The sequence below is a fragment of the Paenibacillus brasilensis genome, assembly GCF_009363115.1.
Taxonomy (GTDB): Bacteria; Bacillota; Bacilli; order Paenibacillales; family Paenibacillaceae; genus Paenibacillus; species Paenibacillus brasilensis.
In genome coordinates, this window is the sequence record NZ_CP045298.1 from 2,685,001 (window position 1) to 3,092,500 (window position 407,500).

Here is a 407,500-nt window from a genome sequence, read left to right on the forward strand (position 1 = left end):
GCCCAAACCAGGGAGCTTGCTCCCTGGGGTTGTGGGACGTCTCACATGGAGTTACAAAGGAACCGGTTAGATGAAGAGGTCTGGAAAGGCCCGCCAGAGAAGGTAAAAGCCCTGTAGTTCAAAACTTGTTCCCTCCGAGACGGATCCCGAGTAGTGCGGGGCACGTGAAACCCCGTATGAATCCGGCAGGACCATCTGCCAAGGCTAAATACTCCCTGGCGACCGATAGTGAAGCAGTACCGTGAGGGAAAGGTGAAAAGCACCCCGGAAGGGGAGTGAAATAGATCCTGAAACCGTGTGCTTACAAGAAGTCAGAGCCCGATCTATGGGTGATGGCGTGCCTTTTGTAGAATGAACCGGCGAGTTACGTTCCCGTGCAAGGTTAAGGTGAAGAGCTGAAGCCGTAGCGAAAGCGAGTCTGAATAGGGCGAATGAGTACGTGGACGTAGACCCGAAACCGGGTGATCTACCCCTGTCCAGGGTGAAGGTGCGGTAACACGCACTGGAGGCCCGAACCCACGCATGTTGAAAAATGCGGGGATGAGGTGGGGGTAGCGGAGAAATTCCAATCGAACCCGGAGATAGCTGGTTCTCCCCGAAATAGCTTTAGGGCTAGCCTCGGAAAATAGAATCGTGGAGGTAGAGCACTGATTGGGTGCGGGGCCCGCAAGGGTTACCAAGCTCAGTCAAACTCCGAATGCCATAGATTTAGTTCCGGGAGTCAGACAGTGAGTGCTAAGATCCATTGTCAAAAGGGAAACAGCCCAGACCATCAGCTAAGGTCCCCAAGTGTGTGTTAAGTGGGAAAGGATGTGGAGTTGCACAGACAACCAGGATGTTGGCTTAGAAGCAGCCACCATTGAAAGAGTGCGTAATAGCTCACTGGTCGAGTGACTCTGCGCCGAAAATGTAACGGGGCTAAACACACCACCGAAGCTATGGCTTGATGCTTTGCATCAGGGGTAGGGGAGCGTTGAATGCGGGTTGAAGGTGTACCGGAAGGAGCGCTGGACTGCATTCAAGTGAGAATGCCGGTATGAGTAACGAAAAGATCTGTGAGAATCAGATCCGCCGAAAGCCTAAGGGTTCCTGAGGAAGGTTCGTCCGCTCAGGGTAAGTCGGGACCTAAGGCGAGGCCGATAGGCGTAGTCGAAGGACAACAGGTCGAAATTCCTGTACCACCGTAATCCGTTATGAGCGATGGGGTGACGCAGTAGGGTAGTGACGCGGACTGATGGATGTCCGTCCAAGCAGTGAGGCTGATGTGTAGGCAAATCCGCACATCGTAAGGCTGGGCTGTGATGGGGAGCGAAAATTGTAGTAGCGAAGGTCATGATCTCAGACTGCCAAGAAAAGCCTCTAGCCAGGAGAAGGTGCCCGTACCGCAAACCGACACAGGTAGGCGAGAAGAGAATTCTAAGGCGCGCGGAAGAACTCTCGTTAAGGAACTCGGCAAAATGACCCCGTAACTTCGGGAGAAGGGGTGCCTCGGTAGGGTGAATAGCCCGAGGGGGCCGCAGTGAAAAGGCCCAAGCGACTGTTTAGCAAAAACACAGGTCTGTGCGAAGCCGCAAGGCGAAGTATACGGGCTGACGCCTGCCCGGTGCTGGAAGGTTAAGGGGAGTGGTAAGCCCTTCGGGGCGAAGCTATGAACCGAAGCCCCAGTAAACGGCGGCCGTAACTATAACGGTCCTAAGGTAGCGAAATTCCTTGTCAGGTAAATTCTGACCCGCACGAATGGCGTAACGACTTGGGCGCTGTCTCAACGAGAGATCCGGTGAAATTTTAATACCTGTGAAGATGCAGGTTACCCGCGACAAGACGGAAAGACCCCATGGAGCTTTACTGCAGCTTGATATTGAATTTGGGTACGATCTGTACAGGATAGGTGGGAGCCGTAGAACTTTGAGCGCCAGCTTGAAGGGAGGCATCCTTGGGATACCACCCTGATCGTATCTAGGTTCTAACTTGGTACCGTGATCCGGTACGAGGACAGTGTCAGGTGGGCAGTTTGACTGGGGCGGTCGCCTCCTAAAGAGTAACGGAGGCGCCCCAAGGTTCCCTCAGAATGGTTGGAAATCATTCGAAGAGTGCAAAGGCAGAAGGGAGCTTGACTGCGAGACCTACAAGTCGAGCAGGGACGAAAGTCGGGCTTAGTGATCCGGTGGTACCGCATGGAAGGGCCATCGCTCAACGGATAAAAGCTACCCTGGGGATAACAGGCTTATCTCCCCCAAGAGTCCACATCGACGGGGAGGTTTGGCACCTCGATGTCGGCTCATCGCATCCTGGGGCTGAAGTAGGTCCCAAGGGTTGGGCTGTTCGCCCATTAAAGCGGTACGCGAGCTGGGTTCAGAACGTCGTGAGACAGTTCGGTCCCTATCTGTCGTGGGCGTAGGAAATTTGAGAGGAGCTGTCCTTAGTACGAGAGGACCGGGATGGACGTACCGCTGGTGTACCAGTTGTTCCGCCAGGAGCACCGCTGGGTAGCTATGTACGGAAGGGATAAGCGCTGAAAGCATCTAAGCGTGAAGCCCCCCTCAAGATGAGATTTCCCAGTATGTAAGACCCCTTGAAGACGACGAGGTAGATAGGTTGGGAGTGGAAGTGCAGTAATGCATGGAGCTGACCAATACTAATCGGTCGAGGGCTTATCCTAAAGATAAAACGCAATGAAGTTTCGGATCCAGTTTTCAGGGTGTAACACCTTGAAGGTATGTAGAAGATACATACACATAGGCGAATTTACGATGTAAATTCATGTTTGGTGGCGATAGCGGAGGGGTTCCACACGTACCCATCCCGAACACGACCGTTAAGCCCTTCAGCGCCGATGGTACTTGGACCGCAGGGTCCTGGGAAAGTAGGACGCCGCCAAGCAATGTCCTTTAGAGGATAATGAAGTTGTACATATTAGGGCCTTTAGCTCAGCTGGTTAGAGCGCACCCCTGATAAGGGTGAGGTCGGTGGTTCGAGTCCACTAAGGCCCACCACTTCTTAATTAGTATAAATGATTGGGGCCATAGCTCAGCTGGGAGAGCGCCTGCCTTGCACGCAGGAGGTCAGCGGTTCGATCCCGCTTGGCTCCACCAATATTCCCTGATAGCTCAGTTGGTAGAGCACTCGACTGTTAATCGAGTTGTCACAGGTTCGAGTCCTGTTCGGGGAGCCATATTTTAAATATTTCTGTCTTATATATATAAGGTGGCGGCGTAGCTCAGCTGGCTAGAGCGTACGGTTCATACCCGTGAGGTCGGGGGTTCGATCCCCTCTGCCGCTACTCGGAGAGATACCCAAGTGGCTATAAGGGGACCCTCTGCTAAGGGGTTAGACTGCGAAAGTGGTGCGAGGGTTCGAATCCCTCTCTCTCCGCCACACCTTTAAAATTTCAGAACTTAATTTAGTAAGGCCCGTTGGTCAAGGGGTTAAGACACCTCCCTTTCACGGAGGTAACAGGGGTTCGAATCCCCTACGGGTCATAATATGGAGGCTTAGCTCAGCTGGGAGAGCATCTGCCTTACAAGCAGAGGGTCGGGGGTTCGATCCCCTCAGCCTCCACCATTAATAATTTAAGTGAAATCCCTTTTACTGTCGCGGGGTGGAGCAGTTCGGTAGCTCGTCGGGCTCATAACCCGAAGGTCGTAGGTTCAAATCCTGCCCCCGCAATTAATTTCCTGATGGAAATGAATGCCTCTGGAACTGTGGTGTAGAGGCCTAACATGCCTGCCTGTCACGCAGGAGATCGCGGGTTCGAATCCCGTCAGTTCCGCCATTTTAGTATGTAATGTTGTAATAAAACATAATATGGCTCGGTAGCTCAGTCGGTAGAGCAGAGGACTGAAAATCCTCGTGTCGGCGGTTCGATTCCGTCCCGAGCCACCTTTCAAGTGGGAATGAGTAATGTGCCGGTGTAGCTCAACTGGTAGAGCAACTGACTTGTAATCAGTAGGTTGGGGGTTCAAGTCCTCTCGCCGGCACCATTTTGGAGGATTAGCGAAGTGGCCAAACGCATCAGACTGTAAATCTGCTCCCTTACGGGTTCGGTGGTTCGAATCCATCATCCTCCACCAGTCTTTTTTAATCATATGGCGGTCGTGGCGAAGTGGTTAACGCACCGGACTGTGACTCCGGCATTCGTGGGTTCAAGCCCCATCGGCCGCCCTTTATACTTATTGTTGGGGATTAGCCAAGCGGTAAGGCAACGGACTTTGACTCCGTCATGCATAGGTTCAAATCCTATATCCCCAGCCATTAAGAGCCATTAGCTCAGTTGGTAGAGCACCTGACTTTTAATCAGGGTGTCGAAGGTTCGAGTCCTTCATGGCTCACCATTTATAATTATTTTGCGGTCGTGGCGGAATTGGCAGACGCGCACGGTTCAGGTCCGTGTGGGCTAACCCCCCGTGGAGGTTCGAGTCCTCTCGACCGCACCATATTATGCGGACGTGGCTCAGCGGTAGAGCATCGCCTTGCCAAGGCGAGGGTCGCGGGTTCGATTCCCGTCGTCCGCTCCATTATCCATACGGCGCCATAGCCAAGTGGTAAGGCAAAGCTCTGCAAAAGCTTCATCCCCAGTTCAAATCTGGGTGGCGCCTTAACTGCTCATTATGAATTAAAAATATGCGCCCTTAGCTCAGCTGGATAGAGCGTTTGACTACGAATCAAAAGGCCGGGAGTTCGAATCTCTCAGGGCGCGCCATTTCTTTTAAAAAATGTATAATGTCGGGATGTAGCTCAGCTTGGTAGAGCACCTGGTTTGGGACCAGGGGGTCGCATGTTCAAATCGTGTCATCCCGATACTGATTTGCGGGTGTAGTTCAATGGTAGAACTCCAGCCTTCCAAGCTGGTAGCGTGGGTTCGATTCCCATCACCCGCTTTTTGCTATAGCGGATTCTTGTTGCCTCAGTGGTGACACCTTATAAATAAAGAGAGCCTGTCTGAGGACAGTGCTCTCTCTTTTTTTATACTCTTTTCTAAATAACAATATGATGAATTTTGAGGCCCTGGCTATTTCGGTGTATACCTCACAAATAAGTTTGTTGATATACACCGATTACCGATCCGACGGCCAATTTTACACGGGAATGGTAAGCTGGATGGAAGTTCCCAGGTTTGGCGCGGAGGTCATGCTCATATATCCTCCTACCCCTCTAGCCCGTTCTTCCATGCTAAATAATCCAACGCCCTCTCCTTGGGATTCTTTAGAGAATCCGATTCCCTCATCCCAAATGTTCACTTGTATGATTTCACCCTGATCTTCTACGTCGACATGTGCTTCTGCTACGTCTGCGTACTTGGCTACATTCGTTAATGCTTCCTGTACAATCCGATAAATAGCTATTTCCTTGCCAATATCAAGGCGTTTACGTAGGTTACATTGAAAATGGACCTCGATTCCGTAATGCGAGCAAAAGTTTTCAATATAGGTTCTTATGGCTGGTACGACACCTAAATCATCCAAAACTGAGGGACGTAGTTCCCATGCCAGTCCTCGGACGTCTTTAATGATGTCGGTTACCTGTGAACGCAGATTTTCGAGAACAGGGGTAGGTTGTTCAGCAAGCTGGCTATCCAGTTGAATAATTAGAGAAAACAGGCTTTGTCCGATCCCGTCATGCAGTTCTCTTGAAAAACGCTTGCGTTCTTCCTCTTGAATTTGCATTACTTGCGTCATCATCGTCTGAAGCTCCGCCTCGACTTTTTTCAGTTTGGTAACCTCATTACGGATCGCTAAATACTGATAGGGCTTACCTTCCTCGTCCATAAACGGAACGATCGTGGTATTCACCCAATAATAGCTGTTATCTTTAGCACGATTGCGTATTTCTCCTTGCCATACCTGGCCTGAACGTATCGTGATCCACAAGTTTTTCATGAATGCTGGAGTATGATAGCCTGAATTAATTAGGCGATGATCCCGACCGATCAGTTCTTCACGACTGTACTGCGAAATCTCACAAAATTTGTCGTTCACGTATTGAATAATGCCCCGATGATCAGTTAAGGCAACGATAGAAGAAGTATCTAGTGCAAGCTTCAGGTTGGATAGCTGGTGAAGTGAGTTACGCAGTTCATCGAGAAAAGGGGACTCTGGAATATAAGCTTCCAAATCATTTAGTAGCTCATCAGCCGACTCATCAAACACATGTTGCAGTAAAGGATTAGAAGGTTCATTCATAGTGCAGCAGCCCCTTTTTAAGTGCAAATTTGACCAGTTCGGGCCGTGTTTTCAGGTTAAGCTTCTCCATAAGGTTACTTTTATGAGACTCTACGGTTTTGACGCTAATCACCAGGTGCTCGGCAATTTCCTTGTTGGCATATCCTTTTGCTATCCATGATAGAATTTCCTTTTCACGCTCGGAAAGGGACTCATAGGGTCCGGCAATGCCTTCCTGTTTGATCTTGTCCAGATACTCACTCATCAGTCGTTTGGTCGCATTTGGGTACAGATAGGCGCTGCCTTCGGCTACAGACTGAATGGCAGCGAGTAATTCCTCATGAGGTGCGCTTTTTAAAATGTATCCGGATGCCCCGGCCTGAATTGCCCGGAATAGGTATTCCTCATCATCATGCATCGTTAGGATAAGAACTTCAGTATCAGGCAACCGTTTTTTTAATTCAGTGGTTGCTGTTAGGCCATCTTTGCCAGGTGGCATACTAAAATCCATGAGCACCACATTAGGTTGCAGCTCCACCGCCTTGCGGATCGCCTCATCACCGTCTGCAGCATCTCCTACCACCTTAATGCCGTTTTTGCCGTCCAATAAGGCCATGAGGCCGGAACGTACGACAACATGATCATCCACTACAAGTATACGAATCAATTTGTCATCCCCTCGAACGGTAAAAAAACCGTGCGTTTTGTCATAATCATAGCAAATTTTAGGGATTTCAATCAATATAGACAGTTGGTATAGCCATTTTTAGCAAATATCTATTGTCACTCTATAAAATTATAATGAATCTTACGGAGTAAGGGCGTGAGCACATAGCTGACCAAGCCGCTGAGCGACTTGAGTGGCCTCGACCACGTTGGAATCAGTGAATGTTCTAACATCACGGTTACCAAGAAGCAGCACACCGTTCGGTAAATCACCCGTGCTGGAAAAGGGAATAGCCACAGCAGAATAAAGCTGCTCTGCCAGCATCAGCGCACATTCCTGGCGTAGGCGTATGCTGCCAGGCAGCAAAGCACTCACGGTCACGGTACGTCCCTGACGAACAGCCAGTCCAGCAATGCCATGCCCCACTTTAAAAGAAATAAGGCGATAACGATTGCTTCTGCTGCCAGAGGCATAATACCAATGTAATTTACCACCTCCTGACTTGGACATGTATGCAAGAGCAGTGAGATCCCCATAGACGCGACCCCTTAACTGGTTTAGTTCTTTTCGCATTTCATCCGTTATTTGTAGCATAGAAGACACATCCTTTTTCTTAACAAAACTAGCTCTAATTCATTGTAGTTCCGACAGTTGCAAAAGTAAGTCAGGGAACCCCCTGATCTATAGGCGCAGGAAACACTGACTTTTCATAAGGCTGGGGGAATGAGTAAGAGGAAAGCCGGTAAATGGGGCATTAGCCTGCCTGGGAAGTGACATATATCACAACAAATCAGGGAGTAGAAAGGTATAAAATCAGGTGTTCTCCCGATAACAACCCGTGTATTATGCCTTTATGATATAGATATAAGGTAAACACGAGGAGGACGCTAATATGCAAGCCACTTGTATGGAACGGTTTGGGGACGAGGCGGAACGCACGGGGATTCAGCTTTTTTTGACGGAGGAGCATTTTGAACTGCTGAAAGAAATTATGTCTTGGAAAAAGGTAAAGGCAGGCGTTATGCTTTTTCGAGAGGGCGAGGATGCGGAGCAGCTTTATTATATCCATTCGGGCCATGTAAAACTTCGTAAGTCGACAGAAGACGGTAAAGAATTGATTCTGACTATTCAGCATCAGGGCGATCTGATCGGGGAATTTAGTGGGATAGATGGGGAAGAGTATAGCTGCACTGCGGAAACAGCCGATGTGTGTGAGTTAGGCGTCGTGCTTGTTAAGGATTTGGAGTCGCTCTTGTCTAAAAATGGAGAAATGGCACTGCAGTTTATTCAATGGATGGCGATGAAACAACGAATTACGCAATCGCGTTTTCGGGATTTGCTGTTGTATGGTAAAACAGGAGCGCTCGCGTCTACACTGATTCGTGCGAGCAACACATGCGGCGTAGCAGTGAAGGATGGCATTTTACTGAATATGAAGCTGAGTCACTCCGAACTGGGTGAGATGATTGGAGCGACACGGGAGAGTGTGAACCGGATGCTGAGTTCGTTGAAGGAGCAGGGCACTCTGGATACAAGAGATGGGAAAATCGTTATTCATGATCTCAAGGTATTGCGTGCCATGTGCTGCTGTCCTTCGTATGGCCAATGTGCCCATGAAATTTGCCGACTCTAAAAATATATAGATATATAAGGCGGAGTCTCTAGGACCCGCCTTGCTTCATGTCCTATGACAATCTAAATTAAGGGGCGTTTGAACAACATGGATAATAAAAGAGCCATCAACGCCGGATAGCAAAGTTCTTAACTCAGCCTTCACACCAAGGCGAATGATGAACAAGCCTACAATCAGGATTGTATCAAGTTTTTAAAATACAGAGAGAAAAATGAAAAAATGTAATGCTGGCGATGAGAATGAGGCTCAAGCTCACGAGACCTTGCTTATTAGAGTCAATGGGGAATAAGATGTAGCAAGTAGTAAGAACCGCTACGTCGAAATTTTAGTTTATAATTAGAGCACCCAACTGAAAAAGAATATACATGATAGACGTTCTTGAGTGGCGTGCGAGATCTTATAATTGGAACTAAATTCATATAGACTTTATAAACTAGGCGTGTTAAAGTATAACTCCAGCCAAATAAGGCTGGGAAAATGGTTGAATAAATTAGCTCTCTAGTAAGAGGGAATATTTACAAGTTGATTTATCTGGCTAAAAATGATATATTATTCTAGCTGACAACAAAACAGCAATTTCAAAAAAAGCTCGGGTCAAAATGATCTTGAAAAAAAGAAAAAAATAACCCTTGCATTTTTGAAAAGAACATGATATGATCTTATAGCTGCTGAAAACGCAGCGAAAAAGAAATGTTTGATCTTTGAAAACTGAACAACGAGTGAGTACATGATTTTGTTCGCAAAATCAACAATGAGATATTTTATCTTGTCAGTTTCAAAATGAGCTAATCGCTCTTTCTATAACCAACTTCGGTTGGTCTTTATTGGAGAGTTTGATCCTGGCTCAGGACGAACGCTGGCGGCGTGCCTAATACATGCAAGTCGAGCGGGGTTCGTTAGAAGCTTGCTTCTAATGAACCTAGCGGCGGACGGGTGAGTAACACGTAGGCAACCTGCCCACAAGACAGGGATAACTACCGGAAACGGTAGCTAATACCCGATACATCCTTTTTCTGCATGGGAGAAGGAGGAAAGACGGAGCAATCTGTCACTTGTGGATGGGCCTGCGGCGCATTAGCTAGTTGGTGGGGTAAAGGCCTACCAAGGCGACGATGCGTAGCCGACCTGAGAGGGTGATCGGCCACACTGGGACTGAGACACGGCCCAGACTCCTACGGGAGGCAGCAGTAGGGAATCTTCCGCAATGGGCGAAAGCCTGACGGAGCAACGCCGCGTGAGTGACGAAGGTTTTCGGATCGTAAAGCTCTGTTGCCAGGGAAGAACGTCTTGTAGAGTAACTGCTACAAGAGTGACGGTACCTGAGAAGAAAGCCCCGGCTAACTACGTGCCAGCAGCCGCGGTAATACGTAGGGGGCAAGCGTTGTCCGGAATTATTGGGCGTAAAGCGCGCGCAGGCGGCTCTTTAAGTCTGGTGTTTAATCCCGAGGCTCAACTTCGGGTCGCACTGGAAACTGGGGAGCTTGAGTGCAGAAGAGGAGAGTGGAATTCCACGTGTAGCGGTGAAATGCGTAGAGATGTGGAGGAACACCAGTGGCGAAGGCGACTTTCTGGGCTGTAACTGACGCTGAGGCGCGAAAGTGTGGGGAGCAAACAGGATTAGATACCCTGGTAGTCCACGCCGTAAACGATGAATGCTAGGTGTTAGGGGTTTCGATACCCTTGGTGCCGAAGTTAACACATTAAGCATTCCGCCTGGGGAGTACGGTCGCAAGACTGAAACTCAAAGGAATTGACGGGGACCCGCACAAGCAGTGGAGTATGTGGTTTAATTCGAAGCAACGCGAAGAACCTTACCAGGTCTTGACATCCCTCTGACCGGTCTAGAGATAGACCTTTCCTTCGGGACAGAGGAGACAGGTGGTGCATGGTTGTCGTCAGCTCGTGTCGTGAGATGTTGGGTTAAGTCCCGCAACGAGCGCAACCCTTATGCTTAGTTGCCAGCAGGTCAAGCTGGGCACTCTAAGCAGACTGCCGGTGACAAACCGGAGGAAGGTGGGGATGACGTCAAATCATCATGCCCCTTATGACCTGGGCTACACACGTACTACAATGGCCGGTACAACGGGAAGCGAAGGAGCGATCTGGAGCGAATCCTAGAAAAGCCGGTCTCAGTTCGGATTGCAGGCTGCAACTCGCCTGCATGAAGTCGGAATTGCTAGTAATCGCGGATCAGCATGCCGCGGTGAATACGTTCCCGGGTCTTGTACACACCGCCCGTCACACCACGAGAGTTTACAACACCCGAAGTCGGTGGGGTAACCCGCAAGGGGGCCAGCCGCCGAAGGTGGGGTAGATGATTGGGGTGAAGTCGTAACAAGGTAGCCGTATCGGAAGGTGCGGCTGGATCACCTCCTTTCTATGGAGAATCGTTTCCTGCAACGGAAACATTCAAATACGAAGCGTAAGCTTCTAAATCAGGTCTCGGCCTGTTACTCACTCGTTGCTCAGTTTTGAGAGCTCAAACTCTCAGGCTTCGACGAATGTTTCATTCACACATCCGTGTTGGAACCGAAATATTCATCGGGTTTCGCTTCGATGAAGCGAATTGCACCTTGAAAACTGGATACCGAAACGAATTGCGTTTTAGAATATTCCTTTAAGCTGATCTTGTGTAAACAAGTGAAATAAAGGTAGCAGCCTTGGATTTCATTCACACCTTCGTGTCGAACCGAAATTCAAAGCAAATCGTATTTACGATGTAAATACTAGGTTAAGCTACAAAGAGCACACGGAGGATGCCTAGGCGCCAGGAGCCGACGAAGGACGTGGCGAACAACGATAAAGCCTCGGGGAGCTGTAAGCAAGCTTTGATCCGGGGATGTCCGAATGGGGAAACCCGGCTGTCTTCATCGACAGTCACTACTCACTGAATTCATAGGTGAGTGAGAGGCAGACCAGGGGAACTGAAACATCTAAGTACCCTGAGGAAGAGAAAACAATAGTGATTCCGTCAGTAGCGGCGAGCGAACGCGGATTAGCCCAAACCAGGGAGCTTGCTCCCTGGGGTTGTGGGACGTCTCACATGGAGTTACAAAGGAACCGGTTAGATGAAGAGGTCTGGAAAGGCCCGCCAGAGAAGGTAAAAGCCCTGTAGTTCAAAACTTGTTCCCTCCGAGACGGATCCCGAGTAGTGCGGGGCACGTGAAACCCCGTATGAATCCGGCAGGACCATCTGCCAAGGCTAAATACTCCCTGGCGACCGATAGTGAAGCAGTACCGTGAGGGAAAGGTGAAAAGCACCCCGGAAGGGGAGTGAAATAGATCCTGAAACCGTGTGCTTACAAGAAGTCAGAGCCCGATCTATGGGTGATGGCGTGCCTTTTGTAGAATGAACCGGCGAGTTACGTTCCCGTGCAAGGTTAAGGTGAAGAGCTGAAGCCGTAGCGAAAGCGAGTCTGAATAGGGCGAATGAGTACGTGGACGTAGACCCGAAACCGGGTGATCTACCCCTGTCCAGGGTGAAGGTGCGGTAACACGCACTGGAGGCCCGAACCCACGCATGTTGAAAAATGCGGGGATGAGGTGGGGGTAGCGGAGAAATTCCAATCGAACCCGGAGATAGCTGGTTCTCCCCGAAATAGCTTTAGGGCTAGCCTCGGAAAATAGAATCGTGGAGGTAGAGCACTGATTGGGTGCGGGGCCCGCAAGGGTTACCAAGCTCAGTCAAACTCCGAATGCCATAGATTTAGTTCCGGGAGTCAGACAGTGAGTGCTAAGATCCATTGTCAAAAGGGAAACAGCCCAGACCATCAGCTAAGGTCCCCAAGTGTGTGTTAAGTGGGAAAGGATGTGGAGTTGCACAGACAACCAGGATGTTGGCTTAGAAGCAGCCACCATTGAAAGAGTGCGTAATAGCTCACTGGTCGAGTGACTCTGCGCCGAAAATGTAACGGGGCTAAACACACCACCGAAGCTATGGCTTGATGCTTTGCATCAGGGGTAGGGGAGCGTTGAATGCGGGTTGAAGGTGTACCGGAAGGAGCGCTGGACTGCATTCAAGTGAGAATGCCGGTATGAGTAACGAAAAGATCTGTGAGAATCAGATCCGCCGAAAGCCTAAGGGTTCCTGAGGAAGGTTCGTCCGCTCAGGGTAAGTCGGGACCTAAGGCGAGGCCGATAGGCGTAGTCGAAGGACAACAGGTGGAAATTCCTGTACCACCGTAATCCGTTATGAGCGATGGGGTGACGCAGTAGGGTAGTGACGCGGACTGATGGATGTCCGTCTAAGCAGTGAGGCTGATGTGTAGGCAAATCCGCACATCGTAAGGCTGGGCTGTGATGGGGAGCGAAAATTGTAGTAGCGAAGGTCATGATCTCAGACTGCCAAGAAAAGCCTCTAGCCAGGAGAAGGTGCCCGTACCGCAAACCGACACAGGTAGGCGAGAAGAGAATTCTAAGGCGCGCGGAAGAACTCTCGTTAAGGAACTCGGCAAAATGACCCCGTAACTTCGGGAGAAGGGGTGCCTCGGTAGGGTGAATAGCCCGAGGGGGCCGCAGTGAAAAGGCCCAAGCGACTGTTTAGCAAAAACACAGGTCTGTGCGAAGCCGCAAGGCGAAGTATACGGGCTGACGCCTGCCCGGTGCTGGAAGGTTAAGGGGAGTGGTAAGCCCTTCGGGGCGAAGCTATGAACCGAAGCCCCAGTAAACGGCGGCCGTAACTATAACGGTCCTAAGGTAGCGAAATTCCTTGTCAGGTAAATTCTGACCCGCACGAATGGCGTAACGACTTGGGCGCTGTCTCAACGAGAGATCCGGTGAAATTTTAATACCTGTGAAGATGCAGGTTACCCGCGACAAGACGGAAAGACCCCATGGAGCTTTACTGCAGCTTGATATTGAATTTGGGTACGATCTGTACAGGATAGGTGGGAGCCGTAGAACTTTGAGCGCCAGCTTGAAGGGAGGCATCCTTGGGATACCACCCTGATCGTATCTAGGTTCTAACTTGGTACCGTGATCCGGTACGAGGACAGTGTCAGGTGGGCAGTTTGACTGGGGCGGTCGCCTCCTAAAGAGTAACGGAGGCGCCCCAAGGTTCCCTCAGAATGGTTGGAAATCATTCGAAGAGTGCAAAGGCAGAAGGGAGCTTGACTGCGAGACCTACAAGTCGAGCAGGGACGAAAGTCGGGCTTAGTGATCCGGTGGTACCGCATGGAAGGGCCATCGCTCAACGGATAAAAGCTACCCTGGGGATAACAGGCTTATCTCCCCCAAGAGTCCACATCGACGGGGAGGTTTGGCACCTCGATGTCGGCTCATCGCATCCTGGGGCTGAAGTAGGTCCCAAGGGTTGGGCTGTTCGCCCATTAAAGCGGTACGCGAGCTGGGTTCAGAACGTCGTGAGACAGTTCGGTCCCTATCTGTCGTGGGCGTAGGAAATTTGAGAGGAGCTGTCCTTAGTACGAGAGGACCGGGATGGACGTACCGCTGGTGTACCAGTTGTTCCGCCAGGAGCACCGCTGGGTAGCTATGTACGGAAGGGATAAGCGCTGAAAGCATCTAAGCGTGAAGCCCCCCTCAAGATGAGATTTCCCAGTATGTAAGACCCCTTGAAGACGACGAGGTAGATAGGTTGGGAGTGGAAGTGCAGTAATGCATGGAGCTGACCAATACTAATCGGTCGAGGGCTTATCCTAAAGATAAAACGCAATGAAGTTTCGGATCCAGTTTTCAGGGTGTAACACCTTGAAGGTATGTAGAAGATACATACACATAGGCGAATTTACGATGTAAATTCATGTTTGGTGGCGATAGCGGAGGGGTTCCACACGTACCCATCCCGAACACGACCGTTAAGCCCTCCAGCGCCGATGGTACTTGGACCGCAGGGTCCTGGGAGAGTAGGACGTTGCCAAGCACAGAAAAAAAGCACAGCCCTTAACGGGCCGTGCTTTTTTTATTTTATTCGATCTATTTATCGTCCATACACAAGTTTACCGTATCCTGATTGTTCTCGTAAAGTGGTGTCTTGCCAGCTATTTTGAACAGAGGTACAGTGTTATCTGAGGGACACTTAATCTATTTCAACTTGTTCTGTCTGGAGAACACTTAAGGCTTGAAGTTTACGTGTAATTTCTTTTTGCCACTTTGTATCTCCGACTTGTACGGCAAGATTAAGAAGATCTAAATAATCATCAATATGCAGGGAGGTTTTGCTGAAAACTTCTTTCACTGCGGTCCTGCCTCCTTTAAGTCTATGTGTATATAATATTCTGTATTCAATAATGATAATCATTATCAAATTCTTATTTATATTATGCCTGTGTTCGAGATAAATTGCAAGTTATGATATGAATGAATTTTGAAGCACGCAAATGAGGGCTTAAAAAAACAAACCCTTCTCCTTAAGTTCACGCATTGTTCACAACTTTTATATAGAACATAATGAAAAAAACAAGCGGGCATTGAGTGTCCACCAATAGGGGACAAATTGCGTAATGCTTCAACATGAGGAGGAAAAAGATTATGGGCAGAACAGAAATAAAAGCGTTTGCTGTTGTGGTGGTGAGCGCCTTGGCATTAACGCTGGCAGCTTGTAATAATGGACAGAGCGCAAGTCCGGGGAATTTAGGGAAACAGGGAGGAGACACCTCAACCCAAGATGTGACGATTACCTTCCAGAACATTAACCCTGACCCGAGTACCCCTTCTTACAAAATGATCAAGCAAATTGTCAGTCAATATGAGCAGGATCATCCTCATGTCAAAATTGAATTGGACTCACTCAATACAGATCAACAAAAGCTGAAGCTGAAAACGCAAGCAGCAGCGAAGGAAGTACCGGATATTACGATTGTAAACCCGGCTGCACAAATGAAACCGTTCGTGGATGCAGGATTGCTGGCTCCGTTAGACGATGTGGCTGATAAAGAGGGTTTAAAGAATACATTTCAGGATGGACTACTCGATTACTATAGCTTTGACGATAAGCTCTATGCTTTTCCTGACGGCAACAATATAGAAGTGGTGTTTTATAATAAAGAGCTGTTTGAGCAGGCGGGAATTCTAAAGCTGCCGACCACCTTTGATGAATTGATTACAACGGTCAAGACGCTGAAAACGAAGGGAATTACTCCGATTGCGATTGGAGAAAAGGATTCTTGGACCGGCTCCCTTCTTTTTATGAACATTTTGCTGCGTACGAATGAAGGGCCGAATTTTCTCAAGGATGTACTGGACGGCAAAAAGACCTTTAACGACCCAGCTTTTGTGGAAGCGGTGGATGCATTTCAGGAACTGGTGCAGGCAGGGGCTTTCCCAGACGGAGCTACATCCATTGACTATAACGCGGGTTGCAATATTTTTAAAACAGGAAAAGCTGCGATGTATATTATGGGCACGTGGGAAACCGGGTCTATTGATGCTTCACCGGTAGCAGGCAAGGTGGGAGCATTTCAATTTCCAACGGTAAATGGCAAGGGGGATGTGAATGAATATGTAGTAGCTCCAGGCAGCGCGTTTGCAGTATCGGCGAACAGTGAGCATTTACAGGAGACGAAGGATTTTCTGCACTATTTTATTACGGAGATGCCTAAGATTCAGTTTGATTTGAAAAACGCGATTGGCAGCGGTCAGAAAATAAAAGGCGATTTGAAGGAAGCCGGTTACTCCGAATTGGCGATTAGTCTGTATGAGCTATTCAAAAATGTAAAGGGTGGCGACCTCGCTTTCGATAATACGATGAATCCGGCTATTGCGCAGGCCCATCTGAGCAGTATTCAAAATCTGTTCGTGCAAAAGGAAAATTCTGTGCAGGTTGCCAAGGAGCATCAGAGTGTTTTTGAGGCGAATAAATAAGTGAGGATTTTGCAAATCCTGAAGTAATAACAGCAGGGGAGGAGCAGTAAAGCTACTTCCCTGATTGGAAATCAATCCTGTAGAGCGATGCAGCCTAGAAGGACGTTCACAAAACAACGCAAAGAAGGCGGAGCATGAATGTACTGAAGGTACCGGCACGTACCATCACTGTTTTCGTGTTACCCTGTATACTGCTGTATACTTGTATGGTTTTTGTGCCGATTCTGGTGTCCGTGTATTGCGGATTGCTGGATTGGAACGGAATAGCCGAGGCGAAGTTTGTCGGACTGGCTAATTTTGAACGCATTTTTACAGCTGATCCGGTGTTCTGGCCGTCTGTGAGGCGGACCATGATGTTCGCGGTTTGTTCGATGACAGAAATCCCGTTCTGTCTGATAATGGCCATTTTGCTCAATCGATATGTGCGTAAGGCGAATACGCTGGTTACGATGTACTTCCTGCCAGTTATTCTGTTATAGGACAGCTATTGAAGACAATCTATAATCCCGCCTCCATGGGGGGATGGTGAATGGTATTTTAATATCGGTTGGGATGGAAAGCTGGACACGCTCATGGCTCACAGAACCGCAGATTGCGATGTATGCCCTTTATTTTGTAGCGTTGTGGCAGTATTTTGGCTATCATTTGCTAATCCAGTTTACCGGGGTACAAAATATACCGCATGAGCTGTACGAAGCAGCCAAAATTGATGGAGCTGAAGGGTTCAAAGCAGACCGATATATCACACTGCCGCTCATGGTGCCGATTATTAAGATATCCATGGTATTAGCTTTTATCGGTTCTCTGCAATCATTCGATTTGATCTGGGTGATGACAGGTGGAGGCCCGGCTCATGCGACGGACATATATGTACAATATGTCCTTTTTATCAATGAAATATGGATATGGCAGCGCATTGGCTTCGATTCTCGTAGTCATTTGCTTGTCATTTACAATTGTGATAAATTTTGTTTTCAAACGGATCGAAAATAAGGTAAGCTAAAGGAGTTGGATCTATTGAACACTATGAAAAAAGCAGGGGTGTTCTTTCTATTGGCGATGTTAATCGTCACACAGCTGTATCCACTCTTCTGGCTGCTGACCTACTCGTTGAAGACAAATGAAGAGATATTGAGCGCAAGCTTCTTTGCCCTCCCGGTAGTGCCCCAGTGGCACAACTATCAGGAAGCCTATGAAGCAGGGAACTACTTGCGTTATTTAGGAAACAGTGTGCTGGTGACCGGGGCGACGATGATGTTCGTCATAGTATTAAGCTCGATGACTGCTTATGCGATTACGCGTTTTCGCTGGCGCTTCGGGGCTGTTGTACTGACTTTGTTTTTGATCGGAATGATGATTCCGCTGCAGGCTACATTGCTGCCGCTGATGGTGATGTTTAAAAATGTTCACATTCTCAATACGTACTTCGCGCTGATTTTACCCTATATCGCTTTTCAGATACCGATTGCGGTCTTCATCCTATCCGGCTTTATGCGCTCCATACCCCACGAAATTGAAGAATCCGCTTACATTGACGGAGCAAGCATTTATCGTATTTTCCGCAGTGTAATCTTACCTATTTCGATTCCACCCATCATGACAGTGTGTATATTAACCTGCATTAACATTTGGAATGAATACATTATGGCTCCCACCTTTATCTCATCCGAGAAGCTCAAAACGCTCCCTTTTGGTGTCTATACATTCGTCAGCCAGTATTCTGTAAATTACGGCAATATTGGCGCTTTTCTGGTCATGGGAGCCTTACCAGTCATTATTATTTATTTTGTCTTGTCCGAAAAGATTACCAAGGGCATGGTAGCGGGAGCAGTTAAAGGATAGTCGGCCAAGGCGAGAGGAGCGCACAGAGGTATGCCGCGCCGTTTTCAATCCATTCAATACCGTTTGTTTGTTCTGTTCCTGTTAAGCATGTCCGGCATTGTGCTGGTGGTCAGTCTGTTATTTTACAACCGTACTACGGTGCAGTTCCATGATAAGGCCAGTGAACTGGCACGTAAAAATGTCTCCCAGACAGCAGGGCTGTTCGACTTGCTGCTCGGCAGCTACAACAGCCTGTCCAAATCGATCAGCAACAATATGGATTTGGTTCGCTTGCTAACGACGGATAGCAGTGATTTACCTGCTGTTAACTACATCAACGAGCGTACGATTACGAATATTTTGGGAGCTATCTATTATTCGCGGGAGGACCTGATCGGTATTCATGTCATCACGGACACAGGCAAGGTCTACAACTATGGCAATTATATGAATGTCATTGATACTCAGTACGAACATACGGAATGGTATAAGGAAATACGAAAGTCAGCAGGCAAAATCGCATGGCTGGGCGTGTATCCTCACTCTGCCATTGATCAAGTGGAAACCAGACCTGTATTTGCGTTCGGACGGCAGTTGTATGATCTGGACGAACACAAACCAATAGGGATTGTTCTATTTGAAGCCGAACCGCGTTCTGTTTTGTCCGCTCTTCACAACTTGCGGCTGGGTACCAATAGTCAGGTATATCTGTTAGGCCATGAAAACCGGATTGTATCGGCTACTTCCTCTGACCCTCCCCCGGATTTGCGGGGACTGGAACAGCAGGTAGCGGAGGATGATGTTATTGTAAACCGGAGTAATGAAAGTGCTGTAATCGCTTCCAAGTTACCGTTTGCGGATTGGTCAGTCATTAGTGTGACACCCAGTGAGGATTTGAATGTAGAGCTGGTGCAAAATCAAAGATATTTGCTTATTGTGGCACCTATACTCATTATTGTGTCCGCGTTAATTGCATCTATTGTCTCCAGAGGGATTTCACTTCCGCTCAAGCGGGTCATTCGTGAAATGAATCGGGTAGAGACGGGGAATTTCCGTCATACGGTAAGCATTGAGTCATATGAAGAAATCAACCAGTTGGCCAATTCCTTCAACCATATGGTAAGACGGATTGCAGAACTGATTGAGCTGGTCCGTATCTCATCAGTCAGTGAAAAAAATGCGGAGCTGCATGCGCTGCAGACGCAGGTTAATCCACATTTTCTGTACAATACGCTGGATATGATTTATTGGATGCTGGATGAAAAGGGGCAGGATCAGCTAGGAGAGGTGGTACTCTCCTTATCCCATATGTTCCCCTACAGCAGCCATTGGGAAGAGGGGGCCGATGTAAGCCTTCGTGAGGAGGTGGAGCAGATCAGCCACTACCTTACAATCATCCAAGCCCGGCTGGAGGGCAGGGTATCTGTAGACATCAGCATGGATGAGCGATGGCTGGATATCCGTTTGCCGAAAATGACCTTGCAGCTATTGATTGAAAATGCAGTCAAGCATGGGCTGGAGCCGCTACCTGCGAATACAGGTGGCAAGCTGTTCGTTCGGGCAGAGGAGCATGGCGGTGTATTAAGTTTGCACATCATCGACAACGGTGCAGGGATGGAATACGAACGATGGGAGGTGGTTCAGGTAGCTTTGGCAGAACCCGGCAAGCAGACGGGCAGCGGGCAGGCGGGAGGCATCGGCCTGCAAAACCTAAATTTAAGGCTACGGCACATGTTTGGAGAGGAGTACGGTCTACGGATCTCTAGTACACCTGGGGCCGGAACGACAGCCACTGTAAGTGTGCCTCTGCCACAGAAGGAGGAAGAAACATGAATATTCTGATAGCTGACGATGAAAGTATGATTCGGCAGGGGATTCGGCGTACGATTGGCCAAGCTCTGCCAACTTGCGGCATTCATCTCGCTGCTTCCACCGAGGAAGCAGCGGGCATTCTGGCGGAGCATTCCGTGGATATTGTATTGACTGATATCCTGATGCCGGGTATGGATGGTCTGGAATTCATGCGCATTTCCAAGCGAAAGCATCCTCATCTACAGTGGGTTGTCATCTCGGCCCATTCCGACTTCCAATACGCGCAAAGAGCAGTGAAGCTGGGTGCCAAGGATTATCTGTTAAAGCCAATCGGCAAAAGGAAGCTGCTGGAATGTATTAATGTGCTGGCTGCCGAAGCGCTTGTCGCTTCGCAGCAGGCCAATGAGGGAAGGCTTCTCAAATCCAATATGGTCTATTTGCGTGAGGCTGTTTTTCAACGCTATGCACTTGGACTGGACACGGGAAAACTGGATATACAGCCCTTTATCGAAAATTATCCGGAGTTTCATCTCTTTATGGTTCGCATGGAACCTGATCATAAGCAGACGCATCTGGAGCATTTTATGATTGAAAACGTACTATCCGAGCTTATTGAGGCAGGGGGGAGCGGCTTTGTCGTCAGTCTCGACCGTCATAGCCTGCTGGGCATTGCACGCCTGCGGGATGAGGCGGAGGCTGCACGGCTGGAGACGTTACTCGAATCCCATTTAAAACGTTACGTGAAGGTGCCCCTGCAAATTACGCGCTCAGGCGTTCACCACAATTTTGCCTCCATACCTGAAGAGGTTGCACGGCTAAGACGGACGCCGGAGGAGATTGCAGCGGCAGCAGCGGATATCGGAGAATGTCTTCGTAAAGGCATGCATACGGTGGATGTGGCATTGCAATATATTCAGGCTCATTTTACGGAGGAGCTGTCGTTAGAGAAGGTAGCTTCCGTCGTCTTTTTGAACCCGGTCTACTTTAGCCAACTGTTCAAGCAGAAAACGGGACAGGGCTATAAGGATTATGTCATTTGTTTGCGGATGGAGGAGGCGAAGCGGCTGCTCAGTGATCCCCACCTGCGGCTGGCTGATATCTCAGAGCGGATCGGCTACCAGAATATGCGGCATTTTACACAAGTATTCCGGCGTAAATGTGGAATGACTCCGACAGAGTATCGACATCAGCGAGTCAAGTAGGACGAGATATATAATCTGATCTGAATAGTGAGTACCTATGTAATATATGACTGTTCTGTGAGTGGAATTTCTACTCTGGGGCAGTCTTCTTTGTGCTTCCAGCTCCAGCCTGCAGGTGTTCAATTAATTTGCGGGCTGCATTGGACAAATAGTGATCCTTGCGCCATACGACGACTGGCCGGGTAAAGGAGAAGGGCTCCTTAATAGATAGTGTGCGAAATCTGTCACCATACTCTTGTCCCAAGCCAGCGTCCGGAATAATAGTAATTCCCATGCCTGTTGATACAAGGGAGAGAATGGTCGATATTTCAGGGCAGTCCAGTACCACACGGGGGTTAAGATGCTGCTCCTGAAATTTGCGAATCACAGTCTCGTATATCCCAAGTCCTTCCGTTCGACGTGCTAACAGGAGATCATAGCTGGCGACTTCCTGTAACGTAATTTCACCACTCGGATGACGATCTGCCCATTCACAAGGAAGCACCACAACAAAAGGAATCTCCTCTAATTCTATCGTATGGTACGACTTGTCATCTACCGGGAGAAGGAGCAGGGCCAAATCAACTTTATTCTGATGCAGCAGCTCTTCCAGGTAATGCGTGTCCCCATGCCCTATTTTAATATACACCCCCGGGTAATCCTGATGAAAGCGGCTGAGAGGTCCGGTAATCAGTGACATACAGACCGATGAAGTGCCTATAGACAGAGTACCGGTGACATTGCTTTCAAATTCACCAATTTCTCTACAGGTATCCTCCATCTCGGCCAATAATCGCTTGGCACGGGTGTATAGTGCGTATCCGGCCTCAGTTACCTCCCACTTCTTTCCTTCGCGGTAAATCAGCTTGACGCCAAGCTCATCCTCCATATTTTTGAGTTGTTGACTTAATGGAGGCTGAGCCATGTTAAGCATTCGGGCGGCCTTCGTGATTTGCCCTTCTTCCACAATGACGCAAAAGTAGTGCAGATGCTTTATATCCATTTAGGGTACCTCCCATTTCTGAACAGTCTCAAGTGAATACTTTTAAAGTATGCATTACATATATTATATATATTTTTCGTGTGTACAGGTAAGGCGTATAATTTTTGGTAGTGATGAAATGGATAAATTTGTCTAAAGAGCAGAGCGTTGTTAGAGGACGGAAACAATGGAGTGAAAGCAGGGGAATATATGAAGAAAATCATTGTAGGAATATCGGGAGCGACGGGGTCAATCTTTGGTATCCGTATATTACAGCATTTACGAGAGGCGGGGGTTCAGAGCCACCTCGTGTTATCTCCGTGGGCTATTGCAAACATTCCCTATGAGACAGGCTACACGGTCAAGGAAGTGGAGGCGATGGCGGATGTGGTTTACTCGTACAAGGATCAGGCTGCGCGTATTTCTAGCGGTTCCTTCCGGATAGACGGTATGATTGTTGCTCCTTGCAGCATGAAGACGCTCGCTTCCATTCGTATTGGAATGGCGGACAACCTGCTCACTTGATCAGCAGATGTGATGTTGAAGGAACGCAGGAAGCTGCTGCTCATGACAAGGGAAACACCACTGAATAGTATTCATCTGGAGAATATGCTGGAACTGTCACGCATGGGCGTGACGATCCTGCCGCCGATGCCAGCCTTTTATAATCATCCTGCGACGATTGAGGAAATGGTGGATCATATTGTATTCCGTGTATTGGATCAGTTGGACATCGTTACAACCGCAGCCAAACGCTGGGATGGGATGAAGCAGGCTGAATCCAGACTGCACCAAAATTAAAATAGGAAAACGAAGGAGAATGGATCATGGCTTATAAGGATTTTCGTGATTTTTTGCATGCTCTGGAGAAAGAGGGACAATTGCTCACCATTAGCGATGAAGTAAAGCCGGAGCCGGATATTGCAGCAGCAAACAGGGCATTAAACAACCTTGGAGATAAGACACCGGCTCTATTCTTCAACAATATTTATGGCTATACGGATGCTCGTATTGTAATGAATGTGATGGGCTCTTGGCCTAATGATGCTCTTATGATGGGAATGCCAAAGAACACTCCGCTCAAAGAGCAGTTTTTTGAATTTGCCAGACGTTATGAACAATTTCCGGTACCTGTGAAGCGGGAAGAAACGGCTCCCTTTCACGAAGTGGAGATCACAGAAGATATTAATTTATTTGATATTCTGCCGTTGTTCCGTTTGAATCAGGGAGACGGGGGATTTTATCTGGATAAAGCTATTCTGGTCTCGCGCGATCTGGATGACCCGGATACGTATGGCAAGCAAAATGTCGGTTTGTACCGGATGCAGGTGAAAGGTAAAAACCGTCTGGGTATTCAGCCTGTACCGCAGCATGATATAGCGATCCATATCCGTCAAGCTGAAGAACGGGGTGAAAATTTGAAGGTGGCGATTGCCCTGGGATGTGAACCTGTTATTACGACGGCTGCCTCTACACCACTGTTGTACGATCAATCCGAATATGAGATGGCAGGTGCCATTCAGGGTGAGCCTTATCGTGTAGTTAAAGCCAAGGACGCGGACTTGGATCTGCCTTGGGGGGCCGAGATTATTCTGGAAGGTGAAGTGTTAGCGGGCGAGCGGGAGTATGAAGGTCCATTCGGTGAATTCACAGGTCACTATTCCGGTGGGCGCGCGATGCCAGTCATTCAGATTAATCGTGTATATCACCGTAAGCAGCCTATCTTTGAGCATTTGTATATCGGAATGCCATGGACGGAAACGGACTATATGATTGGTGTAAATACAAGTGTACCGTTGTTCCAACAGCTCAAGGATGCATTTCCTAATGAAATCGTAGCCGTTAATGCCATGTATACGCATGGGCTTGTCGCTATTATTTCTACGAAAACCCGGTATGGCGGTTTTGCGAAGGCTGTGGGGATGCGTGCGTTAACGACTCCGCATGGGCTGGGGTATTGCAAGCTGGTCATTGTAGTGGATGAGGATGTCGATCCGTTCAATCTGCCGCAGGTCATGTGGGCTTTATCCACTAAGCTGCATCCGAAGCATGATGCTGTCATAGTTCCAGGCTTGTCTGTTTTGCCGCTTGACCCTGGCTCTGATCCGGCAGGAATGACACACAAAATGATACTGGATGCGACGACACCTGTAGCACCGGATATTCGAGGCCATTACTCGCAGCCGCTTGGGAGAAAAAGCTGAGCCAAATGCTGCGTTAAATATGTTTGAAAATAAAAGAATTAAAGGAGAGCTGACAGATGCATATTTGTCCCCGTTGTGAGTCCAATCGTTCAGAAGTTGTTTCCCATTCGCCGGTTGAAGGTGCCTGGGAGGTTTTGTTGTGCCCTGTCTGCCTGTTCACATGGCGAACCTCGGAACCAGATAGCATTACCGATCCGGCAAAGTATAAATCAGCGTTCAAGGTCGATCCCCGGGATATTCCGAATGCGATTCACGTACCCCTGATTGCAGAACGGAGGCAGGATCGTTCGTAACCGGATGTAAATTGTGGTATTTTGAGTATATGGGCCGAATGTAAAGGGGGTTATACTTTATGCAGACACCAAGGATTGGCAAGGAGCTGTTTATGCTGCTGGACGGCAAGACACTGGAGAACAAGCAGCATGAAGCGATGATGCTGCTGACGGTCACAGAGGATCAGTGGCCGCACATTGCAATGATTAGCGTAGGTGAGATTGTTGCGCTGGACGAGGGGAATTTGCGGCTGGCATTATGGCCAGGAACGACCACGACGGGCAATATGATCCGTACCGGGAAGGCAACGCTTGCGGTGTTCATCGGTGGAAAAGCGCATTATGTACGGTTGTCACTGGAGCATCTGCCGATGTTACCCGGAGCCAAGCATGTGCGCGAGCGATTTGCGGCACGGGTGTTTGCAGCTCGAGAGGATTCGGCCCAATATGCTGATATTGTGGCAGGGGTTACGATCCGACTTAAGGAGTCGGAAGTGGTGCTGAATCGCTGGAAAGAAACGGTGACAGAACTGTTAATGTAGAACAGGAGGGGGAAATATGACTTGCGCACAGAAATTGAAGCGCTTTCTGAAGTTCCGCTCGCATTTGAGCCAGGAACACGATGGCTTTACGAATATGGACATGATCTTGTTGCGTGTCTTATTGACAATAGAGTTTCGGATCCAGTTTTCAGGGTGTGACGCCTTGAAGGTATGTACGAGTTGCATACGGCAAGCGCATGGCTATTCATTCACACGATATGTGATGAACCGAATAACCATACGGTAGAATTTACGGGGCAAATTCATGTTTGGTGGCGATAGCGGAGGGGTTCCACACGTACCCATCCCGAACACGACCGTTAAGCCCTCCAGCGCCGATGGTACTTGGACCGCAGGGTCATGGGAGAGTAGGACGTTGCCAAGCACGACAAAAAGAGCACAGCCTAAAGACTGTGTTCTTTTTGTGTTTCATAAAGTACTTTTTATAGAAGAGAAATAAAGTATTTTTATTCTATAACGAACGCTTTATCGTCTCACTTGATTGAAACATTCACCCAGAAGCCATTACGCTGATCTAGGTATTACAACACGCTAATCAGCGCTAAGATTGGCTTGAAGATTGATTTTTCAAGGGTTAATCTTATTCCTCAAATGCATATATGGTGTTGGAAGCTCCGCCAACCCTTGTCCAGGAGGTCCCGAATCCGTCGTATCAATAGACGGCGCCTTTGTCTGGGGTCAAGCCGTACACCGTATCTAGTTACTGGACCACTATCCGGATCGCTTAGACCATAGCAATTTGACAAAACTGCCTTCGCCAAGCTCGTCGAGCTAAGCCGGTTCGATATCCTGATCACCGACCGTCAACCGTCAGATGCCTGGCTGAAGCTGCTGGCCGGGAATAATGTTGAAGAGGTATACTAAGGTCATTTAAGCTCCTAGTATGGACAGCAAAAGGCAAACCCTCTTTTCCCGAATCCGGGAGAAGAGGGTTTGCCTTTTGAGTTGTACACTTTGTCAGGTCAGAGAGTCTCTTCCTGCATGAATTAGTGTTCAATTCTCCTGTATGATAAACTTGCAAGAAGTTATCTGCTATTTATCTATTTTAAGGGAGCGGAAAAATGATATGGGCAAAAAGAAAAAAACATTACCCGCCAATTTTGACGAGCTGGTTAAAACGAATGATATATCTGCCTTAAAAGAGGTGTTTGAGCTATGCGAATGGGATGCCCGAGGGGGTTATAGCAAAGGTACCGCCCTCAGCTTCCGGCAAATACCGGATGAAATGGTTCGCTGGCTTGTGGAGCAGGGGGCTGACATCAACGCTGCCGACAACTATAAGCGCACCCCTATTCATGCCCAGGCTGCAACCTGGTCCGGAAATGTCTCCTTACTCCTTGAGCTAGGCGCGGATCTGGAAGCCCTTGATTACCAGAATGAGACACCGCTGCACTCAGCAGCAGCTTCTTACCGGACCAAAGCAGTGCGGGATCTGGTGATCCGCGGTGCAAATGTCCATGCAGAAAATAAGCAGAAAAACACACCTCTCGCCAGAGGATTATTACAATGCCGGAATATTGATATAGTCCACATGGCAGAAATCTCGGGAATTATGCTGGATGCCGGAGCAGCAATCACGCCGGGGATGAAGGAATCCGTGCGGCGAATTGGTAAGGATTTTGAATTCGCCAGAACAAATTACAATAAAGATCAGCTGCAGGAAACTGAAAATGCTCTCCTGGAGCTATACCGGAAATTTGATGTCGAGCCTATAGTGAAACTGGAGAAACATGATGGAATCTCTCCCATCAAGGTAACGGCAGCCTCATGGCCCGCACAGCACCAGGAGCTATGGGATGTTCTCGTTCCTGCTTCAGGACACGCGAAAACGGTGCAGGGAGAGGTTATCCGCATTACAGGGCGGGTGTCTCATGAAATACTTAATAATGGCGGGGGAAATTGGGATGCCAATTACCGTAAAATGCTGGATGCACTGATCCTTCATTTTAGCACAGGGACGCCCTTAGCACCCGTTCTTCTTCACGAGGCAGCTGCACTCTCCAACCGGTTCCGCAACATCGCTGGCAATGAACAACCTGCCAGATTAAGCGAACTGGCGGTGCAATGGGTACTTGCCAATCCTCACCCCATTTCCATGACACAACCCGATTATTCCCGTTAAATCTTCTATGTATATTTTTGTATTTTGTCATTTGTGTTAAGCATATGCATATAAAAAAGCCGATTATAGTTGGAATAAATTCCTTCTACATTCGGCTACAAGCAATAAAAAAAAGTCCCTTTTGAATATGCCTGAATAAGGATATGCAAAAATAGAACTTTAACTTTAAATTTGCATTAGATATTTAAATCTACGAAATGACTAACATCTCTTTCCTTTTTCAGCCGTACTTCAATAACGGTGAATGGGCTAGGGTAATGAGTATTAGCAAAAATGGATCCGCCCGAGCAAAAATTATGTTGAAGACAAGCTCGAGTGAGTTGACGCTTGAAGAAGTTCTAGAATTAGGATGGAAACCAACATATTTAATAGAAGAAAAAAACAGGTCACGGCATATGGATATCCCAATTTGTCTTCCCTATACCTAGAAGCTTAGATTCGGTAATTTACCAGGTTATAGATGAATTATTTAAGGCTGCAGGACCTTATAACATTCGTGTTAAAACTGGTGAGATGTTAGAGGTTGAGATTAAAAAGACGACATTAGTTGGTATAACAGAGACTACAGAACCGGACTTAGTTAATAGATTGAAGACATTCGTTCATTCCGGTGAGATTGTCCTAGTCTATAATGGTACGGTTATTGATCCAGGTTATTCGTCCATTCTCATGTATCTTCCTCATCAAACTAAGAAGGGATTGTTGTCGGAAGCTGAAAGTAAAGGGATAACTACATGATTACTTAACGGAATTTTTTAATAATAAATTTGGATTGAAATAATCTAATTTTAGTTATATGAAGGGATAAAAAATTGTATTTTTTAAAGCTCTCTTATACGAAAATAAGATTGACACCTCTTTACCATGCTCGATTCTTGTTATTATTGGTTTGGATAGGCATTAATGCAATCATATTTGGCATTATAGAGTTTGTTAGCTTTATAGATGATGTTACCAATTGCTAACTAACAATTTCTAATAAGCACCGATGGGTTTCATCTGACTACTGGTTGGGCGCAGGGGGAATAGCATTGGCAATATTTTAAGGTTTATTGACCAAATTGGTAACAAAAAAAGTGATAACTCCAATATATCTTAAGACCTGCTAAAAGTTAGCAGGCCTTTTTTACTGAGCCTTAACTTCATGTCACGTAAGGCTTTTTGGAATTTTTTTGGTAATTTTTCCAATATCGTCTCCAGGAATTCCATCCTGATTGGATAAGGTATTTCCCGTGATCCTTCCTGTAAGCACGATTGAATTATTTCAATCCACGCACCCACATGGAGTGCGACTTAAATCATCGTTCCAGCCCATTGCAGCTTTCTGATTTCAATCCACGCACCCACATGGAGTGCGACACAGAAATACTCCAGCATAAACGATATGTTATCGGTATTTCAATCCACGCACCCACATGGAGTGCGACGTACAGGACTCACGTTGACACCGCGTAGCCGGCGTAAATTTCAATCCACGCACCCACATGGAGTGCGACTTCTTTTCGATACTCCCCACACCCTCAAAGCCGTTAATTTCAATCCACGCACCCACATGGAGTGCGACTTACCAACGGCAACACAGTATCATGCGGCTGTAAACATTTCAATCCACGCACCCACATGGAGTGCGACTCTCTAAGTTGATCTTTGCAACTACGTCCTTACGTGCAATTTCAATCCACGCACCCACATGGAGTGCGACACCGTTAAGCTGTTTAATCCAAGGTACAATACCAATTTCAATCCACGCACCCACATGGAGTGCGACTTGAAGAGTTTAAGGGAGTAAAGGCGTGGCTTGATAATTTCAATCCACGCACCCACATGGAGTGCGACACTGGTTCAGTCTTGGGAACTGGAGCCTGAGGAGATTTCAATCCACGCACCCACATGGAGTGCGACCCATCCGGGTCAAGAGGACCGCCATCATCCATTCTAATATTTCAATCCACGCACCCACATGGAGTGCGACCGGTCCAGCGCGTGCCGGCGAGTTTGACGTCCTCATTTCAATCCACGCACCCACATGGAGTGCGACGGCGCAAGCAAGGGGTGGTTCGAAATCAACGAAAAATTTCAATCCACGCACCCACATGGAGTGCGACGTGTTACTTTGAAGGGATTTGTTTACATCTTCACATTTCAATCCACGCACCCACATGGAGTGCGACCATCGTCCGTCATGCCAACCCTTTGCGGTATCCAATTTCAATCCACGCACCCACATGGAGTGCGACGGGCTTGTGATTCGGTCCGGCGGCTCGCTGGATGATTTCAATCCACGCACCCACATGGAGTGCGACAGCGAAAATACAGTAATTCATACCCTAATGATATCAATTTCTCACATTGTCGCAAAAACTGATGCTAAAAAGGCTTGGATCAACCATTGACTTTTACTGAAGATAACTGATTCGGTTGCTTTTCGACAAATTTCGAGGTGCGAAGGACCCGGGGTTTTTATGTGAGCTTCACATTCGCACCATATAAACTCAGTGCACTTTCCAGATCGTAAGTTTCCTTATCCCCTATATGCTCTACTTTCTTTTTGTAGTTATCTCCTAAGTTGTAAAAGCGCAAGTTGTCTTCTTTTTGGTCTATCAACTACTCGAGTTTATACTTTAAACTTCGAAATGGGGTCAAATCCTAAACACATTAATATAGGGATAAATAATCCTATCCTGTTTCATTGTACCATGCCTTCAATACGATTTTCCTCATATCATCCATTTTTCATCATGACAGCTACATTTTCTTTACTGCTTTGCCTGTTGAGGATGTAGCAGGCTGCAGCAGAGGTAGGATCTGTTGTTCCTGCTGAGACAGAGTCCGCATCTGCACCGACAGAAGCTGTTTAAACGCCTGTAACTACGGAATAAGGAAATACGGCTACAGTTACAAAGTAAGCAGTGCCCTACTGGCTTGATGCTGGCGGGGTGTTTTTTGTTTTGACCTCCAGGAATGAGCAGGAGATTGTTCGGGATTTGGATTTTATAATGTATTACAAAAGCCCTCCACTAAAGGAGGGCTTCTGCATATTTACGCAGAGCATGGCAACTCATATTAACTGTCATTACGACAAAAAACGGAAAAGTCTACGATTTTCCATACCTTTTTCAAGTTCATGTTACCTCCTTGACATTATCGAGATGGCACATATAGGTTGTTGAGTGCCCATAAGTTTACCAAGAAAAAGAGGACAGGGACCGCTATTATAATGCCAATGATGATAAAGATAATTTTCTTTTTCATTTTTAGTTGAATACCCAATTATCCAATTGACCTTGGACGTTACCATAGACTATAAACGAGTTTGTAGCTATTTGCTTTTTGCAACCGCCAGAAAAACAATAGACGGAAGACCAAGGACCATACGTACTCGGTAAATCTCGCCATGGCGCTCCCGTTCGAGCAACCTATACCACGGCATTCAGCATCTGACGCCGATCTTTGGGCGGACGTCCTCCTTGTTTTTTTCGAGCCGGGGGCAGCAGGGGTTCAAGGATATTCCATTCTTCATTCGTTAACTCATATCTTCATCTCATATTCCTTATTTTACTAGATTTCTATGAGTTGTACAGTTTGCGTACAGGCCCTAGGTGGGCTCTCAACATCCGCGGCATCTTTCTACGGTCAACCGCCGCGGCAACCTCTGACACGCCCTACGAAAATATCGACGTACATACACAAATTTCACTAGAGCGATGGGCATAGGTTTTGCTGAAATACAATATAAGGTGTGTTCTTTGTACAATAAAGTTGTGTTCTAATGTCTAACAGATTATTAATCCTGATGTCTTCGGACTGTCCAATTAAGTGTAGCCTAAAAAAATTCGAAGAAAATCTCCGAGCATGATACAAAAAAGGAAGAAGGTTCGTCTTCCTAATAGCTGCAGCTTAAAAGGAGGCAATTACAAAATGAGTATTCCGGAATCCTCACCATTCCGTAACATATTTTATGAGTATTATCCAACCGTACGCAGAAAACTGGCTGCGCTTGTGCGAGATGAAGCAGCAGCCGACGATCTGGCGCAGGAAGTATTTCTGAGGCTGTACAGAAATCCGCCCGATAACCCGGCAACCCTGGGAGCATGGCTACACCGGGTACTGACAAGAATCGGATACGATTATTTAGAGAAGAGAGCAAGAGACAGAAAGCTGCAGAATAAGCAGGAGATGATGTATAAAGGGGAAGCCGCTTCTGAATCCGGCGAAGAGACGCTGATGCGTCGATTGGATCAGGAAGAGGTTCAGGCTTGGCTGGACAGACTGCCCGAACGAGACCGCCAGGCGCTACTTCTGCGCTACTCCGGCTACAGCTATGCGGAGATCGCGGAAGAGCTTAATGTCAGGCCGCCGCTAATAGGTAGCCTGCTGCAAAGAGCGACACGCAAGCTGCAGGCCACAGCCAGCAAGGCTATGGCACGGCAGGACTAACCAAACATTCGGAAAGGGTTGAAACGATATGACTACCAAACCGCAGCATACAGAAGCGGACAAAAGTACACACGAAGCCTGGGAGAGGCTGCAACAAAAACTGGCCACGGAGCTGGTAAACGCCAAATGGGAGACCTGGGACGTAAATAACAAAGAGGACGGTCTGAAGCTTGCCGATACCCTTACGCCGCCAGCGGACTTAGCCGCAATTCAGGATTCGGCATCCAGTTTGAAAGTTGAAGCTCCGGCTCCGGTTGCTTCATTCCGCCGGCAGGCAGGCAAAGGCCGGAAGTGGGCCACAGCGGCAGCGGCAGCCGTTATCTTCGGCGTCGTACTTGCAACCCCTGTGGGAAATAACGCGCTGGCGGCGATTTTAAACCAATTCCGGGTGCAGGATATCGCTACAGTTGACGAAAGCACGCTCGAAGATATGTTTAATCAGCTAGTTCCGGGAAAATCGGCCGACATAGAAAACACCTTTGGCCAGTTTACATCGGAAAGCGGAAACGTACGGGGGGAATTTACGCGTGAACAGGCAGCCTCCAAGCTCGGATATCAGCTTCTTCCAGTAAATGTGGCCGGAACGAAGGAAAGTGTGTACGTTACTCCTTCGCAAAAAATTACAATGATGCTGAATGTGGATGAGCTCAATAAAGCTATGCAGCGTGTAGGGGCAACGAAGCTGCTGCCGGAGTCGATGGACGATAAAGAAATAGCGTTTAGTACACATGAAGGTGTAAATTACGATTTAGGTACCGATCAGGACCACTGGGCAACTCTGACACAGATGCAGGCTCCTGAAATTACGGTGGATCCGTCCGTTGATACAGAGGAAGCGGTGGATGCCGTTCTTCAGCTTCCGATTCTGCCTTCCAATCTGAAAGAGCAGGTAAAGCGCAGCCGCATTCTAGCAGGTTCCATTCCTATGCCATATGTGGTTAATAAAAGCGCTGAAACTTCTGAGATTACCGTTGAAGGAACCAAGGTTCTGGTTACAAACATGAAGTACAGCTCAATGACGAATCGTACCGCTATCTGGATCAAAGACGGACAGTTCTTTTCCTTTGAAGGTGGGAGCGCCTATGAGTCAGAGGCTGATTTCATGCACAAGCTTAAGGAGCTGATTGAGGCATGAGTAAGTCGGCGATCGACGCTAAAGGATTAACCAAGGAATACAGCAACGGGCGCGGCTGCCGTAACGTGACCATCACCGTAGGAAAAGGGGAAGCCGTTGGCTTCCTCGGCCCCAATGGAGCCGGGAAAAGTACGTTTGTGAAAATGCTGGTCGGACTCATCCATCCGACGGCCGGAGAAGCGACCCTGATGAGTGCACCCATCGGTACGCTCGAAGCGAAACGGCAAATCGGGTATCTCCCGGAGCTATACCGGTATCAGGAGTGGCTTACGGGTGATGAGGTCGTCCGGTTGCATGGGCGATTATGCGGTTTGGACAAGCAGGTGATCGACAAAAGAGTTCCTGAGCTACTGCACATGGTAGGTGTGGGACAGCGGGGGAAGGACCGTGTTAAGCATTATTCCAAAGGCATGCAGCAGCGGCTCGGACTGGCTTGCGCGCTGGTGAATGATCCAGCCGTGATTTTTCTTGACGAGCCTTCTTCCGCCATGGATCCGGTTGGACGAATGCATGTACGTAATATACTTGAGGAACTGAAGCAGCAGGGGAAAACGATTTTCTTAAACTCTCATCTGCTTGAGGATGTGGAAGTATTATGCGACAGAATGGCACTCTTGAATAACGGACAGGTTCTCCGCCATGGGCGGGTAGTTGAAGTGCTTCAGAAGCGAGTCTGCTGGCGTTTTAAAGTCGGCGGATTTTCGCCTTTTTTGCTGTCCTGGCTTATGGATACGACAGGGCTCAGTTTTGGGGTAATAACAGATGGAAAAGCCGAAGGCGGATTTACAGGAGAGACGGGCATAGATGATACCGTCTGGCTTGAAGCGGAGCTGGAGAGCGAAGAACAGGTAGGCTGGATCAATACGCTGTTGATCGGACAGGGGATGACGTTATATGAAGTCACTAAAGTTCGAGAACGGCTTGAAGAGTGGTTCATGGAGGCTGTTGCAGGGCTGAATCATAGGGGGGAACAGGAATGAGGATTATTTGGACCATGACCTGGAAGGAGCTGCTGCGCAAACGGGTCCTCCTGCTGACACTTTTATTAACCGTTGTATTCCTGCTGGGATTTTGGTTTATTGCCGGCGCCATCGGAGGAGATTCTGCCTCCAGGGTGATCACAGGTGGTACGGATAATGAAAATATGATCCAGGAATTTACGCTCGGGATGTTCATTTTGATGCTCGGTTTTTTCTTCGCAAGTTTTGTACTCGCCTTTTTAGCGATTTTCAGCTCATTTTCCGCGATTGCGGGCGAGGCAGAGCAAGGGGTCATGCAGGCGATGCTGCCGCGGCCGATTCCAAGGTGGAAATGGTATATGGGCCGCTGGCTCGGCTATGTTTCGCTTGGTGTAATCTATGCCTTGATATTGTACAGCCTGATTTTATGGATCACTGATGTGCATGCTTCGATCCCGCGTGATCCGGTAGTGCTGGTGCAGGCTTTTTTGCTATTTGCTTCAGTCGTTCCCTTGCTTGTGACCGTATCCATGTTCGGATCCGGCTATTTGTCCTCGGTTGCGAATGGTGTCGTCATGACGATGCTTTATGGAGCTGGTTGGCTCGGTGGCATGGTTGGAAAAATCATCGGATCTGTGGGTCTAGAACCAGGTCCCATGCAGACCCTGAACAATATAACGGGTGTCCTGTCCCTGATCATGCCTGCCGATGGGCTGCAGCGTAAAATGCAGGCAGTGCTGTTCAGCTTCGAGAATATTAATGGACTCATCCCGGTAAGGAGTGGACCGTTTGGTATCGGCGAGATACCTTCAACAGCCTTTTTGATGTACGCGGCATTTTACACGGCTGTGCTCTTTGGACTCGGGTTGCGCCGCTTTGTTCGCAAGGATTTATAGGTTCTACTTTGAAGCACGGGCCAAAATCGGTGGCATGTATATCCGGATCTGGTGATCCTTGCACGTGCCTCGAGGCGCGAAGGCTAGCGCGACGATCTACAGTGTGATCGAGACGGCGAAAGAAAATGGCTTGAATCCGTTCCAATATTTGAAGTATCTATTCGAACAACTCCCACAGCTTGACGAGCCGAAGGACCCGCAGCCGCTGGACGATCTGTTGCCGTGGTCATCGAAGATCCCGTTGACCTGTCGCGTGTTTTAATCCTGATTCCAGCATAGTTAAGCCCACATCCTTTGACTAGGTGTGGGCTATTTGTCTGCTTGGGTCGTCTGGCAAATCTCCTTGATTTAAGATATGCCTGATCTCATGACTGGCTTGGGTTTACAGGTGTGCTGACTTGACGATTATGCTGCAACGAGGTTTCGCGATCATCAACGAGCTTCGGATGTTCCCCCCCAGTTTTCACCCCAAATGCGCATTTGCCGAAGTACGGGTATGTACTCCCTTCCTTTATCCGTTAGCGAGTACTCAACGGTTACAGGTCCGGTAGGAAGCACCTTGCGATTGATGACTTTATACTGCTCCAAATGGCGCAAGACATCCGTTAAAGACTTGATGCTGATGTTGTCTAAATTTCTTCGCATTTGATTAAATCGTTGCGGACCCAGACTCAGTAATGAAAGCACCAAAAAAGACTACTTTCCACGAACAACCTTCAAAGCTTCACGGATGGAGATAAGGCATATGTCGTCTTGTTTATCCACAAAAATCACCCCTAACTATATTATAGGTATCTTACTTTATGAATCTATATAAAAATAATATGTCTACTTTAAATTATAAATCGTATAACTAATAGTAACAATAGGCTTGCTAAACTGCCATGGTTTAGCGATGGCAGAGATAGTCTTATAAACCTTAGGGAGGAGCATGCTAATTGAACGAAAAAAAGATATTGGTTTTGGGAGCAACCGGACAACAAGGAGGTGCGGCAGTCCGGCATTTGCTGGCCGATGGCTGGGAGGTTCGTGCATTTACTCGCGATGTATCGAGCGATAGGGCACTGAAGTTGTCCCAATTAGGAGCCGAGCTTGTAGTGGGTGACATGGACGATCTTGCCGTGCTCGATGCGGCTATGCATGGAGTTTATGGCATATTCAGTGTTCAGCCGCCGGACTGGAACCATACTACTGAATCCAACGCCGATGAAAAGCGCAGAGGGAAAGCTGTAGCTGACGTGGCCCAAAAGGTAAATATCCAGCACTTCGTTTATACATCTGTTGGCGGCGCAGAGGCACAATCCAGGTTTCGTGACGCCAAATGGGAAATTGAGCAGTACATTCTTTCACTCGGTTTGCCGGCCACCATCTTGCGTCCCGCCACCTTCATGGAAAACTTCGCAGATCCGATGTCTGCAGGTATACAGAACGGCACGTTCACACAAGCCTTCAAGCCAGATGGAGCGATCCCGCTCGTAGCTGTGGAGGACATCGGCGCTTTTGTCGCGTTAGTCTTTAGATCCCCGGACGTCTATTTGGGCACAACGATCGAAATTGCCGGCGACGAGTTAACACCCTTACAGATTGCCGATGCCCTAGGGCGTGTAACCAACCGTACCATTCCTTACGTTCAAATTCCGATGGAATCGTTTCGCCAGCATAATGAAGTTTTGGCCAGCGTGTTTGAATGGGTAAGCGACGGGGGCCACAAGGTCGATATTTCTATTGTGCGCAAGTTATTCCCGGGATTAATGGATTTCGATACCTGGGTGGAAAGGCAAGGAAAAGCGAAGTTTGAGGCATTGTTTCATACTGAGCGTACATGAGATTGTTAGTCATCAGGTCTGGCATTTGAAGACTAAAGTCATAACCACCCGCTTAGCCGGTGGCTTCCATCAAGGGGCTGTCCGAAAGTCAAAAATTACGGAAGGACGCCCCTTCATTATATTGTAAAATAAAAAGAACCCTCTCCTTGGTAAAATGGAGGTGCCACCCAACTACAACCAAAGGAGAAGTTTCTTTGTACATTCAATAGGCCATGGGCCATTCGCGCCCCACCTCTTTGTGTTCTGTAACCGCCAGCGCAACAAACTCAAAATCTTGCTCTGGGATCACAATGGCTTCTGGCTTTTGTACCGGCGGCTTGAAAAGGGGCTGTTTCAATGGCCGAGCGGCAATGAGGGGACGGTAATCATCTCCGGCCATGAGCTTCGCTGGCTACTGGATGGTCTGGCGCTGGAGCAGCACAAAGCTCATTCTCCGATCCGAGCCGAAACGATCATTTAGCCGAAATTGTTTCGGGTTTTCGCCATGTTTGCCCACAGGAGCAACCGACAGGCCGTCGAATTCTAAACGTATGGAAAAACGAGTAGAAACCCAAACGACAACCGAAGAACTGCTCCAGCAAAACGCCAAGCTGGAACACGAGAACGCGGAACTGAAGGCGAAGCTTCATTGGTACGAGGAACAGTTCCGGCTAGCGCAGCATCGGCGGTTTGCCGCCCAGCGAACAGACGCATCCCGATCAACTCAATATAGTCCGGAAAGAAGTGAAAGATTTTTGTTTATTTCAGCACCTGTAGGACGCAAAGGTAAGAATAGACGTTTAACACAACGTTCTATAGAAAAACTTGTTGAGAAATATGCAACAGCCTTTGGAAAGCCAGCTTTGACGGTTCATTCTTTGAGGCATTCATTTGCAACACGTTATTACATAGAGAATAATGATGTTCCAAAATTAAAGAATCAATCAGGACATTCTTCAATACAAACTAAAATGATTTATACGCACTTAACAGATGATCAAATGAGAGACGCTGTAAATAACATGGATAAATGATTGAGAAAAACAGAATAGCGACACAAAGTTTATACTACAAAAAGAGCAAAGCAAAATAAGTTCCCAAGATATCTAAATTACCAGAATACATTTCTGTGTTAAATGGACTTACTTTGTGTCGCTGGACAACACGACAAAATCAGGGGATTACGTAATTCAATTCAGAGCAGGCGGTAACAAAGTTGAAGGCGAAGCTTGGGGTACTAGGCATCCCATTAGGGAATGAATTAAGACTGGTCCACGTAAATGTGTCTTCTTTGCCAACAGTTTTAAGGATGTATTCTCTCCCGTTACCCTGCAAGCTCCAAGTGAGATTTGATGTTCCTTCATTTCCAACTTTAATCTTTACATGTCCATAACCTTTTTCAATAGTTAAGTCCATCGTTGGACTTGTTCCACCAAAAACCTCACGTACCTTTTGACCAGTTTTGTGGACAGCTATATCTCCACCATCCTTCGATACTTCAATCCCCTTAGATGGTTCGGCAGAAGCAGCCAGCAGAGCTACTGATGTAAGAGCGAAAACACATGTAAGGATAACTGCTTTTTTCTTTAACTTTAACACTTTTAAAACTTTTAAAACACTTCCTTTTTGACAATATAAGATGAATGATTATGCAAAAATATAATAAAATAGATATTTTTTCTTTGGAACTAAATCTCATAAAGATAGTCATCCTATTTAGGATGACTATAAGAAAAGATCATTCAGTGAGAATGAATATGATAATTACCAAAATAGAGATGCTTAAGCATGCTCTTAATTGAAGTCCAGATTTTAACCGATATGGATTGTGTGCTTCAGCTTATAATAAAAAATATAAACATAACTATTATTAAAAATAGATATATGCTGGAAACCCACTTCCCGATTTTAACTCCAAATTCTTCTGGATTTTTATAACCAATGATTAAACTTGGAATAAAGAAAATGATAGACAGAAACATTGTGTAGTGAAACCCAGTATTATCGACATTGTTAGACCATGCTGACAAGCCTAAAATGGAAAACAAATGATCTCCAAGTATGTAATTTCCAAACTTAAAAGAAACAGCCATGCCAAGGAAAGCTAATAATAATGAAAATGATCCCTTACCTATCTTTTTTTTGTTTCTTTTTATTAAATTAAAAATAATGAGTAAAATCGCAATTGCTTGTATGCAGTATGTTAATATCGAAGAAAAAGAATGTGTCATGATATTCCTCCTTGAAGAGCTGTATTAACAATACTGGTGACTCTTAGAGATTTGTCAAGAGTCACCAGTAAAATCTATTTTAAGATACTGTTACATAATGAGAGCCACTTACATTTTCAGAGTATACCGTCCCGATACCCTCTATGAAAATAACTAAATTATATGTCCCAGAGCCTTTTGTTAACCATTGTTTACTTGAAATTTTAGTGCTTGTTGCAGAAGTCTGATTCCATGTTACTCCAAGGGTAAGACCACTCAGAGCAGTATATGCCTGCACATCTATAATGCCAGCATTTGTTACTGTGTAATTGCTGTATAGGCGAACCCACCATGTTTTTGCATCATATAAATTGGAACTCTTTGATGATGTATATGCGGTAGGGCTCACTTTGGAAACATTATTTGAATCATTTGATTGAGATTGATTCGGACTAATAACGACATTCTCGCCCTCTCCAGACAATGAACCCGAAACTCCTGATAACAATGCATCCAATTCATCTACAGTATTTACCTTAATAACCGCCGTGTTTTTCGGCAGTGAAGATAAATCAACCCGTTTCGTAGTACCGCCATGTGCTGCAAAAACTTCATCTGCTGTCTTGTATGTTGTTGTCTTTACAGCATCTTTTTGAACAAACTTATCTACTGAAATAAGATTCAATCCTTCCAAACTATTATCGCTTTTTGCTTGCGATGAAACTTCCACGTTGTTTGGTGCGGCGAATGCAGCTACAGGGGATACTGCCATTAGAGCCAATGCACATGTAAGGATAATTGATGTCTTCTTCATCTTCAATAAGACACTTCCTTTTCTATAATATGTGGAATACTTAACCAGTATACTACAATAAAAGGGATTATTTGTATGAAGTTATTATGAAAATGGAAAATGATTCTTTAAAACTAATTTGAAGATGAAACTCGATCCAAGATAATTAAAAATAAAACAAAATATTTTTTCAGACTGTTCTGCCTGTTAAGGATCATATTGTTTAAGAACGTGCAGAATAATTTGCAATTACTGTAATGATCCACGCCTGAGGAACAAACAAATATAGAACAAGACCGATAAGCAGGACTGTTGTTATTATGGCAATTCTCACCTTCAACATTGTGTCCATGCCTACTCTGGCTTCCAATTCTGGCATCGTTATAAGGATGATTGCAGTCAGTTCCGAAAAAATATGGAGGTAAATGATTATAGATAGTATCAATCTTTTTTAAAACAAATCTCACAATTTAGCATTGCTTAATCTATTGAGTGGGAGACTTCATTTAAACCCCAGAGCGTAGCTATGTTGGTTTTTGAAAATCCAAGTATGCAAAACAAACGGATCCAAACATATGTAGATGAATATGTTAATAAGCTCAGTTTTTAAGTCGCTGATTTAACTTCAGGCGACTTTTAATTCTGTTTAAGCTTTTCTTTACTCTCATCTGACTCATATGGACAATCAACGTAGCACTTGTACACCATGTAGATTGATGATAGCATTCAATATAATTAGTTGAACTTTTGTATTTGAACGCTATTTTTGGAAAACGCTCGATTTTCATCTTCTCAATTTCATACCAGGAAGGAACGCTAACTTCTTCACTTCGTATATTGGCTATCTCCAGCCAAGAACTGAAGAAGTTCTTACTGTATTGGACTGGACGGCAGAGTTAAAAAACAAATGTCAGAGAATATTGGGTTTGTCCGATACACTATTTCGCTGATACACTTCATTTCCCCTTCTGATAATAACGATATCAGTAACAGTAGACAAAGTAATTGGTACTAATAGGTGCTTGAGAAATTCTATGCCCTTTGGCTACTGGCAGGCACTTGTAGCTCACATTCCCGACTTCATCGTAAAAATGATTCCCTGCTGGGCGTACATTAAAAAAGCCTTCTTCCGAAAGGAAGAAGGCTTTTTCACTGGTTTATCTAGATTAGATTTTGAAAGCAGTGCTTGTACCAGTTTAGCAGCTTCTGCTCGAGAAACATTCGCTTTTGGTGCAATCTCAGTTGAAGTTCTGCCGGATACGAGTCCTGCTCCCATGCATTGAGCAACACTTTGTTCTGCCCATTCAGATACTGAAGATCGATCTTTAAAGTTATTCAGACTACTTGAACTAGTGTCTGCTTGAAGCCCCGTGATGTTCATCGCTTTAGCGATGATGACCATTGCTTGTTCACGAGTAATATGATCATTCGGACGGAATTCCCCGTCTTCAAACCCTTGAATAAGTCCATTAGAGTAAGCAGTTTCAAAATATGTGTTGTACCAGTCCTCACTACCCACATCATCAAAGGAGCTTTGCCCCTCTTCGGGTTTAAGACCCAGTCCTCTCACGATAATCGCGGCAAATTCAGATCTTGTAATATCCGCATTTGGATTGAACTCTTCCTTATTTACTCCGTTAATGACCATCCGTGACCCCATGTCGTTTACGGCATCCTTAGCCCAGTGGCCTTCGACATCTATAAATTTCACTGGATTCCAAATGACGCATACGTACTGTTGGTCAAGCTGTTAATCATGGCATAGTACTGACCGTCTTGTTGAACCACTTTTGTCGGCACATGTCTTGTTGTTCCGTCGGCTTCAACGACAATCCCCGTGGTGATTTGATTAGGATCCACATCGCGCAGAATCGTAATGGCCCGCTCGACGTATGCATTAAAGTGGGTGATTTCAACGATTTGGTCCCCATAAGTTCCGGTAATGGAAAAACTCCGTGGCTGGGTAACCAAGGTAAAACCTTCGTTTGCAGCTGCGTTATTAATGGTGTTCAGCATAGAACCCACAGGTTTGGCGATGATGAGCTGAATAACGATATCTTCAAGCTGTACATCTTCTTCAAGGTGTTCAAGAATCGAGTCACCTGAATTTGCTTAGTAGGAATCGTGTAAGTGGCACTTTCCGTTTGCAGTTCCAGAACCGCTTCAAGATTCTCCATTTTTTAAGGGTTTCACCATTGATTTGGCCTATGGCAACATCCTCATGGGACACGACCGGAATGGTAACCACCGTGCTGCGACCTTCTGATGCAAGCTTCTGTTCGATTTTCTCCGGGTCGACGGAAATACGAATGACAGGTCCCTGAAGACGAAATTGGCTGGATCGAACAACACCTGTACTCGAAACAAAACGGCGGCGATAATTCGCATGGTTTCAGAAGTAACAATGGAGTAGGATTCCAAACGGTTTGCTTATACTAATCCCTCTTGGAGGCCGATTTCATTCTAGTAGAGCCTCCCATATATAAAGGCGTTTCCAAAGCAATCCGGGGAAACGCCTTTATCCAATCCAGTTATTGTTAGCCGCTGCAATCACACCACCCATTCTGCCTTCGTACCAGAGGAGATGACTGGGTCGAGGAAGTCATCCTCTTAGTCATGCAGGATTTAATCAGGGTTTCGAGTGACTTCGGGAAAATCATTAGGACAATTCCTAAAGGATGAAATATTTGATCCGATTGGAATGATAATACAGATTACCGTTATCGTAGAGATATTGAATCGCGTATGGCCTCTTTTTATCGACGGACAGACGCCGGAGAACTTGAGAAAATAGAGGGTTCTTTGGATGAATATCATCGGCCAGATGCTATATATGAAGGTGGAGGCGTTGGTCTGTATTTCACAGTTAAAGAGTATCTTACATTTTCACAGATACGGTCGAATGGCGGCATGGTAGACAATGTGAGGTTACTAGGGAGAAAAACCATTGACTTAATGCGGACAAATCATCTGAATGCAGCCCAATTATCCGATTTTACGAATTCATATCAGACGGGTTATGGTTATGGGCTGGGCGTTTGCACGTTAATGGATCAAGCGGCCGGGCATGCAAACAGCTCTATTGGAGAGTTCGGCTGGTCGGGAGCAGCAGGCACTTGGGTCTCTATAGATCCAAGCGAGCATTTCTCGGTCGTATATATGCATCAGCTTGATCCCAATATGGGAGAATACCATCATTTGAGAGTTCGTGCAGCAGCTTACATCTGTTTGTAAAAGAGAAGCCGCATTTAACGGCTTCACTTTTGTCCGTACTGATTTTAGTTAATAAGGACCAAATTCTCTTTAAAGCCTAAACTATTCTTTTCCAAATGTCGACATAAAACGTAGGTATAAGGATTTTGCGGAATCCTTAATTTTAAGTTTTAAAATGGGAGGGAATTAGATTTTGAAGAATAGGTGGTCTGGTTTTCTGGCGTTGGTCATCCTGATCTCAAGTTTTACATCATATGCAGGGTTCGCATACGCGGCTGATCCGGTGCTTTCCAAGATTGTCCTTTCCTCTAACGAGGTAACTGTGCAACAGGGAGATACGGCTGCATTGACGGCTACGGCTATTTATACCGATGGGACGACTTCAAATGTAACCGTAAGCACGGATTGGAAAAGTGACAATACAGCTATTGCTACGGTATACAACGGTACAGTTTCAGGCAAGGGTGAAGGGGAAGCGACTGTGGTTGCGACCTATAAAGATAAAATACAATCGGTTCAGGTACATGTAACGAAAAAGGTTAAGGCATTGACATCCAGTGTACAAAGCCTGAGCTTGCGTTCAAGCGGCACTGGACAGATTGATCTGACAGCAACTTACAGTGATAATACAACAGCTCAGGTTTCGGGTGATGCTACATGGACCTCGGATAACCAGAAGGTAGCAACCGTAGTTAACGGAGTGGTTACCGCTCAGGGAGCAGGTACAGCCAATATTAAGGCCGTATACGGTCAACAGACCGTAACGGTTGCTGTGCAGGTGGAACAGGTTAAACGTTTGGATGTTAGTCCATCAGAGGTTTCCCTGTTGTTGAAGGAAACTCAGAAGGTTAAATTGACAGCGACGTTCCCGGATGGAACGGTACAGGACGTTACAGAGTCTGCCGAGTGGAGCTCTAGCAATGCAGCGGTGGCAGACGTACTGAAAGGCACCATTACCGGCTATAGTGCGGGAAAGGCGACGATTACTGGTAAATATGGTACAATGTCCGCTACAATTTCGGTAGATGTTGATCAAACGAATAAGCTGAAAGCCAGCGAATCCGATATTTTCCTCCGTTTGGATGAATCCAAGAAAATACAGGTTTCCGCTGTTTACCCGGATGGAACGGTAACTGATATCACAGATAAGGCTACTTGGACATCAAGTGATGAGAAAATTGCGACGGTGAATAAAGGAACGATTATGGCGATTGGAGCGGGTTCAGCTACGGTGACCGCTAAGTATGGTGATAAGGCCGTTTCGATCAAGACCGACGTTGAAACCTCGAGATATCTCGATTTGAGTGAGGACAAGCTGAGCCTGAATGCCAAGGAAACCAAAAAGCTCAAGCTGACCGCTACGTACGTAACAGGTACGGAAGAGGATATTACAAGCAAGGCAGAGTGGAAATCCAGCAATGAAGATATTGCATTTGTCAGTAAGGGTGAAGTAACGGGCTATAAAACAGGTGAGGCAACGATCACTGCTTCGTATGGCGGTAAAACAGCCACAGCGACGGTATCCGTGAATGTACCTGGTGACCTGGCTTTGTCCTCCAAAACAGCAACGATTGATGTTAATGAGGATTATACTGCAACTTTGACCGCTACTTATGCCGATGGGCGTAAGGAAGATGTGACACAGGATGCGGAATGGACTTCAAGTGCGGAAGACATTGCTTCCGTATCCAAAGGAACGATTACGGGTAAATCAGCCGGTAAGGCGGTTATTACAGCAACCTACAATGGCAAAAAACTGACCATGAACGTACAAGTGGGCCTTGTAGACCGTTTGGAAACGGACACACGCGTAATTACGCTCGGTGCCCAGGAAACGAAGCAATTGAAGGTAACTGGCGTCAAGAATGGCGGTGCAAAAACAGATGTAACCAAGGATGCTACCTGGACGACCAGCAATGTGAAAGTGGTCGAGGTTAGCGAGGGCTTGATCAAAGCGAATGGCAGTGGTAAGGCTACCGTTACAGCTTCCTATGGCAAGCAAAACCTTACATTCACAGTGGAAGTGGACGTAGCGCAAAAGATTGAGGCGGATGCGATCGCGTTATCGCTGAAATCTGGTGATCAAAAAACCATCGCGATTGTTGTTAAATCCAGTGACGGCAAAGAAAAGGACGTTACAACCCAGGCTGAATGGAAAACGTCCAATTACAAGGTAGCTACGGTTAAAAAGGGGCAGGTTACCGCGGTCAGCTATGGTAAAGCCAACATTCAGGCGAAGTTCGGCGGGAAGGTTATCAGTGTACCCGTGGATGTAGATACACTTAAATATTTGCAAACAGACGAAGTCACATTGAATTTGAAGGCAGGACAGCTGGCTAAAGTGACGGCTACAGCTACGTACAAGGACGAGTCGGAGCTGGATGTTTCCAAACCGGCTGTCTGGTCCTCGTCGAGAATTATTGTTGCCACAGTCAAAGACGGTAACATTAAGGCACAGGGCAAGGGGAAAGCCGTAATTACAGTAAAATATGCAGGTAAAATGACGAAGGTACAGGTGAACGTGCAGTAATCTGTAACCGACTGAAAAGAAAAAGAGCAGGCATACGTCCAGGGACGACATGCTTGCTCTTTTCTTAATATGGTAAATCCTCTTTCTTCAGGAGAATGTAGAGGGAGGACTGGCGCTTAAAAACTACGACTTTTTGTTCTTGGTCGATGCGTTGCGTGTAAGCGATTCGGTTAAGCGCTTGCCGGTCGGCGTCTGCGCCAAGCCGCCCTTGGCGGTCTCGCGGTGCTTTGACGGCATCGCGCTGCCGACCTCGAGCATCACGTCAATGACTTCGTCAGACGGGATGGCGCTGCGCACACCTGCCAAGGCCATATCCGCTGCGGCAAGCGCGGTGACAGCCCCCAGTCCGTTGCGCACGATGCACGGAATCTCCACGAGTCCGGCGACGGGGTCGCAAATCAGGCCGAGCGTGTTTTTAAGGGCGAGGCCCACGGCGTGAATAGCCTGCTCAGGCGTGCCGCCGCGCAGCTCGACCATAGCGCCGGCGGCCATCCCGATCGCTGAGCCAATCTCAGCCTGGCAGCCTCCCTCCGCGCCGGAAATGAAGGAGTTGTTGGCGATCACGTAGCCGATGGCTCCAGCGGCGAACAGGCCGCGCACCATATGCTCGTCATCCCAGCCGAATCGCTCCTGTGCACTGATGAACACACCGGGGATGACTCCGCATGAGCCTGCGGTGGGCGTGGCGACAATACGACCCATGGACGCATTAACCTCCGACACGGAGAGGGCATACGCCATGGCTAGCGCCGAGGCATCGCCGGAGCAGGTTTCCCCTGCCCGCAAATATTCAGCCAGGCGCTTGCCGTCGCCGCCCGTCAATCCACTGCGGGATACAGTGTCTTGTGTCTGGCCACGATGAACGGCTTCCTTCATTACTTCATAATAATCAGACATTTGGCGGAAGATTTCTTCCTCCGATGTGTTCGTCTCTTGTGCCTGCTCTTGAATCATCAGACGGCCAATCGTGGTGGATCCCTTCGCACATAAAGCACTGATTTCATGCAGATGGCTAAATCGCATCAGATTCAGCTCCTTTTTTCAAATTGATCATTTTAATTTCGTACATATGAGGTAAGGACCGCAGCTTTGTGATCACTTCAGGCGTAGCAGGACTGTCCATTTCGATGGCGGTAAGTGCTTCACCATCCCGGCTTTTGCGATCCACGTGCATATAGGCAATGTTAATGTCAGCCGCTCCGAGCGCTGAGGTCACCGCGCCCAATGTACCGGGCTTATCCGAGTGAAGAAGCACCAACGTGGGCAGCTCTCCGGTCAGATTGACCCGGAATTCGTTGAGCTGCTGGACATGGATGCTTCCGCCGCCAATGGAGGAACCCAGCAGCGTGCGCTGATCCTCATCCTTCCACAGCTCGAAGCGGACCGTGTTCGGATGAGGGGCGGGTAGTCCGCTAAAGGCGAATTCCACCGCCATCCCGGCTTGTTCTGCCCATTGCTCGGCATCCGGAATTCGGTAGTCGTCCGTATCGTAATCGAGCAGCCCCGCGATGAGCGCCAGGTCTGTGCCGTGGCCCTTGTACGTATCGGCAAAAGAACCGTACAGTGTCATGCGGGCACGGTCAGGCTGTGCGCCGAGCCAGTGCCGGGCAACGCGTGCGAGTCGCACCGCGCCTGCGGTATGTGAGCTGGAGGGTCCGGTCATAGCCGGGCCGATAATGGAAAATACATCTTTGAAACGCATGGTATGGCCCCCTGTATGTTCTAATACCATAGTATATGGTATTGCCGCGTCTTGCGCGTATAGACGGTTCCTAATGCTGACGCACGATGTGAGCGCAAAAAAGGACAGGATAAGGAAGTTTCCCTTATCTCTGTCCTCGTTACCTGAGAGTTTCGTGCGGTGTCATTCCCGCCTTACCCCTTGGGTGGCTTGCGCTCTCTCCAGAGTTGCGTCAGATGACGATACATGGACCTGAGAGATTATCCGTCAGCCGGGTGCTGGCGTCTTGCTCCTTCGGTGCCTCCAGGCTGTAAGCTTCCTGGACGGACTCTCCCGTCATCTTCATTCGCGTATACCGTTCTACATATCTTTTTTAGAATAATATATGCTGTGACCGCTGTCAACCACAGGATTCGATTTTTACAAAGACCAACAGGTTCCCACTAGAAAAAATTAAATTTTACATAATTATGGATGAAATCAGGGAGGAATTAGAGGATAGATCGCTAATCTGATAGAGGACAATACCATTTATGGAATAATAGGAGGGATATTGACGTATGGCAAAAGGCTTGCGCTTCACAGGTTCACGCTTGAAAGGGATGCTGCATCTGGCAGCGATTGTATCACTGCTTATAGGGATTTTCGTTCCGTTCGGTCAAGTTAAAGCCGAGGGGGCATTGACAGTGGCTGAAGCCCTTCAGCGCCAAAGCAGCGGAAGCACGGTGACGGTGGAAGGCTACATCGTCGGACATGCTACCGGATCAAAAACGGCCAACTTTTCCAGCCCGTTTGCCAATGATTTTAACGTATTGATTGCTGATCAGGCCAATGAACACAATACGTCTAGTCTATTGGATATACAGCTTACATCAGCGTACAGAGGGCAATTTGGACTTTCAGGCCACCCTGAGCTGATCGGCAGCAAAATCCGCGTGACGGGTACGCTTGGTGCCTACAACAATTTTGGTGGAGTGAAAAGCCCGAGCGCTGTGGAGCTGGTGAGTGGAAGCGAGCCAGGAAACCCTGGTGATCCGGGCGAGCCTGATCCTGGTACCCCGGGACAACCCGGTACGACATTGCCGGATGGAAAAGGCAAAAAGGTTCTGTTCGATAATACGCATGCACAGACAGCCGGAGCTGCGGATTGGGTCATTGATGGCGCCTTCTCCGATTTTGCGGACGGGCTGCGCAATGCTGGTTTTACCGTGGACCAATTGAACCGTTCCATTCCTTTTACCTATGGAGAGCAGGCCATAACGTATGACAAGCTGCGTCCATATGATGTGTTCATCATCGGTGAAGCCAATGTTGCCTTTAAGGCATCCGAGCAGGCTGCTTTGCTGCAATATGTGAAGAACGGGGGCAGCGTCTTTTTCATCTCCGACCACTATAATGCAGACCGTAACAAAAACCGCTGGGATTCTTCCGAGGTCATGAACGGCTATCGCCGCGGAGCCTATTCCAATCCGGCAAAAGGCATGACAGCAGAAGAAGCTGCATCACCGGCAATGCAGGGCTTAACCAGCTCTGACTGGCTGGCAACGAACTTTGGTGTTCGTTTCCGCTACAATGCGCTCGGTGACGTGAACGCGACGGACATTGTGGCTGCGGATCAATCCTTCGGTATTACCAAGGGCGTGAGCTCTATTGCAATGCATGCTGGATCTACGCTGGCTATTATTGATCCGGACAAGGCTAAAGGGATTGCTTATATCCCTGCAGGCACGAAAAAATGGGGCAATGCTGTAGATCAGGGTGTCTATAACGGCGGAGGCCGTGCCGAAGGCCCCTTTGCCGCTATTTCCAAGGTAGGCCAGGGCAAGGCGGCATTCATCGGTGATTCTTCACCTGTCGAAGATGCCACGCCGAAATATGCGCGTGAGGAAAACGGACAGTCGAAGAAGACGTATGATGGCTTCAAGGAAGTGGACGATGCTACCTTCTTGGTGCAAACCGTCCAATGGCTTGCATGGAAGCAGGACTATACAAAGCTGTCCGAGGTGGCAGGCCTGACACTTGACCAGCCGACGAAGCTGCTGCCGTTCGAGGAGCCTGCGGCTTCTACAGAGCCACAGGCTGAGCCTTGGTCTGCTCCGGCAGCAGGCTACAAATGGTACGATCCAAGAACGTACAAGCCTGGCTCCTATGGAGCGGCTTCATAACCAACGAAGACAGTACAAGGTTAGCTATTCGAGAAAACCGCTTGATCCCTTAGAGGACCAAGCGGTTTTTTTGTGATGAAAATTAACCTGCGGTTGGTTATTTCATTACATTTTGTGCCAAAAAGGTCGCGCTATTGCTGAATCATTGGTTTTTTAAATGATGTTGATAGTCTAATCTTAATTGATATATCCATATACTGGTGATAGGATGTACTCAAATTAATCTGACAAAAACAGTATGTAATGTTTATGATAGGTTTAACATCAAGCAGGGTGCGAGTAAGCGGGACAAGGCCGCGAGAGACTGGAGGCAGCGCAATATTGAATATCGAACCTGTGTTGAAAATTAAAGGACTAACCGTTTCCTTTCGCATCAAGGATCAATATTACTCTGCAGTTGACCATCTGGATCTGAAGGTCAACCCCAATGAAGTGCTGGCTGTGGTCGGGGAATCCGGCTGTGGCAAAAGCGCGCTGGCGCTTTCGATAGCACAATTACATGACATGGAGCGCACACGTATAGAGGGAGAGATTCTTTTTAAAGGCACAGACCTGAACCGTCTCTCATTAGGACAATTGAATAAAATCCGCGGGGCGGGCATTGGTATGATCTTTCAGGACCCGCTAACAGCCTTAAACCCGCTGATGAGCATTGGTAAGCAGATTGAGGAAAATCTCGACTATCACACGTCACTATCTACGAAGCAAAAAAGGGAACGTGTGCTGGAATTGCTGAACAGTGTGGACATACCGAATCCTGCGCGTGTGTATGCCCAGTATCCGCATGAACTGTCAGGAGGGATGCGGCAGCGTGTGATGATCGCCATTGCCATAGCCTGCCGACCTTCTCTTATTATTGCAGATGAGCCCACTACTGCGCTCGATGTAACCATTCAATCTCAAATTCTTGACTTGCTCAAACAGCTTCAGCAGGAGACTGGAAGCGGCATTATCCTGATTACGCATGACCTTGGCGTTGTGGCAGAAGTAGCCGATCGCGTGGTGGTCATGTATGCCGGTGAAATTGTGGAAAGCACTGATGTCTTTGAATTGTTTCGGCATCCGCAGCACCCGTATACACGTTCTTTGCTGGCTTCCATGCCGGGCTCCCATACCAAGGGAGCACCGTTGCATGTCATCGGCGGAATTGTTCCCTCCTTGCAGGATATTCCCCGCAATAGCTGCCGCTTTGCCCCGCGTATTCCGTGGATAGGGCAGGGGGCGCATGAAGCTCACCCCCAATTAAGTGAAATTTCCCCCGGTCATTGGGTCCGTTGTACATGTTATCAGCATTTTCATTTTGAAGACGAGGCAAAGGGAGAGGCTGCTTATGGCATTACTGGAGCTCAATAATCTGAAGGTGCATTATCCGGTACGCGGCGGTTTTTTTCAGCGTGTCGTGGATCAGGTAAAAGCAGTGGACGGTGTGTCTATCCGCATTGAGGCGGGGCAGACATATGGGCTGGTAGGAGAATCCGGCTGCGGAAAAACGACGACTGGAAGGACGATCATCGGTCTGAATAAGCTGACGAGCGGACAGATTCTTTTTAACGGAAAGGACCTTGCCGCTTTAAGCCGTAACAATCGTCATCCGCTCCGCAGAGACATTCAGATGATTTTTCAGGACCCGTATTCTTCGCTTAATCCGCGAAAGCGCGTGCTGGATGTCATCGCTGAGCCGCTGCGAAATTTTGAAAGGCTGAGTAGTGAGGAGGAACGAAGAAAAGTACAGATGCTGCTGGAAAAGGTCGGTCTGAACTCCGATGCGGCCTACAAATATCCGTATGAATTTTCGGGTGGGCAGCGGCAGCGGATTGGTATTGCGCGCGCCCTGACGTTAAATCCGAGGCTGATTATTGCCGATGAGCCGGTGTCAGCGCTGGACGTTTCCGTACAGGCACAGGTGCTTAATTTTATGAAGGATGTACAGCGGGAATTCAACCTGACCTATTTGTTCATCAGTCATGATCTGGGGATCATCCGCCATATGTGCGATCAAATCGGCATTATGTATCGTGGGCGACTGGTGGAGCAAGGGAGCGAGCAGGACATTTATGAGCATCCACAGCACTTGTATACCCGTCGGCTCATTGCGACCATTCCCAATATTGATCCTGCAAAGCGGCTGGAGAACGCTGAAAAAAGGCGATTGCTTTTGTCCTCCTACAAAACCGAGCTGCCCAAGTATTTGGACGCGAGTGGAAAGCCGTTTGCGCTCAAAGCAGTCAGCCCGTCCCATCAAGTCGCGCTACCATAAGGGGGGATAAAATATGTGGAAATTTACACTGCGCCGCCTGCTGGTTATGATTCCCCAGCTTTTTGCATTGAGCGTGCTTATATTTTTTCTGGCCAAGGCCATGCCGGGAGATGCCCTGACAGGGCTCATTACCTCCACACCCAATCTGAACCCGGCGGCACTGGAGGAGCAACGGCAAAGACTGGGACTGAATGACCCGGTGTGGGTGCAGTATGGGCACTGGGTCGTTCAGCTGGCTCACGGGGACTTGGGCAAATCCTATGTACATAAAATCAGCGTTACTGATCTGATTGGCAGCCGTTTGGGCAACACGTTCTTTCTGGGCGTGGTCATCCTGATTCTGACGTATCTGATCGCCATCCCGCTCGGCGTACTCAGCGGCCGCTATCAGCATAGTCTGCTGGATAAAACGGTAGTGGGCTATACCTATCTCAGCTTTGCGACGCCATTATTTATACTCGCGCTGCTGCTGCTGTACGTGTTGGGATTCAGGCTCGGCTGGTTTCCGACCAGCGGCAGCGTGGATGCAGGGGTGGAGCCGGGAACATGGGCGTATTACGTGAACAAGTCCTATCATCTCGTTTTACCGGCGGTTACAGGCGCATTGCTCAGTACGACGGCTACGATTCAGTATTTACGCAACGAGGTCATTGATACACGACTGAAGGATTTTGTAAAAACAGCGCGTTCCAAAGGGGTGCCGGAAGGGAAAATCTATTCCCGTCATATTTTCAAAAACTCCTTGCTGCCGATTGCCGCCTTTTTGGGCTACGACCTGACGGGAGTCATTGCAGGCAACATTTTCCTCGAATCTATCTTTGGATACCCGGGATTGGGTCAGTTGTTTCTCCAGTCCATCACCCAACGGGACTTTTCCGTTGTGAATGCACTGGTGATGATTTCCGGCTTCCTGGCGCTTTTGGGAACCCTGCTGTCTGATGTCATCCTGAGCAAGGTTGATCCCCGCATTCGCATCGAATAGTGAACAAGTCTGAGGGAAGGAGGGGGATGTAAGGTGTCTACACAGGTGGAGGAAGCTTTCACACCACAAATCATTCGTAAATCACCATCCAGTTGGTCGGTACTGCGCCGCGAGCTGGTACGTGACAAAATGGCCTTGGTGTCCATTGCATTTGTGGTTCTGTTCTTGATCTTTATATATGCCTCTGTCCTGTTTGTAAATCAGGATGTAGTCACAACCGTGGATTTGGGCGCGATCCGCGAAGCTCCAGGCTCGGTGCATTGGCTTGGTACAGACCGGGCGGGCAGGGATATTTTGGGTCAGCTGATTATTGGAGCACGCAATTCCTTCACGATTGGCTTCACGATTACGCTGCTATCCGCCGCTATTGGCCTAACGTTAGGTCTGCTGGCCGGTTTTTATGGGGGGCTGGTTGATAACATTATCATGCGGATTATTGATTTTATTTTGGTGCTTCCGTTTTTGATGCTGGTGATCGTGTTCGTCAGCATTGTTCCCAAGAGCGGCATCGGGTCTTTTATTTTCATCATGACCGCCTTTCTATGGATCGGAAAAGCACGCCTGATTCGAGCCAAGGTGCTGTCGGAGCGGGAGCTGGACTACGTACAGGCTTCCAAAACGCTCGGCACACCCAATTGGAAAATCATCTGGTTTGGCGTGCTGCCCAATCTCAGCTCAGTCGTGATCGTCAATCTGACGCTCAGTCTTGCGGGAAATATCGGGATTGAGACCGGGCTTTCCTATCTTGGCTTTGGGTTGCCGGAATCCACCCCAAGCCTGGGGACGCTGGTGAGCTACGCCAACGATCCAGATGTTCTACAGAACAGCTGGTGGATGTGGTTGCCTGCCTCACTGCTTATTCTGGTGCTGATGCTGGCGATCAACTTTATCGGTCAGGCGCTCAAACGCGCCACAGATGCCAGACAACGATTGGGTTAACCGAAATTCAATGATAAGGGCAACTATAAGGAGGAGCTTACAATGGTCAAACGCTGGAAAAAAGGAATTTTGCCTGTTCTATCTGCAATTTTGGTATTTTCTCTGGCCGCATGCAGCGGCTCGCCGTCTGCTCCACATGGAGGTTCTACCTCTGGTAGTACAGGCGGCTCTGGCTCGGATAGCAAGCAGGTGGATACGACTGCACTGGCAAGGGCAGTGAAGAACGACAAGGCTCCGATCAAGGGTGGTGTGATCAATTATGCGCTGGTGTACGATACTCCTTTTGAAGGTGTTCTGAATCCTGTATTTTATGATGGAAACCCCGATTATGAAGTCTTTAAATTTTTCTACCCTTCATTATTCTCCATCGACTCCAACCTCAATATTGACAATAAAGGAGCAGCGACGATTTCCTTTTCCGCAGACAATAAAGCGGTGACTGTCAAAATCGACCCCAAGCTGAACTGGACAGATGGTAATCCGGTAACAGCGGAGGACTATGCTTTTGCCTATGAGGTCATTGGCCACAAGGATTATGAAGGTCCACGTTACGACAGCTTTATGACGAACATTGTGGGCATGGAAGATTATCACGCTGGTAAGGCCAAAACTATTTCAGGCATCAAGGTGCTGAATGAGAAAGAGGTTGCGATTCAATTTAAACAGGCCACTCCTTCCATCAAATCAGGACTCTGGTCATTCCCACTGGAGAAAAAAGTGTTCAAGAGCATTCCTGTGAAGGATATGGCGGGATCTGATCCTGTCCGTAAAAACCCCATTGGCTACGGTCCGTTCAAAATTAAATCCATGGTTACAGGTGAATCTGTGGAATTCGTCAAAAACGACGATTATTTCCACGGTGTGCCCAAGCTGGACGGCCTTCATTTAAAGGTGGTGAACCCGAATGTCATTACCGAGGCGCTGAAAAGTGGAGAAATTGACTGGGCAGACTATCCAACTACCCGCTACGATGTGGCCAGTAATCCGAAAAATGTACAGTTTCTCGGTCAGGAGGAATTGTCTTATAGCTATGTAGGCTTTAAAATGGGCAAATTTGATCAGGCGAAAAATACAAATATCATGGACCCAAATGCCAAGCTGGCAAACAAGTCACTGCGTCTGGCCCTTGGCTATGCGCTCAATAATGAGCAGGTCGGCAAGCAGCTTTACCATGGACTTCGGATTCCGGCAACATCTCTGATCCCGCCTGCTTTTAAGGGATACCATGATACGAATGCGAAGGGCATCACGTATGACCCGGACAAGGCGAAAAAGCTGCTGGACGAGGCGGGCTATGTGGATACCAATGGAGATGGCTATCGTGAGGACCCTAAAGGCAAGGAACTGGTGCTCCATTATGCGGCAATGAGCGGGGATGCGACAGCTGAATCGCTGGCGAAGTTTTATTTGCAGAACTGGAAGGAAGTCGGACTACATGTCGAGCTGGTGGACGGTCGTCTGCTTGAGTTCAATTCCTTTTATGACCGTGTGCAAAAGGATGATCCCGGCATTGATATTTTTGGCGGTGCATGGAATACAGGTTCAGATGTAGACCCTAATGGGCTGTATGGACGCGGAGCCAACTTTAACTATTCGCGCTTTACGAGTGAAGAGAATGATAAGCTGCTGCAGGAAGGTGTGTCGGTGAAGGCCTTTGACGACAATTATCGTAAAGATATATATAATCAGTGGCAGGCGTATATGAGTGAGGAAGCACCAATTGTACCTACATTATTCCGTTACTCGTTGGAGGCGTTGAATAATCGAGTAGCCAATTACGATATCACCCGGGGCAAGGAGTACGATGCAGACACATTTGCGAATATAACGTTAACTGCGGAGAAAGCGGAAGTAGCCCAATAAGCTCAAAAAAGCGCAATAAACTTCAAAAAAGCGCGAACCGGAGTGATCCGATCTCGCGCTTTTTTAAGTCTTTTAACCAGTTTTGGGATTTCGAAGGGAGAGAAGGAAGACGGAAATACGTCAGCTTCAATACTTCATAGCGGTATGTGAGGAACTGCATTTTACGAAAGCCTCGGAAAAGATCGGAATCTCCCAGCCTACGCTGAGCTTGCAAATTAAAGCACTGGAGGAGGAGCTGGGAATGACGCTCTTCGATCGTGCAGGCAAAAAAATTAAAATGACAGAGGCCGGGAAATTACTCCTGCAACACAGTGCTCATGCCCTCAAGGATTTACAGCAAGCGAAGGCTTCCATTGAGGAGCTGCGCACCGAGCAACGTGGAAGCTTGCGGATGGGTATCGCACTTCCGGAGCTGGAGGAACCCTTGCAAGAGATGCTTATCCATTTTCATCGCTTATTTCCTAAAATCAGTCTGCATATCTGTCCATCATTCGATGTAACAGAGCAGGTGCTGGATAACCGGGTGGATATGGGTATTACACTGCATGCGGGTACGGATGACAGGCTTGTCCAGCTTCCTCTTCGCACGGAGAATTACTGTCTTATTGTCCCGGTACAGCATGTGTTCTCCAATCGTTCTTCCATTACACTCGACGAGTTGAGACATGTACCCTGGGCGATGCAGCCGGATTATCATCCTGGCAGGAGGCTGGTAGAGAAGTGCTTCCGTGATCGCGGGTATTGCTTTGCAACCGTCTTGGAGGCAAACTCGATCCCCTCAATCCTGCGCTGGGTGCAGGAGGGACTTGCTGTTACCCTACAGCCGGAGTCCCTCGCGGCAGTTCTCGATCATTCCCGTTTTTGTACTATACCTATTTTGCGGGGAGCACCTCAGGGTCAGCTAGAGCTGATTTATCGGTCTGATCGTTATCTTGGAGAAGCAGTGAAGCAATTGATTGGAAAAATACAGGCCGTGCTGATAGAGCGTTCCAGCTGGCGGCAGCCCTGATGAATGATAACAAGCTTTAATGTGTACGAACCTCCAGCCTGCGTGCAATCAGTGACATACTGTAATTGACAGCAAAGTACAGGAAGGCGGCGAACAGCAGAGCCGGAATGACAAAGGATTGATTTTGACCACTAACAATTTGAATGTTATGTGTTAGCTCCGGCAAACTGATAATGACAGCCAGCGAGGTATCCTTGAATAGAGAAATGAACTGGCTGACAATGGGTGGAACCATACGGCGAAGCGCTTGGGGCAGGATGATATGCCATAAGGTGCTGAAATAACTCAGCCCGGAGGAACGTGCGGCTTCCACCTGTCCTTTATGAACCGAATTGAGGCCGCTGCGCACAATCTCGGCGATCATGGCCCCTTCGAAGATCGACAGTCCCGTAATGGCTGCCCACTTGAGAGAAATGGAAAAACCGATGGATGGTAAAACCATGCCGATGAAGAAAATAATGAGCAATAATGGAAGATTGCGAATGAGATCAATGATAAAGGCCGCAACCTGTGAAATGACAGGTAAACGCGTATAGCGCAGGATGCCGAATACAATACCAAGAGCGAAGCTGAACACGATCGAGTAAATGGAGACCTCCAGCGTTAGCAGGAAGCCCTCCAGTATAAACCGCACATTAGGCCATACAAACAATCCACTGAAATCCATACAGGCTTCCCTCCTTAGGATGTTTTGGACAGGCGCCGCTCCATATACAGTACAAGAAAACTGAGCGGAACCGTCAATGTAAGGTACAACAACGCCGTGATGGCATAGACTGTGATGGGCAGGAAGGTATCCGAGTTAATCAGATCTGAGTAATACATTAGATCCAGTCCGGCTACTATGGCCAGCACAGATGAGTTTTTGACCAGATTGATGAATTGATTGCCAATTGCGGGCAGTACGACTTTGATCGCTTGCGGTAAAATAATGCTGATCATCGTCTGGTTGTAACTCAAGCCGGAGGACCTTGCCGCTTCAAATTGCCCCTTGGGAACAGCTTGAATGCCGGCCCGTATGGCTTCCGCAATAAAGGAGGCTGTGTATACGGTCAATCCAAGCGTTCCAGATACAAATCCGTCCAAAGGGATACCTAAAGTGGGCAGCCCGAGATAAAAAAACAGCACGACGATCAGCAACGGAATATTGCGAATGACCTCTACATAGACGGTACCGATCCAGTTGAGCCATTTAAAAGGCGCAATTCGAAGGATAGCGATGACAGCTCCCAGAATAAAGCTGCCGATCAAGGCAATGACGCTGGCTTGGACAGTATGAAGCAAGCCTTCTCTGAAACGATCGCCATGATCGAAAAGTACGTTGATATCAAAAGTAAGCATCTGCGCATTTACCTCCTTATCCAGAGCTATGGGGTGTATTCGAGGGTAGATAGTATTCCTTCTGGTGTGGTGTTACAGCAGAAAGAAAGAAAAGGAAGGAGCACGCAACCTGCGGCTCCTTCACAAGAGTACTATTCGGGTTTAACCCCAAGCCATTGCTCGTGGAGCTTATCGTATTCACCGCTGCTTTTTAGTTCCTTGATCGTATCATTAATGGCTTGCAGCAGTTCAGGCTGTCCCTTCTTCACTGCAATGCCGTAAGGTTCCTCTGTGAAGTTCCCGCCTACAAGAATATAATTCGGATCTTGTTTCTGCATGCCGAGCAGAATAGAGTTATCGGTAGTCAACGCATCCCCTTTACCTGCCTTGAGGGCGTTGAAGGCATCCTGATAGTTTTCGAACTCCAATATCGTCGCTTTAGGTGCTTTTTCACGAATGTTTTTTGCGGAGGTAGAGCCTTTAACGGCAAGTACCTTGGTATCCGGGGTCAGAGACTCCAGCCCGGTGATGGGGCTTCCTTTTTTCACGAGCAGAGATTGCCCGGCGTTAAAATAGACATCACTGAAATCGACCTGCTTTTTACGTTCATCCGAAATGGTCATGGTTGCGATAATGGCGTCGATGTCTCCGTTTTGCAGCATGGTGATACGTGTTTTGGATGTGACTTCCTTTAATTCAAGCTTGGTTTCATCGCCCAAAATATGTTTGGCTACAGCCTTCGCGATGTCGATATCAAAGCCTTCCACTTTCCCGCTGGCCGGGTCTTTCAGACCAAAGAGCTTGGTATCGTATTTAACTCCAACGACGAGCTTGCCTCGCTGTTTGATTGCCTCCAGACCATTCGCTGCCGTCTCGGTTCCCGACGTTGCCGTTTCTTGCTTGCCTCCACAGCCTGCAAGGACGAGCAGACAGGATAAGGCTACCAGCACCAAAGTACTCCATTGAAATCTTTTTCTCATCAGAACATTCCCCTTTCGATTTACGCTACGTGGTAGTTTGTTTAATGATGAATCAGGCGGCTCAGGAACAGACGAGCCCGTTCTTCGCCCGGATTCTGAAAAAATTCGGCAGGTTGACTATCTTCCAGAATCTGCCCTTTGTCCATAAAAATTACGCGATCCGCCACTTCGCGAGCAAAGCCCATTTCATGTGTGACGATGACCATCGTGATGCCCTGATGGGCGAGCGAGCGCATGACATCCAGTACCTCCCCGATGGTTTCGGGATCGAGCGCTGAAGTAGGCTCGTCAAACAGCATAATTTTCGGATTCATAGCGAGCCCGCGGGCGATCGCAACCCGCTGCTGTTGTCCACCGGACAATTGAGCGGGGTAGCTCTGTGCCTTTTCCTCGATTCCGACGCGTTTCAGATAGGTGATGGCGGTTTGTGAAGCTTCTTCCCTGGAGATGCCCAGCACCTTCATGGGTGCGAGTATAATGTTCTCAATCACCTTTTTGTGGGGGTACAGATTAAAATGCTGGAACACCATCCCGATATTGCGGCGGAAGGCGTTGATATCAATCTTTTTATCATGTACAGGTATTTCGTTGACGAACAGCTCCCCATCCGATATCGTCTCCAGACGATTAATGCAGCGAAGCAGGGTGCTTTTACCTGAGCCGGAGGGACCGATGATCACGACGACCTCGCCCTCCTTAATCTGAAGATTGATGTTTTTGAGTACATGGAAGTGACCGTAATGTTTGTTTACATTGCGAAACTGGATCAGAGAGCTCACCCCTTTTATGCTTGGATACATAGCTAGTACTTAGACTGGCATGATCAAGCTCTATTAATTTTCAAAATTTTCTCTCATGATACTATAAGCTTACAATAAAAAACAAGATTTTATGTCATATAACTTTACGCAAAATATATATTTGTATAATTTATTACTAGTTAAATGCTATTTATATGATGAAATCGAGTGGATATTCACAATTTTATGTTATTAAATTTGACATTAAATATTGATGTTCGACAGGCGAAGGGAGAAACGTGACAAAAGCAACGCTATGTTTTACAGTAGGGAGGAAGGAATTTAGGGTAAAGGAAGGTTAGTACAATGACGAAAGCTATTTCACCGCTTGTAACGGCATTGGGCATGGAGCCCCATCCGGAAGGCGGTTGGTACAAAGAGATGTGGAAGGCTAATTTTCAAATTCCAAAGCCTGTGCTGCCGGATGTATATTCAGGTCCGCGGTTTGCAGCTTCGTCGACTTATTTCTTGCTGCATCCGGGTGAATTTTCTGAGTGGCATGTTGTACATTCAGATGAGCTGTGGCTTTATCATAGTGGGAGCCCTGTGGAGTTGAAGCTGGGTGGAAGCGGAGATGAGCCCGGTGAGGAAACCGTAATTATCGTCGGTGCTGATGTGGAGGCCGGTCAGCATCCGCAAGCTCTGGTACCAGGAACAGTATGGCAAACGGCACGCCCGCTTGGGGATGAGCCTGTACTGGTAACCTGTGTTGTTGCACCGGGATTCCACTTTGATGATTTCAAGCTGATTGCAAAGAGTAAGGTGGAATAGGGATATTTTTTGCGGCGGGTATAATCTTGGATGAACAGGACTTGCCCGCCTGATTTGATGTTACGGGTATCTTTTTTAGTGTTAGAAAGTTGCCATTTGCTGTATACTTTGGACCTTTGTTTTTTTTTGAATACCTGCCGCAAAATTCCCTGGATGTTATAAGGAGCGCTGATTTTTTGCAGCAGCAGCTCTGCCAGAACTTTGACCTGATCGGCGTCATAGTCCTTCATAATGAGCAGAAATTCATCTCCCCCGATCCGAAAAGCCTTCTGATTGGAGTTCGTCACCTGGAGTAAATGATCGCTTACCCGTCTGAGCAGCTTATCACCTATTTGATGTCCATATGTGTCATTAATGGCTTTGAATCCATCCAGATCAAGATACATAATAGCAGTGCTCTCCTTGCTGTTGCGTTGTTTCCAATATAGTTCAAGTGCATTCCGATTAAACAGACCCGTTACAGGGTCCTGATAAGCAAGCTTCCGCAGCAAATTTCTTTCCATCACCACGGAACGTAAAAAAATAAACGTATATATCCACAGCGCCAGAGTTAGACCTATTAAAAATAAGGCTGTTAAAGATATACTCAATGGGGTCACCACCAATATAGTTTATAGGTTATTCTGCTATCCATTAGCGGTATTAGGACAGTTGTTTGGCATGAACGATGAGTCGATGTGTCGGGTTTACAAGAGGATCACATGTAATTAATGTGAGGAGTTTTTTTTCCTTGCTGCTTTTTAAAACGGAGACGTTGGAAGGAGCGACAATTGAGATGTTGTAGACCTTGTACAAGTATTTTTCACTCCGTGTGTGAATCAGAATCTGATCTCCGATTTTCACTTCATTTAGTCGGTTAAATAGACGTCCAGTCGTTCGTGAGCGATGAGCGGCTATGGCAGCATTCCCCACCTGACCGAGTGCCGCAGTCTCCGACATATGTACGGCTGCATATCTCATATGGTCTCGGGTCGCGCCTTCCAGTACAGGAAGTTCCAGCCCGATACGATCAATCTGGATTGTAGCGATTGGAGCTGGCTCTTCAGCCGATGAAGAAGAGGTGGTTTCAGACGATTGTGATCCATCCGCTGCTGCGGTATTTGTCAACCAACTGGACAATTGTGTATAGCCTTTAATCATTTCGGGAGTCAGTGTCGATTTATCTGTATTTGATAATGATTCAGCTTCTTGTAATAGCTCTTTTTGCTTCTGATTTTCCATCCATTCATTAACGGTAGGGAATAACATGATGATAATTCCTAAAATAATGCTCACGTATGCCAGCTTACGCAATAAAAAAGCCTCCCTTTAACAGTAATCCATAGAAGGACCATGTAAAATAATTCCCCTTCTCGCTAGTAGTAAGCTAAGAAGGGGGATTTTTGATTATAAGATGTTATTTATTTTTTATGTGTTCGTCTATAGCCCAGGTAGGCTCCCAGAAGAATTAAGAACATACCACTTAAATAGAAGGGAGCAGGACTGCTTTCTCCTGTCTGTGGCAATGTATTCACCTTAGGAGTATGACTCGGCTCGTTTGGATCTTTAGGCTTCTCTGCCGGTAGGCGGATGACGCCCGTAGGTACTGGATCTTCCTCGATCTTCACGGGTGGAGAAGGCTCCTGGTGAGGATCGGTTTCTGGTGCCCCTGGCTGCGCCTCTACCTCGGGATCTACAGGCGGCTGCTCAATAGTTGGAACGCCCAACGGAACATCCTCATCTTCGATGATTTGCGGCTCCTCGGTTGTTACGGGCGTAGCAGGCGTCGCAGGAGGCTCAGTTATTTCAGGGTCATTATCACGTTTTTTGCCTGAGCCCGGATTCGTAGGCGTACCCGGATTTGTAGGCGTACCTGGGTCTGTAGGTTTACCCGGACCCGGATCAACAGGAGTCTCCTTTTTATTGGTGATCACGATTTGTTTAATTCCTGAGCTTTGTTTAACGGCTGCATCTATCTTGATTGCAGTTTTTGGCTCTGTTATTTTGTAGCCTTCAGGAGCAGTCAGCTCCTCCAGAATGTAGTCATCATAACTTAATGAGGAGAATACGATTTTCCCGTCCGAATTGGTAGTTTGGACAAGAGGCGGTCTTTTCTGATCCTTGTCATAGAGTGCAAAACGTGCCCCGGACAGTACCTTATTATGATCGTCCTCGTCAATTTTGGTAATCTCCAGACTTCCCGTAACTCCTCCTCCTGATCCTGAACCAGAGGATGTACGCACGATAATTTCTTTACTTGTTTCCCTGGTTTCGGTGGTCAAACGGTCGCCCTCGAAATTGACCTTATTGCTGACTTTTGCCTTGTCTTCAGCTTGAATAAAGGATTGATATTCCAAAATATAGCCCGATGATATAGCCTTGTTAAAGGCGAGCTCAAAGGATTGCTGACCTTGATCAGTCGTTGTTATTTTTAGCTTATAATCCTGATCCCTGACTAATTCGGTGTCCTTAACAGCTTCTCCCTTGGCAGATACCTTGGTGGAATATAGATGAAAGGAATCCTCAATCAGAATTTGATTATTGCTGGGCGTATCCACGATTTCCGCGTTGGAGACATAGGATTGCCCTTCATTGATATGGATGTTCCAATCAATTTTATTTCCATTCTGAGCTCCGGATTTCGTCACGTATTCTCCACCGTGGGGCACAGTCACTTTGGCTGACCATTCCGAATCTACATTTTTTCCATCCATAAGCTGAGCGTCATTGTTAATCTCTTTATCAATAAGCTCTCCTTCCAATGTCGTTTGGAAAGTGACCCAGTAAGGAGAGTCGATGGACTGGTTAAACCGGATGGTCAATTCGTTGTTGTTATCGGCGGAAGGTAAAACAAGAGTATATTGGCTCGAAGGCACTTCGGCTCCCTTTTGTACACCATTCCACCACCCGAGCAGGTCCATATCGTATACTTTAACAGAACCTGGCACCAGCTTTTGGCCCTGTAATAATGTATCCCTTATTTCAGCATGGTTCAGAGTTTTGCGGTTATAGTTAGCCTTAATGTCCCATGTAATTTGCTTGGAGCTGGCATTGTAACTACCTGATTTAGCCCCATTTTGCTGGGTCATATTATCCGGCCATAATCGAGCTTCGGCCTCCGCGGTTTGTGTTGTTCCGTTGTATAACCAACTGATAGAGGCTTTGTTCCAAAAGTCCGGCTTGGTTTTGTCAAGTTTCCATTCGTTGTTAAATGTAGTTGTATAGCTGATTGTATACGTGTCTTGGATCGTTTTATGAAAACGTATCGTGAACCCTTTTTTATAATCCAGCGTAAGAGGGATCAGCTCATAGTCCGTCGGCGATGTTAGTGTTGTTTTTCCGTCCGCGCTTTGGATCTTCAATGTGTTCGGCAATAACGCCAGACCGCCATTCGGAAAGATATCGTTGATAACGACCTGGTCCATTGTATACTTATCCGCATTAATGGAAATGATCCAAGGAATCGTTTTGGTGTTATAGTTCGGCTCCTTATAGCCCTTGGTAATAATCACACTTTTCAGCTCTGTGGTCGTTTCTTTTGTTACTCCGTCCGATGTTACACTGTTCGTTATTTTGCCATTTTTAAGTACACGATCTATGGCCTTAGTCTGGTAACGGATTGTATATGGCGCATCAATATCCGCTTTGAAAGACAGGTTGAAGCCGTTGGTACCATTGTCGTCAATAACTGGAGTGACCATGTATTCCGATGCAGGAAGCTCCTCTTGCGTATCCCCTTTATACACTTTAAGTGAGCCTGTGATGAATTGTTGGCTGTTATTAAAACGGTCACTCAATACTGCTTTAGCTGCGGGGATTTTTTTGTTGGCAAAATTATATTTGATTGCCCATGAAATCGTTTGTGTGACCGCATCGTATTGCTCCACTTTTTTGCTTAGAAAATCCCCGCGTTTAATGGTAACTGTAGCTGATGCTGAGGTATCCTTCACATTATCTCCTGAAAAAGTGGCCGTGTTGGAGAAACGAGTGTCCTCGCTAGTGATGTTCGTAGAATATTGGATCCGGTATGCGCCGTTAATACGCTCTTCGTTAAAGCGGATTCTAAAGCCCGTACCATCCGGATCAGCTTCAACTGTATACTTATCTGTGCTAACAATGTCCCGCAGCTCAGTGGTTTCGTCCACATTGATTTGTAAATGATATACCCGGATGGAGTCTCTGATTAGCTCCAATCCTTGGGGAGTGGGATCGGTTATTACGGCGTGTTTTACAGGGTCCAATTGTTTATTTACATCGACCGTCCAATCAATCTCATTTTTTCCATCAAACTTCCCTTGCTTCTCCAAAGTAGGGCCGGATGCAGGCTTAATATTTACGATAGCCGTTTGCTCGCCGCCTTTGATTGGAATCGCAATAATGACTTGTGTACTGCCTTTTTCTATTTGTTTGCTAAACTCGGTTTGGATGTCCAGCTTACCGCTGACATTAGAGTGGCTTTCCACGTAATCATTAAAGGTCATGATCACTTTACCTTGGCGGTCTACGGTAAAATAACCTACTTCTCCATCCGCGTTCTTCAGAGGAGATGTGATGTCTGTGTAAATTTGAAATTGCTCAGGTAATTGAAAGGTAAAGGTGTCTCCAGCTTTGTACGTATGGTTCGGCAGCTCCCATTCATAGCCTAAATGGATGGCGGAGCCAATATCAATACGACTATCGGGATTATACACTGCATCAATAACACTTCCAGTGGAATCTGTGAGGGTTAGCTTGGTTAAAATACTTTCCTGAGTTGCCCGCGCTTCAGAAGTTGAGCCGGCAGTTGCCTCAATGGCTGGAGTCGGGATATCAGGCGGGATGTTAATCGGCTCCGAGGGCTTTGGGTAAACATCGTTAGTCACACTCTGAACCTGATCGGTTTCTGGAGTCACTGGCAGAGCAGAGTCGGGATTTTGTGCATAGGCCTGTGTTGTACTGAATAAGCATTGCAAAAAGAGCAATAACGCGACAATTGCTGTATTCCATTTTTTTCTCATACGGTAAACAAATCTCCTATTCTTAAAATACTTTTGTTTAGCGGCTAAATGGTTATTCCTTCGAGGTCGAGAGGGCTGTATTTATATATTCATCATTCAATCATATAATGCTAAGTTAGCCGCATTGAGCATGATCAGAATTTATTAAAATTCACATTCGGAGATGAATATCTCCTCCTTTTGTCCTGAAATCAGGATAATGGATTAGACTTCAATGTCTTTCTGGACTAGAATACATCCCACATCTCAACAATTTCTCAACAAGAATAGAAAAAAGAGCCTTGATCATGTGATCAAGGCTCTACGAAATGTAGTTCTATTTCTTCATTTTTAAAAAATAATATTAATAAAAATATTGATATTAATATTGCTTTGTTTTAATGTATTTGGAGGGATCTTTGATCATTTCGAATTTTTGTTTACCCTTATACAGGGCTGCATCTACTGTAGTGTCTACGACCACCCACTGGTTGTCGATGTAGACCTCATTCCAAGCATGGTAAGTATCCACGTAGGAAGATTTGCCCATAACCAGCTTGGTTGGTACATCTACACTTCGTAACATAGCAGCCATCAGTGAAGCATAACCATAGCAAATATCTTTTTGCGAGCTTAACGTACGATCAATTTCCGGCAGATAGTCAGTCGTTAAGGCGAAGGCCTGATTGGAGTCATACTTGATATGACTAATGATATAGTCATAGATTTTTTGAAGCTTCTCGCGATCCGTTGTTGCGCCTTGGGTTAATTCACGGGCTTTTTGAATCGCTTGATTGGTATCGCTCCAGTCAATATTTTGCACGGAATTGAGATATACCGCTTTGCTATCGTTTAGCTTTAACTCGATCGTATCTTGTCCTATCACTTTATACTGATTACCACTAAGCTGTTCCAAAATACTAATGCTATAGTTCCCATTACCCATTTGGAGAGGAAATACCTCCTCGGATTTTCCGGGTGTGAGATTATAAGAGTACTTTTGCGCATCTTTGGTAACCAAAATCTTGGTTTTAACGTTAGGTTTAACAGGGTAACGAACACTGACCGTACCATGATTTACATTGTTTTGATCCAACCATGCAACACTATCACTATCAGCAGCGTGAGCTGTCGAATTTAGGAGTGTTGTAGACAGCATAAAAAATAGGAGAAGTGCGGAAAATATCATTTTCCCCATAAAAAACTTCCTTTCGGTGGCCAGGCTGCCATCATAAATAGAAGGCCCTATAGCTTTGCGTCCCTGCCTTTCGACAGGTTTGCCATTTCGTATAAAGTTTTCGGGTAAAAAGGCACGACAAAAAGCCACTTCAACCGGTAGCTGGCTGCCATCATACAGAAGGCCCTGTAGCTTTGCGTCCTTGCCTTTCGACAAGTTTGCCATTTATCCTGAATAGCTTATATTCCTTATTCTATCAGTTAGGTACTCTATTAGGCAAGTTTAAATCTCAAATTTCCGCTATTTATCGACAAACCAAGCCTGCAGATTATACACAAGGCCTATTTTATACGATTTCCCCATTTTTTGCGGTAGGAATGAGGCGTTTCTCCAATGTGCTCTTTGAACAGATTGATAAAATGACTTGTGTTGGGAATGCCCACATATTGTGCGATGTCAACAATAGATACATCACTGGTTTTAAGCCAGCCCTGAGCAGCCGTGACACGAACATTAATAAGATATTCAATAGGAGAAAAGCCAGTCTGTTTTTTAAAGTTTTTAGCCAGGTTAAACTTGTTCAGTCTAAACATGTCTGCCAGTGAATCCAGCGTGATCCGTTCACAATAGGATTGATCCAGATATTGCTTTACCTTGCGCACCTCTGCAATTCCATCTGAATTCGCGTTGGGATTGGTGTAGGGGTGCTGTAAAATAACCGTTAACAATTCAACGATTAGCTTGGATGAGAGCAGTTCAGAGGATATGCTTCTTTCAGACTGTACATGTAATAATGTACGCAGCTTGTCCAATACCACACCTGGGTCCTTTAATGAGATTACAGGCTTATTGTGCTTGTCAAATTGTTCGTAGAAATTGTCAATCAGATTGCCGTGCAGATTAATACTAATAAACTCCCATGTCTCCTGACAGGAAGTTTTGTACTGTACATATTCTCCGCAATTAATAAAAAGCATGTCATAAGGCCTCAATATATATTCCTTGTCCCGGTATTGCAATTCCCCTCTCCCGGATAGGGTAAAAAGGAGCAAAAATGAGGAGAGCTTTTCCCGTTCCATTGCAAAAGCATCTGTTTTGAAATAGCCTATTTCCTGTATATAAAAGAGGGATTTTTTAGCGAAGGCAGAGGGTGTACATACAATTGCAACTGGATCTTCGCTCCAGAGACCCTGGGCATTTTTTTGTTTTGTTGTCATATCCAATTCCTTTACAAAAGAACAATTTTAGTAAGATAATTGAAGTTTGTTTTACGAATACCCTTTTAAAACCGGAGTTCCCATTTACAAAGGTTATTTTATCACATTAAAGTATGTTCATGTACAATAGAGATTGCACAATTGCTTAGAAATTTAACCAGTTGGTATCTGTGTGAAAAGGGACAAGTTTCTCCAGAATTTAATCGTTAAATGGATAGAATGAAGGGTGAGAGTTGAAAATAGTTGGTCTTTATGACGAATGCATCCTAATCCTGCAATTCCACTTTAGGGGCATATATCCTTTCGATCTTAGAAAAAATGGGACTATATTTCGACAAAATGATTCGTAGGGCTCACTTTGTTAGAAAATAGATTTGGCTCCAATGTTGTGTTCCTGTTCACGAACATGTATGAAGAGGTGTAGGTATGTGAACGCCATTTATGTAAATAGCGCAAATTCAGAATTTCACACACGATTTGTCGAAAATAGAGTGTGGCAAGCTTTTGGAATTCGTACAGGCAGTGATATGATGGGTAATATAGATCTAATGATATATATTCGACAGTTAGTTTGGAGGATCACAGGATGGGAAAAACAAAAAAAACGAAAACCGCAGCAGCTTGGTCACTTGTTATGATGGGAGCGGGCTTTGCTGCTACGTTACCTTTTCAACAATTTGGCTGGGCCCGTCTTTTGGCTGGATCTTTTGAGGCCGGACTGGTTGGAGGATTGGCAGACTGGTTTGCCGTAACCGCGTTATTCCGTCATCCGCTGGGCATTCCGATTCCACATACAGCGCTTCTCCCCAAAAATCGAGGAAAGCTGACCGATGCCTTGGTTAACACGGTCGAAAACAATTTACTTCATAAAGAAAGTATTGCATCTAAAATTGCCGATATTCGGCTGGCCGAGCTGGTGCTGAAAAGCGTGGAAAAAGGAATACGCACGCCTGAAGCGGTTACTTTCATAGATGTCCTTGCCAAGCGACTTGTCCGCTCGCTTCCGCTGGCGGAGCTGGCCCCGGTGATCGCGGCCGGGATTAAGCGGCAGGCGACTGAATTCGATATGGGGCCGTTGCTAGAGGCCCTCGCCCGGCAAGCTGGGGAGCGGAAGTATAACCAACAAGCGTTGGATTATGCGCTGGAGCAGACGGAGTCCTGGCTGCTGCGGGCAGACACCGGGGTTATGCTTGGTACCCTGGGGATGCAGGCCGTTAGCGGCTTGCAGGTCAGTGGACTCATGCAGTTTGCCCTGAACGCCTTCCTGGGCTATTTGAATGAGGAGCGTATGGGCGAGATGATTCGTCACTTTTTGCTGGACCGCGTAGCGGAGCTTCAAAATGAAGGACATCCGCACCGTCAGGCCGTCCTGGATGGTATCAACACACAGTTGATCCGTCTGGCAGCCAAAGATACGGTCAGGGAGGGGCTGAATCATTGGAAAAATACCTTTATTGATTCCTGGGAAGGTGATGCAGTTGTATCAGGGAAGCTCGAAGAGCTGCGCCGTCATCTGCTGGATTATATGGAGGACACCAGTTATGTAACGGCATACATTGTACCTTTAATGGATCAAATGCTGTCTGATTTATGGGAAAATACGGAGCTGCTGGACAAGATCAATTCGTGGATCGTGGCAAGTGTTACCGGAGTAGTGGAAGCAAACCACAGCCAAATTGGTGGTCTGGTCCGTGAAAATGTGAATAAAATGGATGAAGCTTCACTGATTGCTTTAATGGAGGACAAGCTGGGGCAGGATTTACAGTGGATACGGATTAACGGTGCGCTTACAGGTTTTCTGATTGGAATTGTGCTTACCGGGGTTCGTATGTTGCTTGAATAGCACGGACAATCTGTGCAAAGGAACAATAAGTGAAAATTGTGTAGATAAGGGTTGTGAAGCTATGAGGATTGTTACTATCCAATGCTGCTGCCAATGTTGCTGGTTCAAATGAGAGCCCGGCAGAGTGGTGTTGATGTATGGTACCGGATGACAAGTGGATGAGCAAGCGGAGATTTTTTTTTATTACGCTGTCATTCCTGATCGTAATTATCGGCCTGCGTTTGCTGTGGTTTGATTATTACCACAATCAGGATTATCCCCGGGCCAAGGCGGGAATTCTGGATCTGAGGGGCCTGGATTTGCAGGAGATGAAGACCCTACCATTAAATGGAGAGTGGGAGTTTTATCCTGGAGCTTTATCTTCTCCTGCTGAACTGGAATCCTTATTTATGCAGAAGCAGCGCCAGACCATTCAGGTACCCGGATTATGGAGTGAGTCGGTATCTCCCGTGGATCATAAGGCATATGGGGTTGGAACCTATCGGCTGCTTATTTTGAATGACAGGTTGGAGGATACTTTATATGGACTTCGGATCGGGAGGATTAGTACGGCATCCAACATATTTGTGAACGGCCGTTTAGTTAGTCATAGTGGACAGGTCTCTAACAAGGTCGAACAGCATACAGGATCGACCGTTCCGTTCACTGCTATGTTTGATACGAACAGAAAGGCCATAGAGATTGTCATTCAAGTATCCAATTATGATTTTCCTTCCAGCGGAGGAATTGTGAAGCCTATCATTTTCGGAAGCGCGGAGGCTGTGAATAGCCGAACCAACTTCGCGATCTCGATGCAAATCATGGTGTGTATTATTTTGCTGCTTCACGGGATATATGTAATCGTTATATTTTTTATGAATCCACAAAAGAAGGCGCTTCTGTATTTTGCGGGAATTGTAGTCTGCACGGTATTATCCATCCTGACAGACGATGACAAGCTTTTAATAGACTGGTTCCCCATCAATTTGAGTCTTTCGTTAAAAATAACCATACTTTCCTATATAGGAATAGGTATGTGTGTACTGAAGCTGGCGCAGTCTCTGTTGGTTCGATCCCGCATCATTCAGATTGTTTTTATAGGCCACTGTTGTTTTGCGGTTACGGTTTTATTTGCATCTACATCCAACCTTTATGCATTTTTGTTGGCTCTTATCGCATTTTCAGGCATTACCCTATGTGTTACGGTTCCAACGTTTACTTTTCTTAGAACATTCAGAGGGCAAAAAGAGGCTATTTTTCTGTTGCTCGCATCCCTTAGCATTGCTTCCAGCATACTGTGGGGCGTGTTCAAAACGAATGACCTCCCCTATTACCCTTGGGATATAGTGCTGGCCTTCGTGGCGTTTGCGTCCTATTGGTTCCAACGGTTTTTTAATACGAATACCGAGCTGAGAAGGTTGACGGTGAGACTGCAGCGCGCTGATCAGGTGAAAAATGAATTTTTGGCCAACACCTCTCATGAGCTGCGAAATCCTCTGCATGGGATGATTAATATAGCACAGACCGTGCTGGAGAATCAGAATGGCGCCCTGGACGAGCCCAGCAAGAGAAACATGCAATTGCTCGTTACGGTCGGTCGTCGTATGTCCTTATTATTGAATGATTTGCTGGATGTTACACGTCTGCGTGAGAAAGATATTCTTCTGGAAAAAAGAAGCTTGAAGCCCCAGGCTGTAGCCTCGGGTGTGCTGGATATGCTTCAATTCATGACAGATGGTAAACCTCTAAACATGGTGGTAAACATCCCTGCTGATTTTCCAAATGTATTAGCGGATGAAAACCGGGTAATCCAAATCCTGTTCAATCTCCTTCACAATGCGGTCAAATATACTGCTAAGGGGACCATTTCTGTTCACGCACACATCCAAGGTGAAATGGCCAGTATTGAGGTTCGTGACACGGGCGTTGGGATGGATGAGGAGACGCAAAAGCGAATATTTTATCCATATGAACAAGGAGATTCTCATTTAACGGTTATTGGGGATGGGCTAGGACTAGGGTTGAGCATTAGCAAGCAATTGGTGGAGCTTCATGGGGGATCTCTGAGTGTATGCTCTGAACTTGGGCAAGGCTCAACCTTTTCTTTCACGCTACCGCTTGACCCCTCACCTGTACCCGACGAACTACGAGATAACGAGCAGGTGCGTATGGATGAAACGGCAGATACTGATTTTATAGCTTTGCAGAATGAAGCTGTGATGCAGGTTGCGGCAGGCTCTGCACGGTCGGCCATACTCGCGGTAGATGATGATCCGGTTAATTTAAGGGTGTTAGAGGGCATTCTCGCCTCGGAAACGGAGTCTTATGATCTTGTCACTGTAACCAGTGCCCAGGAGGCTCTGCATAGGTTGGATCAGCGGGAATGGGATTTAATTATAGCGGATGTCATGATGCCTCAAATGTCGGGTTATGAGTTAACTCGGCGTGTGAGGGAATACTTTAGCATTTCCGAGCTGCCTGTGCTGCTGTTGACGGCACGTAGTCAGCAGGAGGACTTATATACGGGATTTCTTGCCGGGGCCAACGATTATATTATGAAGCCTGTAGATTCCATGGAATTGAAATCCAGGGTCCGTGCCTTGACTGATGTTAAAAAGTCCGCAAGGGAACAGCTTTGGATGGAGGCTGCATGGTTACAGGCGCAAATCAAACCTCATTTTTTGTTTAACACCTTGAATACCATTGCATCCTTAAGTCATGTGGATCATGCCAGAATGGTGGAGCTTATTGAAGAGTTCGGCAAATATTTAAGATCAAGCTTCAATCCTCAAAATATTGATAGAGTCGTATCACTGGAATACGAGCTTTCACTCCTGAGATCTTATCTTTATATAGAGAAGGAGCGTTTTGGGAATAGATTAGATATTGTATGGGAAGTAGACGAACAGGTGTCCTTGCTTCTGCCGCCGTTATCAATCCAGCCACTTGCGGAAAATGCGATCAGGCATGGTATCATGAATCGGATAGATGGAGGAACATTGTGCATTCGAATTCAGCAGCGGGAGGATGGCACAGAAATAGCCATTATGGATGACGGTATGGGTATGAGTCAGGAGGAGCTGGATCGTCTGCTGGATCCTCAGCAAGAACAGCATAGCGGGATTGGGTTACGGAATACGGACCGACGTCTGAAGCAAGTATTCGGTAAGGGGCTGTATATTAGTAGTCGTCCCAATCAGGGTACAACGGTGAGCTTCCATGTTCCCCGGATACAAAGGCAAGAAACTTAATATCTCTGTCCCGTAGGACCTCATGCAGAACGAGGCGAAGCAAGTGCCGGTTCTGATGAGGTTCTACGGGTTCCCGAGAATGACTCTAGCCGTGAGATTAGGCATGTGCCATTTGCCACTCTATAAACCAATTCGTAATTTGTTCATTGGGCTTCTCATGAAGTTCTTCCCATAAGACGGATGATAACAAATCATACCACTTGTTAACTAGGCTATTTTTGTTCATATCAGCATAGGTTTTCATTAATCCCCAGTAGGCTTCCTCTGCTTGGGGGTGACGACTGCAGATGCCCTCATAAATTGAGACCGCTTCTTCAGGCTGGGAGTTCCCTCTATACCACTCTGCCATTTTTAATGAGGTGGATAACCACATTTTATGCAGTCTTTGGCGTTCACTTTCAACCCACCAAAAATCATATTCCTGTAAATAGTCCCCTTTGTATAATTCCATCATTTTAGCATAATAGGGAATGGATTCCTTGTTCATCTGTGGAGCGGATGCCAGGAGGGACTCCCATCTTTCTGTATCTAACAGCACGTTTTGCGTATGCAAAATATAACCGCCATTAGTGTTGGAAATATCTAAAAAGGAATGATACGGCGCTATCGTTTTTCTAATGTAATAAGCGGCAGTATATAAAAGAGAGTAGGCCTTATCTTCTTCATATTCCGGCCATAGTAATTCAATCAAGGCTGATTTGCGAACCCATTGGTCATGGTTTTGGAGCAGGTACAAAAACAACTCCTGAGTCTTTTTGGTTCTCCACTGAAGAACAGTGGGCTGCTGATCCGGTAATGTGAAGACAACATGTTGAAAAACCTGTAAATGAAGAAGGGAAGGCTGATCCGAAGGTATGGAGACAGCTTGATCCTCACGCTTCAGAATGCGATTCATGGTTTTGATGAGACGTTCTGTTGTGACCGGCTTGAGCAGATAATCCAGCGCATTAAGCTCGAAGGCCTGGATAGCGTACTTATCGTAAGCCGTAACAAATACAATCTGAATATGGGGTTTGTACTCCAAAATTTGACTTGCTAATTCAATTCCGCTGATCTCTGGAAGTCTTACATCCAAAAAGGCTATGTCTATATCATCAAGTAAAATATAGTCCTTAGCCACGAACGGATTCGTAAAAGCTCCTGCAATATGTATGCCGTGTAACTTGCCAAGCAGACGCTTCATATAATCCAAAGCTAATTCTTCATCATCGACAATAACAATCCTTGTCAATTTCTCTGATTTTTCCACGTGTGCTTTACTCCTTTTTAGGCAGATACATCTTATTATATAGGATAACTTGGCTGCGGCTATAAACAAAAGGTTGTAGAAGAGAAAAATTTTAAATAAAAAGACGGGCTGCGATGGGCCACCGTTAAGATGGATGATCGCAAGCCCGCCTGTTAGGATGTTTACTATACTTAAGCTTGACTGACAGTATTGGAGGTATATTTACAGAACCCAGCGTGTGACCTTTTCCAGGGGCTGCCTGGATTTTTCCCGCTTAGGCTCATGAGCGCGATAACCGAAGGCGGCAATGACCGAAATATCCAGTCGTCCGTCCTCCAGCAGTCCTTCTTCCTCCAGAATGGCGTGCACCTGATCGTAGTTAAAGCCCTCAATCGGGCATGAATCAATGCCGATCTGAGCTGCCGCCGTCATCATATTGCCCAAGGCGATATAGGTCTGCTTGGAAGCCCAGTCGAATAACGTACGCTCGTTTTCCAGCAGACGTTGATTTTCACCCTGAAAAATTTTGTAGCGTCCCGGTAGCGAAGCAAATTCTTCCTCGGACATGCCTTTTACCTCTTTATACATATACTCCACGTAAGGAGAATCATATCGTACATCCTTACGCGCCAAAATGAGGACGACATGGCTGGCCGCAGGAATCTGCTTTTGTCCCCCGCTGGACACCGCAGCCAGCTTTTGTCTTAAAGCTTGATTTTGTACAACCACAAACTGCCACGGTTCAAAACCGACGGAGCTTGGGGAAAGCCGACCGGTTTCAAGAATGAATTGAAAATCCTCATTCGGTATGATGCGATCAGGATCGAATTCCTTCGTGGCGTGTCGGAACAGAAAAGCATCCAGAATCTCCTGTTTTTTAGCGGATGTATTGGACATAAAACGTATTCCCTCCAGTTGGATTTAGTTGGTGCTTCATATATTTTCTGCTAATATAATGAGAGCTGATAGCGAATATATAGTCATCATATAGAAAGTTTCTTGAGGGAACAAGTACGCACATATTTGTTCCTTGTCACCAATCTGGGGCTATGGATCTATATCCTGCAGAAAGAAGGGGAAAGATGACACAAAAAATGGAAAATGGAGTTAGCGTGAATTTTGGATGTCCAGTGGCGAAAACTGTAGGGGTTATAGGCGGTAAATGGAAGGGAGTGATTCTATATCATTTGACCACCGGACCACGGCGTTACAACGAAATTCGGCGAACCTTGCCCAATATTACACAGCGGATGCTGACCTTGCAGTTGCGTGAGTTGGAACGGGACGGCATTGTACATCGTCAAATTTATAACGAGAATCCACCACATGTAGAATACTCGCTTACCCCGTTGGGGGATACATTAAGGCCGTTGCTGGATTTTATGAGAGACTGGGGTATCTTTTATGGGGAGCAGAATCGCGAGCCTGCGGCGACAACATCCGATTCGGGAAAGCATTTTTGTTAAGGTGGGCATAAGGAAAGCCCGCTGACGATTTCATCCAAGATGCACGAGATCGTTAGCGGGCGCAGTAAGAGCAGGGTTATTTAAACTCGATGGCCTCGTTCATTTTCGTCCAAGCCGTTTCTCCAATGATGCCCAGCCGCCAGATGGCGATGCCTTTAAGGTCATAACGTTTGGCTAGGCCGACCTTGGCGTTAACAGTGCTGTCTTTTTCGCTACCCATCGAAATCCCCAAAATCAGCTTGTCCCGCGAGGTTTCCTTCAAGGCCAGCTTTATGGCTTCGTCTACTTTGTCCAAAGGCTCAGGCGTCGCCTTTTGACCATAATCATAAGCCATAATGATCAGATCGTCCGCCAGATTGCCCAGCGTCTTGTAATCATAGCCAGCGTAAGAGCTGTTCAGCGGATGCAGAACGACGGTGAGCTTGAGTCCAGCCTGATGCGCTTTGGCAGACAGCTTTTGAATAAAAGCGTTGTAGTCTGAACGCGCTTTGGCTTTATCACCGCTCCAGCCCAGACCCTCCAGATCAAGCGTGATGCCCTTAAACTGCTTATCGGTGGCAGTGCTGACGATTTGGGGAATGGCCTGTTCTTGAAGCTGAGCATTTTCCAAAACCTTGGTCAACTCGTGATTACCGTCACCGGAATAGACCATCAGATAAGGGGACGTCCCCTGGCTGTCTGCCTCCTGTACAATAGAATCCGGTGTTACGGTTCCAGCGGCTTGAGGCCATTTGTATTCTTTGCCAGTTGTCGTAAACTGCCCGTTCGTATCAATTCGGCTCCAGCCGAAGGCTACTGCGTTAAAATTAGGTATCTTGGATCGCTGGTCAAAAGAAGATAGCGCATAGAAGCCTACCGTATACATGGCCTCACGTGGCGATGTAATAGAGACGGTCCGTGTTGCCTGATTCCAGTTCACCGCGGCCCCGAATTGCTGCCCGAAAAATCCTAACGGGATCATCGTGCTCCCGTGTACGGTTTGGGGTGCAGCTGTTAGTTGCACCGTTTGCCCGTCCACTGTGGCATTGCGGCTGTCCATTTTCAGAACCACCTGCTTGGTTACAGAGCCTTGTGATTTGGTAGCGGTGATGCTTTGGCTAGCCTGATCCCATTTTACTGTAATGCCCAGAGCCTCAGATATAGCACGAAAAGGAACCATGGTCGTTCCGTTCATCATTGCGGGCTGTACGGGGAACGGTAACGGGTATCCGTCCAGCACAATGCTGACCTTGCCCGCCTCCGCCTGAGCCAAGGGGCTATAGATGCCCGCTGCTGTACTCAGAAAAATAGCGCTAGATAACAGAGCCTTATTTACGATTTTCATCCTATGATCTCCTATGCTCAATAGATTGCAAAGCTATTATGCTAGAATCGTGAGGTTTCTACCATTTTACCAAAAAAATGATAGATAGGTGAATGTGAAATGTAGGATGAGATGAACCCGAGTATATCTTAGCGTGGGTATTATGTTTTTTGGTTGGTGTACCCATATAAAAAAACAACCATTGACAGCTGTTAAGCCATTCAATGATTGTTTTTGTTGAGCGTGCTCAGAGGTGCGTATTTTCTAGGCGGTCAAATCCGTTCAGTGGAGGAGCAAGCCACTGTGTATCTATAGTAATCAGAACAATTTAGATTACTTGCGGGGCTTGAGTGCAATGCCGACAGCTGCTGCACCAAGCACGACTGCAATAATCGAGAGGATGAGAGCGGTCGTTTGTACAGCCGGGCTGGCTGGAGCTGTAGCGGTAGACGCAGCTTCCGTAGCAGGGCTCGAAGCGGGTGCAGGGCTACTGCTTTCTTTGGTCGTGTCTGTGCTCGCATGGCCTGCTGCGGTGCCAGCCGAATCGTGCCCGCTGTCTGTGGCATGGGCAGGGGTTTCGGATATAGCCTCTGTCGTTATTTTGGTAATGGAATGAGGTGTGCTGCTTTCTTCGTCGCCTGTCCATTCCACAATGCTTCCGTCACTATAATACTGGAAGGCGTCCCAAGATGCTTCGGTATTCTGGTTTGCATTTTGTGCTACAAAGCTGAAGCGCTGGTATTGTCCTGCTTGAATACCGTCTTTTTCCGTTGTCCAGGTCACGGTGGTTACTTTACCGGAGCTGTCCTTTTCAGTAGCTACCTTCCAATCCGGTATGGGCTCGTATTGTTTAAAAACGACCTCTTTCGGAATTTTCAAAGCAACTTTGGTGGTGGGGATGTTTTTCTCCACGGGTACCTTCAGCGTGTAGGTTTCCCACGCATTGGGCTGCGAAACGGAAGGCTTTACCGTCACGTGTGCACTGGCCATACCTGCAAAAAGCAAGGCGCCTGCTGCAATCAAGCCCGCTGACGCCGCAAACCTGGAAAATCTGGATTTCACCGATTGAATCGTTGTATTCATATTTATTTCGCTCCTTTAAAGCAATAAATTGATTATTTTTTCCCGCCTACGTGCAGCGTAAAGTAGGCATCAACCGCATCCAGAGATGCCGTCAGGGCGTGTACTTTGACCACCCATGTTCCTTCGGCAGTTATCAATTCCTGACTGCGGAAGGGCTGCTGCTTCACGGGGAGAACAAATTCCTGCCGAGCTTTGTCAGGGTCTGCCGGAACGAGCGTCAATGAAACCTGCTGAATTCCTGAAACCGCATTCCCTTTGCTATCCTGAATAGTCACCTTAAATTCATTGCTGCCCACAGCATTGGGGCTGACTCCCAGCCTGACGTTATACTCGCCTGTAGTGTGTGTCTCCTCGAACGGTACAGCGGGTGCCTGACCAGGGGACAGATGGGTGAGCAGCGCAGCCAACAGCAGCACGAGCAGGCCGACGGACAGCTCGGCTCGTAACCCCACGGCGGCCCGCCGGGTCGCCGCCGCTTGTCGTGCGCTGCGGAATTGGCTGGCCGCGAAGGCCAGCATGACCAGCAGCAGCGCTGCTTTCCCGAGCAGAACGAGTCCATAGGACGTGTTCAGCAGCAAGGAGGGAGCCGGTACGTACAGCACGGCTCCATAGATACCGGTGGCGAGCAGCGCTGCCACCATAGCAATGCCCCAGCCGGCGAAGCGACGCAGAGCTGCTTGTCGCAGAGCTGCCCGCTCCGACACGGGCAGCTCCGAGCCGGCAACAGGCAGGCACACGGTCATGACGGCAAGTGAGCCGATCCAAAAGGCTGACGCCGCCAGGTGGACAAAGTCCGCGGCGATGGCCGGAGCCGGATGGGTAGCCGCTGCCGGGTGGCCGACAAAGGCCTTGGACAGCATGACGCTCAGCGTCAGGATGACAGAGCTGTAGCCCCACAGACGGCGCTGACGAATGGAAATGCTGTGATCCAGCGCGTAAATCAGCGTTACACTCAGCAGCAGTACGAGAACCATCTGGACGAACCAGACTTGTCCTGCCCCTGTAAACTGGAGCGCTTCTCCCAGGATCGAGAATGTAAAGCCCTGCCCGATGGAAACCCCCGCATCCCAAGAGGCCTGAAGCGGCAGACTGATCAAAATGGCGGCAGATGTTATGGCGTAGCCGCTCCATAGCAGCACGGGCCAGCGGGGTAATGTGGCAAAGGAGCGTTGATCAAGCTCCTGCGGTGTCCTTGCTTCCTTGCTATTGCCTTGGCTTAAGCTCGGCAAGATGAACAAACGGAAGCAAAGCGCTCCAAAAAGCAGCGATATTCCTATGTAAAGGAACCACCGGACAGCGATTAAGTCGGGTCGTGATGCTGCTGAGCCTTCAGGCGTGGCAGCTGGGTTGGTATACGCATTGGAGCCGCTACCGACTTGAAAGGGAATGACCCCATTAATCGGATGTCCGTCCGCGGACAATGCTCTCCAATTGACGGTGTAAATTCCACCCTTCATCCCCGGAATCAGTTTGATTTCCATGGTGGCCTTATGTTCCGGGTTGAGCTGTGCTTGTCCTGTATCGACTCGCTTGCCTGTTTCATCGGTCACCTTGATCGACATAAAGGCAGGCTGCAAATCCTCATTGAAGGTGATGCTCACCTGTGAAGGCGACTTGTCCAAAACCTGATTTTCGGTCGGACTGGATTCAACGACAAATGCATGAGCCCATGATGAGCGAGGAAACAGGATAAGAAGTGGTAGGCACAGCAATAGAAGACAAGCCATACGAGCTGGCCTGGACAGGTACAACATGCTTGTGAAGTCACCTTCTCTCGATTACTTGAAGCGAGGATATCCTCATTTGTATTATTTTATACGGACAAACCCAATCTCTATCTATCATAGTGCATATCGTGTGAATGGATGGAGCGAATTATGACATTTATATGAAATTTGAAATAAATAGCATTTTGTTTTTGCTAATAATGTGAAAACCCCTACCGATTTAGAAATCTGGATGATTTCTGGCGGTAGGGGCAACGAGGGCGAGCCTGTGGGAGACTAGAGTCCAGCTTCCACGGAACCAATAAAAGCAGGTTGCTTGTGTTGAATATAATGGATAAAAATATCCGTGAGTTCAGGATCGAATTGGCTACCCGAGCAGGCGCGCAGTTCTTCAATGGCCTCCTCGAACGTTTTGGTGGGTTGGTAAGGGCGTTCTGTCGTCATTGCATCAAAGGAGTCGATAATCGTCAGCATCCGACACAGTCGGGGAATTTGTTCGCCCTTAAAGCCGAACGGATAACCTCCCCCATCATAGCGTTCATGATGCAGCTCCACAAAAGGAACCAAATCTATGAATCGTTCGTTGGCCTCAATAATTCGTTTGCCCCACACAACATGTGCTTCTACCATCTTCCATTCCTCACAGGACAGCTTCTCTATTTTATTCAGGATATTCCATGGGATTTCGAGCTTGCCAATATCATGAATGAGAGCACCCAGTACAAAACGCCGCTTGTCCTCCGGGCCGAGCTGAAGGACTTCGCTCATGTCTGCTGCATATCTGAATACACGTTTGGAATGCTTGAAGGTATTAATATCCTTGTACAAAAATAGATTAAGCTGCTGTTCAATATCACGAATATCTTGTCCAAGATCGACTTCACGTTCCACTTCATTTAAACTGCCATGTGTATGAACGATATTTTTTCCCTGCTTCTTGGCATAGTACAATGCTTTATCAGCCAGATTGACCAGCTGTGATTTGTCGTAGATGTCGATGCGGCTTTGTGCAATGCCAGCAGAGAAGGACAAGCAGCCGTGCGGAAAGATTTCCACACCCTCGTAGCGGGAGTCATTTAGCCTTTTGCGCATGGCATTAACAACTTCGTAAGCTTGATCAGCGGTATGTTCAGGCATAAGCAGGGTGAATTCTTCTCCGCCATAACGGGATACAGTGATCTGAGTACCAGAGGTTTCTTTTTTTAGAAAATCACCGAGGAATGCCAGTAGCTGATCGCCTTTGAGGTGGCCAAAGTGATCATTGTATTTTTTGAAATCATCAATATCAATCAACGCTAAACTGAGAGGAGTGTTCTGGGTTCTCGATATATTTAGTTCAGCTTCAAGTGTGTTTTCAAAATAACTGTGATTGTATAGTCCTGTTCTGCGATCCATGTTGGCCTTTTCCTCAATTTCCCGATACATCGTGAACATTTGCTTGAACGCGTGAGACAGGAGCATGCTTAACCCAAGGACCAACAGAAGTCCCAAAATGCCGTTGTAATATATCAACGTGGTCAACACCAGAGACAGGATGAGTGTACATAAATATACGAGCAGGGATTCAGCCAAAAAAGCCTGTTTCAGCTCATTGAAGGACCCTTTGTGTGCGATATAAAAGTAGATCCCGAGAGTAATTGTATTCACTGCAAAGTAGCAGACCAGTGCGAGTAGGTAGGAAGCAAAATGTTCTTGGTTCAAGGCTCCCTGCGTTCCGCCGCTTAGCTCAAATACTGTTGAAGACAGGAAAATGGCAAGTGCATAAATGGAAAAATTGACGGTATGCTTCCACCAGGACAGCTCTTGATGCCGGAATGCGGCAATGATTGAATTGAGTAACAAAATCAGAATGGCAGTTTCAGCGCTGTGCACAAAAATACAAGCAAGATATACTGAGGAATCCATGGACTGCTTGTTACTGGCTGGTGGTAGCTGGAAGGTAAAATGCTCCAGAATCAGAACTGCTCCCAATAGGGAATAAATCGTGACCCACTCTGTTGTCGAATAGTGGAAAAAGGACCAGTGGTTCGTATACAAGAGGACGATTGCGCCTACCGTACATATGCAAAACACGTATATTCCCGTCGCGGTAACCCGTTCTTGCAGCTTTTTTAATATACTCATCATTTCTTCTCCTGCCTTGTTGTATCTTGATGTCAAAGCTACCAGGGGTGAATGGGAGAATTTGCAATTTTGTAATCGGAAATTCCACATGAAAAAAACAGGCCGGAATCCAGCCTGTTTTGTTGAGCCTGTGCTTCCTTATTTTCTTATCGGTGACTAGCCCCCGATTTTGTAACCGGAAGTCAAAGCGATTACGACAGAAGCGACGATAATAGCATTGATAATCACACGGGAGTATTTCAGGTTCTTCATAGGATTCCCTCCCTTCCTTGGAATAAGTACGCATTAGGCGTGGTGGGGCTTGGTTCCTTGCTGATTATCCTTCTTCTTGTGCACGACCATAACGCTTTGGATAAACAGGAACATCCCGAAGTTCATGACCACATCTCCAATACTAATCACCTGCGTGCGGGGATAGGGCTTGGAGAGAGGGATGATATCACCAAGCAATGATAAATGCGTGTTCGCATCCATCATATAATGCTTCGAGATGACGCTTCCAGATTTAAGCATGTCTGTATAATAGGGACCCAGCACCTCCGAAGCGCTCAACGAGACCGGCATTCTGCCGCCATTCACCGCCATTACGATAAAATTCAACAGTACGCCGATGAAAATAAGCCAGAATCCCTTATGCTGTCTGTTCAACCAGAGAAATATCAATCCAACCACGTAGATGCCCATAAATAGATATCCGTTAATAGACGCTAACCAAGCCCACTTTTCCTGGGCATAAAAAATCATAAACTGCACCAGCAGCAGGAAGGGGAACATCCAGCCCGCTATGAGGCGAATCTGACTGAAACGGAGCAAACCTTGCCGCCAGCCTCCTCGGAGCAGACCTACAATGAGACCCAGCAGCACTCCATCATAGACCATTTACCATTCTCCAGATTTCATAAATTTTTTGAATGCATGTTTTGGATACAGTATAATTCGACCTGAAATTGGTAAATTCCTGCCTGATATATAGCAGTTTTCAAAAAAAATCGCGGATTAGCGTGTAATTGTTCGAAGCAGGGCGAAATGAATGATATCATAATATATTGAAGTCATATTTTATTTTTTGTGAAAAGGATGATTCTGATTATGAATCGGTTCTCTAATACGGTAATGGTTGCCGCAGATATGACCAAATCCCGGATTTTATGGGTTGCCTTTGTCCTGGGCGCATTGAGTGCTTTTGGACCCTTGTCCATAGATATGTACTTGCCGTCATTACCTACATTAGCCGACAATCTACATACGACCACTTCGCTGGCGCAGCTTAGTTTAACCGCTTGTTTGCTGGGACTGGCAGTGGGTCAGCTCGTTGCTGGTCCGCTTAGTGATGTCAGAGGCCGCAGAGGGCCGCTGGTCATATCGCTTATTCTGTACGCTGCGGCTTCGCTGCTATGCGTATTTGCGCCTAATATCGGGCTGCTTATTACGCTTCGTTTTGTTCAAGGGCTCACCGGATCAGCGGGAATCGTAATTTCCAGAGCTGTAGCGCGTGATCTATACTCAGGCAAAGAATTAACGCGCTTTTTCTCATTGCTCATGCTGGTGAATGGCGTGGCTCCCATTGCCGCACCTGTGCTGGGAGGAGTCATTCTGAACTTTGTTTCCTGGCGCGGCGTGTTCATGGTGCTTTGTCTGGTCGGTGTGGCTATGCTGATAGCTGTCGTGCTGGGCTTGCCGGAAACGCTGCCTGTTAATCGCCGCTCATCCGGAGGGCTGAAACAGACGCTGAGTACACTTGGTCATTTGTTTGCGGATCGACGCTTTATGGGCTATGCCTTCTCACAGGCACTCATTACAGGAGCAATGTTTGCGTACATCGCTGGCTCGCCGTTCGTGCTTCAGGATATTTTCGGGGTCTCCCCTCAAACGTATAGCATCATTTTCGCTGTGAATGGCTTGGGAATTGTGCTGTTTTCCCAGCTGACTGGCAGACTCGTGGGCCGCTTCAGCGAGCGCCAGTTGCTCTTGTCGGGTTTGGTGATTGCGGTCGTAGCCGGCATCAGCTTGCTTACCGTGGCTCTTACCGGAGGTCAATTGTTCGCTGTTTTAGTTCCCCTGTTTTTCATCGTTTCCTGCGTGGGGATTGTGAGCACAACGACGACTTCACTGGCCATGCAGAGCCAGCAGCGCTCCGCTGGCAGTGCGTCCGCCATGCTTGGCTTGCTGCCTCTGTTGCTTGGCTCCATCGCTTCACCGTTAGTGGGCTTGGGCAGCGGCACAACGCCTGTACCCATGGCGGTCGTAATCGCTATTGCAGAGATCGGTGCGTTGTTAAGCTTTCTGGTACTTGCGAAGGACGCACACCTGAGAGCATAAAATAAGGCGAGCAAGTGACATTTTTCTGAAGTCTTGACATACCCCGTGGGGGTATATTATGATAGGGACATATTAACAAATGCACTATGTACTACACAGGCATATACACAACACAGGAGGCTGATGTATGGCTGAGAAGCAACCTGTTTCCCACCATGAAGTTCATGAAAATCATTGCGGAACAGATGGAGAAAAGACAGTTAGAAAAAGTCACCATTCGGTAGAATTTAAGAACAGCCTTACATCCCGGTTGAACCGTATTGAAGGTCAGGTGCGCGGAATTAAGGGCTTGATCGAGAAGGATACCTACTGTGATGATGTGCTGAACCAGATTGCGGCTGTTCAGTCCGCTCTGAATGGTGTCGGCAAGCTGCTGCTGGAAGGGCATATGAAAAGCTGTGTCATTGAGCGTATGCAGGCAGGAGAGCCGGAAGTGATCGACGAGCTGCTGGTTACGGTCAAGAAGCTAATCCGTTAAAAGCAATACACATAATCGGGTACATGAGGTACCCCGGAGGAGGAAAAGATAATGGCACAAGTTACATTGAACGTAGAAGGCATGAGCTGTAATCATTGCGTGAAGGCAGTAGAAGGAGCTTTGGAGAAGGTTGGTGCTTCCGGTAAGGTCAATCTTGAAGCGAAGCAAGTGGCTGTGGAGTATGATGAGTCCAAGCTGAACGTGGAGGCCTTGAAAACTGCGATTGAAGACCAAGGCTATGATGTTGTTTAAGTTTAAGGTGCTTCATGCGTGAAGAGATTTGTTTTAAAGAAGAAGCTTCCGTAGCAGGAGCTTTTTCTTTTGGAATATAATATACCCCTGTGGGGTATGTAGGAGGAGAGCTACCATGGAAAACCGTGTGACCGACGGTGACAAGCAGACAACGCTTCATATTACAGGGATGTCCTGTGCCGCCTGCGCAAGCCGTATTGAAAAGGGACTGAATCGAATTGACGGTGTGGCCCAGGCCAACGTGAATTTGGCTCTGGAGCAGGCGTCAATATCGTATGATCCGAAGCAGGTGGATATCCCTGATTTTCGCGATAAAATTGCTTCTCTGGGTTTTGGAACTGTAAGCGAGGAAGCCAATCTGAATGTGACAGGTATGACATGCGCGGCTTGCGCAACCCGGATTGAGAAAGGTCTGAATCGAATGCCGGGTGTGACAGGCGCTACGGTGAATTTGGCAATGGAAACGGCTCATGTCGAATACGCAGCAGGGAGTATTACAGTCGGGGATCTGGTAAGCAAGATTGAGCAGCTGGGCTACGGAGCGATCCCGCAGAGCGCTGATGATCATATAGCAGATGTGCGCAGCAAGGATATCCAGCGTAAAAAATGGAAGTGGATTGTGTCGGCGGTACTGTCGCTTCCGTTATTATGGGCGATGGTAGCTCATTTTTCCTTTACTTCATGGATTTATGTACCGGAATTGTTTTTAAACCCGTGGTTCCAGCTAGTCCTGACAACGCCAATCCAGTTCATTATTGGATGGCAGTTCTATGTGGGCGCATATAAAGCGCTTGTCAATGGAAGCTCAAATATGGATGTATTGGTTGCACTGGGTACGTCTGCGGCTTATTTTTACAGCTTGTACCTTACACTGCGACCGTCTACCGTGATGGACAGCATGGGAGGTATAGCAGGGATGCCTGTCATGAAAATGCCTGAACTGTACTATGAGACAAGTGCGGTGCTGATTACGCTTATTTTGGTCGGTAAATGGTTTGAGGCGGTAGCCAAAGGGCGTTCGTCCGAGGCGATCAAGAGTCTGATGAGTCTCCAGGCGACGACGGCACGTGTGGTGCGTGACGGACAGGAGCTTGATGTACCGATTGAGCAGGTGCGTGTAAAGGATATCTTTATTGTACGTCCCGGCGAGAAAATTCCCGTCGATGGTGTGGTCGTGGATGGACGTTCGGCAGTGGATGAATCCATGCTAAGCGGTGAGAGTCTTCCGGTTGAAAAAGAGGCGGGTTCCCCAGTCACCGGAGCCACGCTTAATAAAAACGGAGTACTTCGTATCCAGGCCGAGCGTGTAGGCGGTGATACAGCGTTGGCCCGTATTATTAAGGTCGTGGAAGATGCGCAAAACTCCAAGGCTCCTATTCAGCGGATCGCGGATCAAATCTCGGGTATTTTTGTACCCATTGTAGTGGCTGTTGCCGTCATGACGTTCCTCGTCTGGTTTTTCCTTGTGACATCGTCTGATTTTGCTGGTTCACTGGAGAAGATGATTGCAGTTCTCGTCATTGCTTGTCCTTGTGCGCTTGGATTGGCTACGCCAACGTCCATTATGGCAGGATCGGGACGTGCCGCAGAATATGGAATTCTGTTCAAGGGCGGCGAGCATCTGGAAATGACTCGCTCGATCAACGCGGTGATATTGGATAAGACAGGTACAGTTACGAATGGCAAGCCGGTGCTGACGGATGTGATTGTAGAAGAGAATAGCTTGGCTGAAACGGATCTGCTGCGATGGCTGGGTGCGGCGGAAAAAAGCTCGGAGCATCCACTGGCGGAAGCCATTGTAAGGGGGATTGCGGATCGCGGCATTGAACTGGCAGAGCCAACAGATTTTGAAAATATTCCGGGTTATGGTGTAAAGGCTCATGTGGAAGGCAAGCAGATACTTGCAGGTACACGCCGATTGATGAGCAGGGAAGGCATTGTGATAGCTGACTCCGCCGAGCAACATATGAATGAGCTGGAGAACGCAGGGAAAACAGCAATGCTTGTCGCTGTGGAGGGTTCCTATGCGGGATTGGTCGCCGTGGCGGATACGATCAAAGAAACGTCACGTGAGGCCGTTGCCCGTCTGCGGGCGATGAACATTGAAGTCATCATGATTACGGGCGACAATAAACGGACCGCGCGGGCGGTTGCTGCCGAAGCCGGAATTGAGCGGGTACTGGCGGAAGTGCTGCCTGAAGGCAAGGCAGAAGAAGTGAAACGACTTCAGGAACAAGGTTTAATCGTAGCGATGGTGGGGGACGGTATTAACGATGCGCCTGCACTGGCTACGGCCAATATTGGGATGGCGATGGGCACAGGTACGGATGTGGCGATGGAGGCTGCCGACATCACGCTCATGCGCGGTAACCTGAACAGCATTCCCGACGCAATCGAAATGAGCCGCCGGACCATGACTAACATACGGCAGAATCTGTTTTGGGCGCTCGGTTACAACGTAATCGGCATTCCGATTGCTGCCTTAGGCTTCCTCGCCCCGTGGCTGGCGGGAGCAGCTATGGCATTCAGCTCTGTTTCGGTTGTGCTGAATGCACTGCGCCTCCAACGGGTAAAGCTGTAATCTTTGCAAAAAAAGCAACGGCAATGACATTCACGTCCTAGACGTTTGTGCCATTGCCGTTTTTTAATGTTCCGTCCTGTCTCTTTTTAGTCCGCTTGCTGTTTCTTTCGGGGGAAAAAAAGCTCCACCTGAGTTCCTTTATTTATTTCCGAATGGACTCGGATGCTTCCGCCATGTACCTCTACAATCCACTGAGCGATGGATAGTCCAAGTCCTGCTCCCCCCTCGGTGCGGGATCTGGCCTTGTCACCACGATAAAATCGGTCAAAGACATGGGGCAGTTCAGCTTCCGGGATTCCACAGCCACTATCTGACACACTAATATATACGGAATGGTTTTGATAGCGTCCAGCCACCTTGATCTGTCCATTGGGTAGGGTATACTTCAAGGCATTATCCAGCAAGATAGTAAGAAGCTGGCGTACTCTCCCGCCATCTCCCCACAGGAGTAGGGGCTCCTGTAAATCCGTCTGGATATTGATCCCTTTGGTATCTGCCAATAGCCTGAATTGCTCTGCCAACTCCCGTAATAATGAATCCAGCTCGATGGACGAGGGGTCAATTTGCAACTGATTGGAATCAGATCGGGCTAATGTCAGCAGATCCTCCAACAGCCTGCCCATCCACTTGCTTTCTTTTAAAATCACAGCGATATGAGGACTTTCCTCTTCTATGGAATGTGTGGGGTGCCTCAGGAGCATCTCTGTTTGGGCATGGATGATTGCCGTTGGTGTTCGCATCTCATGTGACGCATCTGCAACAAAGCGCTGCTGTTTTTCCCAGGAGTTTCGTATAGGCACAAGCGCGCGTCCGGCCAGAAATATACCCGCAAAAACGAAAATAATCCCTCCGATGACAATTCCTGCAGTGATATCCCACATCAAGGAGTGGAGCGTGCGCTGCACATCTTGCAGACTCTTGATGAGGCAAACTATGATCGGCGTGTTGGAATGCTTGGGTGTGTACATAAATTGAAGAGCCCGATAACTACGATCACCGATGCTCACCGTCTGAATGGTCTGTGCACTAGACTGTTCCTTGAGCAGACTAGCTACCTCCAAGGGAAATGACTGCCGGGGCATTTGCCCGAGGAACACGTTTTGAGCAGACCAGAACAGGTATATTATTTTCTCATCATGTTCGGGGTCCAAATCATTGGATTGGAGCAGTTCTGCCGGATTGCGAGAGAATTGAAAACGCTTTTGGGCCTGTACCATTACTTCATCCGTATCGTGATATAGCTGGTATTGCATATGAATGTACAGCCAAGTGCCCAATATGGAAAAAACGAGAAGAAAAACGACAGTATTCAGGATAACCAGCCGTCTGCGAATGTTAGTGAACATAAGGCTCCCCCATTAACATATAACCGATTCCACGTACGGTTCGGAGGAGATTATCGGCGTTACGGGCTGCGAGCTTTTTACGCAATAGATGCATATATACGTCGACTGCCGTCGTGGCTGATCCTGAATCAAATCCCCATACCCGGTCAAATATCTGCTCACGGGTTAATATCTGCTCTTTATTACATAGAAAGAACTCCAGTAATTTATATTCTGTTGCTGTTAAATTCAAGGCATTATCCTCAATAAAAGCGTCTTTCGCCGCAGGGACTAATCGGATAAGTCCATAGATCAATTCGCCCTCCTGGCCTATGGTACCCTTTCTCCTCAAAACAGCTCTTGTTCGTGCCAATAATTCCGATACAGCGAACGGTTTCGTGATATAATCATCTGCTCCGATATCCAATCCGGCGACACGATCCTCTACTGCATCTTTGGCCGTCAAAAGAATGATAGGGACGAGTATAGCGTTTGCTCTCAGCTTTTTGACGATTTCAACACCGCTCATTCCCGGCAGCATGATATCGAGAATAATCAAATCATAAATATTTTGTTGGGCCAAATAATACCCTTCGTCGCCAGTTTCTGCGCTGTCTGTCAGGAAAGATTCACTTTCAAAGAGGTCACAGACAATTTTGAGCAAAGAAGGATCATCTTCTACGACAAGCACTCGCACACGTTGTTCCACCTTTCAGTGATCGAACTCATTTTGTTTGTTTTTTAAGAAAATTTAAATATTCCACTACTATACTAGGGCCTGTACGCAAACCTATTTGAGCCATAAACGAATGGAAAGCAGCACCAAAAAAGCCATGAACATGTTCGCTGTTTTTTCATAGCGAGTAGCCAGGCGTCGATAGTTTTTAACTTTGTTGAAAAAGCATTCAACTAAGTGTCGCTCTTTATACGTCTCCGAATCTAGCGGACGCTTTACCCGCCGATTGCGTTTGCATGGGATCACCGGAGTAATGGATCGGCTTTGCAAAAGTTCTAAAATGGCATTAGTATCGTAGGCGCGATCCGCTAACACTTCTCCCGGGCAAACGTCCAGTCCATGAAGAAAGCGATAGCCCGTGACCGAATCGTGGTCTTGTCCTGGCGTCAATTCGAAACGCAGCGGATAGCCAAGCGCATCCACCATCGCATGAATTTTGGTGGTTAATCCTCCGCGCGAACGCCCGATGGCTTGTCGATCCTGCCCCCTTTTGCGCCCGCTCCATGCTGATGGACGCGAACGATGGTAGCATCAATCATCACTTGCTCCCAATCGGGTTCGATGGCGACATGCTTCAAGATTTCATTCCAAATATTCGCTTTTTGCAACCGCCAGAAAAAACTATAGGCAGAAGACCAAGGACCATACGTACTCGGTAAATCTCGCCATGGCGCTCCCGTTCGAGCAACCCATAGCACGGCATTTAGCATCTGACGCCGATCTTTAGGTGGACGTCCTCCTTGTTTTTTTCGGGCCGGGGGCAGCAAGGGTTCAAGGATATTCCATTCTTCATCTGTTAACTCATATCTTCGTCTCATATTCCTTATTTTACTAGATTTTTATGGGTTGTACAGTTTGCGTACAGGCCCTAGCATTATCAGCAGAGAGGTATAAGGCTAATCATATATGGGGGGATTTTTATGGCGCAGATGAATAAAAAATGGGTCGTTTTATGCTCAACAGCGATTACAGCAGTGTATGCGGCCGGATATTTTACGACGGAAACAGAGGCAGCTGTACAGACATTGCCGCAACACACGCAAGCCAGTATTCAAACAAATGATATATCAGGAAACAATGATCCTTCAAATACTCCATCAACCTACACGGATAACAGCAATGTTCCAACACAAAATATATATAAGGATGGTACCTATACGGGGATGGGGAATAATCGGCGTGGTTCCATTGAAGTCAGCGTAACGATCAAGAATGATAAAATAACGGACGTTGAGATTAGCCATTTTGCCATGCATTATTCCGAAAGTGACGTAGCAGGACTTCCCACGGAGGTTGTGCAAAACCAGAGTGCAGAAGTGATGAATGTGTCCGGTGCAACGTATAGCACCCAGGCATTTCAGGATGCTGTACAAGATGCACTCTCCAGTGCACAAAACGTGTAGTATGAAAAGAACTAAATTATATATGGATACTGCCGTAAGCATACAGATTGTTACAGGAAAGTTCACATCCGAAGAAGCGGTAACGCAGAAAATGAATCAGGCCTTTGAGGCTTTTCAAAAAGTGGAGCTGGCTTGCAGTCGTTTTAGCCCTGACAGTGAATTGATGAGCGCCTGTCAACAGGTAGGAGTACCTGTAACTGTGAGCCCGTTTTTGTTTGAACCTCTTAAATTTGCTTTGGAAATGGCCGAATGTACGGAAGGGATATTTGACCCAGCGATAGGGAAAAAGATGGAGGACTATGGTTTTAATCGTCATTATTTAACCGGTCAATCCATGAAAAGTCCTTCTGCGGCTTCTGTTACCTATCATGATATCGTATTGGATGAACAAGAGCGTACCTTGTGTTTGCTGAAGCCATTGGTGATTGACCTCGGGGCTGTAGCCAAAGGATTTGCCATTGACTTGGCAGCTCATGAGCTAGCAGAGTTTGAAGGTTTTGTCGTAAATGCGGGGGGCGACTTATTTGCAGGAGGGGTAAATGGTATTGGAGAGCCATGGGAAATAGGCATCCAGCATCCTGAGCGCAAAGAAGAAGTGATATCGACGATTCTGCTTTCCGATGAGGCTATATGTACCTCTGGAGGCTATGAGCGCAAAAGTACGACCACAGCCGATATACACCATCTGATCGATCCGGAAACCGGGCGTTCGCCCAAGGATTGGGTCAGTTCCAGTGTGATTGCCCCCTTCGCGATGATGGCAGATGCTTTTTCTACAGCATCTTTTTTGTTGGGTGCAGCCAAGGGGAGGGAGCTTGTGGAACAAGCCAGTTTACAAGCTCTCCTCATTTCATCAAATCTACAATTTGTTCGAGTCGGAGGGATATAAGTGACTACAAATAAATGGATAAAATCACCAAAGGGCTATGTCGCAATGGCGGTCACGGCTTATCTTTTTATAGCCTCTATTGCCGGGCATGACATGGCAGGTATTATTAATGGCATCGTTGCCGTCGGTGCTGCTATAGCTGTGGACATTCCCTTTGGCTTGATGAGACAAAGGAAGCGGATACTGCCGGATGGTGCTTTGATTACAGGGTTACTCATCGCCCTGGTGTTAAGTACGACGACCGCCTGGTACGTTGTTGCGGCTACTTCAGCCATTGCCATCGCATCCAAGCATTTGTTGATCTATAAGAAAAAGCCGATTTTCAATCCAGCAGCTTTTGGACTGTTGCTATCGATCCTCATTTTTGGATCAGGGCAAAGTTGGTGGGGGGCATTTGGAGATTTACCCACATGGATGATTGCCTTCCTGCTTATTGGTGGATATATGATAACGGATCGGGTCAATAAATATCCGCAGGTGTTTTCATTTTTCGGGACCTTTTTTGTATTATTATTCCTTATAGGCCGCTTTCATCTGGGGGATGCTTCGGATGCATTTCGCCCTCCATTTATCAATGCCGCTCTTTTCTTTGGCTTTTTTATGCTTACCGACTTGCCCACGACACCTGCCAAGGTGAAGGATCAAATCGTTTTTGGGATTCTTGTCGCGTTCGTAGGAGCGGCTGTGTATGACCTTTTTGGCGGATTAATGTACTTGTTTATAGGGCTGCTCTTGGCAAACCTATATCATGTATTCAAATCGCGTTTGGTTGCAAGAGCGATCAACAGACCTGTTTCGAATATGCAACCAGCATCCAAGCGAGGCTAAACAGCTAAATAAGCAAGTACGTCTGATTTGATTTTCAGCGTGCTTGCTTTTTGTTATGCCGGGTTCTCTTAATTCCTTTCTGGTGCCCTCTATCGCGTTAGGTTGCTTATCAACCGCGAAAGTTTCATAATATTTGTAGGAGTGCCATGGAAACCTGCAAGAACTTCTTCGTGTACGCACAGCTTGACACAGATAAATGAAGGATTAGGAGTGAAGCAGTCATGAATGATACGATTTCCTTGTTGATGAAGCATCGGTCTGTACGAAAATTCAAGTCAGACGCCATCACCGACGAGCAGCTCGCAGCTATTGTAGCAGCTGGACAAATGGCTTCCTCGTCCAGTAATGTGCAGGCATATACCGCCATTGCTATTACAGAGCCTGCTTTGAAAACCAAGCTGGCCGAGCTTGCGGGGGGGCAGGCTTACGTTGAGCAATGCCCGGTGTTTCTGGTATGGTGTGCAGACTTGTATCGCCTGAAGCAGGCCACGGTTCACCATCAGCCAGGTCAGCCTTCCTATGAAGGTTCTGTCGAAAACTATACGGTTGCGACCATTGATGCCGCGTTAGCTGCACAGAATGCAGCAGTAGCCGCTGAATCACTTGGTTTGGGCATCGTTTACATCGGGGGTATCCGTACGAAAATAGCTGAGGTATCCGAGCTGCTAGGGTTGCCTGAACTGGTATATCCGGTGTTCGGTATGTGTATCGGCGTACCGGATCAGGACACAGGCATACGCCCACGTCTTCCGCTGTCCGGTGTTTTGCACATGAACGGCTACGACAAAAATCAGACGATGAAGGCTGTGGAGCTATATGATCACACATCGGCTGAATATTTGAAGGAACGTACGGGCGGTCAACGCTCTACTCCTTGGTCTGAGCAAATGGCGGCGAGACTGACCGAGCCTGCCCGTTTGCAGCTGAAGCCATTTTTGGAGCAAAAGGGATTTTTGAAGCAATAAAAGTAGAGCAAAGGCTAAAAAATACAAAGAACCTCCGGTTGCGCTGGCACAGAATGCGTTCTCGGAGGTTCTTTGCTTATGCTGTAAAATGCCTTTATAAATTAGACAGTGAGTAAAAGCGTCTTGTATTTTCATAAAATAATGGGCGGACGGCAGCCTCGTCTTGATTGGTCAGCTCGCTATATGCGCGGATGACGTCGGCAGTCATCCGCGGATGCGTCTGTTGCCCGGTAAAAGCTCCCTCGAACGGCCAGGGACCGTCTGTCTCCGCCATGATCTGATTGGACGGGTACTGTCTCGCCAAGCTGCGAATTTCTTCCTCGTACAGAAGATCGGGAGTGAAGGAGACGTAATAGCCGTTGTGGGCCATACGTTTGATTGTGGCGGCAGAGCCCTTGAACCAGTGAAAATGCGCCTGTGTGACGCCGTGACGTTCCAAAAGGTCACAAGCAATATCGGCGTCTTCATATACGGCGTGCAGCACAATAGGCTTGTTATGCTTGCGTGCAAACCGGATAAAACGCTCCAGCAGAGCTATGTAGGGAGCGAGGTCAAAGAGAGCTCCGCTCCGTTCGGCCTCCAGCCGATTGTAGTAGGGTAAGCCGACCTCGCCAACGGCGACCATCTGCTCTATATGCTTGTTCATCCAGTCAAACAACAGATCAAGCTCGGCTTGTGATGGCAGAGGCTGCTCGGGATGAAAGCCGAAGGCTGGGCGTACCAGCCCGGGCCAACGTTCAGCTAACCGTAGGTTGGCTTGGCTGGAGGCCAGATGCATAGACACGGCTATAATGGTTTCGACGCTGCTATCGGTAAGAGAAGCGAGCAATAGCTCCTGCTGCTCAGGCGGGTAGCTGTCAATATGAATGTGGGCGTCGATCAATGGTGCGGATGCTGTTGCATCCAATTTCAGGCTTGGTTTTGTTGCGTTATTCCATTTCAATGCAGACGGCACTTTCACGTTATTCATACCGCTGCACTCCATCATTCGGGGTATTGGTGTGGACACTCTCAGCGTTGTCCATGTCACCGTCCAGTTTATGCTTTTCCTCGCGCATCCAGCCAGTCATGGCCCGCTTCCATTCGCTAAAACGCGGATCAAGGGTGATTTCTTCCCGTCGAGGGCGCGGGAAGGGAACATCGACGATATGCATCACCGTAGCAGGTCGTGCCGACAGCACGTAAATACGATCAGAGAGCAGCAATGCTTCCTCAATGCTGTGGGTGATAAACAGCACAGAGCGGCGGTTCTCTTCCCACATCCGCAATAACCATTGCTGCATGTCCGCACGTGTGAGCGCATCCAGAGCGCTGAACGGCTCATCCAGCAGCATCAGCTCCTGCGGGCTGAGCAACGCGCGCAGGAAGGCAGCGCGCTGCTGCATGCCGCCAGAGAGTGTATGCGGATATGCTTTGGCGAAGGTGCCCAGCCCGACCTGTTCCAGCCATTGCAGGGCTTCTTCGCGGCGTTCGCTGGCGTACCGTGAGCGCGCTGTCGTATCTTTGCGCGGCGCGTTTTCTTGTCCAAGCAGTACGTTATCCAGCGTGGTACGCCACGGGAAAAGGGCAGGCTGCTGCGGCATATAGCTAATATGCCCGCGTTCACCCGTCACTTCCTGTCCGTGCATGCGGACGCGTCCCTGCTGTGGCTTGAGCAGCCCGCCGATAATGTGAAACAGCGTGCTTTTTCCACTGCCGGACGGGCCGATGAGGGAGACGAATTCTCCCGGTTTAACGGTCAGGGATACATCCTGCAATACGGGCAGTGAGCTTCGTTTTTCACGGAAGGCGAGGCTGATGCCATCCACTTCTAATGCCGGAGGAGCAGATGAAAGCTCCTGCTGTTCCCCGCCCCGTTGTTCATCAGCCATGTTTTGTGATGATAGATCAGGAGGATGCAGGCTCATACGCACCACGTCCTTTCTTCGAGTTTATTTGATTCCATTTGGAAGCTATTCCTGATCCGGTTTCCAGCGGACTAGCCATTTTTCCAGCAGTACAATAATGACAAACATCAGTAAACTGAGTGCAACAATGATGCCAATGGCGGCAAAAATCAAATCCGTGCGATAGGCTGATTTTTGCAGCATCATATAATATCCGATTCCTTCGCTGGCACCGATCCATTCGGCAATAATTGCGCCCATCACGCTGTAGGTGGCAGCAATCTTGATGCCGGAAAATACCTGTGGCAAGGAGTGCGGCAGCTCCAGCTTTAGAAAAATAGCCATACGACCCGCGCCCGACATGCGCATATAATTCATCATCATACGGTCCGTCCGTGTCAGTCCATCCATGGCCGCTACAGCCACGGGAAAGAAGCACACTAATGTAATCACCATCAGCTTTGGCAGCACGCCAAAACCAAACCACACCATCAGCAATGGACCAAGCGCAATGATTGGAATGTTTTGGCTAAGGATGAGCAAAGGGTACAGGGCAGATTTGAGAAAGGGAATCGTATGAAGAACAATGGCAAGCAACAGTCCCGTTGCTGTCCCTATCGCAAATCCTCCAAGTGTCAGGCGTATCGTAGCCCACGTATGGGCACCAAGCAACGCCGACTGGGCCATGCCCTCATGTACGATCAGGGACGGAGCTGGAAGCAGCCAGGGTTCAACATGGAAATAGGAAACCGCCCCCTGCCAGGCCGCTAAAAAGAAGAGGACCGCCACAAGGGGCGGCCACACGCTTTTCCACCAGGGTGCGTTCTTGCCTTTTGGGTTCATGGGCGATACTTTTCTGTCAGCTTGTTCATGCTGATGCCCTGTGGATTATGTGCGATTTTGATCTGTGAAATGATGCTGGGGCTGCCGGCCTCCGTCAATGCCACGTGCATTTCTTTAACGACTTGCAGCAGCTCGTCCAACTCGCCCTCCATTGTCGTATCCAGGGGGTTAACCTGATGCTTGACACCGGAACGTTGAATAACCTCAATCGCCTTATCTACATAAGGATAAGAGTCCTCGTTGTTAGGGGTTTTAGGAATCACTTGAATACTGAGCAAAGTGTTAGCCATGCGAATTCACCTGTCCTTCATTTGGAGTGTTTTAGAGAAAATAGGGTGGTTTAAGGTGGTGAGACCGCTTCGCTTCTCCAGATTCAAATGAACCGCTCCGCTGCCAACCGCCTTAAAAGCACCTTATTTTTAAAGCTGGTTTGTGTGGCATTTTTAACACACAAGCGCACCTACTTAGCGCTTAGAAAAAATGAAACTAAAGAAGTGGAACGAGAACGAAGTGGTCGGAATGGTGCTGTAGAAGCGTTAGCGTTCGCTTTAAAAGCTTTCCGTAGGAAAGCTCGCTTCGGAAGCATCACCTTCCCGGATTTCAATCTCTAGATTTTGATAAAAGAAATCCGGGGGCGGTGGCGATGGGAAGCACCATCCGACTGCGTAGTGGCGCTGCATGTACACCTCTAGTTCTTTGACTTTATTTAGTTGGTGATTTTAGCGTTTTAGCAAAATGCTCAACGCTTGGGCAAGAAGTCGTTTGTGAAGGCTTTGTCGACCTCCAAAGGCTTGCTGAGCAGCTTGCGTTCGTACATCCAGTCCGAGTAGTTTTTCCATACTTCTGCTTTTTGCACACCCCATTGCGCGGCATCGTCCTGATAATGCGGGCTTAGCCATTTTTGGCTGGCAAGTACCAGCTTTTTGTCCAGCTCCGGCACGGCTTTGCTTAAGATATCCGCGGCTTCTTCCGGGTGAGCAATGGTGTATTCATAGCCTTGGGCGGTAGCGTCCATGAACGCTTTGACCAGCTCTGGATCATTTTTAATGGTCTGTTCATTGCTGACAATCACAGGCGTATAGTAATCGAGGCTTTTGGAATAATCCTTTACATACAGCATATCCAGTGGTTCACCCCGTAGCTTTGCTTCTATGCCGGTCCATCCGTAGAAAATCCAGGCAAAGTCGATATCCCGCTTCACGGCTGTAAAATAGTCGGCATTGCCCATATTTATGATCTTCACTTTGCTCACATCGGCCTTGTCTGAATCCATGATGGATTTCATGACCGCTTCTTCTACGGGTGAACCCCAGCCGCCGTATGTTTTTCCTTCAAAATCCTTTGGGCTTTTAATTCCACGGTCTACCGGGGCCGCGAAACCAGAAGTATTATGCTGAATCACTGCAGCGATGGACACAAGCGGGACGCCTTGCGTGCGAGCCTGGGTGACACCTTCTTGATAGCTGATACCAAAAGGTGCCGCATTCGAAGCGACCATTTGGTCGGCTCCGCCTGAACCAGGTTGAACAATTTGGACATTCAAGCCCGCTTTTTCGTAAAATCCTTTATCCTTGGCGACGTAGAGTCCCGTATGATTCGTATTTGGTGTCCAGTCGAGTACGACTTTAACGTCCTTAAGCCCCTTTGCCGGGGTGGATGTTGGAGCGTTGCTGGCAGGAGCCGCCTCTTGAGATGCAGAGGGGGAGCCCCCGCCGCAGGCGGTCAGTGTCAGGGCTATGAGCCACAGACTAATCAGTCCCAGGCTTAACATTTTCATGCGCTTCATCGTTGTGTTCTCTCCTTTTAATTACCCGTCATCCGTCGAATTAGACAGCTTATGCATAAAAATAACATCTGCCGGACGCTAGCGTTCCAACAACTTAATCCTCAACAAAAAAAGCGCCCCGAGGTTCCGGGACGCTTGCGCTTGTATATACCAAAGTAAGGGATGGCCTATATAAAAAAGCACATCTTAGCTTAAGCATTCCTACGCTGGCATTACCCAGATCAGGTTGTAAGGGTCAGTGTCTTGGGACACACTCTCAGCCGGCCGATTCCAGCACCCCTGGCATTGTATGGTTTAATGGGTTTATTTATTCGGGTCTAATACGACGATTATATGCCTTGAAGGCTGGACTGTCCAGCATTGAGGAAGAGATGACGGTTCATTTGCCAAACGACAGGGTACACTTTTATTGTGAGCTTCGCTCTGAAAATGAACATGAACCATTCAGAGCTGTGCGAGTCATGCTAGTTTCAGGTCAGCTGCGCAGATAGGATCAGATAAGCTGGTGCTGGATGACATGTCCGTACAGAACTGTAATTCACGAAAAGGAGTTGTTGTACCATGGGTAAAACGGAAACATTGGATCGCAGCCAACTGGAACAAGCCATTGTGAAGGCTTTGGATAACAACAAATTTTGCTCGTTGGGCACAGTGGAGGGCGGTAAGCCGAAGGTACGCTATATGGCCCTCTTCAACGATGGAATGAACATCCATCTGGCAACGAATCGTAAAACACATAAGGTGGATGAGCTAAAAGACAATCCGAATGCTTACCTGCTGTTGGGTTATGAGGTGGGGGGCACGAAGGAAGTTGTAGAAGTAGAGGCTACCGTCCAGGTCACAGCAGATGAGGGACTGCGCAAACAAGTGTGGAATGACTCCCTGAAGGAATGGTTTTCCGGACCGGATGACCCGAATTATGTCATTTTGGACGTGAATCCGACTCGAATTGAGTATGTGGGTCAGCAAACCGAGCGGCAGGTGTGGGAGAAATAGCGGCAGATATTCAATTGAAAAAACCAGCAAATCTTTCGAGTTATGGAGGAGGTTTGCTGGTTTTTTATTTGTGAAAAAAAATAATTATTTTTTTATAAATAACTTTGAGCAAATGACTACTTTTTTGTCTGGCGTTGGATTAAAATAGGAATGGTGGGTTCAAAGCTTACATATATGTGCAAAAGTATGTATATGAGCCATAAACCTTAATGAGGAGGGGTATATTTTGTTATTTCGTAAAAATTGGTTTAAAGGGTTTACTGCAGCGGTTGTAGCTTGCAGTATGCTGGTATTTACAGCTGCTCCGTCCTGGGCTGCCGATGATTCTCGGGACAGAGCCACAGTGAATTTGCGAATTATGGAAACGACGGATATTCACACGACGTTGATGAACTACGATTATTATGCAGACAAGGAAACCAACGAATATGGCTTGATTAACACAGCCGGACTGATCCAGCAGGCACGTAGTGAAGCGAGAAACAGCCTGTTGTTTGATAACGGCGACTTGCTGCAAGGCAATCCGTTGGGCGATTATATGGCCAGAAACAAAACCTTCGAGAAAAAAGGCGGTGTCCATCCTGTCTACAAGATGATGAACTTGATGGGCTACGATGCTGCTACAGTGGGGAACCACGAATTTAACTACGGTCTCGACTTTTTGGAGAAATCACTCAAGGGTGCCGATTTCCCTTACGTCAATGCGAACGTGTACTATGACAACGGGGGCCAAGATACTAAAAATTATTTTACTCCTTATAAGATTCTCGATAAAACGGTAACGGATGAGAAGGGTAAACAGCAAACGCTCCGAGTGGGTGTAATCGGCTTGGTAACTCCTCAAATCATGCAGTGGGATGAAGCTAATTTGCAAGGCAAGGTTGTTACGAAGGATATTGTGGAAACGGCAAAAAAATTCATTCCTCAAATGAAATTGGAGGGTGCCGATATTATTGTCGTGCTTGCACACACAGGTTATGAGGATGTGCCGCAAACACCAATGATGGAGAATGCCGTTAAATATTTGAGCCAGGTGGATGGAATTAACGCGATTCTGTTTGGACATGCACATAAATCTTTCCCAGGCCCTGATTTTAAAGGGATGAGCGGGGTAAACCTGGATAAAGGAACCATTAATGGTGTACCGGCTGTTGAAGCCTCCTCGTGGGGCAAGGAGCTGGGCATTATCGACCTGAGTCTGGAAAAGGAAAAAAATGAGTGGACCGTTACGAATTCCCAGTCTGAAGCACGTCCGGTTGTGAATGCCAAAAATCAAGCTGTACAGACGAATCCAGATTTTAGGTTGGTAGATGCAATCAAGGATGAGCATAAAGGAACGCTGGATTATGTTCGTCAGCCGGTCGGAACTACCACCGCACCTATTACCAGTTATTTTGCATTGGTGCAGGATGACCCATCCATTCAGATTGTGACGAATGCACAAAAATGGTATGTTCAAAGCCATCTTAAAGGGACCGAATATGAAAATCTTCCCGTATTGTCGGCTGGCGCCCCATTCAAGGCCGGTGGTCGCAACGGTGCTTCGTATTACACCAACATTCCCGAAGGTACGATAGCGATTAAAAACGTGTCCGATCTGTATGTGTATCCGAATACGGTTCATGCCGTAGAAGTAACCGGTGCTGAAATTCAGGAATGGCTGGAGTGGTCTGCGGGTCAGTTTAACCGCATTGATCCGAACAAAACAGAGGAACAAGCGCTAATCAACAAAGATTTCCCAACCTACAATTTTGATGTCATTGACGGTGTAACTTACCAAATTGATGTAACTCAGCCTGCACGCTACGATGCCAAGGGAACTATTATTGATTCATCGGCTCATCGTATTAAGGACTTGCAATATAATGGGAAGGCAATTGATCCTGCACAGAAATTTATCGTAGCCACCAATAACTACCGTGCTTCCTCATCCAAACTGGCGAACCCGGATGGCAAACGCATTGTCATGGCAGCGCCGGATGAAAACCGTCAAGTCATTACTGACTATATCCGTACGAACGGAACCATTAATCCGTCAGCGGATGGCAATTGGTCTATTGCTCCTTTCGGTCAGGCAAAGGTTACCTTCGAGTCCTCTCCTGATGCCAAGGATGTGCTGGCTGGAAATCAACAAATTGCATACTTGAGCAGCGCAGCAGACGGCTTTGCCAAATACAGCTTAAAAGCTGGTGCGAAGCCTAATGCAGCAGAGACTCCTGTTAAGGAAGCTGTAGTCCCTGCGAAAGCAACAGCAAAGCCAGCGGTTAAAACAACGAAGCCTGCAGTTGCCAAGCCAGCTAACACAACCAAGCCAAAGACTTCCAAGTAAGTTTGCTTTCCGGCTCCAAAGCTTAACAGAACTAAGCAGCAAGTCTCTATCCGAGAGACTTGCTGCTTTTTTGATTTTTATAAAAAATAATATTTTTTTGCCGAACCTACACTTAAGTCCTAAATTTCGAGGGGTTACAAGCTTGTTTTTCTGCATTTTGTAGTACTTTTGCTCTAGTTATTTGTGATATAATGGTGAAAAAACCGGAAAATTGTTCCGAGGAGGACCATTATGACTTGCAGCAGTTGCAGCATCATCTTACCTATTAAGGATCAAGGATTGCTGAAGATCAGGCATCCCAGGGTGTCGCTTATTCCAGCATTAGATGGCTTGGGTATGCTATCGCAGAAATGCTGTGAGAATGGCAGAGTGTTTCGGTATAACAGTCGTTCAGAGCTGGAGCAGCTGGTTAACGGACTGGCTCGTCTTCCCCATGAATGGCTGCTACATATGGAGGCTTTGGTGACCGGGATGTATCATGTGGAAGGATATGAGGACTGGCTTCTATTTAGCCAATTGCAAGTCAGGCTCCAACATCCGGAAATTGTGAATATTATTTGTGACAAAAGTTTTTCCAGCCACCTGCAGCCTATTGTTGACCACAAATTGAACATTATCGGGTTTGAGTTTTTGCTGCGTCCGTCACATTCGGAGCGGCCCTTTCAGCCTTTTCGACTGTTTGAAATTGCCCGTGAAGCTGGCCTGCATGCTCATTTGGATCGTTCGGCCCGTATTTCCGCTATTGAAAAGAGTGCAGCATGTCTTCCTGCGGGGATTAAACGGTTTATTAACTTTCTTCCTTCAACCATTTATAATCCTGTCTACTGCTTGAATCATACCTTTGAGACGATTGACCGGTTGTCCATGAATACGGAGGATTTTGTGTTTGAGGTCGTAGAGACGGAAGAAATTGACGACGTGAGTATTTTGCATCAAATATTTGAAAAATATCGCACACGGGGAGTTTCAGTGGCACTTGACGATGTAGGGGCAGGTTATTCCACGACAGAACTTATGAATTGTCTCCAGCCGGATTATGTCAAAATTGACCGCAGTTTAATTAATGGCTGTCATCGTAGCAGTGACCAGAAGCGACAGATTACAGGGATAGTGGAATCGGCTTCTCGCTTTGGTGGCTTGGTGCTGGCTGAAGGCGTTGAGCAGATGGAGGATTTTGAGTTTTGTCGTGAAGCAGGTGTGTCTCTGGCTCAGGGTTATTTGTTTGGCAAGCCGGAACCCTGCCCGCCCTCCAATTTTGTACTTAGTAGAGTAGTGTAGTCAGAAGCACGTTTAAATCTACGTAGTCTATAAAATGTGGAGCTTAGATGGGTTTGTCTCATAAGCAAAATTTTAACTGTATTGGAAGTACTTATATCACCATTAATGTAAAAACGCGAGTGCAGAGGTTATTCCACCCCTGCAACTCGCGTTTTTTGGTTCATGCTTGTCTACCTGAGCAAGCTATGGGCAAGCGAAAGCAACCCAGCCTCCAATTTTTACTTGGTAAGGAACGCAAAAAAAACGGAGGCAGTTTTACGACACGTTTTATTTTTAAAGTAAAGATTGACGTTTTGAAGATAAATAGATACAGTGTATTATACAGGAAACATTGTTTTCTGTATAATACACTGTATCTATAATGGGTAAAAAATTTAACATTGCAGGGAGGACAACCAAAATGAAAGCAGTGCAACTGAAAAAAGGTTTCGGCTTTGAAGAATTAACCTTGACGGAAATCGACATACCAGTGCCGGGACGGCTGGAGGTTCTGATCCGCATTAGGGCAGCATCCATAAATTACCGGGATTTGGTAATTCTCAACGGAGCAATGCCGATTGACATTCAATTTCCCTTCATTCCGTTATCCGATGGAGCGGGTGAAATTGTAGCTGTGGGCGAAGGAGTGACAAAATTTCAGGTTGGACAAAGGGTAGCGGGAAATTTACAACAGAAATTCATTGGCGGGAGCACCAGAGCGGAGGTATTAAAGGACAGTCTGGGCGGCCCGCTCAGTGGAGTGGCGGCTGAATATATCGTTCTGCATGAAGAAGGGGTCGTCGCCATTCCGGATCACCTTTCTTGGGAGGAGGCTTCCACCTTGCCGATTGCGGCATTAACCGCATGGAGCATGCTGATGGAATCCGGCGGGCTGCGAGCGGGGGATACGGTGCTCTTGCAAGGAACAGGCGGTGTTTCCATCTTTGGGCTTCAATTCTCTCTGATGGCGGGAGCACGGGTAATTATTACATCGAGCAGCAATGACAAGCTGGAACGGGCAAAAGCTCTCGGCGCATGGCAGACAATCAACTATTCGGAAGTTCCCGAGTGGGATAAAGCGGCTCTGGAGCTGACAGGCGGCGGAGTCGACCATGTCCTGGATGTGGGGGGAGCGGCAACAATGGCACAATCCATCAATGCACTTCGTACCGGAGGGACTGTGAGCATGGTCGGATTCTTATCGGGCTTGACCATTCCTGAGTTCGATGTCACCAGCATTTTACAAAAGGCTGCGACGATTCGTGGCAGTCAAGTCGGTAACAGGGAACATTTCGAAAACATGAATCGCGCCATTTCCCACCATCAGCTACATCCTGTCATCGACCGGGTATTCCCGCTCAGCCGAATCGGTGAAGCCTTTGCACTTTTGGCTGAAGGAAAACAGTATTTCGGTAAAATCGTCGTTCAAATATAAATATTACCCACATCACATAGGAGGCACTCATGCCCAGTAAACCTGATTTGTCCATCAAAGATTCTCTAGAAAGAAAGAATAAGAAACCGCGTAAATGGGGACGCAGAGCCGGATTATCGCTGCTGACGGTAATCCTTCTGGGAGTGATTATTTTCATGCTCATCCCTTCCCCTGTCCAGCCTGCAAAATGGATTGCACCTTCGGCTCCCTCTTTTGAGAAAGCGGGTCCATGGCAACAAAATAATAAACTCAGCTCCGCAGAGCTTGTTACAGATGCTCCTAAGTTTCCGGAATTTATCACCTTTGACAAGGAAGGTAATTTATATACGGGAGACTCCGACGGGAAAATTTATAAGGTTGCCTTTGATGGAAAGGGCAATCCGCAAAAGGCCCAACTATATGCAGATACCAAAGGAACACCCAATGGACTTATGTTTGACGCTAGTGGAAATCTGATCGTTACGGATGTCCAGAAGGGGCTGCTGTCTGTAGATCCTTCCGGGAACGTGACGGTGTTGGCCGATCAAGTCGACGGCACACCGATCTATTTGGCCAATGAGCTGGATATTGCGAAAGATGGCACTATTTATTTTTCTGACACCTCCAATTATGGCAGAGTGACCTTCAAAGAAATCGCCGAGAACAAGCCACATGGACGTTTGCTGAAATATGATCCGGCGACCAAGCAGACGACAGTTCTGTTGGAAGGCCTTTATTTTGCGAACGGGGTTGCCTTGTCTGCGGACGAAGATTTTGTGCTTGTGGCAGAGTCGTATCACTACCAATTGGCCAGATACTGGCTCAAAGGGCCGAAGAAGGGGACTTCGGATATTTTTGCGGATAATCTCGCTGGTTTTCCGGATAACATTACGCGTGATGATCAAGGCCATTTCTGGGTCGGTCTCTTCACGACACGTATTCCCTTTGTAGATCAGATGCATGGAAGCCCGTGGCTGGCTGGAATGATGGCCAAATTGCCTCAATCGCTGCTCAGCGGTGCAAGCGCACCTGTGAAGCATGGGCTTGCTGTGGAGCTTAATTCGCAGGGGAAACTCATCGGAAGTTGGCATGATCCTGAAGGCTCGCTTTATGGCGTAACTACGGCTGTAAACCATGACGGATATTTATATATAGGCACAGCTCCTGGAGGCAGCCAGGGTGTTCATCGCGTGCTTTTAACCAAATAAGCTTGGGGAGGGTTTAATATGATATTGGATGAGTTGGAATTATCCTGGAAAGGGAAGGAAAGCCTAGCCGGTAAAGTGGCTTTGGTAACAGGCGCAAGCAGCGGCATTGGGGCATCGATTGCAAGAAAACTGGCAAAGCGAGGCGCATATGTAGCTGTATTGGCACGCCGTCAGGAGCGATTGGACGAATTGGTTCGCGACTTGCACCAAGAGGAATTGTACGAGGTCATGGCAATCCCAGCCGATATCCAAAAAGCTGAAGATGTACAGCAAGCGGTCCATGCCATTCTTGAACACTGGGGGCGACTTGACATTATTGTTGCCAATGCCGGCTTCGGGTATCGAAGCCCACTGGCAGAAGTGGACCTGGAACGATGGGAGGAGCTTTACAAGACGAATGTGCACGGTCTTGTCCTGACACTGAAGTATGGGCTTCAGCCAATGAGGGAACAGGCCAAGGGGGATGTTGTCATTGTCTCCTCTATTGCAGCGAAGGAAGTGGTTGCCGGAGGAGGACTATACAGCGCTACCAAGTACGGCGTTAGCGCCATAGCTTCCGCATTGCGTTTGGAGACCAGTACGCAAGGAATTCGTGTAACTGCGATTCACCCCGGGGCGGTGGCGACGGAATTTTCGCAGGTGGCCGGATATCCCGAGCAGGAGATTCGGGCGTTTGCTTCGAGCGTTTTGCCGCTGCATCCCGATGATGTTGCTGAAGCTGCCCTGTATGCACTGGAGCAGCCGGAGCATGTCAACATTCCGGAATTGACCATTATGCCTTCGAGGCAGGTCCAGCGGTTCAAATAGAGCGGTATTAAGTGTGTTTGGGCAACTAAAGAACAACTATCCATAACCTGCTCAAATGGGCGAGCATAATCCAAAAAGCACGAGTTATAGGGGGAAATAACCCTAGAACTCGCGCTTTTTTTACGCTAATGACGAAGGAGTCATCGTGAGTATAGCTATAGTGTAATAACGTACAAACCTAGCGGCGTAGTTGCACTGCCTGCGACCATGAAGCTGACAACATAGCTGGACCTGCCGGGAGGGACGCTGATATCAACCAATCGGCATACCTTGGTATTATCTCGCAGCAGAGGGATACCATATACATGATTGCCTATGCGTACAGACCCGGCAAATGCCCCTCCACGCGGATTTGCATAAATCCGCACGGTACGTACCTCGTCACTGTCATTAACGATGGGAATGGTCGCGTTGTATATGGTGCCGAATTGTCCGCGGTTATCCAGCGCAGGGCCCAGCTCGCTGCGTGCCCCGGTAAACAGCAGATCGGCAGGGGGATTGCCGTCCAGTTTTTTGGTGGCACACGCCCGATAGTTGGCGCTTTGCCCTACCACGTACGCCGGCATCCGTGCATTCGTTTCGGAAAAGGACCACACCCCTCGTGGATGCGCCTGCGGTGGGGGTACAGGCGGGAGTGCATCCGCATGAATCTGACGCAGGTTGACCTGCGTGTCCTTGCTGACCACGGTGCGAATGACGTAGTCCAGCGTACCGTGGCCTTCGCCATATTCCACTGTGAAGTCATAGGTGAATCCAGCCAGCGATCCTTCGGGCAGCTTGAATTCTTCCAGCAGGGCGGTGCCTCTGCCGAATTTATGACGGTCAACTGGCTTCAGACGTTTCATCGCACCCGCCAAACAGCTTTTGGCAATGGATTGCCCGACATCTATAATCCAGTTGCCATCCTCAGGGGCAATCTCAAGAGCGCGTTCCATATGACGTACCTCCAGCACAGCATTACTTTTGTTTTCTACCGTAATGCCTAGCTTAACGGGGCCTCCGATTTTGTTATAATGCCAGCCGAAAATGCGGTGCTTGACCGTACGGGTGGTGGTACGAACTACATCATGCCACAGGGTGGCTTGCTCAGTAGGTACAGTTACGTCGGTAAGTGTCTCCGGGTTATCGCTAAGCATCAGGCGGCGGTTTCCCCCTTCGGTGGCTGACTCCACATCCACATGGATGTTTGGCGGGATTACAGCGGACTCTACAATCAGATCCTGGAGCTGCTTGGGTCGATGATTCACATGAATTCCTCCTTTGATTTAATAATGGCATCGCTTCTGGTTCATATATATGGGTGCTTCATATATATAGGTAAAACCGAGTCAATGTGTACAACCTGAAGCTGTCTTATTCCTCTAAATACGATTCGTCAGCTGGTATTGCGTGTATGTTAACAGCATAAGCTATTGGATGTACAGAGAAGCTACAGGAGGGAAACATGCCTAAAAAGATATGGTGGAAGGAAGCAGTGGTGTATCAGATATATCCTATCAGCTTTCAGGATTCTGATGGAGACGGAAAAGGCGATCTGCAAGGTATTCTGTCCAGACTGGATTATCTGTGTGATCTGGGCATTGATGTGATCTGGATTTGCCCTGTGTATAAGTCGCCCAATCATGATAACGGATACGATATTAGTGATTATTATGCCATTATGGATGAGTTCGGAACGATGGATGACTTTGATGAACTCTTGCACAAGGCGCATGAGCGAGGCATCAAAATCATGATGGATCTGGTATTAAACCACACATCAGATGAGCATCCGTGGTTTACGGAATCACGCTCGTCCAAGGATAATCCGAAGCGGGATTACTACATATGGCGAACAGGCAAAAATGGCGGATATCCGAACAACTGGGAATCGTATTTTTCCGGTTCTGTGTGGAAATATGACAAGCTTACAGACGAATATTACATGCACCTGTATTCCGAGCACCAGCCGGATTTGAACTGGGAGAATGATGAGATGGTAGGCGAACTCTATCGTATGGTGGAATGGTGGCTAAAAAAAGGAGTTGATGGCTTCCGGTTTGATGCTATCGCCCATATTGTCAAAGCCGAGGGACTGCCTGATGCTGATAATCCCGATAAAAGGACATTAGTGAGGGCCTATCAGCTCTTTTCCAATCTCGAGCAGGTGCATGACCTTTTGCGCATGCTAAATGAAAAAGTGCTGATGCGTTATCCCTTAATGACTGTCGGTGAGACCTCCGGTCTGGGTCCGGAGCAGGCGCTTGATTATGTAGGTGACCAGCGGCATGAGCTGAATATGGTTTTCCAGTTTGAGCATATGTTTGTCGATGCCCAAGGTCAAGGGACTGAAAAATGGAATTTCAAGCCATGGACACTGGTGGAGCTGAAACAAATTATGAGCCGTTGGCAGACCGTGCTTCATTCGGAAGGATGGAATGCCAATTATTTAAACAACCATGATCAACCGCGTGCCTTATCACGATTTGGGAATGATGGGCAGTACCGTGTGGAATCAGCCAAAATGCTGGCAACCTTCATACACATGCTCGAAGGCACGCCTTATATTTATCAGGGTGAGGAAATTGGCATGACCAATATCGCATACCCGTCAATTGATGATTACCGGGATGTGGAGACGCTAAATTACTATGAGCAGCAACGAAAGATAGGTGAGCCTGAGGAAGAGATTATGGCTGCAATTTGGAGGAAAAGTCGGGATAATGCGCGGACTCCTATGCAGTGGAATGATGGTCATGCAGCCGGCTTTACCGACGGAGAGCCGTGGATGAAAATCAACGATAACTATACGCACATCAACGCGGAGGCGGAAAGAAGGAATCCGGATTCGATTTTTCACTACTATCGTAAGCTGATTGCTTTGCGCAAACAGCATGAGGTTATTGTTTATGGCGAGTACAAACTGCTGTTACCACTTGATACAGAGCTGTATGTATTCACCCGCATGCTGGGACAGGAGCATTTGCTGGTCATTTTGAATTTCTTTGAACGTGGTCCGTTGTTCCGCTGGCCAGAGGAGGATGGCTATGCTACTGCCAATGCGGAGCTGCTGTTGTCCAACTATGAACCGGTACAAGGGGAAAATCTGCATGAATTGAAGCTGCGCCCTTATGAGGCAAGAGTGTATAAGCTAACCTTGCAATAAAAAAAGCCCGCTTCACACTGGCTGCTGTAAGCAGGTGTAAATCGGGCTTTATTACATTTACTGCACATCAAAATTCAGTTGCAGCTTTAGTGGTAATGCTTAACCTTGAGGTCATCCAGGCTTTTGAACTCGTACCCTTGCTTACGTGCTTCGTCTATAATCGAACCAAGCGCCTCGGTGTTGTCCTTGGATACAGAATGAAGCAGAATGACCGCTCCGGGGTGAAGCTGACGTATAACTTGTTGGTAAGCATAATCTGCGCCCTGCTGGATATTTGTATCCCAGTCCTTATAAGCAACAGACCAAAATACGCTCGTATATCCCGCTTCTCGGCAGGAGGCCAATGCTTTTTCGCTGAATATGCCGCGAGGCGGCCGAACGTATTTCATTTCCTTCTGTCCGGTTAGCTCCGCCGATGCATTTCGTACCCGATCCAGCTCGGACCGAATCTCTGCTGAAGAAATGGTGCTCATATCAGGATGGCTCCATGAATGGTTACCGATAATATGACCCTCACTCGCCATGCGGCGCATCAGAGCGGGCTGGTCCTTCACAAAATGCCCGGTTACAAAGAAGGCGGCTGGAACCTTCTTAGCCTTTAAAACATCCAGCACCTTGGGCGTATAACCATTCTCATAGCCGTTATCGAACGTGAGAAATAATTCTTTTTTAGTAGTATCCCCCAGAAAGATGCCACCCTGTCTTTCAATCAGATGCATAAAGCCCTCTTGTGCGATAGAGGGCAGCTCGCCTCCCTTACTTTTCTTAAACCCAAAATGATAAGGCTGTCCGTCAACAGTCTGAGCAGCTTGTGTGGATTCACCCGTAACTGCTAACATCCCTATAACCGCAACGCATAGCCACAAGGCAAATATTCGTTTCATTTAACTTCCTCTCTTCCGTCTTGTTTGGGCAAGGTGTGTATGCTTCGGCATATTCCATAGAGTCTGCAATGCTATGACTATTTATGCGTAAAATGCCCTCAGAGTTAAAGCTTAATCATTGCGACCAAAAAACACATATTGACATGAATATTAAATCGAAGTAGTATACTTTATAAAACTCACTAGAATACTCGGATTTAGTGGACTAACGACAAACGGATGCAAACAGCTCAGTGGTATCTTACATACTTGAAGGAACGGAAGGAGCTAAAGCAATGATTGAACTAAAAAATGTATCCAAAACCTATGTAAGAAAAGGGTTAAGCATAGAGGCGTTAAAAAATATAAATATCAAAGTGGATAAAGGGGATATTTTTGGTTTTATTGGATTCAGCGGTGCAGGTAAAAGTACACTGATTCGACTGGTCAATCGTCTGGAGAAGGTATCCAGCGGGGAAGTTTTTGTTGAGGGGGAGCTATTAAATACCTATTCGACCGCAGGGCTTCGAAAGATAAGGAAGAAGATCGGGATGATTTTTCAGCATTTTAATTTGCTGGAATCGAAAACGGTGTTCGATAATATTGCAATACCACTGGTGCTGCTCAAGCGCAACAAACGGGAGATTGAGCAGCGGGTAAAGGAGCTGCTCGAGTTCACGGGCTTGTCCGACAAAGCAAACAGCTATCCAAGTGAACTGTCCGGCGGTCAAAAGCAGCGTGTCGGGATTGCACGGGCGCTGGCGAGCAACCCGTCTATTTTACTCTGTGATGAGGCGACTTCGGCACTTGATCCACAGACCACGCAGTCTATTCTTGATTTGCTTCGCAAAATCAACAAGGAATACAAGATCACCATTCTGATCATCACGCATGAGATGTCGGTGATTCAGCGGATTTGCAACAAGGTAGCCGTAATGGAAAAGGGTGAAATCATTGAGCAGGGCAACGTATTCGAGGTATTCGGGCAGCCGCAGCATCCGACGACGCAAAGCTTTGTACGCACAGTTATTCACGATACGGTACCGGATAGTGTGCTGCAAACGTTCGAACAGCAAGAGTCACAGCGGATTTACAAACTGGAATTTATCGGCCAGGCAGCTTCTGAACCAGTGGTTCATGAATTGATTCGGCTGCATGATGTTCATGTGAATATTTTATTTGCCAACATGACGGAAATACAAGAAACGACGATTGGCTATATGACGATCCAACTGCGTGGTGAACAGCATGCCGTCGAGCAGGCTGTTGATTTTATCAAAAGCAAAGGGGTCAATATTCAGGAGGAGGTGAAGGCCCTATGATGATTACAGGAACTACGATAACCTGGGATCAGCTGTGGGAAGCATTGTATGAATCCTTGCTCATGGTCAGCATTTCGTTATTCATTGGTGCGCTAATCGGTATACCTATCGGTATTTTGCTGGTCGTCACTCGTCCGGGTGGCATTTTAGAGAACAAATGGCTTTACGGTATTTTGAATCCAATCATAAACATTGTTCGTTCTTTACCGTTTATTATTTTGCTGGTAGCGATCATTCCGCTAACCCGTTTGATTGTGAATACATCCATTGGAACCAGCGCGGCGATTGTCCCCTTGATTGTATATATTTCACCTTATATCGGCAGGCTGGTTGAAAATTCGCTGCTGGAGGTTAATCCGGGAATATTAGAGGCGGCAGATGCAATGGGAGCAACCCCTTTTCAGGTCATTCGTTACTTTTTGCTTCCCGAAGCGTTCAGCTCTCTAATTTTATCGTTAACGACAGCCACCATTGGCTTAATTGGGGCTACTGCAATGGCTGGTGCGGTCGGCGGCGGCGGAATTGGTGATCTGGCCATCTCCTACGGCTACCAGCGGTTTGATACGTTAGTTATGCTGATTACCGTGGTTGTTCTGGTCTTATTTGTACAAGGCGTTCAGTCTTTAGGGAATCTGTTGTCCCGTAAAGCACGCAGGAGTTGATGAGAAATAACTGATATACAAGGATGTATACATGGGACGGTGCGCACAGATTTCGATCTGTGGCGAACGTCCCTTTTTGCGTGGGTAGTGTTTCTAACACAGCAGCTTAGAATAACCGATACAACAAGTTAGATTATACAGAAAGAGCGGAGGATTTATGAAAAGACAGGGTGTTTTATTTTTTATTATACTTCTGCTTGCGGTTGCGTTGCCCATTTATCCGCTGGTGTCGGGTGTACTATCCGAAAACAGTCATTGGAAAGCTCACGATGGTGTTATGGATTTGCGCAATTGGAATCCTGAAAAGGAAGGCCCCCTACAACTGGGTGGAGAATGGGAATTTTACCCCAATCAGTTGGTACAGCCTGCATCTTTTCAGGATTTGCGGGATAAGAATGGGGAAATTCATCAGAATCCTGCTGAATCGCGATTGGAAACCGAATCTTCCGCCAAGATTGTAAATGTGCCTGGTAAGTGGAATCAGTGGATGCCTGGAGGACAGGCGACCGGATACGGAACATACCATATTCGTGTGTTGCTGCCTGAAAAGGCAGAAAATCTGTACGGCATTTATATGCAAAACATTCGCAGCGCCAGTCAGGTGTGGATTGACGGGAAAAAAGTAGGAGCTAGCGGTGTTCCGTCTATATCCAGCGACAAAGGTAGGCAGGGCAACGCTCCCTATGTAGGCTTTGCTGCGGTAGATGGACATTCGGCTGATATTACCGTGCAGGTGGCGAATTACAGCTATTCCTCTGGTGGAATCATTTATCCATTGTTATTTGGGGATTACGAGAGTATTACGCATAGCCGGGAAGCAGCAATGGCAGAAGACACCGTGCTGGTAGCGGGATTTTTTATTCCTACCGTATTTTTTATCATGATGTATTTTTTGCGTAAAAAAGAAAAGGCATTGCTTTATTTGGGATGCTTTTGTATCGCGGCTTTATTTTATATTTTGACGCATGGAGAAAAGCTGCTGGTCTGGGGAATGCCATACTTGCCTTATGAGTGGATATTAAAGATACAATCGTTTTCTTCAACGCTGTCTTACTATTTTTTAATTCAGTATGCTCATCAATCGACACAGATTGTCATGAATCGGATGGTGCAGCGTCTATATTTTATGGCAACAATCTTGATGCTCAGCATGGGGCTTCTGCTGCCTACGTTGGTACTCTCCTCCTTTGAGGCATTCATTCTTCTTTTTGGCGTATTCAGTGTGGGATATGTATTGTTGATCTTGATTCGTGGACTTCTTCAACGGACGGATGATGCGGCACTGGTTGTCATTAGTATTATGAGCATACTCATGATTGTGGTGACCAGCTTTGTGTATATTCTGGGCTGGGGGGATGTACGCGGAGTGACAGCTTATGAAATGCTCATATTCGTGCTGGCTCAAACGCTGCTGCTGGCCAAACGTTTTGTCCATTCATTTCTGGAGGTCGAGAACCTGTCACAGCGTTTGCTGACATTGGATGGGTTGAAGGATGAATTCCTGGCGAACACATCACATGAGCTGCGCACTCCTTTACACGGGATTATCAATATTGCCCAATCCATGCTGGATCGTTACGGAGCACAATTCAATGAGCCACAAAAGCATAACTTGACCTTGATAGCCAAGGTGGGGCGCAGACTGTCCTATTTGATTAATGATATTCTGGATTTTTCCAATTTAAAAAATGGAAGACTGGCCTTAAATCGTCGCCCTGTAAATGTACAAGCTGCTGTAGATTCTGTACTGGAAGTGCTGGATCATACGATGGACAAGAAAAAGCTCAAATTCGTAAAAGAATGGCCCCGTTCATTGCCGAAGGTTCATGCGGATGAGGATCGGCTGAATCAGATTCTGTACAATTTGCTGGGCAATGCGGTGAAATTTACGGAGGAGGGCCAGATCTATATCTCTGCCAAGGTAGGGTACCGGGTAATAGAAATCAGCGTGAAGGATACGGGCCCCGGTATTGCCAAGGAGCATCTTGCACATATATTTGAACCTTTTAACCGAGGGGCTAATGCTGATGATAAAGGGTCTGGTGGAACCGGGCTTGGATTGGGCATCACCCGCCGCCTGGTGGAGCTGCATGGCGGTCAAATGTGGGTAGAATCCAGACTGGGGAAGGGTTCAACCTTTTATTTTACACTGCCTTTGGCGCAGACGGGTACGTTAGCCTATGAGGACCGGAAAGATGATTCCACTGCGGTTATATTGCAGTCTGGCGCAACGCTGAGTCAGGATGTGAATCCGGTTGAAGAGGAGGCGGTGGAGCCTGTTAAGCCTGCTTCTTACAGAGTGCTGGCTGTAGACGATGATAAGGTTAATCTCCGGGTGCTGGAGGAGCTGCTATATACGATAGGTTGTACCGTGGTGACTGTGGACCAGGCCGACGGGGCGCTTCACATGCTGAATAGCCGGTCCCGGTTTGATCTGGTTATTACGGATTGGATGATGCCGAAAATGTCCGGTATTGAGCTGTGCCGCCGGATACGGGAACGATATTCTCTGTCCGAGTTACCGGTATTGCTACTCACGGCACGCGATCTGCCTGGCGATATCCGCGCAGGCTTTATGGCTGGCGCCAATGATTTTTTGCGCAAGCCAGTTGATGCTGAGGAATTAAAGGCGCGTGTGCGCACGCTGTTGAACATGCGCGATTCAGCGGAGGAAGCGGTGCGCTCGGAAATGGCCTTTTTACAGGCACAAATCAAGCCGCATTTTCTGTACAATGCGCTGAATGTCATTGTCTCGACCGTGGCTGTTGACCCGGACAAGGCAGCGGAGCTGCTCATGGAGCTGAGCCAGTATTTACGTGGCAGCTTTGATTTTCAAAATAGGGAAAGTACAGTTCCGCTTATCAAGGAACTGGAATTGGTGGAATCGTATGTGGCGCTGGAAAAAGCCCGTTTTGAAGAACGTTTGCAGGTAACTATTGAAGTGGGAAGGAATACCCGCTCGCTTATCCCGCCATTAAGCATTCAGCCTATCGTAGAAAATGCAATACGCCACGGTGTAATGCAACGGGCAACAGGTGGAGTCGTGCAGGTTGCTGTTAAGCAGGATGGAGCCTACTTTGTGGTTAGCGTGTCTGATGACGGTGTAGGCATGCCGCCGGAGCGGCTGGAACAACTGCTGTCGGAGGGACATGTATCCTCCAGTGTAGGGCTTAGAAATATCCATCGGCGTCTTATCCATATGTATGGAGAAGGGCTGCGAATTGAAAGTAATCCCATGCGGGGGACCACGGTAAGCTTTCGTGTACCGGAAACGACCTTGCCTCGGCATGACGATGAATAAAAAAAGTATAGTACATGTATCGGAAAAGCTAATATCACATCCGTATTGAAACGATATATAAAATATAAGAAATTACAATCGTATGGACGATGGCAGCAGGAAGGGAGTACGGACACATAGATGAAGGCGATTTTGATTGATGATGAGCGGTCGGCATTGACCTACCTGGAACGGTTGCTGGAGGCGGACGGACGGTTAACGGTAATGGGCAAATATACGTCTGCACAAGCGGGACTGGATCATCTGGCGGCAGAACGTGTAGATATTGTTTTTATAGATATCGGAATGCCGGAGATGAACGGCCTGGAGGCTGCCGAGTGGATTCAACAGTTGGACTCTCATATTCATATCGTTTTTGTGACCGCATACTCGGAGTATGCTATTGAAGCATTTGAGCTGCAAGCACTGGATTATTTGTTAAAGCCTGTTCATGCCCGGCGGCTATCCAAAACGATCGACCGGATTGCTGCTTTGCTGGCAGATTCCCGTTTTTCCACTTCGGGGGTCATAGTAAAGCAGACACCGAAGGTACGGTGTTTTCAGAAGCTTGAAATTTTGGAGGATGGTCAGGAAGCCGTAGGAGCAAAGCCATTCAAATGGCGCACATTAAAGTCCCAGGAACTGTTTTCCTTTTTATTGCACCATGAAGGAGACTGGGTTAGCAAGGAGCAGCTGCTGGATGCGCTGTGGCCTGAATATCATTTGGACAAGGCGGTTGTTCACCTGCACACATCCATTTACCAAATCCGCAAGGCGTTGAAAGAACGGATGCAGGATACGAAGCTGGAATACAACCTGGATCGCTACCGCTTGAACCGCAATGGGTGGGCTACGGATGTAGAGCTATTCGAGCGGGGAATATCCGAGTGGGCCGCATCTGGTAGCGGGGGTACGCCGCGTATGGATAGCCTGCTGGAGCTGTACCGTGGCAACTATCTGGAGGAGCACGATTACCCATGGGCATACGCGAAAAGGGAAAAGCTGCGCAATATGTATCTGGCATGTGCTTCTGAGCTGGCAAGAGAGGAGCTACGCTCAGGCGGCACCCGGAAATCTGTCCAGCGCTTGATCAGTCTCCAGCAACGAGAGCCGTACTCAGACGATATCTGCGGACTGCTGCTGACAGCCTATGCCCAGTTGGGCGATTATACTGCTGCACAAAAGCACTATGAAAGCTTCGTCAGCCTATTGGAAGATGAGCTGGGCATTGAACCTCAACAGGTGACGCACCAGCTATATATACAGTTGAAAACACAAACGCAACCTGCGTAGACCGCTGTACTGGCTCAGGTAGAGCAGAAAAAACCGCTTCAAAGGGGTCACCTAGAAGCGGTTTTTTGCATGGATGGAAATACTCGCTTTTTGCGTTTGAATTAGCCTTTTTTCTCTATAATCTGCTATTCGCTGATGCAAGTCTCCTACCCTGGCATATTCATATATAAATTTACGTTTATTGAAGGAGGTCATTGGATTGGGAAGAACGAGACGAACTGGCTTTAAGAATAAAAGAATCTCGGTGGACGTCAGACAATCATCTTCAGCTCAAACAGGACAAGGCGGCAACCCTATTTCTATCAATGCTTCGGATGTTGGGGTCGTCAGAACGGATATTAAAAACAAGTAATCTTTCCTATGTAAAAGCCTCATCGTCGGCGCAAAAAAAACACCGGGATAGACAGGTTTCCTAACCTGTTCCCGGCGGTTTCACTTAAATTGTCGTGTTTGTTTAGTCTCTCACCAGTATGAACCTACATAGGCATTATGTCTTTCTTCAGTACGGCATAGCCATAGGGTAGAAGCTTGGCTTTTAAGCCTTCTGCACCTGTGGACCACTGGCTTTCGCCGAAGGCTAATTGCCATTCCTGCTCGGGAATGTCCAGTTCAAATACGTGGTCCTCATCGGAACGATTGAGTAGCACAAGCAGCACTTCTTCCTCGCTTCGGCGCGCGTAAGCGAGGGATGTGCTTTCCGGCTGTGCCTCCAGAAAAGCAAGGCTTCCCTTATCGCGGAGGGCCGGATGCGCCTTGCGAAGCGCAATCAGCTCGCGATAAAAGTCGAATAGCTCATGATCCTGCTTGTCGGTGTCCCACTCCATGCATTTGCGGCAGCCGGGATCGGCATCTCCATCCAGGCCGATCTCATCACCGTAATAAATGCAGGGCGCGCCCATATACGTGAACTGGAACATGGCGGCTAGCCGCATCAGCCGCTTGTCACCTCCGCACAGCGTCAGCAGGCGTGGCGTGTCATGGCTATCCAACAGGTTGAAGGCCACCTCGGATGCCTGCTGCGGATAGCGGGCCAGCTGCTGTCCGATGGCAAAGGCGAAGCTTTGGGCATCGGTCACTTTTTTGACGAAAAAATCATTCACCGCATAGGTGAACGGATAATTCATTGTCGCATCGAACTGGTCACCCTGGAGCCATTCAGACGATTCATTCCACATTTCGCCCAAAATGTACGCATCCGGCTTGGCCTGCTTGACTGTCGTACGGAATTCTCGCCAGAAGGCGTGATCCACCTCATCAGCTACATCCAGCCGCCAGCCGTCAATGCCGATCTCCTCAATCCAATGTTTGGCCACGCCCAACAGGTACTTTTTCACCTCAGGATGCTCCGTATTCAGCTTCGGCATCATCGGCTCCAGCCCGAATGTATCGTAGGTTGGTGTGCCGTCGACTACTTCCAACGGGAAGCTATGTATATGGAACCAGTCCTTGTAGGGTGAGGCTTCGCCCTTTTCCAGCACATCAACGAATGGCTTAAAGGTACGTCCTGAATGGTTGAAAACTGCATCAAGCAGTACCCGGATCCCCCGGTCATGGCAGGCATTCACCAGTTTTTTTAATATTTCCTTGTCCCCGAAATGCGGATCAACCTCCATATAATCCTCGGTATCATATTTATGATTCGTTGTTGCCTTGAAGACAGGAGTCATATACAGAGCGCTAATTCCCAGCTTGCTCAGGTGATCCAGATGATCCAGAATGCCCTGTAGATCGCCACCGAAAAAATTGTCTCTTCGCGGCTTGCCGCCCCATGCTTCTGCACCCTGCGGGCTAATGGAGGGGTCACCGTTCGCAAAGCGTTCAGGGAAAATTTGGTAAAACACGGCCTCCTTCACCCATGCAGGAGGCTTCAGAATATCAATCGGATTCAAAAACGGGTATTGGAACAGATTATCTGCATTTTGGGGTTCCTCGGTAGTAAAGTCGTTCTCATTCATCCAAAGGCGTTCCTCTCCATCTTCCAGTAAAAACCCATATTTCAGCCGGCGATGAGTAGGCTTTACAGTGCATTCATAGTAATCAAACCTGCCGTCGGTGGCAAATTTGGACATCGGAACAAGCTGCCGGGTACGTCCCCAGTCGTACTTATCTACAGTCAGAGCGTGCACGGCGGTCAGGTCATTTTTCTTGGTGCGAAGCCGTAAAAATATCGTTTCATGATCATAGCCAAAAGCCCAATTGCGCTTCGGGTGATGGCATATCGCTTCCAGTAGCATGGAATAGCCTCCTTTTTTACGAGCAATAAAATTTGAAATCGTATAGCGTATGTCGTATAAGGTAGTTATTAACCTTTTTAAGCGGGTTATGTACCATAAATGCTATAATGCCCATTACATAAAAGAAAAACGATAAGCAGGTGCCTACGATGAAAACAAATGTGTTATACATTGAAGATGATCAGGATATCGGTGCATGGATGCATCAATATTTGGAAGAACGGAACTACGCTGTAAGGTGGCTTCGCAGTGGGGATGGGGCTGTGGAGGCAGCCCGTACGTGCCAGCTCGTTATTATGGATGTGATGCTGCCTGGTCTGGATGGATTCACCATTGGCAAGCGGCTCAAGAAGGAGCGCCCGGAGCTTCCGATTCTTATGTTGTCAGCCCGCACCTCCATTGATGATAAGCTGCAAGGGCTGGATTTTGCCGACGATTATGTGACCAAGCCCTTTCATCCCGATGAACTTATTGCACGGATGGAGGTTTTGTTGCGTCGAACAGGTGCCGCATCCGAAGAATCCATACAACTGGCACATCTCACGGTGTATCCTCCTGATAACCGTATTGTGAATTGTGATACCGGAGAAGAAATTACGTTAACAGGCAAGCAATATCATATTTTTGCTTATTTGCTGCGGCATTTGGGCCAAATTATGACCAAGGAGCAAATGTATGAGGCTGTGTGGGGCGATCCGTATATCGACGGAGATAAAACGCTGATGGTTCATATCCGGCACCTGCGCGAGAAGCTGGAGATTGACCCTGCGAATCCCCGAATCATAGAAACGATCCGTGGTGTAGGCTATCGGGTGAAGGCGTAATGAGCAGGCCACGTAATAGTTGGGGAAGGCTACGTCGTAGCTCGGGGCTTGGTCAGGGAGAACGTTTTGGGAGTTCTCTGTTATTTCGCTATCTGCTCATTATTGTGGTAGCCATGTTGTTATTGCCCATTGTGCTGCCTGCTACGGTGCTTATTTATAGTATGTTGTCTAACTGGGAGACGAACTCCACGCCTAAAAACCCACACTATCCCTCAACTACCAGTACCGAAAGTAGTTGGCATCGTGAAGCTATAGCCTTGAAGGGGAACACACCCGAGCAAATCTCAGCCCATCTGCGCAAAATACAGCGGGATATGTTTCCCGATTCACAAATATTTTGGGTGGATGCCACCGGGAAAACAAGACTGGAGCTACCCACACAACCGGATATCCCGAATCAATGGAGTGCGGGGCAGGCTATTGCCTTTATGAAGCAAGCAAGCTACGAGGGACCGTTCACGGTAGTGGCCTTTATTGGCGGCGGCAAAGAAGATGTGAATCAGGGCTATATGGTATTAATAGTACCTCGTTCCTTCTTTGAGCGGCAATATACAGATAGCAGCATATCAATGTACTACATCATATTTATTGTATTGATCCTTGCAGGTTTTATATTCGTGTCTCTCCTGTTCTTTGTAGGCATTCGGCGCAGACTGGTGCGGCTTCAGGCGGCCATGTCGCAACGAGGTGAGGATGGATTGCCTATCCTTGTCACCACTGGACGCCCGGATGAAATCGGCAAGCTGGAGGAGGCGTTCAATCAGATGGTTGAGCAATTGGCAGATAGCCGGGGACGAGAGCGACAGGAGGAAGAACTGCGAAAAAGGCTGGTTGCGGATCTGTCACACGATATTCGGACACCGCTTACGGTTGTACGCAACCATCTGTACACATTGGATACGGAGAATTTGAGTGTCAAGGGAAGACAGTCCATTATGTTAATGGAAAATAAGCTGAAAGACCTCGGAAGTCTGATCGACAACCTGCTCACCTACAATCTGCTGTCGAGTGGTAAATACACATTGAGAAACGAACCGCGCGATATCCTGCGGCTGGTGCGAGAGTGTGCAGCCAACTGGTACCCGATGTGGGAAAAGGAAGGCTTTGAGGTGGATATTGATCTGCCCGAGCATAGTATAGTGTGGACGGTCGATGAGCAAGGCTTCCGCCGTTTACTGGATAATGTTTTTCAAAATGTAGTTCGCCACGCCGCTTCAGGCCGCTATATTGGTATTCATATACAGGAGCATCACGGGAAAGCCGCGCTAGTTATTGCAGATAAAGGGCCGGGAATGGAGCGCCAGTCTAGTGAAAAAGGAGCCGGGATTGGCTTGGCGATTACAGAACTGCTGGCTCGTGAAATGAATCTGGAGAGGGATATTGTCAGTTCCTCTGCCGGAACACAAATCCGTTTTTTAAACAAAACTTAAACAAGGGGTTCCCTCAGCTTTAAACTCGGTACGTTACGATAGGTGTCGAGGTGAGGAACTTGAACGAATATATTATTGAAACGAACGGTCTCAGCAAAATATACAAAGGCCGTGCTGCGGTTAACCAACTGGACCTGAAAATAGGGCGTGGAGATATTTACGGTTTTCTCGGCCCGAATGGGGCGGGAAAAACGACAACGATCCGAATGCTGCTTGGACTCATTCGCCCAACCCGGGGAACGATCCGCATATTCGGACAGGATATTCGGAGGCATAAGCTCGATATTTTGCGTAAAGTCGGCTCGTTGGTAGAGTATCCTTCGTATTACGGTCATTTGAACGCAATCGAAAATCTGGAGGCCATTCGCCGCATTCTGAATGTGCCCAAAGAGAATATTGCGAACGTATTGGAGGTCGTTCGACTGACCAAGCATGCCAAACGCCCGGTCAAAGGCTACTCGCTAGGCATGAAGCAGAGACTTGGTATTGCAGCGGCGCTGCTCGGGAATCCCGAAGTGCTCATTCTGGACGAGCCAACGAATGGTTTGGACCCGGAGGGTATTCAGGAAATGCGCGAATTGATTCAGGCGATGCCCAAGGAACGGGGGATCACCGTACTGGTATCCAGCCATCTGCTGAGCGAGGTGGAACAGATGGCAAATACCGTCGGTATTATCCGTGAGGGCGAGCTGGTCTTTCAAAATACGATTCACAATCTCCGCCAGGAATCCGCAGGGGGCATTCGTATCGTAGTATCGGAGCCGGAAGCTGCTCAACTGATTGCACGTGAACAGGGCTACCATTCGGTGAAAGACGGGGCGGCACTGGATTTTGAAAACATGAATGATGCGGCTGTTGCATTGCTGGTCAAAAGATTGGTCGAAAATACGCATGCCGTGTATCGTGTGGAGGAGCGCCGCAAATCGCTGGAGGATATGTTCATGCAAGTGGTGGGCAAAAGAGGGGGCTCCCTATGATGCTGCGGGCGTTGAAGGCGGATCTGCTCAAAGCACGCCGAAAGGGAATCTGGTTCCTGGTATTCCTCGGTCCCATTGGACTGGTGGCGATGCAGGGACTGAACTTCGGACTCCGCTATGACTATCTGATTCCGCGATATAGAGGCCGTTTGTGGGAAGCCTTGATGGATAACATTGCTCTGTTCGTACCTCTTGCGCTGGTGTTAGGAGCTACTATGATCGCTTCCATGCTGGCGAATGTGGAGCATTCGTCTAACTCCTGGAAGCAGCTGCTGGCCCTGCCTATTTCCAAGTTCAGCGTCTATATGGCCAAGCTCACGCTGGCCATCGGAATGCTATGCGTGTCCTGTCTGCTCCTGACGGTGGGAACGTGGGGGCTGGGAATGCTTCTTGGTTTCGGGGAAGAGTCTGCGCCGATGGGCGAATTGCTGCGGCTCGGATTTTGGCCTTTGGGCGGCACGCTGCCTGTGCTCGTGCTGCTGTTGTGGCTAACGGTCACGTTCCAAAATCAGGCGCTGCCTGTAACACTGGGCATTACGCTCGGTATCGGCAGCCTGTTTGCTTCACAGCTGTCTGAATGGTTTCCGCTGGCTTGGCCGCAATTCGCATGGGCTGCGCCTCAAGCGTGGATATTTGCGTCCATCGGCTGCGGAACGGGTGTGCTTCTCAGCCTGCTGACAGCGGCCCATTTTTGCCGAAAGGATGTGGCGTAATGTTCGGAGGATATGTACGGCTGCTTTCTGTCGAACGTATGAAAATGGCTAAATCGCCCGTCTGGCTGCTCGCACTCGTCAGTCCGGCGCTTGCCGTGCTGGTTGGTCTGCTGGCGAACCCGGGAGGAAACTGGCTGTTGCTGTTGTCAGCCATGCTCACAATGCATGCGCTCCTGTTCATGCCGATGCTGACCGCCGTGTTTGGCTCCCTGGTCTGCCGATTCGAGCATGGGGGCGGCGGTTGGAAGCAACTGCTGTCGTTACCATTGTCCCGCACCAGCCTGTACGCGGCCAAGCTGACGATCATTATGGCCTTGGTCGGATTGACCCAGCTATTGTTCGGCGGAGCACTGCTGGGTGTTGGAGCTGTGCAGGATATGAATGGACCGATCCCTTGGGCCGTGATCGCCCAAAGCCTGCTCGCAGGCTGGGTTGCCTGCCTGCCGCTGGCTGCGCTGCAGCTCATGGTGTCCTTCCTGTGGTCCAGCTTTGCTGCACCGCTTGCTTTGAATTTCGTCTTTACCGTGCCGAATATTCTCATCGCCAAATCCCAGACCTACGCTCCGTATTATCCGTGGGTACAGCCCTTACTGGCGATGATGCCGAGCGGAAGAGACAACTTCGGGGCGTTCATGGTACCAGCTGATACACTAATGACGGTTATACTGGGTAGCTTTGTCGTGTTTTTGTTTGCGGGCCTGACGGTGTTTCGTTATAAAGAGATATAGAGTGAGATATAGGAGGTAAGCTTGCTGGTACATGAAGCTTGCCTCGATCTGTTTTCTGTTTTATTATTTTCATTCATTCCGGGTCACGTCTCAGAATGGGTATATAGGGCTGATTCAACGTCTAGCTCGTGAAGTTATTCTAAATGAAGCATAGGTAATCAGGGCATAGATAATACCATACATCGCCCATGCGTCCAAATTGGATTTAAAGGTGTCTATATTTGTCGTGATAAACAGGAGAGGAAGTACAATAGCGATGCCTACACCCAGCAGAATCCTAAAATGAAGAAATGAACAAATAATCCCTATTATAATGGCGATTAGGGGGCAAATGAGCAGAGTGGGGACAAGAGGGTTCAGTTGATGAAAAAACCAATAAATCATATTAACACCTCGTTTGAAGGGAGTATAGTAATTTGGTAGCTAGCTAATTTGTGCCGAAGAAACGAATCATTTCTTTATTGGAATGATAGGTTAAGGGAATGACAGCCTCTTCAGCGCCTGTCTCTAAACTGTAGCGACGTATTTCTCTGACTCTGTCCTTAGGACTTTTTTTAACAAAGTCATAGAGTATATCAATAGAATTCCCCGAAATTCTTGTACTCGATATATATCCTCTGTCAGTCTCCTTTTTCTGAATAAACTCTTTGTTTTGTTTTAATTGGATTTTTTTTACGTTCTTTAAGGAAGAATCATAAGCCATTATTTCACCATTATTTGATATAACATACAAATTTCCATTGTGTAATGCAGTATCATACAGGGAAAATGATTCGTTAGAAATAGAAATTTCTTTATCTAAGGAGCCATCAGAGGGATTTAAAATTTGAATGATCGGCCGATCCTGAATGCCCGGACGATTTCCATCCAACATGATGATTAGACGATTATGAAACCATAGAAGGGATGATCCGTTATTTTGCCCGACCGGATAATATGCCCGTTCCTGAGACTTGTGATTTTGAATAGAATAATTATGAAGCAAACGATTTGTGTTTAGATCTATCACATAAATACCAACGTTTTCTCCATTCCCGTCTATGTATAATACATAAGCTTTATTTTCTTTTTCTACAACGGATTGGAAATATCCTGGCAACATGACGTGATGAAGTGCAGATTCACCCATCTTTGAATATACCAACTCATTAGAATATACCTTGGGGGAGTATTGTGGATTGGTACCCACATTCATAGTGAAAAATAAATAGTCTCCGCTGCTTTTGATGAAAGAAGTACCGATTGCTCTGTCCTTGTTGTACTTTGCGGGACCAAAAAAGGAATAAATATTTCCGTAATTATCCATAACATAATGCCTATTTTGTCGCTCAGAGGCGATATAGTAGTTACCATCAAATTTAGTGAAATAATAGAAGGCACGGCCATCTTTTAGTTTCTGCTTGCCTATAATATCTCCAGTCGAGCTGTAGCTTACAAGATCAGCGCCTTCCTTCATGGCATCAGAGTAGATGACTACAAAGCCTTTTTCAGCTGTATTCAGCTTTATTTTTTCTGAGAGGGTATTTATGGAATGATTCAAATCTTTGGATGGTCTACTTTTTGAATTATTACTGATGATACAAAGGGTTAAAAGAAGGCCAATTAAGCAGGCCATAACAATTACTATCCAAACTATCTGTTTCTTTGTTAACAAAGCCTTTCCCCCTCATGAAAAAAAATTTGATGTGAACATACAAAATGATTCCAGTTAGTAGAAAACCACTTCAACTAACTGGAATTTTAAGATGTTAGTTAACGAATATGATTAATTACTATAATATATACTCGTATTACCTGATTTTGCAATTTCCATTGGAGTTACAATAGGATCGATAGTGATATAATCAACATCAATTCCTTGAGTTTTCCATGCTTTCCATACCAGTTGCGAACAATAAAATTTATCTTCAGACCATGGATTAACAAAATTCCAATTATAAGGTTTACCGATTTTCGTGTAGGCATAGCCGGCAGCTCCTGTATAATTACTGCTACTAGCGCCTTTAACATGCATGGCATAAATATTCGTACGACTACCCCAATCGTTTGTATGATACTGTACTCCATCTGCAGGGAATGACTCTATAGTGTAGCCGTTGGTATTAGAAACGATCCCTGCATGTCCAGGGTAACCAAAATCAATTCCCCAAGAACTTGCGTTGAAGGCTACTAAAATATCTCCAAAGGTGCCCAAACTAGAAGCGTTCGGCGAAATAGCAGCATTCCGCTCATCTGATTTGTCACTATTCAATGCGATGGTTTGTTGGTCTTTGAGGGCTTTTTCTTTTAGTTTTCCACTATTGATATATTCAATTTCTTCCGCATTATGTTTTTTAAGCATTTCAATATCCTGATCAGACATTCCTGCGCTCTTCATTTCCTGATAAACATCGGTTGAGATTGATGAATTCACTTCTTCAGCACTAGCTTGAATAGTAGGAAGAGCCAAAATACTGATTGCAAAACTTAAAGATATCAACGTTTTAAACAATTTGTTCATATTACCTCAGCCTCCATAATTTTTTTAATTTAGTACTCTATATTACGTCGTGAACAAAGTTCTTAGTTTTTCGTTTGAATCAAAAGTTGAATTCACCTCCTACATGTAAAAATAGCCATCCAGCCCTTTGATATTTTTATAAAAAAGGCGAAGATCCAATCAAGCTCATGTAATGTTATAAAAAGAAACAAAGGAAGGAGTGACAGAGAGAATAAAATCTTAGGTAAACGCATTTGCTCTTGAGGATTTGGAATTCAACCTTGTTTACCTAAGCTAGTGTCATAATACACATAATTGATATGTAATTCTTAAAAATGGTCCAAATGGATGTAAATTCAACACGAACGACATATTCGTGTTAGGTTTGTTCTATTACAGGAAATAGGAGATTGATGGACCATTAAAATCTTGATGTGGATTTTTGGGGAGGGATTTGGTTTTGTTGAAGGTCGCTATTTGTGATGATGAAGTGGAGCAGCAACATCGTGTGAAAAATCTATTCTTGCATATGGCTATGAATTTAGAACAGGAATTTAAAATTTCTTGCTTTTCCTCTGGTGAGGAGTTATTGGAATATTATCAAAAAAGTGAAAGAGATCCTTATCATATTCTGATTCTCGACATTGAGCTGAGAGGTATTAACGGAATTGAGGTAGCAAAAATGATACGTAATATTCCAGATTATGATGTTCAAATCATTTTTCTAACAAACTATCCCGAGTATGTGATGGACAGTTTTGATGTTCAGGCGTTTCAATATTTGCTCAAATCAGTTTCCTACGATGTTTTCGAACAAAAAATTATCAAATTATCTCAATATATTTTCTCTTTGAAAAAGCGTTTTCTGGTCATAAAAGTAGATTTGGAAGAGATCGTATTGAAATATGGAGATATTATATCTCTAGAAGTATACGATGGATTTAAAAGTCGTAGGAAATTGGAGATTACAACGGTATACGATCATTACCTTACAAACGGGATTTTATCAAATTATGTAGTGAAATTGGGGGATTATCGATTTTTACAGATTCACCGCTCTATTGTTGTCAACATGGAACATATTAACAAATTTACATGCCATTCTGTTTTGATGTCGAATGGCGCAGAATTCCCTATAGGACGTTCCAAATTAAAGGCTGTCAAGGCCACGTATACCAAATATATGATTTCCGAATTTAAACGAAGGAGTTAATGCTAATAAGTACATATCTCAAATGCTGAGACTTCCAAATATTTGTCTATACAATTCAACATGAAAACTATGAAAAAATGTAAGGGGGATTCAGAACGATCGCGGAATATGTGAACAGCCTACTGGTATTATCAATTGCTTTTATATTGATACTCGTATTTATTCAATTCAGAAAATTGATTAGACGCGGAGAGAAATATAAAATTTACAAAGAATACTATTTAATTATAGTGCTTATTATACTAATCAGCCTACTTATTATGAACACATTAATTTTTTATTCCAATACAAATAATTATTGTATATTCTCTGTTATTGGTTTGTTGATCATTAATTTGTTGGTTAGCTATCTATTTTACAACATAATTGAAAAGTTTAGATTGATCGAAGTGAATGTACAATTGTTAAGGCAAATGGAATACCAGGATACAACTTATGAAAAGACCACCAATTCATTTAAGAACATCAAGCGGATTATACACGATACAAATAATCATCTCCTGTTTATAGTTAGATGTATCGAGGAGGGAGAATTGCATGAGGCCTTAGAATATATCCATCTGACTTTGGACAGGATAGACAATTCGTATCAGAGAGTAAACACTGGAAATCTGGTCATTGATGCCCTAGTAAGTAATACGTTGAATATTGCACAGGTTAGCGGAATACAGGTGAAATATAAAGTTAATCTTCAAGATGTCAATTTGAAAATCGAGAGATATGATCTTTGTGTCGTGTTGGGAAATATACTGGACAATGCAGTTGAAGCAGCAAAAATATCAGGTCAGACAGGTAATAAGTGTATAGAGATTATTATTTTTTCAAATAAGTACACACTATTTATCAATGTTACTAATACGATGAAGGATTTCACATGTAGCTTGTATACGAAAAAACAACAGCCTGATCTTCACGGAAATGGGTTAACTAACATTCGAAAGATTACAGAGAGATACGATGGGAATGTGAGCATTGAGGCTATTAATCACAGGTTTAATATTATGGTCACTCTGCAATTTTAAAAAGGAAACACCGTTATTTGAGAGGGTGGAATTTATCAAATGGTTACACCGGATTGAAGAGCATTCAGTCCGGTGTAATGCACGTTTTTACACACGCCCTGGCAGGGCGCGAATATTATCGCTGATGAAACGGCAGGAGGCGTCGAACTTGGCTTGCTCTTCCGGGCTTAGCTCCAGCTCGATGATCTCCTGAATTCCTCTGCTGCCGATGATTGCCGGAACGCCTGTGCAGACATCGCTGTGCCCGTACTCACCGTCCAATACGGCAGACACCGCTATAATTTTACTGTCATCATTTAAAATGGAACGGGTAATATAGGCGAGCGCATTGGCTATGCCAAAATAAGTAGCGCCTTTGCGGGTGTAGATTTCCCAACCTGCATCCTTCGTTTTCCGGGCAATGTCGTCCAGATCCACGTGGCTGAATCGCTCTTTGTGCTGACGCAGAATGTGCAAGAGTGGCTTCCCGCCAATGGTGACGTGTGACCAGGCGACGAATTGGGAATCGCCATGCTCGCCAAGGGCGTATCCCTGCACGCTGCGTGGATCTATGGAAAACACTTCAGAAAGTAGCGTCTTGAGACGGGATGAGTCAATAGAGGTCCCTGTGCCGATCACCTTGTTGCGCGGTAGGCCGGAAATGCTCTGCACCAGATAGGTCACAATGTCGACAGGATTAGCTGCAATGACGAAAATACCGTCGAAGCCATCCTCCATAATAGATGTTACAATCTCCCGAGTGATGATCACTGCGTTGTCCAATACAGACAAGCGATCTTGACCGGGCTTCGGATTGGCCCCGGCTGTTATAATCACAACATCCATATCCGTGCAATCCGCATAGGTTCCCGCATGTACCTTTGTACGTGTGGACGTAAAATCCATACAATGGGATAGATCGAGCGCATGCGCCAAGGCCCGGTCATATGTGCGGTCAATCATCATGATTTCGTCACAAATAGACTGGTTAACCATTGAGTAGGCACAGCTCGAACCGACCATTCCCGCGCCGACAATCGCTACTTTCCTTGCCTTCCCCTTCATGTATGTTTCCTCCTCGTTCCAGTGAACGTTAATATGCTACAAATTATGCCTGAAATCCATTTTACGTTACATAACATAACATATTGCTGATTTTTTGAAAATATCCATTGTTTTGCCTTCATGCTGCAAAATGAAAAAACAACTGTAAATAGAGCTGCTTTTTTATGATGAGCGTAGCATAAGCGTGAATTAAAGGACGTTTTCGCTGGAATACAGGCTAAGCCGGTTCAATCCATTTTAAAGCAATATTTATATAAATTAAAAAATACATTGTTTTAATGGGAGGAATAATGCCATGAAAACACTGAAAGTATGACATTTACGTGACGTTTTGAAAACGCTCTAAAATTGCATAGAATCAAAGCGGCGCCGCCGTGTCGTTTTTTGCATTTTTTAAAAGTCGTTGGTGATGACAAAGGTTCCTAGCAGTCCGCAATATTAGAACTTTTTTGCCAAAGGGTTTCCATTTGATTCCGCGAATTGTACATATACAAGCTTATTTCTTTCCATACCATCCGGGGAGGTAATGATCAATGGAAGAAAGCAAATCGACGATGGAAGCGGCCAGACAGTTGGAAATCGGGGCAAGTACCCTTCGTAAATATGCGGCAGCGCTGGAGGAGCAGGGTTATGTGTTTCAGCGTTCCGCGAATCAGTCGAGAATGTTCAGTCCAGAAGATGTAGAGTGCTTAAGGGTGATGCGAAAAGCGCTGCGTAAAGATCATATGACGATGGACCAGGCAGTACAGGCGGTACTTGAAAGGGTGACCGCACCATTCCCAATCGTGGAAGAAGAATTCCGTTTGCCGCCTGTCTCGGATGCGGAATCATTGACTGCAACCTGGGAGGAGATATTGGCGGCGGCTGAGGATAGAGATTCGTATATGGTAGAGGCGCAAGCCAATGCTACCCTGGAGTCGGCAGGCTTACAGGAGGAAATCAATGTGCAGGAGCTGTCAGAGGAACTGGTGCAGCGACAAGCGCAGGAGCCTTTTCAGACGTTGGCGCAAACTATTGAGCATAGATTGGAACAAGCCCCTGTATCAGTACAAACGCTGGAGCCCATGGAACCACAAGAATTAACGCAGATGCAGGATATGGTACAAAGTGCTTTGCTGGAGATGCGAAGTCGCTTGGAAGAGCTGGAAGCGGAGCATAGCCGTTTGGTGGAAAAAAATATTAGCCTTTCTAACCAGCTGGAGGATCAAAAACGCTGGATGAAAGAACGGGCCGACGAGGAACGGGATCGACTGCTAATCACCAATTTGCGCACCTATCAGGGCAGACAGCGCAAATCACGCAGTTCACTGCTATCCTGGCTGGGGTTGGCGCCGCGCAGACGTAGAGAGGCATAGCTTTCATTTTCCTGTTTTTCTGATAAGACCATCAGACCTTCTCGGCCCTGATGGTCTTTTTTGTAATGATATAATAGTAGTAAAGTAAAAACAAAGAGCCAGAGGACAGGTTGCATGGAGAGCTTTGCCGCGGCATGTACAGGAAAGGACAGGATCATGTTGGCTTGGTTGCGAAACGCTTATCAATCATGGATCGACTACCCAAAACAGCCTGGTGATATACTCAACGGACGGTATCATATTCATTCACTGCTGGGTATGGGCAGCTATGGTCTGACCTATCTCTGTCAGGACGGACAGAGTGGGCAGGAGGTAGCCGTCAAGCTGCCCAGACCGAGCAAGCGGGCGCAGGCAGTTCAGCTGCTGCAGCGTGAGGCCGATATCATGCAGCAGATGGACCATCCCTATATCCCGAAGCTGCTCGAAAGGGTAGAGCATCCGAACGGAGTGTACCTGGTCATGGAATATATCTCGGGCAGGACGCTAGAGGAAGCATTGCTGCAGCTTGAGGTTAATCCGTAATACCGGTCCATAAAGATAGCCGGGCATTCGCCGTAAAAATGGGGGGATGCCCACTTACGCATTTGACCAGGTCTACATACAATGATCCTGTAAATGAGCGAAAGGAGTGTTGTAAATGAGTCATATGTGTGGAGTAGGCGGTATGCATTACGGCGTAGGAGCCTGGACCTCTGTAGGAGCAATTCTGGTTCTGTTCATTTTGCTGGTGATTATATCCAAAACCCTGTTTCTGTAATTTCGGCCGTAGCCGATTTCCTTTAAAATGCACAGATGTTGTCCTGCATAACGAAGGACGTATAACAATAAAGCGAAGGCCCGTGTTGAGAAGGGTCTTCGCTTTTTGTTACTTGGCTAGGAGCTGGAGTAGTGACGGCGCTTGTCCTTGTAATATCGGTGACCGTTATGGCTGTTTCTGTAACCGTCTGATGAAGAATGGCGTCTCTGGTCGTAATAACGATCTGAGCTGCTGTATCGCCGCTTATGAGAATGAGAGGTGGAATGTAACAGGCGGTGCAGTATTTTTCTGAGCATCGTCTAATCCTCCTTCTGATCCTGTCCAGCTGATTTTTTATATCATTAACTGACATAGACAGGTTCGTATGAAACGGTAATACGCCACAATGCTGTAACAAGTTCCATTAATTTAAGTCTTATAGGGACTTGGCCTGAAACTCCGCAATATCCTTGAACTCTTCTTCAAACTTACGCGAGATGCGGATATAAATCGGCAGTAAATCACGGTAAATATCTACATGCTCTGCCACAGGTTGATGCTGGTGAGTGGTGCCGATCATATCGGAGACTGCATCCAGTGAATCAATCCGTCCCAGTGCATATAAGCCCAGAATAGCAGCGCCCAGACAGGAGCTTTCCAGACTTTCGGGGATAATGACCTCCTGGTCGAAAATATCCGCCATGAGCTGACGCCACAGCTCTGAGCGTGCAAATCCGCCAGTAGCATGAATGACCGACGGCCTGCCGATGACCTCTTCCATAGCGAGCATGACCGTGTACAGGTTGAACAATACGCCTTCCAGTGCGGCGCGAATCATATGCTCTTTTTTGTGGCGCAGGGACAGGCCGAAGAAAGAGCCGCGTGCATTCGGGTCCCACAGAGGTGCACGTTCACCGGATAAATACGGGAGGAAAAGCAGGCCGTCCGAGCCGGGACGTACCTGCTCCGCGATTTGGGTCAGCACGTGGTACGGATCGATCCCCAATCGTTTGGCAGTTTCCACCTCGGAGGCTGCAAATTCATCCCGAATCCAGCGGAACACAATCCCGCCATTGTTCACCGGGCCACCGATTACCCATAGCTTTTCGGTCAATGCGTAACAGAAGAAACGTCCCTTGGCATCGGTAAGCGGCTGATCAACTACGGTACGGATGGCCCCGCTGGTGCCGATTGTGACAGCCACAACCCCCGGTTTGATTGCATTAACACCGAGGTTGGACAAGACACCGTCACTGGCCCCGATAACAAAAGGAGTCGTTTCGAGTAGGCCCATGTCCTGGGCATAGCTCTTGTCCAGCCCTTGCAGCACATGAGTCGTCGGCACCAGCTCAGATAGCTGTTCTTTCGTTACACCTGCAATGCGCAGCGCTTCCTCGTCCCAATCCAGCTGTTGCAAATTCATGAGACCCGTAGCGGATGCAATCGAATGATCCACAACATATTGCTGGAATAACCGGGCGAATACATATTCTTTGATGGAGATGAATTTGTACGTTTGAGCTGCAATTTCCGGTAAATCCCGTGTAATCCACATCAGCTTCGTCAGCGGTGACATGGGATGAACGGGCGTCCCGGTGCGCAAGTAAATGTCGTGTCCGTTGTACTTATGCTTGAGCGCTTCAGCCCATTTGGCGCTGCGGTTATCTGCCCAAGTGATGGAGGCGGTCAACGGCTTGCCGTTCTTGTTCACCGCCAGTACGCTGTGCATGGCTGAGCTGAAGGAGACGAAGAGTACATGCCCGGCTGGCACTCCGCTTTGCTTCATGACCTCTTGCACCGTTGTAACGACGGCATTGAAAATATCCTCCGGGTCCTGTTCCGCTGCATCGGGCTCAGGCGTATGCAGTGGATAGCCTACATGATGCTGGGCGGCAATTTTGCCGTTTTCTTCAAAAAGCACTGCTTTGGTACTGGTCGTACCGATATCGACGCCGATCATGTATCGGGTGTCTGTCATAGTCAATCTCCCCTTCACTTAACCGTTATTAGCTATTAACGTTAAATTAACACACTCAGCAGCATAATCAAACCGAAAGCGACCAGGGAGAGGATGGTTTCCATAACGGTCCATGATTTTAGAGTCTGCGGAACGGTCATATTAAAAAATTCCTTGATCATCCAAAAGCCGGCATCATTCACATGAGACAGGATGAGCGATCCAGCCCCGGTAGCCAGGACGACCAGCTCGACATTCGCGCCGGGGGTGAGTGCCAGTACAGGTGCGACAATACCGGAGCCTGTCGTCATCGCGACCGTTGCGGACCCGGTGGCCACACGAATGAGCGCAGCGACCAGAAAAGCAAATACAATTACGTTCATATGCGCTCCTGTAGCGACTGCAGCTATGGCCTGACCCACGCCGCTGTCAATCAGCACGGTTTTAAATGCACCGCCGCTGCCGATAATCAGGATGATGGAGGCTGTAGGGGCCAGGCATTCGCTGGTAAAACGGGCTAAATCCTCTTTCTTCAAGCCGCGTGCATACCCAAGCGAGAAGAAAGAGAATACAGCCGCAATCAGCAGCGCCATCACTTCATCACCAATAAATTTGAAAAATACAGTAACCGCATGTGTATTGGCTGGGTCCACGATTTCAGCTACCGATCCGCTTAGCATGAGAATAACAGGCAACAAAATGGTAAACAGCGTAATCCAAAAAGGCGGCAACGACCGTGCGGTCGTATTTCTGAACTGCTCATCCAGCTTTTCGGAAGGTCTGACCATGATTCTTTTGCCAATCCATGCGCCGAAGACCGGGCCTGCAATAATGACGGACGGAATACCGACGATAAGTGCATATCCTATCGTGCGTCCGATATTGGCGTTGAAGGCTTCAATTGCGATCATCGGAGCCGGATGAGGGGGCAAAAGACCATGTACCGTCGATAGCCCTGCCAGCATTGGAATGCCGATCTTCAATAGAGACATATTCATTTTCCGGGCGACCGTGAATAGAATCGGAATTAATAAAATGATGCCGACCTCGAAAAATACCGGAATCCCCACAATAAACCCTACAATCATCATAGCCCAATGGACGCGTTTTTCACCAAAACGTTCCATCAGTGTAGTTGCGATGCGCTCGGCACCGCCGGATTCTGCCATCATTTTGCCAAGCATGGTGCCAAGTCCGATGACGATGGCAATGGAGCCGAGCGTGCTGCCCAGTCCCTTGGTGATAGAGGCAGTGACTTCATGTCCTGGCATCCCGTTAACCAGCCCGAGAAATACGGCGGAGAGCAGCAGTGAAACGAAGGGATTCCATTTGAATTTGGCAATCAGCAAAATCAAAAGAATGACAGTAACTAGCGCCCATATGAGCAGTGAAACGTTATGGCTCAAGCCGAATAGTGTGTTCATGAAGTAATGCCTCCTTATTCATCCATATTAAGATAGATGTATACTTGTCGACAACTTTCATTAGAAGAAGAACCGCGCTGGCAGGAAACGCAAAATGCGCGGTACATTGGATTCTTAATCACGCAAGTTGCAGACTAGGACCGTGCCTTGTGATAGGGAGACAGCACGCTGTCGTTAACCGCGTTGCGGGTGTCCCGATAATGATCCTCAATAAACTCGAATAATTCCTGCGTGTTTCCTTGATTTAAAGCGTTTGCAAAGGTGCGATGCTTGTGAATCGTAACTTGGGATTCTTCGATGTTGGACGCAAAGCGTTGTTCTGTGGCAGCCAGCATGACTGTCAGGATTAACTGTCTCATTCCATTCCAGGTATGAAGAATACGGGTATGGCCTGCCTCCAGAACCAAGGCTTCATGGAAATTAAAGTCCTGAAGAGAAAACTCGGCGACATCTCTGTGCTTGAGAGCGACTTCCATTTTGTCAATCATCCGGTTTAAAGCGGTCACCAATCCGGTATTGTCGCTATGTACATACCTTCGAACAACAAAATGCTCAATCAGCTTTCTTACGTCGAACAGCTCCTCCATATCAGCCGGGGTCATACCGATGACAATCGCTCCCATGCGCTCCAGACGGAGAAGCCCTTCACCCGCAAGTACCTTCAAGGCTTCGCGTACTGGAGAACGACTTGTGCCAAAATCGGCAGCAGTCTGGTTCTCAGACAGCACGGTCTCGGGGAGCTGTATGCCGCGTATAATCTGGAGCCGGAGTTCACAAGCAATCCTTTCCCCAAGTGACGCACCCTGTAACCAGGTTGTTGGATATTTCATAGGATACTCCTATCTTGGAAATGATTTTGCATACTTGTATACAAGTTACGGGTATTATATACCCAATTTAAGATACTTGTAAACGATATCAATTGACATCGGTTCCATTTCGCTGCTTTTAGCGTTACAATAGAAGCAGCAAAAGGACGCAGTGAAAAGTAGAACGAACACGGAAAAGAAGGAGACCGTTTAATGATTATCATTAAAACCAAAGAACAAATTGAAAATATGAAAAAAGCTGGCGAGATTTTGGCTGCTTGTCACCGGGAAATTGCCAAAATGATCAAGCCGGGTATTACAACACTGGAAATTGACGCCTTCGCGGAATCGTTCATGAAAAAGCATGGGGCAACGCCAGAGCAAAAGGGCTACAACGGCTACCAGTTTGCAACCTGCGGATCACCTAACGATGTGATTTGCCATGGCTTTCCGAACAAGACGCCGCTGAAGGACGGGGACATCGTGACCATCGACATGGTTGTGAACCTGAACGGTTGGCTGGCAGATTCCGCTTGGTCGTATGCAGTAGGTAATGTGTCTGAGGAGGCACAAAAGCTGCTGGACGTCACCAAGGAATCTCTGTACAAAGGGATCGAGCAGGCCGTTATCGGTAACCGGATCGGGGATATTTCGCATGCAATTCAAACCTATGCAGAGGCGGAGGGCTTCTCGGTCGTACGTGAATTCATCGGTCACGGCATCGGACAAGAAATGCATGAGCAACCGCAGGTTCCGCATTATGGACCACCGCATCGCGGGCCGCGTCTGAAAGAAGGCATGGTCATTACGATTGAGCCGATGCTCAACACAGGCACCTACCGCAGTAAAATTGATGCGGACGGCTGGACTGCACGTACGCTGGACGGCGGCTTGTCGGCGCAATACGAGCACACGCTGGCCATTACCGCGGATGGCCCGATCATTTTGACCCAGCAATAAGAAGCAGACAGCAACCGGGTTGCGTACAGATTAACGGCTTGAATGAGCTGGACATATTACAGAAATTAGAGGAGGCTGTCCGGAGGACAGTCTCTTTTTAGCATAATATAGTTAAATGACCCAACTAAACCAAAAGACCCAAAAGACACGACTCCTGCTGGGAGAGCGTGTCTTTTGGGTCTATACAGCCACCTGCCATGATGCATGCAAGAATCTGTAGGTCAGATGCAGGCCTACGTCTCGCTCGGAAAGAATTCGCGATATTGAAAATACATACGCAGCCGCCAGTGCAGCAAGGTTCCGAAGGCTAGTATGAAAAATAGTCCTGCTGTCTGTGGAATGGTAATATAACGCTGAATAAACTCATGCAGCAGCAGTCGGACGATCAGCAGGCTGATCAGGATAAAAAAGAAGGTGCGTGAGCGTTGCACAAAAACCTGCCCTTCTTGCAGCTCAAATCTGGTGCTGCGGATCAGTGGATAGGAAAAAATAAACCAGCCGATCAGAAAAGCGCCCAGCGCCCAAAGCCAGGGAACCCGTACCTCCGGCACGACAAACATCATAAAACCGGTGCTCATGCCAAGCGGAGGGATGATAATCTTTTTGGCGTTAACAGGGCGATGACCTGTCTTCATGCGGATAAAAATAGCCGAAACCGCGATCAAAATCATGCCGAAGGTCGCGCCATATTGCAGAATTGGGGTGCTGATATGAACCATGAACTAGGCCCCCTCTATAAGGAATGTAAGCGTTGTTGGACAGACTGCAAACCGCTATCATTATAGCACATATGTCATGGATATATTTAGTTACAGTCTTTCCTCCGACAAGCGGATTATACGCCTCAAGGTGAAACCCGGCCCTATAATCGGGTCTTTATTATGCTTATGCGAGCTCCTTTGCTTGTACCTCTCCCAGAGCTGATTTTTTCTCCTGGCGCATCATATAACCCATGGCTGCAATAATAAGGATAAAGGCAATAAGGGCGAGAAAGGGAATGGTGATAAAATCTAACCAGTTCAGATAATCCTGTTCACAGGATACTCTGCCGCAGGAGGTTGAAGCTTGCGTAGCTGCTTTGGCAGCTGCATGGATACGCTGAATTGTAAAATGATAGGCCGAAATGGCGCCTCCAATGATAGCCAGCGGCATGACATAACGACGTATTCCCGTATCTCCCCGAAAATAAGCGATTCCGAGCAAGAGGGTCAAGGGATACATCAGAATGCGCTGAAACCAGCACAGCTTACAAGGCTCATATCCCAAAATCTCACTGAGATACAGACTGCCTAATGTAGCCACACAAGCTACAACCCAGGCGGCAAACAGAGCAATATCCGTTTTTTTAAACGATCCAATCATAGTAACGCTCCTTTTTTCATTCTAATGAGAACAAAATGAACTCATTATGTCTTGTCCGATTGGCGGGGATCTGCCGATATGAATGTCTTATTCGTATTGTACTGTATTTTGAGTGCAGGGTCATACTTAAACATATTGACATCATCCACTATCATTTTTATAATTGCAGTAGTTTGGGAAGTTAATGAGGATTCAAGTCAGATATATACTATGAGAACATTAGGAGTGTGCCCAGAATGTCGATTTCCAAAAAAAATGAAACACTTTCTGTTATTAGTGAAAGACACGCGGTGAAAAGCTATGTGAAGGAATTTAAATTGCCGGAGGAAGATCTGGAAGCTATTTTGACTGCGGCGATAGAAGCTCCTTCCGCTTGGAACCTTCAACATTGGAAATTCCTCGTGATCGACAGTGAAGCAGACAAGCAAAAGCTGCTGCCTATCGCCTATAACCAAGGTCAAGTAGTGGAAAGCTCCGTGACGATTGCCATTTTGGGTGATTTGGAAGCGAACCGTAACGCAGTCATTTATGACCAAGCGGTAGAAGCAGGCACATTGCCAGCAGAAATTCGTGATGCTTTGGTAGGGCAAATCAACGGTGCGTACCAAAATCCGCAAGTCGCTCGCGATGCAGCAATCCTGAACTCTGCTTTTGCGGCACAAAACATTATGCTGGCTGCTAAATCTCTGGGCTATGACACTTGCGCTATGGGCGGCTTTATTCCTGCACAGCTAATCGAGCAATTCAATATTCCTGCACGTTACCTGCCAACCATGCTGATTACTGTCGGTAAGGCACAAGTGCCAGCTCGTCCATCAGGACGTTTCCCATTGTCTGAAGTTGTTGTAAAAGGCAGCTTCTAAGAAGCCTTTCTAAATCAAAAGGGTGTTCCTGCAACCGTCGTGGTTGGGGAGCACCCTTTTTTATGTCCGGATTGCTATGGTCATGAATGCTTTCGCTTAGTCCGAACGCTTGGACACGAGATATACCAGCTCCAGCGTCAGAATAGGCAGAAAGACAGAAGCCGGATAGGCCAGATAGCGTGGCTCCCATTGCGGCTTGAACTTATCTTTAAAGCGTCGCAGCCCCTGAAAGCCGTAAAAATGCCCTCCATATTGAAACACGAGTCGGGCCAGCTTTTCCTCTCGTAATGCCTTTTCACTTTGTCCTACCTGAGACAGCGGTGCCATGCCCAGATTAAATGTCATATACCCGCTCTCCTTGGCCCACTCAATAACCCGTGTGAATAAGTAATCCATCGTGCCATTCGGCGTGTCAGGCAGGTGGCGCATCAGGTCAATGGAAACCGTCTGTCCGTGATCATAGGCAGGGGCCATGGTAGCGAAGGCAATGACCTTTCCTTCAGAGTCCTTTAATAGTGCAATCGGTGCTAGCTGAAGATAAGACTCTTTGAACCAGCCGAGTGAATACCCCTTCTCCTTGCGTCCGTCCAGCCAGATATTTGATATATGACGCAATTCCTCAATGAGTGACGGTTCCAGAGGCGGCTGGATGATTTCAAACGAGTAGCCCTCGCGGTCAAAGCGGTTTTTGGCGCTGCGCAGAGCCTGATTGCTTTTGCCTGTCAGTGTAAAGGATTCCAGTGGTACCAACGCTTCCTCGCCCAGCTTGAAAAAGCGATAGCCGTTCTCGTGATAGATGGACAAATACTCCGGTGATGCCTGATAAAATACAGCCGTCAACGCATACCGGTCTGCGAAGCGTTGAAATTCCTGAATCGCTTCATTCACACGTTCTTTTGAACCAAGCGGGTCGCCCAATACAACCAGCTTGTCCCGGCTACGAGCATAGGGAATAACGACTTGCTCGTCCTTGGTCCAATACAGATACTTATCACCGAGAAAAAGCATATGAGAAACGAGGTTACCGCCCTGCCGTTCCAAAAACTCCTTTAGCTTGTCGAGCTCCCGTGCATCGGGGAGATTACCGATTACACGTTGTGGTCTGAGGAAGAAATACACCGTCAGGAACACCCATGCCAAAATCAAACTAAACACGGCAGTAACTCCGTAATCGCTACGATTCATAAAAAAATCCAGATGAACCTTGGCGTGCAGATGGCGCATAAACGGAGTATTGGAGCCTGCCCCAATCATAAAATAAGCCCCGGTCACGAGCAGAGAGAGTCCGCCCCATATTAAAATGTTGTGACGATTCAGCGGCGCACTGACCCGATAAAACCGTGAACGCGAAATCCACAGCATTAACGCCACGAACAGCAGAAACAAGGCTTCTTCAAAATCCAGACCTTTGATAAAGGTGAAAATTGCGCCCGCTAGCAGTAGTATCAACGTCAATCGCAATGCTCTGCGAATACGCAGAGAGATTCCGTGGGACAGCACGACAAGCATAATCCCGATGATGACCGAGATTTCGTGCGATAAGCGCATGACAGGCAGGCTGAGCAAATGCTCGGCAAAACGGAGCCGATATAACAGGCCGGGCGTAGCCGCAGACAAAAGAAGCACAGCGCCTGAGATGAGTACCAGCTTACCAAGTGCCCATACCCCCAGATCGGCTAAAAACCGGAACTGGCCAGGCCAGCCCCATACCTTCTGCCAGGCATTGAGGGAATAATCCCAACCTGTCTCAGCCAGCTGGCTTAAGCGCTCGTTGCGCGGAATCATCTCCAGCGCAGCCAAGACCAGGCCGATCAGCCACGGGATGATGAAATAAAAGACGCGAAAGACCAATAGCACAGCCAGGGCCCGATCCGGATTGGCACCCTCCAATTGCAGTCCAAGCAGGGCAATGATGTCGAAAGCACCGACCCCTCCGGGTGCGAGACTGATGAGTCCGGCTATCGCGGCAATGACATAAATACCGAACACGGCACTGATTGGCAGCTCGTGGAGCAAGTATGAGCCGATCCATGCAAAGGTAAGACCGGCCAGCAGCCATTCCAGCAGCGAAGCGCCAATGGAGGCGGAGATAGTGGACCAGGAGAGCCGGCCTTCTCCCTTATTGAACCATTTGGCGTAACGCTTGGATCGTTGAAGGATCAGAAACAGCGGCAGGTACAACGCCATTCCCCATAGCGCCCAATGAAGCCACGGATGAGCATCCAGTACGGGCTGGACCGGATACAGATGGACGATGGCTCCCCAAGCCAGCAAAGACAATCCGGTAATGACCACAGGCGAAAGGAACACAACCGCAGAGGTGATGACACCCAGCGGCACGCCGTTTTTTTTGTACAGCATAGTGCGAAGTCCCGCACCTGTAAAGCCGGCAAAGCCAAAGACATTATTGAAGGTATTGGAGATCCAGGCATACCGGAATGTTACTCCAGGCTTGATCTGAAACTTAAAATGATGCCTGATCACGTAATCGTATGCGCTCATGGCCGCCACCGCTACCAGTGAGAACAAGCCAATCTCGATGAGAAATGTGGCATCCATTCGCCGCAGCTCATGAAGTATCCGTGCCAGATTGAAGCCTTTCAGCTCTCGTCCAGCCTCCCATATAATAAAAGCCAGTACAGCCAGCGGTAGCAAAATACGCGTCATTCGCTGCCTGTAGATGGTTATCATGAACTGTACGATTTTAAAGGATTGGATTGATTTGCGATTTGAATTCATAGATTCACCTGCCTGAAAAATAATGAGATACATCATCCACAGTTATGAAGCACGGGGATTTCATGCCCAAAAAACGGAATATATATATTATACCTATAATTAACGTTTGAATAACAACAGAAGGGTTACGAAAATGGGATTTTAGATTGATAGCTGTAAATAATTCCAATATAATGATGGAATACCTAGTAAATTTCTTGGCAATGGAGCTGAACCGGACATGAGTATATGGGATCGCAATCTTTTTATACGTCGATTGGAGCTCCTATATCATCGGAGAAAACGGTGTAGGTAAATCGACGCTTATGGAGGCAATCGCGGTTGCGTGGGGATTTAATCCGGAGGGTGGCACTGTATCATCTGACACATGAAGGAATCGAAACCCGGACGCTGGAGGAAACCGATCATTTCATCATTATGAAGCAATTTCTGAACAACAAGGAAAAAATGCTGCATGAGCTATTCGATGATCCTCAATAAGGAACGAGGTTACCTGAGTAGCATCCGCTTGATAAGGAGGAAACAGGATGAGGTCAAACTTTAATGTGGATATTCGACGGATACCAGCTTTCAGGGTGGCGACTCTGGCCGCACAGGCCCCTTTTACCGAGCTGGGTGATGAGGTACGCAAGCAGTGGCAGCAGGTACAAAGGATGGTTCCGGAGATTCACCCTGAGCGTTTGGATGCCGACATTGGCTATGTACTCTCCCCGCAATGGACAGTGGCCGAGGAGAACGGAAATATCACGCTCAAGGTGGGAGTAAAAGTATCCTCTTGGCATGCAATTCCAGGTACGCTCGAACGTATCGAGATACCTGAGCAGGTGTATGCGGTAACTCGTTTTCAGGGGGATCGGGAACGACTGAGTACCATTTATGATGACCTGTTTGCCTGGCTGGATCGTAATGGATATGAGCGTAATACAGTGGAGGGGGCTTATTGGATGGAGATGAATCGGCTGAAGCCTGTAAATCCCTTTGATATCCCCTTTGAGGAAATTCAGAGATTTGATTATGATATTGCGATCGCGATTATGCCAAAATAAAAGGGTGGTTAAATCCCGTTCTTTCCATGAATGTTTCTTTTTGCTGTCCTGTCAAAGGAAACATTCAGGGTTAACGGAAGTATTTTATGATTGTTATTTGTCTCTCACTCTTTTAATATAATGAAGAGTTTTAATGAAGTAGCTGAGGAGGACGAAACGCAACATGTCAGATTCACAACAACAGTTGAAAATGGGACCGCTGGTCATCTTGATGATTAATATGTTTATTGCCATGCTGGGAATCGGTCTAATTATTCCGATCCTTCCCAAATTTATGAATTCTCTGGGAGGCAGTGGCGAAACGGGAGGCTACCTGGTTGCCGTGTTTGGCTTGACCCAGTTTCTGTTTTCACCGTTAGCTGGAGAATGGTCCGATAAATACGGACGTAAAAAAATGATTATTACCGGTTTGGTAATCATGACGGTGTCTTCTGTATTGTTTGCCATTGGACACTCGTTAACGATGCTGTATATTTCCCGGTTGCTGGGAGGAGCGGGAGCTGCCTTTATGATTCCTCCGATGATGGCTTATATTGCCGACATTACAACGGTGCACAATCGTGGTAGAGGAATGGGCTTGCTGGGCGCTGCCATGTCTCTTGGCTTTGTTATCGGTCCTGGTTTGGGCGGCTTTTTGGCGCATACCTCGATGCGTACGCCCTTGTATGTTTCGGCTGGCGTATCGGGCTTGGCTGCGCTGATCTCATTGATTTTGCTGCCTGAAACCTTGTCGTTGGAGAAGCAGTTGAAATTTAGGAATGTTAAGGTCAAGCGCGATAATGTGATTAAGCAGTTTGCACTTTCTTTTCGCAAGCCGTATTTTATACTACTGATTATGATATTCACGCTTACGTTTGGGCTGACGCATTTTGAAACGATGTTCCCATTCTTCGTAACGGGCAAGTTTCATTATAATGAGGGTGATATTGCCACCATCATTACGGTAGGCGCACTGGTCGGAACCGTGATTCAGGCTGTGGTCATCAGTCCGATGTTGAATCGTTTTGGCGAAAAAGGTGTGATTATCGGCTCCTTTCTATTTTCTGCAATTTCCCTTGTGCTAATGCTGTTCTCTGGTAACTTTTATTATGTACTCGGGGTATCACTCATTTTCTTTACCGCCACGTCGCTACTGCGACCAGCCATTAATACCGCTTTATCCAAAATGGCGGGAGATGAGCAGGGCGTTGCAGCCGGGATGAATAATGCCTATATGAGTGTCGGTAATATTCTGGGGCCTGCGCTGGCGGGTACGCTGTTCCAGGTGCAAATCAATTTGCCGTACATTTTCGGGGCGGCCATTCTCCTTCTTAGCTTGGGGCTGGCTGTAAAATGGAACAGCAGAGGCACACAAACCACAGCGGTGTAGTATGATTGAAAAACAGGACGTTTCTTGAACGAAACGTCCTGTTTTTTTGATTTGTATCCGTAAAGATCATTCAGTTGTTGATGCCTGTATAAATACAATATCATAAGTCGCTGCAACACCTTCCGGCGTGCTGAAACGATTTTCATACTCTTTATACAGGCTGGTGAACAGACGCCGTGATCCGAGATTACGAGAAATAGCGGCTTCTGAAGTGCTAGCTCCGAGTGATTTTACAGATAATAGAAAATCCCTTGGTGAAGGGTATTCTTCCGTTAACAGCATACATTTATATTGAATATCGGAGAAACCGGCTGTTGTTAATGAATCTTTCCATTGATTTGCAGATTGAAACGAGAGTCCGTGCCTCTGGGGCTCCATATCTTCAGCACGGTAAACTTCTTCAAAAGCTGTATGCAACTCGTGGAAGGTACCAGGTCCGAAGGTCGCGAATGCGAGTATCCCTCCGGGGCGAAGCAGTCGGTAAAGGTAATTCAGTGTTTGCTGCGGCTGGCTCAACCATTGGAAACAAGCGCTGGAAACGATGAGATCGAACGAAGAGGCAGGAGTGTTAGCCGCCCACATTTCGACATCGGCAAGCAAAAAATGAATATCAGATGATGGCCTATCGTTTGAGCCTCCAGGGTTTGCAGCGCCTAGCACACGCTGTTCAGCGGCCAGAATCATTGCAGGCGCAATATCCAGCGCAGTAATAGACGAGTGTGGCCATCTGTTCACCAAAATTTCAGTTAGAATACCGGTGCCACATCCGATCTCAAGCATGCTGCGTTTGTTGGGATCCTCAGCGTTGGTCTGTTGTATAAGAAATTCTGAAAGCTTGTCCGCCATGGTGCGCTGCACATGGGCATGAGTATCATACAACCCTGACGCGCTGCGGTTAAATTGCCGTGCAATAGCTGTTTTTCTACTGGTCATGCCACCAACTCCTAATGGATTCAGCCATAAGTGCCTCCCTTCCCAAAAACGGAGCATGTCCGCTATCGGGTATGGCCAGCAGCTTTGCCTGAGGTAATTGCATGAGCAACTCCTCTGCCGCCTCGTAAGGACAAATCTGATCTTTGGTACCGTGTATAAGAAGAACCGGACAATGAATTGCCGGAAGTCGAGAGAGGCATTCCACATGACGGAGGGTTTCAAGCCCCGCGATGAGTGCCGGAGTTGTCCAGTTGCCTATGAGGGAACGATGGTCCCTGAGATCCGACGCTGTTTCCAAGCCCGTAAACATCATCTGACTGAATTTGCTCTCTATAGCCTGCCGATCTCTTTGGAGTCCGTTGATCATCTGTCTAACATAGATATCTGCCCAGCCGCGATTCTGTTGTTCTTTAGGACGGGTAAACCTGGCTGTTGCTGAAAAAAGTACGAGTCCATCTGCCAGTTTCTGATCCGCGAGTTTCAATGCCAATAGCCCGCCCAGTGACCAGCCTGCTATTAGAAAAGGACCGGAGCATGAGGAAAGAAAACCTTTCGCTGCAGTTTCGGCCAAATGCAATATCTCCTCGGAGGAAGCAGCAGCGCTGTAATCTACAGAAACATGATGAAAATCAGGGAGAAGCCCGCGAAGCTGATCAAAGACCTTATTCGACATACTCCACCCGGTCAGCCACAGGATGGTGCCACCTAATTCTGACGGCATGATTCCAAAACCCCCAGTTGAAGTCCTAGTCTGCAAATTTTCGTAACGGCATCTGTGAGCTCCTCCAGGGAATGTGCAGCCGATAAAGAGAAGCGAATTCGCGCAGTCCCCTCGGGTACTGTTGGAGGACGAATGGCTATCGCCGCAATACCTTCGGTTTCCAGAGCACTGCTAAATAGCAGAGCCTTATGATTGTGTTCTAGGATCAAGGGCACAATTGGAGAATCCCCGTTACCGATGTTAAAACCCGCATCACATAATGAGGAACGAAAAAATTTGCTTGCCGCGAACAGCCGTTCACGACGCCAGTGTTCTGTTTGTATCAGCTTCAATGCTTGGGCAGCCCCCGCTATAAGAGAAGGGGGGAGTGCCGTTGAATAGATAAGCGGCCTGGCCTTGTTTAACAGCCATCTGATGAGCATCTCATTTGCACAAACATAAGCTCCGTAGATGCCAAACGATTTGCTGAGCGTTCCCATATGAATATCCACATTACTTGTTACCCCAAGTGCAGAGATCAATCCCTCGCCACGTGAACCGTAAACCCCTCCGCTATGTGCCTCGTCAACCATCAGCAGAGCATTATACTCCCGTTTGAGCGCAATAAGGTCGAGCAAGCGTGCCTGATCACCATCCATGGAAAAGACTGCGTCCGTCACGATTAGCTTCCGCCGTTTATCACGGAATTTATGCAATAAGGCACGCAAATGCTCAATATCATTATGGCGATACCGTGCATGCTCGGCGCGGCTCAAAATAATGCCGTCGACAATGCTGGCATGGTTGAACTGGTCGCTGAATACCACATCGCCGCGGCCCACAAGCGCGCTAATGACACCAACATTGGCTGTATAACCGTTTGCGAAGACAAGTGCCGCATCACAGTTTTGCCATTCTGCCAGCGCTTTTTCAAGCTGTGCATATGGCTGCCGATTGCCGGTTACAAGCCTGGAGGCACCGGCACCGGCTCCTTCCTTGAGGAGTGCATCACGCATCGCTTCAATAATGGCAGGATGCTGGGCCAGCCCCAGATAGTCATTCGAGGACAAGTCGAGTAGTGCTCGTCCGCCATGCATCACATAACCAGGATTTTCGGTGATAGGGACATGGGTACGCAAGCGGCGTTCCATTGATGCGTGGTCTAATGCCTCAAGTTCTTTTTTCATCCAAAGGATGATCATCACCGCCTTGTAATAACAATGCTTGCCTGATCGGCGCTAATTGAATGGTTCTTCGAACAGAATGGATAAGCATCTCGGTATTTGTCACGTCATGTAAGTATGGAAAATGTCCAAGGACCTTCAGGCCGCCGCTGTATTGTTCGATGAGTTCTGTATTTGTCGCGATACTTGGATCATCCAGGGCGTCAATATATTCGTTGTTGTTCATGATGATGCCTACAATCGGGATTCCACGCTGCTGTAAGAAGGAAATGGTCAAAAGTGTATGATTGATTGTACCCAGACCGGATCTGGCCACAATCAGAACAGGTACGTGAAGCATGGAAATCAGGTCAATCACCAGTGCGTTATCGGTCAGCGGTACAGCGACCCCACCCGCCCCTTCAATGAGCAGTGCTTGATAGCGCCCGATAAGGGGTTCCCCTGCGGCGATCATCTCCTTAAGACTAAGCGTCACACCCGCCCGCTTTGCGGCAAGCATTGGGGCCAGCGGTGCTTCGAACGTAAAAGGTGCTACAGCCTCGGGGCGTTCACAGATGCCTGTGCTTTGGAGCAGACGTTCGGCATCCGTTGCTCCGCTGCCAAGAAGGCCGCCGGACTGCACAGGCTTCCAGACACCTGCATTCAGACCTTCTGCACGCAGCGTAGCGGCAAGGGCCGATGTCACAATGGTCTTCCCAACGCTGGTATCCGTACCGGTTATAAATATTCCCCGTAGTTTGCTCATATCGTTAATCCATTTTCGGTGACGTCAATAATGGATGCTGCCAAAATATCTGTCATGGCATCCAACTCATCCTCTGTGCTGGCAAGAGGGGGGATAAATACGACAACATTGCCAAGTGGTCTTGTAAGCATTCCAAGCTCTCTTGCACGCTTGGCAGCGCGAACGCCGATCCGATCTGCCCAATCATATGGCTCGTGTGAAGCCTTATCACGTACGAGTTCGATTCCGATCATCAGACCCTTTTGCCGAATCTCACCGACATGCGGCCGTTCTTTAAGTGCCATAAGCTTTTGCTGGACAAATGATGCCTTTGTTTGCACGCCTTTGAGCATGTCTCGCTCTTCGAATCGGTGTAGACTGGCTAAAGCGACGGCACAGCCAAGCGGGTTTCCGGTAAAGGAATGTCCGTGGAAAAATGTTTTCTGCTCTTGATAATCGGCATAGAAGGCATTGTATATCTCGTCAGTCGCAAGTGTCGCGGCGACGGGCAAGTAGCCGCCAGTGAGGCCTTTGCCGACAACCATCAGATCAGGCGAAACGCCTTCCAGATCGCAGGCAAACATGGCTCCTGTACGACCGAAGCCTGTTGCGACTTCGTCCGCGATGAGAAGTACCTGGTGTTTGCGGCAAAGCAAGGCCATTTCCCGCAAACAGCCTGGCGGCATGATAATCATTCCTGCCGCTCCCTGTACGATTGGCTCCACGATGAGAGCTGCTATTTCATCCCCGCGAGTCTCAAGCAAACTGCGTAAAGCGGTTAAAGTGGACTCCATTGCTCCCGCTGCGCCGCCTTTGTGGCGGTAAGCATAAGGATAAGGAATGGTCTCTGTTGGAAACAACATCGGTCGGAACACATCATGATACAGGGGAATCGCGCCGACGCTGACTGCCCCGATGGTATCCCCATGGTACGCTTGATTCATCGTAATAAATGTCTTTTTCTCATGTACTCCGCGGTTGTGCCAGTATTGAAACGCCATTTTGATTGCGATTTCGACACCGGTTGCTCCTGAATCGGAGTAAAACACTTTGTTTAAACCCTTGGGGGTGATTCTTACCAGCTTCTCAGCCAGTTCGATGGCAGGTATATTCGCCATTCCCAGCAGTGTAGAGTGGGCGACCCGATCTAACTGATCAGTGATTGCCTGATTCAGTTCCGGTACGTTGTGTCCGTGTACATTAAGCCAAACAGACGAGAATCCGTCATAATAAGACCGGCCCTGGATGTCATACAGTTTGACACCTTGACCACGCTCAATAATAAAAGGGTCCAGCTTGTTGTAATCTTTCATTTGAGTAAAGGGAAGCCATAAGTGCGCCTTATTCATGGCGGCGAGACGCTCATAGTTCGTAATGATCACCATCCTTCTCCAATCTATTATTTTAATTGTCAACCAAATTGAGTTTAATGTGGTTGACAATTAACTTTAACAATATAACAAAACGAGAAGTTTGTGTAAAGAGAATCAAAGCGTGCAACAACATCTTACGGTGATGGTTACCTATTTATATTTTTTCGTCTAGATGTGTACTTTGGAGTCGATGATGGGTAATAATGCAAGACAACGCAGCAATCGGAGGGAGGCGTGAGCCGAATGGATGAACGAAGTGAGCAGTTATTTTATACAGGAACTTATGCATCTCGAAATGAAAGAGGGATTTATGTATGCGCTTTGGATATTGAAAACGGTGATCTGCGCATGATTGGCGGTGTAGAGGGCATTGAGCGGCCTTCTTTTTTAGCCCTGCATCCGGATGGTTCGAAGCTGTATGCTGCCAGTGAGACAGGGGAAGGTGAGCTGTATGCGTATCAGGTAGATGCCCGGACAGGAGAGCTGCATCTGGTAGATCGAAAAGGGACCAAGGGAGCACACACCTGCTATGTGTCCGTAACAGCGGATGGACGTTATGTGATGGCCACTAACTATTCAGGCGGGAATGCCGCTGTATTCCCGGCGATGGAAGCTGGAGGATTGGGGGACATGTCGGGACAGGTTCAGCATACCGGCTCAGGTATTCGTCAGGACCGCCAGGATGCGGCGCATCCACATTCGATTATTCCTGATCCTTCAGGGCAGTATGCTCTGGTATGTGATCTGGGCCTGGATCGGATTGTAGTATACCGTTTGACAGAGGATGGAAAATTGGTGGCCCACCGTGAAGCAGTTTTGCCGTCCGGCTCCGGCCCGCGCCATCTGGTATTTCATCCTTCACGTCCCTATGCTTTTGTCGCCAATGAGCTAAACAATACCGTTGCTGTGTTTGGCTACAATGAACGTAATGGTGAGCTTGCATTGCTGCAAAGCCTGTCTACACTACCGGAAGGCGTGATTGATGTGGAAAATACAGCCGCAGATATCCGGATTACAGCCTGTGGACGTTATGTGTATGTGTCAAACCGGGGACATGACAGCATAGTGCTGTACCATGTCGATCAGGTCACTGGCAAGCTGAAGACAATCGAGTGGGTCGAAACCTTCGGTGGCACGCCACGTAACTTCAACATCCTGTCAGGTTATCTGGTGGTGGCGAATCAGGATGGAAATAACATTGTATCTTTTGCTATCCACGATGAAGATGGTCGATTGACACGAACGGGCTATGTACTGGAGGTTCCTTCTCCTGTATGCATTGAGCCTACACGGTAGCCATAGCTACAGAACATGGTAAAAGAGCATAGAAAAACACGGCATTTTGCTTCCATGAAAGACATGGGGCACAACGCCGTGTTTCAGGTTTTGAACCAAATGGAGAGCTATTTACCAGGCTCCCCGGCTTCAACCGTTGCTGTTTTTGTGTGGTTTTCGGCAGGCTTGTAGTACAAGCGGAACAGGATATCCTGATTGTAGTTACCGAATCCGGTACCGAACAGGGTTACTCCTCCAACATGCTGGGCATTATCCAATATGGCAATACGGAATTTCCATTGCTTTTGGTCAATCAGGACTTGGCTTAAAGTCACATCGGATATCTGCTTGCCGTCCATAAAGGTACCCTCGGACGTAATGCGAAGTCTTTTGAGCAAACCGTATTGATTAATAAAGTCTGGCCACCATGCGGGCGTGTATTTACCACGATTATCCCCGAAATCCCCGGGGCTGGTCCAAGTACCCAGATTGACATCATTCAGGAAGAAAGTAATGTCTGAAGGCCAATTATCATTGGTAAAAGGCGCCTCGGACGATAGCTCCATTGAAATTTCCAGCTCCTCGGCCTTTTGGCTGGACAGCAGGAAATTAGGTACCTTATAATCCATATATCCTTGACTAAACCACAGAATTTTGGAGTTAAAGCGCTCAGGGGCCAGGAATGAACGAGGCTCGTCGAATTCTCCGATGATTTTCTCGACGGTAGCCAATCCACAGGTCGGCTGAATTTCAAAATCCGTAAAGTGCCCGACGGAAATCTCGGTCTGATGAAATTGCCGTACATCCTGCTGATAGCGTGGCATAGCGATCTCAATTTTGTCCGTAGCCAGCGAGCACACCTTCTGAACTCCACCACGCCCAGGCAGCATTTTGGTCGAAATAATGGACGCTCTCTCCAGCTTTTTGACATGCATGGTCATAATCGCACTGCTAAGTCCCAACGCTTCCGCCAGCTCACGTATATTCATAGGCTTCTCCGCAAGCAGAACAATCATATTCAGCCGAACCTCACTGGCCAGCGCTTCATATACGGGAAGTGATTTTTCAGAAATGTCCAGTTGCATAGTTCCTCCAATTCTAACGCACATCATAAATTGATGGTAGTTTAACATATATGGATTTTTTTAATATTCATACATAAAAAACGTTATGATTTACATTTGTATAAACAATATACCCTTTCCTTGATTGCTGGCACAAGCCTAACCCCTCAAAAAGTCCAAAATCGTTCAAAAAACAGGACATCCCTAAACCACTCGCTGTTTGTCGGGATGTCCTGATGTGGGTATATGGTTATAGAAGGTTAATATCGGGTATGTTCTTCTGCCAAAGAAGAATCAGATGTTCTATCCTTGTCTGCGGTATGCCCCGCTTGATGAGCTGAATCCGTCTTCATCAGGCCAGGATGACCGACATAAGGACGATCACTCCGTGAACGACCTCGGGTGAGCCGGAAGCCGATCAAAAACAACACAAGCTGTACAGCCAGTATATAAGGAGAAGCCTCCGGTCCGATCCATTGAAACACAGCAACAGCGGCGATCACCATGGACAACAGGCTTGTTGGAAAATGGGAAGCCGTTACGTCCAAATCATTTTGTCTGCGCAAGGTCATCAGCCGATATAGATACAGCAGCGCGATCAAACCGGATACGAATCTCATCCATGTGCATCCTATAAGCCAGTAGGCAGACGGCGCATTATTGGACAGGCTGCTATCGACATTGCTGTACGAGGCCAATTCCACAAGCAGCCGTGAGATCAGCCAAACGATCCCGACCAGCGCCAACGGGCCGGCTGCGGGACGAAGCAGCTTCCATAAAGCTGTTCCCCAGCTCGGTGCATGTGACTCCAGCAAAACAAGCCGCCGTTCCTCGATCAGTTTGTTCATTTCGCGCTCCAGGGATTTGAGAAGCAGTTCCCTGCGGAAAGCATCGCCTTCCCGGAGCGATGCCTGCACCTGCTCCTGTAAGTGAGGAGTCAAATAGGGAGCGGCCTTCGCCTCCTGAAGAGCATGAATCAGTCCGTTCGGATGGGGCTGCTTTTCGTTGCTGCTGCCGTCCTGGGTAGAGGTTTGAAGGCAGCCTGCTAATCGCCCGTAGATGCGTAGCGACTCCTGTAATTCATTTAGCCGCTGCTGACGAGAATTGCGAAGCTGGGCTGCGCTGTGAACATACAGCCATACCAGCAGGGATAACGCCAGCAGAAAAGCAATCAGACCGGGTGAGATATATGCGGCTAAGGCCGCGAAGTCCGTCGGGGACACCCGCAATCCCTCCTTCCATAGTTCTTCCTACACTATTGCACAGACCGCGCAGGCATTTCAAGGGCTTGTCTGTATCTGACCAAGATATATGAAGTATTTTTTGGTAAAATAGACAAGATTACTAGCCGGGGAGGAGATTCAGCATGAATAAAAATATAGATATTGCCACAGAACATCAAAAGACATCGAATCAACCGTACGTAGAGCTTCGTGTGGATTACACCATCCATCCGTTCAGGAGTATCGGGCGTTACGTAAGCAAGCTGGCTTAACGCAAATTACGGAAGAGGCGGCAGCCAAGGGCCTGCCGAACAGTTTGTTTGCCGTGACACTGCGGCTTGGACCGGAATTGATCAAGATGGGCCGGGTAAGCGGTGATGGCGGTGTGTTTTTTCTGGTTACTGATATTGCTGTCAAGCCTTTACATCAGGGAAAGGGTTATGGACGTAAGCTTATGGAAGAGATTACGGAGTATTTAAGAAGAGAAGTTCCGGCGGGCAGCTTTGCGACACTGATTGCGGATAAACCGGCTGACCGTTTGTATGCGCAATTCGGCTTTCAACCTGTCAGTCCGGGTCAGAAGGGATGTACTGGCGACAGCCGGGCGGGCTGTAAGCTGGAACGACTGGAATCGAATTTTCCGGAACCAATAATATAGTAGCTGAAATAAAAAAGTGTACACAGGGAACGGAGTAGACGGAAGAGTGCTGTACAAGTGGAGCGATCGCCTTTGTCCCGGGTATCTCCCTTGATTATAAGTTCAACTTATTTAGTAAATTATAGGAAGAAGGCAAGAGACGATGAAGGTTATTATTTTCGGAGCAACAGGAACGATTGGTCAAGCATTAGTCAAGGAAGCGATCAAGCGCAAATATGAGGTGACGGCGGCGGTACGCGACCCGCAGCGGGTGACGGAGCAAAGCGAATATTTGGCGATCGTTCAAGCGGACATTTTAAATCCAAATTCAGTTACGGAGGTGGCGAAAGGGCACGATGCTATCATTAGCGCCTACGGCCCCACATTTGGAGCCGAGGAAGAATTGCTCGAAGCCACTCGGTCTTTATTGGAAGGCACTCGACGTTCCGGTGTGGAACGCATACTTGTAGTTGGTGGAGCCGGAAGCCTGATCACAGAAAACGGTGAACGCTTGATGGATACCGCCGAGTTCCCCGAAGAAGTCAAGCCGCTTGCGGCTGCACATGCTGAGGCGCTTGAGCTGTATCGCGCTGCCGATGTGGATTGGACGTATTGCAGTCCGGCGGGAATTATCGAATCGGGAAAACGTACAGGACATTTCCGCATTGGCCTGGATCATTTGGTGGTTGACGAGCTGGGCCACAGTCGTATCTCGGTAGAGGATTATGCGGTAGCGCTGATTGATGAGCTGGTTGCGGGTGAATTTGTCAATTCCCGTTTTACGGTTGGGTATTAAACCATAAGTACGGCAATCCGGGAGGGGAAAAGTATGTATATGGTGACTGCCGATGAAATGCGGCAACTGGATCGGTATACGATTGACAAGCTGGGTATCCCGGCCCTCACGTTGATGGAAAATGCCGGGCGCGCAGTAGCTGACGAAGTATTAAAGCTCTGTGCTATGAAAAGCAGATCAGGGAATGGGAGATTGGAAGAACAGGAAAATCAAACCTGCGATGCTGACAGCGCTGAAGTGTTCAGGTGGCGGGCGACAGAAAAGGTCTCCCGGACAGGCCCGGGGGATCTGCTAAGTCACCGGGAGGTCATTCGGGTGGAGCCGTGGAGTCACGGGCGCCATGCTGTATGGCAACGGGAGCATTGGTATATCCTCGTGGGCAAAGGCAACAACGGGGGCGACGGACTGGTTGCAGCCCGTCATCTGACCGATGCCGGCCTGCACGTCACCGTTGTCTATGCCGACTCACCGGATACGCTGCGCGGCGAGGCGGCTGCTGGCCGTGATGTCATCGCGGCTTTGGGCATCCCGGTCATCGTCTACGGGCGGGATGCCCTCGACCTGCGCGGCGCCTCAGGCATCGTCGATGCCCTGCTGGGCACGGGCACGCAGGGCCCGCCGCGCGAGCCCTATGCCTCGCTGATCCGCCAGGCCAATGCCAGCGGTGCGCCGCTTGTGTCGGTAGACGTGCCTAGCGGCCTCGATGCCGACACAGGTGCGCTGCACGAGCCGTGTATTCGTGCGTGCGTCACCGTATGCCTCGCCTATCTGAAGCGCGGGCTTGTCCAATACCCGGGCGCCGAGGCCGCAGGCGAGGTAGTGGTACGCTACATCGGCATTCCGCCCGGTCTTGCCCGCGAATGCGGCGTGCAGCTGCGTCTCCTGACTCGCGACACGCTGCGTGAAGCACTGAACGTGGACATAAGCCGCCGCCGCGTGCCGGACGGGCACAAGGGCACCTACGGGCACGTTCTTGTCGCGGCCGGAAGCCTGCGCATGAGCGGCGCAGGCTTGCTGGCCGCACGTGCCGCCCTGCGGATCGGCAGCGGCCTGGTGACGTGGGCAGTGCCTGAAGCGCTGCTGCCGCACGTGATCGGCGCCGCGCCGGAGCTAATGCTCGCTGCGGCGGCAACGGGGAGAGACGGCGAATGGAACGCCGACTCTGCGGACGAGCTGCTACAGCTTGCGCAGGCGCGCGATGTGCTAGCCGTCGGTCCCGGCCTGGGGCGCTTCACGGCGGACACCGGCTGGCTGCGCCGCCTGTGGGAGGAGTACGATGGTCCGCTCGTGCTCGATGCGGACGCCCTGAACATCCTTGCCTCTGCAGGGCCTGAGCTGGAGGCTTGGAAGCGGAGAAGCGCGGCGGTTGTGCTAACACCGCACCCTGGCGAAATGGCTCGTCTGCTGGGCATATCGACAGCAGAGGTGCAGCGCGATCGCATCACCCATGCCCGGGAATATGCCCGGACACGCGGGGTTACGCTGGTGCTCAAGGGAGCCCGCACCGTCATTGCCTGCCCTGACGGAGCAGCCTACATCAATACGACAGGCCATGCCGGGATGGCCACAGGCGGCGCAGGCGATGTGCTGACAGGTATTATTGCAGGCTTGCTGGCCCAAGGCCTGAACGCTTCGCAGGCAGCTGCCTTTGGCGTGTACCTGCATGGCGTGGCTGGAGAAACAGCCGCGCGTCATCGCCAGCATCCCGCTGCTGTGGTGGCCGGTGACATCATTGAAGCCCTATAGGCCATAGGAGTAGCGGCAGGAGGAAGGCCAGTATGATCTGTAATTCATACTCACGGTTCAGCCAGTGTCTTCCTCCATAGTACAGCAGTGTGATGGCTGCACCAGCTATGCCGTTGCTCCATGAAATGCCTGCTCCGGCAGGCGACATCACAGTACCAAGCAGGAGAAAGATACTGAATCCTGCGGCAAAGTACAGGCTGAGCTGCTCGGGCTTTCGCAGCCAAGGTAAAAAATTGTGCAGTGCATCGGCAGCAAGAGCTGCTGGAAGGGCAAAGCCGTAGGCCCACAACTGCGCGGTCAGCTCACCGCTATTGCCTGCTATAGTAGATGGAAGTCCTGTTATTTCCTCTGCCAGATAGCAATACATCCATATGAGGCCAAACACCAATCCCCCACAAGCCAGTTTGTTCAGCGCATAACAACCTAGCTCCATTCGCCAAGGCATTTTGGAATTAAATTCATTCCAAGGCTGTCTCATGTTGCGATTCCTCCTTATGACACTCGGTAATCCACAACCAATAAAGGAATTAATTTCTATTACAATCCGCTTACGGTTTACGGCATTTCAGTTTACGTTAGCTGTGTATCATATTCCTAATAGTAATTTTTAGTCAGCAAGAGATAGATCGGAGTGAATGGTTTCCGTCTATTTGTTGTACCTTGCGAGCAAGTGAGACCAATGATGCAAATATCAAGGTAATAAAGATTGCGGATAGCCGCGGTACGGAGAGGCGGGGATTGCATGATACAGGCGGTTATTTTTAATCTTGAAAGTACATTGTTGGACCCCGGAGGGCGGGGCCTGATCCAGGGAATGCTTGATATTTTCAGATGGAAGGGTGTACAAGTAACCGAAGAGCAGGTATCACATGGGCGAGGGCTGCCGATCCGTGATCATATTGCCAATGTGCTGGGACTTTCAGAGGTTCGGAAAAAGTGGTTAGAGTGCTTCGGTACACATCCCGGAAGGACAGATATTGAGCATATTTATCTTGAGCTTGTCCCTGTTCTTCGCTCCTTGATTCAAGGGGCTGAGCCCGCGATCGGCATAGACAAGGCGTTGCATGAATTGCAGGATCGTCGTATTCAGTCGGGTGCCACCACAGCCTGCCCGATGGAGCTGCTAGGTCCTATTTTCACGCCTGCCCAGTCACCTTATACGTTGGATTGTATAGTAGCCCCTTGTGAAGTGTCGCAGGGACGTCCTTATCCGTGGATGATCTACGATATTGCACATCGCTTGCAGGTATTTCCGCTCAGCGATATTGTGAAAGTAGGAGATACGGCAGCCGATATGCAAGAGGGAAGGAATGCCGGCGTATGGACGGTAGGTGTATTGAACCAGAACAAAAGTGCGTTAACCGCGGCACAAACAAGCAGCCCTGAAATAGACGACAGAGTGGCTGAGGAACGACGCAGACAGAGCGTATACGGTTTAAAAAGGGCAGGAGCCCATATCGTCATGAACTCGATCGGTGACTTGCCGCGCATTTTACGTGAAATCGAAATGCTCCAGCACACGGGAGGCTATCCCTCTTATACGAAGCAGGTAAAAACAGCGATGATGCCCCCGTCTTGAAGTGCCTCAATACACAGTTCTAAGTTATATGTATGCGCCATACCCGACGAAGGTGAACTTCTTATGGAATGGTCATATGCCTATCCCACGGTTTTTTATATGCCAAAAAGCCTTAACCCGGTAAATACCGAGTTAAGGCTGCATTTTGTTACTTACAAATCGTCAAATCCGTTGTCGTCTCCGACCTTGCCATAATTGCGTGATTTTGCTTCAAAAAAATCTGTTTTTGTCGCATTCAGCGCTTCATCCGAGAATGGCTTGATCCAAGGCATACAATTTACATCTACGTCCTCATAGGCTTTGTCCATACCAAGCAGTCTCAGGCGCATATTTGCCATATATTTGATATAATCGCTCAGCTCGTTCAAGTCGATGCCACGAACCTCCTTGAGCGTATAATGCGCCCAGTTCGTTTCCAACTCCACTGCACGGTTGATCATACGGTAAACATAGTCGGTATTTTCCTTTGTGTTCAGCTCAGGGAAATCAGCCAATAGCTGCTTGAACACTTCGGCAAAGAAGTAGCAATGCTGATTTTCATCACGCTGAATATACGAGATCATTTGGCTGGTGGCCATCATTTTTTGGTCACGGGCCAAGTTATAGAAGAAAGCGAATGTACTGTAAAAGAAAATACCTTCCAGAATCAAATCAGCTACCATCGCCTGGAAAAAGGTTTGCGGATTCTGCTCATCGCGGAATTCCTGATAAATGTCAGAAATGAAGGTGTTGCGCTCCAGCAGGACAGGATCGTTTTTCCAGTATTCGAAAATTTCCTTTTGCTCCTGCTCCGATACCAAGGAAGACAGAACGTAGGAGTAGGACTGGTTATGCACCACTTCCTGTTGCCCGATAATGGCCGAGATCGCTTCCAGCGAGGAATCGGTAAAATAGCGTTTTACATCTCCAACAAACATCGTTTGCATGGAATCCAGCACAGCCAGCAGACCGATGTTAATTTTGAATGTACGCTGTTCTTCGCCATCCAGTAAAGGGAACTGGGACGCGTCCTTGGACATCGGAATTTCATCCGGAATCCAGTGGTTCAGCAGGAGCACTTTATACAGCTTGTACATATGCGGCATCCGAATATCGTTCCAGTTCAGAATGCCGGAGTTTTCGCCTTCAATAATACGGGTAGAGCGGTTAGGCGCTTCCGTGTTAAAAATCTTTTGTAACTGCATGGGAGATTCTCTCCTTTAGTTTAGGATGCGCAGCTTTCGCATTCTTCAATCGTCAGTGCGCGGCTGCGTACATAATAGGTCGACTTCATACCCGATTTCCAGGCATGGATGTGCAGTGCCAGGAATTCCGTAGCTTTAATGTCAGGACGTACATACAGGTTAAAGCTTTGGCCTTGGTCAATATGCCGCTGACGTGCAGATGCCATGTTGATCGAAGCATGCTGATCCAGCAGGAAGGCCGTTTTGTAGTACCAGATTGTCTTTTCATTCAAGTCCGGTGCAGGATTGGCAATCTTGTAGGTTGTCTTCTCTTCATAGGAAAGCAGCTCATACAATGGATCAATACTGGCAGTGGAACCTGCAATAATTGACGTGGAACCGTTAGGTGCAATGGCGAACAGCCATGCGTTGCGAATGCCGTTTTGTTTCACTTCTTCTGCAAGCTCGCTCCACTCGGACGAGGTGACGAATTTGCCTTCACGCGTACCGTCCGTATAGCCACGGGATGTGAAATAATGCCCGGTTGACCAGTCAGAGCCCTCAAATTTGGCATAACGTCCTTTTTCCTTTGCCAGCTCCATGCTGGATTTAACAGCCAAATAGTTGATTTTTTCATACAAATGATCGTTATAGGTTACCGCTTCATCAGACTCCCAACGGATGCCTTCGAGTGCGAGCAGGTGATGAAGACCGAACGTGCCCAGACCGACTGCGCGGTATTGGCTGTTCGTATATTGTGCTTGCAGCACTTCAATATTATTAATATCAATGACGTTATCCAGCATACGTACCTGAATCGGTACGAGACGATCCAGTACCCCTGCCGGAACGGCGCGAGCCAAATGGATGGAGTTCAGGTTGCAGACAACGAAGTCGCCAGGGATTTTGGAAATGACAATGCGTGTTTGTCCGTCCTTGGTGACCAGTTCCTCTTTTTCTACCACAGTCGCAGACTGGTTTTGCATAATTTCCGTACACAGGTTGGAGGAATATACCATGCCATGGGCCCGGTTCGGGTTGGCCCGGTTTACCGTATCACGGTAGAACATGTACGGTGTACCGGTTTCCAGCTGCGATTTCATCAGACGTTTCATGATGTCGATCGCAGGCACCGTGATGCGGGAAAGTATAGGATGCTGCGACGCTTCCTCATATTTCTCACGGAAGGAGCCTGAACCGAAAGCTTCATCGTAAAAATCCTCCAGCCCCAATGGGCGGCCCTTTTCGTCCTTCCAGCCCATGACCTTCTTCACTTCATGCGGGCAAAAAAGGTTCCATTCGCCACGTGCTTCGACCCGCTCCATGAACAGATCGGGCAGACATACGCCGTGGAACACATCATGTGCACGCATCCGCTCATCACCGTTGTTCAGCTTCAGGTCAAGGAACGCGAGAATGTCCTTGTGAAATACGTCCAGATAAACGGCAATCGCGCCTTTGCGTGTACCCAGCTGGTCTACGCTGACGGCCGTATTGTTCAGCTGGCGAATCCATGGAATAACACCCGAGCTTGTGTTTTTATGTCCGCGGATATCGGAGCCGCGCGCCCGTACCTTACCGAGGTATACGCCGATGCCGCCGCCCATTTTGCTGAGACGGGCTACATCGGTATTGGAATCGAAAATACCTTCCAGCGAGTCGTCTACCGTGTCGATAAAGCAGCTGGACAGCTGTCCGGCCACCTTTTTTCCCGCATTGGACATCGTTGGTGTAGCAGCGGTCATGTACATGTTGCTCATCGCCCAATAGGCTTCCTTGACCAGCTCCATACGCTTGTCCGCAGGCTCCTTGTGCATCAGGTACATCGCGATGATCATGTAGCGTTCCTGCGGCAACTCCATCACACGTCCGTCAAAGTCGTTCGCCAAATAGCGCTCAGACAGCGTCAGCAGCCCGATATAATCGAACAGGAGGTCATTTTGCGGCAAAAGGGAAGCACCCAGCTCATCAATTTGCTCTTTAGTATAGTAATCGAGCAATTCCTGACGGTAGATTCCCTTTTCAACCAGCTCTGTGATCAATGGATAGAAGGCGCCGTAAGGCTCGTCTGCATAGGATTTGTAACGGCGGTGAGTCGCCGCTTTTTTATACAAGGAAGTGAGCAAAGCACGCGCAGCGGCAAATTTCCAGTCCGGTTCTTCCTTGCTTACCAGTTCAAGGGCAGCCATCGCAAACGCGTTGCTGATTTCATCTCCCGTGACCTCGTCCCGGCGCAGCTTGCTGGTTACACCGCGAATGAGGCGGTCTTTATCCAGCTTGTCCAATCCGCTGAGTACACGGTCGGCATATACGGAAATGCGTATTTCATCAAAAGCCAGCTGGCGATTGTTTGGTTTTGTTACGAGTTGTGGCATAGGATTAATTCCTCGCTTTCCTGATTTGGAATACTTACTTAGGGAATAGGCATGAAGATGATCATGTTGACAAAGAAAATAATGAAAAAAGCGATGGTTCAGACAGCATTTTGAGGCTGTATGTAATCCCATAACGTAGAAATAGCGATGCGCTTGCCAATGAAGGAGGAGAAAGTTGGTTCCCATGCAATTTATCGGCTGCATCACTATATTTAGAAGTGTTATGAATATTTAACCCAACATATTGTGTTTATAAACTTAAAATTTCAAATAAGTGCAAGGAGTATTATAGCAACATTCGAAGCCATACGTAAAGGAAAAGGAATGGAAAATCAAAATATGCAGGGAAAACGCGGACTGTATTTGAATTGAGGCTGTGTGAACGGTACAATGAATGATAGAGAGTTTTTTTTCAGAAACAATCAGCGTCTCAGCATACATATGGCCTTAATGTGGAATAAGGTTGCTCTATCGGATAGTGTTTTTAGATTCTAAAAAGTGAAGTGTAATTTCAAAAATAAAGGAGGCACACCACGATGGCCATCGCGGAAGTGACTGTAATCCCAATTGGGACGGGAAGTACCAGCCTGAGCGACTATGTTGCCCAAATGCAAAAAGTGTTAAAGACGCAAAAAGGAATTACCTATGAGCTTACCTCTATGAGTACGATTATTGAAGGCTCGTTGGACGATGTGTTTACCGCCATTGCAGCGTTGCACGAAGCGCCGTTCCTGTCAGGGGCCAAGCGCGTCTCCACCTCGGTCAAAATCGACGACCGTCGCGACAAGCCTTCCTCCAGCCGTCAAAAGCTCCGTTCCGTAGCAGATAAACTGTCCGGCACAGGGATAGCGAATGTGACCGAATTAAATCCAAATCCTAGTTGAAAAAATGAATGTAAGTCATTGATTTTTATGTAAGTAAGAGTATAATAGTTTTTGTTGTCAGCTTATACTGACTCGCTGGTGTAGCTCAGGGGTAGAGCAACGCACTCGTAATGCGTAGGCCGGGGGTTCAATTCCCTTCACCAGCATCTTATAAAACTCAAGCACAGCGCGGCTTCCAAGCTTTTTGGAGGTCGCGCTTTTTTGTTGGAGTGAGCATTTTTCTAACATTCTTCTAACCTTTAGTCTAGTAAAGTGGTTTTTTGGTGTTAATATGCTCTCCTATTATTGGATCCCATAAAACGGAGGAAGAATATTATTGCCTCAACACATACGGACGTCGTTGTGTAATCCGAAAGCATCGGTAACATCCTGCTGGCTTAATGTCGGCGGGGTGTTTTTTATTTACCTGCTTGCCCTATCACAGAACGTATTTATACATATATTAAGGTGAGGACAAATAAAGGAGGTTAAAGCCATGGGTGCATATGGAGATACAGGTGCAGGTGTTGGCGGTATGTGGACTTCTACAGCGGCAATTTTGGTGCTCTTTATCCTGTTGGTTATCATCACTAAATCAATTTGGGTTTAATTTTGTAAAAAGGGCTGTTGAATAATATCACTTCAATCATTTTCAAGGATGGTAAAAGGTTTAATCCAATGAGCAGCCTAGCCGGATTGTCAGCAACGGGCTTGTAGAACTAGTGTTTAAGATATACAAATGGTCAAAGATGATAAAGCTGCTTAAAACGAGTGTACACCCTATCGGCTTTGGCTGGTAGGGTGTTTTTTTTGCTATTGCTCACATATATTTACATCAATTTTTTGTTCATCTTCCAAGTTAGATTCCAAAAATTCGATCCCCTTAACAGTAATACTTATCGACAATACTTCATCCATTCCTTTGCCACCCATAGGTGTAATATCTATAAATCCCATAGACAAAAGATAGTGGAAAGCTAAGTGGCGTTCGGTATTTCGCTCTTGATATATGTCACGTTTTGTACCAGACATGCTGATTTCGCCGCCACTAAACCAAAGCTGGTATAGTTCTCCTAGTATATCTAATCTTAACTTTTTGCGCTCTCTCACCTTCTCAATATCTACCATTTCGGTTATCCCCTCTCAATAAAATGACAATGGTCAGGACACTAGAAATAATGTAATGTTCCTGACTATTGTTATTTTTAAACTTTATACTTATTTCAGTTCAATTTTATCTGGATCGTTGGAAATAATGATTTTCGGATCATAAGCTCTGGCAGCAGACCAATTTTCGATATTTGTTCCCCAATATTCACAAAATAAAAAATAACGACCCTCATAAGAGTCGTTATTGATAATAAAAAATTATTAGAATATTCCATGACTAGTGGGTGTAATTGAACCAGCTCCCGTATTAATGGGCGGTGTGCTGATGATCAGACCTAATACGATTGCCAAGGTAACAAATGCCTTTTTCATTTTTCAGTTCCCCTTCCAGAATAATTTTAAACATCTCTTCGAACTGCTTAATTTGGTCTGGAGTAGCAAAACCTCTAAACGACTCGAATAGAGCTATACAGCGTTTAAAATATTTTCCTTCCTCGATTATAACAGAGGATTCTAATGCCTGTAATACGCAATTTAATGCATCGACAAACTTGTCTTTTCTAAGTTGATACAAAGCTAAGTGGTAGGAGTGAATTGAAAAATGTTTCCGTAATCCTCCAGCTCGACAAACGATGCACTATGCTGACTCGTTGCTTCTAGCTCTGAGTCAATGTCCCACCCATGTTGTAGAGCTGCTTCTACAATACTGACATGCGCCGGAAGCCAATCGTCTTCTGGCGATATTTCCAAAAACCTTATATACTCAGCAATAATATGCCTGTTGCCCTCAAACATCATTAGTTCGTACTCGTTCAATTTAGCTAAAAGCTTGAAGTTATCCACCACCTCAAGCCCATCTTTGTCTAACTTGTTAAACCAACCAAGTTCTGCGTATTTTTCAATGCAGTCCTTGGTGGCTGCATAATTTTGTAACTTAAGGTGTGCGACACCACGCATCAGATGACTGTATCCGTAATAAAACACAAGGGGTTGTTTTAACTGCTTATTATGTAAATTATCGTGTGTGTTGTTTAGCATCATATCATAGTTTGACTTGGCACAATTATATAGATGTTCAGTTAGTTTTAGGAGTCTTTCCCAATCCCCTGAGGTATAGCACATCCTAATGTAATGTACTATTGCGTCTAAATCTTCAACATTAAGTAGGTCTTTTTCAATAGCGTCCACTTCCATTACCAAATCCTCCTTTTTTGATTTACCGCATAATCCCACAATATAGAACTATTTACCATATGTCAATTACGTATTTCTATAATTTTCAAGTACCTACAAGCCTGATGATACCCTTGTGATTCAAGAGGTATGGGGATAACAAAAAAAGAGCCGAGAGATAACCCTCACTGCTCTCATTATAAAAAAAGCTCTGCTAACCTTATGGTCGGCAGAGCTTTTTTCGTTGCAGGAATTACCGAACAATTCACCGAATACTTATCCTGAGGTGATAGCAAGAACCATACATATAAAGTGTTAAAGTCAGATATAGAACTGTTTGCAGCAGCATTAAGCGAGGTAAGAGTATATGTAGTCCAACCGTTGAGTTATGATATGGTAGATATTGCGGACTATGGTGGTCCATTAGAAAAGCTTACTCCGGAGTCAGTTAAAATATCAGGAATGTATTATATGAGAGGGCAGTTTGAGTTTAGAGTAAGTATGTAGTGCTTTATGCAGATGTAAATAAATGCCTTAGTTATCCCGATATGATATACGCAATGAGTTGTCAAAAAGGTGAGGATTCTAGTTGATGGCCTTAATGGGTTTTCTAGCTGTGCTTTTTATTTTGTTCTTCTCGCTCTGGATATCGGCTAGGCGTGACAGAAGAGCACCGAAAGTAATTCGTCGAGCAATAGTTCTTGATAAACGTGTAAGGTTAGAAAATGATTCGCCCTCTGAAGATTATTTTTTTACTTGTGAGTATGAAAATGGGGAAAGAGAAGAGCTAGAAGTAGATGAAAGTGAATATGGGATTATAGTTGTTGGAGACACAGTTAATGTAATAAGACAACGCAAAATGTTAAGAGTAGAAAGAGTTGTTTCTTGATTAATAAACTTTACTGGGAAACTGATATGAATTGAATTTAGACCAGACGTAACAAAGGACTCTCGCTGGTATGTAACCAGTACGGAGTCCTTTGTTGTTTATTTAGTCGAATACTCGCTTACTTCGAATGTAAGGATTTTATTGAAAATTACGTAATCTTTTCGATTGCTGAATGGACCCTTGTTATTGGAATGTTTATCAATGGAAAAAAATGAAGCTCCTCTACCAGCATCCTTTGCGTCATACCAAGCGATAAAGGCATTCAATTCTTTTTTACTCAGATCAAATTCCTTATCAAATCCATTGTCCATTGTTACAACCAAGATGGCACGATCGCCGGTAGGTTGTGAGGATCCATCTGAATCCGATGACCCAGGCGTTGTAGACGGATCAGGCGTTGTAGATGATCCAGGTGTTGTAGATGACCCAGGCGTTGTAGACGGATCAGGCGTTGTAGATGATCCAGGTGTTGTAGATGACCCAGGCGTTGTAGACGGATCAGGCGTTGTAGATGATCCAGGTGTTGTAGATGATCCAGGCGTTGTAGATGGATCAGGTGTTGTAGATGACCCAGGTGTTGTAGATGGATCAGGTGTTGTAGATGAACCTGAATCTTGGTAAGGCAAAAACCCTTCAGGAATCGGATATTTAAAGGAACTGGCTCCAAAATTAGCAGTAAGCGTTCTTTCTTGCGATGAACCACTCATAATCATTGGGAACACTTGTGATCCAACAAGCTCTGAAGGTTTTGCACTGTTTGTTCCTTGAGAAACCCCATTTTTATACCATGTGATCTTGTCGTTGTCCAAATCTAGAGCTACACCAATCACGTCTTTGTCGACGAACGGTTTACCAAAACTAGTTCTTTTAAGAATGTTTGATGTATTTTTTGTTTTAATAAATAATTCAGGGGTGTATCCATAGTCTAAAATTAAATCCCATGAGGTTGACGGTAATGTATCTGTTTCTCCAGTAATTCCTATGGCAGATGCCGAAGTACTATAAGAATTATCCTTTATAGTTATTTCCCAGTACCATTTACCTGAGGTTTTTCCTGTAGTTGCTTTCTCAGATTCATTACTTTTCGTGAGAGTTCTAACTAAAGATCCATTTGTCCAAGTTACATTTGTAGTCTCAGCTTTTGTAACGGTAGGGAACAAGGAGAACACGGTAACTCCAATGAGCAGGGCTAGCATCATAGTTCCTAGTTTTTTGAATATAATATTTTTCATGACTTCCTCCTAAATATATGTAATAACAAGGGAATTATAAAACTCTATTGGGAAAATTGTCTAAACATTAAATTATATATATTACAAAATAAGATCTATAGTGGAATTTAAATTTTTGAGGTACGTAGGTCGTCGATAATGTATAAAAAGGTACTTGGCATTAAATTGAGTGAAATTAAAGCGTATTTCAGTACCGCTGTTAGTCAAATGATTATCGTAGAAGGAAACCTTATATGATCTACCGAATGAATTTGTGGAGGTGATCGTCATGAATCGCACATTTAAAATATTAAATACTGACATGGAATTGTTTGGAGCTGCTTTGGTTCAGTTGCACGTATACGTTGTATCTATTGATGAGGAATTACGCGTAACGTTTGAGGATTATGGTGGAGTAGTAGAGAAGATTACGCCGGAATCGGTCAAGATTGCGGGTAAAATTTTTAGGCGAGACCATTTCGAGTTTCGGGTATACCTAGTATCAGGTGAAAACGCAGGATGACCTAATAACTTAAAAACAATATATACCAGGATCATTGGAATGGATATAATGTTCCTAATAAAAGGAGTTGGAGGTACACAGCCCATGATAAGCATTGAACAAAAGTCGGACACTATAATCGTAGTGCTGCATGAGATTTACGGAATGAACCAGCACATACAGCATATGTGCAGATTATTATCGGATCAGGGTTATGACGTGATTTGTCCAGATTTATTGGAAAGACAAGCCCCCTTTGACTATTCACAAGAGGAAGCTGCCTACCAAAATTTTGTGGACAATGTAGGCTTTACCCACGCATCATCACAAATTAAAAATTTATTATTAAGCATTCGAGATCGCTATGACAAAATATTTATCGTCGGATTTAGCATAGGGGCAACGATTGCCTGGCTGTGTAGTGAAGAGCAATGTGTCGATGGCCTCGTAGGATTTTATGGCTCACGTATTAGAAATTATTTGGAAGTGACCCCACAATGTCCAACACTGCTATTTTTCCCACAGGAGGAGCCATCCTTTGATGTAGGTGAGCTAATTTCTACCTTAGATCACCGCCATAATGTCAGAGCATACCAATATAACGGACAACATGGATTCAGTGACCCGTACTCTTCACGATACAATGTCCATTCAGCTCAAAAATCGTTAAATGAAATGCTGGCTTTTTTAGAAAAAGGGACGCTTTCATGAGTAGCTAATCTAGCCGATGTTTATTGAAAATAGTTCTTTAAAGCCTCTCTTACCTTCTGCTGTAACGCGTATCGCCCGGGTCGTGGGCAGACGTTCAATCCAGTGTAAGGCCAATAATCTGTCCAAAAGGGCGCTGCCCAAGGCACCGGCTAGATGGTGACGCCGTTCACTCCAATCCAGACATTTATGGGAGAAGGAGCGGCGTTTTTGTCTCGTTTGTGTAAGATCAACCTGGAAATCTGCAAAGAAAGCCTCTCCTTTTCCGGTAATGTGAAGTCCGTCCTGATCCTCGGACAGAATCCCCTTTTGCATCAAAGAATTCATGATTTGTACGCCTAAATGACCTGCAAGATGGTCGTAGCAAGTTCTTGCCAACCGTATGGCCTCGTTTTCAGCGGCTTGTTTGAACGATTTAATTTGAACGGGTGGAGCTATGGATAAAAGTGACTCCATCACGCAGGCAACCTCAGGATTTTGTATGCCGAAATAGCGATGGCGTCCTTGTTTTTCCACAGTAACGGCTTGTGCCTCGATCATTTTAGATAAATGAAAGCTGGCCGTTTGCGGTTTAATACCAGCCATATGGGCCAATTCGCTTGCCGTATGGAACCTGCCGTCTAATAAAGCGGTAAGTATGGCAGCACGGGAAGGCTCGCTCACGAGAGAAGCAATCATGGCTACATTGGATTTGGTGCTCATGGCACAGTTATCCCCCTTTGTAATTCATACTTCGATGAAGCTTGAAATGTTTTCATTTTACAATAAGGAGGCAGATATGAACAGAAGGAGAAGGGATGATGGACCAAATGAATCCAATTAATCAAATAAATCAGATGAATCTTAGCCCAGACATGAAGACGATTAACCCAAGCATTTTATATTACGGGACACCTGTCGTTTTGCTTAATACATTGAATGAGGACGGCACTGTAAATATTAGCCCCATCTCCTCCTCATGGGCATTGGGCGATTGCCTGGTATTAGGCATTGGAATAACCGGGAAAGCGTTCGAAAATATGAAACGGCATCCTGAATGTGTCATCAACGTTCCGGGGCCTTCTATGTGGGAGAATGTAGAACGCTTGGCTCCCTATACAGGCAAAAATCCTGTACCGGCGGAAAAGAAGCAAAATGGATTTACCTATCAAAAAGATAAGTATGAGATTAGCGGATTAACTCCGATTGAATCTATTAGGGTCAAGCCCACCCGAATCAGGGAATGTCCTATTCAGATTGAAGCTGAGGTGAGACATATCCGCATTCCTGACCACGTTTCTTATTTTGCGATCGTCGAAACTCAGGCTGTGCAGGTACATGTTCACCAGAATAAGCTTCTAGGAGAAAACCATATTGATCCGACCAAGTGGAGTCCTCTCATCTATAATTTCCGCCATTATTTTGGTTTGGGTGACCATTTGGGCAAAACCTTCCGCTCCGAAACCTGATGATTCAACAAAATAATAATTTCCTACCCGAATAATGAGAATTATCTTCCCAAATGATTCATTTTGTGCGAGAATGATTGAAAAATCATCCATGATTACGCATACAGGAAGAGACGATTCATACAGCACGTATAACAAGGGAGGAAATAACCATGTCAGAAGAACGCAAGCTGTCATTTGAAACTCTCGCTGTCCACGCCGGACAACAAGTTGATCCTACTACTTTTGCCCGTGCCGTTCCGCTATATCAAACGACTTCGTATGGATTTCGGGATGCGGAGCATGCGGCTGATTTGTTCTCACTCAAAGAGTTCGGCAACATCTATACGCGTCTGATGAATCCGACCACGGATGTGTTCGAGCAACGGATTGCAGCTCTGGAGGGAGGAGCTGGTGCGTTGGCAACGGCTTCGGGAGCAGCAGCGATTTCCTTTTCCATCCTGAACATTGCAGGAGCAGGAGATGAAATTGTATCGGCCTCCAGCCTGTATGGCGGTACATATAATCTATTTTCTACTACATTGCCGAAATTGGGCATTAAGGTACATTTTGTCAATTCGGATGACCCGGAGAACTTCCGCAAAGCCATTACGGAGAAAACGAAGGCTATATTTGCGGAAACGATTGGCAACCCGCAGGGTAATGTGCTGGATATAGAAGCTGTTGCGGCGATTGCACACGAATATGGCATTCCGCTGATTGTGGATAACACGTTTCCGAGCCCCTATTTATTGCGACCTATCGAATATGGAGCGGACATTGTTGTGCATTCGGCCACGAAATTTATTGGTGGACATGGTACATCTATAGGCGGTGTGATCGTGGACAGCGGCAGGTTTGACTGGAAAGCGAGCGGCCGTTTCCCGGGACTGACCGAGCCGGACCCAAGCTACCACGGGGTCGTGTATACCGAGGCGGTGGGACCGATCGCGTATATTATCAAAGCGCGAGTGCAATTGCTGCGTGACTTGGGAGCGGCTATTTCACCATTCAACTCGTGGCTGCTGCTGCAAGGCCTGGAGACGCTCCATCTGCGGCTGGAGAGACATAGTCAGAACGCACTGAAGGTAGCGCAGTATCTCGAAAGCCACAAGGATGTGGAGTGGGTCAGCTACTCCGGATTGCCGAGCCATCCATCCTACGAGCTAGCCCAAAAATACCTGCCTAAAGGGCAGGGGGCGATCCTGACCTTTGGCATCAAAGGCGGGAGTCAGGCGGGAAGCAAGCTGATCGCCAATGTGAAGCTATTTTCCCATCTGGCTAATGTGGGCGATTCCAAGTCTTTGATCATCCACCCGGCGAGCACAACGCACCAGCAGCTTAGTGCGGAGGAACAGGTTGCTGCTGGAGTCAAACCGGAGCTGTTGCGTCTATCGGTTGGGACAGAAGCGATTGAAGATATTTTGTACGATTTGGAGCAAGCGATCGCAGCCAGTCAACAGTAGACAATGATCGTTATGGGTTTGGTTGACGAGTGTGATGAGGCATTCGTGCAGGATTCAGGGGTTGGTCAGGTGGGGGATATCCTCCACCTTTTTTGCGTTGACAATATACCTATGGGGGTATATTGTATACCCTATAAGGTATACAAGGGGGCGAAGGAATGGGCAGAAAAATAGTTGTTATTGGCGGGGTAGCAGGCGGAGCTTCTGCTGCGGCGAGATTGCGGAGATGGAATGAGGAAGACGAGATTATTTTATTTGAACGCGGAGAGCATGTTTCTTTTGCAAATTGCGGTCTTCCTTATTATATTGGCGGGACGATTCAGGCGCGTGACAAGCTGTTTGTCCAGACACCTCAGGGGATTAGAGAACGCTTTAACATAGATGTGCGGGTGCTGAACGAAGTGGTGCAAATAGACCGCGAGCATAAGCTCGTCCGTTTCCGTGACATGACGACAGGAGAGACGGGTGAGCAGTCGTATGACATTGTGGTATTATCGCCAGGAGCCAAACCGATGATACCAGACATTCCCGGCTTACATGAAGCTCCGAATGTATTTACGTTAAGAAACATTCATGACACGGACGTCATTAAGACATTTGTAGATGAAAGCCAGCCCAAACATGCCACGGTGATCGGTGGTGGATTTATTGGGCTGGAGATGGCCGACAATTTGCGGGAACGCGGCCTTGCGGTGACCCTTGTTGACATGGGACAGCAAGTGCTTAATCCGCTAGATCCTGAAATGGCCAAGCTGGTAGAGCAGCATATGAAGCTGAACGGGGTGGAGATACGTTTAGAGGAAGGAGTCGCGGCTTTTGAAGACCAGGGAACACAGCTTCGCTTGACTTCAGGCGATATGCTTCGGACAGACATGGTTATTCTGGCAATTGGTGTTGTTCCTGAAAATGAGCTGGCCAAGCAAAGCGGATTGGAGCTTGGTTTTCGCGGGGCCATTCAGGTAAATGGCCAGCTGCAAACCAGCGATCCGGCCATTTATGCGGTAGGGGACGCTATCCAGGTCAAAGACCGCAATCACGGATTTGCGACCATGGTGCCGCTGGCTTGGGGAGCCAATCGGCAGGGGCGTTTGGCGGCAGATCATATTAACGGTCAAGCCATTTCCTATGATGGCGCGCTCGGGACTTCCGTCATTAAGGTCTTTGCATTGACCGCAGCCTCTACAGGAAATAACGAAAAAACCTTGTCACGGCTGGGCGTTCCCTATAAAGCGATTCATATTCATCCCGGTTCGCATGCAGGTTATTATCCCGGGGCATCGCCCATTGCCATCAAGCTGCTGTTTAATCCAGACACAGGTATGATCTACGGAGCACAGGCTGTTGGAGCCGATGGAGCAGACAAAAGAATTGACGTTATTGCGACAGCGATTCGCGGCAATCTGAACGTCCGTGATCTGGCTGACCTTGAGCTTGCCTACGCGCCTCCTTATTCTTCGGCCAAAGATCCTGTGAATATGGCTGGTTACGTGGCTTCCAATATCATGGATGGACTCGTCCAAACACTACAGTGGCATGAGGTTGACGATTTTCACCGCAATGGCGGTGTGATTATAGATGTCAGGGATCAGGTGGAGCTACAGGCTGGAGGCATTTTAGGTTCTATTCATATTCCCTTGCCTGAGCTTAGAGATCGAATGTCGGAAATCCCGCGTGATCGGGAGATCGCTGTATCTTGTCAGGTCGGCTTGCGCGGCTATCTAGCAGCCAGAATTTTGACTCAGCACGGTTATTCGGTAAGAAATGTTGATGGCGGCTACAAGACGTATTCGGTTATGGCTAAGCGTGCCTATCTCTTGAAATAGTTCATTACCCATCCAATCTGATTCAGGTGATCCGTGACTTGGCCATGCAGCGCACCAAAGAAGGTATCCTGCAGTTCTACGGTGATGGTGCCTTTTTCGGCGAGTGCGTGGTAAACACGTTTAAGCTCCTCCTCACTCTCACAGTCGAGAATGATTTGTACAGGCTGTGATTTCAGCGGTTTACCGTAGGAATCGGAAAAATGAATATGACTGTTACCGAGATGCAGTTCAGCGTGTAAAAGCTTGCCTTCATGCTTATTCAGCACTTTGATTGTTCCACCTAAAACAGATTGATAATAATCAATCGTCTGCTGCACATCGTTAACAATGATATAAGGACTTGCACTTCTCATGGGATCATTTCCTTTCATGCCTTTGATAGAGGACTTCTACTACTATACATTATTTACGATATCCATTGGAATTACCCCTTTTCTTATCAAAAATGGCTTGGTTCACTGTGTGACGTCTGTTACAATGGAAGAGACATTTATGAATGGATAGAAAAGAGGTCGAACAGGTGGGCACTTCAATGATTTGGGAAGCAGTTATATATTGGGTGATCTTGGTGATCTCTGCGCTGTGCGTGATCGCAGTATCAGGTAGCCGGAAGACGGCAAGCACGATTATTTTGGCGCCCGTTGTTTTATTTTGTACCATATTTATGATGCAGGGCTCGATGTTGAATACAATGAAGCACCCGACGATGGGGGCGAATGTTGGTTTGGGTATGGCATTTCTGACAACATGGGTAGTCAGCGGAATATTGTTTGTCGTTGCGCTTGTGATTGCTTTTATTAGATACAGCAAGAAGAATAAGGTGTAATTCAGCTTGAGAACTTCAGTTGAATAAAGGCTTTCGGTGATATAACCGAAAGCCTTTTTTTGTATATTTTTTAACTGGTGGGATGTCTAGGCTTATCTGCGTCTTTTCATAAGCAAAACAACGATCAGCACGACGATGATGACGATCAATAGAAATTTCATATTTGATAACCTCCTTGGTCTGTCATATTTGGTATTGCCATATGTGGTATTAACCATATTGGGTTAGCATGCACCGAACACCCACAACCAAAGCCTTTTTGTTAAGGGGTTGGAAAAAAATAGACTGAAGAATCAAAAAGAGGTTTACACTCCTGGCTGGAAAGTGTATACATAAGGTAAGGAGGCGATTGCCATGAGTGATCGTGCATTTCATTTGTTCTATATTATTTTCCTGACGGTTCTGGCACTGGGAAGCGTTGGGGGAATCGTCTGGTGGCTGCGCTCTGTCGGCCGTCAGGAGAAGGAAAAAAACTGAATTTGGCATGGGCATACAAGCCTAAATGCATCTTCCGGTAGGAGGGTGCATTTTTATATGCTATAATGGGAACATATGTTCTTTTTGACTATCATCCCGGTCAATAGCTGGCTGGGAATCTGGAAAGGGAGGAAAGATGATGCTGCCTGATTTGGAACGAAAGCTATTACGTATCTTGTACAACTATTTTGCCCAGCATCGCCACATGCCGACGATGACGGAATTAACTGTTAAAACGGGCAAGCGAGACGCTGAAATTACAGCTGCCTTGCGACATATGGAACAAGAGCGTTATATCACATGGGAAAATAACACAGGTACCCAACATGTAATTTTACTTGAAGGGTGGGAGCGGCCTTCGATCCATAGGCGTACTCCAATGGAAACAGGGCGCTCCACTACACCGATGACACCGCTCGACAATACAGAATATTGGACGAATTATTAGAAGGTGAGGATTTTGCAAAATGCTAAGGCATTTTAAACTGGAAAATTAATGAGTTTTTAAGGTGCATATCATTTAATTTTAAGAAAGAGAGACTATAATGACCGTATTAACCCCTTTTTGATCAAGCTATAGGCCCTGTCGATGTATCGGCAGGGCCACTTTTTTGTTTATAACATGTTCATTTGGTGAATCAACTAAAAAATCCCCCGGGGATCATCCGGAGGATTGATTGCAGTCTATGTAGACTGCATGGCCTGTTCAAACTTCATCGTTTGACGGCATAATATATATTCAACCCCTGCTACCTTGCATAATATGGTCAGCATGTTCATTAGGGGCAGTCTGATTCCACTGTTCATTTTCCAAACGACAAAAGCCCTACCTCTCTTTCGTCCTTGCGGCTCCGATGACCGCGCCAGTGTGAATGTGAAAATCTTACGGCAAAAGCTCAAAATTCTACATTTGGGTTATACATAAAATTTGGAGAAGCTCCATGCGGTGATAAGGAGTATAGCCTGTTACGCGGAATCCTATGGGGTTAATACATATTCCCATAGTATAGCAGGAATGTTTCTAAAACGCAAGGGGCATTCAATTGTAATCACGACAACTGCGTATCATCGGATACGTGGTTGTTTTGTTGTCAACGAAGGTTAACTTTTGATGGTTGGACTCCGATATTGAATAAACAAGATATTATATGAGCGTACGGATGAAAAGAGGGGTAGCAATTTGCCGATCTATAAGCGCTTTATTCAGCATGTTATCCTGAACTATGTTATAGGTTCGTTGGCCGCTGTGCTTTTGGTAGGTGCGATTTTTGTATTTTCCACGTTAAATGTAGCCCACTATGAATTTCTGGGGCTTGTGAAAATCATTGTATTGTCCAGCATTATTATGATTGGCTGTGAAGTGATAGCGTTCCGGATGCATCTGAGACCGGTTCATCATTTTTTCCACGGCAAACCAACAACATTCAAGGATGTAGAAGCGGTGTACATACGGGTTCATCATCTGCCTAATTTATCGGCTTTACGTATTATTGGCCCGCATTTGTTAGGGTTCTCCATCCCGGCAGCAGGTATAGCCCTATGGATGATCCATACCGGACAGCTTGCTTTTCCCTCTTATTACGTAGGAATTGCTTGTATAGGTGCTTGTCTGGTTGCTTCCATGCATGCACTGGTTGAATTTTTTCTGACAATGAGAGCGATTCGGCCGCTGCTGGAGGGGCTACAGGAACGGACCTATCAGCAATATGGACTGAACCTGTCACTGCGAGGGCGCGTGCTGCTATCGCTGCGGCATAAATTTCAGTTGAGCGCGACGCTAATCGGTGCTTTTCCGCTGTTTTTATTTTGTCTGGCTACGCAGATTCGGCTGGAACGATTGGATGCGACCTCCTCCAGCCCCTACTGGCTATGGGCTGGAACGATTTTAATTTTTGGTGTAGCTTTTGCCTATTTGGGAGGAAGACTGCTGACCCGTGAGATCGAGCAGCCGATCCATCATCTGCTGGAGAAAATGAACGAAGTAAAGGAAGGTCACCTGAACAGTAACGCCAGCGACTTGTATTCCGATGAATTTGCGGAGTTAATCGAAGGCTTTAACATGATGATCGAGGGTCTGAAGGAGCGGGAAGAAAAGAACGGTCAGCTATTGGACAGTTATTTTGCTACCTTGGCGGCGGCCCTGGATGCACGGGACGCCTATACCGCGGGGCATTCTTTGCGTGTGGCTGAGTATTCTGTACTCATTGGGCGAAAAGGTGGCTTGAATGAGACGGATCTTGACTTGCTGCGTAAAACAGCCTTATTGCATGATATCGGTAAAATCGGCGTGCCTGATGCTGTACTGCTCAAGGATGGCAAGCTGACGGACGAGGAATTTGATCAGATTAAAATGCATCCCGTCATGGGAGAAAGCATTCTCCGCCAGGTTGAACCGGCTTATGCCATGGCTCCTTATTTGCCTGGTGTGCGCTCGCACCACGAGCGTTATGACGGCAAGGGATACCCAGACCAGCTCTCCGGTGAAGATATCCCGCTTTTTGGGCGGATTATTGCCGTAGCAGATGCGTACGACGCGATGACATCGGATCGCCCATACCGAAAAGGTATGAAGGAAGAGAAGGCGGTTATGATATTGGAGGAAGGAAAAGGGAGCCAGTGGGATCCTTACTTCGCCGAATTATTTGTTCGGGAATGGCGCCGGAATAAGGGCATCATAAGCTGAAATCAGAGATAACTCCACGAGGGCGAGCCACTGCGGTTCGCTTTTTTTTGATACCCCTTGAACCGTCATTGGACATGTCGAAAGATGGTGCTTCATGGTATGATGTACAACAAAGACAAAAGCGGTTAGCATAGGCGTGGCATCCAATTTTTTGTGCTATGGGAGTGTGAGTCCGTGCAATTTTCGATGATGTTTGTAATCAATTTGGGAATGCTGATAGCTGTTGCCTATGTGGCGAATGTGATTTATAAATATGGTTTGAGTCGTACCTCTTCGCGGTTCAAATATATCAGCTCGGTGCTGCTGGTGGTATTTGGCGGATGGATCAGCTCTTGCTTTGGCTTTAATTTTAGTGAGACGGTAATTTTCGATCTGCGCTTCGTTCCGTTGATTATTGCGGCGTTGGTGTATCCCCGTTCCTACACGCTTATTATTATTGGCGTGGCGATCGGACTTACGAGATTTACCTTTGGTCTGAATATGGCGGCGTGGGTTGGTTTCCTGAATATGAGCATTCTGGGCGTACTGTGTGCCGGATTGAACTACTGGATGCGTCGGTCCACCTTGCGTCTGATCATTAAGGCGTCGGTGACCATTTTAGCGGTTAATATCGTCAATACGATAAATATTGCCTTCCTTGGTGTTATTCCCTGGCGCTATTATGTAGCGGAGGTTGTTCCTCTTACACTGCCTATCGGCGTGGTCCTCAGCTTTTTATTTGCTCTGATTTTACGTGATTTTCAGATGGAGCAACTGCGCAATTCTCAGATTAAACAGGCGAACCATCTACTATCGAAGCAGCGCAATGAGCTGCAGAAGGCGAAGGTTGTGTTGGAGGAACGTGCCAAGCAACTCATGATGGCCTCTCAGTATAAATCGGATTTTATGGCAACGATGTCGCATGAGCTGCGTACACCTCTTAACAGCATTATTAATCTGGCACAAATTATTAACGAGCAGGGAAAGGAACTGGATGAGGACGAGCTATCCCTCTATAGTGATCTGATCTATGCCTCAGGGCATGATTTGCTCCAATTAATCAATGACATTCTGGATCTGTCCAAGGTCGAGGCTGGGCGCATGGAAATTGTAAATGAACCGGTTAATATACGCGAGCTTACGCAGGTGATGATGATGCATTTTGAAGTCACTGCAAAGGATAAAAATATTGAATTCAGCCTGAAGGTACATGAAAATATACCGGATGAAATCCGCTCCGATCCCAAACGTGTACAGCAAATTTTACGCAATCTATTGTCCAATGCCTTTAAGTTCACTCATGAAGGAAGTGTATTGCTGGAAATCAGCACACAGCATCTGGATCGAAAGGGACAGGAGGGGGATTGGGTTATCATGGCAGTGAAAGATACGGGAATCGGTATTTCTGAGCTTCAGCAGCATATTATTTTTGAGGCATTTCAGCAGGCGAACAGTTCGATTAATCGCAAATATGGAGGAACCGGATTGGGATTGTCGATTAGTCGCGATTTTTCGCGCTTGCTGGGCGGTTTTATCCGTCTGGAGAGTGAAGAAGGCAAGGGAAGTACCTTTTCCCTGTATTTGCCTATGTGTCCGTCTGAAAGCAAGGAGGCGGGCAAGCAGCCATTTAAATTAACCTGATGCGCCATGTAGAAGCAGAAGTGCTAGGTGCACAAAGGAGGTCATCATGGAACGTAAAGCGGTTGTTGTAGGGGCAACGGGGCTTGTCGGGGGATATGTGGTACGGGAGCTGCTGGTGCAAAAGGAATACAGCCGCGTCATGGTTGTAGGCAGACGCCCGCTGGAAATCAAGCATCCCAAGCTTGAGCAGGCAAACATCGACTGGGAGCAGCCGCAGAAGACAGCGTCCGCCTTCGAAGGGGCTGATGATGTTTTTTGCTGTCTAGGGACAACGATGAAGAAGGCTGGCTCCAAGGAGCAGTTTCGCAGGGTGGATCTGGACTATCCTGTTCTGACCGCACGGCTGGGAAAGGAAGCCGGTGCTGGGCAGATGCTTGCGATCTCCTCGATGGGAGCCAACCCGAATTCGCGTGTGTTTTACAACCGTACCAAGGGAGAAGCCGAAGAGGCACTTGCCGCTGTTGGATTGCCTGCGCTCCATTTGTTTCGTCCGTCGCTGATTCTGGGCGCGAGACCTGAACGCCGTGCTGGCGAAGCTGCTGCCGCTGTCGTCATGAAGGCACTGGATGGCATGATGACGGGCAAGCTCGCTCCCTACCGTGCTATCCCGGCCTCGGTCATCGCACGAGCCATGGTACGAATTGCGCTCGCGCAGGCGAACGGTGTACATATTTATCCGAATGATATCATCCGGGTCATCGGTGCAGAACTGGCATCCGATGAGGAGGAAGCTGGCGCAGGAATGAGACCGGATAATAATGTGTAAGAGTGGACTGGCACACCCTATGGTAACAACGCCGCTGTCACTCGATGGTTCGGATAACAGCGGCGTTATTTGCGGCTTTATTTATGGTTTGTATTTTTCGGTACATCTATCGTAATCTCAAATTCAGGAAGGTATTGGCGAGACCAGTGGCCATTAGCGTCCAGAATAGCTCTTCCATCCGGAGTCAAAGGATGAATAAATGGTTTGAAGGTAATCTTTTTCGGCGGATCAACAAAAGGAGTAAACAACATGACCATCTGTCCAGGTTGATTTTTGGACAGTGTTTTACCCGTGCCTCTAAGCATTTCCAATTCACGTCCCTGATCGTCGAATACCGCATAATCAAGAGATTTGACTACTTTTTTAGTATAGTTTTTGTGCGGTCCCTCTGTGGAAATATACTTGCGTTCTTCTGCATAGTCGTCGGGCATATCCTTAAGGTCCACAAGCATAGTGAACGTTGTGAGGATTTTGGTCGTAACTGGCGTCATTTCCACCCGATTTACAGTAAATTTGAGATACGTATTCGCTTTGCTGATCTGTGGCTTGAGCACCTTGTTATCCAGCTTTGTTTTGTAGACGATAGTTTTCAGTTCAAATGGTTTCGTCACTCCCTTTAGCTTGGCATATACTTTCAGATCAAATTGCTCTGGCAAGGCGGGCAGCCCGCTGGCAGGGTCGCGCATGTAGGAAATCAGCATGGAATTGCTGTCTCTGCCCGGGCTTTCTCCCAAATAGCTAAATACACCATTTTGGCTAAGCATTGATTTTCCGTTAATGAATAGGTCGATTTTTTCATATCCGCCTGAGGTGGAGGGTTCCCTTATAAATTCCGCCACGGGTACGACCCTCTTTTGCTTACGGAGGATCAGATGGCACTCGTTAATAAGGATGCGAAGCAGCCATGTTTTAAAATAACGGGGCTCACGCAGCTCACCCAGAGATTTGTAAGCCTTGAGCATTGCTTCTTGCATCGCGTCTGCGCAATCCTCATTACTGCGGAGAATGGAACGCGCCATACCGTACATATCGGATTCCATATGCTTCATCAAGGCGACGAATGCCTTGCGGTCCCCATGCCTTGCTTGGTGTAATTTTAATTCGAGATTCAAAGGATGGTGCTCCTTTCCCGTCTAAACTGGCTGTGATCATTGTACCTGGATTTAAATGCGTAAAATCTTTTTTTAAAAGGTGTACATCAAGTTAGATGATGCACAAGCTTTAAAGGTTACAGCCGGGTCGGAAAAATATAGCACAACTGGAAAAATAGTATCTAAGAGCAACTTACCATCCATAAGTGCAGATATGGGGGCGGAATAGTGGCATTAGACATCCCGTGCTATAATACGGTAAAACTAGTATCAGGAAGGAGACTCCAATAGATATGAAGAAAACCATTTCTACTGAAAAAGCACCCGGTGCTATCGGCCCTTATAGTCAAGCGGTAGAGGCGGGCGGGTTTATTTACACCTCAGGACAGCTTGGACTGAACCCGGCGACAGGTGAGCTTGGTAAAGACGTACAGGAACAGGCGCGTTTGTCTCTGAGCAACGTACAAGCCATCCTGGACGCGGCAGGCAGCCATATGAATCAGGTTGTGAAAGCGACTGTATTCCTGAAGGATATGAACGATTTTGTCAGCGTCAATGAAGTGTACAGCTCTTTCTTTGAGCAGCCGTATCCGGCTCGCAGTGCGGTGGAGGTAGCCCGTCTGCCTAAGGATGCACTGGTGGAGATTGAAGTCATTGCATTGAAAGGCTAATAAATACGACAAACGGGTGTCCCCTATAATAGAGGCACCCGTTTGTTCTCGTTACAGATGACATTAGTTTCCTTTAATCCCGGTCGCGGTTACGTGCCAAGAATAGCCATAGCGCGTACACCAGAATGATTGCCGCCAGGATCAATGCAGCCAGCCGCACCTTCTCATGGTCTGGATGCCCGATGGCGATGGCGACATAGCCCCATACGAATACGAGAGGATATATGCTGTCACGGTAAGGGAAGCTGATCAGGATGGCAATGGCGGTTCCAATGAGCAGGATAGTGATTGCCCATGTGAGTTCACTGAGTCCCCAGCCGCTCCATTCATTTTTATTCAGGGCAACCGCGATGTTGATAATGGTAGCAACAGACACCCAACCGAGATTCAGGCTGAATGGCAGCTTGACGAACCACATTTCCCCGCGAGTTGGTTGTGGCGTGCGGGTACGTGCGTATACGACGCTCAGGGAGAGCGAGTACAAAATAATGACGATGACGCACAGCTCTACATAGACGTACTGCCACAGGAAAATCCAGATGATGTTGAAGAGACAGCTTAAAATGAAGAAAATCCCGATGGACTGGACATTTGTCTTCGCTTGGCCTGCAGGTGTGGCTTGATACACGACAAAGCAGGCAAGCAGCAGGTAGATGACCGACCAGATGGAGAATGCGTAGCCTGTTGGTATTACCAAGGTAGGATACATATTGGATACAGCAGCAGTGCTTCTGCCGCCGATGGAAAGTGTAGAAGCCAAAATATTAACAACGATAACAGCGATGAATGCAAGAATGTTCCACCATTTATACGGATGGCTTCGCGACATAGAGATACCTCCCTCCTAAATGAGTGAGTGATGAACGAAATGACCGACTGGTCATCATCTTCTATTATGAATATACCCACTTTGCTACCAATTATGTTCAAGCAGGAAAAAGTTTCAGGGTCCAAATATATTCATAAAAAGTTGTATGTATATGCAGTCATATGTAGTACAATGAAAAAAATTTTAAGCACTATATAAGCTGGATTTGCTCAAATTCAGCTTATATAGAAGTAAGGAGATAAGTGGAATGAATAGTTTGGAAAAAGTAGGGAAATTTGCGGGAAGAACCTTTTCGATCTGGGTACTTTTATTTGCATGTTTGGGGTTTTTCTTTCCTGCGGCGTTTATAGGGTTAAAAGGATACATACAGCTATTTCTTGGCATCGTCATGTTCGGCATGGGATTAACCTTATCCTCGGCGGATTTTCGTGAAGTATTTCGTCGTCCGGTCGATGTAGCTATTGGTGTAGTCGGGCATTATCTGATAATGCCGTTTCTGGCGTATGCATTGGCGTTGGTACTGCAGTTGCCGCCGGATATTGCGGTAGGAGTTATTTTGGTAGGCTGCTGCCCAAGCGGAACCGCGTCCAACGTCATGACTCTTTTATCAAAAGGTGACGTGGCGCTGGGTGTGTCGATTGCTTCAGTGTCGACGCTGATTGCTCCATTGGCGACCCCGGCCATGATTAGCCTGCTTGCCGGGCGTTGGATGAATATTAATGCAAAGTCGCTGATTATGGATATTCTCATCGTGGTTATCGTACCGATAGTGCTGGGCGTTATCGTTAAATCGCTATTGCGCAAACAGGCGGATGCGAGTGTCAAGGCATTGCCGCTTGTATCGACGCTGGCGATTGTACTGATCGTGGCGATTGTGGTTGCAGGCAGCAAGGGCAAGATTTTGGAAACCGGCCCGATTATTTTTGCGGTAGTCATTTTACATAATGGTATCGGGTTCCTACTAGGGTATTGGTTTGCCAAGCTGTTCGGCATGAATCTGTCCAAACGTAAAGCTGTTACATTGGAGACGGGGATGCAAAATTCCGGCTTGGGCGCTGCGCTGGCAGCTGCTCATTTTAACCCGATTGCTGCTGTGCCGAGTGCGATCTTCAGTGTGTGGCACAATATTTCCGGCTCGTTGCTCGCGACCTGGTTTTCCCGCCGGGAGGAGAAGAATAGCACAGGTGGAAGCAATTAAGCTATTTGTCATAGGCGACTTGTCATAAGTCGATGGCTTGTGAAAAGCGGCTAAGGTTCAGGTTTTCGGGACAGTTTAAGGAGGTCAGAAAGGTAGGATTTGACTTTATGGGGGCGGATCATTATACTGTGGTTATTATAACCACTGTATTAAAGTAAGCAATTAAAATAAGCAACGGCAGACAGGCTTCATCATCGAAGTAAAATTACTCCGAATTCGCATTCGGCTTCATGGTTTACGGGCTTATCTGATCTGACTTAAACTGAAGGAGAGAAAATGGATGAATCCGAAATATAAGTCTTTATTTGAAGCTTTTACCCTGCCATCTGGCGTTACGTTGAAAAACCGTATTACGATGGCCCCTATGACTAACTTTGCTTCCCATGAAAATGGTGAGGTCAGTGACCAGGAGTTGGCTTACTACCGTGAACGTTCCGGCGGGGTGGGCGCAGTCATTACGGCCTGTGTGTATGTGACTCCAGACGGCAAAGGCTTCGTAAATGAGTTTGGTGCCGACAAGGACGAAATGATTCCGAGCCTGCGCCGTCTGGCTGACACGATTCATTCGGAGGGTGCGAAAGCAATCCTGCAAATTTATCATGGTGGTCGCCTGTGTCCACCGGATCAAATTCCGGACGGACAGCCGATCAGTGCAAGCGCAGTAGCTGAGGAAAAAGAAGGCGCACCTGTGCCGCGTGAAATGACATCCGACGATATTCACCGTGTCATCCGCGCCTACGGCGAAGCAACTCGCCGCGCGATTGAAGCGGGTTATGACGGTGTGGAGCTTCACGGCGCAAACGGCTATCTGGTGCAGCAGTTCTTCTCCCCGCATTCCAACATTCGTACCGATGAATGGGGAGGAAGCCTTGAGAAACGTTTGACCTTCCCGCTGGCGGTTGTCCACGAAGTGAAAAAAGTGATAGCTGCGCATGCCAAGCAACCGTTCATCTTCGGGTACCGTTTGTCTCCTGAGGAAGGACACACGCCAGGTATTACGCTGGACGATACGATGGTACTCGTAGACCGTTTGGCGGATCAAGGGCTGGATTACCTGCACATTTCCGTCAACCATTTCTTCGGCGGTTCGTTCCGTGACCGGAGCGATGAACGTTCACGTACCGTTCTCATCCATGAGAAAGTTGGCAACCGCGTGCCGATTATGGGAGTTGGGTCGCTGAATACACCGGACAATGCGCTTGCAGCGCTGGAGACAGGTGTACCGCTTGTTTCGCTCGGACGTCCGCTTCTGATGGAGCCGCAATGGGTTCAGAAGGTGCAGAACGGCACAGAAGATACCATTCGTACGACTTTGTCCAAGCAAGCCCAGCAAGAGCTAGTCATTCCAGACTACCTGTGGGGTGCGTTGACGACGATTCCTGGCTGGTTGCCTGTTACGGATTAAATTTTGAAATGATAGGAATACCCTGGGTCGCTTCCATGCACCTGGGGTATTTTCCTGTCTCGTGTCCGTGATTATCCACAAGCATATGAATAACAGAGAAAGAAGGAAAATGACGATGTTACAGTCCACCCATCCCGGGCTACAAATTCGGCTTTTACAAGTCAGTGATGCAGAGCGATTACTAGAAATCAGACGTGAAAATTTTGAGTTTTTCAAGCCGTTTGAGCCGGAACGAGCTGAAGTTTACTTTACGCTGGAAGAACAGGCACGTCTGATCTCCGTTGGTCTTGAGGCTGCACAAGCAGGACAAGGATATACGTTTGGACTTTTTTTGCCGGAAAATGATAGGCTGATCGGCAGAATGGAGCTGTCGGGCATAGCCAGAGGCCCTTTTCAAAATGCGAATCTGGGCTACTTTGTAGACCCTACATATCACGGACAAGGCTATGCCACCTCCGCAGTGAAAGACATTGTACGTTATGCCTTGAGTGAGTTGGAATTGCACCGTATTCAGGCCGGGGTCATGCCGAGGAATACGCCGTCTAATCGAGTGATGGAAAAGGCCGGATTCCGTCGTGAAGGGCTGGCGCTAAATTATTTGAAGATTAATGGTGTCTGGGAAGATCATGTGCTGTATGCGATCACAGCTGAAGATTTGCAGAATGGCGCTTTCTGAATTCGCCAGGCGTGACTCCCTCCAGTTTTTTGAACACCTTGCCAAAATATTTTTCATCCTGATATCCGACCATGCCGGCTATATGATGAAGTCGCAGCTTGTCATTCAGCAGTAGCAGCTTCGCTTTGTCCATCCTGATCCGGCACAGATAGTCGGACAGATTCACGCCGTATTCCTGCTTGAATTTGCGAGAGATATATTCCCGGCTGAGGTAAAAACGGCTCGCCATATCCTGTAGAGAAATATCCTCGTCGTAGTGAGCATCCAAATAGCGGGCAATATCACGGATCGTCGGGTTATTTGGACTATGGCTTGGTGTAAGTGCCTGACCGGCTGCCAGAATGCGGTTTTCGATCTGTTTTTTCCATAAGGGCAGGGATAGCAGGCCACGATTGTCGAGGGGCAGAGCAGGAATGGAGCTTGCTCCATCGGCCAGTTCCTCGCCTTCGGTATCTCCGGGTCTGTCATTCAGCCAACGGGCCAGCATCCAGTCCAGCTCCTGATTCCAGCCAGTGAGCTGCTCCGCCGTGACCGAGGGCAGCTCGGCAACAGCTGCTATCCAGTGGCCTACTGTCGCAGCTACACGACTGGCGTTACAACTGAGCGCGCTAAGTCGCAGCTCTTCTTCCATCTCGGGCAGCCGGGGAAGATGCACGGACAGTCTTGCAGGCGAATTATGGTGCTGCCAATCGGTGGACTGCAACACATCCCGTTTCCACAATGCTTGCCGCGCCTCATGGTAGGCTGTAGCTGCCGCTATGGGAAAGGCACCGAAGGAACCAATACCGAAATGCATGTAGCATCGCAATGCTGTTTTGATCCCTGTGTGCATATCCTGCAAAAGCAGCGGCCAACGGGACGGCTCGCCCCAGTACAGCAAAATAACTTCGTCCATACGCTCCAAATGACGGAATGCAATTCCGGTCCGGGAAGCCATGAGAAACTCATTACAGATGTTAATCAGGGAGAAGCTCAGCAGCGGACGCCGCGTTTTGTATTTATCCAGCATATCGCCATCCAGTTGAGTGATGCTCATCACAGCTGCATTGCACATTTGAATCCCACCGGGAAGACCTAGCTCCTCGCGTAAGGGCGTGATGGAAAGAGTGGTATTCGCCGTACCGGATACCAGCTCGGTCAAGAGTTTATCAGCATAGTGCGGCCTCATCCGGTTTACTTCGATAGCCTGCATTGTCTGCCTGCGCCGATCCTGCTCCGCTGTTCGCCATGCCTTGGTGGCTTTGGATAGAGCCTCGTTAATCTCAACCGGGTCTACAGGCTTGAGAATATAGTCCATCCCTCCCCGGCGGATGGCCTGCCGGACCAGATCAAAATCGTCATGGCCGCTTACCACCACAACTCTGGTCGCCGGGGAATGGACCTGAATCCACTCCATCAGGGCTACTCCATCTTTGCCGGGCATCCGCATATCCGTGAGCACAACAGGTGGGGAAAGGGCCGTGATGAGCTCAATCGCCTGATCGCCCGACTCGGCTTCGATCACCTCGGTCACGCCGCAAGTCTCCCAATGTACGAGCATCCGAATGGCATGGCGCACATGCTTTTCATCATCCACAATCAAGACTTTCATAACAGATCACTCTCCCTTAATATGAATTCCGGTGTGAGCTTCGGTACGAATTTCGAGTGTATAACGAACGCCATGAGGCAGAATATTGTCTACACACAGGGTATTAGAACCGTCCTCCGAATGAAGCTGAATACGCAATAGAACATTACGTAGTCCGATGGAATCCTGTTCGCTGATGTCCGGTTCCTCGTAGGCTTTTAGCGGACGCTTCAGCATATGCTGAAGCTGCTCCAACTCGGCCTGCGAAATGGATGCTCCGTTATTTTCCACTATGATCCTCACAATTCCTTCGCGAATTCGGTAGCCTGTAATGTGAATTTTGCCAGGGCCGAGCCGGGGATCAGCACCATGCTTAAAATAGTTTTCCACCAATGGCTGGAGAATCATTTTAGGCACGCGGTCATTCAGGACCTCATCATCCCACTGGTAAGTCACCTCTAATTGCTCCCCAAAGCGTTCCTTTTGCAAATCAAGATATTGCCTTACATGCTCGGCCTCATCCTTGAGCGTAACGACGGTATGATCTCGCATGTTATAGCGCAGCATTTTGGCAAGGGAGGAGAGCAGAGAATAGATCCGCGGTATCTCATGCTGTAGAGCCAGCGTTCCAATAGACTGTAGCGTATTATATAAAAAGTGAGGATTAATCTGCGCCTGAAGCGCTTTCAATTGATGTGTCTTGTTTGCCAGCTCCAGCTTGTATTCCCTCAAAATGAGGTTGTTGATGGTATCCATCATCTGTCTGAAGCTGCGTGATAGCACCCCGATCTCATCGTTGCTCATGGCCCGGATGTCTACATCGAGTTGACCGGATTGAATTTGATTTATGTAGCGAGTCAGTCGCTTAATAGGCTCCGTAATTCTTATGGAAATCCATAGCGTGGCGACAATGACAAGCAGCAACGCGGTGCTTGCAATGGCTACATTGATCTGGGTCAGGCGAGTGGCCCGCAAATAAAGCGTTCGATTAGGAATTTTCTTAACGAGCGTCCAGCCTGACAGGCTGGCATCCAGCTTGCCGTACACATGCAGTGCCATATCATCCTCGATTACTCCGTGCTCGCCTTCATTAGAAATTCGATTGAACAGGCCGGATTCCTTCCAGCGTGTTCCAATTGCTGCTTCATCTCCACTATATATGATCGTTCCGTGCTGGTCGACCAAGAATAGCTCCTCTGTATCCGCATTATACAATTGACGGCAGATGCTGCGCAGCGGATCGAGACGAACATCTATAGCCAGTACCCCAAGCATCTCTGAAGAAGGAATATTCCGTATCGCCCGATGGAGTGTAAATACCTGCCGTTGTGTGTCGTGCTTTGCATAGGAAACCGCCGAAAAGCCGTACAAATGCTTCTTATGTGATGGCTGTATGAATAATCCGGAAGAACCGTAATGGATAGAGCCGGGGAAGGGCTCAAGCCGAAATTCCCGAAGAGGGACTGTGCTGGTAATCAGGGTAGATTGCCCTGCCTGAAAAGAGTGCAAATATACCTGGTCGATGCCTGACGAAGCATTCAGCATCGTTTGCAGCGTCGTGTAAATTTCGGCGACGGCCCGGTAATCATCCGGAATTTTGGCCAGATTGCGTAGAAAATGAGGGTCATTATAAACTCCGATGGACGCGCGATTTAATCCCTGCAAGTAGTTATCCAAATTTGTAATTCCCTGAAAAATAAGTCGTTCATTTTCTTGGGTAGCCTGCTCTCGCAAGGATTGCTTGGTGAGAATAAAGGTCATGGTCATCGACAGCAGCAGCGGCAGGGTGACTGCAATGAGCAGAAACCAGATCAAACGGGAACGAATGCTATGAAATTTCATACAGGTAGCTCCTTTCACGATTCAAGACAAGCCAGAGGTCAATAAATTCCCCCTAATGGTTCACGATCTTGCGTGTTCTCAAGAGCGCTTATTCGACATAATGAATATGTGAACCGCCAATCCTGCGGCCCAAACATCCATGCCGCTTGTTGAGGAGCCGTAGGAGCGTTCCTGACACCAACAGACTACAAAAGGGGGGATCGGTTTGAACCGCGCCAAGTCGTCGCAATGGCTCCAGCAATGGATTTTTGTAGGACCGTCGACGTTATTTTTCGTTATCATTATTGTAATCCCTTTCATCCTGGGAATGTACTATTCTTTTACAGAGTGGAATGGGGTTGCCAATCAGGCGAAGTGGGTCGGGTTGGATAATTTCAGTCACATTTTATGGGATGATGACAAATTTAGGACAGCGTTTTGGTTTACGGTCCGTTTTACGGTGATTGGAGTGGTGGCTGCGAATGTGATGGGCTTTCTGCTGGCGTATTTCCTAACCAAGCCGCTGAAAACAAAAAATGTGCTCAGGACTATTTTTTTCATGCCTAATGTGATCGGTGGGCTGCTGCTTGGATTTATCTGGCAGTTTATTTTCGTCAAAGGCTTTGCCGCAATTGGAGAAAGCACGAATTGGTCTTTCTTTAATCTATCCTGGCTGGGAGATGAGATTACGGCCTTCTGGGGGATTGTAATCGTATTTATCTGGCAAACCGCCGGGTATTTGATGGTCATTTATATTTCTTCCCTGACCAATGTGCCACGGGATATGCTGGAAGCAGCCGAAATTGACGGAGCGAGCCGGATGCAAATATTAAGGTCGATTATACTGCCGTTGATCATGCCTGCGGTTACGGTATGTCTTTTCCTGGCGATATCATGGTCGTTTAAAATGTTCGATCTTAATTTGTCGTTAACCAAGGGTGGTCCTTTCGGGTCCACGGAATCGGTGGCACTCAATATCTACAATGAAGCATTTGTGAATAATCGTTACGGATTGGGAACGGCCAAAGCGCTCATTTTCTTTATTATTGTTGCACTTGTTACGAGCCTTCAGGTGCGCCTGACGAAAAGCCGGGAGGTGGAGGCGTAAATGGAAACAAGCAAGCGCTACCGGTTCGGAACATGGACGACTGAACTGGTCATGATCCTGGTCGCTTTGTTATTCCTCGTTCCGTTTTATTTTTTGTTTGTGAACTCAGTCAAAAGCTTTGGTGACCTGCTCACCGATTCTGCGGCCTGGCCACAAACCTTTGTATGGAGTAATTATGCCAGAGCGTGGAGCATTACGCGGTTTCCCGAAGCCTTGTGGAATTCACTTGTGGTAACGGTAGTCAGCAATCTGCTGCTCGTGCTGATCAGCTCGATGGCTGCTTATCGGATGGTTCGGTATCCGACGCGTTATAACCGGGTATTGTTCAGCCTGTTCGTGGCTGCGATGGTCATCCCTTTTCAATCGGTGATGATCCCTTTGGTCAAGGTCGTAAGCACGCTGGATTTAATGAACAGCATCACTGGGCTGGTGATCTGCTATTTGGGCTTTGGTGCGCCTATGTCCATCTTTCTCTTTCATGGGTTTGTCAAAGGTGTGCCGGTCGAGGTGGAGGAGGCGGCTACGGTGGACGGCTGTACACCCTATGGTGTGTTTTTCCGTATTGTCTATCCGTTGATGCTGCCGATGATGGTGACGGTTATTATTTTAAATACGCTCTGGATCTGGAATGACTATCTCCTGCCATCCCTGGTGCTGCAAAAGGCTGAACTGCGCACGATTCCGATTGCTACCTATGCCTTTTTCGGACAATACACAAAGCAATGGGATTTGGCATTGCCTGCTCTGGTACTTGGCATTTTGCCAGTCATTGCATTCTTTCTGGCCATGCAAAAATATATTATTCAAGGTATTATGGCTGGTTCGGTCAAAGGCTGAGTGTGGGATGAACTGAAAATGTTCATGTTGTGCCACTCCGCAAACGGATGGCACTTACCATCGCTGTTGCCTCCAGATTCCCCTGAATAAACGAATAAAGGTGGGAATCTAGAGACAAAGGCGAGCGCTATCGCTTGTTCAGCACCATTCCGTTTGCTCGGTTTCGATATGAATTTTTCGAGTTCATCTGATCTGAAAATAGAAAGGAACATGAATATGAAAACACGCTCTTATAAAAAGAAAGCCCAGGCACTGATTCTTCTTTTTGCAGCCTTCGCACTGGTCTTGGCAGGTTGTAACAGCAGTGGTAGCGAACAAAATGCAGGCAAAGAGGAAGTGAAGGAGAAGACGATTCACATTTTCCAATTCAAGGTGGAGATCGCAGAAGCGCTAAATCGTATGAAGGCGGAATATGAAGCGACTCACCCGGGGATCAAGCTCGACATTCAGACGGTGGGCGGGGGCAGTGACTATGGAGCTGCGTTAAAGGCAAAGTTCGCGTCTGGAGAACAGCCGGATATTTTTAACGTCGGAGGCTATCGTGAGCTGGATACGTGGCTGGAATACCTGGAGGACCTGTCCGACCAGCCTTGGGTCGGTGATGTGGTCGATGTCGCCAAAGAGCCGATGACCAAAGACGGCAAGCTGTATGGTCAGCCGATGAATCTGGAGGGATACGGCTTTATTTATAACAAGGATTTGTTCAAGAAGGCGGGGATTACGGAGACACCTAAAACGCTGTCCGAGCTGGAGGGAGCCGCTCAAAAGCTGCAAGCCGCTGGGATTACACCTTTTTCGAATGGATATCAGGAGTTTTGGGTGCTGGGGAATCATTTGCTGAACGTGGCATTTGCCAATCAGCCGGACCCGTCAGCCTTCGTCAAGGGACTAAATGACGGAACTGCGAAAATCCCGGGCAATGCCGTATTCGCTGAGTGGATTAAGCTGTTCGATCTGACGCTCAAGTATGGCAATTCGAAGCCGCTGACGACCGATTACAATACGCAGGTAACGAATTTTGCCACTGGCAAGGCAGCGATGATGCAACAGGGGAACTGGACTCAGGTCCAAATTGACGGGATTAACCCGAAGCTGAATCTGGGTATTCTGCCTATGCCGATCGGTGAAGATGCTACTGCTGGAGATAAGCTGTTTGTTGGTGTTGCCAACAACTGGGTGGTTAACAAAAATTCATCTGTCAAAGCTGAGGCGAAGGAGTTTTTAAACTGGATGGTGACCTCCGAGCAGGGGAAACAGTATATCACCAAGGAGTTCAAGTTCATTCCGGCCTTCAAAAGCATAAAAGGGGCAGAGTCCGATATGGGCCAATTGGGTGCCGAGGTCGTGAAATATAGTCAGGAAAACAAGCTGCTGGGCTGGTTCTTTAGCCGCTATCCTGAAGGAGCGCAGCAAGAGTTTGGTAGTCAGATGCAAGCCTACGTGGCTGGTAAATCTGATGCCAATAAACTATTTGAGGGTTTTCAGAGCACGTGGGATAATTTAAAAAGCAAATAGTTAGGTAGAGCACGCGATATAGCCTTCGTATGTCAGAGAGAGTGGTATAACCCTAACATACGAAGGCTTTTTTGTAAATTAATTATATAGGCTGAACTCGAAAAATGTACATAAAAACGAAGTAGGCGGAGTGGTGCTGTACAAGCGAAGCGGTCGCTTTTGTCCCCGGATTTCCTACCCTTATAAAAGGCTTTATTCAAGAAATACGGGGGCGGTGGCGATGGGAAGCAGCATCCGACTGCGCAGTGGCACGATATGAAACTTTCAAGCTCGGCTTATATATCATAATGAAGCAAAACGATATCCCCGCGCCGCTCTATTTCCTTGAGTTCAAACGTACTTGGCAGCGTGCCTTCTGGAAATAGCGGTATTCCTTGCCCAAGGACTTTGGGAATGATCGCAATGATAGCCCTCTCCAGTAGCCCCTCCCGCATAAAGGCTTGAACTAGCTGGCCTCCACCCACCAGCCATACAGCTCCTTCTGATTGCTCTTGCAGACGCGGGACAAGCTCGGTCAGAGCCTCGTCCGTGAACGTAACATGCGGTGCTTGCTGATGCTCCGTTAATGACCGGGTGAGTACGTAACATGGCTTACCCGCATAAGGAAAATCATCGGAGAGCTTCAATACCTCCTCATATGTCAGCCTGCCCATCAGCACCGTGCCTACGGTGTCATAAAAGTCGGCATAACCGTTGTCCCCGCCATCCCCTTTGACATCATGCAGCCAGTCCACCGAGCCATCCGGCAATGCAATATACCCGTCAAGACTCATGGCAATATACAATACAACTTCGTTTGATTTGATTACATTCATCATTCATCGCTCCTTTCTAACGCCTATGTTACAATATATTTATGACATATCTTGTCGTAGTTAATTTATCATTTGAATTTATCTTTTGATCGGTCAAAAGGAGTACTTATGAACGAACGCAGAATCGCCCTTATGAGGATACTGGATTCCCGAAAAAAATATACGGCGCGTGAGCTGGCCGAGCGTTTTGGCGTCTCCGTCAGAACGATTCAAAGAGATCTCGACTATTTGCAGCAGACCGGGCTACCCCTTTATACCGAAACCGGGCCTCATGGCGGCTATCGGGCACTTCCCAATCGACTTCTTCCTCCCCTTCACCTTGCCCGCGATGAGGCTTTTGGTCTTTTTCTCATGCTGCAGCTGTTGGAAACCATACCGGATGTCCCTTTTGGATCGGTTCGGGAGCATTTGTCCGAGCAGTATTATGCCGAGCTCCCACAGGATGTGCGGGATAGCATTGATCAGCTAAAGGATCATATTTCGTTTCGCATGCTGCCCACTCACGCAGATTCACCCTATACCTCGCTTATTTTAGAGGCTGCGATGAATAGGCGGCGGGTGAACATGCTTTACCGCTCTGCGACTGGGGACAAGTGGACTAAAGTATACCCGGTTGGACTCTATTTTGAGCATGGATATTGGTACATGCCTGCGCATAGCAGAGATCGGATCATTTTGTACCGCTCAGACCGCGTGATTACAATGACCATACTGGAGGACACCTTATCCAGCCTTCCCACACTTCAGGAATGGTTGGCTTCGGAGGATTGCCGCAAAGGAATTTCGGCAAAAATAAGATTTACGCCATTTGGTGCTCGGCTGGCGGAATCAGACCCCATCTTCCAAAATGTCTCTCATCATGAATGGCAGGGACATATTCCGGCCGAAGAATTTACATATGTATCCAGACACCTGTTAAAATACGGGCCAGAGGCCGAGGTCATACATCCGAAAGAGCTGCGGATACGGGTCAAGCAACTGCTGCAAGACAGCCTCAATCCTTATCTGAAGGATGATGAAGCGGATGACAAAAGAAAAGAGACTTGATTTTATAGATCAAGCCTCTATTTTATAGTTCATCACATGAATATTTATGGCTATGAACTGATGGCAGCTCATATTTATTTTTGCGATAAAGTTTTGAAAAGAGCTGTTTTTCGTATATGATGAAGAGTAATAATTCAAAAGGCTGGACGGGAGACAGATATGAATCAACCGCTTTATGGAATATGGCTCGGAGATGTGTTTTTTTGCTTTTCTGGTGAGACGTCGGAACCACGTATAGATGCATGGAGCAGTGTAATCCGCAGGCTGACACTGAAGGGAGACCTTCGGCCGTTTCGGCAGGCTGCGTTGCGTCTTGCCGAGGTGCGGATACCGAACACCGCTCGTGTAGAGACCGCAGGCAGAGGTGGCAAAAGACGTTCTATGCTGGGCCGTACGCTGGAGGGCTTGGCGCTCGAACCGCGCGAGACGATGGCTCTGCTGACTCGCATCGACGAGAAGGGCTGTGCCGCGTCAGGCATTACACTGGGTGAGGAAATGCAATATTGGCAAAAGGCCGCCTATTTTGCGTTGGAGCTGATGCAGCGGGGCGAAATCGTGCCTTCGCTTACAGAGGCGCGTCCCTCCGGACCGCGCCGACGCGGCCCGGAGGCGGCTGTCGGGGTATGGATTCCGCGGCTGCGCCAGGAGGAGGACATTCGCCGCTTTCATGAGCTGGCTGCTGCGATGCCAGCTGTCTGTATGGCAGCTCCCGCTGTCTTCGCGGGCAAGGAACCCGAAACACGAGAGGATGCGGCTGGCATCGTGCTATATTCCTTTCTGCGCGCGATCGTTCATGCAGAAACAACTGCCGTGCTGGCTGCCTCGGACCGTGAGCTGGGAAGATATCGCGCAGAATATCGGCGCGGAGGATCGCCGCTGGCGGAGCTGTGGTGGAACAGTCTGCTGACAGGTTCACGTCAGGTTACCATTCAGGGAACACCTGTCGAAATGGAGGAGCTGGTACTTCAAGCGTCCTCTCTTGAGGGAAGCGCGATGCCTGTCACGGAGCGGGAGGCGCAGGAACCGATCGAAGGGCAGCTGCGTTTGTGCCTTCGTTTGGAGCCTGGCCTGGAGGAGAATGTCAAGGAATGGCGCATCACCTTTTGGGTGGAAAGCGATGCAGAGCCGGGATTGCGACTGCCTGCTCTGACGCTATGGGCGCATCCTGAACGTGATCTGATTCGCGGTGGAATCGTGTATCGCCAAGTGCAAGCACAGCTGTTGACGCGGCTCGGACAGGCGGCTGATGCGGCGCCTATACTGCTGGAAGCGTTGAATCGCCCTTATCCCGAGGGGCTCATACTGGAGCCCGAGATGTTCTTCCGCTTCCTGACGGAAGCTGTACCTGCCCTGCAAAAGAACGGCATCACAGTGCAAATGCCTTCACGCTGGAGCCGGGAGGGCCGGAGGCGTGCAGGCTTGCGACTCAAAATGCGTTCAACGGAGCGGGGCGCAAAGCCGGATGGTGTGATCACCGATACGTCGTCGGTCGGCATTAACCGCATGATTTCCTTTGATGCCGAGGCTGTACTGGGCGATATGACCTTGACGATGGAGGAATTGGAAAGCATCGTCGCGGCCAATTTGCCGTATGTACGTCTCGGAGGGGAATGGATCGAGGTCGATCCCAAGGAAATCCGTCAGGTGCTGCGCTTTATCAAGCGCGGGGAAGACGGCGAAATGACCTTGTCCGAATGGATGCATCTGGCCGCGGAAAATGAAGGCGCAGGTGAAGCCTCATGGAAAGGCCTGTCCATATTCGGCGCGGAATCCGTCGGCTTGCTTGCGTCTTTGGCTGAGGGCGGCGTGCTCCGTTCCGTGGAGCCGCGACCTGTACCGGAGACGCTGCACGGCGCATTACGGCCCTATCAGGAGCGCGGCTTCCAGTGGCTGGCTGCGATGCGCGGCTTGGGCTTTGGCGTCTGCCTGGCCGACGACATGGGGCTTGGCAAGACGATTCAGGTTATCACCTGCCTGCTCGATGGAGGGATTGGTGCTGCGGATCAGCGCCCGGCCTTGATCATCTGTCCGACGTCCCTGCTCGGCAACTGGCAGCGGGAGCTGAAGCGGTTTTCACCGGATTTGTCGCTGTACATTCATCATGGTAACCAGCGACTGCACGGAGAGTTGTTTCAAGAAAGTGTACGCGAGTATGATATCGTCCTCACCACCTATCATCTGGCAGGCCGGGACGGCAGTGATTTATCTGCGGTCTATTGGTCCTCCATCGTACTGGATGAGGCGCAATATATAAAAAATGCACGAACCAAGCAGGCGCAAAGCGTCATGAAGCTGTCTGCACCACACCGGATTGCCATGACGGGTACTCCGGTGGAGAATCGGTTGAGCGAGCTGTGGTCTATCTTCCAATTCCTGAACCCAGGCTATCTCGGTACAGCGTCTTCGTTTCGTCAGCGGTACAGTACCACGGGGGAGGAACGCGGGTCCGCGTTGCGTGAGCTGCACCGTCTCGTCTCTCCGTTTATGCTGCGCCGACTCAAAAGCGATCCGGATATACGTAAGGATCTGCCGGAGAAATTGGAGCTAAAATCCTATTGTGTGCTGACACCGGAGCAGGCAGGTTTGTATCGCGGCGTGGTGGATCAATTGATGGGAACGCTCGATGGACAGATCGGCATAGCCCGCAAAGGGCTTGTCCTGTCTTCGCTGACCAAGCTGAAGCAAATTTGTGACCATCCGGGTCTGATCATTCCGGGGCGGGCTGAGACCGGCAAAACCGAAAACTCGGGCAAAATGGAGCGATTACTGGAATTGGTGGAGACCATTCGCGAAAATGGCGAATCGGCGCTGATTTTCACCCAATATGTGTCGATGGGCGAATTGCTGGTATCGCGTTTGGCCAAAATCTTTGGCGAAGAGCCGTATTTTCTGCATGGAGGGCTGACAAAAACCAGACGGGACGAGATTGTTCACAACTTTCAAAAGGGAGAAGGCCCGGATATATTTGTACTTTCCCTGCGTGCAGGTGGCGTAGGTTTGAATTTGACGCGTGCCAGCCATGTCATTCACTATGACCGCTGGTGGAATCCCGCGGTGGAAAATCAGGCGACAGACCGGGTTTTCCGTATCGGTCAAAGCCGCAATGTGCAGGTGCATAAGCTGATTTGCCAAGGTACGCTGGAGGAACGGATTGACGAATTGATCGAGAGCAAAAGGACGCTTTCCGAGCAGGTTGTCGGCTCTGGTGAACACTGGTTGACCGAAATGTCTGACGATGAGCTGCGCGGTCTGATCGCGCTGCAAAATGATGTATGGATTGATTAGGTAAAGAAAGTAGGTAAAGAAAGTAGTAAAGAAAGGATGAAGGCAATGACAAGGCCGCAAGTGAAGCTGAACGTAGCTGACGGTCAGTGGGCAGTAGAAATAGACGTCGACGGGACGGAAGACAGATCGGCGGCTGCAGCTGCCCGTTGGACGGGGCCTGTACCTGTACTGAACCCGGAACAGCGGACGGCATGGCTGGAGCAGCTCAAAGCGGAGCCTTGGGACATATACCGTTTCTTGCAGGGGGAGACCTGTCTCTCACTGGAAGATGTTGTTCAGGCAGCAGCCGAAACAGCTGCTCCCAGCCTGAAGGATGATATGGGTACAGCCGACGACGTGAAGAAAGCTCTGCAGGCTGGACTGAAAAACGAGCCACACTGCTGTCTGGAGCTGATCGGAATGACGCGGGAAGAGCTGCTGGAGTACGTATTCAGCGCTTGGGCCGGAGAACTGTCCCATGTGCGAGGGACATCCCCTGCACTTGAGCCAACCTCGCGGTCAGAGGGTGGACGCAACGGATCGGCGGCGATTAGTGAATGGATTGCTGAATCTGCTGCCGAGGGAGCATTGCACCGCCCCGGTGCGGGCTTTCATGCGATTGAGATTCGTCTGCCGCAAAAGCTTGCTTCAAAGAATGAAGCGGATATTACGGCTTTGCTGCCGGGATTACCCCGCGCGGAAGAGGCATTAAAGCTCATACGTGAGCGTGTAGCAGAGCGCGCTCGGGGAGCAATTCCGCAAAAACGTCATACTCCGTAACAATTCGGGTGTATACTTCTTTTTTCGGGCCTATTCATCTGCATCGGACTGAATAACGGCTTCGAAGAGTGTCGAAAGTTCAGTTACAATAGGGGAACGAAAAGTGATAGCAAGTCATGCATTAATTGCGATATTGGAGGAGATACCAGCATGAAACGACATATGCAACAGACGCGCCCCCCACAGCGCTGGACCAGGGCGCTCATTCCAGGGCTGATCCTGCCGGGGCTCCTGCTGGCGGCTTGTCAGCAGGGAGGCTCAGGTGGACAGGAAAGCGAGCCGTTGAAGTCATCTACGACGGTACAGGAAAATGCACCGTCTTCTACCCAGCCGGGGACGGCTGGCAGCAGCTCTGGCACGGGACAAGCCTCCACGGGCGCAGAAAGCGGACAAGCTGATGCCATGATGGCCATTCGAAGCCAAAATGCGCTGCAGGCGACGGCTAAGGAAGAGGATGGAACCGCGGTTGTAACGAATGCGGAGGCTGACACGGTCGTTGTTAACAAAAAGCGCAGCTTGCCTATAGGCTATGTTCCGGGCGATCTGGTCGAGCCGAAGGTGCCGTTTTCCTTTGAGGGGCCGCATGAGAAGCGGCAAATGCGCAAGGAAGCGGCAGATGCGCTGGAGAAGCTGTTCGCAGGTGCCCAGAAGGATGGTATAGAACTGCGGGCAGTATCGGGATATCGTTCCTATAAGCGACAGGTTTCCATTTTCAACAACAATGTAAAGACAAAGGGGCAGGCATATGCCACTCAAGTCAGCGCCGTACCGGGGACGAGCGAGCATCAGACAGGATTGGCGATCGACGTATCCAGCCCAAGTGTGGGCAATGCGCTGGAGCAAGCCTTTGGCGCTTCCAAAGAAGGCGAATGGCTGGCAAAGCATGCGCCGGAATACGGATTTATTATTCGTTATATGAAGGGTAAGGAAGATGTGACTGGCTATGTGTACGAGCCTTGGCATATTCGTTACGTGGGAGAAGATATTGCAGAGGATGTAACCAAGCAGGGATTAACTCTTGAAGAATATTTCGGCGAAAACAAAATCAAGCTGTAGCAGTCAAAAGCAAAGCTGTAATCCTGTGGGATTGCAGCTTTTTTACATATTTTTCTTTCCAAATTGAACCTTTTCAAGGTAGAATCTCGTATAGTGATTGACGACAGAAGCGTGCAGGAAGGGAAGGGAATCATCATTTATTATTCATTAACGTATCGGGAATGGTCAGAAGACACACAAAAGGAACTGCGCAGCCTGACACGGGAATCCGTATCGGGAGATGAGCTGTTTCTGCGCAAGCTTGTAGACGCTACGCGTCTCCATGACAAACTATGGGCACATATCTCCAATGAAAGTGAGGATCACACAGAGCATTCCGTCTATGTGACCGAATTTACAGGGGAACGTGCGAAGCCTTACGGCGCATCAATTACGGACCTCGTACTGGCAAGTGATGAAGGCTACGCCTCAACGTTCAGCGTGCTTTACTGGGTATGGCATGAGCCTGCATTTCGTAGTATGGAGCACCGGGAAGGCTCCGTATTTACGCTGGAGCTAGCCCATCGGCTATTGGATCACTATACGGTGCTGGGTGGCACAACGTATGAATTTGTTTATTCTGTACTGGACCCACAACTGAAAAAGGTACATCTGTTTGTGAAGGAGGTCGATCTGTGATGGAGCACTCTTGGGAGAAAATCAAATCCAAGCCCGGCTCTCGTACACGGATGGCGGCCTTTGCCCTGATGCTGGCTGTGCCAGCCGTCCTGACGGGCTGCGGTGACGACGAGTATTATGACTGCGATGAGCTTCCTGTATCGGAGCAAACAGCGTGTCGGGATTCAGGCAGCAGCGGGTATTACTATGGCGGATCGACTTATTATAGCGGAGGCTCCTCCTATCATAGCAGTCGTTCCTCTTCAAGCTCTTACCGCAAAAGCTCATCTTCATCTTCCGGCTCACACAGCGGCTTTGGCAGTAGTGGCTCACGTAGCGGCTTTTCCTCCGGAGGTTAAAATGAGTATGCGTACCATTCGGCAACTGCCCTATGATCATGACGAGCTTTTTAGCGGCGAAATCAGCCGTATGATCCCGTACCATCGCATGTATGGCAAATCCTACTGTGTACCCGCGTTAACGATGTTTCAGGAAACTGAGCTGGCAGATCTTCAGGCTGCATCTGAGGCGGTACATAGCATCTATCGCAAGGTTCAGCACTTCGTCCAGCGCTATATGCCAGATGAGTACCTGGTGGAACGATTGGGTATCCATCCGGGTCTGCTGCGTGCTGCGCGCATGGAGGCTGCGCCGGATGGAATTACCCGACAGGACTGGATTGTGGGGGAAGCGGGTATCAAGTGCATTGAGAACAATACGGACACCCCGACTGGAATTCCCGAGGTAGCCTATCTCGAAGGGAAGCTGCTGGAGATACTGAATGAGGCCGGAGGCTCACGGGAAGATACTGCTCTATTGGGACCGTCAGCTGGAATGGATGATGCCATTCAGCGTGCACTGATTGATTTGATTCATTTTTATAGCAGCAAGGGATTAGGCACAAAAGTGTATTTTACTTGCTATGACTGGCATATTGAGGATCAGACCAACACGAAATATATCATGCGCTTGTGTGAACAAGCCGGATTTGAAGTGGTTTATGCGCCCTTGGAAGAGCTGGAGATTATCCCGGGTGAAGGATTGTATCACCGGGGAGAGCCCATACACATCCTCTACCGCCTGTATCCGCTGGAATATCTGATTGATGACCGGGAAGAGGACACGGGGCTAGAGGTGGGGCAGGCGCTAATGGATATGGTAGCGGACGGTAAGGTAGGATTAATCAATCCGCCGCAGCATATTATTACCCAAAGCAAGGGGTTCACAGCAACCATATGGTCGCTGTATGAGCGCAATGAGCAGACACCAGAGTTCTGCGGCTTTCGCTTGTTTAACGACCAGGAGCTGGAGGTGATAAGAACCTACCTGCTGCCTACGTATTTTGAACCAACGGTGTTTATGCAAAATGAACAGCCTTATGTGGCCAAAGGAATATGGGGCCGGGAGGGAAAAGGGACGCATCTGATTGTGTCTGCCGATACCGAAAATAAGCTGGAAGTTCCAGCTCTGACGGAACAATGGGCGAAGGCTGTCCCGTCTAACGTCTCTGATGAAGCAGATGCTCCGCTAACGCCTGAGCAGGAGGAGGCCGCACATATTGCCGCTTATTACGAAAGCCAACCCAAGATTTATCAGCGGCTGTGGCCTATGCAAAGCGCAGAGGTGCAGACCGAGGAAGGGCTTTATCATGGCTATGTGCTGACCGGCGTGTTTGTTATCGGCGGGAGGTTTGCGGGCATCCTGCCACGAATCGGGGAAAAGGTCACCGGCGATATGGCCTATTATTGTGCAGCCGCCGTTCCGACCGTATCTCATGAGTCACCTGGGCGCTCTTAGCCTTTTTACATGATTAACAAGTATTAAAATATAATTATTCATAGTATTAAGTATGCATATGCTTAAATGTCACTATGGTTAAGTATTTATAAGGAGGAAGAGGATTGGACTCACAAATCAGCATGGGGAACGCATTGGGCAATGTAGGCATCGGCCTGCTTATCCTGTTTGCCATCTTAATCGTAGGTTATTTTGTGTTCAGCTTGCTGACACGTTATAACGATAATCAGGAAATCGCATGCGGCAATGAGGCGGCAGGCATCTATATGGGGGCAAAGCTGCTGGGTTTGTGTATTATCGTGGGCATGGTGTCATACAGCAGCCATTCATGGCTCGATATGCTGATTTGGTCAGCCGTAGGCATAGTGGTGCTGTGTTTGGTCTATGTTATTTTTGATCTGTTGACTCCGCGTACCAAAGTGTGCGAGGAAATTGCCAAAGGCAATGTGGCTCTGGCGCAACTGCTGCGCTCGATCATTGTCGGGGTGTCATTTGTGGTGGGTACATTTTTGATGTAGCCCTGGATAGAGAATGGGTATAAAGAAGGTATGTAAAAGGATCTGCAAAAACCGCACAGCGGAATTGCAGGTTTTTTTTATTTTATGGATATCTGTCGCTTCTGTAGGGACTATTCCGCAAGGCTACGGGTGATACTGCATAGCAAAAAGGAATTTGCTGCACGCATCAAGTCAAATTGCAGAGAAAGGAATCCAGATCATATGAGTATCTCCATCTCCCCAACCAAACTCATTCGCATGGGTGTCATCGGCCTTGGCCTGATCGCTGAATATCACATTAGATCACTGCATACGATCTCCGGGGTTTCCATTGTGGCCGTCAGTGATGTGAACCCCAATCGCCTTCAATATATTGGAGAACAATTGCAGCTGCCCGCTTATAAGCAGTATCCCCATTATGAAGCCTTAATCCGTGACCCGGAGGTAGATGCGATTCTGTCGCTGACACCGAACGATGTGCATTTTGACATTATCCGTATTGCGCTGGAAGAACACAAAGCCGTCCTGGCAGAAAAACCGTTAACACTCACGTGGCAGGAAGCGGATCAGTTGAAAAAGCTATATACAGCGAACCCGGTACCTTTGCTGGTTCATTATAAGCATCGTTACGGTAGAGCCTTCCAGTATGCCAAGCAATTGCTGGATGAACACAAGCTGGGCAGCATTTATAACATTCAATTCCGATATCTGATGGATGCATTCTCACCGTATCGGCAACATCCGTATACATGGCGCCATAATTTAGCCAAGGCAGGCTCCGGGGTTGTGGGCGATACAGCCTCGCATATTATTGACCTGGCTCGTTTTCTGGTAGGGGAATTTAAAAGTGTCGCAGCGCTGCTTCATACGATTACACCCGAACGTCCTGATCCGGTTACAGGTTTGCCTGTAAAGGTGGATGTGGAAGACTTCGCTTCCTTCCATGGAATTTTAGGCGATAGTACGGTGGGTACATTCATCACCCACAAAAATGCCATAGGCAAACGCCACGATATCGAAGTGGATATCTACGGCGAACTCGGTACGCTGCACGCCAGTCTCAATAACCGGGAAAATATCCGCATTGTGCTGCGGGATCCGGAGCACCCGGATGCCGAATACGAGACTTGGGCTGTCCCTGCTATCTATGATCATACGGCCTATGGAGACTTCGTGAAGCTGGCAAGAGGGGAGTTCGTGGCTCGTGCCCCATTGTTCGAGGACGGGTATAAGAACCAATGGGTCCTTGAAAAAATACTGCAATCGTGGAAAGAGAACGGACGTTTAGTGGAAGTGTAGGGGGCAAGCATATAAACTGTGGCCCACAAGATGGAATCTTGAAAAGGTGATTCTCTTGCGGTTCACAGTTCCGCTCGTTTGCATCCATTCAAATGACCCCTGCTTCAATCTTTTGAATAATGGTCAGCAGGAAGGATTCAGCCAAGCTGTTTTTCAAAATAGCCTCTTTATCTCTTTTCCTGCTGTACCTTTGCCCGTCTGGCTCCAATCAGCCGCCAGCCAGTCAGCAGGGCTCCTACAAGACAGATGGATGCGGAAGTCATGAAAACCACATGCATTCCTGACAGAAAAGTTTCCGGGTGACCCGGAATTAATCCGGTAACGCGATATCCAGCCTCTTTGCTCATGATATAAAACAGGATAGATGTGGCCAGCGTGATCCCTACCACCATACCAACGTTACGGACCAGCGAGTTGACACTTCCGGCTGAGCCGAGCTGTGTACGAGGGACCTTGGACATAATCAGCGAATTGTTAGGCGATTGGAATAAACCGCTGCCGATGCCCAGCATTGCGATCCACAGTCCTACGAACGAAACGGGACTGCCTGCATGAAGGCGAGCCAGGCCAATCTGGGCGACTACCATGACTACCAGTCCGGCAAAGGTGAGCAGTTCAGACCCGATTTTATCTGAAAGCGCACCGCTGAGAGGGGCAACGATAACCATGGAGATGGGAAACAGCATGAGCAGGAACCCGGCATAAAAAGGCGACAAGTTCAGCATATTCTGCGCATAAAAAGGCGAAATGATATTAAAGCAGAAGTTAGCGGCGAATACGAGAAAAGCGCACAAAATACTGAGCGAGAACAACGGATTCTTAAATAAGGTGAGCTGCAACAAGGGCTGTGGACGGCGAATTTCCACCCGAAGGAATACCGCAAAAGCAATGACGGCAATTACCAGCAAAGCAATGATACGGCTGTCTTCATATCCGACCTGTTGCCCCAGCAGTAATCCGGCGAACAAAGTGAGGATAAAAACAGCAAACACCAGGCTGCCAGGAACGTCGATCTTGTCGTTCACCTTGATCAGATCCTTTGGCAGCAGCTTCCAACCGAGAAAAACGGCCACCAGACCAATCGGTACATTGACCCAGAAAATATATTGCCAGCCTAGCGAAGAGACGATAATTCCACCCAAGCTGGGTCCCGCGATACTGCCGAGGGAAACGAAGGTTCCGATTAGGCCGAGCGCCTTGCCTCGTTCAGTGGAAGGGAAGATATCCGTGACGATTCCCTGGCTGTTGGCCATGGTCATGGATGCTCCGAGCGCCTGAATGATTCGGGAGATCACCAACATGGGCAGCGAATGGCTGAGACCACACAGCAGTGAGCCAAGGATGAACACGATCGTGCCGATCTTGAATATTTTGATTTTGCCGACTATATCTCCAAGTTTGCCAAAAAATAAAATAGCTGTACATATAGCCATCAAATAGGCGGTTGTTACCCATTCAATTTGGGCTACGGGTAAATGTAACGTGCGGGACAACACCGGTAGAGCAATATTGACGATGCTTCCATCCAGGGTGGACATAAACGTGAACAGATTCAATACAATCAAAATCATCCATCGTTTCTTCTGGATTTCGGTATTTTCCTGATATGTTGCAGCGGTTGTAGCGGTTGAACTCATGATTAGCACCTCTTCGTCGTTGGGTATTACTGTTTAGTTGCGCATGCAACTAAATGACAGTTCTAGTTTACAGCAAATTAGTTGCGTGTGCAACAATATTGTTGTAAACTTTGCTTTGGTCCCAACTGCGGATTTGAAATTTTTAAGCCAATGAGGTGTATTTGATGAGAAAAAAAACGATTGGAAAGTTGATTTCCCACCTACAGCGCCGAAATCAAAAAATATTGTCTAAAAAATTGGCTCCGTACGGAATCGGCAGTGGCGGCCAGCACAGCTTTTTAAAGCTTATTTTGCAGCGTCCAGGCATTACACAGGAACAATTGACGAATGAACTTAAATTTGACAAGGCAACTACAGCACGTTCGGTGAGACAATTGGAGGAATCCGGCTACATTGAGCGGAAAACAGACCCGAATGACCGGCGTTCCCATCTTTTGTCACCCACGGCCAAGGCATTAGAGTTTTCTCCTGTCCTGCAAGGAATTCTGGAAGAACTCAATGCTGGCCTTGTCCGTAATTTATCTGACGAGGAAGAAGATATTCTCATCGACTTGCTGCAAAGAATTAGTGTAGAGCCCGACGAATAAAAAAATACAGAGTTCGAATTTTTTATGAAAAATGCTGAAACATTCCCTTTGTTTTCATTAGTCAAAGAAAAAGTAGCCATCACAGAGGATGCCCTGCGACATTCCCCTCCTTAGATCAAAATCCATTCCGTCCAAGTCATGTGAATATGTTGCTGAATCGACTCGATTTCATTCTACCAGCTCTTCATTTCTATAGAATTCCCAGCAACTGATTGCGAAAAGCACAGGAAATCTTGGGAAAATGCCCTATGGATTCAATTGAATAATCCTTACAATTAATAGTATAGACAATGCATAATCACGTTTGCAGCGCATTGAGCGGCTATAATTTGAAGGGAGTTGAACATGATGAGCTTGGCAAAACGCAACTATTGGTCTCTTAGTATTTTTAACTTCGCTTATCTATTTACATGGTCTGCGGCCATGTCTTTTTTTGTCATTTGGCTGGGACAAAGCCTGGGGATTTCAGAAACCTACACGGGATTTCTATACGCGGCTAACTCAATCGTTGCCTTGGTCATGCAGCCCTTGTTCGGTTACTTATCCGACAAGCTGGGGTTGAGAAAGCATCTGCTATACATGCTCTTTACGATTCTTTTGCTTGTCGGACCCTTTTTTATCTATGTGTACGGTCCATTGCTTCAAACGCAGTTCGTCATTGGTGCGATTGTCGGTGCGCTATTTATCGGCCTGGTGTTTAATGCAGGCAACGGTGTCGTCGATTCGTATATGGACAAAGTTTCGCGTAAATACGGCTTTGAATACGGACGGGTTCGTATGTGGGGTTCACTCGGGTGGGCGGCGGCTACTTTTGTTGCGGGACGGGTCATCAATATCAATGTAAATCTGACCTTCTGGATTGCCTCCGTATCTGCCGTTGTTGCCATGATCTGTATCTTCCTGACCAAAGTCGAAATTTCCGGACAGGAGCAGCAGAAAACAGAATCGTTGAAGCTAATTGATGTGCTGCATCTCGTACGTACCACAAAGTTCTGGTTTCTTATGCTATTCATGGTTGGCGTGACCCAAATTTATGAGGTATATGACCAGCAGTTTGCTACATATTTCGTTTCGCAGTTCAGCTCCAAAGCGGAAGGAAATCAATTTCTAGGCGACTTGAGCGCTGTACAGGTTTTTCTGGAATTTGTGTTCCTGTTGGTTACTCCCTGGTTTGTGAACAAAACGACCGCCAAGTGGGCATTGATTATTGCCGGGGCGATTATGTCGTTGCGTATTATCGGTTCTTCACTGCCATTCGGTTCCATATGGGTGGCGGGGATGAAGATGATTCACTCCCTGGAGAAGCCGCTTATTCTGGTAGCCATCTCGTTAACTTTGATCAGCGCTTGTCCTCCACCATGTACCTGCTGTATTTGTTTATGGGCTCCTTGGTGGTTTCCGTTTTCTCGCCAATTGTCGGACATATGTATGAAGTCCTGAATTTCCCGATTACTTATGTAATTCTGGGTTCCATTTCAGGTTTGTTCACCATCATTTCCTGCTTTACGCTGACAGCAGACAAAAAGAATGGGGAGCGGTATTTGGAGGAACGCCGCAAGCAGGACCTGAAAAGCGCAGTTAAAAAAGCTGACGCAGCTCATTCGTAATCCAATAGAAGTGAAAGACATAAACACCCTCTTGAAATAGCTGCAAATTTCATCTATAATGCTGTAGCATATAGTAATATTCAAGGCATTGACCAAAGACATGATTTCCTTGAAGGGCCGTTCAGAGAGAAAAGACAAGGCTGAGAGCTTTTCCGGCAACCGCATGTGAAGTTACCCCTTTGTAGCCGTGACGTTGAACGTGTAGCTGTGCAATGTGGCAGTGACATCAGTAAGCGCCTACCGCTTTATCCCCGTTAACGGATACCAATGGAGGGTTACGCATATCGTGCATGAGCATATGAATTATTGCACAGGAGCGGGCCGAACTAGGGTGGAACCACGAGCTGAACGCACTCGTCCCTTGAGGGAGAGCTGCGTTTTTTTGCGTTCAATTTTGATAAATAGCATACAATTTGAATGGAGGCTTTAATCGTGAGTATTCAAGTGAAATTGCCGGATGGAGCCGTACGTGAGTACGAGCAGGGCGTAACGATCGCCGACGTGGCGGGTTCGATCAGCTCCGGGCTGAAAAAGAATGCAGTAGCAGGTAAAGTGAACGGGAAGGCTGTAGATCTGAACACCGTTTTGGATCAAAACGTTGACCTTGAAATTATCACGCTGGACAGTGCAGACGGTCTGGAAATTTATCGTCACAGCACAGCGCATTTGCTGGCACAGGCGCTCAAACGTATTTACGGTGAGAAGAACGTAAAGCTGGGGATTGGCCCCGTTATCGACAGTGGCTTCTATTACGACATAGATATCGAAAACCCGCTGTCCGTTGACGATCTGGCGAAGATCGAGAAGGAAATGACCAAGGTTGCACAGGAAAATCTGCCGATTACACGTCGTGTCGTTAGCCGTGAGGAAGCAACTCGTATTTTTGGAGAGCTGGAAGATCCGTTGAAGCTTGAACTGATCCGTGATTTGCCGGAAGATGCAGAAATTACGATCTATGATCAAGGCGAATTTTTTGACCTGTGTCGTGGCCCGCATTTGCCATCTACTGGCCGCATTAAAGCCTTTAAACTGCTGAGTGTAGCGGGCGCATACTGGAGAGGCGATTCCAATAACAAGATGCTGCAACGTATCTACGGAACTGCATTCCCGAAAAAAGCACAACTGGATGAGCATCTGCACCTGCTGGAGGAAGCAAAAAAACGCGACCACCGCAAGCTGGGTAAAGAGCTGGAGCTGTTCATGTTCTCCGAAGAAGCACCGGGCATGCCGTTCTACCTGCCTAAAGGTATGGTTGTTCGGACTGCGCTGGAGGATTACTCCCGTGAGATTCAACGCCTGCATGGCTATGAAGAAGTACGCACACCGCTGATGATGAACAATCGTCTGTGGGAGCAATCGGGACACTATGAGCATTACAAGGAAAATATGTACTTTTCCGAAGTAGATGAAACTACATTTGCTCTGAAACCGATGAACTGCCCGGGACATATGCTTGTGTTTAAAAATGAGCTTCATTCTTACCGCGATCTGCCGATTCGTATATCCGAATTTGGACAAGTGCATCGCCATGAGCTGTCCGGTGCGTTGAACGGCATGATGCGTGTTCGTACATTCTGTCAGGATGATGCGCATATTTTTGTAACACCTGGTCAGATCGAACAAGAGATTACCGACGTAATCAAGCTGATTAACGAAATGTATAGTGTGTTTGGTTTTGACTTCACAGTGGAGCTGTCCACACGTCCGGATGACTTTATGGGCGAGCCAGCGTTGTGGGATCAAGCGGAGCAAGCTCTGCAAAACGTGCTGGATCACTTGGGTATCAACTACCGTATCAATGCGGGAGATGGAGCATTTTACGGTCCGAAAATCGACTTCCACATTCTCGATGCGCTCAAACGCAGCTGGCAGTGCGGAACGATTCAATTGGACTTCCAAATGCCTGAGAAATTCGACCTTACTTATGTGGGCGAGGACAATCAGAAGCACCGTCCAGTTGTTATTCACCGTGCCATCTACGGATCAATCGACCGCTTCATGGGCATCCTGACTGAGCATTTTACAGGTGCGTTCCCATTGTGGCTGGCGCCTGTCCATGCGAAGCTGCTGCCTGTATCCGAGAACTATATCGAGACTGCCAATCAGGTGCAGGAAGCACTGCTGCAAGCGGGTCTGCGTGTCGAAGTGGATACTCGCAATGAGAAGCTTGGCTATAAAATCCGTGAAGCGCAATTGGAGAAGGTTCCATATATGTTCGTTATCGGGGAAAATGAAAAAACATCCGGTACTGTAGCGGTACGTAAACGGGGCGAAGGTGATCTGGGATCACTCAGCATTGCGGATATCGTTGAGAAAATCAGTACAGAGATTCGCGAGAAGCAATAAGCTCTGAATATATGAATATAGAGTAAATAAAAGAGCGCTCAAACCACGATAAAATTGGCTTGGAGCGCTCTTTATTTATATGATGCATCCATCAATATCTAGCAGGTCTGCGACCGGGATTCGGCGTGATCCGTGGCGAGGGAGAGTGTCTTCGAAGAAGCTTCCGCAGCAGTTGGCTGCTCGGAGGATTCTTCTTGATTTTGCTCCTCGCTAAGTGATAAAATTTCGCTTCGCAGTTTCAGCATTTTCTGATCCAGCTCATAGGTTGCACGTGCAGCCTCGGATAATCCGTTAATGACATGCTCAGGCACTTTCTTATCGAACTTATAGTACAAAATGTGCTCCATGCTGGCCCAAAAATCCATAGCCAGTGTGCGCAGCTGAATTTCAACCTTGATCCAGCGCGTACCTTCAAACAGGATGAGCGGAATTTCCACAATGACATGAAGGCTCTGATATCCGTTGGGCTTGGGATGGGCAATATAGTCCTTGACCTCCAGAATACGAATGTCTTCTCGTGTACGGAGGTGATCCATCAGACGGTAAATATCTTTGACAAAAGCGCATACCACTCGCATGCCTGCAATGTCATGAATTTCCCGCAGTATATTATCCAGGGTAACTTCATACCCTTTGCGCCGAACCTTTTCCACGATGCTGCGTGGCTCCTTGATGCGGGTTTTAATATGCTCAATCGGGCTAAAACCGTCCAACAGCTTCCACTCGGTTTGAATCAGCTTGATTTTGTTCTTTAATTCCTCCAAAGCCAACTGATACAGGACGGGGATTTTTCTCCACTCCTCCAATTGCTTGGCGTTCACACTGTTCTGATCCAGCTGCAGCTGGAATTCCTGTAGAGGCAAAGGGACAGCATTCAATTGCTTCCAATCCGGTTCATTCACAGGGCATTCTCCTCAATAAGGCTTACGATGTCCTCGATCTATTTCGCAAACAGGCACTACCTTATATATTGTACACTATGTCAAAACCCGCAGGCAAAGGAGATCAGGGAATGCAAAGTGAAAAAAATAATAATTATGGTGGTAAAACCGAGTAAACCGATGTATAATTACAAAAATGCTGATTTGAGACATCTGATTTTTTAGAATTATGCAAAATGCTTAAATATAAATCACACAGAAAATGAGGATGAGAATAATGGCGAAAGTAGAAAGTTTTCAATTAGATCACACAATTGTAAAAGCCCCTTATGTAAGAGCAGCTGGGGTAGAGCATGATGAAAAAGGAAGCACGGTCCAAAAGTATGATTTGAGATTTTTGCAGCCGAATGAAGATGCACTTCCAACAGCCGCTGTACATACGCTGGAGCATTTGTTAGCGACGTATCTGCGAGATGAAATCAAAGGCATTATTGATATTTCTCCGATGGGATGCAGAACGGGATTTTACCTGATTTTATGGAATGAACATGAGCCTGAGGAAATCGCAACTGCACTGGAAAAAACGTTGAAACGAATTCTGGAAACGACAGAGGTTCCGGCGGTTACGGCTTTGGAATGCGGGAACTACAAGGACCACTCTCTTTTTTCCGCGCAGGAATATGTGAAGATTGTATTGGAGGCTGGCATTAGCCGCGATCCTTTTGAAAGAGTATTTTAAAATCTATGATTTCGATTGACTTATCTAATCAGACAGCGGTAGTGACAGGCGGCAAGTCAGGTATAGGCAAGGGGATTGTCGAGCTTTTCATTCAAAGTGGAGCTAAAGTCATTTCTGCTGATATTTCTTATGAAGAGCCGTATAGAGTGGTCAATTCACAGCTGATTGAAACTCATTTGGACATATCCTAGCCGGATAATATCGAAAGATGGTGTGATGTACTGTTTAGCGAAGCGGGAGTTCCTGATATATTGGTGAACTGCGCAGGCACTTCTACGATGGATTATGTCATTGACTCCGAATTAGCCGACTGGGAGAAAGTCTTTTCAATCAATTCAACCGGATTGTATGTAGCGTCCAAACGTTTTGCCAAAGAAATGGTGGATGCACATAAACCAGGGCGAATTATTCAGATTGCCTCGCAAGCCGGGAAAAATGGTTATCGGGCCATGGGTGGATATTGTGCTTCCAAACATGCGGTTCTCGGCTTGACCAAGGTGATGGCGGTTGAGCTTGCTGCCCATAACATTTTGGTCAACGCTGTATGTCCCGGCATTGTAGAAACACCAATGAAACATCGTGAACGGATTGAAGGGGGCATCATTCGCGGAATGACTGCTCAAGAAATATACGAGGAAGACTGCTCGCAGGTACCTTTGGGGAGAACGGCTGAGGTGGAGGATGTCGCCAATGTGGTGCTGTTTCTGGCAAGTCCGCTCTCTGCATATATGACAGGACAAGCGATTAATGTTACAGGCGGAATGACGATGCACTAGCATACTAGCATGATCTGGGGGAAATATAGATGAAGAAATCATTCGCTGTACTATTAGGAATTAGTTTATTATTGGTGGCCGCAGGATGCGGTAATAAAAGCACTGAAAGTAACGGCTCCAGCTCCGCTTCCGGCTCGGAAACGCAAAAGGTAGTCATCGGCTCCATGGGCTCTGACGCTCAGATTTGGAAGCATATTGCCCAATCTCAGGCAGCCAAGGATGCCAAGCTGGACATTCAGGTGAAGGAAATTAACGGTGGAATCGAGACGAACAATGCGACCAGAGATGGCGATGTGGACGTGAATGCATTCCAATCGTGGGCGTATCTGGTGAGCTACAACAAAGAGAGCAAAGCGGATTTGAAGGCTATAGCCACAACTTATCTGGAGCCTATGGGGATTTATTCACAAAAATTTAAAAGCATTAATGAAGTGACTGACGGGGCATTGGTGGCATTGGCGGATAACCCGGCCAATACAGCAAGAGGTTTGAAGCTGTTAGAGGCAGCTGGTTTAATTAAGCTCAAAGCTGGCTTTGATGATGCTCTGGGTACAGTCAATGATATTACCAGCAATCCTAAACAGCTGAAATTCGAATTGATCGACGATAAAACAGGACCGCGTGTCATTCAAGATGTGGGCTTGGTATTGATCGGGAATACGATTGCTTTAGAGGGTGGCCTGAATGTGCTGAAAGATTCCTTGTTCCACGAAGAAATCAGTCAGGCGACCAAAAACAATATTAACATCCTGGTCACTACATCCGCTAAGGAAAATGACAAAGGACTGCAAAAATTAGCGGCTCTCTACCATAACGAGGATACTCAAAAATACATTAAAGATGAATTTGGCGGTACCAAAGTAGAGGTTAAAGAGCCTGTCTCTTATTTGGAAGGTCAATCTTCAAAATAAACAAAAGAGGTCAGCCAGTTTTTGAAGTGCTCCCTGTCAAGTAGACAGACTAAAAAACAAAATCATCAGTGTTCAATCCTCTCGGTTATCAAAGCCGAGAGGATTATTTTTTCTGTCGTTAAGCTGTTCGTCGATATTCGTTAGGAGATAAACCGTTTAGTCGTTCGGTGTACCGATCATTATTGTAATAGCGCATATAGGTTTCTACATTGTGCAGGAGATCGTCGTATGTGTCATACTTCTCCAGATAATAGCTTTCTGCTTTAAAGATACCCCAGAATCGTTCAATCGGTTGGTTATCCAAGCACCGGCTTACACGAGACATACTTTTCTTAAATTGGTATCTCTCTTGAAGTCGTTTGTATTCAACCGAAGTATACTGAAAGCCTCGATCACTGTGCAAAAGCGGCTTAGTACCTCGGTTTCTTCTGCACGCTTTCTTTACAGTACCCATAACAAGCTCATTGTTATTGGAATGGCTTAAAACCCACGAAACAATCGAGTTGTCATATCCATCAATAATGGCACTCAGGTAGGCCTTACGACCATTCCCGTACTTCAGTTCGGTCACATCGGTGCACCACTTTTGATTTGGGGCATCCGCTTGGAATTCTCGGTTCATGACATTCTCAGCGATATGAAGGGCTGGAGCTTTCACGTAATTTAGCCGCTTTTTGCGAATTACTGCCTTGATTTCAAGTGCGCGCATGAATACGGTAATACCGTTTGCGGTTGTAGTTCTTTTTCAGCTTACGATTCAGCTGAGTACGCATTTGGCGATAACCCAGTATCCCCTTTCACTTGTCATAGCGACGTTTGACTTCCTTGGCTAGTGCAATATTTTCGAGTTCTCTAGTGGATGGCGTCCATTTTAGCCACTTGTAATAGGCAGATCGGGCGATTCCTGCGAGCTCACAGAGCTTTGTGATCACATATCCTTCTTCAGCGTGTAGCTCTTTAATTGCTTGATAGATGTCTACATGCCGAATGAAGGTTAGCGTATATTTCTTCGCCGGATCTCTGCCAACTTTTTTGCAAGTGCGCTCTCCATTTCAAGGTACTCATTACGCGCTTCGAGTTCCTTAATCCGAAGCTTTAGTCGTTCCTGCCCGCAAATAATAATGTTTTAGACTGAATAATAAAGTATTAGACGCCCATGCCGCTAACGCAGCACCATCAGATGATAAAAATGGTAGGCATGCGATATAATTTACTTACGGCTGGCGAAGGCAGGTCGGCAGTCAATGGTGCTTCGAGCCCGAGTATTAGACTGACCCTAACGACCAGGTGCACCACAGATTGTTGCTCCGAATTTGGAAGCACGCAGGATAGAATAACCATATGTGGTTGTTGCACCAGCCCCTTCAATCTTGCTGCCGTAAGGAGAAGGCTACGAATGGACGTTGTTTACAGTCATGTGTGCGGACTTGACGTTCATAAAAAGAACATCGTTGCCTGCACCATCACGCCTGAAGGTAAAGAAATCCGTACGTTTGGCACGATGACCGACGATTTAATTTTGCTTGTAGATTGGCTCAAAGTCAAGGAATGCACTCATGTAGCGATGGAAAGCACTGGAGCATATTGGAAACCAATCTACAACCTGTTGGAGCTTGAGGAGATTGAGACTCTTGTTGTGAATGCCCAGCACATCAAGAATGTTCCGGGACGCAAGACTGACGTCAAAGACGCGGAATGGATTGCTGGATTGCTCCGGCATGGTCTATTGAAGGGTAGCTTTATCCCAAATCGCGAGCAAAGAGAGTTGAGGGAATTGATTCGCTACCGCCGTAGTCTCATCGAAGAGCGAGCTCGGGAAGTCAGCCGCATTCAAAAGGTGCTGGAAGGAGCAAACATCAAGCTTTCCTCGGTTGCCAGCAATGTGCTTGGGAAATCAGGACGTGCAATGATTGAGGCGATGATTGCTGGGGAAACCGATCCTGAAGCTTTATCTGATCTTGCAAAACGAAAGTTGAAAAGCAAAAAAGCGGATTTGAAGCGAGCATTGAACGGCTTAATGGGCCCTCATCAGAAACTGATGCTGGGAGCTCAGCTCCGTCACGTCGATTATTTGGACGAAGAGATTGGCAGGTTGGATGAGGAAATTAAAAAGCGCATGCTCCCTTTTGATGAAGACTTGGAACTGCTTGACACCATCCCAGGTGTGGCACGAAGAACAGCAGAGACTATTCTAGCCGAAATTGGCTCTAATATGAATCAGTATCCTTCCGCCGCCCATTTATGTTCTTGGGCAGGGCTGTGTCCGGGTCAGAACGAAAGCGCCGGAAAACGATTGTCCGGCAAGACGCGAAAAGGAAATAAGAAACTCCGAAGTACGCTTGTAGAAGCTGCGAAGGCTGCGGCTAGAACAAAAGAAACGTATTTATCCAGCCAGTATCATCGGATTTCCGCGCGTCGGGGAGCTAACCGAGCGACGGTTGCAGTAGCACACAGTATATTGTCTATGGTTTACTATATCCTTAAGCGGAAACAACCCTACATCGAGCTAGGTCCAACCTACTACGAGGAACGAAAACGGGACGTGATCATCAAGCATTCCATTAAGAAACTGGAGTCATTAGGTGTATCAATTACTGTGAATACGGCAGCTTCCTGATCGTTTGCAAACCATACATTACTAATGCCCTTGGCTATTTTTTTGTTTGCCGGAGGGTCGCTTTCTTGTTGCCTTTTTTAGGTGTTCTACGGAGCGATATTTTCAGGATAGACTGGTGAGCATTTCATTAAGCCAACTGGCAGAATAGTGAGAGAAAATGAACATTCTTAAAGCGGTGCCACTGAGGGTAGAGGAATAACTGTGTTGATATTAAAGCTGGATGGATTACTATACGAAATATAAAGGTCAAATAGCCGGGTTCTTTGTATTTAGGAGGGCCAATAGATGAAGTTAGGGGGAAAAATTAAATATATTCGTAAAGGTAATCAAATGTATCAAAAGGAATTCGCTTACAGTATTGCCGTTTCACAAGGCACGCTAAGCGATATTGAGCGTGGAAATGGTTATTCCTCTTGTGAGACCATTATTGCCCTTAAAATGGCCTTTAAATGCGATTTGAATTGGCTAATAGATGAAGAGTCGGATGTTGAATCAAATAATAAATTGTTTGGCGTAAATGTCTCTGTGCAAGAGAATGCATTAATTCAATTACTGCGAACTTTACCCGACATTGAAAAAGATGAATTTCTTCAAATAGCTAAAATAAAAGCGGAAAAGAATAGCAATTTGGCATGATGGATACGAGCATTGTTCAGGATTATGAGGTAGAGCCTGAATTTGACTTCTGTAATTTAATCTTATACAGTTTGTATGTACAAACTGTATAATTGCGTTTAGGAGGCAAACAAACTATGCGTTTTATCGTTTATTTGAAAATTGACCCTGCTACTCCGAAGGAAGAAATAGCGAAGCTGTTGCCGGCGGAGCGAGCGCGAGTTGCTGAACTTAAGGAACAAGGAATACTCGAAACGTTATATTTGTCCCACACGATGATGGATATTTGGGGTATTTTTGCCGGTGACAGCCTGGAGGTTGTTCAAAGCGCTGTACAATCATTGCCGTTTTACAAATTTATGACGGCTGAGTACACACAACTATTTGAAGGCTAAATCGATCCTGAACTTTTGGCGGTGAACATATGAGCAAGCTTCCATTCGGGCTTTCCATCATTTTGGAGCCGGCCTGGATGGTCTTGATGATTGTTTATGTGGAGGTTTCGGTTTGATTCCACCGTTTACATTAGGGTGGAGTAGATTTGATAAATCCTTCTGTGATGATTTAGTAAAACATGCTGAATTCGTTTCCTTGTTACTTAAAATACTTACTAACAGGCGCTGTGAAATACACCTAAAGCGTTAAGCTCACGGTGAATTGTACTATTTCGATCCGTTCTTCGTATGTCGTTTTGCGTCCTTTATTCATAAGAGGGGCTTCTATCCTTTTCCGAGTTGGTTTCATTTTCACCCCTTTAGTATACTTGGCAATCCAAGTCTCTAACACACTTTTACTCGAAATATGGTATTTTTTCGCCACCTCTCGTACGGAGTATTCCCCGGAGAGTACGCCTTGAATAGCAGATAGTTTTAGCTCCTTAGAATAAGACTTCCACCCTTTGGATGCTCTTAATCCTTCTTCTCCATCTGCTTGATATTTTCTTATCCATTCGGAAACCGTGTTTTTATGGACACCTAATTGTTTCGCCTCATGGTTGGGATTGGATTCATATCGCAGGCAGCGCCTTACGGCATTTAACTTTAGTTCATATAAAATCGGGCTTCTTTTGAACATTACAAAAACTCCCATCATGGTAGAGGTAGAAGTTTTTGTTTTTTCTACTGTCTACTATGATGGAGCATATCATTTTCTGGTTGGCCTCTTTTGTTCGCCGCTGCTTTTGTTAAACTTAGTGTTTCCCGGTACCTCCAATAATCCTTAATCCTTGATTTCATTTCTAAATTTCCGGAAATCTTTAGGTGTTCGATCATAATGTTTTTTAAAAGACTGAATAAAGTGATTTACATGATTGAAACCCACGCTGTGGGCTATTTCAGTTATTGTAGAATCTGTAGAAATTAATAACTCGCTGCTTTTCTTGATACGGTACTTAATTAAGTAGTCGTAAGGTGTCATATGAATTGTTTTCTTAAAACTACGAGTGCATTCCGAAATACTTAAATGTGCTGCATCAGCAATTTCTTGCAGTGTTATACTGTCTGAGTAGTTTCGATGGATAAAGCTGAGCATCAATTGAAGTCTTTCCTGTTGCAGTTTCATGTATTTAGGTGCTTCCTCGGAAGAAAGCGAAATGTTAGAAATTAAGGTGAACCATAATTGTACAGTTTTGATAGAGACCTCATATTCCCACCCCCAGTTTTTTTTCATATCAAATTTCTTTTTCATATCCCAAAGCATTTCTAGTACTTGATTTTCCCATTCAACTTCACCCTTGATTACCAGTGATACTAAGGAAGAGTTTGTATAAGGTAGTACATAATTTTTTTCCATCGCACTATCTGCGTAGAAGGCCAGCAGCTTCTCAGGGAAATTAAAACTGACATATTGACCGTTATGTGTCAGGTGCGTAGTGACATGAAGGACGCCCTTATTAATTAAAATGGCCTGACCGGTTTCTAATTCATGATCAACCCCATTAACTTGTATAACTAGTTTTCCTTTAGTAACCAAAGTGATTTGTAGTTCTTCGTGCCAATGTAAATCATTAAATCCTCTACCTTCAGGGATACTTTTATGAACAGTATGGGTGTACATGATGTATGGAAATGAAACATCGGGATATAAAAGGGCCTCGTGCAATTGTTTTTCCATTTTTGCGAGGTCCTTTCAGATGACGATATTTCTATATAAATTAGAGATATAGTTGCACAAATAAAATAAAAGCGGTGATATTATTATATCAAATCTTCGGCTTATCATTACAATCCTGTGCACAGACGATTGGGTAAGACATCTTGGAGGCGTACCTGTGAAAATAAATCAATCGTCGTTAACGTTTCATCCGTATATTTTGCTGTTCATCAGCATACTGTCTGTTTCTATCTCATCCATCATGATAAAATCCTCAGATACTCCAACCGCTGTGGCTGGAATGTACAGATTGTATATATCAGTAATCATTATGCTTCCTTTTGTACCTTGGAAAACTCTCCGATCCCTTGAGATGAACAAAAAAGATTGGAGTACCGTTTTTTTAGCTGGTCTATTTCTAGGGTTATACTTCTTATTTTGGATGGGATCTTTGGTATATACCTCAGTTGCGAGTTCCATGGTTATCTTATCATTACAACCTTTATTTGTGATGATTGGTTCATACTTTATGTTCAGAGAACGAACCAACATATTAACCATTCTTTGTTTGATAGCTGCTCTTTTCGGTTCAGTCATTATAGCTTGGGGAGACATCGGAGTTTCGAGGGAAGCATTAATAGGAGATGGATTATCTTTATTAGGAACAATTTTGGTTTCAGCATATATGTTGGCAGGACAGAGAGTAAGTCGCAAAATTGACGCAAATTTATATAGTGTTATTGTCTTTTTTATTGGTGGGAGCGTCATGCTAGTCTACAGTTTGTTAAATCATATCACATTGATAGAATATGACTCTTCGGATTGGACATATTTCTTTTTACTTGCAGTAATCCCAACTATTTTTGGACAATATATTTTTAATCTGTTGTTAAAATCTATAGGCGCAACTACTGTTTCTGTTGGTATTATTGGAGAGCCTGTTTTAGCTATAATTCTCGCCTATCTATTCTTGGGAGAAACAATCTCTATATTCCAATTCATAGGTGGATTAATGACATTACTAGGTATGGGTATGTATTTTTGGTTACAAACCTTAAACTACCCAATTGCTAATTATAATTCAAATTGATTAGTGTGTAATTTTAGGAAAAGACAAAAGATGAGGTGAAGGTTTAAATGGCAACGATTGATGATTTTTTGAACCTGGATATTCGTGTTGGAACAATTATAAAAGCTGAGTTTTTTGCAGAAGCAAAAGTACCTGCGATCAAACTTGAGATTGATTTTGGACAAGATATCGGAATAAAAACATCGAGTGCCCAAATCACAAAAAGGTATACGGCTGAAGAAATTATAGGTGAACAAATAATAGGTATAGTCAACTTTCCTCCTCGACGTATAGCAGGCTTTAAATCAGAGGTATTAGTCCTTGGAGGAATACCCGAAAAGGGGGATGTAGTTCTATTAAAGCCTGATTTTAAACTACCTGATGGAACACCGATTGGGTGATAGATTGTTGCTGTGAAGAAAGTATTGATTCGATCTGTAATTAAGTCCGACTTGTATCCAACCTAGGAGAAGCTATTGAGTATACAATATGGAAGAAAACTCGCCTTCATAGGGGCGAGTTTTGCTTTTTTATATCAATCTCATAAGCGAGTTATTCAATTGAGTTTTTCGTTGCCGAATACATATTTTCTACGTATTCGTCGACTTCATTTCGTGACATGCGTAAGCGTGCCACAGAAGTACCATATCCAATTTCCTTTGAACCCTCTTCTAATCCTTTGAAAATCCCATCTGCGAAGGCATCTAATGGTTCTCCATGCGTATGCAACCCTGCTCCGCCTAAATCTGTACTCACTGCCGGAGGAACAACTTCAATTACCTCTACAGACGTGTCAGAAAGTTGGTGTCTTAGGCTGATTGTAAATGAATGAAGTGCCGCTTTCGTTGCCGAATAGATCGGAGCAATCGCAAACGGCGTAAAAGCTAACCCAGAAGTGACGTTAATGATAGTAGCTTCTTCTTTTGTTGCAAAATATGGAGCGAACAGCATGGAAAGATGGAAAGGTGCTTCAATGTTAGTTGTGATTTCTTTGTTGAAATAATCCCAATTGTTTTTCGCATCCGTTTTTAAAACATTAAAGCGTTGTTGGATACCGGCGTTGTTGACTAACACATTTACTTCTGGATAGTTGGCTGTTACCCAATCCAACAATGCTATACGCTCGGATTCAATATTCAAATCACTTACACGAGTAATAAGGTCAGGGAATTTTTCTTTCGCCTTTTGAAGTACATGTTCACGTCGTCCAGAAACAATGACTTTATTTCCAACTTTTAGAAAACGTTCTGCAAAAGCTAATCCTATTCCAGAACCTCCGCCTGTAATTAGTATTGTATTTCCTGAAAGCTTCATTGTTTTTCACTCCTCTTATCAGTCTTTGTTACTTTCCTGAATACGATTGGTATAACGTGTAATTTTAAAGTCAATTCCTTTTAAGGATTCTGTCATCAACGAAATTTCATCTAGTACGGCTTGCTTGTGAAACTTCATCATTTCAAGTTGGGGTTGGAGGGTGTTATCCCCTTCTACGATCCAATCAATATATTGCTTAATATTGCTAATTGACATGTGCGTGTTTTTAAACATATAACGGTTTCAAGGAGCGCAATTTGGTCTTCTGAAAATAGCCGTCTCCCCGCTCCATCCCGCTCGATTAATGGTAGGAGTCCTCCAAATTGTATCTTACTCTGTCGACAGGAATATCATACGATTTAAACCATAGTTTAAGTCAAGAATAAATAAATTAGTCCGTTAGAAGTAATAAGCTCACTTGTGAAGGAGACAGAGAAGTTCTATCCAAAGGAACCGCTCCATATTCTGAAAGCGGCAGACTAGGCTTGGTTTTCACGTCCTAGTCTGCCGCTTTTACTTTTATTAGGTCTGTCTTTCGAAGGCTGCCGAGAACATGAACGACAGTGCTTATTTTGATTCATTATAGCTCTCCACAAGTCGGACTGATATCACGAGTGCAGTGGAAGCACAGCCCCCATACCGGCTATTCGCGCCCCGCCCTTATTTGGCCGGGATACTGCGTGTCCCCTCCGTCATCGGGGAGGAGCAGAGCGGGCACACCGGTGGCGTGCCTGTGCTGGCCGCAGCTGTGCGGCGTGCGCTCGTTGTATCGCGCCGCATCCACGCCTTGCAGGCGTCGTCGGTGCATTTCCACACAGGCACGCTGATGCGTGGCTCTGTACGTGAGCCTGCCACCGACGTGGCCGTTCGCGCCGCAGCATTGCCCGGTCCAGGCTTGCTGCTCACACGGGTTGCTACACCGGATGCGGACGCTCCACCGCTGACCCGGCTGCCGTACCCGGAAGCATTCTTTGGTTGCCCGAAGCTGCCGCGGCGCGTTTCCGGCTTGGAAGCCTCGGGAGGTGTGACCCCATAGGCTTCCAGCAGGAAGCGCGACACGGCGGCAGGCTTGCCGTGATTGGAGGCAGGGGAGGTGATATACAGCAGTTCCTTCGCCCGGGTGACGGCCACGTAAGCGAGGCGGCGCTCTTCCTCCAGAGCTGCGTCGTTATCCACAGCTGCTGTAGGCGCTGCGCCTGCCCGCCGATCTTCCGGCAGCTCGCTGTGCAGCGCCGAGCTGTGCGGCAGGATGCCCTCGCTTGCGCCGATCCAGTAGACGCAAGGGAACTCCAGTCCCTTGGCGCGGTGGATCGTCATGAGCCGAACGGCATCGCTGTCTTCCTCTCTGCGCAGTGATTCCATCTGGCGATGACGCTCGGAAAGCTCGTCCGCAAAGCTGACGAATGCCTCCACCGTGTCGAACCGCTTCGCCGCAGTTTCCAACTCCTCCAGGCTTTCCTGCATCGTTTCCTTATAATGAGTCCACGCGCCTGTATCTCCGCTTTCCAAATATTTATCATAAAAGACACGGCGCATTTCCTGAATGGCGTAGGCAGGTTTCATTGTAGTGAGACTGCGAATCAGACGGATACGCTCTTTTACTTGTTGGCGTTGAAAATCGCGTAGCCGATCCCAGCGACTAAGATGAATCAGCGGATACTTTTTAGCCTGTTGCTTTTCCTCGCGCATAATCCATTCCATCCCTGCTTCGCGGGAGACATACAGCGGTCCAAGGGTGCTTGGAATAGATTCCATGCGCCGGGGGTTCAGCGACAGCCGCAGGTGGTCCATTAAAGGACGAATCAGGGTTTGGTCATAAAATACAGCCCCTGCTCCATATTGAATAAACGGTACATCCCGCATAATTAATTGTTCAAAAATAGATCGGCTTCCGCTGGCTGTCCGGTGCAAAATAGCGATATCCCGATAGCGAAGCTGACCCTCCTCCACCTGTCCGAGCAGATGGGTAACAATATGCGCCGCTTCTTCCTCAGGCCCCGATGGGGTAGCAAACTGCGGCGGCAATCCTTCATGTCCGGCAGCCGACAGGCGCTTGGAGCGTCGATGGACATTTTTGGCGACAATGTTGGAGCCCAGCCCCAAAATTCGCGCGTCGCTCCGATAATTAATATCGAGGGTGATCACCTTCGCATCCTTATAGACCTTGTCAAACTCCAAAATGGATTCCTGACGCGCCCCATTAAAGGTATAAATCGTCTGGTCATCATCACCGACGACCATCAGATTGCGGTGCCTCGCAGCCAATCGCTGCACCATTTCGTATTGCAGGGCATTCGTATCCTGAAACTCATCGACCATGATGTGGGAAAAACGCCGCTGAAGCGGCTGAAGCACATCCGGGTCACGCAGCAGAACGGAGGCACGCAGCAAAATATCGTCAAAATCCATTTTATTGCGTTCCTGCTTCCACGCTTCATAAGCGAGCATGGCCCGTTTGGCATCCGCTTCTTCGCGTACGGTTTCGGGCAGTTCGTCCGCGCTGCGGCCCTCCGCTTTCCAGGCAGAGAGAGCAGCCAGCAGACTTTCCGGCTGGAAAGCCTCGCTGAGTCCAAGCTGACGCAGCATCATTTTCATAACGGTATGCTGGGCCTGCGTTTCACCGAACACCTCATCCTGGACGCCATGATGGCGCAGCATCGCCAAAGCGAATGAGTGAAAGGTGCGTGCCTGAACAGCACGTGCAGCAGCAGGGCGCACACCGGGCAGTCCTGCGATGCGCAGCTTCATTTCGGCAGCCGCCTTGCTGGTGAAGGTTACCAGTAAGATGGACGATGCCGGGATATCCCGCATCGCCATCAGGTAGCCAGCACGGGCAGCCAGCACTGTGGTTTTACCACAGCCAGCCCCGGCCAGTGTCAGAAGGGGGCCCTTGCCGTGGCGAACAGCCTGAATTTGCGGGCGGTTCAGATGGATGCCCACGTCCTCCAAGGCACGAAAATAGGCTGAGTCCTGGTCGGTGTCGGGTACCAGTGTCGTACTGGTATCTATGGAAGCAGGGCGAGCTTGCGGGCTCGGTGTTGAATAAGAAACCCCGATAGGTCGAGGATAAAAAGCAGGATTTGGGTCCATGATCCTGAAACCCCTTTCGATCATAAAATCTTCCATTTTCACAAATGGGGGTAGTTTTTGGTATGATAGAGTTCTAGTAGCTTTCGCTGACCAATAAGAATAAAGCGATGGGCTGCAATAATGCTGAAATTCATGCGGATCTTACAGAGTGTCAGCGCGTCATAGGATTGTCGCTGATGCGTGTAGCCTGCAAATAGGCGATATAACCGCATTCCATTATACAGGAGTTCGAGGTTTGCCAACAGAAAAAAACTTTGGGATATGCGGACGGTATGGGGAAAACCGGCTGGATATGGGGAGGAAATAACGATGAAGCTGATTCAACGTATCAAGGAAGGCGCTAATCGCGCTACAGAAAAGGCGCAGCATGCTGTCGAGATTAGTAAAATAAATTCGCAAATTACCGCAATTCAGCAGGAAATGGACGTTCATTTCTTGCGAATGGGTCAGATTTTTTATGAGGGCTACCGGGCATCTGATATGTCGGTGGCAGAAACGGAGATGACACAGCTATCCACCGCCTGTGATGAGCTTCAGGATGAAATTGACGAGCTGCGCAGCAGAATTGCACAATTGAAGAACGCTCATCTATGCACCTGTGGGGCCGTTGTACCGCTGGATGCGAATTTTTGCCCAAAATGCGGACGCAAGCTAAATGAAGAGCAGGCTGCTTCCAAGCAAGTGGCTGCTGTGCGTGAAGAAATACCGACAGACGTCTACTCTTTTGATCTGCGCAAGCCGGAGGCAGCCAAGGATGCTGCACCTGCTTACACGGAGTATACAGAACATGAAGTAGTTGAGCGGCATGAACACGAGCAGGGCGGGCTGCATGAAATGTTCGAACCAGCCGCATCAGCCGGATCAGACCGCAATTATATGTCTGATTTTACACCGGAGGAAAAAGCGGCATTCGACGAAGAGTGGGAGCGCCGTCGTCAGGAAGAGATTGAGCAAGAGCACCTCCGTCTTGAAGAGCTGGAACGAGAGCGTGAGCGTCAGGAGGAGCTGGACGAGCGTATTCGATATTGGAAGGCGAATAACTCCGGGGCAGAGAAGCCAGCTACGCAAATACGTGAAAATGTAAAATGCCAAATTTGCACAGCGGAGCTGCCTAAAGGCTCCAAGTGGTGTCCGCGTTGCGGAGCTGAACAGATTTGACGCAGCCGAACAGGCTGTCACAGGACACAGACAGAACGCCGGGCAGCATAGGGGGAACAGAGCATATGGAGCGTTTGTTGCATCATTTGCGAAATCTGGGCTTTACGGAAATGGAAGCAAAGGTCATGGTGGAGCTGTCGAGGCAAAATGCAGCCTCCGGCTATGAGGTGGCTAAGCGTCTGGGCGCATCGCGCTCCAACGTATATGCAGCTTTGCAGCGTCTGGCCGGACAGGGATATCTCAGAACCAGCACGGGAGAGCCTGTGCGCTACAGTATGCTGCCGTCAGGCGAATTGACCCGAATGATCGAGGGGCAGATGCAGGAGTCTCTGCGTGCCGTGGAGAAGGAAATGCCGAGAGCAGAGCCAGCCAAGCCGACCTTTTACAACGCGGAAGGCGACCGCAATGTGCTGGAGAGCCTGACACGTGAGCTGGAACGGGCGGAGCATGAGATTGTACTCGATTTGTGGCGAGAAGAAGCTGAACTGTTGCGGGCCGAATTGGAAAAAGCTGAAAAACGGGGCGTGCGCCTGCTATGGTCCTGTAATAACGGCGACAGCGTGCTGGGACCGTGGCTACCGTTTGCGGCTGGCAAAAATGGACAGGAACCGGCAGGACGCAAGTTTTCTTTTGTCGTTGATCGGCGCTGGTGCATGCTGGGGATGCGGGGAGAAAATTGCCTGACACAAGCACTCATTACCGAGCATCCGGTCATGACAGGCCTGCTGCTGAATCATTTTGCCCAGGATCTCATCTTGTATGAGCTGGAGCATGATATGGGCAGCGAGCTGTCGACCCGGTATGGCTGGCGATATGAGGGCATTATCGGCAAATATATGTCAGCCGGAGAATAGTATAAGGATTACCGGGAAGGAAGTTCCATCAGAGCCCGGCATATAGATGTAATATAGCCCGCTTTATGAGGTACGAATTGATCGGATGTGATCAGGCGGCGAGTTTTTTCCGGATTCGGTCCTGAAGTTATGCCGTGGGCTTCCAAAAAAGGAATGCGCCCTTCAAAAAGGGCCAGTGCTTGCTCTAGGTCTGCTTCGTACAGTCCGGCTACTTCCTCCTGCTGGAGACGATAAGCCTCCAATGGCTGGTTCCACAGTAATCCAAACACCGAGCTTACCTCGCGGTCCCAAAAGGATATGCCCTGTGCGGTTCCCTTGCTATCATACCGAACAGTCATCAGCGGTGTTAATGAGGAAAAAGGGACGTGAATGCCCAACTCTTCCTCCAGTTCACGGGCTGCTTGAGATACATCCTCGCCTGCTGTTAAATGCCCGGCTGCTGTAATATCGTAGTATCCGGGGAAGGTGTCCTTCGAATCCTGACGCTGTTGGAAGAGCATCCGACGGCCTGTAAAGGTGTCTCGTGCCAGCCAGCAGTGAAAGGTATGGTGCCAATATCCTTTGGCATGTGCTTCTTGTCTTGAAGCAGTGCCAAGGGGCTTGTCTTCATCATCGTAGATATCCAGAAGCTCGCTAGTCATTGGGATTCCTCCTATAATCAGCTCAGATGTAAAAGGTCTATTTTACAGTATAACGTGTTTTCTGTTCTGAGGATATGTAGACAGCTGTGGAATGTGCGACGGCATTTGGGGTATGCTGGAAACATGGGATTTGCGCCATAAACTAGGTTTATGATCGAAAGGAGCGTTTTTACATGGAATGTATTGTACATTTTCGAGTCATGCATCCGGAGGAGCCCAAGGAGCTGCGCGGGCTGATTATGCTGGACAGCGGAGGCAAGCCAGGGATCGACCAAATCACAGATATGTTCAAAAATATGGGCTATGATGTGCGTCCGGATAACCCGGAGGAATTGATTTTCAAGCCAGTTGATGCCAGGGCAGACTATACATATATCCGGGTCATTGAGCTGGATACGGGTGAGGAAGTCTATCATGAAGACCGAAATTTACGTGCGATCCTGGAAAATCTGCTGAACAAGCATTAAGGATCAGGAGAGCTGTAGGATAAAATGAGATAAAGCGATCCTGCTGTAATTCATAGGAACGGAGTAAAGAATATGAGATTGTATATCATCCGTCATGCAGATCCGGATTACCCGAACAACACCATCACCCCGGAGGGGCATCTGGAAGCCCGGGCACTGGCCAAACGCCTGTCCGATCACGGACTGGACCGCATTTATGCTTCGCCTATGGGGCGGGCTCTGGATACGATGCGCTACACGGCCGATGCTCTCGGTATGACTCATGAAGTGGAGCACTGGACACAGGAGCTGGCCCTGAAGCTGGAGGAAACTCCATACGGTCGTCTATCCCATTGGGATCTGCCCGGTGAAGTGATCCGCTCTGAGCTGCCTCTTCCAACGCATGACACATGGAAGGAGATTTCCTATTATCAGGGAACGCAAAGTCCCGAAGTCTTCGAGCAGCTAAAGCTTCATTCCGATGAATTTTTGAAGCGCCAAGGCTTTGAGCGAATCGGGGGCCGATACCGGATTCTCAAGCATACCGAGGATCGGGTGGCTGTATTCTGCCATGGCGGCTTCGGGTTAACCTGGCTTGCCCATCTGCTTGAGCTGCCTGTGGCTTTGGTCTGGTCCGGCTTTTGGATGCCGCCTAGCTCCGTAACTACGATCTTGTTTGATGAGCGCTCCAAGGAATGGGCTGTCCCTCGCTGCATCGGCTTCGGAGACGTCTCCCATCTGTATGCTGAGGGGTTGCCCGTCAGACCCCGGGGTATTATCACCAATTTTAATTAATCAGGCTTTCATCTGAATTGGCAAAAATAGCATGGCAAAACGGCTTAAGACAATGTTCGTCTTAAGCCGTTTTATTGTAAGAACTATGAGTTTGGACTGTCCGGGTGTATTCGTTTCACCTGAAATCAGCTAGCGTGCTTCCACGTACCCTTCCAGCTTGGAGGTGCAATGTGCGCAACGGGTAGCAGCTACAGGAATTTCCGACAAGCAATGGGGGCATTCCTTGATCGTTTTTTCCTGAGGAGGTTTTTCTTCCTCCTTACGCTTGAGCATATTAATCCCTTTGACCAGCAGGAACACGCAGAAGGCCACGATCATGAAGTCCAGCAGGACGTTAATGAACTGACCGTAGGCAAGAACTGCGATTCCCGCTTCTTTGGCTTGCGCCAAAGTCATGCGTGTACCATCAGCATTTAAAGGCTCGGCAGTTCTTAAAGCTACGTATAAGTCCGGAAAATTCATGCCGCCCAGCAGTTTGCCAATCGGAGGCATGATAATATCGTTTACTACAGAAGTAACAATCTTGCCAAACGCTCCACCGATGATAACACCGACCGCGAGGTCGATTACATTCCCCCGTACAGCGAATTCTTTAAACTCTTTAATAAAACCTTTTCCGCTCATATGAGTGCTCACCTTCTTTACTTAAAATCATTCATATATAATACATGCTATGTCAACGGAGGGCAATTCCAAATTGATTATTGCATTTTGTCACAAAATCACAGGTTCACTTGTCTTCTAGGTGTAAACCAATAATGGAGGCGATGATTGTGAGTTTAAGATTCAATTACAGAGTAGTGAGTCCAAGCACCTTTAAGGCGATGATGGAGATGGAAAAATATATTTCCGGTCGGTTTTCAGACAAGGTACTGTATGAGCTGCTGAAAATTAGAGTATCCCAAATCAATGGATGTTCCTATTGCCTGGATATGCATGCCAAGGATTTGCTCAAGCTGGGGGATTATGCTGACCACATTTTACAGCTTGCCCTGTGGCGTGAGGTTCCTTTGTTCACAGAAAAAGAACGTGCTATGCTTGAATTAGCTGAAGCGGTTACCCGTATCTCAGAACAAGGGGTGCCTACAGATCTGTATAATCGGGTCAGAGAGCATTTTACCGAGGAAGAATACGTGGATTTGATCACCGCAATTAATGTTATTAACAACTGGAACCGGATTGCCATAGCGACAGGGATGTATCCGGGCATTCTTTAATGGAACAGGGGGCCACGCTTTGACTGGCAAAGAACAAGGGATTGAACAGGAATCGGTGGATTTAAGCCTAGAGGAGCTGTATCAAAAATATCGCAAATATTCGTTTGCCATTGCTTATCGTATGCTTGGAACGGTTACGGATGCCGAGGACGTAGTTCAAGACTGCTTTGTCGAGCTGGAGAATAAGCCCCTGAATGACATACAGAATCCCAAAGCCTATGTAGCCAAAATGACGATGAATCGGTGCCTGAATTTACTGAACTCTGCGCGTAAGCAAAGAGAGACGTATGTTGGGCAATGGTTGCCGGAGCCGCTTGGCGAAAGCGCAGATCTTCCTGCGGATTGGCTGGAGCGTAAGGATATGATTTCTTACGCTTTTCTCGTTCTGTTGGAGCAGCTAAAGCCGGTAGAACGTGCTGTCTTTGTGCTGAGGGAAGCTTTTCAATACGATTATAAAGATATTGCAGAATTACTGGGGAAGACGGAGAGTAACTGTCGTCAGCTGTTCAGTCGCTCTCGTCGTATTCTGTCTTCCGAGAAATCTGTCCTTCCCGTTCCGGCAAGTAACTCTAAAAATAATGCTTCCAGAATAAAGCTGCTGGAGCGCTTTACCTCCGCCTTTCTCGCCCACGATGTGACTGCCATGCTGGAGCTACTGGCTGAGCAGCCCGCATTTGTGGCCGATGGTGGAGGCAACGTGCATACGGTGATGCGTCCGATGGTTGTACGCAAAGGCGTTCTCGCCCTGTTAACCTCTCGTCGGGTGCTGACCGCATTGCGGGAGAGAGAGCTAGTCCGCACTGTCATCAATGGCGAGATACAACTGGCATTTTTGAAAGAAGGTAAAGTAAAAGAAGTCTTATGTATCAGACTGACACCGGATGGGGAGCATATTCAGGATTTTTATTTAATGATCAATCCGGACAAGCTGGGGCATATTCGTGTATGAGCAGAAAAAGCCGACATGCTACAAAAAACCTTGATTCCTTCTCAGGATCAAGGTTTTTGCTATCTTTAAATCTTGGTTAAATGCACATAAGTTCTCACAACTGCCGGGCTTGATGGAGGGCTAGATCACCCACCCAAGGAAGCTTGAGCCACTTGCCTTGTCCAGCATGAATGATCAGGACGATCCATAATGCGATGCCTGCCAGCGTCAGCAGGGAAGCGAGTGGAGGGCCGAGTAGCGGAATGAGTCCTGCGAGCACATGCCCGATTATAAGGGCTACGAACAGAAAAATGGATTGCAGCGCGTGAAACAGTACGAACCGACTTTTCTTTTCCAGCAACACGAAGGCCAATGCACCAATGAATGCAAACAGGTAGCACAGGACAGCCGCTATATTTTCATCCATACCCGTGGAAGACTTGTAGACCGACATGTAAGGCAAATCCCCCTTTATAAGTTATTCATGCGCAGGCTCCGTACTATACAGGGTATGAGGACAGGAATGAAGGTTATGCCAACCCCGGCAAGAAAAGTTCAAGCTAAGCCACGTGTATAGAAATAGGGGTATCTCGAGCAAAACGCAAATTTACAACACTAAGGAATTTTTCGTATAAAAATCCAGTTTTCACCACGCTAATGGTGTATCCGGCTTTGTTGCTATACCTGGTTCAACGGACGCTACGATTCCAATGTGGTGACTTCTCTCGGATCAAAGAAAAAGAAGCATCCAGACCAGGTCGTCTGCGATGCTTCATTGGCTTCCCGTTTTATGCGGAAACGGTCTTTCTTCTTACGAAACGTCTGTCTGCCAAATAAACGACGAATAGAGACAACAAGCCGACACCAATTGGTATGCCGAATGCTTCGTATGAAAAAGACGCTCCTTCAAGCTTAAGCTGGCTTGTGGCACGGTACTCGAGCCGCTTGGCGGCGAATTTTGCCGTCGAGATATCTTCCTGCTTCGCCAAATCTTCAAATGCAGGCTCCATCGCGAACCGCTCCGGCGCATCGCTGTGCAGGTAAAGCTGCTCAGCCTTCCCGCCGTTCTCGTTCCAGTTTCGGATATCGCCTGCAGCGCGCGTCTTAACGTCCGGCCCCACAAAAATCATTTTGTCGAGTTTCGGAGCATCCGCTATTTGATATCGGGCGATCAGATTCAGACCGTGCCGGGTAACGATTGGCTCGCGTTTGCTTGATATCGTCAATGTTGTCGTCGTACCGGAAGCCCCGTACGTGTCAAAAGCCGAGGACAACATCAGCTCGTCGGCCCCGTCATACAGCAGCACCCCATTCTTTTTCTTACTCCATTGAAATGCATTGTTCAAGACATAGGCGATATCGCTCAATCCGGCCGTGAAAGGCTCCATTTGCGGATGCTGAACAAAATCGTAGGAAGGGTAATTCATTTCCTTCGCTACTTTCTTCGCTGTCGGCTCTCCCATTTGGTTGGATATGACGTACAGTGTGGCATCGATCCCCGAAGTCAGGCCGGCTGAGGAGACCATATTGCCATCAGGCACGAAACGCTGATCCCTTTTCCAAGTAATATCGGTGTATTTCTTTTCCAACCTGCCGATATCTCCCCAATGTGTTGCCGCAGATTTCCCGTTCAGTAGGCCTGTATCCGCCAAATTTTCCGCCCCATTACAGATGGACAACAAGGTCGTTTCCTTGCCGGAGTGCTTCCTTATCCAATCGCGGACAGGCCTGTATTTCGCCTCATCCAAAATCGGCATGAAAGGGATCACGATTATATCTGGACCTTTGCCCGTCAATTTGTCCAATTCGTCGAAAGTATAATGCGGTGCGACATCAAGGCCGCCTGTCAACGATTTGATGTTTTTGTCGGGAGCTGCCGCAAACACATTGTACGAGCCCGTCAAAGAGAACATCTCGTATGGTACGAGAAAATCGAACACCTCGGTCACTTCATTCGCCAAAATAACGGCCACTGTCGGCTTTTTCGAATCATAGGCAGGAGCTTGTATACTTTGTAAAGAAGCAGGAACCGGCTTATCGTAAACCGACATAGCCTCCTGCATCGTGCTTATGAAACCGATCGCTCCGGTTCCTCCCACAACCAGAATAAAAACGCACACATATACGATGAAACGCCATACTTTTTTCAATTACCTTCTCTCCCTTTTGATTTTTATAATTGATTATTTATCATTGCTTACTTTCTTAATTCAAGGATAAAGGGGAGAAGGCAAATTAATAAACCGCCTGAAGACTATATTTTTCCCCGACTAAGGTCTAGGTAAAGGACTTTTTTCTCGAACAGCAGCCGAATACTTCTTTTAAGGATACGGGATAAAAATTTCGTTGGAACTTATTTAAGTGGCAATAATAAAAGGTGGTCTGAATCTCCTTAACGTTGTAAATCTGCGTTTTGCTGGCGGTACCCCATGCCCATCAAGCTAAGAATAAAGAAAAAGGAACAGATGCTACCGTTCGTCACTTGATCCGAATCAATTGGCTTAGAACTGGATTTTGTAGCTGATTAGAGGCATCAAGCTGGCTACATAATCGTGCTAGGGGAGTCACAGCTACATGATCATTTAAAAAGACACATAAGGAAACCAAATCCTGCGCGGTATATTTGCTCTTTCGTTGGACGAAGCCAGCTTTTCTAGCGAGCTCCTCAAGTTGGGTAGGAGAAAAATGATGGTGAAGCTGTTGGGCTAGTAAATGCATTTCTTCGCTGATAGAAAGTGGAATAGAATTCATGGCAAACCATCCTTTCTATGGAAGTATGCTTGATATAGAAAGGATAGCTTATTTTTCCAGTTTGGGGTATAGATTCATCTTAGCTTGATGGGCATGTGGCGGTACCCCCAATACAAAAAAGGGTGAACGAATAGGTTTCGCTCACCCTTTTTCAAGGTTATCCACAATTTTTACACAGGTTGCACGCAGTTTATCCACAAAATAAATGGGTTTTATACACAATTTGTGCACAAGTTGTAGAAAACATAGGTTGTATCCACTCTTTATGCACAAATTATGCACAATATATCAACAAGATATACTTATCTGTGGATATTTCATTCAGATGCTTTCTTTCCCATGTTAACGGTCTCCGCGTTGTAAACGGCGACGTGGATGTGTAATCTTACCTTTTTTATTCTCGTCATCCTCTTTGGGGACAAGTCGTTCATCGGTACGTCCGTCATGATGATTGTCAAAGGCGTATTCGGTCATTTTCCACTCGGAATCGCCTAAAACAACATCAGAGGGAAAATGCTGTCCCCGATGTAAATGTTGCTCATGTCCGTCCTCATCGATATAAATACCGTCTACTTCTACCTTCTCACCCGTTAGCGGAAGCAAATCCTTTCCTTTGCGTTCCATTGGTATCCCCTCCGTCTGGCTTATTCTTCGTTTAATTTGTCCATATGGAAGGGGTTTTATCCACAAGCTGGTGCAAAATATCCCTGGCAATCTGGTCTGCGGGATGGGGCTTGCGAAGCAACTCAATCGACTGCTTCATCTCCGCAGCGAGGGAAGGAGTAGAGACCAGATTGATACAATGCTGGATCAGCTCCTCTGTGGTGCGAGCAATGAGGGCAGCTCCTTTTTGCTCCAGATACAGAGCGTTATTCAACTCCTGACCAGGCACGGGCTTGAACACAAGAATGGGCAAATCGGATGCGATGCTCTCCGAGAGTGTGATGCCGCCGGGCTTCGTAATTACCACATGGCTTGCACGCATGAGTGCAGGAACATAGTCCACGAATCCATAGGTGTAGATATCGGGATGGCCCGCATACAGCGCATCCAGTTCTGCCTTCAATTGCTGGTTGCGCCCGCAGACGATCAATAGTCTCAGCTGTGGCAGCTGGCTTAATCGCTGGCAGATGTCCAGCATGCCGGATAATACACCATAGGCTCCTGCCATAATGAGCAGCGTTGTAGTCCCTGAGATTGGCTGTGGGATGGTATGCTGCGGTTTTGCTGCCTCTTCCACAGACATAGACATAGGATAAAATGAAGCATGAATCGGAATACCCGTAGCGACAATGCGCTCGATAGGTATTCCCCGCTGCGCCGCCTCCTGCTGGATATCCTCTGTGGCGACATAGTAGCGGTCAATATCGGGATGCAGCCAACGCCCATGCAGGTCAAAATCCGTAACCACGTTGGCAATCGGCAGCTTCATTCCCAATTTGCGACGCAACACCGGAAGAGCCAGCTGCGGGAACGTATGTATGACGAGGTCGGGTTTTTCTTTGTCGAGTGTAAGCGCCAGTTGTCGCATTCCAAAGGAATGCAGCACGCTGCCAAAGGCTGATTTGGCCTGCATCCCCCGTGTGATGTTGTAGACCCAGCCGTAAAGCTGAGGAATGGTTTTGAAGCTTTGCATATATACAAATTTGGTCAGATTATTTAACCAGGGATGGGATTCAGCCATTAAGTCGAGTAGTTGTACCTCACAGCTTCCGATTCTCTGCAAGCTATCCATGATTGCCCGGGCGGCCTGTACGTGGCCCTCCCCGTAGCTTGCATATAAAATTAATATTTTTGGTGCTGCGGCTTCCATGATGTTTAGCCCCCTATTATTCAATAAAGCATAAAGCTCATTTCAGGAACGTTCCAGGTTGAGGGAGGATACGCCTGGAAAAATGTATCGCTCCAGTAGTGAGTGTGGTTTTTTCCAACGGCTAACCTTGCTGTCTGTTGTAAAAACCATGACTGCATCGGCTTTAGGCACAAGACAAATTTGCTGTCCTCCATGTCCTTGCGGATATGCAGTAGTCGATGCCATTGCTGCGATGAAAACGGCGGATAAAAGCCTCGCCAAGCTTTTTGCCCGTCTGCCAGTACAGGCCGGACGTCATCGTCAGCAGATGGCGAATCATAATCCGCTCCAGCAGTGGGCCCTCCCGACGGGGCAGATAATCAGGCAACAGCTTATGCACAGCCGTTTCCGGCCCGGGCATATCGCCACGTGCCACCGCGATACCGATGAGCGTGGAGGTGAAGCTTTTGGTCGCGGATCGCAGATCATTCAGAGCGCTTGCTTCGTGCCCGTTGTAATAGCGTTCCCAGATCAGCTTGCCGCGGCGCATCCTTTTCCCTCCTTGTTATGTTTATTTATTTTACCCCAAACACATACACTCCAAAAGCCGATAAATAAGGTATGCCTCTGTGAACCAGCCAGATAGTTACTCCAAATAACATGAAGCGTAAAAGATAGGTAAAATCAATGTAAAATCAATGTAAATTTGCTGGAAAGCTGAAAGCTGTATCTGAATATGTTATAATGGGGTAGTGATTCAGCCAAACGAAGATCGGTTAATAATAGTGTCAGGTACATGCCTTGCCTAAGGCGTTCCCGACCTAAGCTGCATTAGACATACTACTTCACTGCATAAGGACATCCATACTTTTCGGCATTCTCTTCAACGGAGCACTTATTTTCAATGTTTTGGGAGGGAGTTACATGGCAACGAAAGGTCACAATGAAGTAAAGGAAAGTCTGCGGGAAATGACTCGAATTTTCCGGCCTAAGGATCCCAAAAAATTTGTAAAGGAATATGTGCGAAAATACCGGATTACAGGAGGGTATGAGGAAGAGTTGACCATGGTGGTGGAAAACGAACTCGGTCGCATGAATTCTTCAGTATCTTAAAGGGTACGTTTACCCGCTAAACTAGAAATACGCCTTTTATAAACCGTCTATCCACAGAGGAGACGGTTTTTTTGTGTTCAGCTTGCATACAATGGGATAGGTTTAGTGAAATTGTATGTACAAAAGGAGGCGAATTCCAATGGAGGTGGCGATACGAACACCGGAGGAAATCGGTTATATGAGAGAAGCCGGACGCATTTTGGCTGATTGCCATCGTGCGCTGGAGAGTCGTATTCTTCCGGGAATCACAACGCTCGAAATTGATGCGTGGGTAGAGCAATTTTTGAGCAAGCGCGGAGCCACGCCAGAGCAAAAGGGCTATAAGGGCTTTCCTTATGCAACCTGTGCTTCGGTCAACGAGGTTGTATGTCATGGTTTTCCTTCGGAACGAGTGCTGCATGATGGGGATATTGTGACCATTGATATTGTGGTCAACAAGGACGGCTGGTTGGCCGACCGGGGATGGACCTATGCAGTAGGTAACGTTAGTCGTCCGGTCGCGAGGCTGTTACGGGAAACCCATAAGGCGTTGATGCGCGGAATCGAGGTTGCCCGCCCGGGGAAGACGTTGGGGGATATTGGGCACGCAGTGGAAAAAGCGGCAGGCTGGAGGCGCTTCGGCATCGTCAAGCCTTTGATCGGGCATGGTATTGGGCGTCAGATGCATGAGCCGCCGGAAGTTCTTCATTATGGTCGTCCCAGAAAGGGATTGCCGCTGCGTGAAGGAATGGTTATTACCATCGAGCCGGTATTTACCCTTGGAACCGAAGGAGCCGTGCTGTGGGGCGATGACGGGTGGACCATCAGTACGGCCGACGGCAGTTGGGGCGCACAATACGAGCATACGATTGCGATCACGAAGAACGGCCCATACATTTTGACCTCGTAAAGGATAGGTGTGCCTTAGGGAGTCCAATGTGCTTGGTCTTGGCACAAGACTCTCTAAGTGAATTTTTTCTCAGGAAGCGGCCCATGTCCTCGATGCTTGTTAATGATAAGTCTCTGATATATGTTACGGACAGCAATCAATATGCATAGTAAAGTAAGAACTTGAAATACATTCTTGGCAGGTTCGATCAATACCGGGGATACGCCGAATACATACTGAAAGACCAGACTGCCTACAGGTGTGTGAAGAATGTTCTGAACGCGCGAGCACGGCATTAACGATAGCATGCGTTAGTGCGGCAATCAAAGACGAAATGCCAAGCGGAACATAAAATAAAACGATTTTATTCAAGTTGAATCTCCTATAAAAACTGAGTCATATGAGATTCGGCTGGTCGATAGAATAGAAAGCTTAATATTGGAAATAGGAGTGGGACCGAAATGATGATCAGGAAAGCGACGATAACAGATGCCGCGGACATCGCCAAGGTGCATGTGGATTGCTGGAGAACGACGTACAAAAATATAATGCCTGACGAGGTTCTGGAACAGCTTTGCTATGAGCAAAGAACAGAGCTGTGGGAAGCGAATCTTTGCAGTGAAGATGGCCATCTGGCATATGTTGCGGAAAATGAAATGGGGGAAATTATCGGATTCGTAAGCGGAGGTCCGGAAAAGTCAGGTGAATATCCCCCTTATGGGGGAGAAATAACGGCTATTTATGTTTTAAAAGAATACCATAATTTAGGATTTGGGAAGGAGCTATTTATGCATCTATTGCAGTATTTCAATAGTATGCATATTCACTCCGTGATCGTGTGGGTGTTAGCGGATAATCCAGCGTGTACTTTTTATGAAAGGCTGGGGGCCAGGCTTGTAGTAGAACACCATCTTATTCATATAGGTGGCAAAAACCTGAACATGGTAGCTTATGGCTGGGGGCTACTCGGATAAAATTCGCTTTTGTCCTTCCAGGGCACGGATAGGCGCGATATTTTGCGTGAATTCCAGTGTTCCCAGATAGCGGCCTTCAGCATCACGGATGGCAAAATAGCGGATATATACAAACTTGTCCTTGATCGGTATCCAAAAATCCTCAGCATCCTTGCGACCGGCCTTAAAATCCTCCAGCAGCTTCTCCACGACATATACGCTTTGCGGCGGGTGGCAATTTTGTACGGTACGACCGATAACAGCCTTTGTACGGGCGAAGATCCGTTCTTTGCCATGGGAGAAATAGCGAACTACATCATTCTCATCTATAAAGGTCAGATCAACAGGGAGATGATTCAGCAGCAGCTCCAGTTGTTGCACGGATACAATTCCCGTTTCGAATCGCACGAAGCCTTGCGGCGTTCCTGATTCACCTTCCTTTTGCTCAAGGGCTTCTACAGGCTCCTCTGCCCGTTCGGGTATCCATTCCCGTTCGGGAGCGGTCAGGCAGAAGCCGATTTCCGCACTTTCCCGAGCTATTTTCAGCCATTCATCTTCGGTTAGCTTGCTAAGCGCCATCGGCAGCAAAATATTTTCTTCCTTGAATATCATTTCGTTGACTTCGCTCATGATATGGGCAAGCTTCTTACCGATCAGCTCACGATCTCCGTTATATTGGGTGAGCAGATTCTTTGCCTCCTTGATGGCGTCACGAATGCCGTCATCCACTCCCCACATGACTTTGGTTGGGCCGAATATTCCATATCGTTCCAAATACGGAAAGACCAGATTTTCTTTGCGGCTGTAGTGCTTGTCGAGATCCAGCAGCAGACTTAAATCCTCCAGCAGCTTGTAGATAATCTTGGGGCTGTCCTCTTTTTGAAATTGGTCTGCGTGCAGTGCCAGCTTGAAGTTGACCAGCCGTTCAATCTCGCGGTTTTCCAGCTTGAATGTATGAACGGGATGCCCTGGCTGTTCCTCCGGTCCTGAAGGACGGTGAATATCCTCGATTGAGCCCTTGAATATCGACGTATGCACGGAACAGAGACGCTGAACTTCTGACACGGGGATTCCCTCCTCGGTCATCAATGCATGCTCCATGGCTGAAATTTCAGCCACGCTGACTCCGCCCACTGCCTCTGCGAAGCGCGCTTTGACCTCCTCCGCGCTTTTCCCGGCATGTAATTCTTTTATAATTTCCTTCAGGATTTGTTGACGTTCTGTTAATTCCTGTGCTGTATGCTCACGGTTGTTAATTAGCTCGCTCATGATCTTTAGCTCCTTATTTTTGAATGGTAAAACCATGCTGCAGTATCTTATCCACTAGCTCATCCCTTTAGTGAGAACCTTTATCAGTTACAGGGTAGCATAGGTTATGGGCGAGCCTTTGTGATTGTACGCACAATTTAATTTTTTGCGTTGACAGGTGTGCTTTTCAGTTTATATACTGTGTATAAAGATATATACAGTAATAACACTGATTACTGTGATGGTTCTCAGTACTTATGAAGAGGCTGAGGCAGTCATTACAGACAGTGCAGAAGGGATCAGGATGAGAAAATGACAATCATGAAGCAGGCATGGGCAATCACCCGTCAGGATTTTCGCAGTAATCCATATGCACTATTGTGGACGGTGCTTTTTATAATGTATCTGGGTTTCACCATGAGCTTTGTTGTAAGTATGGAGCTTGGTGAGAGGGGAGCTTTAAATCCGGCAGCTGATTTTGTCATGCTGGTGCTAACTCCGTTTCTTGGATTCATTTATAACCGTCGTACATTTAAATATTTGCAGGAAGACTCCTATACACATATGCTGGCTTTCCTTCGCACATTGCCCATCCCAGTGAGCGCGGTCATTATGAGTCGAATTCAACAAGCGATTTTTGCGTTTATCGGGAACGGTGTGGTATTTTTTATTTTTCTATTTGCGCTGTCAGGGACGCTTCGGGCCTATGCCGGACCAGGTTTCTTTATATCGTTTGCTCTGACCTGGATAGGCTACGGGATGCTAATTCAGGCCATCTATATGTATTTGGAATTTCTTAAAAGGGGAAAAGCCTACTTTTGGCTATCACTTATCATCATGCTGATTTGCGGAATGATTTCGATTATGGTTCGAATATATGCAGCCAATTTGGTATCCATAACGGCATTTTACAGCAAGGAATGGCAGCTGTTGTCCCCTGTGATGTGGGGAGCGCTGGCGGCAGGAGTTTTTGGAATTTTTGTGTCCTATCGAATGACACTGCGCAAGCTTATCAAGCGTGATCTGGCATAGCGGCATGTGTAGGAGGATACAGAGAGGGGAGAGACGCAGGTGAATATACCGGTGCAAATTGATGAGAATAGTGCTGAACCGCTGTATGCGCAGATTGAAAAGCAGCTTCGTTCACTCATCGTAACCGGACAGATTGCAGCGGGAACGCTGCTTCCCTCCATTCGGGAGCTTGCGGGGACGCTCCGTTGCAGCGTAATCACCGTCCGGCGGGTCTATCAGGATTTGGAGAACGAAGGCTTGCTTCGTACCCGCCAGGGAACGGGAACCTTCGTCGCGCTGGTCGAGGAAGATATGCGTTCAGCCCACCGACTCAAAGCGGTGACCGAGGCACTGGACACAGCGATTGCTACAGGCATTGCTGTACAGATGACAGAACAGGAATTGTTGGAGCTTTTCGCAGAAATGGTGAAGAAAAGGTATGAAGTCCAAGCGAAGGAGTGACGCCCGTGAAGACCCATGTAAATAACCATGTGGAAATGCCGGTGGGAACACCAGAGGAAGTACAGGTGAAAGCACCGATTATTGAAATAAACCAGGTCTACAAAACCCGGGGGAATCGGGTGATTGGACCGATTAATTTGACCATTGAGCCGGGATACGTGGTCGCTTTGGCCGGACATAATGGTTCAGGAAAAAGCACACTGATTCATTTGCTGACCCAGCTTATTCACCCGGATGCCGGTGAAATTCGCTGGTTCGGTCAAGCCTATCCGGAAGGTATGCCTGTAGATACGCGGCAATGGGTCGGATATGTGCCGGAGCAGCCGAGCCGCGAGGAAGATCGTCTCACGGCGGAAGCCGCAGCTGCTTTTCGAGCGATGTGGTATCCCGGCTGGGATGAAACGCGTTTTCAACGTTTGATGAAACGATTTCAGGTTCCTCAGCATACCAAATTATCGCATATGTCCAAGGGAGAGCGGCGTAAATTTGAGCTGGCTGCTGCCTTGGCGCCACATCCTCGTTTATTGCTGCTGGATGAGCCTTCGTCGGGTCTGGACCCTTTTGCATGGAAGATTATGCTTGAGGAACTGCGGGACTGTATGAAAAATGGCAAAACGACGGTCATGATCGCCACTCATGTCATTGATGAAATCAAACGCTTGGCTGATTATATTGTCCTGATGCATGAAGGTAGATTGCTCGGCAAGCTAGAAAAGGACCATCTACTCGAAAATAGTAAGGAAATGTGGTTTGAGGGCACGCCGGAGGAAGCATCGGAGCTTCCGGGGGTTATAGAGACAGAGAGCGAAGGCCGATTGCAACGAATTGTAACGTTGGCGGCGATAGAGGTTAGCGCCATATTGGAGCAAGCAGGTATTCGTCCCATCCGTGTGCGGCGTTTGGAGCTGGATGATATTTTAATACATTGGGTTGCGGGGCAACTATCGGGTTATGAAGGAACTTTCGCACAGAAGAAAGGGGCGGAGCATTCATGAGTATGCTGCAATTGGAAGAGGTCGTGAAGCAATACGGAGACCATACAGCAGTAAACGGAATTTCACTGAATGTAAACGGGGGAGAGATCTACGGATTGCTGGGAGGCAATGGAGCAGGCAAAACAACAACCATGCGAATGGTGCTCGGCCTGATTTACCCTGACGGGGGGAGCATTCGATACGAGGGCAAGCCATATAACAAAGATCTTCAGCGGACGATGGGCTATTTACCCGAAGAGCGTGGACTATACCCCAAGGTGAAGGTGAGCGAGCAAATTAACTATTTGGGCAGGCTGCGCGGCATGTCGGCCAAGGAGGCGGACAAAAGCCTGCGTTACTGGTTGGAGCGTTTTGGCGTACCGGAATATTACGATAAGCGAATTGAAGAGCTATCCAAAGGGAACCAGCAGAAAATGGGCTTTATTGCAGCCGTCGTGCATCGCCCCACGTTGCTTATATTGGATGAGGCCTTCAGCGGGCTTGATCCTGTGAATGTCGAGCTGCTGAAGGATACGGTGAAGGAGCTGCGGGACGCTGGAGCTGCGATTTTATTCTCGACCCACCGCATGGAGCATGTGGAAGAGCTATGCCGCCATATTACCATTTTGCATCGTTCCAATACAGTTGTGCAAGGAAGTGTACAGGAAATCAAAAACCGCTACCCGCGTGAAAAAGTTCGTCTCATCACCACAGGCGCAGTGAACGGACTGGAGCAATTGCCCGGTGTGCGTCGTGTGGAGCCTATGGACCGCGGGTGGCTGCTGCATATTGAGCACTCGGATGCGGCAAAGTTGATTTTACAAACGGCCCTGGAGCAAGCGGATGTGGAGCATTTTGAGATCAAGGAGCCTACACTAAACGAAATTTTCATACGAGAGGTGGGTGATTCTCATGAATAGATTAGGTACAGTCATCGGTTTTACGTTTCGTCAGAAGGCGAAAACCAAATCTGTTATCATTACGACGCTGGTATTGGCCTTGCTCATTACCCTCGGCATGAACCTGCCTTATATAATTTCCTTGTTTAAGGGAGAAGCGGCTGGTGGTGCAGGAGGTTCCGGGAAAACAGCAGCCGAGCATCTTCGTCTGGCACTGATTGCCGGCAACCGAACAGAGATTGCGGATCAATTGGAGAAATTCACTAAGGAGCAGTCCAATCCGGCAGCCACTTGGGTGCGTTATGATAACGTACAGGCTCCGGCCATGCAGCAAGCCTTGAAGGACGGGAAGCTGCAAGGCTATGTAGAGCTCAAGGAGCCTGCCGCCACGGGAGAAGCGTTTCCCCGAGTGGAGTACGTATCTGTAGAGAAAGAACCCTCCCCGGCGGTTATCACTTTGCTGCAAACAGGACTACAGACAGCAAAGGTTCAAGCCATCATTGGCGGCAATGCGTTGACCAGTGATCAAGTTCGTGAAATTAGCATGCCAGTAGCTGTGGATAGCAGGGCAGTGGATAGTCCATCTGAGGTGGGGAGTGCTGCGGGGACAAAGGATAAAGCGACCTCTATGATTAACTATGGCTTGGTCTACGTACTGATGATTTTGTTCTTCACCTCGTCGATGATGACGGGCAATATGATTGCTTCAGAGGTGACTTCGGAAAAAAGCTCGCGCATTATGGAGATTCTGATCACGAGTGTATCGCCGTTGACCCAGATGTTCGGAAAAATTATCGGCATCTTTCTGGTCGGCCTGTTGCAAATTGTTGTTTTTGCAGCCGTTGTGTGTACCAACCTTATGCTGCCGCATAACGGTGCTATCCTCAGCTCAGCCGGGCTGGACTTGTCGCAATTGAACACTGCGGTGCTCAGTTATGGTTTGATTTTTTACATCCTGGGGTACTTTCTGTACGCGGTATTATTCGCGGCTGTCGGCTCTATCGTTAGCCGTACGGAGGAGCTGGGGCAGGCGATCATGCCGATTACCATGTTATCACTGGCGGCCTTTTATATCGGTATCTTTAATATAGCTGCACCTGACACGATGTTCATCAAGGTCGCCGGATACATTCCGTTTTTTTCTCCGACCGTCATGCTGCTGCGCATAGGTTTGGAACGGGCGAGCCTGCTGGAAATATGGCTGTCACTTGCCATTCTGGTCGCCTCCATCCTGCTCTTCGGCTGGCTGGCTGCCAAGATTTACCGTACGGGTGTCTTGATGTATGGCAAACGACCTACTTTCAAAGAGCTAAGAAAAGCTATGAAGGCTTATAAAATTTAGATTTTTTCACAGCTTCTGTTGTGAGTAACCATTATAGTTGAGACAAATGTAATTAATAAATGAGATTTTTTGCAATACATGTTTGAGACAGAGCGAGGACCTTGATTCGTCAGAAACACTGATGAATCAAGGTTTTTCTACTTTATATGATGATGAAATAATAAATAATGATGCTTCGAAAGGAGGATTTGCTAAATAGAAATTACTTCAATTATAATTAAGATAAAACGTTGGGTAAGTAATTGTCCAGTGACATTAAAGTTGTGAAGTGGCTTTTATGACTTTTTCGCTATTGCAAATGTAACATTTACTCATGATTAAAGATTACCTACAAGAAAATATGGTACCTTAACTCAAACAGTCCCGATGAAAGGTTTCTACATCGGGACTGTTTGTTAAATGACAGGATTGAACGGTGGAGGCACAAGTTCATTGTGAGGTTGGAAATGCATAAAGAGCAGGTAACATTTGGGAAAGTCGCAACAGCGATTGGGGATGCCGGAGGTGATATTGTTGCGATTGACGTGACGCGTGCGAGTGATGGCCACGGGGCGTTCTGATTATCCGAATCAGATTAACAATGTTCTATGTTTCCCTGGTATTTTCCGCGGGGTACTGGACTGCCGAGCTTCGAGAATTACGCAGGTTGGCGTCGTACACTATGCTGTAGCGAACATGCCCGGAGCTGTTGCACGTACATCAACCATAGCACTAACGAATGTGACGATTCCTTATGGCGTACAAATTGCAAACAAAGGGTATAGAAAAGCAGCATTAGAGAACGTTGCACTAGCCAAGGGGATTAACGTGATAGATGGTAAAGTGACCTATAAAGCAGTTGCAGAGGCTCACGGATTTACTTATTTAAATATCGATACAATGTTAGATGAACAAACTGTTAATGGATAAATAGAATGGAAGCCTCATATCTGGGGCTTCCTATTTTTTTGTGCTCAGCATGGACGCCGAAGGCGTGTGAAATTAATTGAAGCAGATAGTTGGAGAGGAAGTCTGCAGACGCCATGTACGCAAAGTCAAAGAAAGCACCGACTCAAGACTCGAGTCGATGCTTTCTTTAGCTGAACTTTTTTAAAGTGTATGGTTAAACCAATCAACAACTGTAGGGTAAGCATCGTCGGATAATAAATGCCCTCCGTTTTCCAACACTTCCAAAAGCTTCGTTGGTGATAGCAGAGTACGTTCTAAATCGTAGCTGTTTTCATAAGGAACAGCTCGATCATTTTTCCCATGGAGAATCAAGAATGGCTGCGAGATTTTGCTGGCGCTCTCTAATAGGTTGTATTGTTTTAGGTCTTGGGCAAACCTAGGAGATAACGAATATCCAGAGCCGTTAAAGTTATGGACGGATTGCCCGCTCAATAAATCTTCCCATAATGAAGGTCCAATAACTTTTTTTAAATTTTCTTCTAGATATGACATAGGTGATAAAGTACAAATGGATTTCAGCGTTTTTTCAAAAGATAATAAATGTGTAGCCATCGCACCACCCATACTGTGACCGATGATTCCGATTCTGTCCAAATCGATGTTTTCTAGTGTTTTTGTCCATGCCAATATACTCTGAGCATCTTTTATCCAACCTGAGAAATAGGTATCAGTCTCAAATTCTCCTTCACTTTCGCCAGAACCGATGTAATCAAAACGAACAACTACATATCCCTCGGCACATAACCGCCTAGCGAGTTTTACCCCCATTCGATTCCCAGCTGTCTTGTTTCCAGTAAAACCGTGACAGTATAAAATCACAGGGTGTTTTCTGTTAGCGGAATTTTGCGGAACATGCACGATAGTAGATATCTGTTTATTTTCTCTGCCTGGGATCCAGTAAAGCTTTTCCATTGAATGACTCCTTTCATAAAATAATAGCTTTATTTCGATATAGATCCATTAAATTTTGGGATTTCGGATGCAGGTACCCCACCAATTCCATATTTGGATTTGGGAACTTCTGTTATTATGGCGACCACACTTTCTTGTGGAATTTCGAGTACGTTGGATAAGGTTTTGGTAACTTCCTCGATTACAAACTTGATTTTTTCAGGTGTTCGACCTTCCATTATCTGAATATTTACTACAGGCATGATTTATTCCTCCATTTCAAAAGTTAATATTCCCTCAGTACAATAATATGATACAATAACCTCGTGTTCATCACATGTGAAAGATTTGAAGTTAACATTCGAAATTTTCGAATTATAGTGAGTTTGGGTATTGAAATAAGGAGGTGGACATTGGATATTAAGCAATTGCAAACGTTTCGCAAGCTAGCACAAGAGCTAAGTTTTACGCGAACGGCAGAGGCGTTGTCCTATGCAGCATCGACCGTGACGGTGCAGATTCAGTCGTTAGAGGAAGAACTGCGGCAGCCCTTGTTCGAACGTCGCGGTAAAACGGTAACACTTACGGAACCAGGAATACAATTTTCACTATATGCGGAAAAAGTCCTTGCCCTTTTGGACGAGGCAAAAGCCGTTCTAGCGCACGGCGAACATCCCGCCGGTATGCTGATTATTGGTGCGTTAGATACTCTATGTGCATATCGGATGCCACCTGTGATTAACCGATTACATGAACGCTACCCAAACATAGAGCTTGTTTTTCGGGCGGGTGTTTGCCCCGACCTTACCCGTGCATTGGCACAGGAGTTGGATGCAGCTCTTGTGTTAGATCTCCAATTAAGTGACGAGCAGTTAGTAGTTGAAGTGCTTCGCGAAGAGGAAATTCTAATCGTTGCGAATAAAAAACACCCCTTGTCGCTGAAGGAGATTGTGGGTCCTCAGGATTTAAAAGATGTCATGCTGTTGATGACTCGACCGACATGCCGCTATCGCCAACTATTTACGTATTTATTGGCTGAGCACGGCGTGCCTTTGAACCGCAAGATGGAATTTGACAGCATTGAGGCAATTAAGCAGTGTGCGATATCCGGGCTTGGAGTCGCAGTTTTACCGCAGATGGCGGTGGCGGCTGAGATTGAAAAAGGGCTGCTTCAGCCACTGAATTTGGAGGGACATTCTACGAAACTGTATACCCAGGTCGTGTTTCACAAAGACAAATGGATCTCGCCTGCATTGCGTGTGTTTCTGGATGAGATTCGTGATTTGTTAAAAGTAGAAGTCAGTCTTGATATAATGGGTTCCGTTTTGTAGCAAAAAACAAATAGACATGCAAAAAGGAACGTTAAACTGCCAAAAGTTTGACGTTCCTTTTTAATAGTTTTCAGAGTTTTTTTTAATTAGGTGGATATCGATAGAATTTTCCTCCCTCCGAGCCTTTGCCTTACACCTTGGTGTGAAGGAAAAAAGAAAGATAATTTGATGTACCTATGCAAGGACAGGATAGAGAGTAGGAACAAAGCGGAAAAGGTTAGGTATGCATATTACTATACATGTACTAGTTGTTTTATGAGATATGGATATCATCCTGTTACAGAAGAATGGCAAGAAATTCACGAGCAGATCAATATGATTTTGGATATTCTAAAAATGGCTTCAGAAGGTGGGACGAGGTGTCAGGTTGCAACAAAACTTAGAAAGAACATATTTTATGTAAGTGAAGTATTCGGCTATTTGGCTTATCGTAAGCTACTTCCGGAACAGATAAATAAGTCATATACCACAGATATAAAAGATCCCCCGGAGAATTTGTTAGAATGTTTTCAAAGCATTGATTGCAGTTGGCGAACCTATTCGGAGAACAGATATAAAAAACTTAAAGAGAGATATGAGTGGCCGCTCGTAACCTATAGTTACTACTATGCAAACAGTGAAGTACAAAAATATTTTATGCTTAAGCCATCTAATCTAAAGAAACCGCTCAAAAAATATCTACAAATAAATCAAGTTGTGGAAAAGCAAGTTTCTGATCTGGTAATGTCCGAGACTAAAATTACACTTGAACAGATAGCGGCTACCGTTGATATCTCGGAGACTACCCTACGCAATCATGGGCTTGCTGAAGTTGTACGGAAACAGCAAGAAAGGCAGATATCATTGCACTTAGACAGAGAAGAAAGGTGCTTAAGGCAATCGTTTGATAATGAGTTGATAATGCGTAAATTCGCATCTGAATTTGACCCTCAGTACATGCATTTGGATGAGAAGAAAACTCAGGAAGGCATGTTTGGAGGAATTATTGCTTCAGGAATCCAAACATTAGCCCTAACATTTAAACTATGGGTAGAGTGTGGTTTATACGGTGAGGATGTAGTGGCTGGTACTGCTATGGATAATATCCGATTTATAAAACCTGTATACCCTGATGATGAGTTACATGTAGTTGTTGAAGTCATTAATCTAGAAGATAACCGAAAGAATACAGGAATTGTAACTGTGAATTTATCTACTTTTAATCATACGACTCAAAAAATTTTTGAAGGGGATCTTTCTGTAATAATAAAAAAATAACGTATCGTTAAATAAATGAAATTGACGGGATATCCCTCATTCACGTATTCCAAAGCGGGGAGAAAACATAGTAGCTCCTATCGTCAGCGCAAAGGAATGCACAAAAGATAATTATGTCCGTTCAGAGAATGGCTCCTGCAGATGCAGGAGCTGTTTTTGTCTGCACTAAACATTTAGTTGGCTGCATCATTGACACTGACCAGCACCGGGAAAATCCAGTGATCTTCTGTTGTGGGAAGCAAAATTTAAGGAGCTCCTTTATGAGAAGATGAAGGCTCTCTATCTGATGAATCACAGACCACGAAAATGTTTGGGATGGAAAACGGCTCATGAATCCTTTTCAGAGGAACTGTCGCACTTGGCTTGACAATCCGTTGAGTTAATTACTTCGCATACCGTATTGCTCGTAGGGCAGCGCTATAAAAGATGCTGTGCATTCAATTCTAGTAAGGCTGTAGAGATTTTGGGATGTACAGGAGCCTTCAGCTCTATAGAAGCAGTAAAGCCGCCCAATCCAGTTGGGCGGCTTTACTCTACAACAAATTTATACGTTTACTGATGTTACTTTACTGATGTTACTTACTGTCCGTTCGAGCTCCAGCTTCTTTTCTTGAGCAAATAGATTCCGGCTACCAGAATGAACCACACCGGTGTAACAAACAGCGCCACTCTCGTATCCTCGGCTAATGCCAAGATAACCAGAACGAAGACGAGAAAAGCCAGCACAATATAGTTAGACAGCGGGTACAGCGGCAGCTTGAATGTGTTGCGGCTGGCCAGCTCAGGCCGCGTGCGGCGATATCTCAGATGGCTGATTATGGTGATTCCCCAGACAAAGATAAAGCAAACCGTTGATACACTTGTAATTAAGGTAAATACTCCTTCAGGCATCACATAGTTCAGGATAATTGCGATCAAAATGACGATACTGGAGAACAGCAACGCATTGGACGGAACCTTCCTGCTGTTCAGCCGGCTCAACGAACTGGGGGCGTTGCCATCCTTAGCCATGGAGAACACCATCCGGCTTGTACTAAAAATAGCACTGTTGCAGGCTGAAGCCGCAGAGGTCAGCACAACAAAATTGACAATTCCTCCTGCTGCGGCAATGCCAATGGCTGTAAATACCTGTACAAACGGACTTTCACCCGGTACAATCTCGTTCCACGGATAAATGCTCATGATGATCAGCAGTGCACCGACATAGAAGAGCAGAATCCGAATTGGGATATTATTGATAGCTTTCGGAATGACCTTCTCGGGGTCCTTGGTTTCCCCTGCCGTCAGTCCAACAAGCTCCATGCCTACGAAGGCGAAGACCACCATTTGAAAAGAAAGCAGAAAACCATGAATCCCTTTCGGGAAGATTCCGCCGTGACTCCAGAGATTAGCGAAGCTCGAAGGTCCCTTGGTGGTGGAGAAGCCTTTGACAATCATAAATAACCCGACAACAATCAGGGCCAGAATCGCCAATACCTTGATCAGGGCAAACCAAAATTCCATCTCCCCGAACAGCTTAACCGTCGCCAGGTTCATAAGGAGTAGAATCACAAGTGCGATTAACCCTGGCATCCACTGAGGAATCTGCGGAAACCAATATTGAGTATACAGCCCGACCGCCGTCAGATCTGCCATCGCAATCGAAATCCAGCAGAACCAGTAGGTCCAACCGGTAATAAAAGCTGCCATATTCCCCAGATAGTCCTTAACAAAATCAACAAACGAATGATATTCCAAATTACTGAGCAGCAACTCCCCCAATGCACGCATTAACAGGAACAGAACCATACCTGTAATGATGTAGGCGATCAGGATGGATGGACCTGCCAGATGGATCGATTTTCCTGCCCCGAGGAACAAGCCAGTACCAATAGCCCCTCCGATGGCCATCAGCTGTACATGCCTGTTTTTCAACCCCCGTGTTAACTTTTCTTCCTGCATGGAAACTCACCACTCTCTTTCTGTAAATACTTCCTATGGACTGAAAATTTTTATACCTTTCATATTATAATAATTTGACCAGAATACCTATCCTTAAGCTGAAATTTTTTAGTTCATACAAAAAAGCCCACCTTTCACGGTTAGGACTGGACTACAACACTGTTAATCGGTAATCAATTGTGGACAGACAGCAGTGTATTAAACTACGTTCCAGCAATTGTATGTGTTTTTATCAATCATAAACCATTTTTCACTAACTGGTATGCACCATAGTCTTCTTCCGATTGATATTTAATTAATTGCCGCTGGCGGTTCGTTTTTGCTCGCCCTTGTTTCTTGTAATAATGTTGCCCAGGTCGGCGTCACATCACAAAAGAAAACGAACTTGTTACTCGTTTTCTTCTTTATTTGAGGCAGCAGTCGAGTGGATTTAGGCAGGTGCTAGATCATTTACGAATCGGCGCTGCAAGGTCTACACTGTAGTATAAAAAAGGAAGTTATGTATGTTCAGAACGTTGAATCGGAGACTAAATGCAGCAATGCCGCTGATTACGCCCATCAGCATTCTAATTGGCGTCCTGATCGGTACGCCGTTGTCGGCATACACCGGGTTCTCCCCCTTGCTATTTGCATTCATGACCTTTGCGGGTAGTATCAGCATGGGTTTCAAAGATTTTGTCCATGTGATGAAGCATCCCGGTCCGCTGATCGCCTGCCTGTTTATTCTTCATTTGGCCATGCCGCTGCTGGCGATGATGCTCGGACACTTGGCTTTCGCAGCCGATCCTTATACGATTACCGGACTTATTCTTGGTGCGGCCATCCCTACGTGGGTCTCCAGCTTCGTGTGGGTCAACATCTACAAGGGGAATACGGCGCTGACGCTAGCCATCATTTTGATTGACACGATTTTGGCCCCATTCGTCGTGCCTGGCATGATGTCCGTGCTGATCGGAGCCGATGTACACCTTGATACGTGGGGGATGATGCAGAGCCTCTTTGGGATGATTGTCGTTCCTTCACTAATCGGCATGGTGTTGAACGAATGGACCCAAGGGAAGATCGAGCAGGTGTGGGGACCTCGGCTGGCCCATTCTCCAAACTGGCTATGGCTCTAGTCGTGATGATTAACGGATCTGTAATCGCGCCCTATCTGGTCGATTTTAATCTAAAGCTTGTGGGGGTATGCCTGTTGATCATCGCTCTTGCCTCCACCGGATATGTAATTGGTTACCTGATCCCCAGGCTAATGAGGTGGAACGATGCCGACCGTACGGCGCTTGTCTTTAACGGCGGAATGCGCAATATCAGTGCAGGAGCCGTGCTTGCCATCACCTACTTCCCGGCTCCGGTAGCGCTCCCCGTGGTGCTAGGAATGATTTTCCAGCAATCCACCGCGTCTCTGGTCGGATTTTTGCTGAGCCGCCATGACCGAGGTAAGGCCAAGGAACGGGGAATCGCCGCTTAGAAGGACTCAAATGGGAGATGAATTCTTATATTGGACAGTTGAACTTTTGACGATGCTGCTCTGTTAATACTGAGCTTAGCAGGGTGGTCATATTAAAAATAGACAGCCATGAAGCTGTCTATTTTTAATTTTGATCCTGCTGCTTTTCCGGTGGAAAGTGACAGACCATCTGAAATACAGTTGATTAATAATATTTTTAATACTTACAACGGCTCTTTTCTGAGTAAAGGGGCAGGGCTATAACCGAAATGGTCATCGAACACCGAGGCTTTAATAAACTTTTCTCCTGCTAGAAGAAAGATAGCCGAGCTCTTCCCGGTATTTGGCCACTGTTCTGCGTGACAGCTCCAACCCTTCCTTAGCCAGCAGTTCTGTGATTGCCTGATCCGAAAACGGTTTTTTCTTCTCTTCGCCGTCGATGAGCTGCTTAATACGCATTTTTACGCTCTCCGATGAAGGGGCATCTCCGTCTTTCGACCCCAGGGCGGAGGTGAAGAAATATTTGAGCTCGAACAATCCACGGGGCGTCTGCATGTATTTGTTACTGATCGCCCGGCTGATCGTGGATTCATGCAAGCCGGTACTTTCAGCAATTTCCTTTTGGGTCATCGGTCTAAGGTAATGAACGCCATGCTCGAAAAATTCCCACTGCCTATCAACAATGGCTTGGGCTACACGCATCAGGGTCAGGCGGCGCTGCTCAAGGCTATGAATAAGCCATAATGCCGTGTTCATCTTCTCATGTAGAAACTGCTTCTCTGCTCCCAACGCCTGCTCCCGGAGCATACGCTGGTAAAAAGGATTAATCCCGACGCGCGGGACTGTGATATCATTAACTGTCACAATGTAGCCGTTCTTGGATTTCTCTACCGAGATATCTGCTATGTGATACGGGTGATCATATGGGGCAAATGCCGCCCCCGGACAAGGATTCAACTTGCGTATCTGGTCGGTGATTTGCTGTACCTCGCGAATGCTGATACCCAGAGCATCTGCGATTTTTTGTATGCGGTTACATGAAAGATTAACCATGTGATGTCGCACGATCTCTTCCAGGTAAACATCATCATTACCGGCATATCGCAGCTGCAAAAGAAGACATTCCTCCAGGCTGCGGGCAGCAATTCCTGCCGGTTCAAAGCCTTGGATCAGGGCGAGAATATTTTCAACCTCTTCAGTGGGGACGTCAAGTATTTCGGCAACTGTGTTTACCTCCAGCTCGAGGTAGCCTTTTTCATTTAAATTTCCAATCAGAAACATGGCAATCGTCTGTTGTAGCTTGGATAACCCGCGGACCATCCCAAGCTGCGCTTTGAGATGTCTATATAAATTATCCGCAGGGTTAGAGACAAAATCCAGAAGATCTACCGGATTATCGTTTTTTCGTGGTGCATATTCTTCCTCTTTACTTATCCTTTTGATGGACATGTCAATCTCTGTCAAATCAATAATCGGATTTTCATCCGCTTGCTCATGAAGATAGGACATTAGATCGACCGAAGAATATTGAAGAATCGTGATAGCTTGTCGTAATTCAGGAGTCATAACCAGCCTGAATGCTTGCTCTTGCTGTAATCCGTAGCGTATCATTTTATCTCAGCTCCTTGCTGGGCAACAATATAGCTTTTAATGAAACTTATTCGTGAAGCTAATGCAATTATACTGCCAACCTCTGATCTTGGAAAAGAAGTGAATGGAATAAGTTGAGTATGAATTGTGGATGATTCAATGAAGAGCGTACCAGATTACTTATTAACTTGTCAGTTTATTTTTTTGTAGAGGATTATTTCTTTTTTTATATACTAATTACATGAGAACTAGTCACCTGGGGGAATACTGTGAAACGAATTGATGAGATTTTAGAGTATATTGCCAATGGAACAAAGAAACTAACGGTAGAGGCTTTGCTGGACGGCGGTGGAATTACGGCAGCGGAAATAGCCGATCATCAGAATATGCTGAGAAATAATGTAAGCAAGGAGCTTAATAGTCTGCTTCGCGCCGACTTGATTATTAAAATCAAGGGAAGACCCGTCAAGTTTTTGCACAAGCAGGTAATCGAGGAGACCTTTAGAGTCCAGCTGAAAGAGAAACAGATCCAAGTCAACAGCATTAATGAAATATTGCTGCCTGGAGAGCAAGTCGATCCGTTTCACGCCTTAATCGGTTTCATGGGTAGTATGAGAAATCAGGTGGAGCAGGGAAAAGCGGCAATATTATATCCGCCGAAGGGCCTGCATACGCTGATTGTGGGGCAGACTGGCGTGGGAAAAACGATGTTTGCCAGGTTGATGTATAATTATGGGAAATATATGAAGCGGTTTTCAGAGCAAGCACCGTTTATCGTATTTAACTGCGCCGATTATTATAATAACCCTCAATTGCTACTTTCCCACATTTTTGGTCATGTGAAAGGGGCATTTACCGGGGCTGATCGGGAGAAGGAAGGGCTGGTCGAGAAAGCTGACGGTGGTATCCTGTTTTTAGATGAGATTCATCGGTTGCCTCCAGAAGGTCAGGAAATGATATTTTATTTCATGGACACGAACAGCTATAACAAATTGGGCGAGTCGGAACGCAAGCGGGAAGCAAACGTGCTGCTCATCGGCGCTACGACCGAAGATCCCGGTTCTTCCATGCTTAAGACCTTTATTAGACGGATACCGATTACGATCAACATTCCTTCCCTGCAAGAACGAACCGTTGAAGAGCGGTTTTTGATCCTGAAGCATCTCTTTGCAAACGAGGCCCATCGTGTGAACAAGCCCATCAGGGTTGAATTGGAAACGGTAAAAGCACTGATTGGTAGCGTCACCTATGGCAATATTGGCCAGTTGAAATCGAACATTCAGCTTGTGTGTGCTAAAGGATTTTTGAACAGCATACATGAAAATAAGGAAGAGATTGAACTTGATTTTAAAATTTTGCCCGGAAATATCAAGGAAGGTCTATTTAATATGGGAAAAAATCGCAAGGAGATTGCCGAAATGGAAATGGTCAACTCCTCGCTGTATATTACTCCTGAAGGCAGCAAAGGAATGGATGAAGCAGACGCTTCGGAACTGCCGTTTAACCTTTACAAACTGATTGAAGACAAAATAGGGATGCTGAAGGAAGAAGGGCTTGACGACAGCTTTATCAATAAGTTTATTACTACAGATGTCAATATTCATATTAAAAGCTTCTATAACCGATTTTATAACATCAAAGGAGGCCGGGAACGAATCCTTAAAATCGTGGGCAGAAATATCCTTGAATTCGCTGAACAGGTGCAGGAGATGGCTCAAACAGAACTGGGCAGAAAGTACAGCGACAGGTTTGTTTATGCCTTCAGCCTTCATTTGAGTGCCTTTTTAAAGCGAATCCGAGAGAAGAAATATATCAGTAAACAAGTCTATGATCCGATGAATGATCAGGATGAAGAATACAGACTGGCACTCATTATCAAGGATTTGATCGAGTCCAAGTTTGAAGTCAGCGTACCCGATGCCGAGACTACCTATGTGGCGATTCTTCTGAAATCGGTGGAAGAGGAGCATCAGGGAAATGTGGGAATCATCGTAGCTGCACATGGCAACAGTACGGCAAGCAGTATCGTTGGCGTTGTCAATAGCCTGCTGGGAAGCTCAAATATTTGCGCAGTAGACATGCCTTTGGATGTTAGCCCCAGAGAAATCCTGGAGGTTATTGTTGATAAAGTTAGGAGCATTGACAATGGCAGAGGCGTATTGCTGCTGGTTGATATGGGCTCCCTGCTCAATTTTGAAGCAACCATTATGGAGCGTGTCGGGATCAAGGTGAAGACTATTGATATGGTTTCAACTCCGCTTACGCTGGAGGCTGTGCGAAAGGCCAGTATTTTTGATATGAATATAGATGAAATTTACCAATCCTTAAAGGACTTCCGTGGTTATAACAATGGAAACGCCGAAGTAAAAGCAGAGAAGGTTAGTAATAAGGTCATAGTGACGGTCTGTTCCTCCGGCAAAGGCGCCGCAGCCAAGCTAAAGGAGTTTGTAGAGAAGGTCGTTTATGACTTAACCGAAGAGAAAATAGCCGTTGTACCGGCAAAGGTCAGGGAATTGGACAAAGTAGTGAAGGATTTACGGGTCAAGCATACGATTCTTGCGGTGATTGGAGTTAAGCGGCCAAGCGAGCTGAATGTACCGTTTATCCCTTTGGAAAAACTGATCGAGGCAAGCGGTGAGCAGGCATTAAGAGAACTGTTGCTGAACAATCAGTTGCCCGTTATGCATGAACACGGAAGCGTGGTCGTTAGAGATCTATGTGAGGATACGCTAAAGGAGTTTATGACTTATTTGAATCCTCACAAAATTTTGGGGATTTTGATGAAATTTATCGAGCAACTGGAACAGGAACTGGATGCCGATTTTCATTATGCAAAGAAGGTTCAGCTTGCTGTTCATACGGCTCATGCGATGGAACGAATGGTTATTGGAGAAGGGTTAGTATATCAGGGGGATGTATCCTTGCTTGGCCAACGAGTGCTCGATGCGGTGAACCGTTCCTGCAATATATTTGCTTCCAGTATGAACATCAAGCTGACTAATGATGAAAAATATTATATTTGCGAAATCCTAAGCGAAGTATATAACTGTATCCCCGAGTAATGGCGTAAGTGTATAAAACGATGCTGGATGTGTATTAAACATACGAATGAGGAAAATAAGCAGGTGGCCAGAAAAGACCAAATCCCCGGAAAAGCCAGGGGGTTTGGTCTTTTTTTGATGATTGAACGAGTCATACAGAATGTTGGCACGAGACTTGCATATAAGTATAGGCGAAGGATGTAAGGAGGGGGTGAAACAAATGATAGGTGTTATTGTTGGCACACACGGAAAACTTTCCAAAGAGATCTTAAGATCCACGGAAATGATTTTCGGCCATCTGGATAATGTGGTGGGCGTGACGTTTGAGCCAGGTGAAAGCGTTAACGGACTTGTTGAGAAGTACAAAGCGGCCTTGGAAACGATTGATTGGACGGACGGACTGATCTTTCTCGTCGATTTGTTTGGTGGCAGCCCCTATAATGCGGCTAGCAGGATTGTGGCCGGGTATGAAAAAATGGACATTGTAACAGGGGTAAACCTGCCAATGATCGTAGACCTGCTGACCAATAGAGGGCTGGAGAACGTGGAGAATCTGAGTGATCTGGTCATCCGTGCGGGTCAGGATTCGATGAAGTCTTTTCGTGTCATCCGGGACATACAAACAGAGGAGGAATTATAGGTATGGAAATATCATTTGTTCGTATTGATGACCGTCTGATTCATGGTCAGGTGGCTACTGTGTGGGTGAAGGAAACGAAGTGTAACAAAATTATCGCCGTCAGCGATGAGGTCGCTGCGGATACGCTGCGCAAAACCTTATTGCTACAGGTGGCGCCGCCGGGAATCAAGGCATATGTCGTCACGATTGCGAAAGCGATTGAAGCTTACAACAACCCTAAATATAACGATTTCAAGACCTTGTTCCTGTTTACCAATCCGACGGATGTACTGCGGGTTGTAGAAGGCGGAGTACCGTTTACATCGGTAAATGTAGGTGGGATGTGCTTCAAAGAAGGCAAAACACAAATTACCGGAGCGGTGTCCGTAGACAAGCAGGATGTAGAGGCATTTCATAAACTGCACGAAAAGGGGATTGAACTGGAAATTAGAAAAGTAGCCAGTGATCCTAAAATCGATTTGATTAACAAGCTCCAAAATGTCCAGTTTTAACAGCAAGTACGCATAAGAGAGGGGGTCAAACATGAGTGCTTTTGAAATTGTAATGGTAGCGCTGGTTGCAGCCATTTGCGGAATGGGCAGTGTTTTGGATGAAGGACAGACTCATCGGCCTATAGTTGCGTGTACACTGATTGGTCTGGTTTTGGGTGATCTTAAAACGGGCATTATTCTAGGCGGTACGCTGGAATTGATGGCTTTGGGCTGGATGAATGTCGGAGCGTCCATGGCTCCGGATGCGGCTTTGGCCAGTGTAGTCTCGACCATATTGGTTATTGTTGGACATCAGTCGATCGGTGCCGGAATTGCCGTTGCGATTCCGATTGCCGCTGCCGGACAAGTGTTGACCATTTTTGTTAGAACGATTACCGTGTTCTTTCAGCACCTGGCAGATAAATATGCCGAATCTTCAAATTTCAAAGGAATTGAATTATGTCACTTCATAGCCCTCCTTCTTCAGGGATTACGCGTCGCTCTGCCTGCCGTATTGGTGGCTATTGCAGCAGAAACCGGTCTGGTTACGACTTTGCTGGATGCAATCCCGGAGGTCATTACAAAAGGGCTGCAAATTGCAGGGGGATTTATCGTCGTTGTAGGGTATGCCATGGTTATTAACATGATGGCAGCCAAATACCTGATGCCTTTCTTTTTCCTGGGCTTTGTCATCGCGGCATTTACAAGCATCAATCTGGTTGGCTTTGGAATCATAGGGGCGGTTCTGGCTCTGCTGTATATCCAGCTCAATCCTAAATATAGCCAGCGAAAAGATCAAATGGGTGAAATTGAAGAGCTCTAAAGAAATTCCTAATGAAAGGGTGGGGTACTATGGAAGAAAAAAAGTTGACAAAAAGCGATTTAAACAAAATGTTTTTCCGTTCATGGTTCCTGCTGGGCTCGTTTAACTTTGAGCGTATGCAGTCGATTGGTTTTTGTGTCACCTTGATTCCGGCAATCAAGCGGCTATACAGCAAGAAGGAAGACCAAAAAGAAGCACTAAAGCGGCATCTGGAGTTTTTTAATACTCAACCGTTTATCTCTGCACCGATTATGGGGGTAACGGCGGCTATGGAGGAGCAGAAAGCCAATGGCCAGCCGATTGATAATGCTACCATAAGCGGAGTGAAAATAGGGTTAATGGGGCCTTTGGCTGGAGTAGGGGACCCTATTTTCTGGGGAACGTTACGCCCCGTTCTGGCTGCGTTGGGAGCTTCCATTGCATTGTCCGGGAGCGTTATCGGGCCTATCCTATTTTTCTTGCTCTTTAATGTTATTCGCCTGGCAACCAAGTGGTACGGACTGAAATACGGCTACCAAAAAGGGACGGAGATTGTGTCCGACATGTCCGGAAACCGGCTGCAAAAGCTTACGGAATCGGCCTCCATCCTGGGACTTTTTGTTATGGGCGCACTCGTATCGAAATGGACTACTCTGAATGTGCCACTCGAAGTATCCAGATATACCCGTTCGGATGGAGTAGAGGTTGTTACGACGATACAGATGATTCTGGATCAATTGATGCCTGGTCTGTTGCCTCTCTTGCTGACTTTTTTGTGCATGAGACTGCTCAAAAAGAAAGTGAATGCTATTGCTCTGATTTTTGCTTTATTCGCAATCGGAATTATTGGATACGCTCTTGGCATATTGGCTTAAGCCAGTTTGTAAAGTGATCCGGTCAAGTAGCCATCTCTGACCGGAAACCCGCTTTTTGAATTTGTAAACGCTTTAAATTCTACTGGTTAAAATATTCCATAATCTACAAGCGAACCTGCAAGCGTTCAACGATGGTCGTGGAAGACTGATGGCCTGTTTGAAGCTGATACAGGCACGGCTCTATACCTTAAATCACCACAGGCTCAATGATGGTTTTAAAGCCATCTTGAGCCTGTAAACTTTCACCCACATCCTCATGAAATAGGGAGAATTCTGATGACGATATTTACCAGATCAATGGGAGGTAAGGAGATCTTCTGCAATCTTCACTAAGTCCTGCTTGACCAGCGGACTACTCGGATTATCATAAATTTCGTAGAGCAAATGATGGTCGTCATCTTTCCAGCCAAGCCGGTTTTTGCTGGTAATGGATGCCCCGCTTATCTCACCCGATTTGATGTAATAGGCCGCGGTTCCTTTAATCGTCAGCTTCTCGGCTGCATCTCGATCATTCTGAAAGACAGTCAGCTTGGAATCAGGCGTAAGTGTCGTAATGGAAATGCTCACATAATCGCTTCCTTTCACATACCGTGCTGCAGTAAAGTCTGCCTTTTCCCAGCTCAGCTTCTTGATAAGCAGCTTTTCGCCTGCTGGAGCGGTTTTGGACTTCTGAATGAGCTCATCTGCCAAAGTGCGGTATTCTTTATTTTGCAGAAATTTGGGATACATAAAGGCAGGATATACATATCCGTAATCGAAACGGTAGCCGTTCGGTAGATGGGATGGACTATCCAAGCGTGGTGCATGCGTCCGTTTAATTTCATTTTGCAGACTGTTGAAACTGGAAAATTCCCCTTGTTTATATTCAAATTTGATCGGATTGGACCGATCTGCGTTATTCATAAAATCATCCTTAATATAATAGGCGGCATATTCTCCCGGCTGAAGCTGGTCTTTGACCTGTTGGCTGTACGCATTCAGTAGCCGGGAATACGTCTTGGCAAAATCTGTGGGCTCGTCAGCTTTAGCTGTATTTAATACGACGTCGCCCTTGCTGTTACGAAATTCAAGGTATTGCGAAGCCGCATATCCGGTTAGGGAAGCACCCAAAACAAAAAACGAGATCATTGCGGGGACTGCGATACCGGAGCGTAGGCCTTTGGCAAACAGCCTCGCTTTTCGTTGCTCCTTTTGATAGACCCGATCCATCACCTTGTCCGTGACATCAAACACCTGGATTTTGAACGCTTTTGTCGGCAGCAAATCCATTTCTTTTATGCTTTCGTCTTGAACAGTGTGCTGAAATTCACGCATTCCTCTTCCTCCTTCACAGGGCTCATCATTTTTTTGAGCTTTGTTTTCGTCCTGCCGTATTTTTTCTTGATAGCTTCCTGGCTTTTGTTCATGATTTCACCGATCTCACCAAACGACTTTTCTTCAAATATTCGCAGTACCAGCAAACTTCGCTCTTCTGCTGTCAGTTTGTTCAGCGCCCGGCTGAGCGGTTCACTGAAAAGCTGGCTTTCTATGGCCTGTGCAGCACTGTCAGTGGCAGTCATATTGTGGGTGAACAGCCCAAGCTTCAATGTTTGGTGTAATTTCTTCCGGCGAATCAAGTTCAAGCAATGATAATAAGCTATTTTATACAACCAGGACGAGAAGCTTACTGTCGGCTTGTACATGTTAATTTTCTCAAATGACTTGACCAGGATATCCTGAACGGCGTCCTCTGCTTCTTGTTCGTTGCCCAGAAGCCGCCAGCAGTACACCAGAATCTGACGCTGGTATTTCTTTACGATAAAAGCGTAATCCTGAATCTTGCCTGCCTGGACCCGTTTGATTCTGTATTCTACTTCTTCATCCAAATCTTTAGGCACCTCCTCTGTTCAGCATGATGTATATATAACAAACGAAGTGAGCCCAAAAGGAGAGCCCCTGCAAAAGCCTTGCTTTTGTTTAAATCAAGACTCCGAACTGGAAAACAGATGCCGAAAAATGCAAAAGGAGCCCATTCTCAAGCGAGGATGGGCTCCTTTTTCTCGTGCGCCCGGCATGGGCGATAACTTGGCGGTGAAAGTCCGCTACAGGCTTGGCAGTAGGAACTGTTAGCCAAGGGCAAGGGTGTCTGCCGCGAGGCAGAATCTGAAGGAAGCCGGAGGCAAACCCTCGGTCTGACGAACAGAAATCACATAGAAGGCATGATGGAACGGACGAGCTTGCGAGACAAAGTGAAGTCCAATACTGCCCGAATTCCATGATGTAAATGTGACAGATAGATGAGGGGAAGGTTATCGCTCTTACCCGGGGAGGTCTCACAGACGTTGTGTAGGAAAAAAAAAATATTATCCGAAAGACGGAGTAAAGCTTGCTGTGAGAAGTCAGCAGAGGCCATAGTACCGGAAGTTTTTTTTTCGGAAAGGGCTGAACAATCGTAGGTCTTGAGTACAAACAGGAAGGAGAGTCGGTGTGATGAAAGCAGAATACCGAAAGGGCTACCTGCAAAGGGATAGCGTGGAACGCGAAGAGTATGCAGGAGCGCGGAGCATCGGCTCTCGGGAAAGTAGGGAAAGAGGCGGTGCAAGCGACGTGCTGGAAAAGATACTGGACAGGAACAACCTGAACAGAGCCTACCAGCAAGTCAAGCGCAATCACGGAGCGCCGGGAATCGACGGAATGACCGTCGAGGCGGCATTGTCGTGGCTGCGGGAGAACAGAGTGGAACTCTTGGGAAGCATCCGGGATGGAAAATACAAGCCAAGCCCGGTACGACGCAAGAACATCCCCAAACCAGATGGAAGCGGAGTCCGAAAGCTCGGCATCCCGACGGTCGTAGATCGCATCATCCAGCAAGCCATTGCCCAGCAACTGCAACCGCTGTTTGAGCCGCTCTTTTCGGAAGGAAGCTACGGCTATCGCCCAAGGCGAAGTGCCCAGCAAGCGATTCGAAAAGTGAAGACTTATGCGGAGCAGGGTTATAGCCATGCGGTAGAAATCGACCTCTCGAAGTATTTCGATACGCTGAACCATGAACTGCTCATGAACCTCCTGCGCAAGCAAATTCAGGACAAGCGCGTGACGGGCCTGATTAAAAAGTACCTGAAGAGCGGAGTGATGGAAAACGGAATACGCCGCAAAACAGAAGAAGGTTCTCCGCAGGGTGGGCCGCTGTCGCCGCTTTTAGCGAACATCTATCTGAACGAATTCGATCAGGAGATGCAAAGCCGAGGCGTGAGGTTCATTCGGTACGCGGATGACATCGTGGTACTGGCAAAGAGCAAACGAGCAGCAACGCGGCTATTGAAATCAAGCCGGACGTATCTGGAGAACAAGCTAAAACTCCAGATGAATGCGCAGAAAAGCAAGGTCGTCAGTGCCGTGGCACGAAAGCACTTCAAATTTCTTGGATTCGCCTTGGGAAAGAACAGAAACGGGATGTACATTCGGGTTCACCCGCAATCCCTCACGAAGGCAAAGAGGAAACTGAAAGAGCTAACGAGCCGGAGTCAAGGCAGGAATGCCAGGCAGGTGATGGAAAACGTCAAGGTCTACATTCGCGGATGGATTGGTTATTTCTATGCAGCCGACATGAAGCGAATCCTGCAAAGTTGGAATGAATGGCTGCGAAGACGAATGCGCATGTACATCTGGAAAGAGTGGAAGAAACCGAGAACGAAGGTACGGAACCTGCGAAACCTGGGAGTACCGGAGGGGCAGGCCTACCCATGGGGAAACACCCGTCTGGGGTACTGGCGCATTGCCGGAAGTGCGATAATGCAACGCTCGGTTACAAACAAAAGGCTCGTACAGGCAGGGTATTATGACTTCCCTGCGCAGTACGAGCGTCTACGTCAATTGTACTTAAACGGTTGAACCGCCGTATACCGAACGGTACGTACGGTGGTGTGAGAGGTCGGCTACTCAACTAATGGGTAGCCTCCTACTCGATTTCACCCTTTTGGCCATTCTGTACAATGAAAAGCCGGCCCGTCCATTTCCATAATCCCGTTATCATTTATGTCTATCACTCATACTTTTCTGCGACTAATGAATGGGTAGGGATATCCCTTGTACTTTGACGTTTATCATGCCAATGGATAGGCCCGTATACTTCTCAATGGCTTCCCGAACATTTTTCTGTAATTCTCTGCCTACATCGTACATTTTTGTTCCATAATGAACGACAATGCTTAAATCGACATCCAGCCCTGATTCTGTCACATGAAGCTCAATGCCATTTTGCAGGCTTTTCCCACTTAACTTGTTGGTGATTCCTTCGACGACTTCCGTTGACATCGATGCAATTCCCATTGTTGCAGTTGCTGTCTTGCCAATGATATTAGAAATAGCATCCTTGGAAATCGCAATACTTCCCAGTACGTTTTGAATTAACATGCAGGATTCCTCCTCGTGTGTGTTCGCCTCTTCATGATGCAGTGTGACCCTTACTCAGTTGCTTTGAATCCATGGTAAAAAGTATTTACAACCAGTGCTGCGGCAGAGTTTTTTGCGATATTACCGTTCTTTACTTGCTGCCATGTTAGAAATAGCAGCGAGTAGAGGACATCCATGATCCATTCTTTATCAATATGTGGCTGAAAATAACCTTTCTGTTGCAATATTTGTATCACATGCAATATGGGTTCTCTCAGCTTCTGATCCGCTCCTTCAATCTCCTTGTTATAGTTGACGGATGCATCATGAGCAAGAAAATAAATTTTGTCTCCTAACGGAATAAGTGCTTCAATCAACTCTGGAATGTAGTTTTCATAGTTGTCCTCATCCAAAGAGATTCCTTTTATGGTTTCACTTACGACTTCGATGGCTCGAAATCCCAGATGAATCATCAATTGCTCCCTGCTTTCAACATAGCGATGCAAGGTGGCAGTGCCAATTCCTGCATAATCGGCAATCTCGTTCATAGAGGCGGTTGGCTTTTCGATAAGTAGCATAGTGGCTACGTCCAACAGGCTATTAAGCCTTATTTGCTTGATCGTTGTCATGTCCTTCTTCATTAGAAAATCCTTCTCTTATTAATAATTTTTTTTATAATTAATTGATAGTTTTTTATATCATTTAATTGGATTTTAAATCAATAATCTAAATAGTCAAATCCAAGCATCCACATTTCAGAAATCAACATCATAACTCGATTTTTTTGTTTCTTACCTTAATCCCTTGAATTCGAATAGGGAAGTCCCTCGACATGTACAACTCTAGCTATATTGTGATTGAAGTCACATATAACATAACCCACGACATTAGAATAGAAGCATAGACAATATTTAGTAGGATCGTAGGAGTAGTCGTCGGTAGGAATGTCGTCGAATGAATGGAGGAACCGGTATATGATAAACAGTAAACAAAAGCTTGTGGTTATAGGTAACGGGATGGCTGGTATCAATACGGTCGAACAAATTCTTAAGTTAACGGATAAATATGAAATTACAGTCCTTGGAAATGAGCCGCATCCGAACTATAACAGGATCATGCTCTCTTATGTTTTGGAGGGTAGTAAAACCATCGAGGACATTATACTGAATGATCTGCAATGGTACGAGGATCAAGGTATTACTTTATATACTGGGAAAACGGTGCGCAGCATCGACGGGGAACGAAAGAGGATTCACACTGAGGACGGACTTGAAATTGATTACGATGTAGCTTTGGTGGCTACTGGCTCCCAGTCGTTTATTTTGCCTATTCCGGGTAAAGAATTACCGGGCGTCATCGGTTTTCGGGATATTGCCGATTGTTCGGCAATGCTTGAGGCAGCCAAAACCTATAAAAAGGCAGCGGTCATTGGTGGAGGGTTGTTGGGACTGGAAGCGGCTAAAGGCCTGGTTAATCTCGGCATGGACGTAACGGTTGTTCATTTGATGGAGGATTTGATGGAGCGTCAGCTCGATCGGGAAGCCTCTGCGATGCTGAAAGCAGAACTAGAACGCCAGGGAATCAAGTTTGCCATGCAAATGCAAACTGCTGAGGTATATGGTCAGGATCGGGTGCAGGGACTTCGGTTCTCGGATGGAAGCGAACTGGAGGCAGATTTGGTTGTAATGGCTGTCGGGATAAAGCCTAACATTCAGGTGGCTGTGCAAAGTGGTATAGAAACAAAACGTGGAATTGTGGTCGATGATTTGATGAGGACCTCCATGCCGGATGTATATGCTGTAGGGGAGTGTGCTGAACACCGCGGGATCTGTTACGGTCTGGTTGCTCCGTTGTTTGAACAGGGAAGTGTCATTGCCAAGCATTTTGCAGGTGCGGATACCGAAGGCTATCAGGGATCAGTGGTTTCCACCAAGCTCAAAATTTCAGGTGTGGATGTTTTCTCGGCTGGCGAATTCATAACTGCTCCTGAACATACAGTGATTGTGGCAAAGGATGAGTGGAAGCGCACCTACAAAAAAGTGCTGCTTCGTGAAAACAAAATTGTCGGAGCGGTGTTGTTCGGAGATGTGAGCGAATCCGCCAGCCTTCAAAAATATGTACGGCAGCAAACGCTGATGACTGATGAAATATATGGACAGCTCATGGGTACCGGATGTTGTCAAGATGGGGCTAAAACCTTATCCGCTGAAACGATGGCCGATGATGAAATTGTCTGCGGCTGCAACGGTGTAACTAAAAAGGCGATTGTTGATGCAATTCATGAAAATGGGTTGACTACAGTCGATGAAATTAAAGCCTGTACCGGGGCAACGCGGTCCTGTGGAGGGTGTAAGCCAGTCGTTGAACAAATTCTCCAGTATGTTCTTGGAGACAGCTTCCAAACGACAGCCAAGCAGGGAATATGCGGCTGCACCACATTGAGCCGGGATGAGATTGTTGAAGCTATCAGAACCAAGGGCCTTACAACGACACGTGAAGTTATGAATGTGCTTGGTTGGCATAATGATGAAGGGTGCTCCAAGTGTCGCCCGGCGCTGAATTATTATTTGGGAATGATTAACCCGGATACCTATGAAAATGAAGAAGATTCCCGATTTGTGAATGAGCGACTGCACGCCAACATTCAAAAGGATGGAACATTTACAGTTGTGCCAAGAATGTACGGCGGTGTTACGACTCCGGAGGATTTGAAGAAAATAGCTGATGTTTCACTTAAATACAACGTTAAAGTGGTTAAAGTAACAGGGGGGCAGCGGCTAGATCTGATTGGTGTCCGTAAAGAGGATTTGCCTAAGGTATGGGAAGAACTCGACATGCCGTCAGGATATGCCTACGCGAAATCGCTCCGTACAGTTAAAACCTGCGTTGGATCACAATTTTGCCGGTTTGGCACACAGGATTCCATGGGAATGGGAGAGGTGCTGGAACGGAAATTTGAAAGATTGGATTTTCCGGCAAAATTTAAATTAGCGGTCAACGGGTGTCCGCGCAACTGTGCCGAATCATGTACGAAGGATATCGGAATTGTGGGTAATGATGGAGGCTGGGAGATTTTTATCGGTGGAAATGGCGGTATTAAAGCGCGGTTGGCTGATTCGCTCTGTAAGGTGAAGACGGATGCTGAATTGATTGATATTGTGGCAGGCGTGATGCAGTTCTACCGTGAAACAGGCCAATATCTGGAACGTACTTCGGAATGGGTGGAACGGACCGGTCTTGAAGAGATTCGGAAGGCTGTCGTCCATGATATAGAAAATCGCAAAGCTTTAATAGAACGTATTGAATTTGCACTGCAACAGGTTGAAGACCCATGGAAAAAGATTATCCATGATGCGGATTCGCGTAAGAACCTATTTGAGGTCGTTACACCATCTATTGTATGAATTATTTAGATCATGCCTGGAGAAGGGAGCAATCAAGCGAATGATCAAACATGCAGAATGGCTTATCGTCGGTAACAGTAAGGATTTTCCAACTAGAATTGGGCGGACGATCCGGTTGGATGACAACGAAATTGCAGTATTCCGCACTTCTGAGAACAAGCTTTATGCTATTGAAAATTCCAGCCCGCATCCTAAAGGGGGGCCGCTTGCTGAAGCGATGGTATCCGGTCATTACATTTATGATCCACTATGTGACTGGAAGATTGATTTGGAGACAGGTATTGTTCAAGAGCCTGATACCGGACAAGTCAAAACATTCGACATTCGGGAAGACGGAGAAGAAGTGAAAATATCGCTTTAATACAAATAACAAGAGCCCCACAGGACCAATCCTGCGGGGCTTTTGCCATTCTGGATCAGGTAATGGTAATACCTGCACTTGCATAACCTACGACAGTGTTTACAAGTGAAAGTCCCGTAGCTGTTGCGGAGAAGACCAGAAGCAAACGGGTTCCCGCTGTTATCGGTATAGCCAATCCGGTAGTGATACCACTGGATATTGTCCCTAAAGCGATAATACCAGTCAATGGTGGAGTTAATGTAACTGTAGCTCCGGGGACTGCTGTGAAGGTGTTATTAGGTGTTGGAGAACTAAACAGCTCGGCAGTAATACTTACGCTTGACCCTATGAGGGTCAGTGCAGCAGTTGTACTGAGATATCCAGCGATGGATGTAATTATGCCATCCCGTGGGACGGAAAAAGCAAAGTTAATCAATGGTCCTGCGAGTGTACCTGTCAGGTCAATGGCCCCGCCTACAAGGCTAATACCTGTTGCTGAGCTTCCAAAGCCGATCAAGCTTGTGGTTCCTACCAACCCGCCAGCAATGGTGGTCAAAATCGCTGGTCCACCCGAAGCGAACGGAATGATTGCACCCGCACCCGTCGCACCCGTGGCGCCCGTAGCGCCTGTCACACCCGTAGCCCCTGTGGCGCCTGTGGCACCCGTAGGTCCGGCAGGCCCTACAGCGCCGGGCAATCCGTCCGCACCTGTAGCCCCTGTGGCTCCGACAGGCCCTTCAGGTCCAGCAGCCCCGATAGGCCCAGCGGCTCCAACCGACCCCACAGGTCCAGCAGGCCCGGCCGGTCCAGGAGGGCCAATAGGTCCGGCCGCTCCGATAGGACCAGCTTCGCCGACCGGCCCGGCAGGACCCTGTGGTCCGGGGATGCCTTGAGGCCCCCCTGGACCAGGAGGCCCTGGAGGTCCGGTAGGCCCTTGCGGGCCAGGATCCCCTGAATAGTACGTTTCGTATGTTTTACCTAATGTGTTGCTAACAGTTGTTCCTGCCGTTCTGATCGCACCAATCAGGCTGTCTTTAAAGACAGGATCGAGGGATTCCTGTAGAACGATAGACAATAGGGCATCCAGCAGTTGTTGCAGTGTAGTTCCTACACTGATCGGTGAGAAAGGTGCGGCTTCCAGCGCCACGATAGCCAGCTCCAACGCTGCCAACAAGTCCGCCTTCCCCCCGTTTCTAAGTCTCAAACTTTTCGCCAGAATTAATAATCGTTTTAAAATTTGCTGCAATGAAGAAACATTAACTGCTAAGGGATTTTCAAATACGAGTGGGATGATCGCGGTCAATTCATGAATAAGCTTGAGAAGAGCCCCAATACCCCGATTAACTTTTGTTGGTTTACAGTCTTCGTCTTTTTTTGAAGCGCCACCGAACCTGAACGGCCTTTTATGTTTCATGCTCTTAATATCTCCTCCTCACCATTCTTCCTACTATAGAGGTGACAAGTGGTTAATCGCCCCGCTTCACAGGTATTATTAATATATTTACTGAAGCAAAAAGGGTGAATAAACAAGCAAAAGTGAATGTTGGAGGCTTGTACATGAACATAATGCCTTTATACACTACTCACTAAAAAAGCGCGGTCCCCGAAAACCTTGGGACCGCGCTGTATTTATTTGTACCCCATTTAATTTAAGGGTCCTTAACGTCTTATTTGAAAATACGTATCAGCATTTCAGCCAGCTCACCTCTGCTGATGGCTGCCTTTGGTCTGAGCGTCCCATCAGGATAACCGTTAATCCAGCCGGAGGCAACAGCATTTTTGAATGCAGTGGAAGCCAGGAAGCAGTTTGCTGATCATCCTTATCGGACTGCGGTGCAGCCTTGCTTGAAGCAGATATTTTATCGGCTAATGCATGTGACAGGATTACCATCGCCTGTTCTCGGGTAAGACTCTCATCAGGGCCGAATGTCTGAACGGTTAGCCCTTGAATCCACCCCTGACGATGAGCGGCATCCACCGCTGCTACAGCCCAGTGTCCTTCCATATCTGTAAAGTTGGCAGATGTACCCTCGTCTTTAGTAGTCCCCAAAGCTCTGGTCAGTATGGACACAAATTCTGCACGGCTTACCGCGCGCTCAGGGCGCATGTTGCCGTCTTTATATCCTTGTATCCAGCCTTTGGCTGCAGGAGATTGCAGGGACTTCGCTGCCCAATGGCCTTGTACATCCGGCCATACCTGAGCGGTCTCTTGCGAATCCGACGGATTTATGGGAGTATTTTGCACATTTGTATGATCCGGTTCGGGCTTTGCGTCGGTAGAGACAGCAATGGCAAAGGTATTTAACCGAGTTGTATTCACACTTACGCCTGACAAAATTCCCTTTGAATCCATCACAGCAGTGCCTTTTAGAATCTCACGCTCGCCATTTTCATAAATAGCAAGAATGGAGAATTGGGGTTCCGCATTCTGCAATTTACTTAAAGATTCGTTATCCAGGGGTAGAACGATGGACGAGGTTCCTGTCACGTTGGCCTTAATGTCTACAATCGGACCTATTAGCTTCAGGTTGGATTGTTGCTCGGCCCAATCGCGTATCTGCTGTGCACGTTCTGTATCCGTATGCTGGAAGGAGAAAGTAGCGTCCTGCTGGCCTGGGGCATGCGGGTTAAGGCATCGCTGGATATCATCAGTGTTCCATAGCGGGATATTACGGCAACTCCAACCTGATCCCATTTATTCAGCAAAGCTTGAGAAAGGATAACACGACTAGTTTGCTTTTCCTGCTCCAAACGAATGTCTGCGTATGCCTTGCCTTCCCGCAGTGCTTGTTGTATCTGTTCATCGAGATATGCCGCTGTTGGAACAAAGAGGGAGACCGCTTTCCCTTGCTCGGAGGTTCCTGTCTGTTGAACCTGATCTTCTTCTTTATCTTTGTTAGACTTGCCTGTGTCCACACTAATCTTGGCAGGGACGATAACTTCTATGGCTTGTGTCAAAGCATGAGAGCCATCACTTACCTTTTGTTGATATGCTTGCTGGGTTTAAATGTTTTTGAATTGAATAATTTGCGTCCCGTCTTGTCGGAGGGTGTGATGCCAGTGTTTAAAGCCCTGAAAACTACAACGCTTACCTTTACGGGAGCTGAGTGTATGCTTATCATTCTTTGTCGAATGGAAAAACCTAAGAAAGCAACCAGGGTGATCGGTCTGGCCATTGGAATAGCGGCTTTTTTTTATATAGCCGCGGTGGTTCTGTGCATTGGGGCTTTTTCGGTGGAAGGGGTTATGACCAGAACCTGGCCTTTTTTGGATTTAGCCCGCAGCTTTGAAGTGGAGTATCTGGTATTTGAACGGTTCGAATCCCTATTGCTGTCAATCTGGATCATGCAGATTTTTGCCACTTTCAGTATCGCTTTTTATTGCGCTTCGCTCGGAGTTTCTCAAATTTTGAATAGATCCTATTCGGCAATCCTGTTTATTCTGCTCCCGGCCATTTACATCCTATCTCAAATTCCCAAAAACCTGAATGAGTTATTTTCATTCGGGGCGGTCATGAAAAGAGTGCGGTTAGGATTACTCGGAATATCGGCTCTCCTGATATGCAGTACACTTTCAGGTTGCTGGAGCAGCTCTCCGGTGGAGGATTTAAATCTGGAGACAGGCATTGCTATGGATGTAGCACAAAAATCCTCGCAAGAAGAGCAACTCAATCAGAAAGGAGGATACTATCCGAAGAAAGAGTTAATTAAAGGAACCTTTCAATTTATAGTGCCAGAGGAGAACAAAAGTTCCGGAAGCTCTCCTTCGCAAACTAAAAAATTTTATAACATTACAGAAACCGGTGATTCCGTCTTTGAGATGTTGAGGGAAATTTCATTACGGACCAATCGTCCTCCTATCGGATTTCATTTGAAGACGGTCATTATCAGCTCCAGTCTGCTTCGTAAGGTTCCGTTGTATGAGCTGCTGGACTTTTTTTTGAGGGATAATGACATCCGACCCAGCGTTCAATTGCTGATCAGTACAGACGAGGCAGGTGATGCACTTCAGGAGAAAATACCCGGTCAGACCCCGGCCTTTATATTAAAGGATATTTTCGTAAACCGTAAACGGAATTCACGGATGCTGAGGCCTGTGTCACTGGCTAAAGTGATTGGACCCATGAAGGCGAATAGAAGCTTTTTATTGCCTAATGTCATTACGACGGAGAGTGAAGTCAAGATCGCGGGTGCAGGAATCATCAAGGGAAAGGCGCAAACATACGGTGGTTTTCTGAATGAGTCTGAGGTGGAAGGACTCATGTGGATCAAAGGTGAACTGAAAGGAGGTCTTTTGAAAGATATCGATCACAAAACTGGTAAAAATATGGCATATGAGATCAAATCAACAAAAAGCAGGATTAAGGCCATCGTTCAGGGGGATGACATATCTTTCCGCGTAAGAATGACTTCAGAGGGACGCATTTCGGAAAATTTTAATCCGAATGAAGCTTTGGGCAATAATCGACTGCTTGGCCGATTAGAGAGTATTTTTCAGGGGAAGGCCAACTCATTAGCAGAACAAACTGTAGCCAAAATGCATAAGCTACGGGTGGATGTTGGAGGCTTCGGAGAAGCCCTGCGGATTCAGCATCCTAAAGTATGGCGCAAGGTCAAAAAGGATTGGGATACGACTTTTAGCACGATTCCGGTACAATTCAGTACGGATATTCACATTGAGGATTACGGAGCTTCCAATACGACGGCAGATTGGCATACAACGAAAGCAGCCAGCTCAGGCGGATAGGGTGCAATCCTGTTTGCTGAGCTGGATTTTTTTGTATTGAAAGCTATTCAAACAAGGACAGCGTTTCTTCCAGCCACGTAATATAGCTTTCTTCCCGATTGATAGCACGACTCAGCACCAGATAATGTCCGAATTGATGAGAGCCGGGAACTTGGAGGTTCTTATCCAGCAGTTGGAGGGATTTTTTGCTTTCGTACAAATACTCCAGCTTCTCTTTACGTTTGGCGATCTGATCCTCGAACAGCCGTTTGTTTTCTTCCTTGGGGATGGCGGCTGAAAAATACAGCATGAGCATAAACTCATCCTTTTCCGTTTCCGGCAGCTCTTTGGGACTCAACAGCCATTCGGTCAGCTCTTGAGTTCCTTTGGGTGTGATGCAGTACAGCTTCTTTTCCAGCTTGGCTCCTGTAATGGAAGTACGATATTCAATTAACTTTTCTTCGGTTAGCCTTTTGAGCTCAGGATAAATCTGACTGTGCTTGGCACTCCAAAATTGTCCGATTTCCTGCTTGAATTGGCTCGTAATATCGTAGCCGCTCATTTCCTGTTTGTGGACCAGGCCCAAAATGGCATATTTTAATGTACGTTTCAACGTAGCTCTCCTTACAATGGGGTATTTGACACTAGTATATCACAGTGTTACAATTTAAATGTAATATAAAACATGTTTATATTTACATGTATAAAATTGATACTATTGTCGATGCCCTCTTTAACTCATGAAAACTAATAATAAAAGAAAGAAAGAAGGATGTATGATGGACAAGTTTATCGGTAGTCACATGATCTACACCTATGAGAACGGTTGGGAATACGAAATATACATTAAAAATGAAGATACGATTGATTACCGCATTCATAGTGGTATGGTAGGCGGGCGCTGGGTACGTGATCAGAAGGTGAATTTGGTGAAATTAGTGGAGAATGTGTACAAAGTGTCTTGGACTGAGCCGACAGGCACTGACGTTTCTCTAAACTTTATGCCTGAGGAGAAACGCATGCACGGTATTATTTTCTTCCCCAAATGGGTGCATGAGCATCCGGAGATCACGGTACGCTATCAAAACGATTTTATTCCGTTGATGGAAGAATCGCGTGAAAAGTACGAAACCTATCCGAAGTATGTAGTCCCTGAATTTGCAGACATTACATTCATTGAAAATGCGGGTGTGAACAACGAGAAATTGATTTCCCAAGCACCTTATGCGGGTATGACGGATGATATTCGTGCGGGTAAGCTGCAAGCCTAATCAAGCTATGAAGTGATCGAAGCGTAAAGCCTGAGCCTGTGTGATGTACAGTCTCAGGCTTTTTACGTTAACTGGAGAGAGAAAAGGAGCCGATAAAAAAGACAACCCCGGGTATTCCCAGAGTCGCCTCCACTGGCTAAAAATATATTTCAAGCGTGATGCATCATGCTATTGGCTGATTACACGGGTGTAACGTCCTGAATAGCCCCTTCTTCTTTCCAAATCACGTTCTCGCGATAGTTTGATCCCCAATCGTACATGGCTTTCAGTACCGGAATCAGGCTCTCGCCATGCTCGGTCAGTGAGTATTCCACATGCGGAGGGACAACAGGGTAAACTTTACGAAGGATAAGCTTGTCTTCCTCCAGCTCGCGCAGCTGATTGGTCAACATTTTTTGCGTAATATGAGGGATCAGCTTCTTCAATTCACCGAACCGCTTGGTGCCTTCCATACCGAGATGCCACAAAATAATCAGCTTCCATTTTCCGCCGATGACCGCGAGGGTCAACTCCTTATCACAATTAATCAGCTTCAAATCAATTCTGTCTTTTACAGTAGTGATGTTCATCGCCCTCCCATCCGTAGTGACTCCAAGTATACTATTTATAACTACTCTACGCAAAAGGAGATACATCCATTTTGGAAACTAAGCATACGTTCAGAGACGGGTCAATCGGACCGTGACGCGTGATGATGTGTGCAAGACTGTAAAAATCCAGAATCAGCGACTGCTAAGAAGGAATGACGATCGTGTTAAATGACTCCGGCTCCAGCTCCAAGCGGTGCGTCTTTTGTCCCACGGACAGATTTAGTGCGCGGGGTTCGTGGAACGGATTGGCGATGACCAGTACCCTTTGTCCGTCCACATTTTTGAAGGCAACGGCATTTCCGGTCCATGATCCGCGAAGTCCAATGCGTCTGGCCCCCGGCAAAACAAAATGAGAAAAGTGCTTCATGACGTAATATTCCGGGTTAAGGACAGGCTTTCGATCCGCTGGATCAACGGTGATCATCGAATTTTGCTCCCATCCCCATGTGCTCTTGCCTTTCGGCTCCAAAACCATATTCCAGTAAATATAAGCATTCACACCATTAGTAAAATAATGCTGGTACAAGTTGTACACATATTTAGCGTAGTCCCATGAGTTTTCCCCGTTTCCGCATTCATTTTCGGTCTGCATGTAACGAAGCTCGGGATAGCTGGCAACGGTGCGTTGGATGGCATTTTTGCCTGCCCATTGATAGCCTACGCCTTTAATATATTTGTAGGCTTCCGGGTCACTTAGCACGGTATGGGCATACTCATCGAATCCGGTGGAAACCTTCTTCATTAATTCCTCCCACGGATCAGGAGCATTAATGGTACCAAGCCAAATTTCCGTATCCAGTCCGTGTTCCTCAAAAGCAGGGCCCAAATAGTCGCGAATAAATTCACGCAGCTGTTCTCCCGTCCACACACAGGAGGGGAACTTTTGATCGGCAATGACTTCATTTTGAACATGAATCTGATGGATTGTAATTCCTTCTTCACAATATGCCTGAACAAATTTGACAAAATATAATGCATACGCTTTCAAAATATCTTTTTCCCAGCGCAGAGTTCCGTAATTGTAGGCCTTGGGTGATTTCATCCATGTCGGCGGGCTCCAGGGTGAAGCGAACAGCTTCAAGTCCGGGTTGAGCTTCAGCGCTTCCCGAATGAAAGGAATAAGATATTGCTGATCACGTTCAATGGAAAAATGCTTCATTTCCACGTCGCCGTCCGTTTCATTGTGGCTGTACCACTCCAGCGCGTAGTCACTGGCCCCGATGGGCAGCCTGCAAATCGTGAATTTGTGCTCGCCCTCCGGGTGGAAGAGGGAATGCAGTACCTGCTCTCGTTCGGTGCTTTCCAAGTGGTTCAGAGCCACATACCCAAGTTCATTAAAACAGCCGCCAAAGCCTTCGACAAGCTGATGGACTTCTTCCGTCATGGTCAGGTTTGCCTGCTCTTGCGTTTCGATAAGGCTATGAGCTTGGGATTGCCAAGCTTGGGCCTTGGAAGTGGAGAACCACTGAATGGTTTGATTGCTCATGTATTACCCTCCTGTTCAAGCTTTTTGTATCTCTTTTTATTATAGGATAGGATCAAAGGAGAAGAGATGGTCTGAGCCAAGACAAATTTGCCCTAATCCAAGGTGGAATTTGCTGAGAAAATTTCTACTGATAAGAACACATAAAGAACACAAGTCTTTGGTATGCTGTTGTAATAGAATGGCCGAAAGAGGGAAGTCGATTGAATAAAAGAGTTCTTCTCGTAGAGGATGAAATACGTATTCGTGAAGTGATTGCGGATTATTTTAAACAGAATAAATGGGAAGTCTATGAAGCAGGCAATGGAAAGGATGCGCTTATCTGGTTTGATTCGGTGCAGCCGGACCTGCTTGTACTCGATATTATGATGCCCGAAATGGATGGTTGGGAGGTGTGCCGCCAGGTACGCAGCCGTTCAGGAGTGCCGATTATTTTGCTGACAGCCAAATCCGGTGATGATGATAAAATATTGGGCTTTGATCTGGGGGCGGATGACTATGTTACCAAGCCTTTCAGCCCCAAGGTCCTGATCGCCCGCGCGAACGCATTGATGAAGCGGGTGGATGGACATGTGCAGCCGGAGTCGCACATATTGCGATTCGGCAGTGCTATTTTCAACACGATGGCTCATCGGCTTGAGGTGGATCAGGCAGAAGTCGAGCTGACACCCAAGGAGTATGAGCTGCTGCGGCTGCTTATACATAATAAGGGCATGGTTATTTCACGGGATGCGATACTGAACCAGGTGTGGGGGATTGACTATGAAGGAGACGTACGGGTCGTCGATACGCATATCAAAAAGCTGAGAAGCAAGCTGGGCCGTGAATCAGGCCATATCCGCACGATTTTTGGCACAGGCTACAGGTTTGAGGAGGAAGAATGAACAAGCGGGGAGTAACCTTTAAGTTGTTCATTATGACTGTTGCATTTTTCCTGTGCTTTTACGGGATGGTGATCTTGTGCCAATTGCTGTTCTTTGAAAATTTTTATCAGCAGCAGAAGATTGGTCGGGTGGAAAGCCGTTTACAAAGCTTCGGTCAGAGCTATGTCAAGGAGGCGTGGGGATCTGGCAGAGTTTCGCGCGAGGCGGCTCGCTTTATGCATCAAAACAAGAACCAGCTGGCGATTGTAACGCTCGACGGCAAAGTCAAGCTGGATGATCCGTTTCATATCAATCTTAGAAAAGCAGATGGTAAGATCGTTAAGATATCGCTGTCTCTGTTTATAAGCCAGTTCGGAGATGAGTTGAGAGCTTCCCGGATTCAGCCAGGTGACACGATAACCGTTGAAGGCGAAATTCCTGAAAGTAATGGAATATCTACTGGCAATGTGGTCTATCCTGTGGTCATCCAGAAGCCTGGCTTCGGAAATATCGGAGCTGCCTCGGACGAGACAAGCACAGAAAGCAGCGTCAAGTGGACCGGCACAGTGACGGAAATTGTAATGCCAGATTTGAAAACATTAAGCGGTCGACAAGGTTTACTGTTAAGTGCGTTGGAGGAATGGTTTCCTTTATCGCAGACGCATCTGGAGAAGCTCAAGAATTTCGAAGTGCTGGAGGAAGAATGGACAGAGCCTTGGACGGGCGTACGTAATGCGGTCATCGTCTACCCTGTGCGTCAGAGTACGGGAGAAATCGACCTGCTGTTCACAGTGACATCGTTACAGGAAATCAGTGAGACAAATGAAGCCCTGCGTTGGTTTTATTTATATTTGGGGATCGGGGGATTTGCGCTGATTTTGATTTTGTCCCTGTTCTATTCCCGGATGGTGACCCGTCCGCTTATTGCCTTGAACAATACCGCCAAGCGGATGGCTAAACTCGATTTTACAGCTCATATACCGATCCGGCAAAATGATGAGCTGGGCAGTCTTTCCTATAGCATGTATACCCTGTCCCAGAATCTGGATTTCGCTTTGCGCGAGCTGCAGGAGGCCAATCAGCAATTGGTGGAGGACATGGAGCAGAAGCAGAGGATGGAGGCCGTGCAGCAGGACTTTTTTGCCAACGCTTCTCATGAGCTGAAGACCCCGCTGAGTATTATTAAAGGCTTTGCCGAGGGACTACAGGATGGGGTTAGCGCTGGTAAGCAGGATCATTACATAAAGGTTATTGTAGAGGAAGCGGACAAAATGGAGAGGCTGGTCAAGGATATGCTGGACCTCGCCAAATTGGAATCCGGCACCCTCAAGCTTCGCAAGACGACCTTTATATTAAGTGAGCTGGTGGAGGAAGTCGTGGACAAGCTGTTCCATCTGCTGAAGGAAAAAAGACTGGAAGCGGTCATTATCCCTGCCAATGAGCTGCCGATTCATGCTGATGCGGGCTGGCTGGAGATGGTGATGATCAATTTCGTCATCAATGCCATCCGGCATGCTGAGGAAGGAAGCTCGATCACGATCCGTATCGAAGGCTCTGGAGAAATCAGTACCTTTTCCATTGAAAATAAAGGGGAGACGATTCCTGAAGATCAACTGGATCAGATATGGGAGCGGTTTTACCGGGCCGAGCTGTCGCGCAGCCGCCAAACGGGTGGGACGGGACTCGGTTTGTCCATTGTCAAACGAATTCTCGATTTACACGAATTCCGCTATAAGGCGGAGAATACCCAAAATGGCGTCCGTTTTATCGTCATATTCGGAGGCTAAGCTATAGCAGAGGAGTTACGTAATATGAAATGGAATTGGTTGCCCTCACTTTGCACGCTTGCAAACCTGGGGGCAGGGGTCCTATCCCTGTACTTCACGATTCACGGGCAATATATGACTGCCTTCACCCTGGTGGTGGTGGCTGCCTTATGGGATGTACTAGACGGTTTGCTGGCAAGGCTACTGCATTGCTCCAGTGATTTTGGCAAGCAGCTCGACTCGCTGGCGGATGTTGTCTCCTTTGGTGTTGCACCTGCCTTCCTGATCCTGCTGTACAAGCTGGGAGATACCCATTGGATGGGCATGGTGGCTGCTGTTTTGTTTGTGATCTGTGGTGCGGTAAGATTGGCAAGATTCAACCTGATGGCTTATAGCAAAGGCTTTGTAGGCATGCCGATTACGGCTGCGGGTGTGATTATGTCCTTTTTGTTTTTATGGAGTGAGCATTTGAAGCCGGGGTTGCTGATTACGGTAATGATAGTGCTATCGTTCCTCATGGTCAGCCGTATTCCGTTCCCATCCTTCAAAAAATAACCGGTCAGGAGGTGGCGTCTTTATGGAATGGGCCATCAGCATGATTACACAATACGGATATATCGCTATTTTTGCGCTGCTTGCTCTTGGGATTATCGGCCTGCCGGTTCCGGATGAAATTATTATGGTATTTGTCGGCTATTTATCCTCTATCATGGTACTGAATTATTCGATGTCTGTACTTGTTAGCTTTATCGGTGCCATGACAGGGATGATGTTCAGCTACACGCTTGGCAAAAAGCTGGGACAGCCGTTGGTCGATAAGCATGGCAAGTGGGTCGGGCTGACACCGAAGCGGTTCGCCAAGGTGAAGGGTTGGTTTGCACGCTTCGGGCTATGGACCATCCTGTTCGGTTATTTTATTCCGGGAGTCAGGCATGCGACAAGCTACTTGTCAGGGATTAGTGCAATGCCTGTTCGAAAATATATGCTGGTGGCAAGCGCAGGTTCTCTGGTATGGACGCTTATCTTTATCTCGATTGGTTATATAGCCGGGGCGAATATAGACTTTCATTAAGGTTAACCAAAAGTAGTGTAGCATTTTTCATGTATTCCATCGATAATATAAATAAAGAACCTGTACATCCAGCGAGGGGATCTATATTGAATGTTGTAATGAAGTATATAAGGAAGTTACCTGGTTTTCTGCAAATGGTCTTGAATGTCTCGTTGTTTCTGGTCGGTCTGATTTTAAGCTTCTTGCTCCTGAAAGAAACTTGGTCCATTTTCTCGTATGTTTTCTTGTACACAGAGGCGGACAAAAATTACTATGAATTCACAGAAGAATTGCTTGTGTTTTTCTTGTATTTTGAGTTCATAGCATTAATAGTTAAGTATTTTAAAACCAACTTTCATTTTCCCCTACGGTATTTTATCTATATTGGGATCACGGCTGTTATCAGGCTCATTATAGTAGATCATGATGATGCTAAAAATACATTTTGGTGGTCTATTGCGATTCTGGCCATGGTAGGTTCTCTATTGATCGCTAACAGTAAATTGTTAAAAAGGGAAAGCTGATACTGGAGCAAATAACAAGGTTGACAGTCAAGCAGGAGAGAGGGAATAAAGACGAATGGTAAGAAACTGGATGAATCATGCGGGCGTCAGGCGGATAGCCGTCCTTGCAATAATTATTTTGCTATTGTTTATGTTGAGAAGCATGATGAATATTATTTTGTTATCGCTGCTGCTTACGATCCTGATTGGCAGCATATATAACGGAGTGAACAAGCTGATCAAGCGGTTTGCCAATGTGCCGCCTACGATTGTGTTATTGCTGGTATACGCCTTGCTGATTCTGATCATCGTGTGGGGAGTCTACCGCATGGTACCGCTGATTAGCATGCAGGTCAAGCAGGTATATCTCATGATTCAGGAAGCGTATTCGCATCCTAATCGCAATCAGTGGAATGAAACGATCATTGAATTTATGGATACCTTGAATGTTCAACGGTTATTTGAGCCTGGCTTGAATGCAGTCATGAAGGTAAGCCAATTGGGCACACAACTGCTGGTGTCGATTATTCTGAGTTTATTTTTCCTGATGGAAAAATCCTATATTACACGCTTTACAGCTACTTTTAAGCATAGCAAGCTGGGATGGTTCTTCGAGGAAGTGGGTCATTTTGGCCGGATGTTCCTGGATACCTTCGGAAAGGTATTGGAAGCCCAACTGCTGATTTCACTCATCAACTGTATCTTAACGACGACTGCACTCTGGATTATGGGTTTCCCTAATTTGCTCGGTCTTGCACTCATCATCTTCGTATTGGGACTGGTACCGGTAGCGGGTGTGTTCATCTCGCTGATACCGCTCGGTCTGATCGCCTTTAGCGTCGGGGGAATCAAATATGTGATTTATCTGGTTGTTCTGATCGTGGTTATCCATGCGATTGAAGCCTATTTCCTGAATCCGAAGCTGATGTCATCCAAAACCAATTTGCCGATCTTTTTTACCTTTGTCGTATTGATTTTCGCTGAACATTTGATCGGGATTTGGGGCCTGATTGTAGGGATTCCACTGTTTGTTTTCTTCCTCGATCTGATTGGCGTACAGCGCAAACAAGAGAAGGATACCTGATTCAGCTGCACCTATTCATTACGAATGCCTGCGAAGCCGCAGGCATTTTTGTGTATGGTTAACCTTCTTTTGGGTAGAACATGCAGTATACAGGCATATTGTCCATTTGTGCTTCTTGGCTTAACGTAAATCCAAATCTTCGGTATAAATCCACATTCTCTTTATTTTCGGTATCGAGCGCGATTCCTTGCGATTTTTTATCCGCTTTGACCGTATTGATCAAGTGTTGCAAAAGGGATTTGCCGATCCCCTTTCCTTGTTCTTCCGGACTTACCCCAATCATAATGAGATAGTGATGCGTAAATGAAGGAGCAGAGGATCTTGTGACTCGCATATAGGAGTTAAGCAGGCTTAATGTTTTTCCAGACAATTGAAACAACAAAGGAATCAACCTCGCGTTTAGCAATATCCCTTTCAAATTCTGAAGCATGCTTGCATGTGGCTTCTCCACAATGTAAGTACCGATCAAGCTTTCATTTTCGAAATATCCCCACACCTCTTCGTGAAGCAAAAAGCTTTTATCAAACATAAAGGAAACAAAGGCTTTTACTCGATGTTTTGCTTTTCTGTCAAACTTGGAGTCGCCAAATAAATGCAGGAAAAAGGGGTCTTGGGCAAAAGCCCTGCTCATTAGTGATACGAATAAGGGTTTGTCTGCTTTGGTTAGTTTGGATAGGTTGCGTGAATTACTCATGCTTCCTCACCGATGCTATTCGCGGCTCTGCCATAATGATCTACGGCGAAGCTAAATAACACTTTAAGCATAAATAATAAGCAGGTGGTCAGCATATAAGGCTGTAACCCGGGCAATAATGGCATAGCACCGAGACCAACAGATAGGAGCAAGCCTGCAACAAATCGTTGTGAATGTCTTCCGATAAGAGCATTCACGATGAATGCTCCTGCAATTGTATATGCCCATACTCCTATGGAGTACCCAATATTTGTATTGATTAAAAGCGCAACAAGCACGATATGAAAGTGTATCGCAATGAATACGATACGGTTCATTTTACGTGAAGCATAAAAGTTACTGGTGGAAGCCGTAAAATTGGCAATACAACCGGAGAATATATCGAAAATCAATAATAACGCCAGAGCGATGCGCCATATCGGTAAGTTGTCCGTAAGCTGAGGGAATACCAAATATAGCGCAGTAGTCAGCAGTCCACCAAAAAGCAGTATGCATACAATCGAGCCAATACTTTGCTTTTCACCAAATACATCATGTAAAAACGAAGGAATCCGAATTTGTTTCATTTCATTTTGCCTCCTCGGTCAAGTAGATGTCACAAGTATCATTCATTTTATAGTTTTGTACTGAGATAGTACATTTACTATAAAATTATTATAACTTTTAAAATGCATTATTACAACAGATTTGTAGTTCGATTGTTGATGTACTCTAAAGTCTAAGCTACACTATGATGTGAGGTGAAGAGGATGAACGGTTTTGAACGACGGAAAGAGAAAAAAATAGAGCAGATATACAGTGCTTCATTTCAACTATTTCCTAAATACGGATTTCAGAAGGTTACTGTGAATGAGATCGCTCAGCAGGCAAGGGTTTCCCCGGCGACCATCTATAATTACTTTGGAACGAAAGAACAGCTTTATGCTGACATGCTTATGAATTGGATGGACAAGCAGCTGGAGCAGTATGAGGAAATACTTGATTCGAGCCTTTCCTTTCCTGAGAAAAGTAAGGAAATTATGATGCTGGAGGCCCAAAATTTAAAAATCCTATCGGATGAATTTCTAAAATTCCCGTCCTCTGAGTTTAGCGGACTGGCTCAAGCACTGGAAAGCTACAGCGAGCAGAAGGTAACAAGCTTTTTTATGAAGTTTGTTGCGCTCGGGAAGCATGAGGGATATATCCATAGAGATCAAACCGAAGAGACAGCGATGATGTATTTTACGATGTTTAAAAATGAGCTGAGTCGGCATTGGGAGGCGTCGAATCAAGAACGGTTAACCTGTAATGTCGATCAATTCATGGAATTGTTCTTCTTTGGATTGGCCGGACAGGCGCAGAAATAGGAGATTCGGATTTGGGGTTTAATAAGCATCATAGGTAATGGCTAAAGTAGAGGAGAGAAGGCAGATGTATGAGGAGATTGTGGCGTATGGCCTAAGTAAAAAGGAGGCTATAAAGGTTACCCTTGTAGTTTATGCAACTGATTTCTGCGAAAAAGCCTTTGGAACCCAAATACTGAAAATTAGAGAATGAAGACTGTGACAAATTGCCCTGACAAAACACACGGATTTTGAAATAGTGTAGATACACGAAAAGATGGAAGGAAAGAAGGCTTTATGACTGCGTCAAGGAAGGACAAAAAATTATCGCGGAAGGGCTCGCCCTCGGTCTGCACATGCATTAATCTGCGCCGTTCCTCGATGGCTGTAACAGGGCTGTATGACCGGTATCTGGCTCCGAGTGGACTCAATATCAGCCAGTTCTCGCTGCTCAAGCACTTAACGGTGCTGGGACCGGTATGTGTAAGCGAATTAGCGTTGGAGATGCGGCTCGACCGGACCACGCTTGTGCGCAATTTGAAGGCACTGGAGCAAAGCGGGTATGTGAAGGATACATCCGCTGAGGGAAGTCGGAACCGCTGCCTTACTCTGACGGGGAGTGGAAAAGAGGTATATAACGATGCAGCAGAGCTATGGGAGGAGGCGCAGCTTTTTTTGCAGGAGTCACTGGGAAGCGATGATTTGCAGATATTGACCGCATTGTTATCCAAAATTGAAAAATTGAGCCTGTGATTAGCCGCCGCCTTATAAGGGAGGTATACCAACCCATTCGTGTATATACACGAAAAATGGCTGAGATGTGTATCTCAGCCATTAACCTGTCTGTCACCGGTTATCCGCAAGGAAGCCGAGAGATATATAATAACAAAGAAGAGGGATGTGGATTGGATGGGAGTGCCCGTACCAGACATGAGAGAACTCATCGCAGCCGAGATGAAAACCTATGTGAGCGAAGACAAGGGCAATTTCTGTGAAGAATTGCAGAGCCCTTACTACGAGGAGCCGATTATTCAATTTGCTGCGGCCAATGATCCTTTGTTTGAGGAGTATAAAAGAGTGGTCGGCCCTGACCATGCTACGCCGCAGGAAGCCTTCGAACGGACCCTCGGCGCAGGAAGTTTTGATGGAGGCACTGTTATCAGTGTTGTGCTGCCGATCAGCGAGCCAATCCGCAAGGCCAATCGTGCCCAAAAGGCAAGAGCCTCCAGAGAGTGGGCGCTGCTGCGGACCTTTGGCGATGAATATTTTGTACGTTCGGCAAGGCAGCATTTGGCGGGATATCTGATCGGCCTTGGTTACCGGGCGGTGGCGCCGCTGGATACGAATTGGTACAGCATCCAAGGTGCCGCAGGTGGTCCAGTCTCCAACTGGTCGGAACGGCATATCGCGTATGCAGCCGGCCTCGGCACCTTCAGTATCAACGATGGCTTCATCACCGAGAAAGGAATTGCCATCCGCCTGCTGTCTGTAGTAACTGACCTGCAGGTGGCCCCTGATGTCAGAGCATCCTCGAATTCGAGCCATACTGGGAATTGCCTGCTGTGCAGCAAAGGCATTTGCGGTGTGTGCATTACCCGTTGCCCTGTGCAGGCCATCAGCAAGGAGGGCGGCCATGACAAAATCGCCTGCATGAAATTTGTGTACGGTGAGGAATCGCAAAAATGGGCAGTGTTAAACGGCGGTGAGGCTAAATCGGGTGCCGGTTGCGGACTTTGCCAGACCAAGGTGCCCTGTGAAAGCCGGAATCCGATGCGGACCGCTCGCTAGTGTTATTTTCTAGCAGACTGAAAAATACAAGACCATATGAATTGGAAAAGAAACGAGATGATATTGATGAAGAAAACTAAAGTATTGGCTATATCGGGGAGCCTCCGTCAAAAGTCCTCCAATACAGCTCTTATGAAGGCTACGATTGGGCTGGCGTCTGAACAGATGATATTCACCGTCTATGACGGGTTGGGGGATCTACCCCATTTTAATCCTGACTTGGATATAGATGAGGGGCCAGCCTCTGTAAGAGAACTGCGGGAACAATTAAAACAAGCCGATGGAGTGCTGATCTGTACGCCGGAATATGGGAATGGCGTGCCAGGTACTTTGAAAAATGCATTGGATTGGCTCGTATCGTCGGGCGAGTTTGTCAATAAACCTACAGCAGTTATTAGTGCATCACCGTCTCCTATGGGCGGGAATCTGGCTCATGCCTCGCTGCTGCTGACACTACAAATGATCAATGCCGAGATTGTGGAAAATGGAAAGGTCATTATTCCCCATATTACATTGAAACTGGATCGGGAAGGCGTAATCACAAACGCTGAGACTAGACAGGAGCTGCAAGCATTGCTTCAAGGGCTTGAGCAGGCATGTCGAGATAACTGATCACTGGAGCTTAGCCTTTAGCTACAGGTATAGGGTAAAACAAAAGAGATCCTTCATGATTACATCATGGAGGATCTTGCTTTTTAGAGTGTACACCTACGTATGCGAAAAATCTCATGTAGTAGCTTTTCATATATTGTACGCGACTCTGGCGTAGTGAGTATAGCCCTGACGGAGGCTCCCATCAGAGTTGTGATTCCGCTCATGCTGGCAACAAATATATACTTCTGCCAAATTTCACGCTGAATATCATGACTTTGTGTAACTGTGAAGCCTGCATGATCAAGCTGACTGCGCGCATGAAGGTGATATAATAGGGCAGAAATAGGTTCATAGATCGATAACTGGAGCAGAGGAGAGAAGGCTGATGTATGAGGAAATTGTGGCGTACGGCCTGAGTAAAAAAGAGGCTATCAAGGATTACCCTTTTGGTCCCGAGACGCTGGTGCTGAAGATAGGGGGCAAGATGTTTGCTCTCCTGACTGAAAAGGATGGCATTAGCCATGTATCCCTAAAATGTGACCCGGTCATTGCAGAAAACCTGCGTGAGCAAAACAAAGCGATTAAACCAGGATATCATTTGAATAAAAAGCATTGGAACACGATAACAGTCGATCCTACTTTCCCATTAGAGGATCTGTATAGCATGATTGATCATTCGTATGAGCTGGTTTTCAAGAGCTTGACCAAAGCGCAGCGTGAAGCCATTACGATAAGAATACGGGCAACCGAACTGTAAAAGGTGTGTTTGGCGATTTTTTTTAGTTTTACTTGACAGAAAGAAGTAAAAAATATATTCTTAATTTAAAGATAACTCATTTAAAAATAATATCCGGGAGTGAAACTGAACATGGGCGAATTGGTGAATATTATTCAAGAGAGAAGATCAGCTTCTAAATTCATTCCTGAGGTTACAATAGATCAAAAAGAACTGGAAGAGATATTTCAGCTGGTGAAGTTTGCTCCATCGGCTTTTAATTTACAGCATGCGCATTATATCGTGGTACAGGATGCGGATACGAAACAAAGATTGCATGATGAGGCAAGTAAGCAATATAAAATATTGACGTCTTCGGCCACCATTGTGGTGCTGGGAGATACAGAGGCTTATACAAAAGTAGCTGAATACAATGAAGGTTTTCTGAATCTGGGCGTCTTGAGCAAACAGGAATATGACAGCACAGTGGAATCAGTGACCCAGTTTTACCGCGAGCGGGGACCTGTCTTCCAAAGGGAAGAAGCGATACGCAATGCCAGCCTGTCAGCCATGCAGTTCATGCTGATTGCCAAGGACAAAGGCTGGGATACCTGCCCGATGATCGGATTTGATCCGGAGAAGGTGCAGGAGGTATTGAATATTCCTGAACAATTCGTGCCAGTGATGCTGATTACCTTGGGCAAAGAGGATGAATCGGGACAGCGTCCACGCGGATACCGCAAGCCGGTTGGACAATTTGTGAGCTACAACGGATTCTAAAAATATGTGAATCATAAAATATAAAAGGAGTGATTGAGATGACATTAAAGACTGCTGGAATTCACCATATTACGTCCTTTGCAGGGAGACCCACAGGGCAATGTTGATTTTTACGCAGGTGTGCTTGGTTTGCGATTGATTAAAAAGACGATCAACTTTGATGCTCCTGAGGTATATCATTTGTATTTTGGTAATGAACAAGGCAGCCCAGGAACGATTATTACCTTTTTTCCGGCTCCGCCTGGCTTTACCGTGGATGAGGAATTGAATGAATTGGGACACAAGCTGATGCTGCCTGAGTGGTATGAGCCTCAGCGCTCCGTAATTGAATCCAATCTGGTTCCTGTTGAACCCAGAGTGATAAAACAGGATTAATTTGCCTGATCAGGACAATCACAAGATAAGCAAAACAGGCTCAATTGCGGGTAAGCTCTACCGTTAATTGGGCCTGTTTGATGTTTTGGCTAAATCATAAGCAGCTCGCGAATCTCCAGTTCGGTCAGTGCCGAAAGACTTTCTTGTCCCGGCTGGATGACCTGATCAATCAGGTTTTTCTTTTTCTGCTGTAGCTCATACATTTTATCCTCCACCGTGCCTTGGGCAACGAGACGAATAACCTGTACGACATTTTTCTGACCCATTCGGTGTGCGCGGTTGGCTGCTTGCTCCTCCACGGCGGGATTCCACCACAGGTCATACAAAATAACCGTGTCTGCTCCGGTGAGGTTCAGGCCAGTTCCTCCTGCCTTTAGGGAAATCAGAAACAGGTCGCGTTCCCCTTCATTAAACCTACTGCACAGCTCTACACGCTCCGAAGCCGGTGTCTGCCCATCCAGATAGAAGTAAGGGACCCCTTCCCGAGCAAGCTCGCGCCTGATCATTTGAAGCATCGTTGTGAACTGTGAAAAAATGAGCATTCGCTTCCCGGCGCTGAGACATTCCGTAATGATCTCCAGCAGCTGCTCAAATTTGGCCGAGCTTCCGGTATACCCTTCGATGAACAGGGCTGGATGACAGCAGAGCTGACGAAGTCGGGTCAGACCTGCAAGGATTTTGATCCGGTTTTTCTGAAAGCCTTCCTCGTTGAGATGCTTCAACGTTTCATGCTGTAGCTTGGCCAGATAAGCCGCGTACAGCTTTTTCTGATCCGGCAGGAGCCGTGATACCTGAACGGATTCAATTTTTTCAGGCAGCTCCTTTAGAACATCACTCTTGAGACGACGCAGCAGAAACGGGCGAATCCGCTTGGCAATTACAGTGCGAGTCAGGTTGTGAAACGCTCGTTTTCCGCCGGGAAATAGCTCGGGAAATACAATATCGAAGATGGACCACAGCTCTTCCAACGTATTTTCTACTGGCGTTCCTGTCAGGGCAAAACGATGGCGGGCTTTTACATCCTTAACAGCCTGCGCTGTCTGGGTCGCATGGTTCTTGAAGGCCTGCGCCTCGTCCAGAATGAGCGTGTGAAACGATAGCTTGCTGTACATATCCGTATCCCGGCGCAGCAGCGGATAGGAGGTGATGATGACGTCATAGCTGGCAGCATCCCGTATCATTCGGCCACGCTCCTCCGGGGTGCCATCTGCGATCGTGACGCGGATATGCGGAGCAAACTTCTCCAGCTCATTCCGCCAATTATACACTAGGGATGCAGGGGATACGATCATGGCTGGCAGCTGCTGGCTGCGGATTTCCGGCAGCACAGACACAAGAAAGGTGATGCTTTGCAGCGTTTTGCCCAGCCCCATATCATCTGCCAATATGCCTCCAAAACGATAATGCGCCAATGTCTTGAGCCATTGAAAGCCGTAAACCTGGTAATCTCTCAAAATGGGGGCGAGCGTCTCTGGTACGGGAAAGTCGAGATGGTCAGGATTCCGTATATTCTCCAGCAGCTGGCGAAAGGTTTTGCCCAGCGTCAGATTTTTCCCTTGATCGTGAGGATCAATCAAATACAGCCCTTGCGTAATAGGAATACGTATTTGTGCGGCATCCAGATCGCTTTTGCGAATCCCTGTTTCATTCATGAACCGGATCAGCTCCTTGTATTCCTCTGTTTCCAGCGGCAGCAAGGCACCATTCGGCAAGCGATGATACTTCTGTTTTTCTTCTAACGATTTTAGCAGCTTGCGAATTTCAGCTTCCGGTATGCCCTCCATATCAAATGTAAATTCAAGCAAATCCGTGTGTTCATCCCACTCCACCCGTGTCCTCGGGACGGGCAGCGTGTTGTTGATTTTCGCCTTGACCGCACCTGTGGCATAGACTGCAAGCAGCTTCTCCAGTTGTGGCACGGTATGGTACAGAAAATCAAATTCCGCATTTTCATCCTTCATAAAGTATCCGCTGTCTGTCTTGGCAAAGGAGCTATGGTCCATCAGTTCCAAAATACGCTGCTCCTGTTCCCCGTCCCGGATCAGAATACGATCGTTACCAGGCACTTGCTCATCTGTTTCCAGCGGGTTGATCACGATATCCCCATATTGGAACTCCAGCGCTGCCAGCAGCTTGTCTCTAACCCGATCAAGGTACAGCTTCGCCTTTAATGGCTGCTGTGTGACCCGTTCAGAGACAGACCGGGACATGTGGACCCGTCCGAGCTTCATTAATCCGGGCACGACCTTATCCATAAAAGACTCCATCTGTGTCGGTGCAATCTGGATCTTTCGTCTGTGATGGATCTCTACCATCCGTTTTAGCTCGGACAAATACCGCAGCGGATCAGGCTTCTGTGGTACAAGCTTACCCTCGGCAATGACCACACCATAGTCCTCCATGATAGTCAAATCATCGAGTCCCTGAATACTGAGCTGATAGCCCTCGGTGTCGCCCTCGGCTTCATCGAATTCGAATTGCAGCGGCAGCATAGGGTCCGACTGGGGGATACCCTCGGTCATGTTTCCATGAATTTCAAAATGGACGCCCTGTGCCGCTGTCAGCAAGGGGAACAGCTTCTCCCAGGCCGCAGGAGGGATAAGCAGCATTCGTTCGCCACTCATATGGCTGCTGGGGGACACATACGTACCTGAAGTTTCCCGAATCATGCGCTCATTGCGGCAAATCTGAACCAGCTGCTGGAGAATGGCGTCATGTTCCAGTTGGAAGCGGTGCAGCTGAGGCTCGTAGGAGAAGTTTTTCGTGAACATGTAGCTACTTCCGCGGTCGATACTATCGAGAAACGAACGGATTTTTTGAACGATATATAATCGTTTGGGTCCGGCTTTCATCTCCACGCCAAACATATATTTCTGGTAACCGTAGGCAAAAGGCCGGATCATGAACTGAAAGTCCACGATTGCGCGAGTATCCAGCATGGTAGGTGTGCTGCGAAGCGGCTTCTTGCTGCTGAACAGCTTTAACATACTGTCGGTCAGCTGGAGATCGCCTGGTGTGATGCCCGAGGAGCGCACGGTTTTAACCGCGTGATCATAATCTATTCCTCCCGCTGTATCCGGGGAAGTGCCGGGATGAAGTCTGGAAGCAAAGGAGCGTACGGACAGACTTTTTCCACGCAGCATATCATGCGCGTTAATGAGCACAGCAGCTATGTGCTTACAATACCGTCCGGTAGTCTGGAATGTACTACAGGTGCATTCTGCCCGGATATTGCCATTGGGACGGATCATTGCGGCAACGGCATAAAATCCGCTTCCTTTGACTGTAGCTTCGTATACACCTTCGTCATGGTCTATTTGTGTAAAGGCCACTTTTTTGGCCCGGTAATAGGCATCCCCGTCGTCATAAGCGGCTTGACTGCATAGCTGTCTGATGATCCGCCGGGTAAGTTCAAAGCTCATGGTTCGTAATCCTTTCCTGGCTATTCCGTTTTCTTACATGATAACAGAACAGACAGTAGGAAGGACACTTGGGGAGTATATTTGAAATATATGGATGATATCTTATGGGAAATGAAACTAACGAGCTAAGCACGGGAAATTTCCACACCACTTTGATACCGTAGACTTACCCCTACCCTATGCCTTATGGCGTATTGATTGTCTTTGGAAAGAAAAGGTACAATTTATAAAAGGGATTTTGTGGATATAAGAATTGGATGTTACGCATATGAAAGGGATGATTAGGATCAGTCACCGATATCTAAAAGGAATGATGGTGTTGATAGCCCTTATTTTAATATTGGGAGGATGCCAAAAGGTGAATAAAGATGAAGATGCTGAACTGATCAGTAAAGCCAAGGCTACGGCTGTTCAACACTTAAAGGAGAAATACAAGCTTGACGTAGAAATCACATACGCAAAAAAATTTCCTACTTATGTAACAAGCAAGGTCGATATAAGTGGTAATGTCATAGGCCATGCAGAAGAGGATTTTACGATTTCTGTAAACTATGAGAATCAAGAAACTTCGGATTTTGCTATAAGTCCCGAATTAAAGAAAGTGCTTATTGAAAATGGGACTTATCCAGACTTTCAAAATAAAAAGAAAAATCACTAGATCAGAGGAGTGAAAATAGTATGAACTCACTTCAAGTAAGTGATGAAACTTATAAAATAATGTCTGGAATGGCCTATAAAAAAATAAAAAAAGGTGCTGAACCATCTGAAGAACTCCCCGGCTGGAAAGTGTTGGACACGCTCGACCGCGAGGATTCGGGACTTGCCGCTGTCACATTTTACAACGAAGAAACGAAACAGGCCGTTATTGCTTATCGGGGTACGGAGACAGATGATCCACAGGATTTGTATAATGATGCGACCCTTGCTCTTCCTGAAATTAACCGCAAAATTCACGGTAGCTTGAATATTCATTCAGATGAATACAATGAGAAAATGAAAAAAATGGACGATGCTTTAGGATTCACGGCGTTCAACAACTGGATGGGGGAGAAAGAAAAAAGTGTAGATAAGGCTTTGTTCGGTAGCTCAAATCAATTCTATCAGGCAGAGGACTATGCGAAGGATATACAGAAGAAGTACAAAGACTATAATTTCTCGTTAACAGGGCATTCGCTGGGGGGAGGGAATGCACAATATGTATCGGCTTATACTGGCTTGACTGCCGTAACGTTTAGCGCTCCTTCTGTTATTTCCAGTCTAACAACTGAATATCGGCATAAAGCTGAAAATGGCGAATTTGACCATCAAATTACGAACTTTTTGCATCCGGGAGATGTCATTGCCAGTGGTGCCTTTGGGGGATACGATCTTCACGTTGGATCCACTTACTATGTGGATTCTAATTATGAAACAGCGAATAACGGAGTGGGTGTTAAAGAGAAAATTGAAAACACTTTAAGCGGACCTGCCTATCACAAACTCGAACATTATCATTTTGAGAACGGCTATGTATCCAACCCGTTGTACGATCCTGTAACAGGCGAACGAATTGCTGAATCACCGCGTATTCCATCTGGCTTCAACCTAATGGATACGGTGGACGGCTGGATACATCAATTAGGACAGACCTTAACTCAATTCCAAAAGGCAGCGCTGGTAACAGCGGCTACATCTGCTTCTTCGGGTACGATTCAAGTCATGCCGGAGCATCTGCTCGCTGTAGCTGAAAAATGGAAGGCGAACGCGCAACAATGCGATGCAGATTTCCAACGTGTCAGAGCCAGGCTTTCGCGCTATTTGCACAGTAGTCAGAGTCGTCGGTTGCAGCCGATTGTAACACAGCTTGACTCCTCTATGACGGAATTCAGTCAGTGGCATTTACGGACGACTAATGAATTTCTTTATTATCTCGAAAACAAAATAGAGCAGTTTATCCAGGCGGATATCAGCTCATAACAATGTACTAACGATATGAAGAATTGGATCAAGACATATGATACATAGGAGGTGGCGAGTGATTTGAACGGACAAATACGGGTCGAACTGGAAGAGTTATTGCTTGCCGAAAAGGAACTGACGTGGCTGCTCACTCAACTTCGCACAGATGAACAAGCGGCACGTGTATTATATGGTCGTCTGCATGAATGGACAGGGCATTCGGCTAATGTTATCAGAGACCAAATTGAAGCTTTTTTTGTTGGGTTAACGAACAGAATTCATAATTTGGAACAACAAAAGGCAGAGTTAATTCAGTACGTTGAATTGATGAAACGTACAGACGCTGTACAATAATAAAGGTAGGGAAGTTTTTACAAGCTGTACATAGCAGGATACAATGGAGATATTAGAGAAAGGAGACGTATATTTTGCCAAAAGAAGACCAAAAAACGGATTCCAAGCCCGGCTCATCCAAATGGTATCTCGGCAGTGCAGCAGCGTTGCTTCTATTGAAGGGCAAGTCGTTGCTTGCGCTTTTAAAATTCAGTAAATTTGGCGGTGCGCTGATCTCTATGGCAGCGACGATTGGCGCATATGCGATCATATACCCATGGGGATTCGCGGTTGGGTTCGTACTGCTATTGTTTGTGCATGAGCTGGGGCATGTATGGGCTGCCAAGCGTAAGGGACTCCCCGTGTCGACACCGTTATTTATTCCTTTTCTAGGTGCGCTGATCACGATGAAACGCCATCCTTTGGATGCCCAGACAGAGGCATATGTGGCCATGGGCGGCCCGTTGCTGGGCACGGTTGGGGCTATGGCGGTATACGCAGGAGCCTATGCGACCGACAGTCCGCTGCTATATGCGCTGGCATATGTAGGTTTTTTCCTCAATTTGATTAATCTATTGCCGATTCATCCGCTTGACGGAGGACGGATTTCCACAGCCGTGACACGCTGGTTATGGCTGGTGGGTCTGCTGGGTGGAATCGTCGTCATTGTGTATTTGAAATCCATTTTATTTTTCTTTATTTGGGCACTCTTCGCCTATGACTTATACAAAAAATATGTCAAACGCAATAAAGGAGAGGCCAAGGTTCTATCATTTACGCAAAAGCCGTTGATTGATGTACAGCATCTGTACGAGCAAGGATATCCGCTGCCGGGACCGGAGCATACGCGTAGATTATCCTTTAATACCTATTCGGATCTGGAAGGACAGCAATATGTGACGGTATATATGGAAAGTCTGGACGTGGAGCAGACGTTCATGCTGCCACAGCAGTGTCTTGTCCAACATGCATGGCTGAACGGTGTGGAGCATATACCGACCCCAGATGCATATCAGCTCAGATTGCTGTGTGGGATTGACTATATTCCCTATGAAAATGATAAATATTACGAAGTACCCGCGTCATTACGCTGGAAATTCGGCATCGGGTACTTGGGCTTGGCCTTATTCCTGATGGGGATGATGTATGTAGTACACCAGCATATAGGGGATGTTAGGCTGAGATAATATGGTTATAAAAAGGCACGGTATCTGATATTTGGAGACCGCGCCTTTTTTTGTTTTTGGAAAAGAGATGTATTTTTTATTTTTTAAAATCAGAAGTTTCTATTGGCACCTTTCCTTTTATCAGGAACCATTTGTGATTCTTGTAATTTTGAATCATTCCAATATCAAAAATGATTGAATTTACATTGTTTTTCAAAAGGATGTCTCGAGAGCAACTTCGACAGCATCAAATTTACGAATGAATTTGATATCTACAGTCAATTCATTTTCATGGATCTGAATTATTTTCACATTATCTGATACCACTTTATTATTTAATAATAGAGAAGCTTTTTTGGCTCAAAACCATAATCAGTGCTTGACAAAATAATCTGGAGCTAAAAATGGAAAAACATCTGCAATTCCTGTAAAGTTGTAAGTCCTACCAAACAACAAAGGGATTGACAGATGCCTATTCAGTATATCAACGAACTGCTTCATTTGCCAGAGTTAAAAATTCACCAAATCCTACACATCGCTACCGATGAGCTTCACATCGAGGCTTTTCCCGTCAGCGACAAGCAAGGTTGTCCATGCTGCGGGTCGGACCAACAGGTTATCCGCCAAGGAAGCAATGGGATGCGAATCGTCCGGCACCTTCCCGTGTTCGATAAAAAACGTATCTGCACGTGCCAGCCCTTCGGATGTTTTGTAAGCACTGCGAAACGGGATTTGTCTGGATGTATGAATTTGTCGCTCCCAAACAATGCTACAGCAAGCTCTTTCGATCCCATACCGTCGAACAATCGCTGGGTTCTACCGCAGCGCATAGCGCTCGCATGCAGCATACGCCGGTAAGCACCGTACAGCGCATGCATAATGAGGCCGTCCCGCTGGAGAGCGATCGGATCTATCAACAAGTATGGGAGGAAGCAAATGCATCATCCGATTTAGTTTTAGGTGTCGATGATTTTGCCATCAAGAAAGGCCACACGTACAATACCGGCATTCACAATCTCAAAGGCGAAACGATGCTCGATTTACTGCCAGGTCGGAAATTGGAAGCATTGCGGGCCTATACCAAGGAGCATCCGGAGTTCCTACTGCTGAATCCAAAAGCTGTGGTTATGGATTTGTCCCAGATTTACCATACCTGGATCAGCGAGTGTTTCCCGTATGCCCTTCGCATCGCGGATCGTTTTCACGTTCATGGTTATGTGATCGAAAGCGTGCAAGAAGTTCGAAAAACGGTTCAGCAGACCTTATCGCCGCGAGCGAGAACGTATTTGAAGGCGAATCACCGCTTGCTGAATCCACCGGCGGAATCGCTGAGTGAAGAGAGCCGAAAACGACTGGAAACGCTTCTGAACTATTCTCCCCTTCTCCATAGCGTGTGGGAATGGAAAGAAACATTCAACACTTGGTATGACTGCTCTCCCAGTTTCGCCGTGGCCCGGCTTGGATTTGAGCGGTGGTGTGAGCAAGGCAATTGAATAGACCATGCGGCGGTTCGCCGCACACTGAAGACGATGCAGAATCGGAAAGAGGAGATCGTGGCCTACCACCAATGCCTGGACCAACGCGACGGTGGAGGGCCGACATAATCGCATTAAGGCGTTTCAACGCCGTCATTACTTTACACGCAATCCTGATCGCTATAAAGCAGGTATTCTCATCGAATGTAACCGCCACCGACTAATTGGCTAACAGTCAAGTACTGATTTTGAGATTGAGCCGAAAATAATTAGCTTAAATCAAATAACAAATCATCAAAACGATTGCTCATCTCATAATGTCCGATTAAACTTTTCAACAATATGATCGATGATTGGATGTATGTTAGAGTCATCTACGATGGACATCTTTTCTGCTTTGAATAATTGAACCTTTTTGAATTGGTAATAATCGTGCAAAACTTGTTGAATGGAAATTTGATTATAAAGTAAATATTTTATATTTATGATCTCACGAAGCAATACATCATCTTGAAGTAAAATGAATTTTTCATTAATTTGGTTGAAAATCCCTTTGTCTTTCCCAAATTGATAAAACTTCAGAGTTTGCTGTTCGCGCTTATTCAGAGTTCCTTTCAACAAATCATATAAATCCGTATAAGCTGATTGAAGGTCTTTTAAAAACACATCCGAAATCTTTCCAACAAGTGATACGGATTGTTCAAACAATTGTTGAAACCAGATTCCGAAAGATTTCTCGTCGTTTTCTAATTGGGGATCTTCAAGCTCGTTAATATAATCAACAAAAACCCGAACAACGCCTTCGATCACTTCTTCTTTGGAAGAAAAATGCTTGTACATCGTTGCTCTGCTAACATCCATATGCTTTGCAATATCATCCATCCTTAAATTATGAAAACCATCTTTCATGACAGAGGAGATTAGCTTTTTAAGTAATTTTATCTTCGATTTATCTTGCTGACTCACTAATGGTTTAGTCATGGTTCTTCCTCCTTTGAAACTCTCCTTATATTATACATGACAGAAGCCATACAATAAACGTTGAATATAAAAAAGATGTTATATGTTCATCTTGTTTAAATTCTCAATGGTACTTGTAATCATCAATATAGATTGCTGACCGATGATTTACTCAAACTCACCGTTGCGGATAATTTTCAAGTTAACATCCACATGGATGCTTGCCTGACTGTATTATTTTCTCCAATCTTCATCCGTAAGAGATTTTCCTCGTACAAATGCCCTAAATTTGCTTTCAACATAGTGAAGGGTGATGTCAGTCTTTGTATAAAGCCCTAATTGAACGGGAATGTTTAGCTTAACAAAAATGTTACTTTATTTTGTTATACTCAATTATTGAGGCATGAGGACCTTCCTGTCTTTTCCACGCAATATGATTCTCCACGCTGTCTTAAATGGCAAGGTTTTAGGGCTATCCTTTGTTGGGATTGTAGAAGTTAGTCTCGATGATTTGCAGTAACCAACAGAAAAAATACCTCGAAAAGAGGAGGCATTGCATGCTTACCCTTCCAAAACGAGATTCGGTCAACCGTAAATGATTATTTCCTCAATTTGAAATGCCTTCTTCGCCCTTGGTAAGCAAACTAACGGCCTTGGTGATTGCTTCCTTTGTCTCGTTTGGCGTTTTCAATGCACTAGGGTCGTACGACGGACCAAAAGGATTTGTCGGGGTCCAACGGTAGCTAAGGCCATGACAGCAGTCAAAAGAATACCAGGGGTGAATGTAGTTCCCACCAGCCCGGCGTTTTGTGCATTCATTAGCTCTTTTATTTCCTTTTGTTGGACTGAAGCACGCTCGGTTAGATTATCGACCTTCTGTTCCAATCCGTACCATGCCATTAATCTAAATAAATCGGGATGCCATAGCAAAATCGAAAACTCTTGCCGCATAACCCGGAAGATCATTAGGTGTGGAGTTACTGCCGCTACTACTGCCAAACATTTGACGGATTTAAAGCTTGTGGGCAAATGCGCAGCTAAAAAATCCACATTAACTGGTTGTTCATTTAATACCGAATCACCGAATCTAAGATATGATATACAAAATATTTATTATAGACAATTTATATATATTTAGTATAAAATGAATTATGCCGACGATGCACTATAGTAGTCAGTGGAGGGATAGTGAATGAACAATGAATTTCCAATCTAGTTTTTGACTGAATTTAATTTCATTTTATTAAGGTGTTTTTTGACTAAAAATTTGACTATTGCTAAATACGAAGTCAAAAATCGTCAAATTTCTATCGATACAAAAGAGTCCTTGTTCTTGTAATGGATGGCGTTGCTTAGGGTAAACTAATCAGTATTATAAAGATAAAAAGGAGAGATTAACATGGATCTTAATTTAAAAGGTAAACGTGCACTTGTTACTGGATCAAGTAGCGGATTAGGGATGGCAATGGCGAAGATGTTGGCTTCAGAAGGCGCAGATGTAATTGTACACGGCCGTGACGAGGCACGCACCTATTCAGTTGTAGAATCCATTCGTCTCAATGGCGGATCTGCTGTTGCCGCACTGGGAGATCTGACAACAGACACTGGTGCAGATGCAGTTGCGTCTGTTGCCTTAGCTGGTGGATCTGTACACATTCTAGTTAATAATGCAGGGTTTTATCGACATCTTAATTGGATGGATGCTTCGGCAGATGAATGGAATGAAACCTACAATATAAATGTGGTTTCGGGTGTTCGCATGATTCAAAGATTGGTTCCTCAAATGCGTGAACAAAACTGGGGACGAGTAATTACGATTGGCGGCGGTCTTGCGTCTCAACCGATGAACACCCATCCGCAGTATAATGCAACTCTTGCGGCACGTCATAATCTTGCAGTGTCCTTAGCACGCGAGCTTAAGGGTACTCGTATTACCTCGAATGTTGTGTCACCTGGTGCCATTCTCGTTGACGCAGTAAAAGAATTGGTTGAACAAATAGGCCCTTCTCGCGGGTGGGGCGAAATTTGGGAAGAGATTCAACCGAGGGCTGTCGAGTCCCTGATTCCGAATGACCGTGGAAGATTTGGTTATCCGGATGAAGTTGCTGCTGCTGTAGCATATCTTTGTAGCGATTATGCAGAATATATTAGCGGCGCCACGATCCGTGTAGACGGCGGTTTAATCCGGGGAGCATTCTAAGACTTTCATTTGGATAATAGGGATCAGATTGTCTCCAGATTTTTCTCTATGCTTTGAATTTGAACTTCATTAATTCTTCCATGCTTGTACGCAATAAGTCGCTCAGCAATAATGTGATAACTCCAGCTATCGGAGTATCGATCCTCATTATGAATTGCAAAACCTATCGGCAAGCTGTCATTTCTCATGCCTATACTTACAGCCATGGGAGCGATGCCAAGGTAATCAGCTGCAACTTTACAGGTAATTTTGGGTAAGCTTCTTATTTCTTCATCCGTGTATTTTCCCACACAACTCACCTCTAGTCATTGTGATATATTCAGACATCATTTTTAGTATTATTTCGACAAATGTAAATGTTTTCCTGTCCTTATGCTATCTTGCATCAGTCAAATTAGCGTCCATATTCGGGTCTAAAAATACTAAACCCTTCAGACTTATTTATTCTGAAGGGCAGCATTATAAGTTATGTTGTTGTGTGTTGTTAAGGGACTCTCTATCTTTGAATGAGACAAGAACCTTGGCTAATTATTAGGGAACAGACTAATAGAACTGCCCCTATCATTTTCCCTCGAGTCCCTTAGTCGGAATTTACCAGAAACAGCGGGATTGACGAATGCTTGTTCAAATCGATTTTACGGAAGCTCGATTTTTCACGATTTGCAATTCGAAAAGGACATCGTATCTTTTAGCGGCGCCCAGAAGAAGAAGGCGCTCATCGCGAAAAGCCTCTCCGAGCGGGTTCATTTACATGTTTGGGACGAACCGCTTAATTTTGTCGACGTCATTTCCAGGATGCAAATCGAAGAGCTGCTTCTGGAGCACGCTCCGACCATCATTTTCGTGGAGCATGACAGCGAGTTTTGCAAGCATATCGCGGACAAAGATTGCAGAACCTACAGACTAACCTTTTCTGGAGGATGAATGTGATGATAGAGGTTGTAGATGATTTTGTGAACCGGTTCATTTCAAATGATGCGGTTCACAAAAACAAAATGCCGGAGGATTACCATTTTATCGACAAATGCACGTAGCGATCCGTTCTGCAAACGCATCGTGCTTTTCTCTTCGCAATTGGTTAATGACGTATTTAAGGCGCCGGCTGACGGTTGCTTTTGTACGTTTTCTCCGGCGGTAAGGAGAAGACATGAAGCCAGTCTCGAAATATGAAATGATTCGCCAAGTATTGTCCGAGTTAAAGCAACCCTCGTATAGGTATTCGCAAATTACAGAAGCGATATTCAAGCTAAAAGTCGGTGAATTCGATCGGATGGTCATACTGCCCAAATCTCTGCGTGAAGAATTGATTCAGACGCTTGGTCCGCGGGTCTGTAGCATCTTTCCAGCAAAAGAACTCACATCGAGTCAGGTCAGCAAGGTACTGTTTGCCGTAGCTGGCGACGAACGTATAGAAGCCTTACGACTTAATTATGAACGTGGGTGGAAATCGTATTGTATTTCCACACAGTGCGGCTGTGGGTTTGGGTGCAAATTTTGTGCCACCGGTACGATAGGCCTGAAGCGAAATTTGACGGCCGACGAAATTACCGACCAATTGCTGTACTTTCACCTGAATGGTCACAGCTTAGACAGTGTCTCATTATAGGTATGGGAGAGGCGCTCGCCACCCCGCATATCTTTGATGCTTTGAATATTTTGACCGATCCGAGTCTCTTTGGATTAGGACATCGACGAATTACGATTTCCACCATCGGTCTATTACCGGGGATCGACAAGCTGACACGGGAGTATCCGCAGGTTAATCTAACCTTTTCGCTGCATTCGCCCTACGACGATCAGCGAAGCGAGCTGATGCCGATCAACGACCGGTTCCCTGTCCGCGACGTGCTCAATGCATTGGATCGCCATATCCGGCATACAGGGAGAAAGGTGTATATTGCGTATATTCTTCTTAGAGGGGTCAACGACTCGACGGCGCATGCGGAAGCGGTTGCTGAGTTGTTACGAGGAAGAGGACCTGGGGAACATCTTTATCACGTAAACCTGATTCCCTACAATTCGACCGAAGTTACTCCAGAAAGTTACCGGACATCTGATTCTAACCAGATCGAAAGCTTTGTTCGGGTCTTGAAGTCAAAAGGTATCAAAGTCACCATCCGAACTCAATTCGGATCGGACATTAACGCGGCATGCGGTCAGCTTTACAGTACAGAATAACCCTTCGTTGAGAAGTTTTATCATTTGAGAGACTGCTTCCGCTGCCGTTCAAGCCGGGCGCAAAGTCGCGATGCCGGCGGATATATGCCTGAGCCTTGGAAGTGGAGGTAAATGTTTGCTGGGACAGATCGGCATTCGCGGGGCATATTAATGATGAAGGCCGGCTGATTTGGTGCGTCGAACGGTCAATGGCTTTCGGCGGATAACCGAAATGTTCGGGTTAAACTGCAAAATCTATCTTTCGTTAAACTTCACTCGAATCTTGCATTTGCTTGACAATTCTCGCTGCCTCATACTAATGTTAGAAACAAGAGGTGGAGTAGATGAGTAAGAAAGAGGACATTATGACTGCCACGCTTGACTTGATTCATGAAGAAGGGCTTCAATCGGTAACCTTCGCCAAATTATTTAAGCGAGCAAATGTTGGTTCAGGCACTATTTATAATTATTTTGCCAGCAAAGAAGATTTGGTGAATGCGGTTTATAAAAAAGCTCGGGTGCATTGGGGCGAATGCCTGCTGCAGGGTTACGAACCGAGTGCGAGCTTATATGAACGATTTAAGCGTATTCAGCTAAACAGGTTTCATTTTGGCATTAACTTTCCAAAAGAGTTCATGTTCATAGATACCTATTCCTTTTCGCCCTATATATCGATCGAGCTTCGCGATATGGCGGACACGCATAATTCATCCAAGGTAATCGAAATCTTGATCGAAGAAGGCCAGTCGCAAGGAATGATCAAAGAGATGGATTCGCATCTGTGCTCTCAGCTGATTCATGGTATCGTTGCCGCGATTCTAAAGGGGTATTATGTTCAGAAATATCCGCTGAACGACTATCAGATTCAGCAAATCATTGAAGCTTCTTGGAAAGCAATACTCGTTTGACGCCGACCGTTTTACGGTGGCAAAATAATGACTCGCGTGAAGGCCACACAGGAAAAAGTGTGCCCCTCGCACTGGTCATTTTTTTTCTGTGTCGATCGGGGGCTCGAAGCCGGGAACGTATGAAGCTGTGAAAACCTTCCCGGGAAACAGAACAATTCGCACCTGTTTAACTGACAGTCCTTTGGTAGACCACGGTTTCAATGGGCGGTTTGGCGAATAGGGAAAATCAAGGTGGTTCTATGTATGCCACATTTTCTCAATTAATGGAACATAAATTCCACTTTGGCGTTAGCTCCAAGTTGAACGCAGATTGATTTGCTAGAGTGGCACACTAATATTAAGACTTTTTACCTCAGAAAATTCGACGTAATAGTTGAGGAAAAGTCTATTTTGGAATGTTTCGCATGGAATATTCATTCCGAAAAACCTTGACCAAATAAAGATGAAGAGCTATATTGAATATGGAACAAACATTCCAAGAACAATTTTAGGAGGCTTTTTATGTCTAAAGTTTGGTTGATTACAGGTAGTTCCCGCGGCTTCGGCCGCAGTCTGGCAGAAGCGGTATTGGCAAAAGGGGACCGATTGATCGCAACGGCGCGCAAACCTGAGCAAATTGCCGATTATACCGAGCGTTACGGTGATCAGGTGCGAATTGTTCAGTTGGATGTTAATAACTACGAGCAAGCTGAAGCAGCCGTTAAAGCCGCATTCGATACATTTGGTCGACTAGATGTTCTTGTTAATAATGCCGGTTACGGTAATGTGTCGTCCATTGAAGAAACTCCGATAGAAGACTTCCGTGCCCAGGTTGAAACGAATCTGTTTGGCGTTGTGAACGTCACAAAAGCCGCTCTGCCGCTGCTCAGAGAGCAAGGTCATGGTCATATCGTTCAATTTTCCTCGATTGGCGGCCGTACAGGGGCACCGGGTCTTGCGCCTTATCAAGCGGCAAAATGGGCGGTTGAAGGCTTCTCCGAAGTACTGTCCAAAGAAGTTGGTCCGCTGGGCATAAAAGTTACGCTGATCGAACCGGGCGGCTTCCGTACGGACTGGGCCGGATCTTCCATGCAGCATATCGAGCCGCGCGACGAGTACAAGGATACGGTTGGCGGTTTGCTGAAGCATCTGCGCGATGTTACCGGCAAGGAAAACGGCGACCCGAATAGAGCTGCTCAAGCCATCATTACGATTGTGAACGAAGAAAACCCGCCGCTTCGCCTGCTGCTTGGCAGCGACGCCGTTATGATTGCCAACGCCGTGGATCAGGGCAAGCTGGCCGAAACGAAGTGTTGGGAGAAGCTCAGCCTTTCAACAGATTTTGAAATGAAAGCATTGGATCCAGGTGTCACACGTATGTACGACGAACTCGAGAATTAAGTTGCAGACAGTTCATCATCCTTGCATTCCCTAATCTCGCGCGTGAAACATAACGAGCTCAATAACAGGAGGAATTAATCTTATGCGAAAAATTAATCGAATTTATATAAACGGAGAATTTGTTCAACCCTCGGGGACTGACGAACAAGTCCTCATTAACCCTTCTAACAAAGAAGTCATTGGCAGTGTGATACTTGGGAATGAAGAAGATGCTAAGAAAGCTATTGCAGCTGCCAAAGAAGCGTTCAAGACATTCAAACAAACATCTGTTCAGGAGCGCCTTGAAATGCTTCAACGGTTACACGACGCCATCCTGGACAAAATGGACCCCATGGTTGAAGCGAATATCAACGAATATGGCGCCCCGAGAAGGATGGCTGTTGGCCGCGTGAAACTTGCAGCAAATAATTTCTTGGATACCAAACAAGCATTGGAAAAATTTGAATTTACACGTTACATTGCTACTGCCAAAATCGTCTCGGAACCCATTGGTGTCATCGGTATTATCACTCCTTGGAACGCAAGCTATTCCCAAATTACAGCGAAGTTATCTGCCGCAATCGCGGCGGGATGTACGGTTGTCATTAAACCAAGTGAGCTTAGCGCTATTCAAACTGATGAGATCGTCGAGGCCTTCCATCAAGCTGGTTTACCAAAAGGTGTTATAAACATCTTGAATGGTTACGGAAATACGGTCGGAGCCGAAATGACCCGTAATCCAGATATCGCAATGATTAACTTTACAGGTTCAACACGTGTCGGAAAAGAGATCCGTAGAGGAGCAGTTGATACGATGAAACGTATCACACTAGAACTTGGCGGCAAATCACCGATCGTTGTATTGGATGATGCTGATTTTGTAAAAGCTATTCCGATTGCCGTAAATCAAGCTCTAACTAACAATGGTCAGGCTTGTATTGCGGGTTCTCGTCTTCTTGTTCCGGAGCATCGCCTGGAAGAGGTGAAGAAGCTTGCTAAAGCGGCTATTGAAGCTGTGAGCGTAGGTATGCCTACAGAAGAAACCACAACGCTTGGTCCGATCATTACTGATAAACAATACCAGAACGTTCAGCGGTATATTCAAATCGGTATTGATGAAGGAGCAGAATTGGTAAGCGGAGGACTTGGTCAACCCGAAGGTCTCGAAAGCGGATATTTCGTAAAACCAACTTTGTTTGCGAATGTTACAGAAGACATGACGATTGCGAAAGAAGAAATCTTTGGCCCTGTACAAGCGATTCTCACTTACAAAACAGAAGAAGAAGCCATTGAGATGGCTAATAATACTTCATATGGCCTCGCGGCCTATATCCACTCCGGTAGTATAGAGAAAGCAAACGAACTTGCTTCCAAACTCGAGGCGGGAACCATTCTCATTAACGGGGCTGTTCACGAAATGAAAGCACCGTTTGGTGGATTTAAGCAATCGGGTATTGGCCGGGAGTATGGTGAGTATGGTATAGAAGAATGTTTGGAAACAAAAACCATTACTGGGCATGGCCAAAACTAATCGTAACCACGGGCGATTTTTGAATCCATTACAAAACTTGATTAAAAGAAAGGTTGTTTAAGTATGCGTACATCTAAGAACATTACTTTGATGTTGATTATCGCGTGCCAGCTGATGATCGTACTAGATGCGTCTGTAATGGTAACGGCACTGCCTGAAATTGGTCGCTCTTTCCAATTAACCACGACAAATTTGACTTGGGTTCAAAATGCCTACATTTTAGCTTTTGGCGGTATCTTATTGCTTGGTGCTAGATTAGGCGATATCTTGGGCCGTAAGCAGGTATTTATGTATGGTATCGCGCTCTTTACGCTTTCTTCACTGCTTGTCGGTCTAGCCCAATCGTCAGAATTCTTGCTTATCACTCGCGCCATACAAGGCGTAGCAGCTGCGATGGCTACACCTTCTACGCTCGCGTTGTTGTCGGTGACTTTTACTGAAACCAAAGAAAGGTCAAAGGCAATCGCCTTGTATAGCGCGGTCAATGGGGCTGGGGGAAGTGTAGGGATCATCCTTGGCGGAATATTGACTGACCTCGTATCATGGCGCGTTGGAATGTTCATCAACGTACCGATTGGAATAGCGCTGCTCATTTTGTCTCCACGTTATTTACCCAAGACTGAAAAAGCTTCTGGAAGGTTGGATATATATGGAGCATTAACTTCTGTCATAGGGATGACATCATTAGTATTTGGTTTTATTCAAGCATCAGAAAAGGGATGGGGCGCAAATGGGACCATCACTCCCCTTATTATCGGCGTTATTTTAATGGCATTGTTTATTCTCATTGAGTCGCGTGTGAAACAACCAATTACACCGCTTCGCTTATTTGCCAATCGTGATCGGACTGCGGGTTATTTAGGAAGATTTTTATTTGTCGGTGGCGTGTTTTCTATGATGTACTTCATGTCACAGTTTTTACAGATCGTACTTGGGTTTACCTCTTTTGAAGCTGGTCTTGTATTTGTACCGATGACTGCGGTTCAGTTTGGGATGATGTATGTCGTTCCTAAACTAATAGGCAAATTCGGAAACGCTAAAGTATTAATCCTTGGTATTATCGCTGCAATCCTAGGAATGAGCTTGCTAAGCAGAGTCTCAGTGGATACACACTTTTTCTCAGGAATTATTATTCCGATGATCATCCTGGGAATCGGTGCCGGCATCGTATTTATTCCATTTACGACATTGGGACTTAAAGAAGTAGAATCTCGTGATGCAGGTGCTGCTTCAGGTCTAGTAAATGTGTCGCATCAAATCGGAGGATCTGTAGGTTTGGCAATTCTTGCAACGGTTTTTGGTGCTGTAAGTCAATCGTCGAATCCTTCAAAATCTGAATTTGCTAATGCGGTTACCGCATCCATTACAGGGTCAGCGTTATTTTTAACCTCATCTTTGATTGTTGTCGTTATACTATTGCTGCTTCGTGAAAAAAAATCTACAACTCAATCGGTCTTACAAACTGCCCGCGCAAAATGACACACTTAGTTTAGTTAGTTACAAAGATCTTAGAGCACTTAAACATAAGCTCATGATTCAAAGGGAACTGATTCCCACGATTAACTCATGTACATTCATTTCAAAAATATTTTTAATTGATAAATCACGCTTCGCCTGCTGCTTGGCAGCGATGCCGTTATGATTGCCAACGCCGTGGATCAGGGCAAGCTGGCTGAAACGAAGCGTTGGGAGAGGCTCAGCTTTTGAAATGAAAGCATTGGATCCAGATATCGCACGTGTGTACGGCGAACTCGAGAATTAAGTTATAGACACGAAAGAAGGTACGTTCTTGTAGCTCAGCGCCCGAAGTCCACGCCTGGACTTTCAGGAGGTACGATGCCGTGGTGGTGCTGCCGGAGGTATCAGCCATTCAGTTAGCTATTGATGAGTTTGGATCGTTGGATATCGTTGTTAATAACGCGGGCTATGCCAATAGTGCTCCAATCGAAGAAATAACTGATGAAGATTTTCGTGCACAAATTGAGGCTCAATCTCAAAATCAGTACTTGACTGTTAGCCAATTAGTCGGTGGCGGTTACATTCGATGAGAATACCTGCTTTATAGCGATCAGGATTGCGTGTAAAGTAATGACGGCGTTGAAACGCCTTAATGCGATTATGTCGGCCCTCCACCGTCGCGTTGGTCCAGGCATTGGTGGTAGGCCACGATCTCCTCTTTCCAATTCTGCATCGTCTTCAGTGTGCGGCGAACCGCCGCATGGTCTATTCAACTGCCTTGCTCACACCACCGCTCAAATCCAAGCCGGGCCACGGCGAAACTGGGAGAGCAGTCATACCAAGTGTTGAATGTTTCTTTCCATTCCCACACGCTATGGAGAAGGGGAGAATAGTTCAGAAGCGTTTCCAGTCGTTTTCGGCTCTCTTCACTCAGCGATTCCGCCGGTGGATTCAGCAAGCGGTGATTCGCCTTCAAATACGTTCTCGCTCGCGGCGATAAGGTCTGCTGAACCGTTTTTCGAACTTCTTGCACGCTTTCGATCACATAACCATGAACGTGAAAACGATCCGCGATGCGAAGGGCATACGGGAAACACTCGCTGATCCAGGTATGGTAAATCTGGGACAAATCCATAACCACAGCTTTTGGATTCAGCAGTAGGAACTCCGGATGCTCCTTGGTATAGGCCCGCAATGCTTCCAATTTCCGACCTGGCAGTAAATCGAGCATCGTTTCGCCTTTGAGATTGTGAATGCCGGTATTGTACGTGTGGCCTTTCTTGATGGCAAAATCATCGACACCTAAAACTAAATCGGATGATGCATTTGCTTCCTCCCATACTTGTTGATAGATCCGATCGCTCTCCAGCGGGACGGCCTCATTATGCATGCGCTGTACGGTGCTTACCGGCGTATGCTGCATGCGAGCGCTTTGCGCTGCGGTAGAACCCAGCGATTGTTCGACGGTATGGGATCGAAAGAGCTTGCTGTAGCATTGTTTGGGAGCGACAAATTCATACATCCAGACAAATCCCGTTTCGCAGTGCTTACAAAACATCCGAAGGGCTGGCACGTGGCAGGACGAATCCGTGAGCATATCCAGACAGAATACAGTATGAATTTGCAAAAAAAGACGGCTGAATTGAAAGCGCTCCAGGCGCAGATTCATCCTCATTTTCTGCAAAATACGCTGCAAATGATCGGAAGCATGGTATTTTCCCAAAAGCCGGAGGACACCTATGAGGTAATCCGGTCGCTGAGTGAGATGTTTCGCTACGTGGTACGGGAGCCTCAGGATATGGCCTCTTTACGTGCGGAGCTCGACCATGCGGGACACTATATGCGCATCCAGCAGCGGCGTTTCCCGCAGAGATTGGTGTTTCAGGTGGAGGTGGATGAACGGGCGATGGATATTCGTCTACCCAAGCTGTCACTGCAGCCATTGCTGGAAAATGCGTTCCAGCACGGTCTGGAGCGTAAGGCGGGGGCATGGCGAATGGGCATCCGTGTGGAGATTAGGAAAGAGGACGTGTGTATCACGGTTTGTGATAATGGTAACGGTATGGATGCCGACAAGCTGGAAAAAGTACGGGCAAAGCTGGAAAATGCTTTGGAGGAATCGACTGGGCGCAGGGGAGTCATATCGGATTAAGCAATGTAGCTTCACGATTGCGAATGAATTTTGGAGTGAATTACGGGGTGACCATAGACAGTGAGCAGGGGGCAGGTACACGTGTCACCATCCGAATTCCATTCACCTCAGCAGAGGAGGGGGACATATGATCAGGGTATTAATTGTCGATGATGAGCCATGGAACCGCGATATTGTGAAGACATTTGGCGCGTGGGAAAAGCTCGGCATGTCGGTGGTGGGTGAGGCCGAGGACGGAGACGAGGCGTTCAGGCTCACCGGGGAATTAACCCCGCATATTGTGATTACTGACATGCGGATGCCGGGTGCGGATGGAGTAGAACTGCTGCAAGCGCTAAATAACCATTTTCCTGATGTAAAAATCATTGTCGTGAGCGGCTATGATGACTTTGCATATGCCAAACATGCCATCCGCTATAAGGCTGTCGATTATTTGCTAAAGCCTGTTAACCCCACCGAGCTGAATGCAGTGCTGTTCAAATGTAAAAACGAGCTGGAGACTCAGGCAGCAGAGCAGCAGCAAGAAAGGGCAGAGCTGGATTATGAGTTTTTTCACAAGCTGACCCGGTATAAGCAGCTGCTGCGTCTTTATTTCAATGAGCTGAATCAGGACGGCGTGAACCTGACATGCAGGCAGGTCATGCAGGAGCTGAAGCATCTCGGAGCGCCAAGTCCAACTATGCTGGGCAGGCTGGTGCAGGAGCTGCTTTCCCTGCTTAAAGAGCTGGCAGCAGACAACGGACTGGATGCCCCGACAGCGAAAGCCGGATTTCCACTGTCGCAGGATGCGCTATCCTCAGCAGAACATGCACTGGAGTTCGTATCGGCGTGCTATGTTCAGGAGCTGGATCAGCTTATACGACAGCGAAAATACAAAAACAAGCTGAATCTGGAGGAGGTAAGGCGCTATATGGATCGTCACTTTGCCGAACCGATTACACTGGAGCAGCTGGCGAAAAACTTTTTTGTGAGCAAAGAGTATATGAGCAAGGTATTCAAGCAGGAGTATGGTCAAAATGTAACGGACTATATCGTGCAGCGGAGAATGAAAAAGGCGCGGGAATGGCTGGCAGATAAACAAATTTCAATTAGAGCGGTGGCGGAGATGGCTGGATATGAGGATGTATCTTATTTTTATCGAGTGTTTAAAAAGCATTTTGGCATGGCGCCCGGCGAAATGAGAAAGGAGTATTGATGAGTTTAAAAAAATCCAACTCAACAGGCTAATGATGTCCAATGGCAGAAGTGACCTCCCACCCTATAATGAAAGCGTATACAAAACAAGCGGCACAAAGGATTTGGCCTCTATGAAGCTCATCTAGAGCATTAGAGGAGCCTATCCAGTCGGTAACGTTATTTTCAACTTAGGGGAGGTCATTTTGCATGAAATTATGGAAAGGTGTATTGAGCACGATGCTGGTCGGTACGTTGTTGGCCGGGTGTGGAGCTAATTCTTCAGGTAGTGACAGCAGTGGTTCCGGTGGAGACGGCAAAACCGTGAATCTCAAAATGTTTATCGCCCAGCCCCGCTTGAAGGAGCATTACGATAAATACATTAACGCGTTCGTAGCGAAGGAAAAGAAAGATAAAAATATCGACGTTACGGTGCAGCTGGAGATGCCGCCTGCCGACAATGCCGCACAAATTTTGAAAACGAGACTTGCATCCAACGATGCGCCGGATGTGTTCGCGCTGCATGCGGTGAATGAAATTCCTCCGTTTTATAAAGCCGGTTATTTGGAGGACTTGTCTGGTCAGCCATTTGTCAGCAAATTAATGGATAGTGTGAAGCCTTCGGTAACGACGAAAGACGGCAAGGTTGTGGCGGTTCCTTTGGAAACAATTTCATGGGGCTACTTGTACAATAAAAAGATATTTAAAGACCTGGGCTTGAAGCCACCGGGAACGTTGACTGAAATGAAGGCTGTAGTCGAGAAACTGAAAGCGAATAATGTAAAGCCGTTCCTGTTGACCTACAAGGAATCCTGGATTCCACAGCTATTCGTGCCATTGACAGCGGGGGCGATGATGAACACACAGAATAAGGATTTTATCGACCGCATGAATCAGGATAAAGGTTCTTTTGCTGAAATGAAGAGCATGTTCGACATTATCGACCTGGTCAACAGCAACGGCACAGACAAGGCGCTGGAAATTGGCGGGGATGACGGATCGGCGGCCTTCGCTTCGGGTAAAGCAGCCATGTGGATTCAAGGGCCGTGGTTTGCGGAAACGATTTTGAAATCTAATCCGAAGATGGACTTTGGGGTAGCTCCTTTGCCGATCAACGATGATCCTAATGCGGCATTGATCAATCTGTCCACTTCGACTTCGCTGGCTGTATCCTCCACAAGCAAAAACAAGGAGGTTGCGCTCGATTTTGTCAACTATGTGCTGGACGACAAGGATTCCAGTGCATTCTATGAAGCATTGAAATTTAACCCGATCTCCAAGGTGCATACGTTCAAAAGCTATCCTTGGGTCAATGACGCTACCGCATATGTGAAAGCAGGCAAATCATATCAAGATCCATCCATCCCGCAAGCGGTCAAGGACGAGGCAGGCAAATCGTTGCAATCCTACTACGCAGGCCAGCTCTCGCAGGATGATGTGATTAAGGCGCTGGATAAGGCATGGAAATCGTATAACAAAGTGAACAAGTAACGGGTAGCCTACAGAAATACATCAGGAGGGGGAGACTCCATGCCTTTTAAAATCTACAAAAAATATGTGATGCTGCTGGCATTTACCGCTCCGGCACTGATCTTTTATGCCATTTTTCTGCTTATTCCGACGATCAGCGGCATGTACTACAGCTTCACAGACTGGAACGGACTGAATCCGAATTACAGCTTTATCGGCTTGGGGAACTTTGTAGAGGCGCTGAAGGAAGACCCGGACTTTCTCAATTCCCTTTGGTTTACGCTCAAATATGTATTGGTCATGATTGTGCTGCAAAATGTATTGGCGCTGCTGCTGGCCGTGCTTATCGAGTCGCGTACGCGTTCCAAAGGATTTTTCCGAACGATATTTTTTATGCCCAATATGATTAGTACCATTATTAGTGCCTTTATGTGGACGTTCGTTTTTTCCTCCGTGCTGCCGCAGATTGCCGAAAAGACGGCGATCGTTTTTTTGGGTCAATCGTGGCTGGGCGATCCGAAGGTGTCCTTCTTTTCCATCATTATTGTCTCACTCTGGAATGGTGTCGGGTATATGATGATCATTTATCTGGCTGCACTTCAGTGTACCGCAAAGCTTGAAGGAGGCTGCCATTATTGACGGGGCCAACGCGTTTCAGACATTGCGAAGCGTGACGCTGCCGATGATTACCCATGCCATTACAATCTGTTTCTTCCTGACGCTGAACGGTGCCTTCAAGGTATATGAGGTCGTCTATGGACTGACCGGCGGGGGGCCGGGACGCAGTACGCAGGTGATTACGATGAACATTTATGAAGAGGCGTTCTCCAACAACTTCCGTTACGGCTATGCGAGCGCCAAATCCGTTATTTTATTCGCTATCGTCCTGATCTTCACGCTGATCCAGCTGCGTGTCATGAAGAAGAAGGAGGTGGAGGCATGAGGCTGAAAAAAGCCAATTCCTTGCTGATTACGTTGCTGCTGTGCGTTGGCGCAGTGGTGTCCTTCTTCCCCATCTATATGGCGGTGATTAATTCATTTAAAACACAGGGTGAAATGTTTGCATCCTTTACGGCGCTGCCGACGAAGCTTCACTTTGAAAATTACAGTCAGGCTTTTTACCAGACCCATTTGCTGAACAGCGCCCTAAATTCCACGATCATTTCTTTTATCGGAATAGGCGGTATCGTGATCTGTTCGGCGCTGGCGGGCTACAAGCTGTCGCGTACACGGGGAAAAATGAGCAGTGCGATCTTCTTCCTGTTTGTCGCCTCCATGCTGGTTCCGTTTCATTCCATTATGATACCGCTTACACGAATGGCTAAGGATTTGTCCGTCCAAGGCAGTACGTACGGCTTGGCGCTGATCTATATCGGTTTGGGTGTGAATATGGCCATCTTTTTGTATCACGGATTCGTCAAATCCATCCCGCGTGAGCTGGAGGAATCGGCACAGATGGACGGCTGCAATGAGTTTCAAACTTTCTTTCGCATTATATTTCCTTTGTTGCTGCCGATCACCGTCACGATTGCGATTTTGGATTTCCTGTGGATTTGGAACGACTTTTTGCTTCCATTGTTGATGCTGACGGATGTGAACCACTACACCCTGATTCTATCGACGAATATGCTGTTTGGCGAGTACAACAAGGATTGGTCGCTCATTCTGGCTGCACTTGTATTGACCTCTATCCCAGTCATCCTGATCTATGCGTTCTTCCAGAAATTCATCATGGAGGGGATTGCGGAAGGAGCGGTTAAGGGCTAAGGAAAGAAACAGGAGGTAGATGGCCTTTCCTACAAAAAAGTTTCCAGGCGAATACAAGCACCGGGTACAGCAGCATTTGGCTGCTCTGTGCCATGATTGCCTAAAGAAAAAGCCGTGTACAAATGACACGGCTTTTTTCTATGTCTAAAGTTTTAGCGGTCGCTTTTGTCCCCGGATTTTTACCTTAAACATAGAATTTATTTAAGAAATCCGTGGGGCGGTGGCGCTGGAAAGCACCATCCGACTGCGCAGTGGCACGATAGGAAGCTTTTAAGTTCAGCTTACCTAATCCTAAGAATCCCGCTGCAGCAGCGACCGTAAGATCAAATGGAACGCGAAGCGTTCTTAGCCATACAATATTTCATCTGAATGTAAAAGGGGATGATGATGTTGGCTACCTTTTCGGCCGCCCTTCAAGTGAAAAAGCGGATGGCCAAGCGCATATTAAAATTATCCGGTGTCCACGGTATTGGCATAGGGTACAAAGACCCTGCTCATCCCAAAAAGGGAGCGGCTGTCATTGTGTATACAGACCGGCTGGCCTCGGCCTCCGCCGGACTCCTGTCCGCCACCGCATTGGGCAAGAAAACGAATGTCCCTGTCCGGATTGTAAAAACCGGAAAAATCAAAGCCCATGCTGCGGACTACAGAAAGCGCATACGCCCGGTCGTCGCCGGCTACAGTGTCGGAACGATTGAAGGCTCCGGGACAACCGGATTGATCGTTGCGCCAACTGGAGCGCCGGCTACACGGTATCTTTTCAGCAACAACCATGTCCTTAATCCCTCCAATACTGACAATCGGGAGGCTACGATTCAGCCGGGCGGAGCAGACGGGGGAACGGTTGCCCGGGATCGTATTGGGCGGCTGTATCGTTACGTGCGCTTGAATCCAAACGGAACGAACCTGATTGATACGGCGCTTGCTCTGCCGACCAGCAACAGCTTGCTCAGTCCGCGTTATGCCACAGTAGGAGCAGTTCCGGGCCATGTGACCGCTTATCGTGTGGGAGAAAAATTAAAAAAGGTAGGGCGTACAAGCGGGCGGGTCAATGGCACGGTAGAGTCTGTCTATACGGACCTGCAAATCAATTATGGCGGAAGCCTGGGGCTGCTGACCTTCGAGGACCAGACGGTCATCAGAGGCACGACTCCTGTATCGCTACCAGGAGATTCCGGCTCTGTCTGGCTCAGACAGTCGGATAATTACGCAGCTGCGGTCAACTTTGCAGGCACGGCAGATGGCCGTCTATCCATTGCTTTCCCGGTGCAGTGGTTCATGCAGGTGTTCAACACACGGGTAGCCCGCCCCAACGGGGCAGGCAGGGTGCTTACGGTAGATACAGGCTCTTCCCCTCGTTCCTATACAAGGCAGCTTACCAGTGAGGAGCTGGCTCGCTTAAGACCAAGAACGACGCGCATTAGAAAGAGCTAAATGCCCGGCAGATGGAAAAGCTGTTTTCCTGCAATCCAAATCGTAAAGCTTCATATGAACGGTGGAGGGAATCTGGCACCCGGACGCCGTTCTTTGCACAGTCTGAGTGTTCACGGTGTCATTCCTTTACCACACGAATCATTCACGATACAAATGATTCATATTACAAATGATTCATATTACAAATCATTCACAGGCTAAAAAGTTAAGGACATGAAATGCTCGTTCTAATCGGCTCCCATAGGACGAGCATTAGCGGTGCTGCTTGGCGAGGCCAAGCCCCGGATTTCCTGAGCGGTTAACGCTCTGTTATAGATAATCAGCTCGTCTACAGCGCCGTTGAGATAGGGATCGTCGAACTGGGATTTGCCAAGATAGTTCCGGTCTGTCATCCCAAGGCTGGACGGCTTCAACATCATAGTGGCGTTACGCGTCGCTTCCACGCCGTCCACATACATCATCGCAGTCGTGCCTGACAGAGTCACAGCCACATGCTTCCACACACCTGTCAATGGAGAATACTTGATTAGATAGCTGCACTGCCATTCTATCAACCTCCTTAAAAAGGTTCGTGAGCGTACTCTCACAACGTTAATATATGTAAGAGAAATGCTTTTGCTACCCTATGGTTGGAGATTGATAGGAAATAGATTCATATATGCTTCTATCTACGTTTCCCATATCGATAGGCTAATTCCTGAATTTTTTCAGCCACATTTGCAGGGGTCACCATTTCATTAGCATACCTTGAAACTGGAGGATGTCCCACACAAACACTGTAAATTGCTTGTTCAAATAATACTCTATCGTTTGCATCATTTCCAAAAGCAATATACTCAGTAATACCCAATTGATCTAATCCTTTTGCTTTATCCATACCAGGCGGACTAATATCAATCAATACCTCCGCCAAGTATTGCAGGTTGTGTGTCAGCGCGATTTCAACCAGCTGTGCCTGTACTTCGTTTGGAAAATAGGTAACGCCGATTTTTTGATCTGCATAAGTGAACGCCCCATTACCCCCAACCATCCGAAAATGATGATATTCCTTTGGTAAAATAGGTAGTAAATCGCGAATCGGTCGTGCGGATGCAAAAATGACCTCATGTCCATGCTGCATACATGCATCTAATGCGTGACAAACCTGCTCGTCTAGCGGTTGGCCTTTAAAACAAATGGTTCCGTCCAAATCAAAAACAAAGTTCATATGTTTCACCTCTACTTATACATATAAAAGGCTTTTGGTAAAATGAGAAGGACAGATGCCCCGGAGGTAATCCATGAATATTCAAAAAGCTTGCGAACAGTTCCAAATTCCACTCCCTTTGTCTGTACAGCCTTTGTGCAAATGGCTCATAGTTTCTTCTCAAGCCACCATTCTTCAAGCAGGGGATGAGATTACAGGACTCTACTTATTAGTCGAGGGAAGGTATTATGTAACCACCAAAGAGGTTACAGGAAAAGAGCTGTTGCTGCAAAATTGCGACATCCAATCGGATTGTACTGCAGCTACAGCATGCTCGTTTATTTTTATTCCGTTGTCTGTTTATGTAACGTACGATTTCCTCCAGAGTGAACGCTTTAGCATCGGTTGAAGCACGGTTTGCAGCTTATTTATGCACCATTTATTCAGATGCTTATACAAAGGAATATTTATCTACGTCAAGCCTGAATGAGGTTGCTTCATTAATCGGTACAACGAAAAGGCATCTAAATCGAATCATTAAAAATTGGGAGGAACAGCATATCCTCTCACGGTCAAATGATGAACTTCAAATCATCAACGTGGAGAAATTAAACACTTTATCTGAAAATATACGCTATGAGTAGCCATGCCTGCCACATACACAAAGCAGCTATAAAGTTGGATTTGGTGTGTGCTGGTATCCGTGCTCAAGAGATGAGGGATTATGAACATTAAAGTGGAGTTGCCGAAGATTCCTGCGGATTTACCCGTATTAAACGAAGAAATGTACTCCTTGCGATCCAAAGACGAGCTGCTTATGGGGGCCGTAGAGGATATGATTTTGGATAATGTGGATGCAGTTAAGGTTTCATTGGACAAGATGACCTTTAAAAATGTAACCATCATGGAATCGTCATTGCCGGAAAGTGAGTGGACAGATGTCATTTTTGATAAATGTGATCTGTCCAATGTCCATTTGTCCGGGTCTTTTATTCACCGGGTGGAGTTCAGAAATTGTAAACTGCTGGGCACTGACTTTTCCAGAAGCAGGCTCCAAAACGTTCGTTTTGTGGATTGCCAGGGCGATTATTCAATGTTTCGATTTTCCAATTTCAAGCAGGTTGGTTTTGAGGACTGTTCATTGAAGAGCGCCGACCTTTATCATCTGACGCTACAGAAAACCTTTTTTACCCGCTGTAATCTGGATCAGGCGATGCTGTCGGGGTCCAAGCTCAAAGGGATTGATTTGAGCGATTGTGAATTCGATGGACTGCAGGTGGAGATAGAAGACTTGAATGGCTGCATCATCTCACCTCATCAGGCTTCATCATTTGTGGGCCTTTTGGGGCTAGTGATTAAATAAGGGGGGCCAGGCTAACGTCAAGCGTCGGAGAAACGAGCTGATATGATGGGTCAATGGCCGCTAGCTCTGCCGCTATGTTCTTGACATAAATTTTATATATGTTTTTCACCGCTTCCATGTCCTTTGGATTCGAGAGAAAACCTTCGTCTGCAAGCACGATTTTCAGAGGGTCATTGTTTTGTAATTTGATCGACCCCCGGCTTGTAGGGCGTAAATAAAGCAAAGCGAGGGTGAGCATGCCTTCGGAACCAATGCCTAGCATTTGAACCGCCCGACGATTGTTCTCCGTTTCGCTTGGATCAGGCAAGAAAGCCCCGCCCGTATATAGAGCACTCGGATCATTCGAAGGCAGTGCGCGATCTTTGGGATTGGCTGAGAAGGAGGCGACCACCAGACTAAACTAATGAGTCCATTTAAAAAAGGCGTCTCACTTCTGCCAGCAATATCCGCTGTGATTGAACCGATAGTGCTCCCTGTAACTTAGTTAAAATAAGTAAGTTGACTAAGTTGTTTTTTTCCAAGGAGCCGCGCTAGTATCAATAGAACAAAAAAAGAAAGGCTTGCCCTTAAACTCATTTCCCAAAAATTCACTTTCAAGAAATCATCCATTCAAAAGCACCACACAATTCGCAATATTTATGGATTCCAGTATTGTCTTTACAAATGTTGATCATACATCACGAGATTTAAAAGTTCCGAATTTAATTATGTAATAAGAACTTCATCGTCTTTTATGGGACTGTTAGGGCTAACGGCCTTTCACTTCCTGCTGGTCAACTTTGCATCTGATTCTCTGCGTTAATACAGATGTTTGATACTGTCCCAGGCCTGGCGCAGACGCCTAATCCCTTCAATAATCTGCTGCTCCGTTAAATGGGCAAAGATAAAGCAGGCAGCTGGGGAACCTGGGGTCAGCTGATAATCGGCGGCATCCCGCCATGTAACTCCGTAACCCTGTGCTGTCTGCATCAAATGATGATATGGAACATGCTCATGCTTCCAGATGGCATAGGCATGCAGCCCGCAATCGCTCTGATGCCAGTGAAACAGTTCGCTCAGTTGCTGCATTTCGCGCTGGAACACGTCGTAGCGTGATCTGTATATACGGGTCATCCGCCGCAAATGGCGAGCATAGTCGCCGCGCATCATAAAACGTGCCAGTGCACGTTGTTCCAAACGGGCAGGCGGCAGGGGATCATATAGCCGTTTGGCAGCTGTCAGCGCTTGGGCGAGTGCAGCAGGCAGGATCGCATAGCCAAGTCGAAGGCTGCTGAACATGCTTTTGGAAAAGGAACCGACATAGATTACGCAATCTGCGCGATCCAATGCTTTTAAGGGTTCGATGGGCCGTCCAGCCCAGCGGAATTCACTGTCATAATCGTCCTCGATAATCCAGGCACCTCGTGATATCGCCCATTGTAAAATATGCTGACGGCGTGCCAGTGGCAAAACAGCACCGGTCGGGAACTGTCTTCCCGGCGTCACAAACAGTAGCTTGGAATCCCAATCCTGCGGGACTATTCCTTGCTGATCCAGTTCAGCAGCCTGAATCTGTCCGCCCGAGGCCATAACTGCTCGATAAATTCCGGCATAACAGGGATTCTCCAATATAATTGTATCCTGTTCATCAATAAGCAGTTGGCATAACAGGGTAATCACTTCCATGGAACCACTGCATAAAACGACTTGGTCCGGGTGGGCCGTAATCCCGCGTGTCCTGCCAACATGCTGGCAAATCGCTTCACGCAGCCATTCATCGCCATTGACCGGCGCAGTCGCTGAGTCAGACGAAGGCTTTTGCAGGTCTTTGCCAGCGGCAGCCAGTGCACTTTTCCATGCGAGCTGTGAGCTGCCCTCCAATACGACTTCTCCTGCCTGAAAAGAAATCAAGGGCTGCTGTGCAGCATTTCTATCCTCAACAAAAGCAGTAGCAGACAGTAATTGCCGCTCCCTTTCCAGCTGCATGATTCGTTGTCCCCAGGCTGACAGAGCGGGGGCTTTTTGCTTTGTAAAAGGTGGATTCTGGTTCTGCTGGCCGATTAGAGATGGGTTCGGCAGCATAGCTGTCTGCTCAATAACAAAGGTTCCTCTGCCTACCGCCGCTTCTACATATCCTTCTGCCAACAGCATATCGTAGGCTTCGGCAACACTGCCACGCGAAATTCCGTACATCGTAGCCAGATCACGACTGGAGGGCAGGCGCGTACCGCCAGCAAGGGAGCCGTTAAGAATCTCGTCCCGGAGAGCGTGATACAATGCCAAATATTTATGATGATATTTCTGAATAGCACGCTGGTAAGCAATTGTAATATCCATACCCTGCTCCTTATATTGGACTACTTATTTTTGTTCAGATTGGATCTTTTTATACATCCATTTTCAACATAATCTGAAACGTATCGTTGGTCAATAGAAGGAAGGAGAGCTAATCATGAGAAGAAAAGAATTTACAGTGACAGAAGAAGAGGAAATAGAGCAATTTCTGAACGAGGTCAGTTTCGGATTTTTAGGTCTCAACAGCGAGGATGGTTTTCCGCGTGTGGTCCCCTTGAATTTTGCTTACGGAAATGGCGTATTTTATATACATGGCAGTCGTGCCGGAGAAAAGATAGAACGGATGAAGGAGGATAACCGGGTCACCTTTTCCGCCGCCAAGGAGTATGCGTTGATTCCGTCCTACTTTACAGACGAGCATATGGCATGTCCGGCGACTGCGTTTTTTAAGAGCGTTACCGTGCGTGGACATGCGGAACTTGTAGTTGATCTGGAAGAAAAGGCGGCGGCATTTTCCATTTTTATGAACAAGCTGCAGCCGGAAGGCGGCTATGACACTATTGATGCCAGTGATCCTCGGTATACTTCACGTTTGAAAGGGGTCGCTTTGATCAAAATCGTACCGGATGAATGGACGGCCAAGTTCAAATTCGGTCAGAATGTCAAAGGTCAGGAGCGTCAGCAGATCGTGGATGGCTTGCAAAAACGGGGGCTGGATAATGATCTGGCCACGATTGAAATGATGCGCAAATATTGTCCCCATCACTGAGATAATTCTTCTACTCCGTTTCTATGTTCATTCTTGATTTAGGACGATTTATTCCTGCTCGCTCATGGCCTAACGGGTTAAATATATATTAAAGAAGTAGCTATCTTCACTTTCAAAGTCTTCGTTTCATCTGTATTAGGACTTTTGAAGGACAGGTATATATCATTCTCAAGCCCGTTGTTCCTACTGCAAAGGAACCTTATAATACGATAGATTTATGGAGTAAGGGGGCAAGACCGTGAAGAGAGCGGGAATCAGAAGTCGGGAAAGTCGACGGTTGTTACTGGAAGCGGGGGCTGAAGAGTTCGCTCAGACGGGTTTTTATCAGACAAAAGTAAGTTCAATTGCGGCACGTGCGGGATTAACGCAGCCGGATTTTTATATTCATTTTGAAAGCAAGGAACAGATTTATGAGGAGCTTGTCGAGAGCTTCCGTGCTTTGGTGAACGAAACGGTGCAAAGCATGAAGGTAGAGCCGGATCAGAATATAGCAGAAATTTTGAAACGGGGACAAGTATTTCTGGAAGCTATTTTTCGTATGCTGTCCCATAATCCTGCAATGACCCGTGTCGGATTTTACCAGGCGGCTGGATCGGTCCGGATTAAGGCAGAAATGGCTGAGCATATCAAAAAGCATTTGCTGGCGGCACAGCGGTGGGGTTCTTGCCGTGAGGAACTGGACCCTGAATTGACAGCAGAATGCGTCATCGGTTTGATTGAACGGCTGACGTTAACCAAATTGCTGCCTGGACGCGAAAGCCCATCTGTACTTGCCAAACAAGCACGCAACCTGCTGTATCGCGGTATGCTGGCATCTGAAGGATAGCGCAGCTACAGCATGTATCTATAATTGGGCGATCGGCGCGGCATTTGTCCCTATCATGGATGACGGCACAAGCATAAGATGCTCTTGTAAACCATGAAGGGAGGAATCAGCATGTCTGGAGTAGGCGCTGGTTATGGAGCTTTTACATCTACAGGAGCGATTCTGGTACTTTTCATTCTGCTTGTTATCATCTCCAAAGCATTTGTCATCTGATTCACAGCTCAAGGATTTAAATTCGGGCAATTTGCTGTAATCAACAGGGAGGAGGAATTTGAAATGGGTGAAGTAAATAGAGGTTGTGGCGGTGGCGGCTACGGCATGTGGACTTCCACTGGTGTTATTCTGGTTCTCTTCATTTTGCTGGTTATCATCACTCGTACTTTTTTCATCTAATGCTGCATTCATGGGCTTGAGCGCCGATGCTTCAGGTCTATGACCATTGTAAAGCCATATCAGCCGGAACAGAACCGCCTTGAACAGAGGCGGTTTTTTTGTTTTCAAAAGTTAACGTTGACGTTAACGTCATATGGGCGTAATATTTATATATAAAATTTTTCATAAGGTGGGTGTCATGGTTACGTATAAAATTGATGAGGTCGCCAAGCAAAGCGGTCTAACGAAGCGAACCATTCGTTATTATGAGGAAATTGGTTTGTTGCCCTCCCCGCAACGCAGCGAAGGTAATATAAGGCTGTATACGCAGGAGGATGTGGATTTACTTAAAAAAATAGTGAGTGCCAAGGAAGTGCTTGGATTCTCCTTGCAAGAGCTTCAGCGCTACATGTCCGCAGCGGAGATGCTCAAGGGTCAACGGGAGGAATATCGCGAGCGTACGGATCATTTGCAACCTGCTGAGCGCAGGGCCATGCTGGTGGATATGGAGATCACTCTGAACGAACAATTGGAGATGATGGAGGAGAAAATCAACAGCATCCGCATGCTTCAGACTGAGCTGGAGAAGCTACGGGCCAGGGTTCGTGAACGGAAGGCTCTGCTTGATGAGGAGCTTGGCAGCGAACCGTCATAACGAGGAATATTTACAATCAGATTTGGAGGTTACATCATTCATGAGTTCTCAACATAGTTTACCTGATGAGTTAAAAGTCCCTGATGATCTAAAAAAACAGTCAGGCTTGCTGTCTCAGCCCAAAGCCGTCTGGGCGGTCGCCTTTGCCTGTGTTATTTCATTTATGGGCTTGGTTGATCCGATTCTTCCGGCCATTGCCGATCAGCTTCATGCGACTAAAGGAAGAGGGCATCTCTTACCGCATGCTGGCGGGTCATGGTGACCCGGCGAGTGTCATTTGCGAAAGTGCAAATCAGGAAAAGGTAGATCTGATTATTATAGGAACACGGGGAAAAGGGCTGGTTTCGGAAATGATATTGGGCAGTGTTAGTCATCATGTGATCCAGCATGCCCCTTGTCCTGTGTTGACAGTGAAATAAATCTGAATAGAGAGAGGAGGATATTAGCATGCAGCTCAAACGTATACAACACTAAAATCACCGTATTCCGGGGAGGTCATTGCTGAGGTGGCAGAGGCGACCGCAGAAGATGCCAATGCTGCTATTCAGGCCGCATCTGACGCACGTGCAGAGATGCGGGCCATGCCGGCGCACCAGCGCTCAGCCATTTTGGAAAAGCTGGCTGACCTGCTGGAGGAGCGGCGCGATGAGGCCGCGCGTATCATTGCACGCGAAGCGTCCAAACCCTGGAAGGCTGCGCTGGCAGAGGTTGACCGAACGGTGCAAACCTACAAGTTTGCAGCCGAGGAAGCCAAGCGGATTCACGGGGAAACCATCCCGCTGGATGCCGCACCGGGCGGTGAGGGCCGTATGGCCTATACGCTTAAGAAGCCCGTCGGTGTGGTCGGAGCCATCACACCCTTTAACTTCCCGATGAACCTGGTCGCCCACAAGGTTGGCCCTGCACTCGCGGCAGGTAATACGGTCGTATTGAAGCCTGCCGAGCAGACCCCGCTGTCGGCTTACCTGATCGCAGAGCTGCTCGAGCAGGCCGGCTTGCCTGCCGGCGCACTTAACGTGATCAGCGGCGATGGCAAAACCATCGGCGATGTGCTTGTCACCGATCCGCGCGTCAGCTATATCACCTTTACCGGAAGTCCGGCAGTCGGCACGGAAATTCACTCCAAGGCTGGCCTGAAGCGGGTTACACTGGAGCTGGGCTCCAATGCAGCGGTCATCATCGACCGTGATACCGAGGTGGACACGATCATCGACCGTTGTGTGAGCGGAGCGTTTGCCAATCAGGGACAGGTGTGCATCTCGGTTCAACGTATTTACGTTGTCGATGAACTGTACGATACCTTTGTTTCCCGTTTTATCGAGACGACACAACGATTGAAAGTTGGCGATCCGCTGGAGCCGGACACAGACGTATCCGCGCTTATTTCAGCCAAGGATGTCCAACGTGTCCGTGAGTGGCTGGATGAGGCGGTTCAAGCAGGCGCGAAGATCGCTCTCGGGGGACAAGCCAAGGGCGGTATTCTGGAGCCTACGGTTCTACTGAATGTGGACCCGACTTCCAAGGTGTCCTGTCGCGAGGTGTTTGCTCCGCTTGTGTTGATTCATCCGGTCAGCTCTATAGATGAAGCCATCGACCATGTGAACCATTCGATTTATGGCTTGCAGGCGGGAATCTATACTCGTAATATTACGACCGCGCTGGATGCAGCGGACAAGCTAGAAGTCGGCGGCGTGGTGATCAATGACATTCCGAGCTTCCGTGTCGACCATATGCCGTATGGTGGTGTGAAGCAAAGCGGCACCGGTCGCGAAGGTGTGAAATATGCCATGGAAGAAATGCTGGAGACCAAGCTGGTTATCATTAAAAGGTAGTGTCCGGCTTAGTGCCTTTTCCCGTTATAGGAAATGTCTTTGAAAACAAAGAGCCACCGGGTACAGGGATTCGCCTGTACAAGCTCCGGTGGTTCTTTATTCCCAGTATAAAATTATTGCCATGGACGTCTATGGTTTTTGTCGGTTAGCTATGGTGACGCGTATCACGGTTCAAAAGCAGCTGTACATGATGAAATCTCTGATGTAGACCTATGTAGGGTAGCAAGCTGAAGTTATAGCATCTTTTTGAGCTGGGATATACGGGCTTGGGAAACCTCAAGTATTTTGGCATATTCGTGCTGTGCTGCATTAGGGTGCTTTTGCATTAATTCTTTCAGATTTTCGATCATCTGCTGTGTCGATCGGCGCAGGCGCTTAGACTCCCTATTAGAGCGATCTCCGATGGGGAAAGCCGATTTGGCTGGCCTTATCATGGGACTAAGATTCGTACCGTTCTTTAGACTTTCGATACATTCCCCGCAAATAAAGCTGTCTCTAAAATAAGTCAGCTGCTCTGTTGAACCACACATTTTGCACGTTACCCCGGTATATTTTCGAAGGGCGAGAGTACCGGTTTCCTCATCTGCAAAAATCTCAACAGGGTCACCCACATTGTAATCCATAGAAATTCGCATTTCTTTGGGGATGACAATACGGCCTAACGCATCTAAGGGACGTGTCATACCTGTACTTTTCAAATGATAACCTCCTTTTTTATATCCTTATAATACTAAATGAAGAGGATAAAAAAGAATAGGCTTAGAGGAGCAATCGCATATATTAAGTAAATTGTTGAAAAGTATACAATTATATCCCAAAATATGTTTTCTTTTTTTGCGCTCTTTTCTATAAAAACATATACTTATGGCTAAAGCTGACTTTAAGAGAGTAGAAGAATGAGGAGGGAATTAACCGTGTACTCCATCAGAGAAGTTCAAATCAAGAGTGGATTGCCTGCATCAACACTGCGTTATTATGAAAAAGAGGGGATATTGCCTGATGTCGGTCGGGATGAAGGCGGAAGAAGAGTATATACGGATAAGCAAATCGACTGGATTAGGTTCCTTATGGCTATGAAAGATACCGGGATGACGATTGAAGAGATTAAGGCATATCTTGAGCTTAATGCACAAGGCGAAGCTACCATACATGAGAGAAGAGAGCTTCTTGTAGACCATAAGAAAAAGATAGAAGAACATATGGCCCAAACACAGAGCAATTTGGAGAAGATCATTCAGAAAATCGCTTATTATGATCGTGTAGTTATGGGGAAATTTTAAACAATAGAATTGATTGAATAAGCATGAGAACTCGGCAGCTGGCGAAAAAGGCTGTGAGAAGAAGTGTAATAAGGGATGAGCAGCAAGCTGAGTTTTAACGGCTTACTGTTCATCCCTTTTGTGTGTAAAGCCTTCTTTACATGCTGCTGTGTGTCGTTCTCATGCCTTGCTGGCTGTTGCTTCCATAGTGTTGCATGTTCCCGCTGGTTGCATACTGTTGCCCAGCCATACCCATATGTTGCGGGAAGCTGTGACTCATATGGCTTCCTGTACCATAGGAAGATGGTTGCATACTGCGGGAGGCATAGTTATCACCAAATCCAGGTTGAGTCATTTGGCTGCTGGAGCGGATGGTGTTTTCCAACTGACTACACAATTGAATGACTTGTTGGTATTGCTGCATAGCTTGTTGATGGTGCTGAATTGCGGTTTGGATCATTTGAGCCGCATTACGTTCACGTTGCACCAGGCTTTCAAGACTGGATGCATTTTGTTGCTCTTGTTGCAGCAATTGCTGATACATGGCAGTTCCTTGCTGTGTTTGTTGTACCAATTGCTGCATAATTTGTTCGCATTGATGAAGCTGCTGTTGTGGACCCATGGTGTTGTACACTGATCATCAAACTCCTTCGCTGGGTAGTTTTAGGTTTAGAACCCTCATATATTGTGGCGAAGGAAGACCATATATATGCACAATTTTGGTTACAGACTGGACACCAGGATAGACGTAAATTCCTCTAGGAATACACGATCATCGTGGTCAAAGCGGCCTTTTAGCGGACTGTCAACGTCCAGAACTCCAATCAGTTCCTCATTCTTGATCAGGGGGATCACGATTTCGCTATTGGAAGCAGCGTCACAGGCGATATGTCCTGGAAATGCATGCACATCGTCGATGACTAGCGTTCTCCGTTCCGCTGCAGCTGTGCCGCATACGCCGCGTCCCAGGGGAATCCGTATACATGCGGGCAAGCCCTGGAAAGGACCAAGTACAAGCTCGGTTCCATCATAGAGATAGAAGCCGCTCCAGTTAACATCTGGCAGAAAATGACCCAGTAGCGCAGACGCGTTCGCTAGATTGGCAATGGTATTGGATTCATCGTGAACAAGTGCACGGAGTTGTCCAAGAACGGATTCGTATTGTTCTTGACGAGTACCTTCGTAAGGGATAGCTTGAAACATGTAGAGTCCACGCTCCTAACATTAATTTTTACAGGATCTGTTGCATGGATTACCAAAAATAGTCAATTATTCAAACGACTTTTACCATTGGTTAATTAATTTAAGATATAACGATTGTATACATTCAGTCAAGAGGAAAATCCATCTGTAACCTTTTGATCATTTTCGTCCTCTAATCTATGTATATCTTAATTTTAGGAAAAGGATAGGAGTTGTTAAATATGAAAAAGGTTTATTATGCACTTGGCTCAGCGGTGGTCGCCAGTTTGATCCTCACAGCAGTGCCTGTGGCTGAAGTATATGCCGCTTCCGCCCAACAAGCCAAATCGACACAGACGACCTCGGCTTCATCGCTCAAAGGGGTGGATAGTAAGCTTGTGCAAAAGGCATAAGAACATTTGAAAAACGTGACGGGCAAGAGTTTTACCCTGGACGGAGCGAAAAAATGGAGCATGGGTGGTGAGAGCGGCTGGGATTTCAGTGTAAAAGGTTTTGAGCACAGCCAGGTTAATGGTCACCCAATCAGGTGGATTAGAAAGAATATACTTGGACCAGCCCTGGAGTGAGCTAAAGGACAGCTACAAGAGGCAAATCCAATCCGCTTTGAAAACCGTGCTGCCTGGCGTAGATAAGACCCCGGAAAGGGTCAAAGTATCCTATGAAAAAAGCCAGAGCGAGCCAAAAGGGGCTTTGGGCTTATATGTGAGGTTGGATAATGACATCATTATTCTTCGTGACGGTCAAGTGATCCGTTCAATAAAGCTCATTAAGAATGAAGAAATAGATGAGGGAGTTTTAAAAGCGGCTGAGGGCGTCTTTGTCGGTCTGGAGGGTATAAAGCAGGGTACGCTGGTTGAACCGACCCAATTGCTCACGGAAAATGGAAAGACTGTGTATACTCTGGTATTTGGAACAGGACCCAATCCGGTTTTTGTGAATGTCGAGAAGGGGACAAACAAGGTCACGAAGGTCTCTGCCCATGAACTGCAGGATTCCCCCGCCAATTATAAAGAAGCATTCAAAAAAATGAAATCCTACAGTGAGGACCAATTTGCTGAAAAATGCAGCCAAACAGTCCAAGGAGCTTTTGAAGGTTGATCTGACTGGATATAAAGCGACTTTGGACCCGAAAATGACAGCAGTCGTGCATTTCACGAAGAGTGGATCGCCTGCTCTGATCGGTTCCTATAATTCGAAGGGGCAATTTTATGAACTGAAATTTAAGGAATACGGAGAGTAATTCCGCAAGGGCTGTTCCTCATCTGTTTCCCGCTTGTTTCCTATGGGTAAAAACAGTATAACGTTGTTGGCCATTACTGGCGCGGGGATCAATGAATTACAGGAAATTCAGTCGATGCTGGGCGTATTGTACAAGGATGTTGTGAAGAAACCGATGCGCGCCGCTACCCATGTCTCTTCCTGAACACAGAGGAGCGCAAATCTCATAAAAAAAGTTGCCCGCCTCATTCCTGATTTTAGGAGCAGGAGGGCTATTTTTATATATAAAAGCTTCTCAACCATAAAGAAGGTTGTGTTTGTTGGAAGTGTATGCTTAAATGTAGCGTAGATTTGTTGTCATTTTGATGCTGGAAGGATGATTGAACATGTGTGCATATGCATGTAAGGGGCATATACCACCGCTGGAAGGCCCGCGACTTCGTCTGCGAAGGATGGAAACCGCGGATGCAGCTGCAATGTTCACGTGCTGGTCTGATCCGGAGGTTCGCTGTTATTTGAACCTTTCCGGTATGTCTGGGCGTGAGGATGCAGAGGATATGATTGAGCTGTTAAATGATCTGGCGAAGACGGAGGATGCACTGCGCTGGGGAATCGAACTGAAGGAGAACGGGAAGTTGATTGGAAGCTGCGGCTTTAATTATTGGCAGACCGACGGGGCTTATAAAGCTGAAATTGGCTATGAGCTGGCCAAACGCTATTGGCGACAGGGCTACATGACCGAGGCGCTGCGGTTGGTGCTGTCATTCGGGTATAACACGATACGGTTGAATCGGATGGAAGCATTGGTGGACCCGCGCAATATAGGCTCGCAAGCCTTGCTGTCCTCAATGGGCTGGACACAGGAAGGGCTATTGCGGCAGGTGCAGCATACATCTACAGGCTTTAAGGATATGCTGGTGTATTCTTTACTGCATGAAGAGTGGCTCAGACTGGAGGCGAAGCGTAATGCTGTTTCAGTATAACGGCGGGTCATCGCTGTTGCACAGGCTGGGACCATTAAGTAAGCTGACTTGGGTGGGATGCTTTAGTCTGCTGTCGATGGCATGGGATTCCACGCTGCACGAATCGGCGCTATTGGCTGTACTGATCGCTGTGGCCTGGCTAGGTGCACGTCTGACCTTGGTACGCCAGCTTCGGGCTATGTCGTTCCTGATTGGTTTAGGCATTCCATATTTTATATTGTCTATTCTGGCGGTTCGTGAAGGACATACAGTGATGTCCTGGGGACCGATTGCGATTACAACAGAAGGGCTGGATATCGCAGGGGCGTTAACGCTGCGGATTTTTGTACTGTTTTTGGCTTCTTATATTTATCTCTCGACAACGGACCCCAGAGATTTTGTACAGGCCTTGAATTTGCATTTGCGTGTTCCTTATCGGTTTGCATTCGGTATTTCGGTGGCGCTAACGTTTTTTCCTTTGCTGGAAGAGGAAGGACGTACAATGATGGCGGCACGGCGGGTTCGTGGACAGGAGCCGCCTCGAGGGCTGAAAAATCGAATAGCCTATTGGAGCGGGTATGCGGCTGCCGTGCTCGTGAATGCAGTGAGGCGAGTCCAGCAGACTGCGCTGGCTATGGAGGGAAAAGGTTTTGGCGCTTATGCAGACCGGACTTATCTTCGCACACTGGAGAGTGGACGTTCCAGCTACCTGGGTATTATGGCCGCTCTGGTCGCTGTAATAGCTACGGCTGTTTTATGGTGGAGCTTATAAACGACATTCCTTTTTTTATTTATATTGTCAACTTTATAAATATATTTTGGTTGACAATATAAGTGCGGGTGAATACATTTATACAGTAGCAGCTTGTACAGGGAACAATGGGGCTGTTACCTTAAACATTTAGATTATGGAGAGGAGTTAAGAAAATACATATGAAGGAATCTCGTATTTTCGCAAAATTTACAACGCTGGATATCGTGCTGATGGCGATGCTGGCAACGTTGAACGGCGTTATGACTGTTTATTTGTCACTTATTAACAAAACATTAAACAGTCTGGGAGGGCCTATTGCGACTTCCGTTATTGTCGGACTGTACATGATATATGGTTTGCTGGCCTACTATATTATTCGCAAGCCGGGCACAGCGGTTATTGCTTATTCATTTGGCGCAGTGGTACAGTCCTTTATAGGCACTGCATACGGTTTTGCTGCTATCATCGCGGCGGCTGTATGCTATATGATCGTTGCTGAACTGGTATTTGCCTTACTGCGCTATCGACGCTGGAATGTAGCTTCGCTGATGCTGGCGGGTGGAGCCATGGTTCCGTTGTGGTTTATTGTGGCAGCCAATATGTTTGGCTATATGCATTGGGGCTGGAAGGTGCTTACGATTACACTGGTCGTGCGCATTCTCAGTGGTATCATCCTGTGTGGTCTGCTCACGAAAGTGTTGGGCGATGCCTTGAATCGCACGGGCCTGTTAAAACGGTTTGAACTGGGACGCGCTTCGCGTGCATAGCTTTTGTGAATCTGGATATAAAATAGCCGTGTCCTTGAAGGATTTTGGCTACCGTTATGATGATCAGGCCGAGCCAGCGTTACATGGCTTGACGCTGGATATTATGGTGGGTGAGCATGTAGCGATTGTCGGAGCCAGCGGAAGTGGAAAATCTACGCTCTGCCAGCTACTTCATGGCGGATTGTCCCGTTCCGGCGAAGGAGAACGGACTGGGGAGCTAACCGTGTACGGGCTGGACCCCGATACGGCTGACCTGGCTGCTGTCGCCTCCACTGTCGGCGTCGTGCTTCAGGACCCGGATGCCCAACTGGTGCAGGGAATCGTCGAAGACGAGATTGCTTTCGGGCCGGAGAACCTGCGCGTGCCTCCGGCAGAAATTGCGCAGCGCCTCACTGCTGCGCTGGAGGCCGTCGGCCTTGCTCCCGAACGCGGCTCCTTCGTGCGCCGCCTCTCGGGAGGCCAGCGCCAACGCACTGCCATTGCTGCGGTGCTGGCGCTGGAAGCGCCGCTTGTCGTGTTCGACGACGCAGCGGCTCAGTTGGACCCGCCGGCTGTACGCGACTTCGTCCTGCTCTGCCAGCGGCTCCATGCCGCAGGCCGGACGGTGGTCACCGCGTCCGGTCGTATGGACGATACCGCGCGCGCAGCGCAGCGCATCGTCATCCTGAAGGGCGGGACCGTGCTATTGCAAGGTCCGCCGGAAACGCTGCTGCGCGAACATGCTGCGCAGCTGGCCGCCTTGGGGCTGCTCCCCTCTCCCGCAGGGAGGGGAGACGTGCCGCTTGAGCCGGGGGCGAAGCCCGGCTCGGCGGCTGAGCGCACCGGGCAGCCGTTGCTGGAGGTGAAGGGGCTGACCTTCACCTATCCCGGCAGGCAGCGGGCAGCGCTGACAGGCGTAAGCCTTGCCCTTGCGCCCGGCGAACGAGTCGTTCTGCTGGGCGAGAACGGCTCCGGCAAAACCACGCTCAGCAAGCTGCTCATGGGCCTGCTGCCTGCACCCAAGGGGTGCATGTGGTGGGAGGGAGAGGATATGGCGAAGCTGCCAATTCACCAGCTTGCCACCGGGATTGGTTATGTGTTTCAGCAGCCTGAGCATCAGTTTGCAGCAGCAACGGTATGGGAGGAATGCTTGTACAGCGTTCGCGTCAAGCTCGGTTTGCGGAGCGGAGAGGCGATTCCCGTCGTGTATGAGGAACGGGCACAGCGCTTGCTGGCAGCCGCCAAGCTGGATCGCAAGCTGGATGCCTCCCCGTATCTGCTGAGCGGAGGCGAAAAAAGGCTCTTGAGCGTAGCGGCGCAGTTTATCCTGCCGAAAAAACTGTACATTTTGGATGAGCCCACCGCCGGAACGGATTATGAAGGAGCGAACATTCTGCTCCGTATGTGTGCACAACAGTCTGCCGAAGGTGCAGCCTTCCTGATCATCACCCACGATATGCAGGTGGTCGAAAGCTTTGCCAGCCATGTTCTGCATATGGAAGAGGGATATCTCTATAAAATGGAAAATAATGGGATTTATCATACGATTACAGTTGACAAAAATTGAGTGGATGTAGACAATAATCTATATACATCTTACAAACAGGCGGCCTATTCAGGCCGCCTGTTTACGATTATGCAGTGTGGGTAATATCGATTCTGTGCAGGCGAATCGCATAGGTACAACACAGCTTATATAAGGAAAGGATTTGTGATTTGCTTGGGACAAGATAAACCCATGAAGCGTGGCCTTGTACTGACAGGTGTTCTGTTGGCGACGTTTCTGGCCGCGATTGAAGGAACGGTTATTGGCCCGGCAGGGCCGACGATTGTTAGTGCACTGGGCAGTGTGAATCTGCTCAGTTGGATTTTTACGGCATATTTGCTGACGATGGCTGTAACCACGCCTATTTTCGGTAAGCTTAGCGATTTATTTGGCCGTAAGCCAATTTTTCTGGTTGGCTGTTCGTTGTTTGTGCTTGGATCTTTGCTGTGTATGCTGGCTGGCAGTATGGAGCAGCTTATTGTGTACCGGGCTATTCAAGGGATTGGAGCGGGCGGTGTTATTCCCGTTACCTTTACCATCATCGGAGATATATACAAGATGGAGGAACGCGGTAAGGTCCAGGGAATGATCAGCTCAGTATGGGGGATTTCTTCCTTGATCGGACCTCTCCTGGGCGGTTACGTGGTTACTTATTTTGGCTGGGAATGGATTTTCGGCTTCAATATTCCCTTTGGTCTGCTGGCGATGTTCTTCATCGCCCGTTACCTGCGGGAACAGGTAAGCAAGCGCGTTGCGCGCGTCGACGTGCCGGGGGCAATTACCTTTACCATCGGGATGACGGCCCTTTTGCTCGTATTAGCGCTGGGCGGGCAGTACATCGGCTGGGCTTCTCCCGAATTGCTGGCCTTGGCTGCCGTAGCTATTTTGTTCCTGATTCTGTTTTTAGTTATTGAAAAACGCGCTCAGGAACCAATGGTGCCTCTGAAGCTGTTCCGGGTACGGGATATCGCTTTTTCCTGTGCCGCAGCGCTTCTGGTCAGCACCCTGCTTATCGGGCTGACCAGCTATCTGCCCCTATGGATTCAAGGCGTACACGGTGGGGATGCCGCTTCATCCGGTCTGGCCCTCGCCCCGATGTCGGTCGGCTGGCTGTTTGGCTCCATGATCGGAGGGCGTATTTTACTGACACTGGGCTCTCGTCGAACCTCGTTGATCGGGCTGACCCTGATTGTATTAGGGGCCTTCGTCATGACCTTGATGGGGGAAACGGCACCGATCTGGCTGCTCTTTCTGTCTACATTATTGTACGGATTGGGCTTTGGCTTCTCGATGACCGTGTTTACGATTATTGCCCAGTCCTCGGTCGGGTTCCAACTGCGCGGTGCCTCCACAGCTTTGAATACGTTCCTGCGCACGCTGGGGCAAACGATTGGGGTCGCAGCCTTCGGTTCATGGCTGAATTATCACATTGCCGCCCAGACAGCAGATGGACAGCTTACACAGCAAGGCATTACACAGGAGGATATTAATGGTCTGCTTGCACCTCATGCTTCACAAAGTCTGAGTGGACAGGCAGCGGGTATACTCCGTTCTGTATTGGAAAACAGTCTCCATTCCCTGTTTATCATCATGGTCGTTATTGCGGTGATTAGCTGGTTTGTCGTGCTCGGGCTGCGAAATCGACCACCGGGCACAGAAGAAGGGACGGATCAGCGCATCAAATCACCCCAGAGAGAACATGCATAAGAGAGTCTCCTTTACGGGCAATAAAGTTTTGTTGTCCAGCTCCAGCAACGATAAGAAAGACGTTTCCGATTTCCCGGAAACGTCTTTCTTCAATTTATAGCACCACACATAAAACAAGCGATTTAGCCAGAATAACCGATATGAATCCCGGCACAATTAGCGGTTTCGTCAATGGAAATTGCAAGCTCTCAGTTTATCAATCGTAATAATAACCGACGCTATGGGTCATACCGTCGGTTATTATTACGATTGGTATATCTCCGAGTACTTAGGTATGCTATTCCATTATTCGAATTAGCCGAACATTTTTTTTGAAGAACGCTTGTATGAAGCGGCGGGCATACTGTATGAAAACGTGGCACTAACCGAGAAAAAACAGTATTTAGAGCGCTTGTCGATTTGCCAATACCGATTATTTCCAACTAGGCAAGGAGAAGACCAGCAAAAGAACTACGAAGCGGCCATTCAATTTGAATATTACATGGAACGACTGGACGAGACTGACCAATTGGATGCATTAAGGGCTTTAGTGAATACATATTGATGAAAACAGTAAAAGGTTCTATCCTGCATTTGTATACTGGGCGTTTGCTCATTTAATTCAAGCAGAGGTCTGTGATGCCAAAAAAGACTATACAACAGGTTTTAAAAAAATATGCCGATTTAAGCTGGGTGCAGGAAACGGATGAAACGACAGTGAAATGGAAAATCAATTTAAGGAGTAGGCGAAGATGAAGAGTAAAAAGTTTTTGGCACTGATAGTGGCAAGTATCATGGCAGCGGCTATTGTGATTGTTCCTATACCTCCAGGTAATGGAGAAATTTCTCCAACGCATCACAGCGAAATTTAATAAACCCAGATTAAAGAAAAAGACCCACTCCAAGAATGGGTCTTTTTCTTTTTAATATATTTTTTACCAAATATATACTTTTTATTGGTTTCCACACGAATCCCTGGCACAAGCATTAGACCTCATCAACCACAGACCACGAAAATGCTTGGGCTGGAAGGCTGCTCACGAATCCTTTTCAGAAGAACTGTCGCACTTGGCTTGACAATCCGTCATTTTAATAGAGTTTTTTACTCAATTCTCACTATTATGGGTAGCCCATAATATAGCCTTTTCAATATAATCATTCCAGAAATCAAACGTATGGCCCCCTTTTGTTTCTCTATAAATGACATTCACCTTTTTTGAGACTAAAAAATCATGAAATTTTTGGTTTACATCTAACAAGAAGTCCTCAGTTCCACATGCCATATATATTTCGGGTATTTCCATTTTAGTCTTTATTAATTTAAGGACGAGTGCCTCCGGATCTTGATCACTGCCCATAAGCAGATTTAAGTCACCAAAAACTCTTCTATAATATTTATAGTCTGCCACTTCATCTTTATAGTCGGTAGATATTCCCGCTATTCTGTAAGTTATGATTGCGGAGGACAAGGCAATTATACGACTGAAATTACCAGCGTACTTTAATCCGTTGCGAATGGCTCCATATCCGCCCATTGATAATCCACCAATAAAGGTATCCTCTCTCTTAGTGGATAAAGGAAACATTTTTCGCGTAAACGTCACCAATTCATTTCCAATATATTCACCAAATAATTCCCCTTTATCGTTGTCATCCAAATAAAAACCGTTTTCACCTGACGGCATAAACACAGCTATATTATATTTATGAGATAGTTCCCGAATTCTTGAAAGACTAAGCCAATCCAGATAATTACCAGAATATCCATGTAAAAGATAAAGAGTTTTAAATGGGCGCTCCTCAGTATTTCCATGCCCAAACATGTCAGTGCGGTCTAGCGGTAAGAGTGCATTGAATGTAACTTCCCTTTTTAAAGCCTTTGAGTAAAAATTAACTTGTGATATGGCCAATTGATTCACTCCTAATGTCTAAATTTTTTTAATGAAGTCGAGGTTTATAAATAAAGGAACGGTTCTTTCGCATCAATAAAAGTGACAGGAATGTTCTTGACCAAAGGCTTCAACCATTCCGCCATATATTTCATGCCGGATTCCTCACTACGCTCATGGCCAATCACAATCATTCCCTTATCCATTCCGAGCATTGTTGCATCATTGACATAAGCACACAATGTCCATTCTGTAATTTCACCACAAACCATAACATCCAAGTTATGATTTCTCATTAACTCCATTGGCATTTGTTCTCTGCCTAGACCTAAGCTTCCTCCACCCACTAGTACCCCGACCTTTGAGCATTTCATTTCGGGATTGCCAACAATTTGAATAACATCCATTGATAGTTTCTGTTTAAAAAATCTGGCGAGTTCAGCCAAAGTAACTTCATTAATTTTGTATATGAAAGGTTGGTTCTCCTCTTGCAAATTATGTTCCCAGCCAATTTCTTTCAGAAGGCCATCATAAATTCTATCCGTTTTCGCCATATGCATATAATCATGGTACCGCCAAATTGCAATATTGTTTTCTTCGATTAACTTTTTCTTTGCAAGATATAACGGGTCATTCTCGAGCCAATCCATCTCGTCCCTTCCCGTATAAAAAGTGGGTTCATGTGTAATGATCATATTTGCCCCGTCTTCAATAGCACGCTTAATAACGTCTATCGTTGCCATAAACGTTGTGCAAATTCCTTGGACCTCAGTATTAGGCTTCCCGCATATTAACTGATCACCTGTTTTTTCAAGTCTCATATCGCCACATGAATCTGAGAGAATTGCCTCAATAACTTCTTGTACATTCATTATTATTCCTACTTTCATTAACATAACTGTCTTTTTAATAAATATAAGGGTGATACATTCCTTTCCTGTTTATTAAAGCTGGAATGTATCACTAACACTATTCATTTGATATATTATTTCTTGGATTTTTTAATAGAAAGTCAGGCTGCTTTATGATTATTTTCACCTTGTGCTTCTAAACCAAGATTCTTAGGAAGAATGAAAGATGCTAACATCCCTACGAACAATATTAATGCCATAACATACATAGCTCCTTTTTGCGAACCTGAGATTGAAATAAAAATTCCAGCAAGATAAGGACCAGCAAATCCACCAAATGCTGAAGTAAATCCTGTTAGCCCCCTAGCTGCACCTTCAACTTCTTTGGAGAAAATAAGAGTAGGTATTGTATGAAAACTAGGCATAAAAGCCTGTATAAAAAAGCCAGCTACACACATTAAAACGATGTACAAAGCGGCATTTGTACTATTAGAAAAAAGACCTAAAATAGCTAGAGCAATAGCAAACAACAGTAGTGGTATCCCCGTGCTAAGGCGGCGCTGCTTTATTTTCGGTGTTAATTTAGACCATACTGCCAATCCTAAAATAGCAGCAATCGATGGAAGTGCACTTAATAATCCTACATTACTAATACCTGCATGCGTAACAGACTGAATAGCTGTTGGCATCCAAGTAAAAAACCCTATCTGACCGAATACTGCACAAAAGCCAACGATACTCAAAACCCAGCTATACTTATTTCTTAATAGATAACCTAAAATAGGCAGAAGCTTATCCCCACTTACATTACTGCCCCCATCTTTCATTAAAGCACTCTGTTCCTTTTGAATGGTTGTAGTAATATATTCTTTTTCTTCTTTGCTTAACCATCTAGCTTGTTCTGGTCTGTCATACATTACAGCAAACCATATTCCACCAATTATTAAACTAATAACACCTAAAATCATAAACATCATTTGCCAATTGAACATTGCTATCAGAAATCCACCGATTGGTCCAGTAAGTGTTGCTGCAATGCCGGAGGCAGTAAACACAACGGCTATAGCTCGACTTCTTTCACCATCCTTTTCTGGAAACCAATAGGGCAAAAGAGTCATGATGCCTGGTACAATAGCTCCCTCCGCAACACCAAGTAAAAATCTGAGTACTATAAGTTGCCAACCGTTTGTAACAAACCCTTGTAGAATAGTTATTACGCTCCAGCATATCGTTGAAAAGCCAAGAAATTTTTTGAGTTTTCCTTTTTGAGCAATGTGTCCACCGGAGATCTGTAAAATCATACCTCCAATACCCGCGACTCCACCCGCAATCCCAGCAACGCTCGCAGCAAAACCTAAATCCTTCAGCATTCCCCCAGGTAGGGCAATGCTTAGAAGTGAGTTACTTACAAATGAAAAAAAGCACATTAGAAATAATACAGGTAAAAAGTAAAGCCATCTTAACTTTGGTATTTTTTTTGTTTCAGACATTATAAACCCCCCTGTAATTTATACATCCTTAAATTCTTAATGATTTAATTTTATCTTCATCGAAAATAAATAATATTTTTAGTACCCCTCCAATTATTAATTGAAAGCGGTTTAAAAAAACTTTTATAATAGTATGGCTGTTTCATTAATCATTATCTATTTAACTTGTTATACATAATATTGAGTATCTTTACCATCTCGATCAATATAATCGATAACAGGCCTGTTCGTTTTAAAATCGATATAAAGTGTACAACGCTTCTTATCCTTTTGCCAGGACAGATAAATTTCATCTTTGTTGGATTCTAATACCTTGAACTCCCCATTAAAGGCATCATAATCGTTTCTAAATCGAATAAGCTTTAATAATCTTTTGACTACTTCTTTTTCTAGAGATTTTTCAATCTCCATAAGACTATAGTTGTGACGGTTGATTTCTCTACCTTCTCCTGTTTCTCTAACTCTTTCATAGTCGTTTTCCCCAGCTAATAGTCCTACATAATACACCTGAGGTATCCCTGGAGTAAAGAATTGAATCGCTCTCGCTGAAATATAGGCATCATCATCATTATTTAGTACGGAGTAGTATGAGCATCTGATTTGATGGACATCAAATCCATCCTCCGACTTATGCTCGTCTGACAAAATTAGACTTAGGTTTGAACCTCTTTGGAGGCAAACATCTACCAATTTTCTAGCTTCTGTTGTATCAATAAGATCATCTAAGTCTGGTTTTACTGGTATACCGTCATGGCAGTCCAGCATTGTAAACTGATTATGTGGTCGATTCTTAAGATAATCAATAAGAGCTATACTAGATTTATTGATTAAAGTATCCAAAATTCGATAAGGTAAAATAAAATCGTAGATCCAACATCCATGCTCGGACAGCTTATTTTGGATAGTGTAATGTGAATGAACTTCTGGTAATATTTCGATATCTAATGACTTAGCCAGTTCTAAGACCCAATCAAGGAACTCATAGATTTCGGGCTCTACAAAAAAACAACTTGTCCCCAATTTTTTAATAACATAGCCAACCGCATCCAGACGGACAATCTTCACATTATTTTCCTTAAAGTTTAAAAAGAAGTCCGTAATTAGCTGTTTTACCCTTTTTGACTTAATATCCAAATCAATTTGTTCTGAAGGATCCGTCTTTCCAAATGTCGTCCATACCTTTTCTTCCTCACCAGTTTCCGCAATTGTAAAAGTAGAATATGGTAGGGAACGTCGTAGGAACATTTTACTAATGTCATCCTGAACAGGATTTCCATCTTCCCAAACCTTATCTAATGTAATAAACAAATCTACATATTCAGATTTTCTTCCTTTTTTTAGAAAATCCTGAAAATATTCAGATTGCCTAGATATATGATTAACCATCAAATCTACTAAAACATCAAAGTTTTCGCCAATAGCTTTAATATCCTTCCAAGTCCCAAAGGCCGGTTCAATTTCTAAATAGGATAATGGAGCAAATCCACGGTCTCCTGAAGAGGGAAACGGTGGAAGGATATGCACTCCTCCTTTAAAAATATCCGTAAAATAATTTAGAAGTACTTGATTAAGAGTCTTTAAATCACCTCCCAAAGAATCGGGGTAGGTAATTAACTGTACCTGATTTTTCACTGCCATTCGCGACACCTCCTATAATCCATACATATTTTTTATTACTTCAAGCTTGGGTAATGCTACGATTGCACCGGTATATTTTAACTTATAAGCACTTACAGCAAACCCTAACGTAAACGCTTCCCTAAGCGTATAGCCTTTCACAACAGCTGCATAAAATCCGGACCAGAAAGCATCCCCTGCTCCTGTCGTATCAATTACGTCTGTAGCTAATGTATTTAACTTAATGATTTCTTTTCCATTTGAGACAATTGCCCCGTCTTTACCTAAGGTCATAATAACAAGCTTTGCCCCAAATTTTAAAAACTTCTCAACCTGATTTTCATGAGTGTCTTTTCCGAACAATCTTTCTGCGTCATCCTCTGAAGGTTTGACGATGTCGACCTTTTTGAACATCGATTTTACGTACTCAACACCATCTTCTCCTTTATGCCAAATTTTCGGATGATAGTTTGGGTCAAAACATACTAAAACGTTGTTCTCTCTCGCACGCTCTATAACTTTTTCAATCGTATGACGAACTGGCTTCATAGAGATTGGCCAGCAGGAAAAATGAACAATCTTAGAATTATCTACAGCTTCTTCAAGCTCAGGAGTGTAAGCTAAATAATAGTCCGCTCCGCGATAAAAAATTGGAGTTGGCGTAGATTTGCTTTTCGAAACAACAACCATACTGGTAGAATAGTCTACTTTTTGAACACATTTAGTATCAATACCAGCTAATTGTAACTGGTTAGTTAAAAATACTCCCATCCCATCTTTACCTAAAGCTGATGCTACGAGAGAATGAATCCCTAATCTACTAACATTAACAGCAATATTAGAAGGAGATCCACCGAAAAATTTCTGATAGGTGTTACATTTAGAATGATCATCATAATCAGTTGATATCATATCGATAAGAATTTCCCCGACTGTTAAGATGTCATTCCTTTTATTTTGAAAATTGATTTTATCATCCAGCTTATACATGTAGTTCCTCCGGATTTATTTAACTTTTATTACTTTTAATCTAGAGCCCACTTATCCAGCGTCCCGCCATTTTAATCCAATTGGAAACTTCAGGTTGAATGGTCCTTTCATTATCTAAAGCCATAGTTTCCTCAGTTCCAAGGGACAACCCATGCACCCCATTCGGGTAAATATGCATTTCCAAACTTACTTTATTCTTCAAAAGTGCATTAGCAAATAAAAAACTATTTTCGACAGGAACAGGCTCGTCTGTATACGTGTGCCACAAGAATGTTGGTGGAGTATCGGAAGAAACATATTTTTCTAATGACACTTGATGTAATTGCTCATCATAGTTATCACCTAACAAAGCTTTAAATGAACCCTCGTGTGCAAACGTACCAGATGTAATAACCGGGTAACTTAGTAAAATCCCGTTAGGTTTTATCATTTCATTTGGGATTCCCAGGGCTTTCGATAAAAAACTACTTTTCCAAAAAACTCCTAAACTGGCTGCCAAGTGGCCGCCAGCTGAAAAACCAACCACAATGATTTTATTTATGTCAACATGCCATTCCTCTGCTTTTTTCCTAGTAAGAGCAACTGCCATAGATAGTTCTAATAATGCTGTTGGAAAAGTAGCAGGGCGAACACTGTACCTTAATACACATGAATGAAATCCCATCGCATTCATTTTGATTGCTATAGGTTCCGCCTCCCGATCAGAAGTAAACTCATATCCACCACCTGGACATATAATGACCAGAGGGCGTTTTCGAGTATTATCTATTTCTGGAGAGTTATCTAAAATATACGTATATAACTTAGACTTTGAATGTTGTGTACGTATATCAATAATTTCATGTATCAAATTCGGCTCCTCCTCTAATTAACCATTTAATGCTCTGCTAAGTGCTTCAATGTACCCGTTTTTGGCATGCTGGCTGATTTCCGCATCCGGGACGATATGCTCAAAAGCATGAAAACATCCAGGATATAATTGAAATTCTACATCCACTCCTGCTTGAGCTAAACGTGCAACATAATCAATTGTTTCATCGCGGAAAGGATCTAGTTGACCTACACATGTATAGGTCGGAGGTAGTCCTTCCAAATTCTTTGCGCGGGTTGGTGCTGCGTATGGGGAGATTTCACCATGAGCAGAATCCCCTAGATACATTTCCCAAGCCGATATGTTATTTGACCTGAACCAAACCGCATGAATATCGGTAATTTCGTAGCTGGATGGTGTAATATTTCGATCATCAACCATTGGATATAATGGCATTTGAAAACATATAACCGGGCCCTTTCTATCGCGTGCCATTAATGCCAATGCCGCAGTTAATCCTCCACCTGCACTTCCTCCACCGATTGCAACCCTCATTGGATCAACATTCAATTCATTTGTTGCACTCGTCATCCATACCAATGTAGCATAGCAGTCTTCAATAGCTGCGGGATACGAATGCTCAGGGGCTAATCGGTAATCTGGTGAAACCACAATACAATTGACTGCTTGAACAATACTTTCACAAAGGCTGTCTTCACCATTAGGATGACCTAACACATATCCTCCTCCATGGCTCCAAAGAACAGCAGGTAATTCTTCTTTACTCCTCTGAACTGGTTCATAAATTTTAATCAACATTTCTTGTCCATCGCCACCAGGGATAAAACGTTCAGTAATTCTAACGTGTTCCGAATTCGCATTAGACGGAATGGGAACTTGTCTTGTTTTAGCCAAATCTTGTGGAAGTTGAATGATTGGTACCGCTTTCAAATTTTCTCTTAATTCCGCTTTCACTCTATTTAAAAATTCCATAATATAAACATCCTTTCACTGAGATACCAACAACTATAAAGCGTTTTCATATTCATAATATATAAATGTAAAGCGTTTGCATGTCAAACGGTTGTCATAAATCTTTCTTTTATCCTGATATCAAGAAAACGTATACTATGAAAGTATGATAACCGCTTGACACTCAATGTGTCAAGCGGTTATCATACGGGTTTTTTTAAATAAAAGAAAATTAATATTGCTCTTTTAGGTAGAGAATAACAAAAAAGCCACTGTTAATTTTTAACCTGTAGCCTTTTGAAAAATTTAGTGTATTTACTTAAAAGACTGATTCCGTAATCACGGGGGGAATTTTAGGTTACAAAAACATTTGTCGTTGAAGCACCCTCGACAAGTATGATATCTAGAGGCTTACATAAATGAGAAGAAATTTCCTCATTTTTAATTTTCTTATCCAGTATTATAACTGCTTTTTCTTCCATTTATGGTATAGACTGTTGTATTGTGGTTAATTGTGGGAGTAAATTTCTAACTGCTTCTGTTCCATCAAAACCAACTATTTTTAACTCTTCCGGGACGTTTTTCCTTATTTTTACAGTTTTATAATATATGTTAGCAGCAATAATATCGTCACTTGCAAAAATACCATCCATATCAGGATTTTCATGAAAAACTTGCGAAATGACTTTATGATTTTCTTTAGCATTAAAAGTTTTATTGATTTCATAGATAATTGGCTTAAGACCGTAAGCTGTCATTATATCCTTGTATGCAGAGGTTCGTAAATGTGTAGGAGTATCTAATCTGCTCGGCCCACTAATATGAATAATCTTTTTACAACCTCTTTTAATCAAATGTTCCGTTGCCAATTTACCACCTAAATAATTGTCAGATGAAACAATTGGCGCTGAAGTTGAAATATATTGATCTACAGCAACAATAGGTAAGCTTGTTGAAACTTGTTCAAAAATCCCTCTATTATGACTTCCAACAATAATTCCATCTACTTGATTTCGTTGGAGCATGTCTAAATATTTTTTCTTTATCCATATTATTTAAGCTATTACATGAAACACTTTATAGCCTAATTCTTCACATTTAATTTCGATATTATACTCAGCAAAAAAGGGATTACTTACTGTAGGAAAAATTAATCCAATAATATTACTTTGTTTTGTAAATAAAGACCTAGCCATTTCATTAGGGAAATAATTAATTTTTTCCATTGCATTATGAACACGTTTTCGAGTTTCTTCACTAATATAACCACGGTTATTCAACACTCTAGAAACAGTGGTTGGTGAAACACCGGCATGTTTAGCAACATCTTCTAATTTGGGTTTCGCTTTCGTTTTCATACTATCACCTCACATACATTGACTAATCTTCTATAAACCGGGATCGTAGCTATGCTGATCGGTTTTTCACTGATGACCGTAATTATGAAGCATTCACAGAAATATTTTGTAGCACAGCAAGCGGAGCTTGGCCAGATCAACGGTCATATCGAAGAAACCTATGCCGGTCATAACGTAGTCAAGGTATATAATGGAGAAAAAGCAGCCAAGGAAGTGTTCCATGGCATTAACGGCCGCTTATATACAAATGCATGGAAGTCCCAGTTCATGTCTGGCCTGATGATGCCGGTCATGATGTTCATCGGGAATTTCGGTTATGTCGCGGTCTGTGTCGTGGGCGCTTTGCTGGTGAATCAACATACTATAACGATCGGAACTATTGTAGCCTTCATGGTGTATATTCGTCTGTTTACACAGCCTTTGTCACAGCTGGCACAGGCCGCAACCAATCTGCAATCTGCGGCTGCCGCCAGTGAGCGTGTATTCGAATTTCTGGGTGAAGAAGAATTGGCGGATGAGAGCGATAAGACCGAGAAGCTGGACAACGCCAAAGGGAATATCGAATTTAAACATGTCCGTTTCGGTTATAAAGAAGACCGTATGATTATCAAGGATTTCTCTATGAAAGCTGAAGCTGGTCAGAAAATTGCCATTGTTGGTCCGACAGGCGCCGGTAAGACAACGCTCGTGAATTTGCTTATGCGGTTCTATGAGCTGAACGGTGGGGAAATCTATATTGACGGAACCCCGATCAGCCAATTAACACGTGAGAATATTCATGAATTATTCTGTATGGTGTTGCAGGATACCTGGTTGTTTGAAGGAACGATCCGTGAGAATATCGTCTTTTCCAAACAGCATGTTACCGATGAACAGGTGGAAGCTGCGTGTAGAGCGGTAGGGCTGCACAGCTTCCTTAAAACACTGCCGCAAGGCTATGATACGATGCTGGACGATAAAGCCAATCTCTCTGCCGGTCAAAAGCAATTGATTACTATTGCAAGAGCCATGATTGAAGATGCACCCATGCTCATTCTGGATGAGGCCACAAGTTCGGTCGATACGCGTACGGAATTGCTGATTCAACAAGCGATGGACCAACTGACTGTAGGTAAAACCTCCTTTGTGATTGCCCACCGGCTCTCAACGATCAAGAACGCCGATCTGATTCTGGTCATGAAGGATGGTAACATTATCGAAACGGGCAAGCATGAGGAATTGCTGGCTAAAGGCGGCTTCTATGCCGATCTATACAATAGCCAGTTTGAACATGCGTCCTAAAAATAACGGTTTCTATTTGAAAAAACAGGATAACAGCTTTTGAGACAAGAATATAAATATTTATACAAAAAAAGGGACAGTCTGGGATACCCAAATAAGGGGGAGGGCTGTCTCTTTTTTATGTCATGCGTTTATATGTATATGATTACATAAAAAATAAAATAGTAAATTGGACTTAATCATAGACGAAGCCAACGTATTTCTTCATCGGATAGTGGACTACTAAAGAACTATTTTTTTGAATTCGTTTGCAATTAGAGCTTTTTATGAATTTTTTTGAATGATTTTGGATGGAAATGAAGCAAGCAAGCAGGCAAAATTGAATATGCAAAAAAAGCAAGTAACAATTTTTTCTGAATGCAATATAAATTAAAGAAAACAAAAATTTCAGAAATTTACTAGGAAAATATGAGGATGAAATTCAAGGAGCATCCTGCTTTCAGCCTTAATAAAGGGGATTTTCAGTCTATATCAATCGCTTGTCATACCATATAAAATGGCCCTACCAACCAAAAAAGTTGGTTTCTAATCTAGACTTGAATAATTAGAACAAGGGAGATGAAGTACTTGAAAATCAACAAAATTTTCAGAAAAGCCACCACATTAACTGTGGCAACCACATTGCTATTGGGAGGGGGTATTCAAGCTTTTGCCAAAGACACGGATGAATCTGATCTCAAAACAGACAATGCATTTACGCACATTACACGCAATGACATGTTGAATATTTTCAAACAGCAAGGCAAAGAGAAATTTGAGGTTCCGTCCTTTGATGCATCTACAATTAAGAATATTCCTTCCGCAAAAGGCCGCGACAGCTCAGGCAAGCTGATTGATTTCGATGTCTGGGACTCTTGGCCGTTACAAAATGCCGATGGCACAGTAGCCAATTACAAAGGGTATAATATCGTTTTTGGATTGGCAGGCGATCCTAAAAGAGCAGAGGATACATTTATATATCTGTTCTATCAAAAAGCGGGTAATACCTCGCTGAGCGGCTGGAAAAATGCCGGAAGAGTATTTAAAGACAATGATAAATTACTTGCGAACGATCCGATTCTAAAAAATCAGTCAGAAGAATGGTCCGGTTCTGCTACCTTAACCTCTAATGGACAAGTACGCTTATTTTATACCAGCAGACAGCCCTTTGAGCCGAGTAACCAACTATACGGTAAACAAACCTTGACCACGGCTCAAATTAATCTCTCTCAGCCTGATGAGGAGACACTGAAAGTGGATGGTGTCGAGGATTTGAAACCGATCTATGACGGTGGAGATGGTAAAACCTATCAAAATGTTCAGCAAAGCGTCGGTGTAGATATGGATAACCATACGTTTAGAGACCCTCACTATGTCGAGGATCAAGGCCACAAATATATTATATTTGAAGCGAACACAGGGACAGAAACAGGCTACCAGGGCGAGGATTCTCTTCAAAACTCAGCTTATTATGGTGGTAATAACGAATTTTTCACGGAAGAGCTTCGTAATCTGTTGCAAAGTCCCAAGAAAAAGGGAGCTGAATTGGCCAACGGCGCACTGGGCATCGTTGAATTGAATAACGATTATACTTTGAAAAAAGTAATGCCTCCTTTGATTGCGTCCAATCTGGTAACGGATGAAATTGAACGGGCGAATGTGTTCAAGATGAATGGTTTGTGGTACTTATTTACGAGCACGAGAGGCTCCAAGGTGACTGTTGATGCGATCGGTGACGATGATATTTACATGCTGGGTTATGCTTCTACTTCCTTGACTGGGCCTTACAAACCGTTGAATGGAACCGGTCTCGTTCTTCATCAGGATCTGGATCGTGATGATATTACCTGGACTTATGCCCATTTTGCTATCCCGCAAGGTAAAGGCAATAACGTAGTCGTTTCGAGCTATATGACCAATCGAGGGCTTTTCCCGGATCACAAATCCACTTTCGCACCAAGCTTCCTGCTGAATATTAAAGGCTTGAAAACCTCTGTTGTCAAAAACGGTATTCTGGAGCAAGGGCAAATCACGATTGATCCAACGGATGACAAAAAAGAACCTCCATATGAGTATGGAAAGAAATAAGTAGGTAGATGCAGCATGTCCGAAGACGGCAGCTTGGTAGCTGACCGATCTGTCGTCTTCGGACGGTACATAACGATGCAATGGGAGGTAAGGAGGATCGTCATAATGAAAAAAATAGCTTCCAAGAGCATTTGGATACGATCCGTTGTAATCATCACAGGCTTAACAATCTTCATAACTATGGGTTGGAGTATGTACCAACGGGATGCGAGCAAAACTCCAATACCTCCTACAAACCCGACCTATCGGGCGGCCTATCATTTTACTGTTCCGGATAAGTGGAAAAATGATCCGCAGCGGCCCATTTATATGGATGGGAAATACCATTATTACTATTTATATAACCGAGATTATCCTGAAAAAAATGGTACAGAATGGCGGCACGCCACCTCAACTGATTTGGTTCATTGGCAGGATGAGGGCGTGTCGATCCCCAAATATACCAATCCGAATGGCGACCCGTGGTCTGGCTCGGTTGTGAGCGATGATAACAACAGTGCAGGGTTTGGCAAAGGTGCTCTGGTCGCTATTGTGACGCAGCCGTCTGCCAATGGAGGAAAGCAAGAGCAATTTTTATGGTATAGCCTTGACAAAGGCAAGACATTTACTTCTTATAGCGACACTCCTGTGATGAAGAATCCGGGTACCCGGGATTTCAGAGACCCGAAAATCATATGGGATATGCGCAGCAATAAATGGATCATGGTCATGGCGGAAGGTACGAAGATTGGCTTTTATGAGTCTGACAACTTAAAGAAATGGCATTATATGAGTGGCTTTAGCACCGAAAATATCGGACTTGTGGAATGTCCCGACCTCTACCAAATGCGAGCGGACGATGGAACCTATAAGTGGATTTTGGGCGCAAGCGCAAACGGGAAATCAACAGGAGAACCTAACACATATGCCTATTGGACGGGAAATTTCGACGGTAACCATTTTTCCCCGGACGATAGTAAGCCCGAGTGGCTGGATTACGGCTTTGATTGGTATGGGGCGGTGACGTTCGAGGAAGGAAAAGGCAACGATAAATACAGCCACCGTTATGCGCTGGCCTGGATGAACAATTGGGATTATGCCAACAACACGCCTACGCTAAAAGAAGGCTTTAACGGGATGGATTCCATCGTTCGTCAAATTCGACTGAAACAAGTAGACGGACTAGGGTATCGCTTGGTTTCACAGCCGATCGAAGCTTTGAAGCAATTGCCAACCTCAATGAAGTCATTTGAACAGATCAGGGTGAATGGTACGTACACGCTTCCGGTGAAGGCAGAAGCTTATCAGCTAGAGGCGGATATTTCATGGTCAACGCTTAAAAATGCAGGCTTGAGACTACGAGAATCGAAGGATGGCAAACGTCATGTGGATGTCGGCGTTTCATTGGAAGGCCAATACTCTTATGTTAACAGAGGATATACAGGACAGCCGGATCAGAGTGGAGCCTATGTGGAGAGCAAGGCGCCCTTTGACGTGAACCATAAAAACGTTCACCTGAAAATTCTAGTCGATAAGACCAGTATCGAAGTTTTTGTAGACGATGGAGCAGTGGTGCACTCCAATTTAATCTTCCCTCGTATGGATGATCAGGGAATTACCCTTTTTGCCGATGGCGGTACAGCTATTTTCAAAAATGTGGTTATCAACAATTTTATTAAGTGAACAGATAGACATAAAGAGTCTGCCCCACTATACACGTGGTGCGGACTCTTTGTGAAAAACGCCACTTACAGTTAGGTAATTAGCCGATCTGGTAAGTCTATTTGTGATAGGGTGACAGGTTATCAGCGCTGCGCCCCAATTTTTTAAGTAAACCGATAAGCTGATCTCTTTCGGTTTCGCTGATGCCGCTAAAGGCACGTTCAATTTGACGTGTATAGTCAGGGTAAATTTCGTCCATGACGCGTTGTCCTTCGTCCGTCAATTCTGCATATATAATCCGACGATCCTGGTCGCACGGGTGACGGTGCAAATAACCGCGGCTCTCCAGCTTGTCGATAACATAAGTGACATTTCCGCTTTGCAGCAGCAGCTTGGCTCCAATCTGTTGGATCGGCTGCGCTCCCTTGTGATATAGAACTTCCATCACGGCGAAGGCCGTTGGGTTGAAGCCCATCGTTTTGATGCCAGCAACCGCATGTTCGTTTACACTTTTGAATGACTTGGCAAACACGCTATATAAATGCATGGATTGCTGTGTCACCAATGTTCGGTAATCTATCATCTTCATTCCGCCTTTATGTATGGATTTGGGCATCCTTTGACCGCTCGGTTCGGATGACCGGGCAACCATACCCTTGTTACTAGCATAAAGGGATTTACGTAGGGATAACATGCGATTTGTCACAGTAGCTGCTTTTTTAATTATTTAATTTCAAAGCTTTAAAGTAAATTTTTGAAAAATAAAGGTTTTGAATGTAAGAAACCCGTTCCGGTTGGTTATATTAAAAAATAACCTAACGGTATAAATCCCAACTAACAAAATAAGTATTTCAGAGGAGATGAGGGCACATGGATACGGGCTCATTCCGTTTTCAATTTCGTGATCCGCAACAGGCTGCACAAGCCTGTGAAACATTAAAGGAAATTGGATACGCTGCCAGCACAAACGGTGACACGGGTCTCAGGGTTCATGTTGAGAACCAGGATGTGCTATCTGCACTGGAGATTTGCCAAGCCTATGAGGGAAGCATCATTGAGACGGGAATTCTCACTTTTCGTCCAGGTGCGCAAGGTAATATCAATGTACAAAACCCAGGCTATAGCCCGGAGGATTGGATTATCCCGGCGCACATTATCAATGAAGATTGGAGCGAAGCGTATAAAAACGGCTCTTCTCAAACATATGACAATACGATAAAGGAGCATAATGTAAGCTCTGATCAACAGCCGGAAGATGAAGTGGATGGCTTTTCCGGCAGCATCCATCTCTAACTTTTCCAATACAGTATATAAAAAGGCACCTTCACACCCATTGAAATCGTGGTCTTGAAGGTGCTTTCGCTTATATTTGTGGCTTAATTTGTTACAGATCTGGGGAGGAAACTTAAATGATTAGACATCCACATGAAATGGGAACGAAGGGGGCAATCTAAAAAAACGGACAACTCGGTCTCAAATTCAGGTATAGGGTGATTTTATGGGGAATAAGCCTTCTGCTCGCATGCAAAACGATCAAAAGTTAAAGTGGTGGCAGCTTAGCTTGTTAGGGGTTGCAGGCACTATTGGCACAGGTTACTTTCTCGGGTCCGGCTTAGCGATTTCCATTGGCGGTCCGTCTGTTTTAATTGCATACTTCTTTGCAGCAGTTGGGACGTATGTCGTGTTTGATGCCCTTTCACGTATGACAGCAGATCACCCAGAGCAGGGTTCTTTCCGTTCCTATGCCCAAAAAGCATTTGGGAGCTGGGCGGGCTTCGGTAGTGGTTGGGTCTATTGGTTCTCGGAACTGCTTATTAATGGGAGTCAGCTAACTGCGCTGTCCATATTCTCGCGCTTTTGGTTTCCTGAGGTGCCCATGTGGATCTTTGCGGCTGGGTTCGGAATCCTCGGGCTGGTTATTGTTTTTTTTGGAAATAAGGGCTTTGACCGTGTTGAAAATGTACTGGCTATCATCAAGATGGCAGCGATTGTTATGTTTCTGGTTCTGGCTATAGCTCTTTTGGCAGGTTGGATTGGAGGAGGAAAATATAATCCTAGGTTCCCGAGCCATTATAAAGATCTTTTTCCAATCGGCGGCATAGGGTTGTGGTCTTCTTTTATTTTTGCCTTTTATGCATATGGAGGTATTGAAGTACTCGGAATTATGTCTAACCGGCTCCAACAGCCTAAGGAAGCACCTAAAGCCGGAAAGGTGATGCTGATTATGCTGGTTGCGGTATATATGCTTTCTATTGGCCTGGCTGTGGCTATGGTTCCATTAAGTGCCTTTAATCCAAAAGAAAGTCCTTTTGTACTTGCGCTCAGCAGCGATCATTTGGCCTTTGTTCCCCATTTATTTAATGGAGTGCTTATCATTGCAGGCTTTTCAACGATGACCGCATCCCTATACGCAGAAACATCTATGATGATTACGCTTGCACAGGAAGGAGATGCTCCCACCTTATTTTCACGAAAGTGGAAGGGTAAATATCCCCTTTTTGCACTTAGTTTAATCTCCGTTGGACTAATCGCAGCCATTGTCATGTCGTTATTATTACCGGGGAAAGTATATGAATATATCACAACTGCGGCTGGTTTAATGCTACTTTATAACTGGTGCTTCATTTTGCTGTCTTCAGGTAAGCTACTGAAATCGAGCAGATCAAGCAATATTAAACGTTGGATTGGATTATTGTTAATCGTTATGGCTGTAGTCGGATCTTTTTTTCACAAGCTTAGCCGTCCGGGGTTATATATTAGCCTACTGCTTGTCTTGCTGATTGCGATTTGTGATTTCATTGTACAGCGGGTTCGCCGAAAGCATACTAGATCCAGTCATTATGTCAAAAAGGCCAAGTCTTAGTGAAAAACAATAACTTTAATGCCTGTAAACCAAAATAAAAGCCAAAGCCTATAAGCGATAATCCGGACAGCCATGAGATGGTTTGAAGCACTCCGGTTTTTAGAAATCTACGAAAAATACTTGAAGCGGCAGCCATAGTCACATCCCAGAGCAGCACGCCCAATACAATGGCTCCACTATATATCAATAGCTGCTGTACGGGATACGTATCTGCAACGTTTGCCAGTATTGAGCCATAAATGCCAAGCCAGAACAGGATGGAGATAGGATTAAATAATGACATCAGGAAGCCTGTCAGAAAGGAATTGGTTAATGTATTACTATTGCCCCTTAATTCGGCTTGTGCAATGACACCTGCATTTTTAATGCTTTCAATTCCTGTATACACAAGCACGAAAAAACCAAACAACCACAAAAAAGCTTTGACAAATGGGGCATTAAGCAGGTGAATCATTCCCAAATAAACAAGCAGCATATAAATTATATCTGCGGTTATTGCACCGAGCCCAATAAACCAGGCGTGCCAAAACCCGTTTTTGATACCTCGATCCAATTGTGCGCTATTGATTGGTCCAATGGGGGCCGAAAGTGACAAACCCAGAAAAATATAACTAAAAAATGTATTAATACTATTCTCCTCCTCGAGTATTTGTAGGGTATTTGTCTATTAGTTTATTCGGACAAACTTATCTGTAAGAACATATTTTTTAATAAATTGCCTTGACACTTTTATTGAAAAACGTTAAACCGTTCAGACGATTTTTGAATAAATGAGTGAGAGATTTCCGAGGTTTATTTAGACAAATTTCTACTGTCAAATGCTATTTTTAATGGGTTGGAAGAAGGAGCTTCGCCTGGGTTTATTGCAGTGCGAGGGGAACGGAGTGGCTGGTTGCTGTGATTTTTGCGGCTATTTCGGCTGCGGTGGGCATCTAATAAACCAAGGAGGGGAGCTGTCTTATAGAGACAAGGGTTTCTTTTTGTGCTCAGAGAAGAAATGTATGGTGCATAAGTTTACGTGGAAAATGAATAATATGGATAGCATTTTCCTAAGGAGGAAATAAACTTATGCTTGCTGATAATAGATTACTCATTGCTGCTCTAGGCGGTGTGAATGAAATCGGGAAAAACATGTATTTCATTCAATACGATCAGGATATTGTTGTTATTGATTGTGGCTCCAAGTTTCCTGATGAAAATTTGCCTGGTATTGACCTCATTGTACCGGATGTCACCTATTTGCTGGAAAATCAGGACAAAGTCAGAGCGCTCATCGTGACTCATGGGCATGAGGATCACATTGGAGGCATTCCTTATTTGCTAAAGCAAATCAATCTCCCCGTATTTGGGACAAAGCTCACCATCGAATTGTTAAAAATCAAGTTAAAAGAGCACGGTCTTTTACGTGATGCTGAGCTCCATCTTATAGATGCGAATTCAACCATTGATATAGGCACGATCCAGGCATCCTTTTTCACCACCGTCCACAGCATCCCGGATTGTCTGGGTGTCTTTTTTCAGACACCAGAAGGAAATGTGGTCCATACCGGTGACTTTAAATTCGATATGTCTCCCGTAAGCGGACCTTTTCCGGATCTTCACCGAATGGCCGAAATCGGAAAAAAAGGAGTTAAAGTGCTTCTCTCTGAAAGCACAAATGCAGAAAGACCAGGATTTACCCCTTCAGAACGTTTGGTCGGCGGGCATATTCTGGATGCCTTTGCCAGAGCCAAGCAGCAGGTGTTTATCTCCACGTTTGCATCTAATGTGAACCGTGTCCAACAAGTTATTGATGCGGCTGTGGAAACAGGCCGCAAACTTGTTTTACTTGGACGCAGCATGATAAATGTGGTGACAGTGGCCAAGGAGCTGGGCTTCTTGAAAATGCCGGAGGACTTGTTGATCGAGCCGGGAGAAACAGAGCGGTTTCCCGCAGAAGAAATCGCAGTTTTATGTACAGGAAGTCAGGGCGAGCCTATGGCCGCATTATCCCGGTTAGCGAACTCCCTTCATCCCAAAATCGAAATTTTACCCGGTGATACTGTGATCATTGCTGCGGGAGCGATACCCGGGAATGAGCGAAATCTTTCCCAGGTGATTGACAACCTGTATGTGCTGGGGGCCCAGGTTATTTATGGATCAGGCAGCTCCACAGGGATGCATGTATCCGGTCATGGTAGCCAGGAAGAGCTGAAATTAATGATGACTTTGATGAAACCACAGTATTTAATCCCGATACATGGTGAATTTAGAATGCTGTATCGTCATCGTCAGCTAGCAGAGTCTGTGGGCATTCCTATGGAGAATGTATTCATTGTCCGTAACGGGGAGACCATTCAAGTCGAAGAAGGAAGGGCATCCCTCGGTCCCAAAGTACCATCCGGCAATAGTCTAGTCGATGGACTGGTGACAGGTGATGTAGGCAACATTGTACTGCGAGACCGCAAAAAACTTTCTTCAGACGGAATGCTGATTATTGTAATGACGTTGAGCAAAAACGAGAAGCAAATGCTCGCAACGCCCGAGATCATTTCAAGAGGATTTGTATACGTTAGGGATTCCGAAGATCTCATGAAACAAATCCACGAAACGATCATGTCCACAGTGAACGAATTAACAGAAACCGAAATGAGTCAGTGGGGTCTGATTAAGCAGATGCTAAAGGATAATGTGGGTGGGTTTATTTACAGTCAGACCAAGAGAAGGCCCATGATTTTACCTATCATTATTGAGGTTTAAGGTGGCAAACGTCAAAACGAAATGAGATTTTGTTCACGGCGCCATTACTCAAAAAAAGACTTAGATCAGTAATACGACTGATTTAAGTCTTTTTTCTTCTTGTTTTTCCTAAAAATGCGGATGTAATAGCGGTTTGCAGCGAAGCGGAGGATTTGAATCTGGAGAAGCAACAGCGATCGTAAGATCAAATCCTACGCGCAGCTTTTTAATCGCTTACGGCCGCTTGCGTTCCTGCTGTATGCCCTGTCGTAAACGCTGCTGTAATATTATAGCCACCAGTGTAACCATGAATATCCAAAATCTCACCACAGAAAAATAATCCGGGCATCAGCCTGGACTCCATGGTTTTGGGATTGATCTCCTTTAAATTCACACCGCCCCCGGTAACAAAGGCTTCCTTCAGAGAGAGTGTACCGTTCACGCGAATTGGAAACGCCTTGATGCGATGGGCGAGTTCCTGCCATTGCTGCTTGGGAATATGATCATAAGTTAAATCTTCACGCAGCTGTGCTTGCTGGAGCAATAATGGAATCAAGCGTTCCGGTAAATAAGGCTTAAGCACATTTTTGATCGCCTTTTTAGCATCGGCTGCCGCCAACTCCAGCGTTTCGCGGTAGACTTCATCGGCATGCTTGTGAGGCTGCAAATCGAGAGTCAGCAGCACCGTGCTGGTCTTGTCCTTTTTCATTCCCTTTACGACAAACTGACTGCACCGCAAAGCGGTTGGGCCGGACAGGCCAAAGTGTGTGAAAATCATATCTCCTTCGTGGACGACAACCTTCTTTTGCTTCGCATTCCATACGGTCAGGCTGATATCGCGTAAGGATAGTCCCTGAAGCTCCTTCGTCTGGATGAACGTCTCGCCTGACGTCAACGGAACCTCCGTTGGATACAGCTCCGTAATTGTATGCCCTGCTTGCTCGGCCCAAGCATAGCCGTCACCCTCCGATCCTGTATGCGGAACGGACTTGCCACCAACGGCTACAATGACGTTGCGGCTGCGCAGGATTTCTCCGGAGCGCAGCCGTACTCCAGCCGCATGACCTTCTTTGTAAATAACCTCTTGTACGGGGCAGCTTGTGCGAATGTCGACCCCTTGAGAGCGTACCTTGTTAACTAAAGCATCGACAACGGTTTTGGCCTTGTCCGTCACTGGAAACATACGCCCGTTGTCTTCTTCCTTTAAGGCTATGCCTAACTGTTCAAAAAAGGCGATGATATCCCGATTGCCAAAAGCCGCCAGCGCACTGTGCAGAAAACGGCCATTGCCGGGAATATGCCGGATTAGCTCGTTCAGCTCCTTTGCATTGGTGACATTGCAGCGTCCTCCACCGGAAATACCGAGCTTGCGCCCGAGTTTATTTCCCTTTTCCAGTAAAAGCACCTTGGCGCCCTCACCGCTGGCTGCCGCAGCGGCCATTAATCCGGCCGAGCCGCCTCCGATCACAATAATGTCGTAACTCATCAAATCTCTTCCTTTTCGTCGACAATTTTCAAAAAATTCAGAATGGTGTAACAGTTTCTTCATTATATCTTAATAGCGTCGCTTTAATTCATTTTTATTATGATAAACACGCCGATTTCTCATTTTGTCTGATTGCGAAAAACGTAAAAACGATTTTCTTCTATTCATCCAGCATTTTGCGGATTTTGTCGTTCTACACCGGAATTTTAACACATATATTGTAATATATTGTAGCCTGTGCTTTAATTCAACTAGCGGCGTCAAGGAAAGATGAGGAGGAGGAAAAGTCCTTGTTAATTGCTTTGAAGGAAAGTGTGCTTCAGGTTCTCCTTGCCGTTATATCGGCGGGTTTTTTCTCTATATTAACGGATTATGGAGATAAGAAAAAGGTTTGGGGCGGCCAGCTGCTGCCCGGTCCGAATCAAGGGATACTTTATTTGTGTTGCTTACCAGCCATATTGCTATGTTCTCTCTTTCAATATCAGTCTCCATATGGCCTACCTTCCAATCTCGGAATTATTCCCCTCGCTGTCGGCATCATGTATGGTAGACGTCGTACCGCCTTCGCGCTCGCCGCTTCCGCACTCATGGGGACCCTGATTATAGCCCAGTCGACAGAAATGTCGCCGATGTATGTGTGCACAGGTTTTATCCTTTTTACTTTTATGCTGCTGCATGGCAAGTTCTTTCAAAAAGGGACGTTGTCGGACAAAAAACTTCTGATTTCCGCATATGTTGTGGTTGATATGCTGCTTAAGGCTCTGTTCCCGCTCCTGCTGGGCAGACAGGATGTATGGGTATACATTCCCAATTTGCTTACAACGCTATGGAATATTGCTGCAGGTATACTGGCAAGTTTTATGGTCGTGAGTCTGATGCATAATGCCTTCGAAAAACTGGCGCTGCGACGTGATGTAAGCGAATTTACGAGCAAATACTTAATTGAAGCGGATAAGCTGCGTCAGGTGATGGATTTGCTGCCATTATCCCTTGCAACTCTGGACAGCGAGGAACGAGTTATACATATGAACAAAACAATGCTGGAACTCTATCGGAATTTCGATCCCTTCATTACGCTGCCTAAGGTAGTGGGGCGTCCATGGACCTCGTTATATGATTTTAACACTTCGTCGGTGATTAGCGAACGGGTTATGAAAGCGTTGCAAGGGGAGGCGGGTGCTGATTTTATTAATGTACCTCCCAAAGTATTCTTCTGCAGCTTTCTCCCCATGCGGGATAAACATGTGAACAAAACGACAGGTGTCATTATTGCCTTGCAGGATATTACAGAGCTGGAGACGCTGCGCAGTGAGCTGTGCAATTTTGAGAGGCTCAGTCTGGTCGGACAGATGGCAGCAGGCATCACTCATGAAATACGCAATCCCATGGCGGTTGTGCGTGGATTTTTACAGCTTATGCGTGAGAAAAGTCCGGATTCCCTCGGTCATTACTACCGTATTGTGATGGAGGAACTGGATCGCGCGAACGGGATTATTAACGATTTTCTTTCACTTGCCCAGAACCGGATTGTTGAGAAGGAGCAATGTCATCTTCACGATATTATTCGCGAGCTCACGCCTTTATTGTGGGCAGATGCGAACCTGAGGGGGCAGACAATTGAGCTAAAGCTGGAGGATCATGTGACGATGCTGCATTTGAACCCCAAGGAAATGAAGCAATTGCTGCTTAACTTATCGCGTAATGCGATGGAGGCTATGGGTGAAAAGGGTGTACTGACCATCTCCACGCATGAGGAAGGGGATTTTGTGGAGCTGGAAGTAAAGGATACAGGTCCGGGAATTCCGCAAAACCAGCTTGAAAAGCTGTTCCAGCCTTTTTACACGACCAAAACCAAAGGCACAGGTCTGGGGCTGGCTTTATGTCAAAGTATCGTAGAGCGACACCACGGTACGATTGCCGTAGATTCTGTGGAAGGAACGGGCACGCAGTTTAGAGTTCGATTGCGCAGAACCATTCCAGCTTATCGAGAACATTCCGAGCCTTCTGTCATGAATTCCATACAAAAATAATTGTACACATATAGATCTGTTTTTTTGCAAAACACGTGAAAAAGATTGTATAATGAAGATTAGGTATCCGTACCTTTAACACGAGAGTGGATAAAAAAAGCAACGTAGTATACATGATTTTTGGAAAAGGAGTGAAAGAATATGTCTATGTCTTTTGACCAATATATGAGAGATTCAGTTCAGCCCATGCGCGATGAACTGACCAATCTTGGAATCCAGGAGCTGCGTACTTCGGAAGAAGTGGAGGCCAAGCTGCCTAATGCCAAGGGAACAACGCTGGTTGTTGTTAACTCGGTATGCGGTTGTGCCGCAGGTCAATGCCGTCCAGGTGTGGCCGAAGCGCTGAAGCATGATATTACACCGGATCACCTGTATACGGTTTTTGCCGGACAGGACAAGGAAGCAACGGCGAAGGCTCGCGAATTTTTCGCGCCGTATCCGCCATCTTCCCCTTCCATTGCACTGTTGAAAGACGGCGAGCTGGTTCACTTCATCGAGCGTCACCAGGTGGAGGACCGTTCGGCTGATCAAATCGCTGCTGATTTGACCAGTGCATTTGACCGTTTTTGCCGTTAAGACTGCTCAAGCTATGCCCCCGCATTTTTCGCCTGCGAAACTTGCCGGGGCTTTTGCATGTTAGCTTGTAAAGTAAATTCCTAAAAAGAGGTGTTTATCTGATGAGTTTGCAGGAACAGATTATTGCTGAATTGGGAGTACAGCCTACGATTAACGTAGAGGCAGAGGTCCGCAAGCGCGTGGATTTCCTCAAGTCGTATGTAACGAAAACCGGAAGCAAAGGACTGCTGATCGCCATCAGTGGCGGGATTGACAGTGCTGTAGCAGCTGCCCTGTGCAAGCAGGCTACAGATGAGCTGACGAAGGAGCAAGGGCAAGAGTACATAACGCTGGGGGTGTTCCAGCCTTATGGCAAGCAGGAAGATATTGAGCACAGCTACGCGGTTGCCAAAGCGTTCGATCTGAAATATGCCGGGGAAACGAACATCAAGGAAGCGGTTGATGAGGTTGCCGTGGAAGTGGAGCATACGTTAAAGGATATCGGTCTTGAACGTTCCATTACTCCGCAAGTGAGAGGGAATGTAAAGGCAAGAACACGTATGGTGGTTCAGTACGCACTCGCGAACGAGCTGAATCTGCTTGTCGTTGGCACAGACCACGCTTCAGAAGCCATCACAGGCTTTTATACGAAATGGGGCGATGGTGCAGTCGATATTACACCGCTTAGTACGCTGAACAAGCGTCAGGTGCGTTTGCTGGCCAGCTACCTTGGAGTTCCGCAGGTCATTTTGGACAAAGCGCCTACAGCAGGATTGTGGGAAGGCCAGACGGATGAACAAGAACTGGGCATCTCCTACGAAGCGAACAGCGACTATCTGGAAGGCAAGGAAATAGACCCGGCGGCACGCGAAAAGCTGGAAAGCTTCTTCACACGTACAGCGCATAAGCGGACAAGCATTCCGGGAGTTTAAGTGCGTAATCTTATGATTATGAAATTGTAAATCACTCTTGGTATTTATGCGAAATGCTCAAATCAATAAAAATGCGGCGATCCGCCCGGCGGATCGCCGTTTGCATTAAAAGGGCTATAGCTTAATTGGTGATCCATTCAATGAAGCGGCGGGTTTCGGTAATCGCCTGATCCAGCTGAAGACTGCCTCCCTGAAATGGATGAACGGTATTGAAGGTATGATTGCCACCTTGAATTTGTACCCATTCAATATCGGGACGAACGGTGGTGAGCAGGGCAGAGCCTTCGCGTAGGCGTTTGGAGTCTTCGGTTCCCTGGATAAGTACGGCTGGCAGCCGGCTGTCTGCAAGCCTGTCCACGATGGCAAAACGCGAGCGATTTTGCTCCAGATCGTTCAGAATGACTACATCCAGCGGGAGCTGCTGCCCGGTTCTGGCGTTTTGAACATAGCTGCGTCCCTTGGTGCGCATTTCTTCTTTTTGTGGCAAAGTAAACAGATCCAAATCTGTCACGCCATTCCATGAAATGACACCGGATATTTCTCCGGGGTGATCCAGAGCGTATACGAAGCAGCTTCCCGCGCCCCGGCTGTGCCCTAATAGAAATAACGGCAGCTCTCTGAACTCGTGGCGTGCTCTTAGATGGGTTAGCAGTATATCCAAATCCTCTTGCTCGCGGCTATAGGTGTTGCGTGCGAATTTTTCCGGCTCGGTAAAATTCTCTAAATCCTCACCTATGCCATTATGTGAAAAGTTGAAGGTTACGACATGGTTATCCACGCTCAATGCTTCTGCAATAAAGGGGAACATACCCCAATCCTTAAATCCCTTGTAGCCATGAGCGATGATGAGCAGGCTTTTGGCTTTGTTTTTGGCGGGAAACCAGGAGGCCCGGATCACGGCATCTATTCCTGCTTCAACCACAATGGTTTCTGACATCCTATCCTTCCTTTCTACGGGAATTTTTAAGTGGGTCTATCAGCTAAATTCATACATTGAACTATAGCTACTCTTATTTTAACATATATTGGTGCTGCCCTTGCGCCTTTGTGGCTCGCCATGGTGTGGACGCACTGTTACAATAGGTGCAGTAAAGTATAAAAAGGACGGGGAATACCCAAATGATCTACGGAATTGGACATGATGTGCTGGAAATAAGCCGTATGGCTGACATTTTGGCAGGTAAATATGCAGATGCGTTTTTAAAACGGGTGTTGACCCCGGCTGAACGTGAGCTTGCTGTGGAACGCAAAGCTAGGCTAACGGAGTTTGTAGCAGGTCGCTTTGCTGCAAAGGAAGCGATAACGAAGGCCTTCGGTTGCGGAATCGGGCAGATGATCGGGTTCGGTGATATGGATATTTTACCGGAGCCTGGGGGAAAGCCCGTAGTTTATTTATCTTCGTCCGCGTGGAATAGACTGGACTTGCCAGGTACAGGGAGCTCGGATTACAGTATTCACCTGAGTATTACACACCAGCCCAACATTGCCTCTGCTTTTGTAATTGTCGAATATAAGGAGATGTGATGTGATGACTGCAAATACACTGGAACAAAAACGTTATTTCAGTTTTGAACTGTTGAACTGGTATACACGAAACAAACGGGATTTGCCGTGGCGCCGCCATCGGAATCCTTTTTATATCTGGATTTCGGAAATTATGCTTCAGCAGACGCGTGTCGATACGGTGATCCCGTATTTCAATCGCTTTATTGCACGTTTTCCGACGATCGAAGCGCTGGCGGAAGCACCCGAGGAGGATGTGCTCAAGCTGTGGGAAGGGCTGGGCTATTATTCCCGTGCCCGGAATTTGCAAGCTGCGGCCAAACAAGTGGTCGAGCTTCACGGCGGACAGGTACCGGATGATACACAGGCCGTCGCCGCGCTGAAAGGAGTCGGCCCGTATACGACAGGTGCAATTATGAGTATCGCCTTCAATCGGCCGGAGCCTGCTGTAGATGGCAATGTGATGCGGGTGTTGTCGCGCTATTTCCTCATTGAAGAGGATATTATGAAGGGCAGCACACGATCACATATGGAAAGTCTGGTGCGGGAGCTGATCCCCGAAGGGAGAGCCTCCGATTTCAATCAGGCACTGATGGAGCTGGGGGCGCTGGTGTGCACGCCGAAGTCGCCCCAGTGCCTGACCTGCCCGGTCATGGAGCATTGCTCAGGGCGACTGGCAGGTCGCGAGGAGACGCTGCCGGTGAAGACGAAGGCGAAGCCGCCGCGGCTGGAGCCGCGTTCCGTCGCCCTCATTGAGGGCAGCGGCGCGAACGCAGGTCGCCTGCTCGTCCGGCAGCGTCCGGCCAAGGGCTTGCTCGCCCGCATGTGGGAGCTGCCGCACGAGCTTGCCGGGCCAGAGGGATACAACGGCCCGGTGCCGGATGAGCCTGCCATGGACCATCTGGCGGCTCATTTGCTGGCAGAGGGCGTGCTTGCGCGCCCGGTGCGATTTGTACGTGAGGCGGAGCACACGTTCAGCCACATCCACTGGAACCTGCGTGTGTTCCAGTGTGAAGAGGTCGCCAGCCCTGCAGGAATGGCGAACAGACAACCGCTGGCTGCCGAGCAGCGGGCAGACTACAGCACCGGAGCGAAGCCGGATGCGTTGATTGCGCTGGCAGAACAGGAGGAGCAGGCCCACTCCGGGCTGCCTGCAGGATACCGCTGGATCAGCGAGGCGGATATGGACACCATGGCGTTTCCCAAGGTGTTCCTCGATCTGATCACCGAATATTATGCAAAGCAAAAAGGGACCTTGGTGTAGGTCCTCAACAGCTGCCGGAGAAGTCTCGGCAGCTTTTTTTGTTCTTTTTTCGCTAAGTCTGACGTCTCGTAAAAATAACGATATATATAGACCGTCGCTATTTATCAGTCACAATTACATGGCCTGTTCAAAAATGTTTGGTTGCCTGCTTCATGTAGATATACATTTCGCCACTTTCGATCTTTAAAGTGAATTGGCACGGTCCTCGATCTCGATCAGCCCTTTGCCGATTACATTGGCCGAAACCGGAGGCTTGCCGACCTCCCGTGACCATACGGACAGCTGCCCGATATGATGAATCTGGTGGGCGATGACATGACGCATCAGCTCGCCCCAGGCATCAATTACAATCCTGCCGTCCGGTAGGTGATCTTCAAACCTTTTTTGTTCCAGCCCTTCATGCCAGGCGAGCACGAACGGCTCGACATCAAGTCGAAACTTCGCATCCAGCTTACGGACTTTATCCAGCGTAGCATGGAGTGAGAAGTCCTCCTGAAAATCAGGCTTGCCCTGAATCGTTTGAATCCAGCTCCACTCCACATCAACGATATGAAAGAGCGTCTTCAAAATACCGCCGACACCGCCGACGCGTTCTCTCAAAAAAGCTCTTCCTGCGGTACCTCCTCACACCAGCGGTACCATTGTTCCCGAACCATCCAGTTGTAGCGAAAGAAAGTCTGCATCCATCAACCTCCAGCATTGTTTTGATGATCGTCGCTACCATCTTACCATGGAATACCAAATCTTTGTCAGCATCTTCTTGCGCTTCCTGTTCGACTTAATGGACGGGGGCTTCTGTCCATCCATTTAAATTGAAAAAGGCTGTCTCACTCGTAGAAATTCTACTTTGGAGACAGCCTTTATTATAGAGTAGTGAATGTGTTACTGGCTTATTTCTTTGCTGCCGCGTAACGTTTGTTTACTTCATCCCAGTTGATAACATTGTAGAATGCTGCAATGTAATCCGGGCGTTTGTTTTGATATTTCAGGTAGTAAGCATGCTCCCAAACGTCCAGTCCAAGTACCGGAGTCAGACCTTCAAACAGTGGGCTGTCTTGGTTAGGAGTACTAGTGATTGCCAGTTTGCCGTCTTTGCCGACAACCAGCCAAGCCCAGCCGCTACCAAAGCGTGTTGTAGCTGCTTTAGTGAAGTCTTCTTTGAATTTGTCGTAGCCGCCCAGCTCGTTGTTGATGGCATCAGCAATAGCGCCCGTCGGTTGTCCGCCGCCATTAGGACCGATAACTTCCCAGAACAGGCTGTGGTTATGGTGTCCGCCACCGTTATTGCGAACCGCAGTGCGGATGCTTTCAGGAACGCTGTCCAGATTGGAGATCAGATCCTCCAGGCTTTTGCTTTGCAGTTCAGGAGCGCTCTCCAGAGCTGCATTTAAGTTCGTTACATATGTGTTATGGTGACGATCATGGTGAATTTCTACTGTCAGTGCATCAATGTGCGGTTCCAGTGCGTCTTTTGCATAAGGAAGTTCTGGTAATTGAAATGCCATAATAAAATCCCTCCTGGTTATATGGTTGGGTAAGGTATTCCTATGTAATAATACCCTCTACAGTTATATTAAACCGCATTCAGGCTATTTTATCAACATTTTTGTTTGTAAAATAGCAAACTGGGAAATACGACCTGATAGCTAGCATGTCCAAAAACCTGACTGGAATACACAAAATATAGGTAATATGAAGGAAATTATAAGATACAAAAATGTAAACGCTACATATACAGCGCTTACATGAGAAAAAGGGATGTATTCCTGTTAAAAGTGTGGTTTAATGATCAAGGAAGCAGAAATTTCGGCTTTTTTGTCGTCTGCTATATCTTTGTCATGTCTTTTGGACCTGACGAATTTGAGGGCATTACACCCTTTTCCTGTTCTTTATTTCATATATAGCAGATCGTATGCATTTTTATCATAATGCCTTGTGATTAACACCATGCTAAGAACTTTAAGGATTTATGTAAAAATGACGGCGTTGTCTCATTTTTTTATTAAGCTTACGAAAAGGGAGATATTACTTATGCACGTTCGTTCCTTTCAATTAAGTGATGTGAATCCAGTAACCGAACTCATGCAAGTTGCTTTGTCAGAGGAGTGCTACAAGGAGACGGTGGGTGCTTTTGCCCGTCAGCTTTCGTGGGATTCCGGTTTGATCGTCGTTGCGGAAGATGAGGGAGAGATTGTTGGTGCCCTGATTGGCACGATAGATCAGAATCATGGTTGTTATTATCGTATTGCTATTCACCCCGATCATCGTCGAATGGGTATTGGGAAATCGCTTGTGGAGGCCATGGAGCAACGTTTCCAACAACGTAAAGTTAGCCGCATTTTAGTAGCCGGGGACAAGCATAACAGCGCGGCCATGCCTTTGTATGAAGCAATGGGCTATGGAGCAAACCAGATTTTACAGGCTTTTCAGAAGCTTAGTATTTTGGCTCCTCATTAAACGGCACTCATTGATATAAAGAGAATTGAATATTTTTAAAGTTAATATTTCCAATTAGAGCATATCTGAGTAACCGTTGCAATCGGGTACGGGATATGCTTTTCTATTTATAACAGGGTTAAGGAGGTATATTATGGACGCTTTGGCTCCTTCGTCAGGCCCGCTTCCTTCACCGGAAACATCCAAGCAGACAGGTCGCGCTGGTTACTTACGCGATTGGTTGGTTACCCTTCTGATTGTGCTGATCGTCTTGCTGCTGCTGAACCTGTTCGTGTTTAATTTGTCCACGGTCAGGGGACATTCGATGCAGCCGACACTCATGGAGAGCCAGCATTTGTTCGTTAACAAGCTGGTTTACAATTTTCATGATCCGGCCAGGGGAGACATCGTGATTTTAAAAGATCCCGACTCCAAGTCGTCCAACCCGAGATTTTTAGTGAAAAGAGTGATAGGCACTCCCGGAGATGTGATTCGGGTGGAACATAATCGCTTGTATGTGAACGGTGAGCTGCTAAATGAGCCTTACACCAACTCCAGGGTGGAGGATGGTGATTACGGCCCTTTTACGGTGGAGCCGGGTCACTTTTTTGTCATGGGAGATAACCGCCATACTGCCGCAAGCAAGGACAGCCGCTATTTCGGCAGCATTAAATCCCAGGATTTGCTGGGGCGTGCGGAGTTTATTTTTTGGCCGATATCTGGTTGGAAATGGCTATAGAGCAACGATAGTTTGAAATCAATGCGGAACGCGTGTGAACCGATCAGGATCATGACGGAGCAGACGGTTGCGAATCAGGAAAGGAAGAGGAATATGAAAGAAGTGATGGTATATACCGACGGCGCATGTTCGGGAAACCCGGGCCCTGGGGGTTGGGGCGTCGTTTTGCTGTATGGAGAGCATCGCAAGGAACTGTCCGGAGCCGAGCAAATGACAACAAACAACCGCATGGAGATCAAGTCTGTGATCGAAGCGCTGAAGCTGCTCAAGGAGCCTTGTCATGTCAAAGTTCACAGTGACTCTGCCTATGTCGTCAATTGCTTCAAACAGGGCTGGATTAAGAATTGGCTTCGTAACGGCTGGCGCAACAGTAAAAATCAGCCTGTTGAAAATAAAGAGCTGTGGGAAGAACTGTGGGAACTGATGGGCAAGCATGAGGTTGAATATGTAAAGGTGAAGGGGCACAGTGACAACGAGCTGAACAATCGCTGTGATTTTCTGGCGACCAGCGCTGTTAAAAATTTACGGTAGCATCTGGAGCTGTTTTCTGTTGAAATTTGAGATAAGAGGATGATTGCAAATTCCTCATAACAAGTGATTACGTACGAAGGAATGAAAGAGAGGTGAGTATCGGATGCAACGCGGATTAGTACCAACGGCTGCCGGAACCGCCTCGACCTGGGCATCACTCAAGCAGGAAATCATTGAGGCAGCTCCGGGGCTGGGTATCGACTCCATCGGGTTCGCATCCGCCGACCCCTTTCTGTCTCTGAAAGCTATATTGGAAGAGCATCGGGCCAAAGGCTATGAATCCGGCTTTGAGGAGCCGGATATTCATAAACGGATTTATCCGGAGCTGTATGGTTCACAACCAGCATCCCTGATTGCCATTGCGGTGGCGTACCCTGCTAAAATGAAGAATCCGCCGAAGTCGGAAAAGGGCAAGTATCGTGGTATTTTGGCACGCTCAGCCTGGGGGAAGGATTATCATCTTGTGCTGCGCGAGGCGATGGAGAAGCTCGAGGCCTTTATAAGCGAGCGAGTGCCTGATGCGATGCTGAAAAGCATGGTGGATACCGGAGAACTGTCGGATCGAGCTGTAGCGGAACGCGCGGGTATCGGCTTTAGCGGCAAAAACACAATGATGATTTCACCGACGCTCGGATCATGGATTTATCTGGGTGAATTGCTGACGAACATTCCTTTTCAACCAGATGAACCCGTCACGGACGGCTGCGGGGAATGCACCAAATGCTTGGATGCGTGTCCTACGGGCGCGCTTGTGGGACCGGGGCAGCTGAACGCCCAGCGGTGTGTGTCCTTTTTGACACAAACGAAAGGCTTTCTGGATGAAGAGTTTATGCTGAAAATAGGGAATCGGTTGTACGGATGTGATACCTGCCAAATGGTATGTCCCAAAAATCGGGGCCTTAACTGGAACCATCATCCTGAGCTTACTCCCGATCCCGAAATTGTGAAGCCACTGCTGCTGCCGTTGCTGGATTTGAGCAATCGTGAATTCAAGGAACGATTTGGTCAAAGCGCGGCAGCCTGGCGGGGGAAAAAGCCAATTCAGCGCAATGCCATTATCGGGCTGGGCAATTTCAAGGATATCAGTGCCGTACCCAAGCTGACGGAGGTTCTGTTGGATGATCCACGCCCCGAGCTTCGGGGCACGGCGGCTTGGGCTTTGAGCCGAATAGGAGGAGAAAACGCTATGACAGCGATCAAGCAAGCATCAGAGAAGGAACAACATGAGCAAGTACGCGAAATGATCGCGCAGGCGCATTCCAAACTGGAGGAGCAACAGCAAGCAGAACAGCAAAAGGTCTCTGAATTATCAAATTCAGAAGCAACGGCCGTGGATTCACAGGGTCCAACCACCATTTACTATGATGAAATGGAGACACCTGTGGGCACTTTGACGTTGTGTGCAACGGATCGGGGGCTGTGCCGAATAGAGTTTGGCGTTTTTTATGCGAAGGAGGCACTGCTTCAGCAATGGGCCCGGACATGGATCGGGGAATATGTCTACGTGCAGGAACCGGAAAAACTGCGCGAGGCCGCGGATCAACTGCGTGAATATTTTGCCGGAGAACGACGGGAATTCAGTATAGCCTTTGATTTGAGAGGGGTTCCCTTCCAAGAGCAGGTATGGCGTGCACTGCAAAATATTCCGTATGGACAGAGCGTCTCCTACAAGGATATTGCAGAGTCCATCGGACGTGCCAAAGCCGTACGTGCAGTCGGCGATGCGAGCAACAAAAATCCGCTGCCCATTCTGATTCCATGTCACCGGATATCAGGTGCAACCGGAAGCCTTGTCGGTTATGCAGGGGGTCTGCAAGTCAAGACAAAGCTGCTGAATTTGGAAAAAGAATAAGGACATATGTTTGCAAATTGTGATTTGCTAGCTGTCCCATGTTTTGCTATGATAGGTTCGTGTGTAATGCATGATGTTTCATATAAATATACAGAGGTGACGACTTCGTGGTGTGGAATATTGTCATTCCGATTATTACCCTGATTGTTGGTTTGGTTGGGGGATTTTTCATCGGTGCTTATTATCTTCGCAAGCAGCTTGAGAAGATGCAGAACGACCCTGAAACGCTGCAAAAAATGGCCAAGCAGATGGGATACAACCTGAATGGAAAACAAATGCAGAGGGCTCAGCAGATGATGAAGAACCAGCAGTTCTCCAAAAATCAGCCTGGTGCGCGTAAAAATCAGGGCCGTCGGAAATAATGAGCAACGTGAGCACGGATGTCGCATGAGGTTGCTGCATAGAGGAGGATTACTGTGGCTGGCGTAAAAGATTATATTAACCGCAAAGCTGCGGATAACCGGGATAAAATCGAGTATCATGTGGAGCAGATTTTACAACTGATCGGTGAGGACCCCAAGCGTGAAGGGCTGCTGGAAACACCGGCACGCGTAGCGCGCATGTATGAGGAAATATTTGCGGGTTATGAGGTTGATCCCCGGGATGCGCTGGGTGTGACATTCGACGAGAATCACGAGGAGCTTGTGATTGTGAAGGACATCGTCTATTACAGCCAGTGTGAGCATCATATGGCTCCTTTCTTCGGAAAAGTGCATATCGGCTATGTACCCAGTGGCAAAATTGTAGGATTGAGCAAGCTTGCCCGTCTGGTAGAGGCTGTGACCCGCCGCTTGCAGGTTCAGGAGCGGATTACATCACAGATCGCGGATATTCTGGATGAAACGGTTTCTCCTCACGGGGTAATGGTGGTTGTAGAAGGCGAACATCTGTGTATGTGTGCAAGAGGTGTCAAAAAGCCGGGCAGTAAAACGGTAACGTCTGCGGTACGCGGCTCATTCCGTAATGATGCAGCACAGCGCGCAGAATTCCTGTCCCTGATCAAGGAGTGATCGAACAGGGCGCGACGATCAGGCGATACAAAAAGGGTGGTTTACGCATAGGCGTAGCCACCCTTTTTTGCTAACATGGGATTAGGTGAACGCCAAATATTACGATTAGCCTTTGGATAACAGTTTTTTTAAGATAGGGGATAACGTATGGAGAACGTACATAGCTCAACAGAAAAAACAACCGTTTTGCCTGATTTGCAATGGCTTGAAGCGCCGCTTGCGCTTACCCAGATGGATGTTTTGTCTCCGCTGGCCTGGGAGGAGCTGGCCTGTCGGCAAGTTGGAAAAGGGGCTGCGCCTATTTTGCATCTGTGGCGGCATCCGTCTGCGCTGGTCATCGGTCACCGCGACCGCAGGCTTCCATACGCGCCGCAGGCGATGGAGCATGTGCGCAGCACGGGAATCTCGGTGTGCGTGCGCCCCTCGGGCGGAGCAGCCGTCATGCTGGACAGGGGGGTACTGAACCTGTCCCTGATCCTGCCGAATCCGCAGCACGCGATCAGCCTGCATGAGGATTTCCGGCTCATGGCGGGGCTGATTGCCGATGCGCTGGCCCCGTGGTCTGCCGAGGCGCAGACCGGGGAAATCACCGGGTCCTTCTGTCCCGGTGATTACGATGTCAGCGTTCGTGGCCGCAAGTTTTGCGGCATTGCGCAGCGGCGTCAAGCCAAGGCGTATATCATCACGGCTTTCGTGATGATTGAGGGCAGTGGTGCGGAGCGTGCACAGGCGGTGCAGCAGTTTTATACGGCGGCAGCCGGAGATACGAAGGCGGGCGTGCCGCAGCCGGATTATCCGCGGGTAAATCCGGCAACGATGGGCAGCCTGGCAGAGCTGGCTGGAGTGCCATCTGTTGAGGCCTATACAGCATCTCTGCGCCGGGTGATCGAAAGCCGGACTACGATTTTACCTGTCGATGGCTCGTTGGTACAACCGCAAGGATTGTCAGAACAGATAGCTGCACTTAGAGAACGATACGATTCACAAGTGTAAGGTAGAGCATGGATTTAGCACACTAGCTCACTAACTCACTAACTCACTAACTCACATGGCAATTAGCTTAGAAGGGCTGCCATTTCAGCTTGGAGGCTTGAGCATAGCGTTCTTCCACCTCAGGCCAGTTGACGACATGCCACCAATCCTCGATGTATTTGTTGCGTTCAGCTTGATGCTTCAAGTAATAGGCGTGTTCCCACACATCAAGTGCCAGCAGCGGAATGGACTCCCACTGAGTCAGATTCTGGTGCTTTTCGGCCTGCAAAATTTCAAGCCGTCCTGCACGTGGACTCCACACCAGGATCGCCCAGCCGCCGCCCTCAACCTTCTCGGCCGCCGAGCTGAAATGCTTTTTGAATGCCTCATAGCTGCCGAAATCCTTTTTGATCTGCTCAGCCAGCGGCCCGCTTGGTGTTCCGCCGCCTTGAGGACTCATAATCGTCCAAAAAAGAGTATGCAAATAATGGCCTGCACCATTAAACGCCAGCTCCCGCTCCCAGTGCTTTACGAGGTCAAAATTACCTGTTTTGCGGGCCTCTTCCAGCTTTTTCTCTGCTTTATTCAAATCATTCACATAGCTCAAATGATGCTTGTCATGGTGAATACGCATCGTTTTTTCATCAATGTAAGGTTCAAGCGCATTGTAGGGATAAGGGAGCGGTGGCAACCGATGTCCCCCAATAGGAACCGGGCGGCCGGGGGAAGCTTTTTCCGTTGCCGAAGGCTCCGCCTGACCGGACTGGACGCCTTTAGCCGCCCATGTGCCTTCTCCCCTTATGCCCGCCTGTCGTTCTCGAAACGCATCCTCAGGGTAGTGCTCACCCTCGGCTGACGCATGATACAACCCAGCGGCCCTGGCGATGGAGCCAGGCTCTTGAAAGGGTGTAGTGGAGATCAGGAAATATTGGCTTTCATGGGCCGCATGCAGCACAATTCCGGCGGATCTGGGCTGCTGCCGTAACGCAAGACTGTGCTCGCTCAGCAGGCCGAGCTGGCGCACATACTCCTGTGACTGGCGATTTGCAGTCTGCAGCAATCCGTCCAGCCGACGATGCAGATCTTGTGAGGCAGTCTCTGGCGATGGCACCTCTCCAGATGATGAGGCATCATCCCATTCCCTTGACTGTCCTGATGGTTTAGCCAGTTCGTGTGTGTGCGCTTGTGGAGCAGCCGATTTTTGATCCCATGAGTGCTTCCACGACTGACCTGCGTGAGCGTGGACGCTTCGCTGCTCTTCAAGCAGCTCAACAGCAGCGCGTTCAGTCTGTTCAAATACAGTTCGCCAATCATCGAGCAGCTGCACATATGCAGGCTCAAGCCCCTCAGTAGCGGACTTAATCACTTCCACATGCCAGCTTTCCTGCTGCTTCCAATGCCGGATTTCCTCCAGCACGCGTAAGGGCAGAAAAGCCCCATAAGTACTCAGCATTGTTTTTACCTCCCGTATCCCACTATGGCTTTCCGGTTTGAAGAAAGAATCTGCCCCGGATGCATACGTACCCAGTATATTCGACCTCTCGTAGGGAATATGTCTATAAACTCTTTCCGCCAGATATCACATGCCATGCAGAATCATGAATGCCGATTGGGATGCAGAAAAAGAAGCCCGACCACGGCACGAGTGAAGTGTCCATCATCAGGCTTCTCTATATCAATTCCTTACTTCGCAGTCGTTGGCTTATTCGCATTAGCGATGGTCTTCTTGTCCTCCAGTTCCTGCACATTGCTTAAAAACGTCGATACCCGCCGCAAATATTCACGTGGATGCTCTCTGAAAATAAGCTCATGCAGCCCGTTTTTGACAATCCACACACTGGAAAGCGGATTGGTCTGATTGGCAGCGAGCTTTTCCGCAATGGGATAAGGAGCTTTTTCGTCCTGCGTACCATGCACAAACATAATCGGGAACGGATAGTTTTCCTTTTTAACCTCTTGATATGGAATTTGATGCAAGCTGGTGCCGTTCAAAACTGGAAACAGCAGCTCCAGAATTTCCAAAGACGGATGGCGTGGCAGATTAATTTGATTATGAATGTTATGGTACAGCGTATCGGGCTCCAGCAGGAAGGTGCTGTCCAAAATCATCGCGTCCACATCCTTGGTTTGCAAGCCCGCCTGCAGGGCGGTTCCTGCCCCCATCGAGAAGCCCCATACGATAATCTCCGACGAGCCGCGTTGCTTCGCAAGCTGGATCGCCCCCAGAAGCTGTTGGGATTCCGCTTTGCCTCCGGTCGCGACTGCTTTGCTGTTTTGAGAGGCGAAACCGTAATCGAACATAACCACATTAAAGTTTAAACGGTGAGCATAATGTGCCAGGTCATACATGGGAATCCAGCTTTCTTCGCGATTGGCCCCATACCCATGGCTGAAAATAATGGTTTTCCGCGATTGATTCGCCGGGATATACCAGCCTTGCACCATGCGGCTGCCGTCCTTGGCAGGGAAGCTGACCTCCTCATAGGGCATTCCCTTCGCCTGCATCGGATTAGAGTACAGCGGTGCCACGGTTGGATTCGTCAGTACCCATGCGATGTAGGCATGTAGGGCAATAAAACAAAACAGCAGAAAAAATACGACCGATAGCAGCAGCGCAATCACAATGTGCTTGAACCGCAGCAGACGGGGATTAATCCGTGGAATGGACGGCTCCTGAACAGCGGTTTGTAGCTGAGAGCTGCGCTGGGATGTCGAAATCATGTAAGAGCCTCCTTATATAAAATTGAACTTCATGCTATGGAATTTAGGTACAAATTCACTTGAAAATGATAGTGTATGTCCATATTGATACCTATTATCGTATGATGGGGATTATCCAAAGTCAACGTCTGAGCCTGAAAAGTAAAAATGACGCAAAGAATTGTCGATGTTTGTTCTTCTTTTGTAATATAGCTGTCACAAAAACATTGGTTTACAGTAGCCGCGGGTATTCTATATAATTTATGTAACCATGTTTCAAGGTGTGAAACGAAAATGGATGCAAGGGGAGCGGTTCACGATGGAAGACCGTAAATTAACCGTTCGCGCTGTGGAGCGTGCGCTTGATATATTGCTGTGTTTTACCGCAGATTCGGATCTTGGCCTGACGGAGATTGCCTCCAAAATTGGGCTACATAAAAGCACGGTTCATCGGCTGCTGACTACGTTGGAGGATCGTGGCTTTGTCGTTCGGAATGCCGCAACCGAAAAATACCGGCTCGGCTTCCGCATATGGGAGCTGTCCACCCATCTGTCACAAAGTGATGAGCCGGCAGTGCTGCTGCAGCCTGCGATGGAAGGACTGCGTGACCGTCTGGGTGAGACGGTCAGCTTGTACTTGCGGGACGGCAGTATGCGTATTCGCATTCAAGCCGTTCAGAGCAACCAGGCGATCCGCCGCGTTGCGCCTGTGGGTGCGCGTATGCCGCTGGCTGTAGGGGCTTCCAGCAAGGTGCTGGCAGCCTTTATGCCACCGCAGGAGCTGGAAGCTCTACTCAGGGGGGATGAATGGCCGTCCTCCGTAGACCCGGAGGTCTATAAAGCTCAGCTGCAGGACATTCGTGAGAAGGGCTATGCAACCAGCTATGAAGAACGGGAGCCAGGCGCTGCCGCTGTAGCTGCGCCTGTGGTGAACCGGAAGGGACAGGTCGCTGCGGCTTTGTCTGTATCTGGTCCGGTCAGCCGACTTGCACCTGAGACGTTGCATGATTTTGCCCCAATTTTGATCGAAGCTGCGAAGGAAATGGGGCTTATGCTTCCGTAACAGGACCAGAGTGGGGTTGCCAAAGCAGTAAATTTAAAGTAATCTGATGAGGATGGCGGGAGGTCTGTTATCGCCGCCTCATGCAAATCGAAGAATCACATTTACTGGGGGAGCCTGTAATGCCGGGCTGAGATGGAATCGTACAGGATTCCGGACCCTTTGCACCTGATCTGGATCATACCAGCGTAGGGAAGTAATCGGCCATTGAAATGTATACGTAGCTGCTGCCCAAGACGGCATATTGGAATATAATGATTCCACGTGCGCACTTTTTGGACAGCTCCTCGTTAGATTAGCCGGTTCCCTGGGGAACCGGCTTTTTTTGCATAGATCAGCCACCCTGGGAATGGTTCCGGATCGGTGTGTCATTTCATCGAAACGGGAGGAACGGACAATGAAACCGACGGAAACAGAAGGAACTGAAATGAAGGCAGCAGTGGCAGGAAAGACAGGTTCAGAGAAGACAAGTGCAGAGCAAGCGGAAGGGGTCAAGCCCTTTCCAGGGAGCCGCAAGGTGTATATTCAAGGCTCGCGGCCGGACATTGCCGTGCCAGAGCGTGAAATCGCGCTGCACCCGACACATACGGCGCAGGGTACAGAGCATCATGAGCCGCTGCGTGTGTATGACACAAGCGGTCCGATGACGGACGAAGCCTATCAGGTGGACATCCGACGGGGACTGCCTCCGCTTCGACGGGCTTGGGTGCTGGAACGGGGCGATGTCGAGGCTTACGAGGGACGCACAGTTAAGCCGGAGGACAACGGGCTGAAGCCTGGTTCCAAGCGGGAGACGGCGGAATTCCCCGGCGTGACCCATCGTCCGCTTCGCGCGTCGCAAGGGCGAACGGTGACGCAAATGCACTATGCTCGGAAGGGAATCATTACACCCGAGATGGAATTTGCGGCGATTCGTGAAGGGGTGGAGCCCGAGTTTGTGCGACAGGAGCTGGCGGCGGGACGAGCGATTTTGCCTTCCAATATCAATCACCCGGAAAATGAGCCGATGGTCATTGGACGTCATTTTCACGTGAAGATCAATGCCAACATCGGCAATTCGGCGGTTACATCCTCCATTGAGGAGGAAGTGGAGAAAATGACCTGGGCTGTGCGCTGGGGCTCGGATACGGTCATGGACCTGTCCACAGGCCGTAATATCCATACGACGCGTGAATGGATCATCCGGAATTCTCCAGTGCCGATTGGAACGGTACCGCTGTATCAAGCGCTTGAAAAGGTAAACGGCGAAGCTGAGGCACTGACGTGGGAGCTGTATCGCGATACCCTGATTGAGCAGGCGGAGCAGGGTGTAGACTATTTTACAATCCATGCGGGCGTGCTCCTGCGCTATATTCCGATGACAGCGAATAGAATGACGGGAATTGTCTCCCGAGGCGGGTCGATTATGGCGGCTTGGTGTCTTGCCCACCATCAGGAGAACTTTTTGTACACGCATTTTGAGGAAATCTGCGAAATCATGAAAGCATACGATGTCGCCTTTTCCCTCGGGGATGGCCTGCGTCCGGGCAGCATCTATGATGCGAATGATGAAGCGCAGTTTGCAGAGCTGGAAACACTGGGTGAGCTAACACAAATCGCATGGAAGCATGATGTCCAGGTCATGATCGAAGGTCCGGGGCATGTCCCAATGCACAAAATCAAGGAGAATGTAGATTTGCAAATGGAAATTTGCAAGGAAGCTCCTTTTTACACTTTGGGACCGCTCACGACGGATATTGCGCCCGGCTACGATCATATTACCTCGGCCATCGGAGCAGCCATGATCGGTTGGTTCGGGACGTCGATGCTGTGCTACGTTACGCCAAAGGAGCATTTGGGTCTGCCGAACAAGGATGATGTTCGTGAAGGGGTTATTACCTACAAAATTGCGGCACATGCTGCCGATCTGGCGAAAGGCCATCCACGGGCGCAACAACGGGATGATGCCTTATCCAAGGCGCGTTTTGAGTTCCGCTGGCGCGACCAGTTCAACCTTTCCCTCGATCCCGAGCGTGCTCTATCCTACCATGATGAGACGCTACCGGCGGAGGGGGCCAAGGAAGCACATTTTTGCTCGATGTGCGGTCCCAAATTCTGCAGCATGCGGATTACGCAGGATATTCGCGCCTATGCGGCAGACAAGGGGCTGAATACAGAAGAGGCTGTAGCTGCCGGGATGCGTGAAAAGGCAGAGCAATACCGGGATGCGGGGCAATAGGTTGGAAGTGAGTCAACCTATTGGGAAGCCGGATTACTCACGCTGGCAAGCTAAGTGAGGATCGTCGCTTATGCGTCCGAATGTAAATACTCCAAAAAAGCCGTGTTTCTCTACAGACGATGTAGGGAAACACGGCTTTTGAGCTTATGTCAAAGCAAGATGGAGTAACCGAAAAAAGGCTGCTTTATTTTTTACCCATTTTCTCATTTAAAATATCCTGAAAGCTGAGCTTCTTCTCCGAGCTATCTTCTTTCTTCTGCATGCTCACCGCGTTGGCACGTTGGTATTGGTGGTGAAAGGGCATCAGGGTGTGTACAGTTAAGTTCATTGTATTCATGTGGTTTGTTCCTCCAATTCCATTTTGTCAAATTCAGATTGAGTTGCTTAGGACGTCTGTATAGGACTATTTGTATGTACTTGATGTCGTAATGCCATGTAGGTTGCTTGGTAAGATTGCAATCATTATACCCGCATTTTTTCAAAGTAAAACGCTTTTGACATAAAACAGGAAGATGGTCGTATGCGTCCAAAATGTGTATTAGGAGGATAGTCATTTTGAGGGAGGATATGCCTAGGTCCAAAATAAGGGCTAGAGGCCCGCTTTCTTAGTTTAGTAGTCGGGATTGTGTTTTTTTGTCGAAATGGCTTGGTTTCGTCACTATTTTGTACTTTGGAGCGAGTGCAATCGAATTTTGTGAAGCCTTGTAGCTGGGATTAAGGCAGTCTGGTGGCGAATTAAAGTGTCAAAGTTATATTGACTTTAGGTTTGTAAGTAGATACCATGAACTGGTTGTAAGCGTATTTTGACAGCTAGAGTCAGCAAATTCCTTTGGCTATTCATCCGTTGAAATGTTTGGGAAAGGACCATGACATATATGAAAAAAAGAATTGCAGACATAGCATTTATCATTCTGGGCGCGTTTTTTTTCGCGCTGGCAGTTAATCTGTTTGTGATCCCGAATGAGTTTGGCGAAGGGGGCGTAACAGGGGTTACGATTATTTTATACTACCTGTTTCAGTGGTCTCCCTCGATCGTCAATCTGGTGATTAATGGTCTGTTGTTGGTTATTGGATATAAATTTCTGGATGCGAGAACAACGTTATACACCGTCATTGCAGTTGCATTTAACTCATTATTTTTGCATTTAACAGCTGACTGGCGGATTGACTCGCATGAGCCGACGATTAATGCCGTGTTTGCCGGGGTTTTGGTCGGAATCGGAATTGGCTTAATCGTGCGGGTAGGGGGCACAACGGCAGGAACGGTCATTTTGGCGCGGATTGCCAATAAATATTTGGATTGGAATATCAGCTATGCCCTGCTGTTTTTTGATTTGATCGTAGCGTTCTCTTCCTATTTTATTATTGGTCCGGAAAAATTGATGCTGACCATCGTTATCCTGTACGTGGGTACCAAGGTTATGGATTTCATGATTGAGGGGTTAAACTCTAAGAAAGCGGTCATGATTATTTCCGAGCATCAAGACAAAATTGCAGAGATGGTCATTACGCAAATGGATCGTGGAGTTACCGTTCTGTCAGGCCACGGATATTACACCAAAAACCCGAAGGAAGTTCTGTATATCGTCATTAGTAAGCAAGAAGTGTCGGCGCTTAAAAAGATTGTAAAAGCTATCGACACAGCAGCCTTTATCACGATTCATGATGTGCGGGATGTATTCGGAGAAGGCTTTTTGGACATTTCGAAGTAACTGGCAATGTGAAGGTAAGGTTATAGGAGAATAGGGTAGGAAGTCGGTCCTGAGGGATCGGCTTTTTTGTTTTTGTGATGTTTATTTTAATAATCGAAATAGAGTATATGGATAATAACTCCTTTTCGAAACAGAAGAAAAGCTATTTTTTGTAAAAAATTATATTTAATGTGACTTTGATCTCTTATTTTTTGAAAAACATGTATTATGATCAGACAATAATATATATTTTATTCAAATATATTCATTTTAATTCTTTTATTTTACATTTCCGTTGAGATAGTTGTCTTAATTTATCGGAATTTTAAATATGACTATGAATTTGCTGCGAAAGTAGACGAGGTACTAATAAACAAGTTTAATGATGAGCTGAATGGACTATGTCCAAGATTGACACAAAAGCTATCTCTTGATCCGATTCTGTAACAAGCTGATATTTAGATTTATTACAGTTTAATGTGTTGGCTAAGAAGTATCTGGGGGCGTGGATAAAAGATTTTATTCTTAGTGATTTTGTGGCTTCACTTCCATCCCCTTGGTTACATTAAAGTGTTATAATCTAAGTTTTTTATTATTCGCGCTGTAGTTTTATATTTCCGGGAATACAGAAATATGAATTTGTTAAAAAAGTATCAGGGTAATATTCCAAATCCCACTATACTCAAAGAATTTATTGAGTTTACTTCTGAATATCAACTCAAAATCAGAACGAGAGTGAGGTTGTACTGAGTGGAGAATAACTACGATTTAAAAAAAGAATTTAAAAAGCCGTGGATCCAGATTTCCATTTTGTTTATCATATTGCATTTTATAAATTCTTTTATTTTGTTACCTTCAATGAACCCTTTAAAGCACCCTATGGCTTTTTTTCTTATATCGTCATCAGCAATGATTTTAACTTTTTTAATTGTATTTTTGTACCCTAAATTTACGAAGCATAGAGACAGTGAACAGTTTTCTGATAATAATTTAATTCCATATCGGAAAATATGTGCCAGTGTATTTCCTGTGTTAAATTTTCTATCTCTTTTTGTAATGTTACAATATTCAAAAGCTATTTACTTTAATCCCTTAAATATTGCTTTACTGATTTCGGCGATATCACACTTAACAGTAGGCGCTACATTTACTAAATTAACACCTAACCGCTTGATTGGTTTGAAGTTTCCATGGCTACTTTCGAATGAAACCGCGTGGAAAAAAACACATCGTATCTCTGCTTATATTTGGATAGCCTTTGGCTTAATAGGGATCGCTGTAGGATTAGGACTGCAAGTTAATGAATACATGGTGCTCGCTTCTTTCTTACCAACGATAATTAGCTTGATTATTTCTCTCTTTCTAAGCCATAGGTATCAAAATATAGACTGCTGAACATGTATGATATGAGTCGATTTAGCTTTATTAGGAGGATTTCCATGCGCAATAGATTGAATATTTTTAATGTATTGTCCTTTTTTCTTTCTGCTTTGCCTTTCGTCATCTACCTTTTCATGTATCCGACAATGCCCAGGAATGTAGCAATCCACTACAATTTCAATGATGTGGCTGATCGTTTTGTAGACAAATCCTCCCCTGAGGTATGGTTGTTGTGTGGCATTAGTCTGATATCTTTTATAATTATGCTGATGCTCCAGCCTTATCTCAGTCGTCAGTTCAAGAGCGAAGAAGGGTCTGCAATCATGGAAAGCCTACCTGGTCTATTCACACTTCTTATAACCCTCGTATTTTCAATCCTAGGCATATGTTTTCTTTTAAAGGCTTGAAGCATGTAAAAAATCCCCTCTCAATTTGCAGTTTTCACTGCATTTTGGAGGGGATTTCATTATTCATTCGTTCTTTACGCTTGAATCATTTGACGTAATACGGTTTGCAGAATACCACCGTTGTGGTAGTAGTCGATGTCGACGGTGCTGTCCAGACGGGCAGTTACCGGGAATTCGAACTTGGTGCCATCCTCGCGTTTTGCTACAACCGTAAGCTCTTGACCTGGCTTCACGTCATTGTCAATGCCAAGGATATCAAAGGTCTCGCGACCGTTCAGACCCAAGCTGGACCAGCCGTAGCCCTCCTGGAATTGCAGTGGCAGCACGCCCATGCCCACCAGGTTACTGCGGTGAATCCGCTCGAAGCTTTCGGCAATAACGGCTTTAACGCCCAGCAGAAGCGTACCCTTGGCTGCCCAGTCACGCGAGCTGCCTGTGCCGTATTCCTTACCGGCAATGACAATCAGGTTTTGATCGGCTGCCTGATATTTCATGGACGCATCGTAGATGGACATTTCCTCATCCGTTGGCAGATATTTGGTCACGCCGCCCTCCGTACCGGGAGCCACGTTGTTGCGAATACGGATGTTGGCGAATGTACCACGCATCATGACCTCGTGATTACCGCGGCGGGAGCCGTAGGAGTTGAAGTCCTTACGCTCTACACCATGCTCCTTCAAATACAGTCCTGCCGGGCTGGAAGGAGCGATGTTGCCTGCTGGTGAGATATGGTCTGTTGTAACCGAATCATTCAACAGGGCAAGCACACGGGCATTGCGGATTTCCTTGATATCCTGCACGCCATCCTGAAGTCCTTCAAAGAACGGCGGATTTTGAATATAGGTTGAGTTTTCATCCCATTCATACAGCTCGCCTTCAGGAACCGGAATGGAATTCCATTTTTCGTTGGCAGTAAATACATTTTCGTATTTGCGACGGAACATATCCGGGCTGAGAGACAGGCTGATGGCTTCCTTGATTTCCTCGGAAGTCGGCCAAATGTCTTTCAGGTATACCGGCTGATTGTCCTGATCGTAGCCGAGCGGATCATTCGCCAAATCAATGTTCACCGTACCTGCCAGCGCATAAGCGACAACCAGTGGAGGTGAGCCGAGATAGTTGGCTTTGACCTGGGCATGCACACGGCCTTCAAAGTTCCGGTTGCCGGAAATGACTGCGGCCACGGTCAGATCGTTGTCTGTAATGGCCTGACTGACTTCGTCAGGAAGCGGCCCGGAGTTACCGATGCAGGTCGCGCAGCCGTAACCAGCTACATGAAAGCCGAGTGCTTCCAGCGGGCCGATCAAATCGGCCTTTTGCAGATACTCCGTCACGACGAGGGAACCTGGTGTCAAGCTGGTTTTAACATAACCCGGCTTTTTGAGTCCACGCTGCACGGCTTTTTTGGCAAGCAAGCCCGCGCCCAGCATAACGCTTGGGTTGGAGGTATTCGTGCAGCTTGTGATCGCCGCAATGACGACTGCCCCTGTACCCAATTCACTGGTGGAGCCATCTGGGTGGGTCAGCGGAATCTTTTGTGCGATTTTCTCATCGCTCAGTCCATAACCGCCTTTGTCCACCGGGGTACGGATAATACCTTCAAAGGTTTCCTTCATGCGGCTCAATTCTACGCGGTCTTGCGGACGTTTCGGTCCGGCGAGACTCGGTACAACCGAAGCCAGATCCAGCTCAATCGTATCGCTGAACACAGGGTCCGGCGTATCGGCTGTGCGGAACATGCCTTGCGCTTTGTAATATTCCTCTACGAGACTGACTTGCTCATCAGAGCGTCCAGTGCTGCGCAGGTAAGCCAGAGTTTCAGCATCAACCGGAAAGAAACCGATCGTTGCGCCGTATTCCGGTGCCATGTTGGCAACGGTCGCACGGTCAGCCAAGCTGATGTTAGCCAGACCGGGACCGTAAAATTCCACGAATTTGCCGACCACGCCTTTTTTACGCAGCATTTGAGTTACTGTAAGCGCCAGATCCGTAGCAGTGGCCCCTTCCGACAGACTGCCTGTTAGCTTGAAGCCAATGACATCGGGAGTGACAAAATACAGCGGCTGCCCGAGCATACCCGCCTCTGCCTCGATACCGCCGACGCCCCAGCCTACAACGCCAAGTCCGTTAATCATCGTGGTATGGGAGTCTGTTCCCACGAGGGAATCCGGGAAAACGACCGTTTCGCCGTCAATGGATTTGGTGGCGGCTACGGATGCGAGATACTCCAGATTGACCTGATGGACAATCCCCGTGGATGGCGGTACAGCGCGGAAGTTGTTGAACGCCGTTTGCGCCCAGCGCAGAAAACGGTACCGCTCCTCGTTACGCTCAAATTCTACATTAATATTGTAGTCCAGCGCGTCACTGGTACCAAAAGCATCAACCATAACCGAGTGGTCGATGACGAGATCCACCGGGACGAGCGGGTTGATTTGTTTTGGATCACCGCCCGCTTTTTTCACGGTATCACGCATGGCTGCCAAATCGACAACTACCGGAACACCCGTAAAATCCTGAAGCACGATGCGTGCCGGGATGAATGGAATTTCCTTGTTGGTGTCACGATCCTCAGCCCAGCCTGTCAGCTGCTGTACATGCTCCTCTGTAATCGCGCGTCCGTCAAATTGGCGAACCGCGGCTTCCAGCAGCACTTTAATGGAGAAAGGCAGCTTGGCAACACCGCTTTTTCCTTGTTCCTCCAATGCCTTGAGACTGTAATAGCGATAAGGCTTGCCATTGACTTCGAGACTGCGAGCAATGGAGAATTGATCTTTTCCTGACATAGGTATTACCTCCTTGAAGTGAATGCTTGTGGGGTGAATAGGAATGTCGTTTTTTCGATGTCTTGCATGGCTGGTTTAAATTGGTTGCGTTCTCAATTTCATCTTCAGTGATTCATTGCGTGTTAAAGGTTGAGATGAATGAAAATCGTTTCATTAGATGAAACTTGATTTCAAAATGATTGCTTTTGGATTAAGTATACCGTTTTCAGGCGGTTCCGTAAAGTTTTTTTGACCTAAATTATGCGGCGCAGATTGGAAAATAAAACGTTCGGCTTCCTGGTGTTTCGATGTTCATACCAAGCTTTAGAGATTCATACTTATAGATAGAGAGCATATCAGGGCAGAGAGGGAAGAAGGCAGTTATATATCATCCCGGCTATCCGCGGAAAAGGGTGGCAGGACGAATATGGAGGGATTGGGATGGGGGAGCGGGAATGGAAACAGGCTCTTTTTGCTTACGTGAATCAATACAATCGCAGTGAGGTGAATGGGGTACCACAGCCGGATGAATATCTGGAGGTGGGCCAGCGGATGGAACGAGCGGCGCGGGCGGCCAGATTGGAGCAGTGGTATAACGAACGGGATGCTGTTCCCCTGCGCAGCGAGACACGCGCCAAGCCGTTGCGGATTGTGCAGGATACTCCAGATGAGGCCGTAATAGACGTACAACTGCATGTCCGGCTCTTTTATGAGAAGGGCGGGATGACCCACCGGGAGGATCGCATTGAACGGGAGCGATTGACGTTCACGCGCGAGGGAGAGGCCTGGCAGGTGACGAGAATCGAGCGTGATCCGGCAGAAAGGAAGCCTGCGGGGGGAGAGGTTCCTTTTGAAGAGGCGCCATTTAACCAAGGAGGGAATCTGCCGCTGCTGAATCGCGGTGTGCTGGGCTTTGGCTCATCGGCACGCCCCAGTCGATATCGCCGCGAAGAAGCGGCGGCCTATGCGGATCAGTGGTGGGATAGCTTCAACCCGGAGTTTGAAGGTTTTGATGTGGATTGCACCAATTATATCTCGCAATGCCTCTTTGCAGGGGGCGCACCGATCCACTATACTGGTAAAAGAGAATCGGGCTGGTGGTACAAAGGGAGGGTCGCCGGACGTGAGTTGTGGAGCTACAGTTGGGCGGTTTCCAACAGTCTGGAGCGGTATTTGGACTCCAGCTCATGGGGCTTGACCGCTGAACAGGTGAGCCGTCCGGAGCAGCTTACGCTGGGAGACGTCATTTTTTACGATTGGGACGGTGACGGAACCTTTCAGCACAGCACGATCGTAACGGCCTTTGATGCGGGCGGCATGCCGCTTGTCAATGCGCATACGGTAAGCTCCAGACATCGTTATTGGGACTACAAAAATTCGTATGCGTGGACGGATAGCACGGTATACCGCTTTTATCATATCGCCGACTATTTTTAAAAGAGATGATGAATAACAGGTACAGTGATGCAAATCAGGCACAATGACGTAAGCAGGAAAGCGGAGGATAGCATGGCAAAACAAAAATTAACCGTAGGGCTGGTGTACGGTGGCAAATCAGGTGAACATGAGGTTTCGCTGCAAACGGCGTATGCGGTAATGAATGCGTTTGATTATGAGAAATACGAGATTATTCCTTTTTATATTACAAAGGCTGGCGATTGGCGCAGAGGGCCGCTGCTAAGCTCACCTTTGGCTTCATTGGAGCAATTGAAGCTGGAACGTGTTGAGGGGGGAACCAAAGCGGCCTTAGATACACTGTTCGGCAAGCTGTACGGAGAGCAGACGTTGGATGTGCTGTTTCCATTGCTGCACGGCACCTTTGGCGAGGATGGAACGATTCAGGGCCTGTTCGAAATGGCGGATATGCCTTATGTCGGCGCAGGAGTGCTGGCTTCTGCCGCAGGGATGGACAAAGGCGTCATGAAGAAGCTGTTTGAGCATGCAGGCTTGCCGCAGGTAAAATACTGTTATTTTAATAGTACACAGTGGGCACAAACCAGCCATGATCTGGTACGCAGCATTGAAACTGAGCTTGGCTACCCGTGCTTTGTCAAACCGGCGAATCTGGGGTCAAGTGTCGGTATTTCCAAAGCCAATAACCGGGAAGAGCTGGAGAAATCTGTAGAACTGGCTTTGCAATTTGATCTGAAGGTGATTGTGGAGGAGTACGTGGATGCCCGTGAGATTGAGGTCAGCGTGCTTGGCAACGACGAGCCGATTGCTTCCGTACCAGGTGAAATTGTATCGTCCAGCGATTACTACGATTATGCTGCTAAATATACAGACGGCCAATCGGAAATGCTCATTCCGGCACCGTTGGACGAGGAAGTAGCAGATCGTATTCGTGAAGCTGCACTACAAGCATTCCGCGCGCTGGAAGGCTGCGGGATTTCCCGTGCCGATTTCTTCGTCAGACGCTCGGATGGACATATTTTGATCAATGAAGTGAATACCATGCCGGGCTTTACACCGTTCAGCATGTATCCATTGCTGTGGAGAGAAACCGGAGTATCCTATCAGAGTCTGCTGGACCGCATGATTGCACTCGCACTGGAGCGTTATGAACGCAGGTCGGCACTTCACTACGAGAACTCATAAAACGAACCAAGGGGAGCTGAGCACTCTCCTTTTTGTTCATATGTAAGGAAAGGTGGGGCTAAGCATGGGCTTTCAAACCGAATTTAACTCAGTGTGTAAGTTCAAGAGCGAACAGGAATTGTACGAACTGCTGGAATACGGACGCGGTAAAATGGTTAAATCCGGTCTGCGCGTATTTCCGACAGGCCAGAAGGTCATCGCTTACAGCGTGGCCAACGTGGCAGTAGCCATCGTGCAGATTGTGGGCTGTATCGCTGAAATCAATTTTCAGGGTGACGAAGTAACCGAGGTTGAAATGATCCTTATTCGCAAGCTGAATGAAGAGGAATCGAGAATTCAGACCGCCTTGGCGGATGAAATGTTTTTTGGAGCGCAGCAGCAATCCTAAAGCTGTGTTCTTCTTGCAATATGTGTGGCAACACCGAATCAGCAGGTGCTTTTCCGGGTATGATCAGTAGAAAAAGGCTTTAGGCCACTAATCAAAAACGGCTTTGCCTGTACTGAGATCTGCTGAAAGGAAGGACATCCTATGATAGTAAGGTTTGGCTATGTAGCCATGTCGGTCAACGTACAAAATGCATCACCCTCTAAAACTATGACGCTGGCCAGCTTTAACAAGATTGAAGACCGGGAGGCCGCGATCCGTAAGCTGGAGCGGATTGCAGCCGAAAATCTTCATAATACCTTGAGGCTGCTGCGTCATAATAGGGCGAATGATATTGAGGTCTATCGGTTCTCATCCAAGCTGATTCCGCTGGCAACCCATCAGGATTTGCGGGATTGGGACCCATTTCAGGCGCTTGCACCTGATTTTGCAGAGGTGGGAAACTATGTCAAGGCGAATGGAATGAGAGTGTCATTTCACCCGGATCATTTTACGGTGCTGAGTACCCCTCGTCCCGAAGTGCTGCAAAGCTCGATTAACGATCTTCAGTATCATAAAGCAATGCTGGAGGCGATGGGACTCGGTGCAGATGCCAAGAACAACATTCATATCGGTGGGGCATACGGAGATAAGGTGACCTCGGGTCAGCGTTTTGTAGAGCAAGTCGGTGCGTTGGAGGTTTCGTTAAAAGAGCGGTTGACATTGGAAAACGATGATAAGACCTTCAATGCTGTGGAAACGCTGGAAGCCTGCAAGCTGACAGGGCTGCCGATGGTTCTCGACATTCATCATCAATGGGTGAATAACGAGGGCGAGAAGCCCTGGGAGCTATGGCCCGACATTTTGTCTACCTGGAAAGGGGAATGGGCCCAAACGGGGTCTTTTCCTGATCACCCATTGCCGCCCAAAGTCCATGCATCCAGTCCCAAAAGCGAAAAAGATCCCCGAAGTCATGCGGACGGTGTTGAGGTCGAGCCGTTGCTTACCTTTTTGCGCCATATTGCCGGATATACGGATCGGATAGACGTCATGCTTGAAGCCAAGTGTAAGGATGAAGCGTTGTTTGGATTGATGGATCAATTGCGCCTTCAGGAGGGTGACGGGATTAAAGTACTGAATGGAGCATCCGTGGAAATTACGCCTTAATGAGTAGGATTATGCGGATAATCTCCCAAATAGAGAAACTTTATGGAATATATTGTGTATACTAGATTGTGTAAACTAGCAAGGTTGTATTTTAACAGAGATGGTTAAGAGACTGTGCTGTATGGCAGCTCGCAAACCACGTAACAATGATATAGAAAGTAGCGTGAACACGTTGAACGAACATGAAAACGAAAAGGTTCCCTATATCGTATCAAGAAAAAGCTATACCGCCGTCGCTATTAACGCGGCATCCAAAGCCGGAGAATGGATTAAGAGCAGACTGGGAACGGTTGAACAATTGAACACCAAGCACTCTCCTGCGGATCTGGTGACCGAGGTGGATAAAGGTGCGGAGCAGATGATCCGCAGGCTGATTCTTACCCATTTTCCCGATCATGCCATTTTGGGTGAAGAGGGCGTGGAGCCAGGAGCTGAAGCTTCAGCTCGCGCATTAGAGGCTGCCCGTGAAGAGGAATATTTATGGATTATTGATCCGGTAGACGGCACCACTAATTTTGTGCACAGTCTGCCATTCTACAGCGTGTCTATTGCCTTGGCCCACCGTGGAGAGGTGATTGTCGGCGTCATTTATGATCCGTCCCGTGATGAGATGTTCGTGGCGGAAAAAGGAAAGGGCGCCTATGTACATGGCAATCGGATGCAGGCCTCGAGAGAGGAAACACTGGGAGATAGTCTGGTGTGCATCGGCTTCCCACCAGATCGTGCGTTTGCACAACCGCTGAATATGAAAATTGCGCAGGTTCTTACGCCGCAGGTACGTGGCATTCGGGCGCTCGGATCGGCAGCCCTGCATCTGGCTTATGTGGCGTCGGGACGGCTGTCAGCCTATTGCGAAATCGGTTTGAATGCCTGGGATGTAGCAGCGGGAGCTTTGCTGGTACAGGAATCGGGCGGAATGATCACAGATACGCTGGGCAGACCTTATGATTTGAGCGTGCGACATATTGCAGCTACGAATACAGCTATTCATTCCCAACTTATTCAAGTGCTGAAAGAAGCAGATGCAACCGGGTTATAATACACCTATATCGCTTATCGCTGAAGGAGGAAGGATGATGGGCCAATCCGAAGATTTGGAGCGCGAGCTTAGTGAATTGCTGACAGAAGGCGAAATTCGTGAGAATGAGGCCAAAAAACGGGAGCGGCTCAGTCCTAAATATGAGGTGCGGATTCAAACGCATATTGATCCCATTGTCGAGGAGACCCGCAAATACCGCAGTATGGCGCGCGAACTGGACGACCGATACGATGAATATATGAGAAAGACGAAACAATCGAAACCCTCCGACTGAAGCTAAGCAAACACAAATACCTCTTGCCGAATGACCAAGGCATGGGGTATTTTGTATGTTATAAGCGAAGGAGGCGACATTCACGGATGACCTATTTGGAGATCGCTTACAAAAATGCTGGAATCCATCATAAAATGATTCTATTAATTATAGTGCTCATGCTGGTCAATTTCGCGGTTTTTGCAGTCATTCTAAAATACGTATTTCATATTTATGATAATCAAATGTACAAAAAAACATCTGAAGTACTGAATATTTCTTCGATTGGCATTGAAAATGAACTCAGGGATGTTGAAAAGACCACGTTTAAAGTAACAACGGATGAGCAGCTTCAACGTTATTTGCTACAATTGGAAAGAGAAACCTCGCCTTATACCAAAATGGTGCTGCGCAAAAAAATAACAAATAGGCTTGTCGCTTTCGCAGGCTCTGAAACCTATATCTATTCCATGATGGTGATTGATAAAGAGGGACAGGTCATGAGCGCGGGCAACCGTGAAGGCATTCCCCCAGAACTTCGATCCACCCTGTCTGAGCTGGCAGTCGAATATGACGGTTCTAACGCATGGTATGCGGCAGGTCACTCCTCCTTGCTGGCAGCGCGCCAGTTCAATTCCTTTACAGATACCAATTTTACGTTAAAAGGGCTTGGAACGCTTGCAATTCGTGTGCGGATTGACCGGATTGTAGCGGATCGTGTGCAGACCTCCGGCCGTGACGGACAGCTGATGATTACAGATGGCAAGCAGATGATTTATCCGGAAACACCACTTTTGAGTCAAAGCGATATGCAGGCTGAGCTTGCACGGAAGCAGCCTTACGGAATTGCCACCTACACGGGCGGGACCTTTTTCGCAGTATTAGCATAATCAAAGGAATTGTAAGCGCAATTTTTGTAATTATGCTGCTTATTGCACTGGCACTGGGCGCCCGGTTGTCTGGCAGCATTACCAGACCGATCGTTCAACTAATCCAGAATATGCGTAAAATTGAAAAAGGCGATCTCGACCGTCTGGAAGAGGAGCACTCGGTACGGTTCCCTTCTCCACACAGGATGAGGTTGGCCTGTTGCATCGAACGTATAAAAAGATGATCCGCCGCATTCGTGAGCTCATTAATGAGAATGTTGCCAAGCAGCTATTGCTGCGGGAAACGGAGCTCAAGGCGCTTCAAGCGCAGATTAATCCGCATTTTTTATACAATACATTAAAGTCCGTGAACTGGCTCGCCAAGGCCAATAGGCAGGATCGTATTTCAGAAATAGTGGAGGCGCTTGCCTTTCTGCTGCGCAGTGCGGTCAGCTTTGAAGAGCAGCTCATTCCACTTCGGAAAGAACTGGATATTGTGAGGAGCTACGTTACCACTCAGAAAACACGTTTCGAAGAGCGTCTTGCTTTTCATCTGGATGTGCCAGAGGAGCTGATGGGAGCGCAAATACCAAAGCTGACACTTCAGCCTTTGGTGGAAAATGCGATTCATTATGCGCTGGAGCCGCAAATTGAGCCGTGTCGGATTTCTATTGTTGCCAGGGTAAGGGACGGTTCACTGTTTTTGCGGGTTGAGGATGACGGACCGGGAATGACGCGGGGTTTTCTGGAAAAGCTGCGAAGCGGGCAGGTCACGACCCGTGGGCAAGGCATTGGCCTTACCAACATTCAGGAACGGATTAACCTGACATTCGGTGCACCATGGGGGATCGAGCTGCACAGCGAGTCAGGAACAGGAACGTCGATTCATGTCTGTATTCCATATGTGAAAGGAGAACAGGATCATGTACAAGGTGCTGCTGGTTGATGATGAGCGTATGATTTTGGAAGGCATATCACAGGTAGTGGATTGGAGCAAAGCAGGGACGCAATTGGTGGGGACGGCACGCAATGGGATTGAGGCCTATGATCAAATTCAGGCCAGTCCGCCTGATTTTGTGATCAGCGACATCTCTATGCCTGGATTGGATGGCATCGGTCTGGTTGCCAAACGACAGAGCATTTTCCGGACGTTCGTTTCATCCTGTTGTCCGGCTATAAGGATTTCGACTATGCTTGTCGAGCCATGCAATACGGGGTGAAGCACTATTTATTGAAGCCTTGCAATGAGCGACAAATCCATGAGGCGCTGACCGAGCTGGGTCAGGAACGGGAGGAGCAGGAGGAGCGCGAGCAGTTTGTGAACCGGATGAAGCTTGATTTTCAGCGTATGCTGCCTCATGTGAAAGAGCACTTTTTAAAGGAGTTCATTTCCTATAAAACCTACGGAAGCCGTGATATCGCTTTTTATGAGCGTTTATTCGGTCTGGAGCTGCAAGATAAGCAGGTTCGAATGCTACTGCTGCGGGTGGAGGAATCGCATGAGCCGGAGCATCTGTTTGCGCTGCAAAATATTGCAGCGGATGTAATGGATCATGTCCTGCTCGGTACGACCATGCAAGGACAGCTGCTTATCGTGCTGGAAAGCGGGGACGATACATCAAGGCTTATGGAGCAGCTTGACGCGGTACGTGCGACGTTTCGCCGTTTTTACAAGCTGGAGATAACGGTCGCGGTTAGCGAGCCTGACAATATGCAGCATTCGCGGGGGATGTACAGGGAGACATTACACTGTATGAATCACCGTTTTTACACCGGCGAGGGCAGTCTGATTACGAAGGAAGATTTGGCGACTCAGGACCCACGGGAGATGGCAGATTTGGAGCTGGACGAGGAAAAGTTTGGTCTGCTGATCAAGGCCGGAAATACGGAAGAGGTTGCACAGGAGGTGGATCGACTGTTCGGCATTTTATCCCGTATGAAGCTGGAAATTTCCGTCACCCGTTCCTATGTGCTTCAGCTGTATGCGGCCATGATCCGTATATGCCCTGAAGAGGAGCGTTCCGAGTTTACGAGCTGAATGGCCGTGCTGGCAGAGCAAAAAACGCTTGCTTCCCTTAAATCCTTTGTGCAGGAGGCCGCCGGACGAATGACCGCAATCTACTATAAAAGCAATGTGAGTCGCCAATCCTCCACCGTTGATAAAATGATCACCATTATTGAACAAAACTATCAATAATCCGATTTGTCACTAAACGGAGTCGCCGGGCAAATGCTGTACATGAACTCTGACTACCTGGGGAAAATTTTCAAAAAGGTAACGGGTGAAAACTTCTCGCATTACGTTAATCGTTACCGAATTGAACGTGCGGCTGAGCATATATTCGGGAGACGGGAGACGTAAAGGTGTTTGAGCTGGCGGAATGGTTCGGTTTCGGCGGGAACGCCCAATATTTTAGCCAGGTATTCAAAAAATGGGCGGGGATGACGCCATCCGAATACATCAAGTCACATGAACGGGGATAAGTGCTAAAGCCCCTCTGTTTTTTAAACCTCGAAATCTGATTTGTGTATTCCAATGCTTCTCTGCTTTTGGGAAAATAACAACAGGAGAAAATATAAACGCTATCAAATTTGCGTAAATACGTTGTCACTTGTAACAAGGCTCCTTTCTAGAACAGCGAAAAGGGGAGAGATAAGTGGGCAAAAAGGGATGGTTTCTGATCATGGCTATGCTGCTCGTTTTGACGACGGCATGCAGCGGAGCGGACAGCGGCGGCAATTCGGGTGCAAGTGCAGACGGGAAGGTAAAGTTGCGGATCGCTTGGTGGGGATCGGATGCGCGTCATGAGTACACGCAAAAGGTTATTGATTTGTATAAGCAAAAAAATCCGAATGTAACGATTGATGTGGAATATGCTTTTTTTGACGACTACTGGAAAAAGCTCGCCCCGCAGGCGGCGGCAAACCAGCTGCCGGATATCGTGCAGATGGACATTTCGTACATTAGCCAATATGCGAAAAACGGTCAGCTGGAGGATATGGCACCTTACCTGAATCAGAAAATTCAGGTCACTGACGTAAACGAAAATGTACTCAAAACCGGGATCATTGCCGGAAAGCAATATGGTATTCCAACAGGTGTCAATGTTCTGGGCTTCCAGTACGACCCGGCCTTATTGAAGAAAGCGGGCATAGACAAAATTCCTGACAACTGGACATGGGATCAATATAAAGAGCTGGCTTTGAAGGCAGGCTCCAATAAAGTTTACTTTGACAGCTCCATGGCTGCCGATATTTTCTTCCATTACTATTTGCGGACACATGGAAAGTCTCTCTATAATGCGGAAGGAACAGGCTTGGGGTATGACGACGATAAGCTGTTTGTTGACTTCTTCGGTGGATTGGCTGAGCTGATTAAGAAGGGGGCGACTCCGTCTCCTGAAATCATGAACCAGACCAAGGGGATTCTTGAGGAATCAGATATCGTAAAAGGAACAGGCATCGGCATTTGGCAGTGGTCCAATCAGTATGTGGGCTTACAGCAGGTCGTTAACCGTCCGATGGCACTGGCTCCGATGTTTGGACCGAATATGGAAAAAGGCGTATACATGCAGCCTACGATGTACTGGACGGTCGCTGCCCGTTCACAGGTGAAGGATGAGGCCGCCAAGTTTATTGATTTCTGGATGAACGATGTAGAAGCAAATAAATTGATTAAAGGTGAGCGGGGCGTACCGATTTCCGCCAAAATCAAGGAAGCTGTAGCACCGGAATTGAGCGAGGCTACGAAGCAGGTGTTTGACTTTGTGGCATCCATGGAGCCGAAGGCTTCTCCAATGAGCCCACCGCCGCCAGTCGGATCACCGGAAGTGATTGCCACCCTGACCGATTATATTGAGCAGGTCAATTTCGGGCAAATGACAGCGGAAGACGCAGCGGTCAAATTCCGGGCTGACGCGAATACCATTCTAGCGAATAACAAGCAATAAGTAATACAATGGATTCCTTAGGCTAACCGTGAGTAGGTATGGTATGATTGCGTACGGTTAGCCGACGAACAAGCCGCAGCAGCAGCTTCTATATGCATCATAATTAAATACATGTAACAACGCATTTGTGATATAAATGTGAATAATTGATTCATCAGTAAAGCAAAAGAAAGGAGGCTTGATGAGCTTGCGAAATCATCAGAGCTTGAGAGCAAATATGACCGGATACGCGTTTATCAGCCCGTTTATTGTGGGCTTTCTGGCGTTTACATTAATTCCGATGTTTATTTCGCTGTATCTGTCCTTTACAACCTATAATCTGTTCACCCCGCCCAAATGGATTGGTCTAGGGAACTTCGATCCGAAATACTGGAATTCGATCCGAGTCACGTTTACGTATGTATTGGTTGGTGTACCATTGCGACTGATTTTCGCACTGTTTGTAGCTATGATTTTGAATACTAAATCGCGTATGGTTGGCACCTATCGGACGATGTACTATCTCCCATCCATTATCGGGGGCAGCGTCGCGGTGTCCATCATGTGGCGCAACATTTTCAGCAATGAAGGCATTGTAAACAGCTTGCTTTTGGCTTTGGGGGCAACCCCGGTGAAATGGTTTGGTGATCCGAATGCTTCGCTTGCGATGCTGATCACCTTGTCCGTATGGCAATTCGGCTCCTCCATGCTTATTTTTCTGGCTGGCTTGAAGAATATTTCGGTTGAAATGTACGAGGCGTCCAGTGTGGACGGCGCTTCTCCAATGCGAAAATTTTTCAGTATTACACTGCCTCTGCTCAGTCCGATTATTTTATTTAACCTGATTATGCAGACGATCAGCGCCTTTATGACCTTCGTCCCGGCCTACGTTATTTCCAAGGGGGAGGGCGGTCCGATGGATGGAACGATGCTGCATTCGCTGTATTTATTCCGGCAGGCGTTTATGTTCAGCAATATGGGATATGCGGCAGCTATGGCCTGGGTCATGCTCATTATGATCGCGATACTGACAGCAATTTTATTTTTAACATCCAAATTTTGGGTATTTCATGAAACGGAAAAGGGGCGCTGATACCGATGGCATGGAAAACGTTCAAATGGCCGATCTATCACATTCTGGTCGCTGCGCTGGCGCTCCTGATGCTGTATCCCGTATTTTGGATGCTGTTCAGCTCGTTCAAGGAGAGTCGGACGATATTCGTCACGGTAAGTTCTCTGTTCCCTACAGAATGGATTTGGCAAAACTACGTGACAGGCTGGAAGGGCACAAGTGGATACAGCTTCGGCACGTACATTTTGAATTCACTTACGATTGTCTTGATTGCAACAATAGGAGCGGTGCTTTCCTCCTCGTTAATCGCATTTGGCTTCGCTCGTATGAAATTCAAGGGGCGCAACTTTTGGTTTGCCCTGATGATGATGACGCTTATGCTGCCAGGGGATGTGGTGCTGGTACCGCAATACATTATTTTTACCAAGCTCGGCTGGGTCAATACGATTTTGCCACTGGTCGTGCCATCGTTTTTCGGGATGCCGTTCTTCATCTTCCTGATGGTCCAGTTTATACGAACGATACCGATAGAGCTGGATGAAGCAGCGACGATTGACGGATGCGGCAAATTCCGGCTGTATTTCCGAATTATTTTGCCCTTGCTCAAATCCTCGCTGGCTACGGCGGCTATCTTCTCTTTCTACTGGAAGTGGGAGGATTTGCTCGGTCCGGTGCTGTATCTGAATTCGCCGGAGAAATATACCGTATCTATTGCACTTAAAATGTTCCTCGATAGCGAGTCGGCCTCTAGCTGGGGTGGAATGTTCGCAATGTCCATTCTGAGTCTGGTGCCGGTTATCGCTGTGTTCTTCGCCTTCCAGAAGCAAATTGTAGAAGGAATGAGCTCAAGTGGCTTGAAGGGGTAAAGCACCAGGCTGTATACCGTTGGATTTACGGGGTTGAAGGTGATCGCGGAGAGGTGAGTGGAATGTGGAAGTTTGATTTTGGTCCGGGGGAGCCTGCTGCTGGCTACAAGGGGTATCCCCGGATTGCTCATATACGGCTGAACGAGGCTATGGCTTCGAGGCTATGGCTTCGAGGCTACGGAGCAGGTGTACGGGAGACAAAGGCAAAGTCCGGCGAAGGATACGCTCACACGGCTGCGAAGCAGCTTTTGCATCCCGCTGAACGCTGCTTTTGTCGTGGATGTGCCGGACGGGACGTATCTCGTCTATATGCTGCTCGGCGATCCGATTGCGGAAACGCTGACGCGGATCAAGGCTGGGGCGGGCAAGCATATGCTGCCCCCGGTACACACGCTGCCAGGCCAGCTTGCGGAGGCCTGGTTTGCAGTGCCTGTCCGGGGCGGCCAGCTGCGCCTTGCTGTATCGGGCACTGCGCCGCGGCTCAATGCGCTGGAGATTACGCCAGCGCCACAGACCCTCCGGCTGTATCTTGCCGGAGATTCCACCGTTACGGATCAGGATGCCTCCGGCTATCCGTATACAGGCTGGGGCCAGGCTCTGCCAGCCCTGTTCAAGCATGATGTTTGCGTGGATAATCACGCCGTATCGGGGCGAAGCTCCAAAAGCTTTGTGGATGAAGGACGACTGGATGTCATTTTGGGCGAAATGAAGGCAGGGGACTTCCTGTTCATCCAGTTCGGCCATAATGATGAGAAGCCTGATCCAGAGCGGGCTACAGAGCCTTTTACAACCTATAAGGAGCATCTGCGCCTGTATATCGACGGAGCGAGAAGCAAGGGGGGAACCCCGGTGCTGGTTACGCCTGTACATCGTCGCTATTTTAACGAGGATGGTACGCTGTCCGACACGCATGGTGACTATATAACGGCAGTTCGCGAGCTGGCGGAAGAAGCGGATGTACCGCTGATTGATTTGTCTGCCCGCACGCAGGAATTATATGAAGGACTGGGTCCCGAGGAAAGCAAGGAGCTTTTTATGTGGCTGCTGCCCGGTGAATTCATGAACTTTTCCGGAGGTTTAGAGGATAATACGCATTTTCATGAGAATGGCGCGGCACGGATTGCAGACATGGTGGCGGCGGCTGTGAAGGAACTGAATTTGCAACCGCTGCACATGTACTTACGTTGACCGTGGCCATTTCTGGAACAGGTGGCAAGGAGGCAACTAACGTGAAATTTACCAAAGGAGGAGACGAGGAAATGCCTGCATTGATTTTTGATGAGAAACAAATTAAACAGGTGATCGACCGGGTAGTGGAACGCACGTTTCAAATGGACTATAGCTGGGATTGGCCGGGTGGAGTGGCCTTTTACGGGGTATGCGAAGCCTATGAAGCGACGGGGAACGAAACGTATTTGACCAAGCTGAGAGAATGGGTTGACGAAAATATTGAGGATGGCCTTCCGCCTCTATCGGTGAACGGCGTATCTGTAGGACACTGCTTGCTGACGCTGCATCAGGCCACAGGGGAGCAAAAATATCTGGATATCGCCACCCAGATGGCGGAATTTCTGGCGAAAAAGGCCGAACGGTTCGCTGACGGAATTTTCCAGCATACAGTGAATTCACTTCATGACGTATTTCCGCAGCAAGCGTGGGTGGATACGATGTTTATGGCAGGCTATTATTTGCTGCGTATCGGTCATTTGCTGGGCAACAAGGAATATTGGGAGGACGGAATTCGGCAATATCACGGGCATGAGGAATTTTTGCAGGACCCGGATACGAATTTGTATTATCACGGCTGGGATTATGCGAACCAAAGCCGCATGTCGGGGATATACTGGGCACGCGGCAACTCATGGGCGGCTCTGACGATGGCCAAGGCACTGAAATTTGTAGAGGTGCAGCATCCCTCCTACATGATCATCGACGGTTCGCTGCGTGACCAGCTCAGTGCCTTGGTAAGGCTGCAATCTCCGGAAGGACTGTGGCATACGGTACTGAATGATGATATCTCTTATCTGGAAACGTCCGGTTCCGCAGGGATTGCGACTGCCTTGCTTATGCAGGGCCGACTGTTTAACAAATACACGCAAAAGGCGATCGGCGGCATTCTTTCCCGGATTAAGGAGGACGGTACGGTGACGGGTGTATCTGCTGGAACGGCTGTAATGAACGATATTGACGGCTATCGAAACGTACCGTTCAAACGCATTCAGGGCTGGGGTCAGGGATTGGCGCTCGCTTTCCTGGCTCAATTGCTGCGTACCAAGGAGAATCCTTACGGGTAGAAGATCGTTGCTTGACCAATTCATTTTGGCAAAAGGAGGCGGATATCATGGGAGATGCTGAAATTCCTCGGAAAAAGGTAGCTACTCAGCCGCGGGGCAGCTTGTTCTGGGTCATCCCTGACGGCTATATTCCACCGGAAAGCCGGGGAGAGCTGGTCAGTCATGAGAGCATATGCGTGCTGAACTGTGGGAGCCGTGCGGCAAAGCTGAGCATAGATATCTATTTTGAGGATCGGGAGCCGTTGGAGGGACTGATCGAGGTGGTGGAAGGAAGACGGACCCGCCATATCCGAACAGCTTCGCTGGAAAAGTCCGGCGAACGGATTCCAACATGCATTCCTTATGCGATTACAGTCACCAGCGATGTACCCGTGATTATTCAATACAGCAGGCTGGACACGACACAGCCAGAGCTGGCGTTAATGAGTGTGATGGCATACCCGGTCTAATCCGATACGCACTGTAAACTGTGAAAAAGCATCTCCAGACGATAGCAATTCCGGCCTGGAGATGCTTTTTTTTGCGAAGGGCAGAAGGATGTCTGACTAAAGTCCATCGCCTTGATCATGATTCTACATTTGCTCTGCAACAGTTCAGCATTTTATCACTAGCTATATCAGCGTATTTTAACGCCTAAAGTAGCCAATCCCCATGGCGTCACGTACCTCGCTCATCGTCTCCCTGGCTGTAGTCCGAGCCTTCCGTGTGCCCTCGATCAAAATCTCGTCAACATCTCCCATCCGTGCTGCAAAAGCGTGACGTCGTTCACGCATGGGCTCCAGCAGCATATTTACAGCGTGAGCCGCCAGCCTTTTGCAATCGGTACAGCCAATGGCTCCTTTCGAGCACTGCTCATGGATATCGGACATATCATCCTGACGGAAATAACGGTGATACTCGTATACGGGACAGATGTCCGGGTGACCTGGATCATGCTTGCGAATACGCGCAGGGTCGGTTTTTGCGCGCACAAGCTTGGTACTGACCTCTTCGGCGGAGGAGTCGAGATACAGCGCGTTGTCCAGACTTTTGCTCATTTTGCTATTGCCGTCCAGCCCGGTTAGTCGTCCACCCTGTAAGATACGTGGCTCGGGCAGAACAGGGCGGTATAGCTCATTGAAGCGGCGAACGATTTTACGCGCCTGCTCTATATGAGGAATCTGGTCGTCACCGGCTGGAACCAGGGTTGCCTTGCAGATTGCGATATCGGCGGCCTGACTAACGGGATAACCGAGAAAGCCGTAGTACATATCTTGGCCACCACGTTGCTGTGCTTCATTTTTTACCGTCGGGTTATGCCGCAGTGAATTGACCGTCACGAACATGCTAAAATACTGCGCCAGCTCTGCAATTTCCGGAATCATGGATTGGATGAAAAGGGTAGCCTGATTCGGGTCAATGCCTGCTGCCAGATAGTCGAGAGCGACTTGACGGACACTCGTGGCCAGCACATCTGGATGGTCAAAATGCGTAGTCAGCGCCTGCACATCTGCCAGAATAATAAAGGTACGGTATTCATGCTGAAGCTCTGTTCTGCTACGAAGACTGCCAATGTAATGGCCGAGATGGAGCTTGCCAGTCGTACGGTCGCCAGTCAGGATAATATCGGTTACAGATTGCATACATATTCCTCCCTAAATTCAATACGTTATAAATTGCTGCCAACATTACACGTTGTACACGCCACCACCAGCCGTCCTCCACGGCCATCACCTCCCTTCAAAGCCAATATAAAAAAGCTCCGTCTCTGGAACTATCACAGCCTACGGATAATACCGTTTTGCTGCAATATCGCAATCACTATCCATAGCGATTGCGTTCCAAGGACGAAGCTTGTGCCTCGCGGTGCCACCTGGATTGACCGTTTGCTTCTGACAAACGATCCTCTCACCAGATACGGACGCGTTTCCGGTCAGTGCTGACACTGCCTCAACTCAAATACCGTCGATATCCTGTCCCTTGATAACGGATGGACTATTCCGCCTTGCCTACTGACCGCCCCACCAGGAAGCAGTGTTCAACGTGGTGCTCCGAAACCCATTTCAACAGAAGTAAAACATCGACTCCCACCCAACGCCGACTCTCTGAGGCTTCACATCCTGTCTACTTCTTTTCATCATCGCATACAATTTTATACAGTTTACCATTCCTGAAGTGAAATGTATATCTGTTTTCAGTCCATGTTAACGATTGGCAGAAGTGGTTTGACCGGGTGCGAAGCTTTTTCGTCCTCCAAAATTGGTGCCTAGTACGCCGATAATGATCATGATAGCGCCTATTATGTGATAGTAGGCAAGTTGCTCCCTCAAAATATAAGCACCTGCCATCATGGATATGAGAGTGGATAAATTACCGATCACACTCATTTTCGAGGCTTCGATCCACTTCAAGGCAAAGCTCGATAACATCGAGGTGACGAGGGTAGACAAAATGCCAAGATAAGCCAGTGCCAGCCAGTAATCAGGCTTTACCAGGGGAGCGGTATAAGCGCTCATGGAACCGTCTATGGCATGATATCCCAGGGCCACCAAGTTAAAAACGATGCATCCCAAAATGGAGGTAACATAGGTCAATTCCATCGGGCTGTACCTTTGTGTTAATGGACGAGCCAGCACATTATAGCCGGATAAGCAGACAGCGGACAGTACGAGCAGAACAATACCGCCAAAGCTGTTGGAAGCGAGAGACGCTCCGCTTTTCATCACAAATATAAAAATCACGCCAAAGACAGAGAGCAGCAAGGAAATCTTTTGAACCCCTGTTGTGCGCTCTTTAATAAAATAGGAGGCCAACAGCAGGGTGAAAATGGGAACAGTCGCTTGAATAATTCCACCTTCCGATGAAGAGGTGCTCATCAGCCCAAAGGCTTGTAAGGGGAAATACACTAAAGGTGAAAGCAGCGCCAGTGGTAAAATGCGTAGAATGTCACGACGCGTAATGCTGATTTTGATCCACCCAAGCAGTACTGGAATGGTCAAAGTGACAAAAGACAACGCAAAACGGTGAGCGATGACATCCAACGGACTAGCCTCCGTGACGGTCAACTTCACAAATAAAAAGGAAAAGCCAAGTATAGCTGCATAGCTAAGAGCGGCCAAATAGGCTGCTCCATTTCTAGTATGACTGTGCATAATGAACCTCCGTCATGATAATTTCAACCTGTGGCCTTCTCAATATACCCCGACGGCATAACCTGAAACAATCCATTAAATTCACAATTGTACGGGTACAGTTTGCGTCATAAAAAAAGCCGGAACGCAGTCTCAAAGGTAGGTTTCCCCGTCCTTGAGACGACTTCCGGCTCTTACCGAATCCATATTTTATCGCTTGCTGAACTGCTTATTTACCCTGTGACATCGCACGGAAGGAATCGTCCGCCGCTTCCAGCGTAGCATCCACATCGTCGTCCGTATGCGCTGTTGTAAGGAACCAGGCTTCGAACTTGGATGGTGCCAGATGGACACCGCGATCCAGCATGTGACGGAAGAAGGACGCGAACGCTTCACTGTCTGTATCCTGCGCCTGAGCGTAATTCGTGATCGGGTGATCGCAGAAATGCGTCGAGAACGATCCGCGAATGCGGTTGATCGTCAATGGCACGCCGTAGCGATCGGCGGAGGACTGAATTCCATCCGTCAGTCTCACGGCCAGACGTTCCATCTCTTCGTACACGCCTTCTCCTTGAAGGATTTCAAGGCAGGCGATGCCTGACGAGATCGAGGCCGGGTTGCCGGCCATAGTGCCCGCCTGATAAGCCGGGCCGAGTGGGGCAACCTGCTCCATGATCTGCTTGCTGCCTCCGTAAGCACCAATCGGCAGACCGCCGCCCATGATTTTGCCCAGCGCGGTCAAATCCGGCTGAATCGCATCATGATTGTCCAGACCTGCATACGTTTGGGTGGAGCCGTAGTGGAAGCGGAACGCGGTAATGACCTCGTCATAAATGACGAGTGAGCCGTTCGCACGCGCCATCGAGCACAGTCCTTCCAGATAGCCGGGCTGTGGCATCACCATGCCGAAATTACCGACAATCGGCTCGACCATCACTGCCGCCACATCGTCGCTCCAACGCTCCAGGGCTTGGCGCAACGCGTCCAGATCATTGAAGGGCACGGTAATGACCTCGCTCGCAATGTTGGTCGTAATGCCTGCGCTGTCCGGTATGCCCAGCGTGGATGGGCCGGAGCCTGCGGCTACGAGTACCAAATCCGAGTGACCGTGGTAGCAGCCGGCGAATTTGATGATCTTGTTCCGCCCGGTATAGGCGCGTGCCACACGGATCGTCGTCATGACCGCCTCTGTGCCGGAATTCACAAACCGGACCTTGTCCAGCGAAGGAATAGCCTCCTTCAGCATCTTGGCCAGCTTGATTTCCAATGCTGTGGAAGTTCCGTACAAGACCCCGTTTGCCGCAGCCTCACTAATGGCCTTGGTAATATGGGGGTGGGCATGTCCGGTAATAATCGGGCCGTATGCTGCCAGATAGTCGATATACCGATTATCATCCTCGTCCCAGAAATGAGCGCCTTGGGCGCGTTTCATGAATACTGGAGCGCCGCCGCCCACAGCTTTAAAGGAGCGCGAAGGGCTGTTGACGCCCCCGACAATATGCTCCAATGCTTCTTTATATAATGCTTCGGAGTTTTCCCGTTTCATCATCACAAACTTCCTTTCCGTTCATCTAAATAGGGTATACACACACCAAAGGGCAGCGTTCACGGCTGCCCCTGTGTCTTCATTATAGCTCTTTTTGGCCTGTCTTTGGTGTCGATTGTGTGGAAGCATCCTCATTACTGGTTTTACTGCCTCCTGTAAAAGAAGGCTTATCTGTCTTGGACGATGATGCGCTGTCCGGCTGCTTCGGTCCATTCTGATCCTTGCCCTGCTCCTGTGTCTGCACAGGAGGGTTGTTGAATATATCCTGCACGTACTTTTTCAGCTCTTCCGGATCGCGCACCGTAAGCACCTGTGCGCCGCCTACACTTTCTTCTCCGAGCAGCTTCATCGGTGGAACCTGCTCGCTGCCTGCAAAGGTGCTTTGGTAGCCGACGTTCGCCAGCTTCCACATATCATTGACACTCAGATTCGTATCAATGTAAGGGCTCACCTGTTCCAAAATATTTGGCAGATTGGCAATGGAGGTCGTTGTCTGCATTTTCTGGGCTACCGCCTCCAAAAATGCACGCTGACGTCCTGACCGTGAGAAGTCGGACATGGCATCATGGCGGAACCGTACGTATTGAAGCGCCGTTTTGCCATCCAGATGCTGCATGCCCTTTTTCAAGTTAATGTCGTATTGATGCTTATCCGCATTGCTTGTATAGTGCATATCCTTTTCCACTTCAAAATCAATGCCGCCCACAGCGTCTACCAGCTTAATAAATCCTTGGAAATCGGTATATACATAATATTGCACTTGAATGCCCAGCAGATCACCAGCCGCCTTCATGGCTGTATTGGGTCCGTGGGTAATGGCAGTATTAATACGATTTTTGCCGTAGCCGGGAATATCTACATACGTATCACGCAAAATAGAGAAAAGATGAATCTTTTTCTTGACGGGATCCAGCGATGCGACCATCATACTGTCTGAGCGGGGGACTTCCCCTTTTTGGATACCACGGCCATCGACACCCATCAGCAGAATGTTGACCATGTCCGTTCCTTCCCATTTGGGCGGGTCCGGTGTACGAACCTGATCGACCTGCTGTACATTTTTGAAGGGGGAGTTTGCGCCCTCTTTATGCAGATTGTTCAATTGATTATAGATGGATGAAAAATAGTACACGGCAAAGCCTACAATCGCGACGATAACCACGGCCAGAACCGACCATATCGTCCTTTTGGTTCTGCTTGTCATGGATGCTCTCCCTTTCGCTTTTCAATTCATTACATTATAATTTCTTTTTGGAGCACAATCAATTTAACAATGGATTTTGTAAAATCCTGACTGAGAGGTATAACATGCTGGCAATTGATGTGCAGGATCTGCGCAAAACATTTAAGGTACAGAAAAACCGTGAGGGCCTGAAAGGCGCCTTCCTTGATTTATTCTCCCGAGAATACAACGAGGTGGCTGCGGTCAAAGATATCTCCTTCCGTATCCCGCAAGGAGAAATATGCGGCTATATCGGTGAGAACGGTGCCGGAAAGTCCACCACGATCAAGATGCTGACAGGCATTCTGGTGCCGACATCAGGGCATCTCAAGGTCGGGGGCTATGTCCCTTACGAAGATCGTGAGAAATTTGTAAGCAACATAGGCGTTGTTTTTGGTCAGCGCAGCCAGCTTTGGTGGGACATCGGCGTGATCGAGTCTTTTCAGCTGCTGCGCAAAGTATATCAGGTTCCGGCTACTGACTTCAAACGCAGACTGGATGAGCTGGTAGAGAGACTTCAATTGCAGGATCTGCTAAGTCGCCCGGTACGCAAGCTCAGTCTCGGGCAACGGATGCGCTGTGAGCTGGTAGCCGCACTGCTGCACAATCCGTCCATTGTTTTTCTGGACGAGCCGACCATTGGACTCGATATTATGGTGAAGTCCGAAATCCGTGAGTTTCTAAAGGACATGAACCGGGATCACGGCACGACCATTTTGCTGACGACCCATGATTTGCAGGATATTGAAGCGTTGTGCTCGCGCGTCATTATGCTGGATGATGGGAATATCATTTATGATGGTGGTCTGGAGGATCTGAAGACGCGGTGGGGGACAGGACGCGAAGTACGGTTTCAATTTGGTGCGACGGCTGGGCTGGAGCAATTGCAGGCATGGACTGCCGATATGCCGCTGACCTGGACGATGGATAACGATTTGTCTGCCAAGGTATGGATTCCTTTGCACATTAACGTATCGGATGTTCTGGCCCGTGTAGTGGGCCGCACCGACATTACAGACATCAAAATCATTGAAACCAACACAGATGATATCGTCCGCAGTATTTATCAGTCTGGCTCGGCAGAACGCAAGGGCGATCCGATTCTCCCGGCAGTGGAGGCCAAAGTTCATGCTTAGCGTATATACCGATTTTATTCGTATCCGATTTCTGACGATGCTTGCTTATCGTGTGAACTATTATTCAGGCATACTTATTTATTCCATGAATATTGGCGTGTACTATTTCACATACCAAGCCATATACGGGGGTGCAGGCAGTATTGGCGGTTTTACCGCTGCTCAGATGACGACCTATGTAGCGGTCTCATGGATGGCGAGGGCTTTTTATTTTAACAATCTGGATCGTGAAATTTCGACGGATATTCGGGATGGAAGCATTGCTATTCAGATGATCCGGCCGTATAACTATGTGCTCGTTAAATGTATGCAGGGACTCGGTGAGGGGATGTTCCGCTTCCTGTTATTTATGATTCCGGGCATGGCGATTGCGATGCTGCTGTTTCCGGTGAAGCTCCCTAGTGACCCGGTAGCCTGGATTGGTTTTCTGGTCATGCTGTTTTTCAGCTTTTTGATTAACACTCAGATTAATATTATTACGGGCTTGACAGCCTTTTTTATCGAAAATAACGAGGGCATGATGCGTATGAAGCGGGTAGTAGTAGACCTGTTTTCCGGATTGATTTTACCCATCAGTTTGTTTCCGGGCTGGCTGGCGACAATCGCCCAATGGATGCCGTTTCAGGCGATTACCTATTTACCAGGGTCTGTTTTCACAGGACGTGTAAAAGGCGTTGGCATCTGGAATGTGCTGGGTATCCAAATCATTTGGCTAGTCGTTCTGCTCGTGCCGATGGTCATCATTTGGCGACTGGCGCGCAGACGTCTGTTCGTGCAGGGAGGGTAAGCCGATGATGTACTATTTGGGTCTCATTAGCGAATATTTGAAAAATTACATGAAATCACGACTCACCTATCGGGCCGATTTTTGGGTGGAAGTCATTTCGGACCTGCTGTTTCAGGCTACGAATCTTATTTTTATTCTGGTCATTTTTATGCACACAGACAGCTTGGGTGGCTGGAGTGAAAATGAAGTGGTATTCGTTTACGGCTTTTTCATGGTTCCGTACGGACTATTCAGTTGTTTTGTCAACCTCTGGAATTTTAGCGAACGCTATATTGTTAAAGGAGAACTTGACCGGGTTATGACCCGTCCCGCGTATAATCTGTTCCAGATTTTTCTTGAAAATGTGGACCCGCCAGCGCTGGTGGGATCGGTGATTGGTCTGATTATTATGGGAATCAGCGGAGCACAGATGGATTTGGCTATGGAGTGGTGGTTCGTACCGGCGCTGATTATTTTGAGCCTAAGTGCCGTGGCAATCTATACGGGTATATACACCATATTGACTTCTCTTTCATTCTTTTCGGATGCGCCTACGGGGATTATTCCGCTTATGTACAATATTCAGGGTTACGGACGTTATCCGGTGACGATCTATAACCGTGCCATTCAGGTTGTGCTGACCTGGATACTGCCTTTTGCTTTTGTTGGCGTATATCCGGCGTCCTTGTTCCTCCAACGGGAAGATATGCGGCATATGGCGCTCTTAACTCCTGTAATGGGCGCTGTGTTTCTGACTTTGGGCTTATTGGCATGGAATTGGGGGATTCGGCGTTATAGGGGAGCAGGCTCTTAGGCCGGATCACATGAGAACCCCCAAAAGATAGGAGATGATGAGATGTCCACGACATCTACCGTGATTGGACGACCGGCACCGGACTTTGAATTGCCGGGAAGTGAGGGAAAGAACGTTAAGCTATCTGACTATAGAGGCAGCAGGGTATTGCTGTATTTCTATCCGAAGGATCTGACCTCCAGCTGCTCGACACAGGCGTGTGATTTTCGGGATAAGCATACGGAGTTTGCAGGCTTGAATACAGTCATTTTGGGGGTAAGCCCTGATCCACTTAAGCAGCATGACAAGTTTATCGCCAAGTACGGGCTACCTTTTCAACTGCTATCCGATGCAGAGCATCAGGTAGCTGAGACGTACGGTGTGTGGCAGCAGAAACAAATGTATGGCAAGCAGTACATGGGCATCGTTCGCTCTACATTCCTGATCGACGAGAATGGTATTTTAATTCATGAATGGCGAGGCTTGAGAGTCAAAGGGCATATTGATGCTGCGCTGGAGTACATTCGGGAGCAGGCATAGATCACAAGCACTATTACACCCTTCGGGACGCTGGCTGTATTTCAGTCTCGGAGGGTGTTTTGTTATGTAATCTCCGGCTTTTCTTATCCCAGAAATGTTGCAGAACCCTCAATATGATGGTTTGCTTTTCTGCCTGACCACGTAAATGCCCCACAAGCTCAAGGAAATAATGACGGAGTTGGTCAAATCCCACGTTTTATTTTAGCAGTATTGCGCTGCTTGTTTGTCCGGCGGAATTATTACAGGCCATAGCTGGAGCAGGTGATGAGTGGAGTGGGGGCCATTTGTTTGGATACACTATTAATGCGGGAAAACCCGTTGCATTTACAGGGTCCATTGTTAGGCTTGCTGACAGCGTAAGAGTCAGGGCATAATCGGGTTATCTATGCTTGGAGCAGGGGTAGCGGTAGAAATGATGAAGCCTCGTATGTTGGGCCTCGCTGGAGGCGCAGGATTTGTCCTGATATCTACTGTGATTTCGATGTTTTATATTAGAGCTCGCAGCCGCAAGGCAGCTGGAACCTGATTATTGTGAATCGTTCTTGTTGCTGGTTTTAACTGGTTTAACTGGTTTATCTGATTTGTAGAAAGGGCTAAGCAGGAAGGCTCTCCAGCGATAAGCAACATACAGCATAAGGATCATGCCAACGACTGCGGCGGTGCGCAGTGCATACAGCTCTACTAAATGGAAAATGGCATCCCATTGCGGACCAAACAGCTTGCCGATGCTTAGAAATAAAGTAACCCAGAACAGAGCACCGCTGTATGCATACAAGGCAAATTTACGGAGAGGAAGAGCTATAATTCCAGAAAAATAGCCAGTAAAATGTCTAACACCTGGGATAAAATATCCAATGAAAATAAGCCAGTACCCATATCGTTGAAACCACTTTTGTGTTTTCTGAAGCTTGACCGGTGATAAGAGTACCCATTTACCGTATTTCTGAATAAAGGGAAGTCCAGCCCATTTTCCGATAAAGTAGGTAATCGTCATACCGATGGTTGTACCGAAAAAGGCCAGCAGCACCAATTTACCGAAATCCAGGGTACCCGAATAGGAGAGATATCCCGCATAGGCCATTGTGGTTTCCCCGGGAAAGGGTAAAGCAATAAACTCAAGCAGCAAGCCGAAAAAGAGGACGCCGTATCCGTATTCTTCGAACAATTGCGAGATCCATTTCAGTACATCCATCGTGTACACTCCTACGAACAGATTAAGTAATTTATAATCAATTTATTTTAACAATCTTTTCATGTTCACTCAACTCCGTATGATTTCTTGACGTCCTGTTTTATCGTTGCGTATAATGAAACGAACAATTGAGGGAGGCACGGTAATGAATAAGCCTAATGAAATCGTTGTAGTTCTCGACTTTGGAGGACAATACAACCAGTTAATCGCAAGAAGAATTCGGGATCTCGGTGTATATAGTGAGCTCCTTCCATACAATACGTCTGCGGAGAAGCTGAGAGAGCTGGCGCCGAAAGGGATTGTTTTCTCAGGCGGACCTTCCAGCGTATATACGGAAAATGCCCCTCAGGTGGACCGGGCAATTTATGATCTTGGCATTCCTATCTTTGGTATTTGCTATGGTATGCAGCTGATGGCTCACCAACTGGACGGTAAGGTAGAACGTGCGGGCAAGCGTGAGTACGGCAAAGCAGACGTGCTATTCAATGAGGGCTCCCGATTGGCTAAAGGTCTGGATTCCCGTCAAACGGTATGGATGAGCCACGGGGATCACGTTACAGATCTGCCATCCGGCTTTACACTCGATGCAGGAACAGAGAGTGCGCCGATTGCCGCTATGAGTCATCCGGAACGGAACCTGTATGCAGTACAGTTTCATCCAGAGGTACGTCATTCCGTACAAGGTAATGAGATGATCAGTAACTTCCTGTATGAAGTGTGCGGTTGTGAAGGCAACTGGACGATGGAATCGTTCATTGAGGATCAAATCCGTGAAATCCGTCAGCAAGTAGGCGACAAGAAAGTATTATGCGCTTTAAGTGGCGGCGTGGATTCTTCCGTTGTAGCAATGCTCATTCATAGAGCCATCGGCGATCAGCTGACATGTATGTTTATTGATCACGGACTGCTGCGCAAGGGCGAAGCGGAAAGTGTAATGGACACGTTCGTTGGCAAATTTGATATGAAAGTTGTCAAAATTGATGCACGTGAGCGCTTCCTGTCTAAACTGGCGGGAGTCGATGATCCTGAACAAAAACGTAAAATCATCGGTAACGAGTTTATCTATGTTTTTGAAGAAGAATCAGCTAAATTTGATGATTTTGACTTCCTGGCACAAGGCACGTTGTACACAGATATTGTAGAGAGCGGAACAGCAACGGCGCAGACCATCAAATCGCACCATAACGTGGGTGGTTTGCCGGAAGACATGAAGTTCAAGCTGATCGAGCCACTGAATGCATTGTTCAAGGATGAAGTGCGTAAAGTCGGTGAAGAATGCGGATTGCCAGCTGAAATTGTATGGCGTCAGCCATTCCCGGGTCCGGGTCTTGCCATTCGTGTATTGGGCGAAGTGACAGAGGACAAGCTCAAAATTGTCCGTGAATCGGATTATATTTTGCGCGAGGAGATTGCCAAAGCCGGTCTGGATCGGGAAATCTGGCAATACTTCACCGCTCTGCCAAACATGAAGAGTGTTGGTGTTATGGGCGATGCCCGTACGTACTCATACACCGTAGGTATCCGTGCAGTAACCTCGATCGACGGTATGACCGCCGACTGGGCGCGTATCCCTTGGGACGTGCTGGAGAAAATTTCGGTACGTATCGTTAATGAAGTAGAAAATGTAAACCGTATCGTGTACGATGTAACCTCCAAGCCACCAGCAACGATTGAGTGGGAATAGATTATAGACTGCAAACAAGACAACAAAACCTTCAATTCCACATCCATCGTGGTTTTGAAGGTTTTTTACTTTAAGGCTTTGTTGTTCTACTCGTATGCTTTTTACCACACGACCTTTTTTCCGGTTGCTGCCGATTCCTCAATACGGTCCAGTAGCTGGTGCAGCTTTAAGGCATGATTAAAATCAGGAGCAAAGCGGGTGTCCGTCAAAATGTCCTTGGCAAATACATGGTGAGCTTTGGCTACATTCAGGGTTACCCCCTCTTTTGGGAAATCCGGTTCATCATCAGGCTCAGCAGCTATACTTATTTGTTCAAAAGCCTCATTAGGCTCATAACCCTTATTACTGCCTGAATCATACACAAGCTTTTCGAGTGTCAGATTGCCAAATTGAACATGCCCAAGCGAAGGCTTTTGTGTCAAACGCAATGCTCCCTTTTTTCCCTGAATTTCTATCTCAAATTTAGAGTTTACGCCACCCTGAATGTGAACCGATATCGGTGTTCCCTTTTCCGACAACCCGTGAATCAAAATCTGATCGGCTGTATCCTTGGGGATAATTTCACCTGTTTCCTGAATCGTGGCATGGCTGTAGTGTGATGCTGTAATGGCTGATAGCTCGCAAAATTCACCAACGATGTATTGCAGTGCGTCCAGCGTATGCCCGCCGTTAATCGTTAGCAAATTGGCGCCATTGGCTTTATTCAGTAAATAAGCCGTATCCTGATCTGTACTTCCTCCTTTCCCGCGTGTAGCTACTTGCATGTGACAGGATACAATTTCACCAATCTCCCCGTTCTCCACCAGCCTTTTCATTGTTTGCACTTCAAGGTCCTGCCGAGCCTGCAAGCCGACCGTATGATGAATACCCGCCTGTTCCGCTGCCTTAGCCATTTCGGTGGCTTCCGCCGTATTTGCCCCCAAGGGCCATTCACAGAAAATATGCTTTTTCTCTTGAATCGCTGCCATCACCGCTCCGTAATGATGGGGAACTTTGACGCTCACCACGACCATGTCCACGTCCTCAGAAGCTGCGAGCTTTTTGGCATCATCAAAAGCCAGTGCCGCCCCAACTTCTTCTGCGCTTTGCCGCGCACTCTTCATACGGGAAGTACCGACAGCAGTGATATCCAGGTTCGGATGCTTGAGTAAAGCCGGAATGTGCGTTTGACTGGCCCATTTGTTATTCATTGATCCTCCGACCACTCCTGTACGAATCTTCTTTTTCTTCATGCTGCGGGACCCTCCTAAATATTAATGAGGCTGGAAAATAGTGCCCAAGGTCAATATAATACATTTAACACATAAATTATAATGTTTGTTTATGATGTAGATATCATTTTATTTGATGGGAGATGGAGACGTGGACATTGAGAACATGCAGGCATTTGTGTCAGTAGCAGAACTGAGAAGCCTTACAGAAGCTGCCCAAAAGCTGAACCACTTACAATCGAATATGACAGCTAAAATAAAGAAGCTGGAGGCCCATTATAAAACAGCGTTATTTTACCGAAAACCCCGTGGCATGGAGCTGACTCCCGCAGGGGAAATCCTATATGCTCAGTTCAAACAAATTTTGCTGCTGTGGCAAGACACAGAGATGAAAATGAGACCGCAGGAGGAAAAACTGCGCGTCGGGACAATGCAGTCCATTGTAGCAGGCGAAACAACGAGGGCGCTAACGAAGGTATACGAGTTGTACCCGCAGGCTTCGGTGACATTGAAAACCGGAACCACCACGGAGATGGAGCAATTGATCCTCGACGGCGAGCTCGATATTGCTTTTGTTACAGGGTATCCCACCAACCCATATATTCATTATCAAAAATGTTGTCGTGAAGATCTGGTACTGGTGGGGAAAGACATTCATGCAGGCTCAGACCTCAAACAAGTCCTGCAAGGAGCTACAATTATCGTGCTGTCGGATGGCTGCCTTTATCTTACGCAATTGGAGAAGATGTATCAGGACATTCAATTGACCCATGGCGAGGTTGTAGAGGTAGGGGTATTTGATACGATGGTGCAGTTTGTATTGATGGGAATGGGAATTACCTTGATGTCCAAAAGGCTGGCACGGCAATTTAATGTAAAATCCTATTTGCCGGTTCCTCCCACCTTCGGCTACATGGATACATATTTAATAACCCGTCCCAACCATATGATGACAGCCATTGAACATAAATTTGTCGAACTCAACAATGCGATTTAAGGGATAGGAGAGAATTCAATGACTACTAATCAGAACAAGTACCAGGGTAACCATGCAGCATTTTTGGGGGATAGTATTACTTTTGGATATGAACTCAAAGAGGGGGAAAGGCCTTACCCGCATATCGTCAGCGACACCCTGGGCTTTCAAAGCTTTGAGAATCACGGACACCATCGGCAGAAACCCGAACATACTCAGGCTGATCATGAAGCTTGAGTATTTTCTTTAAATTGACCGAGTTCTTTATAAAGATCTGTCACAGAGCTTGAATATTTTTAATAGAGGCGTATAATACCTGATTTATCAATTGATGCGTCGATTAATTTGGAGGAGGAAATATCATCGAACATTGCACGGATAAGAGCAAGCTGTTTTATCGTATGCACCTTTTGTGTAAAGAAATGAATACTGCTTTTGAAGCTCAGATGAAAACCAGCTTTACCAAGGTCGAGATTTTATACCATATTCATCAACGACAGGAATTAAGTCAGTTGGAGCTTCAGCATTTACTGGCACTGGACGGAGCAGCGGTTACTCGACACCTGAAAAGGCTGGAGCAGGAAGGTCTGATTATGCGCAATAAAAAAGAGCAGGATAAGCGTGTCACTTATATTTGTCTAACCGAGCAAGGGGTTCAAGAACTGGAAGTTTTAATGAAGCAAAGAGAGGTCTTTCAGAACAAACTGTTGTGTGATTTTACAGATGAAGAAATTGAAGCTTTGACAGGTGCACTACAACATATGTCTACCAATGTAAAGAATATGTAAAATATGCGAGGGGGAAAAACAGTACTGAACAATGTCCACGTATTAAGTGCGACCCACCATGCTGCCGGTAAAATAGAAATCTGCTGCGAATACCTTT

General features: G+C 47.0%; 357 protein-coding genes, 22 tRNA genes, 6 rRNA genes, 31 pseudogenes, 1 CRISPR repeat array, 5 riboswitches and 1 other annotated feature (1 of these 423 cut by a window edge). Of the genes and pseudogenes, 274 read left to right on the forward strand and 142 right to left on the reverse strand.

Features of this window, described 5'->3' with window-relative positions; all coding sequences use genetic code 11:
* From GCU48_RS12515 to GCU48_RS12625, 23 genes are all read left to right on the forward strand, one after another.
* A 23S ribosomal RNA gene (locus GCU48_RS12515) occupies positions 1–2,659 on the forward strand; it begins 269 nt to the left of the window's first position.
* A 104-nt stretch (positions 2,660–2,763) separates the two neighbouring features.
* A 5S ribosomal RNA gene (gene rrf / locus GCU48_RS12520) occupies positions 2,764–2,880 on the forward strand.
* A gap of 36 nt (positions 2,881–2,916) precedes the next feature.
* Positions 2,917–2,993 (forward strand) — tRNA-Ile (locus GCU48_RS12525).
* Between the two features lie 23 nt (positions 2,994–3,016).
* A tRNA-Ala gene (locus tag GCU48_RS12530) sits at positions 3,017–3,092 on the forward strand.
* Between the two features lie 4 nt (positions 3,093–3,096).
* Positions 3,097–3,172 (forward strand) — tRNA-Asn (locus tag GCU48_RS12535).
* A 34-nt stretch (positions 3,173–3,206) separates the two neighbouring features.
* Positions 3,207–3,280 (forward strand) — tRNA-Met (locus GCU48_RS12540).
* A 3-nt stretch (positions 3,281–3,283) separates the two neighbouring features.
* Positions 3,284–3,375, forward strand: a tRNA-Ser gene (locus GCU48_RS12545).
* A gap of 32 nt (positions 3,376–3,407) precedes the next feature.
* Positions 3,408–3,479, forward strand: a tRNA-Glu gene (locus GCU48_RS12550).
* 6 nt (positions 3,480–3,485) lie between these two features.
* A tRNA-Val gene (locus GCU48_RS12555) sits at positions 3,486–3,561 on the forward strand.
* 31 nt (positions 3,562–3,592) lie between these two features.
* A tRNA-Met gene (locus tag GCU48_RS12560) sits at positions 3,593–3,666 on the forward strand.
* A gap of 29 nt (positions 3,667–3,695) precedes the next feature.
* Positions 3,696–3,772, forward strand: a tRNA-Asp gene (locus tag GCU48_RS12565).
* A 34-nt stretch (positions 3,773–3,806) separates the two neighbouring features.
* Positions 3,807–3,879 (forward strand) — tRNA-Phe (locus tag GCU48_RS12570).
* A 25-nt stretch (positions 3,880–3,904) separates the two neighbouring features.
* Positions 3,905–3,980: transfer RNA gene (locus tag GCU48_RS12575), tRNA-Thr, on the forward strand.
* Between the two features lie 4 nt (positions 3,981–3,984).
* Positions 3,985–4,070, forward strand: a tRNA-Tyr gene (locus GCU48_RS12580).
* An 18-nt stretch (positions 4,071–4,088) separates the two neighbouring features.
* A tRNA-His gene (locus GCU48_RS12585) sits at positions 4,089–4,161 on the forward strand.
* A 15-nt stretch (positions 4,162–4,176) separates the two neighbouring features.
* Positions 4,177–4,251 (forward strand) — tRNA-Gln (locus GCU48_RS12590).
* 4 nt (positions 4,252–4,255) lie between these two features.
* A tRNA-Lys gene (locus tag GCU48_RS12595) sits at positions 4,256–4,331 on the forward strand.
* Between the two features lie 14 nt (positions 4,332–4,345).
* Positions 4,346–4,433: transfer RNA gene (locus GCU48_RS12600), tRNA-Leu, on the forward strand.
* Between the two features lie 6 nt (positions 4,434–4,439).
* A tRNA-Gly gene (locus tag GCU48_RS12605) sits at positions 4,440–4,514 on the forward strand.
* Positions 4,515–4,524: 10 nt separating this feature from the next.
* Positions 4,525–4,595, forward strand: a tRNA-Cys gene (locus GCU48_RS12610).
* 27 nt (positions 4,596–4,622) lie between these two features.
* Positions 4,623–4,699, forward strand: a tRNA-Arg gene (locus GCU48_RS12615).
* Between the two features lie 24 nt (positions 4,700–4,723).
* Positions 4,724–4,797: transfer RNA gene (locus GCU48_RS12620), tRNA-Pro, on the forward strand.
* Positions 4,798–4,806: 9 nt separating this feature from the next.
* A tRNA-Gly gene (locus GCU48_RS12625) sits at positions 4,807–4,877 on the forward strand.
* A 198-nt stretch (positions 4,878–5,075) separates the two neighbouring features.
* Here the strand turns inward: GCU48_RS12625 and GCU48_RS12630 are convergent.
* From GCU48_RS12630 to GCU48_RS12640, 3 genes are all read right to left on the reverse strand, one after another.
* Complete coding sequence (locus GCU48_RS12630) at positions 5,076–6,179, reverse strand: PAS domain-containing sensor histidine kinase (protein WP_152380215.1); 1,104 nt, start codon at positions 6,177–6,179, stop codon at positions 5,076–5,078.
* Positions 6,172–6,825: a response regulator gene (locus GCU48_RS12635; protein ID WP_025718949.1), complete on the reverse strand. Its 654-nt coding sequence runs from the start codon at positions 6,823–6,825 to the stop codon at positions 6,172–6,174. Before GCU48_RS12635 ends, GCU48_RS12630 begins: the two co-directional genes overlap by 8 nt.
* Before the next feature lie 141 nt (positions 6,826–6,966).
* Complete coding sequence (locus GCU48_RS12640; protein ID WP_025718961.1) at positions 6,967–7,419, reverse strand: GAF domain-containing protein; 453 nt, start codon at positions 7,417–7,419, stop codon at positions 6,967–6,969.
* Between the two features lie 298 nt (positions 7,420–7,717).
* Here GCU48_RS12640 and GCU48_RS12645 point away from each other — a divergent pair, with 298 nt between their 5' ends.
* The 4 genes from GCU48_RS12645 to rrf (GCU48_RS12660) all read left to right on the forward strand — a co-directional run bounded on the left by GCU48_RS12645 (position 7,718) and on the right by rrf (GCU48_RS12660) (position 14,336).
* The gene (locus GCU48_RS12645; RefSeq protein ID WP_152380216.1) at positions 7,718–8,458 is read left to right on the forward strand and encodes a Crp/Fnr family transcriptional regulator; all 741 of its coding nucleotides are present in this window, start codon (positions 7,718–7,720) and stop codon (positions 8,456–8,458) included.
* Positions 8,459–9,279: 821 nt separating this feature from the next.
* Positions 9,280–10,835 (forward strand): 16S ribosomal RNA (locus GCU48_RS12650).
* Positions 10,836–11,187: 352 nt separating this feature from the next.
* Positions 11,188–14,115, forward strand: a 23S ribosomal RNA gene (locus GCU48_RS12655).
* Between the two features lie 104 nt (positions 14,116–14,219).
* Positions 14,220–14,336, forward strand: a 5S ribosomal RNA gene (rrf, locus tag GCU48_RS12660).
* Together the 16S, 23S and 5S rRNA genes form the textbook arrangement of a ribosomal RNA operon.
* Before the next feature lie 156 nt (positions 14,337–14,492).
* Here rrf (GCU48_RS12660) and GCU48_RS26905 read toward each other — a convergent pair.
* Positions 14,493–14,651, reverse strand: coding sequence for a hypothetical protein (locus GCU48_RS26905; protein ID WP_167518685.1), 159 nt, complete (start codon positions 14,649–14,651; stop codon positions 14,493–14,495).
* A gap of 293 nt (positions 14,652–14,944) precedes the next feature.
* Between GCU48_RS26905 and GCU48_RS12665 the strand changes: the two genes are divergently transcribed.
* The 5 genes and pseudogenes from GCU48_RS12665 (at position 14,945) to GCU48_RS12685 (ending at position 21,111) form a co-directional block, all read left to right on the forward strand.
* The gene (locus GCU48_RS12665) at positions 14,945–16,276 is read left to right on the forward strand and encodes an extracellular solute-binding protein (RefSeq protein ID WP_152380217.1); all 1,332 of its coding nucleotides are present in this window, start codon (positions 14,945–14,947) and stop codon (positions 16,274–16,276) included.
* A 134-nt stretch (positions 16,277–16,410) separates the two neighbouring features.
* Positions 16,411–17,279 (forward strand): annotated as a pseudogene (locus GCU48_RS28630) (carbohydrate ABC transporter permease).
* Between the two features lie 14 nt (positions 17,280–17,293).
* Entirely contained in the window at positions 17,294–18,118 is an 825-nt protein-coding gene (locus GCU48_RS12675) for a carbohydrate ABC transporter permease (protein ID WP_152380218.1), read from the forward strand.
* Between the two features lie 30 nt (positions 18,119–18,148).
* Positions 18,149–19,946: pseudogene (locus GCU48_RS12680) on the forward strand (sensor histidine kinase).
* Entirely contained in the window at positions 19,927–21,111 is a 1,185-nt protein-coding gene (locus GCU48_RS12685; protein ID WP_152380220.1) for a response regulator, read from the forward strand. The pseudogene GCU48_RS12680 and the gene GCU48_RS12685 overlap by 20 nt, the downstream one beginning before the upstream one ends.
* A 70-nt stretch (positions 21,112–21,181) precedes the next feature.
* Here GCU48_RS12685 and GCU48_RS12690 read toward each other — a convergent pair whose 3' ends face one another.
* Entirely contained in the window at positions 21,182–22,093 is a 912-nt protein-coding gene (locus GCU48_RS12690; protein WP_152380221.1) for a LysR family transcriptional regulator, read from the reverse strand.
* A gap of 189 nt (positions 22,094–22,282) precedes the next feature.
* Between GCU48_RS12690 and GCU48_RS12695 the strand changes: the two are divergent.
* From GCU48_RS12695 to GCU48_RS12725, 7 genes and pseudogenes are all read left to right on the forward strand, one after another.
* A pseudogene (locus GCU48_RS12695) lies at positions 22,283–22,873 on the forward strand (UbiX family flavin prenyltransferase).
* Between the two features lie 26 nt (positions 22,874–22,899).
* Entirely contained in the window at positions 22,900–24,276 is a 1,377-nt protein-coding gene (locus GCU48_RS12700; protein WP_152380222.1) for a non-oxidative hydroxyarylic acid decarboxylases subunit C, read from the forward strand.
* Between the two features lie 56 nt (positions 24,277–24,332).
* The gene (locus tag GCU48_RS12705; RefSeq protein ID WP_152380223.1) at positions 24,333–24,569 is read left to right on the forward strand and encodes a non-oxidative hydroxyarylic acid decarboxylases subunit D; all 237 of its coding nucleotides are present in this window, start codon (positions 24,333–24,335) and stop codon (positions 24,567–24,569) included.
* 59 nt (positions 24,570–24,628) lie between these two features.
* A complete protein-coding gene (locus GCU48_RS12710) occupies positions 24,629–25,090 on the forward strand; it encodes a pyridoxamine 5'-phosphate oxidase family protein (protein WP_152380224.1) in 462 nt (153 codons plus the stop codon).
* 3 nt (positions 25,091–25,093) lie between these two features.
* Positions 25,094–25,216: pseudogene (locus tag GCU48_RS28865) on the forward strand (serine hydrolase domain-containing protein); the annotation flags it as partial.
* Between the two features lie 142 nt (positions 25,217–25,358).
* A 5S ribosomal RNA gene (gene rrf, locus GCU48_RS12720) occupies positions 25,359–25,475 on the forward strand.
* 702 nt (positions 25,476–26,177) lie between these two features.
* The gene (locus GCU48_RS12725; protein ID WP_152380225.1) at positions 26,178–27,233 is read left to right on the forward strand and encodes an ankyrin repeat domain-containing protein; all 1,056 of its coding nucleotides are present in this window, start codon (positions 26,178–26,180) and stop codon (positions 27,231–27,233) included.
* A gap of 1,261 nt (positions 27,234–28,494) precedes the next feature.
* A CRISPR array of direct repeats spans positions 28,495–29,536; the repeat unit is 32 nt; unit sequence ATTTCAATCCACGCACCCACATGGAGTGCGAC.
* 1,113 nt (positions 29,537–30,649) lie between these two features.
* On the opposite strand, the gene GCU48_RS29155 is transcribed toward GCU48_RS12725, so the two are convergent.
* Positions 30,650–30,739, reverse strand: a complete 90-nt coding sequence (locus GCU48_RS29155; protein ID WP_152382149.1) for a transposase — start codon at positions 30,737–30,739, stop codon at positions 30,650–30,652.
* A gap of 412 nt (positions 30,740–31,151) precedes the next feature.
* On the opposite strand from GCU48_RS29155, the gene GCU48_RS12745 reads away from it, so the two are divergent.
* The 5 genes and pseudogenes from GCU48_RS12745 to GCU48_RS12765 form a co-directional block, all read left to right on the forward strand.
* Entirely contained in the window at positions 31,152–31,670 is a 519-nt protein-coding gene (locus GCU48_RS12745) for a sigma-70 family RNA polymerase sigma factor (RefSeq protein ID WP_152380226.1), read from the forward strand.
* Between the two features lie 28 nt (positions 31,671–31,698).
* Positions 31,699–32,805, forward strand: coding sequence for a hypothetical protein (locus tag GCU48_RS12750; protein ID WP_152380227.1), 1,107 nt, complete (start codon positions 31,699–31,701; stop codon positions 32,803–32,805).
* Positions 32,802–33,785, forward strand: coding sequence for an ABC transporter ATP-binding protein (locus GCU48_RS12755; protein WP_152380228.1), 984 nt, complete (start codon positions 32,802–32,804; stop codon positions 33,783–33,785). The genes GCU48_RS12750 and GCU48_RS12755 overlap by 4 nt, the downstream gene beginning before the upstream one ends.
* Positions 33,782–34,660: an ABC transporter permease subunit gene (locus tag GCU48_RS12760; protein WP_152380229.1), complete on the forward strand. Its 879-nt coding sequence runs from the start codon at positions 33,782–33,784 to the stop codon at positions 34,658–34,660. Before GCU48_RS12755 ends, GCU48_RS12760 begins: the two co-directional genes overlap by 4 nt.
* Before the next feature lie 70 nt (positions 34,661–34,730).
* A pseudogene (locus GCU48_RS12765) lies at positions 34,731–34,922 on the forward strand (transposase domain-containing protein); the annotation flags it as partial.
* 170 nt (positions 34,923–35,092) lie between these two features.
* On the opposite strand, the gene GCU48_RS27935 reads toward GCU48_RS12765, so the two are convergent.
* Positions 35,093–35,305: a winged helix-turn-helix transcriptional regulator gene (locus GCU48_RS27935; protein ID WP_244316217.1), complete on the reverse strand. Its 213-nt coding sequence runs from the start codon at positions 35,303–35,305 to the stop codon at positions 35,093–35,095.
* A gap of 293 nt (positions 35,306–35,598) precedes the next feature.
* Here GCU48_RS27935 and GCU48_RS12775 point away from each other — a divergent pair, with 293 nt between their 5' ends.
* The 3 genes and pseudogenes from GCU48_RS12775 to GCU48_RS12785 form a co-directional block, all read left to right on the forward strand.
* A complete protein-coding gene (locus GCU48_RS12775) occupies positions 35,599–36,486 on the forward strand; it encodes an NmrA/HSCARG family protein (protein WP_152380230.1) in 888 nt (295 codons plus the stop codon).
* Between the two features lie 154 nt (positions 36,487–36,640).
* Entirely contained in the window at positions 36,641–36,946 is a 306-nt protein-coding gene (gene tnpB, locus GCU48_RS12780; RefSeq protein ID WP_152380231.1) for an IS66 family insertion sequence element accessory protein TnpB, read from the forward strand.
* 235 nt (positions 36,947–37,181) lie between these two features.
* Positions 37,182–37,499: pseudogene (locus GCU48_RS12785) on the forward strand (tyrosine-type recombinase/integrase); the annotation flags it as partial.
* 139 nt (positions 37,500–37,638) lie between these two features.
* Here GCU48_RS12785 and GCU48_RS12790 read toward each other — a convergent pair.
* The 5 genes from GCU48_RS12790 to GCU48_RS12810 form a co-directional block, all read right to left on the reverse strand.
* Positions 37,639–38,064: a hypothetical protein gene (locus GCU48_RS12790; RefSeq protein WP_244316219.1), complete on the reverse strand. Its 426-nt coding sequence runs from the start codon at positions 38,062–38,064 to the stop codon at positions 37,639–37,641.
* 236 nt (positions 38,065–38,300) lie between these two features.
* Positions 38,301–38,696, reverse strand: a complete 396-nt coding sequence (locus GCU48_RS12795; RefSeq protein WP_152380232.1) for a hypothetical protein — start codon at positions 38,694–38,696, stop codon at positions 38,301–38,303.
* A gap of 79 nt (positions 38,697–38,775) precedes the next feature.
* Positions 38,776–39,495 (reverse strand): hypothetical protein, encoded by a 720-nt coding sequence (locus GCU48_RS12800; RefSeq protein WP_152380233.1) that lies wholly within the window; start codon positions 39,493–39,495, stop codon positions 38,776–38,778.
* Between the two features lie 1,039 nt (positions 39,496–40,534).
* On the reverse strand, positions 40,535–41,128 hold the full coding sequence (locus tag GCU48_RS12805; RefSeq protein WP_152380234.1) for an S-layer homology domain-containing protein: 594 nt from the start codon (positions 41,126–41,128) through the stop codon (positions 40,535–40,537).
* Positions 41,129–41,175: 47 nt separating this feature from the next.
* The gene (locus GCU48_RS12810) at positions 41,176–41,439 is read right to left on the reverse strand and encodes a hypothetical protein (protein ID WP_152380235.1); all 264 of its coding nucleotides are present in this window, start codon (positions 41,437–41,439) and stop codon (positions 41,176–41,178) included.
* A gap of 774 nt (positions 41,440–42,213) precedes the next feature.
* Here GCU48_RS12810 and GCU48_RS12815 point away from each other — a divergent pair.
* Both GCU48_RS12815 and GCU48_RS12820 read left to right on the forward strand, forming a co-directional pair.
* Positions 42,214–42,702 carry a serine hydrolase gene (locus GCU48_RS12815; protein ID WP_244316221.1) on the forward strand — a complete coding sequence of 163 codons (489 nt, stop codon included), beginning with the start codon at positions 42,214–42,216 and terminating at the stop codon, positions 42,700–42,702.
* 172 nt (positions 42,703–42,874) lie between these two features.
* Positions 42,875–45,211: an Ig-like domain-containing protein gene (locus tag GCU48_RS12820; RefSeq protein ID WP_152380236.1), complete on the forward strand. Its 2,337-nt coding sequence runs from the start codon at positions 42,875–42,877 to the stop codon at positions 45,209–45,211.
* Between the two features lie 123 nt (positions 45,212–45,334).
* Here the strand turns inward: GCU48_RS12820 and sdaAA are convergent, their stop codons facing one another.
* Entirely contained in the window at positions 45,335–46,234 is a 900-nt protein-coding gene (gene sdaAA, locus GCU48_RS12825; RefSeq protein ID WP_152380237.1) for an L-serine ammonia-lyase, iron-sulfur-dependent, subunit alpha, read from the reverse strand.
* A complete protein-coding gene (sdaAB, locus tag GCU48_RS12830) occupies positions 46,224–46,913 on the reverse strand; it encodes an L-serine ammonia-lyase, iron-sulfur-dependent subunit beta (protein WP_152380238.1) in 690 nt (229 codons plus the stop codon). The genes sdaAA and sdaAB overlap by 11 nt, the downstream gene beginning before the upstream one ends.
* A gap of 209 nt (positions 46,914–47,122) precedes the next feature.
* Positions 47,123–47,238: riboswitch (glycine riboswitch) on the reverse strand.
* Between the two features lie 214 nt (positions 47,239–47,452).
* Between sdaAB and GCU48_RS12835 the strand changes: the two genes are divergently transcribed.
* The 8 genes and pseudogenes from GCU48_RS12835 (at position 47,453) to GCU48_RS12865 (ending at position 56,107) form a co-directional block, all read left to right on the forward strand.
* The gene (locus GCU48_RS12835) at positions 47,453–49,057 is read left to right on the forward strand and encodes a DUF6359 domain-containing protein (protein WP_152380239.1); all 1,605 of its coding nucleotides are present in this window, start codon (positions 47,453–47,455) and stop codon (positions 49,055–49,057) included.
* Between the two features lie 321 nt (positions 49,058–49,378).
* Positions 49,379–50,410, forward strand: coding sequence for an ABC transporter ATP-binding protein (locus GCU48_RS12840; RefSeq protein ID WP_152380240.1), 1,032 nt, complete (start codon positions 49,379–49,381; stop codon positions 50,408–50,410).
* Positions 50,388–51,314, forward strand: a complete 927-nt coding sequence (locus tag GCU48_RS12845) for an ABC transporter ATP-binding protein (protein ID WP_152380241.1) — start codon at positions 50,388–50,390, stop codon at positions 51,312–51,314. The genes GCU48_RS12840 and GCU48_RS12845 overlap by 23 nt, the downstream gene beginning before the upstream one ends.
* A 13-nt stretch (positions 51,315–51,327) precedes the next feature.
* The gene (opp4B, locus tag GCU48_RS12850) at positions 51,328–52,296 is read left to right on the forward strand and encodes an oligopeptide ABC transporter permease (protein WP_025721453.1); all 969 of its coding nucleotides are present in this window, start codon (positions 51,328–51,330) and stop codon (positions 52,294–52,296) included.
* A 33-nt stretch (positions 52,297–52,329) separates the two neighbouring features.
* Positions 52,330–53,235: an ABC transporter permease gene (locus tag GCU48_RS12855; protein ID WP_152380242.1), complete on the forward strand. Its 906-nt coding sequence runs from the start codon at positions 52,330–52,332 to the stop codon at positions 53,233–53,235.
* Positions 53,236–53,277: 42 nt separating this feature from the next.
* Entirely contained in the window at positions 53,278–55,098 is a 1,821-nt protein-coding gene (gene opp4A, locus GCU48_RS12860; RefSeq protein WP_152380243.1) for an oligopeptide ABC transporter substrate-binding protein, read from the forward strand.
* 82 nt (positions 55,099–55,180) lie between these two features.
* Positions 55,181–55,333 (forward strand): annotated as a pseudogene (locus GCU48_RS27940) (LysR family transcriptional regulator); the annotation flags it as partial.
* A 6-nt stretch (positions 55,334–55,339) separates the two neighbouring features.
* Complete coding sequence (locus GCU48_RS12865) at positions 55,340–56,107, forward strand: LysR substrate-binding domain-containing protein (RefSeq protein ID WP_244316280.1); 768 nt, start codon at positions 55,340–55,342, stop codon at positions 56,105–56,107.
* Between the two features lie 16 nt (positions 56,108–56,123).
* Here the strand turns inward: GCU48_RS12865 and GCU48_RS12870 are convergent, their stop codons facing one another.
* The 4 genes from GCU48_RS12870 to GCU48_RS12885 form a co-directional block, all read right to left on the reverse strand.
* Positions 56,124–56,774, reverse strand: a complete 651-nt coding sequence (locus GCU48_RS12870) for an amino acid ABC transporter permease (protein WP_152380245.1) — start codon at positions 56,772–56,774, stop codon at positions 56,124–56,126.
* 14 nt (positions 56,775–56,788) lie between these two features.
* Positions 56,789–57,448, reverse strand: a complete 660-nt coding sequence (locus GCU48_RS12875; RefSeq protein WP_152380246.1) for an amino acid ABC transporter permease — start codon at positions 57,446–57,448, stop codon at positions 56,789–56,791.
* Between the two features lie 131 nt (positions 57,449–57,579).
* Positions 57,580–58,407, reverse strand: coding sequence for a transporter substrate-binding domain-containing protein (locus GCU48_RS12880; RefSeq protein ID WP_025721462.1), 828 nt, complete (start codon positions 58,405–58,407; stop codon positions 57,580–57,582).
* Positions 58,408–58,448: 41 nt separating this feature from the next.
* Positions 58,449–59,207, reverse strand: a complete 759-nt coding sequence (locus GCU48_RS12885) for an amino acid ABC transporter ATP-binding protein (RefSeq protein WP_049825300.1) — start codon at positions 59,205–59,207, stop codon at positions 58,449–58,451.
* A gap of 306 nt (positions 59,208–59,513) precedes the next feature.
* On the opposite strand from GCU48_RS12885, the gene GCU48_RS12890 reads away from it, so the two are divergent.
* Positions 59,514–59,978, forward strand: coding sequence for a cupin domain-containing protein (locus GCU48_RS12890; protein WP_152380247.1), 465 nt, complete (start codon positions 59,514–59,516; stop codon positions 59,976–59,978).
* A gap of 197 nt (positions 59,979–60,175) precedes the next feature.
* On the opposite strand, the pseudogene GCU48_RS12895 reads toward GCU48_RS12890, so the two are convergent.
* The 5 genes and pseudogenes from GCU48_RS12895 to GCU48_RS12915 form a co-directional block, all read right to left on the reverse strand.
* Positions 60,176–60,481 (reverse strand): annotated as a pseudogene (locus GCU48_RS12895) (GGDEF domain-containing protein); the annotation flags it as partial.
* 139 nt (positions 60,482–60,620) lie between these two features.
* Positions 60,621–61,271, reverse strand: a complete 651-nt coding sequence (locus tag GCU48_RS12900; protein ID WP_244316223.1) for a class D sortase — start codon at positions 61,269–61,271, stop codon at positions 60,621–60,623.
* Between the two features lie 107 nt (positions 61,272–61,378).
* Positions 61,379–64,954: an LPXTG cell wall anchor domain-containing protein gene (locus GCU48_RS12905; protein ID WP_152380248.1), complete on the reverse strand. Its 3,576-nt coding sequence runs from the start codon at positions 64,952–64,954 to the stop codon at positions 61,379–61,381.
* A 361-nt stretch (positions 64,955–65,315) separates the two neighbouring features.
* Complete coding sequence (locus GCU48_RS12910) at positions 65,316–66,131, reverse strand: transglutaminase-like domain-containing protein (RefSeq protein WP_244316225.1); 816 nt, start codon at positions 66,129–66,131, stop codon at positions 65,316–65,318.
* Between the two features lie 12 nt (positions 66,132–66,143).
* Positions 66,144–66,225, reverse strand: a riboswitch (cyclic di-GMP riboswitch).
* Between the two features lie 39 nt (positions 66,226–66,264).
* A riboswitch (cyclic di-GMP riboswitch) is annotated at positions 66,265–66,343 on the reverse strand.
* Positions 66,344–66,451: 108 nt separating this feature from the next.
* On the reverse strand, positions 66,452–67,327 hold the full coding sequence (locus GCU48_RS12915; RefSeq protein ID WP_152380249.1) for an AraC family transcriptional regulator: 876 nt from the start codon (positions 67,325–67,327) through the stop codon (positions 66,452–66,454).
* Between the two features lie 586 nt (positions 67,328–67,913).
* Here GCU48_RS12915 and GCU48_RS12920 point away from each other — a divergent pair.
* Together GCU48_RS12920 and GCU48_RS12925 are read left to right on the forward strand one after the other, a co-directional pair.
* Positions 67,914–69,170 carry a DUF445 domain-containing protein gene (locus tag GCU48_RS12920; protein WP_152380250.1) on the forward strand — a complete coding sequence of 419 codons (1,257 nt, stop codon included), beginning with the start codon at positions 67,914–67,916 and terminating at the stop codon, positions 69,168–69,170.
* 158 nt (positions 69,171–69,328) lie between these two features.
* The gene (locus GCU48_RS12925; RefSeq protein ID WP_152380251.1) at positions 69,329–72,400 is read left to right on the forward strand and encodes a hybrid sensor histidine kinase/response regulator; all 3,072 of its coding nucleotides are present in this window, start codon (positions 69,329–69,331) and stop codon (positions 72,398–72,400) included.
* Positions 72,401–72,497: 97 nt separating this feature from the next.
* Here the strand turns inward: GCU48_RS12925 and GCU48_RS12930 are convergent, their stop codons facing one another.
* Both GCU48_RS12930 and GCU48_RS12935 read right to left on the reverse strand, forming a co-directional pair.
* A complete protein-coding gene (locus GCU48_RS12930; protein WP_152380252.1) occupies positions 72,498–73,649 on the reverse strand; it encodes a response regulator in 1,152 nt (383 codons plus the stop codon).
* Between the two features lie 201 nt (positions 73,650–73,850).
* Positions 73,851–74,525 (reverse strand): NAD(P)H-dependent oxidoreductase, encoded by a 675-nt coding sequence (locus tag GCU48_RS12935; protein WP_152380253.1) that lies wholly within the window; start codon positions 74,523–74,525, stop codon positions 73,851–73,853.
* 185 nt (positions 74,526–74,710) lie between these two features.
* On the opposite strand from GCU48_RS12935, the gene GCU48_RS12940 reads away from it, so the two are divergent.
* Complete coding sequence (locus tag GCU48_RS12940) at positions 74,711–75,094, forward strand: winged helix-turn-helix transcriptional regulator (RefSeq protein WP_152380254.1); 384 nt, start codon at positions 74,711–74,713, stop codon at positions 75,092–75,094.
* A gap of 76 nt (positions 75,095–75,170) precedes the next feature.
* On the opposite strand, the gene GCU48_RS12945 is transcribed toward GCU48_RS12940, so the two are convergent.
* From GCU48_RS12945 to GCU48_RS12965, 5 genes are all read right to left on the reverse strand, one after another.
* Positions 75,171–76,418, reverse strand: a complete 1,248-nt coding sequence (locus GCU48_RS12945) for a stalk domain-containing protein (protein WP_152380255.1) — start codon at positions 76,416–76,418, stop codon at positions 75,171–75,173.
* Positions 76,419–76,730: 312 nt separating this feature from the next.
* Positions 76,731–77,480, reverse strand: coding sequence for a YcnI family copper-binding membrane protein (locus GCU48_RS12950; RefSeq protein ID WP_152380256.1), 750 nt, complete (start codon positions 77,478–77,480; stop codon positions 76,731–76,733).
* 32 nt (positions 77,481–77,512) lie between these two features.
* Positions 77,513–79,234, reverse strand: coding sequence for a copper resistance CopC/CopD family protein (locus tag GCU48_RS12955; RefSeq protein WP_152380257.1), 1,722 nt, complete (start codon positions 79,232–79,234; stop codon positions 77,513–77,515).
* Positions 79,235–79,483: 249 nt separating this feature from the next.
* Positions 79,484–81,334, reverse strand: a complete 1,851-nt coding sequence (locus GCU48_RS12960; protein ID WP_152380258.1) for a bifunctional diguanylate cyclase/phosphohydrolase — start codon at positions 81,332–81,334, stop codon at positions 79,484–79,486.
* A 282-nt stretch (positions 81,335–81,616) separates the two neighbouring features.
* Positions 81,617–82,210, reverse strand: a complete 594-nt coding sequence (locus tag GCU48_RS12965) for a DUF5317 domain-containing protein (protein ID WP_152380259.1) — start codon at positions 82,208–82,210, stop codon at positions 81,617–81,619.
* Between the two features lie 210 nt (positions 82,211–82,420).
* Between GCU48_RS12965 and GCU48_RS12970 the strand changes: the two genes are divergently transcribed.
* The 4 genes from GCU48_RS12970 to GCU48_RS12985 all read left to right on the forward strand — a co-directional run bounded on the left by GCU48_RS12970 (position 82,421) and on the right by GCU48_RS12985 (position 86,961).
* Positions 82,421–83,650 (forward strand): multidrug effflux MFS transporter, encoded by a 1,230-nt coding sequence (locus tag GCU48_RS12970; RefSeq protein WP_152380260.1) that lies wholly within the window; start codon positions 82,421–82,423, stop codon positions 83,648–83,650.
* 127 nt (positions 83,651–83,777) lie between these two features.
* Positions 83,778–84,128: a metal-sensitive transcriptional regulator gene (locus GCU48_RS12975; protein ID WP_152380261.1), complete on the forward strand. Its 351-nt coding sequence runs from the start codon at positions 83,778–83,780 to the stop codon at positions 84,126–84,128.
* A 51-nt stretch (positions 84,129–84,179) separates the two neighbouring features.
* Positions 84,180–84,380, forward strand: a complete 201-nt coding sequence (locus tag GCU48_RS12980; RefSeq protein ID WP_007428461.1) for a copper ion binding protein — start codon at positions 84,180–84,182, stop codon at positions 84,378–84,380.
* A 115-nt stretch (positions 84,381–84,495) separates the two neighbouring features.
* Positions 84,496–86,961, forward strand: a complete 2,466-nt coding sequence (locus GCU48_RS12985; RefSeq protein ID WP_152380262.1) for a heavy metal translocating P-type ATPase — start codon at positions 84,496–84,498, stop codon at positions 86,959–86,961.
* 86 nt (positions 86,962–87,047) lie between these two features.
* On the opposite strand, the gene GCU48_RS12990 is transcribed toward GCU48_RS12985, so the two are convergent.
* The 3 genes from GCU48_RS12990 to GCU48_RS13000 form a co-directional block, all read right to left on the reverse strand.
* Entirely contained in the window at positions 87,048–88,307 is a 1,260-nt protein-coding gene (locus GCU48_RS12990; RefSeq protein ID WP_152380263.1) for a sensor histidine kinase, read from the reverse strand.
* Entirely contained in the window at positions 88,297–88,983 is a 687-nt protein-coding gene (locus GCU48_RS12995; protein WP_152380264.1) for a response regulator transcription factor, read from the reverse strand. The genes GCU48_RS12990 and GCU48_RS12995 overlap by 11 nt, the downstream gene beginning before the upstream one ends.
* A gap of 93 nt (positions 88,984–89,076) precedes the next feature.
* A protein-coding gene (locus GCU48_RS13000; protein ID WP_152380265.1) for an IS5 family transposase occupies positions 89,077–89,840 on the reverse strand; the annotation gives its coding sequence in 2 pieces (ribosomal slippage) (positions 89,077–89,504 and positions 89,504–89,840; 765 coding nt in all).
* 102 nt (positions 89,841–89,942) lie between these two features.
* Between GCU48_RS13000 and GCU48_RS13005 the strand changes: the two genes are divergently transcribed.
* The 4 genes from GCU48_RS13005 to nfsA all read left to right on the forward strand — a co-directional run bounded on the left by GCU48_RS13005 (position 89,943) and on the right by nfsA (position 93,107).
* Positions 89,943–90,425, forward strand: a complete 483-nt coding sequence (locus GCU48_RS13005) for an FMN-binding protein (RefSeq protein ID WP_025717852.1) — start codon at positions 89,943–89,945, stop codon at positions 90,423–90,425.
* Positions 90,426–90,447: 22 nt separating this feature from the next.
* Positions 90,448–91,314, forward strand: coding sequence for an FAD:protein FMN transferase (locus GCU48_RS13010; protein ID WP_244316227.1), 867 nt, complete (start codon positions 90,448–90,450; stop codon positions 91,312–91,314).
* Positions 91,315–92,142 carry an RnfABCDGE type electron transport complex subunit D gene (locus tag GCU48_RS13015; RefSeq protein ID WP_152380266.1) on the forward strand — a complete coding sequence of 276 codons (828 nt, stop codon included), beginning with the start codon at positions 91,315–91,317 and terminating at the stop codon, positions 92,140–92,142.
* A 221-nt stretch (positions 92,143–92,363) separates the two neighbouring features.
* Positions 92,364–93,107, forward strand: a complete 744-nt coding sequence (nfsA, locus tag GCU48_RS13020) for an oxygen-insensitive NADPH nitroreductase (RefSeq protein ID WP_152380267.1) — start codon at positions 92,364–92,366, stop codon at positions 93,105–93,107.
* Positions 93,108–93,201: 94 nt separating this feature from the next.
* On the opposite strand, the gene GCU48_RS13025 is transcribed toward nfsA, so the two are convergent.
* The 5 genes from GCU48_RS13025 to GCU48_RS13045 all read right to left on the reverse strand — a co-directional run bounded on the left by GCU48_RS13025 (position 93,202) and on the right by GCU48_RS13045 (position 97,622).
* Positions 93,202–94,077 (reverse strand): TatD family hydrolase, encoded by an 876-nt coding sequence (locus tag GCU48_RS13025; protein ID WP_152380268.1) that lies wholly within the window; start codon positions 94,075–94,077, stop codon positions 93,202–93,204.
* Positions 94,070–95,014 carry an ABC transporter ATP-binding protein gene (locus GCU48_RS13030; RefSeq protein ID WP_208811996.1) on the reverse strand — a complete coding sequence of 315 codons (945 nt, stop codon included), beginning with the start codon at positions 95,012–95,014 and terminating at the stop codon, positions 94,070–94,072. The genes GCU48_RS13025 and GCU48_RS13030 overlap by 8 nt, the downstream gene beginning before the upstream one ends.
* Before the next feature lie 45 nt (positions 95,015–95,059).
* A complete protein-coding gene (locus GCU48_RS13035) occupies positions 95,060–95,836 on the reverse strand; it encodes an ABC transporter permease (RefSeq protein WP_152380269.1) in 777 nt (258 codons plus the stop codon).
* Positions 95,833–96,126: a thiamine-binding protein gene (locus GCU48_RS13040; RefSeq protein WP_025718104.1), complete on the reverse strand. Its 294-nt coding sequence runs from the start codon at positions 96,124–96,126 to the stop codon at positions 95,833–95,835. The genes GCU48_RS13035 and GCU48_RS13040 overlap by 4 nt, the downstream gene beginning before the upstream one ends.
* Before the next feature lie 449 nt (positions 96,127–96,575).
* The gene (locus GCU48_RS13045) at positions 96,576–97,622 is read right to left on the reverse strand and encodes an ABC transporter substrate-binding protein (RefSeq protein WP_152380270.1); all 1,047 of its coding nucleotides are present in this window, start codon (positions 97,620–97,622) and stop codon (positions 96,576–96,578) included.
* A gap of 181 nt (positions 97,623–97,803) precedes the next feature.
* Positions 97,804–97,913, reverse strand: a riboswitch (TPP riboswitch).
* Between the two features lie 270 nt (positions 97,914–98,183).
* Here GCU48_RS13045 and GCU48_RS13050 point away from each other — a divergent pair.
* The 6 genes from GCU48_RS13050 (at position 98,184) to GCU48_RS13075 (ending at position 105,633) form a co-directional block, all read left to right on the forward strand.
* Complete coding sequence (locus GCU48_RS13050) at positions 98,184–98,618, forward strand: pyridoxamine 5'-phosphate oxidase family protein (RefSeq protein ID WP_152380271.1); 435 nt, start codon at positions 98,184–98,186, stop codon at positions 98,616–98,618.
* A gap of 226 nt (positions 98,619–98,844) precedes the next feature.
* A complete protein-coding gene (locus GCU48_RS13055) occupies positions 98,845–100,947 on the forward strand; it encodes a bifunctional 2',3'-cyclic-nucleotide 2'-phosphodiesterase/3'-nucleotidase (RefSeq protein ID WP_152380272.1) in 2,103 nt (700 codons plus the stop codon).
* Between the two features lie 231 nt (positions 100,948–101,178).
* Entirely contained in the window at positions 101,179–102,225 is a 1,047-nt protein-coding gene (locus GCU48_RS13060) for an EAL domain-containing protein (RefSeq protein WP_152380273.1), read from the forward strand.
* Between the two features lie 400 nt (positions 102,226–102,625).
* Positions 102,626–103,639 carry a zinc-dependent alcohol dehydrogenase family protein gene (locus tag GCU48_RS13065; protein WP_152380274.1) on the forward strand — a complete coding sequence of 338 codons (1,014 nt, stop codon included), beginning with the start codon at positions 102,626–102,628 and terminating at the stop codon, positions 103,637–103,639.
* A gap of 29 nt (positions 103,640–103,668) precedes the next feature.
* Complete coding sequence (locus GCU48_RS13070) at positions 103,669–104,826, forward strand: SMP-30/gluconolactonase/LRE family protein (RefSeq protein WP_152380275.1); 1,158 nt, start codon at positions 103,669–103,671, stop codon at positions 104,824–104,826.
* 18 nt (positions 104,827–104,844) lie between these two features.
* Positions 104,845–105,633 carry an SDR family oxidoreductase gene (locus GCU48_RS13075; RefSeq protein WP_152380276.1) on the forward strand — a complete coding sequence of 263 codons (789 nt, stop codon included), beginning with the start codon at positions 104,845–104,847 and terminating at the stop codon, positions 105,631–105,633.
* 155 nt (positions 105,634–105,788) lie between these two features.
* Here the strand turns inward: GCU48_RS13075 and GCU48_RS13080 are convergent, their stop codons facing one another.
* On the reverse strand, positions 105,789–106,880 hold the full coding sequence (locus GCU48_RS13080) for a hypothetical protein (protein WP_152380277.1): 1,092 nt from the start codon (positions 106,878–106,880) through the stop codon (positions 105,789–105,791).
* A 197-nt stretch (positions 106,881–107,077) separates the two neighbouring features.
* Here GCU48_RS13080 and GCU48_RS13085 point away from each other — a divergent pair, with 197 nt between their 5' ends.
* Positions 107,078–108,778 carry a glycoside hydrolase family 13 protein gene (locus tag GCU48_RS13085; RefSeq protein WP_152380278.1) on the forward strand — a complete coding sequence of 567 codons (1,701 nt, stop codon included), beginning with the start codon at positions 107,078–107,080 and terminating at the stop codon, positions 108,776–108,778.
* An 86-nt stretch (positions 108,779–108,864) separates the two neighbouring features.
* On the opposite strand, the gene pdaA is transcribed toward GCU48_RS13085, so the two are convergent.
* On the reverse strand, positions 108,865–109,662 hold the full coding sequence (gene pdaA, locus GCU48_RS13090; RefSeq protein ID WP_152380279.1) for a delta-lactam-biosynthetic de-N-acetylase: 798 nt from the start codon (positions 109,660–109,662) through the stop codon (positions 108,865–108,867).
* Positions 109,663–109,937: 275 nt separating this feature from the next.
* Between pdaA and GCU48_RS13095 the strand changes: the two genes are divergently transcribed.
* The 5 genes from GCU48_RS13095 to GCU48_RS26915 all read left to right on the forward strand — a co-directional run bounded on the left by GCU48_RS13095 (position 109,938) and on the right by GCU48_RS26915 (position 116,550).
* The gene (locus tag GCU48_RS13095; RefSeq protein WP_152380280.1) at positions 109,938–110,963 is read left to right on the forward strand and encodes a methionine ABC transporter ATP-binding protein; all 1,026 of its coding nucleotides are present in this window, start codon (positions 109,938–109,940) and stop codon (positions 110,961–110,963) included.
* Positions 110,960–111,625 carry a methionine ABC transporter permease gene (locus tag GCU48_RS13100; RefSeq protein ID WP_025718131.1) on the forward strand — a complete coding sequence of 222 codons (666 nt, stop codon included), beginning with the start codon at positions 110,960–110,962 and terminating at the stop codon, positions 111,623–111,625. Before GCU48_RS13095 ends, GCU48_RS13100 begins: the two co-directional genes overlap by 4 nt.
* Positions 111,626–111,782: 157 nt before the next feature.
* Entirely contained in the window at positions 111,783–114,926 is a 3,144-nt protein-coding gene (locus GCU48_RS13105; protein ID WP_152380281.1) for a hybrid sensor histidine kinase/response regulator, read from the forward strand.
* Positions 114,927–115,046: 120 nt separating this feature from the next.
* On the forward strand, positions 115,047–116,198 hold the full coding sequence (locus tag GCU48_RS13110; RefSeq protein ID WP_152380282.1) for a response regulator: 1,152 nt from the start codon (positions 115,047–115,049) through the stop codon (positions 116,196–116,198).
* A 199-nt stretch (positions 116,199–116,397) separates the two neighbouring features.
* Positions 116,398–116,550 carry a hypothetical protein gene (locus GCU48_RS26915; protein WP_167518688.1) on the forward strand — a complete coding sequence of 51 codons (153 nt, stop codon included), beginning with the start codon at positions 116,398–116,400 and terminating at the stop codon, positions 116,548–116,550.
* A 124-nt stretch (positions 116,551–116,674) separates the two neighbouring features.
* Here the strand turns inward: GCU48_RS26915 and GCU48_RS13115 are convergent, their stop codons facing one another.
* Positions 116,675–118,432 carry an alpha-glycosidase gene (locus GCU48_RS13115; protein WP_152380283.1) on the reverse strand — a complete coding sequence of 586 codons (1,758 nt, stop codon included), beginning with the start codon at positions 118,430–118,432 and terminating at the stop codon, positions 116,675–116,677.
* Between the two features lie 149 nt (positions 118,433–118,581).
* On the opposite strand from GCU48_RS13115, the gene GCU48_RS13120 reads away from it, so the two are divergent.
* Genes GCU48_RS13120 through GCU48_RS13140 form a run of 5 tightly spaced genes read left to right on the forward strand, consistent with a single transcriptional unit; the run spans position 118,582 to position 123,104 of the window.
* Entirely contained in the window at positions 118,582–119,256 is a 675-nt protein-coding gene (locus GCU48_RS13120) for a response regulator transcription factor (protein ID WP_152380284.1), read from the forward strand.
* A complete protein-coding gene (locus GCU48_RS13125) occupies positions 119,256–120,686 on the forward strand; it encodes a HAMP domain-containing sensor histidine kinase (RefSeq protein WP_152380285.1) in 1,431 nt (476 codons plus the stop codon). Before GCU48_RS13120 ends, GCU48_RS13125 begins: the two co-directional genes overlap by 1 nt.
* Positions 120,687–120,745: 59 nt before the next feature.
* Complete coding sequence (locus GCU48_RS13130; protein WP_152380286.1) at positions 120,746–121,663, forward strand: ABC transporter ATP-binding protein; 918 nt, start codon at positions 120,746–120,748, stop codon at positions 121,661–121,663.
* Positions 121,660–122,376, forward strand: coding sequence for an ABC transporter permease (locus GCU48_RS13135; protein ID WP_025718144.1), 717 nt, complete (start codon positions 121,660–121,662; stop codon positions 122,374–122,376). The genes GCU48_RS13130 and GCU48_RS13135 overlap by 4 nt, the downstream gene beginning before the upstream one ends.
* Positions 122,376–123,104, forward strand: coding sequence for an ABC transporter permease (locus GCU48_RS13140; protein ID WP_152380287.1), 729 nt, complete (start codon positions 122,376–122,378; stop codon positions 123,102–123,104). Before GCU48_RS13135 ends, GCU48_RS13140 begins: the two co-directional genes overlap by 1 nt.
* A gap of 427 nt (positions 123,105–123,531) precedes the next feature.
* On the opposite strand, the gene GCU48_RS13145 is transcribed toward GCU48_RS13140, so the two are convergent.
* Together GCU48_RS13145 and GCU48_RS13150 are read right to left on the reverse strand one after the other, a co-directional pair.
* The gene (locus tag GCU48_RS13145) at positions 123,532–124,758 is read right to left on the reverse strand and encodes a hypothetical protein (protein WP_152380288.1); all 1,227 of its coding nucleotides are present in this window, start codon (positions 124,756–124,758) and stop codon (positions 123,532–123,534) included.
* A gap of 111 nt (positions 124,759–124,869) precedes the next feature.
* Positions 124,870–125,604 (reverse strand): YiiX/YebB-like N1pC/P60 family cysteine hydrolase, encoded by a 735-nt coding sequence (locus tag GCU48_RS13150; RefSeq protein WP_152380289.1) that lies wholly within the window; start codon positions 125,602–125,604, stop codon positions 124,870–124,872.
* Between the two features lie 439 nt (positions 125,605–126,043).
* Between GCU48_RS13150 and GCU48_RS13155 the strand changes: the two genes are divergently transcribed.
* Both GCU48_RS13155 and GCU48_RS26920 read left to right on the forward strand, forming a co-directional pair.
* Positions 126,044–126,796: a LytR/AlgR family response regulator transcription factor gene (locus tag GCU48_RS13155; RefSeq protein ID WP_152380290.1), complete on the forward strand. Its 753-nt coding sequence runs from the start codon at positions 126,044–126,046 to the stop codon at positions 126,794–126,796.
* Between the two features lie 533 nt (positions 126,797–127,329).
* Positions 127,330–127,818, forward strand: coding sequence for a GHKL domain-containing protein (locus GCU48_RS26920; protein WP_167518689.1), 489 nt, complete (start codon positions 127,330–127,332; stop codon positions 127,816–127,818).
* Between the two features lie 87 nt (positions 127,819–127,905).
* Here the strand turns inward: GCU48_RS26920 and GCU48_RS13165 are convergent, their stop codons facing one another.
* The gene (locus GCU48_RS13165; protein ID WP_152380292.1) at positions 127,906–128,862 is read right to left on the reverse strand and encodes an L-lactate dehydrogenase; all 957 of its coding nucleotides are present in this window, start codon (positions 128,860–128,862) and stop codon (positions 127,906–127,908) included.
* 533 nt (positions 128,863–129,395) lie between these two features.
* On the opposite strand from GCU48_RS13165, the gene GCU48_RS13170 reads away from it, so the two are divergent.
* From GCU48_RS13170 to GCU48_RS27340, 3 genes are all read left to right on the forward strand, one after another.
* On the forward strand, positions 129,396–130,217 hold the full coding sequence (locus tag GCU48_RS13170) for a MerR family transcriptional regulator (protein WP_152380293.1): 822 nt from the start codon (positions 129,396–129,398) through the stop codon (positions 130,215–130,217).
* Between the two features lie 156 nt (positions 130,218–130,373).
* The gene (locus GCU48_RS13175) at positions 130,374–130,739 is read left to right on the forward strand and encodes a protein kinase domain-containing protein (RefSeq protein ID WP_244315625.1); all 366 of its coding nucleotides are present in this window, start codon (positions 130,374–130,376) and stop codon (positions 130,737–130,739) included.
* 115 nt (positions 130,740–130,854) lie between these two features.
* Positions 130,855–130,974, forward strand: coding sequence for a YjcZ family sporulation protein (locus tag GCU48_RS27340; protein WP_208811826.1), 120 nt, complete (start codon positions 130,855–130,857; stop codon positions 130,972–130,974).
* A 116-nt stretch (positions 130,975–131,090) separates the two neighbouring features.
* On the opposite strand, the gene GCU48_RS13180 is transcribed toward GCU48_RS27340, so the two are convergent.
* The 4 genes from GCU48_RS13180 to GCU48_RS13195 form a co-directional block, all read right to left on the reverse strand.
* A complete protein-coding gene (locus GCU48_RS13180; protein WP_081752078.1) occupies positions 131,091–131,270 on the reverse strand; it encodes a hypothetical protein in 180 nt (59 codons plus the stop codon).
* A 119-nt stretch (positions 131,271–131,389) separates the two neighbouring features.
* The gene (gene gntK / locus GCU48_RS13185) at positions 131,390–132,931 is read right to left on the reverse strand and encodes a gluconokinase (protein WP_152380294.1); all 1,542 of its coding nucleotides are present in this window, start codon (positions 132,929–132,931) and stop codon (positions 131,390–131,392) included.
* Between the two features lie 41 nt (positions 132,932–132,972).
* Positions 132,973–134,334, reverse strand: coding sequence for a GntP family permease (locus GCU48_RS13190; RefSeq protein WP_152380295.1), 1,362 nt, complete (start codon positions 134,332–134,334; stop codon positions 132,973–132,975).
* Between the two features lie 134 nt (positions 134,335–134,468).
* Positions 134,469–135,164, reverse strand: coding sequence for a GntR family transcriptional regulator (locus tag GCU48_RS13195; protein ID WP_152380296.1), 696 nt, complete (start codon positions 135,162–135,164; stop codon positions 134,469–134,471).
* Positions 135,165–135,356: 192 nt separating this feature from the next.
* On the opposite strand from GCU48_RS13195, the gene map (GCU48_RS13200) reads away from it, so the two are divergent.
* Positions 135,357–136,103, forward strand: coding sequence for a type I methionyl aminopeptidase (gene map, locus GCU48_RS13200; RefSeq protein ID WP_025716175.1), 747 nt, complete (start codon positions 135,357–135,359; stop codon positions 136,101–136,103).
* A 233-nt stretch (positions 136,104–136,336) separates the two neighbouring features.
* On the opposite strand, the gene GCU48_RS13205 is transcribed toward map (GCU48_RS13200), so the two are convergent.
* Together GCU48_RS13205 and GCU48_RS13210 are read right to left on the reverse strand one after the other, a co-directional pair.
* The gene (locus tag GCU48_RS13205; protein WP_152380297.1) at positions 136,337–136,822 is read right to left on the reverse strand and encodes a CcdC family protein; all 486 of its coding nucleotides are present in this window, start codon (positions 136,820–136,822) and stop codon (positions 136,337–136,339) included.
* A gap of 166 nt (positions 136,823–136,988) precedes the next feature.
* Positions 136,989–137,465, reverse strand: a complete 477-nt coding sequence (locus tag GCU48_RS13210) for a disulfide oxidoreductase (RefSeq protein WP_152380298.1) — start codon at positions 137,463–137,465, stop codon at positions 136,989–136,991.
* A 236-nt stretch (positions 137,466–137,701) separates the two neighbouring features.
* On the opposite strand from GCU48_RS13210, the gene GCU48_RS13215 reads away from it, so the two are divergent.
* Positions 137,702–138,328: a nitroreductase family protein gene (locus tag GCU48_RS13215; protein ID WP_152380299.1), complete on the forward strand. Its 627-nt coding sequence runs from the start codon at positions 137,702–137,704 to the stop codon at positions 138,326–138,328.
* Positions 138,329–138,424: 96 nt separating this feature from the next.
* Here the strand turns inward: GCU48_RS13215 and mprF are convergent, their stop codons facing one another.
* The gene (gene mprF / locus GCU48_RS13220; RefSeq protein WP_152380300.1) at positions 138,425–141,067 is read right to left on the reverse strand and encodes a bifunctional lysylphosphatidylglycerol flippase/synthetase MprF; all 2,643 of its coding nucleotides are present in this window, start codon (positions 141,065–141,067) and stop codon (positions 138,425–138,427) included.
* Positions 141,068–141,418: 351 nt separating this feature from the next.
* Between mprF and GCU48_RS29160 the strand changes: the two are divergent.
* From GCU48_RS29160 to GCU48_RS13235, 3 genes and pseudogenes are all read left to right on the forward strand, one after another.
* Positions 141,419–141,547 (forward strand): annotated as a pseudogene (locus GCU48_RS29160) (AAA family ATPase); the annotation flags it as partial.
* Positions 141,548–141,594: 47 nt separating this feature from the next.
* Positions 141,595–142,113: a GyrI-like domain-containing protein gene (locus GCU48_RS13230; RefSeq protein WP_025716180.1), complete on the forward strand. Its 519-nt coding sequence runs from the start codon at positions 141,595–141,597 to the stop codon at positions 142,111–142,113.
* A gap of 163 nt (positions 142,114–142,276) precedes the next feature.
* Complete coding sequence (locus GCU48_RS13235) at positions 142,277–143,482, forward strand: MFS transporter (protein ID WP_025716181.1); 1,206 nt, start codon at positions 142,277–142,279, stop codon at positions 143,480–143,482.
* A gap of 66 nt (positions 143,483–143,548) precedes the next feature.
* On the opposite strand, the gene bioC is transcribed toward GCU48_RS13235, so the two are convergent.
* The 5 genes from bioC to bioA are packed head-to-tail and all read right to left on the reverse strand — an operon-like array spanning position 143,549 to position 148,408.
* Complete coding sequence (bioC, locus tag GCU48_RS13240; protein ID WP_152380301.1) at positions 143,549–144,415, reverse strand: malonyl-ACP O-methyltransferase BioC; 867 nt, start codon at positions 144,413–144,415, stop codon at positions 143,549–143,551.
* Positions 144,405–145,136, reverse strand: coding sequence for an alpha/beta fold hydrolase (locus GCU48_RS13245; protein ID WP_152380302.1), 732 nt, complete (start codon positions 145,134–145,136; stop codon positions 144,405–144,407). Before GCU48_RS13245 ends, bioC begins: the two co-directional genes overlap by 11 nt.
* Positions 145,121–146,302: an 8-amino-7-oxononanoate synthase gene (gene bioF / locus GCU48_RS13250; RefSeq protein ID WP_244315627.1), complete on the reverse strand. Its 1,182-nt coding sequence runs from the start codon at positions 146,300–146,302 to the stop codon at positions 145,121–145,123. Before bioF ends, GCU48_RS13245 begins: the two co-directional genes overlap by 16 nt.
* On the reverse strand, positions 146,286–147,044 hold the full coding sequence (bioD, locus tag GCU48_RS13255; RefSeq protein ID WP_244315629.1) for a dethiobiotin synthase: 759 nt from the start codon (positions 147,042–147,044) through the stop codon (positions 146,286–146,288). The genes bioF and bioD overlap by 17 nt, the downstream gene beginning before the upstream one ends.
* A complete protein-coding gene (bioA, locus tag GCU48_RS13260; RefSeq protein WP_152380304.1) occupies positions 147,041–148,408 on the reverse strand; it encodes an adenosylmethionine--8-amino-7-oxononanoate transaminase in 1,368 nt (455 codons plus the stop codon). Before bioA ends, bioD begins: the two co-directional genes overlap by 4 nt.
* A gap of 231 nt (positions 148,409–148,639) precedes the next feature.
* Between bioA and GCU48_RS13265 the strand changes: the two genes are divergently transcribed.
* A complete protein-coding gene (locus GCU48_RS13265) occupies positions 148,640–149,692 on the forward strand; it encodes a lactonase family protein (protein ID WP_152380305.1) in 1,053 nt (350 codons plus the stop codon).
* 107 nt (positions 149,693–149,799) lie between these two features.
* On the opposite strand, the gene GCU48_RS13270 is transcribed toward GCU48_RS13265, so the two are convergent.
* Positions 149,800–150,756, reverse strand: a complete 957-nt coding sequence (locus GCU48_RS13270; RefSeq protein ID WP_152380306.1) for an ArsR/SmtB family transcription factor — start codon at positions 150,754–150,756, stop codon at positions 149,800–149,802.
* 239 nt (positions 150,757–150,995) lie between these two features.
* The gene (locus GCU48_RS13275) at positions 150,996–151,958 is read right to left on the reverse strand and encodes a hypothetical protein (RefSeq protein WP_152380307.1); all 963 of its coding nucleotides are present in this window, start codon (positions 151,956–151,958) and stop codon (positions 150,996–150,998) included.
* Between the two features lie 143 nt (positions 151,959–152,101).
* Here GCU48_RS13275 and GCU48_RS29165 point away from each other — a divergent pair, with 143 nt between their 5' ends.
* The 4 genes from GCU48_RS29165 (at position 152,102) to GCU48_RS13290 (ending at position 155,137) form a co-directional block, all read left to right on the forward strand.
* Entirely contained in the window at positions 152,102–152,230 is a 129-nt protein-coding gene (locus tag GCU48_RS29165; RefSeq protein WP_370881013.1) for a hypothetical protein, read from the forward strand.
* 53 nt (positions 152,231–152,283) lie between these two features.
* Entirely contained in the window at positions 152,284–152,616 is a 333-nt protein-coding gene (locus GCU48_RS29170) for a GNAT family N-acetyltransferase (RefSeq protein ID WP_370881014.1), read from the forward strand.
* Positions 152,617–152,758: 142 nt separating this feature from the next.
* The gene (locus GCU48_RS13285; protein ID WP_152380308.1) at positions 152,759–153,391 is read left to right on the forward strand and encodes an NAD(P)-dependent oxidoreductase; all 633 of its coding nucleotides are present in this window, start codon (positions 152,759–152,761) and stop codon (positions 153,389–153,391) included.
* A 33-nt stretch (positions 153,392–153,424) separates the two neighbouring features.
* On the forward strand, positions 153,425–155,137 hold the full coding sequence (locus GCU48_RS13290) for an NAD(P)H-hydrate dehydratase (RefSeq protein ID WP_152380309.1): 1,713 nt from the start codon (positions 153,425–153,427) through the stop codon (positions 155,135–155,137).
* On the opposite strand, the gene GCU48_RS13295 is transcribed toward GCU48_RS13290, so the two are convergent.
* Complete coding sequence (locus GCU48_RS13295) at positions 155,121–155,615, reverse strand: hypothetical protein (protein ID WP_152380310.1); 495 nt, start codon at positions 155,613–155,615, stop codon at positions 155,121–155,123. The genes GCU48_RS13290 and GCU48_RS13295 overlap by 17 nt on opposite strands.
* Before the next feature lie 264 nt (positions 155,616–155,879).
* Here GCU48_RS13295 and GCU48_RS13300 point away from each other — a divergent pair, with 264 nt between their 5' ends.
* Positions 155,880–156,716, forward strand: a complete 837-nt coding sequence (locus GCU48_RS13300) for an HAD hydrolase-like protein (protein WP_152380311.1) — start codon at positions 155,880–155,882, stop codon at positions 156,714–156,716.
* 152 nt (positions 156,717–156,868) lie between these two features.
* Here the strand turns inward: GCU48_RS13300 and GCU48_RS13305 are convergent, their stop codons facing one another.
* Positions 156,869–157,900 (reverse strand): ribonucleotide-diphosphate reductase subunit beta, encoded by a 1,032-nt coding sequence (locus tag GCU48_RS13305; RefSeq protein WP_152380312.1) that lies wholly within the window; start codon positions 157,898–157,900, stop codon positions 156,869–156,871.
* Between the two features lie 20 nt (positions 157,901–157,920).
* The gene (locus GCU48_RS13310) at positions 157,921–160,254 is read right to left on the reverse strand and encodes a ribonucleoside-diphosphate reductase subunit alpha (RefSeq protein ID WP_152380313.1); all 2,334 of its coding nucleotides are present in this window, start codon (positions 160,252–160,254) and stop codon (positions 157,921–157,923) included.
* A gap of 536 nt (positions 160,255–160,790) precedes the next feature.
* Between GCU48_RS13310 and GCU48_RS13315 the strand changes: the two genes are divergently transcribed.
* From GCU48_RS13315 to GCU48_RS13325, 3 genes are all read left to right on the forward strand, one after another.
* Positions 160,791–161,138 (forward strand): MTH1187 family thiamine-binding protein, encoded by a 348-nt coding sequence (locus GCU48_RS13315; protein ID WP_025715986.1) that lies wholly within the window; start codon positions 160,791–160,793, stop codon positions 161,136–161,138.
* A gap of 74 nt (positions 161,139–161,212) precedes the next feature.
* Positions 161,213–161,284, forward strand: a tRNA-Thr gene (locus tag GCU48_RS13320).
* A gap of 329 nt (positions 161,285–161,613) precedes the next feature.
* Entirely contained in the window at positions 161,614–161,727 is a 114-nt protein-coding gene (locus GCU48_RS13325) for a sporulation protein YjcZ (RefSeq protein WP_152380314.1), read from the forward strand.
* A 203-nt stretch (positions 161,728–161,930) separates the two neighbouring features.
* Here the strand turns inward: GCU48_RS13325 and GCU48_RS13330 are convergent, their stop codons facing one another.
* Positions 161,931–162,245: a hypothetical protein gene (locus GCU48_RS13330; RefSeq protein WP_152380315.1), complete on the reverse strand. Its 315-nt coding sequence runs from the start codon at positions 162,243–162,245 to the stop codon at positions 161,931–161,933.
* A gap of 558 nt (positions 162,246–162,803) precedes the next feature.
* A complete protein-coding gene (locus GCU48_RS13335) occupies positions 162,804–163,421 on the reverse strand; it encodes a hypothetical protein (RefSeq protein ID WP_152380316.1) in 618 nt (205 codons plus the stop codon).
* Positions 163,422–163,712: 291 nt separating this feature from the next.
* Here GCU48_RS13335 and GCU48_RS27950 point away from each other — a divergent pair, with 291 nt between their 5' ends.
* A complete protein-coding gene (locus GCU48_RS27950; protein WP_152380317.1) occupies positions 163,713–163,907 on the forward strand; it encodes a hypothetical protein in 195 nt (64 codons plus the stop codon).
* An 85-nt stretch (positions 163,908–163,992) separates the two neighbouring features.
* A complete protein-coding gene (locus tag GCU48_RS13345) occupies positions 163,993–164,289 on the forward strand; it encodes a DUF2500 family protein (RefSeq protein ID WP_152380318.1) in 297 nt (98 codons plus the stop codon).
* Between the two features lie 98 nt (positions 164,290–164,387).
* Here GCU48_RS13345 and GCU48_RS13350 read toward each other — a convergent pair whose 3' ends face one another.
* Entirely contained in the window at positions 164,388–165,521 is a 1,134-nt protein-coding gene (locus tag GCU48_RS13350; protein ID WP_152380319.1) for an SPRY domain-containing protein, read from the reverse strand.
* A 268-nt stretch (positions 165,522–165,789) separates the two neighbouring features.
* Between GCU48_RS13350 and GCU48_RS13355 the strand changes: the two genes are divergently transcribed.
* A complete protein-coding gene (locus GCU48_RS13355) occupies positions 165,790–166,023 on the forward strand; it encodes a hypothetical protein (RefSeq protein ID WP_152380320.1) in 234 nt (77 codons plus the stop codon).
* An 84-nt stretch (positions 166,024–166,107) separates the two neighbouring features.
* Positions 166,108–166,713, forward strand: a complete 606-nt coding sequence (locus GCU48_RS13360; RefSeq protein ID WP_152380321.1) for a dienelactone hydrolase family protein — start codon at positions 166,108–166,110, stop codon at positions 166,711–166,713.
* A gap of 9 nt (positions 166,714–166,722) precedes the next feature.
* Here GCU48_RS13360 and GCU48_RS13365 read toward each other — a convergent pair whose 3' ends face one another.
* Positions 166,723–167,412, reverse strand: coding sequence for an ArsR/SmtB family transcription factor (locus tag GCU48_RS13365; RefSeq protein WP_152380322.1), 690 nt, complete (start codon positions 167,410–167,412; stop codon positions 166,723–166,725).
* Positions 167,413–167,519: 107 nt separating this feature from the next.
* Between GCU48_RS13365 and GCU48_RS13370 the strand changes: the two genes are divergently transcribed.
* The 3 genes from GCU48_RS13370 (at position 167,520) to GCU48_RS13380 (ending at position 171,426) form a co-directional block, all read left to right on the forward strand.
* On the forward strand, positions 167,520–168,158 hold the full coding sequence (locus tag GCU48_RS13370) for a flavin reductase family protein (protein ID WP_152382155.1): 639 nt from the start codon (positions 167,520–167,522) through the stop codon (positions 168,156–168,158).
* A 152-nt stretch (positions 168,159–168,310) separates the two neighbouring features.
* On the forward strand, positions 168,311–169,603 hold the full coding sequence (locus tag GCU48_RS13375; protein ID WP_152380323.1) for a homocysteine synthase: 1,293 nt from the start codon (positions 168,311–168,313) through the stop codon (positions 169,601–169,603).
* Positions 169,604–169,761: 158 nt separating this feature from the next.
* Complete coding sequence (locus tag GCU48_RS13380; RefSeq protein ID WP_152380324.1) at positions 169,762–171,426, forward strand: CoA-disulfide reductase; 1,665 nt, start codon at positions 169,762–169,764, stop codon at positions 171,424–171,426.
* Here the strand turns inward: GCU48_RS13380 and GCU48_RS13385 are convergent.
* Positions 171,411–171,779, reverse strand: a complete 369-nt coding sequence (locus GCU48_RS13385) for a VOC family protein (protein ID WP_152380325.1) — start codon at positions 171,777–171,779, stop codon at positions 171,411–171,413. The genes GCU48_RS13380 and GCU48_RS13385 overlap by 16 nt on opposite strands.
* Positions 171,780–171,922: 143 nt before the next feature.
* On the opposite strand from GCU48_RS13385, the gene GCU48_RS13390 reads away from it, so the two are divergent.
* From GCU48_RS13390 to GCU48_RS13410, 6 genes are all read left to right on the forward strand, one after another.
* Complete coding sequence (locus GCU48_RS13390) at positions 171,923–172,252, forward strand: hypothetical protein (RefSeq protein ID WP_152380326.1); 330 nt, start codon at positions 171,923–171,925, stop codon at positions 172,250–172,252.
* Positions 172,253–172,606: 354 nt separating this feature from the next.
* The gene (locus GCU48_RS28635) at positions 172,607–172,729 is read left to right on the forward strand and encodes a hypothetical protein (protein ID WP_264083493.1); all 123 of its coding nucleotides are present in this window, start codon (positions 172,607–172,609) and stop codon (positions 172,727–172,729) included.
* A gap of 139 nt (positions 172,730–172,868) precedes the next feature.
* Entirely contained in the window at positions 172,869–173,177 is a 309-nt protein-coding gene (locus GCU48_RS13395; RefSeq protein ID WP_152382156.1) for a LexA family transcriptional regulator, read from the forward strand.
* A 732-nt stretch (positions 173,178–173,909) separates the two neighbouring features.
* Positions 173,910–175,412 carry an HD-GYP domain-containing protein gene (locus GCU48_RS13400; RefSeq protein ID WP_152380327.1) on the forward strand — a complete coding sequence of 501 codons (1,503 nt, stop codon included), beginning with the start codon at positions 173,910–173,912 and terminating at the stop codon, positions 175,410–175,412.
* Between the two features lie 174 nt (positions 175,413–175,586).
* On the forward strand, positions 175,587–177,032 hold the full coding sequence (locus GCU48_RS13405; protein ID WP_152380328.1) for an ATP-binding protein: 1,446 nt from the start codon (positions 175,587–175,589) through the stop codon (positions 177,030–177,032).
* 46 nt (positions 177,033–177,078) lie between these two features.
* A complete protein-coding gene (locus GCU48_RS13410; RefSeq protein ID WP_152380329.1) occupies positions 177,079–177,798 on the forward strand; it encodes an NAD(P)H-binding protein in 720 nt (239 codons plus the stop codon).
* A gap of 77 nt (positions 177,799–177,875) precedes the next feature.
* On the opposite strand, the gene GCU48_RS26930 is transcribed toward GCU48_RS13410, so the two are convergent.
* The gene (locus GCU48_RS26930) at positions 177,876–178,910 is read right to left on the reverse strand and encodes a DUF5643 domain-containing protein (protein WP_167518691.1); all 1,035 of its coding nucleotides are present in this window, start codon (positions 178,908–178,910) and stop codon (positions 177,876–177,878) included.
* 272 nt (positions 178,911–179,182) lie between these two features.
* Between GCU48_RS26930 and GCU48_RS13420 the strand changes: the two genes are divergently transcribed.
* Positions 179,183–179,560: a RidA family protein gene (locus GCU48_RS13420; protein ID WP_152380330.1), complete on the forward strand. Its 378-nt coding sequence runs from the start codon at positions 179,183–179,185 to the stop codon at positions 179,558–179,560.
* A 73-nt stretch (positions 179,561–179,633) separates the two neighbouring features.
* Here GCU48_RS13420 and GCU48_RS13425 read toward each other — a convergent pair whose 3' ends face one another.
* Positions 179,634–180,389: a tryptophan-rich sensory protein gene (locus tag GCU48_RS13425; protein ID WP_152380331.1), complete on the reverse strand. Its 756-nt coding sequence runs from the start codon at positions 180,387–180,389 to the stop codon at positions 179,634–179,636.
* Positions 180,390–180,636: 247 nt separating this feature from the next.
* On the opposite strand from GCU48_RS13425, the gene GCU48_RS13430 reads away from it, so the two are divergent.
* The 3 genes from GCU48_RS13430 (at position 180,637) to GCU48_RS13440 (ending at position 183,668) form a co-directional block, all read left to right on the forward strand.
* The gene (locus GCU48_RS13430) at positions 180,637–181,587 is read left to right on the forward strand and encodes a bile acid:sodium symporter family protein (RefSeq protein WP_152380332.1); all 951 of its coding nucleotides are present in this window, start codon (positions 180,637–180,639) and stop codon (positions 181,585–181,587) included.
* A gap of 280 nt (positions 181,588–181,867) precedes the next feature.
* Positions 181,868–182,992, forward strand: coding sequence for an NADH-dependent flavin oxidoreductase (locus GCU48_RS13435; protein WP_152380333.1), 1,125 nt, complete (start codon positions 181,868–181,870; stop codon positions 182,990–182,992).
* A 115-nt stretch (positions 182,993–183,107) separates the two neighbouring features.
* Positions 183,108–183,668, forward strand: coding sequence for a GNAT family N-acetyltransferase (locus GCU48_RS13440; RefSeq protein ID WP_152380334.1), 561 nt, complete (start codon positions 183,108–183,110; stop codon positions 183,666–183,668).
* Here the strand turns inward: GCU48_RS13440 and GCU48_RS13445 are convergent.
* Positions 183,634–185,259, reverse strand: coding sequence for a response regulator transcription factor (locus GCU48_RS13445; protein ID WP_152380335.1), 1,626 nt, complete (start codon positions 185,257–185,259; stop codon positions 183,634–183,636). The genes GCU48_RS13440 and GCU48_RS13445 overlap by 35 nt on opposite strands.
* Before the next feature lie 6 nt (positions 185,260–185,265).
* The gene (locus GCU48_RS13450; protein ID WP_152380336.1) at positions 185,266–187,080 is read right to left on the reverse strand and encodes a cache domain-containing sensor histidine kinase; all 1,815 of its coding nucleotides are present in this window, start codon (positions 187,078–187,080) and stop codon (positions 185,266–185,268) included.
* A gap of 205 nt (positions 187,081–187,285) precedes the next feature.
* Between GCU48_RS13450 and GCU48_RS13455 the strand changes: the two genes are divergently transcribed.
* The 3 genes from GCU48_RS13455 (at position 187,286) to GCU48_RS13465 (ending at position 190,519) form a co-directional block, all read left to right on the forward strand.
* On the forward strand, positions 187,286–188,167 hold the full coding sequence (locus GCU48_RS13455; protein WP_152380337.1) for a carbohydrate ABC transporter permease: 882 nt from the start codon (positions 187,286–187,288) through the stop codon (positions 188,165–188,167).
* Positions 188,168–189,004 carry a carbohydrate ABC transporter permease gene (locus GCU48_RS13460; RefSeq protein ID WP_152380338.1) on the forward strand — a complete coding sequence of 279 codons (837 nt, stop codon included), beginning with the start codon at positions 188,168–188,170 and terminating at the stop codon, positions 189,002–189,004.
* 216 nt (positions 189,005–189,220) lie between these two features.
* Positions 189,221–190,519, forward strand: coding sequence for an ABC transporter substrate-binding protein (locus GCU48_RS13465; protein WP_152380339.1), 1,299 nt, complete (start codon positions 189,221–189,223; stop codon positions 190,517–190,519).
* Between the two features lie 275 nt (positions 190,520–190,794).
* Here GCU48_RS13465 and GCU48_RS13470 read toward each other — a convergent pair whose 3' ends face one another.
* Positions 190,795–191,334, reverse strand: a complete 540-nt coding sequence (locus GCU48_RS13470; protein ID WP_152382157.1) for a dihydrofolate reductase family protein — start codon at positions 191,332–191,334, stop codon at positions 190,795–190,797.
* 108 nt (positions 191,335–191,442) lie between these two features.
* Between GCU48_RS13470 and GCU48_RS13475 the strand changes: the two genes are divergently transcribed.
* From GCU48_RS13475 to GCU48_RS13515, 9 genes are all read left to right on the forward strand, one after another.
* Entirely contained in the window at positions 191,443–192,381 is a 939-nt protein-coding gene (locus GCU48_RS13475) for a helix-turn-helix transcriptional regulator (RefSeq protein WP_152380340.1), read from the forward strand.
* A 159-nt stretch (positions 192,382–192,540) separates the two neighbouring features.
* Positions 192,541–195,666, forward strand: coding sequence for a DEAD/DEAH box helicase (locus GCU48_RS13480; RefSeq protein ID WP_152380341.1), 3,126 nt, complete (start codon positions 192,541–192,543; stop codon positions 195,664–195,666).
* 45 nt (positions 195,667–195,711) lie between these two features.
* On the forward strand, positions 195,712–196,425 hold the full coding sequence (locus GCU48_RS13485; protein WP_152380342.1) for a phosphoribosylglycinamide synthetase: 714 nt from the start codon (positions 195,712–195,714) through the stop codon (positions 196,423–196,425).
* 150 nt (positions 196,426–196,575) lie between these two features.
* Entirely contained in the window at positions 196,576–197,481 is a 906-nt protein-coding gene (locus GCU48_RS13490) for a M15 family metallopeptidase (RefSeq protein WP_152380343.1), read from the forward strand.
* Positions 197,482–197,574: 93 nt separating this feature from the next.
* On the forward strand, positions 197,575–198,099 hold the full coding sequence (locus GCU48_RS27955) for a hypothetical protein (protein ID WP_244315633.1): 525 nt from the start codon (positions 197,575–197,577) through the stop codon (positions 198,097–198,099).
* The gene (locus GCU48_RS13500) at positions 198,099–198,437 is read left to right on the forward strand and encodes a hypothetical protein (RefSeq protein WP_152382159.1); all 339 of its coding nucleotides are present in this window, start codon (positions 198,099–198,101) and stop codon (positions 198,435–198,437) included. Before GCU48_RS27955 ends, GCU48_RS13500 begins: the two co-directional genes overlap by 1 nt.
* A gap of 1 nt (position 198,438) precedes the next feature.
* Entirely contained in the window at positions 198,439–199,875 is a 1,437-nt protein-coding gene (locus tag GCU48_RS13505; protein ID WP_152380344.1) for a glutathionylspermidine synthase family protein, read from the forward strand.
* Positions 199,876–199,979: 104 nt separating this feature from the next.
* Positions 199,980–200,393, forward strand: a complete 414-nt coding sequence (locus GCU48_RS13510) for a DUF350 domain-containing protein (protein WP_152380345.1) — start codon at positions 199,980–199,982, stop codon at positions 200,391–200,393.
* Positions 200,394–200,594: 201 nt separating this feature from the next.
* Positions 200,595–201,671 carry a Gfo/Idh/MocA family protein gene (locus GCU48_RS13515; RefSeq protein WP_152380346.1) on the forward strand — a complete coding sequence of 359 codons (1,077 nt, stop codon included), beginning with the start codon at positions 200,595–200,597 and terminating at the stop codon, positions 201,669–201,671.
* 167 nt (positions 201,672–201,838) lie between these two features.
* On the opposite strand, the gene GCU48_RS13525 is transcribed toward GCU48_RS13515, so the two are convergent.
* Positions 201,839–203,308 (reverse strand): MFS transporter, encoded by a 1,470-nt coding sequence (locus GCU48_RS13525; RefSeq protein ID WP_152380347.1) that lies wholly within the window; start codon positions 203,306–203,308, stop codon positions 201,839–201,841.
* Positions 203,309–203,472: 164 nt separating this feature from the next.
* On the opposite strand from GCU48_RS13525, the gene GCU48_RS13530 reads away from it, so the two are divergent.
* The 3 genes and pseudogenes from GCU48_RS13530 to thrS all read left to right on the forward strand — a co-directional run bounded on the left by GCU48_RS13530 (position 203,473) and on the right by thrS (position 207,848).
* Positions 203,473–203,895: a MarR family winged helix-turn-helix transcriptional regulator gene (locus tag GCU48_RS13530; protein ID WP_152380348.1), complete on the forward strand. Its 423-nt coding sequence runs from the start codon at positions 203,473–203,475 to the stop codon at positions 203,893–203,895.
* 345 nt (positions 203,896–204,240) lie between these two features.
* Positions 204,241–205,502 (forward strand): annotated as a pseudogene (locus GCU48_RS13535) (oligosaccharide MFS transporter).
* A 432-nt stretch (positions 205,503–205,934) separates the two neighbouring features.
* Complete coding sequence (thrS, locus tag GCU48_RS13540; protein ID WP_152380349.1) at positions 205,935–207,848, forward strand: threonine--tRNA ligase; 1,914 nt, start codon at positions 205,935–205,937, stop codon at positions 207,846–207,848.
* A 98-nt stretch (positions 207,849–207,946) separates the two neighbouring features.
* On the opposite strand, the gene GCU48_RS13545 is transcribed toward thrS, so the two are convergent.
* Positions 207,947–208,750, reverse strand: a complete 804-nt coding sequence (locus GCU48_RS13545) for a GTP pyrophosphokinase (protein WP_152380350.1) — start codon at positions 208,748–208,750, stop codon at positions 207,947–207,949.
* 256 nt (positions 208,751–209,006) lie between these two features.
* Between GCU48_RS13545 and GCU48_RS13550 the strand changes: the two genes are divergently transcribed.
* The 3 genes and pseudogenes from GCU48_RS13550 to GCU48_RS13560 all read left to right on the forward strand — a co-directional run bounded on the left by GCU48_RS13550 (position 209,007) and on the right by GCU48_RS13560 (position 211,155).
* Entirely contained in the window at positions 209,007–209,468 is a 462-nt protein-coding gene (locus GCU48_RS13550) for an S-ribosylhomocysteine lyase (protein WP_152380351.1), read from the forward strand.
* A 5-nt stretch (positions 209,469–209,473) separates the two neighbouring features.
* Positions 209,474–210,244: pseudogene (locus GCU48_RS13555) on the forward strand (SDR family NAD(P)-dependent oxidoreductase).
* 29 nt (positions 210,245–210,273) lie between these two features.
* A complete protein-coding gene (locus GCU48_RS13560) occupies positions 210,274–211,155 on the forward strand; it encodes a MetQ/NlpA family ABC transporter substrate-binding protein (protein WP_152380352.1) in 882 nt (293 codons plus the stop codon).
* A 118-nt stretch (positions 211,156–211,273) separates the two neighbouring features.
* Here the strand turns inward: GCU48_RS13560 and GCU48_RS13565 are convergent, their stop codons facing one another.
* Positions 211,274–211,813 carry an IS3 family transposase gene (locus tag GCU48_RS13565; RefSeq protein WP_244315634.1) on the reverse strand — a complete coding sequence of 180 codons (540 nt, stop codon included), beginning with the start codon at positions 211,811–211,813 and terminating at the stop codon, positions 211,274–211,276.
* Between the two features lie 139 nt (positions 211,814–211,952).
* On the reverse strand, positions 211,953–212,087 hold the full coding sequence (locus tag GCU48_RS28640) for a hypothetical protein (protein ID WP_280116401.1): 135 nt from the start codon (positions 212,085–212,087) through the stop codon (positions 211,953–211,955).
* A gap of 464 nt (positions 212,088–212,551) precedes the next feature.
* Between GCU48_RS28640 and GCU48_RS13570 the strand changes: the two genes are divergently transcribed.
* The 3 genes from GCU48_RS13570 to GCU48_RS13580 all read left to right on the forward strand — a co-directional run bounded on the left by GCU48_RS13570 (position 212,552) and on the right by GCU48_RS13580 (position 214,782).
* The gene (locus GCU48_RS13570) at positions 212,552–213,772 is read left to right on the forward strand and encodes an IS110 family RNA-guided transposase (RefSeq protein WP_152379494.1); all 1,221 of its coding nucleotides are present in this window, start codon (positions 212,552–212,554) and stop codon (positions 213,770–213,772) included.
* A 285-nt stretch (positions 213,773–214,057) separates the two neighbouring features.
* Positions 214,058–214,408, forward strand: coding sequence for a helix-turn-helix domain-containing protein (locus tag GCU48_RS13575; RefSeq protein ID WP_152380354.1), 351 nt, complete (start codon positions 214,058–214,060; stop codon positions 214,406–214,408).
* Positions 214,409–214,524: 116 nt separating this feature from the next.
* Positions 214,525–214,782 carry a muconolactone Delta-isomerase family protein gene (locus GCU48_RS13580; protein ID WP_010503554.1) on the forward strand — a complete coding sequence of 86 codons (258 nt, stop codon included), beginning with the start codon at positions 214,525–214,527 and terminating at the stop codon, positions 214,780–214,782.
* A gap of 238 nt (positions 214,783–215,020) precedes the next feature.
* On the opposite strand, the gene GCU48_RS13585 is transcribed toward GCU48_RS13580, so the two are convergent.
* Entirely contained in the window at positions 215,021–215,461 is a 441-nt protein-coding gene (locus GCU48_RS13585) for a transposase (protein WP_167518692.1), read from the reverse strand.
* Positions 215,462–215,605: 144 nt separating this feature from the next.
* Entirely contained in the window at positions 215,606–216,499 is an 894-nt protein-coding gene (locus tag GCU48_RS13590; RefSeq protein ID WP_152380356.1) for an AraC family transcriptional regulator, read from the reverse strand.
* Positions 216,500–216,656: 157 nt separating this feature from the next.
* On the opposite strand from GCU48_RS13590, the gene GCU48_RS13595 reads away from it, so the two are divergent.
* Positions 216,657–217,568, forward strand: coding sequence for a DMT family transporter (locus GCU48_RS13595; RefSeq protein WP_152380357.1), 912 nt, complete (start codon positions 216,657–216,659; stop codon positions 217,566–217,568).
* Positions 217,569–217,615: 47 nt separating this feature from the next.
* Positions 217,616–217,948 carry a chaperone CsaA gene (gene csaA / locus GCU48_RS13600; RefSeq protein ID WP_025717185.1) on the forward strand — a complete coding sequence of 111 codons (333 nt, stop codon included), beginning with the start codon at positions 217,616–217,618 and terminating at the stop codon, positions 217,946–217,948.
* A 151-nt stretch (positions 217,949–218,099) separates the two neighbouring features.
* On the opposite strand, the gene GCU48_RS13605 is transcribed toward csaA, so the two are convergent.
* Both GCU48_RS13605 and GCU48_RS13615 read right to left on the reverse strand, forming a co-directional pair.
* Positions 218,100–218,861, reverse strand: a complete 762-nt coding sequence (locus GCU48_RS13605; RefSeq protein WP_152380358.1) for an SDR family oxidoreductase — start codon at positions 218,859–218,861, stop codon at positions 218,100–218,102.
* A 660-nt stretch (positions 218,862–219,521) separates the two neighbouring features.
* On the reverse strand, positions 219,522–221,951 hold the full coding sequence (locus tag GCU48_RS13615; RefSeq protein ID WP_152380359.1) for a UvrD-helicase domain-containing protein: 2,430 nt from the start codon (positions 221,949–221,951) through the stop codon (positions 219,522–219,524).
* A gap of 309 nt (positions 221,952–222,260) precedes the next feature.
* Here GCU48_RS13615 and GCU48_RS13620 point away from each other — a divergent pair, with 309 nt between their 5' ends.
* Together GCU48_RS13620 and GCU48_RS13625 are read left to right on the forward strand one after the other, a co-directional pair.
* Positions 222,261–223,109 carry a zinc ribbon domain-containing protein gene (locus GCU48_RS13620; protein WP_152380360.1) on the forward strand — a complete coding sequence of 283 codons (849 nt, stop codon included), beginning with the start codon at positions 222,261–222,263 and terminating at the stop codon, positions 223,107–223,109.
* A 65-nt stretch (positions 223,110–223,174) separates the two neighbouring features.
* Positions 223,175–223,963 carry a TrmB family transcriptional regulator gene (locus GCU48_RS13625; protein WP_152382160.1) on the forward strand — a complete coding sequence of 263 codons (789 nt, stop codon included), beginning with the start codon at positions 223,175–223,177 and terminating at the stop codon, positions 223,961–223,963.
* 8 nt (positions 223,964–223,971) lie between these two features.
* On the opposite strand, the gene GCU48_RS13630 is transcribed toward GCU48_RS13625, so the two are convergent.
* Positions 223,972–224,604: an NUDIX hydrolase gene (locus GCU48_RS13630; protein ID WP_025715760.1), complete on the reverse strand. Its 633-nt coding sequence runs from the start codon at positions 224,602–224,604 to the stop codon at positions 223,972–223,974.
* A gap of 173 nt (positions 224,605–224,777) precedes the next feature.
* On the opposite strand from GCU48_RS13630, the gene GCU48_RS13635 reads away from it, so the two are divergent.
* Together GCU48_RS13635 and GCU48_RS13640 are read left to right on the forward strand one after the other, a co-directional pair.
* Complete coding sequence (locus tag GCU48_RS13635) at positions 224,778–225,071, forward strand: hypothetical protein (RefSeq protein ID WP_025715761.1); 294 nt, start codon at positions 224,778–224,780, stop codon at positions 225,069–225,071.
* 72 nt (positions 225,072–225,143) lie between these two features.
* Complete coding sequence (locus tag GCU48_RS13640) at positions 225,144–225,845, forward strand: histidine phosphatase family protein (protein ID WP_152380361.1); 702 nt, start codon at positions 225,144–225,146, stop codon at positions 225,843–225,845.
* Positions 225,846–225,974: 129 nt separating this feature from the next.
* On the opposite strand, the gene mscL is transcribed toward GCU48_RS13640, so the two are convergent.
* Positions 225,975–226,469: a large conductance mechanosensitive channel protein MscL gene (gene mscL, locus GCU48_RS13645; protein WP_152380362.1), complete on the reverse strand. Its 495-nt coding sequence runs from the start codon at positions 226,467–226,469 to the stop codon at positions 225,975–225,977.
* Between the two features lie 149 nt (positions 226,470–226,618).
* Here mscL and GCU48_RS13650 point away from each other — a divergent pair, with 149 nt between their 5' ends.
* Together GCU48_RS13650 and GCU48_RS13655 are read left to right on the forward strand one after the other, a co-directional pair.
* Positions 226,619–227,062 (forward strand): carboxymuconolactone decarboxylase family protein, encoded by a 444-nt coding sequence (locus tag GCU48_RS13650; protein WP_152380363.1) that lies wholly within the window; start codon positions 226,619–226,621, stop codon positions 227,060–227,062.
* A 19-nt stretch (positions 227,063–227,081) separates the two neighbouring features.
* Positions 227,082–228,011 carry a sigma-70 family RNA polymerase sigma factor gene (locus GCU48_RS13655; protein WP_152380364.1) on the forward strand — a complete coding sequence of 310 codons (930 nt, stop codon included), beginning with the start codon at positions 227,082–227,084 and terminating at the stop codon, positions 228,009–228,011.
* A 94-nt stretch (positions 228,012–228,105) separates the two neighbouring features.
* Here the strand turns inward: GCU48_RS13655 and GCU48_RS13660 are convergent, their stop codons facing one another.
* The 6 genes from GCU48_RS13660 to GCU48_RS13685 form a co-directional block, all read right to left on the reverse strand.
* Complete coding sequence (locus tag GCU48_RS13660) at positions 228,106–228,444, reverse strand: DUF4870 domain-containing protein (RefSeq protein WP_152380365.1); 339 nt, start codon at positions 228,442–228,444, stop codon at positions 228,106–228,108.
* 334 nt (positions 228,445–228,778) lie between these two features.
* Entirely contained in the window at positions 228,779–230,140 is a 1,362-nt protein-coding gene (locus tag GCU48_RS13665) for a DJ-1/PfpI family protein (protein WP_152380366.1), read from the reverse strand.
* Between the two features lie 328 nt (positions 230,141–230,468).
* Positions 230,469–230,741 (reverse strand): hypothetical protein, encoded by a 273-nt coding sequence (locus GCU48_RS13670; protein ID WP_025715768.1) that lies wholly within the window; start codon positions 230,739–230,741, stop codon positions 230,469–230,471.
* 342 nt (positions 230,742–231,083) lie between these two features.
* Positions 231,084–231,365: a hypothetical protein gene (locus GCU48_RS13675; protein ID WP_014279597.1), complete on the reverse strand. Its 282-nt coding sequence runs from the start codon at positions 231,363–231,365 to the stop codon at positions 231,084–231,086.
* Positions 231,366–231,396: 31 nt separating this feature from the next.
* Positions 231,397–232,554, reverse strand: coding sequence for an MGDG synthase family glycosyltransferase (locus GCU48_RS13680; RefSeq protein WP_152380367.1), 1,158 nt, complete (start codon positions 232,552–232,554; stop codon positions 231,397–231,399).
* Positions 232,555–232,717: 163 nt separating this feature from the next.
* Positions 232,718–233,083 (reverse strand): serine hydrolase, encoded by a 366-nt coding sequence (locus GCU48_RS13685; RefSeq protein ID WP_244315636.1) that lies wholly within the window; start codon positions 233,081–233,083, stop codon positions 232,718–232,720.
* 374 nt (positions 233,084–233,457) lie between these two features.
* Between GCU48_RS13685 and GCU48_RS13690 the strand changes: the two genes are divergently transcribed.
* From GCU48_RS13690 to GCU48_RS13705, 3 genes are all read left to right on the forward strand, one after another.
* Entirely contained in the window at positions 233,458–233,646 is a 189-nt protein-coding gene (locus GCU48_RS13690; RefSeq protein WP_014279599.1) for a hypothetical protein, read from the forward strand.
* Positions 233,647–233,785: 139 nt separating this feature from the next.
* A complete protein-coding gene (map, locus tag GCU48_RS13695; RefSeq protein ID WP_152380368.1) occupies positions 233,786–234,535 on the forward strand; it encodes a type I methionyl aminopeptidase in 750 nt (249 codons plus the stop codon).
* A gap of 440 nt (positions 234,536–234,975) precedes the next feature.
* The gene (locus GCU48_RS13705) at positions 234,976–235,488 is read left to right on the forward strand and encodes a GNAT family N-acetyltransferase (RefSeq protein WP_152380369.1); all 513 of its coding nucleotides are present in this window, start codon (positions 234,976–234,978) and stop codon (positions 235,486–235,488) included.
* Here the strand turns inward: GCU48_RS13705 and GCU48_RS13710 are convergent.
* Entirely contained in the window at positions 235,477–236,736 is a 1,260-nt protein-coding gene (locus tag GCU48_RS13710) for a DUF438 domain-containing protein (RefSeq protein WP_152380370.1), read from the reverse strand. The genes GCU48_RS13705 and GCU48_RS13710 overlap by 12 nt on opposite strands.
* 291 nt (positions 236,737–237,027) lie before the next feature.
* Here GCU48_RS13710 and GCU48_RS13715 point away from each other — a divergent pair, with 291 nt between their 5' ends.
* From GCU48_RS13715 to GCU48_RS13740, 7 genes and pseudogenes are all read left to right on the forward strand, one after another.
* A complete protein-coding gene (locus GCU48_RS13715) occupies positions 237,028–237,747 on the forward strand; it encodes a hypothetical protein (RefSeq protein ID WP_152380371.1) in 720 nt (239 codons plus the stop codon).
* Between the two features lie 39 nt (positions 237,748–237,786).
* On the forward strand, positions 237,787–238,188 hold the full coding sequence (locus GCU48_RS13720; RefSeq protein WP_152380372.1) for a GntR family transcriptional regulator: 402 nt from the start codon (positions 237,787–237,789) through the stop codon (positions 238,186–238,188).
* Positions 238,189–238,223: 35 nt separating this feature from the next.
* Complete coding sequence (locus tag GCU48_RS13725) at positions 238,224–239,183, forward strand: ABC transporter ATP-binding protein (RefSeq protein ID WP_152382161.1); 960 nt, start codon at positions 238,224–238,226, stop codon at positions 239,181–239,183.
* Positions 239,180–240,082, forward strand: a complete 903-nt coding sequence (locus GCU48_RS13730) for an ABC transporter ATP-binding protein (protein ID WP_152380373.1) — start codon at positions 239,180–239,182, stop codon at positions 240,080–240,082. Before GCU48_RS13725 ends, GCU48_RS13730 begins: the two co-directional genes overlap by 4 nt.
* Positions 240,075–241,403 carry an ABC transporter permease gene (locus GCU48_RS13735; protein WP_152380374.1) on the forward strand — a complete coding sequence of 443 codons (1,329 nt, stop codon included), beginning with the start codon at positions 240,075–240,077 and terminating at the stop codon, positions 241,401–241,403. The genes GCU48_RS13730 and GCU48_RS13735 overlap by 8 nt, the downstream gene beginning before the upstream one ends.
* A 434-nt stretch (positions 241,404–241,837) precedes the next feature.
* Positions 241,838–241,963 carry an ACT domain-containing protein gene (locus GCU48_RS28645; protein ID WP_280116402.1) on the forward strand — a complete coding sequence of 42 codons (126 nt, stop codon included), beginning with the start codon at positions 241,838–241,840 and terminating at the stop codon, positions 241,961–241,963.
* 88 nt (positions 241,964–242,051) lie between these two features.
* Positions 242,052–242,312 (forward strand): annotated as a pseudogene (locus tag GCU48_RS13740) (alanine dehydrogenase); the annotation flags it as partial.
* A 180-nt stretch (positions 242,313–242,492) separates the two neighbouring features.
* On the opposite strand, the gene GCU48_RS13745 reads toward GCU48_RS13740, so the two are convergent.
* Together GCU48_RS13745 and GCU48_RS13750 are read right to left on the reverse strand one after the other, a co-directional pair.
* Positions 242,493–243,263, reverse strand: coding sequence for an alpha/beta hydrolase family protein (locus tag GCU48_RS13745; RefSeq protein ID WP_152380375.1), 771 nt, complete (start codon positions 243,261–243,263; stop codon positions 242,493–242,495).
* 29 nt (positions 243,264–243,292) lie between these two features.
* Positions 243,293–243,505 carry a 2-hydroxymuconate tautomerase family protein gene (locus GCU48_RS13750; protein ID WP_152380376.1) on the reverse strand — a complete coding sequence of 71 codons (213 nt, stop codon included), beginning with the start codon at positions 243,503–243,505 and terminating at the stop codon, positions 243,293–243,295.
* Between the two features lie 150 nt (positions 243,506–243,655).
* Between GCU48_RS13750 and GCU48_RS13755 the strand changes: the two genes are divergently transcribed.
* Complete coding sequence (locus tag GCU48_RS13755) at positions 243,656–244,573, forward strand: LysR family transcriptional regulator (RefSeq protein ID WP_167518693.1); 918 nt, start codon at positions 243,656–243,658, stop codon at positions 244,571–244,573.
* Between the two features lie 837 nt (positions 244,574–245,410).
* Entirely contained in the window at positions 245,411–245,830 is a 420-nt protein-coding gene (locus GCU48_RS13760) for a MaoC/PaaZ C-terminal domain-containing protein (RefSeq protein WP_152382162.1), read from the forward strand.
* 579 nt (positions 245,831–246,409) lie between these two features.
* Here GCU48_RS13760 and GCU48_RS13765 read toward each other — a convergent pair.
* A complete protein-coding gene (locus tag GCU48_RS13765) occupies positions 246,410–247,771 on the reverse strand; it encodes an amino acid permease (protein WP_152380378.1) in 1,362 nt (453 codons plus the stop codon).
* Positions 247,772–248,274: 503 nt separating this feature from the next.
* On the opposite strand from GCU48_RS13765, the pseudogene GCU48_RS13770 reads away from it, so the two are divergent.
* Positions 248,275–249,239, forward strand: a pseudogene (locus GCU48_RS13770) (bile acid:sodium symporter family protein).
* A 270-nt stretch (positions 249,240–249,509) separates the two neighbouring features.
* On the opposite strand, the gene rpoN reads toward GCU48_RS13770, so the two are convergent.
* Positions 249,510–250,829, reverse strand: coding sequence for an RNA polymerase factor sigma-54 (rpoN, locus tag GCU48_RS13775; RefSeq protein ID WP_167518694.1), 1,320 nt, complete (start codon positions 250,827–250,829; stop codon positions 249,510–249,512).
* A gap of 248 nt (positions 250,830–251,077) precedes the next feature.
* Here rpoN and GCU48_RS13780 point away from each other — a divergent pair, with 248 nt between their 5' ends.
* The 5 genes from GCU48_RS13780 to manZ all read left to right on the forward strand — a co-directional run bounded on the left by GCU48_RS13780 (position 251,078) and on the right by manZ (position 256,636).
* The gene (locus GCU48_RS13780; protein WP_152380379.1) at positions 251,078–253,870 is read left to right on the forward strand and encodes a sigma-54-dependent transcriptional regulator; all 2,793 of its coding nucleotides are present in this window, start codon (positions 251,078–251,080) and stop codon (positions 253,868–253,870) included.
* Positions 253,871–254,069: 199 nt separating this feature from the next.
* Positions 254,070–254,489, forward strand: a complete 420-nt coding sequence (locus GCU48_RS13785; RefSeq protein ID WP_025716395.1) for a PTS sugar transporter subunit IIA — start codon at positions 254,070–254,072, stop codon at positions 254,487–254,489.
* A gap of 2 nt (positions 254,490–254,491) precedes the next feature.
* On the forward strand, positions 254,492–254,980 hold the full coding sequence (locus tag GCU48_RS13790) for a mannose/fructose/sorbose PTS transporter subunit IIB (RefSeq protein ID WP_025716394.1): 489 nt from the start codon (positions 254,492–254,494) through the stop codon (positions 254,978–254,980).
* A gap of 31 nt (positions 254,981–255,011) precedes the next feature.
* Positions 255,012–255,782, forward strand: coding sequence for a PTS mannose/fructose/sorbose transporter subunit IIC (locus GCU48_RS13795; RefSeq protein ID WP_152380380.1), 771 nt, complete (start codon positions 255,012–255,014; stop codon positions 255,780–255,782).
* 29 nt (positions 255,783–255,811) lie between these two features.
* The gene (gene manZ / locus GCU48_RS13800) at positions 255,812–256,636 is read left to right on the forward strand and encodes a PTS mannose transporter subunit IID (RefSeq protein WP_152380381.1); all 825 of its coding nucleotides are present in this window, start codon (positions 255,812–255,814) and stop codon (positions 256,634–256,636) included.
* 294 nt (positions 256,637–256,930) lie between these two features.
* Here the strand turns inward: manZ and GCU48_RS13805 are convergent, their stop codons facing one another.
* Positions 256,931–257,950, reverse strand: a complete 1,020-nt coding sequence (locus GCU48_RS13805) for a DUF4367 domain-containing protein (RefSeq protein WP_152380382.1) — start codon at positions 257,948–257,950, stop codon at positions 256,931–256,933.
* Complete coding sequence (locus GCU48_RS13810; RefSeq protein WP_152380383.1) at positions 257,911–258,501, reverse strand: RNA polymerase sigma factor; 591 nt, start codon at positions 258,499–258,501, stop codon at positions 257,911–257,913. Before GCU48_RS13810 ends, GCU48_RS13805 begins: the two co-directional genes overlap by 40 nt.
* Before the next feature lie 604 nt (positions 258,502–259,105).
* On the opposite strand from GCU48_RS13810, the gene ltrA reads away from it, so the two are divergent.
* A complete protein-coding gene (ltrA, locus tag GCU48_RS13820; protein WP_152380384.1) occupies positions 259,106–260,506 on the forward strand; it encodes a group II intron reverse transcriptase/maturase in 1,401 nt (466 codons plus the stop codon).
* 171 nt (positions 260,507–260,677) lie between these two features.
* Here ltrA and GCU48_RS13825 read toward each other — a convergent pair whose 3' ends face one another.
* Positions 260,678–261,028: an Asp23/Gls24 family envelope stress response protein gene (locus GCU48_RS13825; protein ID WP_152380385.1), complete on the reverse strand. Its 351-nt coding sequence runs from the start codon at positions 261,026–261,028 to the stop codon at positions 260,678–260,680.
* A 50-nt stretch (positions 261,029–261,078) separates the two neighbouring features.
* On the reverse strand, positions 261,079–261,648 hold the full coding sequence (locus tag GCU48_RS13830; protein ID WP_152380386.1) for a TetR/AcrR family transcriptional regulator: 570 nt from the start codon (positions 261,646–261,648) through the stop codon (positions 261,079–261,081).
* 333 nt (positions 261,649–261,981) lie between these two features.
* Here GCU48_RS13830 and nirB point away from each other — a divergent pair, with 333 nt between their 5' ends.
* A complete protein-coding gene (gene nirB, locus GCU48_RS13835; RefSeq protein WP_152380387.1) occupies positions 261,982–264,411 on the forward strand; it encodes a nitrite reductase large subunit NirB in 2,430 nt (809 codons plus the stop codon).
* Positions 264,412–264,451: 40 nt separating this feature from the next.
* A complete protein-coding gene (nirD, locus tag GCU48_RS13840) occupies positions 264,452–264,772 on the forward strand; it encodes a nitrite reductase small subunit NirD (RefSeq protein ID WP_152380388.1) in 321 nt (106 codons plus the stop codon).
* A 55-nt stretch (positions 264,773–264,827) separates the two neighbouring features.
* Here the strand turns inward: nirD and GCU48_RS13845 are convergent, their stop codons facing one another.
* From GCU48_RS13845 to GCU48_RS27965, 4 genes and pseudogenes are all read right to left on the reverse strand, one after another.
* Positions 264,828–266,165 (reverse strand): exosporium glycoprotein BclB-related protein, encoded by a 1,338-nt coding sequence (locus tag GCU48_RS13845; RefSeq protein ID WP_152380389.1) that lies wholly within the window; start codon positions 266,163–266,165, stop codon positions 264,828–264,830.
* A gap of 253 nt (positions 266,166–266,418) precedes the next feature.
* Complete coding sequence (locus tag GCU48_RS29180) at positions 266,419–266,550, reverse strand: S-layer homology domain-containing protein (protein WP_370881041.1); 132 nt, start codon at positions 266,548–266,550, stop codon at positions 266,419–266,421.
* Positions 266,551–266,702: 152 nt separating this feature from the next.
* Positions 266,703–267,104, reverse strand: a pseudogene (locus GCU48_RS29185) (S-layer homology domain-containing protein); the annotation flags it as partial.
* 170 nt (positions 267,105–267,274) lie between these two features.
* A complete protein-coding gene (locus tag GCU48_RS27965; RefSeq protein ID WP_244315640.1) occupies positions 267,275–267,709 on the reverse strand; it encodes a hypothetical protein in 435 nt (144 codons plus the stop codon).
* 21 nt (positions 267,710–267,730) lie between these two features.
* On the opposite strand from GCU48_RS27965, the pseudogene GCU48_RS28875 reads away from it, so the two are divergent.
* Both GCU48_RS28875 and GCU48_RS13855 read left to right on the forward strand, forming a co-directional pair.
* A pseudogene (locus tag GCU48_RS28875) lies at positions 267,731–268,306 on the forward strand (GerAB/ArcD/ProY family transporter); the annotation flags it as partial.
* Between the two features lie 3 nt (positions 268,307–268,309).
* Positions 268,310–269,497, forward strand: coding sequence for a Ger(x)C family spore germination protein (locus GCU48_RS13855; RefSeq protein WP_425280868.1), 1,188 nt, complete (start codon positions 268,310–268,312; stop codon positions 269,495–269,497).
* A 43-nt stretch (positions 269,498–269,540) separates the two neighbouring features.
* On the opposite strand, the gene GCU48_RS13860 is transcribed toward GCU48_RS13855, so the two are convergent.
* Positions 269,541–270,089 (reverse strand): PadR family transcriptional regulator, encoded by a 549-nt coding sequence (locus tag GCU48_RS13860; protein ID WP_025716380.1) that lies wholly within the window; start codon positions 270,087–270,089, stop codon positions 269,541–269,543.
* A gap of 166 nt (positions 270,090–270,255) precedes the next feature.
* On the opposite strand from GCU48_RS13860, the gene GCU48_RS13865 reads away from it, so the two are divergent.
* Entirely contained in the window at positions 270,256–270,747 is a 492-nt protein-coding gene (locus tag GCU48_RS13865) for a phenolic acid decarboxylase (RefSeq protein ID WP_014279672.1), read from the forward strand.
* 179 nt (positions 270,748–270,926) lie between these two features.
* Here the strand turns inward: GCU48_RS13865 and GCU48_RS13870 are convergent, their stop codons facing one another.
* Positions 270,927–271,316 carry a winged helix-turn-helix transcriptional regulator gene (locus GCU48_RS13870; RefSeq protein WP_025716379.1) on the reverse strand — a complete coding sequence of 130 codons (390 nt, stop codon included), beginning with the start codon at positions 271,314–271,316 and terminating at the stop codon, positions 270,927–270,929.
* 163 nt (positions 271,317–271,479) lie between these two features.
* On the reverse strand, positions 271,480–272,823 hold the full coding sequence (locus tag GCU48_RS13875; protein WP_152380390.1) for a glycoside hydrolase family 30 protein: 1,344 nt from the start codon (positions 272,821–272,823) through the stop codon (positions 271,480–271,482).
* A gap of 200 nt (positions 272,824–273,023) precedes the next feature.
* On the opposite strand from GCU48_RS13875, the gene GCU48_RS13880 reads away from it, so the two are divergent.
* From GCU48_RS13880 to GCU48_RS13905, 6 genes are all read left to right on the forward strand, one after another.
* A complete protein-coding gene (locus GCU48_RS13880) occupies positions 273,024–273,704 on the forward strand; it encodes a response regulator transcription factor (RefSeq protein WP_152380391.1) in 681 nt (226 codons plus the stop codon).
* Complete coding sequence (locus GCU48_RS13885; RefSeq protein WP_152380392.1) at positions 273,701–275,470, forward strand: sensor histidine kinase; 1,770 nt, start codon at positions 273,701–273,703, stop codon at positions 275,468–275,470. The genes GCU48_RS13880 and GCU48_RS13885 overlap by 4 nt, the downstream gene beginning before the upstream one ends.
* Before the next feature lie 24 nt (positions 275,471–275,494).
* On the forward strand, positions 275,495–276,004 hold the full coding sequence (gene pssA / locus GCU48_RS13890) for a CDP-diacylglycerol--serine O-phosphatidyltransferase (RefSeq protein ID WP_025716375.1): 510 nt from the start codon (positions 275,495–275,497) through the stop codon (positions 276,002–276,004).
* A gap of 22 nt (positions 276,005–276,026) precedes the next feature.
* Positions 276,027–276,521, forward strand: coding sequence for a DedA family protein (locus tag GCU48_RS13895; protein WP_025716374.1), 495 nt, complete (start codon positions 276,027–276,029; stop codon positions 276,519–276,521).
* A gap of 98 nt (positions 276,522–276,619) precedes the next feature.
* A complete protein-coding gene (psiE, locus tag GCU48_RS13900; RefSeq protein ID WP_025716373.1) occupies positions 276,620–277,024 on the forward strand; it encodes a phosphate-starvation-inducible protein PsiE in 405 nt (134 codons plus the stop codon).
* A gap of 55 nt (positions 277,025–277,079) precedes the next feature.
* Positions 277,080–278,087: an AI-2E family transporter gene (locus tag GCU48_RS13905; RefSeq protein WP_152380393.1), complete on the forward strand. Its 1,008-nt coding sequence runs from the start codon at positions 277,080–277,082 to the stop codon at positions 278,085–278,087.
* 58 nt (positions 278,088–278,145) lie between these two features.
* On the opposite strand, the gene GCU48_RS13910 is transcribed toward GCU48_RS13905, so the two are convergent.
* The gene (locus tag GCU48_RS13910) at positions 278,146–278,781 is read right to left on the reverse strand and encodes a GNAT family N-acetyltransferase (protein ID WP_152380394.1); all 636 of its coding nucleotides are present in this window, start codon (positions 278,779–278,781) and stop codon (positions 278,146–278,148) included.
* Complete coding sequence (locus tag GCU48_RS13915; protein WP_152380395.1) at positions 278,778–279,347, reverse strand: hypothetical protein; 570 nt, start codon at positions 279,345–279,347, stop codon at positions 278,778–278,780. The genes GCU48_RS13910 and GCU48_RS13915 overlap by 4 nt, the downstream gene beginning before the upstream one ends.
* A gap of 183 nt (positions 279,348–279,530) precedes the next feature.
* On the opposite strand from GCU48_RS13915, the gene GCU48_RS13920 reads away from it, so the two are divergent.
* From GCU48_RS13920 to GCU48_RS13935, 5 genes are all read left to right on the forward strand, one after another.
* A complete protein-coding gene (locus GCU48_RS13920; protein WP_152380396.1) occupies positions 279,531–280,127 on the forward strand; it encodes a TetR/AcrR family transcriptional regulator in 597 nt (198 codons plus the stop codon).
* 37 nt (positions 280,128–280,164) lie between these two features.
* A complete protein-coding gene (locus tag GCU48_RS26935) occupies positions 280,165–280,317 on the forward strand; it encodes a hypothetical protein (RefSeq protein WP_167518695.1) in 153 nt (50 codons plus the stop codon).
* 83 nt (positions 280,318–280,400) lie between these two features.
* Complete coding sequence (locus tag GCU48_RS13925; protein WP_152380397.1) at positions 280,401–280,856, forward strand: MarR family winged helix-turn-helix transcriptional regulator; 456 nt, start codon at positions 280,401–280,403, stop codon at positions 280,854–280,856.
* Between the two features lie 156 nt (positions 280,857–281,012).
* Positions 281,013–281,891: a (Fe-S)-binding protein gene (locus GCU48_RS13930; protein ID WP_152380398.1), complete on the forward strand. Its 879-nt coding sequence runs from the start codon at positions 281,013–281,015 to the stop codon at positions 281,889–281,891.
* Positions 281,892–281,948: 57 nt separating this feature from the next.
* On the forward strand, positions 281,949–282,503 hold the full coding sequence (locus GCU48_RS13935) for an NADPH-dependent FMN reductase (RefSeq protein ID WP_025716366.1): 555 nt from the start codon (positions 281,949–281,951) through the stop codon (positions 282,501–282,503).
* Between the two features lie 83 nt (positions 282,504–282,586).
* Here GCU48_RS13935 and GCU48_RS27970 read toward each other — a convergent pair whose 3' ends face one another.
* Positions 282,587–282,709 carry a hypothetical protein gene (locus tag GCU48_RS27970; protein WP_231503532.1) on the reverse strand — a complete coding sequence of 41 codons (123 nt, stop codon included), beginning with the start codon at positions 282,707–282,709 and terminating at the stop codon, positions 282,587–282,589.
* Positions 282,710–282,870: 161 nt separating this feature from the next.
* On the opposite strand from GCU48_RS27970, the gene GCU48_RS13945 reads away from it, so the two are divergent.
* From GCU48_RS13945 to GCU48_RS27975, 3 genes and pseudogenes are all read left to right on the forward strand, one after another.
* Complete coding sequence (locus GCU48_RS13945) at positions 282,871–283,242, forward strand: MmcQ/YjbR family DNA-binding protein (protein ID WP_152380399.1); 372 nt, start codon at positions 282,871–282,873, stop codon at positions 283,240–283,242.
* A gap of 111 nt (positions 283,243–283,353) precedes the next feature.
* A complete protein-coding gene (locus GCU48_RS13950) occupies positions 283,354–283,980 on the forward strand; it encodes a nitroreductase family protein (RefSeq protein WP_025716364.1) in 627 nt (208 codons plus the stop codon).
* Between the two features lie 38 nt (positions 283,981–284,018).
* Positions 284,019–284,220, forward strand: a pseudogene (locus GCU48_RS27975) (VOC family protein); the annotation flags it as partial.
* A 224-nt stretch (positions 284,221–284,444) separates the two neighbouring features.
* Here GCU48_RS27975 and GCU48_RS13960 read toward each other — a convergent pair.
* Positions 284,445–287,777, reverse strand: coding sequence for a DEAD/DEAH box helicase (locus GCU48_RS13960; RefSeq protein WP_152380400.1), 3,333 nt, complete (start codon positions 287,775–287,777; stop codon positions 284,445–284,447).
* A gap of 358 nt (positions 287,778–288,135) precedes the next feature.
* Here GCU48_RS13960 and GCU48_RS13965 point away from each other — a divergent pair, with 358 nt between their 5' ends.
* The 5 genes and pseudogenes from GCU48_RS13965 to GCU48_RS29190 all read left to right on the forward strand — a co-directional run bounded on the left by GCU48_RS13965 (position 288,136) and on the right by GCU48_RS29190 (position 292,921).
* Complete coding sequence (locus GCU48_RS13965; RefSeq protein ID WP_152380401.1) at positions 288,136–288,435, forward strand: hypothetical protein; 300 nt, start codon at positions 288,136–288,138, stop codon at positions 288,433–288,435.
* A gap of 20 nt (positions 288,436–288,455) precedes the next feature.
* Positions 288,456–289,733, forward strand: a complete 1,278-nt coding sequence (locus GCU48_RS13970) for a Tle-like phospholipase domain-containing protein (RefSeq protein WP_152380402.1) — start codon at positions 288,456–288,458, stop codon at positions 289,731–289,733.
* A 63-nt stretch (positions 289,734–289,796) separates the two neighbouring features.
* Complete coding sequence (locus tag GCU48_RS13975) at positions 289,797–290,069, forward strand: hypothetical protein (protein WP_152380403.1); 273 nt, start codon at positions 289,797–289,799, stop codon at positions 290,067–290,069.
* 74 nt (positions 290,070–290,143) lie between these two features.
* On the forward strand, positions 290,144–291,235 hold the full coding sequence (locus tag GCU48_RS13980) for a site-2 protease family protein (protein ID WP_152380404.1): 1,092 nt from the start codon (positions 290,144–290,146) through the stop codon (positions 291,233–291,235).
* 447 nt (positions 291,236–291,682) lie between these two features.
* Positions 291,683–292,921: pseudogene (locus tag GCU48_RS29190) on the forward strand (ISL3 family transposase).
* 80 nt (positions 292,922–293,001) lie between these two features.
* Here GCU48_RS29190 and GCU48_RS13990 read toward each other — a convergent pair.
* Together GCU48_RS13990 and GCU48_RS13995 are read right to left on the reverse strand one after the other, a co-directional pair.
* Positions 293,002–293,670, reverse strand: a complete 669-nt coding sequence (locus GCU48_RS13990; protein WP_025716359.1) for a TetR/AcrR family transcriptional regulator — start codon at positions 293,668–293,670, stop codon at positions 293,002–293,004.
* A gap of 666 nt (positions 293,671–294,336) precedes the next feature.
* A complete protein-coding gene (locus GCU48_RS13995) occupies positions 294,337–294,600 on the reverse strand; it encodes a hypothetical protein (RefSeq protein WP_152380405.1) in 264 nt (87 codons plus the stop codon).
* Positions 294,601–295,048: 448 nt separating this feature from the next.
* Between GCU48_RS13995 and GCU48_RS14000 the strand changes: the two genes are divergently transcribed.
* A complete protein-coding gene (locus GCU48_RS14000) occupies positions 295,049–295,849 on the forward strand; it encodes an SDR family NAD(P)-dependent oxidoreductase (protein WP_152380406.1) in 801 nt (266 codons plus the stop codon).
* Positions 295,850–295,872: 23 nt separating this feature from the next.
* Here GCU48_RS14000 and GCU48_RS14005 read toward each other — a convergent pair whose 3' ends face one another.
* The gene (locus GCU48_RS14005) at positions 295,873–296,139 is read right to left on the reverse strand and encodes a hypothetical protein (protein ID WP_049825063.1); all 267 of its coding nucleotides are present in this window, start codon (positions 296,137–296,139) and stop codon (positions 295,873–295,875) included.
* Between the two features lie 306 nt (positions 296,140–296,445).
* Here GCU48_RS14005 and GCU48_RS14010 point away from each other — a divergent pair.
* From GCU48_RS14010 to GCU48_RS14040, 7 genes and pseudogenes are all read left to right on the forward strand, one after another.
* A pseudogene (locus tag GCU48_RS14010) lies at positions 296,446–296,773 on the forward strand (P-loop NTPase family protein); the annotation flags it as partial.
* 223 nt (positions 296,774–296,996) lie between these two features.
* Positions 296,997–298,027 (forward strand): annotated as a pseudogene (locus GCU48_RS14015) (Cfr family 23S rRNA (adenine(2503)-C(8))-methyltransferase).
* 323 nt (positions 298,028–298,350) lie between these two features.
* A complete protein-coding gene (locus tag GCU48_RS14020; protein WP_025716354.1) occupies positions 298,351–298,914 on the forward strand; it encodes a TetR/AcrR family transcriptional regulator in 564 nt (187 codons plus the stop codon).
* Positions 298,915–299,415: 501 nt separating this feature from the next.
* A complete protein-coding gene (locus GCU48_RS14025; protein WP_025716353.1) occupies positions 299,416–300,294 on the forward strand; it encodes an oxidoreductase in 879 nt (292 codons plus the stop codon).
* An 82-nt stretch (positions 300,295–300,376) separates the two neighbouring features.
* Complete coding sequence (locus GCU48_RS14030; RefSeq protein WP_025716352.1) at positions 300,377–301,804, forward strand: aldehyde dehydrogenase family protein; 1,428 nt, start codon at positions 300,377–300,379, stop codon at positions 301,802–301,804.
* 63 nt (positions 301,805–301,867) lie between these two features.
* Positions 301,868–303,283, forward strand: a complete 1,416-nt coding sequence (locus GCU48_RS14035; protein ID WP_152380407.1) for an MFS transporter — start codon at positions 301,868–301,870, stop codon at positions 303,281–303,283.
* Positions 303,284–303,645: 362 nt separating this feature from the next.
* A complete protein-coding gene (locus GCU48_RS14040) occupies positions 303,646–303,852 on the forward strand; it encodes an SDR family NAD(P)-dependent oxidoreductase (protein WP_208811830.1) in 207 nt (68 codons plus the stop codon).
* Here GCU48_RS14040 and GCU48_RS14045 read toward each other — a convergent pair.
* A pseudogene (locus GCU48_RS14045) lies at positions 303,818–304,838 on the reverse strand (ISL3 family transposase); the annotation flags it as partial. The gene GCU48_RS14040 and the pseudogene GCU48_RS14045 overlap by 35 nt on opposite strands.
* Here GCU48_RS14045 and GCU48_RS14050 point away from each other — a divergent pair.
* The 6 genes and pseudogenes from GCU48_RS14050 to GCU48_RS14075 form a co-directional block, all read left to right on the forward strand.
* Positions 304,836–305,545, forward strand: a pseudogene (locus GCU48_RS14050) (sensor histidine kinase); the annotation flags it as partial. The pseudogenes GCU48_RS14045 and GCU48_RS14050 overlap by 3 nt on opposite strands.
* Positions 305,542–306,609, forward strand: coding sequence for a response regulator transcription factor (locus tag GCU48_RS14055; RefSeq protein ID WP_152380408.1), 1,068 nt, complete (start codon positions 305,542–305,544; stop codon positions 306,607–306,609). The pseudogene GCU48_RS14050 and the gene GCU48_RS14055, both read left to right, overlap by 4 nt.
* A gap of 188 nt (positions 306,610–306,797) precedes the next feature.
* Complete coding sequence (locus tag GCU48_RS14060; RefSeq protein WP_152380409.1) at positions 306,798–308,078, forward strand: ABC transporter substrate-binding protein; 1,281 nt, start codon at positions 306,798–306,800, stop codon at positions 308,076–308,078.
* Positions 308,079–308,117: 39 nt separating this feature from the next.
* Positions 308,118–309,000, forward strand: a pseudogene (locus GCU48_RS14065) (carbohydrate ABC transporter permease).
* Entirely contained in the window at positions 308,997–309,824 is an 828-nt protein-coding gene (locus GCU48_RS14070; protein WP_152380410.1) for a carbohydrate ABC transporter permease, read from the forward strand. The pseudogene GCU48_RS14065 and the gene GCU48_RS14070 overlap by 4 nt, the downstream one beginning before the upstream one ends.
* 387 nt (positions 309,825–310,211) lie before the next feature.
* Entirely contained in the window at positions 310,212–311,258 is a 1,047-nt protein-coding gene (locus tag GCU48_RS14075) for a hypothetical protein (protein WP_152380411.1), read from the forward strand.
* Positions 311,259–311,485: 227 nt separating this feature from the next.
* Here GCU48_RS14075 and GCU48_RS14080 read toward each other — a convergent pair.
* A pseudogene (locus GCU48_RS14080) lies at positions 311,486–311,767 on the reverse strand (LamG domain-containing protein); the annotation flags it as partial.
* 155 nt (positions 311,768–311,922) lie between these two features.
* Positions 311,923–312,465 (reverse strand): HAD family hydrolase, encoded by a 543-nt coding sequence (locus GCU48_RS14085; RefSeq protein ID WP_152380412.1) that lies wholly within the window; start codon positions 312,463–312,465, stop codon positions 311,923–311,925.
* A gap of 73 nt (positions 312,466–312,538) precedes the next feature.
* On the opposite strand from GCU48_RS14085, the gene GCU48_RS14090 reads away from it, so the two are divergent.
* From GCU48_RS14090 to GCU48_RS14100, 3 genes are all read left to right on the forward strand, one after another.
* Positions 312,539–312,853, forward strand: coding sequence for a cyclic nucleotide-binding domain-containing protein (locus tag GCU48_RS14090; RefSeq protein WP_152380413.1), 315 nt, complete (start codon positions 312,539–312,541; stop codon positions 312,851–312,853).
* On the forward strand, positions 312,831–313,088 hold the full coding sequence (locus GCU48_RS29195) for a helix-turn-helix domain-containing protein (protein WP_167518696.1): 258 nt from the start codon (positions 312,831–312,833) through the stop codon (positions 313,086–313,088). The genes GCU48_RS14090 and GCU48_RS29195 overlap by 23 nt, the downstream gene beginning before the upstream one ends.
* A gap of 80 nt (positions 313,089–313,168) precedes the next feature.
* Positions 313,169–313,807, forward strand: a complete 639-nt coding sequence (locus tag GCU48_RS14100) for a pentapeptide repeat-containing protein (RefSeq protein WP_152380414.1) — start codon at positions 313,169–313,171, stop codon at positions 313,805–313,807.
* Positions 313,808–313,820: 13 nt separating this feature from the next.
* Here the strand turns inward: GCU48_RS14100 and GCU48_RS14105 are convergent.
* Positions 313,821–314,204: pseudogene (locus GCU48_RS14105) on the reverse strand (GMC family oxidoreductase); the annotation flags it as partial.
* Between the two features lie 401 nt (positions 314,205–314,605).
* Entirely contained in the window at positions 314,606–316,123 is a 1,518-nt protein-coding gene (gene pdxR / locus GCU48_RS14110; protein WP_152380415.1) for a MocR-like pyridoxine biosynthesis transcription factor PdxR, read from the reverse strand.
* Between the two features lie 115 nt (positions 316,124–316,238).
* Between pdxR and GCU48_RS14115 the strand changes: the two genes are divergently transcribed.
* The 7 genes and pseudogenes from GCU48_RS14115 (at position 316,239) to GCU48_RS14140 (ending at position 320,535) form a co-directional block, all read left to right on the forward strand.
* Complete coding sequence (locus tag GCU48_RS14115) at positions 316,239–316,850, forward strand: pyridoxamine 5'-phosphate oxidase family protein (RefSeq protein ID WP_152380416.1); 612 nt, start codon at positions 316,239–316,241, stop codon at positions 316,848–316,850.
* A 238-nt stretch (positions 316,851–317,088) separates the two neighbouring features.
* Complete coding sequence (locus GCU48_RS14120; RefSeq protein WP_152380417.1) at positions 317,089–317,676, forward strand: TetR/AcrR family transcriptional regulator; 588 nt, start codon at positions 317,089–317,091, stop codon at positions 317,674–317,676.
* 111 nt (positions 317,677–317,787) lie between these two features.
* A complete protein-coding gene (locus GCU48_RS27350) occupies positions 317,788–317,889 on the forward strand; it encodes a hypothetical protein (protein ID WP_014599460.1) in 102 nt (33 codons plus the stop codon).
* Between the two features lie 358 nt (positions 317,890–318,247).
* Positions 318,248–318,703 (forward strand): MerR family transcriptional regulator, encoded by a 456-nt coding sequence (locus tag GCU48_RS14125; RefSeq protein WP_152380418.1) that lies wholly within the window; start codon positions 318,248–318,250, stop codon positions 318,701–318,703.
* Positions 318,704–318,743: 40 nt separating this feature from the next.
* A pseudogene (locus GCU48_RS14130) lies at positions 318,744–318,941 on the forward strand (MFS transporter); the annotation flags it as partial.
* A 4-nt stretch (positions 318,942–318,945) separates the two neighbouring features.
* The gene (locus GCU48_RS14135; RefSeq protein WP_244315650.1) at positions 318,946–319,122 is read left to right on the forward strand and encodes a universal stress protein; all 177 of its coding nucleotides are present in this window, start codon (positions 318,946–318,948) and stop codon (positions 319,120–319,122) included.
* A gap of 78 nt (positions 319,123–319,200) precedes the next feature.
* On the forward strand, positions 319,201–320,535 hold the full coding sequence (locus GCU48_RS14140) for an aldehyde dehydrogenase family protein (protein ID WP_244316286.1): 1,335 nt from the start codon (positions 319,201–319,203) through the stop codon (positions 320,533–320,535).
* A gap of 233 nt (positions 320,536–320,768) precedes the next feature.
* Here the strand turns inward: GCU48_RS14140 and GCU48_RS14145 are convergent, their stop codons facing one another.
* Entirely contained in the window at positions 320,769–321,233 is a 465-nt protein-coding gene (locus tag GCU48_RS14145) for an AbrB/MazE/SpoVT family DNA-binding domain-containing protein (protein WP_152380419.1), read from the reverse strand.
* Positions 321,234–321,449: 216 nt separating this feature from the next.
* On the opposite strand from GCU48_RS14145, the gene GCU48_RS14150 reads away from it, so the two are divergent.
* Positions 321,450–321,815: a MerR family transcriptional regulator gene (locus tag GCU48_RS14150; protein ID WP_025717101.1), complete on the forward strand. Its 366-nt coding sequence runs from the start codon at positions 321,450–321,452 to the stop codon at positions 321,813–321,815.
* A gap of 136 nt (positions 321,816–321,951) precedes the next feature.
* Here the strand turns inward: GCU48_RS14150 and GCU48_RS14155 are convergent, their stop codons facing one another.
* A complete protein-coding gene (locus GCU48_RS14155; protein ID WP_152380420.1) occupies positions 321,952–322,428 on the reverse strand; it encodes a hypothetical protein in 477 nt (158 codons plus the stop codon).
* A gap of 89 nt (positions 322,429–322,517) precedes the next feature.
* Positions 322,518–322,997, reverse strand: coding sequence for a GAF domain-containing protein (locus tag GCU48_RS14160; protein WP_025717103.1), 480 nt, complete (start codon positions 322,995–322,997; stop codon positions 322,518–322,520).
* A gap of 221 nt (positions 322,998–323,218) precedes the next feature.
* Here GCU48_RS14160 and GCU48_RS26940 point away from each other — a divergent pair, with 221 nt between their 5' ends.
* The 10 genes and pseudogenes from GCU48_RS26940 to GCU48_RS29200 all read left to right on the forward strand — a co-directional run.
* Positions 323,219–323,389, forward strand: coding sequence for a hypothetical protein (locus GCU48_RS26940; RefSeq protein ID WP_167518697.1), 171 nt, complete (start codon positions 323,219–323,221; stop codon positions 323,387–323,389).
* Between the two features lie 154 nt (positions 323,390–323,543).
* Positions 323,544–324,095: a hypothetical protein gene (locus tag GCU48_RS14165; protein ID WP_152380421.1), complete on the forward strand. Its 552-nt coding sequence runs from the start codon at positions 323,544–323,546 to the stop codon at positions 324,093–324,095.
* Entirely contained in the window at positions 324,049–324,237 is a 189-nt protein-coding gene (locus tag GCU48_RS14170) for a hypothetical protein (protein WP_152380422.1), read from the forward strand. The genes GCU48_RS14165 and GCU48_RS14170 overlap by 47 nt, the downstream gene beginning before the upstream one ends.
* Before the next feature lie 364 nt (positions 324,238–324,601).
* Entirely contained in the window at positions 324,602–325,198 is a 597-nt protein-coding gene (locus tag GCU48_RS14175; protein ID WP_152380423.1) for a GNAT family N-acetyltransferase, read from the forward strand.
* On the forward strand, positions 325,182–325,949 hold the full coding sequence (locus GCU48_RS14180) for an energy-coupling factor transporter transmembrane component T family protein (protein ID WP_152380424.1): 768 nt from the start codon (positions 325,182–325,184) through the stop codon (positions 325,947–325,949). Before GCU48_RS14175 ends, GCU48_RS14180 begins: the two co-directional genes overlap by 17 nt.
* Positions 325,950–326,110: 161 nt before the next feature.
* Positions 326,111–326,698: an ECF transporter S component gene (locus GCU48_RS14185; RefSeq protein WP_152380425.1), complete on the forward strand. Its 588-nt coding sequence runs from the start codon at positions 326,111–326,113 to the stop codon at positions 326,696–326,698.
* The gene (locus GCU48_RS14190) at positions 326,691–328,244 is read left to right on the forward strand and encodes an ABC transporter ATP-binding protein (protein WP_152380426.1); all 1,554 of its coding nucleotides are present in this window, start codon (positions 326,691–326,693) and stop codon (positions 328,242–328,244) included. Before GCU48_RS14185 ends, GCU48_RS14190 begins: the two co-directional genes overlap by 8 nt.
* Before the next feature lie 171 nt (positions 328,245–328,415).
* Positions 328,416–329,930: an MDR family MFS transporter gene (locus GCU48_RS14195; RefSeq protein ID WP_152382166.1), complete on the forward strand. Its 1,515-nt coding sequence runs from the start codon at positions 328,416–328,418 to the stop codon at positions 329,928–329,930.
* Between the two features lie 322 nt (positions 329,931–330,252).
* Positions 330,253–330,474, forward strand: a complete 222-nt coding sequence (locus GCU48_RS28880; protein WP_152380427.1) for a hypothetical protein — start codon at positions 330,253–330,255, stop codon at positions 330,472–330,474.
* A 404-nt stretch (positions 330,475–330,878) separates the two neighbouring features.
* Positions 330,879–330,986, forward strand: a pseudogene (locus tag GCU48_RS29200) (IS30 family transposase); the annotation flags it as partial.
* Between the two features lie 29 nt (positions 330,987–331,015).
* On the opposite strand, the gene GCU48_RS14210 reads toward GCU48_RS29200, so the two are convergent.
* From GCU48_RS14210 to GCU48_RS29205, 8 genes and pseudogenes are all read right to left on the reverse strand, one after another.
* Positions 331,016–331,819 (reverse strand): alpha/beta hydrolase, encoded by an 804-nt coding sequence (locus tag GCU48_RS14210; RefSeq protein ID WP_152380428.1) that lies wholly within the window; start codon positions 331,817–331,819, stop codon positions 331,016–331,018.
* 44 nt (positions 331,820–331,863) lie between these two features.
* Entirely contained in the window at positions 331,864–332,670 is an 807-nt protein-coding gene (locus GCU48_RS14215; RefSeq protein WP_152380429.1) for a Nif3-like dinuclear metal center hexameric protein, read from the reverse strand.
* A 140-nt stretch (positions 332,671–332,810) separates the two neighbouring features.
* Positions 332,811–334,139 (reverse strand): MFS transporter, encoded by a 1,329-nt coding sequence (locus tag GCU48_RS14220; protein WP_152380430.1) that lies wholly within the window; start codon positions 334,137–334,139, stop codon positions 332,811–332,813.
* Positions 334,140–334,307: 168 nt separating this feature from the next.
* On the reverse strand, positions 334,308–335,777 hold the full coding sequence (gtfA, locus tag GCU48_RS14225) for a sucrose phosphorylase (RefSeq protein WP_152380431.1): 1,470 nt from the start codon (positions 335,775–335,777) through the stop codon (positions 334,308–334,310).
* Positions 335,778–335,789: 12 nt separating this feature from the next.
* Positions 335,790–336,746: a carbohydrate kinase family protein gene (locus GCU48_RS14230; protein WP_152380432.1), complete on the reverse strand. Its 957-nt coding sequence runs from the start codon at positions 336,744–336,746 to the stop codon at positions 335,790–335,792.
* Positions 336,747–336,786: 40 nt separating this feature from the next.
* Positions 336,787–337,596, reverse strand: a complete 810-nt coding sequence (locus GCU48_RS14235) for an alpha/beta hydrolase (protein ID WP_152380433.1) — start codon at positions 337,594–337,596, stop codon at positions 336,787–336,789.
* An 18-nt stretch (positions 337,597–337,614) separates the two neighbouring features.
* The gene (locus GCU48_RS14240) at positions 337,615–338,550 is read right to left on the reverse strand and encodes an alpha/beta hydrolase (protein ID WP_152380434.1); all 936 of its coding nucleotides are present in this window, start codon (positions 338,548–338,550) and stop codon (positions 337,615–337,617) included.
* Positions 338,551–338,882: 332 nt separating this feature from the next.
* A pseudogene (locus tag GCU48_RS29205) lies at positions 338,883–339,887 on the reverse strand (LacI family DNA-binding transcriptional regulator).
* Between the two features lie 36 nt (positions 339,888–339,923).
* On the opposite strand from GCU48_RS29205, the pseudogene GCU48_RS14250 reads away from it, so the two are divergent.
* From GCU48_RS14250 to GCU48_RS14260, 3 genes and pseudogenes are all read left to right on the forward strand, one after another.
* Positions 339,924–341,168: pseudogene (locus GCU48_RS14250) on the forward strand (ABC transporter ATP-binding protein); the annotation flags it as partial.
* 567 nt (positions 341,169–341,735) lie between these two features.
* Positions 341,736–343,235 (forward strand): glycoside hydrolase family 68 protein, encoded by a 1,500-nt coding sequence (locus tag GCU48_RS14255; RefSeq protein WP_152380435.1) that lies wholly within the window; start codon positions 341,736–341,738, stop codon positions 343,233–343,235.
* A 105-nt stretch (positions 343,236–343,340) separates the two neighbouring features.
* Positions 343,341–344,897: a glycoside hydrolase family 32 protein gene (locus GCU48_RS14260; protein WP_152380436.1), complete on the forward strand. Its 1,557-nt coding sequence runs from the start codon at positions 343,341–343,343 to the stop codon at positions 344,895–344,897.
* Positions 344,898–344,994: 97 nt separating this feature from the next.
* Here GCU48_RS14260 and GCU48_RS14265 read toward each other — a convergent pair whose 3' ends face one another.
* Entirely contained in the window at positions 344,995–345,459 is a 465-nt protein-coding gene (locus GCU48_RS14265; RefSeq protein WP_025717554.1) for a MarR family winged helix-turn-helix transcriptional regulator, read from the reverse strand.
* A 287-nt stretch (positions 345,460–345,746) separates the two neighbouring features.
* On the opposite strand from GCU48_RS14265, the gene GCU48_RS14270 reads away from it, so the two are divergent.
* Both GCU48_RS14270 and GCU48_RS14275 read left to right on the forward strand, forming a co-directional pair.
* Positions 345,747–346,169, forward strand: coding sequence for a hypothetical protein (locus GCU48_RS14270; protein WP_025717553.1), 423 nt, complete (start codon positions 345,747–345,749; stop codon positions 346,167–346,169).
* A gap of 205 nt (positions 346,170–346,374) precedes the next feature.
* Positions 346,375–347,739 carry an amino acid permease gene (locus tag GCU48_RS14275; RefSeq protein ID WP_152380437.1) on the forward strand — a complete coding sequence of 455 codons (1,365 nt, stop codon included), beginning with the start codon at positions 346,375–346,377 and terminating at the stop codon, positions 347,737–347,739.
* Here the strand turns inward: GCU48_RS14275 and GCU48_RS14280 are convergent.
* A complete protein-coding gene (locus GCU48_RS14280) occupies positions 347,720–348,367 on the reverse strand; it encodes a LysE family transporter (protein WP_152380438.1) in 648 nt (215 codons plus the stop codon). The two genes, GCU48_RS14275 and GCU48_RS14280, sit on opposite strands and share 20 nt — an antisense overlap.
* A gap of 440 nt (positions 348,368–348,807) precedes the next feature.
* Between GCU48_RS14280 and GCU48_RS14285 the strand changes: the two genes are divergently transcribed.
* Positions 348,808–350,478, forward strand: coding sequence for a ribonuclease J (locus tag GCU48_RS14285; protein ID WP_152380439.1), 1,671 nt, complete (start codon positions 348,808–348,810; stop codon positions 350,476–350,478).
* Between the two features lie 205 nt (positions 350,479–350,683).
* Here GCU48_RS14285 and GCU48_RS14290 read toward each other — a convergent pair whose 3' ends face one another.
* Entirely contained in the window at positions 350,684–351,943 is a 1,260-nt protein-coding gene (locus GCU48_RS14290) for a BaiN/RdsA family NAD(P)/FAD-dependent oxidoreductase (RefSeq protein ID WP_152380440.1), read from the reverse strand.
* A gap of 290 nt (positions 351,944–352,233) precedes the next feature.
* Between GCU48_RS14290 and GCU48_RS14295 the strand changes: the two genes are divergently transcribed.
* The 3 genes from GCU48_RS14295 (at position 352,234) to nadE (ending at position 355,460) form a co-directional block, all read left to right on the forward strand.
* The gene (locus GCU48_RS14295; protein WP_152380441.1) at positions 352,234–353,973 is read left to right on the forward strand and encodes a two-component system sensor histidine kinase NtrB; all 1,740 of its coding nucleotides are present in this window, start codon (positions 352,234–352,236) and stop codon (positions 353,971–353,973) included.
* Between the two features lie 141 nt (positions 353,974–354,114).
* A complete protein-coding gene (locus tag GCU48_RS14300; protein ID WP_025719720.1) occupies positions 354,115–354,549 on the forward strand; it encodes a BrxA/BrxB family bacilliredoxin in 435 nt (144 codons plus the stop codon).
* A gap of 101 nt (positions 354,550–354,650) precedes the next feature.
* Positions 354,651–355,460 carry an NAD(+) synthase gene (gene nadE / locus GCU48_RS14305; protein WP_152380442.1) on the forward strand — a complete coding sequence of 270 codons (810 nt, stop codon included), beginning with the start codon at positions 354,651–354,653 and terminating at the stop codon, positions 355,458–355,460.
* 121 nt (positions 355,461–355,581) lie between these two features.
* Here the strand turns inward: nadE and GCU48_RS14310 are convergent, their stop codons facing one another.
* The gene (locus GCU48_RS14310) at positions 355,582–356,397 is read right to left on the reverse strand and encodes an alpha/beta hydrolase family protein (protein WP_152380443.1); all 816 of its coding nucleotides are present in this window, start codon (positions 356,395–356,397) and stop codon (positions 355,582–355,584) included.
* Between the two features lie 182 nt (positions 356,398–356,579).
* Between GCU48_RS14310 and acpS the strand changes: the two genes are divergently transcribed.
* Together acpS and mutY are read left to right on the forward strand one after the other, a co-directional pair.
* On the forward strand, positions 356,580–356,984 hold the full coding sequence (acpS, locus tag GCU48_RS14315; RefSeq protein WP_152380444.1) for a holo-ACP synthase: 405 nt from the start codon (positions 356,580–356,582) through the stop codon (positions 356,982–356,984).
* Between the two features lie 4 nt (positions 356,985–356,988).
* A complete protein-coding gene (gene mutY, locus GCU48_RS14320) occupies positions 356,989–358,227 on the forward strand; it encodes an A/G-specific adenine glycosylase (RefSeq protein WP_152380445.1) in 1,239 nt (412 codons plus the stop codon).
* A 183-nt stretch (positions 358,228–358,410) separates the two neighbouring features.
* Here the strand turns inward: mutY and GCU48_RS14325 are convergent.
* Both GCU48_RS14325 and GCU48_RS14330 read right to left on the reverse strand, forming a co-directional pair.
* A pseudogene (locus GCU48_RS14325) lies at positions 358,411–358,910 on the reverse strand (DinB family protein).
* Positions 358,911–359,117: 207 nt separating this feature from the next.
* Positions 359,118–359,732, reverse strand: coding sequence for a superoxide dismutase (locus GCU48_RS14330; RefSeq protein ID WP_094156343.1), 615 nt, complete (start codon positions 359,730–359,732; stop codon positions 359,118–359,120).
* Between the two features lie 526 nt (positions 359,733–360,258).
* On the opposite strand from GCU48_RS14330, the gene GCU48_RS14340 reads away from it, so the two are divergent.
* The 7 genes from GCU48_RS14340 (at position 360,259) to GCU48_RS14370 (ending at position 365,788) form a co-directional block, all read left to right on the forward strand.
* On the forward strand, positions 360,259–360,684 hold the full coding sequence (locus tag GCU48_RS14340; protein ID WP_025721503.1) for a GNAT family N-acetyltransferase: 426 nt from the start codon (positions 360,259–360,261) through the stop codon (positions 360,682–360,684).
* Positions 360,685–360,817: 133 nt separating this feature from the next.
* Entirely contained in the window at positions 360,818–361,402 is a 585-nt protein-coding gene (gene lepB, locus GCU48_RS14345; protein ID WP_152380446.1) for a signal peptidase I, read from the forward strand.
* Positions 361,403–361,495: 93 nt separating this feature from the next.
* The gene (gene rnhA, locus GCU48_RS14350) at positions 361,496–361,933 is read left to right on the forward strand and encodes a ribonuclease HI (protein WP_025721507.1); all 438 of its coding nucleotides are present in this window, start codon (positions 361,496–361,498) and stop codon (positions 361,931–361,933) included.
* A gap of 103 nt (positions 361,934–362,036) precedes the next feature.
* Positions 362,037–363,785 (forward strand): tRNA epoxyqueuosine(34) reductase QueG, encoded by a 1,749-nt coding sequence (gene queG, locus GCU48_RS14355; RefSeq protein WP_152380447.1) that lies wholly within the window; start codon positions 362,037–362,039, stop codon positions 363,783–363,785.
* Positions 363,786–363,892: 107 nt separating this feature from the next.
* On the forward strand, positions 363,893–364,147 hold the full coding sequence (locus tag GCU48_RS14360; protein WP_007428770.1) for a YneF family protein: 255 nt from the start codon (positions 363,893–363,895) through the stop codon (positions 364,145–364,147).
* Positions 364,148–364,201: 54 nt separating this feature from the next.
* Complete coding sequence (gene folE / locus GCU48_RS14365) at positions 364,202–364,795, forward strand: GTP cyclohydrolase I FolE (RefSeq protein WP_010348447.1); 594 nt, start codon at positions 364,202–364,204, stop codon at positions 364,793–364,795.
* 147 nt (positions 364,796–364,942) lie between these two features.
* Positions 364,943–365,788, forward strand: coding sequence for a lipoate--protein ligase family protein (locus tag GCU48_RS14370; protein WP_152380448.1), 846 nt, complete (start codon positions 364,943–364,945; stop codon positions 365,786–365,788).
* A gap of 67 nt (positions 365,789–365,855) precedes the next feature.
* On the opposite strand, the gene GCU48_RS14375 is transcribed toward GCU48_RS14370, so the two are convergent.
* Together GCU48_RS14375 and GCU48_RS14380 are read right to left on the reverse strand one after the other, a co-directional pair.
* Entirely contained in the window at positions 365,856–367,220 is a 1,365-nt protein-coding gene (locus GCU48_RS14375; RefSeq protein ID WP_152380449.1) for a Fe-Mn family superoxide dismutase, read from the reverse strand.
* Positions 367,221–367,450: 230 nt separating this feature from the next.
* Positions 367,451–368,488, reverse strand: coding sequence for an alpha/beta hydrolase (locus GCU48_RS14380; RefSeq protein ID WP_025721518.1), 1,038 nt, complete (start codon positions 368,486–368,488; stop codon positions 367,451–367,453).
* 298 nt (positions 368,489–368,786) lie between these two features.
* Between GCU48_RS14380 and GCU48_RS14385 the strand changes: the two genes are divergently transcribed.
* Entirely contained in the window at positions 368,787–369,530 is a 744-nt protein-coding gene (locus GCU48_RS14385; RefSeq protein ID WP_152380450.1) for an IclR family transcriptional regulator, read from the forward strand.
* A gap of 96 nt (positions 369,531–369,626) precedes the next feature.
* Positions 369,627–369,739, forward strand: a riboswitch (TPP riboswitch).
* Positions 369,740–369,924: 185 nt separating this feature from the next.
* Entirely contained in the window at positions 369,925–371,745 is a 1,821-nt protein-coding gene (gene thiC / locus GCU48_RS14390; protein ID WP_152380451.1) for a phosphomethylpyrimidine synthase ThiC, read from the forward strand.
* A gap of 184 nt (positions 371,746–371,929) precedes the next feature.
* Here thiC and GCU48_RS26950 read toward each other — a convergent pair whose 3' ends face one another.
* Positions 371,930–372,082, reverse strand: coding sequence for a hypothetical protein (locus GCU48_RS26950; RefSeq protein ID WP_010348453.1), 153 nt, complete (start codon positions 372,080–372,082; stop codon positions 371,930–371,932).
* Positions 372,083–372,620: 538 nt separating this feature from the next.
* On the opposite strand from GCU48_RS26950, the gene GCU48_RS14395 reads away from it, so the two are divergent.
* The 3 genes from GCU48_RS14395 (at position 372,621) to GCU48_RS14405 (ending at position 375,223) form a co-directional block, all read left to right on the forward strand.
* Positions 372,621–373,457, forward strand: a complete 837-nt coding sequence (locus GCU48_RS14395; protein WP_152380452.1) for a YitT family protein — start codon at positions 372,621–372,623, stop codon at positions 373,455–373,457.
* A 729-nt stretch (positions 373,458–374,186) separates the two neighbouring features.
* Positions 374,187–374,831, forward strand: coding sequence for an SdpI family protein (locus GCU48_RS14400; RefSeq protein WP_152380453.1), 645 nt, complete (start codon positions 374,187–374,189; stop codon positions 374,829–374,831).
* Positions 374,832–374,962: 131 nt separating this feature from the next.
* On the forward strand, positions 374,963–375,223 hold the full coding sequence (locus GCU48_RS14405) for a DUF1648 domain-containing protein (RefSeq protein WP_231503777.1): 261 nt from the start codon (positions 374,963–374,965) through the stop codon (positions 375,221–375,223).
* Positions 375,224–375,297: 74 nt separating this feature from the next.
* Here the strand turns inward: GCU48_RS14405 and acnA are convergent, their stop codons facing one another.
* Positions 375,298–378,009, reverse strand: coding sequence for an aconitate hydratase AcnA (gene acnA, locus GCU48_RS14410; RefSeq protein ID WP_152380454.1), 2,712 nt, complete (start codon positions 378,007–378,009; stop codon positions 375,298–375,300).
* 420 nt (positions 378,010–378,429) lie between these two features.
* Between acnA and GCU48_RS14415 the strand changes: the two genes are divergently transcribed.
* From GCU48_RS14415 to GCU48_RS14480, 14 genes and pseudogenes are all read left to right on the forward strand, one after another.
* Complete coding sequence (locus GCU48_RS14415; protein WP_025718971.1) at positions 378,430–379,425, forward strand: amidase domain-containing protein; 996 nt, start codon at positions 378,430–378,432, stop codon at positions 379,423–379,425.
* Between the two features lie 72 nt (positions 379,426–379,497).
* Complete coding sequence (locus tag GCU48_RS14420; RefSeq protein ID WP_152380455.1) at positions 379,498–380,586, forward strand: D-alanine--D-alanine ligase; 1,089 nt, start codon at positions 379,498–379,500, stop codon at positions 380,584–380,586.
* 64 nt (positions 380,587–380,650) lie between these two features.
* Positions 380,651–380,974, forward strand: a complete 324-nt coding sequence (locus GCU48_RS14425) for a hypothetical protein (protein ID WP_025718974.1) — start codon at positions 380,651–380,653, stop codon at positions 380,972–380,974.
* A 141-nt stretch (positions 380,975–381,115) separates the two neighbouring features.
* On the forward strand, positions 381,116–382,117 hold the full coding sequence (gene uvsE, locus GCU48_RS14430) for a UV DNA damage repair endonuclease UvsE (RefSeq protein ID WP_152380456.1): 1,002 nt from the start codon (positions 381,116–381,118) through the stop codon (positions 382,115–382,117).
* A gap of 121 nt (positions 382,118–382,238) precedes the next feature.
* Positions 382,239–383,156 carry an inositol monophosphatase family protein gene (locus GCU48_RS14435; RefSeq protein WP_208811834.1) on the forward strand — a complete coding sequence of 306 codons (918 nt, stop codon included), beginning with the start codon at positions 382,239–382,241 and terminating at the stop codon, positions 383,154–383,156.
* Positions 383,157–383,193: 37 nt separating this feature from the next.
* Positions 383,194–383,430: a hypothetical protein gene (locus tag GCU48_RS14440; protein WP_152380458.1), complete on the forward strand. Its 237-nt coding sequence runs from the start codon at positions 383,194–383,196 to the stop codon at positions 383,428–383,430.
* An 86-nt stretch (positions 383,431–383,516) separates the two neighbouring features.
* Positions 383,517–385,224 (forward strand): annotated as a pseudogene (locus GCU48_RS14445) (sensor histidine kinase).
* Positions 385,202–386,762: pseudogene (locus GCU48_RS14450) on the forward strand (response regulator transcription factor). The pseudogenes GCU48_RS14445 and GCU48_RS14450 overlap by 23 nt, the downstream one beginning before the upstream one ends.
* 173 nt (positions 386,763–386,935) lie before the next feature.
* Positions 386,936–388,228, forward strand: coding sequence for an ABC transporter substrate-binding protein (locus tag GCU48_RS14455; RefSeq protein ID WP_152380459.1), 1,293 nt, complete (start codon positions 386,936–386,938; stop codon positions 388,226–388,228).
* 181 nt (positions 388,229–388,409) lie between these two features.
* Positions 388,410–389,300 (forward strand): carbohydrate ABC transporter permease, encoded by an 891-nt coding sequence (locus GCU48_RS14460; RefSeq protein WP_152380460.1) that lies wholly within the window; start codon positions 388,410–388,412, stop codon positions 389,298–389,300.
* Between the two features lie 5 nt (positions 389,301–389,305).
* Positions 389,306–390,145, forward strand: a complete 840-nt coding sequence (locus GCU48_RS14465; RefSeq protein WP_152380462.1) for a carbohydrate ABC transporter permease — start codon at positions 389,306–389,308, stop codon at positions 390,143–390,145.
* A gap of 186 nt (positions 390,146–390,331) precedes the next feature.
* Positions 390,332–391,333 (forward strand): rhamnogalacturonan acetylesterase, encoded by a 1,002-nt coding sequence (locus GCU48_RS27355; RefSeq protein ID WP_244315656.1) that lies wholly within the window; start codon positions 390,332–390,334, stop codon positions 391,331–391,333.
* Positions 391,334–391,404: 71 nt separating this feature from the next.
* Positions 391,405–392,439 (forward strand): glycoside hydrolase family 88/105 protein, encoded by a 1,035-nt coding sequence (locus GCU48_RS14475; RefSeq protein WP_152382167.1) that lies wholly within the window; start codon positions 391,405–391,407, stop codon positions 392,437–392,439.
* 47 nt (positions 392,440–392,486) lie between these two features.
* Entirely contained in the window at positions 392,487–392,888 is a 402-nt protein-coding gene (locus tag GCU48_RS14480; protein ID WP_152380463.1) for a sensory rhodopsin transducer, read from the forward strand.
* A 177-nt stretch (positions 392,889–393,065) separates the two neighbouring features.
* Here GCU48_RS14480 and trpS read toward each other — a convergent pair whose 3' ends face one another.
* The 4 genes from trpS to GCU48_RS14500 all read right to left on the reverse strand — a co-directional run bounded on the left by trpS (position 393,066) and on the right by GCU48_RS14500 (position 398,299).
* Positions 393,066–394,061: a tryptophan--tRNA ligase gene (gene trpS / locus GCU48_RS14485; protein WP_152380464.1), complete on the reverse strand. Its 996-nt coding sequence runs from the start codon at positions 394,059–394,061 to the stop codon at positions 393,066–393,068.
* Between the two features lie 197 nt (positions 394,062–394,258).
* Positions 394,259–394,568, reverse strand: a binding site (T-box leader).
* Between the two features lie 54 nt (positions 394,569–394,622).
* Positions 394,623–395,570, reverse strand: a complete 948-nt coding sequence (locus tag GCU48_RS14490; protein WP_152380465.1) for a DMT family transporter — start codon at positions 395,568–395,570, stop codon at positions 394,623–394,625.
* A gap of 208 nt (positions 395,571–395,778) precedes the next feature.
* Positions 395,779–397,095 carry a glutamate-1-semialdehyde 2,1-aminomutase gene (locus GCU48_RS14495; RefSeq protein ID WP_025717607.1) on the reverse strand — a complete coding sequence of 439 codons (1,317 nt, stop codon included), beginning with the start codon at positions 397,093–397,095 and terminating at the stop codon, positions 395,779–395,781.
* 82 nt (positions 397,096–397,177) lie between these two features.
* Positions 397,178–398,299: an LCP family protein gene (locus GCU48_RS14500; RefSeq protein ID WP_152380466.1), complete on the reverse strand. Its 1,122-nt coding sequence runs from the start codon at positions 398,297–398,299 to the stop codon at positions 397,178–397,180.
* A 104-nt stretch (positions 398,300–398,403) separates the two neighbouring features.
* On the opposite strand from GCU48_RS14500, the gene GCU48_RS14505 reads away from it, so the two are divergent.
* From GCU48_RS14505 to bcp, 4 genes are read left to right on the forward strand one after another with little or no spacing between them, the layout of a single operon-like run.
* Complete coding sequence (locus tag GCU48_RS14505; protein WP_025717609.1) at positions 398,404–399,453, forward strand: ABC transporter ATP-binding protein; 1,050 nt, start codon at positions 398,404–398,406, stop codon at positions 399,451–399,453.
* Positions 399,446–400,240, forward strand: coding sequence for an ABC transporter permease (locus GCU48_RS14510; protein ID WP_152380467.1), 795 nt, complete (start codon positions 399,446–399,448; stop codon positions 400,238–400,240). Before GCU48_RS14505 ends, GCU48_RS14510 begins: the two co-directional genes overlap by 8 nt.
* A 4-nt stretch (positions 400,241–400,244) precedes the next feature.
* A complete protein-coding gene (locus GCU48_RS14515) occupies positions 400,245–401,033 on the forward strand; it encodes an ABC transporter permease (protein WP_025717611.1) in 789 nt (262 codons plus the stop codon).
* Between the two features lie 42 nt (positions 401,034–401,075).
* Complete coding sequence (bcp, locus tag GCU48_RS14520; protein WP_152380468.1) at positions 401,076–401,552, forward strand: thioredoxin-dependent thiol peroxidase; 477 nt, start codon at positions 401,076–401,078, stop codon at positions 401,550–401,552.
* 526 nt (positions 401,553–402,078) lie between these two features.
* Here bcp and GCU48_RS14525 read toward each other — a convergent pair.
* Complete coding sequence (locus GCU48_RS14525; RefSeq protein ID WP_152380469.1) at positions 402,079–402,744, reverse strand: DedA family protein; 666 nt, start codon at positions 402,742–402,744, stop codon at positions 402,079–402,081.
* Positions 402,745–402,889: 145 nt separating this feature from the next.
* Here GCU48_RS14525 and guaA point away from each other — a divergent pair, with 145 nt between their 5' ends.
* Positions 402,890–404,428 carry a glutamine-hydrolyzing GMP synthase gene (guaA, locus tag GCU48_RS14530; RefSeq protein ID WP_025717614.1) on the forward strand — a complete coding sequence of 513 codons (1,539 nt, stop codon included), beginning with the start codon at positions 402,890–402,892 and terminating at the stop codon, positions 404,426–404,428.
* 101 nt (positions 404,429–404,529) lie between these two features.
* On the opposite strand, the gene GCU48_RS14535 is transcribed toward guaA, so the two are convergent.
* Positions 404,530–405,660 carry a Gfo/Idh/MocA family protein gene (locus GCU48_RS14535; protein WP_152380470.1) on the reverse strand — a complete coding sequence of 377 codons (1,131 nt, stop codon included), beginning with the start codon at positions 405,658–405,660 and terminating at the stop codon, positions 404,530–404,532.
* A 130-nt stretch (positions 405,661–405,790) separates the two neighbouring features.
* Between GCU48_RS14535 and GCU48_RS14540 the strand changes: the two genes are divergently transcribed.
* The 3 genes from GCU48_RS14540 to GCU48_RS14550 all read left to right on the forward strand — a co-directional run bounded on the left by GCU48_RS14540 (position 405,791) and on the right by GCU48_RS14550 (position 407,403).
* Positions 405,791–406,636 (forward strand): LysR family transcriptional regulator, encoded by an 846-nt coding sequence (locus GCU48_RS14540; RefSeq protein WP_025717616.1) that lies wholly within the window; start codon positions 405,791–405,793, stop codon positions 406,634–406,636.
* An 18-nt stretch (positions 406,637–406,654) separates the two neighbouring features.
* On the forward strand, positions 406,655–406,852 hold the full coding sequence (locus GCU48_RS14545) for an SGNH/GDSL hydrolase family protein (protein ID WP_244315658.1): 198 nt from the start codon (positions 406,655–406,657) through the stop codon (positions 406,850–406,852).
* 185 nt (positions 406,853–407,037) lie between these two features.
* Complete coding sequence (locus GCU48_RS14550; RefSeq protein WP_244315660.1) at positions 407,038–407,403, forward strand: MarR family winged helix-turn-helix transcriptional regulator; 366 nt, start codon at positions 407,038–407,040, stop codon at positions 407,401–407,403.
* The last annotated feature ends 97 nt before the right edge of the window (positions 407,404–407,500 follow it).

Coding starts and splice junctions, on each gene's coding strand:
- GCU48_RS12630 (WP_152380215.1), bottom strand. CDS start 6,179: ATGAATGAACCTTCTAATCCTTTACTGCAACATGTGTTTGATGAGTCG.
- GCU48_RS12640 (WP_025718961.1), bottom strand. CDS start 7,419: ATGCTACAAATAACGGATGAAATGCGAAAAGAACTAAACCAGTTAAGG.
- GCU48_RS12645 (WP_152380216.1), top strand. CDS start 7,718: ATGCAAGCCACTTGTATGGAACGGTTTGGGGACGAGGCGGAACGCACG.
- GCU48_RS12665 (WP_152380217.1), top strand. CDS start 14,945: ATGGGCAGAACAGAAATAAAAGCGTTTGCTGTTGTGGTGGTGAGCGCC.
- GCU48_RS12685 (WP_152380220.1), top strand. CDS start 19,927: ATGAATATTCTGATAGCTGACGATGAAAGTATGATTCGGCAGGGGATT.
- GCU48_RS12690 (WP_152380221.1), bottom strand. CDS start 22,093: ATGGATATAAAGCATCTGCACTACTTTTGCGTCATTGTGGAAGAAGGG.
- GCU48_RS12700 (WP_152380222.1), top strand. CDS start 22,900: ATGGCTTATAAGGATTTTCGTGATTTTTTGCATGCTCTGGAGAAAGAG.
- GCU48_RS12705 (WP_152380223.1), top strand. CDS start 24,333: ATGCATATTTGTCCCCGTTGTGAGTCCAATCGTTCAGAAGTTGTTTCC.
- GCU48_RS12710 (WP_152380224.1), top strand. CDS start 24,629: ATGCAGACACCAAGGATTGGCAAGGAGCTGTTTATGCTGCTGGACGGC.
- GCU48_RS12725 (WP_152380225.1), top strand. CDS start 26,178: ATGGGCAAAAAGAAAAAAACATTACCCGCCAATTTTGACGAGCTGGTT.
- GCU48_RS12745 (WP_152380226.1), top strand. CDS start 31,152: ATGAGTATTCCGGAATCCTCACCATTCCGTAACATATTTTATGAGTAT.
- GCU48_RS12750 (WP_152380227.1), top strand. CDS start 31,699: ATGACTACCAAACCGCAGCATACAGAAGCGGACAAAAGTACACACGAA.
- GCU48_RS12755 (WP_152380228.1), top strand. CDS start 32,802: ATGAGTAAGTCGGCGATCGACGCTAAAGGATTAACCAAGGAATACAGC.
- GCU48_RS12760 (WP_152380229.1), top strand. CDS start 33,782: ATGAGGATTATTTGGACCATGACCTGGAAGGAGCTGCTGCGCAAACGG.
- GCU48_RS27935 (WP_244316217.1), bottom strand. CDS start 35,305: ATGCGAAGAAATTTAGACAACATCAGCATCAAGTCTTTAACGGATGTC.
- tnpB (WP_152380231.1), top strand. CDS start 36,641: ATGGAGGTGCCACCCAACTACAACCAAAGGAGAAGTTTCTTTGTACAT.
- GCU48_RS12795 (WP_152380232.1), bottom strand. CDS start 38,696: ATGACACATTCTTTTTCTTCGATATTAACATACTGCATACAAGCAATT.
- GCU48_RS12805 (WP_152380234.1), bottom strand. CDS start 41,128: ATGGGGTCACGGATGGTCATTAACGGAGTAAATAAGGAAGAGTTCAAT.
- GCU48_RS12815 (WP_244316221.1), top strand. CDS start 42,214: ATGGCCTCTTTTTATCGACGGACAGACGCCGGAGAACTTGAGAAAATA.
- sdaAA (WP_152380237.1), bottom strand. CDS start 46,234: ATGCGATTTAGCCATCTGCATGAAATCAGTGCTTTATGTGCGAAGGGA.
- sdaAB (WP_152380238.1), bottom strand. CDS start 46,913: ATGCGTTTCAAAGATGTATTTTCCATTATCGGCCCGGCTATGACCGGA.
- GCU48_RS12835 (WP_152380239.1), top strand. CDS start 47,453: ATGGCAAAAGGCTTGCGCTTCACAGGTTCACGCTTGAAAGGGATGCTG.
- GCU48_RS12845 (WP_152380241.1), top strand. CDS start 50,388: ATGGCATTACTGGAGCTCAATAATCTGAAGGTGCATTATCCGGTACGC.
- opp4B (WP_025721453.1), top strand. CDS start 51,328: ATGTGGAAATTTACACTGCGCCGCCTGCTGGTTATGATTCCCCAGCTT.
- opp4A (WP_152380243.1), top strand. CDS start 53,278: ATGGTCAAACGCTGGAAAAAAGGAATTTTGCCTGTTCTATCTGCAATT.
- GCU48_RS12865 (WP_244316280.1), top strand. CDS start 55,340: ATGACGCTCTTCGATCGTGCAGGCAAAAAAATTAAAATGACAGAGGCC.
- GCU48_RS12870 (WP_152380245.1), bottom strand. CDS start 56,774: ATGGATTTCAGTGGATTGTTTGTATGGCCTAATGTGCGGTTTATACTG.
- GCU48_RS12875 (WP_152380246.1), bottom strand. CDS start 57,448: ATGCTTACTTTTGATATCAACGTACTTTTCGATCATGGCGATCGTTTC.
- GCU48_RS12880 (WP_025721462.1), bottom strand. CDS start 58,407: ATGAGAAAAAGATTTCAATGGAGTACTTTGGTGCTGGTAGCCTTATCC.
- GCU48_RS12885 (WP_049825300.1), bottom strand. CDS start 59,207: ATGTATCCAAGCATAAAAGGGGTGAGCTCTCTGATCCAGTTTCGCAAT.
- GCU48_RS12890 (WP_152380247.1), top strand. CDS start 59,514: ATGACGAAAGCTATTTCACCGCTTGTAACGGCATTGGGCATGGAGCCC.
- GCU48_RS12905 (WP_152380248.1), bottom strand. CDS start 64,954: ATGAGAAAAAAATGGAATACAGCAATTGTCGCGTTATTGCTCTTTTTG.
- GCU48_RS12910 (WP_244316225.1), bottom strand. CDS start 66,131: ATGGGGAAAATGATATTTTCCGCACTTCTCCTATTTTTTATGCTGTCT.
- GCU48_RS12915 (WP_152380249.1), bottom strand. CDS start 67,327: ATGACAACAAAACAAAAAAATGCCCAGGGTCTCTGGAGCGAAGATCCA.
- GCU48_RS12920 (WP_152380250.1), top strand. CDS start 67,914: ATGGGAAAAACAAAAAAAACGAAAACCGCAGCAGCTTGGTCACTTGTT.
- GCU48_RS12925 (WP_152380251.1), top strand. CDS start 69,329: ATGAGCAAGCGGAGATTTTTTTTTATTACGCTGTCATTCCTGATCGTA.
- GCU48_RS12935 (WP_152380253.1), bottom strand. CDS start 74,525: ATGTCCAATACATCCGCTAAAAAACAGGAGATTCTGGATGCTTTTCTG.
- GCU48_RS12940 (WP_152380254.1), top strand. CDS start 74,711: ATGACACAAAAAATGGAAAATGGAGTTAGCGTGAATTTTGGATGTCCA.
- GCU48_RS12945 (WP_152380255.1), bottom strand. CDS start 76,418: ATGAAAATCGTAAATAAGGCTCTGTTATCTAGCGCTATTTTTCTGAGT.
- GCU48_RS12950 (WP_152380256.1), bottom strand. CDS start 77,480: ATGAATACAACGATTCAATCGGTGAAATCCAGATTTTCCAGGTTTGCG.
- GCU48_RS12955 (WP_152380257.1), bottom strand. CDS start 79,234: ATGTTGTACCTGTCCAGGCCAGCTCGTATGGCTTGTCTTCTATTGCTG.
- GCU48_RS12960 (WP_152380258.1), bottom strand. CDS start 81,334: ATGATGAGTATATTAAAAAAGCTGCAAGAACGGGTTACCGCGACGGGA.
- GCU48_RS12965 (WP_152380259.1), bottom strand. CDS start 82,210: ATGGTCTATGATGGAGTGCTGCTGGGTCTCATTGTAGGTCTGCTCCGA.
- GCU48_RS12970 (WP_152380260.1), top strand. CDS start 82,421: ATGAATCGGTTCTCTAATACGGTAATGGTTGCCGCAGATATGACCAAA.
- GCU48_RS12975 (WP_152380261.1), top strand. CDS start 83,778: ATGGCTGAGAAGCAACCTGTTTCCCACCATGAAGTTCATGAAAATCAT.
- GCU48_RS12980 (WP_007428461.1), top strand. CDS start 84,180: ATGGCACAAGTTACATTGAACGTAGAAGGCATGAGCTGTAATCATTGC.
- GCU48_RS12985 (WP_152380262.1), top strand. CDS start 84,496: ATGGAAAACCGTGTGACCGACGGTGACAAGCAGACAACGCTTCATATT.
- GCU48_RS12990 (WP_152380263.1), bottom strand. CDS start 88,307: ATGTTCACTAACATTCGCAGACGGCTGGTTATCCTGAATACTGTCGTT.
- GCU48_RS13005 (WP_025717852.1), top strand. CDS start 89,943: ATGGCGCAGATGAATAAAAAATGGGTCGTTTTATGCTCAACAGCGATT.
- GCU48_RS13010 (WP_244316227.1), top strand. CDS start 90,448: ATGGATACTGCCGTAAGCATACAGATTGTTACAGGAAAGTTCACATCC.
- nfsA (WP_152380267.1), top strand. CDS start 92,364: ATGAATGATACGATTTCCTTGTTGATGAAGCATCGGTCTGTACGAAAA.
- GCU48_RS13025 (WP_152380268.1), bottom strand. CDS start 94,077: ATGAATAACGTGAAAGTGCCGTCTGCATTGAAATGGAATAACGCAACA.
- GCU48_RS13030 (WP_208811996.1), bottom strand. CDS start 95,014: ATGAGCCTGCATCCTCCTGATCTATCATCACAAAACATGGCTGATGAA.
- GCU48_RS13035 (WP_152380269.1), bottom strand. CDS start 95,836: ATGAACCCAAAAGGCAAGAACGCACCCTGGTGGAAAAGCGTGTGGCCG.
- GCU48_RS13040 (WP_025718104.1), bottom strand. CDS start 96,126: ATGGCTAACACTTTGCTCAGTATTCAAGTGATTCCTAAAACCCCTAAC.
- GCU48_RS13045 (WP_152380270.1), bottom strand. CDS start 97,622: ATGAAGCGCATGAAAATGTTAAGCCTGGGACTGATTAGTCTGTGGCTC.
- GCU48_RS13050 (WP_152380271.1), top strand. CDS start 98,184: ATGGGTAAAACGGAAACATTGGATCGCAGCCAACTGGAACAAGCCATT.
- GCU48_RS13060 (WP_152380273.1), top strand. CDS start 101,179: ATGACTTGCAGCAGTTGCAGCATCATCTTACCTATTAAGGATCAAGGA.
- GCU48_RS13065 (WP_152380274.1), top strand. CDS start 102,626: ATGAAAGCAGTGCAACTGAAAAAAGGTTTCGGCTTTGAAGAATTAACC.
- GCU48_RS13070 (WP_152380275.1), top strand. CDS start 103,669: ATGCCCAGTAAACCTGATTTGTCCATCAAAGATTCTCTAGAAAGAAAG.
- GCU48_RS13075 (WP_152380276.1), top strand. CDS start 104,845: ATGATATTGGATGAGTTGGAATTATCCTGGAAAGGGAAGGAAAGCCTA.
- GCU48_RS13085 (WP_152380278.1), top strand. CDS start 107,078: ATGCCTAAAAAGATATGGTGGAAGGAAGCAGTGGTGTATCAGATATAT.
- pdaA (WP_152380279.1), bottom strand. CDS start 109,662: ATGAAACGAATATTTGCCTTGTGGCTATGCGTTGCGGTTATAGGGATG.
- GCU48_RS13095 (WP_152380280.1), top strand. CDS start 109,938: ATGATTGAACTAAAAAATGTATCCAAAACCTATGTAAGAAAAGGGTTA.
- GCU48_RS13100 (WP_025718131.1), top strand. CDS start 110,960: ATGATGATTACAGGAACTACGATAACCTGGGATCAGCTGTGGGAAGCA.
- GCU48_RS13105 (WP_152380281.1), top strand. CDS start 111,783: ATGAAAAGACAGGGTGTTTTATTTTTTATTATACTTCTGCTTGCGGTT.
- GCU48_RS13110 (WP_152380282.1), top strand. CDS start 115,047: ATGAAGGCGATTTTGATTGATGATGAGCGGTCGGCATTGACCTACCTG.
- GCU48_RS13115 (WP_152380283.1), bottom strand. CDS start 118,432: ATGCTACTGGAAGCGATATGCCATCACCCGAAGCGCAATTGGGCTTTT.
- GCU48_RS13120 (WP_152380284.1), top strand. CDS start 118,582: ATGAAAACAAATGTGTTATACATTGAAGATGATCAGGATATCGGTGCA.
- GCU48_RS13125 (WP_152380285.1), top strand. CDS start 119,256: ATGAGCAGGCCACGTAATAGTTGGGGAAGGCTACGTCGTAGCTCGGGG.
- GCU48_RS13135 (WP_025718144.1), top strand. CDS start 121,660: ATGATGCTGCGGGCGTTGAAGGCGGATCTGCTCAAAGCACGCCGAAAG.
- GCU48_RS13140 (WP_152380287.1), top strand. CDS start 122,376: ATGTTCGGAGGATATGTACGGCTGCTTTCTGTCGAACGTATGAAAATG.
- GCU48_RS13150 (WP_152380289.1), bottom strand. CDS start 125,604: ATGAACAAATTGTTTAAAACGTTGATATCTTTAAGTTTTGCAATCAGT.
- GCU48_RS13165 (WP_152380292.1), bottom strand. CDS start 128,862: ATGAAGGGGAAGGCAAGGAAAGTAGCGATTGTCGGCGCGGGAATGGTC.
- GCU48_RS13170 (WP_152380293.1), top strand. CDS start 129,396: ATGGAAGAAAGCAAATCGACGATGGAAGCGGCCAGACAGTTGGAAATC.
- GCU48_RS13175 (WP_244315625.1), top strand. CDS start 130,374: ATGTTGGCTTGGTTGCGAAACGCTTATCAATCATGGATCGACTACCCA.
- GCU48_RS27340 (WP_208811826.1), top strand. CDS start 130,855: ATGAGTCATATGTGTGGAGTAGGCGGTATGCATTACGGCGTAGGAGCC.
- GCU48_RS13180 (WP_081752078.1), bottom strand. CDS start 131,270: ATGCTCAGAAAAATACTGCACCGCCTGTTACATTCCACCTCTCATTCT.
- gntK (WP_152380294.1), bottom strand. CDS start 132,931: ATGACAGACACCCGATACATGATCGGCGTCGATATCGGTACGACCAGT.
- GCU48_RS13190 (WP_152380295.1), bottom strand. CDS start 134,334: ATGAACACACTATTCGGCTTGAGCCATAACGTTTCACTGCTCATATGG.
- GCU48_RS13195 (WP_152380296.1), bottom strand. CDS start 135,164: ATGAAATATCCAACAACCTGGTTACAGGGTGCGTCACTTGGGGAAAGG.
- map (WP_025716175.1), top strand. CDS start 135,357: ATGATTATCATTAAAACCAAAGAACAAATTGAAAATATGAAAAAAGCT.
- GCU48_RS13205 (WP_152380297.1), bottom strand. CDS start 136,822: ATGGTTCATATCAGCACCCCAATTCTGCAATATGGCGCGACCTTCGGC.
- GCU48_RS13210 (WP_152380298.1), bottom strand. CDS start 137,465: ATGATTGGATCGTTTAAAAAAACGGATATTGCTCTGTTTGCCGCCTGG.
- GCU48_RS13215 (WP_152380299.1), top strand. CDS start 137,702: ATGTCGATTTCCAAAAAAAATGAAACACTTTCTGTTATTAGTGAAAGA.
- mprF (WP_152380300.1), bottom strand. CDS start 141,067: ATGAATTCAAATCGCAAATCAATCCAATCCTTTAAAATCGTACAGTTC.
- GCU48_RS13230 (WP_025716180.1), top strand. CDS start 141,595: ATGAGGTCAAACTTTAATGTGGATATTCGACGGATACCAGCTTTCAGG.
- GCU48_RS13235 (WP_025716181.1), top strand. CDS start 142,277: ATGTCAGATTCACAACAACAGTTGAAAATGGGACCGCTGGTCATCTTG.
- bioC (WP_152380301.1), bottom strand. CDS start 144,415: ATGACCAGTAGAAAAACAGCTATTGCACGGCAATTTAACCGCAGCGCG.
- GCU48_RS13245 (WP_152380302.1), bottom strand. CDS start 145,136: ATGCCGTCAGAATTAGGTGGCACCATCCTGTGGCTGACCGGGTGGAGT.
- bioF (WP_244315627.1), bottom strand. CDS start 146,302: ATGAAAAAAGAACTTGAGGCATTAGACCACGCATCAATGGAACGCCGC.
- bioD (WP_244315629.1), bottom strand. CDS start 147,044: ATGAGCAAACTACGGGGAATATTTATAACCGGTACGGATACCAGCGTT.
- bioA (WP_152380304.1), bottom strand. CDS start 148,408: ATGGTGATCATTACGAACTATGAGCGTCTCGCCGCCATGAATAAGGCG.
- GCU48_RS13265 (WP_152380305.1), top strand. CDS start 148,640: ATGGATGAACGAAGTGAGCAGTTATTTTATACAGGAACTTATGCATCT.
- GCU48_RS13270 (WP_152380306.1), bottom strand. CDS start 150,756: ATGCAACTGGACATTTCTGAAAAATCACTTCCCGTATATGAAGCGCTG.
- GCU48_RS29165 (WP_370881013.1), top strand. CDS start 152,102: ATGAATAAAAATATAGATATTGCCACAGAACATCAAAAGACATCGAAT.
- GCU48_RS13285 (WP_152380308.1), top strand. CDS start 152,759: ATGAAGGTTATTATTTTCGGAGCAACAGGAACGATTGGTCAAGCATTA.
- GCU48_RS13290 (WP_152380309.1), top strand. CDS start 153,425: ATGTATATGGTGACTGCCGATGAAATGCGGCAACTGGATCGGTATACG.
- GCU48_RS13295 (WP_152380310.1), bottom strand. CDS start 155,615: ATGAGACAGCCTTGGAATGAATTTAATTCCAAAATGCCTTGGCGAATG.
- GCU48_RS13300 (WP_152380311.1), top strand. CDS start 155,880: ATGATACAGGCGGTTATTTTTAATCTTGAAAGTACATTGTTGGACCCC.
- GCU48_RS13305 (WP_152380312.1), bottom strand. CDS start 157,900: ATGCAGTTACAAAAGATTTTTAACACGGAAGCGCCTAACCGCTCTACC.
- GCU48_RS13310 (WP_152380313.1), bottom strand. CDS start 160,254: ATGCCACAACTCGTAACAAAACCAAACAATCGCCAGCTGGCTTTTGAT.
- GCU48_RS13315 (WP_025715986.1), top strand. CDS start 160,791: ATGGCCATCGCGGAAGTGACTGTAATCCCAATTGGGACGGGAAGTACC.
- GCU48_RS13325 (WP_152380314.1), top strand. CDS start 161,614: ATGGGTGCATATGGAGATACAGGTGCAGGTGTTGGCGGTATGTGGACT.
- GCU48_RS13330 (WP_152380315.1), bottom strand. CDS start 162,245: ATGGTAGATATTGAGAAGGTGAGAGAGCGCAAAAAGTTAAGATTAGAT.
- GCU48_RS13335 (WP_152380316.1), bottom strand. CDS start 163,421: ATGGAAGTGGACGCTATTGAAAAAGACCTACTTAATGTTGAAGATTTA.
- GCU48_RS13345 (WP_152380318.1), top strand. CDS start 163,993: ATGGCCTTAATGGGTTTTCTAGCTGTGCTTTTTATTTTGTTCTTCTCG.
- GCU48_RS13350 (WP_152380319.1), bottom strand. CDS start 165,521: ATGAAAAATATTATATTCAAAAAACTAGGAACTATGATGCTAGCCCTG.
- GCU48_RS13355 (WP_152380320.1), top strand. CDS start 165,790: ATGAATCGCACATTTAAAATATTAAATACTGACATGGAATTGTTTGGA.
- GCU48_RS13360 (WP_152380321.1), top strand. CDS start 166,108: ATGATAAGCATTGAACAAAAGTCGGACACTATAATCGTAGTGCTGCAT.
- GCU48_RS13365 (WP_152380322.1), bottom strand. CDS start 167,412: ATGAGCACCAAATCCAATGTAGCCATGATTGCTTCTCTCGTGAGCGAG.
- GCU48_RS13370 (WP_152382155.1), top strand. CDS start 167,520: ATGAATCCAATTAATCAAATAAATCAGATGAATCTTAGCCCAGACATG.
- GCU48_RS13375 (WP_152380323.1), top strand. CDS start 168,311: ATGTCAGAAGAACGCAAGCTGTCATTTGAAACTCTCGCTGTCCACGCC.
- GCU48_RS13380 (WP_152380324.1), top strand. CDS start 169,762: ATGGGCAGAAAAATAGTTGTTATTGGCGGGGTAGCAGGCGGAGCTTCT.
- GCU48_RS13385 (WP_152380325.1), bottom strand. CDS start 171,779: ATGAGAAGTGCAAGTCCTTATATCATTGTTAACGATGTGCAGCAGACG.
- GCU48_RS13390 (WP_152380326.1), top strand. CDS start 171,923: ATGGATAGAAAAGAGGTCGAACAGGTGGGCACTTCAATGATTTGGGAA.
- GCU48_RS28635 (WP_264083493.1), top strand. CDS start 172,607: ATGAGTGATCGTGCATTTCATTTGTTCTATATTATTTTCCTGACGGTT.
- GCU48_RS13395 (WP_152382156.1), top strand. CDS start 172,869: ATGCTGCCTGATTTGGAACGAAAGCTATTACGTATCTTGTACAACTAT.
- GCU48_RS13410 (WP_152380329.1), top strand. CDS start 177,079: ATGGAACGTAAAGCGGTTGTTGTAGGGGCAACGGGGCTTGTCGGGGGA.
- GCU48_RS13420 (WP_152380330.1), top strand. CDS start 179,183: ATGAAGAAAACCATTTCTACTGAAAAAGCACCCGGTGCTATCGGCCCT.
- GCU48_RS13425 (WP_152380331.1), bottom strand. CDS start 180,389: ATGTCGCGAAGCCATCCGTATAAATGGTGGAACATTCTTGCATTCATC.
- GCU48_RS13430 (WP_152380332.1), top strand. CDS start 180,637: ATGAATAGTTTGGAAAAAGTAGGGAAATTTGCGGGAAGAACCTTTTCG.
- GCU48_RS13435 (WP_152380333.1), top strand. CDS start 181,868: ATGAATCCGAAATATAAGTCTTTATTTGAAGCTTTTACCCTGCCATCT.
- GCU48_RS13440 (WP_152380334.1), top strand. CDS start 183,108: ATGTTACAGTCCACCCATCCCGGGCTACAAATTCGGCTTTTACAAGTC.
- GCU48_RS13445 (WP_152380335.1), bottom strand. CDS start 185,259: ATGAAAGTCTTGATTGTGGATGATGAAAAGCATGTGCGCCATGCCATT.
- GCU48_RS13450 (WP_152380336.1), bottom strand. CDS start 187,080: ATGAAATTTCATAGCATTCGTTCCCGTTTGATCTGGTTTCTGCTCATT.
- GCU48_RS13460 (WP_152380338.1), top strand. CDS start 188,168: ATGGAAACAAGCAAGCGCTACCGGTTCGGAACATGGACGACTGAACTG.
- GCU48_RS13465 (WP_152380339.1), top strand. CDS start 189,221: ATGAAAACACGCTCTTATAAAAAGAAAGCCCAGGCACTGATTCTTCTT.
- GCU48_RS13470 (WP_152382157.1), bottom strand. CDS start 191,334: ATGAATGTAATCAAATCAAACGAAGTTGTATTGTATATTGCCATGAGT.
- GCU48_RS13475 (WP_152380340.1), top strand. CDS start 191,443: ATGAACGAACGCAGAATCGCCCTTATGAGGATACTGGATTCCCGAAAA.
- GCU48_RS13480 (WP_152380341.1), top strand. CDS start 192,541: ATGAATCAACCGCTTTATGGAATATGGCTCGGAGATGTGTTTTTTTGC.
- GCU48_RS13485 (WP_152380342.1), top strand. CDS start 195,712: ATGACAAGGCCGCAAGTGAAGCTGAACGTAGCTGACGGTCAGTGGGCA.
- GCU48_RS13490 (WP_152380343.1), top strand. CDS start 196,576: ATGAAACGACATATGCAACAGACGCGCCCCCCACAGCGCTGGACCAGG.
- GCU48_RS13500 (WP_152382159.1), top strand. CDS start 198,099: ATGGAGCACTCTTGGGAGAAAATCAAATCCAAGCCCGGCTCTCGTACA.
- GCU48_RS13505 (WP_152380344.1), top strand. CDS start 198,439: ATGAGTATGCGTACCATTCGGCAACTGCCCTATGATCATGACGAGCTT.
- GCU48_RS13515 (WP_152380346.1), top strand. CDS start 200,595: ATGAGTATCTCCATCTCCCCAACCAAACTCATTCGCATGGGTGTCATC.
- GCU48_RS13525 (WP_152380347.1), bottom strand. CDS start 203,308: ATGAGTTCAACCGCTACAACCGCTGCAACATATCAGGAAAATACCGAA.
- GCU48_RS13530 (WP_152380348.1), top strand. CDS start 203,473: ATGAGAAAAAAAACGATTGGAAAGTTGATTTCCCACCTACAGCGCCGA.
- GCU48_RS13550 (WP_152380351.1), top strand. CDS start 209,007: ATGGCGAAAGTAGAAAGTTTTCAATTAGATCACACAATTGTAAAAGCC.
- GCU48_RS13560 (WP_152380352.1), top strand. CDS start 210,274: ATGAAGAAATCATTCGCTGTACTATTAGGAATTAGTTTATTATTGGTG.
- GCU48_RS13570 (WP_152379494.1), top strand. CDS start 212,552: ATGGACGTTGTTTACAGTCATGTGTGCGGACTTGACGTTCATAAAAAG.
- GCU48_RS13575 (WP_152380354.1), top strand. CDS start 214,058: ATGAAGTTAGGGGGAAAAATTAAATATATTCGTAAAGGTAATCAAATG.
- GCU48_RS13580 (WP_010503554.1), top strand. CDS start 214,525: ATGCGTTTTATCGTTTATTTGAAAATTGACCCTGCTACTCCGAAGGAA.
- GCU48_RS13585 (WP_167518692.1), bottom strand. CDS start 215,461: ATGTTCAAAAGAAGCCCGATTTTATATGAACTAAAGTTAAATGCCGTA.
- GCU48_RS13590 (WP_152380356.1), bottom strand. CDS start 216,499: ATGGAAAAACAATTGCACGAGGCCCTTTTATATCCCGATGTTTCATTT.
- csaA (WP_025717185.1), top strand. CDS start 217,616: ATGGCAACGATTGATGATTTTTTGAACCTGGATATTCGTGTTGGAACA.
- GCU48_RS13605 (WP_152380358.1), bottom strand. CDS start 218,861: ATGAAGCTTTCAGGAAATACAATACTAATTACAGGCGGAGGTTCTGGA.
- GCU48_RS13615 (WP_152380359.1), bottom strand. CDS start 221,951: ATGGACCCAAATCCTGCTTTTTATCCTCGACCTATCGGGGTTTCTTAT.
- GCU48_RS13620 (WP_152380360.1), top strand. CDS start 222,261: ATGAAGCTGATTCAACGTATCAAGGAAGGCGCTAATCGCGCTACAGAA.
- GCU48_RS13625 (WP_152382160.1), top strand. CDS start 223,175: ATGGAGCGTTTGTTGCATCATTTGCGAAATCTGGGCTTTACGGAAATG.
- GCU48_RS13630 (WP_025715760.1), bottom strand. CDS start 224,604: ATGACTAGCGAGCTTCTGGATATCTACGATGATGAAGACAAGCCCCTT.
- GCU48_RS13635 (WP_025715761.1), top strand. CDS start 224,778: ATGGAATGTATTGTACATTTTCGAGTCATGCATCCGGAGGAGCCCAAG.
- GCU48_RS13640 (WP_152380361.1), top strand. CDS start 225,144: ATGAGATTGTATATCATCCGTCATGCAGATCCGGATTACCCGAACAAC.
- mscL (WP_152380362.1), bottom strand. CDS start 226,469: ATGAGCGGAAAAGGTTTTATTAAAGAGTTTAAAGAATTCGCTGTACGG.
- GCU48_RS13660 (WP_152380365.1), bottom strand. CDS start 228,444: ATGTCGGTCTACAAGTCTTCCACGGGTATGGATGAAAATATAGCGGCT.
- GCU48_RS13670 (WP_025715768.1), bottom strand. CDS start 230,741: ATGAATTCTATTCCACTTTCTATCAGCGAAGAAATGCATTTACTAGCC.
- GCU48_RS13675 (WP_014279597.1), bottom strand. CDS start 231,365: ATGGAACGCAAAGGAAAGGATTTGCTTCCGCTAACGGGTGAGAAGGTA.
- GCU48_RS13680 (WP_152380367.1), bottom strand. CDS start 232,554: ATGGAAGCCGCAGCACCAAAAATATTAATTTTATATGCAAGCTACGGG.
- GCU48_RS13685 (WP_244315636.1), bottom strand. CDS start 233,083: ATGCGCCGCGGCAAGCTGATCTGGGAACGCTATTACAACGGGCACGAA.
- GCU48_RS13690 (WP_014279599.1), top strand. CDS start 233,458: ATGGCAACGAAAGGTCACAATGAAGTAAAGGAAAGTCTGCGGGAAATG.
- map (WP_152380368.1), top strand. CDS start 233,786: ATGGAGGTGGCGATACGAACACCGGAGGAAATCGGTTATATGAGAGAA.
- GCU48_RS13705 (WP_152380369.1), top strand. CDS start 234,976: ATGATGATCAGGAAAGCGACGATAACAGATGCCGCGGACATCGCCAAG.
- GCU48_RS13710 (WP_152380370.1), bottom strand. CDS start 236,736: ATGAGCGAGCTAATTAACAACCGTGAGCATACAGCACAGGAATTAACA.
- GCU48_RS13715 (WP_152380371.1), top strand. CDS start 237,028: ATGACAATCATGAAGCAGGCATGGGCAATCACCCGTCAGGATTTTCGC.
- GCU48_RS13725 (WP_152382161.1), top strand. CDS start 238,224: ATGCCGGTGGGAACACCAGAGGAAGTACAGGTGAAAGCACCGATTATT.
- GCU48_RS13730 (WP_152380373.1), top strand. CDS start 239,180: ATGAGTATGCTGCAATTGGAAGAGGTCGTGAAGCAATACGGAGACCAT.
- GCU48_RS13735 (WP_152380374.1), top strand. CDS start 240,075: ATGAATAGATTAGGTACAGTCATCGGTTTTACGTTTCGTCAGAAGGCG.
- GCU48_RS13745 (WP_152380375.1), bottom strand. CDS start 243,263: ATGGAAAAGCTTTACTGGATCCCAGGCAGAGAAAATAAACAGATATCT.
- GCU48_RS13750 (WP_152380376.1), bottom strand. CDS start 243,505: ATGCCTGTAGTAAATATTCAGATAATGGAAGGTCGAACACCTGAAAAA.
- GCU48_RS13765 (WP_152380378.1), bottom strand. CDS start 247,771: ATGCAGGAAGAAAAGTTAACACGGGGGTTGAAAAACAGGCATGTACAG.
- rpoN (WP_167518694.1), bottom strand. CDS start 250,829: ATGATACGCTACGGATTACAGCAAGAGCAAGCATTCAGGCTGGTTATG.
- GCU48_RS13785 (WP_025716395.1), top strand. CDS start 254,070: ATGATAGGTGTTATTGTTGGCACACACGGAAAACTTTCCAAAGAGATC.
- GCU48_RS13790 (WP_025716394.1), top strand. CDS start 254,492: ATGGAAATATCATTTGTTCGTATTGATGACCGTCTGATTCATGGTCAG.
- GCU48_RS13795 (WP_152380380.1), top strand. CDS start 255,012: ATGAGTGCTTTTGAAATTGTAATGGTAGCGCTGGTTGCAGCCATTTGC.
- manZ (WP_152380381.1), top strand. CDS start 255,812: ATGGAAGAAAAAAAGTTGACAAAAAGCGATTTAAACAAAATGTTTTTC.
- GCU48_RS13805 (WP_152380382.1), bottom strand. CDS start 257,950: ATGCGTGAATTTCAGCACACTGTTCAAGACGAAAGCATAAAAGAAATG.
- ltrA (WP_152380384.1), top strand. CDS start 259,106: ATGAAAGCAGAATACCGAAAGGGCTACCTGCAAAGGGATAGCGTGGAA.
- GCU48_RS13825 (WP_152380385.1), bottom strand. CDS start 261,028: ATGTTAATTCAAAACGTACTGGGAAGTATTGCGATTTCCAAGGATGCT.
- GCU48_RS13830 (WP_152380386.1), bottom strand. CDS start 261,648: ATGAAGAAGGACATGACAACGATCAAGCAAATAAGGCTTAATAGCCTG.
- nirB (WP_152380387.1), top strand. CDS start 261,982: ATGATAAACAGTAAACAAAAGCTTGTGGTTATAGGTAACGGGATGGCT.
- nirD (WP_152380388.1), top strand. CDS start 264,452: ATGATCAAACATGCAGAATGGCTTATCGTCGGTAACAGTAAGGATTTT.
- GCU48_RS13845 (WP_152380389.1), bottom strand. CDS start 266,165: ATGAAACATAAAAGGCCGTTCAGGTTCGGTGGCGCTTCAAAAAAAGAC.
- GCU48_RS13865 (WP_014279672.1), top strand. CDS start 270,256: ATGGACAAGTTTATCGGTAGTCACATGATCTACACCTATGAGAACGGT.
- GCU48_RS13870 (WP_025716379.1), bottom strand. CDS start 271,316: ATGAACATCACTACTGTAAAAGACAGAATTGATTTGAAGCTGATTAAT.
- GCU48_RS13875 (WP_152380390.1), bottom strand. CDS start 272,823: ATGAGCAATCAAACCATTCAGTGGTTCTCCACTTCCAAGGCCCAAGCT.
- GCU48_RS13885 (WP_152380392.1), top strand. CDS start 273,701: ATGAACAAGCGGGGAGTAACCTTTAAGTTGTTCATTATGACTGTTGCA.
- pssA (WP_025716375.1), top strand. CDS start 275,495: ATGAAATGGAATTGGTTGCCCTCACTTTGCACGCTTGCAAACCTGGGG.
- GCU48_RS13895 (WP_025716374.1), top strand. CDS start 276,027: ATGGAATGGGCCATCAGCATGATTACACAATACGGATATATCGCTATT.
- psiE (WP_025716373.1), top strand. CDS start 276,620: ATGAAGTATATAAGGAAGTTACCTGGTTTTCTGCAAATGGTCTTGAAT.
- GCU48_RS13905 (WP_152380393.1), top strand. CDS start 277,080: ATGGTAAGAAACTGGATGAATCATGCGGGCGTCAGGCGGATAGCCGTC.
- GCU48_RS13910 (WP_152380394.1), bottom strand. CDS start 278,781: ATGAGTAATTCACGCAACCTATCCAAACTAACCAAAGCAGACAAACCC.
- GCU48_RS13915 (WP_152380395.1), bottom strand. CDS start 279,347: ATGAAACAAATTCGGATTCCTTCGTTTTTACATGATGTATTTGGTGAA.
- GCU48_RS13920 (WP_152380396.1), top strand. CDS start 279,531: ATGAACGGTTTTGAACGACGGAAAGAGAAAAAAATAGAGCAGATATAC.
- GCU48_RS26935 (WP_167518695.1), top strand. CDS start 280,165: ATGGCTAAAGTAGAGGAGAGAAGGCAGATGTATGAGGAGATTGTGGCG.
- GCU48_RS13925 (WP_152380397.1), top strand. CDS start 280,401: ATGACTGCGTCAAGGAAGGACAAAAAATTATCGCGGAAGGGCTCGCCC.
- GCU48_RS13930 (WP_152380398.1), top strand. CDS start 281,013: ATGGGAGTGCCCGTACCAGACATGAGAGAACTCATCGCAGCCGAGATG.
- GCU48_RS13935 (WP_025716366.1), top strand. CDS start 281,949: ATGATATTGATGAAGAAAACTAAAGTATTGGCTATATCGGGGAGCCTC.
- GCU48_RS27970 (WP_231503532.1), bottom strand. CDS start 282,709: ATGAGCGGAATCACAACTCTGATGGGAGCCTCCGTCAGGGCTATACTC.
- GCU48_RS13945 (WP_152380399.1), top strand. CDS start 282,871: ATGTATGAGGAAATTGTGGCGTACGGCCTGAGTAAAAAAGAGGCTATC.
- GCU48_RS13950 (WP_025716364.1), top strand. CDS start 283,354: ATGGGCGAATTGGTGAATATTATTCAAGAGAGAAGATCAGCTTCTAAA.
- GCU48_RS13960 (WP_152380400.1), bottom strand. CDS start 287,777: ATGAGCTTTGAACTTACCCGGCGGATCATCAGACAGCTATGCAGTCAA.
- GCU48_RS13970 (WP_152380402.1), top strand. CDS start 288,456: ATGAACTCACTTCAAGTAAGTGATGAAACTTATAAAATAATGTCTGGA.
- GCU48_RS13990 (WP_025716359.1), bottom strand. CDS start 293,670: ATGACTAAACCATTAGTGAGTCAGCAAGATAAATCGAAGATAAAATTA.
- GCU48_RS13995 (WP_152380405.1), bottom strand. CDS start 294,600: ATGCGGCAAGAGTTTTCGATTTTGCTATGGCATCCCGATTTATTTAGA.
- GCU48_RS14000 (WP_152380406.1), top strand. CDS start 295,049: ATGGATCTTAATTTAAAAGGTAAACGTGCACTTGTTACTGGATCAAGT.
- GCU48_RS14020 (WP_025716354.1), top strand. CDS start 298,351: ATGAGTAAGAAAGAGGACATTATGACTGCCACGCTTGACTTGATTCAT.
- GCU48_RS14025 (WP_025716353.1), top strand. CDS start 299,416: ATGTCTAAAGTTTGGTTGATTACAGGTAGTTCCCGCGGCTTCGGCCGC.
- GCU48_RS14030 (WP_025716352.1), top strand. CDS start 300,377: ATGCGAAAAATTAATCGAATTTATATAAACGGAGAATTTGTTCAACCC.
- GCU48_RS14035 (WP_152380407.1), top strand. CDS start 301,868: ATGCGTACATCTAAGAACATTACTTTGATGTTGATTATCGCGTGCCAG.
- GCU48_RS14055 (WP_152380408.1), top strand. CDS start 305,542: ATGATCAGGGTATTAATTGTCGATGATGAGCCATGGAACCGCGATATT.
- GCU48_RS14060 (WP_152380409.1), top strand. CDS start 306,798: ATGAAATTATGGAAAGGTGTATTGAGCACGATGCTGGTCGGTACGTTG.
- GCU48_RS14070 (WP_152380410.1), top strand. CDS start 308,997: ATGAGGCTGAAAAAAGCCAATTCCTTGCTGATTACGTTGCTGCTGTGC.
- GCU48_RS14075 (WP_152380411.1), top strand. CDS start 310,212: ATGTTGGCTACCTTTTCGGCCGCCCTTCAAGTGAAAAAGCGGATGGCC.
- GCU48_RS14085 (WP_152380412.1), bottom strand. CDS start 312,465: ATGAACTTTGTTTTTGATTTGGACGGAACCATTTGTTTTAAAGGCCAA.
- GCU48_RS14090 (WP_152380413.1), top strand. CDS start 312,539: ATGAATATTCAAAAAGCTTGCGAACAGTTCCAAATTCCACTCCCTTTG.
- GCU48_RS14100 (WP_152380414.1), top strand. CDS start 313,169: ATGAACATTAAAGTGGAGTTGCCGAAGATTCCTGCGGATTTACCCGTA.
- pdxR (WP_152380415.1), bottom strand. CDS start 316,123: ATGGATATTACAATTGCTTACCAGCGTGCTATTCAGAAATATCATCAT.
- GCU48_RS14115 (WP_152380416.1), top strand. CDS start 316,239: ATGAGAAGAAAAGAATTTACAGTGACAGAAGAAGAGGAAATAGAGCAA.
- GCU48_RS27350 (WP_014599460.1), top strand. CDS start 317,788: ATGTCTGGAGTAGGCGCTGGTTATGGAGCTTTTACATCTACAGGAGCG.
- GCU48_RS14125 (WP_152380418.1), top strand. CDS start 318,248: ATGGTTACGTATAAAATTGATGAGGTCGCCAAGCAAAGCGGTCTAACG.
- GCU48_RS14135 (WP_244315650.1), top strand. CDS start 318,946: ATGCTGGCGGGTCATGGTGACCCGGCGAGTGTCATTTGCGAAAGTGCA.
- GCU48_RS14160 (WP_025717103.1), bottom strand. CDS start 322,997: ATGTTTCAAGCTATCCCTTACGAAGGTACTCGTCAAGAACAATACGAA.
- GCU48_RS26940 (WP_167518697.1), top strand. CDS start 323,219: ATGAAAAAGGTTTATTATGCACTTGGCTCAGCGGTGGTCGCCAGTTTG.
- GCU48_RS14175 (WP_152380423.1), top strand. CDS start 324,602: ATGTGTGCATATGCATGTAAGGGGCATATACCACCGCTGGAAGGCCCG.
- GCU48_RS14180 (WP_152380424.1), top strand. CDS start 325,182: ATGCTGTTTCAGTATAACGGCGGGTCATCGCTGTTGCACAGGCTGGGA.
- GCU48_RS14185 (WP_152380425.1), top strand. CDS start 326,111: ATGAAGGAATCTCGTATTTTCGCAAAATTTACAACGCTGGATATCGTG.
- GCU48_RS14195 (WP_152382166.1), top strand. CDS start 328,416: ATGAAGCGTGGCCTTGTACTGACAGGTGTTCTGTTGGCGACGTTTCTG.
- GCU48_RS14215 (WP_152380429.1), bottom strand. CDS start 332,670: ATGAATGTACAAGAAGTTATTGAGGCAATTCTCTCAGATTCATGTGGC.
- GCU48_RS14220 (WP_152380430.1), bottom strand. CDS start 334,139: ATGTCTGAAACAAAAAAAATACCAAAGTTAAGATGGCTTTACTTTTTA.
- gtfA (WP_152380431.1), bottom strand. CDS start 335,777: ATGGCAGTGAAAAATCAGGTACAGTTAATTACCTACCCCGATTCTTTG.
- GCU48_RS14230 (WP_152380432.1), bottom strand. CDS start 336,746: ATGTATAAGCTGGATGATAAAATCAATTTTCAAAATAAAAGGAATGAC.
- GCU48_RS14240 (WP_152380434.1), bottom strand. CDS start 338,550: ATGGAATTTTTAAATAGAGTGAAAGCGGAATTAAGAGAAAATTTGAAA.
- GCU48_RS14260 (WP_152380436.1), top strand. CDS start 343,341: ATGAAAAAAATAGCTTCCAAGAGCATTTGGATACGATCCGTTGTAATC.
- GCU48_RS14265 (WP_025717554.1), bottom strand. CDS start 345,459: ATGATAGATTACCGAACATTGGTGACACAGCAATCCATGCATTTATAT.
- GCU48_RS14270 (WP_025717553.1), top strand. CDS start 345,747: ATGGATACGGGCTCATTCCGTTTTCAATTTCGTGATCCGCAACAGGCT.
- GCU48_RS14275 (WP_152380437.1), top strand. CDS start 346,375: ATGGGGAATAAGCCTTCTGCTCGCATGCAAAACGATCAAAAGTTAAAG.
- GCU48_RS14285 (WP_152380439.1), top strand. CDS start 348,808: ATGCTTGCTGATAATAGATTACTCATTGCTGCTCTAGGCGGTGTGAAT.
- GCU48_RS14290 (WP_152380440.1), bottom strand. CDS start 351,943: ATGAGTTACGACATTATTGTGATCGGAGGCGGCTCGGCCGGATTAATG.
- GCU48_RS14300 (WP_025719720.1), top strand. CDS start 354,115: ATGTCTATGTCTTTTGACCAATATATGAGAGATTCAGTTCAGCCCATG.
- nadE (WP_152380442.1), top strand. CDS start 354,651: ATGAGTTTGCAGGAACAGATTATTGCTGAATTGGGAGTACAGCCTACG.
- GCU48_RS14310 (WP_152380443.1), bottom strand. CDS start 356,397: ATGTCAGAAACCATTGTGGTTGAAGCAGGAATAGATGCCGTGATCCGG.
- acpS (WP_152380444.1), top strand. CDS start 356,580: ATGATCTACGGAATTGGACATGATGTGCTGGAAATAAGCCGTATGGCT.
- mutY (WP_152380445.1), top strand. CDS start 356,989: ATGACTGCAAATACACTGGAACAAAAACGTTATTTCAGTTTTGAACTG.
- GCU48_RS14330 (WP_094156343.1), bottom strand. CDS start 359,732: ATGGCATTTCAATTACCAGAACTTCCTTATGCAAAAGACGCACTGGAA.
- GCU48_RS14340 (WP_025721503.1), top strand. CDS start 360,259: ATGCACGTTCGTTCCTTTCAATTAAGTGATGTGAATCCAGTAACCGAA.
- lepB (WP_152380446.1), top strand. CDS start 360,818: ATGGACGCTTTGGCTCCTTCGTCAGGCCCGCTTCCTTCACCGGAAACA.
- rnhA (WP_025721507.1), top strand. CDS start 361,496: ATGAAAGAAGTGATGGTATATACCGACGGCGCATGTTCGGGAAACCCG.
- queG (WP_152380447.1), top strand. CDS start 362,037: ATGCAACGCGGATTAGTACCAACGGCTGCCGGAACCGCCTCGACCTGG.
- GCU48_RS14370 (WP_152380448.1), top strand. CDS start 364,943: ATGGAGAACGTACATAGCTCAACAGAAAAAACAACCGTTTTGCCTGAT.
- GCU48_RS14375 (WP_152380449.1), bottom strand. CDS start 367,220: ATGCTGAGTACTTATGGGGCTTTTCTGCCCTTACGCGTGCTGGAGGAA.
- GCU48_RS14380 (WP_025721518.1), bottom strand. CDS start 368,488: ATGATTTCGACATCCCAGCGCAGCTCTCAGCTACAAACCGCTGTTCAG.
- GCU48_RS14385 (WP_152380450.1), top strand. CDS start 368,787: ATGGAAGACCGTAAATTAACCGTTCGCGCTGTGGAGCGTGCGCTTGAT.
- thiC (WP_152380451.1), top strand. CDS start 369,925: ATGAAACCGACGGAAACAGAAGGAACTGAAATGAAGGCAGCAGTGGCA.
- GCU48_RS26950 (WP_010348453.1), bottom strand. CDS start 372,082: ATGAATACAATGAACTTAACTGTACACACCCTGATGCCCTTTCACCAC.
- GCU48_RS14395 (WP_152380452.1), top strand. CDS start 372,621: ATGAAAAAAAGAATTGCAGACATAGCATTTATCATTCTGGGCGCGTTT.
- GCU48_RS14405 (WP_231503777.1), top strand. CDS start 374,963: ATGCCCAGGAATGTAGCAATCCACTACAATTTCAATGATGTGGCTGAT.
- acnA (WP_152380454.1), bottom strand. CDS start 378,009: ATGTCAGGAAAAGATCAATTCTCCATTGCTCGCAGTCTCGAAGTCAAT.
- GCU48_RS14415 (WP_025718971.1), top strand. CDS start 378,430: ATGGGGGAGCGGGAATGGAAACAGGCTCTTTTTGCTTACGTGAATCAA.
- GCU48_RS14420 (WP_152380455.1), top strand. CDS start 379,498: ATGGCAAAACAAAAATTAACCGTAGGGCTGGTGTACGGTGGCAAATCA.
- GCU48_RS14425 (WP_025718974.1), top strand. CDS start 380,651: ATGGGCTTTCAAACCGAATTTAACTCAGTGTGTAAGTTCAAGAGCGAA.
- uvsE (WP_152380456.1), top strand. CDS start 381,116: ATGATAGTAAGGTTTGGCTATGTAGCCATGTCGGTCAACGTACAAAAT.
- GCU48_RS14435 (WP_208811834.1), top strand. CDS start 382,239: ATGGCAGCTCGCAAACCACGTAACAATGATATAGAAAGTAGCGTGAAC.
- GCU48_RS14440 (WP_152380458.1), top strand. CDS start 383,194: ATGGGCCAATCCGAAGATTTGGAGCGCGAGCTTAGTGAATTGCTGACA.
- GCU48_RS14460 (WP_152380460.1), top strand. CDS start 388,410: ATGAGCTTGCGAAATCATCAGAGCTTGAGAGCAAATATGACCGGATAC.
- GCU48_RS14465 (WP_152380462.1), top strand. CDS start 389,306: ATGGCATGGAAAACGTTCAAATGGCCGATCTATCACATTCTGGTCGCT.
- GCU48_RS14475 (WP_152382167.1), top strand. CDS start 391,405: ATGCCTGCATTGATTTTTGATGAGAAACAAATTAAACAGGTGATCGAC.
- GCU48_RS14480 (WP_152380463.1), top strand. CDS start 392,487: ATGGGAGATGCTGAAATTCCTCGGAAAAAGGTAGCTACTCAGCCGCGG.
- trpS (WP_152380464.1), bottom strand. CDS start 394,061: ATGCAATCTGTAACCGATATTATCCTGACTGGCGACCGTACGACTGGC.
- GCU48_RS14490 (WP_152380465.1), bottom strand. CDS start 395,570: ATGCACAGTCATACTAGAAATGGAGCAGCCTATTTGGCCGCTCTTAGC.
- GCU48_RS14495 (WP_025717607.1), bottom strand. CDS start 397,095: ATGAAACGGGAAAACTCCGAAGCATTATATAAAGAAGCATTGGAGCAT.
- GCU48_RS14500 (WP_152380466.1), bottom strand. CDS start 398,299: ATGACAAGCAGAACCAAAAGGACGATATGGTCGGTTCTGGCCGTGGTT.
- GCU48_RS14505 (WP_025717609.1), top strand. CDS start 398,404: ATGCTGGCAATTGATGTGCAGGATCTGCGCAAAACATTTAAGGTACAG.
- GCU48_RS14510 (WP_152380467.1), top strand. CDS start 399,446: ATGCTTAGCGTATATACCGATTTTATTCGTATCCGATTTCTGACGATG.
- GCU48_RS14515 (WP_025717611.1), top strand. CDS start 400,245: ATGATGTACTATTTGGGTCTCATTAGCGAATATTTGAAAAATTACATG.
- bcp (WP_152380468.1), top strand. CDS start 401,076: ATGTCCACGACATCTACCGTGATTGGACGACCGGCACCGGACTTTGAA.
- GCU48_RS14525 (WP_152380469.1), bottom strand. CDS start 402,744: ATGGATGTACTGAAATGGATCTCGCAATTGTTCGAAGAATACGGATAC.
- guaA (WP_025717614.1), top strand. CDS start 402,890: ATGAATAAGCCTAATGAAATCGTTGTAGTTCTCGACTTTGGAGGACAA.
- GCU48_RS14535 (WP_152380470.1), bottom strand. CDS start 405,660: ATGAAGAAAAAGAAGATTCGTACAGGAGTGGTCGGAGGATCAATGAAT.
- GCU48_RS14545 (WP_244315658.1), top strand. CDS start 406,655: ATGACTACTAATCAGAACAAGTACCAGGGTAACCATGCAGCATTTTTG.
- GCU48_RS14550 (WP_244315660.1), top strand. CDS start 407,038: ATGAATACTGCTTTTGAAGCTCAGATGAAAACCAGCTTTACCAAGGTC.